The 461373-nt window shown below is 59.8% G+C and carries 393 protein-coding genes, 5 tRNA genes, 11 pseudogenes and 1 riboswitch (2 of these 410 only partly in view); of the genes and pseudogenes, 217 read left to right on the forward strand and 192 right to left on the reverse strand.

What is annotated here, in order from left to right:
- The 4 genes from ACA073_RS00990 to ACA073_RS01005 all read right to left on the reverse strand — a co-directional run.
- Positions 1-178: the 5' portion of a pyocin S6 family toxin immunity protein gene (locus tag ACA073_RS00990; protein WP_497400949.1), read on the reverse strand. The gene continues 62 nt to the left of window position 1, outside the view; only the first 178 of its 240 coding nucleotides appear in the window; the start codon lies at positions 176-178; the stop codon falls past the left edge of the window.
- A gap of 359 nt (positions 179-537) precedes the next feature.
- A complete protein-coding gene (locus ACA073_RS00995) occupies positions 538-777 on the reverse strand; it encodes a pyocin S6 family toxin immunity protein (protein WP_497400951.1) in 240 nt (79 codons plus the stop codon).
- Between the two features lie 15 nt (positions 778-792).
- A complete protein-coding gene (locus ACA073_RS01000) occupies positions 793-2079 on the reverse strand; it encodes an S-type pyocin domain-containing protein (protein WP_497400953.1) in 1287 nt (428 codons plus the stop codon).
- Positions 2080-2255: 176 nt separating this feature from the next.
- Positions 2256-2332 (reverse strand) — tRNA-Arg (locus ACA073_RS01005).
- A 348-nt stretch (positions 2333-2680) separates the two neighbouring features.
- On the opposite strand from ACA073_RS01005, the gene gabD reads away from it, so the two are divergent.
- The 3 genes from gabD (at position 2681) to ACA073_RS01020 (ending at position 6927) form a co-directional block, all read left to right on the forward strand.
- Positions 2681-4123, forward strand: coding sequence for an NADP-dependent succinate-semialdehyde dehydrogenase (gene gabD, locus ACA073_RS01010; RefSeq protein WP_497400955.1), 1443 nt, complete (start codon positions 2681-2683; stop codon positions 4121-4123).
- Positions 4124-4308: 185 nt separating this feature from the next.
- Complete coding sequence (gene gabT / locus ACA073_RS01015; RefSeq protein WP_497400957.1) at positions 4309-5586, forward strand: 4-aminobutyrate--2-oxoglutarate transaminase; 1278 nt, start codon at positions 4309-4311, stop codon at positions 5584-5586.
- Between the two features lie 126 nt (positions 5587-5712).
- Positions 5713-6927: an HDOD domain-containing protein gene (locus ACA073_RS01020; RefSeq protein ID WP_497400959.1), complete on the forward strand. Its 1215-nt coding sequence runs from the start codon at positions 5713-5715 to the stop codon at positions 6925-6927.
- Positions 6928-7052: 125 nt separating this feature from the next.
- On the opposite strand, the gene ACA073_RS01025 is transcribed toward ACA073_RS01020, so the two are convergent.
- Positions 7053-8042 (reverse strand): GGDEF domain-containing protein, encoded by a 990-nt coding sequence (locus ACA073_RS01025; protein ID WP_497400960.1) that lies wholly within the window; start codon positions 8040-8042, stop codon positions 7053-7055.
- A 247-nt stretch (positions 8043-8289) separates the two neighbouring features.
- Positions 8290-9477 carry a delta-9 fatty acid desaturase DesA gene (gene desA, locus ACA073_RS01030; protein WP_497400962.1) on the reverse strand — a complete coding sequence of 396 codons (1188 nt, stop codon included), beginning with the start codon at positions 9475-9477 and terminating at the stop codon, positions 8290-8292.
- Positions 9478-9624: 147 nt separating this feature from the next.
- On the opposite strand from desA, the gene dibA reads away from it, so the two are divergent.
- The 6 genes from dibA (at position 9625) to ACA073_RS01060 (ending at position 16056) form a co-directional block, all read left to right on the forward strand.
- Positions 9625-11544: a phosphodiesterase DibA gene (dibA, locus tag ACA073_RS01035; RefSeq protein ID WP_497400964.1), complete on the forward strand. Its 1920-nt coding sequence runs from the start codon at positions 9625-9627 to the stop codon at positions 11542-11544.
- Between the two features lie 299 nt (positions 11545-11843).
- On the forward strand, positions 11844-12026 hold the full coding sequence (gene oscA, locus ACA073_RS01040) for a sulfur starvation response protein OscA (RefSeq protein ID WP_007945260.1): 183 nt from the start codon (positions 11844-11846) through the stop codon (positions 12024-12026).
- Positions 12027-12169: 143 nt separating this feature from the next.
- Positions 12170-13183 carry a sulfate ABC transporter substrate-binding protein gene (locus ACA073_RS01045; protein ID WP_497400966.1) on the forward strand — a complete coding sequence of 338 codons (1014 nt, stop codon included), beginning with the start codon at positions 12170-12172 and terminating at the stop codon, positions 13181-13183.
- 175 nt (positions 13184-13358) lie between these two features.
- Positions 13359-14177, forward strand: a complete 819-nt coding sequence (cysT, locus tag ACA073_RS01050) for a sulfate ABC transporter permease subunit CysT (protein ID WP_030131597.1) — start codon at positions 13359-13361, stop codon at positions 14175-14177.
- A gap of 13 nt (positions 14178-14190) precedes the next feature.
- Positions 14191-15063, forward strand: a complete 873-nt coding sequence (gene cysW / locus ACA073_RS01055) for a sulfate ABC transporter permease subunit CysW (RefSeq protein WP_497400968.1) — start codon at positions 14191-14193, stop codon at positions 15061-15063.
- A gap of 3 nt (positions 15064-15066) precedes the next feature.
- A complete protein-coding gene (locus ACA073_RS01060) occupies positions 15067-16056 on the forward strand; it encodes a sulfate/molybdate ABC transporter ATP-binding protein (RefSeq protein WP_497400970.1) in 990 nt (329 codons plus the stop codon).
- 108 nt (positions 16057-16164) lie between these two features.
- Here ACA073_RS01060 and ACA073_RS01065 read toward each other — a convergent pair whose 3' ends face one another.
- Positions 16165-16683, reverse strand: coding sequence for an Mpo1 family 2-hydroxy fatty acid dioxygenase (locus ACA073_RS01065; RefSeq protein WP_497400972.1), 519 nt, complete (start codon positions 16681-16683; stop codon positions 16165-16167).
- Between the two features lie 84 nt (positions 16684-16767).
- Between ACA073_RS01065 and ACA073_RS01070 the strand changes: the two genes are divergently transcribed.
- Complete coding sequence (locus tag ACA073_RS01070; protein ID WP_497400974.1) at positions 16768-17454, forward strand: Crp/Fnr family transcriptional regulator; 687 nt, start codon at positions 16768-16770, stop codon at positions 17452-17454.
- A gap of 70 nt (positions 17455-17524) precedes the next feature.
- Positions 17525-17890, forward strand: a complete 366-nt coding sequence (locus tag ACA073_RS01075; protein WP_497400975.1) for a response regulator — start codon at positions 17525-17527, stop codon at positions 17888-17890.
- Positions 17891-18024: 134 nt separating this feature from the next.
- Here ACA073_RS01075 and ACA073_RS01080 read toward each other — a convergent pair whose 3' ends face one another.
- Entirely contained in the window at positions 18025-19029 is a 1005-nt protein-coding gene (locus tag ACA073_RS01080; RefSeq protein ID WP_497400977.1) for an AraC family transcriptional regulator, read from the reverse strand.
- 100 nt (positions 19030-19129) lie between these two features.
- On the opposite strand from ACA073_RS01080, the gene ACA073_RS01085 reads away from it, so the two are divergent.
- The 5 genes and pseudogenes from ACA073_RS01085 to ACA073_RS01105 all read left to right on the forward strand — a co-directional run.
- Entirely contained in the window at positions 19130-20203 is a 1074-nt protein-coding gene (locus ACA073_RS01085) for a fatty acid desaturase (RefSeq protein ID WP_497400979.1), read from the forward strand.
- 490 nt (positions 20204-20693) lie between these two features.
- On the forward strand, positions 20694-21275 hold the full coding sequence (locus ACA073_RS01090) for an alpha/beta hydrolase (RefSeq protein ID WP_497400981.1): 582 nt from the start codon (positions 20694-20696) through the stop codon (positions 21273-21275).
- 59 nt (positions 21276-21334) lie between these two features.
- Entirely contained in the window at positions 21335-22267 is a 933-nt protein-coding gene (locus ACA073_RS01095; protein ID WP_497400983.1) for a sigma 54-interacting transcriptional regulator, read from the forward strand.
- Positions 22268-22539: 272 nt separating this feature from the next.
- A complete protein-coding gene (locus ACA073_RS01100; RefSeq protein WP_497400985.1) occupies positions 22540-23322 on the forward strand; it encodes a MetQ/NlpA family ABC transporter substrate-binding protein in 783 nt (260 codons plus the stop codon).
- A 435-nt stretch (positions 23323-23757) separates the two neighbouring features.
- Positions 23758-23847, forward strand: a pseudogene (locus ACA073_RS01105) (amino acid ABC transporter permease); the annotation flags it as partial.
- 180 nt (positions 23848-24027) lie between these two features.
- Here the strand turns inward: ACA073_RS01105 and ACA073_RS01110 are convergent.
- On the reverse strand, positions 24028-25224 hold the full coding sequence (locus ACA073_RS01110; protein WP_497400987.1) for an AAA family ATPase: 1197 nt from the start codon (positions 25222-25224) through the stop codon (positions 24028-24030).
- Between the two features lie 243 nt (positions 25225-25467).
- Here ACA073_RS01110 and ACA073_RS01115 point away from each other — a divergent pair, with 243 nt between their 5' ends.
- The 4 genes and pseudogenes from ACA073_RS01115 to ACA073_RS01130 all read left to right on the forward strand — a co-directional run bounded on the left by ACA073_RS01115 (position 25468) and on the right by ACA073_RS01130 (position 33241).
- Entirely contained in the window at positions 25468-26571 is a 1104-nt protein-coding gene (locus ACA073_RS01115; RefSeq protein WP_497400989.1) for an efflux RND transporter periplasmic adaptor subunit, read from the forward strand.
- Complete coding sequence (locus ACA073_RS01120) at positions 26568-27635, forward strand: efflux RND transporter periplasmic adaptor subunit (protein WP_497400991.1); 1068 nt, start codon at positions 26568-26570, stop codon at positions 27633-27635. The genes ACA073_RS01115 and ACA073_RS01120 overlap by 4 nt, the downstream gene beginning before the upstream one ends.
- Positions 27632-30685 (forward strand): efflux RND transporter permease subunit, encoded by a 3054-nt coding sequence (locus ACA073_RS01125; RefSeq protein WP_497400993.1) that lies wholly within the window; start codon positions 27632-27634, stop codon positions 30683-30685. The genes ACA073_RS01120 and ACA073_RS01125 overlap by 4 nt, the downstream gene beginning before the upstream one ends.
- 309 nt (positions 30686-30994) lie before the next feature.
- A pseudogene (locus ACA073_RS01130) lies at positions 30995-33241 on the forward strand (glycoside hydrolase).
- A 114-nt stretch (positions 33242-33355) separates the two neighbouring features.
- Here the strand turns inward: ACA073_RS01130 and ACA073_RS01135 are convergent.
- From ACA073_RS01135 to ACA073_RS01190, 12 genes are all read right to left on the reverse strand, one after another.
- A complete protein-coding gene (locus tag ACA073_RS01135) occupies positions 33356-33985 on the reverse strand; it encodes a class I SAM-dependent methyltransferase (RefSeq protein ID WP_497400995.1) in 630 nt (209 codons plus the stop codon).
- Between the two features lie 186 nt (positions 33986-34171).
- Entirely contained in the window at positions 34172-34816 is a 645-nt protein-coding gene (locus tag ACA073_RS01140; protein WP_497400997.1) for a methionine ABC transporter permease, read from the reverse strand.
- Positions 34806-35927, reverse strand: coding sequence for a methionine ABC transporter ATP-binding protein (locus ACA073_RS01145; protein ID WP_497400999.1), 1122 nt, complete (start codon positions 35925-35927; stop codon positions 34806-34808). The genes ACA073_RS01140 and ACA073_RS01145 overlap by 11 nt, the downstream gene beginning before the upstream one ends.
- Positions 35928-35929: 2 nt before the next feature.
- Positions 35930-36739, reverse strand: a complete 810-nt coding sequence (locus ACA073_RS01150; protein WP_497401001.1) for a MetQ/NlpA family ABC transporter substrate-binding protein — start codon at positions 36737-36739, stop codon at positions 35930-35932.
- 117 nt (positions 36740-36856) lie between these two features.
- Positions 36857-38215, reverse strand: a complete 1359-nt coding sequence (locus tag ACA073_RS01155; protein ID WP_497401003.1) for an LLM class flavin-dependent oxidoreductase — start codon at positions 38213-38215, stop codon at positions 36857-36859.
- Positions 38215-39408: an SfnB family sulfur acquisition oxidoreductase gene (locus ACA073_RS01160; RefSeq protein ID WP_497401005.1), complete on the reverse strand. Its 1194-nt coding sequence runs from the start codon at positions 39406-39408 to the stop codon at positions 38215-38217. The genes ACA073_RS01155 and ACA073_RS01160 overlap by 1 nt, the downstream gene beginning before the upstream one ends.
- 38 nt (positions 39409-39446) lie before the next feature.
- A complete protein-coding gene (locus ACA073_RS01165; protein WP_497401007.1) occupies positions 39447-40688 on the reverse strand; it encodes an SfnB family sulfur acquisition oxidoreductase in 1242 nt (413 codons plus the stop codon).
- A 331-nt stretch (positions 40689-41019) separates the two neighbouring features.
- Positions 41020-41784, reverse strand: coding sequence for a hypothetical protein (locus tag ACA073_RS01170; protein WP_497401009.1), 765 nt, complete (start codon positions 41782-41784; stop codon positions 41020-41022).
- A 467-nt stretch (positions 41785-42251) separates the two neighbouring features.
- Entirely contained in the window at positions 42252-43007 is a 756-nt protein-coding gene (tcyN, locus tag ACA073_RS01175) for an L-cystine ABC transporter ATP-binding protein TcyN (RefSeq protein ID WP_497401011.1), read from the reverse strand.
- A gap of 4 nt (positions 43008-43011) precedes the next feature.
- The gene (gene tcyL, locus ACA073_RS01180; RefSeq protein ID WP_497401013.1) at positions 43012-43677 is read right to left on the reverse strand and encodes a cystine ABC transporter permease; all 666 of its coding nucleotides are present in this window, start codon (positions 43675-43677) and stop codon (positions 43012-43014) included.
- Complete coding sequence (gene tcyJ / locus ACA073_RS01185; protein ID WP_497401016.1) at positions 43677-44471, reverse strand: cystine ABC transporter substrate-binding protein; 795 nt, start codon at positions 44469-44471, stop codon at positions 43677-43679. The genes tcyL and tcyJ overlap by 1 nt, the downstream gene beginning before the upstream one ends.
- Before the next feature lie 296 nt (positions 44472-44767).
- Positions 44768-45760 carry a D-cysteine desulfhydrase gene (locus ACA073_RS01190; protein ID WP_497401018.1) on the reverse strand — a complete coding sequence of 331 codons (993 nt, stop codon included), beginning with the start codon at positions 45758-45760 and terminating at the stop codon, positions 44768-44770.
- A gap of 190 nt (positions 45761-45950) precedes the next feature.
- Between ACA073_RS01190 and epsC the strand changes: the two genes are divergently transcribed.
- Both epsC and betT read left to right on the forward strand, forming a co-directional pair.
- Complete coding sequence (gene epsC, locus ACA073_RS01195) at positions 45951-46877, forward strand: serine O-acetyltransferase EpsC (RefSeq protein WP_497401020.1); 927 nt, start codon at positions 45951-45953, stop codon at positions 46875-46877.
- Between the two features lie 390 nt (positions 46878-47267).
- Positions 47268-49262 carry a choline transporter BetT gene (betT, locus tag ACA073_RS01200; protein ID WP_497401022.1) on the forward strand — a complete coding sequence of 665 codons (1995 nt, stop codon included), beginning with the start codon at positions 47268-47270 and terminating at the stop codon, positions 49260-49262.
- A 2-nt stretch (positions 49263-49264) separates the two neighbouring features.
- Here the strand turns inward: betT and ACA073_RS01205 are convergent, their stop codons facing one another.
- The gene (locus ACA073_RS01205) at positions 49265-49525 is read right to left on the reverse strand and encodes a hypothetical protein (RefSeq protein WP_497401024.1); all 261 of its coding nucleotides are present in this window, start codon (positions 49523-49525) and stop codon (positions 49265-49267) included.
- 158 nt (positions 49526-49683) lie between these two features.
- Positions 49684-49890 (reverse strand): annotated as a pseudogene (locus tag ACA073_RS01210) (SDR family oxidoreductase); the annotation flags it as partial.
- Between the two features lie 177 nt (positions 49891-50067).
- On the opposite strand from ACA073_RS01210, the gene ACA073_RS01215 reads away from it, so the two are divergent.
- From ACA073_RS01215 to mgrA, 3 genes are all read left to right on the forward strand, one after another.
- Entirely contained in the window at positions 50068-50250 is a 183-nt protein-coding gene (locus ACA073_RS01215; RefSeq protein WP_407013427.1) for a type II toxin-antitoxin system HicA family toxin, read from the forward strand.
- Positions 50247-50711 carry a type II toxin-antitoxin system HicB family antitoxin gene (locus ACA073_RS01220; RefSeq protein WP_497401026.1) on the forward strand — a complete coding sequence of 155 codons (465 nt, stop codon included), beginning with the start codon at positions 50247-50249 and terminating at the stop codon, positions 50709-50711. The genes ACA073_RS01215 and ACA073_RS01220 overlap by 4 nt, the downstream gene beginning before the upstream one ends.
- A 162-nt stretch (positions 50712-50873) precedes the next feature.
- On the forward strand, positions 50874-51911 hold the full coding sequence (gene mgrA / locus ACA073_RS01225) for an L-glyceraldehyde 3-phosphate reductase (RefSeq protein WP_497401027.1): 1038 nt from the start codon (positions 50874-50876) through the stop codon (positions 51909-51911).
- 174 nt (positions 51912-52085) lie between these two features.
- Here mgrA and tauD read toward each other — a convergent pair whose 3' ends face one another.
- From tauD to ACA073_RS01260, 7 genes are all read right to left on the reverse strand, one after another.
- Entirely contained in the window at positions 52086-52928 is an 843-nt protein-coding gene (gene tauD, locus ACA073_RS01230) for a taurine dioxygenase (protein ID WP_497401028.1), read from the reverse strand.
- A 131-nt stretch (positions 52929-53059) separates the two neighbouring features.
- On the reverse strand, positions 53060-53893 hold the full coding sequence (gene tauC / locus ACA073_RS01235) for a taurine ABC transporter permease TauC (protein WP_497401029.1): 834 nt from the start codon (positions 53891-53893) through the stop codon (positions 53060-53062).
- A complete protein-coding gene (tauB, locus tag ACA073_RS01240) occupies positions 53890-54684 on the reverse strand; it encodes a taurine ABC transporter ATP-binding subunit (protein ID WP_497401030.1) in 795 nt (264 codons plus the stop codon). Before tauB ends, tauC begins: the two co-directional genes overlap by 4 nt.
- Positions 54685-54700: 16 nt before the next feature.
- Positions 54701-55678: a taurine ABC transporter substrate-binding protein gene (tauA, locus tag ACA073_RS01245; protein WP_497401032.1), complete on the reverse strand. Its 978-nt coding sequence runs from the start codon at positions 55676-55678 to the stop codon at positions 54701-54703.
- Between the two features lie 249 nt (positions 55679-55927).
- Positions 55928-57511 carry a glutamate--cysteine ligase gene (gene gshA, locus ACA073_RS01250; RefSeq protein WP_497401034.1) on the reverse strand — a complete coding sequence of 528 codons (1584 nt, stop codon included), beginning with the start codon at positions 57509-57511 and terminating at the stop codon, positions 55928-55930.
- A 292-nt stretch (positions 57512-57803) separates the two neighbouring features.
- On the reverse strand, positions 57804-58187 hold the full coding sequence (locus ACA073_RS01255; RefSeq protein ID WP_008019061.1) for a PaaI family thioesterase: 384 nt from the start codon (positions 58185-58187) through the stop codon (positions 57804-57806).
- Positions 58187-60511, reverse strand: a complete 2325-nt coding sequence (locus ACA073_RS01260; RefSeq protein ID WP_497401036.1) for a Tex family protein — start codon at positions 60509-60511, stop codon at positions 58187-58189. Before ACA073_RS01260 ends, ACA073_RS01255 begins: the two co-directional genes overlap by 1 nt.
- A 360-nt stretch (positions 60512-60871) precedes the next feature.
- Between ACA073_RS01260 and ompR the strand changes: the two genes are divergently transcribed.
- The gene (ompR, locus tag ACA073_RS01265; RefSeq protein ID WP_008032260.1) at positions 60872-61612 is read left to right on the forward strand and encodes an osmolarity response regulator transcription factor OmpR; all 741 of its coding nucleotides are present in this window, start codon (positions 60872-60874) and stop codon (positions 61610-61612) included.
- Between the two features lie 103 nt (positions 61613-61715).
- A complete protein-coding gene (locus tag ACA073_RS01270) occupies positions 61716-63029 on the forward strand; it encodes an ATP-binding protein (RefSeq protein WP_497401038.1) in 1314 nt (437 codons plus the stop codon).
- Positions 63030-63185: 156 nt separating this feature from the next.
- On the opposite strand, the gene rimK is transcribed toward ACA073_RS01270, so the two are convergent.
- From rimK to rimA, 3 genes are read right to left on the reverse strand one after another with little or no spacing between them, the layout of a single operon-like run.
- A complete protein-coding gene (gene rimK, locus ACA073_RS01275; RefSeq protein ID WP_007949201.1) occupies positions 63186-64091 on the reverse strand; it encodes a 30S ribosomal protein S6--L-glutamate ligase in 906 nt (301 codons plus the stop codon).
- Positions 64088-64567: a retropepsin-like aspartic endopeptidase RimB gene (rimB, locus tag ACA073_RS01280; protein ID WP_497401040.1), complete on the reverse strand. Its 480-nt coding sequence runs from the start codon at positions 64565-64567 to the stop codon at positions 64088-64090. Before rimB ends, rimK begins: the two co-directional genes overlap by 4 nt.
- Before the next feature lie 16 nt (positions 64568-64583).
- Positions 64584-65363 carry a S6 modification regulatory phosphodiesterase RimA gene (gene rimA, locus ACA073_RS01285; protein WP_497401042.1) on the reverse strand — a complete coding sequence of 260 codons (780 nt, stop codon included), beginning with the start codon at positions 65361-65363 and terminating at the stop codon, positions 64584-64586.
- A 116-nt stretch (positions 65364-65479) separates the two neighbouring features.
- Here rimA and ACA073_RS01290 point away from each other — a divergent pair, with 116 nt between their 5' ends.
- The gene (locus tag ACA073_RS01290; protein WP_497401044.1) at positions 65480-65887 is read left to right on the forward strand and encodes an RNA-binding S4 domain-containing protein; all 408 of its coding nucleotides are present in this window, start codon (positions 65480-65482) and stop codon (positions 65885-65887) included.
- A 140-nt stretch (positions 65888-66027) separates the two neighbouring features.
- On the opposite strand, the pseudogene ACA073_RS01295 reads toward ACA073_RS01290, so the two are convergent.
- Positions 66028-66223: pseudogene (locus tag ACA073_RS01295) on the reverse strand (phosphatase PAP2 family protein); the annotation flags it as partial.
- Between the two features lie 147 nt (positions 66224-66370).
- On the opposite strand from ACA073_RS01295, the gene hslO reads away from it, so the two are divergent.
- Positions 66371-67273 (forward strand): Hsp33 family molecular chaperone HslO, encoded by a 903-nt coding sequence (gene hslO / locus ACA073_RS01300; protein ID WP_497401046.1) that lies wholly within the window; start codon positions 66371-66373, stop codon positions 67271-67273.
- Between the two features lie 182 nt (positions 67274-67455).
- Positions 67456-68997: a phosphoenolpyruvate carboxykinase gene (locus ACA073_RS01305; protein WP_497401048.1), complete on the forward strand. Its 1542-nt coding sequence runs from the start codon at positions 67456-67458 to the stop codon at positions 68995-68997.
- 128 nt (positions 68998-69125) lie between these two features.
- Here ACA073_RS01305 and ACA073_RS01310 read toward each other — a convergent pair whose 3' ends face one another.
- The 4 genes from ACA073_RS01310 to ACA073_RS01325 all read right to left on the reverse strand — a co-directional run bounded on the left by ACA073_RS01310 (position 69126) and on the right by ACA073_RS01325 (position 70877).
- Positions 69126-69491, reverse strand: coding sequence for a DUF1493 family protein (locus ACA073_RS01310; protein WP_497403947.1), 366 nt, complete (start codon positions 69489-69491; stop codon positions 69126-69128).
- A 247-nt stretch (positions 69492-69738) separates the two neighbouring features.
- On the reverse strand, positions 69739-70035 hold the full coding sequence (locus ACA073_RS01315; protein ID WP_497401050.1) for a hypothetical protein: 297 nt from the start codon (positions 70033-70035) through the stop codon (positions 69739-69741).
- Between the two features lie 334 nt (positions 70036-70369).
- Positions 70370-70570: a type II toxin-antitoxin system RelB family antitoxin gene (relB, locus tag ACA073_RS01320; RefSeq protein WP_497403949.1), complete on the reverse strand. Its 201-nt coding sequence runs from the start codon at positions 70568-70570 to the stop codon at positions 70370-70372.
- 31 nt (positions 70571-70601) lie between these two features.
- The gene (locus ACA073_RS01325; RefSeq protein ID WP_497401052.1) at positions 70602-70877 is read right to left on the reverse strand and encodes a hypothetical protein; all 276 of its coding nucleotides are present in this window, start codon (positions 70875-70877) and stop codon (positions 70602-70604) included.
- Positions 70878-71175: 298 nt separating this feature from the next.
- Between ACA073_RS01325 and ACA073_RS01330 the strand changes: the two genes are divergently transcribed.
- The gene (locus ACA073_RS01330) at positions 71176-71679 is read left to right on the forward strand and encodes a polysaccharide deacetylase (protein WP_497401054.1); all 504 of its coding nucleotides are present in this window, start codon (positions 71176-71178) and stop codon (positions 71677-71679) included.
- A gap of 46 nt (positions 71680-71725) precedes the next feature.
- Here the strand turns inward: ACA073_RS01330 and ACA073_RS01335 are convergent, their stop codons facing one another.
- Positions 71726-72790: a S8 family peptidase gene (locus ACA073_RS01335; RefSeq protein WP_497401056.1), complete on the reverse strand. Its 1065-nt coding sequence runs from the start codon at positions 72788-72790 to the stop codon at positions 71726-71728.
- 269 nt (positions 72791-73059) lie between these two features.
- Here ACA073_RS01335 and ACA073_RS01340 point away from each other — a divergent pair, with 269 nt between their 5' ends.
- The 3 genes from ACA073_RS01340 to ACA073_RS01350 all read left to right on the forward strand — a co-directional run bounded on the left by ACA073_RS01340 (position 73060) and on the right by ACA073_RS01350 (position 77038).
- Positions 73060-74994, forward strand: a complete 1935-nt coding sequence (locus tag ACA073_RS01340; protein ID WP_497401058.1) for a RecQ family ATP-dependent DNA helicase — start codon at positions 73060-73062, stop codon at positions 74992-74994.
- 229 nt (positions 74995-75223) lie between these two features.
- A complete protein-coding gene (locus tag ACA073_RS01345; RefSeq protein WP_497401060.1) occupies positions 75224-76450 on the forward strand; it encodes a 3-hydroxyacyl-CoA dehydrogenase in 1227 nt (408 codons plus the stop codon).
- Between the two features lie 156 nt (positions 76451-76606).
- Complete coding sequence (locus tag ACA073_RS01350; RefSeq protein WP_497401061.1) at positions 76607-77038, forward strand: acyl-CoA thioesterase; 432 nt, start codon at positions 76607-76609, stop codon at positions 77036-77038.
- Between the two features lie 69 nt (positions 77039-77107).
- Here ACA073_RS01350 and ACA073_RS01355 read toward each other — a convergent pair whose 3' ends face one another.
- The 4 genes from ACA073_RS01355 to ACA073_RS01370 all read right to left on the reverse strand — a co-directional run bounded on the left by ACA073_RS01355 (position 77108) and on the right by ACA073_RS01370 (position 82110).
- Positions 77108-77587 carry a glycine zipper domain-containing protein gene (locus ACA073_RS01355; protein ID WP_497401063.1) on the reverse strand — a complete coding sequence of 160 codons (480 nt, stop codon included), beginning with the start codon at positions 77585-77587 and terminating at the stop codon, positions 77108-77110.
- A gap of 356 nt (positions 77588-77943) precedes the next feature.
- Complete coding sequence (locus ACA073_RS01360) at positions 77944-80292, reverse strand: FdhF/YdeP family oxidoreductase (RefSeq protein WP_497401065.1); 2349 nt, start codon at positions 80290-80292, stop codon at positions 77944-77946.
- Positions 80289-81128: a formate dehydrogenase accessory sulfurtransferase FdhD gene (gene fdhD / locus ACA073_RS01365; RefSeq protein WP_497401067.1), complete on the reverse strand. Its 840-nt coding sequence runs from the start codon at positions 81126-81128 to the stop codon at positions 80289-80291. The genes ACA073_RS01360 and fdhD overlap by 4 nt, the downstream gene beginning before the upstream one ends.
- A 94-nt stretch (positions 81129-81222) precedes the next feature.
- Entirely contained in the window at positions 81223-82110 is an 888-nt protein-coding gene (locus tag ACA073_RS01370) for a LysR family transcriptional regulator (protein ID WP_497401069.1), read from the reverse strand.
- Positions 82111-82246: 136 nt separating this feature from the next.
- Here ACA073_RS01370 and lysM point away from each other — a divergent pair, with 136 nt between their 5' ends.
- Positions 82247-82687 (forward strand): peptidoglycan-binding protein LysM, encoded by a 441-nt coding sequence (gene lysM / locus ACA073_RS01375; RefSeq protein WP_084318267.1) that lies wholly within the window; start codon positions 82247-82249, stop codon positions 82685-82687.
- A gap of 119 nt (positions 82688-82806) precedes the next feature.
- Here lysM and yrfG read toward each other — a convergent pair whose 3' ends face one another.
- Positions 82807-83469, reverse strand: a complete 663-nt coding sequence (yrfG, locus tag ACA073_RS01380) for a GMP/IMP nucleotidase (protein ID WP_497401071.1) — start codon at positions 83467-83469, stop codon at positions 82807-82809.
- An 89-nt stretch (positions 83470-83558) separates the two neighbouring features.
- Here yrfG and nudE point away from each other — a divergent pair, with 89 nt between their 5' ends.
- The 3 genes from nudE (at position 83559) to ACA073_RS01395 (ending at position 85594) form a co-directional block, all read left to right on the forward strand.
- A complete protein-coding gene (nudE, locus tag ACA073_RS01385; protein ID WP_497401073.1) occupies positions 83559-84125 on the forward strand; it encodes an ADP compounds hydrolase NudE in 567 nt (188 codons plus the stop codon).
- Positions 84122-84949 carry a 3'(2'),5'-bisphosphate nucleotidase CysQ gene (cysQ, locus tag ACA073_RS01390; protein ID WP_497401075.1) on the forward strand — a complete coding sequence of 276 codons (828 nt, stop codon included), beginning with the start codon at positions 84122-84124 and terminating at the stop codon, positions 84947-84949. Before nudE ends, cysQ begins: the two co-directional genes overlap by 4 nt.
- A gap of 204 nt (positions 84950-85153) precedes the next feature.
- Complete coding sequence (locus tag ACA073_RS01395; RefSeq protein ID WP_497401077.1) at positions 85154-85594, forward strand: hypothetical protein; 441 nt, start codon at positions 85154-85156, stop codon at positions 85592-85594.
- Positions 85595-85681: 87 nt separating this feature from the next.
- On the opposite strand, the gene ACA073_RS01400 is transcribed toward ACA073_RS01395, so the two are convergent.
- From ACA073_RS01400 to rfbB, 7 genes are read right to left on the reverse strand one after another with little or no spacing between them, the layout of a single operon-like run.
- Positions 85682-86137 (reverse strand): thioesterase domain-containing protein, encoded by a 456-nt coding sequence (locus ACA073_RS01400; RefSeq protein ID WP_497401079.1) that lies wholly within the window; start codon positions 86135-86137, stop codon positions 85682-85684.
- Positions 86138-86164: 27 nt separating this feature from the next.
- A complete protein-coding gene (locus ACA073_RS01405) occupies positions 86165-87559 on the reverse strand; it encodes a sigma-54-dependent transcriptional regulator (protein ID WP_497401081.1) in 1395 nt (464 codons plus the stop codon).
- Entirely contained in the window at positions 87556-89364 is a 1809-nt protein-coding gene (locus ACA073_RS01410) for a sensor histidine kinase (protein ID WP_497401083.1), read from the reverse strand. Before ACA073_RS01410 ends, ACA073_RS01405 begins: the two co-directional genes overlap by 4 nt.
- A 36-nt stretch (positions 89365-89400) precedes the next feature.
- Positions 89401-90270 carry a dTDP-4-dehydrorhamnose reductase gene (gene rfbD, locus ACA073_RS01415; RefSeq protein WP_497401085.1) on the reverse strand — a complete coding sequence of 290 codons (870 nt, stop codon included), beginning with the start codon at positions 90268-90270 and terminating at the stop codon, positions 89401-89403.
- Positions 90267-90812 (reverse strand): dTDP-4-dehydrorhamnose 3,5-epimerase, encoded by a 546-nt coding sequence (gene rfbC, locus ACA073_RS01420; protein ID WP_497401087.1) that lies wholly within the window; start codon positions 90810-90812, stop codon positions 90267-90269. Before rfbC ends, rfbD begins: the two co-directional genes overlap by 4 nt.
- Entirely contained in the window at positions 90809-91684 is an 876-nt protein-coding gene (rfbA, locus tag ACA073_RS01425) for a glucose-1-phosphate thymidylyltransferase RfbA (RefSeq protein WP_497401089.1), read from the reverse strand. The genes rfbC and rfbA overlap by 4 nt, the downstream gene beginning before the upstream one ends.
- On the reverse strand, positions 91681-92763 hold the full coding sequence (rfbB, locus tag ACA073_RS01430; protein ID WP_497401091.1) for a dTDP-glucose 4,6-dehydratase: 1083 nt from the start codon (positions 92761-92763) through the stop codon (positions 91681-91683). Before rfbB ends, rfbA begins: the two co-directional genes overlap by 4 nt.
- A gap of 177 nt (positions 92764-92940) precedes the next feature.
- Between rfbB and ACA073_RS01435 the strand changes: the two genes are divergently transcribed.
- From ACA073_RS01435 to ACA073_RS01450, 4 genes are all read left to right on the forward strand, one after another.
- Positions 92941-95853 (forward strand): aminotransferase, encoded by a 2913-nt coding sequence (locus tag ACA073_RS01435; RefSeq protein ID WP_497401093.1) that lies wholly within the window; start codon positions 92941-92943, stop codon positions 95851-95853.
- 299 nt (positions 95854-96152) lie between these two features.
- Entirely contained in the window at positions 96153-97031 is an 879-nt protein-coding gene (gene aguB, locus ACA073_RS01440; RefSeq protein ID WP_497401095.1) for an N-carbamoylputrescine amidase, read from the forward strand.
- A gap of 4 nt (positions 97032-97035) precedes the next feature.
- Positions 97036-98142, forward strand: coding sequence for an agmatine deiminase (gene aguA / locus ACA073_RS01445; RefSeq protein WP_497401097.1), 1107 nt, complete (start codon positions 97036-97038; stop codon positions 98140-98142).
- A 245-nt stretch (positions 98143-98387) separates the two neighbouring features.
- Positions 98388-98600, forward strand: a complete 213-nt coding sequence (locus ACA073_RS01450; protein ID WP_497401099.1) for a hypothetical protein — start codon at positions 98388-98390, stop codon at positions 98598-98600.
- Between the two features lie 229 nt (positions 98601-98829).
- Here ACA073_RS01450 and ACA073_RS01455 read toward each other — a convergent pair whose 3' ends face one another.
- Positions 98830-100923 (reverse strand): TonB-dependent receptor, encoded by a 2094-nt coding sequence (locus tag ACA073_RS01455; protein WP_497401101.1) that lies wholly within the window; start codon positions 100921-100923, stop codon positions 98830-98832.
- A gap of 675 nt (positions 100924-101598) precedes the next feature.
- Between ACA073_RS01455 and ACA073_RS01460 the strand changes: the two genes are divergently transcribed.
- Entirely contained in the window at positions 101599-101946 is a 348-nt protein-coding gene (locus ACA073_RS01460; RefSeq protein WP_497401103.1) for a type II toxin-antitoxin system RelE/ParE family toxin, read from the forward strand.
- Here ACA073_RS01460 and ACA073_RS01465 read toward each other — a convergent pair.
- Positions 101943-102266, reverse strand: a complete 324-nt coding sequence (locus ACA073_RS01465; RefSeq protein WP_497401105.1) for a helix-turn-helix domain-containing protein — start codon at positions 102264-102266, stop codon at positions 101943-101945. The genes ACA073_RS01460 and ACA073_RS01465 overlap by 4 nt on opposite strands.
- Before the next feature lie 221 nt (positions 102267-102487).
- Here ACA073_RS01465 and ACA073_RS01470 point away from each other — a divergent pair, with 221 nt between their 5' ends.
- The 3 genes from ACA073_RS01470 to ACA073_RS01480 are packed head-to-tail and all read left to right on the forward strand — an operon-like array spanning position 102488 to position 104116.
- Positions 102488-102709, forward strand: a complete 222-nt coding sequence (locus ACA073_RS01470) for a tautomerase family protein (protein ID WP_497401107.1) — start codon at positions 102488-102490, stop codon at positions 102707-102709.
- Positions 102706-103362 (forward strand): DsbA family oxidoreductase, encoded by a 657-nt coding sequence (locus tag ACA073_RS01475; protein ID WP_497401109.1) that lies wholly within the window; start codon positions 102706-102708, stop codon positions 103360-103362. Before ACA073_RS01470 ends, ACA073_RS01475 begins: the two co-directional genes overlap by 4 nt.
- Before the next feature lie 43 nt (positions 103363-103405).
- The gene (locus ACA073_RS01480; protein ID WP_497401110.1) at positions 103406-104116 is read left to right on the forward strand and encodes an SDR family NAD(P)-dependent oxidoreductase; all 711 of its coding nucleotides are present in this window, start codon (positions 103406-103408) and stop codon (positions 104114-104116) included.
- 256 nt (positions 104117-104372) lie between these two features.
- On the opposite strand, the gene ACA073_RS01485 is transcribed toward ACA073_RS01480, so the two are convergent.
- Complete coding sequence (locus ACA073_RS01485) at positions 104373-104738, reverse strand: DUF6124 family protein (RefSeq protein ID WP_497401112.1); 366 nt, start codon at positions 104736-104738, stop codon at positions 104373-104375.
- 590 nt (positions 104739-105328) lie between these two features.
- Here ACA073_RS01485 and ACA073_RS01490 point away from each other — a divergent pair.
- Entirely contained in the window at positions 105329-105970 is a 642-nt protein-coding gene (locus ACA073_RS01490; RefSeq protein WP_497401114.1) for a BRCT domain-containing protein, read from the forward strand.
- Positions 105971-106150: 180 nt separating this feature from the next.
- On the opposite strand, the gene ACA073_RS01495 is transcribed toward ACA073_RS01490, so the two are convergent.
- The 7 genes from ACA073_RS01495 to ACA073_RS01525 all read right to left on the reverse strand — a co-directional run bounded on the left by ACA073_RS01495 (position 106151) and on the right by ACA073_RS01525 (position 112101).
- A tRNA-Thr gene (locus ACA073_RS01495) sits at positions 106151-106226 on the reverse strand.
- Positions 106227-106345: 119 nt separating this feature from the next.
- Entirely contained in the window at positions 106346-107596 is a 1251-nt protein-coding gene (locus ACA073_RS01500) for a nucleoside deaminase (RefSeq protein WP_497401116.1), read from the reverse strand.
- Positions 107597-107894: 298 nt separating this feature from the next.
- Entirely contained in the window at positions 107895-109127 is a 1233-nt protein-coding gene (locus ACA073_RS01505; RefSeq protein ID WP_497401118.1) for a methyltransferase, read from the reverse strand.
- Positions 109108-109797, reverse strand: a complete 690-nt coding sequence (locus tag ACA073_RS01510) for an ABC transporter permease (protein WP_461969919.1) — start codon at positions 109795-109797, stop codon at positions 109108-109110. The genes ACA073_RS01505 and ACA073_RS01510 overlap by 20 nt, the downstream gene beginning before the upstream one ends.
- Positions 109797-110489, reverse strand: coding sequence for an ABC transporter permease (locus ACA073_RS01515; RefSeq protein ID WP_497401120.1), 693 nt, complete (start codon positions 110487-110489; stop codon positions 109797-109799). Before ACA073_RS01515 ends, ACA073_RS01510 begins: the two co-directional genes overlap by 1 nt.
- Positions 110490-110567: 78 nt before the next feature.
- Entirely contained in the window at positions 110568-111314 is a 747-nt protein-coding gene (locus ACA073_RS01520) for an ABC transporter substrate-binding protein (protein ID WP_497401122.1), read from the reverse strand.
- A gap of 13 nt (positions 111315-111327) precedes the next feature.
- A complete protein-coding gene (locus ACA073_RS01525; RefSeq protein WP_007897462.1) occupies positions 111328-112101 on the reverse strand; it encodes an ABC transporter ATP-binding protein in 774 nt (257 codons plus the stop codon).
- A 554-nt stretch (positions 112102-112655) separates the two neighbouring features.
- Here ACA073_RS01525 and gabP point away from each other — a divergent pair.
- Positions 112656-114047 carry a GABA permease gene (gabP, locus tag ACA073_RS01530; RefSeq protein ID WP_497401124.1) on the forward strand — a complete coding sequence of 464 codons (1392 nt, stop codon included), beginning with the start codon at positions 112656-112658 and terminating at the stop codon, positions 114045-114047.
- An 88-nt stretch (positions 114048-114135) separates the two neighbouring features.
- Here gabP and vapC read toward each other — a convergent pair whose 3' ends face one another.
- The 6 genes from vapC to ACA073_RS01560 form a co-directional block, all read right to left on the reverse strand.
- On the reverse strand, positions 114136-114543 hold the full coding sequence (gene vapC, locus ACA073_RS01535; protein ID WP_497401125.1) for a type II toxin-antitoxin system tRNA(fMet)-specific endonuclease VapC: 408 nt from the start codon (positions 114541-114543) through the stop codon (positions 114136-114138).
- The gene (gene vapB, locus ACA073_RS01540) at positions 114543-114773 is read right to left on the reverse strand and encodes a type II toxin-antitoxin system VapB family antitoxin (protein ID WP_497401127.1); all 231 of its coding nucleotides are present in this window, start codon (positions 114771-114773) and stop codon (positions 114543-114545) included. The genes vapC and vapB overlap by 1 nt, the downstream gene beginning before the upstream one ends.
- A 181-nt stretch (positions 114774-114954) precedes the next feature.
- Positions 114955-115407 (reverse strand): hypothetical protein, encoded by a 453-nt coding sequence (locus ACA073_RS01545; protein WP_497401129.1) that lies wholly within the window; start codon positions 115405-115407, stop codon positions 114955-114957.
- Positions 115408-115413: 6 nt separating this feature from the next.
- A complete protein-coding gene (locus ACA073_RS01550; RefSeq protein ID WP_497401131.1) occupies positions 115414-115830 on the reverse strand; it encodes a hypothetical protein in 417 nt (138 codons plus the stop codon).
- 20 nt (positions 115831-115850) lie between these two features.
- Entirely contained in the window at positions 115851-116831 is a 981-nt protein-coding gene (locus tag ACA073_RS01555; protein ID WP_497401133.1) for an alpha/beta hydrolase family protein, read from the reverse strand.
- Between the two features lie 69 nt (positions 116832-116900).
- Positions 116901-117959, reverse strand: a complete 1059-nt coding sequence (locus ACA073_RS01560; protein WP_497401135.1) for a PDDEXK nuclease domain-containing protein — start codon at positions 117957-117959, stop codon at positions 116901-116903.
- A 260-nt stretch (positions 117960-118219) separates the two neighbouring features.
- Between ACA073_RS01560 and ACA073_RS01565 the strand changes: the two genes are divergently transcribed.
- Positions 118220-118669: a carboxypeptidase regulatory-like domain-containing protein gene (locus ACA073_RS01565; RefSeq protein WP_497401137.1), complete on the forward strand. Its 450-nt coding sequence runs from the start codon at positions 118220-118222 to the stop codon at positions 118667-118669.
- 528 nt (positions 118670-119197) lie between these two features.
- On the opposite strand, the gene ACA073_RS01570 is transcribed toward ACA073_RS01565, so the two are convergent.
- The 8 genes from ACA073_RS01570 to ACA073_RS01605 form a co-directional block, all read right to left on the reverse strand.
- Positions 119198-119662 carry a hypothetical protein gene (locus ACA073_RS01570; protein ID WP_497401139.1) on the reverse strand — a complete coding sequence of 155 codons (465 nt, stop codon included), beginning with the start codon at positions 119660-119662 and terminating at the stop codon, positions 119198-119200.
- 139 nt (positions 119663-119801) lie between these two features.
- Positions 119802-120593 carry a TSUP family transporter gene (locus ACA073_RS01575; protein WP_497401141.1) on the reverse strand — a complete coding sequence of 264 codons (792 nt, stop codon included), beginning with the start codon at positions 120591-120593 and terminating at the stop codon, positions 119802-119804.
- A gap of 67 nt (positions 120594-120660) precedes the next feature.
- Positions 120661-121740 carry a hypothetical protein gene (locus ACA073_RS01580; RefSeq protein ID WP_497401143.1) on the reverse strand — a complete coding sequence of 360 codons (1080 nt, stop codon included), beginning with the start codon at positions 121738-121740 and terminating at the stop codon, positions 120661-120663.
- A 332-nt stretch (positions 121741-122072) separates the two neighbouring features.
- Positions 122073-122148, reverse strand: a tRNA-Phe gene (locus ACA073_RS01585).
- A 103-nt stretch (positions 122149-122251) separates the two neighbouring features.
- Positions 122252-122524 (reverse strand): oxidative damage protection protein, encoded by a 273-nt coding sequence (locus ACA073_RS01590; protein ID WP_288115271.1) that lies wholly within the window; start codon positions 122522-122524, stop codon positions 122252-122254.
- Entirely contained in the window at positions 122521-123588 is a 1068-nt protein-coding gene (gene mutY, locus ACA073_RS01595; RefSeq protein WP_497401145.1) for an A/G-specific adenine glycosylase, read from the reverse strand. Before mutY ends, ACA073_RS01590 begins: the two co-directional genes overlap by 4 nt.
- A complete protein-coding gene (locus tag ACA073_RS01600; RefSeq protein ID WP_497401147.1) occupies positions 123585-125810 on the reverse strand; it encodes an AsmA family protein in 2226 nt (741 codons plus the stop codon). The genes mutY and ACA073_RS01600 overlap by 4 nt, the downstream gene beginning before the upstream one ends.
- A 76-nt stretch (positions 125811-125886) precedes the next feature.
- Positions 125887-126291, reverse strand: a complete 405-nt coding sequence (locus ACA073_RS01605; RefSeq protein WP_497401149.1) for an acetyl-CoA sensor PanZ family protein — start codon at positions 126289-126291, stop codon at positions 125887-125889.
- Between ACA073_RS01605 and ACA073_RS01610 the strand changes: the two genes are divergently transcribed.
- The 8 genes from ACA073_RS01610 (at position 126290) to ACA073_RS01645 (ending at position 132426) form a co-directional block, all read left to right on the forward strand.
- Positions 126290-126427 carry a hypothetical protein gene (locus ACA073_RS01610; protein ID WP_497401151.1) on the forward strand — a complete coding sequence of 46 codons (138 nt, stop codon included), beginning with the start codon at positions 126290-126292 and terminating at the stop codon, positions 126425-126427. The two genes, ACA073_RS01605 and ACA073_RS01610, sit on opposite strands and share 2 nt — an antisense overlap.
- Positions 126428-126602: 175 nt before the next feature.
- The gene (locus ACA073_RS01615; RefSeq protein ID WP_497401153.1) at positions 126603-128267 is read left to right on the forward strand and encodes an OFA family MFS transporter; all 1665 of its coding nucleotides are present in this window, start codon (positions 126603-126605) and stop codon (positions 128265-128267) included.
- Between the two features lie 275 nt (positions 128268-128542).
- A complete protein-coding gene (gene hisB, locus ACA073_RS01620) occupies positions 128543-129136 on the forward strand; it encodes an imidazoleglycerol-phosphate dehydratase HisB (protein WP_003218037.1) in 594 nt (197 codons plus the stop codon).
- Positions 129136-129774 (forward strand): imidazole glycerol phosphate synthase subunit HisH, encoded by a 639-nt coding sequence (gene hisH / locus ACA073_RS01625; RefSeq protein ID WP_497401155.1) that lies wholly within the window; start codon positions 129136-129138, stop codon positions 129772-129774. The genes hisB and hisH overlap by 1 nt, the downstream gene beginning before the upstream one ends.
- Positions 129775-130032 carry a DUF2164 domain-containing protein gene (locus ACA073_RS01630; RefSeq protein WP_008024930.1) on the forward strand — a complete coding sequence of 86 codons (258 nt, stop codon included), beginning with the start codon at positions 129775-129777 and terminating at the stop codon, positions 130030-130032.
- A gap of 42 nt (positions 130033-130074) precedes the next feature.
- Positions 130075-130812, forward strand: coding sequence for a 1-(5-phosphoribosyl)-5-[(5-phosphoribosylamino)methylideneamino]imidazole-4-carboxamide isomerase (gene hisA / locus ACA073_RS01635; RefSeq protein ID WP_497401157.1), 738 nt, complete (start codon positions 130075-130077; stop codon positions 130810-130812).
- 9 nt (positions 130813-130821) lie between these two features.
- The gene (hisF, locus tag ACA073_RS01640) at positions 130822-131592 is read left to right on the forward strand and encodes an imidazole glycerol phosphate synthase subunit HisF (protein WP_007972752.1); all 771 of its coding nucleotides are present in this window, start codon (positions 130822-130824) and stop codon (positions 131590-131592) included.
- A gap of 78 nt (positions 131593-131670) precedes the next feature.
- On the forward strand, positions 131671-132426 hold the full coding sequence (locus ACA073_RS01645) for a substrate-binding periplasmic protein (RefSeq protein ID WP_497401159.1): 756 nt from the start codon (positions 131671-131673) through the stop codon (positions 132424-132426).
- Between the two features lie 139 nt (positions 132427-132565).
- Here the strand turns inward: ACA073_RS01645 and ACA073_RS01650 are convergent, their stop codons facing one another.
- The 4 genes from ACA073_RS01650 to gpmI all read right to left on the reverse strand — a co-directional run bounded on the left by ACA073_RS01650 (position 132566) and on the right by gpmI (position 137747).
- Positions 132566-133333 (reverse strand): divergent polysaccharide deacetylase family protein, encoded by a 768-nt coding sequence (locus ACA073_RS01650; RefSeq protein WP_497401161.1) that lies wholly within the window; start codon positions 133331-133333, stop codon positions 132566-132568.
- 1 nt (position 133334) lies between these two features.
- Positions 133335-134654, reverse strand: coding sequence for a S41 family peptidase (locus tag ACA073_RS01655; RefSeq protein ID WP_497401163.1), 1320 nt, complete (start codon positions 134652-134654; stop codon positions 133335-133337).
- A gap of 34 nt (positions 134655-134688) precedes the next feature.
- Positions 134689-135987, reverse strand: coding sequence for a murein hydrolase activator EnvC family protein (locus ACA073_RS01660; RefSeq protein WP_497401165.1), 1299 nt, complete (start codon positions 135985-135987; stop codon positions 134689-134691).
- A 230-nt stretch (positions 135988-136217) separates the two neighbouring features.
- Positions 136218-137747: a 2,3-bisphosphoglycerate-independent phosphoglycerate mutase gene (gene gpmI, locus ACA073_RS01665; protein ID WP_497401167.1), complete on the reverse strand. Its 1530-nt coding sequence runs from the start codon at positions 137745-137747 to the stop codon at positions 136218-136220.
- A 154-nt stretch (positions 137748-137901) separates the two neighbouring features.
- Here gpmI and ACA073_RS01670 point away from each other — a divergent pair, with 154 nt between their 5' ends.
- Genes ACA073_RS01670 through secB form a run of 3 tightly spaced genes read left to right on the forward strand, consistent with a single transcriptional unit; the run spans position 137902 to position 139098 of the window.
- Positions 137902-138315 (forward strand): rhodanese-like domain-containing protein, encoded by a 414-nt coding sequence (locus tag ACA073_RS01670; protein ID WP_497401168.1) that lies wholly within the window; start codon positions 137902-137904, stop codon positions 138313-138315.
- A 1-nt stretch (position 138316) separates the two neighbouring features.
- On the forward strand, positions 138317-138571 hold the full coding sequence (gene grxC, locus ACA073_RS01675) for a glutaredoxin 3 (RefSeq protein ID WP_461952279.1): 255 nt from the start codon (positions 138317-138319) through the stop codon (positions 138569-138571).
- A gap of 41 nt (positions 138572-138612) precedes the next feature.
- Positions 138613-139098 carry a protein-export chaperone SecB gene (secB, locus tag ACA073_RS01680; protein WP_007949026.1) on the forward strand — a complete coding sequence of 162 codons (486 nt, stop codon included), beginning with the start codon at positions 138613-138615 and terminating at the stop codon, positions 139096-139098.
- A 28-nt stretch (positions 139099-139126) separates the two neighbouring features.
- On the opposite strand, the pseudogene ACA073_RS01685 reads toward secB, so the two are convergent.
- A pseudogene (locus ACA073_RS01685) lies at positions 139127-139222 on the reverse strand (DUF4381 domain-containing protein); the annotation flags it as partial.
- Between the two features lie 6 nt (positions 139223-139228).
- On the reverse strand, positions 139229-139684 hold the full coding sequence (locus tag ACA073_RS01690) for a tRNA (cytidine(34)-2'-O)-methyltransferase (protein WP_007949025.1): 456 nt from the start codon (positions 139682-139684) through the stop codon (positions 139229-139231).
- On the opposite strand from ACA073_RS01690, the gene ACA073_RS01695 reads away from it, so the two are divergent.
- On the forward strand, positions 139683-140123 hold the full coding sequence (locus ACA073_RS01695; protein WP_461952278.1) for a hypothetical protein: 441 nt from the start codon (positions 139683-139685) through the stop codon (positions 140121-140123). The genes ACA073_RS01690 and ACA073_RS01695 overlap by 2 nt on opposite strands.
- Positions 140124-140677: 554 nt before the next feature.
- Here the strand turns inward: ACA073_RS01695 and ntrC are convergent.
- From ntrC to glnA, 5 genes are all read right to left on the reverse strand, one after another.
- Positions 140678-142114, reverse strand: a complete 1437-nt coding sequence (ntrC, locus tag ACA073_RS01700) for a nitrogen regulation protein NR(I) (RefSeq protein WP_497401169.1) — start codon at positions 142112-142114, stop codon at positions 140678-140680.
- A complete protein-coding gene (glnL, locus tag ACA073_RS01705) occupies positions 142111-143196 on the reverse strand; it encodes a nitrogen regulation protein NR(II) (RefSeq protein WP_497401170.1) in 1086 nt (361 codons plus the stop codon). The genes ntrC and glnL overlap by 4 nt, the downstream gene beginning before the upstream one ends.
- A gap of 231 nt (positions 143197-143427) precedes the next feature.
- Positions 143428-144048 (reverse strand): DUF4124 domain-containing protein, encoded by a 621-nt coding sequence (locus ACA073_RS01710; protein ID WP_497401172.1) that lies wholly within the window; start codon positions 144046-144048, stop codon positions 143428-143430.
- Positions 144045-144554 (reverse strand): DUF4124 domain-containing protein, encoded by a 510-nt coding sequence (locus ACA073_RS01715; RefSeq protein ID WP_497401174.1) that lies wholly within the window; start codon positions 144552-144554, stop codon positions 144045-144047. The genes ACA073_RS01710 and ACA073_RS01715 overlap by 4 nt, the downstream gene beginning before the upstream one ends.
- Before the next feature lie 297 nt (positions 144555-144851).
- Positions 144852-146258: a glutamate--ammonia ligase gene (gene glnA / locus ACA073_RS01720; protein ID WP_258697983.1), complete on the reverse strand. Its 1407-nt coding sequence runs from the start codon at positions 146256-146258 to the stop codon at positions 144852-144854.
- A 328-nt stretch (positions 146259-146586) separates the two neighbouring features.
- Between glnA and thiI the strand changes: the two genes are divergently transcribed.
- Positions 146587-148041 carry a tRNA uracil 4-sulfurtransferase ThiI gene (gene thiI, locus ACA073_RS01725; protein WP_497401175.1) on the forward strand — a complete coding sequence of 485 codons (1455 nt, stop codon included), beginning with the start codon at positions 146587-146589 and terminating at the stop codon, positions 148039-148041.
- Between the two features lie 139 nt (positions 148042-148180).
- Positions 148181-150001 carry a translational GTPase TypA gene (typA, locus tag ACA073_RS01730; RefSeq protein ID WP_214380255.1) on the forward strand — a complete coding sequence of 607 codons (1821 nt, stop codon included), beginning with the start codon at positions 148181-148183 and terminating at the stop codon, positions 149999-150001.
- 208 nt (positions 150002-150209) lie between these two features.
- On the opposite strand, the gene ACA073_RS01735 is transcribed toward typA, so the two are convergent.
- The gene (locus tag ACA073_RS01735; protein ID WP_461954308.1) at positions 150210-150650 is read right to left on the reverse strand and encodes a YkgJ family cysteine cluster protein; all 441 of its coding nucleotides are present in this window, start codon (positions 150648-150650) and stop codon (positions 150210-150212) included.
- A 261-nt stretch (positions 150651-150911) separates the two neighbouring features.
- Here ACA073_RS01735 and ACA073_RS01740 point away from each other — a divergent pair, with 261 nt between their 5' ends.
- The 5 genes from ACA073_RS01740 (at position 150912) to ACA073_RS01760 (ending at position 160500) form a co-directional block, all read left to right on the forward strand.
- A complete protein-coding gene (locus ACA073_RS01740) occupies positions 150912-153362 on the forward strand; it encodes a glycogen/starch/alpha-glucan phosphorylase (protein ID WP_497401177.1) in 2451 nt (816 codons plus the stop codon).
- A 288-nt stretch (positions 153363-153650) separates the two neighbouring features.
- Positions 153651-157220 carry a DUF2339 domain-containing protein gene (locus ACA073_RS01745; RefSeq protein ID WP_497401179.1) on the forward strand — a complete coding sequence of 1190 codons (3570 nt, stop codon included), beginning with the start codon at positions 153651-153653 and terminating at the stop codon, positions 157218-157220.
- Positions 157217-158590, forward strand: a complete 1374-nt coding sequence (locus tag ACA073_RS01750) for a DUF3999 domain-containing protein (protein WP_497401181.1) — start codon at positions 157217-157219, stop codon at positions 158588-158590. Before ACA073_RS01745 ends, ACA073_RS01750 begins: the two co-directional genes overlap by 4 nt.
- Positions 158591-158882: 292 nt before the next feature.
- Positions 158883-159893, forward strand: coding sequence for a class 1 fructose-bisphosphatase (locus ACA073_RS01755; protein WP_007933966.1), 1011 nt, complete (start codon positions 158883-158885; stop codon positions 159891-159893).
- 4 nt (positions 159894-159897) lie between these two features.
- Positions 159898-160500, forward strand: a complete 603-nt coding sequence (locus tag ACA073_RS01760; protein WP_497401183.1) for a DUF924 family protein — start codon at positions 159898-159900, stop codon at positions 160498-160500.
- Between the two features lie 117 nt (positions 160501-160617).
- Here the strand turns inward: ACA073_RS01760 and ACA073_RS01765 are convergent, their stop codons facing one another.
- Together ACA073_RS01765 and ACA073_RS01770 are read right to left on the reverse strand one after the other, a co-directional pair.
- Positions 160618-161382, reverse strand: a complete 765-nt coding sequence (locus ACA073_RS01765) for a methyl-accepting chemotaxis protein (RefSeq protein ID WP_497403951.1) — start codon at positions 161380-161382, stop codon at positions 160618-160620.
- Between the two features lie 93 nt (positions 161383-161475).
- Positions 161476-162510: pseudogene (locus ACA073_RS01770) on the reverse strand (HAMP domain-containing protein); the annotation flags it as partial.
- Positions 162511-162791: 281 nt separating this feature from the next.
- Between ACA073_RS01770 and ACA073_RS01775 the strand changes: the two are divergent.
- The gene (locus tag ACA073_RS01775) at positions 162792-163046 is read left to right on the forward strand and encodes a hypothetical protein (RefSeq protein ID WP_497401185.1); all 255 of its coding nucleotides are present in this window, start codon (positions 162792-162794) and stop codon (positions 163044-163046) included.
- Positions 163047-163077: 31 nt separating this feature from the next.
- On the forward strand, positions 163078-163647 hold the full coding sequence (locus ACA073_RS01780; protein ID WP_497401187.1) for a lipocalin family protein: 570 nt from the start codon (positions 163078-163080) through the stop codon (positions 163645-163647).
- A gap of 121 nt (positions 163648-163768) precedes the next feature.
- On the opposite strand, the gene ACA073_RS01785 is transcribed toward ACA073_RS01780, so the two are convergent.
- Complete coding sequence (locus ACA073_RS01785) at positions 163769-165133, reverse strand: formimidoylglutamate deiminase (RefSeq protein WP_497401189.1); 1365 nt, start codon at positions 165131-165133, stop codon at positions 163769-163771.
- Between the two features lie 146 nt (positions 165134-165279).
- Here ACA073_RS01785 and hutC point away from each other — a divergent pair, with 146 nt between their 5' ends.
- From hutC to ACA073_RS01875, 18 genes are all read left to right on the forward strand, one after another.
- Positions 165280-165990, forward strand: coding sequence for a histidine utilization transcriptional repressor HutC (gene hutC, locus ACA073_RS01790; protein ID WP_174602685.1), 711 nt, complete (start codon positions 165280-165282; stop codon positions 165988-165990).
- 10 nt (positions 165991-166000) lie between these two features.
- The gene (locus tag ACA073_RS01795) at positions 166001-166573 is read left to right on the forward strand and encodes a HutD/Ves family protein (protein WP_497401191.1); all 573 of its coding nucleotides are present in this window, start codon (positions 166001-166003) and stop codon (positions 166571-166573) included.
- A gap of 472 nt (positions 166574-167045) precedes the next feature.
- Positions 167046-168728 (forward strand): urocanate hydratase, encoded by a 1683-nt coding sequence (hutU, locus tag ACA073_RS01800; RefSeq protein ID WP_497401193.1) that lies wholly within the window; start codon positions 167046-167048, stop codon positions 168726-168728.
- Between the two features lie 151 nt (positions 168729-168879).
- Positions 168880-170352: a purine-cytosine permease family protein gene (locus ACA073_RS01805; RefSeq protein WP_497401195.1), complete on the forward strand. Its 1473-nt coding sequence runs from the start codon at positions 168880-168882 to the stop codon at positions 170350-170352.
- A 68-nt stretch (positions 170353-170420) separates the two neighbouring features.
- A complete protein-coding gene (locus tag ACA073_RS01810) occupies positions 170421-171389 on the forward strand; it encodes an ABC transporter substrate-binding protein (protein WP_461952261.1) in 969 nt (322 codons plus the stop codon).
- A 70-nt stretch (positions 171390-171459) separates the two neighbouring features.
- Positions 171460-172311: an ABC transporter permease gene (locus ACA073_RS01815; protein ID WP_008058061.1), complete on the forward strand. Its 852-nt coding sequence runs from the start codon at positions 171460-171462 to the stop codon at positions 172309-172311.
- Positions 172308-173138, forward strand: coding sequence for a quaternary amine ABC transporter ATP-binding protein (locus ACA073_RS01820; protein WP_497401197.1), 831 nt, complete (start codon positions 172308-172310; stop codon positions 173136-173138). Before ACA073_RS01815 ends, ACA073_RS01820 begins: the two co-directional genes overlap by 4 nt.
- 171 nt (positions 173139-173309) lie before the next feature.
- Positions 173310-174833, forward strand: coding sequence for a histidine ammonia-lyase (hutH, locus tag ACA073_RS01825; RefSeq protein WP_497401199.1), 1524 nt, complete (start codon positions 173310-173312; stop codon positions 174831-174833).
- Between the two features lie 120 nt (positions 174834-174953).
- Positions 174954-176486 (forward strand): histidine ammonia-lyase, encoded by a 1533-nt coding sequence (hutH, locus tag ACA073_RS01830; RefSeq protein ID WP_497401201.1) that lies wholly within the window; start codon positions 174954-174956, stop codon positions 176484-176486.
- Positions 176487-176584: 98 nt separating this feature from the next.
- Positions 176585-177808: an imidazolonepropionase gene (hutI, locus tag ACA073_RS01835; RefSeq protein WP_497401202.1), complete on the forward strand. Its 1224-nt coding sequence runs from the start codon at positions 176585-176587 to the stop codon at positions 177806-177808.
- Positions 177801-178601 carry an N-formylglutamate deformylase gene (gene hutG, locus ACA073_RS01840; protein ID WP_497401204.1) on the forward strand — a complete coding sequence of 267 codons (801 nt, stop codon included), beginning with the start codon at positions 177801-177803 and terminating at the stop codon, positions 178599-178601. The genes hutI and hutG overlap by 8 nt, the downstream gene beginning before the upstream one ends.
- 230 nt (positions 178602-178831) lie before the next feature.
- The gene (gene pip / locus ACA073_RS01845) at positions 178832-179803 is read left to right on the forward strand and encodes a prolyl aminopeptidase (protein ID WP_497401205.1); all 972 of its coding nucleotides are present in this window, start codon (positions 178832-178834) and stop codon (positions 179801-179803) included.
- Complete coding sequence (gene dtd / locus ACA073_RS01850; RefSeq protein ID WP_414879933.1) at positions 179800-180237, forward strand: D-aminoacyl-tRNA deacylase; 438 nt, start codon at positions 179800-179802, stop codon at positions 180235-180237. Before pip ends, dtd begins: the two co-directional genes overlap by 4 nt.
- A gap of 321 nt (positions 180238-180558) precedes the next feature.
- Positions 180559-182373 (forward strand): glucan biosynthesis protein G, encoded by a 1815-nt coding sequence (locus tag ACA073_RS01855; RefSeq protein WP_497401206.1) that lies wholly within the window; start codon positions 180559-180561, stop codon positions 182371-182373.
- Positions 182366-184936, forward strand: coding sequence for a glucans biosynthesis glucosyltransferase MdoH (mdoH, locus tag ACA073_RS01860; protein ID WP_497401208.1), 2571 nt, complete (start codon positions 182366-182368; stop codon positions 184934-184936). The genes ACA073_RS01855 and mdoH overlap by 8 nt, the downstream gene beginning before the upstream one ends.
- Positions 184937-185123: 187 nt before the next feature.
- Positions 185124-185921, forward strand: coding sequence for a transporter substrate-binding domain-containing protein (locus ACA073_RS01865; RefSeq protein WP_461952251.1), 798 nt, complete (start codon positions 185124-185126; stop codon positions 185919-185921).
- Between the two features lie 153 nt (positions 185922-186074).
- Positions 186075-187034 (forward strand): amino acid ABC transporter permease, encoded by a 960-nt coding sequence (locus ACA073_RS01870; protein ID WP_497401209.1) that lies wholly within the window; start codon positions 186075-186077, stop codon positions 187032-187034.
- Entirely contained in the window at positions 187027-187761 is a 735-nt protein-coding gene (locus ACA073_RS01875; RefSeq protein ID WP_497401210.1) for an amino acid ABC transporter ATP-binding protein, read from the forward strand. The genes ACA073_RS01870 and ACA073_RS01875 overlap by 8 nt, the downstream gene beginning before the upstream one ends.
- A 389-nt stretch (positions 187762-188150) precedes the next feature.
- Here the strand turns inward: ACA073_RS01875 and ACA073_RS01880 are convergent, their stop codons facing one another.
- The 9 genes from ACA073_RS01880 to ubiE all read right to left on the reverse strand — a co-directional run bounded on the left by ACA073_RS01880 (position 188151) and on the right by ubiE (position 194197).
- Positions 188151-188858: a 16S rRNA (uracil(1498)-N(3))-methyltransferase gene (locus ACA073_RS01880; RefSeq protein ID WP_497401211.1), complete on the reverse strand. Its 708-nt coding sequence runs from the start codon at positions 188856-188858 to the stop codon at positions 188151-188153.
- Positions 188855-189649, reverse strand: coding sequence for a twin-arginine translocase subunit TatC (gene tatC / locus ACA073_RS01885; protein WP_084322536.1), 795 nt, complete (start codon positions 189647-189649; stop codon positions 188855-188857). Before tatC ends, ACA073_RS01880 begins: the two co-directional genes overlap by 4 nt.
- Positions 189646-190080 (reverse strand): Sec-independent protein translocase protein TatB, encoded by a 435-nt coding sequence (gene tatB / locus ACA073_RS01890; protein ID WP_497401212.1) that lies wholly within the window; start codon positions 190078-190080, stop codon positions 189646-189648. The genes tatC and tatB overlap by 4 nt, the downstream gene beginning before the upstream one ends.
- A 10-nt stretch (positions 190081-190090) precedes the next feature.
- Positions 190091-190369 carry a twin-arginine translocase TatA/TatE family subunit gene (locus ACA073_RS01895; RefSeq protein WP_497401214.1) on the reverse strand — a complete coding sequence of 93 codons (279 nt, stop codon included), beginning with the start codon at positions 190367-190369 and terminating at the stop codon, positions 190091-190093.
- Positions 190370-190394: 25 nt separating this feature from the next.
- The gene (locus ACA073_RS01900) at positions 190395-190727 is read right to left on the reverse strand and encodes a phosphoribosyl-ATP diphosphatase (RefSeq protein ID WP_008047820.1); all 333 of its coding nucleotides are present in this window, start codon (positions 190725-190727) and stop codon (positions 190395-190397) included.
- Entirely contained in the window at positions 190720-191121 is a 402-nt protein-coding gene (gene hisI / locus ACA073_RS01905; protein WP_150796910.1) for a phosphoribosyl-AMP cyclohydrolase, read from the reverse strand. The genes ACA073_RS01900 and hisI overlap by 8 nt, the downstream gene beginning before the upstream one ends.
- An 81-nt stretch (positions 191122-191202) precedes the next feature.
- Entirely contained in the window at positions 191203-192807 is a 1605-nt protein-coding gene (ubiB, locus tag ACA073_RS01910) for a ubiquinone biosynthesis regulatory protein kinase UbiB (RefSeq protein WP_497401216.1), read from the reverse strand.
- Positions 192804-193427, reverse strand: coding sequence for a ubiquinone biosynthesis accessory factor UbiJ (locus ACA073_RS01915; protein ID WP_497401218.1), 624 nt, complete (start codon positions 193425-193427; stop codon positions 192804-192806). Before ACA073_RS01915 ends, ubiB begins: the two co-directional genes overlap by 4 nt.
- Entirely contained in the window at positions 193427-194197 is a 771-nt protein-coding gene (ubiE, locus tag ACA073_RS01920) for a bifunctional demethylmenaquinone methyltransferase/2-methoxy-6-polyprenyl-1,4-benzoquinol methylase UbiE (RefSeq protein ID WP_007948968.1), read from the reverse strand. The genes ACA073_RS01915 and ubiE overlap by 1 nt, the downstream gene beginning before the upstream one ends.
- 155 nt (positions 194198-194352) lie before the next feature.
- Between ubiE and ACA073_RS01925 the strand changes: the two genes are divergently transcribed.
- From ACA073_RS01925 to ACA073_RS01935, 3 genes are all read left to right on the forward strand, one after another.
- A complete protein-coding gene (locus ACA073_RS01925; RefSeq protein ID WP_497401220.1) occupies positions 194353-194628 on the forward strand; it encodes a polyhydroxyalkanoic acid system family protein in 276 nt (91 codons plus the stop codon).
- 260 nt (positions 194629-194888) lie between these two features.
- Positions 194889-195311 carry a phasin family protein gene (locus tag ACA073_RS01930; protein ID WP_497401222.1) on the forward strand — a complete coding sequence of 141 codons (423 nt, stop codon included), beginning with the start codon at positions 194889-194891 and terminating at the stop codon, positions 195309-195311.
- A 10-nt stretch (positions 195312-195321) separates the two neighbouring features.
- Positions 195322-196083 (forward strand): phasin family protein, encoded by a 762-nt coding sequence (locus tag ACA073_RS01935; RefSeq protein WP_497401224.1) that lies wholly within the window; start codon positions 195322-195324, stop codon positions 196081-196083.
- 200 nt (positions 196084-196283) lie between these two features.
- Here ACA073_RS01935 and ACA073_RS01940 read toward each other — a convergent pair whose 3' ends face one another.
- From ACA073_RS01940 to ACA073_RS01985, 10 genes are all read right to left on the reverse strand, one after another.
- Entirely contained in the window at positions 196284-196904 is a 621-nt protein-coding gene (locus ACA073_RS01940; protein WP_497401226.1) for a TetR/AcrR family transcriptional regulator, read from the reverse strand.
- Between the two features lie 178 nt (positions 196905-197082).
- Positions 197083-198765 carry a class II poly(R)-hydroxyalkanoic acid synthase gene (phaC, locus tag ACA073_RS01945; protein WP_497401228.1) on the reverse strand — a complete coding sequence of 561 codons (1683 nt, stop codon included), beginning with the start codon at positions 198763-198765 and terminating at the stop codon, positions 197083-197085.
- Between the two features lie 127 nt (positions 198766-198892).
- Complete coding sequence (phaZ, locus tag ACA073_RS01950; RefSeq protein WP_497401230.1) at positions 198893-199747, reverse strand: poly(3-hydroxyalkanoate) depolymerase; 855 nt, start codon at positions 199745-199747, stop codon at positions 198893-198895.
- A 235-nt stretch (positions 199748-199982) separates the two neighbouring features.
- Positions 199983-201662 carry a class II poly(R)-hydroxyalkanoic acid synthase gene (gene phaC / locus ACA073_RS01955; RefSeq protein WP_497401232.1) on the reverse strand — a complete coding sequence of 560 codons (1680 nt, stop codon included), beginning with the start codon at positions 201660-201662 and terminating at the stop codon, positions 199983-199985.
- A 257-nt stretch (positions 201663-201919) separates the two neighbouring features.
- The gene (locus ACA073_RS01960; protein WP_497401234.1) at positions 201920-202297 is read right to left on the reverse strand and encodes a gamma-butyrobetaine hydroxylase family protein; all 378 of its coding nucleotides are present in this window, start codon (positions 202295-202297) and stop codon (positions 201920-201922) included.
- Positions 202298-202451: 154 nt separating this feature from the next.
- A complete protein-coding gene (gene hslU, locus ACA073_RS01965) occupies positions 202452-203789 on the reverse strand; it encodes an ATP-dependent protease ATPase subunit HslU (protein ID WP_497401236.1) in 1338 nt (445 codons plus the stop codon).
- A 55-nt stretch (positions 203790-203844) separates the two neighbouring features.
- Positions 203845-204375 (reverse strand): ATP-dependent protease subunit HslV, encoded by a 531-nt coding sequence (hslV, locus tag ACA073_RS01970; protein WP_030129223.1) that lies wholly within the window; start codon positions 204373-204375, stop codon positions 203845-203847.
- Between the two features lie 300 nt (positions 204376-204675).
- Positions 204676-205374, reverse strand: a complete 699-nt coding sequence (locus ACA073_RS01975; RefSeq protein ID WP_497401238.1) for an SPOR domain-containing protein — start codon at positions 205372-205374, stop codon at positions 204676-204678.
- Position 205375: 1 nt separating this feature from the next.
- Positions 205376-207112 (reverse strand): arginine--tRNA ligase, encoded by a 1737-nt coding sequence (gene argS / locus ACA073_RS01980; RefSeq protein ID WP_497401240.1) that lies wholly within the window; start codon positions 207110-207112, stop codon positions 205376-205378.
- 239 nt (positions 207113-207351) lie between these two features.
- Positions 207352-209571: a primosomal protein N' gene (locus tag ACA073_RS01985; RefSeq protein ID WP_497401242.1), complete on the reverse strand. Its 2220-nt coding sequence runs from the start codon at positions 209569-209571 to the stop codon at positions 207352-207354.
- A 283-nt stretch (positions 209572-209854) separates the two neighbouring features.
- Between ACA073_RS01985 and rpmE the strand changes: the two genes are divergently transcribed.
- From rpmE to ACA073_RS02000, 3 genes are all read left to right on the forward strand, one after another.
- A complete protein-coding gene (gene rpmE, locus ACA073_RS01990; RefSeq protein ID WP_497401244.1) occupies positions 209855-210085 on the forward strand; it encodes a 50S ribosomal protein L31 in 231 nt (76 codons plus the stop codon).
- A 14-nt stretch (positions 210086-210099) separates the two neighbouring features.
- The gene (locus ACA073_RS01995) at positions 210100-210900 is read left to right on the forward strand and encodes a thermonuclease family protein (RefSeq protein WP_497401246.1); all 801 of its coding nucleotides are present in this window, start codon (positions 210100-210102) and stop codon (positions 210898-210900) included.
- Positions 210901-211082: 182 nt separating this feature from the next.
- Positions 211083-212351 carry a malic enzyme-like NAD(P)-binding protein gene (locus ACA073_RS02000; RefSeq protein ID WP_497401248.1) on the forward strand — a complete coding sequence of 423 codons (1269 nt, stop codon included), beginning with the start codon at positions 211083-211085 and terminating at the stop codon, positions 212349-212351.
- 269 nt (positions 212352-212620) lie between these two features.
- On the opposite strand, the gene ACA073_RS02005 is transcribed toward ACA073_RS02000, so the two are convergent.
- The gene (locus ACA073_RS02005) at positions 212621-215056 is read right to left on the reverse strand and encodes a penicillin-binding protein 1A (protein WP_497403954.1); all 2436 of its coding nucleotides are present in this window, start codon (positions 215054-215056) and stop codon (positions 212621-212623) included.
- A 220-nt stretch (positions 215057-215276) separates the two neighbouring features.
- Between ACA073_RS02005 and ACA073_RS02010 the strand changes: the two genes are divergently transcribed.
- The 24 genes from ACA073_RS02010 to ACA073_RS02125 all read left to right on the forward strand — a co-directional run bounded on the left by ACA073_RS02010 (position 215277) and on the right by ACA073_RS02125 (position 242815).
- On the forward strand, positions 215277-216341 hold the full coding sequence (locus ACA073_RS02010; RefSeq protein WP_497401250.1) for a pilus assembly protein PilM: 1065 nt from the start codon (positions 215277-215279) through the stop codon (positions 216339-216341).
- Positions 216341-216907, forward strand: a complete 567-nt coding sequence (locus ACA073_RS02015) for a PilN domain-containing protein (RefSeq protein ID WP_497401251.1) — start codon at positions 216341-216343, stop codon at positions 216905-216907. Before ACA073_RS02010 ends, ACA073_RS02015 begins: the two co-directional genes overlap by 1 nt.
- Positions 216904-217527, forward strand: coding sequence for a type 4a pilus biogenesis protein PilO (gene pilO, locus ACA073_RS02020; protein WP_497401253.1), 624 nt, complete (start codon positions 216904-216906; stop codon positions 217525-217527). The genes ACA073_RS02015 and pilO overlap by 4 nt, the downstream gene beginning before the upstream one ends.
- On the forward strand, positions 217524-218051 hold the full coding sequence (locus ACA073_RS02025) for a pilus assembly protein PilP (RefSeq protein WP_497401255.1): 528 nt from the start codon (positions 217524-217526) through the stop codon (positions 218049-218051). Before pilO ends, ACA073_RS02025 begins: the two co-directional genes overlap by 4 nt.
- Before the next feature lie 13 nt (positions 218052-218064).
- Entirely contained in the window at positions 218065-220140 is a 2076-nt protein-coding gene (locus ACA073_RS02030; RefSeq protein WP_497401256.1) for a type IV pilus secretin PilQ, read from the forward strand.
- A gap of 4 nt (positions 220141-220144) precedes the next feature.
- The gene (gene aroK, locus ACA073_RS02035; protein WP_017336125.1) at positions 220145-220663 is read left to right on the forward strand and encodes a shikimate kinase AroK; all 519 of its coding nucleotides are present in this window, start codon (positions 220145-220147) and stop codon (positions 220661-220663) included.
- 151 nt (positions 220664-220814) lie between these two features.
- Positions 220815-221915 carry a 3-dehydroquinate synthase gene (gene aroB, locus ACA073_RS02040; protein WP_084323151.1) on the forward strand — a complete coding sequence of 367 codons (1101 nt, stop codon included), beginning with the start codon at positions 220815-220817 and terminating at the stop codon, positions 221913-221915.
- Between the two features lie 10 nt (positions 221916-221925).
- On the forward strand, positions 221926-223521 hold the full coding sequence (locus ACA073_RS02045) for an AAA family ATPase (protein WP_497401258.1): 1596 nt from the start codon (positions 221926-221928) through the stop codon (positions 223519-223521).
- A 351-nt stretch (positions 223522-223872) separates the two neighbouring features.
- Complete coding sequence (gene gltB / locus ACA073_RS02050; RefSeq protein WP_497401260.1) at positions 223873-228318, forward strand: glutamate synthase large subunit; 4446 nt, start codon at positions 223873-223875, stop codon at positions 228316-228318.
- Positions 228319-228351: 33 nt separating this feature from the next.
- Positions 228352-229770 (forward strand): FAD-dependent oxidoreductase, encoded by a 1419-nt coding sequence (locus ACA073_RS02055; protein WP_084323148.1) that lies wholly within the window; start codon positions 228352-228354, stop codon positions 229768-229770.
- A 254-nt stretch (positions 229771-230024) separates the two neighbouring features.
- Positions 230025-231092 carry a uroporphyrinogen decarboxylase gene (gene hemE / locus ACA073_RS02060; protein WP_461952220.1) on the forward strand — a complete coding sequence of 356 codons (1068 nt, stop codon included), beginning with the start codon at positions 230025-230027 and terminating at the stop codon, positions 231090-231092.
- Positions 231093-231384: 292 nt separating this feature from the next.
- Positions 231385-232851, forward strand: coding sequence for an N-acetylglucosamine-binding protein GbpA (gene gbpA / locus ACA073_RS02065; RefSeq protein WP_497401262.1), 1467 nt, complete (start codon positions 231385-231387; stop codon positions 232849-232851).
- A gap of 77 nt (positions 232852-232928) precedes the next feature.
- Positions 232929-233471, forward strand: coding sequence for a cytochrome b (locus tag ACA073_RS02070; protein WP_497401264.1), 543 nt, complete (start codon positions 232929-232931; stop codon positions 233469-233471).
- On the forward strand, positions 233468-233977 hold the full coding sequence (locus ACA073_RS02075; protein WP_497401266.1) for a hypothetical protein: 510 nt from the start codon (positions 233468-233470) through the stop codon (positions 233975-233977). The genes ACA073_RS02070 and ACA073_RS02075 overlap by 4 nt, the downstream gene beginning before the upstream one ends.
- A gap of 8 nt (positions 233978-233985) precedes the next feature.
- Positions 233986-235914: a type II secretion system secretin GspD gene (gene gspD / locus ACA073_RS02080; RefSeq protein ID WP_497401268.1), complete on the forward strand. Its 1929-nt coding sequence runs from the start codon at positions 233986-233988 to the stop codon at positions 235912-235914.
- Positions 235911-237383 (forward strand): type II secretion system ATPase GspE, encoded by a 1473-nt coding sequence (gene gspE / locus ACA073_RS02085; protein ID WP_497401270.1) that lies wholly within the window; start codon positions 235911-235913, stop codon positions 237381-237383. Before gspD ends, gspE begins: the two co-directional genes overlap by 4 nt.
- Positions 237384-237386: 3 nt before the next feature.
- Positions 237387-238595: a type II secretion system inner membrane protein GspF gene (gspF, locus tag ACA073_RS02090; RefSeq protein WP_497401272.1), complete on the forward strand. Its 1209-nt coding sequence runs from the start codon at positions 237387-237389 to the stop codon at positions 238593-238595.
- Between the two features lie 3 nt (positions 238596-238598).
- Positions 238599-239054, forward strand: a complete 456-nt coding sequence (gene gspG, locus ACA073_RS02095) for a type II secretion system major pseudopilin GspG (RefSeq protein ID WP_497401274.1) — start codon at positions 238599-238601, stop codon at positions 239052-239054.
- Positions 239055-239057: 3 nt separating this feature from the next.
- Positions 239058-239525, forward strand: a complete 468-nt coding sequence (gspH, locus tag ACA073_RS02100; protein ID WP_497401276.1) for a type II secretion system minor pseudopilin GspH — start codon at positions 239058-239060, stop codon at positions 239523-239525.
- Positions 239518-239901 carry a type II secretion system minor pseudopilin GspI gene (gene gspI, locus ACA073_RS02105; RefSeq protein WP_461952211.1) on the forward strand — a complete coding sequence of 128 codons (384 nt, stop codon included), beginning with the start codon at positions 239518-239520 and terminating at the stop codon, positions 239899-239901. The genes gspH and gspI overlap by 8 nt, the downstream gene beginning before the upstream one ends.
- Entirely contained in the window at positions 239894-240436 is a 543-nt protein-coding gene (gene gspJ, locus ACA073_RS02110) for a type II secretion system minor pseudopilin GspJ (RefSeq protein ID WP_497401278.1), read from the forward strand. Before gspI ends, gspJ begins: the two co-directional genes overlap by 8 nt.
- Complete coding sequence (locus tag ACA073_RS02115; RefSeq protein ID WP_497401280.1) at positions 240433-241284, forward strand: type II secretion system protein GspK; 852 nt, start codon at positions 240433-240435, stop codon at positions 241282-241284. The genes gspJ and ACA073_RS02115 overlap by 4 nt, the downstream gene beginning before the upstream one ends.
- The gene (gspL, locus tag ACA073_RS02120; protein WP_497401282.1) at positions 241281-242387 is read left to right on the forward strand and encodes a type II secretion system protein GspL; all 1107 of its coding nucleotides are present in this window, start codon (positions 241281-241283) and stop codon (positions 242385-242387) included. The genes ACA073_RS02115 and gspL overlap by 4 nt, the downstream gene beginning before the upstream one ends.
- Entirely contained in the window at positions 242384-242815 is a 432-nt protein-coding gene (locus ACA073_RS02125) for a type II secretion system protein M (protein ID WP_497401284.1), read from the forward strand. The genes gspL and ACA073_RS02125 overlap by 4 nt, the downstream gene beginning before the upstream one ends.
- 865 nt (positions 242816-243680) lie before the next feature.
- Here the strand turns inward: ACA073_RS02125 and ACA073_RS02130 are convergent.
- Positions 243681-244943, reverse strand: coding sequence for an MFS transporter (locus ACA073_RS02130; protein WP_497401286.1), 1263 nt, complete (start codon positions 244941-244943; stop codon positions 243681-243683).
- 118 nt (positions 244944-245061) lie between these two features.
- Here ACA073_RS02130 and ACA073_RS02135 point away from each other — a divergent pair, with 118 nt between their 5' ends.
- Positions 245062-245964 (forward strand): LysR family transcriptional regulator, encoded by a 903-nt coding sequence (locus ACA073_RS02135; RefSeq protein WP_497401288.1) that lies wholly within the window; start codon positions 245062-245064, stop codon positions 245962-245964.
- A 525-nt stretch (positions 245965-246489) separates the two neighbouring features.
- Positions 246490-246756 (forward strand): DUF6124 family protein, encoded by a 267-nt coding sequence (locus ACA073_RS02140; protein WP_497401290.1) that lies wholly within the window; start codon positions 246490-246492, stop codon positions 246754-246756.
- A 79-nt stretch (positions 246757-246835) separates the two neighbouring features.
- On the opposite strand, the gene ACA073_RS02145 is transcribed toward ACA073_RS02140, so the two are convergent.
- From ACA073_RS02145 to ACA073_RS02255, 23 genes are all read right to left on the reverse strand, one after another.
- Entirely contained in the window at positions 246836-247549 is a 714-nt protein-coding gene (locus tag ACA073_RS02145) for a hypothetical protein (RefSeq protein ID WP_497401292.1), read from the reverse strand.
- A gap of 66 nt (positions 247550-247615) precedes the next feature.
- Positions 247616-248329: a hypothetical protein gene (locus tag ACA073_RS02150; protein WP_497401294.1), complete on the reverse strand. Its 714-nt coding sequence runs from the start codon at positions 248327-248329 to the stop codon at positions 247616-247618.
- Complete coding sequence (locus ACA073_RS02155; protein WP_497401296.1) at positions 248326-249474, reverse strand: DUF2515 family protein; 1149 nt, start codon at positions 249472-249474, stop codon at positions 248326-248328. The genes ACA073_RS02150 and ACA073_RS02155 overlap by 4 nt, the downstream gene beginning before the upstream one ends.
- A 179-nt stretch (positions 249475-249653) precedes the next feature.
- Positions 249654-250880 carry a beta-ketoacyl-ACP synthase gene (locus ACA073_RS02160; protein ID WP_497401297.1) on the reverse strand — a complete coding sequence of 409 codons (1227 nt, stop codon included), beginning with the start codon at positions 250878-250880 and terminating at the stop codon, positions 249654-249656.
- Positions 250880-251608, reverse strand: a complete 729-nt coding sequence (fabG, locus tag ACA073_RS02165; RefSeq protein ID WP_497401299.1) for a 3-oxoacyl-ACP reductase FabG — start codon at positions 251606-251608, stop codon at positions 250880-250882. The genes ACA073_RS02160 and fabG overlap by 1 nt, the downstream gene beginning before the upstream one ends.
- Positions 251605-252081, reverse strand: a complete 477-nt coding sequence (locus ACA073_RS02170; protein ID WP_497401300.1) for a hotdog family protein — start codon at positions 252079-252081, stop codon at positions 251605-251607. The genes fabG and ACA073_RS02170 overlap by 4 nt, the downstream gene beginning before the upstream one ends.
- Positions 252078-253274 (reverse strand): beta-ketoacyl-[acyl-carrier-protein] synthase family protein, encoded by a 1197-nt coding sequence (locus tag ACA073_RS02175; RefSeq protein WP_497401302.1) that lies wholly within the window; start codon positions 253272-253274, stop codon positions 252078-252080. Before ACA073_RS02175 ends, ACA073_RS02170 begins: the two co-directional genes overlap by 4 nt.
- Positions 253271-253891 (reverse strand): hypothetical protein, encoded by a 621-nt coding sequence (locus tag ACA073_RS02180; protein ID WP_497401304.1) that lies wholly within the window; start codon positions 253889-253891, stop codon positions 253271-253273. The genes ACA073_RS02175 and ACA073_RS02180 overlap by 4 nt, the downstream gene beginning before the upstream one ends.
- Positions 253891-254616, reverse strand: coding sequence for a class I SAM-dependent methyltransferase (locus tag ACA073_RS02185; RefSeq protein ID WP_497401306.1), 726 nt, complete (start codon positions 254614-254616; stop codon positions 253891-253893). Before ACA073_RS02185 ends, ACA073_RS02180 begins: the two co-directional genes overlap by 1 nt.
- Positions 254613-255860, reverse strand: a complete 1248-nt coding sequence (locus tag ACA073_RS02190; protein ID WP_497401308.1) for an NAD(P)/FAD-dependent oxidoreductase — start codon at positions 255858-255860, stop codon at positions 254613-254615. Before ACA073_RS02190 ends, ACA073_RS02185 begins: the two co-directional genes overlap by 4 nt.
- Complete coding sequence (locus tag ACA073_RS02195; protein ID WP_497403956.1) at positions 255847-257004, reverse strand: cation:proton antiporter; 1158 nt, start codon at positions 257002-257004, stop codon at positions 255847-255849. The genes ACA073_RS02190 and ACA073_RS02195 overlap by 14 nt, the downstream gene beginning before the upstream one ends.
- The gene (locus tag ACA073_RS02200) at positions 257004-259343 is read right to left on the reverse strand and encodes an MMPL family transporter (RefSeq protein ID WP_497401309.1); all 2340 of its coding nucleotides are present in this window, start codon (positions 259341-259343) and stop codon (positions 257004-257006) included. Before ACA073_RS02200 ends, ACA073_RS02195 begins: the two co-directional genes overlap by 1 nt.
- Positions 259327-260031: an outer membrane lipoprotein carrier protein LolA gene (locus ACA073_RS02205; protein WP_497401311.1), complete on the reverse strand. Its 705-nt coding sequence runs from the start codon at positions 260029-260031 to the stop codon at positions 259327-259329. The genes ACA073_RS02200 and ACA073_RS02205 overlap by 17 nt, the downstream gene beginning before the upstream one ends.
- Positions 260028-260453, reverse strand: coding sequence for an acyl-CoA thioesterase (locus ACA073_RS02210; protein WP_462008478.1), 426 nt, complete (start codon positions 260451-260453; stop codon positions 260028-260030). Before ACA073_RS02210 ends, ACA073_RS02205 begins: the two co-directional genes overlap by 4 nt.
- Positions 260446-261990, reverse strand: coding sequence for an HAL/PAL/TAL family ammonia-lyase (locus tag ACA073_RS02215; RefSeq protein WP_497401313.1), 1545 nt, complete (start codon positions 261988-261990; stop codon positions 260446-260448). Before ACA073_RS02215 ends, ACA073_RS02210 begins: the two co-directional genes overlap by 8 nt.
- On the reverse strand, positions 261971-262918 hold the full coding sequence (locus ACA073_RS02220) for a lysophospholipid acyltransferase family protein (RefSeq protein ID WP_497401315.1): 948 nt from the start codon (positions 262916-262918) through the stop codon (positions 261971-261973). The genes ACA073_RS02215 and ACA073_RS02220 overlap by 20 nt, the downstream gene beginning before the upstream one ends.
- Positions 262915-263649, reverse strand: coding sequence for a glycosyltransferase family 2 protein (locus ACA073_RS02225; RefSeq protein ID WP_497401317.1), 735 nt, complete (start codon positions 263647-263649; stop codon positions 262915-262917). Before ACA073_RS02225 ends, ACA073_RS02220 begins: the two co-directional genes overlap by 4 nt.
- Positions 263650-263780: 131 nt before the next feature.
- Entirely contained in the window at positions 263781-265463 is a 1683-nt protein-coding gene (locus tag ACA073_RS02230) for an ApeI family dehydratase (protein ID WP_497401319.1), read from the reverse strand.
- Positions 265460-266005 (reverse strand): COG4648 family protein, encoded by a 546-nt coding sequence (locus tag ACA073_RS02235; protein WP_497401320.1) that lies wholly within the window; start codon positions 266003-266005, stop codon positions 265460-265462. The genes ACA073_RS02230 and ACA073_RS02235 overlap by 4 nt, the downstream gene beginning before the upstream one ends.
- A complete protein-coding gene (locus ACA073_RS02240) occupies positions 266002-266256 on the reverse strand; it encodes an acyl carrier protein (protein ID WP_084320988.1) in 255 nt (84 codons plus the stop codon). The genes ACA073_RS02235 and ACA073_RS02240 overlap by 4 nt, the downstream gene beginning before the upstream one ends.
- Before the next feature lie 9 nt (positions 266257-266265).
- Complete coding sequence (locus ACA073_RS02245) at positions 266266-266526, reverse strand: phosphopantetheine-binding protein (RefSeq protein WP_497401322.1); 261 nt, start codon at positions 266524-266526, stop codon at positions 266266-266268.
- Positions 266507-267316 (reverse strand): lysophospholipid acyltransferase family protein, encoded by an 810-nt coding sequence (locus ACA073_RS02250; RefSeq protein WP_497401324.1) that lies wholly within the window; start codon positions 267314-267316, stop codon positions 266507-266509. Before ACA073_RS02250 ends, ACA073_RS02245 begins: the two co-directional genes overlap by 20 nt.
- Entirely contained in the window at positions 267292-268017 is a 726-nt protein-coding gene (locus ACA073_RS02255) for a beta-ketoacyl synthase chain length factor (RefSeq protein WP_497401326.1), read from the reverse strand. The genes ACA073_RS02250 and ACA073_RS02255 overlap by 25 nt, the downstream gene beginning before the upstream one ends.
- 345 nt (positions 268018-268362) lie before the next feature.
- Between ACA073_RS02255 and ACA073_RS02260 the strand changes: the two genes are divergently transcribed.
- Positions 268363-269133: a ParA family protein gene (locus tag ACA073_RS02260; protein WP_497401327.1), complete on the forward strand. Its 771-nt coding sequence runs from the start codon at positions 268363-268365 to the stop codon at positions 269131-269133.
- Between the two features lie 145 nt (positions 269134-269278).
- On the opposite strand, the gene trxC is transcribed toward ACA073_RS02260, so the two are convergent.
- Entirely contained in the window at positions 269279-269713 is a 435-nt protein-coding gene (gene trxC, locus ACA073_RS02265) for a thioredoxin TrxC (RefSeq protein ID WP_497401328.1), read from the reverse strand.
- Between the two features lie 386 nt (positions 269714-270099).
- Between trxC and ACA073_RS02270 the strand changes: the two genes are divergently transcribed.
- The gene (locus ACA073_RS02270) at positions 270100-270489 is read left to right on the forward strand and encodes a helix-turn-helix domain-containing protein (RefSeq protein WP_497403958.1); all 390 of its coding nucleotides are present in this window, start codon (positions 270100-270102) and stop codon (positions 270487-270489) included.
- 6 nt (positions 270490-270495) lie between these two features.
- Here the strand turns inward: ACA073_RS02270 and selO are convergent, their stop codons facing one another.
- The 5 genes and pseudogenes from selO to ACA073_RS02295 all read right to left on the reverse strand — a co-directional run.
- The gene (gene selO / locus ACA073_RS02275; RefSeq protein WP_497401330.1) at positions 270496-271959 is read right to left on the reverse strand and encodes a protein adenylyltransferase SelO; all 1464 of its coding nucleotides are present in this window, start codon (positions 271957-271959) and stop codon (positions 270496-270498) included.
- 48 nt (positions 271960-272007) lie between these two features.
- Positions 272008-275358 carry a mechanosensitive channel MscK gene (gene mscK, locus ACA073_RS02280; RefSeq protein ID WP_497401331.1) on the reverse strand — a complete coding sequence of 1117 codons (3351 nt, stop codon included), beginning with the start codon at positions 275356-275358 and terminating at the stop codon, positions 272008-272010.
- Positions 275359-275392: 34 nt separating this feature from the next.
- Positions 275393-277135, reverse strand: a complete 1743-nt coding sequence (locus ACA073_RS02285) for a potassium/proton antiporter (protein ID WP_497401332.1) — start codon at positions 277133-277135, stop codon at positions 275393-275395.
- 294 nt (positions 277136-277429) lie between these two features.
- Positions 277430-278302 (reverse strand): methyl-accepting chemotaxis protein, encoded by an 873-nt coding sequence (locus ACA073_RS02290; protein ID WP_497403960.1) that lies wholly within the window; start codon positions 278300-278302, stop codon positions 277430-277432.
- A 30-nt stretch (positions 278303-278332) separates the two neighbouring features.
- Positions 278333-279055, reverse strand: a pseudogene (locus ACA073_RS02295) (MCP four helix bundle domain-containing protein); the annotation flags it as partial.
- A 400-nt stretch (positions 279056-279455) separates the two neighbouring features.
- Between ACA073_RS02295 and ACA073_RS02300 the strand changes: the two are divergent.
- From ACA073_RS02300 to ACA073_RS02315, 4 genes and pseudogenes are all read left to right on the forward strand, one after another.
- On the forward strand, positions 279456-279686 hold the full coding sequence (locus ACA073_RS02300; RefSeq protein ID WP_497401334.1) for a hypothetical protein: 231 nt from the start codon (positions 279456-279458) through the stop codon (positions 279684-279686).
- Positions 279683-279985 carry a cell division protein ZapA gene (locus tag ACA073_RS02305; RefSeq protein WP_461952174.1) on the forward strand — a complete coding sequence of 101 codons (303 nt, stop codon included), beginning with the start codon at positions 279683-279685 and terminating at the stop codon, positions 279983-279985. Before ACA073_RS02300 ends, ACA073_RS02305 begins: the two co-directional genes overlap by 4 nt.
- A 145-nt stretch (positions 279986-280130) precedes the next feature.
- Positions 280131-281153 (forward strand): annotated as a pseudogene (locus tag ACA073_RS02310) (HAMP domain-containing protein); the annotation flags it as partial.
- A 132-nt stretch (positions 281154-281285) separates the two neighbouring features.
- Positions 281286-282017 carry a methyl-accepting chemotaxis protein gene (locus ACA073_RS02315; RefSeq protein WP_497403962.1) on the forward strand — a complete coding sequence of 244 codons (732 nt, stop codon included), beginning with the start codon at positions 281286-281288 and terminating at the stop codon, positions 282015-282017.
- Positions 282018-282161: 144 nt separating this feature from the next.
- Here the strand turns inward: ACA073_RS02315 and ACA073_RS02320 are convergent, their stop codons facing one another.
- Positions 282162-283964: an acyl-CoA dehydrogenase gene (locus ACA073_RS02320; protein ID WP_497401335.1), complete on the reverse strand. Its 1803-nt coding sequence runs from the start codon at positions 283962-283964 to the stop codon at positions 282162-282164.
- 244 nt (positions 283965-284208) lie between these two features.
- Entirely contained in the window at positions 284209-288162 is a 3954-nt protein-coding gene (putA, locus tag ACA073_RS02325; protein ID WP_497401337.1) for a trifunctional transcriptional regulator/proline dehydrogenase/L-glutamate gamma-semialdehyde dehydrogenase, read from the reverse strand.
- 464 nt (positions 288163-288626) lie between these two features.
- Between putA and putP the strand changes: the two genes are divergently transcribed.
- The 7 genes from putP to ACA073_RS02360 all read left to right on the forward strand — a co-directional run bounded on the left by putP (position 288627) and on the right by ACA073_RS02360 (position 299894).
- Entirely contained in the window at positions 288627-290111 is a 1485-nt protein-coding gene (gene putP, locus ACA073_RS02330) for a sodium/proline symporter PutP (protein WP_497401338.1), read from the forward strand.
- A gap of 369 nt (positions 290112-290480) precedes the next feature.
- Entirely contained in the window at positions 290481-292397 is a 1917-nt protein-coding gene (locus ACA073_RS02335; protein ID WP_497401339.1) for a type VI secretion system Vgr family protein, read from the forward strand.
- Positions 292387-293124 (forward strand): DUF4123 domain-containing protein, encoded by a 738-nt coding sequence (locus ACA073_RS02340; protein WP_497401341.1) that lies wholly within the window; start codon positions 292387-292389, stop codon positions 293122-293124. Before ACA073_RS02335 ends, ACA073_RS02340 begins: the two co-directional genes overlap by 11 nt.
- The gene (locus tag ACA073_RS02345) at positions 293124-297782 is read left to right on the forward strand and encodes an RHS repeat-associated core domain-containing protein (RefSeq protein ID WP_497401343.1); all 4659 of its coding nucleotides are present in this window, start codon (positions 293124-293126) and stop codon (positions 297780-297782) included. The genes ACA073_RS02340 and ACA073_RS02345 overlap by 1 nt, the downstream gene beginning before the upstream one ends.
- On the forward strand, positions 297775-298152 hold the full coding sequence (locus tag ACA073_RS02350; RefSeq protein ID WP_497401345.1) for a UCP019853 family protein: 378 nt from the start codon (positions 297775-297777) through the stop codon (positions 298150-298152). Before ACA073_RS02345 ends, ACA073_RS02350 begins: the two co-directional genes overlap by 8 nt.
- Positions 298153-298492: 340 nt before the next feature.
- On the forward strand, positions 298493-298816 hold the full coding sequence (locus ACA073_RS02355) for a hypothetical protein (RefSeq protein ID WP_497403964.1): 324 nt from the start codon (positions 298493-298495) through the stop codon (positions 298814-298816).
- Positions 298817-299054: 238 nt separating this feature from the next.
- Positions 299055-299894 (forward strand): 23S rRNA (adenine(2030)-N(6))-methyltransferase RlmJ, encoded by an 840-nt coding sequence (locus ACA073_RS02360; protein WP_145314312.1) that lies wholly within the window; start codon positions 299055-299057, stop codon positions 299892-299894.
- Between the two features lie 151 nt (positions 299895-300045).
- Here the strand turns inward: ACA073_RS02360 and msrA are convergent, their stop codons facing one another.
- From msrA to aceE, 5 genes are all read right to left on the reverse strand, one after another.
- On the reverse strand, positions 300046-300693 hold the full coding sequence (msrA, locus tag ACA073_RS02365; protein WP_497401347.1) for a peptide-methionine (S)-S-oxide reductase MsrA: 648 nt from the start codon (positions 300691-300693) through the stop codon (positions 300046-300048).
- A 189-nt stretch (positions 300694-300882) separates the two neighbouring features.
- Positions 300883-303576: a putative bifunctional diguanylate cyclase/phosphodiesterase gene (locus tag ACA073_RS02370; RefSeq protein WP_497401349.1), complete on the reverse strand. Its 2694-nt coding sequence runs from the start codon at positions 303574-303576 to the stop codon at positions 300883-300885.
- 265 nt (positions 303577-303841) lie between these two features.
- Positions 303842-305236 (reverse strand): alkaline phosphatase D family protein, encoded by a 1395-nt coding sequence (locus tag ACA073_RS02375; RefSeq protein WP_497401351.1) that lies wholly within the window; start codon positions 305234-305236, stop codon positions 303842-303844.
- A 273-nt stretch (positions 305237-305509) separates the two neighbouring features.
- Positions 305510-307465 carry a dihydrolipoyllysine-residue acetyltransferase gene (gene aceF / locus ACA073_RS02380; RefSeq protein ID WP_497401353.1) on the reverse strand — a complete coding sequence of 652 codons (1956 nt, stop codon included), beginning with the start codon at positions 307463-307465 and terminating at the stop codon, positions 305510-305512.
- Between the two features lie 11 nt (positions 307466-307476).
- Positions 307477-310122, reverse strand: coding sequence for a pyruvate dehydrogenase (acetyl-transferring), homodimeric type (aceE, locus tag ACA073_RS02385; protein WP_497401355.1), 2646 nt, complete (start codon positions 310120-310122; stop codon positions 307477-307479).
- A gap of 383 nt (positions 310123-310505) precedes the next feature.
- On the opposite strand from aceE, the gene glnE reads away from it, so the two are divergent.
- The 17 genes from glnE (at position 310506) to ACA073_RS02470 (ending at position 330372) form a co-directional block, all read left to right on the forward strand.
- Complete coding sequence (gene glnE / locus ACA073_RS02390) at positions 310506-313445, forward strand: bifunctional [glutamate--ammonia ligase]-adenylyl-L-tyrosine phosphorylase/[glutamate--ammonia-ligase] adenylyltransferase (protein ID WP_497401357.1); 2940 nt, start codon at positions 310506-310508, stop codon at positions 313443-313445.
- Between the two features lie 437 nt (positions 313446-313882).
- On the forward strand, positions 313883-314917 hold the full coding sequence (gene waaF / locus ACA073_RS02395; protein ID WP_497401359.1) for a lipopolysaccharide heptosyltransferase II: 1035 nt from the start codon (positions 313883-313885) through the stop codon (positions 314915-314917).
- Between the two features lies 1 nt (position 314918).
- A complete protein-coding gene (gene waaC, locus ACA073_RS02400) occupies positions 314919-315980 on the forward strand; it encodes a lipopolysaccharide heptosyltransferase I (RefSeq protein WP_497401361.1) in 1062 nt (353 codons plus the stop codon).
- A complete protein-coding gene (locus tag ACA073_RS02405; protein WP_497401363.1) occupies positions 315980-317101 on the forward strand; it encodes a glycosyltransferase family 4 protein in 1122 nt (373 codons plus the stop codon). The genes waaC and ACA073_RS02405 overlap by 1 nt, the downstream gene beginning before the upstream one ends.
- The gene (rfaP, locus tag ACA073_RS02410) at positions 317101-317907 is read left to right on the forward strand and encodes a lipopolysaccharide core heptose(I) kinase RfaP (protein WP_497401365.1); all 807 of its coding nucleotides are present in this window, start codon (positions 317101-317103) and stop codon (positions 317905-317907) included. Before ACA073_RS02405 ends, rfaP begins: the two co-directional genes overlap by 1 nt.
- Entirely contained in the window at positions 317907-318641 is a 735-nt protein-coding gene (locus ACA073_RS02415; RefSeq protein WP_497401367.1) for a lipopolysaccharide kinase InaA family protein, read from the forward strand. The genes rfaP and ACA073_RS02415 overlap by 1 nt, the downstream gene beginning before the upstream one ends.
- Positions 318638-319390, forward strand: coding sequence for a lipopolysaccharide kinase InaA family protein (locus ACA073_RS02420; RefSeq protein ID WP_497401369.1), 753 nt, complete (start codon positions 318638-318640; stop codon positions 319388-319390). The genes ACA073_RS02415 and ACA073_RS02420 overlap by 4 nt, the downstream gene beginning before the upstream one ends.
- A complete protein-coding gene (locus ACA073_RS02425) occupies positions 319390-320841 on the forward strand; it encodes a lipopolysaccharide kinase InaA family protein (RefSeq protein WP_497401371.1) in 1452 nt (483 codons plus the stop codon). The genes ACA073_RS02420 and ACA073_RS02425 overlap by 1 nt, the downstream gene beginning before the upstream one ends.
- Positions 320842-321060: 219 nt before the next feature.
- Positions 321061-321396, forward strand: coding sequence for a YceK/YidQ family lipoprotein (locus tag ACA073_RS02430; RefSeq protein ID WP_497401373.1), 336 nt, complete (start codon positions 321061-321063; stop codon positions 321394-321396).
- A 172-nt stretch (positions 321397-321568) separates the two neighbouring features.
- The gene (locus ACA073_RS02435; protein ID WP_008027860.1) at positions 321569-323326 is read left to right on the forward strand and encodes a carbamoyltransferase family protein; all 1758 of its coding nucleotides are present in this window, start codon (positions 321569-321571) and stop codon (positions 323324-323326) included.
- The gene (locus ACA073_RS02440) at positions 323310-324440 is read left to right on the forward strand and encodes a glycosyltransferase (RefSeq protein ID WP_497401375.1); all 1131 of its coding nucleotides are present in this window, start codon (positions 323310-323312) and stop codon (positions 324438-324440) included. The genes ACA073_RS02435 and ACA073_RS02440 overlap by 17 nt, the downstream gene beginning before the upstream one ends.
- Entirely contained in the window at positions 324440-325336 is an 897-nt protein-coding gene (locus tag ACA073_RS02445; RefSeq protein ID WP_497401377.1) for an antimicrobial resistance protein Mig-14, read from the forward strand. Before ACA073_RS02440 ends, ACA073_RS02445 begins: the two co-directional genes overlap by 1 nt.
- Positions 325337-325344: 8 nt before the next feature.
- A complete protein-coding gene (locus ACA073_RS02450) occupies positions 325345-326778 on the forward strand; it encodes a PIG-L deacetylase family protein (RefSeq protein ID WP_497401378.1) in 1434 nt (477 codons plus the stop codon).
- Positions 326779-326831: 53 nt separating this feature from the next.
- Positions 326832-327716: a DUF6625 family protein gene (locus tag ACA073_RS02455; RefSeq protein WP_497401379.1), complete on the forward strand. Its 885-nt coding sequence runs from the start codon at positions 326832-326834 to the stop codon at positions 327714-327716.
- Positions 327713-328867, forward strand: coding sequence for a glycosyltransferase (locus tag ACA073_RS02460; RefSeq protein WP_497401381.1), 1155 nt, complete (start codon positions 327713-327715; stop codon positions 328865-328867). Before ACA073_RS02455 ends, ACA073_RS02460 begins: the two co-directional genes overlap by 4 nt.
- Positions 328864-329745, forward strand: coding sequence for a glycosyltransferase (locus ACA073_RS02465; RefSeq protein ID WP_497401382.1), 882 nt, complete (start codon positions 328864-328866; stop codon positions 329743-329745). The genes ACA073_RS02460 and ACA073_RS02465 overlap by 4 nt, the downstream gene beginning before the upstream one ends.
- Positions 329746-329748: 3 nt before the next feature.
- Complete coding sequence (locus ACA073_RS02470; protein WP_497401383.1) at positions 329749-330372, forward strand: CatB-related O-acetyltransferase; 624 nt, start codon at positions 329749-329751, stop codon at positions 330370-330372.
- A gap of 24 nt (positions 330373-330396) precedes the next feature.
- Here ACA073_RS02470 and ACA073_RS02475 read toward each other — a convergent pair whose 3' ends face one another.
- Positions 330397-332262 (reverse strand): O-antigen ligase family protein, encoded by a 1866-nt coding sequence (locus tag ACA073_RS02475; protein WP_497401385.1) that lies wholly within the window; start codon positions 332260-332262, stop codon positions 330397-330399.
- Between the two features lie 154 nt (positions 332263-332416).
- On the opposite strand from ACA073_RS02475, the gene msbA reads away from it, so the two are divergent.
- From msbA to ACA073_RS02500, 5 genes are all read left to right on the forward strand, one after another.
- Positions 332417-334219, forward strand: a complete 1803-nt coding sequence (msbA, locus tag ACA073_RS02480) for a lipid A export permease/ATP-binding protein MsbA (protein ID WP_497401387.1) — start codon at positions 332417-332419, stop codon at positions 334217-334219.
- A 174-nt stretch (positions 334220-334393) separates the two neighbouring features.
- The gene (hldE, locus tag ACA073_RS02485; protein ID WP_497401389.1) at positions 334394-335815 is read left to right on the forward strand and encodes a bifunctional D-glycero-beta-D-manno-heptose-7-phosphate kinase/D-glycero-beta-D-manno-heptose 1-phosphate adenylyltransferase HldE; all 1422 of its coding nucleotides are present in this window, start codon (positions 334394-334396) and stop codon (positions 335813-335815) included.
- Between the two features lie 127 nt (positions 335816-335942).
- Positions 335943-336917 carry a glycosyltransferase family protein gene (locus ACA073_RS02490; RefSeq protein ID WP_497401391.1) on the forward strand — a complete coding sequence of 325 codons (975 nt, stop codon included), beginning with the start codon at positions 335943-335945 and terminating at the stop codon, positions 336915-336917.
- Positions 336918-336919: 2 nt separating this feature from the next.
- The gene (locus ACA073_RS02495) at positions 336920-337624 is read left to right on the forward strand and encodes a hypothetical protein (protein ID WP_497401393.1); all 705 of its coding nucleotides are present in this window, start codon (positions 336920-336922) and stop codon (positions 337622-337624) included.
- Between the two features lie 66 nt (positions 337625-337690).
- Positions 337691-338497 (forward strand): hypothetical protein, encoded by an 807-nt coding sequence (locus ACA073_RS02500; protein WP_497401395.1) that lies wholly within the window; start codon positions 337691-337693, stop codon positions 338495-338497.
- A 12-nt stretch (positions 338498-338509) separates the two neighbouring features.
- Here ACA073_RS02500 and ACA073_RS02505 read toward each other — a convergent pair whose 3' ends face one another.
- The 4 genes from ACA073_RS02505 to ACA073_RS02520 all read right to left on the reverse strand — a co-directional run bounded on the left by ACA073_RS02505 (position 338510) and on the right by ACA073_RS02520 (position 342013).
- Complete coding sequence (locus ACA073_RS02505) at positions 338510-339475, reverse strand: metal ABC transporter ATPase (protein WP_497401397.1); 966 nt, start codon at positions 339473-339475, stop codon at positions 338510-338512.
- A 32-nt stretch (positions 339476-339507) separates the two neighbouring features.
- Entirely contained in the window at positions 339508-340320 is an 813-nt protein-coding gene (locus ACA073_RS02510; RefSeq protein WP_497401398.1) for an aldo/keto reductase, read from the reverse strand.
- Positions 340317-341492, reverse strand: a complete 1176-nt coding sequence (locus ACA073_RS02515) for an NAD(P)/FAD-dependent oxidoreductase (protein WP_497401400.1) — start codon at positions 341490-341492, stop codon at positions 340317-340319. Before ACA073_RS02515 ends, ACA073_RS02510 begins: the two co-directional genes overlap by 4 nt.
- Positions 341493-341680: 188 nt before the next feature.
- Entirely contained in the window at positions 341681-342013 is a 333-nt protein-coding gene (locus ACA073_RS02520; protein ID WP_008027887.1) for a DMT family transporter, read from the reverse strand.
- 103 nt (positions 342014-342116) lie between these two features.
- Between ACA073_RS02520 and ACA073_RS02525 the strand changes: the two genes are divergently transcribed.
- Both ACA073_RS02525 and waaA read left to right on the forward strand, forming a co-directional pair.
- Positions 342117-343019 (forward strand): LysR family transcriptional regulator, encoded by a 903-nt coding sequence (locus tag ACA073_RS02525; RefSeq protein WP_497401401.1) that lies wholly within the window; start codon positions 342117-342119, stop codon positions 343017-343019.
- Positions 343020-343030: 11 nt separating this feature from the next.
- Entirely contained in the window at positions 343031-344308 is a 1278-nt protein-coding gene (waaA, locus tag ACA073_RS02530) for a lipid IV(A) 3-deoxy-D-manno-octulosonic acid transferase (protein ID WP_497401403.1), read from the forward strand.
- A gap of 124 nt (positions 344309-344432) precedes the next feature.
- On the opposite strand, the gene ACA073_RS02535 is transcribed toward waaA, so the two are convergent.
- Entirely contained in the window at positions 344433-345866 is a 1434-nt protein-coding gene (locus tag ACA073_RS02535; protein WP_497401405.1) for a TolC family outer membrane protein, read from the reverse strand.
- Between the two features lie 196 nt (positions 345867-346062).
- A riboswitch (TPP riboswitch) is annotated at positions 346063-346168 on the forward strand.
- Positions 346169-346333: 165 nt separating this feature from the next.
- On the opposite strand from ACA073_RS02535, the gene thiC reads away from it, so the two are divergent.
- Positions 346334-348223 (forward strand): phosphomethylpyrimidine synthase ThiC, encoded by a 1890-nt coding sequence (thiC, locus tag ACA073_RS02540; protein WP_214380390.1) that lies wholly within the window; start codon positions 346334-346336, stop codon positions 348221-348223.
- A 161-nt stretch (positions 348224-348384) separates the two neighbouring features.
- Positions 348385-349677, forward strand: coding sequence for a putative hydroxymethylpyrimidine transporter CytX (gene cytX, locus ACA073_RS02545; RefSeq protein WP_497401407.1), 1293 nt, complete (start codon positions 348385-348387; stop codon positions 349675-349677).
- Here cytX and ACA073_RS02550 read toward each other — a convergent pair.
- Positions 349646-350392 carry an RsiV family protein gene (locus ACA073_RS02550; RefSeq protein WP_497401409.1) on the reverse strand — a complete coding sequence of 249 codons (747 nt, stop codon included), beginning with the start codon at positions 350390-350392 and terminating at the stop codon, positions 349646-349648. The genes cytX and ACA073_RS02550 overlap by 32 nt on opposite strands.
- Positions 350393-350620: 228 nt before the next feature.
- Between ACA073_RS02550 and ACA073_RS02555 the strand changes: the two genes are divergently transcribed.
- The 9 genes from ACA073_RS02555 to ACA073_RS02595 all read left to right on the forward strand — a co-directional run bounded on the left by ACA073_RS02555 (position 350621) and on the right by ACA073_RS02595 (position 360180).
- A complete protein-coding gene (locus tag ACA073_RS02555; RefSeq protein ID WP_497401410.1) occupies positions 350621-351238 on the forward strand; it encodes an NUDIX domain-containing protein in 618 nt (205 codons plus the stop codon).
- Positions 351229-351681 (forward strand): DUF1249 domain-containing protein, encoded by a 453-nt coding sequence (locus ACA073_RS02560; protein WP_064675587.1) that lies wholly within the window; start codon positions 351229-351231, stop codon positions 351679-351681. Before ACA073_RS02555 ends, ACA073_RS02560 begins: the two co-directional genes overlap by 10 nt.
- A gap of 259 nt (positions 351682-351940) precedes the next feature.
- A complete protein-coding gene (gene cpdA, locus ACA073_RS02565) occupies positions 351941-352756 on the forward strand; it encodes a 3',5'-cyclic-AMP phosphodiesterase (protein WP_497401412.1) in 816 nt (271 codons plus the stop codon).
- A 180-nt stretch (positions 352757-352936) separates the two neighbouring features.
- Complete coding sequence (locus tag ACA073_RS02570; RefSeq protein WP_497401414.1) at positions 352937-353545, forward strand: YqiA/YcfP family alpha/beta fold hydrolase; 609 nt, start codon at positions 352937-352939, stop codon at positions 353543-353545.
- A 54-nt stretch (positions 353546-353599) separates the two neighbouring features.
- Entirely contained in the window at positions 353600-355504 is a 1905-nt protein-coding gene (gene parE / locus ACA073_RS02575) for a DNA topoisomerase IV subunit B (protein ID WP_497401416.1), read from the forward strand.
- Positions 355504-356493 carry an esterase-like activity of phytase family protein gene (locus ACA073_RS02580; protein ID WP_497401418.1) on the forward strand — a complete coding sequence of 330 codons (990 nt, stop codon included), beginning with the start codon at positions 355504-355506 and terminating at the stop codon, positions 356491-356493. The genes parE and ACA073_RS02580 overlap by 1 nt, the downstream gene beginning before the upstream one ends.
- The gene (locus ACA073_RS02585) at positions 356490-357014 is read left to right on the forward strand and encodes a retropepsin-like aspartic protease family protein (protein WP_084320924.1); all 525 of its coding nucleotides are present in this window, start codon (positions 356490-356492) and stop codon (positions 357012-357014) included. Before ACA073_RS02580 ends, ACA073_RS02585 begins: the two co-directional genes overlap by 4 nt.
- Positions 357015-357021: 7 nt before the next feature.
- The gene (gene parC, locus ACA073_RS02590) at positions 357022-359289 is read left to right on the forward strand and encodes a DNA topoisomerase IV subunit A (protein ID WP_497401420.1); all 2268 of its coding nucleotides are present in this window, start codon (positions 357022-357024) and stop codon (positions 359287-359289) included.
- A 177-nt stretch (positions 359290-359466) separates the two neighbouring features.
- On the forward strand, positions 359467-360180 hold the full coding sequence (locus ACA073_RS02595; protein WP_497401422.1) for a PqiC family protein: 714 nt from the start codon (positions 359467-359469) through the stop codon (positions 360178-360180).
- Positions 360181-360431: 251 nt separating this feature from the next.
- On the opposite strand, the gene ACA073_RS02600 is transcribed toward ACA073_RS02595, so the two are convergent.
- The gene (locus tag ACA073_RS02600) at positions 360432-361958 is read right to left on the reverse strand and encodes an AhpA/YtjB family protein (protein WP_497401424.1); all 1527 of its coding nucleotides are present in this window, start codon (positions 361956-361958) and stop codon (positions 360432-360434) included.
- A 135-nt stretch (positions 361959-362093) separates the two neighbouring features.
- Here ACA073_RS02600 and serB point away from each other — a divergent pair, with 135 nt between their 5' ends.
- Complete coding sequence (gene serB / locus ACA073_RS02605; RefSeq protein ID WP_497401426.1) at positions 362094-363308, forward strand: phosphoserine phosphatase SerB; 1215 nt, start codon at positions 362094-362096, stop codon at positions 363306-363308.
- A 128-nt stretch (positions 363309-363436) separates the two neighbouring features.
- Here serB and ACA073_RS02610 read toward each other — a convergent pair whose 3' ends face one another.
- Positions 363437-365218 (reverse strand): cyclic-di-GMP receptor FimW-related protein, encoded by a 1782-nt coding sequence (locus ACA073_RS02610; protein WP_497401428.1) that lies wholly within the window; start codon positions 365216-365218, stop codon positions 363437-363439.
- Positions 365219-365526: 308 nt separating this feature from the next.
- On the opposite strand from ACA073_RS02610, the gene ACA073_RS02615 reads away from it, so the two are divergent.
- Positions 365527-365928 carry a lectin OAA family protein gene (locus ACA073_RS02615; protein WP_497401430.1) on the forward strand — a complete coding sequence of 134 codons (402 nt, stop codon included), beginning with the start codon at positions 365527-365529 and terminating at the stop codon, positions 365926-365928.
- A gap of 55 nt (positions 365929-365983) precedes the next feature.
- On the opposite strand, the gene asd is transcribed toward ACA073_RS02615, so the two are convergent.
- The 3 genes from asd to ACA073_RS02630 are packed head-to-tail and all read right to left on the reverse strand — an operon-like array spanning position 365984 to position 369256.
- Positions 365984-366844 (reverse strand): archaetidylserine decarboxylase, encoded by an 861-nt coding sequence (asd, locus tag ACA073_RS02620; RefSeq protein ID WP_461952115.1) that lies wholly within the window; start codon positions 366842-366844, stop codon positions 365984-365986.
- A gap of 18 nt (positions 366845-366862) precedes the next feature.
- A complete protein-coding gene (locus ACA073_RS02625) occupies positions 366863-367678 on the reverse strand; it encodes a rhodanese-like domain-containing protein (protein ID WP_497401432.1) in 816 nt (271 codons plus the stop codon).
- Between the two features lie 39 nt (positions 367679-367717).
- Complete coding sequence (locus ACA073_RS02630) at positions 367718-369256, reverse strand: HDOD domain-containing protein (protein ID WP_497401433.1); 1539 nt, start codon at positions 369254-369256, stop codon at positions 367718-367720.
- 166 nt (positions 369257-369422) lie between these two features.
- On the opposite strand from ACA073_RS02630, the gene motA reads away from it, so the two are divergent.
- The 5 genes and pseudogenes from motA (at position 369423) to ACA073_RS02655 (ending at position 373801) form a co-directional block, all read left to right on the forward strand.
- Positions 369423-370274 (forward strand): flagellar motor stator protein MotA, encoded by an 852-nt coding sequence (gene motA / locus ACA073_RS02635; RefSeq protein WP_497401435.1) that lies wholly within the window; start codon positions 369423-369425, stop codon positions 370272-370274.
- A 3-nt stretch (positions 370275-370277) separates the two neighbouring features.
- Positions 370278-371291: a flagellar motor protein MotB gene (gene motB, locus ACA073_RS02640; protein WP_497401437.1), complete on the forward strand. Its 1014-nt coding sequence runs from the start codon at positions 370278-370280 to the stop codon at positions 371289-371291.
- A 243-nt stretch (positions 371292-371534) separates the two neighbouring features.
- Positions 371535-372071, forward strand: a pseudogene (locus ACA073_RS02645) (contractile injection system protein, VgrG/Pvc8 family); the annotation flags it as partial.
- A 266-nt stretch (positions 372072-372337) separates the two neighbouring features.
- On the forward strand, positions 372338-373051 hold the full coding sequence (locus ACA073_RS02650; protein WP_497401439.1) for a transposase: 714 nt from the start codon (positions 372338-372340) through the stop codon (positions 373049-373051).
- A 480-nt stretch (positions 373052-373531) separates the two neighbouring features.
- Positions 373532-373801, forward strand: a complete 270-nt coding sequence (locus ACA073_RS02655; RefSeq protein ID WP_461952106.1) for a hypothetical protein — start codon at positions 373532-373534, stop codon at positions 373799-373801.
- Between the two features lie 53 nt (positions 373802-373854).
- Here the strand turns inward: ACA073_RS02655 and rsgA are convergent, their stop codons facing one another.
- A complete protein-coding gene (gene rsgA, locus ACA073_RS02660; RefSeq protein WP_150632404.1) occupies positions 373855-374886 on the reverse strand; it encodes a small ribosomal subunit biogenesis GTPase RsgA in 1032 nt (343 codons plus the stop codon).
- Between the two features lie 107 nt (positions 374887-374993).
- On the opposite strand from rsgA, the gene orn reads away from it, so the two are divergent.
- Together orn and ACA073_RS02670 are read left to right on the forward strand one after the other, a co-directional pair.
- Positions 374994-375536, forward strand: coding sequence for an oligoribonuclease (orn, locus tag ACA073_RS02665; protein ID WP_056746367.1), 543 nt, complete (start codon positions 374994-374996; stop codon positions 375534-375536).
- 227 nt (positions 375537-375763) lie between these two features.
- Positions 375764-376375 carry a trimeric intracellular cation channel family protein gene (locus ACA073_RS02670; RefSeq protein ID WP_497401441.1) on the forward strand — a complete coding sequence of 204 codons (612 nt, stop codon included), beginning with the start codon at positions 375764-375766 and terminating at the stop codon, positions 376373-376375.
- Between the two features lie 89 nt (positions 376376-376464).
- On the opposite strand, the gene queG is transcribed toward ACA073_RS02670, so the two are convergent.
- Positions 376465-377529, reverse strand: a complete 1065-nt coding sequence (queG, locus tag ACA073_RS02675) for a tRNA epoxyqueuosine(34) reductase QueG (protein ID WP_497401443.1) — start codon at positions 377527-377529, stop codon at positions 376465-376467.
- Between the two features lie 63 nt (positions 377530-377592).
- Between queG and ACA073_RS02680 the strand changes: the two genes are divergently transcribed.
- From ACA073_RS02680 to ACA073_RS02735, 12 genes are all read left to right on the forward strand, one after another.
- Positions 377593-379092 (forward strand): NAD(P)H-hydrate dehydratase, encoded by a 1500-nt coding sequence (locus tag ACA073_RS02680; protein ID WP_497401445.1) that lies wholly within the window; start codon positions 377593-377595, stop codon positions 379090-379092.
- Complete coding sequence (gene tsaE, locus ACA073_RS02685) at positions 379080-379550, forward strand: tRNA (adenosine(37)-N6)-threonylcarbamoyltransferase complex ATPase subunit type 1 TsaE (RefSeq protein WP_497401446.1); 471 nt, start codon at positions 379080-379082, stop codon at positions 379548-379550. The genes ACA073_RS02680 and tsaE overlap by 13 nt, the downstream gene beginning before the upstream one ends.
- 48 nt (positions 379551-379598) lie before the next feature.
- A complete protein-coding gene (locus tag ACA073_RS02690; protein WP_497403965.1) occupies positions 379599-380978 on the forward strand; it encodes an N-acetylmuramoyl-L-alanine amidase in 1380 nt (459 codons plus the stop codon).
- Positions 380975-382882 carry a DNA mismatch repair endonuclease MutL gene (gene mutL / locus ACA073_RS02695; RefSeq protein WP_497401448.1) on the forward strand — a complete coding sequence of 636 codons (1908 nt, stop codon included), beginning with the start codon at positions 380975-380977 and terminating at the stop codon, positions 382880-382882. The genes ACA073_RS02690 and mutL overlap by 4 nt, the downstream gene beginning before the upstream one ends.
- On the forward strand, positions 382882-383853 hold the full coding sequence (gene miaA, locus ACA073_RS02700) for a tRNA (adenosine(37)-N6)-dimethylallyltransferase MiaA (RefSeq protein WP_497403967.1): 972 nt from the start codon (positions 382882-382884) through the stop codon (positions 383851-383853). The genes mutL and miaA overlap by 1 nt, the downstream gene beginning before the upstream one ends.
- Positions 383854-383947: 94 nt before the next feature.
- A complete protein-coding gene (gene hfq, locus ACA073_RS02705; RefSeq protein WP_007902656.1) occupies positions 383948-384208 on the forward strand; it encodes an RNA chaperone Hfq in 261 nt (86 codons plus the stop codon).
- Between the two features lie 12 nt (positions 384209-384220).
- Positions 384221-385522, forward strand: a complete 1302-nt coding sequence (hflX, locus tag ACA073_RS02710; protein WP_497401450.1) for a ribosome rescue GTPase HflX — start codon at positions 384221-384223, stop codon at positions 385520-385522.
- A 96-nt stretch (positions 385523-385618) separates the two neighbouring features.
- Positions 385619-386788: an FtsH protease activity modulator HflK gene (hflK, locus tag ACA073_RS02715; RefSeq protein ID WP_497401452.1), complete on the forward strand. Its 1170-nt coding sequence runs from the start codon at positions 385619-385621 to the stop codon at positions 386786-386788.
- Complete coding sequence (gene hflC, locus ACA073_RS02720) at positions 386788-387657, forward strand: protease modulator HflC (RefSeq protein WP_059405812.1); 870 nt, start codon at positions 386788-386790, stop codon at positions 387655-387657. Before hflK ends, hflC begins: the two co-directional genes overlap by 1 nt.
- A 317-nt stretch (positions 387658-387974) precedes the next feature.
- Complete coding sequence (locus tag ACA073_RS02725; RefSeq protein ID WP_497401454.1) at positions 387975-389162, forward strand: ATP phosphoribosyltransferase regulatory subunit; 1188 nt, start codon at positions 387975-387977, stop codon at positions 389160-389162.
- Between the two features lie 55 nt (positions 389163-389217).
- Entirely contained in the window at positions 389218-390507 is a 1290-nt protein-coding gene (locus ACA073_RS02730) for an adenylosuccinate synthase (protein ID WP_497401456.1), read from the forward strand.
- Positions 390508-390657: 150 nt separating this feature from the next.
- Complete coding sequence (locus ACA073_RS02735; RefSeq protein WP_497401458.1) at positions 390658-392592, forward strand: methyl-accepting chemotaxis protein; 1935 nt, start codon at positions 390658-390660, stop codon at positions 392590-392592.
- 123 nt (positions 392593-392715) lie between these two features.
- Here ACA073_RS02735 and ACA073_RS02740 read toward each other — a convergent pair whose 3' ends face one another.
- The 4 genes and pseudogenes from ACA073_RS02740 to ACA073_RS02755 form a co-directional block, all read right to left on the reverse strand.
- Positions 392716-394281 carry an ABC transporter permease gene (locus ACA073_RS02740; RefSeq protein WP_497401460.1) on the reverse strand — a complete coding sequence of 522 codons (1566 nt, stop codon included), beginning with the start codon at positions 394279-394281 and terminating at the stop codon, positions 392716-392718.
- A pseudogene (locus ACA073_RS02745) lies at positions 394281-395084 on the reverse strand (extracellular solute-binding protein); the annotation flags it as partial. The gene ACA073_RS02740 and the pseudogene ACA073_RS02745, both read right to left, overlap by 1 nt.
- 245 nt (positions 395085-395329) lie before the next feature.
- A tRNA-Leu gene (locus ACA073_RS02750) sits at positions 395330-395416 on the reverse strand.
- 166 nt (positions 395417-395582) lie between these two features.
- A tRNA-Leu gene (locus ACA073_RS02755) sits at positions 395583-395669 on the reverse strand.
- Positions 395670-395895: 226 nt separating this feature from the next.
- Here ACA073_RS02755 and rnr point away from each other — a divergent pair.
- The 11 genes from rnr (at position 395896) to ACA073_RS02810 (ending at position 412789) form a co-directional block, all read left to right on the forward strand.
- On the forward strand, positions 395896-398514 hold the full coding sequence (gene rnr, locus ACA073_RS02760) for a ribonuclease R (protein WP_497401462.1): 2619 nt from the start codon (positions 395896-395898) through the stop codon (positions 398512-398514).
- Entirely contained in the window at positions 398511-399269 is a 759-nt protein-coding gene (gene rlmB / locus ACA073_RS02765) for a 23S rRNA (guanosine(2251)-2'-O)-methyltransferase RlmB (protein ID WP_497401464.1), read from the forward strand. The genes rnr and rlmB overlap by 4 nt, the downstream gene beginning before the upstream one ends.
- A gap of 318 nt (positions 399270-399587) precedes the next feature.
- Complete coding sequence (gene rpsF, locus ACA073_RS02770) at positions 399588-400010, forward strand: 30S ribosomal protein S6 (RefSeq protein WP_007939579.1); 423 nt, start codon at positions 399588-399590, stop codon at positions 400008-400010.
- 28 nt (positions 400011-400038) lie between these two features.
- A complete protein-coding gene (gene rpsR, locus ACA073_RS02775; protein WP_002551829.1) occupies positions 400039-400269 on the forward strand; it encodes a 30S ribosomal protein S18 in 231 nt (76 codons plus the stop codon).
- 36 nt (positions 400270-400305) lie between these two features.
- Positions 400306-401199 (forward strand): hypothetical protein, encoded by an 894-nt coding sequence (locus ACA073_RS02780; protein WP_497401466.1) that lies wholly within the window; start codon positions 400306-400308, stop codon positions 401197-401199.
- A 19-nt stretch (positions 401200-401218) separates the two neighbouring features.
- On the forward strand, positions 401219-401665 hold the full coding sequence (gene rplI, locus ACA073_RS02785; RefSeq protein WP_008035347.1) for a 50S ribosomal protein L9: 447 nt from the start codon (positions 401219-401221) through the stop codon (positions 401663-401665).
- 108 nt (positions 401666-401773) lie between these two features.
- Positions 401774-403168: a replicative DNA helicase gene (dnaB, locus tag ACA073_RS02790; protein WP_008035349.1), complete on the forward strand. Its 1395-nt coding sequence runs from the start codon at positions 401774-401776 to the stop codon at positions 403166-403168.
- 191 nt (positions 403169-403359) lie between these two features.
- Positions 403360-405663, forward strand: a complete 2304-nt coding sequence (locus ACA073_RS02795) for a YgiQ family radical SAM protein (protein ID WP_497401468.1) — start codon at positions 403360-403362, stop codon at positions 405661-405663.
- A gap of 386 nt (positions 405664-406049) precedes the next feature.
- Positions 406050-409325, forward strand: a complete 3276-nt coding sequence (locus ACA073_RS02800; protein ID WP_497401470.1) for a transglutaminase family protein — start codon at positions 406050-406052, stop codon at positions 409323-409325.
- 87 nt (positions 409326-409412) lie between these two features.
- Positions 409413-411899, forward strand: a complete 2487-nt coding sequence (locus ACA073_RS02805; protein WP_497401472.1) for a circularly permuted type 2 ATP-grasp protein — start codon at positions 409413-409415, stop codon at positions 411897-411899.
- The gene (locus ACA073_RS02810) at positions 411899-412789 is read left to right on the forward strand and encodes a transglutaminase family protein (protein ID WP_497401474.1); all 891 of its coding nucleotides are present in this window, start codon (positions 411899-411901) and stop codon (positions 412787-412789) included. The genes ACA073_RS02805 and ACA073_RS02810 overlap by 1 nt, the downstream gene beginning before the upstream one ends.
- 225 nt (positions 412790-413014) lie before the next feature.
- Here ACA073_RS02810 and ACA073_RS02815 read toward each other — a convergent pair whose 3' ends face one another.
- Positions 413015-413206, reverse strand: a complete 192-nt coding sequence (locus ACA073_RS02815) for a hypothetical protein (RefSeq protein WP_407014587.1) — start codon at positions 413204-413206, stop codon at positions 413015-413017.
- Between the two features lie 68 nt (positions 413207-413274).
- Positions 413275-413862, reverse strand: a complete 588-nt coding sequence (locus ACA073_RS02820; RefSeq protein ID WP_497401476.1) for a cytokinin riboside 5'-monophosphate phosphoribohydrolase — start codon at positions 413860-413862, stop codon at positions 413275-413277.
- A 343-nt stretch (positions 413863-414205) separates the two neighbouring features.
- On the opposite strand from ACA073_RS02820, the gene azu reads away from it, so the two are divergent.
- Positions 414206-414652: an azurin gene (gene azu, locus ACA073_RS02825; protein WP_497401478.1), complete on the forward strand. Its 447-nt coding sequence runs from the start codon at positions 414206-414208 to the stop codon at positions 414650-414652.
- A 185-nt stretch (positions 414653-414837) separates the two neighbouring features.
- Here the strand turns inward: azu and nadE are convergent, their stop codons facing one another.
- The 3 genes from nadE to ACA073_RS02840 all read right to left on the reverse strand — a co-directional run bounded on the left by nadE (position 414838) and on the right by ACA073_RS02840 (position 417983).
- Entirely contained in the window at positions 414838-415665 is an 828-nt protein-coding gene (nadE, locus tag ACA073_RS02830) for an NAD(+) synthase (RefSeq protein WP_497401480.1), read from the reverse strand.
- 4 nt (positions 415666-415669) lie between these two features.
- Positions 415670-416896 (reverse strand): nicotinate phosphoribosyltransferase, encoded by a 1227-nt coding sequence (gene pncB / locus ACA073_RS02835; protein ID WP_497401482.1) that lies wholly within the window; start codon positions 416894-416896, stop codon positions 415670-415672.
- Between the two features lie 178 nt (positions 416897-417074).
- Positions 417075-417983 (reverse strand): LysR family transcriptional regulator, encoded by a 909-nt coding sequence (locus ACA073_RS02840; protein ID WP_497401484.1) that lies wholly within the window; start codon positions 417981-417983, stop codon positions 417075-417077.
- A gap of 175 nt (positions 417984-418158) precedes the next feature.
- Between ACA073_RS02840 and amaB the strand changes: the two genes are divergently transcribed.
- The 8 genes from amaB to ACA073_RS02880 all read left to right on the forward strand — a co-directional run bounded on the left by amaB (position 418159) and on the right by ACA073_RS02880 (position 428326).
- A complete protein-coding gene (gene amaB, locus ACA073_RS02845) occupies positions 418159-419649 on the forward strand; it encodes an L-piperidine-6-carboxylate dehydrogenase (RefSeq protein WP_497401485.1) in 1491 nt (496 codons plus the stop codon).
- A gap of 173 nt (positions 419650-419822) precedes the next feature.
- Entirely contained in the window at positions 419823-421106 is a 1284-nt protein-coding gene (amaA, locus tag ACA073_RS02850; protein ID WP_497401486.1) for an L-pipecolate oxidase, read from the forward strand.
- 365 nt (positions 421107-421471) lie between these two features.
- Positions 421472-422605 (forward strand): branched-chain amino acid ABC transporter substrate-binding protein, encoded by a 1134-nt coding sequence (locus ACA073_RS02855; RefSeq protein WP_497401488.1) that lies wholly within the window; start codon positions 421472-421474, stop codon positions 422603-422605.
- 315 nt (positions 422606-422920) lie between these two features.
- Positions 422921-423835: an ABC transporter permease subunit gene (locus ACA073_RS02860; protein WP_092175879.1), complete on the forward strand. Its 915-nt coding sequence runs from the start codon at positions 422921-422923 to the stop codon at positions 423833-423835.
- Positions 423836-423838: 3 nt separating this feature from the next.
- Positions 423839-425122: a high-affinity branched-chain amino acid ABC transporter permease LivM gene (gene livM / locus ACA073_RS02865; RefSeq protein WP_497401489.1), complete on the forward strand. Its 1284-nt coding sequence runs from the start codon at positions 423839-423841 to the stop codon at positions 425120-425122.
- On the forward strand, positions 425119-425991 hold the full coding sequence (locus ACA073_RS02870) for an ATP-binding cassette domain-containing protein (RefSeq protein ID WP_497401490.1): 873 nt from the start codon (positions 425119-425121) through the stop codon (positions 425989-425991). The genes livM and ACA073_RS02870 overlap by 4 nt, the downstream gene beginning before the upstream one ends.
- Positions 425988-426704, forward strand: coding sequence for an ABC transporter ATP-binding protein (locus ACA073_RS02875; protein ID WP_497401492.1), 717 nt, complete (start codon positions 425988-425990; stop codon positions 426702-426704). The genes ACA073_RS02870 and ACA073_RS02875 overlap by 4 nt, the downstream gene beginning before the upstream one ends.
- 851 nt (positions 426705-427555) lie before the next feature.
- Positions 427556-428326 (forward strand): SDR family oxidoreductase, encoded by a 771-nt coding sequence (locus ACA073_RS02880; protein WP_105340450.1) that lies wholly within the window; start codon positions 427556-427558, stop codon positions 428324-428326.
- Positions 428327-428444: 118 nt separating this feature from the next.
- Here ACA073_RS02880 and ACA073_RS02885 read toward each other — a convergent pair whose 3' ends face one another.
- From ACA073_RS02885 to ACA073_RS02915, 7 genes are all read right to left on the reverse strand, one after another.
- Positions 428445-429572 carry an AGE family epimerase/isomerase gene (locus ACA073_RS02885; RefSeq protein WP_497401493.1) on the reverse strand — a complete coding sequence of 376 codons (1128 nt, stop codon included), beginning with the start codon at positions 429570-429572 and terminating at the stop codon, positions 428445-428447.
- Positions 429573-429745: 173 nt separating this feature from the next.
- The gene (locus ACA073_RS02890; RefSeq protein ID WP_497401495.1) at positions 429746-430318 is read right to left on the reverse strand and encodes a HupE/UreJ family protein; all 573 of its coding nucleotides are present in this window, start codon (positions 430316-430318) and stop codon (positions 429746-429748) included.
- A gap of 34 nt (positions 430319-430352) precedes the next feature.
- Entirely contained in the window at positions 430353-430967 is a 615-nt protein-coding gene (gene ureG, locus ACA073_RS02895) for an urease accessory protein UreG (protein ID WP_307337797.1), read from the reverse strand.
- Positions 430968-430989: 22 nt separating this feature from the next.
- Positions 430990-431664, reverse strand: a complete 675-nt coding sequence (locus ACA073_RS02900; RefSeq protein ID WP_497401497.1) for an urease accessory protein UreF — start codon at positions 431662-431664, stop codon at positions 430990-430992.
- Positions 431661-432161, reverse strand: coding sequence for an urease accessory protein UreE (gene ureE / locus ACA073_RS02905; protein ID WP_497401499.1), 501 nt, complete (start codon positions 432159-432161; stop codon positions 431661-431663). Before ureE ends, ACA073_RS02900 begins: the two co-directional genes overlap by 4 nt.
- 271 nt (positions 432162-432432) lie before the next feature.
- Positions 432433-433065 carry a TetR family transcriptional regulator gene (locus ACA073_RS02910; RefSeq protein WP_497401501.1) on the reverse strand — a complete coding sequence of 211 codons (633 nt, stop codon included), beginning with the start codon at positions 433063-433065 and terminating at the stop codon, positions 432433-432435.
- A gap of 171 nt (positions 433066-433236) precedes the next feature.
- Positions 433237-433707: a hypothetical protein gene (locus tag ACA073_RS02915; protein ID WP_497401503.1), complete on the reverse strand. Its 471-nt coding sequence runs from the start codon at positions 433705-433707 to the stop codon at positions 433237-433239.
- A gap of 387 nt (positions 433708-434094) precedes the next feature.
- On the opposite strand from ACA073_RS02915, the gene ACA073_RS02920 reads away from it, so the two are divergent.
- Positions 434095-436170, forward strand: coding sequence for an AsmA family protein (locus ACA073_RS02920; RefSeq protein ID WP_497401505.1), 2076 nt, complete (start codon positions 434095-434097; stop codon positions 436168-436170).
- A 104-nt stretch (positions 436171-436274) separates the two neighbouring features.
- Here the strand turns inward: ACA073_RS02920 and ACA073_RS02925 are convergent.
- Positions 436275-436448 (reverse strand): annotated as a pseudogene (locus ACA073_RS02925) (ferritin-like domain-containing protein); the annotation flags it as partial.
- Between the two features lie 101 nt (positions 436449-436549).
- Between ACA073_RS02925 and ACA073_RS02930 the strand changes: the two are divergent.
- Entirely contained in the window at positions 436550-437440 is an 891-nt protein-coding gene (locus ACA073_RS02930; RefSeq protein WP_497401507.1) for an alpha/beta fold hydrolase, read from the forward strand.
- 100 nt (positions 437441-437540) lie between these two features.
- On the opposite strand, the gene ACA073_RS02935 is transcribed toward ACA073_RS02930, so the two are convergent.
- On the reverse strand, positions 437541-438428 hold the full coding sequence (locus ACA073_RS02935) for a DMT family transporter (protein WP_497401509.1): 888 nt from the start codon (positions 438426-438428) through the stop codon (positions 437541-437543).
- Between the two features lie 96 nt (positions 438429-438524).
- Between ACA073_RS02935 and ACA073_RS02940 the strand changes: the two genes are divergently transcribed.
- Together ACA073_RS02940 and ACA073_RS02945 are read left to right on the forward strand one after the other, a co-directional pair.
- Entirely contained in the window at positions 438525-439319 is a 795-nt protein-coding gene (locus ACA073_RS02940; protein WP_497401511.1) for an AraC family transcriptional regulator, read from the forward strand.
- Between the two features lie 333 nt (positions 439320-439652).
- The gene (locus tag ACA073_RS02945) at positions 439653-440666 is read left to right on the forward strand and encodes an AI-2E family transporter (RefSeq protein ID WP_497401513.1); all 1014 of its coding nucleotides are present in this window, start codon (positions 439653-439655) and stop codon (positions 440664-440666) included.
- Positions 440667-440801: 135 nt separating this feature from the next.
- Here ACA073_RS02945 and ACA073_RS02950 read toward each other — a convergent pair whose 3' ends face one another.
- Complete coding sequence (locus tag ACA073_RS02950) at positions 440802-442076, reverse strand: Hsp70 family protein (RefSeq protein ID WP_497401515.1); 1275 nt, start codon at positions 442074-442076, stop codon at positions 440802-440804.
- 299 nt (positions 442077-442375) lie between these two features.
- Between ACA073_RS02950 and ACA073_RS02955 the strand changes: the two genes are divergently transcribed.
- On the forward strand, positions 442376-443323 hold the full coding sequence (locus ACA073_RS02955; RefSeq protein WP_497401517.1) for a DnaJ C-terminal domain-containing protein: 948 nt from the start codon (positions 442376-442378) through the stop codon (positions 443321-443323).
- A 23-nt stretch (positions 443324-443346) separates the two neighbouring features.
- Positions 443347-443652, forward strand: coding sequence for a chaperone modulator CbpM (locus ACA073_RS02960; RefSeq protein WP_150797072.1), 306 nt, complete (start codon positions 443347-443349; stop codon positions 443650-443652).
- Positions 443653-443797: 145 nt separating this feature from the next.
- Here ACA073_RS02960 and ACA073_RS02965 read toward each other — a convergent pair whose 3' ends face one another.
- Positions 443798-444925 (reverse strand): sensor histidine kinase, encoded by a 1128-nt coding sequence (locus ACA073_RS02965; protein ID WP_497401518.1) that lies wholly within the window; start codon positions 444923-444925, stop codon positions 443798-443800.
- A gap of 247 nt (positions 444926-445172) precedes the next feature.
- Between ACA073_RS02965 and ACA073_RS02970 the strand changes: the two genes are divergently transcribed.
- Positions 445173-450461 (forward strand): dermonecrotic toxin domain-containing protein, encoded by a 5289-nt coding sequence (locus tag ACA073_RS02970; protein WP_497401520.1) that lies wholly within the window; start codon positions 445173-445175, stop codon positions 450459-450461.
- A 151-nt stretch (positions 450462-450612) separates the two neighbouring features.
- On the opposite strand, the gene ureC is transcribed toward ACA073_RS02970, so the two are convergent.
- From ureC to urtA, 11 genes are all read right to left on the reverse strand, one after another.
- Positions 450613-452313: an urease subunit alpha gene (gene ureC / locus ACA073_RS02975; protein ID WP_497401522.1), complete on the reverse strand. Its 1701-nt coding sequence runs from the start codon at positions 452311-452313 to the stop codon at positions 450613-450615.
- 127 nt (positions 452314-452440) lie between these two features.
- Positions 452441-452746 (reverse strand): urease subunit beta, encoded by a 306-nt coding sequence (locus ACA073_RS02980; RefSeq protein WP_497401523.1) that lies wholly within the window; start codon positions 452744-452746, stop codon positions 452441-452443.
- Positions 452746-453279, reverse strand: a complete 534-nt coding sequence (locus ACA073_RS02985; RefSeq protein WP_497401525.1) for a GNAT family N-acetyltransferase — start codon at positions 453277-453279, stop codon at positions 452746-452748. The genes ACA073_RS02980 and ACA073_RS02985 overlap by 1 nt, the downstream gene beginning before the upstream one ends.
- A gap of 6 nt (positions 453280-453285) precedes the next feature.
- On the reverse strand, positions 453286-453819 hold the full coding sequence (locus ACA073_RS02990; protein WP_497401526.1) for a GNAT family N-acetyltransferase: 534 nt from the start codon (positions 453817-453819) through the stop codon (positions 453286-453288).
- A 9-nt stretch (positions 453820-453828) separates the two neighbouring features.
- Entirely contained in the window at positions 453829-454131 is a 303-nt protein-coding gene (gene ureA, locus ACA073_RS02995; protein ID WP_007907366.1) for an urease subunit gamma, read from the reverse strand.
- A gap of 159 nt (positions 454132-454290) precedes the next feature.
- Positions 454291-455130, reverse strand: a complete 840-nt coding sequence (locus tag ACA073_RS03000) for an urease accessory protein UreD (protein ID WP_497401527.1) — start codon at positions 455128-455130, stop codon at positions 454291-454293.
- Between the two features lie 30 nt (positions 455131-455160).
- Positions 455161-455859, reverse strand: a complete 699-nt coding sequence (urtE, locus tag ACA073_RS03005; RefSeq protein ID WP_497401528.1) for an urea ABC transporter ATP-binding subunit UrtE — start codon at positions 455857-455859, stop codon at positions 455161-455163.
- 143 nt (positions 455860-456002) lie between these two features.
- Complete coding sequence (gene urtD, locus ACA073_RS03010) at positions 456003-456872, reverse strand: urea ABC transporter ATP-binding protein UrtD (RefSeq protein ID WP_497401530.1); 870 nt, start codon at positions 456870-456872, stop codon at positions 456003-456005.
- Positions 456869-457948 (reverse strand): urea ABC transporter permease subunit UrtC, encoded by a 1080-nt coding sequence (gene urtC, locus ACA073_RS03015; RefSeq protein WP_497401531.1) that lies wholly within the window; start codon positions 457946-457948, stop codon positions 456869-456871. The genes urtD and urtC overlap by 4 nt, the downstream gene beginning before the upstream one ends.
- A complete protein-coding gene (gene urtB, locus ACA073_RS03020) occupies positions 457948-459450 on the reverse strand; it encodes an urea ABC transporter permease subunit UrtB (RefSeq protein ID WP_497401532.1) in 1503 nt (500 codons plus the stop codon). Before urtB ends, urtC begins: the two co-directional genes overlap by 1 nt.
- Before the next feature lie 164 nt (positions 459451-459614).
- Positions 459615-460880: an urea ABC transporter substrate-binding protein gene (gene urtA, locus ACA073_RS03025; protein ID WP_497401534.1), complete on the reverse strand. Its 1266-nt coding sequence runs from the start codon at positions 460878-460880 to the stop codon at positions 459615-459617.
- Positions 460881-461195: 315 nt separating this feature from the next.
- Here urtA and ACA073_RS03030 point away from each other — a divergent pair, with 315 nt between their 5' ends.
- A protein-coding gene (locus tag ACA073_RS03030; RefSeq protein WP_497401536.1) for a DUF4329 domain-containing protein crosses the window boundary here: on the forward strand, positions 461196-461373 show its beginning. It continues 4517 nt past the right edge of the window; 178 of the gene's 4695 nt are visible here — the first part of the coding sequence; it begins with the start codon at positions 461196-461198; the stop codon falls past the right edge of the window.

The raw sequence follows: 461373 nt of genomic DNA on the forward strand, positions 1-461373 counted from the left end.
CAATCCGCTGAGATTGGTCGCCTGTAAGCAGCCATTCGCCGTCCGGGCTTTCTGCAAGGCTTTGCCACCCCAGCACTTCTAGTACCGCTGGCTCAAACTGCGACGGTACGTCTAGTTCATATTTCAGCGAAGTATCATCGCTGTCGCCCGATAAAAAACCTGTGATGCATAGGTGCATGATTTTCCCCTAAATTACTTTGGAGTTGTTCTGCCAGGCTCGGTGCCAAAGTCAAAAGACCTTGAAAGGGCTGGCGTTTAGGGGTAAGCCGAGTTTCGTACGGATTGATGCTGCGCTTTGTTCACTTCCTTGATTTAAGAAGTTGCCGCGCATTCGATACCAGGCGAATGGGTGGCAACTGTACGCAGGTTGGTAAACCGGGGAATCAAGGAAACCGGTACGTCCGAAGACGTCCCACGCACAGCCGCCATAGCACAAGATCACAGACGAAGAAAAAGCGCCTGCAATCGTGTTGGGGGCGCTGTTGCACCCTTACTAGTGGCGACCTGAATCACTTAATTTCGCCGCCTCCCGCCTCCCTAGGCACGCCGACCAATAAATAGCGTTAGGCCACTGATAGAAGGCTCGTTAATCAGCTTAATGATCTTTGCTGATTGTTCTGGTGTAAGTTCCGACTCCCCGCCAGCAGCATCACTTACATCACTCCACCCCATTATTGTGATCACATCCGGAATCAAGTCATCTTGAATGATTTGCTTGAACTGCAACGAGTCATCTTCGTCTGGCTCCGGGAAAAAACCACTGATACTTAGGTGCATAGCTGATCCCTCATTTTATTTGTGTGTAGTTCTTCCAGGCTTAGCAGGGTCTATCTGCTCACCTGTTACATGGTCGAATTCTCCAAGGTGCTTGCCTTGCTTGTCGTACATCTCAACTGCACCAGTCTTGCTATCCCATTCGTAAATGCGACCTTTTCGGTCTTTCCACCGCTCCCTTTTCTTGCCGCCTCCTTGAACGCTCGACTTGGGGCGCACACCCACGGCGTCTGGGAATGCTTGTAATGAATCGGGAGCATCGTAATAGTCGTGGTCTTTGCTTTTGATGGGCTTGGCAAACACCACATAGAGCGACTTCAACCCTGTATCCACCGGGAACACAAGAATACAGTCAGCTGTGGTGATGTCTTCGCCAGGGAGTCCCTCTATCTGACTGTCGCTATTTTTCGGGATTGGGTGTACCAGGATGGTGTCAAGTTGTTCGCCGCTGCTGTCGGGGTAGATCAGCGGGGGCATTTGCCCCAGTGGCCCGCGTTGCGGCGTCCACAGAATGGTGATGTCATTGAGCTTGGCCTCCAGCGCGGTTTTATCGGCGTTCCACGTGGCTTGCACCGTGCGTACCGTGTCGTCGCCTGATGCGGTGGTATGGATGCCGTAAACCTGTAGTGCGCCCTCGGCGTCGCGACGAAACTGAAAACGCACACGGGTGGGGGCGTGGGTCATGCTGCGCAACTGAGTGTCGGTATGGAGCGTCCCGTCAGCCATCCTGGTCGGCAGCATGCCGAGTATGAACAAACTGGCAGGCCCGCCGGCACCGCGAATCGCCCAGTTAAGACGCTGCTGCAGGATGCCGCCACCGGCCATTCGACCCAGTGCCAGATCGGCACCGAAAGCCGCCGCTATGGCGGTGCTGGCAGACGGAAAAAGCATGGCGCCCGCGACCATTACCTTGCCGAAATTCGAAGCGGGCTCCGGAGCGGTGCCGGCGTCGGTGCTACACCAGCTATCGGGGGTACAGGATTTGGCAAAGACTTGATCGTCGCGAGGCTTGGCCTGCGGCCATGGATCTTTTGGGGGGATATAGACCGGTTCAGGCGCTGGCGCTGATCTAACCATGAGGCCACCGCCTGAGCTGGCAAAGCGTTCCTTTACCAACAGCAAATCACCCTTGCGGACGGCCTCGACAATTTCGCTGTCGCTGCTGATGCGGGAATGGCTCCCAAAATTAGCGAGTCCGCCAATGCTATGGCGACCTCGCGCCAGCGCGTCCTTCACCAATCGGGCGGCAGTGGTGGGGTTTTCGGTTTGTTCGAGGCCCTTGTCGGCATTCCGTATCAAACGCATGGCGTTCCCTTTGGTTAAGTCCTCGGGGAGGCATTCTGGAGAGCGTGAAGCGCGCCGGGCAAAAAATAGTTTTGCGGGATTTGTCTGAATCGGAGGGTGTTAAGTAGAGCTCCCTGACCACAACGCCCACAAAAAAGCCCCAGACCTTACGGCCTGAGGCTTTCTCGTTTCTACTATGGTGCACCAGGCGGGATTCGAACCCACGACCCCTGCCTTCGGAGGGCAGTACTCTATCCAGCTGAGCTACTGGTGCAAGCGGGCGCCATGATACTCATATGCACTGCAGGCGTCCATGCTGCTGAATCGACTGCGCTTTCTCAAAGCGTAACCTGCGTTTGCTACGCTGATCTGAAATTTGTGGCAAATGCGGCGTTTTCGTTCTTTTTTTCGAACAGCCTATTGTCCTTTACCCCCTTTGATCCTAGGATTCGTTTGAGATTTCAAACGCTCTTGTCTGGGTGCTGAACCGCACGAGTACATTCCGTGCGCTATTTATGTGCTTCAGCCCGGTGAATGATTTCCCTGACGGCAGCCTTTCAGGCGCCTTTCAACAATCATAATTTGCTCCGCGCCTGCCGCGGTGCTGTTAAGGAAAGCCGACATGCAGCTTAAAGACACCCAGTTGTTCCGCCAGCAAGCCTTTATCGATGGCGCTTGGGTCGATGCGGACAATGGTCAGACGATCAAGGTCAACAACCCGGCAACGGGCGAAATTCTGGGCACCGTGCCGAAAATGGGTGCTGCCGAAACCCGTCGTGCGATCGAAGCCGCTGACAAGGCGCTGCCGGCCTGGCGTGCACTGACCGCTAAGGACCGCGCCAACAAGCTGCGTCGCTGGTTCGAGCTGATCATCGAGAACCAGGACGACTTGGCTCGCTTGATGACCTTGGAGCAAGGCAAGCCATTGGCCGAAGCCAAGGGCGAAATCGTTTACGCCGCTTCCTTTATCGAGTGGTTCGCCGAAGAAGCCAAGCGAGTCTACGGTGACGTGATTCCGGGCCACCAGCCAGACAAGCGCCTGATCGTGATCAAGCAGCCAATCGGCGTCACCGCGGCAATCACCCCGTGGAACTTCCCGGCCGCGATGATCACCCGTAAAGCCGGTCCGGCCCTGGCCGCCGGTTGCACCATGGTGCTCAAGCCTGCTTCGCAAACGCCGTTCTCAGCTTTCGCTCTGGCTGAACTGGCCCAGCGTGCTGGCATTCCTGCCGGTGTGTTCAGCGTTGTGTCCGGCAGCGCCGGCGACATCGGCAGCGAGCTAACCAGCAACCCGATCGTGCGTAAATTGTCCTTCACTGGCTCGACCGAAATCGGTCGCCAGCTGATGGCTGAATGCGCCAAGGACATCAAGAAAGTGTCCCTGGAACTGGGCGGCAACGCGCCGTTCATCGTGTTCGACGACGCGGACCTGGATAAGGCTGTCGAAGGCGCGATCATCTCCAAATACCGCAACAACGGCCAGACCTGCGTCTGTGCCAACCGTCTGTACATTCAGGACTCGGTCTACGACGCGTTCGCCGAGAAGCTGAAAGTGGCGGTGGCCAAACTCAAGATCGGCAACGGTCTGGACGACGGCACCACCACTGGCCCGCTGATCGACGAAAAAGCCGTGGCCAAGGTTCAAGAGCACATTGCTGACGCCGTCAGCAAAGGCGCGACCGTTCTGGCTGGCGGCAAGTCGATGGAAGGCAACTTCTTCGAGCCGACCATTCTGACCAACGTGCCGAACAACGCCGCTGTGGCCAAGGAAGAAACTTTCGGTCCATTGGCGCCACTGTTCCGCTTCAAAGACGAAGCCGAAGTGATCGCGATGTCGAACGACACCGAGTTCGGTCTGGCCTCGTACTTCTACGCTCGTGATCTGGGCCGTGTGTTCCGTGTGGCGGAAGCCCTGGAATACGGTATGGTCGGCGTCAACACCGGGTTGATCTCCAACGAAGTCGCGCCGTTCGGCGGCATCAAGGCGTCGGGCCTGGGCCGTGAAGGCTCCAAGTACGGCATCGAAGATTACCTGGAAATCAAATACCTCTGCCTGGGCATCTAATCAGCTCGGCAAGGCATTGCTATAAGCGGAAAGGGCACGAGAGCGCTGACCCTTTCTGCGTTTCAACCGGAATTTTCTCTGTGGCCTGGAGCGCTGTGGCAGTCGATCATCGAATACTGCCGCAGTCATCTCCCGCCACACTTTCCTTGAACCACGCCGCCCGATGAGCGGTGAATGAGGACTTTATGAGCAAGACTAACGCATCCCTGATGAAACGCCGCGAAGCCGCTGTACCACGCGGTGTTGGCCAGATTCACCCGATCTTCGCCGAGTCCGCGAAGAACGCCACCGTGACCGACGTTGAAGGTCGCGAGTTCATCGACTTCGCCGGCGGTATCGCCGTGCTCAACACCGGTCACGTGCACCCGAAAATCATCGCCGCCGTCACCGAGCAGCTGAACAAGCTGACCCACACCTGCTTCCAGGTGCTGGCGTACGAACCGTATGTTGAAGTGTGCGAAAAAATCAACGCCAAGGTGCCAGGTGATTTCGAGAAGAAAACCCTGTTGGTGACCACCGGTTCCGAAGCCGTGGAAAACGCCGTGAAGATCGCCCGTGCCGCCACTGGCCGTGCCGGCGTGATCGCGTTCACCGGCGCTTACCACGGTCGCACCATGATGACCCTGGGCCTGACCGGTAAAGTCGTGCCTTACTCGGCCGGCATGGGCCTGATGCCAGGCGGCGTATTCCGCGCGCTGTACCCGAACGAACTGCACGGTGTGAGCGTCGACGATTCGATCGCCAGCATCGAACGCATCTTCAAGAATGACGCCGAGCCGCGTGACATCGCTGCCATCATCATCGAGCCGGTTCAGGGCGAAGGCGGTTTCTACGTCGCGCCTAAAGAGTTCATGAAGCGCCTGCGCGCTCTGTGCGACCAACACGGCATCCTGCTGATCGCTGACGAAGTGCAAACCGGCGCTGGCCGTACCGGCACTTTCTTCGCCATGGAACAGATGGGTGTTTCCGCCGACCTGACCACCTTCGCCAAATCCATCGCTGGCGGCTTCCCGCTGGCCGGTGTGTGCGGCAAGGCCGAATACATGGACGCCATCGCTCCGGGCGGCCTGGGCGGCACCTACGCCGGTAGCCCGATCGCTTGCGCCGCGGCCCTGGCCGTGATGGAAGTGTTCGAAGAAGAACACCTGCTGGACCGCTGCAAGGCAGTCGGCGAGCGTCTGGTTACTGGTCTCAAAGCCATCCAGGCCAAGTACCCGGTGATCGGCGAAGTCCGTGCCCTGGGCGCGATGATCGCGGTCGAGCTGTTCGATGACGGCGACAGCCACAAGCCGAACGCGGCTGCTGTGGCTTCGGTTGTGGCCAAGGCGCGCGACAAGGGCCTGATCCTGCTGTCCTGCGGCACCTACGGCAACGTTCTGCGCGTCCTGGTACCGCTGACTTCGCCGGACGAGCAACTGGACAAAGGTCTGGCGATCATCGAAGAGTGCTTCTCGGAGCTCTGATCGATTTGTGAGCTGATCGACAAAAAACCCGCTTCGGCGGGTTTTTTTTCGCCACCTGAAACACAGCGCACTGTATCGAGTGGCCCGCATTGACTAAGGTGCAAGCATTGAGAGGGAGCTTATTGCATGACGGCTGTTGATTTGCCCGCTGTACCCCGAGTGCTGATTGCCGAGGCCGATCCCTGGTCACGGGATCTGCTCGAACAAGTGCTGCTGAATGTGCGCTGCGACGCGCGCATGGATCTGTGCGCCGATGGCCAGGACGCGCTGACGCGACTGGCGGAAAACGTTTACGACCTGGTGATCGTCGACTGGGAATTGCCCGGTGTGGATGGTTTGAATGTCTTGCGCAGTGTTCGTCAGCGCAAACGCAATCCGCCATTGCCCTTCATTCTGATGAGCAGCCGCAACGACAGTGCCAGCGTGCGCGAAGCCTTGCCTCTGGCGCCTCTGGCGTACCTGACCAAGCCGTTGAACATGGAAAACCTGACCCAGCGTCTGCAAGACCTGCTGCTGAACGCCGGTGAAGAGGTGTCTTGTGACGTTCCCGCGCTCGCACCGGGCATGACCCTGTCGGTGTATCTGGAAGGGCGACGTGAACTGGCCGACGGCGCTCCGCTGATGACTGACGTACAGCTGGCGGTCAAACGCAGCCTGAACCCCAACGGCCTTGATCTGACGCTGCTGGAAGATGAAATCCGTACCGATCCGCAAATTACTGCCGTCCTGATCGCTGCCGCCAACAGTGCGGCCCAGCATCATGGCGTCGCGGTACAAACCCTGTCTCAGGCGCTGCACCGTCTCGGCACCGGGCAAAGCATGAACCTGATTCTGGGGCTTGCACTCAAGCGCAGCGCACGGCTTAGCGATTCGTTGTTGGCGGACTATGCCGAGCGCTTTTGGGAGCTGTCGCTGCACACCGCCGAATATGCCCGGACGCTGGCGCGCTTGCTCGATCTGGATCAGGAACGTTGCTATTGCGCGGGGATGTTGCATCGTCTGGGCGATCTGGCGTTGCTGCGCTGTTTGCAGGAATGGAAACAGGCCGGTGGTGAGCTGGATGAATGGGAGGAGGTGGGTGATGCCCTCGCCGAATTCGGCGCGGCGTACGGATCCGCGCTGCGCACCCGCTGGCGCTTGCCTCTGGAGCTGCGAGAGCTGATTGCGGCGGTGTATCAGCTCGGTGGCGGAGTTTATTCCCGCGAGGCGCTGGTGATGAACATGGCGGCGCAGATGGCACGGCTGACCGGGCACGAGGGCATTGAAGCGCTGGCCAAGAGCCGGACGGCGCGGTTGCTGAAGATTGGTTTGCCGGAATTGATGCGACTGCGCAAAAAGTAGGTATGACACAGATCCCTGTGGGAGCGGGCTTGCTCGCGAATGCGGAATGTCAGTCGACATCATCTTTGACTGTCTTACCGCATTCGCGAGCAAGCCCGCTCCCACAGGGGTTTGTGTTGGGGCTGTCAGCCGGAGATGATCCGGTTCTTGCCCTGACGCTTCGCTTCATACATCGCCGCATCCGCCCGGGCAAACAGGCTCTCGACGCTTTCATCCTCGGCCGTCAGGCTGGTCAAACCCTGGCTGACGGTGATGCCGAACGTCTGGTGGTCATGGGTGAAGCTCAAACGCTGAATCTCCCGTTGCAGACGCTCGGCCACTTGCATGGCCATGTCTGGCGCACAGCCGGGAAACACTGCGGCGAATTCCTCGCCACCGATCCGTCCGAACACATCGCCGCGACGCAACGCCCCGCGACCGGCCTCGGCGATGTGTTGCAGTACGTTGTCGCCTTCCGGGTGACCGTAGGTGTCGTTGATCACCTTGAAGTCATCGATGTCCAGCAGCAGAAACGCCAGCGGCGCGCCTTGTTGGCGAGCCAGTTCGAATTCACGATGGGCGCAGTCGAAGAAATGCCGGCGATTGCTGCTCTGGGTCAGGACGTCGGTGGTGGCCAGGCGATGCAGCTCGCTTTCCATCTGCTTCTTGTCAGTGATGTCTTCGGCAATGCCAACGATGATCACCGGCTGGCCCGGTTCGGCCTGACGGTTGATGAAGCATTTGTCACTGAGCCAGCGCACTTGGCCATCGGCGGCGATGATGCGGTATTCCCGGTCTTCGACGGCGCATTTGACCAGCACTTCGGCGAGGCTGCGCTCGGCGTACTCCAGATCGTCAGGGTAAATGCTGTCACGCCACTGGTTGGAGTCGGAGAGCAACAGGCCGGCGGAGCGGCCGAAAATCCGTTCGTAAGCGGGGCTCACGTAGAGCACCTGACGGGTTTCCCAGTTGAATGCCCAAAGTACCGCGTTAACGCTTACCAGCAGGGAGCTGAACAACTGTTCGCGTTCGCTCAGGCGTGCGACTTCGCCTTGGGCATGCATCAATGCCATCAGGGTCTGCGCGGCCTCGGGCCACTGGGGTAGGGATGAGTCTTGGAGGTTCTTGGTGACCATCGACACAAATCTCAAAGGGCGTGCCGCGTATTCGACAGCGGTCGCAACAAAGCCCGCCGTAGTGGCGAAGTGTCTTTGAGATAGGGGATTTGGAGCTTAGTTCCCGTCCTTTGTGGCGAGGGGGCTTGCTCCCGCCGGGCGGTACTGGCGACGCGTTTTTTTAGTTAAACGCGTCGTCAGGTTTTGCGTCTGCTGCGCAGCCGGACGGAGATAAATCCCCTCGCCACAGGCAAGCACCTCACCACAGTCAGGTGGTGGGGGCAGGGCGCAGGGAGTAGGTTTTCAACTGATCGGCAAAGTCGCGCAGGGATTGAATCCCGCTGGCTTCGGCTTCATGTACCCAGTCCTTGATGGCGGCCAGCATGTCGTGACCATTTGAGCTGGTCTTGACCCAGATCTGCTGCAAGGCCAGTCGTTTCTCGTAAATTACCTTCAGCGCCTGGCTGTGCTCGAGCATGGTCTGGATGCGCAGGTGGTGTTTGTCATCGAGCAAGCTGGTTTCCCGCGAAAGCAGGCGTTTGGCCCGGTGGAACTGGTGACGGACCGAGTGATCGACCTTTTCCAGTTCCTGTTTGACCAGCGGCGCGATCACCAATTTGCGGTACTGGGCCATGATCTGGAAGCGGTTGTTGAGGATGGCCATGGCGGTGTCCATGTCCAGGCTGCCTTTACCTTCGACGCGGTGGGCAATCGGCGCAACCCGCTGAACCTTGGCCAGCCGCAGGAAACTGAAGACCTGGATCCAGGCCCAGCCGAGGTCGAATTCCCACTTCTTCACCGACAGTTTTGCCGAATTAGGGTAGGTGTGATGATTGTTATGCAGTTCTTCGCCGCCGATCAGGATACCCCAGGGCACCAGGTTGGTCGCCGCATCGCGGCATTCGAAGTTGCGGTAGCCGACGGCATGGCCCAGGCCATTGACCACGCCGGCGGCCCAGACCGGGATCCACATCATCTGGATGGCCCAGATGGTGATGCCGATGGTGCCGAACAGCAGCAGGTCGATGACGCCCATGATTGCAATGCCCAGCAGCGGGAAACGGCTGTAGAGGTTGCGTTCGATCCAGTCTTCGGGGCAGTTCTTGCCGTAGATGCGCAGGGTCTCGGGGTTTTCCGCCTCGGCGCGGTACAGCTCGGCACCTTTGCGCAGAACGGTGGACAGGCCCTTGATGACCGGGCTGTGCGGGTCATCGACGGTTTCGCATTTGGCGTGATGCTTGCGGTGGATGGCGGTCCACTCGCGGGTGTTCTGTGCCGTGGTCAGCCACAGCCAGAAGCGGAAGAAATGTTTCAGGCCGGCATTGAGCTCAAGCGAGCGATGGGCTGAATAACGATGCAGATAGACCGTGACGCCGATAATCGTCACGTGGGTCATCAGCAGGGTGACTGCCACCAGTGACCAGGGCGACAAGCCGAGAATACCTTCGTACCACATAGGCTATAGGGCCCTCGAAAAAGAAAAAGACAGCCGTTGCATTATCACTAAGCCCACAGATAAAACCAGTCGCCCTTTCAGATAAGAGTGCCTGGATGTTTCTTTAACCTATAATTCCATCCTTTTTGAAGGGACATGGACAGCCGAATGTCTGCCACCTATCGCGACGCTTTGCGTGCAGCGCTGCTCTATCTGTTGCTATCCGCAGTCTGGCTGCTGTTCAGTGGTTATTTATTGAACAGTTTCTTCGATAACTCCGATGAGTTGCTGCGATGGCAACTGATCAATGGTTATGTCTGGGTCGTGCTCAGCGCAGGGCTGATCTTCCTCGCTCGGGCCCGATTGTTCCGTTGTCTGGGGATCGGCGCCACATTGCGTGAGCGCCATGAAGATCGCGAGCGTTTGCGTCAGGCGGCCGCTGTGTTCGATTGCACCCGCGAAGGCGTGCTGGTCACCAACAGCAAAGGCGTGATCGTCCACGTAAACCGGGCGTTCATGGAAATCACCGGGTATCAGCGCGAAGAAGTCTTGGGTCAGCAGCCCAGCCTGTTCAAGTCCGGCCATCACCCGGCAGCGTTCTACCAGGCGATGTTTGCGACACTGAACAGTTGCGGCGAATGGAGCGGCGAAATCTGGAACCGCCGCAAAAGCGGCGAAATCTACCCGCAATGGCAGACCATCCGCCTGATTCACGACGATCAGGGCCAGCTCAGCCATTACGTCGCGGTGTTCTCCGACATCAGCGCGATCAAGAATTCCGAGCACGAACTCAAATACCTGGCTCACCACGATCCGCTGACCGATCTGCCCAACCGTCTGCTGTTCACCGACCGTGCCGAGCAGGCTCTGGCGTCGGCGCAGATCCACAAGCGCGGCTGCGCGTTGCTGGTGATCGATCTGGATCACTTCAAGATGATCAACGACAGCCTCGGCCACACGATCGGTGACCAACTGCTCAAGGCCGTGGCCGAGCGTCTGAAGGCCATGTTCGGCCCGGGAATCACCCTCGCCCGGCTGGGCGGCGACGAGTTTGCCGTGTTAGCCGAAAGTTGTCCGCAACTGGTGCACGCAGCGGCACTGGCCCAGCGCATCCTCGACGGCCTCAAGGAGCCATTCTCTATCGATGGACATCAACTGTTCATCAACGCCAGCATTGGCATCAGCCTGTTCCCCAGTGATGCCTTGAGCGCGGAACAACTGCTGCGCAACGCCGACTCGGCCTTGTTCAAGGCCAAAAGCGCTGGCCGCGATGGCTACGCCCTCTACACCGAAGAATTGACGGCTCATGCCCAGCAGCGAGTCGAGACGGCATTCGAATTGCGCCGTGCACTGGAGCAGCAGGAGTTGCGGGTGTATTACCAGCCGGTGCACGACCTCAATTGCCGTCGTCTGGTGGGTGTCGAGGCGCTGGTGCGCTGGGAGCATCCGCAGCGGGGGCTGGTGTCGCCCGCGGAGTTCGTTCCCGTTGCCGAACGCACCGGGTTGATCGCCGAGATCGATGCCTGGGTCATGCGCCAGGCGTGTCAGCAGATGTGCCGTTGGCAGCAGGCCGGGGTGGTGTTGTCGTTTGTCGCGGTGAATGTTTCGTCACGCTTGTTTGCTCGCCGTGAGTTGTATCAGCAGGTGGCGCAGGTGCTGCATGAAACCGGCCTGGACCCGGCGTATCTGGAGCTGGAAGTCACCGAAAGCGCGGTGATGGACGACCCGGAAGTGGCGCTGGAGCAGATGCATCGCTTGCGCGAGCTTGGGGTGCGGCTGGCCATCGATGACTTTGGCACCGGGTATTCGTCGTTGTTGAGACTCAAGCGTTTGCCGGTGCAGAAGCTCAAGATCGATCAGGGCTTTGTCGCCGGATTACCGTGGGATGAGGACGATGGGGCCATCGTGCGCGTGATCATCGCCCTGGCGCAGAGCATGGGGATGCAGGTGCATGCCGAAGGGATCGAGCAGGTCGAGCAGGCGGGTTTCCTGCTTGAGCAAGGTTGTGATCTGGGGCAAGGGTACTGGTTTGGACGGCCAGTGCCGGCCGAGAAACTCGATTGGATGTGTGCACCGGTGATTGGCTGAGCTCACTTTCTGCCTTTGTGGCGAGGGGACTTGTCCCCGTTGGGTCGCGCAGCGGCCCCATTTTTTTGCGTCTGCTGTGCAGCCGAACGGGGACAAGTCCCCTCGCCACAAGGGATTTGTGTTGTCAGGGAAAATCATATCTCCCTGCACAACCCCTTGCTCTGCCGGGTTATTTTTCTGGTTATATAAACATTCTTAAATAGTCTTTTTAAGAATATCCGCACCTATCTACTATTGGCCTCACGCCGTAAGCAGTGCGGGACACTGCCAGGCAAACTCTCAGTTGAAGGAGCAGCACCATGAGCGCATCCCTACGTAGCGTTGACGGTCAAGACGAAGCCACCATCTTGCGTGAGATCCAGAGCGCCTTGCGCGACCTGCGGTTCGGCGCCGTGGAAATCACCGTGCACAACGCTCAGGTGGTCCAGATCGAACGTAAAGAAAAATTCCGTTTGCAGAACCCGAGCAACAAACCGAGCTGAACCAAAGATCAAAAGATCGCAGCCTGCGGCAGCTCCTACGGGGGATGTGTGTAGGCGCTGCCGCAGGCTGCGATCTTTGAGCAGGCAACCCGATTCCAGATCATAAAAAAGCCAACACACATAGAATTCCAGGAGCTTTCACCATGTCGTCGATTCGTTATTTCGCTTTGGCCGCCCTGGCCAGTGCCCTTTTTGCTGGTTCCGCGGTTGCCAAGGATTACGAGCTGCTCAACGTGTCGTACGACCCGACTCGTGAGCTGTATCAGGATTACAACGCTGAGTTCGTGAAGTTCTGGCAGAAAGATCACGCTGGCGACACCGTGAAAATCCAGCAGTCCCACGGTGGCTCGGGCAAACAGGGCCGTGCGGTGATCGACGGTCTGCGCGCCGACGTAGTGACCCTGGCCCTGGCCGGTGACATCGACGAAATCGCCAAGCTCGGCAAAACCCTGCCGGCGGACTGGCAGAAGCGTCTGCCGGAAGCGAGCACGCCGTACACCTCGACCATCGTGTTCCTGGTGCGCAAGGGCAACCCGAAAGGCATCAAGGACTGGGGGGACCTGGTCAAGAACGACGTGGCGGTCATCACCCCGAATCCGAAAACCTCCGGCGGCGCTCGCTGGAACTTCCTCGCGGCCTGGGCCTACGGCCTGAAAGCCAACGGCGGTAGCGAAGCCAAGGCCAAGGAATACGTACAAACCCTGTTCAAGCACGTGCCAGTGCTGGACACCGGTGCTCGCGGTTCGACCATCACCTTCGTCAACAACGGTCAGGGCGACGTGTTGCTGGCCTGGGAAAACGAAGCCTTCCTGGCCCTGAAAGAAGACGGCGGCGCCGACAAGTTCGAAATCGTCGTGCCTTCGCTGTCGATCCTCGCTGAGCCACCCGTTGCCGTAGTCGACAAAAACGCCGAGAAGAAAGGCAACGAGCAGATCGCCGAAGCGTACCTCAAGCACCTGTACAGCCCGGCCGGTCAGGAAATTGCAGCGCAAAACTTCTATCGTCCACGTGACAAGGATATCGCCGCCAAGTACGCCCAGCAGTTCCCGAAACTGGACCTGGTGTCCATCGACAAGGACTTCGGCGGCTGGAAAACCGCGCAACCGAAATTCTTTAATGACGGTGGCGTGTTCGACCAGATTTACTCGGCGCAGTAACCTGACTCAAGCCACACAACGAGCCTAATGCTCAGGCGCGTACATTGTGGGAGCGGGCTTGCTCGCGAAAGCGGTGTGTCAGACGACGTAAATGTTGGCTGATGCGCCCTCTTCGCGAGCAAGCCCGCTCCCACATTGATGCGTTCAGCGGATAGCTTTTTAACCAAGGACTTTTATGTCGCGTCGTATCTCCCCCGTCATACCCGGCTTCGGGCTGACGCTGGGCTACACCTTGGTGTACCTCAGCCTGATTGTGCTCATTCCACTGGCGGCGATGTTCGTGCATGCCGCTCAACTCACCTGGGATCAGTTCTGGGCGATCATCTCGGCGCCCCGCGTGCTGGCGGCGTTGAAGCTGAGCTTCGGCACCGCGCTCTATGCCGCGATCATCAACGGCATCATCGGCACGCTGCTGGCCTGGGTGCTGGTGCGCTACACCTTCCCGGGTCGCAAGATCATCGACGCGATGATCGACTTACCCTTCGCATTGCCCACGGCCGTGGCCGGTATCGCGCTGACCGCGTTGTACACCCCGACCGGGCTGGTGGGTCAGTTCGCGGCGGACCTTGGCTTCAAGATCGCGTATACCCCCCTCGGCATCACGCTGGCGCTGACTTTTGTAACGCTGCCATTCGTAGTACGTACGGTACAGCCGGTATTGGCCGATATCCCCCGTGAAGTGGAAGAGGCGGCGGCCTGCCTCGGTGCAAAACCGTTGCAGGTTTTCCGCCATATTCTGGTGCCCGCGCTGCTGCCCGCCTGGTTGACCGGTTTCGCATTGGCCTTTGCCCGTGGGGTCGGCGAGTACGGTTCGGTGATTTTCATCGCCGGCAACATGCCGATGAAAACCGAGATCCTGCCGCTGCTGATCATGGTCAAGCTCGACCAGTACGATTACACCGGCGCCACCTCCATTGGTGTACTGATGCTGGTGGTTTCCTTCGTCCTGTTGCTGCTGATCAACCTGCTGCAACGCCGCATCGAAACCCCATAAGGAGGCGCGAACCATGTCCCAATCGTCTATTGCGGCCGCCTCTTCGGCCAACGCTGCCCGTCGTGGCAGTGCGACTTCGCGGCGAATCCTGATCGGCCTCGGCTGGCTGATTTTTGCGTTGTTTCTGCTGTTGCCGCTGTTGATCGTGGTGTCCCAGGGCCTGAAGAATGGCCTGGGTGCGTTCTTCACCGCGATCTTTGAACCGGACGCCTTGTCCGCGCTGAAACTCACCTTGATCGCCGTGCTGATCTCGGTGCCGCTGAACGTGGTGTTCGGCGTCAGCGCCGCGTGGTGCGTGAGCAAGTACTCGTTCCGTGGCAAGAGCATGCTGGTGACGCTGATCGACCTGCCGTTCTCGGTGTCGCCGGTCATCGCCGGTCTGGTCTACGTGCTGATGTTCGGCGCGCAGGGTCTGTTCGGCCCGTGGTTGCAGGATCACGACATTCAGATCGTCTTCGCCTTGCCGGGCATCGTGCTGGCGACGATTTTCGTCACCGTACCGTTCGTGGCGCGTGAGCTGATTCCGCTGATGCAGGAACAAGGCACTCAGGAAGAGGAGGCCGCGCGTCTGCTCGGCGCCAATGGTTGGCAGATGTTCTGGCACGTCACCGTTCCCAATATCAAATGGGGCCTGATCTACGGCGTGGTGCTGTGCACGGCGCGGGCGATGGGTGAGTTTGGTGCGGTGTCGGTGGTTTCCGGGCACATTCGCGGGGTGACCAACACCTTGCCGCTGCACGTCGAGATCCTCTACAACGAATACAACCACGTGGCCGCGTTCGCCGTGGCGAGCCTGTTGCTGATCCTGGCGCTCTTCATCCTGCTGCTCAAGCAGTGGAGCGAAAACCGTATTAACCGCCTGCGCGCCAGCGCCGCGGAGGAATAATTCATGTCGATCGAAGTGCGTAACGTCAGCAAGAATTTCAATGCGTTCAAGGCGCTAAATGACATCAGCCTGGACATTCACAGCGGTGAACTCGTGGCGCTGCTCGGCCCGTCGGGTTGCGGCAAGACCACGTTGCTGCGGATCATCGCCGGTCTGGAAACTCCGGACAAAGGCAACATCGTGTTCCACGGCGAAGACGTTTCCGGCCATGACGTGCGCGATCGCAACGTCGGTTTCGTGTTCCAGCACTACGCCTTGTTCCGCCACATGACGGTGTTCGACAACGTCGCGTTCGGCCTGCGCATGAAACCGAAAAACCAGCGCCCGACCGAAAGCCAGATCGCGGTGAAAGTCCATGAGCTGCTCAACATGGTTCAGCTTGATTGGTTGTCGGATCGCTACCCGGAACAACTCTCCGGCGGCCAGCGTCAGCGTATCGCGTTGGCCCGTGCTCTGGCGGTGGAGCCGAAAGTCCTGCTGCTCGACGAACCCTTCGGTGCTCTCGACGCCAAGGTCCGTAAAGAACTGCGTCGCTGGCTCGCGCGGCTGCACGAAGACATCAACCTGACGTCGGTGTTCGTGACCCACGACCAGGAAGAAGCGATGGAAGTGGCCGACCGTATCGTGGTGATGAACAAGGGCGTGATCGAGCAGATCGGCTCACCGGGCGACGTTTACGAAAACCCGGCCAGCGATTTCGTTTATCACTTCCTCGGTGATTCGAACCGTCTGCATTTGGGTGAGGACAATCACGTGCTGTTCCGTCCGCACGAAGTGTCGCTGTCGCGGCATGAACTGGACGACCACCACGCGGCCGAAGTGCGGGATATTCGTCCGCTGGGCGCGACGACCCGGGTGACGTTGAAGGTCGAAGGCCAGAGCGAGCTGATCGAAGCTGAAGTGGTGAAGGATCACGACAGCCTGATCGGTTTGGCTAAGGGTGAAACCTTGTTCTTCAAGCCGAAGGTCTGGCAGAAGGTCGCCAACATCTAAGATCAAAAGCTTCGCGAGCAAGCCCGCTCCCACAATGGATCGGTGTTGAACACAAAATTTGTGGCCAACCCAAAACCCTGTGGGAGCGGGCTTGCTCGCGAAAGCGATCTACGCAGCAGCGCGATTCGGATTGACCCGAACACCCCCAACCCGCGCCTCGATCTGCTCTTTCAAATCCCGCCGCAACCCCAGCAAAAACGCCAGCTCCACCACCACAAACAACGGCCCGACAATCAACCCCGTCACATCATCGACAAACGCCGGCTTACGTCCTTCGTAGTGATGCCCGACAAACTGAATCACCCAGCCGATCACAAACATCCCGATACCGCTCGCCAGCCACACCAGTGTGCTTTGCTGTGCCAGCGCTTGCCCCGCCCAAATGCACAGACCGAGCAACACCGTCATCAGCACCCCGAGACGCAATTCCAGGCGCAGGTAGAACCACGCCGACGCCAGCGCCACCAGCACCGCCGGTGAAAGCCAGCCCCCGGCCCATTGCGGACGGGACAGAAACACCGCCACCGCCACGACAATCAGCGGAATACCGATAAAGTGGCTGGCGATATTGCGTGGGTCACGGTGGTAAGCGGCGTATTGACTGAGATGGTCAACGAGGCTTTTCATTGTTATTCCTCCTGTAGGGTGATTGATCATGCCCCGGGTTCACCTCTCGCTCTGTCAGCCAGGCGACAATCTCCAGGAGTTTTGATGGACATGCAGGTTTGGCGTTCGCGTCTGATGACGGGGCAATGGTTCAGCCATTTACCTGCTCCTTTACAGAATAGTCTGCTGGCCGCCGCCAGGGTGCGGCGCCTGTCATCGGGGCAGCGGCTGTTCAAGCGCGGCGATCCACCGTGCGGCCTGTACGCCGTGCTCGAAGGCGCGGTGCGCATCGGCGCGGTGAACGAGCAGGGCAAGGAGGCGCTGCTGAGCCTGGTGGAGTCGCCGCACTGGTTCGGTGAAATCTGCCTGTTCGACGGTCAGCCGCGCACCCACGATGCGTTCGGTCTGGGTCAGTGCATCCTGTTGCACATCCCGCAAACGGCGCTGTTGGCAATACTGGATGAGCAACCGGTGTACTGGCGGCAATTGGCGTTGCTGATGAGCCAGAAACTGCGCCTGACCTTCATCAACCTCGAGCAGCTGAGCCTGATGCCGGCGCCGGCACGGCTGGCGCATCGCTTGCTGATGATCGCCAAGGGTTACGGCGAAATCGACCCGCCGCGGCGCGTGTTGCAACTGCCGCAGGAACAGCTTGCTTCAATGTTGTCGTTGTCGCGCCAGACCACTAACCAGATCCTCAAGGAGTTGCAGGGGTTGGGGATTTTGAATTTGAAGTACGGCGAGATCGAAATTCTGGATGCCGACCGGTTGCGGGGGTTGGCGATTTTTTGAAACGCGGCGTTATGGGTGGGCTTTATCTGCGAAGGCGCCTAGCCTGTGGCGACGACAATCGAGGTGTGCCATGCGTGTGCTGTTAGTGGAAGACGAGCCGGAGACCGCCAAACTCCTGGCCAACGGCCTGAGCGAGGCGAGTTATGCGGTGGATGTGGCGCTCAACGGCATGGACGGCCGTCGCTTCATCGAGTCCGGCGAATACGACCTGATCATCCTCGACGTCATGTTGCCGGGGTTGAATGGCTGGCAGTTACAGCAACAGATTCGCAAGCTCGGCGAGACGCCGGTGCTGTTTCTGACCACCAAGGATGGCATCGAGGATCGCCTGCGCGGTTTGGAGCTGCATGAGGATGATTATTTGCTCAAGCCGTTTGGCGTTAAAGAGCTGGTGGCGCGGGTGCGCAAGGTGTTACGGCGGGATCGGGGGCGCTGAGGTTTCTGCGGTGGCTGTACATCGCCTTCGCGAGCAAGCCCGCTACCACAGTGATTTGTGTGGTTCACAAATCCCCTGTGGGAGCGGGCTTGCTCGCGAAGAGGCCGGAACAGACAACCCATTTTCCGGATCTGTCACCGCAACCCATCCCGAAACTGCCCCGGCGTCATCCCCGTCCAGCGCTTGAACGCGCGGCTGAAGCTGCTCGTATCCGCAAACCCCAACAAGTAACTGATCTCGCTCAATGAGCATTGCGGGTCACGCAGGTGCAGCAGCGCCAGGTTTTCGCGGCTTTCATTGAGCAGCGTATCGAACCTGCAACCCTCGTCCGCCAGATGCCGTTGCAGGCTGCGCAAACTCAGGTGCAGGGCCTGGGCGATGTGCTCGGCGCTGGGCTCGCCTTCGGGCAATTGCTCTTCGATGGCGTCGCGAACCTTGCGCTCCCAGGTCAGGGGTTTGAGTTGCGCCAGGGTGCGTTTGAGCACGGTTTCGTTGTGTTCCGCCAGTTCCGGGTTGGCGTCGTCCAGGTGACTGTCGAAATCCATCAGAGAAAATTCCAGGCGGTCTTCGTCGGCCGAAAAGTACACCGGTGCGCGGAAGACTTTGTGCCATTGATGCGCGTCGGCCGGTTCCGGGCGGCGCAGGTACACCGCCAGTGGCGCATAGTCACGGCCGAGGCGATTGCGGCAGGTGCGCACGTAAATCGCGGTGAAGGCGTCGATGGCTTCGAACGCCGGCGCCGGATTGCCTGGGGGGATTTTCAGGCGGAAGTGGTAGCGATCTTCGGCGCGGCTCAATTCGAGCTCCAGGGCATCGCTGACTACCTGGTGATAACGCACGATGCGCTCGAACACTTCCCGCAAACTGCCGCTGGCCACCAAGGCATAACCGAGCGCGTGAAACGTGGTCGGGCTGACGAACCGAGACACGCGCAAGCCGATCGCCGGATCGCCGCTGACCTGCACGGCAATTTCCCACAGGCGCGTGGTGCCGGACAACGGGTAACGGGCGTTCGGGTCGTCCATCAACTGCGGGTCGAGCCCCGCCTGGTGACACAGGGCGGTGCTGTCGAAGCCCAGCGCATCGAGTTGCTTGCGCAGGGCGCGGGTCCAGCTGGCGAGGGAGGTGGGTTCAGTCATGCTGATTGGCGCTTCCGGTCAACAGGTTGGCGTCCACGGCTACCGCGTTGTGAAGGTTCACAAGGCAGGATGCGAACATCAATAACCAGAGGATGGAAGCATGGAAGGTACTTCTGCAAGTCCCCAGCGACTGAATGCAGCTCAGCGATCTGCGCATATTCGCGAAGTGGTGTTGGCCAAAGGGGTCGAACTGCGTAAACGCTACCCGATTCTCAACCATCAGGACGCCTTGGGCGCGGGCATTCTGGCCTTCGCCCTGGCCGGAATGGTCGGCTCTGCGGCGCTCTACCTCACCGGGCATATGGCCTGGTGGGTGTGCCTGTTGCTCAACGCGTTTTTCGCCTCGTTGACCCACGAGCTGGAGCACGACCTGATTCATAGCATGTACTTTCGCAAGCAGCGTGTGCCGCACAACCTGATGATGGGCCTGGTCTGGCTGGCGCGGCCAAGCACGATCAACCCATGGATTCGTCGGCATCTGCACCTCAACCATCACAAGGTCTCCGGCACGGAAACCGACATGGAAGAACGGGCGATCACCAACGGCGAGCCTTGGGGTTTTGCACGGCTGTTGATGGTCGGCGATAACGTGATGTCGGCGTTCATCCGCATGCTGCGGGCCCAGACGTGGGAACACAAGTTCAGCATCATCAAACGCGCATTGAAGGTCTATGCGCCACTCGCGCTGGTGCATTGGGGCGCGTGGTACGTGTTCCTCGGCTTCCACGCCGCCAACGGCATCGCTCATTTGCTGGGAGCACCGATTGAATGGTCGGCCACCACACTCTCGGTGATGCAGGTGATCGATATCGCAGCGGTGGTGATCATCGGCCCGAACGTGTTGCGCACGTTTTGCCTGCACTTCATCAGCTCGAACATGCACTACTACGGCGACGTGGAGCAGGGCAACGTGATGCAGCAGTGTCAGGTGTTGAACGCTTGGTGGCTGTGGCCGTTGCAAGCGTTCTGCTTCAACTTCGGCAGCACTCACGGCATTCATCACTTTGTGGTGAAGGAGCCGTTTTACATCCGCCAGATGACGGCGCCAGTGGCGCATAAAGTGATGCGGGAGATGGGCGTGCGCTTCAACGATATCGGTACGTTTGGTCGGGCGAATCGGTTTGTGCGCACCGAAACGACAGAACCTCAGCAGGTGCGTGCCGCTCAGGTCTGAGTAATGAACCCGGAAACTCAAATGCGAAAACGTTCGTCATCAATCTGACCCAAAGGGACGTTAAGTTGTGATCCAGGCGGCGATGACTTGGCGGTTTTGTGGGGTGATCGGCATATTCGATCAAGGTCTATTAAAGTAATTAAATATTCCTTTATTGGATAACCGATTTCGCCAATCATCGGCCCAAGAATTGTTGATCAGCGCTGACAGATTTCGAGTTTCCGGGGCCGTCTCCTTGGCAGGGTGCGGTCCCTTTTTTATTCCGCAGGAAAAACACAGGTCCAATGTGGGAGCGGGCTTGCTCGCGAATGCGTCGGTACAGACACCATTTGTGTTGACTGACACTCCGTCTTCGCGAGCAAGCCCGCTCCCACATAGAATGGGTCTATTATTCTATATAGGTCTTAATAAATAGCTTCTTATTCCTTAACGAATATATCTCTCCTCCCTATACTCGATCAGGAACAGACACGCAGCAGGAGAGTTCCCCATGCGCAACGAATCCATTCGCTACCTGATTGTGCCGGGCTGGCAAGGATCGCCAGAAGATCATTGGCAAAGCCACTGGCAGAACAGCCTGCCGAACAGCGCGCGGGTGGAGCAGGCCGACTGGTTGACGCCGCGTCGTGAAGACTGGGTCGCGGCGCTGGCCGAGGCGATTGCTGCGGACAGCACGCCGGTGATTTTGATTGCCCATAGCCTGGGTTGCATCACGGTCGCGCATTGGGCGGCCACTGCACCGCTGAATTTTCTGCGTCAGGTGCGCGGCGCCTTGCTGGTCGCGCCGTCGGACGTCGAGCGCCCGGCGTGTGCGCCGGCGCTGCGCAACTTCGCACCGATTCCAAAGACCCTTTTGCCGTTTCCGAGCCAGGTTGTCAGCTCCGACAACGACGGCGCCGTCAGCGCGCCACGTGCCATGGAACTGGCACGTAACTGGGGCGCCGAGGCGGGGATTCTGTCGGGTGCCGGGCACATCAACGTGAAGTCCGGTCATCAGCGTTGGGAGCAGGGTTTTGCTTATCTCTATCGCCTGCAAAACCGCATGGAACACCACGCCCTGCGTCGCGCTTGAACCTTTTTCTTTGTTTAACATCGCCCCCGTCTCCCGGCGGTTTTGGGCGGGAGCCTGTCATGAGTTTTGAATCTTTCGGTCAGCCGCTGCTGACCTTTCCCGACGCAGAAAAAAGTCCCCTGAGCATCCGCGCCAAGGCGCTGGTGTTCGTCGATCCGCGCTCGCGTCAGTTGCGCGAGGAGTTGGAGCAACTGGCCCCGCGTTCGATTTCCGTATTGATCCGTGGTGAAACCGGTAGCGGTAAAGAGCTGTTGGCGCGGCACATCCACCGCGCCAGTGATCGCGGCGGGTTGTTCGTCTCGGTCAATTGCGGCGCGATCAGCCCGACCTACGCCGACGCCGAATTGTTCGGCTATGCAGCCGGCAGTTACAGCGGTTCAGCGAGCAGTCGTGCCGGTTGGTTTGGTTCGGCCAATGGCGGCACGCTGTATCTGGACGAGATCGGCGACTTGCCGCTGCCGATCCAGATCAAGTTGCTCGCCGCATTGGAAAACCATGAAGTCACCCGTGTCGGCGCGCATCAACCGAGCCCGGTGGACGTGCGTCTCGTGGCTGCGACCAGCATCGATCTGGCGCAAGCCGTGGCTGCCGGTAAATTCCATGAGCGGCTTTATCACTACCTCAGCGAAGGTCAGCTCGAACTGCCGGCCTTGCGCGAACGGGTCGGCGATATCCTGTCCCTGTCCGAATACTTCCTCGGCATCTACAGCCAGCGACTCGATTTGCCGGTGCCGCTGATCAGCGAAGCAGCTCAACATTTGTTAGAGGCGCATAGCTGGCCCGGCAACACCCGAGAGCTGGAGAACGTCATTCACTTTGCGCTGCTGGTGAGCACCGGGGACGAGATCTTGCCGGAGCATTTGAATCTGCCTGAAGCGCCTGCGCCGTTGACGCAGATTGAGCAGCAAGTGGCTCGGTTCATTAAAACCGGTACCTCCGCCGAGCGTTCGGCCTTGAAGGACCTGCTCGAAAGCTTGAGTCGAACGCTGTAACCCCTGTGGGAGCGGGCTTGCTCGCGAAGGCGGTGGGTCAGTTGAATGAATGTCTACTGACACACCGCCTTCGCGAGCAAGCCCGCTCCCACAAGGTAACCAGCGTGCCAGGGCGCTATGAACAAAATGGAATATGAAAGTGAATAAAAGATATTATTCGGGAATAAAAAATCCCGGTATTGTCCGCTTCACGCCAGAGATAGCACTTCACTGGCACTCGTACTAAACAAGCCGTCGTCGATGACGACCGTGATTTTCGATAAGGACACTGCATGAAAAAGGTTCTGTTGTTCACCGCATTGGCGGCTGCCCTGACCGCGGGCCTGGCCCAGGCTGGCGAGAAACTGGTGGTTGCGGCAACCCCGGTTCCACACGCCGAGATTCTCGAACTGATCAAGCCAACCCTCGCCAAAGAAGGCGTGGACCTGGAAATCAAAGTTTTCACCGACTACGTTCAGCCGAACGTACAAGTTGACCAGAAGCGTCTGGACGCCAACTACTTCCAGACCCTGCCGTACCTGAAAAACTTCAACGAAGGCAAAGGCACCAACCTGGTGACCGTGATCGGTGTCCACGTTGAACCGTTCGGCGGCTACTCGAAGAAGTACAAAAAACTGGCTGATCTGCCAAACGGCGCGACCATCGCTCTGCCAAACGAAGGCAGCAACAGCGGCCGTGCCCTGATCCTGCTGCAGAAGGCTGGCCTGATCGAGTTGAAAGACCCGAAAAATGCCCTGGCGACCCCGAAAGACATCGCCAAGAACCCGCACAACTTCAAGTTCAAGGAGCTTGAGTCCGCGATGTTGCCGCGCGTTCTGGATCAGGTCGACCTGGACCTGATCAACACCAACTACGCGCTGGAAGCAGGTCTGAACCCGGCTAAAGACGCGCTGGTGATCGAAGGTGCCGATTCGCCGTACGTGAACTTCCTGGTAGCCCGTCCGGACAACAAGGACAGCGTGGCCATCCAGAAACTGGCCAAGGCCTTGACCAGTCCTGAAGTGAAAGCTTTCATCGCCAAGAAGTACAGCGGCGCAGTACTGCCGGCGTTCTGATTCGACGCAGCATCGAACCCTTCAAGTTCAAACGCCGACGGCTAGCAATAGCGTCGGCGTTTTTTATTGCGCAAAAAAATCAAAAGATCGCAGCCTTCTGTAGGAGCGAGGCTTGCCCGCGAAGGCGTCCTGCCAGGCAGACCGAGTCGCCTGCTTCGCGAGCAAGCTTCGCTCCTACAGAAGCCCGCGATCTTTTGCTTTTTACGGTCTAGGCCACCCTGGCCTTCAACGCCCTGCGCAACGCCACCAACAACTTCAATATGTCCTGCGGATCCAGTCGCTGCGGTACTTTTACGTCAGCCATGTTCTCTTCCTTGTGATGGTTCGGCCGGGGAGTCTGGCCAAAAGCTGTGCGTCCTTGGAGGGCTTTTTCAAAAAAAAGATCCTTCCTACAGCTAAAAGGAAAATAGTCGTCTTCCTCCTTCGCAGCAAATCCTGGTCGGCCTGTACGTGGAGCTTGCGCGCAACACGCCGCTGCTCATTCAGCTGTTTTTTGTTTACGTCGCCTTGCCGGCACTGGGCATCCCAAGCCTGAGAGCGTGATTGTCGAGGGGGAAGTGGCAGGGGTGATTCTGTAGTTTTTGCAGCGTTCTTTTGGCACTCTTCGCGAGCAAGCCCGTTCCCACAGTTGACCGAGTTGTCCCGACAGACGCGGTCCAATGTGGGAGCGGGCTTGCTCGCGAAAGCGGTTTATCAGGTACCGCTTTAATCCGGCCAATACCACGCCGGTTCATCCAGCAACCGCTGCCCGACAATCCCGGTCTGGCCCAGGTTTTTCTCCAGCACGATGCAGTTGCATTCCGGGTCCTCCTGCAATGCCGAGATCAGCCGCCGTGCATGGGACACCACCCACACCTGACACTGCTCCGACGCCCGGATAATCAAGCGCGCCAACGCCGGCAACAGGTCCGGATGCAGGCTGGTTTCCGGCTCGTTCAACACCATCAACGTCGGCGGGCGCGGCGTCAGCAGCGCCGCCACCAACAGTAAATAACGGAGCGTCCCATCGGACAACTCCGCCGCCGACAACGGTCGCAACAACCCTTCCTGATAAAACTCGATGGCAAACCGGCCGCCGGCCAGCGGCTCGATATGCAGCCGTGCCCCGGGAAACGCGTCGCTGATGGCGTTGCGCAAAGCGTCGGGGTCGCCAATTTCAATAATGGTCTGCAACGCCGCCGCCAGATCTCTGCCGTCGTGGTGCAGCACGGGGGTGCGGGTGCCCAGTTGTGGCTGACGCACCGGTGCGTCGGCGTCGCTGCGAAAGTGATCGTAGAAGCGCCAGCGGCGGATGAACTCACGCATCTCCAGTACCTCCGGCGAGGTACGCAGGCTGCCGACCTGATCGAACAGGCTGTCGAAAGTCGGCGTGTGTTGAGCCAGCACGTCCCAGTTGCGGTTGGCTCGGGTGCGGATCATCGGGCCGTCGCGATCCACCAGCAGGCTCGCTGGACGATAAAACGCCCCGGCCCAAAGGCATTCGCGCTTGATTTGCGGGTCGAGACTGAAACGTGACGGAATGGGTGAACTGTGCCCGGGTAACATGAAATGACCGTTGGAGTCGGGCAGCCCCAGGCTGATCGAGTAACCGAAGTCTTCGCCGGCAAACCCCAGGCGCAGGCGTTTGACGCCGTGACGCACGGTCGCCTCGATCGACACTTCACCGTTACGCATGCGCCGGGTGATGTTTTCCGGTCCGGCCCAGAACGTCGAATCCAGACCGCCCTCGCGGGCCAACGCATTGACCACGCCGCCCTGAGCGGTTTCCGCCAGCAGGCGCAACGCGCGGTAGAGGTTGGATTTGCCGCTGCCGTTGGGGCCTGTGATCAGGTTCAAGCGACCCAGCGGAATCACCAGCTTATTGATCGAGCGGTAATTGGCCACCGCGAGGGTTTTGAGCATGGGAAGCTTCCTGCTACGTGGGCGCCCAGTGTGCCTTATTGTCAGCCACATGGAGATCCCTTGTGGGAGCGGGCTTGCTCGCGAAAGCGGATGTCAGTCGACATCTCTATCGACTGACACGACCTCTTCGCGAGCAAGCCCGCTCCCACAAGGTGAGCAGCAAACCTGTGCACCTGTTGAACCCTGTTCTAAGCTCACAGTCGTATCGCCATTGGTCCGTTCGTACAACGCAAAGGAGTCGGCATGGCTGGTCCCGGATTGAAAAGAGTGGTTGGCATGAGCCTCCTTGTTCTGCTGAGTGCCTGTGGCGAGAAACCCCAGGTCGAAAAGGACCGTCCGCGGGTTTTCGTGCAGGACGTCAAATCGGTCGATTACGCCGCGACCGTGACCCTCACCGGTGATGTTCAGGCGCGCGTCCAGACTGAGCTGTCGTTCCGCGTCGGCGGCAAGATCATCCAGCGTATGGTCGATGTCGGTGACCGGGTGTCGGCCAAACAAGTGCTCGCCAAACTCGACCCGAAAGACCTGCAAACCAATGTCGACTCGGCCCAGGCGCAGGTCGTCGCCGAACAGGCGCGGGTCAAACAGGCGGCGGCCGCTTTCGTTCGCCAGCAAAAACTCCTGCCCAAGGGTTACACCAGTCAAAGCGAATTCGACTCCGCCCAGGCCGCATTGCGCAGCAGCCAAAGTGCGCTGACGGCCGCCCAGGCGCAACTGGCCAACGCCCGTGAGCAACTGAGTTACACCGCGCTGATCGCCGACGCGCCGGGGGTCATTACGGCCCGTCAGGCCGAAGTCGGCCAAGTGGTGCAAGCGACGATGCCGATTTTCAGCCTCGCCCGGGACGGTGAGCGTGACGCGGTGTTTAACGTCTACGAATCGCTGCTGGGGAAGGCGCCCGAAGAAAAAGCGATCGTGGTCAGCCTGCTCGGCAATCCGGCCATCAAGACCACGGGGACGGTTCGGGAGGTCACCCCGGCCGTGTCCGCGCAAACCGGCACGGTGCAGGTCAAAGTTACCCTGAACGGTTTGCCGGAAGGCATGCAGCTCGGCTCGGTGGTCAGTGCCACGGCGAAGATACCGGGCCAATCAGCAGTCGAACTTCCGTGGTCAGCCCTGACCAAAAACCTCACTGACCCGGCCGTGTGGCTGGTGGACGACGAAGGCAAGGCGCAGTTGCATACGGTCACGGTCGGTCGTTACCTGACCGGCAAAGTCATCATCAGCAACGGTCTGAAGGGCGGCGAAAAAGTCATCATCGCTGGCGGCCAGTTGCTGCACCCCGGCGTGAAGGTGGAAATCGCCGAAAACACCTACAAAGACCTGGCCGAAGGAGACCAGCCATGAAGCGCATGTTGCTGGTGTTCGCCGGTGTGATGCTGGTGGCCTGTTCGGAAAAAGAACCACCGCCGGAGCCGGTTCGCCCTGTGCTGTCGATCAAAGTCCAGGCGCTGGACGAGGAAACGCTCGGCCGTTTCGCCGGCAGCATCCAGGCCCGTTACGAAACCAATGTCGGTTTCCGCGTGCCGGGGCGGATCGCCAGCCGTAACGTCGATGTGGGCGCCGAAGTGGCGAAGGGCGCCTTGCTCGCCACGCTCGATCCCACGGATCAGCAAAACCAGCTGCGCTCGGCCGAGGGCGATCTGGCCCGCGTTCAGGCGCTGCTCATCAACGCCCAGGCCAACGCCCGGCGTCAGCAGGAACTGTTCGATCGCGGGGTCGGTGCGCAGGCGCAACTGGACATCGCCCAGACGGATCTGAAAACCACTCAGGCTTCCCTCGATCAAGCCAAGGCAGCGGTCGATCAGGCCAAGGACCAACTCAGTTACGTCGAACTGCGCACCGACCACAAAGCCATCGTCACCGCGTGGAATGCCGAAGCCGGGCAAGTGGTGACCGCCGGCCAGCAAGTGGTGACCCTGGCGCAGCCGGACATCAAGGAAGCGGTGATCGACCTGCCCGACACGCTGGTCGATCAGTTGCCGGCGGACGTGGTGTTTCAGGTCGCCGTGCAACTGGACCCGAGCATCACCACCACCGCCATCGTTCGCGAAATCGAACCCCAGGCTCAAAGCGCCACCCGCACCCGTCGCGCCCGCCTGACCCTGACCGACACACCCGCCGGTTTCCGACTGGGCACCGCCATCAGCGTGACCCTCAGCTCCGCGATCAAGCCACGTATTGAGCTGCCCCTGACCGCGCTGCAAGAGGTCGATGGAAAATCGCGTATCTGGGTCATCGACCCACAGACCCAAACCGTTTCCCCGCGTGACATCAGCCTGATCAGCCGCACTGACTCGACGATGGTCCTGGCCAGCGGCGTGAAGTCCGGCGAGCGCGTCGTCAGTGCCGGCGTAAACAGCCTGAAACCGGGGCAAAAAGTGAAAATCGACGAGGACAACCCACAATGAAGGGGAGTTTCAATTTATCCGAATGGGCCCTCAAACATCAGTCGTTTGTCTGGTATTTGATGTTCGTCGCGCTGCTGATGGGCGTGTCCTCGTATATAAACCTCGGCCGCGAAGAAGATCCGTCGTTCACCATCAAAACCATGGTGATCCAGACGCGCTGGCCGGGCGCGACCCAGGAAGAAACCCTCAAGCAGGTCACTGACCGCATCGAGAAAAAACTCGAAGAGCTCGACTCCCTCGACTACGTGAAAAGCTACACCCGTCCCGGCGAATCGACGGTGTTCGTCAACCTGCGCGACACCACCAGTGCCAAGGACATCCCGGAAATCTGGTACCAGGTGCGCAAGAAGATCAACGACATTCGCGGCGACTTCCCCAAAGGCCTGCAAGGGCCGGGGTTCAACGACGAATTCGGTGATGTGTTCGGTTCGGTGTACGCCTTTACCGCTGACGGCTTGTCGATGCGCCAGTTGCGCGATTACGTCGAGCAGGCCCGCGCCGAGATCCGTGAGGTGCCGGGTCTGGGCAAGGTCGAGATGGTCGGCGAGCAGGATGAGGTGCTGTACTTGAACTTCTCCACTCGAAAACTGGCGGCGCTGGGCATTGATCAGCGTCAGGTGGTGGAGAGCCTGCAATCGCAAAACGCGGTGACGCCGGCCGGGGTCATTGAAGCCGGTCCCGAGCGGATTTCCGTGCGCACCACAGGGCAGTTCGCTTCCGAGAAAGACCTGGAAAACGTCAACCTGCGGCTCAACGATCGCTTCTATCGCCTGGCCGACATCGCTGAAATCAGCCGGGGCTATGTCGACCCGGCAACGCCGGAGTTCCGCTTCAACGGCAAACCGGCCATTGGTCTGGCCATCGCCATGCAGAAGGGCGGCAACATTCAGGTGTTCGGCAAGGCGCTGCACCAGCGCATGACCGACCTGACCGCCGACCTGCCGGTAGGCGTCGGCGTGTACAACGTCTCCGATCAGGCCGAAGTGGTGGAAGAAGCCGTCGGCGGTTTCACCAGCGCGCTGTTCGAAGCGGTGGTGATCGTGCTGATCGTCAGTTTCGTCAGCCTCGGCGTGCGCGCCGGATTGGTGGTGGCGTGCTCGATTCCGCTGGTGCTGGCGATGGTCTTCGTCTTCATGGAGTACAGCGGCATCACCATGCAGCGGATTTCCCTCGGCGCGTTGATTATCGCCCTTGGCCTGTTGGTGGACGACGCGATGATCACGGTCGAGATGATGGTCACCCGCCTGGAAATGGGCGAAACCAAAGAGCAGGCGGCCACCTTCGCCTACACCTCGACCGCGTTCCCGATGCTCACCGGTACGCTGGTGACGGTGGCCGGTTTTGTGCCGATCGGCCTGAACGCCAGTTCGGCGGGCGAGTACACCTTCTCGCTGTTCGCGGTGATTGCAGTGGCGATGCTGGTGTCGTGGATCGTCGCGGTGTTGTTCGCGCCGGTGATCGGCGTGCACATCCTCAGCGCCAACGTGAAAGCCCATGACACCGAGCCTGGGCGCATTGGCCGTGCCTTCAATGACAGCATGCTCTGGGCCATGCGCAATCGCTGGTGGGCCATCGGCATCACCATTGCCTTGTTCGTGGCATCGGTGTTTTCCATGCAGTTCGTGCAGAACCAGTTCTTCCCGTCGTCGGACCGCCCGGAAATCCTCGTCGACCTGAACCTGCCGCAAAACGCCTCGATCGCTGAAACCCGCAAGGTGGTGGACAAGCTCGAAGCCACGTTCAAGGACGACCCGGACATCGTGCGCTGGAGCACCTATATCGGCGAGGGGGCGATCCGTTTCTACCTGCCACTTGACCAGCAATTGCAGAATCCGTACTACGCGCAATTGGTCATCGTCAGCAAGGGCCCGGAATCGCGAGAAGCCCTGAGTCAGCGTTTGCGCGAGCGCTTGCGCAAGGATTTCGTCGGCATCGGCAGCTACGTCCAGGCGCTGGAAGTGGGCCCGCCCGTCGGGCGGCCGATTCAATACCGGGTCAGCGGCAAGGACATCGACCAGGTGCGTAAACACGCCATCGCCCTGGCCACCGAACTGGATAAGAACTCGCACATCGGCGAGATCATTTACGACTGGAACGAGCCGGGCAAAGTCCTGCGCATCGACATCGCCCAGGACAAGGTGCGGCAGCTGGGGCTGTCGTCGGAAGATGTGGCCAACCTGATGAACAGCATCGTGGCCGGTGCGCCGGTGACGCAGGTCGATGACGATATCTACCTGATCAACGTCGTTGGCCGCGCGGTGGACGCGGAGCGCGGTACGCCGGAAACCCTGCAGAACCTGCAGATCGTCACGCCGAGCGGCACGTCGATTCCACTGCTGGCCTTCGCCACCCTACGTTATGAACTGGAGCAGCCGCTGGTCTGGCGTCGCGACCGCAAGCCGACGATCACGATCAAGGCGGCGGTGCGCGACGAGATTCAGCCGACCGACCTGGTCAAGCAACTGAAGCCGGCCATCGACAAGTTCGCCGCCGGTTTGCCGGTGGGTTACACGGTCGCCACGGGTGGTACGGTTGAGCAAAGCGCCAAGTCCCAGGGGCCGATTGCCAAGGTTGTGCCGTTGATGCTCTTTCTGATGGCGACCTTCCTGATGATCCAGCTGCACAGCGTGCAGAAGCTGTTCCTGGTGGCCAGCGTCGCGCCGCTCGGCCTGATCGGCGTGGTACTGGCGCTGATCCCGACAGGTACGCCAATGGGCTTCGTGGCGATCCTCGGGATTCTGGCGCTGATCGGCATCATCATCCGCAACTCGGTGATTCTGGTGACGCAGATCGAAGAGTTGGAGAAAGAGGGACTGGCCCCGTGGGATGCGGTGGCGCAAGCCACGGAACACCGTCGCCGGCCGATTCTGTTGACGGCCGCGGCGGCGAGTCTGGGGATGTTCCCGATTGCCCGGGAAGTGTTCTGGGGACCGATGGCATACGCGATGATCGGCGGGATCATTATCGCGACGTTGCTGACACTGCTGTTTTTGCCGGCGCTGTATGTGGCCTGGTACAAGATTCGCGAGCCGAAGAAAGAGGTGCAGTAAAGCAGAGCGCTTCGCGCTCTTTCGCGAGCAAGCCCGCTCCCACATTTGACCGAGTTGTCCAGACGGACCACGATCAAATGTGGGAGCGGGCTTGCTCGCGAAAGCGGTTTAACATTCAACATCTCTGTTGTCTGACACACCGGCTTCGTCGGATCGCCGGCCGGACCAAGCACGGTTTCCTTTGAGAGCGGGCTTGGTCCGGGCGGAGTTCCGACGATCGCGATCTACAATTTTCCAACACTTTACTGACCGACAACTCCGTTTCACTTGCCTTACCCTCCCTGCTCTTCACGCAGAAGGGACACCTCCATGCCGCCCCGCCATCGCTATCTGTTGCTGATCTGCACTTTGCTGTTCTCGCCTTGGGCCTTGGCCGATATTGTCCTGGAAAACCCGCTGTGGCGCGTCGAACTCAATCCCGCCACACTGGCGATCCGCGTCATCCCTGCACAACATTCACCGGTGCAAGCTTCCGAGGGGGTTACCGGGCACAAAGTGAGCGGTCTTAAAACAAGCGCCAATCGCCTGGACTGGCAATGGGACAACGGCGCCTGGACCCTGAGTGCCGTTCTCGATCAGCGTGACCTGTCCCTGTCCATCACGGCTCGCGATCCCGGTGAACTGAGCTTTCTCAAACAGCCCGGCAGTGCCATGGGCAAAGGCCTGATCTGGCCGCTGGCCGAGGGGCATTACGTGCCTGCCGGTAATTCGCTGTGGCAATCCTTTTTGCTCGATCAAGGCGAGTTCAATACCACCCAGGACCTGAGTCTGCCGCTATGGGGCGTCGATCACGGAGGCTTTACCCTCAATTGGTTGATGACCAACCCTTACAACAATCGCCTGACGTTCAGCGCCGAAGGCAAGGCCCTGGCACTGGCCGCCCGTCACGAGTTCACCGCGCTTGCACCAGGCACACCGCTGACCTTCACGCTGTCGTTGGGTGATGCCGATCTGTTGGCCGGTGCCAAGCGCTATCGGCAAAGGGTGGTCGACAACGGGCTATACGAAACCTTAAGCGACAAACTGCTGAAAACGCCTGAAGCCAGAAAGCTGCTGGGGGCCAGTCATGTTTATCTGTGGGGTAACGACCTGCTCGGACCCGATGATGTTCGAAGTTGGCCAGCCTTGTTGAAAGTGTTGCGCGGTAATGGCGTACTCGCCAGCGAGTTGCGAAACAGCTTTGATGCTTAAAGCACAGAGTTACTGGCCCAGGCTGAGCCAACGCTGGATCGGTACCAGCAAGTCTCCTTGCTGCGCAGCCTCAATGCTGCACTCAACAGGAAGGCACGCAGCGGCTGGCAATCTGTCGTCGAACCGGACATGCAAAAACTGGCGGATGGCTACGGCTTGTTACGTGCCGAGCTGGCAGTGGTTTTCTCTGACGCGTTGACAGCGACTCCGGAAAACTGGGGCAGCACATTGTCACCAACGACTATCGAACAGCTGAAAGCGGCCGGATTGTCGCGATTGTGGTTAGGCCTTGGCGAGGGCTGGGAGGGTGGTCTCTGGCACCCGGAAGCCGTGCGTCAAGGCGTTGCCGCGGGCTACCTGGTGGCGCCTTACGATTCCTATGAGACTGCGTTGACCATCACTGAAAATCCGGACTGGACCACCGCACATCTGGGCTCCAGAGCCAATCAGGAATGTGCGATTGTCTTGAAAAACGGCACGTTCAAAAGCGGTTTTCAGCAATCGGGGCATTACACCGATCCGCGTTGTGTTCGGCCGTTGCTAGAGGCACGCATCAAAGCCGTACAGTCGAAGGCCGGGTTCAATAGCTGGTTTCTCGATGCTTACGCGACGGGCATGGTGTTCGACAGCTACCGCCCCGGCGCAAGCATGACCCAGGCGCAAAATGCCGAGGGCAACATCGATGCCTCGCGCTGGGTCAACGAGACATTGACGCTACCGACCGGTTCCGAGGATGGCAACGCCACCACGGCCCGGGGCGTGCTATTTGCCCACGGGATGCAGACGCCGGTGATCGGTTGGGGTGATCCGGATATGAGCAAGAATCCGAAGTCGCCCTATTACCTGGGCCGCTGGTTTCCCAATGAACAGCCGCAGGTTTTCTTCAAGACCGTACCACTCAAGGAACCTTACCGCACGATCCACTTTGCTCCGCAAACGCGCTTGCCGCTGTATCAGGCGGTGTTCCATGGCTCGGTCATCACCAGCCATCATTGGCTGTTCGACAGCCTTAAATTGAGCAATGTGTCCGCCGAGAATGAGTTGGCTCAGTTGCTCTACAACGTGCCACCGCTCTATCACCTGAGTGCGGCAACGCTCAAACAGCGATTACCGGTGATTGCTCGTCAGGATGTTTTCTTTCGCCCGCTGCATGAGCGTCTGGCGACTCAGGCGATGACGGATTTCCGTTGGCTGACCAAGGATCGTCAGGTACAGCAAACCACGTTTGCAGATGGCACACGATTGGTGGCCAATTTTGATGTACGCGAGCGTGAGGTTGAAGGCCAGCCGCTGGCCAGGCAGAGCATTCACGCATTTGGCGTGGACGGGACGGTGGTGAGCTATCAGGTTTTTTCGTCGCTCTGAAGACCTTCGTCGGAACGCCGCCCGGAGCAAGCCCGCTCCCACAGGAGACCGTGATTGTCCGAACAACTCGGTCAAATGTGGGAGCGGGCTTGCTCGCGAAGGCGTCCTAATTGACTACGCCGGTTTACGCCAGACACTCGCCAACCAAGGCTGCTGCTCCCGCGGCAGCCCGGCTGGCCGGTAGTAATGCTCCAGCTCCACAAACCCCGCTTCAGTCAGCAACTGCTGCCACGCCTGAAGATCGTGATACGCCCCATACCGCGGCCCATTCCAGCCTTCCTGATTCTCGCCACGTGGATTAGAGCTGAACAACACACCGCCCGGTTTCAACGCCGCGTGCAATTGCTTCAACACCCGAGGCAATTCCTGACGCGGAATGTGAAACAGCACCGCATTGGCGAAGATTCCGTCGAAGCGCTCAGCCGGCAGATCAAGCTTCAGAAAATCCTGCTGCCAGACCTCACAACCACTGTCTTCGCGCGCCATCTGCGCAAACTTTTCCGAGCCATCAAGCCCGACAGCGGTGTGGCCCATGCGCGTGAACGTCTGCAAATCACGACCGGGACCGCAGCCAAAGTCGAGAATGTCGAACGGCACCTCGCCCTGAATATGCCGCAACAGCGCATCGATGTTCTGGCTGACATCGTGATCACGTGTTCCTTCGCGAAAACCTTCGGCCACCGAGTTGTAGTGACTCAGTGTGGTAGAGGTGATCTGCTCAAGGTCGGCGGGAGTTTGTTTCATGGTCGGGCTACGCAGGCAATGTTAATCCGCCGAATATACGCCATCAGATCTGGGGCTGCTGCGCAGCCATTCGCGAGCAAGCCCGCTCCCACAGTTGATCGTGCCCTCTTGGACAACTCGGTCAAATGTGGGAGCGGGCTTGCTCGCGAAGGCTGCGTCACTGACACCTGACAAATGAAGCCAGACTCAACGCTTGTTCAACCCCCGAGCCAACCGATCCCCACCCAACTGAATCACCGCCACCAACACCACCAGCAACACAATCACCGTCAGCATGATCTGGCTATCAAACCGCTGATACCCGTACCGATAAGCAATGTCCCCCAACCCACCGGCACCAATCGCACCCGCCATGGCCGAGGAGTTGATCATCGTCACCAAGGTAATGGTGAAACCACCGACAATCCCCGGCAGCGCCTCAGGCAACAACACATGCCAGACGATATGCCAACGCCGGCACCCCATCGCCTGCGCCGCCTCGATCAACCCGTAATCAACCTCACGCAAACTGACTTCCGCGATACGCGCAAAGAATGGCGTGGCCGCAATCGTCAGCGGCACTACAGCGGCCCAGACACCGTAAGTGGTGCCAACGATCAACCGGGTGAACGGAATCAGCGCCACCATCAAAATCAAAAACGGAATCGAGCGGAACAGGTTCACGAACGCGCCCAATGCGCGGTTCAGTGCCGGTGCTTCGTAGATCCCGCCCTTGGAGCTGGTGACCAGGATCACCGCCAGCGGAATACCCGCCAGCAGCGCGATCAATGACGACACGCCAACCATCAAAAACGTGTCGAAGAAACCTTGCAGCAAGCGATCAAACCACATATCCCAGCACCTCCACCTGTTGTGCCCAGTGACCGGCGCGCTGGCGCAGTTCTTCGGCACCCAGCGACGAGCCGGCCACCGCCAACAGCAATTGCCCCAGCGCATGCCCCTGGATCCGTTCCACGCCGCCTTGCAGCAAACGCACACGGCCACCGAGTGCGGCGAACAGCGCCGCCAGATCCGGTTCGTCCGTGGCGCTGCCGGTGAATTGCAAACGCAGGACCACGGCAGCGTCCGACGACTGTGGTTGAGCCTGAAGGCGACTTTGCAGCTCTTGCGGCAACGCGTGTTGCAACGGTGCGAGCAAGGTTTTGCTGACCTCATGCTGCGGGTTGCCGAAGACCTCCCAGACCGGCCCTTGCTCGACGATCCGCCCGTGTTCCAGCACAACGACGCGGTCGCAGATATCGCGGATCACCGCCATTTCGTGGGTGATCAGTACGATGGTCAAACCCAGGCGCTGATTGATCTCGCGCAGCAGGCCGAGGATCGATTGCGTGGTCTCCGGGTCCAGTGCCGAAGTGGCTTCGTCGCATAGCAGAATCGCCGGGTCATGCACCAGGGCGCGGGCGATGCCGACGCGCTGTTTCTGCCCGCCGGAAAGCTGCGCCGGGTAGGCCTTGTGTTTCTCTTGCAGGCCGACCAACTCCAATAGTTCACGAACCTTCCGCTCGCGTTTTTCCTTGGGCACACCGGCGACTTTCAGCGGCAACTCGACGTTCTGCCAAACGGTCTTGGCCGACATTAGGTTGAAGTGCTGGAAAATCATGCCGATGCGCCGACGCAGCTTTACCAGGCGGTCTTCATCGAACTCGCCGATGTCCACTTGATCGATCAGCACGCGGCCCGTGCTTGGTTGTTCGAGACGGTTGATGGTACGGATCAGCGACGACTTGCCGGCGCCGCTGCGGCCGATGATGCCGAACACTTCGCCGCGCTGGATCGCCAGGTCGATGCCATGCAGCGCGGCCACCGGACCTTGCTGGCCGTTGTAGGTTTTGCCCAGACCGATGAAGCGCACGTGAGCGCGGTTCAGGTCCGGGTGCAGTTCGGTCTGTGCGGCTTTATGGGGCTCTGGAATATCCAGTCGCCGTTGGATTGCGGCCGTCATTCTCAGCTTTCCCAACCGGCTTGATAGAGCTTGCCGTGCGTCTTGTCGAGGGCTGCGCGAACGGCTGGCGAATGTTGGTAGATGTCGACGAATTTGATCAGGCGCGGGTCGGCTTTGTTTTTCGGCTGGATCACGAACTGGATCACGTATTCCTTGTGATCAAGGCCGTCGAACAGCAGCGCAGAACCGGCATCGAAGGTCTTCGCCAGTCGGATGTACGCCGGGTAGCCCTGAACCAGATCGGCATCATCGTAGGCGCGCACCAGTTGCACGGCTTCGACCTGAAGGATCTTGATTTTCTTCGGGTTGGCGATGATGTCTTCCTCGGTGGCCTTGTAACCGACACCCGGTTTGAGGGTGATCAGCCCGGCCTTGGCCAGCAGTTGCAAACCGCGACCGCTATTGATCGGGTCGTTGGCGATGGCGACGCTGGCGCCTTCCGGCAGCTCGTCGAAGCTTTTGTATTTTTTCGAGTAGAGGCCGACGTTGTTAATGATTCCCGGCGCGAAGGGCACCAGATCAAAACCGGAGGCGGCCTTGGCGTTTTCCAGGAACGGGACGTGCTGGAAGTAGTTCACGTCGATGTCGCCGGCGGCAAGGCTGACGTTGGGGGCGATCCAGTCGGTGAACTCGACGAGTTCGACATTCAGGCCTTGTTTGTTGGCTTCTTCGACGGCGGCCTCCAGTGGGATGGCAAAAGCGGCGGTGGTGCCGACTTTCAGTGGTGCGTCGGCGGCGAAGGTGATGGAGCTGAAGAGGCCGAGGGCCAGGGCCAGTGCTTTGACTGGGTGAGAGAGGTAGTTTTTGGTCATGGTGGTTATTCCAGTCAGTGCATAAATTAATGGTGTTTGGTCGGGCCTCTTCGCGAGCAAGCCCGCTCCCACAGGGGAACGCGGTCTACTGTGGGAGCGGGCTTGCTCGCGAAGCTTTTAGCGTCGAAACGCCGAGCCGGTGTGTTGCTCAGGCAAATGCGCTTCACCGTGAAACAGCTTTTCCCGCAAGCTGCCATCGTCATAAGCGGTCTTGTACGACCCACGACGCTGCAACTCCGGAATCACCAGCTCAATGAAATCCACATAGCTTTCCGGCGTGACAATCCGTGTCAGGTTGAAGCCATCCAGTCCGGTTTCGGCGATCCACGATTCCAGCTCATCCGCCACTTGTTCAGGCGAACCGACAACCGTGATGTAGCGACCACCGAGCGCGTGTTGCTCGAGTAATTTGCGTCGGGTCCAGTCGTTGTTTTGCAGGTTTTTGGTGGCCGACTGGATCGCGTTGCTCTTCACGTACTGGATCGGTTCGTCGATTTCGTACTCGGAAAAATCGATCCCGGTCGACGCCGAGAAATGCGCCACGCCGGCCTCGGCGCTGGCGTAGCTCAGGTACTCGGCGTGCTTCTTCCAGGCGAGCTCTTCAGTGGCGCCGACGATCACGTTCAGCCCCATGAACACCTTGATGTCCTCAGGATTACGCCCGGCCTCGACGGCGCTGGCGCGCACCTTGTCCACCTGAACCCTGGTCGAAGGTTTGTTCTGGCCGCTGATGAACACGCACTCGGCATGCCGCCCGGCGAACAGCAAACCGCGATCCGAACTGCCGGCCTGGAACAGCACCGGCGTACGCTGCGGCGACGGCTCGCAGAGGTGATAACCCTCGACCTGATAGAACTCGCCCTTGTGCTCGACCTTGTGCACTTTTTCAGGCTGCGCATAGATCCGTTGCTGCGGATCGTTGAGCACCGCGCCGTTTTCCCAGCTGCCTTCCCAGAGTTTGTAGAGCACTTCGAGGTATTCGTCGGCTTGGTCGTAACGACGGTCGTGTTCTACCTGCTCGCTCAAGCCCATGGCTTTGGCGGCGCTGTCGAGGTAACCGGTGACGATGTTCCAGCCGACTCGACCGCGACTCAGATGATCGAGCGTCGACATGCGTCGGGCGAACAGATAGGGCGGTTCGTAAGTCAGGTTGGCGGTCAATCCGAAGCCAAGATTTTTGGTGACGGCGGCCATGGCCGAGACCAGCAGCAACGGGTCGTTGACCGGCAGCTGGATCGACTCTTTCAGCGGCACGTCCACCGAGTTCTGGTAGACGTCGTACACGCCGACAATGTCAGCGATGAACAACCCGTCGAACAGTCCACGCTCCAGCAACTGCGCCAGTTCGGTCCAATACTCGATGGTTTTGTATTGGGTGGAATTGTCCCGTGGGTGCGTCCACAAGCCATGGTTGATGTGCCCGATGCAGTTCATGTTGAACGCGTTGAGCAGGATTTTCTTTTTGGCGTCGGCCATCAGATCGTCCCCCGCAGCGGCGGGTTTTCATCGTTAAGGTAGTAGTTGCCCACGGCGTGATACTTCCAGCGCACCGGGTCGTGCAGCGTATGAACCCGAGCGTTGCGCCAGTGGCGATCCAGTCCGTGTTCGATCAGGGTCGCCTGGCTGCCGGCCAGTTCAAACAGCGTGCTGCCAGCGGCGAGGGAGATTTCGGTGCTGATGGCACGGGCTTCGGCAACGGCGATCGACGCGGCGGCAACGGTCTCTGCGTTGGTCTCGGCCTGGGCTTTGTCGAGGAATTCGCCGGAGCGCTCCAGCAAGGCTTCGGCGGCGTGCAGGCGGATGCTCAGGTGACCGAAGCTCTTGATGGTCAGCGGGTCTTCGATGGCCTTTTCATGCGTGGCGTCGATCCATGGTCGGGTTTTGGTCCGCACGAAATGCAGCGCATCTTCATAGGCGGCGCGGGCGATGCCGGTGTCGATGGCGGCGTGAAGAATCTGCGCCAGCGAGCCGACGGTCGTCGGGCGTTCGAAAGCGCTTTGAAACGGGATCACGTCTTCGGTGGCAACGTAAACGTCTTCGAACACCACCGAACCGCTGCCGGTGGTGCGCTGGCCGAAGCCGCTCCAGTCGTCGATGACGGTCAAGCCTTTGCTGTCGCGTGGGACGAACGCGAGTTGCTGCACGCCGTTTTCATCCACCACCGAGGTCGGGATGCGTTGCGCGTAGATCGCGCCCGTGGCGTAGAACTTGCGGCCGTTGATGCGATAGCCGTCACCGTCGCGTTTCAGACTGGTAACGCGGTCGTGGGCGGTTTTTGTGCCGAGTTCGGCGAGTGCATTGCCAAAGCGTTGGCCGGCCAGCACTTCTGCGTAAAGACGTTTTTTCTGCTCGGTGCTGCCGTTCACACGCAGCACTTCGAGGGCATAAAAATGGTTCTGCGGAATTTGCCCGAGGGAGCCGTCAGCCTGGGCGATCAAGGCAATTACCTTGGCCAGCGTGACGTTGGAAACGCCAGCGCCGCCGTACTCCTTTGGCACGCTGATGCCCCACAGGCCCGAGCGGGAAAACACTTCCAGTTCCGGGTGCGGCAAACGGCGTTCGCGGTCGCGCAAGGCGCTGTCGCGTTTGAAATCTTCAGCCAGATCAGTGGCGACGATCAGGGCTTGCTCATCGCTGGTGATGACCGCGACGTGGTGAGAAAGAGTCATGTGTTTCTCCAGAGCTCTGGTTAAAAGTGTTCTGGTCGTTAAATCCAGGAGTGGCGAGCGGGGAGCGTGCCGTTGAGGTGATACGCGCCGACCGCGTGATACTTCCAGCGCACCGGGTCATGCAGGGTGTGCACGCGGGCGTTGCGCCAATGGCGGTCGAGGTTGAACTCGGCGAGGGTGGCGCGGCTGCCGGCCAGTTCGAAGAGTTTTTCGCTGGCCAGCAGCGAGATCTCGGTGGTCAGCACCTTGGCTTCGGCCACGGCAATCGAGGCGCGCGCGGCGGACTCGGCGGTGAGCGGCGCGGCATTGACCTGATCGAGTACTTGCCCGGCCTTGCGCAGCAGCGCTTCAGCGGCGTGCAGTTCGATTTTCAGTTTGCCGATGTCGGCGATCACGTAAAGGTCATCGCTGGCCCGTTCGACTTTGGCGTCGATCCATGGACGTGCACGGGTTTTCACGAATTCGATGGCGTCATCGATGGCGCCGCGGGCGATGCCGGCGTCGATGGCCGCTTGAATCAGCTGCGAGACGGCACCCTGGATGTTCGGCTTGTCATTGATCTTCCAGTTATCCACCACCAGCTCGGCGTCGACCCGCACGTTGTTGAGCAAAATGGTGCCGCTGGCGGTGGTGCGCTGGCCGAAACCGGACCAGTCATCGACGATGCGCAGACCCGGCGTGCCACGCCGGACGAAGGCCAGCACTTGCTTGCCGTCATCGTTCAGCGCCTTGACCGCGACCCAGTGGGCGAACAGGGCGCCGGTGGAATAGAACTTCTGCCCGCTGATGACAAAACCGTCACCGTCGGCGGTGATCCGTGCCTTGAGTTCGAGGGTGTTTTTGGTGCCGCGTTCAGGCCCGGCATTACCGATGCGCCAGCCTTCGAGGACGCTTTTGAACAGCTGTTTTTTCTGCGTTTCGGTCGCGCTGCCGAGCACCAGGTTGAGAATGCCGAACTGGTTCTGCGGGATCTGTCCCAATGCCGGGTCGGCCGCGGAAATGATCGCGAACACCTCGGCCAGTGTGACGAACGAAACCTGCGGGCCACCGTACTCGCGCGGGATGGCAATGCTGCCCAGACCGCTGCGGGTGAACTGTTCGATTTCCGACCATGGCAACTTACGCTGCTGGTCGCGTCTGGCCGCTTGCAGGCGGGCGACGTGCGCCAGCTCATGGGCGGCCTTGATGGCTTGAGCGTCGTTGCGCAAGACCTGCGCGGGCAGCAACAACGGGGCGACGTCCAGATCACTCTGGATGATTGCATCTGCCAGACTGGACATCAGTGCCGCTCCTTGGCTGCACGCAATGCCCTGGCGATCTGCACTGGGGTGATTGTGTTCCGGACCATACCTACCTCACATCTCATGGAACGCCGCGAGGGTTGCGGCGAAGTAAAAACAAGAATGTCCGGTGGTCCGGTGCATATACCCTAAGCGTGTATAAAAAATTAATAAACTAACTTTTAGGAATATGCATAGAAGGGGCTTAAATAGGTCGAGCGCGACCCCTGTGGGAGCGGGCTTGCTCGCGAAGGCGGTGTGTCAGGAGTTGTCAATGCGCCTGACCCACCGGCTTCGCGAGCAAGCCCGCTCCCACAGGGGCGATGGGTTTTCACTTCTTGCCCGGTTCAGCGGCCATTAATATTTCCTTCGGCTGGAACTTCAGGTAGGGATTGGCGCAGCCAATCTTCAGCGCACGCGCCGGTGCCCAGCGCGAGTTGTTACCCACCCGGTCGAGGATGCAGTAAGTCACTTCCAGCCGCAGGTCTTCGCCTGCTTCAAGAATGATCGCTGGCGGCACCCAGACCTGAATCGGCTCGCCCACGTCGCTTGTCTTGAGCCGTGGCAGGTCCATGCGCACATCGCCCCAGCGCAAGGTGATTTCATCGTCGGCGGCCATGTTCAGGTACGGCTCGATGGTCAAGGGAACGCCGCGCTTGATCTGGTTCGGGTTGACGCCCTGACGGCGGATGGTGTCGGGAATGCTCACCGGCGCCAGGCGCTGGTTTTCGTCACCACACAGTGTCGACGGCTGGCCACCCGGGCAGTTCAGCTTGACCTGCACGCGGGTTGCCGGTGACAGCGCAGGCCCATGGCCGACCTGCATCAGCCGATAGTGAATGCGTGAGGAGCCATTGGCGATGAAGCTTTCCGGTACTCGCATGCTGACCGCTTTGCCGACGTCGTGAGTATTCAGCACCCTTGAAGCCACGTAGCAGTTGTCCCAGAACAGCTCGATCAAGTCGCCGTCATCCATGCCGGGATAAGGCGCGACGTCGATCAGCAGACGAGCCGCTGAGGTGATGTTGATGCCGCTCTTGTGTGATTGCGCCACGGTCGGTGCCGCAAGTTCGGGTTTGTTCGAAGTGTTTTTCATGGGTTTCTCCTTGAAGTCTTGCAGCGAAGTCCGTTTCTGAAAGAGCTGAATTGCCGAGCAACAAACGGCTCATTACTTTCGTATGAAAACAATGATTGATCGTGATTGATTGCATTTGCTGGAGACTAGATAAGAGTGCGCATGAATAAGTGTCAATAGAATGGGTTAGTTAAGTAATGAATCTGATGTTATTCAGAAAGCTCCTACGCTCTAAGGTTAAGAAGCCGTATCGTGCTGTCGAACATGACCACCGAACCAGCGGATTTTGGAGGGTGTGGGTGAAGACCACGCGAATAGTGATGGTTCAGTATGTCGAGGATTTTAGGCGAGGTTTATCTGTAGCAGGACATATATATGCACCGCACACGATATCGAAAGATTGATAAATTATTCGAGAATGTTTGAGGGGGTATATGAAGGTGCAATGTTACTTCCATCCATGGAAGTTAACAGTTTGTTATGGCGACTCAGTTGTGAGCGTTGTTCAGAAACTTGCTGAGAAACTGTTTTGTCCGTTCTTCTTTAGGATTGGCAAACAGCGCCCTGGCTTCGCCTTGCTCGACGATCACACCTTTATCGAAAAACACCACGCGGTTGGCCACATCACGGGCAAAACCCATTTCGTGAGTGACGATGACCATGGTGCGCTTCTCTTCGGCCAGGCTGCGGATGGTCGCCAGCACTTCACCTACAAGCTCCGGATCGAGCGCTGAGGTGGGTTCGTCGAACAGGATCACTTCCGGCTCCATCGCCAGCGCCCGGGCAATCGCCACGCGCTGTTGCTGTCCACCGGACAGGCGTCGCGGATAAGCGTCTTCCTTGCCCGCCAGGCCAACCCTGGCCAACAGTTTTTTACCCAGGGCAACGGCTTCGGTCTGCGGGATCTTCTTCACGATGATCGGGCCTTCGATGACGTTTTCCAGGGCGGTGCGATGGGGGAACAGGTTGAAGTTCTGGAACACGAAGCCGACGTGCTGACGCAAGCGCCGCACCAGGCTCTGCTGCTGGTTCAGCGGGCGGCTGCCATCGATTTCGATGTCACCGACCTTGATCCGGCCGCTGGTGGGTTCTTCCAGGAAGTTCAGGCAACGCAGGAACGTGGTTTTCCCCGAGCCGCTCGGCCCGATGATCGCCACGACCTCGCCTTCCTTCACCTCCAGATCGATGCCGTTGAGCACGACTTGACCCTTGAACTGCTTTGTCAGTTTTTCCACGACAATCATTGGGTCAGGACTCCAGATCGTGCCGATTGACCCGTGCTTCCAACTGGTTCTGCAGGTGCGATAGCACCGTGGCCAGAATCCAGTAGATCAGCGCGGCGGCAAGGTACATGGTGAAAATTTCGAAGGTCCGGGCGGTAATCAGCTGCGCCTGACGGAACAGTTCCGGCACCTGAATGGTGGCCGCCAGTGCGGTGTCCTTGACCAGCGAGATGAAGCTGTTGCCCAGCGGCGGCAGGGCTGTGCGCATCGCCTGCGGCAGGATGGCCCGGCGCAACGTCTGCGCGCGGGTCATGCCGATACTGGCGGCGGCTTCCCACTGACCGCGCTCGATGGAGCTGATCGCAGCACGCAGGATTTCGCAGGCGTAGGCCGCCATGTTCAGCGAGAAGCCGATCAGGGCCGCCGGCAGCGGATCAAGTTCGATACCCAATTGCGGCAAGCCGTAATAGATCACGAACAGTTGCACCAGCAACGGCGTGCCGCGAAAGAACGACACGTAGATGCGGGCCAGCCAGCTCACCAGTTTGAAGCGCGACAGACGCATCAACGCCAGGCCGAAGCCCATCAGCAGGCCGAAGAACATCCCGCCCAGACTGAGGATTACCGTGTAGTACGCGCCCTTCAGCAGGAAGGGCGCGGAGTCCAGCGCAAGTTGGAAAGCTTCTTCCATTATTGAGTGACGTCAGCGCTGAAGTACTTTTCCGAAAGCTTTTTCAGCGTACCGTCGGCACGCAGCTTGTCGATGGCTTTGTTCACCGCAGCCAGCAGCTCAGGCTCGCCTTTGCGCAGTGCGATACCGGCTTCCTGACGGGAGAACGCTTCGCCGGCGGCGGCAGTGTCCTTGGCCTTTTTGGCGTATTCCAGCGCGGCGAGGCGGTCGATCAGAATGGCGTCGATGCGGCCAACGCGCAGATCCTGGAACTTGGTCGGGTCATCTTCGTAAGTGCGGATGTCAGCCTTTGGAACGTTTTCTTTCACCCACTGCTCGTAGTTGGTGCCCAGACCTACGCCTACTTTCTTGCCGGCCAGATCGGCGGCGGTCTTGATGGTGTCTTTGTTCTTGGTCAGGGTCAGCGCCTGAATCCCGGAAACGGTGTAAGGCTCGGAGAAGTCATACTTCTTCTTGCGCTCTTCGGAGATGGTCACCTGGTTGATCACCGCGTCCAGACGCTTGGATTCCAGCGCCGCGAGGATGCCGTCCCATTTGGTCGGTTGCAGTTTGACCTTCACGCCCAGCTCTTTGGCCAGGGCTTCGGAGAATTCGACTTCGAAGCCGGCCAGTTTGCCGTCGGCGTCGACGAAACTGAACGGTGGGTACGTGCCTTCCAGGCCGACGTTGATCACGCCAGCGTCCTTGATTTTTTGCAGCTGCTCACCGGCAACCGCTTGACCGAGCAGGCCGGCGCTCAGCGCCAGGCCCAGCGAACCTACCAGCAGATTTCGACGTAGTACGGAAAAATTCATGACAAGCCCCTGTGTTTTCTTATGAAGACGCTTTTAGGAATGTTGGCAAAATCGGGATTTGGGCGACTGCAATATCCTGCCCTAAAGCAGCGTATGCGTCTCGCTGCAAATTCGCCTGCGGCGTGACTATATGATGGCGTTTTTAGATAGGAAAATAATAAATGTTACGTTTGTTATTCTATTTTAGAATATAAAATGTTTGCTGAAAAGATCGCAGCCTGCGGCAGCTCCTACATGGGTCGGCATACACCCGTAGGAGCTGCCGCAGGCTGCGATCTTTTGATCTTGCTGGTCGATTACAGAAAGTCCTTGTAGGCAAACAACGCCGGCGCCCCGCCCGTGTGCAGGAAGATAATCGGCCCTTCATCAAAACGTTGACGCCCAACCCCGTCGAGCAACCCAGCCATGGCCTTGCCGGTATACACCGGGTCCAGCAACAAACCTTCCTGACTCGCGACCAGTTTTACCGCCGACAGCGTTCCGGCATTCGGTTCGCCATAGCGCGGGCCAAAATATTCGTCCCACAACTCGACCTTGAAACTGGCCGGCAGGCTCACGTCCAACAGCGCCGCGGTGCGCTCGGCCAGGCCCTGGACCTTGGGCCGCTGATCTTCATCGCTGCGGGAAACTGTCACACCAATCACTGGCAAATCCGGCAATGCTTCGCTCAACGCGAGAGCCAGACCGCTGTGAGTTCCAGCGCTGCCCGAGGCCAACACCACCGCAGCGAACGTCAGGCCGGTGTCTTTGATCTGCTCGGCCAGTTCCAGTCCGGCGCGCACATAACCCAAAGCGCCCAACGCGTTCGAGCCACCGATCGGCACCAGATACGGCTTCTTGCCATTGCTGCGCAGGCGTGCGGCCAATGCTTCCAGTTGCTCGTCAGCGTTGTCGAGGTTGTCCACCAACTCAACTTTGGTATCGAACAGGTCGAGCAACAGCCGATTGCCGTTGCCGACGTAGTTGGCGTCGTCAGTGCCCAGAGGATTTTCCAGCAGCGCGACGCAACCCAGACCGAGCCTGGCGGCAAGGGCGGCGGTCTGGCGCACGTGGTTGGATTGCAGCGCGCCGGCAGTGATCAGCGTGTCCGCACCTTGGGCCAGCGCATCGGCGGCCAGGTATTCAAGTTTGCGCAGCTTGTTGCCACCCATCGCCAGCGGTGTCAGATCATCACGTTTGACGTACACGTCGCGGCCGAGCCAGGTCGACAGGCGTTCGAGTTTTTCCAGAGGGGTCGGGTGGCCGAGCAGATCGAGGCGGTCAAAACGGGCGAGCTGTTGTTTGATCATGGGTCCGTACTGGTGGGGGTAGATGTCAGGACTATAGGCACGGCTATAAGTAGGGGCAACCGCCAATCGCATATATCCAAACGTGCTGAGCACAGCACAATCGGTTCTTAATTCGGCTTCCAGACCTTGCCGTAAAGTAATCGCCGTCAGCGCGGCCAGACAGTCCGGCCGCCCGTGTGGAGTTTTTACCTTGAGCGAGCGTTCCAGCCATTGGCAATTGCAGACCATCGTCAGCCAGCTGCGCACGGCGCGCGACCAGTGGCGCGCCCAGAATGGCCGCGCCAGCGGCGAGCAGGGCGGTCGCGAGTTGCCGTCCCGAGCGGCCATGGCGGAGATTCTTGAAGCGCTGTGCGGTGCGTTGTTCCCGATGCGCCTCGGCCCGGTGGACCTGCGCGAAGAGAGCGAAGACTTCTACGTCGGCCACACGCTGGACGTAGCACTGAACGCGTTGCTGGGGCAGGCACGACTTGAGCTGCGTTACGCCGCCCGCCACAGCGCCGAGGCCGACACCGAAGTCGAAGCCAAAACGATCCAGATCATTCAGGACTTCGCCCTCGCCCTGCCGGGGCTGCGCAGCCTGCTGGACACTGACGTGCTGGCGGCCTATCACGGTGACCCGGCGGCTCGCAGCGTTGATGAAGTCTTGCTGTGCTATCCGGGGATTCTGGCGGTGATTCACCATCGCCTCGCGCACCATTTGTACCGCGCCGGGTTGCCATTGCTGGCGCGGATCAGCGCAGAAATCGCCCACTCGGCGACCGGTATCGACATCCACCCGGGCGCGCAAATCGGCCGCAGCTTCTTCATCGATCACGGGACGGGTGTGGTGATCGGCGAGACCGCGATCATCGGCGAGCGCGTGCGGATTTATCAAGCCGTGACCCTGGGGGCCAAGCGCTTCCCGGCGGATGAAGACGGCCAGTTGCAGAAGGGCCATCCGCGGCATCCGATTGTCGAGGATGATGTGGTGATCTATGCCGGTGCGACGATTCTGGGGCGGATCACCATTGGCAAGGGTTCGACCATTGGCGGCAATGTCTGGCTGACCCGCAGCGTGCCGGCGGGGTGCAACCTGACGCAGGCGAATCTGCAGCATGATGATGGGACGCAGAAGTAAGACTGCGTAAATCTCTGCTGTCTGATCGACCGCCTTCGCGAGCAAGCCCGCTCCCACAGTGGATGGGTGTTGCACCACAGATGTGTGCACGACACTATTCCCTGTGGGAGCGGGCTTGCTCGCGAATGGTTTCAAGCCGAACCGAGATAATGGCCTTCAGCCAATTCTCCACTGAACGAATCCCCCCAACCCCGCGTCATACCCTTCCTTGAGCTAGCGTACGAACAGTACCGCCGAGCCCTGTGATTAGTCCTTAGCACCCTATTCATGTTTAACTTGAACGCTCATTCAAGTTAAACCACCGGTTTGCTGCCCGCTCACAACAGGAGGCTTGCCCTTGCCGAGTCCGTTACTGATTCCCCGTTTACACCCCCTTGAGGCGCACCTTTCATGAGTGCACCGTCCACCTCCGCCAGCGGTCAGGTCCGCATGAACCCGCCGGTGTTTTACTTCGCGGCGACCTTCATTCTGCTCTTCGGCATTGTCGTCATCGCCATGCCTGAACAGGCCGGCGCCTGGCTTCTGCAAGCGCAAAACTGGGCGGCCAATACGGTCGGCTGGTATTACATGCTCGCGATGACCCTGTATCTGGTCTTCGTGGTGGTCACCGCCTTGTCCGGCTACGGCAAGATCAAGCTCGGTGCCGACCACGACGAGCCCGAATTCAGTTACCTGTCCTGGGCCGGCATGCTGTTCGCCGCCGGGATCAGCATCACACTGTTTTTCTTTTGTGTGTCCGAACCGCTGACCCACCTGTCGCAACCGCCGCAAGGCGAGGCCGGCACGGCGGATGCGGCGCGCCAGGCGATGCAGATTCTCTTTCTGCACTGGGGTCTGCATGGTTGGGGCGTGTTCGCCTTCGTCGGCATGGCGCTGGCCTACTTTGCCTACCGGCACAACCTGCCGCTGGCCCTGCGCTCGGCGCTCTATCCGCTGATCGGCAAGCGCATCAACGGTCCGATCGGTTACGCCGTCGACGGTTTTGGCATCATCGCCACGGTGTTCGGCCTCGGTGCCGACATGGGCTTCGGTGTGTTGCACCTCAACTCAGGGCTCGACTACTTGTTCGGCGTCGCTCACACCCAGTGGATTCAGGTCGGCCTGATCACGTTGATGATGGGCGCGGCGATCATCGTCGCGGTGTCCGGCGTCGATAAAGGCGTGCGGGTGATGTCCGACATCAACATGCTGCTGGCCTGTGCGCTGCTGCTGTTCGTGTTGTTCGCCGGGCCCACGCAGCATCTGCTTAACACCTTGATCCAGAACATCGGCGACTACCTCGGCGCGTTGCCGATGAAGAGTTTCGACCTCTACGCCTACGACAAACCCAGCGACTGGCTGGGCGGCTGGACGGTGTTCTACTGGGCCTGGTGGATTGCGTGGTCGCCGTTCGTGGGCCTGTTCATCGCACGGATTTCCCGTGGCCGGACCATCCGCGAATTCGTCTTCGGCGTGCTGTTGATCCCGCTCGGTTTCACCCTGGCGTGGATGTCGATCTTCGGCAACAGCGCCATCGACCAGGTGCTCAACCACGGCATGAGCACCCTCGGCATGTCGGCCATCGACAACCCGTCGATGACCCTTTACCTGCTGCTGGAAACCTACCCGTGGAGCAAAACCGTGATTGCGGTCACGGTGTTCATCAGCTTCGTGTTCTTCGTCACCTCGGCCGATTCCGGCACCGTAGTGCTGTCGACACTCTCCGCCAAGGGCGGCAACCCGGATGAAGACGGGCCGAAATGGCTGCGGGTGTTCTGGGGCGCGATGACCGCGCTGATCACCAGTGCGCTGCTGTTCTCCGGCAGCATCGATGCGCTGAAGTCGGCGGTGGTGCTGACCTCATTGCCGTTCTCGATGATTTTGTTATTGATGATGTGGGGGCTGCACAAGGCGTTTTATCTGGAGTCGCAGAAGCAGATCGCGCAACTGCATTCCCTGGCGCCGGTGTCCGGTTCCCGGCGTGGCGGATGGCGTCAGCGCTTGAGTCAGGCCGTGCATTTCCCGTCGCGGGATGAGGTCTATCGCTTCCTCGATACGACGGTGCGTCCGGCGATTGAAGAAGTGACGGCGGTGTTCGTCGAGAAGGGTTTGCACGTGGTGGCTCAACCCGATCCGGCGAACGACAGCGTCAGCCTGGAAATCGGTCACGGCGAGCAGCATCCGTTCATCTATCAGGTGCAGATGCGCGGCTACTTCACGCCGTCCTTCGCCCGTGGCGGCATGGGTTCCAAGGAACTCAACAATCGTCGTTACTATCGCGCCGAAGTGCATTTGAGCGAGGGCAGCCAAGACTACGATCTGGTGGGCTATACCAAGGAGCAGGTCATCAACGACATCCTCGATCAGTACGAGCGGCATATGCAGTTTTTGCATTTGGTGCGTTGAGGTCAGGTCTCGCTGCTCAACACCATGAACAGCACCAGCGCCGCCACCGGCACGCCGAACACAATGCTGCCGACCACCAGCTCCGTCGTCACGGGCTGGCCGGCAGTAACCACGCCGATTGCGCCGTTGATCATCGTCAGGGCCAGCCACAGGATGATGAAGCTGTAGGTCAGGATTTGGCGGCTGAAGCCGATTTGCTCGCCGATGAACAGCATCAGCGCCAGGAGGACCAGGCCGAAGAAGATGATGATGGTGGTGTGCATTGTGTGTATCTACCCTCAGATGTATTTCACCCTTGAGGCCGCCTTCGCGAGCAAGCCCGCTCCCACAGGGTTTGTGTCGAACGCAAATTATGTGAACGACTCAAACCCTGTGGGAGCGGGCTTGCCCGCGAAGGCGTCAAGCCTGCTTACATAGCAGCTTAAACCAGCCCCCCATTCACGCGCAGAATCTGCCCGTTGACCCACGCCGAATCAGGCCCCACTAGAAACGAGACAACGTGGGAGATGTCTTCCGGTTGAGCCAGACGTTCCAGCGGAGGCATCCTGGCGAAGGTCTGGATTTGCTCCTCGCTCTTGCCATGCAAAAACAGGTCGGTGGCTACCGGGCCAGGCGCCACAGCGTTGACGTGATTTTGCGAGGTTGATGTGCTGGAGTGTTTGCGGGGGCGCGATAGCCGCTGGTCTTCAGGCAAGTTGGGTAACGTCGCGCTGGTCTAATATTTGTCAGAGTGTGTATCGTGTGTATAACGTTCGCATTCGTCGCGTAATGTGATCGGCAGATTGCTGCCCACAAGGACGAATTGATGCGAAGTCGGGAAATGATCAGGATGATCGAGGAGGATGGTTGGTATCTGGTGGCCGTGAAAGGTAGCCACCATCAGTACAAGCATTCGTACAAGGCAGGTCGGGTGACGATCAAGCACCCTGATTCAGATCTTCCCAAAGGAACGATCAACAGCATATTGAAACAGGCGGGCCTGAAATGAGGCCCGATATCGGAAATGAGAGCCTCGAAGAGGCAACATCACAGGAAGGACTCACCGAAATGAAATTCCCGGTCGTTCTGCACAAGGATGCCGACTCAGAATACGGAGTGATTATCCCGGACGTACCGGGTTGTTTCTCTGCGGGCGCTACGGTGGCGCAGGCATTCGAAAACGTGAAAGAAGCGTTGTCCTTGCACTATGAAGGACTGGTCGCCGATGGTGATCCATTGCCGCAAGTGCGTGAGATTGACGCTCATATCAATAACCCTGAGTACGCTGGCGGCGTATGGGGTGTGGTCGAGTTCGATATCACGCCTTATTTCGGGAAATCGGTACGCTTCAACGCTACGTTGCCTGAGCAGTTGCTTGAGCGTATCGACCAGACAGTAAGGCGGGATCAGCGATATAGCTCGAGATCTGGCTTCTTGGCGGCTGCTGCGCTGCGTGAGCTGTCGGCATAAGCCCGAGGCTCAGTTTCAGGCACCAGGGGGCGGTCAATTTAGAATCTGTGAAACGTTTCAGCATTTCCTCGAGTCTAGGGTTTATCGGCGTTTGTCTGGGCGTATGCTGGGCAACTTGCGAAGCAGTCGATGCCAAATTCAAGACAGACAAGAGAGGATTCGATGACTTACACCGCTGCCGAAAACCGCTACGACTCCATCCCTTACCGCCGCGTCGGCCGCAGCGGTCTGGTGTTGCCGGCGTTGTCCCTGGGCCTGTGGCACAACTTCGGCGACAGCACGCCGATCGACACCCAGCGTTCGTTGCTGCGAACGGCGTTCGATCTGGGGATCAACCACTTCGACCTGGCCAACAACTACGGCCCGCCGTACGGCAGCGCCGAAATCAATTTTGGCCGTTTGCTGCGCGAAGACTTCAAGCAGTATCGCGATGAGCTGATTATTTCCAGCAAGGCCGGTTGGGACATGTGGCCCGGTCCTTACGGGCAGGGCGGTGGTTCGCGAAAATACGTGCTGGCCAGTCTTGATCAGAGCCTGCAGCGCCTGGGCCTGGATTATGTGGATATTTTCTATTCGCACCGTTTTGATCCGGACACTCCGCTGGAGGAAACCGCCAGCGCATTGGCTACGGCGGTGCAGCAGGGCAAGGCGCTGTACATCGGCATCTCGTCGTATTCCGGGGTGAAAACCCGTGAGATGGCGGCGCTGTTGAAAGAGTGGAAAGTACCGTTGCTGATTCACCAGCCGGCGTACAACCTGCTGAATCGTTGGGTGGAAAAGGACCTGCTGGAGGTCACCGACGAACTCGGCACCGGCGTGATTGCGTTCACGCCGTTGGCGCAGGGCCTGTTGACCGACAAATACCTCAACGGCATTCCGAAGGATGCGCGGGTGAATCGTCCGGGCGGTGATTCGTTGCAATCCTCGCACTTGTCGGAGGCCAATATCGCCCATGTGCGTGGGCTCAACGAAATCGCCAAACGTCGCGGTCAGAGCCTGGCGCAACTGGCGTTGGCCTGGACGCTGCGCGATCCGCGCGTGACCTCGGCGCTGATCGGTGCGAGCCGGCCGGAGCAGATTATCGAGAACGTCGGGGCGTTGAAGAATTTGAGCTTCAGCGCGGAGGAGTTGGCGGAGATTGACCGGTTTGCCCAGGAGGGCGGGATCAATCTTTGGGAGAAGCCTTCGACGGCTGAGTAAGTGTTTGGTGCCGGTTTATGTGGCACCTGTTGTATCGCCTTCGCGAGCAAGTCGAATCGTCGCACCGCCGCTCCCACAATTGACCGAAAGACTCGGTCTAATGTGGGAGCGGCGGTGCGACGATTCGACTTGCTCGCGAAGGGGCCATAAAAATCAGTAAAAAAGCTGGGGTGTTCACCGAAAAAACGGCACATCCCCCAACACCGTCGCCCGCTGCATCACCCGCCGCGCCGGCCGGTAATCATTCACCGCGTAATGCTGCGTCACGCGGTTATCCCAGAACGCCACGTCATCCTGCTGCCAGCGCCAGCGAATGGTGAATTCCGGCCGCGTTGCATGGGCGAACAAAAACTTCAGAATCACCTCGCTCTCGGTCTCCGACAGCTCATTGATCTTAGACGTGAAGCCGTCATTGACGAACAGCGACCGGCGCCCGCTCACCGGATGCGTGCGGATCACCGGGTGCGACAGTGGCGGATTCTTGCGGCGTGCTTCTTCCCACTGAGCCAATGCTTCCGGCGTGTTGCCATAGCGCTCCAGCGGAAACGAACGAGTGAAATCGTGCGTTGCCGTCAGCCCTTCCAGCAGACTTTTCATCGGTGCAGACAGCGCTTCATACGCCGCAATACCGCTGGCCCACAATGTGTCGCCACCAAACTCCGGCAGCAATTTTGCGCTGAGCACCGCGGCCATCGCCGGGGTCGGCAGGAAGGTCACGTCGGTGTGCCAGATGGCGTTGTCACGCACGTCGGTGACGGCGGTGTCGAGGATCAGTACTTCCGGCTGTTCGGGCACATTCGGGTAGATCGGGTGAATGTGCAGGTCGCCGAAATGGGCGGCGAAACGTGCCTGTTGCTGCGGCGTGATCGGCTGGTCGCGGAAGAACAGCACCTGATGCTTGAGCAGTGCCTGCTCGATGGCATCGCGCTGTTCCAGGTTCAGTGGCTGACTGATGTCGATGCCGCTGATTTGTGCGCCGAGCGCGGAGCTGAGGGGGACGATTGTCAGGTTGCTCATGGTCATTCTCTTCAATCCGGGGCGCCGTGCTTTTTGTGGGAGCGGGCTTGCTCGCGAAAGCGGTGTATCAGTCAAAGCAATGTTGCCTGACACTCCGCATTCGCGAGCAAGCCCGCTCCCACAGGGAAAAATCAGTGAGCCTGGCCGTGCCATGGCACCAGTTTGCGTTGCAGCGCGCGCAGGCCCATTTCCATGGCGAAGGCGATCAGCGCAATCACCAGAATCCCCAGCACCACCACATCGGTAACCAGAAACTGCGCGGCCGACTGCACCATGAAGCCCAAGCCGCTGGTGGCAGCGATCAGTTCGGCGGCGACCAGCGTCGACCAACCCACGCCCAGACCAATGCGCACACCGGTCAATATGTCCGGCAAGGCGCTCGGCAAAATCACATGGCGAATCAGTTGAACTCGGGTTGCGCCCAACGACTGAGCGGCGCGCAATTTGGCCGGGTCGACTGTACGCACGCCGGTCGCGGTGGCGATGGCGATCGGAGCGAAGATCGCCAGGTAGATCAGCAAGACTTTCGACAACTCGCCAATGCCGCACCAGATGACGATCAGCGGCAAATAGGCCAGCGGCGGAATCGGGCGGTAGAACTCGATCAGCGGATCGAGAATGCCGCGCGCGATACGGTTGGCACCGATCGCAATGCCGACCGGCACGGCGGTCAACACCGCGAAACCGAGACCCAGGCCGATCCGGCCAAGACTCGCGCCCAGGTGCTGCCACAACGTCGAATCCATGTAACCGCTGGTCGCCAGCAGCCAGCCCTTTTGCAGCACGGCGGACGGCGGTGGCAGGAACAGCGGTTCGATCATCCCCGTGGCGGTCACGGCCCACCAAAGGGCAACGAGCGCGACCAGGGTCAGCACGCTGATCCAGCGGGTGCTCAAACTGCGACGAACAGGAATGACCGTCGAACCCGGTTTCACCGTCACGGCCGGTATTTCATAGGTGCTCATGCGCGCTCCTGCCGCGTGGCGGCGCTGCGTTGGGAGAACACTTTGGCGAGCACGTGTTCGCGGGTTTCGATAAAGCGCGGATCGGACTTGATCGCCCGTGCCGACTCACCGGCGGCGTAACGCTGACCGAAATCCAGGCTCAGGCGCTCGACGATTTTCCCCGGATTCGGCGCCAGCAGAATCAAGTCCGTGGCGAGGAACACCGCTTCTTCAATGTCGTGGGTAATCAGGAAAACGGGTTTGGCGGTGCGCTGCCACACTTGCAACAGCAGCTCCTGCATCTGTTCGCGGGTGAAGGCATCGAGTGCGCCGAAGGGTTCGTCCATCAGCAGTACGCGCGGGTCGGCGGCGAGCGCGCGGGCCAGGCCGACGCGTTGCTTCTGGCCGCCCGAGAGCTGCCAGATGCGGCGGTGTTCGAAACCGGAAAGGTCCACCAGCGCGAGCATTTCCCGAGCGCGGATTTCGCGTTTGTCCCGGGAAACACCGGCCAGTTCCAGACCGAAACCAACGTTGGCTAACACGTCCTGCCAGGGCAACAAGGCATCGTCCTGGAACACCACGCCGCGTTCGGCGCTCGGACCTTTGACCGGCACGCCATCGAGGGTGATGCGTCCGGCGCTGGGCTCGACGAAACCGGCAATCAGGTTCAATAGCGAAGTCTTGCCACTGCCGGACGGGCCGAGAGCCACCAGCAACTGCTGGGGCCCAAGACTCAGGGAAATATCCGCCAGCACCGGTTCCGGACTGCCGGGGTACTGTGCGCTGATGCGCTCCAGCTGTAGCAAAGCCATCGCGGTCAACTCCCGATCAGTTGGTGATGAACTTGGCGCTGACGTACGGCGCGTAGTCCGGCAGCACGGCCTCGACCTTGCCTTGTTCCTTGAGGAACACAGCGGTGTCGGTGATGGCTTTGGTGGTCGGCGCGCCGAGGGTGATGACCTGATCAGCCGCCAGCGGGTAGACGTTGCCTTGCAGCAGCAGCGGAATGTCGCTGGCCTTGGCACCCGACAGTTTTACAAGCTTGTCGACGTTGGATTGATTGGCGAGCCAGGCTTTCGGGTCTTTGCGGTAATCGGCGTAGGCGTCGAGGGTGACTTTGGCGAACGCGGTGACGATTTCCGGGTGCTTCTCGGCGAAGTCTTTGCGCACGATCCACGCATCAAAGGTCGGCGCGCCGAACTTGGCCAGTTCGCCGGAGGTGATTAGCACTTTGCCGTTTTCCTTGGCCACACCAAGCGCCGGATCCCAGACGTAAGTGGCGTCGATGTCACCGCGTTTCCATGCGGCGATGATTGCCGGTGGCGCGAGGTTGAGGACGGTGACTTTCGACGGGTCGATTTTCCAGTGCTTCAGCGCAGCCAGCAGGCTGTAGTGACCGGTGGAAACGAACGGCACGGCAATTTTCTTGCCGATCAGGTCTTGTGGGGTCTTGATGCCGGAACCGTCGCGGGCAACCAGGGCTTCAGCGGCGCCGATCTGGGTGGCGATGAGGAAGGTTTCTACCGGGACTTTGCGAGTGATTGCAGCGGTCAGAGGGCTGGAACCGAGGTAGCCGATCTGCACGTCACCGGAAGCGATGGCGGCAATGATGTCGGCCCCGTTGTCGAATTTGCGCCAGTCGATCCTGGCGTTGGTGGCTTTTTCGTACGCGCCGTCGGCCTGGGCGACTTTGGCGGGGTCGACGGTGGTCTGGTAGGCGACGGTTACGTCAGCCGCCTGGGCAAACACACTCGCCGCAGCCAAGGACGCGGCCGCCAGCAAGCGAAGAGGGAAAGTCATTTTCATTTGGGAAGCTCCTTGTCAGGCGGACCGAGAGTCGGCGTGAAAGGAGACTAAATGATATAAGAATCCGAAAATAAATAACTTTTTCGAATGAGCTTATGAGCGGAAAATTCTAAGGGAGAGTAGTTGTAAATCGCTATCCCTGTGGGAGCGGGCTTGCTCGCGAAGGCGGCGTGCCAGTCGACAACAATGGTGACTGGTACGCCGCCTTCGCGAGCAAGCCCGCTCCCACAGGGGACCTGCGTTTGCAGGTTAGTTGCTGATCGCCAGAATGCTCGCCTGATACGACCCGACAAACACATCGAAATCGCCGACTTCGTTCTGTTCCAGCTCCACTTGCTCCGCCAGCGACGAACGCGCCCGCTCTTCAAATGTTGCCTGGTCTTCGCGACTCAATGGCTCGCTGCGGAAAAATTCCGCGTGGGCCTGGCTCTGACGCAGGGAGAATTGAGCAAAGCTTTCCTTGCGCTCGGCCATCGCTGCCAACACCTGAGCTGATGGCGTCAGGGACGAGTCCTTGACCTTGGCCAATTGCGCATCCAGCGCCTTGCTGTGGGCATCGCCACCATGGCTTTGATCCAGCAGCGCTGCCAACGGAGCAATTTTTTCCAGCAATTCACCGGCCCATTCCTTCAGCCCGACCGGTTGACCTTCGCGTTGCAGTTGCAGCCCCGGACGACGACCTTCCTTGACCACACTGAGGAAGTTCGAGGTCGCGTTGCCGCACGAAGTATTGGTCAGCAGCGGACTGTCGTTCAGCGCGCAGTACAGCAGGAACGCATCGAGGAAGCGCGACTCGGCGAGGTCGATGCCCATCGGCAGGAACGGGTTGATGTCCAGGCAGCGCACTTCGACGTACTGAATGCCGCGGGCCACCAGCGCCTGGATCGGCCGTTCGCCGGTGTAGGTCACGCGCTTCGGCCGAATGTTGGAGTAGTACTCGTTTTCGATCTGCAGGATGTTGGTGTTGAGCTGTACCCACTCACCGTCCTGATGCGTACCGATTTCAACGTACGGCGCATACGGCGTGGCGACTGCCTTGCGCAGGCTGTCGGTGTAGCTCGCCAAGTCGTTGTAGCACGGTGTCAGACCGGCCTGGGCGTTGCTCTGGTAACCCAGATCGCTCATGCGCAGGCTGGTGGCGTACGGCAGGTAAAGAGTGTCCGGATCGAGTTGTTCCAACTGGTGCGAACGACCGCGCAGGAAACCGGCATCCAGCGCCGGCGAGGCACCGAACAGGTACATCAGCAGCCAGCTGTAGCGGCGGAAGTTACGGATCAGCGCGATGTAGGCCGACGACTGATAGTCGCGGTCAGTACCGACAAAACCTTCCGCTTCCTTGAGCAGCGGCCAGAGCTTCTCCGGCAAGGAAAAGTTGTAGTGAATCCCGGCGATGCACTGCATGGTCTTGCCGTAGCGCAGGGCAAGGCCCTTGCGATAAACGTACTTGAGCTTGCCGATGTTGGACGTGCCGTAATAGGCGATCGGGATATCTTCCTCGGCCGGCAACGGGCACGGCATCGACGGACTCCACAGGTACTCGCTGCCGAGCTTGCTGTAGGCAAAACGGTGAATCTTGTCCAGGCTCGCCAGGGTGTCGGCCGGGTCGGGCAGGGCGGGTGTGATGAACTCCAGCAGCGACTCGGAATAGTCGGTGGTGATTTGTTCGTTGGTCAGCGCGGAACCCAATTCTTCCGGGTGCGGCGTTTGCGCCAGGCGACCTTCGCCGGTCACGCGCAGGCATTCACGTTCGATGCCGTGAAGGCACTGTTCGAGCAGAGAGAGGTTAGCGCGCTCGCCGAGCAGAGCCAGGCGGCGGTTGAGAAGTTCGCTCAAGTTGGATTCCTTCACGCGTCAGTCGCCCCAATATGGGGGTGGGCAGGACGGTCTACAAGGGTGAAGTTGAAACTGGCGTTTTCGCCTGGTTGGGAACCCCTCAGTGCTGTTGTCAGCCGGCCAAGGTTTGATCGCCGCAATCCCCTGTGGGAGCGGGCTTGCTCGCGAAGGCGGTATGTCAGGCAACATCAAAGTCGCCTGATACACCGCTTTCGCGAGCAAGCCCGCTCCCACAGGGAACTTTGACGCTGTGGTCTCAGCGCCGAAATTAACTCAAATGGGTGACATCTAGCTACAGGACAGCGAACGTGCCTTGTGCTTTTGCGACGAGTTTGTCGCCCTGCATCACGTCGGCTTCGACCACCAGCGTGCGGCGGCCCGGGTGGATCACCCGGGCCGTGCACATCACCTCACCGTCAGAAACGGCGCGGATGTAGTTGATCTTGCATTCGATGGTCGCGCTCTGCTGGTCAAAGCCGTGGGTGCTGGAACAGGCCAGCCCCATGGCAATGTCCACCAGACTGAACAAGGCCCCGCCGTGCAGCTTGCCGCCGCGATTGCGCAACTCGGGTTCCAGCGCCAGGGCGACTTGCGCCACCCCGGTTTCCAGGCTGTGCAACCGGCAGCCCAGCAGCTTGAAAAACGCGCTTTCGGTCAGCCCGGCAGGGATCTCCATCAGCGTTTCTTCAACTGCTTGGCGTTGGCGAACAACGAAGCCATGGCGTTGTTGGCCGGGGCCGCTGCCGTGGTTTCCTTGCGTGGTGCAGTGTTCTGGGACTGGCGTGGGGCCGATCCCGGACGCGCGCCACGGGCACCGTCGATTTTCTCGCCCGGCGTGTCACTCATGCGCATCGACAGACCCACGCGTTTGCGCGGGATGTCCACTTCCATGACCTTCACTTTCACCACGTCACCGGCCTTCACCGCTTCACGCGGATCCTTGATGAACTTCTCCGAAAGCGCGGAGATGTGCACCAAACCGTCCTGATGCACGCCGATGTCGACGAACGCGCCGAAGTTGGTCACGTTGGTCACGACGCCTTCGAGGATCATCCCCAGCTGCAGGTCCTTGAGGTCTTCGACGCCTTCCTGGAACTCGGCGGTCTTGAACTCTGGACGCGGGTCGCGACCGGGTTTTTCCAGTTCTTGCAGAATGTCGGTGACCGTCGGCAGACCGAAAGTTTCGTCGGTGTACTTCTTCGGATCGAGACGCTTGAGGAAGGTGGCATCGCCGATCAGCGAACGGATGTCGCGGTCGGTTTCAGCGGCGATGCGCTGCACCAGTGGATAGGCTTCCGGGTGAACCGCAGACGAGTCCAGTGGGTTGTCGCCGTTCATCACGCGCAGGAAACCAGCCGCCTGCTCAAAGGTTTTTTCGCCCAGACGCGCAACTTTCTTCAACGCCGCGCGGGTTTTGAACGCGCCGTGCTCGTCACGATGGCTGACGATGTTCTGCGCCAGAGTCGCGTTGAGGCCGGAGATTCGGGCCAGCAGCGCTACGGACGCGGTGTTCACGTCCACGCCCACGGCGTTTACGCAGTCCTCGACCACCGCATCCAGGCCGCGCGCCAGTTTCAGCTGCGACACGTCGTGCTGGTACTGGCCGACGCCGATGGATTTCGGATCGATCTTCACCAGCTCGGCCAGTGGATCCTGCAAACGACGGGCAATCGACACCGCGCCACGGATCGACACGTCGAGGTCAGGGAATTCCTTGGAGGCCAGTTCCGACGCCGAGTAAACCGATGCGCCGGCCTCGGAGACCATGACTTTGGTCATCTTCATGGCTGGGTATTTTTTGATCAGCTCAGCGGCGAGCTTATCGGTTTCGCGGCTCGCGGTGCCGTTGCCGATGGCGATCAAGTCCACCGAATGCTTGGCGCACAGGGCAGCAAGAATCGCGAGGGTCTGATCCCACTTGTTGTGTGGCACGTGCGGGTAAACCGTGGCGTGATCCAGCAGCTTGCCGGTGGCATCGACCACGGCGACCTTGCAACCGGTGCGCAGGCCTGGGTCGAGGCCCAACGTGGCGCGCGGGCCGGCCGGGGCCGACAGCAGCAGGTCGTGCAGGTTATGCGCGAACACATTGATCGCTTCGGTTTCCGCGCCATCGCGCAGCTCGCCCAACAGGTCGGTTTCCAGGTGGGTGTAGAGCTTGACCTTCCAGGTCCAGCGCACCACTTCGCCCAGCCATTTGTCGGCGGCACGGTTCTGGTTCTGGATGCCGAACTGCTGACCGATCATGCCTTCGCACGGGTGCATGGTGCCCGGCAGTTCGTCGCCGACTTTCAGTGCGGAGCTGAGAATGCCTTCGTTGCGGCCACGGAAAATCGCCAGCGCGCGGTGCGACGGCATGCTTTTCAGTGGTTCGTCGTGTTCGAAATAGTCGCGGAACTTGGCGCCTTCCTCTTCCTTGCCGGCAATCACGCGGGCACTGAGGGTGGCTTCCTGCTTCAAGTAGCTGCGCAGTTTATCCAGCAGGCCGGCGTCTTCGGCGAAGCGTTCCATGAGGATGTACTTGGCGCCTTCGAGGGCCGCCTTCACATCGGCCACGCCTTTTTCGGCGTCGACGAAGCGCGCAGCTTCGGTGTCTGGCGTCAGGCTCGGGTCGTTGAACAGACCGTCGGCCAGTTCGCCGAGGCCGGCTTCCAGGGCGATCTGGCCCTTGGTGCGGCGCTTCTGCTTGTACGGCAGGTACAAGTCTTCGAGGCGGGTCTTGGTGTCGGCGAGCTTGATGTCGCGTTCCAGTTGCGGGGTCAGCTTGCCTTGCTCCTGAATGCTGGCGAGGATGCTGATGCGCCGTTCGTCGAGTTCTCGCAGGTAGCGCAGACGCTCTTCCAGATGACGCAATTGAATGTCATCGAGGCTGCCGGTCACTTCTTTCCGGTAACGGGCGATGAAGGGAACGGTAGAGCCTTCATCGAGTAGCGCGACGGCCGCTTCGACCTGTTGTGGGCGTACGCCGAGTTCCTCGGCGATGCGGCTGTTGATGCTGTCCATAAAACCACCTGACAAATTGTGAAAGCAGGCTCGCAGGCGCAGAGATAAAGGCTCGGCGAGTCTGGTTGAGCGGCCTGGCCTGCGCCGCTACCTGGGTCAACAGGCTTCCCGTTGACCCGTGAAATCGAACAATGACTGCCGGCACCCTGAAAATAAAAAGTGGCCACTGCAGTAATAATCAGACGTTGCCTGACACAAAAGGCCGCGCATTATAACCAGCGTTCTGTCATTCGGGGGCATCACAGGCTGTAGGCACAATGCCCGGATTTCTGGCGGTGAAGGAAAAATCTGCTAACAATGCACACGGTGCGTATAACGGCAGCTACGCCATAATGCGCGCCGAGATCAAAGGAGCATCCAATGAGCAGCACTGCAAACATTGCTGAAGGCGAAAAAATTCTTATCGTTGACGACGATCCGGGGCTCAGCAGCCTGTTGGAACGCTTTTTCGTCAGCAAGGGCTACCGCGCCCGCGCCGTACCGAACACGGAACAAATGGATCGCCTGCTGGCGCGTGAAGTGTTCAACCTGGTCGTCCTCGACCTGATGCTGCCCGGCGAAGACGGTCTGACCGCCTGCCGCCGTCTGCGCGGCGCGAACAATCAGATTCCGATCATCATGCTCACTGCCAAGGGTGATGAGCTGAGCCGCATCAAGGGCCTTGAACTGGGCGCCGACGATTATCTGGCCAAGCCGTTCAACCCGGACGAGCTGATGGCTCGCGTCAAAGCCGTCCTGCGTCGTCAGTCTGCTCCTGTGCCGGGCGCGCCGGGCAGCGAAGACGAAAGCGTGACGTTCGGCGACTACGAACTGTCGCTGGCGACTCGCGAACTGAAACGTGGTGACGAAGTGCACATGCTCACCACCGGTGAGTTCGCGGTGCTCAAGGCGTTGGTCATGAACGCGCGTCAGCCACTGACCCGCGACAAACTGATGAACCTGGCCCGTGGCCGCGAGTGGGATGCCCTGGAGCGTTCCATCGACGTGCAGATCTCCCGTCTGCGCCGGATGATCGAGCCCGATCCATCCAAGCCGCGCTACATCCAGACCGTCTGGGGCGTGGGTTACGTGTTCGTTCCGGATGGCGCCGCCACCAAGTGATCGGCGATTTGTAGGAGCGGGTCGTGCGGATGTTGTTGTCCGCAGACTCGCGATCCGCAATATGCGAGCATCGCTCGCTCCTGCAAGTATGTAGCGGTTATTCATGAAAACCCCCATGTGGTTCCCCCAGAGTTTCTTCTCCCGCACCCTGTGGCTGGTGCTGATCGTCGTCCTGTTCTCCAAGGCGCTGACCCTGGTTTATCTGCTGATGAACGAAGACGTGCTGGTGGACCGCCAATACAGCCACGGCGTCGCCCTGACGCTGCGCGCCTACTGGGCGGCGGATGAAAACAACCGCGACAAGATTGCCGAAGCCGCGACCCTGATCCGGGTGGTGGGCACGGGTGTGCCGCAAGGCGAGCAACACTGGCCTTACAGCGAGATCTATCAGCGGCAGATGCAGGCAGAGCTTGGCGCCGACACCGAGGTGCGATTGCGCATGCATTCGCCGCCGGCCCTGTGGGTTCGGGCGCCCAGTCTGGGCGATGGCTGGATGAAGGTGCCGCTGTACCCGCATCCTCTGCGCGGTCAGAAAATCTGGAATGTGCTTGGCTGGTTCCTCGCCATCGGCCTGTTGTCCACTGCCTCGGCGTGGATCTTCGTCAGCCAGCTCAATCAACCTTTGAAACGCTTGGTCTATGCGGCAAGGCAACTTGGCCAGGGCCGCAGCGTGCGCCTGCCAATCAGCGACACACCGAGTGAGATGACCGAGGTGTACCGCGCGTTCAACCAGATGGCTGAAGACGTCGAACAGGCTGGCCGTGAGCGTGAGCTGATGCTGGCCGGGGTGTCCCATGACTTGCGCACGCCACTGACCCGATTGCGTCTGTCACTGGAGCTGATGGGCGAACACAGCGACCTGACGGACGACATGGTGCGTGACATCGAAGACATGGACGCGATTCTCGACCAGTTCCTCGCGTTCATTCGCGATGGACGGGACGAGTCGGTGGAAGAGGTGGACTTGACCGACCTGGTGCGTGAAGTCGCCGCGCCGTATAACCAGAATGAAGAAAAAGTGCGTCTGCGCTTGCAGCCGATTCAGCCGTTTCCGTTGCGTCGCGTGTCGATGAAACGGTTGCTGAACAACCTGATTGGCAACGCTTTGCATCACGCTGGAAGTGGCGTCGAAGTGGCGGCGTATGTGTCCGGGGACGTGAACGCGCCGTACGTGGTGCTGAGCGTCATGGACCGTGGGGCGGGGATTGATCCGTCAGAGCTGGAAGCGATCTTCAATCCGTTTACCCGGGGGGATCGTGCTCGGGGCGGGAAGGGCACCGGATTGGGCTTGGCGATTGTGAAGCGGATCGCTTCGATGCATGGTGGGAATGTGGAGTTGCGCAACCGGTCGGGTGGTGGGCTTGAAGCTCGGGTGCGGTTGCCGCTTGGGTTGATGTTGCCTCGAGACGCGGTTTAAAGGCTGGTATCTCCAGTGGGGCCAATGTCCCCTTCGCGAGCAAGCCCGCTCCCACAGTAGATCGTGTCGAATACAGATTTTGTGTTCTCAGCAGATCAAATGTGGGAGCGGGCTTGCTCGCGAAGGCGGCCTTGCGACCGCCATAAATTTCTGGGATCAACCTTTGCCCTTGGTCCGCGTCATATTCGGCCCACCATTCTTCTCAAGATGCTCGATGATGATCCCCGCCACATTCTTCCCGGTGGTGGTCTCGATCCCTTCCAGCCCCGGCGAAGAATTCACCTCCATCACCAATGGCCCGTGATTGGAGCGCAAGATATCTACACCGGCCACCGCCAAACCCATCACCTTCGCCGCGCGCAACGCGGTCATGCGTTCCTCTGGCGTGATCTTGATCAAGCTGGCGCTGCCACCGCGATGCAGGTTGGAGCGGAACTCCCCAGGCTTGGCTTGACGCTTCATCGCCGCAATCACCTTGTCGCCGACCACGAAGCAGCGAATGTCCGCCCCGCCGGCTTCCTTGATGTATTCCTGAACCATGATGTTCTGCTTGAGGCCCATGAACGCCTCGATCACCGACTCCGCCGCCGTCGCGGTTTCACACAGCACCACGCCGATACCCTGGGTGCCTTCCAGCACCTTGATCACCAGCGGTGCGCCGTTCACCATGTCGATCAGGTCGGGAATGTCATCCGGGGAATGCGCAAATCCGGTGACCGGCAAGCCGATTCCACGGCGTGACAGCAATTGCAGCGAACGCAGTTTGTCCCTCGACCGGGCAATGGCCACCGATTCGTTGAGCGGAAACACCCCCATCATTTCGAACTGACGCAACACCGCGCAGCCATAGAACGTTACCGACGCGCCGATCCGCGGGATCACCGCGTCGAAACCTTCCAGCGGCTTGCCGCGGTAGTGGATCTGCGGCTTGTGGCTGGCAATGTTCATATAGGCGCGCAGGGTGTCGATCACCACCATTTCATGGCCACGCTCGGTACCGGCTTCGACCAGACGACGAGTGGAATACAGACGCGGGTTCCGCGACAGCACAGCGATCTTCATGCAACACCTGTGGAAGAGGTAGATACCGGGAACACCGGCTTGTCTTGTACATATTTGATGCCCGGATTAACCACCAGTTGGCCGTCGATCAGGGCTTTGGAGCCGAGTAGCAGGCGATAACGCATGGACTTGCGGCAGGCGAGGGTGAACTCGACCCGCCAGACCCGATCACCGAGGGCCAGGGTGGTGCTGACCACGTATCGCTTCTGCGCATGACCGTTGGAGCTTTTAATGGTTTTCATCGTCACCAGCGGCGCTTCACAGCGGCGGTGACGCAGTTGCACCACCGTGCCCAGGTGCGCGGTGAAGCGCACCCAGCTCTCGCCCTCGCGATCGAACGGCTCGATGTCGGTGGCGTGCAGGCTGGAGGTACTGGCGCCGGTGTCGATTTTTGCCCGCAGGCCCGCGACTCCCAAATCCGGGAGCGCCACCCACTCGCGCAGACCGATAACGGTCAAATGGTCAAATGTCTTCAATAGGAAAAACCGGCGATTATCGCGTCCAGGCTTCAGGTGATACCTGAGCCAACGCTTTGAATGCAGGTCTGGCGAACCAGTAACCCTGCATCAGAAAAATTCCACAGTCCGCCAGGAAATCCCGTTCTCCGGCGCTTTCGATGCCTTCGGCGATGACTGTAACGTCCAACTCTGCACAGATTGTGACAATCCCTCGAACGATAGCCTGACGAACACGATCGCGGTCGACATCGCGGATCAGTGCCATGTCGAGTTTGATCAGGTCCGGTTGGAAATCAGCCAGCAGATTGAGCCCCGAGTAGCCCGCGCCGAAATCGTCGATGGCGGTCTTGAAGCCGAATTCGCGGTATTCACGCAGAATATTAGTCAAATGGCGATAGTTATCTACGTGCTCGCTTTCCAAGGTTTCGAAAATCAGCCGGTTGATGGGGAAGTTGTGTGTTTTCGCGGCCTCCAGAGTGGTGCGGATACACAGCTCGGGGCGATAAACGGCGTTGGGCATGAAGTTGATCGACAAGTGTGTCTGCATATTTATGCTCGCCGCTCCTTCAATGGCTCGTGTCCGGCAGAGCTGGTCGAAGCGATAGCGATTCGCCTCTGTAATCTGATCAAGCACAGACAGTGCACCTTCCCCGCCAACGCCGCGTACCAACGCTTCATGGGCGAAAATCGATTGATCCCGCAAGTCGACGATCGGTTGGTAGGCAAAGGCAAAATCGAAGCCCAGCGGCTCGCTTTGCTGACAGCCCTGGCAACCGCCCTGGGGCGAGGTCAATGAAGACGGAAATATAGTCACTCGATCACTCCATGCCGGGGAACCGGCCAAGTCGACAGTCTATCTGGAGGGCCGGGTTCTTGCGCCCGACAGAAACGGTAGTACAGTTCCGACTATTGGCGGAAAGAGGAATTCAAGTGGCACAAAAACAGGAAGAGGACGACAAAGTCCGTCTCGATAAGTGGTTGTGGGCTGCGCGTTTTTATAAAACACGTGCCTTGGCCAAGGCCGCGATTGAAAGCGGCAAGGTGCATTGCCGTGGCGAACGTTGCAAGCCGGGCAAGGAACCGAGGATCGGTGACGAGTTTCAGATTCGTACCGGGTTCGAGGAGCGCACGGTGGTGGTCCAGGCGTTGTCGATCGTTCGCCGTGGCGCGCCGGAGGCTCAGACGCTGTACGCCGAAACCGAAGCCAGCATCGCCAAGCGCGAAGCCGCGGCAGCCATGCGCAAGGCCGGCTCGTTGGGCGTGAGCACCGATGGCAAACCGAGCAAGAAACAGCGGCGGGATCTGTTTAAGTTTCGTGGGAGCAGTAACGACGAGTGAGGCTGTTGCTTCTCTGTCGTCTGGGCTGACGCCTTCGCGGGCAAGCCTCGCTCCTACAGTTGACCACGAATCTCTGTAGGAGCGAGGCTTGCCCGCGAACGAGTGCGCAGCACTCGCCAGCCATCCCCGGTTCCCCAGTAAAGCAGGATCACCCCGACCACCGCATAAGGCTCGCAGACTTGCAATTGCCCGGATGTGCAGCCATATCGGGTGAGTCGCCAGCGGCGAATTGAGTGGGTAAAACAACCACTCGTCGAAAACCACACACAGCATCTGACCCATAGGCCATAACCAGAAGGCCATCAGTGCCAGAGGCACAACATTGCAGTACGCCAACCGGCGGGCGTTCTACCTTGCTTGGAACAAACCCGGATTGTTCATAAAATGCCACCCTTGGCTGAACATCGCGCACCAAAGCGGTGCTGTAGAGGCGCAATTTCACTTTTTGTAATTATCTTGTCATTACTTCAGATACCCAGACCTATGACCGATCTACCGGATACTGACTACACCCAACGCTTCATCTTCGATGACAGCGACACCCGCGGCGAGCTGGTGTCGTTGGAGCGCAGCTACGCCGAAGTCCTCGCCAAACACGCTTACCCGGAGCCGGTAAAACAACTGCTCGGCGAACTGATGGCCGCGGCGTCGTTGCTGGTCGGCACCTTGAAGTTCGATGGTCTGCTGATTCTCCAGGCCCGTTCCGATGGCCCGGTGCCGTTGCTGATGATCGAGTGCTCCAGCGAGCGCGAAATCCGAGGTCTGGCCCGTTACGAGGCCGACCAGATCGCCCCCGACGCAACCCTCGCCGACCTGATGCCCAATGGCGTATTGGCGCTGACCGTCGACCCGACCCAAGGCCAGCGCTATCAGGGCATCGTCGACCTGGATGGCGAAACCCTGTCGGAGTGCTTCACTAATTACTTCGTCATGTCCCAGCAGGTGGGCACGCGTTTCTGGTTGTACGCCGATGGCCGTCGCGCCCGTGGCCTGTTGCTGCAGCAGTTGCCCGCCGACCGTCTGAAAGACGAAGAAGAACGCGCCGCCAGTTGGCAGCACGTCACTGCACTGGCCAGCACCCTGACCGCCGATGAATTGCTCGGCCTGGACAACGAAACCGTGCTCCATCGTCTCTACCACGAAGAGCAGGTCCGGCTGTTTGATGCGCAGAGATTGCGTTTCCGTTGCAGCTGCTCGCGCGAACGTTCTGCCAATGCACTGGTCAGTTTGGGTCAGGAAGATGCCCAGGCACTGGTCATCGAACATGGTGGCAACATCGAAATCGATTGCCAGTTCTGCAACCAGCGTTACCTGTTCGATGCCGCTGATATCAGTCAATTGTTTGCTGGCGCGGGTGTCGAGACGCCGTCAGATACCCGTCACTAAAACGGTTCAGCGCAGGTAATTTCACTGGATAGTGCCGGAATAACGCCGTTACGACGGGAGGGCCCTACTTTTTTTGGGCTTTTCTGGCATAATCCGGCCCACTTTTTGTCGCTGTAGTAGTGCACAACTTTCTACTACAAACCGTTTGGAGCACACTCGGCCACTGGCCGACGGGGAATCTCATGACGCAAGCCAATAACGCCGTGTACACCGATCTGAGTGTTGATGATCTGGTTAAAGAAGCCCTGAATCGCGGTGAAGGCGAGCTTGCCGATACCGGCGCACTGGTTGTTCGCACCGGTCACCGTACCGGCCGCTCGCCAGTCGATCGTTTCATCGTTGAAGAGCCGACCACCCAGGCCGCTATCGCCTGGGGCCCGATCAACCGCAAGTTCCCGGCCGACAAGTTCGATGCCCTGTGGGCTCGCGTCGAGGCGTTCAACAATGCGCAAGAGCATTTCGTTTCCCACGTGCATGTAGGCGCGGCCGAAGATCACTACCTCGCCGTGAAGATGACCACCCAGACTGCCTGGCAGAACCTGTTCGGTCGTTGCCTGTTCATCAATCCGGAAAAGTACAACCCGGCTGGCCGTGATGAGTGGCAAGTGCTCAACGTTGCCAACTTCGAATGCGATCCAGAGCGTGACGGCACCAACTCCGACGGTTGCGTGATCCTCAACTTCGCACAGAAGAAAGTGCTGATTGCCGGCATGCGTTACGCCGGTGAAATGAAGAAAGCCATGTTCTCGGTGCAGAACTTCCTGCTGCCAGCTGCCGACGTACTGCCAATGCACTGCGCCGCCAACATCGGCGAAGAGGGCGACGTGACCCTGTTCTTCGGCCTGTCCGGCACTGGTAAAACCACCCTGTCCGCCGACGAAAGCCGTTACCTGATCGGTGACGACGAACACGGCTGGGGCGAAGGCGTTGTCTTCAACATCGAAGGCGGTTGCTACGCCAAGTGCATCGACCTGTCCGAGAAGAACGAGCCGGTCATCTGGAAAGCCATCAAGCACGGCGCAGTCCTGGAAAACGTCGTGATCGACGACGCCAAGCACGCCGACTACGCCGATGTCAGCCTGACCCAGAACAGCCGCGCCGCCTACCCGCTGGAGCACGTTGCCAAGCGTTCCGAGAAAAACCTCGGTGGCGAGCCAAACGCTGTGATCTTCCTGACCTGCGACCTGACCGGCGTTCTGCCGCCCGTCTCGATCCTCAGCGAAGAACAAGCGGCCTACCACTTCCTGTCCGGCTACACCGCACTGGTGGGCTCGACTGAAATGGGTTCAGGCAGCGGCATCAAGTCGACCTTCTCCACCTGCTTCGGCGCACCGTTCTTCCCGCGTCCGGCCGGTGAATACGCAGAGCTGCTGATCAAACGCATCCGCGGCTTCGGCTCCAAGGTCTACCTGGTCAACACCGGCTGGACCGGCGGCGGCTACGGCGTCGGCAAACGCTTCAACATCCCGACCACTCGCGGCGTTATCGCAGCGATCCAGAGCGGCGCATTGATCGGTGCTGAAACCGAACACCTCGACACCATCAACCTCGACGTGCCACTGGCCGTACCGGGCGTTGAGACTGGCCTGTTGAACCCACGTAATACCTGGGCTGACAAGGCTGCTTATGATGAAGCGGCTAAAGCGCTGGCCGGGTTGTTTGTTGAGAACTTCAAGAAGTTTGAAGTGAGCGACGCGATCAAGGCGGCTGGGCCGAAGTTGTAAGATTGGTTTGATGTAATGAGAAAGCCGCCCTTTGAGGGCGGCTTTTTTGTGTCTGCGATTCAGGTCATCAGCGACACAACTGCCATTATTCCAACTGAACAGGCATCAAACGGCCAGAATAATTGCACTTACGCGTTCACCTGGTCTCCTTCCAGTTCCTGTGTATCCCACCGTTGCACCCTGATCGCTTGGTAAAGCATTCCGATAGTCAGCGGAACCTTATCGCCGCGACCCTTGGCTTGGCGCTTCAGGAACACATCGAACCCTTCTGGCTGAAAGTAGCGATAGGCATCGTAATCCGCGAAATCGACCCCGAACTGTTCTTCCAGCGCTTCCATCAGATGCCGGGCGTCAGCGCCGTCGCAACCCAGGTCGAAGTTGATCGAGGTGGTGAGGCTGATGGTTTTGCGTTCGGGCAGGCCGAGTTCTTCGTGCAGCAGCTGCATGAGCAGGTGCATGGCGTGGTCGTCGGGGAAGTTGGGGGCGAGGTTCATGGTGCATTGCCCCTTATTGGCCTGAGTCATACCGATATCCTTGCGATTTTCTTTGGCTTGCAACGCATCAACGTGGGGTTCGCGGGAGGGTTGACGCTCACCCCGTAAGATCTCGTCCATTTGTTGCACGCTTTCCATTAGCTCGTCAAAAAACTTGCTCATGGTTATCTCCGGTGTTCGATTACGGCTTTCAATCTGTTTGACCGTTCTCACGCAGAACGTGAGAACGCTCTGTTTACTCGGGGCATTAGGTCGGGGCTTTCCAGCTCAGCATGCGTTGTTGGGCGACTGTGAGCAGGTCGCAGCCGTCTTGGGCCAACAGGTAGAGCGCGTGGGTGATGTGCGGGATGTCTTCGAGGTCGCCTTGCTCGAAGCATTGACAGTGCAGGGTTCGGAGCAGTTCGCTGGAGGCTCGGACACGCTGGAGGGCGGCTTCGAGGAGGTCTTGTGGGTTGGCTTCTGTGTCGATGATCAGGGCCGGGGTATCGGTTAGGTTGGTTTTGAGTGGGCGGTAGCGATCGGGGAACGGGTTCAATTTATTCATTTGGTTGTTCTCTTTTATGTATCTGGAGAACCGCCACCATCGTGACCAAACGATGGGTGGCGGACTGTGTTCAGGTTGGTCAACCAGGGAGAGAGAACCCGGGTACGCAGAAGCGTCCCAAACACAGCCGCCATAAAGCGTGCCGACACAAAAGAAGTCGGCAGCATACAAGGGCATGCGTAAGTTTTCTCTCAAATTCAGGTGACCAAACCCGAGTCGCTGATTTGGCAGCGACAGTCCGACTATAGATACGAGCCGCCAGTTGGCGATAGGCGACAAGGTGTCTTCTGTTGTAGGACCGGGATGAAGCTTTGATAGGGCGTTGCCTACGGACTTATCGCTTGCGCAATTTTTCGCGTTTGGCAGCCATCAGTTGCCTGGCTTCTTCGTCGGGAATGCTTGGGCGTGGGTCGTCGAGACTGGCTTGTACCTGTGCTCTGAACCATGCGTCGTAGGCTGCTTCTTCTGCAGATGGTTGAGTTTCGGGGATTTTGGTTTTCATCAGGTTCACCGCGTTATCGTTCTTCGCGAGCAGGCTCGCTCCCACAGGGGATTGTGGTGGGGCATTAACCAGCTGTGATTTTCGGGAGGCGTTGGCGGGCGATTTCGAGGAGTTCGTTGCCGTCCTGGGTCAGCAAATACAAAGCGCTGACGAGGTTGGGAATGTCGCTCGCGTCCGCCTGTTTGAAGCACAGGCAGTAAAGCGTTTCGAGCAGGTCGCTGGCGGCGCGGATGCGTTGGCGGGCGGCGTCGAGGATTTCGTGGGGGTCGGCCTCGGTGTCGATGACCAAAACAGGAGTGTCGCTGTAGCTGCTTTTGAGTGGGCGATAGCGGTCATGCATCTGGGTCCGTCCTGTAGGAAGTCTGGCAGGCCGACACACTGTTTCAGCCGCGGCGGAAACTATGACGGGGGCGGCGCGCTGCGGCAATACGGCCACAACCGACAGGTTTCGTAGGGGGTTTTACTGGTTTTTGTGGAATGGCCCTACGTGTTTAACGAGGTTTTTCACAGCTAAACCCCTGTAGATGAAATTTCCTACGTGGTTGTCAGGCGCGACGCCGTAAACCTCTGTATGGTGCGCGCCAGAATCTGTAGGGCATTTCGAAAATGCCTGGTTAAGCACTTAAAGGGAATTAGGTATGCAGTGGCTACGTATGGCCTCGGTTTTGTTGTTATGGGCGGGGGCTTGTCGTTTGACCGGCGCGGCTGACGCGGGTAATTCGATGGTGCTCGCCAACATGGACCGCACTGGCTGGCCGGACGCGCTCACCACTCAGGCGAACAGGGACACCGCCTCTCGCGCCGAGGTGTTGATGTTCGGCAAGGCGCTGCTGGCCAGCGAAGCGTTGGACGAACAGGGTCTGAAACAGCGCTTGGGCGTGCAGGCGGTGAAGCTCAAGTCTGTACGCCAGGTGCGTGATGGCTTGTGGGATCGACTGCTGACCACCTACCGCAACGCCAGTCAAAACTGCGACGGCGAACCTTTCTGCCCGCGGGTGCGAAGCGTCGCTGACTTGCGACAGTTGGCGGCGGCGTTCACCGGCGAAATCAGCCCCGCCCACGCGGCGTGGGCAAGCAAGAGCCAGGTGTTTCATGAGCAGGCATTGAATGAGCAGCTTCGGGTGGCGGTGTTGGTGCCATAGCGCAGTTCAGGGTAAAACCCGATAACCCGGACTCATCAATCCCGGCTCAGTCGATCGTGGATTCCGGAGCCTGGCGCGAGGCAGCCTCAAGATCCATCAATCCTCGACCGTATGCCTCGCTGTTGGCGTAGATGCCTGTCCGGTTCGCCGTTGCCAGCAGGCGTTCGCGGACTTGCTGCGCAGTGAGTTCGGGATAGCGGCTTTGCAAGGCTGCCAGGGCACCGCTGACCATGGCGGCGGCAGGCGAGGTGCCGGCGGTCTGTACGTATTTCCCGTCCTTGCTGGTGGTCAGCAGTCCTTGCCCCGCGCCGGAGTCGCCGCCAGGTACCGCGATGCACCAGGCAGCCGCCACGCCGCAATAGTTGGATTTGGCATTGATGGCGCTGCCGTCGTTTTTTAGTGCAACCACGGCGATCCAGCCCTTTTCCAGTTCGGGTATGGCGATCGGCAAGCCGGGTTCGGCCAACGGTTCCCGTTTCAGTTCGTTACCCGTCGGGAACACAAAAACTGCGCCGTTCTGGACCAGTTTCCGGGCGGTAACCAACGACTCCGGCATGACCTGCTTGTAACGCGCCTCATTGATCTCTGTCGCCGGAATGGCATTGGCCCACGAGTTGTTGAAGATGCGCGCCCCTTTGTCGAAGCCGGCCTGCCAGGATTGTGCAATCTCGCTGTCGAAGAAAAACGGCTCGTTGTCGTCGCCGAAACGGAAGGGGATCAGCTGTGCGTTGAATGCAACGCCGTGCATGCCCTGGTCATCCTTGTTGGCGGCGAGAATGCCGGCCATCTGGGTACCGTGGCCGACCCGATCGAAGGTGCCGGTACGGTTCTCGACATAGTCAAAACCCGGATCACGGCTTCTTCCCTGGAACTCCGGCAAATCGCTGTTCAGGCCTGAATCGACCAGCGCTACGGCCACGCCCTGGCCGGTGCCGCCGCGGGCATAAAGGGTGGATGCGTTAATGACCGCCAGGCCCTGTTGGCTCTGATATTCCGGTGTCTCGAAAGGGGTCGGATCGATGGACGGTTGCGTGGGGTTTGTCAGGCAGCCGCTTAATGAAAAGGGCAATGCAATCAAGGTTGCGAGTGAAAAAATGGGTCGTTGAAGCATGGTCGTTCCTTCATGAGTATCCGCGCACATCAGGCGTCCTGCCGTGATGAACCGTTCACGGATAGTGGTTTTTTTGAAGGTGCACCTTACCGCTGGAATGGGAGCGGGCGTCAGGGGGCAAAGTGCCCCGTTTGTTTCAACCTGTGGCGAAGGCTTGGCCTGATGGACGCTGTATCATCCCGTATCGTTTTTGCCCCCGACCTTTTCTCGACTCGCTGCGATCACCGGCTAGGCTTTGGGCTTCGCAGCGGTCAACGGAGTGACAGCTTATGCACAACACCCTGGAACAGGTTTTCGGTTATCCACAGTTTCGGCCCGGCCAGGAGGCGGTGGTCAGTGCTGTGCTGGCCGGGCGCTCGGCGGCGGCGATTTTTCCTACAGGCTCGGGCAAGTCCCTGTGTTACCAGTTGTCGGCGATGTTGCTGCCGCACCTGACGCTGGTGGTCTCGCCGCTGCTGGCGTTGATGCAGGATCAGTTGGCGTTTCTGCAACGCCACGGCATTTCGGCAGGCAGTATCGATTCGGCTCAAAGCCGCGATGACGCCAGTGATGTGATGGCCCGCGCCAAGTCCGGCGAATTGAAGATCCTGATGATTTCCGTGGAGCGTCTGAAGAACGAGCGTTTCCGCAATTTTTTGCAGCAAGTGCCGATCTCGCTACTGGTGGTGGACGAGGCGCATTGCATCTCGGAGTGGGGCCACAACTTCCGCCCGGACTACCTCAAGCTCCCGGACTATCAGCGTCAGTTCAACATCCCTCAGGCGTTGCTGCTGACCGCCACCGCGACCCCGAAAGTGATCGCGGATATGGAGGCGAAATTCGCCATTGCCCCTGAAGACGTGGTGACCACCGGTTTCTATCGGCCGAACCTCAACTTGCTGGTGGAGCCGGTGCGCGGTCAGGACAAACGCCGACGCCTTGTCGAATGGATGCGCGAACGTCCCGACCAGCCGAGCATCGTCTACGTCACCCTGCAGAAAACCGCCGAGCACATCGCCGAACACTTGGCGCGCAACGGTATCCAGGCCGAGGCTTATCACGCCGGTTTGCCCCATGAACAACGGGAAGCAACTCAAAAGCGCTTTATGGGCGGGCAGTCTAATTGCATCGTCGCGACCATCGCGTTTGGCATGGGCATCGACAAGAGTGACATCCGCAACGTGGTGCATTTCGACCTGCCCAAATCCATCGAAAACTACAGTCAGGAAATAGGCCGCGCCGGGCGTGACGGACAGCGATCGGACTGCCTGGTATTGGCTAACCGCGACAGCCTCAACGTTCTGGAAAACTTCGTTTATGGCGACACGCCGGAACTGGACGGTATCCGCTGTGTGCTCGACGAATCGCAAGCCGCCGCGCCCGAAGGGCAGTGGGAGTTTCTGCTAGGGCCATTGGCCGATCAGAGCAACATTCGCCTGTTACCGCTCAAGACGTTGTTGGTGCAGTTGGAACTGCGCGGAGTCATCGCGCCGCGTTACGCCTATTACGCCGAATACCGCTTCAAGTATTTGCTGGAGCCGGAAGACTTGCTGGCCCGCTTCGAGGGTGAGCGCAGGGACTTCGTGGCGGCAATCATCCAGACTTCCGCTCGCGCGCGGACCTGGGCCACGGTTAATTTCGATGTGTTGTACGAGCAGCATGGAGCCGAGCGCGATCGGGTGGTCAAGGCACTGGATTATTTCCAGGAGAAGGGTTGGGTCGAGCTCGAAAGCAAGCAGATGACCGAGGTCTACAGCCTGTTGCAGACGGACTTCGACAGTCAGGCCTTGAGTGCCGAACTGCACGCTTGTTTCACCCAACACGAACGCACCGAGATCGCGCGGATCCACGCCATGCTGGATCTGTTCGCAACTGACCAGTGCCTGGGTTATCGCCTGGCCGAGTACTTCGGCGACGAAAACGCGCCGCAGCAGTGCGGGCATTGTTCGGTGTGTCACGGGCACGTGGCGCGGCTGCCCGCACCACCAGAGTTGCCGGCGCTTGTGGATAAAAATTTCGAGGCGCTGTGCGGTGATTTTATCCACAGGCATGAACAGCACGTCGGCAGTGTTCCCTCAGCCGAGCGCGTGACGCGGTTTTTGTGCGGGATCAGCGTGCCGCTGTTTACCAAGCTCAAGGCACGGTCGATTCCGGGTTTTGCGGCGCTGGAGGAGTATCCGTATGGCGAAGTGCGGAGTTGGGCCGAGGCGCATTTACCCAAATGAACCGTGACCAATGTGGGAGCGGGCTTGCTCGCGAAATCGGTGTGTCAGCCGACATTAATTTTGAATGACACACCGCTTTCGCGAGCAAGCCCGCTCCCACAGGGATTGCCAGTGTTTTCGGAAATGCATCCATCCGCTGAATGTCGCTCATCACGGGAATAAATTTCAAAAAAGCCCGGTGGCTGACTATGGTGAGGACTGTCTTTGGGTCGCCAACAAGAGAACAACCATGAGCCAGACACCGTTCAACATTCAGCGCGCCGCCGTGATCGGTGCAGGCACCATGGGCCGTGGCATTGTCATGTGCCTGGCTAACGCCGGGGTGCCCGTGCAATGGGTCGACAACAATCCGCAGATGCTTGAGCAGGCGCTGGCCACCGTGGCGGAGACCTGCGCACACAACGTGCGTCAGGGCCGGATCGATCAGGCCGAGGCCGATGCCCGTATTGCACGGATCACGGCCGCTGCCGATTACGCAGCGATCCGCGATGTCGATCTGGTGATTGAAGCGGTGTACGAAAACCTTGAGCTCAAGCAGAAAATCTTCCGCGAACTGGATGGTCTGCTCAAACCCGAAGCCATTCTGGCCAGCAACACGTCGGCGCTGGATATCGATGCGATTGGCGCTGCCACTTGCCGTCCGCAACAAGTGCTGGGCCTGCACTTCTTCAGCCCGGCGCACATCATGAAGCTACTGGAAATCGTTCGTGGCGCACAGACTGCGCCTGCGGTGCTGGAGGCCGCGCTGGAACTGGGCAAGCGCATGGGCAAGGTCAGCGTGGTGTCGGGCAATTGCGAGGGTTTCATCGGCAACCGCATGCTCAATACCTACGTACTCGAAGCGCGCAAGATGTTACTTGAGGGCGCATATCCCTACCAGGTGGATGCGGCGCTGCAGGGCTTCGGTTTCGCCATGGGGCCGTTTCGCATGTTTGATGTGGTCGGCATCGACCTGCAATGGCGCGCCCGGGAATTGGCGGGCGTTGGACAGGATGCGCCGCAGGTCCAGGTGGACAACCGTCTTTGCGAACTGGGACGTTTCGGGCAGAAGAGTGGTAACGGTTATTACCACTACGAGGCGGGCAGTCGCCAGGCTGAACACGATGTGGAGGTGGATGCGCTGGTGCTGGAAGTCAGCGAACGATTGGGCTTCCAGCGTCGCGAGATCGGGCCGGAGGAAATACTGGAGCGCTGTCTGTTGGCGCTGGTCAACGAGGGCGCGAAGATCCTTCAGGAAGGGATTGCGGCATCGGCGCACGACATCGATCTGGTTTACCTCAACGGCTATGGTTTTCCGGCGATCAAAGGCGGGCCAATGGCCTGGGCGGATCAGCAAGGGTTGGCGGATATTCATCAGCGGTTGTTGCAGCTGGAAACCAAACAGGGGGATCACTGGCAGCCGGCGCGGTTGATTGGGGAGTTGGGGGTGGTGGGCAGGGGATTTGCTGACAGGTGATTATGTAGCGCCTGTGAGGACCTCTTCGCGAGCAAGCCCGCTCCCACAGTTGATCTTCAATGAACACGGGCTCCCTTGTGGGAGCGGGCTTGCTCGCGAAGAACGATAACGCGGTTTTCGCCTTAGACTGGCCATCCAACCAAGGAATCGACATTGATGTCCACCCCGATGCCCCAACGCACCGACTACCCGCACTTCCAGCCCATCACCACCCGCTGGCACGACAACGATGCCTATGGTCACGTCAACAACGTCACCTACTACAGCTTCTTCGACACCGCAGTGAACACCTATCTGATCGAAGTCGGCGGCCTGGATATTCATGACGGTGAAGTCGTGGGTTTTGTCGTGAGTTCGGCTTGTGATTACTTTGCCTCCATCGCTTTCCCCGACCGGATCGAGATCGGTTTGCGGGTGGGCAAGTTGGGCAACAGTTCGGTGCAATACGAACTGGCGGTGTTCAAGTCCGGTGAAGACGAAGCCTGTGCGGCGGGGCGTTTCGTGCATGTTTTTGTGGATCGGAGGTCGAATCAGCCGGTGGCGATTCCTGCCGGGTTACGCGGGGCGCTGGAGCGATTGGTGGTTTGACGGGCAAAAAAAATCGCAGCCGTTGGGCTGCGATCTTTTGATCTACCGGTAAACGAGGCGACTCAGGCCTCAGTCGTGGTAGCGATGTTTGTGCTTGTGCTTGCGATGGCCGTAATGGTGGCCACGATCATGGTGCCCATCACGGTAGTAGCGGCGATCGCCACGGCTACGACGATCATCTTCCTCGTCGCTCTTGTTACCCATGTAGTTACCCAGCGCGCCACCGGCGCCGCCGCCTGCTGCGGAGCCGATCAGGCTGCCGGTGGTGCCGCCCATGCTGCGGCCGACCACGTTACCGCCCGCTGCGCCCAACGCACCGCCAATGGCCGCTTCGCCACGGCTGCGTTTGTCTGCGCCGACTGCGCTACCACCCGCGCCGCCCAGGGCTGCGCCAATGGTTGAACCTGTGTTGCCGCCTAGCGATTGACCGACGACCGAGCCCAAAACCCCGCCCAATGCGCCGCCCACACCTGCTTCGGTGGTGCCTCCGGCAGAAGCGAAGCCACTGACCAGGCCAAGGGACAACAAGAGAATCGAGGAGAACTTCATAGAGGAACCTCAAGGGGATGACGGCGCGATCCTGAGGCTGAGTCATGGTGCTTACAATCGAAATCCGACGAATGACCCGACTTCAAAAGATATACCTAAGTTGCTGTTTTTCGGGTGGAACTTAAGTGTTTTTCGCCCGTCTTTAGCTACTTCGGAATGGCCGTTTTTGTGAAAAAACGGCCTTTTTTATGGGCGTTTGGAAAGTGCTGGATTCGGAAGATTTGTTGAATGCACCACCGCATTCGCGAGCAAGCCCGCTCCCACATTAGGATCTTCGGTGAACACAGATTTTGTGTTCGACCGAGATCCAATGTGGGAGCGGGCTTGCTCGCGAAGAGGCCAGACCTGCTGTCGCGTTAAGCCGACTTCGCCAAAATCAACCCGGTATCACTCGCCGATTCCAACCGAATCGCCACAAACTTCGACGTCGGCGTATGGCTGCCATCCCCCGTGCTCTCCAGCGGCACCAGCGGATTCACTTCCGGGTAATACGCGGCAGCCTGCCCCGCAGGAATATCAAACGCCAGCAGCGTGAAGCGCTTCACCCGACGCTCGCGGCCATCATCCCAGATCGAAACGATATCGGCCTTCTGCCCCGGCTTGAACCCCAGGCGAATGATGTCCGCTTCGTTCACAAACAACACATTCCGCTGACCTTTCACCCCGCGATAGCGGTCATCAAGCCCATAAATCGTGGTGTTGTACTGATCGTGGGAGCGCATCGACTGCATGATCAGGTCCGGCAACACGCCCGTGGCGCGCGTGCGCTCGTGCACCAGATCCTTGGGCAGGGCGTTCGGACGGAAATTGGCGCGCCCCGACGCAGTGTTCCAGCGACGAGCACCGGCACTGTTGCCGAGGTAGAAACCGCCCGGATTCTTGATCTTCTCGTTGAAGTCCTTGAAGCCCGGAATGGTGTCGGCGATCAGGTCGCGGATGCGCCCGTAATCGGCCACCAACCAGTTCCAGTCCACCGGTTTGCTGCCCAGGGTCGCGGCGGCGATACCGGCGATGATCGCAGGCTCGGAGCGCATCTGGTTCGACAGCGCGTGCAACTGGCCGTTGGAGGCGTGGACCATGCTGAACGAATCTTCCACGGTCACCGCTTGCGCGCCTTCGGTCTGGATATCGATGTCGGTGCGGCCCAGGCACGGCAGGATCAACGCGTCTTTGCCGTGGGCCAAATGGCTGCGGTTGAGCTTGGTGCTGATCTGCACCGTCAGGTCGCAGTTGCTCAGGGCCTGGAAGGTGCGCGTGCTGTCCGGCGTGGCTTGGGCGAAGTTACCGCCCAGAGCGATGAAGACTTTGGCACGACCGTCGGCCATGGCGTGAATCGCCTCAACCACGTTGTGACCGTTTTCGCGCGGCACCTTGAACTGGAAGCGACGTTCCAGGGCGTCGAGGAACGCCACTGGCGGACGTTCGTTGATGCCCATCGTGCGGTCGCCCTGCACGTTACTGTGGCCACGCACCGGGCACAGGCCGGCGCCCGGCCGACCGATGTTGCCGCGCAGCAGCATCAGGTTGGCGATTTCCTGGATGGTCGCCACCGAATGGCGATGCTGGGTGATACCCATTGCCCAGCACATGATCACGTTCTTGCCTTTGGCATACATGCGCGCGGCTTGCTCGATTTCCACGAGCGTCAGGCCGGATTGCTCAACGATCTGCTCCCACGGCGTATCGTCGACGGTGCCCAGGTACTCCAGAACGTTGACACTGTGTTCATTGAGGAAGTCGTGGTCGAACACGGCTGGCTCACCCGCCTTCTGCGCGTCGCGCTCCCATTGCAGCAGGAACTTCGCCATGCCGCGCAGCACCGCCATGTCGCCGCCCAATGCCGGGCGGAAGTACGCGGTGTTGGTCGGCTTGTCGCCGTTGGTGAGCATTTCGATCGGGTGTTGCGGGTGCTGGAAACGCTCAAGGCCACGTTCTTTGAGCGGGTTGATGCACACCACCTGCGCGCCACGTTTCACTGCTTCACGCAGCGGTTCGAGCATCCGTGGATGGTTGGTGCCGGGGTTCTGGCCCCAGACGAAAATCGCATCGGCGTGTTCGAAGTCGTCGAAGGTCACGGTGCCTTTACCGACGCCAACGCTCTGCGCCAACGCGACACCGCTGGCCTCGTGGCACATGTTCGAACAGTCGGGGAAATTATTGGTGCCATAGGCGCGCACGAACAATTGATAGAGGAAAGCCGCTTCGTTGCTGGCACGTCCGGAGGTGTAAAACTCGGCCTGATCCGGGCTCGACAAACCGCGCAGGTGTTTGGCGATCAGGGCAAAGGCGTCGTCCCAACTGATCGGTTGATAGCGATCGGTTTCGGCGTTGTAGCTCATCGGCTCGGTCAGGCGGCCTTGATATTCAAGCCAGTAGTCGCTCTGTTCCAGCAGCGAGGTGACGCTATGTTTGGCGAAGAATGCAGGGTCGACACGCCGCTTGGTCGCTTCCCAGTTCACCGCTTTGGCGCCGTTCTCGCAGAACATCACCATGCCCTTTTCCGGAGAGTCGCCCCAGGCGCAACCGGGGCAGTCGAAGCCGCCGTTCTGGTTGGTCTTGAGCATGATGCGCAGGTTTTTCAACGCGTTGTCGCTGGTCAACCAGGCCTGGGCGACGCTGATCAGCGCGCCCCAACCCCCGGCCGGGCCTTTGTAGGGCTTGTAGCGGGGGACGGGTTTCTGATCGGCTTGGCGGTGTTGACTCACGCTTGATTCTCCAACGCCGGGCTGTAGACCCGCGGCGCATTCTTCTGTGGCAGATGGATAAGGTTCAGGTTGTGACGACGGGCCCATTGCACGGCAAGAACCGTGGGGGACGACAGGCTGACGAGGGTCTGGATGCCGGCGCGCAACACTTTCTGGATTAATTCGAGGCTGCAACGGCTAGTGACAATCGCCAGGCCGCCGGTGGTCGGGATCTTTTGCCGGATCAGCCCACCAATCAGCTTGTCGAGGGCGTTGTGCCGGCCAATGTCTTCGCGGCCCAGCAGCAATTCGCCCTGACCGTTCATGAACACCGCCGCATGCACCGCGCCGCAGTGCTGGCCGAGCGGCTGGAACGCACCGATGCGTTGACGCAAGCCATCAAGCCATTCGGCGGGAGGCAACGGCGCACCGGGCAACACCTTGAGGTCCGGCAGGGCCTGCTCGACCGCTTCCACACCGCAGAGCCCGCAACCGCTGGTGCCGGCCAGTTGCCGACGCTGCTGCTTGAGGTTCCAGAAGGCGCGGTTGGCGATGGTCACTTGCGCGTACTGCGCCGACCCCGAGCCGCTCAGTTGCAGGTCGTAAATCTCGGCGGCGTCTTCGATGATGCCGCTGCCGAGGCTGAAACCGACGATGAAGTCTTCCAGGTCCGTCGGGGTCACCAGCATCACCGCCTGACTGATGCCGTTATAGGCAATCGCCAGCGCGACTTCCTCGGCCAGCGCGGTGCTGTCCGATTCGGAGTATTGGAGGTTGTTGTAGCGGTAGGTCTGGCTGGCAGCGGGCGCTGGCGTTTCGAGAGCAGGCGCCGCGCAGGCTGGGCGCTTGGCTTTCATCTGGCATCACCGACGGTTTAGTCAGCTTTAAGCCTAGGCGCGTCAAGATGTCGCGTCTAATCGCTAATACTGATCTGCCGATAGATGCCGTCGATCAAGAACCTGTCAGCGATTTCTGATAGATCGCGAAACAGGCTTCCGCCAACGCCGAGCGCGGTGCGCTGCGACGCATGATCAGCCCCAGTCGGCCGAGGGTCTGAGCGTTTTCGATCGGTTGCAGACGCAAATGATCAGTGAGGTTTTCCAGACCACCGTCCAGCGGCATCACGGCGCAACACAAACCACCATGCACCGCTTGTAACAGTTGATGCACGGCATCGGTTTGCAACAGCGGCTGCGGAGTAAGGCCGCGGCTGTGGAAATTGTGGTCGATGGACTGGCGAAAATGCATGCCGCTGGTGAGCATGCCCAGCGGCAGTTCGATCAGCGACTCCCAGCTCAGCGGCGCTTCACCGAACGTGAAGAAGCGCTGATCGTAGAGCAGGCCCATGCGGGTTTCGCTGAACGACAGGGAATCGAAACGTTCGGCATCCAGACGCTCCAGATACGACACACCGAGGTCAAGGCGATTGTTCGCCAGTTGTTCGAGGATCTGCTCGGAGCTCAACGCCGAAAGTTCGAAACGCAGGTTCGGGTGTTCGGCGTGCAAACGTTGCAGCAGGGGCAGCGGATCGAAACTCGACAACGGCACCACGCCCAGACGCAGCGTACCGACAAGGTTGCCGCGACAGGCAGCGGCCTCGGCCTGCAAACCGTCACAGGCCGCCAGCACGGTTCGCGCCCACGCCAGGACTCGTTCGCCCGGTGCGGTGAAGCCTTCGAAGCGCTGGCCACGGTTGACCAATGGCAACTCCAGCTCTTCTTCGAGGCTGCGCAGGCGCATGGACAGGGTCGGCTGGGTGATGTGACAACGCGCGGCGGCCTGGCCGAAATGCCGGGTTTCGTCGAGGGCGATGAGGAATTTCAGCTGCTTGATGTCCATCTTCGCTCCAGGGCGCGGGAAGGTCAGGATTCTAGCGCCTGGCGGTCAGCGGCGTCATTGGTCGGTTGGGAGCCGAGGGTGGCAACCTTGCGCTAGGCTTTTGCGTCTGGAACTCGAAACCCAAGGAGAGTGCACCATGAGTATTTTTAGCTTTGTGAAAGAAGCAGGCGAAAAGCTTATCGACCTGCTGACGCCCGGCAACGCCAATGCCAGTGAGCAATTGAAGGAACACATCAGCAAGGTCGGCCTGGGAAATCCGAATGTGCAGGCGACGGTGGACGGTGACAAGGTCACGGTGACCGGTGAAGTGGCGAGCCAGGAAGAGAAGGAAAAGATCCTGCTGGCGGTGGGCAATATCGCCGGGGTCGGTAGCGTGGATGACCAGATTACGGTGACCGGGCCGGTGGTGAAGGCAGCAACCTTTGTCACGGTTGTGAAGGGCGACACCCTTAGCGCGATTTCCTTGCGCGTGTATGGCGATGCCAACAAGTATCAAAAGATCTTCGAGGCCAACAAGCCGATGCTCAAGGATGTGAACAAGATTTATCCGGGGCAGTCGTTGCGGATTCCTGAGTAACATTCAAGACCGTGTGATGGCCTTCGCGAGCAAGCCCGCTCACACATTAGACCGTGCTCTTATTGAAAGACTCGGTCTAATGTGGGAGCGGGCTTGCTCGCGAAGCAGGCGCCTCGGTCTCAAAGCCCTGCAATGAGTTCCCGATAATCCTCAACCGCCGCAAACTCCGCCGTATCCTTCGGCCCCTTGCGACTGTCCGGTTCACTCACCGCCAACAGATGCGCCACGCCAAAATCCCGCGCACTGCGCAGGATTGGCAACGTATCGTCGATAAACAGGCTGCGCGCCGGATTGAAGCCGATATCCGCCTGCAATGCTTCCCAAAACTGCGGATTCTCTTTGGGAAAGCCGTAATCGTGAGAGCTGATCAACCGCTCGAAGTACGGCGCCAGTTCAATTCTTTCCAGTTTCAGTGACAGCGAATCACGGTGCGCATTAGTGATCATCACCACCCGTTTGCCGGCCTTCTTGATCGCCTCCAGAAACGTATCCGCATCCGGGCGCAAAGCGATCAGGTGCGCGGTTTCCAGTTTCAGCTCGCGCACCGGCAGCTTCAGCTCGGCGCTCCAGAAATCCAGGCAATACCACTGCAACTGGCCGGCGTTGCGTTCGAACAGCGGCTGCAATTCCATCTCCGCCATGGCCCGGCTCACCCCGTGCAACTCGGCGTAACGCTGGGGCAGGTGTTCCAGCCAGAAATGGTTGTCGAAGTGCAGGTCCAGCAGCGTGCCGTCCATGTCCAGCAGAACGGTGTCGATGTCGCGCCACGGCAGCAGTGACATAAAAAACTTCTCCAACGGTAAAAAAATATCCGAGGTCAACAATCAGAATAGGCCGGGTATAGTAACGCGTTCACGCCAAGGAGCCTTTCATGCGCCAGAAACCCACCATCCTCGCCCGCGAGATTGTCGCCACCAGCCGCTTGTTCTGTGTCGAAGAGCTGAAATTGCGCTTTTCCAATGGCGTGGAGCGCACTTATGAGCGACTGGTCGGCAAGGGCGCCGGGTATGGCGCGGTGATGATCGTGGCGATGCTCGATTCGGACCACGCGGTGCTGGTCGAGGAATATTGCGGCGGCACTGATGAATATGAACTGTCGCTCCCCAAAGGCTTGATCGAGCCGGGTGAAGATGTGCTGGCGGCGGCGGAGCGCGAGCTCAAGGAAGAAGCCGGGTATGGCGCGCGACAGCTGGAGCACCTGACCGAGTTGTCCTTGTCGCCCGGTTACATGAGCCAGAAGATTCAGATAGTGCTGGCCACCGACTTGTACGAAGAAAGGCTTGAAGGCGACGAGCCCGAGCCGATGGGCGTGGACAAGATCAATCTGCGAGAGCTGTCGGCCCTGGCCCAGAACCCGAAATTCACTGAGGGGCGTGCCTTGGCGGCGTTGTACCTGGCCCGTGATCTGCTGACTCAGCGTGGGGTGTTCCTGCCATGAATTTTCCGCACCCATTGATGGCACCGGTGGTTGAACTGGCGTTGAAGGCTGGCGACGCGATCCTGCCGTTCTGGCGCACCGGCACTGAGGTGACCGCCAAGGCTGACGATTCACCGGTCACCGCAGCTGACCTCGCCGCTCATCATCTGATTCTGGCCGGGCTGACCGCGCTGGACCCGAGCATTCCGGTGTTGTCCGAGGAAGACGCCAACATCCCCCAGAGCGTGCGTGCCGGCTGGCAGCGTTGGTGGCTGGTCGATCCGCTGGACGGCACCAAGGAGTTCATCTCCGGCAGCGAAGAGTTCACCGTCAACATTGCGTTGATCGAACAGGGGCGAGTGGTGTTTGGCGTGGTGTCGATGCCGACCAATGGACGCTTCTATGTGGGTGGCGCCGGCTTGGGCGCGTGGCGTGGTGATAAAGACGTCGAGCCGTCGCCGATTCAGGTTCGCACCGTGCCCGCCCCGGGCGAGGCTTTCACGGTCGTCGCCAGCCGTCGGCATTCGAGTCCCGAGCAAGAACGCTTGCTGGCCGGGTTGAGCGACAGCCTCGGTGAGCTGCAACTGGCCAATATCGGCAGTTCGCTGAAATTTTGCCTGCTGGCGGAAGGGGCGGCGGATTGTTATCCGCGTCTGGCGCCCACTTCGCAGTGGGATACGGCGGCGGCTCAGGGTGTGCTGGAAGGTGCGGGTGGCGAGGTCTTGGATTTGAGCGGAGCGCCGTTCAGCTATCCGGCGCGGGAATCTTTGCTGAACAATTATTTTGTGGCGCTGCCAGCAGGCGTGTCCTGGCGCGCGAAGTTATTGTCACTAAGTTCAGTTTGAGTCAGTGTAAGTTAACCACTGTCTGCTTATACACTGTCATGTTTGACAGGTTTCAAGCGGCTGATCGGGTGCTAGTATTTCATCACTAATCCGGGAGGGTTAGTTAAACGGTTAGGTGGGTTAGCCATTTATTGGTCGGGGATCTTTGTTGTGCTGAGTTTATATCTGGCGAGCGTATAAATTGGTCAGGCAAGGAGCTTTTAAATGAACTCGAAGAATGCACTATTGTTTGTAGGTCTTTCCTTTTGTACTGGGATGGCGTTCGCTGGAAATGTGACTGTTAATCCCCCTCCGCTTGGATTGGAATTGCGCTCCAATGGCTGGACGTTAAAACCCGGCGACCCGGCTAAGGTGCTGACCTCAACTGAACGGGATATTTACGTCAATATCACTCCAGTGGCCGGTCAAACCATCATAGGTATGGAGTCGATTACTCATTCGCCGCAGCCCACCGGGGCATTGAGTAATCAAACAAGTTGCAGGGTCAACCAGGACGAGGGTTTTGCCGTAACGATTGAACTTGTTGGTGTTAACACGGTGACTTGTAAGGCAGGAGACTACAAGTTGAATCAGCAAAAAGCTGTCGCTGGGGTTAAGTCTGCAGATGTGGTCGTTACATACAGCAAGATACCGCCTGCGGACTAATTTTTAAACTTGACGGAGTCGTCCTGGCATCTAATATTTCTCGACGGCTCCTAAAGTCATGTTTGCCTGGAATACAGTCATTCCACTTCAACGATGCAACACATACTGACCAACAAACGTCACCGCATCCTCTTCACTCCCCACATTCACAATCCGCGAATGCAGCGTCAACCTTGCCCTTCCATAGCGCTGATACATCGCCACAAACTTCTTCCACACCGCCGCACTCGGCGCCTGGCAAATCGCCGTCGCATCCATGGTCACCGGGAGCGGATAGCTGATCTGCCCCTCGTGAATCACGATATGCCCGTCTTCAATGCCTTCTTCACGCAGACGCAAATGCAGCCAGCCCCAACCCGCCAGCACCGCGCCGCAATACAGGCTGCCGCCGAACATGGTGCTCTTGTGGTTGACGTTGGCCTCCAGCGGCAAGTGCAGGCGCAGTTGCTGGTCGTGCCAGTCGAGCACTTTGACACCCATGGCCTGCGTCAGGGGAATGTCGCGATGGAGGACTGATTCCAGGTGACGACTGTCGCGGTTCATGCTGGGCCTCTTGTTTGAAGTGAGGACTCAATCGAGTTCGTCAGTGTGGCTGCTGGCGCCGCTGTCGGCGAAGTTCAGCCCGTGCTTGCGCAGTTTGTCGTGCAAGGTCTTGCGTGGAATGCCGAGGGCTTCAGCGAGGCTGCGCACCGAGCTGTGAGAGCGCGCCAGTTCGGCGGCAATCAGCGACTTCTCAAAGTGTTCCACCTGCTCGCTCAACCCGCCGCTGACCACTTCAACCATTGTGCTCGCCCCACTCTCCGGCGCGCTATTGTCCAGCGCCAGTTCCAGGCCCAGGGCAAAACGTTCGGCGACGTTCTGCAATTCCCGCACGTTGCCCGGCCAGGTGTGACGCAGCAGCAAGGCCCGTTGCCCCGGTTGCAGTTCGTGGGGCGGCAAGCCATGGCGAGCACTGGCTTCATCGGCGAAATGCTGGAATAGCATCAGCGCATCTTCACCCCGTTCGCGCAGCGGCGGAATGCGCAGCGGCGCCACGTTGAGACGGTAATACAAGTCGGCGCGGAAGCGCCCCTGATCGGCGGACTGGCGCAGGTCTTCCTTGGTCGCGGCGATGATGCGGATGTCCAGCGGGATCAGCTGATTGCCGCCCAGGCGCTCGACCACCCGCTCTTGCAGCAAACGCAGCAACTTCACCTGCACGTCCAGGCTCATGCTTTCGATTTCATCGAGGAAGACCGTGCCGCCGCTGGCGAATTCGAACTTGCCGATGCGACGCTTTTGCGCGCCGGTAAAGGCGCCGGGCTCGTGACCGAACAGCTCGCTTTCGACCACCGACTCGGCCAGCGCCCCGGCGTTGATCGCCACGAACGGTCCATTACGACGGCTCGACAAATCGTGCAGCGCCCGGGCCACGACCTCTTTACCGGCACCGGTTTCGCCGAGGATCAGCACGTCGGCCTTGGTCGCCGCCAGTGCGCCGATCTGCTCGCGCAGGCGCAGCATCGGCGCCGATTGTCCGACGAGTCTTGTGCTCAGCTCATTGCGATCGCTCAGGGCCAGCCGCAGGCTGCGGTTATCCAGCACCAGCCGGCGCAAGGCCAATGCCCGGCGCACGCTGTCGAGCAGGGCGTCGCTGGCGAAGGGTTTTTCCAGAAAGTCATAAGCGCCGATGCGCATCGCTTGCACCGCCAGCGGCACGTCGCCGTGACCGGTGATCAGTAGCACCGGCAGCTCCGGGTCTTGCGCGTGGAGTTCAGTCAACAACTCAAGACCGTCCATGCCCGGCATGCGAATGTCGCTGACCACCACCCCGGGCCAGTCGCGCTCCAGTTGCCCGGCCACGCCCTTGGCTTCGGCGAGCGGCAGGATTTTCAGGCCCGCCAGGTCCAGCGTCTGGCTCAGGGCCTGACGCAGATGGGGATCGTCGTCGATCAGCACGACCTGGATGCGGTTGTCGATGGTCATGCACTTCGGTCCTCGGACGGTTGCAGGCTCACGCCCGGTGCGCCTGCGCGCAGTTTCAGGGTAATCAGGGCGCCGCCTTCCTTGTGGTTGGCGAACGACAGTTCCCCCCCGAAAGCGCGCATTAGCGTCTCGCAAATCGCCAACCCCAGACCCAGCCCCTGCGTGCGGGTCTTGGTGGTGTAGAAGGGCTCGCTGGCGCGGCCAAGGGCTTCCATGCAAAAGCCCGGGCCGTTGTCGCGAATGTACAGATTGACGCCATCGGCCGTGGATTGGGCACTCAACCAGAGTTTACGCGGCGGACCTTTTTCCGTCAGCGCGTCCAGCGCGTTGGCCAGCAGGTTGCCGAGCACCTGGCGCAAACGGGTTTCCCCGGCCTCGACCCACAACGTGGCGGCCGGCAAGTCGCGGATCAGCTCGACTTCCATGCTCCGTCGACGCTTGGCCAGCAGCGCCAGCGCGTCATCGAGTGCCGGTTGCAGCGCGACGCTTTCCGGCGCGTGGCGATCACGCCGGGCAAAGGCACGCAGGTGCGCAATGATCGAGGCCATGCGCCCGGTCAGTTCGCTGATCAGCTTGAGGTTGCCGCGCGCATCGTCGGTGCGCTGATGATCGAGCAGCACTTCGGCGTTTTCCGCGTAGCTGCGGATCGCCGCCAGCGGCTGATTGAGTTCGTGGCTGATGCTCGCCGACATGGTCCCGAGCGCCGAGAGTTTGCCGGCCTGCACCAGGTCATCCTGGGCGCGCACCAGTTCCTGCTGCGCGTGTTCGCGTTCCAGCACTTCCTGTTTCAGTCGGCGGTTGAGGCCTTCCAGATCGCTGGTGCGCGCGGCCACGCGGCCTTCCAGTTCCCGACGGGCCTTGGCTTCGAAGGCGATCCGATCCAGGTAATGACGGCGGCGCTGCATCATCAGCCCGAGCAACAACATCAACACCAGCAGCGTCGCGCCGCCGATGGCAACCACCGTGCGCACCGGGCGGTCGATCAGGGTGCGCGGCGCAAGGATGCTGACGCTCCAGCCGGTTTCATCGATCTGCCGGGTCTGGGTCAACCACGCGTCCGGATCGAGGTTCAACGGCTTGGGTTCGCGGGTCGGGTAGGGCTGAATCGCGGTGATTGCTTCACGCTCGGCGTCGCTCAACGGACGGGTCGCGCGAAACCGCCATTCTGGCCGCGAGGTGAGAATGACCACGCCGTTGTGGTCGGTCACCAGCAGTTGTTCCGGGGTTTTACCCCAGAGGCTTTCGGTATGGTCCAGGTCAACTTTGACGACCAGCACGCCGATGATTTTTTCGCGATCACGGACCGCTGCCGCGAAGAAATACCCGCGCTTGGCCGATGTGGTGCCCAGGCCGAAGAAGCGCCCCAGACGCCCGGCCATGGCTTCACTGAAATACGGCCGAAAGGCAAAATTGCGTCCGACGAAACTGTCGTGCTTGTCCCAGTTGGAGGCGGCGAGCGTCTTGCCCGTGGTGTCCATCAGGTACATGACTTCGGCGCCGGTCTGGGCGCTGATGTTCTTCAGCAGCCGGTTGGCGTTGCCTTGCGTTACGCCGTCGTCCGGTGCAGACAGGTCCGCGCGCAGGGCCGGCAGGTCGCCAAGGATCTGCGGCAACACTTCATAGCGATGCAGCGTGCCCAGCAGGTTGGCGACGTACAGGTCGAGGGTCTGACGGTTCTGCCCGGCCAGTTCGCTGCGGTAATAGCGCTCGGCCAGATGCTCCAGCGGCCACAGCAATGGCGCCAGGCACAGCGCGAGCAGGGCCAGGCTGCGCCAGCGGGGTCGGCGGGGGAGGGTCGAGTTCATGAGCATCAGGCGCCTGTGGGTACAGGCGCATTATGCCTAGGCTTGTCCGGCAAGACACTCGCGTAGCGCGGTTTGCCAGTCCGGCTGACGGACGCCCCATTCGCGCTGCAGGCGACTGCAATCCAGTCGTGAGTTCAGCGGTCGGGTGGCGGGTGTCGGGTAGTCGCTGGTGGTAATCGGCAGCAGGTTTGCGCAAGGCTTTCCCTGTTCCCGCAGCGCTTCGCCGATGGCCTGGGCGAAACCGAACCACGAGGTTTCACCCTGCGCGGTCAGGTGATAGGTGCCCCAGGCGCCAGTCTCGCCGGCCTGCCAGCGTTCGATCAGGGCGAGGGTGCTGTTGGCGATCGTGCCGGCCCAGGTGGGCGCGCCGAACTGGTCGGCGACGATGCGCAGCTCCGGTTTTTCTTGCAGCAGACGTTGCATGGTCAGCAGGAAATTGTGGCCATGGACCGAGTAAACCCAACTGGTCCGCAAAATCAGATGCTTGCCCTGTACCGCCGTGATTGCTTGTTCGCCGGCCAGTTTGCTCTGGCCGTAGACGCCCAGCGGGTGAGGCGCGTCGGCTTCGTTGTAAGGCACCGTTTTGCTGCCGTCGAACACGTAATCGGTGGAGTAGTGGATCAGCGGAATGCCAAGCGCCGAGGCTTCTTCGGCGAAAATGCCCGGGGCCTCCGCGTTGACGGCGAAGGCTGCTGCCGCATCGCCTTCAGCCTTGTCGACCGCGGTATAAGCCGCGGCGTTGATGATCAGATCGGGACGAACGCGCCGGACTTGCTGACGAATCTGCTCCGGTTGAGTCAGGTCGAGCTGATCGCGACCTGGAACCACCAACTCGCCGAGAACACCCAGGCGCTTCTGCAACTCACTTGAAACCTGTCCATGCTGACCGCTGATAAGAATTCTCATGGAAACAGATCAATCTCTTGCAAGGTTTTACCAAGTTGGTCTTTGGCCGAAAGCCGGGGGGCTGCATCCAGTTGCCAATCGATGGCGAGCGTCGGATCGTCCCAACGGATGCAACGTTCGGCGGAGGGGTTGTAATAGTCTGTGGTCTTGTAGAGGAACTCTGCGACGTCACTCAACACCACAAATCCATGGGCGAAGCCTTCCGGCACCCAAAGTTGACGGCGGTTTTCCGCGGACAAACGCACCGCCACCCACTGACCAAAATGCGGCGAGCTGCGACGAACATCCACCGCGACATCCAGCACCTCACCGACCGTCACCCGCACCAGTTTTCCCTGGGTGTTTTCCAGTTGGTAGTGCAGTCCGCGCAACACGCCTTTCTGGGAGCGGGAATGGTTGTCCTGAACGAACTGCCTGTTCAGGCCGGTCGCCTCTTCGAATGCCTTGGCATTGAAGCTTTCGTAGAAAAAGCCGCGCTCGTCGCCGAAGACCTTGGGCTCAAGGATCAACACTTCAGGCAGCGCGGTTTCAATCACATTCATTGTCCACCCTCAGCCAGTTTGTACAGGTACTGACCATAACCGGTCTTGCCAAAATACTTGGCGCGCTCGAGCAAATGGTCGCGGTCGATCCAGCCTTTTTCGTAAGCGATTTCTTCGAGGCAGGCCACTTTCAGCCCTTGGCGATGCTCGATGGTCTGCACGTACTGGGACGCTTCAAGCAGGCTGTCGTGAGTGCCGGTATCCAGCCAGGCGAAACCGCGACCGAAGCGTTCGACCTGCAGATCGCCACGCTTGAGGTAGGCATTGTTGACGTCGGTGATCTCCAGCTCACCGCGAGGCGAGGGCTTCACGGCCTTGGCGATCTTGATCACGTCGTTGTCGTAGAAGTAGAGCCCGGTCACTGCGTAGCTGGATTTCGGTACTTTCGGCTTTTCTTCGATCGACAGGGCGCGGCCTTCGTCGTCGAAATCGATCACGCCGAAGCGCTCCGGGTCTTTGACCCAGTACCCGAACACGGTGGCGCCAGACGAGCGATCAACGGCGTTATTCAACTGTTCGCTAAAGCGCTGACCATGGAAGATGTTGTCGCCGAGGATCAGGCACACCGGATCCTTGCCAATGAACTCTTCACCAATCAGAAAGGCTTGGGCCAGGCCATCGGGTGAAGGCTGTTCAGCGTAGCTGAAATGCACGCCGAACTGACTGCCGTCACCCAGCAGGTTGCGGTACTGCGGCAGGTCCTGCGGGGTGGAGATCACCAGGATTTCCTTGATGCCGGCCAGCATCAGGACCGAGATCGGGTAGTAGATCATCGGTTTGTCGTAGATCGGCAACAGCTGTTTGGACACGCCCAGCGTGATCGGGTGCAGACGCGTGCCCGAACCACCGGCCAGAACAATTCCTTTCATCATGCGATCAACTCCTTGGTATTGATGGCGCCCAGTCGTTCACCCTGATAGCTGCCGTCCTGAACACGGCGGCACCACTCGAGGTTTTCCAGATACCACTGGACGGTTTTGCGCAGGCCGGTCTCGAAGGTTTCTTCGGGCTTCCAGCCGAGTTCGCGCTCAATTTTGCTGGCATCGATCGCGTAGCGCAGGTCATGGCCAGGACGGTCCTGGACGAAAGTAATCAGGTCGGCGAAATGCGCGACGCCATCAGGCTTGTTCGGCGCCAGCTCTTCAAGCAGCGCGCAGATGCCACGCACCACGTCGATATTCTTCTGCTCGTTGTGACCGCCGATGTTGTAGGTCTCGCCGACCACCCCTTCGGTGACCACTTTGAACAACGCCCGGGCGTGATCCTCGACAAACAGCCAATCGCGAACCTGCAGGCCGTTACCGTAAACAGGCAGCGGCTTGCCGGCCAGGGCGTTGAGAATCACCAGCGGGATCAGTTTTTCGGGGAAGTGAAACGGCCCGTAGTTGTTCGAGCAGTTGGTCAGCAATACCGGCAGGCCGTAAGTGCGCTGCCACGCGCGCACCAAGTGGTCGGAGGCTGCCTTACTGGCGGAATACGGCGAGCTGGGTGCGTACGGGGTCGTTTCCGTAAACAGATCATCGACGCCATGCAGGTCGCCGTAAACCTCGTCCGTGGAGATGTGGTGAAAGCGGAAAGCGCTTTTCTCCGGTTCGGCCAGGGTTTGCCAGTAGGCGCGGGTCGCCTCCAGCAGGCTGTAAGTGCCGACGATATTGGTTTGAATGAAATCCGACGGACCGTCGATGGAACGGTCGACGTGGGACTCCGCCGCCAGATGCATGATTGCATGAGGCTGGAAACGTGCCAGCACGGCGCTGACGGCGGCCTGATCAACGATATCGGCCTGCACGAATTCGTAGCGTGTGTCGTTGGCGATGCTGGTCAGCGATTCCAGATTGCCGGCGTAGGTCAGTTTGTCCAGATTGAGCACTTCGTGCCCGGTGTGCCGGATCAAGTGGCGAACCAGGGCAGAGCCAATGAACCCGGCACCGCCGGTAATGAGAATACGCATGTTGGCCAGCCTTTATCTGTAAGACGATTGAAGCAAATGAGCATAGCTTGTCGGCAGGAGAGGGGTGGCGCAATAGAGTTGTGACGTCTATTTGGGTTTTGACCCATTAACAAGGGGTTGATTATCGACCGACGCGGTGGCGATATAAGCGCCTAATAACATTTTAGGGGTCGTTGTATGCCGCTCGCCACGTTGATTCATCGCGCCAGTTTGCCCAGCCCGCAAGTGTCTGCGGAGCAAGCGCTCGAGCTGCTCGAAGGGCATTACGGGCTGAGCGGTAAGCTGCAGGCGCTCGGCAGCCAGCAGGATCTCAACTACCGCGTTGACAGTAAGCATGGGCGTTTCGTCCTGAAAATCTGCCGTGGCGACTATTCGGCGCTGGAACTGCAAGCCCAGCATGCCGGGCTCAAGCATCTGGCCGAACACTCCGGCGTGCCGGTGCCGCGAGTGATTGCGGCGCAAAACGGCGCCGATCTACTGTCACTTGAAGTCGGCGGACAAGCGGTGCACGTGCGCCTGCTTGAATACATCGAGGGCCAGTCGCTCACACACCTGGACCATCTGCCCGGTTCAGTGGTGGCCGGTTTCGGCCGGCTCTGCGGTGAAATGGACCAGGCGCTGGCCGATTTCAACCATGCGGGTCTTGAACGCACCCTGCAATGGGACGCTCGCCATGCCAACGCTTTGATCACGCATTTGCTGCCGGTCATTAAAGAGGACGCGCAACGAGCGTTGATCGCGCAAGTGGCCGAACAGGCCGAGCGGCATTTGCAGCCGCTGGTAGACAAGTTGCCGGTGCAGGCCATCCACATGGACATCACCGATGACAACGTGGTCTGGCAGCGCGATTCGCAACGCCAGTGGCAACTGCAGGGCGTGATCGATTTCGGCGACCTGATCCGCACCTGGCGCATCACCGACCTCTCGGTCACCTGTGCGGCGCTGCTGCACCATGCCGCTGGCGATCCGTTCTATATCTTGCCGGCGGTTCAGGCCTATCACGCGGTCAATCCGTTGCAACATGAAGAGTTGCTGGCGCTGTGGCCGCTGATCGTCGCGCGGGCGGCGGTGCTGGTGCTCAGCGGCGAACAGCAGGTCAGCATTGATCCGGGTAACCACTACAGTCGCGACAACCTGACCCATGAGTGGGAGATTTTCCGCGTTGCCACCTCGGTGCCGCTGGCGTTGATGGAAGCGGCGATCCTCACCTCTGTCGGCCAGAACCTGTCAGATATCGGCAGCGAAGGCTTCGCGCCGCTGCTGCCGAGCCTCGTCGGACGTGAATTCGCCTTGATCGACCTGGGCGTACTCAGCCCGCATTTCGAGGCCGGTAACTGGGAGCAGGAAGGAATTGATCAGCGACTGTTGAGCGAAGCGGCTGCAGCACACGGGCTGGCGGCGAGCCGTTACGGACAATACCGGTTGTCCCGCACCCGCCCCGACAGTGCCGGCGAACCGGACACCTGCCCGCTGCATGTCGAGTTGCGGGTGCCCCACGGCACGGCGGTCGAATCGCCTTTCGCCGGTGTGGTCCACCAACCGGCGCCGGGTGTGTTGCAACTCGACGGCCCGCAATTGAGCGTGCGGCTGTGGGGCGTGACGCCGTCGCTGCACATCGGTGCGGCACTGGTCAAAGGCCAGGTTTTGGGCGCGGTCAGCGGTCCGTTGCGGGTGCAGTTGTGCCGAGGCGCTTCGTTCGATGCGCCGTTGTTTTGCACGCCGTCGCGTGCGGCGGCCTGGCAAGCGTTGTGTCCGTCACCGGCGGCGCTGCTGGGGCTGGCTTGCGATGCTGAAGCGGAGCTGGATTCGCAGACCTTGCTGGCGCGCCGCGACGCCAGTTTCGCCCGGACCCAGAAACACTATTACGTCGACCCGCCACGCATCGAGCGCGGCTGGCGCAATCACCTGATCGACATGCAGGGCCGTTCCTATCTCGACATGCTCAACAACGTCGCGGTGCTCGGTCACGGTCATCCGCGCATGGCCGCGGTGGCCAGCCGTCAGTGGTCGCTGCTCAACACCAACTCGCGGTTCAACTATGCGGCGGTCGCCGAGTTTTCCGAGCGGTTGCTGAAGTTGTCGCCGGATGGCATGGACCGGGTGTTCCTGGTCAACAGCGGCAGCGAGGCCAATGACCTGGCGATCCGTCTGGCGTGGGCCTTCAGCGGCGGCCGCGACATCGTCAGCGTGCTGGAGGCCTATCACGGCTGGACGGTGGGCGCGGACGCGGTCTCGACGTCGATTGCCGACAACCCCAAGGCCTTGAGCAGCCGCCCGGACTGGGTGCACCCGGTGACGGCACCGAACACCTATCGCGGTGAATTTCGTGGTCCGGACAGTGCGCCGAACTATGTGCGCAGCGTCGAACACAACCTGGCGAAAATCGCTGCGCAAGGACGCCAACTGGCCGGATTCATTTGCGAGCCGGTGTACGGCAATGCCGGCGGCATCTCGCTGCCACCGGGGTATTTGAAACAGGTTTACGGCTTGGTTCGTGCCCAGGGCGGCGTGTGCATCGCCGACGAAGTGCAGGTGGGCTACGGGCGCATGGGCCATTTCTTCTGGGGCTTCGAAGAGCAGGGCGTGGTGCCGGACATCATCACCATGGCCAAAGGCATGGGCAACGGCCAGCCGCTGGGCGCGGTGATCACCCGCCGGGAGATCGCCGAAGCGCTGGAGGCCGAAGGTTATTTCTTCTCGTCGGCGGGTGGCAGCCCGGTCAGTTGCCAGATCGGTATGGCCGTCCTGGATGTGATGGAAGAGGAAAAACTTTGGGAAAACGCCCAGGTCGTGGGCGGGTATTTCAAGGAGCGTCTGGAAGCGCTGATCGATAGTCATCCGCTGGTGGGCGCGGTGCACGGCTCCGGGTTTTATCTGGGCGTCGAATTGATCCGCAACCGCGAAACCCTGGAACCGGCGACTGAAGAAACCACGGCGCTGTGTGATCGCCTGCGGGAGTTGGGGGTCTTCATGCAGCCGACGGGGGATTATCTGAACGTCCTCAAAATCAAACCGCCGATGGTCACCTCGCGTCGGAGTGTGGATTTCTTTGTCGACATGCTGGCGAAGGTGCTCGCCGAGGGTCTGTAAACACATCCCCCTGTGGGAGCGGGCTTGCTCGCGAAAGCGGTCGAATATTCAACATGTATGTTGACTGACCCACCGCCTTCGCGAGCAAGCCCGCTCCCACAGGGAGGTGTGTTTAATTCGATTCTTATCGGGTTTAATGGCGGTTGTTTTCGACGAAAGGAAAATTAATCGCTTTTAAAGCCGATTTTTATCGGCTATAAAGTCGCCATTGCCGCGACGTGCCTCATCACGCCCGGCGCTTCCTTTTCTGTCATCGGTCGATGCCAAACTCGACCACAGCACTTGCCCGGAGATGATTCATGAGCCGTATCGTTACCGTCGCCGCCACCCAGATGGCCTGTTCCTGGGACCTCGAAGCCAACCTCGAAACCGCTGAAAGGCTGGTCCGTGAGGCTGCGGCCAAAGGCGCGCAGATCATCCTGGTCCAGGAACTGTTCGAGGCGCCGTACTTCTGCCAGAAGCCGAACCCGGATTACCTGCAACTGGCCACGACGGTTGAAGAGAACGTCGCCATCAAGCATTTCCAGAAAATCGCCAAGGAACTGCAAGTGGTGCTGCCGATCAGCTTCTACGAGTTGGCCGGCCGTGCGCGTTTCAACAGCATCGCGATCATCGATGCCGACGGCAGCAACCTCGGGATTTATCGTAAAAGCCACATCCCGGACGGCCCTGGCTACCACGAAAAGTACTACTTCAACCCGGGCGACACCGGCTTCAAAGTCTGGAACACCCGTTACGCGAAAATCGGCGTGGGCATCTGCTGGGATCAGTGGTTCCCGGAATGCGCGCGCAGCATGGCGTTGCTGGGTGCGGAAATTCTGTTCTACCCGACGGCCATCGGCAGCGAGCCGCACGACAAGACCATCTCGTCCCGTGACCACTGGCAGCGTGTGCAACAGGGCCATGCCGGCGCCAACCTGATGCCGCTAATCGCCAGCAACCGTATCGGCAACGAGGAGCAGGACGGGTACGACATCACCTTCTACGGCTCGTCGTTTATCGCTAACCAGTTCGGCGAGAAGGTCCAGGAACTCGATAAAAACGAAGAAGGCGTACTGGTTCACAGCTTCGACCTCGACGAGCTGGAGCACATTCGCAGCGCATGGGGCTCGTTCCGTGATCGTCGCCCGAACCTATACAATGCGATCAAAACCCTCGACGGTTCTCTGGAGTCCTGACCGCATGACCACTTTAAACAGCACCCCGCGCGCCGATGGCTTCTACATGCCCGCCGAGTGGGCGCCGCAAACCCAGACCTGGATGATCTGGCCCGAGCGTCCGGACAACTGGCGCCTGGGTGGCAAACCGGCGCAAGCCGCACACGTGGCGGTGGCCAAGGCCATCGCACGTTTCGAACCGGTGACGGTGGCCGTGTCCGCCGGTCAATACGAAAATGCTCGCGCCCGTCTCGATGTGCCGAGTATTCGTGTGGTCGAAATGTCCAGTGACGACGCCTGGGTACGCGACACGGGGCCGACGTTCGTCATCAATAACAGCGGCGAAGTTCGCGGTGTGAACTGGGATTTCAACTCGTGGGGCGGTTTTGACGGTGGACTTTATTCGCCGTGGAACCGTGATTCGCAGGTCGGCGGCAAGATCCTCGAGATCGAACGCAGCCAGCGTTATCGCACCGAGGGCTTCGTGCTCGAAGGCGGTTCGATCCACGTTGATGGCGAAGGCACGCTGATCACCACCGAAGAATGCCTGCTCAACCGCAATCGCAACCCGCACATGAACCGTGCAGAAATCGAAGCGGTGCTCAGCGCCCATCTGGCTGTGGATAAAATCATCTGGCTGCCGGACGGTCTGTTCAACGACGAAACCGACGGCCATGTGGATAACTTCTGCTGCTATGTACGTCCGGGTGAAGTATTGCTGGCCTGGACCGATGACCCGCAAGACCCGAACTATCCGCGCTGCCAGGCGGCGATGAAAGTGCTGGAAAGCAGCACTGACGCCAAAGGTCGCCCGATTATGGTGCACAAGATGCCGATTCCGGGGCCGCTGTATGCGACCGAAGAAGAGTGCGCCGGTGTGGACCCGGTAGACGGAACTCAGGAACGAAATCCGACTGTTCGTCTGGCCGGTTCCTACGTGAACTTCCTCATCGTTAACGGCGGCATCATCGCGCCGAGTTTCGACGACCCGCTGGATGGTCCGGCCAAAGAGATTTTGCAGAACCTGTTCCCGCAGCACGAAGTCGTCATGGTGCCGGGGCGCGAATTGTTACTGGGCGGCGGTAACATCCACTGTCTTACCCAACAGCAGCCAGCACCGCACACGGAGTGAGTGCCGTTGTAACAGCCTGAGTTGATTGGAAAATCAATCAGACAACGGTTTTCCCTCGACGCTTTGCAAGAAAGCCCGCAGCCCATCAGGACCGCGGGCTTTTTTGTATCCGCTGGTCGACCGCCCCGACACATTGGCACAGCTCTTGTATCTTTCCAGACGTGAAGCAGGGAGGGGAGAACTTCGATGTTCTGTCATAAACCTTGGATAAGTTAGCCGCTCAGAAACCAGGAGAGAGCGCGGAAATGAACGCGGAAATGAACGTAGTGAGCGAGCGGGCACTGCATCCCCTGGCAGTAAACAGCGAATCGCTCCAGATCCTGGCGCACTGGTTGAAGTCCAATGGAACGCGTCAGATCAGAGAGCCTGATCCGCGCCGGATAATGACCGAGCGCTACCCCGCTGGTTTATTCAGCGAAGCGGAGCTGGATGCGTTGTGGGATGTGATGGAAGGATAAAGAAAGAACAACAACGGATTGGTAAAAGCGCTGCCGGGAAGGCGGCGCTTTTTTTATGGGCGATGTTTTTGTGATCACCACAGATCAAATGTGGGAGCGGGCTTGCTCGCGAAAGCGGTCTGACAGTCGACAACAATGCTACCTGACACACCGCCTTCGCGAGCAAGCCCGCTCCCACAGTGCTTTGGTGTGAATACGATAGTTGTGGCTCACACCGGATCGGTGGTGTTTAGAAGCTATAGGTTCCGGTGACAACCAGGCTGCGCGGTTCACCCGGTTGAATCTGCGCCGCGCTGGTGGCCGACGAGTAATAGGTTTTATCGCTGATGTTGTTAAGCGCCGCGCGCAAGTCCCAGTCTTTCTGGCGCAAGCCGGCCAGCGCATCCCAACGGCCATAACCCGGTAGAACGGTGGTATTGAGGTTGTCCGCATAGCGGTCGCCCACCAGGGTCAGGCCGGTTTCGGCGTACCAGCCCATTTCCGGTTTCCAGGTCAGGAACAGGCTGCCGTTGTGCTTGGCCACGTTGCTGATGCGCTTGCCTTCAAAACCGTTGTTGTCCTTTTCGACGATTGCGTCCTGTACACCCACGCCACCACGCACGTACCAGTTGCCGGCAATCTTGCCGGTGCCGGTCAGCTCGATCCCGCGTGAGCGTTGCTTACCGGAAAGCAAGGTGATGGTCGGGTTGAGTGGGTCGCTGGTGCGACGGTTGTAGAGTTCCAGTTCGTAGATTGCCAGCGTGGTGCTCAGACGATCGTCGAGCCAGTCGCTCTTCACGCCGATTTCTTTCTGCTTGGTCAGCTCGGGACTAAGGTCGTTGGTATTGCCGGCTGCGCCCGGGGTGATGCCGATCAAACCGCCACCGACCGGCGAAAAGGTCTTGGTCCAGGAGGCGTAGAAGGAATGATCCTGCAGTGGCGTCCAGACCAGTCCTACACGCGGGCTGGTGCTGTGGCTGTCACGGTCTTCGGAAATATCGCGCAGCTTGTTGGTCGACTCGATGTCGAAGGTGTCGTAACGCAGACCCGCCAGCAATTGCCATTCATCGTTCAGGCGCAATTGATCCTGTACGTACACCGCACGGCTTTCGACTTCGGTGTGGTTGTCGCTGGACACCTGCATGCGCCCGGTGTGGCGCAAATCCCGATCCGGGTTGTACAGATCCAGCGACGGCACGGCCTGGCGCCCAGGCCCGGTAGTGGCTGCGGTGTAAAGCTTCGGATCCCGGCGCTGACTGCCGATTTCGACGCCGGTCAGGAGGCGATGCTCAAGGCCGAACGTATCGAAACCACCTTCCAGCTCGATGTTGTTGTAGACGTTGCGAGTGGTCAGATCCTGCTGCCAGTGCTGACGCGTCACGCGGTTGGTCGCCGGCGTGTAGCCGGTGAGGTAGGTGTTGTCGAAATCGCTGTTGAGCTTGAACACCCCCAGCGTCTGGCGCAGTTGCCAGTCTTCGTTGATGTCGTAGCTGAGTTTCGAGCGCAGGGATTGCGACTTGTCGTCGATGAAATCGTGATCGCTGCCGTAGGTCGTATCCCGTCCTACATCTGCCGGGCGTCCGTTGACACCGGGAATACCGCGATCCGGCGTACGATTGTAGCGGCTGTATTCGTACTGCACGAGCCAGTTCAGGTCGGGTGTCAGTTGCCAGCTCATCGACGGCGCAAACAACTGGCGATTGCCGCTGACGCCATCGCGAAAGCTGTTCTGGTCCATGTTGCCCATGTTCAGACGCAGGCTGATGTTCTCGCTGGGATCGGTGCTCAGGTCGGCGTAAAGGCTGCGCAAGTCGTCGCTGCCGCCCTGGGCTTCAATGGAAGAGCGGCGACCGAACTCCGGCAACTTGCTGACCCGGTTGACGATCCCGCCCTGACTGCCACGGCCGTACAACACCGCCGCCGGGCCCTTGAGGACGTCGATACGTTCAATGTTGTGCAGGTCGCGCACGTACTGACTGTCGTCACGAATACCGTCGAGGTAGAAGTCGTTGCTGGCGTCAAAGCCACGGATGCGCAGGCTGTCGAAGCGAGTGTCAGCGCCGCTGCTGACGTTGGGAATGCCGCTCAGGGCCGTACCCAGATCGTTGGTGCCGTAATCGACGACATTCGAGGTTTTTATCGAGTCGATGGCTTGTGGTACGTAGCGCACGGGTGTGGCCGTGCGGGTTGCGGTGCTGGTTTCTTTTACGCGTGGGTCGTCGGCTTCTGCCTCGGCGTTGATGGAGGTTGCCGGCAGGGTTGTAGGAGCGGCGTAGGAAAAACCGGCAGATAACAAGGCAGAGAGCCCAAGACTGAAAGGCGTAAGACGAAAGGGGGCAGGCATTTAAGGACGCGTCCGTAGGATTTTTGGGTTGTAGCATGAAGGGCGCGGATGATAATGCTTGCTATTTGCTTTCGTGAGCAATTCCTGAAAGGTTCTGTTGTTTGAGTGTTTCAATTTGTGTCTTTATTGTTACACAGCCGATTTAACGCCGAAGACGAACGCAGAGAAATCCAGCGAGTAAAACGTCAGAAGCAACGAAGTGCGTGTGTTTGTGGATTACCCGATCAACATTTTCTGATGGTGGGTTGCGATATCGAAGCCTGATTCAAGGCTGAGAATGAAGAAGCCCTGACTGGTTCGGGGCTTTTTTTCGTCTGCGAATTGGCGAGCGGGAGCGTGTAGGAGCCAGCTTGCTGGCGATTGCGCCCTCCAGACCGCTATCGCCAGCAAGCCAGGTTCCTACGAAAGGCGGTTTACGCGCTTTACTGACTGCGTGGAGCCATATCGCCAAAATTCAATTTTGGTAACACATGTTGCCAACGTGTCGTCCACGGCGACATGTTCCAAAGACGTGTCGCAAAAAGTGAAAAATTGCGACACGTCCCTAAACGGACTACATAAAAAAGAGCTGAGTCCTACTGCCGAAAAATCCCGCGATGACTACTAAACAGCGCCCCACCAATCGTCTACTGAGACGTTCGGAGGCATCGACTGTTTCAGGTAGGAATCGATCATTTGAAGAGATTTGCTTTTGTAAGTGAAGCTGCAACACGTGAGTACAGGGACCTGCCGGGATGGGTACAAGATGAGTTCGGAAAGGATCTGATGCGTGTGCAGTACAGCGGGAGTCCAGAGCTGGCAATAAAACAGCTGAGCTCGGTGGGAGCGGGCGTTATTGAGTTGATTATCAACGGAAGCCCTGCATACCGCTGTATCTATATCGCGAAGTATGCGGACACCATCTTCGTCCTTCATTCGTTTGTAAAAACGACAAATGGAACTGATCGTCACGCAATGGCGGTTGCGGAAGATCGGTTGAAGGAGCTCAAGAGGGAACTTCGAAAAATGGGGCTCAACGTCTAGCAGGCATTAGCTTGTGAAATGACGATCTGAGGTAACGCACCAGCATTGTTGGAAGCCAATGTAAACGTGGTGCGAAATCCGAGTTTATCGAGCATGTCCATCATCGCGTCGATCGTAAATTTCTCTATCTTGCCAGTGGCCAGTTCCGAAATGCGTGACTGGGTAACGTCCAGTCTGACCGCGGCTTCGCCCTGTTTGAGGCCCAGTTTTTTGATGCAATCAGTGATGAATATCGACAGTTCCATTTTCAGGGCCATTTTGCTCGCAACCTCCTCGTCGTGCGTGACGTGGAATGGGCTGTCGAAGAACTGAATTGCCATAATCCTGCTCCTTTTATGGGATATCTAAAATTTAAGATAAATTAAGGTTAGCTGATTGACCTTTTTTGATCCAAGCTTTTTTTGCCGGCACAGCAGAACAAATTACACCACGTAACTAATGATGTTCCCGCCCCCACCTTTATCCCCTCCAGCCAACCTCATACATTGAGCTCCAACACCTACCCATCATCCCGATGAGCAGGTCACTGGAGATCTTCCTCATGCCTTTCGTAAGCGTACGCATCACCCGCGATGGCGTTACCTCTGAGCAGAAAGCTCAGGTGATCGCTGAAATCACTGAAACCCTGCAACGCGTCCTCAACAAGGACCCGCACCTGACCCACATCGTGATCGAAGAAGTCGACACCGATAACTGGGGCTACGCCGGCATCACCACCACCCAGTACCGCAAGCAACTGGCGGAAGAGGAGGGCAAGTCGTGACGTCGTCGGTTTCCATCGATTTCATTTCCGACGTGGTGTGCCCTTGGTGTGCTTTGGGTGCCACGGCGCTGGAGCAGGCGATCGAGAACGTGGCGGGTGAAGTCTCGGTCGAGCTGACCTACAAGCCCTTCGAGTTGAACCCGAACATGCCGCCTGAAGGCGAGAAAGCCGTCGAGCACTTGATGCGCAAATACGGGCGCAGCGCCGAAGACGTCGCCGCCGGTAAAGCGATGCAGATCGCTCGCGGCGAGGCCATCGGTTTCACCTTCGATCTGGAAAAGCGCAGCCACTTTTACAACACGTTCGATGCGCACCGGTTGCTGTTGTGGGCGTTGCAAGAAGGGCGGCAGGTTGCATTGAAGAAGACCCTGCTACGCGGTTATTTCACTGACGGCCAGAACCCGAGCGATCGCGAGACGCTGGTTCGACTGGCGGCCGAAGCAGGGCTGGATGCGGCAGCGGCTCAAGAAGTGTTGGCGTCCGGAGCGTTTGCCGAGGAAGTGCGTGAGCTTGAGGCGTTTTACCAACAGCGCGGCATCAACTCTGTCCCGGCCATGATCCTCAACGGTCGTCACCTGGTGTCTGGTTCGCAGTCGGTCGAGTACTACGAACAGATGTTGAGACAAATGGCGAAGGCCCCCGCCGAAGCCTGATTCATTACTTTTTCAAACCATCATTTATTAGTCGAGGTTCATCATGAGCAATTCGAAAAAAGTCATCGTTATCACTGGCGCCTCCCAAGGTCTCGGCGCAGGCATGGTTAAAGCATTCCGTGATCTGGATTACAAAGTTGTCGCCACTTCGCGTTCGATCAAACCGTCTACCGACCCGGACATCCTCACCGTGGCCGGCGATATCGGTAACCCGGAGGTCGCTCAGCAAGTCATCCGTGAAGCGATCGCACGTTTCGGCCGTATCGACACCCTGGTCAACAACGCCGGTATCTTCGTTGCCAAACCGTTCACCGAGTACACCGCTGAAGACTACGCCAATGTGCTGTCGGTGAACCTGAACGGCTTCTTCTACATCACCCAACTCGCAATCACCGAGATGGAAAAACAAGGCAGCGGCCACGTGGTCAACATCACCACCAGCCTGGTCGATCACGCTATCGACGGCGTGCCATCGGTATTGGCCTCGCTGACCAAAGGTGGCCTGAACGCGGCGACCAAATCCCTGGCCATCGAATACGCCAAGCGTGGGATTCGAGTGAATGCGGTTTCACCTGGGATCATCAAGACGCCGATGCATGGTGAGGAAACCCACGCAGCGCTGGGCGCTCTGCACCCGGTTGGGCATATGGGCGAGATCAGCGACATTGCGCAGGCGGTTGTTTATCTGGATAGCGCGAACTTTGTAACCGGCGAAATCCTGCACGTTGATGGTGGGCAGAGTGCGGGTCACTAATACTGAGATTTACCAATCGCGAGTCTAGTCCTGAAATACGTTTACACCGCATTCCCCTTGTAGGAGCGAGCTTGCTCGCGAAAAACTCAAGGCCACCACGGGGCATCTGTTTTTAGGCTTTATCGTTCACGACCATCGCGAGCAAGCTCGCTCCTACAATGTTTTGCGGAAACAACAAAGCCCTCGTACGAGGGCTTTGTCTTGAATAGTCGAACATGAATCCGACGCCGTTCTGTGGTTCTGTTAGGTGCCGCGTTCACTCAATTGGGTCGAGGCGGTCCAGTGCACGGTTCACCGAGATTTCTATCGAGGACATGATCAGGTGAAAACCTAGCAGGGTGTTGCGACTTGTCCCCGTCTCTCGGTCTGCATGATCCATGATCATCACGCAGGCAGACGCCAGCGCCTCGCTTGAAAAACCCAGCAGTTCTTGAACATCGAGTTCAGGGTTGACGATGAACATTGTGGAAGGCGTGCGCGGGGTGGCTCGGATGTCGGCGAAGGAGGCCCGATACTCATCGTCGTCGCGTTGGATGGCTTCGTCGAGCGGTTCGGTTTTGGGGCTTTCGTGGGCGGAAGTGTTGTTGTCCGCATCCGGGGGTTTGGGAGTTACTTTAGGCATGAGATCGTTTCCCTATTGGGTGCCGACCCTTCCCGCCGCTAAGCAAGAAGGGTGGCAGCTGCACGCAGGTTAGCGGACCGGGGAACGTCTCAAAGCCGGTGCGCCCGAAGGCGCCCTGCGTACAGCCACCATCAAACCGCAGGCATGGAACCCCTGTGGGATGGACGCACGTGCGAGAAACGAACCGCGAGCCGCTAAGCCCGACCACTGATGAGCAGTGGCAGGTCAACGATAGAACCCGGGCAATAGCCGCACAAGTCGGCGGATTCTGGGGTAACTGTAGGTAATGCCGCAAGGTTTTGTAGCTTTCAGGAAGTGACGCGCAACGCCTTTAAACACATATCGCTAAACAAGCCATACATCCGACGTACACGTCTTTCAAGGGAGCATTTCCACTGAGCAACAAGGAAATTTACGACGATTTTCATGTGGCCGTCGGAGATTCAGCGCATTGCGTGCCTGCGAAGCCTACGGGTTAATTTTCCTGATAAAAAATGGGGTGTCAGCGCGCTGTACTGCTAGCTTTGAACACACATTTCCCCGCAAATGCTTCCGTATCGAGCCAATAACCACTCCAAGGAAAAACCGTAATGGATCTACACAGCGAGTTCGAGAACAGCAAATTCTTCCACCGCGCCCGTATCGATCGACGCGCCGCCGATGCCTTGGTGGGGCTGGCCGCTGGAATTACGGCGGATGGTGTTGTGAACATCACAGAAGCGGTTTTTCTCAAGCAATGGTTGGAGAGCAATCTCGCGCATCTAAACGATCCGGTGATCAATCTGCTGTATTCGCGTTTGGCGTGCATGCTTCAAGACGATGCTCTAGACAAGGATGAGTCCTTGGAGCTGCTTAACATTCTGCGTGGTTTTTCTGGAGTGGGCATTGAGAGACCGAATGTCTGCGGTGCTGTTGTCGTTGCTCCTACGGACCTTCCTTTCAATTCACCGGCCCCTGATTTGGTGTGGGATGGCCGGATGTTTGTGTTTACGGGTGTCATGGCCTTTGGGCCGCGCAAGGATTGTCAGGCGTTGGTCGAGGAGCGGGGTGGTTTGATTGGGGGTGGTGTGAGTAAGAAGGTGCATTATCTGGTGGTAGGCAGCGTGGGTAATGAACAGTGGCGGCACAGTACCTATGGAACGAAGATCATGAAGGCAGTGGAGCTGCGGGAGGCGGGGGCTTCGATTGCCATCGTGGGTGAGGATCATTGGCAAAGGATGCTGTTTGGTTGAGGTTGCTTCGTTCGTGGTGTTCTAAGAAAGGCAGCCCTTTGTCTTGGCCGGCAGACTGTCGGTGGGTTTGATGGCCTCATCGCGAGCAAGCTCGCTCCCACGGGATCCAGGGTGTGGACAAAAAGTGGACATTCCAGAAACAACAAAGCCCTCGTATTTCTACGAGGGCTTCGTTTTGTATGGTGCCGGCACCAGGAGTCGAACCCGGGACCTACTGATTACAAGTCAGTTGCTCTACCAACTGAGCTATACCGGCGTGTTAGGGCGACGATTATAGCGATTGGATAGCTTCTGTAAACCCCTGAATTCAGACTATTTTTACGCAGCCGTCAGACCAGCCCCGCAGACGCTTCTGCGGAGCTGGCCAGTGAAGCATTACACGCCGTTTTTAACCGCGTTGATCAAGTCCTGACTGAGCACCTGCGCAGGCGCCACTTGCACGCTCTGGGTGTAGAAAGGCGGCAGGTTCTGGGCCAGTGTCGACAAGGCTTGTGCGGTGGTATTGCCCGGCAGCAGCACGTATTGCAGGTTGGACGGATAGCTCTGCGGCACGGGGCCTTCCATGGTCGAACCGTAGGCGCCGAAGGTCATTACGGCCTGCGGCGTTGTTGGGTCCGGCGCGTAGAGGAAGACGAAGGTGCCGTACTTCGGATGTGTCAGGTATTGCTCGGCCTGGGCGCGAACCGCCGGGTCTGGGTCGTTCATCAGGGTCCAGCGCATGACGGCGTAGCTGCGTGTGGTTTCCATGAACGCTGTACGAATCGGCGACTCATTCTCGGCGCCGCCCAGGCAAACCAGCAAATTGCCGAACGGATCAATCAGCGCTACCGAGTTGAATACCGGAGTTTTCGGGTTGGGTTGTGCAGTTTTCAGCAGCGGTGAGGCAAGTTCAGCACCAGGGTCGCGCGGGTTCGCCGATTGCACCGTCAGCGCAAACGGGCTGAGCGCTGTCAGTGCCTGACGCACTTTGCTATTGGCCGGCAGGGTGGCCGGGTTTTGCAGTTGATCTGGCGGCAGGCCGCTGTTGTTACTGGCCTCGCGCACTGTGTTGACGCTCGCGGAAAAGATTGAGCTGCAAAGGAAGTACGCCGCCGAGTCGATCGTCTGGCCGCCAAACACCGGGCTGTTCGAGCCCTGATAGGCGCGGCTGACCGGCGCTGCAATGGCGTAATAACCCCACGTATCCTGCGCTTGCTGGCGGATTTTCGGCGGCAGCGACGGAAAGGTGAAGTGGCTGTTGTAGTTGATGCCTGCGTAGTCGTCGATCGCACTGACGGCGACGTTGAATCCTGCGGTCAGCAGCGAACCGGCGCACATGGCGCACGGGTCGAGCGTGGTGACGACGGTCAGTTGGCTGGGCGGTGGCAGGTTCAGTGGCGCGACGTTTTCGTAATACCAGTCCACCAGCTGTCGCTCGCCGTGGGCGGTCGGGTCATGGGGTAGAAACCAGGTCGTGCCACTGCCAGGGAAGGGCATCAGCACGTTGTTGTGCAATGCGGCGATGACCTCGCCCGTTGCGTTGTTGATGATGGCGCCGCCCACCGCGAAGGTTTGCTGCAACGCAGCGTAAATGGCTTCGTTGGCGACGGTATCGACGGCTTCCTGTGCACTGTTCAATGTGCTCATGTTTTCCCAGCTCCTTGCTGTCCCTGACGTCAGAGAATTCTGACGCTTGGCAAAGATAGTTGAGGATATCCAGGTCGTTTATGTTCTTTTGGCTTAATGCTTATGCACAACGGGGAGTCCGGCGCACACGGTTAAGTTCGAAAATTTGGATCCGTTCTCTCTTTCTCGCAAATGCCTGTTTTTCCGGTTTTTTATTCGAGTGTACGAAAATTGAACAGTTTAGTTTCAGCGCTGAAACAGGCGTGGATATTGGATCCACGATATTTCATCAACAGAGTTATCCACAGGCTGCTGCTGTTTAGGCACGTTCCGCCAGCAACAGGAAATTACGCGGCGTGAGGGGGGCTTCACAGAAAGTGCCGAGGCGAACGGTATAACCCTGCTCGGCGAGGAAAAGTGCTCGATCAAGTACCAGCCAAAGCTCAAGCGGGCGTCGGAAAAGTCCGCGCAGGAGTTCCAGATTGCGTACTTCTGCCAGTCGCTGCCAACCGGCGGCTTCAATGGCTGACCAATCTAGCGGACCGATTGTGGATAACTCTTTAAGTGCGGCCAAATGATGGCAGTAGTCAGCGAAGGATCTGTCCAGCCAGGCGCTGGGCAGGGAAGGCGTGGGCAGGTATTCATCAACTCCGCGCAGTTGCCGTTGCAGCATGTCGAACGCCAGGCGCCGGGCCATGGAGGTGTCGCGCTGACGTCGGACGCGGGCACCGGCGGTGACGGTTTCGCTCATTGGGAGTGAGAGATCATCGAGTGATAGTTGTAGGTCGGAGCGCAAACCTACAGAGGAAACTGGCTGGTACGCAGGAAGACTGATCCGGTTATAGCAACACGGTGCAACAGCCATTTGTTTGCACCCGGCGGCGCTGGCGAGCTGGATCAGTCGCACATGCAGATCGCCACAGGCGTGCAGCGCGACTGGCGTGTGATCGGCGTTCAACAAAGAGGCGGCGCCAGGCGCGAGTACATCCTGCTCAACATGCAGCGCATGCAGTTGATGACGTTGGCTAAGCGCTTGGCCGCTAAGGACCAGCGCGGGATCGTATTCAAGACAAGTAAGCTGCTGACCGGCTTGCAGCAACCGTCGCCCCAGGTGGCCCTTGCCAGAGCACCAATCCAGCCAATGTTTCGGAGGCACGGCAAACGATAACCGACTGGCAAACGCCTCGATCTGCTGCCACTTGCGCCCCGGCACATCGACATTCAAACGATGCCCGGCTATTTCCAGCGTGTGAGCCGATAACTCGCCCACCGAACCCAACTCGAGGGATAACGCCGCCAACGAAGCAAACGGCTCCGGCGCATCCAGCAGACAAGGTTGGTTATGACTGTTTTCCGCGTCTTCCAGCGACCGCCCACGTAGCCATAAAGCCAACTCTGGGTAGGACGCTTCCCAAGGAAGCCGCAGATGAGTAAACGGTCGAGGCTTCCAAAGCGCCTGATGCTCGATCAGAAAAGCATCCAGCGCCATGAAACGGGCGAGTAAGTCCTCGCCCGTCAGCACGTGGGAAGAATCAACGCCCTTGGCAGGCATCGACGCGCAACCAGCGCTCCAGCTGTCGGAACGCTTGCACCAGCACGAACGACATCAGCAAATAGAACACACCAGCGGTGAAGAACATATCTACTGTCAGGTAGTTGCGAGCAATGATCGTGCGGGCCATGCCGGTGAGTTCCAGCAGGGTGACGGTGCTCGCCAGTGAGCTGGCCTTGAGCATCAGGATCACTTCGTTACTGTAAGCCGGGAGGCCGATACGTGCCGCGCGCGGCAAGATGATATAGAACATTGCCTTGGCTCTGGACATGCCCAAGGCACGTGCCGCTTCGATCTCACCCGGTGGAATCGCCTGGATCGCGCCGCGCAGGATCTCCGCGATGTAAGCCGCGGTATGCAGAGTCATAGTGGCGGTGGCGCACCAGAACGGGTCGCGTAGATAAATCCACATCGAGCTGTTGCGCACGGCGTCGAACTGCGCCAGGCCGTAATAGACCAGGAACAATTGCACCAGCAGCGGGGTGCCGCGAAAGAAAAAGATGTAGGCATAGGGGAAAGCGCGGACGTACCAGAGCTTGGAGGAGCGCGCGATGCCCAAAGGGATGGCCAGCAGCAGGCCTAGGATTACGGCGATGCCCACCAGTTCCAGCGTCAGGGTGGCGCCCTGGATGAACTTCGGTAGCCATTTGTATATGACTTCCCATTCCATTACGTCGTCCTCACAAAGCCGCGGGCAGCTCGTTTTTCCAGAAAATGCATGCTAGTCATGGCTAGAACTGTCAGGCCCAGGTACATGATCGCCGCGACCAGGAAGAACGTGAATGGATGCTTGGCGAAGGTCACGGCGTTCTGTGCGTGACGCATGATTTCTTCTAGGCCTATCACCGACACCAGCGCGGTGTCTTTCATCAGGATCATGAACAGGTTGCCCAGGCCGGGAAGGGCGATGCGCCACATCTGCGGCATGATCAGGCGCGTGAAGATGCGCCATTTTGAAAGGCCTAACGCTACACCGGCTTCACGGTGGCCTTTGGGTATCGCCAGGATCGCACCGCGAAACACTTCCGTGGCATAAGCACCGAAACACAGGCCAAGGGCGATCACACCCGCGACAAAAGGGCTCAGGGCCAGTTCGGGATTACCGAAGTGCTCGCCCAAGGCGCTCATTAAGTTGACGGTGCCGTAGTACATCAACAGCACCCACAACAGTTCCGGTACACCGCGCACGATGGTCGAGTAGGTTTCGCCAAGCCATTGCAACGGCTTGTACGGGGAAGTCTTGGCCAAGGCGCCGAGCAATCCGAGCACCAGCCCGAGACACAGGGCCGAGAGTGCCAGTTTCACAGTCATCAGCGCGCCAGCGGCGAGCGCCGGGCCGAATCCGTAGAGGTCGATATTCATGGATTTCTTTTCAAATCGCGGCAGGCAATGCCAGAGACTGGCGCCGTCAGCGAACGGCGCCAGTCAGGCAGGTCAGAATCAATAGATGCTGAACGGGAAGTACTTGTCGTTGATCTTTTTGTAGGTGCCGTCAGCAACGATTTCTTTCAGCGCGACGTTCAGCTTCTCGCGGATCGGGTCGCCTTTACGCACAGCGATACCGATCTTGTCGCTTTCTTCCACCGGGTCGCCTTTGAATTCGTAAGATTTGCCGGCGTCGCTTTTCAGCCACTCGTAGTTGACGTACTTGTCCGCCAGGATGCCGTCCAGGCGACCGGCAGTCAGGTCGAGGTAGGCGTTTTCCTGGGTGTCATAGAGGCTGGTTTTGACGTCAGGCATGTTGTCTTCAAGCCAGGTGCCGGCCAGTGTCGCGCGTTGGGCGCCGATCACTTTGCCTTGCAGCGCATCCTTGTCGGTCTTGAAGTCGACGTTTTTCGGTGCGATGAACTGCAGCTTGTTCGAGTAGTACGGGTCGGTGAAGTCCACCGCTTGCTTGCGCTCGTCGGTGATCGACATCGAGGAGATCAGGAAGTCGAACTTCTTGGCGTTCAGGGCCGGGATGATGCCGTCCCAGTCGGAGGTGACCACGGTGCATTCGACTTTCATCTTGGCGCACAGGGCGTCGCCGATTTCCTTGTCGAAGCCGACGACATTGCCACTGGCATCTTTGTTGTTGAACGGCGGGTAGGCCGCTTCGATGCCCATCTTCAGGGTTTCGGCCATGGCACCGGCGCTGAAGGCCAGGGTGACGGCGGCTGCCAGGAAGACCTTTTTGTAGTTCTGCATGCGGGTAGCTCCGTTAGCGGTTGCTGGACATGAATTGTTTGCAGCGCGCCGAAAGCGGGTTTTCGAACACCTGCTGTGGCGATCCTTGCTCTTCTACCAGCCCCTGGTGGAGGAACACCACTTCGCTGGACACCTGACGGGCGAACCCCATTTCGTGGGTGACCAGCAGCATGGTGCGACCTTCTTCGGCCAAGGCGCGGATGACATTAAGTACTTCCTGGACCATTTCCGGGTCAAGGGCGGAGGTGGGTTCGTCGAACAGGATGACCTTGGGCTGCATCGCGAGTGTGCGGGCGATGGCCGCGCGCTGTTGCTGGCCGCCGGACAATTGCGCCGGGTAGGCGTGACGCTTGTCGGCGATGCCGACCTTGGCCAGCAGGGCTTCGGCGACTTCGATGGCTTCGGCCTTGCTCTGACCGAGCACTCGACGCGGCGCTTCGATGATGTTGTCCAGCACGCTCATGTGCGGCCACAGATTAAAGTTTTGAAACACAAAACCAATCTCGCTGCGCAGGCGGTTGATCTGTTTTCCGTCGGCCGCGACCAGTTCGCCGTTCTTGGCGGCTTTGAGCTTGAGTTCTTCGCCGGCCACCAGGATCTGTCCTTGATGCGGGTTTTCCAGCAGGTTGATGCAACGCAGGAACGTGGACTTGCCGGAACCGGAGGAACCCAGGATCGAGATCACATCGCCGTCGCGGGCGGTCAGCGAGATGCCTTTGAGCACCTCAAGCTGTCCGTAGCGTTTGTGCAAGTTGCGGATTTCAAGCGCGGGCGTGGCCTCAGCCATGTGCGTTCCTCATTTATGTTGCGCTCCTGCTGTTGGCGGGCCTTCCTGGCAAGGCGGCCAACCTAGCATAGCGTCTGAATGGCAGCCAACAGCGCTACGGGTGGTAAACGGGTGGCATGCGGCAGGTTGTCGCATCGGTACAGCAGACTGTCGCGCTGCTATCAACCGAACAGCCGTTTGAACCAGATGGGGTGCGGCTGTCCCGTAAAAAAGGGCGCGATGTTGCCAGCTTTGGCAGGGTGTTGGAAGCGCTAACCGGCCAAACGTTCCTGATCTGCACCTTTATTGTGCGCTGAGCCTTTTTGCGGTGTGTTTCCGGTGCGTAGATTCGTTTCCTTAAGTGAGTCGCAGGGTAACGTTCTGGCAAAGTGCCATTGCTTTCAATGACTTGCGATGACTGTCCGGTCAGGACGAGATCGCCGGACTAGAGGGTTTTGAAACATTTTGGCGCACTTATTGCGTGCAGATTCCGGAACGCCCCGTTGGTTTCTTTTTACAGAAGAGAATTCACGGCGGGATGCACGCATTCGCTTTTCCTTACAAAGGTAGTTTCAATGAGCAATACCCAAAGCTCTAACGGCCTCGAACAGGGGCTCAAACCGCGCCATGTGACCATGCTGTCGATCGCCGGGGTTATCGGCGCCGGCCTGTTCGTTGGCTCGGGCCACGCTATCGCTGCAGCAGGCCCGGCCGTGCTGTTGGCCTACGCCGCAGCCGGTATGCTGGTCGTGTTGGTGATGCGCATGTTGGGTGAAATGGCGGTTGCCTCTCCGGACACCGGCTCCTTCTCGACATACGCCGATCGCGCGATCGGTCACTGGGCCGGTTTTACCATCGGCTGGTTGTACTGGTGGTTCTGGGTGCTGGTCATCCCGCTGGAGGCCAATGCCGCCGCAACCATTCTGCATGCCTGGTTCCCTGGCGTGGACATCTGGGCTTTCGCCCTGGTCATCACGATGCTACTGACCGTCACTAACCTGTTCAGCGTGAAGAACTACGGCGAGTTCGAGTTCTGGTTCGCTCTACTCAAGGTTGTGGCGATCATCGGTTTCATTATTCTCGGCGTTCTGGCGATCTTCGGCTTCCTGCCGAACAGCCAGGTCAGCGGCGTTTCGCACCTGTTCGACACTCAGGGCTTCCTGCCAAATGGCATGGGCGCCGTGTTGGGTGCCATCCTGACCACCATGTTTTCCTTCATGGGCACCGAGATCGTGACCATCGCGGCCGCGGAATCGAAAAACCCGGGCAAGCAAATCTCCAAGGCCACCAACTCGGTGATCTGGCGGATCGGTTTGTTCTACCTCGTATCGATCTTCATCGTCGTGGCCCTGGTGCCATGGAACGACCCGGTATTGGCCAGCGTTGGCTCCTATCAGACCGTGCTAGAACGCATGGGCATCCCGAACGCCAAGATGATCGTCGACATCGTGGTACTGGTCGCTGTGACCAGCTGCTTGAACTCGGCGCTGTACACCTCGTCGCGCATGATGTTCTCCCTGGGCAAACGCGGTGATGCGCCGGCCGTGTCCACGCGCACCAACAAGAGTGGCACGCCATACTGGGCGGTGATGTTGTCCACGGGCGCAGCGTTCCTGGCAACATTCGCCAACTACGTGGCTCCGACTGCGGTGTTCGAATTCCTGCTGGCCAGCTCCGGCGCCATCGCGTTGCTGGTGTACCTGGTGATCGCGATCTCGCAACTGCGCATGCGCAAACAGCGCGTGGCCCGCGGTGAAAAAATCGCCTTCAGCATGTGGCTGTTCCCAGGCCTGACCTACGCGGTGATCGTCTTCATCGTCGCGGCCCTGACCATCATGTTGTTCCAGGACGCCCACCGCGTGGAAATCCTCGCGACCGGTTTGCTGAGCGCTCTGGTGGTTGCTGCCGGCTTGCTGGTTGCCCGCCGTCGTCGCAACGAGAAGGTAGTCGCGGCAGTCGCGCGCTGAGTCTTTTGGCTAAAGCCCGATTGTTGAAGTGAAGAAACGGCCGCTGTCAGTGATGACAAGCGGCCGTTTTTTTTCGGTTGCGTTCGATTCAATCGGGGTGAACCCAGTCTTCCACGCGCAAGCCGGGGACTCGTTCGAACTCCCGTAGATTGTTGCTTACCACGATGAACCCGCGTGAGCGTGCATGCCCGGCAATCATCTGGTCATAAGGGCCAATGGGCGTTCCAGCCTTCGCCAATTCGGACCTGATCATTCCGGTGTGTGCGGCCGCTTCATTATCAAAAGGCAAGACCTCGAGGCGTGCCGCCAAACCCTCGATCACCGCGAGATTCTTTTCGGGTGTTGCTGATTTTTCGGCACCGTAGATCAGCTCCATCAGCGTCACCGCACTGATGCACAATTGTCCGTCATGAAGGTTGAAAGCTTCTCTTACGATTTGCGGTTTGTTCTTGATGGTGAAGATGCAGATGTTGGTATCGAGCATGAACTTGATCATCAGAACGACTCACGCTCCTGATCAGCGGGTTGGTCGCGATTAGACATAAAGTCCGTGCTCACTCCATCGCCGTCGAACCAGCTATCCCATGTTTCGTCTGCCGGGGTGATGATGCGAGCCCTGCCGATGGCGACTACGTTGACTCGTTTTACATCGCTTGGCATTGCCACAGCTTTAGGAAGGCGGACAGCCTGGCTTCGATTGCTCATGAAAAGGGTGGTCTGTTCCATGTTGGCCTCCTGCGTTTCTGTGGCTGTTGTGAGCTCAAAGAATAGAATTTTTTAGGGATATGTCAATGGGATATACGTCGCCGCTGACGGGAGGTCATGTCAAGTTTTTCTGGTTTGTTGCCTCCACAAAAAACGGCCGCTGTCAGTGATGACGCGCGGCCGTTTTTTCTAGCGGCGGTACTTACTCGGATTTTTCTTCCTGCGCATCCAGCGACTGACGATAGCTGTCCAGCGCATCGCCGAAGTCGGTGATGAACTGCGGATCGGTCAGCCAGGCCTGGGCGGCATCGCGGTCCATGCCGTCGGCCCACATGCGGTAGTCGATCAGCATGTCGGCGGCCAGGTGAGTGGCGGCCATGGCTTCGTTGTCGGCGTTTTCCATGTCCAGCAGGTCTGGATGGTCGCTGATGATCCCGGCGAGGTCTGACAGCAGCGTCAGCAGCATGTCGTTGCGGCTGGTGGCTTCCGCGTCGCGCATCTTGCTGAACATCGCCAGGGTGTATTCCGGAATCGGCTCGCCGATGTCGCCCAGGTCATCGTCCAGCGCGGCGGGTTTTCTGCCGTGGATATTGATCTGCCGGGCTTTGATCTTGGCGCGTTTGGCGCGTTTCTGTTGCTTGTTCAGGGATGCCATGGGAACTCAGTTCGGTTTCTGTTGGTTTTGGGCTGCGATGGCTTCGGAAGCCGCCACGTAATCAACCTGGAAGGCTGGGGATTCGATCCAGGCCAGGGCGCCGGCTTCGTCGACTTCAGTGGACCATTGGCGATACTCGATCAGCGCGGCGATGATGAAGTCTGTGGCTGTTTCTTCGCCTTCCTGCTCCAGCACCAGCGCGAGCAGCGGGTGTTCAAGAAAAGCCGCGCACATGGCTTGTTGGCTGATTTTTTCCGCGTCGATCATTTCTTTGAACAGTTCGGTGAGGTCCACCGATTCAAAGTCGATGCGATCATCGTTCGGATCCAGCTCGACCGGCGCGGCAGCCCGTTGGGTGCGGTTCTGCTTGGCCTTGGCTTTGGCGCGGGTGGCGCGTTTTTGCTGCTTGTTGGCGGAGGCCATGGGTTTTGATCCGTCGTGCGTTAAAAGGACTCGCTGCGCGGTACTGTCCGCCCGGGGGTATCGGGGGCCAATTCGCCGTTTTGCAGCCAGGACAATGCAATGGGCCATAGTGTGGCTTGGTATGCGCTACGAAAAAAGGCGAAATGTCCGACTTCTGCTTCGCCGATGTCTTCGGGGGCGATTCGCAGGTGAGTTTTCGTGCCGCCGCTGAAGTAGCCCAGCAGACGTTCGATGGCCGGGATTGTGCCGTAAGGATCGTCGGTGATGCTGATGGCAAGGGTATTGGCAGTCATCGTCGCGAAGGGTAGCGAGCCGGTTTTCGCGGTGATCATTCGACCGCTCGGGCGCGTTTCGTACCGGGCGGTGGGCGCGCTCCAGTCGCGGACTACACCGGCGGGTGTGTCTTCCAGCCAGCCAAGGCGCTTTCCGGGAAAGTATCCGCAGATCATCGTGATCAGCGGCATCACTACATGCCATTTGCCAAACATCCGCCAGCGATGTGCAGGCGCATAGTCGCGCCAGTAAGCGAATTGCGCACCGACGGTCACCAGGCGCCGGATCAGATGTCCTGAAGCTCCCAGGCCCGCCGCACAGCCTCCAAAGCTGTGGCCGACGACATCGATGGGCTGGCTGGGAAATTCACGCTGAGCGCGCTTGAGCATCGCTTCGAAATCCATCGCGCCCCAGTCGGACCATGAAGCGTCGAGATTTTTTAATGATGCAGGGCGTGATTCGCCAATGCCGCGGTAATCGTAGGTGATGACGTCGAAGCCGTTGGTGAAAAGGTAATCGGCGAACCGTGAGTAATGCCGGCAGCGGACTGAGGTGGCAGCGTTGATGATGACGACCGGGCGCGCGATGTCCGCAGGCGCGTGCCGCCAAGTGAACCCGCCGAGGACGAAGCCATCTGCGGCGGGCTCCCTGAACGGTTCGCCAGAAGCGGAGGCTGGCAGCGGCAACTCGATTTGAGTAGGTGCCAGTGGCACGTCCTGCGAATTCATCGACTTCGGACCTTTGCGGGTAGCTGCCAACGATAGTCTTCAAGCGTCTGGTGAACAATCCATGCGGGGTTATAAAGGGATCTGATCGAGCAGTCGCTCCTCAATTGCCGCCTGTTCCCTGTCCAGTTCCGCGCGTAGTTCCTCTTCGCTGGGCAGGACTGTTTTGTATTTGCTGGCGAAGAGTTGTTCGTTGTCTTTCAGCACGGAGTAGCGGACTACTGATTCATCTTTTCGCGCACAGAGGATGATGCCGACGGTGGGCCCATCCTCCGGTCTGCGTTTTAGGTCGTCGTACATTCGCACGTACATGTCCATTTGGCCTACGTCTTGATGAGTCAGCTCGCCGCGCTTGAGATCGAAGATGACGAAACACTTGAGCAAGTAGTTGTAGAACACCAGATCAATGTAGAAGTCTTTGCTTTCGGTGCTGATGCGTTGTTGGCGGGCGATGAAGGCAAAGCCCTTGCCCAGTTCAAGCAGGAAGGCTTGAAGCTGATGGATCAGTGCCTGCTCTAGATTGGTTTCCTGAGTTAAGCCCGCGTTGGGCGCGCCAAGAAACTCCAGCATCACCGGATCCCTGATGAAATCCCGCGGGTGTGCATTCAGTTTTTGGATATTAGTGGCGGCTTCCTGTTTGACGGCAGGTCGGTCGCGGCTTGTCAGCAGGCGTTCGTAGTAGAGGGTGTTGATCTGGCGTTCCAGAGCGCGGCTTGACCAGTTTTGGCTGGCAGCTTCGTCCATATACCATGTGCGTGCCGTGTCACTATCGACTCGCAGCAACCTGCGATAGTGGGTCCAGCTCAATTCGTGACGCAGTGCGTCACGAATTGGGAATGCTTGGTAAAACAGGCGCATGTACCGAAGATTAGAGTTGTCAAAGCCCTTCCCGAACTCTGCTGTCAGGCATTGCGCTAGCGTTGCCAGCAACTGCTTCCCATAACCCGCCCGCCGGGCTCCCTCCTGCTCAAACTCCACAATATGCCTCCCAATCTGCCAGCAGGTTTGCACCTGGACCGTATCGACCGTCCGTAGCACCTTCTGCCGTGCCTCGCGGATCAGTCCGCCAAGACTGCCTAATAGCGAGGCGAGTTGTGGGTCTTGAGTGTCATCGGGTTTGAGTGCGCTCATGAAGTCTTCCGCGTTATGTGAACAGGCAGAAGAGGATTGCAGAGGCGGGTTGGGCGACGATGCCGGGCGCGGCTGGTAAATCGGAAGGAAAGCCCGATTGGTTTTGCGGGATCGCTCCGACGGCAATCCATGCTGGGGGAATACAACGTGTAGTCCATTTCGCAGTGAGCCCAAGATCCAATCAATCTAAAACCGGCGGAACTCAGGGAAATCAAAAATAAGGTAACGAATGGGATCTGCGGAACCCGGGAGTGCCCATCATGAAACACGTCCATGCATTCATTCTGCCGCTCGCCGCCGTGGGGCTGTTGATGTTTCCCGTGATGTTAGAGGCGGCCAGTCTGGAGCCAATCGACAGTTCAGGCGTGCAAGTTCAACGGCAAGAGCAAAACGGGATTAGCTATCTTTCCGGTGGTGTCGGCGAGGATGAGGCGAAGGCTATCCAGCAGACCACGGGCTACAACTTGCACATGACCTTCGCTATAGGGCCGGAAAATAAATACGTCCCCGGTGTGGAGGTGGCTATTCAGAAGGCCGAAGGGCAAACCGTGCTCACCCTGAGTGAGGCTGGCCCGCTGGTGTACGTTCAATTGCCTCCCGGCAAGTACACCGTTGTCGCAACGCGCAATGGCGAGGAACGACGTGACACGGCTGATGTGGGAAGCGGTGCGGCCCGCAATCTGGTCTTTCATTGGAACAGCGCCGAATAGAGGCGTGAGTGCTAACGGTGTTGCTTTGGTGTTCGACTTTACCCAAGACACCCGCTTACGCTCCGTGGCGTGTTACAGCGCTCGATCAGATCTGTTCCCGCATCTTTTTCAGCAGCTCATAGAGCACGGTCACAAAAACGTTTCCAGTCGCCTCCACGGGGAGTTTGTCTAGAGTTTGTTTAAATAGAGTTGATATCTGAGGGTTTCAGAATTCATCGATCGTTGGCAAACCGCTAGATCTTTCAATGGTTTGGCCGCGTGTCGTCCCGGCATTGAGCAGATTGAGCAATTTGTTTTGCTAGTGCTTTTCGTCTAAAAAGGTCTGAAAGTTTGTCTAGAATCCAGCACGCATTCTAGTCGACATTACACGATAAACGACAAGATGATGCGGCTGAACTCGGACTGCTTGAAATCGCCACGGAGCACATCTACAACTCCCTGATGAGGTCGGCTGCGATTCTTGTTGGACGGATGCCATTAATCGATGTGCAGGCATCACCTGTTCAGTTTGTTAATTTGCGAGCGACGTTATTCACCATCTCCAGGCAGCCCTGCCGACAACTCGGCTACCGCTTCCTCCATGGCCTGAGTGAAATCGTCGAGCACGTCAGACCTGGTGAGCCATTCAAGGGTTTCAGTCTCTGTAGCGCCATAAGCCCACTTTCGATAATCAATCAAAAACGATTGGCTGAGCATGGCCATCGATTCTGAAGGATCACCCGGTTCGATGAGCTCCTGTTGAAGCTCGGGGGTTGCCGACAACACATCGGTCAGAGCTATGAACATCGCTACAAATAGCGCTTTACGGCTTTGGTTTTCTGCTTCTTGAAATTGGGTGAACAGCGCCTCGAAGAACTCGATCGGATAGGCGTCCGCCTCATCAGAGAAACCATTGAGCGGGGAAGTAGGGTGAATGCTTCGAGCCACACGCTGTTGCTTGGCCTTTACCTTGGCGCGTTTGGCTCGCTTTTGTTGCTTGGTCAGGGATGCCATAGGCTTCTGTCCTTTCAGAAAAGAAATCCTGAGCATTAAAGCGCAAACGTGCCGCTGTTTTAAGCCCTTTGCGCGTAGGAACAAGTCGTAGAGGACAGCCGGAAGCCGAACCCACCAGATTCCAGCGCTGCACCGGTAATCATAGCGAAGCCACCGACTTAAGGACCGCGACGCGCAAGGGATTGCTTTCTACGCTCAGCAGTTTGATGGCCAAGGCGCAGCAGACCACGATCAACATGGGTTTGATCAACCGTGGACCGACGCGAACAGCGGCTCGTGCACCCAATTGGGCGCCGATGAAGGCTGCCAAAGCCATGGCTATGGCAGCCGGCCAGATAATCACACCTTTGGTAATGAAGACCGACAAAGAACCCAGGTTGCATGAGGCGTTGGCAAGTTTGGTAAAACTCATGGCCCGCATCATGCCCAAGCCGCAGAGAAGTACAAACCCGACAATAAAGAAAGAGCCCACACCGGGGCCAAATATACCGTCGTAAAAGCCCAGGATCGGCGCCACGGTAAACGAAAAAAGCAGAATACCGATTCTCTTGCGTCGATCTTCATTGGCGAGCTTTGGAGAGAGCGCAAAATAGATGGCCACCAGAATCAGCATGATAGGCACGCAAACTTCCAGATATCGCTTATCAACAGAGCTGACCAGCAAGGCGCCACTGGCGCCGCCAATAAATCCGCAGATCACCAGGACGCGACCTTCGCGCCACTCGATCATTCCTTTGCGAGCAAAGGTTACAGTTGCTGAAATAGTTGCCGAAGCGGCCTGGAACTTGTTCGTTGCAATTGCACTGATGGGGTCTACACCGGCCAAAAACAGTGCAGGCAACGTAATCAGTCCACCACCACCTGCAATAGCATCAAAAAAACCGGCGCAAAATGCGACGAGCGCCAACATCCCAATTACATCCCAAGACATTACATTCCCTCTTTTATAATTATTGGCCGGTTATCCACAAAACCAGCAGTCTGAACGTGTGACAAAATCATCCCTGCAGCCGCAACGGATCCTCTGAAATAACAAGAGGGGTCGAAAATTTCGATAGACCGAAAATGCGCACCAGAACACGTCTGTTGTCTTTGATGACATCGCGACAGTGCAAGGCTCGGACATTATTGATGACCATGGCTGACTCTTGCGTCAGCGTGTACTCGACTGGAGTTGCTTCGCTTACCCCCTGGCAAAGGGCGGCGTAGGCCGTTTTGACAAAATTCGAGGCGTTGTCATTGACCGAAAAGCGATACGAGTTAAAGCGGGCTGCGAACCCGACCTTGTCGTCGAACTCCAGAATCGAAACGTTGCGACCATCTTCCCCTTTGCCGCTGACAAAGGAATCACTACGAGTGAACTGGAAATTATCCGTGGTCAGTGCGAGGCAGTGGGTGACGCCGATTTTTTCGAGTATGGGAGGCAGCGGAATGACCCGCGTAGGTTCCAGGCTCGGGTTCCACAGGGCGGAAAGTATGAGCGACGACGGAGAGGGCGAGTGCCCGTCTTTCGCGTTCACGGCGCACCAGTAAGGTGCCTCGGTATGCGGGCCAAGCGCGAGGCCGGAATGGGAGCTCAATTCTTTGATTTCCGGCTCGGCATTGATTTTGATGAGTCCTCCACCTTTGAAGTTGGCAACCAATCGAACCAGTTTCCCTTCGTTGTCCATGTCATAGGCAAAGGCACTGTTATCCGCCAGGTTCAATAAGATCTGATTACGGGCGGCCAGGCAAAGGACGTCGTATCGATTTTCCAGGGATGTCAGGTCTGGAAGTTCATCTGGAGGGCTGACATCGGTGATTTTTTGCAGCCCTTCAAAGATCAATACGGAAATGAGGCCATCGGAGTAGGCTCCCAGCAATTCGCATTGGTCTGTCGAAAACGAGAGCTTTAGTTCGGCGGCTGCCCGAGAGGCTTTGGACTTGACTCCTGTTGCCTGCGGCCCGCCGATGGCGGCCAGTTCTTCGGCGAACTTGTGAAGCAAGGTTGACTGCCGAATATCAAAGTTGAAAGTTCTGATTTCTTGTTCAGTAAAGAACTCAGTGGTTTCGACGTCTAATTTAATGGCGTCAGTCATTGTCTACATCCCCGTTGCTTATCTGCTCCCGGTTTGCGGCAGCTCCTCTTCCGATCCTGCCCAATCCGATGGTCAGGGTATGTCAGACATTTCCGTTAAAGCATAAGGAGCGTTCCGACAGATCTGAGAGATTGCCACGAAGGGTCGATAAGCAAATGCTTGGCACTTTTCCGGTCTCAGCGTCGGCAAGCGTTACAGACGCCTGCTGGCGTGGGGATAGGGGATGGGGAATTGATGCTTCGTCCGGCGCTTCGATAGTGGCTGGGACAGTGCCCCATCAAATCCCAGGCATAAAAAAACCCTGAATCTTGCGATTCAGGGTTTTCGGTATTTGGTGCCCAGAGACGGAATCGAACCGCCGACACGGGGATTTTCAATCCCCTGCTCTACCGACTGAGCTATCTGGGCAACGGGGCGCATTAAACTGGTTTTTCAGGGGGTCGTCAAGCAAGTTTTCAAAAAATATTTAATTATTACCGTCGCTTACGTTCCGACCCTCGAAAATGCGGGATTACTCAGCTGGCGGAACGTAGCCGTCAGCCTTGGCGTATTCCTCGCCGGAGAAGTACTTGTCCATCTCGCCCTGAAGGTATTTGCGGTCTTCGGCGTTCATCATGTTCAGGCGTTTTTCGTTAATCAGCAGGGTCTGGTGTTTCTGCCAGTCGGTCCAGGCCTTGGCCGAGACGTGGTCAAAAATGTCCTGACCTTTTGCGCCCGGGAATGGAGCGCGCTCCAGGGCGGGCAATTCTTCTTTGTACTTGCGGCACATGATGGTGCGGGTCATGACGACTCTCCTGCGTTCAATACGGCGGCCGCGCGTTCGAGCAAGGTTTTGACCGGGGCGGCAAGGCCCAGGCGCGGCGGGGTGGCGAGGTTATACCAGAGCCAGTCGGCCTCGGCCACGTGATGGCCGGCCTCCTGGACCTGAACCAGCCAGGGTTCGATGGATAACTGAAAATGGCTGAAGGTGTGCACCAGGCTTGGCAGCGCTTGTTGGCTGCCCAGTTCCAGCGAGTGCTGCGTGGCCAGATGTTGCAGGTCGTCGAGGTCGTCGAGCTCCGGCAGGCTCCACAGACCGCCCCACAAGCCCGTGGAAGGGCGGCGATAAAGCAGAATCGCGCCCTCGCCGTTGGCGAGCATCGGCATCAGCGTGCGCTTCTGTGGCACGGTTTTGCGCGGTTTGGGAATCGGGTAGCGGGTTTCCAGGCCGAGCATGTGCGCTTCGCAACCCTTTTCCAGCGGACAGAGCAGGCAACTCGGTTTGCTGCGGGTGCAGAGCGTGGCGCCGAGATCCATCATGGCCTGGGTGTAGGCGTTGACCCGATCATGCGGCGTGAAGCGCTCAGCGTTCGCCCACAGCTGTTTGGCGACCTTCGGCTCGCCCGGATAACCCTCCTGCGCGGTAAACCGCGCCAGCACCCGCTTGACGTTGCCATCAAGGATCGGCGCCCGCAGGCCCATGCTCAGGCTGGCGATGGCGCCCGCCGTGGACAGGCCGATCCCCGGCAGCTCAACCAGTTTTTCCACATCCCGCGGAAATTCGCCACCGTACTCGGCGACGACGATCTTCGCGGTCTTCTGCAGATTGCGCGCGCGGGTGTAGTAGCCGAGGCCGGTCCACAGGTGCAGCACTTCATCTTCCGGCGCAGCGGCCAGCGCTTCGACTGTCGGCAACGAGGCCATGAAACGGTCGAAGTAATTCAGCACGGTGCTGACCTGGGTCTGCTGCAACATGATTTCCGAGACCCACACCCGATACGGTGTGATGCCTTGTTGCCAAGGCAAGTCGTGGCGGCCGTGGCGGTCGTACCAATCCAGCACCGCCGATGAAAACTGCTCGGATCTCATTGCTTGAACAGCCCCTTCAATGCGTTTTTCAGCTCAGGGCTGACCTTGTCGCCAAGCTTCTCGTCGATCTTTTCGCTGATCTTGTCGCCGGCCATTTTGGTGGCGACCTGGCCCATGCGTTCGTTGTCGAGGCGGCAAGCCTTGGCGCCGAGTTCCAGCGGGCCGCGGCAGCGCAGCGGCCATTCGATGCCGACGTATTTGTCGCCGACCTGACAGGCCGGATCCGGCATGGCACTCGTATCGCCTTCGACAAGGATGCCAACGCGGTAATCCATCCCCAACACCCGCAGGTCGACGTCGCCGTCACCCTTCACGGTCATGCCCGGGATGCGTACTTTCAGGTCCGGGTTGCTGGCCACGCCGTTGCGGAAGGTCAGGTTGCCTTTCAGCTCCTGGAACGGTGTGTCCTTGCCCCGCGGCTCGCCGCTGAGGGTTTTGCGGTTGAGCGTGGCGATGCCTTTGCACAGTTGCTGTTCTAGGTTGGCATTGAGCAGCACGCCGTTGTTGATGACGAAGCTGGCGTTGCCGTTGAGGGTTTCGATCAGCGCTTTCTGGCTGTTGCCATTGCCGGTCAGGTTGCTGTCGAGCGTGACCAGGCCTTTGACCGGCGGATTTTTACCCTGGCTTTCGAGGATTTTTTCCACAGGCACTTTGCTGATGCGCGTCTGCATGTTCAGCGCCGGCGTCTGTTGACGCACGTCGAGGGTGCCCTTGGATTCGAAGGTGCCGTCGTACAGGTCGCCGCGCAGGTTCTCAAGCGTCAGCAGACCTTCCTTGCCATTGGCCTTGAGCGCCGCGTTCTGGATCGGCAGTTTCTCGAGGGTCAACTGGCCAAAAGTCAGGTCAGCGTCCACATCCAGTTTGCTCAGGCGCTCCACCGGCAACAGGCGCTCGCTGCTCCACGCATCTTTTGTGGGCTTGTCCGGCAGCGGCGTGCTACCCGCACCGGCCATGGCATCGGCTTCGGTACTGGCCACTTCGGCCTGACGCACTTGTGTCGCGCTGTTGGCTTCAGCGGATTTTGGTGGCAGGTAACGGTCGACGTTGAAGGTGTCGGCCTTGAGGACTGCTCGCAGCGATTGTTTGGCGAAGTCCTCGACGGCGATGCGGCCGCTGAAGGTGCTGTCGTCGACTTTCAGGTTGATGCTGTCGAACACCACGCTGGTCGGCGTACCGGCAACGCGGCTGACCAGTTCGACTTTGCTCAGGCTGCCCTCGGCCATGGCCGGGAGTTTCTGGCCGATGCTGTCGACGAACTTCGCCAGGTCGAACTGGGCAATCGAAATACCGCCGTTGATTTGCGGCGTCTTGTCGAGGTCGTTGACCTTCAGCTCACCCAGTGCGCGCAATTGGTTGGCAGAGATCTTGATGCCAGTCCATTCGGCGACGTTCGCTGCTTTATCGAGCAGCAACTGGCCTTGGGCGGCGAAGGTCACGGTCTTGCCTTGCAGCGGGTCGCCGGCGACTTCGCCGGACAGTTTCATGTCTTCGAATTTGTAGCGTTGCAAGGCGCGTTCGAACCGCAGTTCGCCATTGAGCTCGGTGCGCACCCTCAGAACCGGCTGATTGGTGCCGAGGAACGCGGTGAGTTTGACCGGGATGTTGGTGGAGTCGTGGACCGGCCCGGTGCTCAGCTGGATGCTTTCGGCGCTGAAATGCTTGCCGGTCTTCTCGTCGCTGTATTCAACGCGGGCGTTGTTGACGGTCAGGCTGTCGATGTCCAGGCGGATCGGCTGCGCCGGTTTTTCCACCTGAACGGTGGTTTCCGGTGCAGGTTCGCCAGGCGTGACGGCAGGTGCCGTCGAGTTGGCAGCCACCGGCACCTTGCCGATGTCTTCCCAGTTGCCGTGGCCGTCCTTGTCGCGGTTCAGGCGCAGGTTCAGGCCTTCGACGCGCACATCGCTCATCTGCACTTCGCGGCGCAGCAACGGCAGCACACGCACCGACAGGCCCAGCATCTGCAAGTCGGCGAACGGTTCGGTGGGCTTGGCCAGGGTCGCGACGCTGGCTTCGTGCAATTCCAGGCCCAGCCACGGGAACAGGCTCCAGCCGATGTCGCCATTGAGTGTCAGCTCGATGTGGGCCTTGTCGCGGGCAATCTGGCGGATCTCGTCTTTATAGTCGTTGGGATCGAAGAGGTGGGTCAGGGCAAAGCCCAGCGCCACAATGATCAGCAACAGCCCGAGAAGTACCAGACCCAGGATTTTGCCGAACGCTTTCATGGGCGAGTCCTTGTAGTTAGTCGAATTCGAATTTGCCGGGGAGTATAGCGCTCAGAAGTGGACGACCGGTCAGCGATCAGTCCGGCAATACATCCAGCGGCACTTTCAGTTTGGCCGCCAGTGCTTGTGCTTCAAGGTGCCCGGCAGGCGCCAGCAGGCGTAATGTCGCGCCTGACTGCGACGCCATTGCCTGGGCTTCGTTCACCAACCGTTCAGCAACCCCGCGACGCCGGGTTATTTTGCGCACACATAGTTGGGACAAATGCCAGACATCCTGGTGCCGTTGCAAGCGTGCGGCGCCCAACAGGCGATCGTTGAAACGCCCGCCGATCAGCGAACCTTCCCGCAGGCAGCCTTCGATCAGTTGCACATCACCGGCAAACGGGGCGAACAACCAGTGCGGCGCGTCGCGGTAAATCTTTTGCAGATCCTGCTGATCCTGATAGGTGGCTTCGTTCAACAGCTCGACGATGATAGGCATGGCAATTTCCTTGAGCGGTGTAGGAGCTGCCGAAGGCTGCGATCTTTTGATCTTTATTGAGGGTACAGAAGATCAAAAGATCGCAGCCTTCGGCAGCTCCTACGCTTGGACAGACCGGATGACAGGGAAAGGGTGATATCAGTTTGGTTTTTCTGTCACGTGCAAATGGTAACCTCTGCCCGTTCGTCCGTCCTTCTGCGACGTGATGTCGTACCCAAATGAAGCTCCACCTCAAAAAAACAGTCATGCGTGCGCATAAGGCTGGGGTGGGGAGTGGCTGGCGAACCCTACTAATAATTGGGGGATACACAATGACCACCAGCATCACGGCGGACGGCCTCAACGCCGACCAGCCCGCGTTCCTGTCCAAGGAACGCATCATCGCCAAGCCCGGTTTCAACCGTTGGCTGGTGCCACCGGCCGCGTTGGCCATCCATCTCTGTATCGGCATGGCTTACGGCTTTTCGGTGTTCTGGCTGCCACTGTCCAAAGCACTGGGCGTGAGCAAGGCCGTGGCCTGCGCGCCGGACATGAGCTTCATCTCGCAAGTTTTCTCGTCGCAATGCGACTGGCCGATTTCGATGCTCGGCTGGATCTACACCCTGTTCTTCATCTTCCTCGGCTGCTCGGCAGCGATCTGGGGTGGCTGGCTGGAACACGCCGGGCCGCGCAAGGCTGGCGTTGTGTCGGCTCTGTGCTGGTGTGGCGGTCTGCTGATTTCGGCGCTGGGTGTGTATACGCACCAGATCTGGCTGATGTGGATCGGCTCCGGTGTCATTGGCGGTATTGGCCTGGGACTGGGTTACATCTCACCGGTTTCGACCTTGATCAAGTGGTTCCCGGACAAGCGGGGCATGGCGACCGGCATGGCGATCATGGGTTTCGGTGGTGGCGCGATGGTCGGTGCTCCGCTGGCCGCAGCCTTGATGGGTCACTTCGCGTCGGCAGACAGCGTGGGCGTGTGGCAGAGCTTCCTGGTGATGGCCGCGATCTACTTCGTGTTCATGATCGGTGGCGCACTGTCCTACCGCGTTCCGCCAACCGGCTGGAAGCCTGAAGGCTGGACCGCTCCGGCGAAAAAAGCCTCGAACGCGATGATCACCCATCGGCACGTCCACGTGAATGTGGCGTGGAAAACCCCGCAATTCCGTCTGGTGTGGCTGGTGCTGTGCCTGAACGTCTCCGCCGGTATCGGCATCCTCGGCATGGCTTCGCCGCTGTTGCAGGAAGTGTTCGCCGGCAAATTGCTCGGCACTGACCAGACGTTTGGTCAGCTGGACGCTGGTCAACTGGCTTCGATTGCCGCGATTGCTGCCGGTTTCACCGGTTTGCTGAGCCTGTTCAACATCGGCGGGCGGTTCTTCTGGGCATCGTTCTCGGATTACCTGGGCCGTAAAAACACCTATTTCGTGTTCTTCGCCCTCGGTTTTGCGCTGTACGCGTTGATCCCTAACCTCGGTCACCTGGGCAACGTTGCGCTGTTCGTGGCCGCGTTCTGCGTCATTCTGTCGATGTACGGTGGTGGTTTTGCGACGGTTCCGGCTTACCTTGCCGACCTGTTCGGTACGCAAATGGTTGGTGCGATCCACGGTCGCCTGCTGACGGCGTGGGCGGCAGCGGGCGTGCTGGGTCCGGTGTTGGTGAACTACCTGCGTGAGTATCAATTGAGCATCGGTGTTGAACGCGCGGCCGCTTACGACATCACGCTGTACATCCTCGCGGGCCTGCTGGTGCTGGGTTTCATCTGCAACCTGCTGGTGCGTCCGGTGGCCGACAAGTACTTCATGACCGACGCCGAACTGGCTGCTGAACAGGCGCTGGGCCACGACAAGGGTGCTGACAGCAGCACCGTGCTGGAGTGGAAAGCGGCTGCGGGCACCAGGCCGTTGGCGATTGCTGCGTGGCTGGTCGTGGGGATTCCGTTGGCGTGGGGTGTTTGGGTGACTCTGCAGAAGACGGCGGTTTTGTTCCACTAAGTAAACGCAACACCCCCTGTGGGAGCGGGCTTGCTCGCGAAGAGGGCGTGTCAGTCGACATCAATGTTGACTGACGCACCGCATTCGCGAGCAAGCCCGCTCTCACAATTGATCTCCATGAAGACAAACTCTGCGTCTGTCCGCTTGTATGGACATGTCTATCACCCGCGGTAGTGAATTCACTCCGTCAGTCATATCACCTCCCGTGTTTCTGTTTCCCGCCCGCGCCCCTATAATGGCTGCCTTTTTCGCCCAATGATTTTGCGGAGCTGGTGATGGCCGAACGTAAGGCGTCAGTCGAGCGCGACACTCTGGAAACCCAGATCAAAGCCTCGATCAACCTGGATGGCACCGGAAAGGCCCGATTCGATATCGGTGTTCCTTTTCTTGAGCACATGCTGGACCAGATCGCCCGTCACGGGCTGATCGACCTGGATATTGTCAGCAAGGGCGACCTGCATATCGACGACCACCACACCGTGGAAGACGTCGGTATCACCCTCGGTCAGGCCTTCGCCAAAGCCATCGGCGACAAAAAAGGCATCCGTCGCTACGGCCATGCCTACGTACCGCTCGATGAAGCGCTGTCGCGCGTGGTGATCGACTTCTCCGGCCGTCCAGGCCTGCAGATGCATGTTCCCTATACCCGCGCCACCGTTGGCGGCTTCGACGTTGACCTGTTCCAGGAGTTCTTCCAGGGCTTCGTCAACCATGCCCTCGTCAGCCTGCACATCGACAACCTGCGTGGCACCAACACCCACCACCAGATCGAAACCGTGTTCAAGGCGTTCGGCCGCGCGCTGCGCATGGCCGTAGAGCTCGATGACCGCATGGCCGGTCAGATGCCATCGACCAAAGGCGTTCTGTAATGCAGACGGTCGCGGTTATCGATTACGGCATGGGCAACCTGCACTCGGTGGCCAAGGCCCTCGAGCATGTCGGTGCCGGCAAGGTCTTGATCACCAGCGATGCCGACGTGATTCGCGAAGCCGACCGGGTGGTTTTCCCCGGCGTCGGCGCGATTCGCGATTGCATGGCGGAGATCCGTCGCCTGGGTTTCGACTCGCTGGTGCGTGAAGTCAGTCAGGACCGTCCGTTCCTCGGCATTTGCGTCGGCATGCAAGCCTTGCTCGACAGCAGCGAAGAGAACGACGGCGTCGACTGCATCGGCCTGTTCCCGGGCGCGGTGAAGTTCTTTGGCAAAGACCTGCATGAAGACGGCGAACACCTGAAAGTCCCGCACATGGGCTGGAACGAAGTGAAGCAGACGGTGAGTCACCCGCTGTGGCACAACATTCCGGACCTGGCGCGTTTCTACTTCGTGCACAGCTACTACATCGCTGCCGGCAACGCGCGGCAAGTGGTGGGTGGCGGTCACTACGGTGTCGATTTCGCCGCGGCGCTGGCCGAGGGCTCGCGTTTCGCCGTGCAGTTCCACCCGGAGAAGAGCCATGCCCATGGCCTGCAATTGCTGCAGAACTTCGCTGCGTGGGATGGTCGCTGGTAAATGGCTGTCAAAAAGAAGCCGCCGATCCTGACCCTCACTCCTGAACAGGAGAACGAGGCCAATCACAAGATCAAACGCTTCATGGAAGATCGCTTCGAACTGGACCTGGGTTCGTTCGAAGCGGCGGAAATCCTTGAGCTGTTTACCCGTGAAATTGCTCCGCACTATTACAACAGGGCGATTTTCGATGTGCAGACGCACCTCAAAGAGAGGTTCGAAAGCATCGAAAGCGACTTGTGGGCGCTCGAGAAAAACTGATTTCCGAGCGAAGCTGAACACTCGAATTTGAAGGTTTGCCAGATGCTGATTATTCCCGCTATCGATCTCAAAGACGGTGCCTGCGTTCGTCTGCGCCAGGGCCGCATGGAAGATTCCACGGTGTTCTCCGATGACCCGGTGAGCATGGCTGCCAAGTGGGTGGAGGGCGGTTGCCGTCGTCTGCATCTGGTCGACCTGAACGGCGCCTTCGAAGGCCAGCCGGTCAACGGCGAAGTGGTCACCGCCATCGCCAAGCGCTACCCGAACCTGCCGATCCAGATTGGCGGCGGTATCCGCTCCCTGGAAACCATCGAGCACTACGTGAAAGCGGGCGTGAGCTACGTGATCATCGGCACCAAAGCCGTGAAAGATCCGGCCTTCGTCGCCGAAGCCTGCCGCGCATTCCCGGGCAAAGTGATTGTCGGCCTCGACGCCAAAGACGGTTTCGTCGCCACCGAAGGCTGGGCTGAAATCAGCACCGTTCAGGTCATCGACCTGGCCAAGCAATTCGAAGCCGACGGTGTGTCCGCGATCGTTTATACCGACATCGCCAAAGACGGCATGATGCAGGGCTGCAACGTGCCGTTCACCGCTGCGTTGGCGGCTGCCACGCGCATTCCGGTCATCGCTTCCGGCGGCATTCACAACCTCGGTGACATCAAGTCGCTGCTCGACGCCAAGGCGCCTGGCATCATCGGCGCGATCACCGGCCGGGCGATCTACGAAGGCACCCTCGACGTTGCTGAAGCGCAAGCTTTCTGCGATTCGTACAAAGGCTGAGGACTGACCATGGCGCTGGCCAAACGCATCATCCCTTGCCTGGACGTGGACAACGGCCGGGTCGTTAAAGGTGTGAAGTTCGAGAACATCCGTGATGCCGGCGACCCGGTGGAAATCGCCCGTCGCTACGACGAGCAGGGTGCCGACGAGATTACCTTTCTCGACATCACCGCCAGCGTCGATGGCCGCGACACCACGCTGCACACCGTTGAACGCATGGCCAGCCAGGTCTTCATTCCGCTGACCGTGGGCGGCGGCGTGCGCACCGTGCAGGACATTCGCAACCTGCTGAATGCCGGTGCGGACAAGGTCTCGATCAACACCGCCGCCGTGTTCAACCCGGAGTTCGTGGGCGAAGCGGCGCAGCATTTCGGTTCGCAATGCATCGTTGTTGCCATCGACGCGAAGAAGGTCTCCGGTCCGGGCGAAACCCCGCGCTGGGAAATCTTCACTCACGGCGGTCGCAAACCCACCGGCCTCGACGCCGTTGAGTGGGCGAAGAAAATGGAAGGCCTCGGTGCCGGTGAAATCCTGCTGACCAGCATGGATCAGGACGGCATGAAAAACGGCTTCGACCTGGGCGTCACCCGCGCCATCAGCGATGCGTTGGGCATTCCGGTGATCGCTTCCGGCGGCGTAGGCAACCTGCAGCACTTGGCCGACGGGATTATCGAAGGTCATGCCAGTGCGGTATTGGCGGCGAGTATTTTCCACTTCGGCGAATACACCGTGCAGGAAGCCAAGGCCTACATGGCCCATCGCGGCATCGTGATGCGTTAAACAAACCGATACAGGCCAGTGGACATCATGGCGGGCTCAAGGCACTCTTGGGTACGCCATGGATCTCGGTAGCCAGACATGCTCAAACGCCTTCTTCTTGTCCTCGCCAGCGCTTCTCTATTGTTGATCAGTGGAGTACACGCTGCGGAAAATCCCGACGCCGATCTAGTGTTGCTGACGGAAAACTTCCCGCCTTACAACATGGCCAGTAACGGCAAGAACTTCGCTCAGGACGAGAACATCAACGGCATTGCCGTGGACATCGTCCGCGAGATGTTCAAACGCGCCGACATTACCTACAGCCTGACCCTGCGTTTCCCTTGGGAGCGTATCTACAAGCTCGCCCTCGAGAAACCCGGTTACGGCGTATTCGTGATGGCGCGGTTGCCGGATCGCGAGAAACTCTTCAAGTGGGTCGGCCCGATTGGCCCGGATGACTGGATCATGCTGGCCAAGGCGGACAGCAAAATCAGCCTGGAAACGCTGGATCAGGCGCGCAAGTACAAGATCGGTGCATACAAGGGTGATGCGATTGCCGAGACCCTGACAAAGCAGGGGCTCAAGCCGATCGTCGTACTGCGAGATCAGGACAATGCGAAGAAGCTGGTTAACGGCCAGATCGACCTGTGGGCCACCGGCGACCCCGCCGGTCGCTATCTGGCGCGTCAGGACGGGGTAACCGGGCTCAAGACCGTGCTGCGCTTCAACAGCGCCGAGCTATATCTGGCACTGAACAAGGACGTGCCGGACGAAACCGTTGCCAAGCTCCAGGCTGCGCTGGATCAGTTGCGCAAGGAAGGCGTGGTGGATGACATCATGGCGCGGTATCTCTGACACCCAGCAATCAAATGTGGGAGCGGCGGTGCGACGATTCGACTTGCTCGCGAATGCAGTGTGTCAGTCAACATAGACGTCGACTGACACGCCCTCTTCGCGAGCAAGCCCGCTCCCACAGTAGTTTTTGTGGTGTGGATTATCGGTACACGCCATCCTTGCCGTGCGCAGCCGTTGCACGGTTGCTGCGTACGCTGATCATCTGTTTGATATCGATCCAGTCGATGCCCTGAGCTTTCAGCTTCGGCAACTCGCGCTCCAGCACAGCCAGCGTCTGGGGGTAGGGGTGGCCGATCATCACCGCCGAACCCTGTTTGTGCGCCAGATTGATCGCGGTCTGTAGCTGCGTGAATATCGCTGCTTCCGTGCGCTCGTCATCCAGAAACACATCCCGCGAAACACTCGCCAACCCGATCTTCTGCGCCTCGGCCGCCGCCACGGTTTGCGCGCTGGTGCGACTGTCGACGAAGAACTTGTGCCGGCGCTGCAAATCCGCCATCAACCAGGCCATGGCGGCTGGTTGCGCGGTCATGCGACTGCCCATGTGATTGTTGATGCCAGCGGTATAGGGCACGACCTTGAATGCCGCATTCAGGCGCTTCTCAAGCTCGTCGACGGGCAAATCAGGATGCCAGGCGAACGGTCCCGTGGCCGGGTCCATCGGCATGTGCAGGATGACGATCTTGCCGGCGCGATGGGCTTCGCGGGCGAATTCAGTGGCGTGGGGTGTGTCGGGCATGATCGCCGTGGTCACCGGGCCGGGCAGGGCCAGCACGCGGCGATCCCGGGGCAGGTTTTGCCCCAGGTCATCGATGATCAGCGTGATGTAGGCCTTTTGAGGGGCGGGTGCCGCGTGAGCAACACCCGCCAGACAGCACAACAGACCGAGCACCAACCGCAGGCGCATCTCAGCGACCGGAGGTGATGCTCAACCCTTTGAGCAGGCTCAGGGCCTGGGCCAACTGGTAATCATCATCCTGCGGCATCGCCTTGGCCTTGCCGCTGGAGCCGGTCGGTTTGTCGGCGCCACCGTTGCCATTGCCCAGGTGGCCTTGCAGATCGGCTTCCTTGAAGTATTCGCCGTCCTGCTCGCTGGTGATCTTGGCCTTGCGCACTTCGATGTCCGGAACGATGCCTTGGGCCTGGATCGAGCGGCCGTTCGGCGTGTAATACAGCGCCGTGGTGATCTTCAGTGCGCGATCGTTGTTCAGCGGCAGCACGGTTTGTACCGAGCCTTTGCCAAAACTGGTGGTGCCCATGACCACTGCGCGTTTTTGGTCTTGCAAGGCGCCGGCAACAATTTCCGAGGCCGAGGCGCTGCCACCGTTGATCAATGCAACCATTGGCACGGCTTCGCTTTCGTCCTTGCCGGTGGCGGAGAAGCGCAGCTCGGAGTTGGCGATGCGACCCTTGGTGTAAACGATCAGGCCCTTGGTGATGAAGTGGTCAACCACTTCCACCGCAGCCTGCAGTACGCCGCCCGGGTTGTTACGCAGGTCGAGGATGATGCCGTTGAGCTTCTTGCCGTTGTCCTTGCGCAGCTTGGCCAGTGCCTTCGACACTTCTTCGCCGGTCTTGACCTGGAACTGGGTGATGCGTATGTAGCCGTAGCCGGACTCCAGCAGCTGGCTCTTCACGCTCTTCACTTGAATGATGGCGCGGGCCAGGGTCACGTCGAACGGCGTACCGCCGTCGCGCACCAGGGTCAGGGTGATTTTCTGGCCGATCTTGCCGCGCATCTTGTCCACGGCTTCGGTCATGCTCTGGCCGCGGGTCGGCTGGCCGTTGATCTTGACGATAAAGTCGCCGGCCTGAATGCCAGCTTTCGACGCCGGAGTGTCATCGATGGGCGAAACCACCTTGATGAAACCGTCTTCGGCGCCGACTTCGATGCCCAGGCCGCCGAATTCGCCGCTGGTGCTTTCCTGCAATTCAGCGAAGTCTTCCGGGCCCAGGTAGGCGGAGTGCGGGTCGAGGTTGCTGAGCATGCCCTTGATCGCGTTTTCCAGCAGAGTCTTGTCGTCCACAGGTTCGACATAAGCTGCCTTGATCCGGTCCATGACCTCGGCAAAGGTGCGCAACTCTTCCAGCGGCAACGGCGCCTTGGTAGTCGCAGCAGTGCCCGCCGGTGCGACCGCCGGAGCCGGTTGAGCAGCGAACGCCAGAGGCGCGCCGATCACCAGGGCGATCGTCAGGGCCAGCGAGGTAAGACGGGACAAATGCAGCATGTCGAACGAACTCCTAATGTAGGTGACTCAACGCCTATCCTTGCGCGCGGCACCATTGCGCCGGATCACTCGGGTGACCCTGCTGACGAATAGCGAAATACAGCGCTGGCGTGTCCTGCCCGCCACTGTTGCCGACAGTGGAGATGGACTCACCGGCTTTTACCACGTCACCCGCAGACTTGAGCAGCGTCTGGTTGTGACCATAAAGACTCAAAAAACCGTTGCCATGGTCAAGGATCACCAGCAGGCCAGCACCGCGCAACCAGTCGGCAAACACCACGCGACCGCCATGTACGGCATGCACCTGGCTGCCGGCGGAGGCGCTGATCATCACGCCGTCCCACTTGGTCCGGGCGTCGTCGCCACGGGTTTCGCCAAAGCTTGCCAGCAGTCGACCATCAACCGGCCACGGAAGTTTTCCCCGACTTGAAGCAAAGGGGCCACCAAACGTCTCGCCTGAGCTTGATACCAGGACGCCGGGTGTCGATTTAACGGGTTTTCGTGGGGCGTCAGTGGCGTCTGCGTCTGCTGCAGCCTGAGCCTCACGTAAACGCTTTTTTTCAGCTTCCTGCTGGGCGATCAGCGCTTTTTGCCGCGCTTCTTCTGCCTCACGAGCCTGGCGGGCCAGGGTTTCTTCAATGGTTTTAAGGACTTTAGACAGGTCCGCCTGATCCTGCTCGCGGGCGGCCAGCTTCTGATCGCGCGCTTTTACGTCGTCGCTAAGCTTGGCGAGGACTTGCTGGCGTTCCTGACGGACTTTGTCGAGTTCATCGCGCTGGCTGTCGAGGCTGCTCTTCTGCACCAGCAATTGCGCTTGTTGCAGGGCGATATCTTTTTCGACATTGGCCAGTTGGCGCAGGGTTTCGTTGAAATTCTTCAGCTGCTCCAGGCGAGCCTGGCTCAGGTAATCGTAATAGGTGAGGGTGCGGGCGAATTTTTCCGGGTTCTGCTGGTTGAGCAACAGCTTCAAGTACTCCTGACGGCCGTTTTGATAGGCCGCGCGGGCCTGGATGGCGATCAGTCGTTGCTGTTCAATGCGCGCGCTCTGGAGTTTTTTTTTCTCTGCATCGAGTCGCTGCAGCTCGGATTCGCTTTTCTTCAGCTCTTTTTGCAGGGCGTCGACCTGCTTTTCGAGCTTGCCCATCTCGGTCTCGGTGCCCTTGAGGTCTTTCTGCACACCGGATTTTTCTTCCTGGAGCTTGCCCAACAGTTTTTTCAGCTCGGCAATGTCCTGACGCGTGGCGTCCAACTGTTGTTGGGTTTGCGCGCGCTCGTCAGCAAAGGCCGGTTGGAGCAGGCAAGTCAGAGCAAGGGCTATCAGGACGCGAAGCATAGAGGCGGGCGACACCAGGGAAAGGGACGGCCTAGTATGCCCGCCATGCGCTGCAAAAAAAACGCCCAATTGGGGCTGTGTGATAACCGGCCTGTAAAACACCGCAAAACCAATGTGGGAGCGGGCTTGCTCGCGAATGCGGTGTGCCAGTCAAGGTTGATGTCGACTGATACTCCGCATTCGCGAGCAAGCCCGCTCCCACAGGGTTTTGCGGTGTTTGGAGAGGCTGATTACACCAGTATCGATGTACCGGTCATTTCGGCTGGCTTTTCGAGACCCAACAGCTTCAGAATCGTCGGCGCCACATCCGCCAGCACACCGCCCTCACGCACCTTGAGGTCACGCTTGCCGACATAGATGAACGGCACCGGCTCGGTTGTGTGAGCGGTGTGAGCCTGGCCGGTGGACTCGTCGGACATTTGCTCAACGTTGCCGTGGTCGGCCGTGATCAGCGCTTCGCCGCCTACTTTTTCCAGCGCATCGACGATACGGCCGACGCACTGATCCAGGCATTCCACGGCTTTCACCGCCGCTTCGAACACGCCGCTGTGACCAACCATGTCGCCGTTGGCGTAGTTGACCACGATCACGTCGTAACGCTGGTTTTCGATGGCATCGACAATGCGGTCGGTGACTTCTGGCGCGCTCATTTCCGGCTGCAAGTCATAGGTTGCGACTTTCGGCGATGGGATCAGGATGCGTTCTTCGCCCGGGAATGGTTCTTCACGACCACCGGAGAAGAAGAAGGTCACGTGAGCGTATTTTTCGGTTTCAGCGATACGCAGCTGGGTCTTGCCGTTTTTCGCCAGGTAGTCGCCCAGCACGTTGTCCAGGCTGCCGGCGGCAAAGGCCGATGGCGCAGGGATGCTGGCGGCGTATTGGGTCAGCATGACGAAGCCGGCCAGTTTTGGCTGGCGGGCACGTTCGAATTCCTTGAAATCGTCTTCGACGAACACGCGGGTCAGTTCGCGGGCGCGGTCGGCGCGGAAGTTCATGAACACCACGGCGTCGCCGTCTTCGACTTTCACCGGCTCACCGATGGACGTGGCTTTGACGAATTCGTCGCTCTCGCCACGTTCGTACGCGGCTTGCAGGCCTTCCTGAGCGGTGGCGGCGTTGAATTCGCCGTTGCCATCGACGATCAGGTTGTAGGCCTGGGACACGCGGTCCCAACGGTTGTCGCGGTCCATGGCGAAGTAACGGCCGATAATGCTGGCGATCCGGCCTTTGCCCAGGGCCTGGAAAGATGCGTCGAGCAATTCGATCGACGACTGAGCGCTTTTCGGCGGCGTGTCACGGCCATCGAGGAAGGCGTGCAGGTAGATTTTTTCGGCGCCGCGCTTGGAGGCCAGTTCCGCCATGGCAACCAGGTGATCCTGGTGGCTGTGAACGCCGCCATCGGACAGCAGGCCCATGAAGTGCACGGCTTTGCCGGCGGCAACGGCTTTATCCACCGCGGCGCAGATGGTCGGGTTCTCGAAGAACTCACCGTCGCGGATCGATTTGGTCACGCGCGTAAAGTCCTGATACACAACGCGGCCGGCACCGAGGTTCATGTGGCCGACTTCGGAGTTGCCCATCTGGCCATCCGGCAGACCGACGTCCATGCCGCTGCCCGAGATCAGACCATTCGGCACGGTGGCCCACAGCCGGTCCAAAACGGGCTTCTTCGCCGCATAGATGGCGTTGGATTCAGGGCTTTCACTGTGACCGAAGCCGTCGAGAATAATCAGGACCAAAGGTTTAGGCGTGGTAGTCATGGATTCCGCTCGTGGCTGAATGAAAAGAGGGGCAATGAAAAAGGGAGTGGCAGTTTAATGCGAAGTTCCGACGGCGTCACCGCCGGACGGGGTTTGGCCCACCATAGTGGCTGTGTATACTGGCCGACATTTTAACGCCCTGGAACCTCCTTCGATGGTTGCTCACCTGATTGAATTTGCCACTAACCACTATCTGCTTGTCGGTATCTTCGTCGTACTGCTGGCGTTGCTGATCGCCTATCAGATGCAAGGCGGCGGCCGCAGCCTGAGCACCGGTGAACTGACCGGGCTGGTCAACAAGGACGCGGGCGTTGTGATCGACATCCGTTCGAACAAGGATTTCGCCGCCGGTCACATTGTTGGTGCGTTGAACATTCCTCACGACAAACTGGCTGCGCGCGTCGCCGAACTGGAAAAGCACAAGGCCAAGACCATCATTCTGGTCGACGCCATGGGCCAGACCGCCGGCACGCATGCCCGCGAGTTGATGAAGTCCGGTTTCACCGCCGCCAAGCTGTCCGGCGGTATCTCCAGCTGGAAAGGCGACAACCTGCCGCTGGTGAAGTGATATGAGCAACGTCGTCGTCTATTCCAGCGATTACTGCGGTTATTGTTCCCGGGCCAAGCAACTGCTCGAGAACAAAGGCGTGGCCTTCGAAGAGATCAAGGTCGATGGCAAGCCGCAGGTGCGTGCCGCCATGGCTCAGAAGGCCGGGCGCACGTCCGTGCCGCAGATCTGGATCGGTGAGCGCCACGTTGGCGGTTGTGATGATTTGTTTGCCCTTGAGCGCGCCGGCAAGCTCGACGCCATGCTCAAGGCCTGAATGCCTTCCCTATAAGACCCCAAGATCAGAAAGGATCTGAGATGACTGACCAACAGAACACTGCAGCCAGCGAAGAAGAAACCGCACCGCAATTCTCCTTGCAGCGCATCTACGTACGTGACTTGTCCTTCGAAGCCCCGAAAAGCCCGGCGATCTTCCGCCAGCAGTGGGAGCCGAGCGTCGGTCTGGATCTGAACACCCGTCAGAAGGCGCTGGAAGGCGACTTCCACGAAGTTGTGCTGACCCTGTCCGTGACCGTGAAAAACGGTGACGAAGTGGCGTTCATCGCTGAAGTGCAACAGGCCGGGATCTTCCTGATCAAGAACCTGGACGACGCTTCGATGAGCCATACCCTCGGCGCGTTCTGCCCGAACATCCTGTTCCCGTACGCTCGCGAAACCCTGGACAGCCTGGTGACCCGCGGTTCGTTCCCGGCCCTGATGCTGGCACCGGTGAACTTCGACGCGCTGTACGCACAAGAACTGCAACGCATGCAGGCGGCTGGCGAGACTCCAACCGTTCAATAAGCGGTCTGAGCATCGAAGCAAGTCCATGTGGGAGCGGGCTTGCTCGCGAAAGCGGTTGATCATTCAACATTGATGTTGACTGACACGACGCCTTCGCGAGCAAGCCCGCTCCCACATTTGTTATGCGGTGTTATTTGAAACCGAGTTGACGCCAGCCCTCGTAAACGGCAACCGCCACGGTGTTCGACAGGTTCAGGCTGCGACAGCCTTCGCGCATCGGCAGACGCAAGCGTTGTTCACCAGGCAGGGCATCCAGCACTTCCGCCGGCAAGCCACGGCTTTCCGGACCGAACAGGAACGCGTCGCCCTCGGCGAAACTGGCATCGTGGAACGGCCGCGAGCCCTTGGTGGTAAAGGCGAACAACCGCGGATGGCCAAGGCTTTCCAGGCAGCTGGCGAGGTCCGCATGGCGTTGCAGGGTGGCATACTCGTGGTAATCGAGGCCGGCCCGGCGCAGGCGCTTGTCGTCCATCTCGAAGCCCAGCGGTTCGATCAAATGCAGGTGGCAGCCACTGTTGGCGCACAGCCTGATAACGTTGCCGGTATTCGGCGGAATTTCTGGTTGGAAAAGGATGACGTGAAACATGCACGGCTCCGAAGGTAAAGATGACGGGCATTCTACGCCGCAAGCGGACCCGCGTTCGAAACTATTCCCACGGGTGATGGGTTCGCTGGCGATTGTCGGGGTCATGGTGGGGCTGATGATCGGTCGCCTGACCACGCCCGACCCCAGCGAACTGCAGCAAGTCGACGTGACGAACGACGGGTTGGTGGTGTGGTTCAACAACGCACCCAAGACCCACGGCGAGTTTGTCGACGGTAGCCTGGCGTTGCTGTTCGAGGCTGAAGGCAAGGCGCAGAAAGGTCAGCTCAAGCTCAATGACAAGAGCGTGAACTGGCGGGTGCGTCTGAGTGATGGGGGGTTGTTGCTGTCGGTGGTGGCGGCCCGGCCACTGCAGGGCGAGTGGGCCGGTAGCGAGGTCGATGACCGCTGGCGGCTGGAGATCCATCTCCGAGAGCAATAAAAGAGGGAATCCCCGGCCTGCCTGTACCAAGGTTCCCAAAACGGCAGGGCTCGCGCATTGCGTCGTGAGCCCGGTGTAAAGAAGGAACCCCTGACCTGCCTGTATCAAGGGCCCCAAAACTGTTTGGGCTCGTCGCAAGTGCGGTGTGAGCCCGATGTAAAAGAGGGGAATCCCCGGCCTGCCTGTACCAAGGTCCCCGAAACCGGGTAGTGAACTGAATCACTGAATGGACTATTGCAGGGGGCGTGCCAGGTTTTAACAAGTTGAAACAGAAACCTTCTTTGAAACGCTGAAAGCCCCGTAATCCGGGGCTTTCGTGTTTTTTCGATGGGGGTTCGATTGCGAACGCAGGTAGGCATTTCTATCAGTGTTTGTGCGCGATTGCGGTTCACGGTGCATTCAGTCGGTGCACGGTGTGGCCCCAAAAGCTTCGCGGGCAAGCTCGCTCCCACAGGGTTCAGGGGTGTTCACTCAATAGTGAAAAAACTGAAATCCACTGTGGGAGCGAGCTTGCTCGCGATGGATGTAACGGTCAGCAAATATTTAAAGGCTGCTTAACCCTCTTCCCCCTCATCATCATCCCCACCATCCACCTTCATCCCCAATTCCTTGATCTTGCGCGTCAGGGTATTACGCCCCCAACCCAGCAAAACCGCGGCATCGCGGCGGCGGCCGGCGGTGTGTTTGAGGGCGGTTTCGATCATGATCCGCTCAAACGCCGGCACCGCGCTGTCGAGCAGGCTCGACTGACCGCGAGCCAACGCCTGATCCGCCCACTGGCGCAGCGCTTGCTCCCAATTGGTCACCGGCGCCGAATCCTGCGGCAAACTCAATAGCTCTGGCGGCAGGTCGCTGATGTGCACTTCGCGACCCGAAGCCATCACCGTGATCCAGCGGCAGGTGTTCTCCAGCTGACGCACGTTGCCGCCCCACGGCAGGTTCTTCAGGTATTCCTCGGTTTCGCTTTTCAGCAGCTTCGGCTCCACCGCCAATTCTTGCGCGGCGCGGCTGAGGAAGTGCTTGGCGAGGGTCGGGATGTCTTCACGACGGTCCGACAGCCGCGGTATATGGATGCGGATGACGTTGAGGCGGTGGAACAAGTCCTCACGGAATTTCCCGGCGTGCACCAGGGTTTCCAGATTCTGGTGGGTCGCGGCGATGATTCGCACATCAACCTTCACCGGCACATGACCGCCGACGCGGTAGAACTCGCCGTCAGCCAGCACGCGCAGCAAACGGGTTTGCGTGTCCGCCGGCATGTCGCCGATTTCATCAAGGAACAGCGTACCGCCGTCAGCCTGCTCGAAACGTCCGCGTCGCAGATTGGCTGCGCCGGTGAACGCACCTTTTTCATGGCCGAACAGTTCGGACTCCATCAGGTCCTTCGGAATCGCCGCCATGTTCAGCGCAATGAACGGCGAAGTCGCCCGTGGGCTGTGACGGTGCAGGGCGTGAGCCACAAGCTCTTTGCCGGTCCCGGATTCGCCGTTGATCAACACGGTGATGTTGGAGTGGCTCAAGCGCCCAATGGCGCGAAACACTTCCTGCATCGCCGGCGCTTCACCGATGATTTCCGGGGTGCGGGTCAGGGTTGGAGCGACTTCCAGACCTTGCTGTTCCTGAGCGTGCTGGTTCGCGCGCTTGACCAGCGACACCGCTTCGTCAACGTCGAACGGCTTTGGCAGGTATTCAAACGCGCCGCCCTGATAGGACGCGACAGCGCTGTCCAGATCGGAGTGCGCAGTCATGATGATCACTGGCAGCCGTGGGTGTTGCTCGCGAATCCGCGCCAGAAGGTCCAGACCGCTGGCGCCCGGCATGCGGATGTCGGAGATGATCACGTCCGGCTGCTGGCGCGCCAGGCGGCTCATCACGCCATCGGCGCTGTCGAAGCTTTGCGTGGTCATGCCTTCTTGCTGCAAGGCTTTTTCCAGGACCCAACGGATAGAACGGTCGTCATCGACGATCCACACGGTTTCACTACGGCTCATGTCGATGTGGCTCCTTGTTCCAGTGGCAGAAAGATCGAGAAAGTGGTGTGGCCTGGATGGCTGTCACATTCGATCAGGCCCTGGTGCTGGCTGATAATGTTCTGGGTAATGGCCAGGCCGAGTCCGGTACCGTCCGGACGACCGCTGACCATGGGAAAGAAGATGGTTTCCTGAAGATCCGCAGGAATGCCGGGACCGTTGTCGATGATGTCGATCTTGGTCACCAGGCGATGGCGCACGTGGCCGATGGTGAATTGGCGCATGGCGCGGGTGCGCAGGCTGATACGGCCCAGGCGCAGTTCGTTCTGGCTGCTGATGGCCTGCATCGCGTTGCGCACGATGTTCAGGACCGCTTGAATCATTTGTTCGCGGTCGATCAACACGTCGGGAATGCTCGGGTCGTAATCGCGCACCAACGTAATGCAGCCTTGGCTTTCGGCTTCCACCAGATGAGCGACGCGCTCCAGCACTTCGTGGACGTTGCACATGGCCAGCGACGGCAGTTTGTTGGAGCCGAGCATGCGGTCCACCAGGTTTCGCAGGCGGTCGGCTTCTTCAATGATGACGTTGGTGTAATCGCGCAGGCTCTCTTCCGGCAGTTCGCGGGCGAGCAACTGGGCCGCGCCGCGAATCCCGCCCAGCGGATTCTTGATCTCGTGAGCGAGGCCGCGCACCAGCATCTTGCTGGTTTCCTGCTTCGACAGCTGTGCCTCTTCCTTGGTGATCCGCAGCAAGCGGTCACGCGGGTGGACTTCCAGCAGCAGCAGGGTGGCGCCGTTGGCCAGGATCGGTGTTACCGCGTAGTCGACGGTCAGCGTCTGGCCGGTCAGGGCGGTGAGCATCGCTTCGCGCTTGGTGAACGGATGCGCCTGCTCGACCGCCTGACGCAGGGAATTCAGCGCTTCGGAGGATTCGGTGAACAACTCGCTGATGAACTGCCCATGGCTGCGCTGGCCACTGATGGCCAGCAGCATCTCTGCCGCCGGGTTCATGTACTCGAGGCGCAGTTCGGCATCGAGCAGGATGGTGGCGGTGGTCAGGTTGTCGAGCAGCAATCGATGCAGTGCGTCGCTAATGGTCATCGGGACCTCTTTTGGAGCAGGGCGCGCGCATGAATAAAGCGCTGATGCGGGGGAAAATGCAAAAACCAAACCAAGGCTCCGAAAAGAAGCGTTAAAGGCCTGAAACGGGCGTTTGACGCTCGGTTGCGTGGCGTTCTGCCAGCTTTTACGGGTACTTTCGAACCAAAATGGGGTGGTATGTGGGGGCGGTGCAACCTATCGCACCAATATAGTGCGCAAAGCTGGGCGAGGTTAGAAGAAGCGCAGGAAGAGGTTTTTTTCTTCTTCAGGTTTGTCTTTGAGCGGGCATTCCGGCCGCTGGCCGTAGTCGGCGAGGGTGCAGGGTTTCACCTGGCGTTTCTGCGCGAGGGAGATGCGCAGCATGTGGAAGGGTTGATTGGCCGTGCGTTCAACGGTGCGACCTTGCTCATCGAGAATTTCGACGGACAAATTGTGGCTGCCGCGGTCAATGTTGCTCAAAGCGAACACCGGGCTCGGACCGGGTTCAGCGGTGGGCTGCCCGTCCAGCAACAAACGGTAGCGATGACCTCGCTGAAGGCCGGGTTCGCTGGTGATACTGACGATCAGCTCGCCGGCGCTGCTGCGGACCGTGGCGTCGGGCTCGGGCACCAGCACTCTGAGCATGTCGTAGCGGAACAGGGGTTTGGTTTCGGTTTTTTTCTCGGCGATCACCGGCGCTGCGCCGGTCGGGTTGGCGGACATGCGGTTACTCGTCGCCAGCGGCACGCGCTTGGCGTTGCCGGAACCGGGCTGGTCGGTGAAGACCCGATTGCCTTGGGCGTCGATGTAGGTGAAGACTTCGGCCGACACCGGCAGCACGAACAGGCAGGCGATCAGCAGCCACAACCTCACTGCTTGTGCACCCGCTGGAGGGTGAAGGTCACGGACGGGCTCTGCTGGACGATGTCTTGCCCATCGATCACCTGGACCGCGAGGCTGTGGGTGCCGCGATCAATGTTCACCAGTTGCAGGATCGGCACGTTGCTCGGCTGGCCGTAAGGCTGATCGTCCAGCAACAACCTGAATAAATGTGGACCTCGCAGCCGGGGTTTGATCAGCACGTTCACGGTGAAGGTGCCGTTGTTGGCCCGCAGCGCCTCGGTGGTGGGCAAGTTGGTCAGCTCCAGCACCTCGTAGGCGCTGCGCGACTGTTCGCGACGGGTGGCTTCGGCAGGTGGGGCAGGAGGTGCCTGGCGCTCGACGCTATTGAGCGGCGCTAACTCGACCGGCTGCGCCTTCACGCCGTCGGGCGGCTGATTGCTGTAGGCGGTGTTGCCGGCGGCGTCGGTGTACTTATAGATCTGCGCTGCGGCGGGCAGGGCGATCAGCAGCAACAGCAATGGAAAACCACGACCCATAAAATCGACCAGAAACGAAAGCGTTGGAATGCAGCATAGGTCAGTGGCGGCGGTTGGCCCAGGTTGTAAACATTTGGGAATGATTTCCCGATTTCTCCCAAACACCACAAAACCCCTGTGGGAGCGGGCTTGCTCGCGAAGGCGGTGTGTCAGTCAACATTATTGCTGAATGACACATCGCCTTCGCGAGCAAGCCCGCTCCCACAGGTCCATCGCCAGCCGCTGAATCCCGGGCACAAAAAAGGCCTCCCGAAGGAGGCCTCTTTTTGTCACGCCGCTTGCGCAGGCGCTACCGGATCAGCAGCTGTAGTACAGCTCGTATTCCAGTGGGTGTACGAAGGTGCGAACCTTGATTTCTTCTTCGCTTTTCAGAGCGATGTAAGCGTCGATGAAGTCATCGGAGAACACGCCGCCTTTGGTCAGGAACGCGCGACCTTTGTCCAGCTCTTCCAGGGCTTCTTTCAGGCTGCCGCAAACTTGTGGGATCTCTTTCGCCTCTTCAGGCGGCAAGTCGTACAGGTTTTTGTCAGCAGCGTCGCCTGGGTGGATCTTGTTCTGGATGCCGTCCAGGCCAGCCATCAACAGTGCAGCGAAGCCCAGGTACGGGTTGGCTGCCGGATCCGGGAAGCGGGCTTCGATACGGCGAGCGCGAGGGCTGGACACGTAAGGAATACGGATCGAAGCGGAACGGTTGCGAGCCGAGTAGGCCAGCATTACTGGAGCTTCGAAGCCCGGGACCAGACGCTTGTAGGAGTTGGTCGACGGGTTGGTGAAGCCGTTCAGGGCCTTGCCGTGCTTGATGATGCCGCCGATGAAGTACAGAGCGGTGTCGGACAGGCCGGCATAGCCTTCGCCAGCGAAGGTGTTCTTGCCGTCTTTGGCGATGGACAGGTGAACGTGCATACCCGAACCGTTGTCGCCGTACAGAGGCTTAGGCATGAAGGTCGCGGTGCGGCCGTATGCGTCGGCAACGTTGTGTACGCAGTACTTCAGGGTCTGAACTTCGTCAGCCTTGGCCACCAGGGTGTTGAACTTGACGCCGATTTCGTTCTGGCCAGCAGTTGCCACTTCGTGGTGGTGAACTTCGATGGTCAGGCCCATTTCTTCCATGGCGTTGCACATGGAGGTACGGATTTCGTGGTCGTGGTCGAACGGTGGAACCGGGAAGTAGCCGCCTTTGACGCCCGGACGGTGGCCTTTGTTGCCGCCTTCCACGTCCTGGTCGGACATCCACGAACCTTGTTCGGAGTAGATCTTGAACATGGAGCCGGAGATGTCGGACTTGAACTTCACTTCGTCGAAGATGAAGAATTCTGGCTCCGGGCCAACAAATACGGTGTCACCGATACCGGTCGACTTCAGGTATTCCTCGGCACGCTTGGCGATTGCACGTGGATCGCGATCGTAGCCTTGCATGGTCGAAGGTTCGATCACGTCGCAAACCAGGATCAGGGTTGGCTCTTCAGTGAACGGGTCGAGGACGGCAGTGCTGTCGTCCGGCATCAGGATCATGTCGGAGGCTTCGATGCCTTTCCAGCCAGCGATGGAGGAACCGTCGAACATTTTGCCTTCTTCGAAGAAAGCTTCATCCAGCGCGTCGCGAGCCGGCATGGTCACGTGGTGCTGAGTGCCTTTAGTGTCCGTGAAGCGCAGATCAATCCACTTGACGTCATGATCTTTGATGAGTTGAACCGACTTCGACATAGTGTCCTCCGGGTGGATTAGGGCTGGTAGTGGATGCCCTTAAATGTTTGTGATGCCGGCGCGAATACTCTGCCAAGGCAACCTGCCTCACAAGGGAGCAAATTGCATGCCAGTGCCCCACCATGGGTTTATTGCCCCAAAAGCACGCTTATAAAGGCACGAAGCGCCTTTAGGTGAAAAATCTCGCCCCACAATGTAGCGTTAAAATCCGCAAATGACCCGTTTTGGTGCGCCGAAAACCTTCTACACATTAACTGGTCAAACCTTGAGCAATTTCCGCTATAATCCGCGCCCCCCTTTTTCGGCTGGCCCAGCGCGCGCTGTTTTCATGAAACTAATCGTAAAAGTCTTCCCCGAGATCACCATCAAGAGCCGCCCGGTACGGATGCGTTTCATCCGCCAGTTGGCCAAAAACATCCGCACCGTGCTCCGCGACCTGGACCCGGCCGTGGTGGTGAACGGTGTGTGGGACAATCTCGAGCTTGAAACCCGCGTCAGCGAGCCCAGAGTACTGAAGGAGATGACCGAGCGCCTGAGCTGCATGCCGGGCATCGCGCATTTCCTGCAGGTCGACGAGTACCCGTTGGGCGACTTCGATGACATCGTTGCCAAGTGCAAGCTGCACTTCGGCGATTCGTTGACCGGGAAGATTTTTTCGGTGCGCTGCAAACGCGCCGGCAAGCATGAATTCAGTTCGATGGATGTCGAGAAATACGTCGGCAGCCAACTGCGTCGTCAGTGCGGCGCTGCCGGAATCTCGCTGAAAGAGCCGGAAATCGAAGTCCGCATCGAAATTCGCGACAAACGGTTGTTCGTGATCCACAACCAGCACAACAGCATCGGTGGTTATCCGCTGGGTGCCCTGGAACAGACGCTTGTGCTGATGTCCGGCGGCTTCGATTCCACGGTTGCTGCCTACCAGATCATGCGCCGCGGCCTGATGAGCCATTTCTGCTTCTTCAATCTGGGCGGGCGGGCCCATGAACTGGGCGTCATGGAGGTTGCGCACTTCATCTGGAAGAAGTACGGCAGCTCCCAACGCGTGTTATTTGTCAGTGTGCCGTTCGAGGAAGTACTGGGAGAAATTCTCGGGAAAGTCGATAACAGTCATATGGGTGTAGTTTTGAAGCGTATGATGTTGCGCGCTGCTTCCCGTATTGCCGATCGGCTGGACATCGAAGCGCTGGTCACCGGTGAAGCGATTTCCCAGGTGTCGAGCCAGACGTTGCCGAACCTGTCCGTGATCGACTGCGTGACCGACAAGCTGGTCTTGCGTCCGCTGATCGCCAGTCACAAGCAGGACATCATCGACCTGGCCAACGAAATCGGCACTGCCGACTTCGCCAAGCACATGCCGGAGTATTGCGGGGTCATCTCGGTGAACCCCAAGACCCATGCCAAGCGTCCACGCGTTGAGCATGAAGAGAAAGAATTCGACATGGCGGTCCTTGAGCGTGCGCTCGAGAACGCCAAACTGGTGCCGATCGATCGCGTGATCGACGAATTGGGCCAGGACCTGCAGATCGAAGAAGTCAGCGAAGCACTGGCGGGCCAGATCATCATCGACATCCGTCACCCGGATGTCGCTGAAGACGAGCCGCTGGAACTCGGTGGCATTGAGGTACAGACGATGCCGTTTTATGCATTGAACGCTCGTTTCAAGGAACTGGACCCTACTCGCCAGTACCTGCTGTATTGCGACAAAGGCGTGATGAGTCGCCTGCATGCCCACCATTTGCTCAGTGAGGGGCATGCCAATGTGCGCGTTTATCGACCGAGCTAAGAGCCCGGGGCTGTTTGCCTGTGGCCTGCGTCATCGGCCCCCCGACTCTGCCGTCAAGCTGTAACGGCAAGGCCTGACTCTACTGTTAATCGCTGCCAAGACTTGTCAGCACACCGAATCCTCTGATCGAGATACACAAGTGATCGAAAATCTACGCAACATCGCCATCATTGCTCACGTTGACCATGGTAAAACCACCCTGGTAGACAAACTCTTGCGTCAATCCGGCACTCTGGAGCGCAACGAGCTCAACGACGAGCGCGTGATGGACTCCAACGACCAGGAGAAAGAGCGCGGTATTACCATTCTGGCGAAAAACACCGCCATCAACTGGAACGGCTTCCACATCAACATCGTGGACACCCCGGGCCACGCCGACTTCGGCGGCGAAGTTGAACGCGTAATGTCGATGGTTGACTCCGTTCTGCTGCTGGTTGACGCTCAAGACGGCCCTATGCCGCAAACCCGTTTCGTGACCAAGAAGGCTTTCGAAGCCGGCCTGCGTCCGATCGTGGTCATCAACAAGGTTGACCGTCCAGGCGCGCGTCCGGACTGGGTTCTGGACCAGATCTTCGACCTGTTCGACAACCTGGGTGCCACCGAAGAACAGCTGGACTTCAAAGTCGTCTACGCCTCGGCCCTGAACGGTATTGCCGGTCTGGACCACACCGAGATGGCTGAAGACATGACCCCGCTGTACCAGTCGATCGTCGACAACGTACCTGCGCCGAAAGTCGACCGTGACGGTCCGTTCCAGATGCAAATCTCCGCTCTGGACTACAACAGCTTCCTGGGTGTTATCGGCGTTGGCCGTATCGCTCGTGGTCGCATCAAGCCGAACACTCCGGTTGTCGCTATCGACGCCGACGGCAAGAAGCGTAACGGTCGTATCCTGAAGCTGATGGGTCACCACGGTCTGCACCGTATCGACGTTGAAGAAGCAGCTGCCGGCGACATCGTCTGCATCAGCGGCTTCGACCAGCTGTTCATCTCCGACACTCTGTGCGACCCACTGAACGTCGAAGCGATGAAGCCGCTGACCGTTGACGAACCAACCGTTTCCATGACCTTCCAGGTAAACGACTCGCCTTTCTGCGGTAAAGAAGGCAAGTTCGTCACCAGCCGTAACATCAAGGAACGTCTGGACAAAGAGCTGCTGTACAACGTTGCTCTGCGCGTTGAAGAAGGCGACTCGGCCGACAAGTTCAAAGTCTCCGGTCGTGGTGAGCTGCACCTCTCGGTACTGATCGAAACCATGCGTCGCGAAGGCTTCGAAATGGGTGTTGGTCGTCCGGAAGTGATCATCCGCATGGTTGACGGCGTGAAGCACGAACCGTACGAAAACGTGACCATCGACCTGCCGGAAGAATCGCAAGGTTCGATCATGGAACAGATCGGTATCCGTAAAGGCGACCTGACCAACATGGTTCCGGATGGCAAGGGCCGTGTGCGCCTTGAGTACAACATCCCGGCTCGTGGCCTGATCGGTTTCCGTAACGAGTTCCTGACCCTGACCTCCGGTGCAGGCATCCTGACCTCGATCTTCGACCGTTACGACGTGATGAAGTCCGGCGACATGTCCGGCCGTCAGAACGGCGTGCTGGTTTCGGTTGCTACCGGTAAGGCACTGACTTACTCGCTGGAAACCCTGCAAGCTCGCGGCAAACTGTTCCTGGGTCACGGTGAAGACGTGTACGAAGGTCAAATCGTCGGCATCAACAGCCGCGACAACGACCTGGGCGTCAACCCAACCAAAGGCAAGAAGCTCGACAACATGCGTGCTTCGGGTAAAGACGAAACCATCGCTCTGGTTCCGCCTATCCGTTTCACTCTGGAGCAAGCTCTGGAATTCGTACAAGAAGACGAATTGTGCGAAGTCACTCCTAAGTCCATCCGTCTTCGCAAGAAGATCCTGGGCGAAAGCGAGCGTACCCGCGCTGCGAAGAAAAGCGGCAACTGAGTTTCGACTTAGCTAGCGCTTAAAAAAACGCCCCCGACCTTGTGGTCGGGGGCGTTTTTGTTTGTCTGGGTTTTTTGTGGTGTTAGTGAGGGCCCCTTCGCGGGCAAGCCTCGCTCCTACAGGTCGTGCGCAAGCATTTAGAGCGGCGCAAACCTGTAGGAGCGAGGCTTGCCCGCGAAGGGGCCCGGTCAGGCAGAGGAAATTTGGATCAGAACTTCTCGAGCGTACGACGACTGCTGCTGGTCTCACGCGCCACTTCTTTCGGCTTGTAAGCGCAATACCCCGGCCGCGGCCCGATTTTCGGGTGATTGCGGCAGGTGTCCGGGCGTTTTTCATAAATAGTGCACAGACGGCTCTTACGATCCAGGTACAGGCAATCGTTGTTGCTCATGCGCTGGAGGGTGAAGATCTCGGTCTTCTGGCTGTAACGCTCGACGATCCCTTCCTTCTGCAGTCGCTTGGCGATGTTCTTCGCCGGTTCGCCGCGCTCGAACTCGTCGACGATGCCGATGCGGATCAGATCCTTGATCTTGACCTCGACCGGGAGGGTGCAGCAGCTGGATACACACGAGCCGCACATCGGCGCAGTATATTTGGCCCAGGTATCGAGGCGATCGATCTCGGCGGCGGCGATCAGATTGGGTTTCATCATCGGTTGTTACCAGCGTGTGCATCAGGGCGCGCGATCATACCGGGACTGGTGGATTTTTGAACAACCTTTCGCCAGATTTTTTTAAGGAGCGGCCAATAACAGCTTAAATTCGGCACGGCCCCTGCATTGATTCAGCCACTCGACAAGGTAATGCCGACCGAACCAGCACTAATGGGAAAATCTGCCGAACCAGAGCCTCTACCGCCTGTCAGACCGTCTAGGCTCAGACAATTCAAATGCTCGCTCGAGGTCCTATCGATGACTCAAGAACCACTTGTTCGCGAAGCAGAGGTGGCCGCATTTCGCGACGCCGTCTTGACCAAGCTCACCTACGCGGTGGGCAAAGACCCGGATCACGCCTTCGACCACGACTGGTTCGAAGCCATTGCGCTGGCAGCGCGCGATCACATGGTCGAGCACTGGATGGATCACACCCGGCAGATCTACCGCAAAGGTCAGAAGCGGGTTTACTACCTCTCCCTGGAATTTCTCATTGGCCGGCTGCTCTACGACAGCCTGAGCAACCTCGGCCTGCTGGACGTCGCCCGCGAAGCCATGACCGAACTCGGCGTCGACATTGAGCGCATTCGCCTGCTGGAGCCCGATGCGGCCCTGGGTAACGGCGGCCTCGGTCGTCTGGCGGCGTGCTTCATGGAAAGCATGTCGACCCTCGGCATCGCCGGCCACGGCTACGGCATTCGGTACGAACACGGCTTGTTCCGTCAGGCGATTGTCGATGGCTGGCAGCAGGAACAGACCGAGCACTGGCTGGATTTCGGCAACCCGTGGGAATTCGAACGGCCAGAAGTCGTTTACCCGATCGGCTTCGGCGGCAGCGTCGAAACCGTCACCGACGAAAACGGCAAGTCCAAGCAAGTCTGGTCCCCGGCGGAAACCGTGCGCGCCATTGCTTACGACACCCCGGTGGTCGGCTGGCGCGGGGCGAGCGTTAACACGCTGCGCCTGTGGCGTGCCCGCGCGATGGAAGATTTGCACCTTGAGCGCTTCAACGCCGGCGACCACCTGGGTGCGGTGGCGGAAGTGGCCCGGGCGGAAAGTATTTCCCGTGTGCTCTACCCGGCGGACAGTACCGAAGCCGGCCAGGAACTGCGCCTGCGCCAGGAATACTTCTTTGTCGCCGCGTCTCTCCAGGATTTGCTGCGTCGCCATCGCAACATGCACACCTCGGTGCTGACCCTGGGCGACCATGCAGCGATCCAGCTCAATGACACTCACCCGTCGATTGCCGTGGCCGAGTTGATGCGTCAACTCGTCGATGTCTATGACGTGGCGTGGGACGCCGCGTGGCAGGTCACCGTCGACACGCTCTCGTACACCAACCACACGCTGTTGCCGGAAGCCCTGGAAACCTGGCCGGTCGGTTTGATGGAGCGGATGCTGCCGCGGCACATGCAGATCATTTACCTGATCAACGCACAGCACATCGACTCGCTGCGCGCCAAAGGCATTCACGATTTTGACGTGCTGCGTGCGGTATCGCTGATCGAAGAGGACAACGGCCGTCGCGTGCGCATGGGCAACCTCGCATTTCTCGGCTCCCACAGCGTCAACGGCGTGTCCGGGTTGCACACGCAACTGATGCGCAAAACCGTGTTCTCCGAACTGCACAAACTCTACCCGGAGCGGATCAACAACAAGACCAACGGCATCACCTTCCGCCGCTGGTTGTATCAGGCCAACTCGGAATTGACTTCGATGCTGGTCGGCGCCCTTGGCCCGGACGTGTTGGACAACCCTGAAGAGCGACTGCTGGATCTGGAACCGTTCGCCGAGAAGGCTGCATTCCGCAAGGCCTTCGCCGAACAGCGTCTGCACAGTAAAAAAGCGTTGGCTTACATCATTCACGAGCGACTTGGGGTGGCAGTCAACCCGGCGGCGATGTTCGACGTGCAGGTGAAACGGATCCACGAGTACAAACGTCAGTTGCTCAATTTGCTGCACACTGTCGCGCTCTATCAGGCGATTCGCGCCGAACCGGAAATCGACTGGGTGCCGCGGGTGAAGATCTTCGGCGGCAAGGCGGCGGCCAGTTATCACCAGGCCAAACTGATTATCAAACTGACCAACGACATCGCCCGGGTAGTGAACAACGACCCGACCGTGCGCGGCTTGCTCAAAGTGGTGTTCCTGCCCAACTACAACGTCAGCCTGGCGGAGAGCATCATTCCGGCGGCGGATTTGTCGGAGCAGATTTCCACCGCAGGCTTCGAAGCCTCGGGCACCAGCAACATGAAATTCGGCCTCAACGGCGCGCTGACCATCGGCACCCTGGACGGCGCCAACGTGGAAATGTGCGAACGCATCGGTGTCGAGCACATGTTTATCTTCGGCCTCAGCGCGCAGCAGGTTGAAGCGCGCAAGCAGAACCACGAGTTCAGCGCGGTGCCGGACATTGCCGCGTCCCATCGACTCAATGACGTGCTGCAAGCGATTCGCGGCGGGGTATTCTCGCCGGATGATCCGTCCCGTTACGCAGGCTTGATCGATTCGCTGGTCGACTATGACCGTTTTCTGGTCTGCGCCGATTTCGATTCCTACTGGGATGCGCAGATGCGCGTTGAAGCCCATTGGCACGATTCGAACGAGTGGTGGCGTTCAGCGGTGTTGAACACGTCCCGCATGGGCTGGTTCTCCTCCGACCGGACCATTCGCGAGTACGCCACGGATATCTGGAAAGCATTGGAGTAACTTTCAGCAATAATTGCGGGCAAGGTCCGACGGTTGTTGGACCTGACCGATATACTAAGCAGCAACTTGATCCTTGTGGGAGCGGGCTTGCTCGCGAAGGCGGAGTGTCAGTCATCATTAATACTGACTGACACTCCGCCTTCGCGAGCAAGCCCGCTCCCACATTGGATTTGTGGTGCAGATGCAATCTGCGCTCACACTGGATTCCGGGTGTCTGGTCACTAGACTGGATCAGATGCCGTACCACCCGGATTCGCCCCACAGCGGGGCCGCTTAGGGATATCGACCATGCAATGGATGTTCATGCTGATTGGGCTGATGCTGGGCTGGATACTCGATGAGTCGTTCAGCGACGCGTTGTTGGGCGCGTTGCTCGGGTTGGGTATCGGCCAGGCCATTCGCATCGGCCGTTTGGGTTCACAGGCGGCTGAGCAGCGCGTTCTGCTGGAGCAGGCGCAAGTGGCGTTGAATGCGGTCCAGCAACGATTGGCTTTGCTGGAGGTGTCTGGCGTCAAGGCGCCTGAAGCCAGCGAGCCGATTGCTGAGGAACCGGTTGTCAGCGAACCTGCCCCCTCGTTCATTCTTGAAGAAATCCCTGTCGCGACCCCGCAGATGGTCTGGGAGCTTCCGCCCGAACCCGAATCGATCACAGCGACGACGCAAGCCAGCCGTCCATTGCCCGACGATGACTGGAAAGCCGAGCCCGCCATCCCGCGCGGCCCGAATTTCATCGAACGCGCCATCAGCGGTGCGCGCAACTGGCTGTTCGGTGGCAACACCGTGCTGCGAGTCGGTGTGGTGCTGCTGTTTCTCGGTCTGGCGTTTTTGCTGCGTTATGCCACCGAAGGCATGGTGGTGCCGATCGAACTGCGTTATGCCGGGGTTGCGGCGGCTGCGCTGGGCCTGCTCGGTTTGGGCTGGTGGCTGCGCCATCGCAACAACCACTATGCGTTGATGCTGCAAGGCACCGGGATTGCCGTGTTGTACCTGACGGTATTTGCGGCGATGCGTTTGCATCCACTGCTTGATCCGACGGCAGCGCTGGGCCTGCTGGTGGCGGTGACGGTGTTCTCGGCCATTCTGGCTATCACTCAAGATTCGCTGGCACTGGCCTGCGCTGCTGCGTTGGGCGGTTTCGCTGCGCCGATCCTGACGTCCACTGGCGCCGGCAACCACGTCGCACTGTTCAGCTACTTCGCCTTGCTCAACGCCGGCATCCTCGCCATCGCCTGGTTCAAGGCCTGGCGGCTGCTCAACCTGATCGGCTTTGTCGGCACCTTCGGTATCGGTTTCGCCTGGGGCCTGCGCTCCTACACGCCGGAATTGCTGTGGAGCACCGAACCGTTCCTTGTTCTTTTTTTCCTGATGTACCTGGCCATCGGCCTGCTGTTCGCCCGACGCAAGTTGCTGGAAATGAGCGACGCGCCCGAGGACGATAGCCGTGATGCCTTGTTGCGTTGGTCGGCACGCAAAGGCGATTACGTCGACGGCACGATGCTGTTCGGCCCGCCGCTGGTGGGCTTCGGTTTGCAGTTCGCGCTGGTCCAGCACCTGGAATTTGCTGCCGCGTTCAGTGCCCTCGCGCTGGGCATGATCTACATGGGCCTGGCGCGTCTGCTGATGGGCGGACGGGCGCTGCTGTTGGCGGAAACCTGTCTGGCACTGGGCGTGATCTTCGCCAGCCTGGCAATTCCATTGGGCCTTGATGCGCGTTGGACAGCGGCTGCGTGGGCCGTGGAAGGCGCCGGGATTTTCTGGCTCGGTCTGCGTCAGCAACGACCACTGGCCCGCGCCTTTGCCTTGCTGCTGCAACTCGGGTCGGCGCTGGCGTTTCTCGGCGAGCTGCGGATCGGCGAAACCAGCCTGCTCGACGGCGCACCGCTGGGCGCGTTGATGCTCGGTGTGGCGTTGCTGTTCAGCTTCTACCAGTTGCGCAACGCCTTGCCCGAGCAGGCGTCGAAGTGGGAGCGCAAAGGTCTGCCGGTGTTGGCGTGCCTCGGCCTGACCTTTCTCTATCTGCTGGCGCCGCTGTTCTTCTTTACCCACGGCACCGCGATCAGTTGGGCGCTGGCCGGTCTGGCGACGCTGTTTGTCGGCCTGCGCCTGCAATCGCGGACTTTCCTGTTTACCGCGTTTGCCGTGCAGTTGCTGGGTGGCGCGTTGTTCCTGTTGCGGCTGCAAGGTTCGAGCGGTGAGTCCGGCGCGGTGTTCAGCGCGGGTTGGAGCGGCTTGTTGAGCGCGTCCCTGATCAGTCTGGCGTTGATCGCCGGCATGCTGCTGGCCGCGCGGGACGAGATGGTGCGTAGCGACGTTCGGCTGTTGCGCGGTTTGTCGGTGGTGTTGCTCGCCGGTCTGGTGCTGATCAATCTGGCGGTGCTGTTCGTGCTGCCGTGGCAAACCGCGAGCGCGGTGTGGGCGGCCAGTGGTTTGTTCATCATCTGGTTGAGCCTGTATTTGAAGCAGCGCGTGAGTTTTGTTTTCGGACTGCTGCTGCAGGTGATTGGCGGTACGGCGTTCCTGTTCGCCGGGCCGGATCTGCTGGGGCCGCTGGCCAGCGAAGGGTTGAAGCCGTTGGCGCACAGCGGTTTCTGGACGCCATTGGTGTTGGGACTGGCGGCGTTGGTCGGCGCCTGGCGCTTGCAGCTCGGCAATCATGCATCGGCGTTTGATGTACTGAGCTTGCAGCGTTTGTCCGAAGTGCTGCTGGTATGGGGCGCCGGTTGGTGGGCGCTGGCGTGGGTCAGCGAAGTGCTGCGTTTTGCATCGGTGAATGTTCAAGCGACCTTGTTGCTGGCGGTCGCGGCGGTGAGTGTGGCGTTGTGGGCCGTGTTGGCGTTGCGCCTGAAATGGCCGTCGTTGGGCTTGCTTTGCACCTTGCTGATTCCTGCTGCGGGTGTGGTGTTGCTTGCAGCCTGGCACTCGCGTTATCACCCGGCGGCCGATTTCGGCTGGCTGGCTTGGGCGGCGGTGTTCGTCGTGCATTTCATCTCGCTGCGCAGTCTGGCACCGATGCTGCCGGCGCGCTCCCTGAGCAGCGCTCATGTGCTCGGTTGCTGGCTGTTGATCGGGGTGCTGGCGCTGGAGCTGCGCTACGGTTTGCTGCTGCTTTCCGAGCAGTACAACGCCTGGCGCTGGTTGGGTTGGGCGATTCTGCCGAGTCTGTATCTGGTGCTGATGGCTGCACCGCGCACTTGGCCGTGGCCGGTGTCGGCTTACTCACGCGAATACCGTTTGTACGCGGCGGCGCCGCTGGCGTTGTTAATGCTCGGCTGGTTCTGGCTGGCGAACATCGTCAGCGACGGCACTGCCGAACCGTTGCCATACGTGCCGCTGATCAATCCGCTGGAGTTGGGCCTGCTGTTTGCGCTGTTCGGTGTCTACGTCTGGGCTCGCAGCGCGGTGATGCAACTGGCGATCCGCCAGGACACCTTTGATCACGCCACGCAACTGATCGCTGGCGTTTCGTTGTTTGCGTTCTTTACCGCGTTGGTGAACCGCACGGCTCACCATTGGGGTGGCGTACCGTTCGAGCTGGATTTGCTGCTCGCGTCGATGCAGGTGCAGGCCGGTCTGTCGATCGTCTGGACCTTGATGGCCCTGAGTCTGATGATTGGCGGCCATCTGCGGCATCGTCGCGAAGTCTGGCTGATCGGCGCGGCGTTGATCGGCGTGGTGGTCGCGAAACTGTTCTTTGTCGAATTGAGTAACCGCGGCGGGCTGGCGCGGATCGTCTCGTTTATCGGCGTGGGTGTGTTGCTGTTGGTGGTGGGCTATTTCGCCCCGTTGCCGCCCAAGCGCGCGGAGGCTTCGCCGGAAGCCGAAAAACCGGTCCCGCAAACCGAAGGAGTGTCGTCTTGAGTCAGAAGTTGAACCTGGTCTGGTTGGGCGCTGTTGCGTTGGGTGTGGCACTGTCGGCCAGCGCGCAGGAGAAACCTGCGGATTTCGCCACTCAGGTGCCGTTGACCGTGAGTGGCGAAGGCCCGTGGTATCGCCTCGAATTGCCCTTGACCGTGCAATTGAATGCGCGGCAAACCGACCTGAGCGACGTGCGCGTGTTCAACGCTGCGGGCGAGGTTCAGGCCTACGCCCTGGCGCGGGAAACCGCGCAGACCAGCGAAAACCGCACACTGACCGACGTGAAGTGGTTCCCGCTGTACAACTCCGCGGACGCCACCGAACGCGCGCCGAGTGTGCGGGTGCGATCGAGCGCCGATGGCACGCTGGTCGAAGTGCAGCCGTCCAGTCAGCTGGAGGCGGGCGAAGAAGTGCTGCGCGGTTGGTTGCTCGACGCCAGCGGCATCAAGGCGCCGTTACAGCAATTGATCCTCGACTGGACCAGCGAGCGCGACGGCTTTCAGCGTTTCAGCATCGAAGCCAGCGACGATTTGCAGCATTGGCAGTCGTGGGGTGACGGGCAGGTGGCGCGGCTGACGTTTGCCGACGAGCGGGTCGAGCAGCATGAAGTCGGCTTGCCGGGACACTCGGCGCGCTATTTGCGCCTGCTGTGGAGCACACCGCAATCGGCGCCGACGCTGACCTCGGCGCAACTGGAAAGCGCCAGCACGCGCAGCCTGCCGCTGCCGTTGGTCTGGTCGCAACCGTTGGCCGGCAGCAGCGTGAAGGCCGGTGAATACACCTGGCAGTTGCCGATGGGGTTGAATGTCGAGCGCTTGCAGGTCGAGCTGAATCAGCCGAACAGCCTGGCGCCGGTGACCTTGTCCGGTCGTCGCGAAAGCAGCCTGCCGTGGCAGCCGCTGAGCAGTGGTTTGCTGTATCGCCTGACCCAGAGTGGTCAGGACGTGGTGCAAAACGAATTGCAGCTACCGGGACAGACCGTGCAGCAGCTTAAGCTAAGGGTGGACGAGCGGGGCGGTGGTTTGGGCGCCGAAGCGCCGATGGTGCGTTTTGCTGTGCGTTCGACGCAATTGGTGTTCCTGGCGCGTGGTGCCGGGCCTTATACGCTGGTGTTGGGCAGTGCGACGGTGAAGGCGGCGAACCTGCCGTTGTCGACGCTGATCCCGGATTACAGCGCGGCGAAATGGGCGGCGTTGGGCAGGGCGACGGTGGATACCGGGGGGGTGGTGACACCGGCTTCAACGGCGGTTGGTTCAGCGACGACGGACACCAACTGGAAGAAATTCGGGTTATGGGCGGTGTTGTTGTTGAGCGTTTTGTTTTTGGCCGCGATGGCGTTCAGTTTGCTGCGTAAACCCCCGGCCAATTCCTGAGAATGGCTGGCGCTACGCGCCCTTCGCGAGCAAGCCCGCTCCCACAGTCGACCGCGTAATTCTGATAAAACGCGGTCACCTGTGGGAGCGGGCTTGCTCGCGAATGCGATCTACAAGCCAGAGAAAGTCCCGAAACTGTCGCGAATGCCCGATCCACATCCGACCCGTTTCGAACTACGCTCAACCCGGCGCATGAACTCTATTGGGTGTTCCACGTCTGATAGGAGGAAATGCGCCCCGACTCGCGTTAAACTGCGCGGGTTTTTAGCCCCCCATTCCACCGGAGCCTTCCATGTCCCGCGTTACCCTGAGTCGCTATTTGATTGAGCAGACCCGTAGCAACAACACTCCTGCCGATCTGCGTTTCCTGATCGAAGTGGTGGCGCGCGCCTGTAAAGAAATCAGCCACGCCGTCTCCAAAGGCGCCCTGGGTGGTGTTCTGGGCAGCATGGGCACCGAAAACGTCCAAGGTGAAGTGCAGAAGAAGCTTGATGTGATGTCCAACGACATCCTGCTCGAAGCCAACGAATGGGGCGGTCACCTGGCCGGCATGGCATCCGAAGAAATGGACAATGCCTACCAGATCCCGGGCAAATACCCGAAAGGCGCGTACCTGCTGGTGTTCGACCCGCTGGACGGTTCGTCGAACATCGACATCAACGCGCCGGTCGGTACGATCTTCTCGGTGCTGCGTTGCCCGAACGAATACCTGACCCAGAACGAGCCTTTGAACGAAAAGGCCTTCCTGCAGCCAGGCACTCAGCAGGTTGCCGCCGGTTACGCGATTTACGGTCCACAGACCATGCTGGTGCTGACCCTGGGCAATGGCGTCAAAGGCTTCACCCTGGATCGTGAAATGGGCAGCTTCGTACTGACCCATGAAGACATCACGATCCCGGAGTCCACGCAGGAGTTCGCGATCAACGCGTCCAACAAGCGTCACTGGGAAGCGCCGGTACAACGTTACGTCGACGAATTGCTGGCTGGCGATGAAGGCCCGCTGAAGAAGAACTACAACATGCGCTGGGTCGCGGCGATGGTTGCCGACGTGCACCGCATCCTGACCCGTGGCGGTCTGTTCATGTACCCACGCGACAGCCGCGAGCCATCCAAGCCGGGCAAACTGCGCCTGATGTACGAAGCCAACCCGATGTCGTTCCTGGTTGAACAGGCAGGCGGCGCCTCCACCGATGGCCATCAGCGCATCCTCGACATTCAGCCTGAAGGCCTGCACCAGCGCGTAGCGGTGTTCCTCGGCTCGAAAGAAGAAGTCGCACGCGTCACGGCTTACCATAAGGAATAAACCCATGACCGCGCCCTGGCAGCCGTTGCTCGAATGGTGGTTTGGAAATTCCGAATCACCGAACGAAGTAGCGGCTGAGAAGGGCAAGTTATGGTTCGGCAAGCACGACAGCCAGGACCTCGAAGCGCAGACGCGTTTCGGGGACTGGGTCGAGCAGGCACTGGCCGGCGGATTGACCGAGTGGGCGCAACGCCCCGACGGTTGGCTGGCCCTGGTGCTGCTGCTCGATCAACTCCCGCGAATGATCTTTCGCGACACTCCCAAATCCTTTGCAGGCGATCTCAGGGCTCAGGCACTGGTGGCGCAAGGCATTGCTGCGGATTTCGATCGGCAATTGCAGCCGATTCAGCGGGTGTTTATCTACCTGGTGTTCGAGCATTGCGAGAATCTGGCGGTGCAGAATGAAGCTGTCTCGCGCTATATCGATCTTGTGGCACAGCAGCCTGAGGCCGACCGGAAACTCTTTACCGACTACCTGAGCTATGCCGAGAAGCATCAGCAGGTGATTGCGCGGTTTGGACGGTTTCCGCATCGCAATGCGGTGTTGGGAAGGGAGTCTACGGATGAGGAGTTGGTGTTTCTTGCGGGGCCTGGGTCGCGGTTCTAAATCTTTATCGCGGCTGATGCCGCCTTCGCGAGCAAGCCCGCTCCCACAGTGGATCTGCGTAACGCTGGAGATCCACTGTGGGAGCGGGCTTGCTCGCGAAGGGGCCCGAGAGATTACTTAAATCCTGAAGCTACCGACCAGATGCTTCAACCGCGCCGCCTGCTGTTCAAGGTCAGAACACGCACGCAACGTCGCCTGCAGGTTCTCCACCCCTTCCTGGTTCAGCGTGTTGATCTCGGTGATGTCGACGTTGATCGACTCCACCACAGCCGTTTGCTCTTCGGTAGCCGTCGCCACGGACTGGTTCATCCCGTCGATCTCGCCGATCCGCAGGGTCACGCTGCCCAATCGTTCGCCGGCCTGGTTGGCGATGCCGACGCTGCTTTCGCTCTGACGCTGGCTGTCGGTCATGGTGCTGACGGCTTCGCGTGCGCCGACTTGCAGCTCTTCAATCATCTTCTGCACTTGTTGCGCCGAATCCTGGGTGCGGTGCGCCAGGTTGCGGACTTCGTCGGCCACCACAGCAAATCCGCGTCCGGCTTCACCGGCACGGGCCGCTTCGATGGCGGCGTTCAACGCCAACAGGTTGGTCTGCTGCGAGATGCTGGTGATCACTTCCAGAATCTGCCCGATGTTTACCGTGTTGCTGTTGAGCGTCTCGATGTTGCCGCAGGAATCGCTGATCTTCGCTGACAGCTGTTGCATTGCTGCGATGGTTTTATCCACCACGAGCTGACCGTCCTCGGCCAATGCGCGCGCGTCGCTCGAGTGCTGCGAGGCGAGGGCGGCGTTCTGGGCGATTTCCTGGGCGGCGGCGCCCAGTTCGTTGATGGCGGCGGCCACGCTGCTGGTGCGTGAGGCTTGCTGATCCGAGTTGAACATCGACGAGTTGGAGGCGGCGACGACGCGCAGTGCGACCTCGTTGACCTGGCCGGTGGCCGAGGACACTTCGCGAATCGAGGTGTGAATACGTTCCACAAAACGGTTGAACGAGGTGCCCAGCGCACCGAATTCGTCATGGCCGTGAATGGTCAGGCGTTTGGTCAGGTCACCTTCGCCTTCGGCGATGTCATGCATGGCGCGGCCCATGGTCAGCAGCGGCTGCATCAGGAAACTGATCAGCATGCCCAGCAACGCGATGATGATCACTACGGCGATGACCATGGCGATGATCGCCGAGGTGCGGAATTCGCTGAGCATCGAGAACGCGGTGTCCTGATCCAGCACCAGCGCAACGTACCAGTTTGCCGACGGCACGCCGTTGACGCGGGTGAAGGAGATGAACTGGCGCTTGCCGTCGATCTCGACTTCTTTCAGGCCCGGGCTGACTTGCGGGGTGCCGTTCGGGTAGGCGTCGGTCAGATTCTTGAGGACCAGTTTGCTGTCCGGGTGAATCAGGATCTTGCCGTCGGCGCTGACGATAAATGCATGGCCGTGACCGCTGAAGTTCAGCGAGTTGATGATTGCACTGACGCTGGACAGGTCGATGTCTGCACCGGCGACGCCGATCATTTGGCCCTGGCGCTGCACCGGCGTGGCGACGGTGATCACCAGTTTGCCGGAGGATGCGGCAATGTAGGGCTCGGTGACGATGGTCTGTTGGGCGCTGTTCGCCGCCTTGTACCAGCCGCGTGCGCGAGGATCGTAGTCCGCGGCGCGACTGCCGGCCGGTATCGAAAACATCACACCGTCGGTGCCGCCAAAGTAGCTCAGCTGGAAGTTGCTGGTGTAGGCGGGCAAGTCGATGGCGCGCTTGAGGTTTGCCAGGTCACTGCCATCCACCGCTACCTGCTGGGCAAGCGACTGTAGCAACTGCATGCGGCTTTCCAGCCAGGTCTGAATGTTGCTGGTGGTCAGGCTGCCGAGTTCCTGCATCGACGATTCAGTACTGCTGCGCAGGGTCTGGCGCTGGCGGTAGTCGTTGAAGAGGATGAAACAAGCGAATGCGACGGCCACCACGAGGGCGGCTGCCAACAGGATTTTGTGGCTGAATTTCATGTTTCTGGTCATTAAATGAGCTACCGCAAAGGGTCTGGTCTGCAAAGGGGCGCCAATTTGCCACAGGAACGGGCTTTGCGCTGCTTTTATGTCGACTGACTGGCGCCAAAGATTAGGCAACTTTTGCCAAAACCGACGAAATACTCAGCGGCGAAAGAAAGTGGCCGATTTTTCGGCAAAAGGTAGACGAGCGGCCCCATAAATAGGCGTTTGGTCAGGGAACCAGACAGGGGTTTTCTCTTCTAAGCTTCTGCTTGGCAGCCATGCCATTCCCTTCGCCCAGGAGCTACACCATGTCGCTGCGTTCCATCGCCTTGCTTTCGTTCTGCGTAATGTTGGCCGCGTGCGGCAAGATCAATCAGGAAAACTATTCGAAACTGTCGACAGGCATGCCCAAGGCCGAGGTTGAAACCTTGCTGGGCAAACCCTCCGACTGCTCGGGTGCGCTCGGCATGTCCAGTTGCACCTGGGGCGACAAGAACAGCTTTATCAGCGTGCAGTACGCCGGTGACAAAGTGTTGATGTTTTCCGGCCAAGGCCTGAAGTAATCCGGGGCGATACGCCCGCGGGAGAAAAACAATGAAGCGGTTATTGATCCTCCTTTTTGCCGGCCTGGTATTGGCCGGCTGCGCCACTTCTGGCGAAGATCCGTTGGCGCCGAAAACCGTCAACAGCGTCAATCTGAAGAAGTACCAGGGAACCTGGTACGAGTTGGCGCGTCTGCCGATGTATTTCCAGCGCAACTGTGCGCAATCCGAAGCCCATTACACGCTCAAGCCAGACGGTGACGTGCTGGTGCTGAATCGCTGCCTGACGGCGGATTGGAAATGGGAGGAGGCCAAGGGCACGGCTTATCCGCAGGTGCCGGGCAAGGCCGACAAGCTGTGGGTCGAATTCGATACCTGGTTCTCGCGACTGATTCCGGGCGTGGCGAAGGGCGAATACTGGGTGTTGTACGTCAGCGATGACTACAAGACCGCCATCGTCGGCGACCCGAGCCGCCGTTACCTGTGGCTGCTGTCGCGAACCCCGACGGTCAATGGAGTGGTGCGTGAAGAACTGCTGAGCAAGGCGCGTCAGCAGGGGTATGACACGACGCGGCTGATCTGGCGTGCGACGGATACGCAGATGGCCAAGACTTCGAACTGACGGCCACCGAAGATCAAAACTGTGGGAGCGGGCTTGCTCGCGAAAGCGGTCTGTCAGTCAACATCTCTGTTGAATCTGACGGCCCCTTCGCGAGCAAGCCCGCTCCCACATTTTTTTTGTGTCAGCCGAGGAGATCACGCAGGACCTGGGTGATTGCCCGGCTGCTTTCCTCCTCCCCGGCATGACGCCCATCCCGCACAACCCACTGGCCATTGACCAGCACATCCCGCACCTGACGATCGCCACCGGCGAACAACCAACGATTGAGAATCCCGTCCCCAGTGGCTGTCGCCAAGTATGGATCGCTACCGTCCAGCACCAGCCAATCCGCCCGTTTGCCCACTTCCAGCGCACCGATCGGTTGACCCAACGCCTGTGCGCCGCCGTCCAGCGCTGCGTCATACAACGTGCGCCCGACCATCGGCTGATCGGCGCCATATAAGCGATTACGCCGCTGATCGCGCAAACGCTGGCCGTATTCCAGCCAACGCAATTCTTCCACCACGCTCAATGACACATGACTGTCGGAACCGATGCCCATGCGCCCGCCCTGGGCGAGGAAATCCACGGCCGGGAAAATCCCGTCGCCGAGGTTGGCCTCGGTGGTCAGGCACAGGCCGGCGATGGCGCGACTCTTGGCCATCAGCGTGACTTCTTCCGGATTGGCGTGGGTCGCGTGAACCAGGCACCAGCGCTGATCGACTTCGGTGTTTTCGTACAGCCATTGCAGAGGGCGACGGCCGCTCCAGCTCAGGCAGTCATCGACTTCCTTCTGCTGCTCGGCGATGTGAATGTGCACCGGGCACTGCTTGTCGCTGGCCGCCAGCACTTCGTTGATCTGCTGTGGTGTTACCGCGCGCAATGAGTGGAAACACAAACCCAGCGACTGCGCCGGTTGCTGCGCCAGGATCGGCTGCAAGCGCGATTGAAGCTTCAGGTAGTTTTCCGTGCTGTTGATAAAGCGACGCTGGCCGTCGTTCGGGGCCTGGCCACCGAAACCGGAATGGCTGTAGAGCACGGGCAACAGGGTCAAACCAATACCGGCGGAACTGGCCGCCTGGCTGATACGCAGCGCCAGTTCGGCGGGATCTGCGTAGGGCTGGCCGCTCGTGTCGTGGTGCACGTAATGAAATTCCGCAACCGAGGTGTAACCGGCCTTGAGCATTTCGATGTACAGCTGACGGGCGATGACGCCGAGTTGGTCGGGGCTGATTTTTCCGACGAGCCGGTACATCAGATCGCGCCAGGTCCAGAAACTGTCGTTCGGATTACCGGCCACTTCCGCCAACCCGGCCATCGCTCGCTGGAACGCGTGGGAGTGCAGATTCGGCATCCCCGGCAGCAGCGGACCGCTTAGCCGTTCGGCGCCATCTGCCTGGGAATTGGCCTGGATGTGGGTCAAAACGCCGTCGGCGCTGACCTCAAGACGTACATTGTTGGCCCATCCACTAGGCAGCAGCGCGCGTTCGGCAAAGAAGGCGGACATGGTTCAGCACCCCATCGTGTGTTATTTGTATATACATATACAGACGTTTGCCTGCCCGGTAAACTCCGGCAAGCTAGCAACCTCTCTTCAACGAACAAGGATTAACCGTGCCGACTCCGCCCGCAGTCTCTCCGTTGGCCGCACACATGGGCGACAGTCCGGCGCCCTTGTACGCCCGCGTCAAACAGATGATCACCCAGCAAATCGACAGTGGAAACTGGCCGCCGCACTACCGCGTTCCGTCGGAAAGCGAGCTGGTCAGCCAACTCGGTTTCAGCCGCATGACCATCAACCGCGCCCTGCGCGAGATGACCGCCGACGGTCTGTTGGTGCGCATGCAAGGCGTCGGCACATTCGTCGCCGAGCCGAAAAGCCAGTCCGCGCTGTTTGAAGTGCACAACATCGCCGACGAAATCGCCTCCCGTGGTCATCGCCATACGTGCCAGGTGATCACGCTTGAAGAAGAGGCCGCTGGTTCCGAGCGCGCCCTGGCCCTGGATATGCGTGAAGGCCAGAAGGTCTTCCACTCGCTGATCGTGCATTTCGAAAACGACATCCCGGTGCAAATCGAAGACCGTTTCGTCAACGCGCTGGTGGCGCCGGATTACCTCAAGCAAGACTTCACCCTGCAAACGCCTTACGCCTATCTGAACCAGGTCGCGCCGCTGACCGAAGGCGAGCACGTGGTCGAGGCAATTCTGGCCGAGGCCAGCGAGTGCAAGTTGCTGCAGATTGAAAAGGGCGAGCCGTGCCTGCTGATCCGTCGCCGCACCTGGTCCGGCCGTCAGCCGGTGACCGCCGCCCGTTTGATCCACCCCGGTTCCCGTCATCGTCTGGAAGGACGGTTCCATAAATAGAGAGCCATAAATGAGTAGTTTGAAGGTTCTACGCGCGGTCGATTACCCGCGCATGCCGTGGAAAAATGGCGGCGGCAGCACTGAAGAAATCACCCGCGACGCGGGCACCGGTCTTGATGGTTTCGGCTGGCGCCTGTCGATTGCCGATATCAGCGAGTCGGGCGGGTTTTCTACCTTCGCCGGTTACGAACGAATCATCACCGTGTTGCAGGGCGACGGCATGACTTTGTCGGTTGATGGCCAGAACACGCGGCCGTTGTTACCGCTGGACCCGTTTGCCTTCAGCGGCGAAAGCCAGGTGTCCTGCACGTTGATGGGTGGTCCGATTCGCGACTTCAACCTGATTTATGCGCCGCAGCGTTACGACGCGCGTTTGCAGTGGCTGGATGGCGAGCAGCGGTTTTTCAGTTCCGCGAGCACCGTGCTGGTGTTTAGTGTGAGCGAAGCGCTAGAAGTGAAGGTCGGTAACAATGCCCAGCAATTGGGTCGACATGATTGCCTGCAACTTGGCGGTAACGTCGGCCTGCTGGAAGTCGCCAGCAACGGCGCCTGCTGTGTGATCGAACTGACTGCACGCGGTTAACTGCTGAAGAAATCTAATGTGGCGAGGGGATTTATCCCCGTTGGGCTGCGCAGCAGCCCCATTTTTTGGGGCCGCTTCGCGACCCAACGGGGATAAATCCCCTCGCCACAAAAGCAATCACCTTTCCTGTTTCTCAACGCGCACCACTTTGTTACCGAACGCCCCAGCGTGGCGCAAAACCACGTTCAAATAACAAGCTAGCTCCCCTTCTCAAAATCACCCGAAAAATTTCATCTCTCGCAAACCCTTGATCTACAAGCTTTCCACCCCTCTCAGAATTTTTCTTGAATGCCCATCCAACAAGTTGGCCGCTTGATTGCATATGCTTGTATGTACAAGTAAAGACGTATGCGTATGAGTCGACCGAGACTCTCCGCAGCGTCCACTGATTCGCTTGTGGCGCAACGATGCGCACAGGCTGGCTTACCCATCGCCAGGGTTGGTTTGGATTGATCGCTGAGGAGTCTTTTTCGTGACTGACATTAAACCTACTAAGTTTCGTGACGTTGAAATCCGCGCTGCCCGCGGTAACAAGCTGACCGCCAAGAGCTGGCTGACCGAAGCGCCGCTGCGCATGCTGATGAACAACCTCGACCCGGAAGTCGCCGAAAACCCTAAAGAGTTGGTGGTTTACGGTGGTATCGGTCGTGCGGCACGTAACTGGGAATGCTACGACAAGATCGTCGAAAGCCTGACCAACCTGAACGACGACGAGACCCTGCTGGTGCAATCCGGCAAGCCGGTCGGCGTGTTCAAGACCCACAGCAACGCGCCGCGCGTGCTGATCGCCAACTCCAACCTGGTGCCACATTGGGCGAGCTGGGAACACTTCAACGAACTCGACGCCAAAGGCCTGGCCATGTACGGCCAGATGACTGCCGGCAGCTGGATCTACATCGGCAGTCAGGGCATCGTTCAAGGCACCTACGAAACCTTCGTCGAAGCCGGTCGCCAGCACTACAACGATGACCTGAAAGGTCGTTGGGTCCTGACCGCAGGCCTGGGCGGCATGGGCGGCGCTCAACCTCTGGCTGCAACCCTGGCCGGCGCTTGCTCGCTGAACATCGAATGCCAACAGGTCAGCATCGATTTCCGCCTGAACAGCCGTTATGTCGACGAGCAAGCCACCGACCTCGACGACGCGCTGGCCCGCATCGACAAATACACCAAGGAAGGCAAGGCGATTTCCATCGCGCTGCTGGGTAACGCGGCTGAAATTCTGCCGGAACTGGTCAAGCGCGGCGTGCGCCCGGACATGGTCACCGACCAGACCAGCGCCCACGACCCGCTCAACGGTTACCTGCCGGCTGGCTGGACCTGGGAAGAGTATCGCGCTCGCGCCAAGACCGAGCCTGCTACCGTGGTCAAAGCCGCCAAGCAATCCATGGCCGTGCACGTTAAAGCGATGCTGGATTTCCAGAAAATGGGTATCCCGACCTTCGACTACGGCAACAACATCCGTCAGATGGCGCAAGAAGAAGGCGTGGAAAACGCATTCGACTTCCCAGGTTTCGTACCGGCTTACATCCGTCCGCTGTTCTGCCGTGGTATCGGCCCGTTCCGGTGGGCTGCGCTGTCGGGCAACGCTGAAGACATCTACAAAACCGACGCCAAGGTCAAAGAACTGATCCCGGATGACGCACACCTGCACAACTGGCTGGACATGGCGCGCGAGCGCATCAGCTTCCAGGGTCTGCCGGCCCGTATCTGCTGGGTTGGTCTGGGCCTGCGCGCCAAGCTCGGTCTGGCGTTCAACGAAATGGTTCGCAGCGGTGAATTGTCTGCGCCAATCGTGATCGGTCGCGACCACCTGGACTCCGGTTCTGTAGCCAGCCCGAACCGCGAAACCGAATCGATGCAGGACGGTTCCGACGCCGTGTCCGACTGGCCACTGCTCAATGCCCTGCTCAACACCGCGAGCGGCGCGACCTGGGTTTCCCTGCACCACGGCGGCGGCGTCGGCATGGGCTTCTCCCAGCACTCGGGCATGGTAATTGTCTGCGACGGTACTGACGAAGCGGCCGAGCGTATCGCTCGCGTTCTGCACAACGACCCGGCGACCGGTGTCATGCGTCACGCCGACGCGGGTTACCAGATCGCGATCGACTGCGCCAAGGAGCAGGGCCTGAACCTGCCGATGATTACCGGTAAATAACGCAGATTGCTTTACCTGTGGGAGCGGGCTTGCTCGCGAAGAGGCCGGCACATTCAACATCTGTGCTGGCTCACCCCTTTCGCGAGCAAGCCCGCTCCCACAAAAAACAGTTCCACAATGGCTTCCCATAACAATCCACAGAGGTTGAATCATGGCTGTTAACAACGATCGTGCAGGCAGTAAACCGTTGATCGAGAAACGCTCGATCGACTACATCCCGGAAGCGGAGAGACACGGTCGTCTGTTAAGCCAGTTCACCCTGTGGATGGGTGCCAACCTGCAAATCACCGCGATTGTGACGGGTGCGCTGGCGGTGGTGCTCGGTGGTGATGTGTTCTGGTCGTTGATCGGTTTGCTGATCGGGCAACTGCTCGGCGGTGGCGTGATGGCGCTGCATGCCGCGCAAGGGCCCAAGCTTGGCCTGCCGCAGATGATCTCCAGCCGGGTACAGTTCGGCGTTTATGGCGCGGCCATCCCGATCGTGCTGGTCTGTTTGATGTATCTGGGCTTCACCGCCACGGGAACCGTGCTTTCCGGCCAGGCGCTGGGCCAGTTGTTTGGCGTCAGCGACAGCGTCGGTATCCTTATCTTCGCCAGCGTCATCGTGCTGGTCACGGTGCTCGGTTACCGGGTGATCCATTTCATCGGCCGTGTCGCCAGTGTCATTGGTGTGATTGCCTTTGTTTACCTGTTCAGTCGTTTGATGAGTCAGACGGACGTTGGCGCACTGCTGCAAATCCGCCACTTCAGTTGGAGCAGCTTCCTGCTTGCGGTGTCGCTCGCGGCGTCCTGGCAGATCGCCTTCGGTCCTTACGTGGCTGACTATTCTCGCTACCTGCCGAGCAAGACTTCCTCGGTAAAAACCTTTTTCGCCGCTGGCGCGGGTTCGGTGATTGGCGCACAAGTGGCGATGATCCTCGGCGTGTTTGCCGCCGCCTCGGCCAACGGACAATTCGCCGGTCACGAAGTGGCCTATATCGTTGGTTTGGGCGGTACCGGTGCCACCGCTGCGCTGCTGTATTTCAGCATCGCGTTCGGCAAGGTCACCATCTCCACGCTGAACTCCTACGGCAGCTTCATGTGCATTGCCACCATCATCAGCGGTTTCCGTGGTCACTTGCAGGTCACGCGCTTGCAACGTCTGGTCTTCGTGCTGGTCATCGTCGGTGCTGCGACCCTGATCGCGTTGCTCGGTCAGCACTCGTTCCTCGGTGCGTTCAAGTCCTTCATCCTGTTCTTGCTGGCGTTCTTTACGCCATGGAGCGCGATCAACCTGGTGGACTACTACTGCATCACCCGCGAACGCTATGACGTGCCGGCGCTGGCCGATCCGAACGGTCGCTACGGCCGCTGGAACGTGCTCGGTATCAGCGTCTATGTCTTCGGTGTGCTGGTGCAACTGCCGTTCATCTCCACCAAGTTCTATACCGGTCCGCTGGTGGCAGCGCTGGGTGATGTGGATATTTCCTGGATCATCGGTCTGGTGCTTCCCGCAGCCCTGTATTACCTCTGTGCGAAACGATGGCACGGCACCGTACCCGATCAACTGATTCTGCCGGTCGAGCAGGACAGCGATGTACAACCTAAAACAAGCGGGGCCGGTCGCGCTGCGGCGCAGGCCTGATTGGACGTGGACAGGCTGGATGCCTCTTGACTGCCGTAAGCCAATTCATGATTAGGAGCGTCACTACAATGAAATCGAACAAGACCCTGCTGACCACATTGCTTTCCATGGGCCTGCTCGCCAGCGCCGGCGCCACTCAGGCCGCCGGTTGGTGCGAATCGGGTAAACCGGTGAAATTCGCCGGCCTGAACTGGGAAAGCGCCATGTTGCTGACCGACGTGCTGCAAGTCGTGTTGGAGAAAGGCTACGACTGCAAGACCGACAGCCTGCCGGGCAACTCCATCACTATGGAAAACGCCCTGAGCAGCAACGACATTCAAGTGTTTGCCGAAGAGTGGGTCGGCCGCAGCGAAGTCTGGAACAAGGCCGAGAAGGCCGGCAAAGTCGTCGGTGTCGGCGCGCCAGTTGTCGGTGCAGTCGAAGGCTGGTACGTGCCGCGCTACGTGATCGAAGGCGACGCCAAGCGCAAGCTGGAAGCCAAGGCCCCGGACCTGAAAAACATTGCTGACCTGGGCAAGTATGCCGCCGTGTTCAAGGACGCCGAAGAACCCGCCAAGGGCCGTTTCTACAACTGCCCGGCCGGCTGGACCTGTGAGCTGGACAACAGCGAAATGCTGAAAAGCTACGGCCTGGAAAGCAGCTACACCAACTTCCGCCCGGGCACCGGCCCGGCGCTGGATGCCGCGGTGCTGTCGAGCTACAAGCGTGGCGAGCCGATCCTGTTCTACTACTGGTCGCCAACCCCGCTGATGGGCCAGGTGGATCTGGTCAAACTCGAAGAGAAACCGGGCGTGGACAAGCGCGTGACCATCAAGGTCGGCCTGTCCAAGACCTTCCACGAGCAAGCCCCGGAACTGGTGGCCGTGCTGGAAAAGGTCAACCTGCCCATCGACATCCTCAACCAGAACCTCGGGCGCATGGCCAAAGAGCGGATCGAATCGCCAAAACTGGCCAAGATCTTCTTGAAGGAACATCCTGAGGTCTGGCACGCATGGGTGAGCGAAGACGCAGCCAAAAAGATCGACGCGGCCTTGTAGGTTGAGCTTCTCCGACTGCCGTCAGCGGCAGTCGGATGCTTGATCGCAACCCCTTGATTGAGAGTCTCTTATGTTTCCCGAAAGCTTTACCTTTTCCATCGCCGACTGGGTCAACGGTTGGGTCGATTCGCTCGTCACCAACTACGGCGACGTGTTCCGCAGCATCTCCGACACCCTGTTGTGGGCCATCGTCAATCTTGAAGGGCTGCTGCGTGCGGCACCCTGGTGGTTGATGCTGGCGATCGTGGCGGGCGTTGCCTGGCACGCAACCCGTAAGGTCGTGACCACCGCCGTCATCGTCGGTTTGCTGTTCCTGGTCGGCGCAGTCGGCCTCTGGGACAAGCTGATGCAAACGCTCGCGCTGATGATGGTGGCCACGGTCATTTCGGTGCTGATCGGCATCCCGCTGGGCATTCTCTCGGCGCGCAGCAATCGCCTGCGTTCGGTGCTGATGCCGTTGCTGGACATCATGCAGACCATGCCGAGCTTCGTGTACCTGATCCCGGTGCTGATGCTGTTCGGCCTGGGCAAGGTTCCGGCGATTTTCGCCACGGTGATTTACGCGGCGCCACCGCTGATACGCCTGACCGATCTGGGCATTCGCCAGGTTGACGGCGAAGTCATGGAAGCGATCAACGCCTTCGGTGCCAACCGCTGGCAGCAACTGTTCGGCGTGCAACTGCCGCTGGCCCTGCCGAGCATCATGGCCGGGATCAACCAGACCACCATGATGGCGCTGTCGATGGTCGTCATCGCCTCGATGATCGGTGCCCGTGGCCTCGGCGAAGATGTGTTGGTGGGGATTCAGACCCTCAACGTCGGACGTGGCCTCGAAGCCGGTCTGGCGATCGTGATTCTGGCAGTGGTGATCGACCGCATTACACAGGCGTACGGTCGTGCACGGCATGAGGTGAGCAAATGAACAACGCAGCCATCAGCAAGATCGAAGTCAAAAACGTCTTCAAGATTTTCGGCAGCCGTTCCAAGGAAGCGCTGGGCATGGTCGGCCAGGGCAAAACCAAGGATCAGGTGCTGGCCGAAACCGGCTGTGTGGTCGGGGTGAACGACCTGTCCTTGAGCATCGGCAGCGGCGAGATCTTCGTGATCATGGGCCTGTCCGGTTCCGGCAAATCGACCCTGGTGCGCCACTTCAATCGCCTGATCGACCCGACCAGCGGCGCGATCCTGGTGGATGGCGTGGACATCTTGCAATACGACATGGAAGCCCTGCGCGAATTTCGTCGACGCAAGATCAGCATGGTGTTCCAGAGTTTCGGCCTGCTGCCGCACAAGACCGTGGTGGACAACGTCGCCTACGGCCTGAAAGTGCGCGGCGAGACCAAGCAGATGTGTTCCGAGCGTGCGCTGCACTGGATCAACACCGTGGGCCTGAAGGGTTACGAAAACAAATACCCGCATCAGCTCTCGGGCGGCATGCGGCAGCGTGTGGGCCTGGCTCGTGCGTTGGCGGCGGACACCGACATCATCCTGATGGACGAAGCGTTCAGTGCGCTGGATCCGCTGATCCGCGCGGAGATGCAGGACCAGTTGCTGGAGCTGCAAAAGACCCTGCACAAGACCATCGTCTTCATCACCCACGACCTCGACGAGGCTGTGCGCATCGGCAACCGCATTGCGATCCTCAAGGATGGCCGCCTGATTCAGGTCGGCACGCCGCGAGAGATCCTGCATTCGCCGGCGGATGAGTATGTCGACCGGTTCGTACAGCGGCGGGCGGCGGTGGTTTAAAGAGATTTGCGGTGACTGTGCTGGCCTCTTCGCGAGCAAGCCCGCTCCCACATTGGATTGTTGGTGTTTTAGAAATTTGTGTTCGACACAGATCCAATGTGGGAGCGGGCTTGCTCGCGAAGGCGTCGGCAAAGCTGCATCAATACTCAAGTGTTACGCACGAGGTCAAAGATGTCCCAGGCTGAAAAAATCGTAATCGCCGACGCCCCTTTGCGTTGGCAGGATGTGGTCGCAGTCGCCCGCCACGGCGCACAGCTCGAACTGTCGGCCCAGGCCTGGGCGCGGATCGAGAACGCTCAGGCGATCGTCCAGCGCATCGTCACCAGCGGCGAACGCGCTTACGGCGTCAACACCGGTCTGGGCGCGTTGTGCAACGTCTCGCTCAAAGACGAACAACTCAGCCAACTGTCGCGCAACACCTTGCTCAGCCACGCCTGTGGCGTTGGCGCTCCACTGGCCGACGAGCAGACGCGCGCGATCATGTGCGCCGCCATCCTCAACTTCACCCAAGGCAAATCCGGCATTCATCGCCGGGTGGTCGAAGCCTTGCTGGCGCTGCTCAATCGTGGCATCACCCCGCAAGTGCCGTCCCAGGGCTCGGTGGGTTACCTGACCCACATGGCGCACATCGGCATCGCGCTGCTGGGCGTCGGTAATGTCAGCTATCGCGGGCAGATCGTTTCTGCGCAACAGGCCTTGGCCGAAGAAGGTTTGCAGCCGGTTCAACTGGGCGCCAAAGACGGCTTGTGCCTGGTCAACGGCACGCCGTGCATGAGCGGCCTCAGTTGCCTGGCGATTGCCGATGCCACGCGCCTGCTGCAATGGGCCGACGTGATCGGCGCCATGAGCTTCGAGGCCCAGCGCGGCCAGATCGCAGCGTTCGATGCCGAGATCATCGCGCTCAAACCGCACCCGGGCATGCAGCAGGTCGGCATCAATCTGCGGGCGTTGCTCGATGGCAGTGAAGTGATTGCGTCGAGCAAAGGCATCCGCACCCAGGATGCGCTGAGCATCCGTTCGATCCCGCAAGTCCACGGCGCTGCACGGGATCAACTGGCGCACGCCATTCAACAGATTGAAACCGAACTCAACGGCTGCACCGACAACCCGTTGCTGCTGGGCACGCCGGACAATTTCCGCATCATGTCCCAGGCCAACCCGCACGGTCAGTCCGTGGCCATGGCGGCTGATTTGCTGGCCATCGCCATGGCGGAAATCGGTTCCATCGCCGAGCGACGTCTCGACCGTTTGATCAACCCGCATGTCAGCGGTTTGCCGGCGTTCCTGGTGGCCAATCCGGGGGTGAACTCCGGGATGATGATCGTGCAATATGTCGCCGCTTCGCTGTGTGCGGAAAACCGTCAACTGGCGCAACCGGCGGTGCTCGACAACTACGTCACCTCGGGCTTGCAGGAAGACCATCTGAGCATGGGCACCAACGCCGCGTTGAAGCTGCATCGCGCGTTGGAAAACTGCACGCAGATCCTCGCGATCGAGTTCCTGCTGGCGGCTCAGGCTTTTGAGTTCCTCAAAGAGCAACGCTTCGGCGCCGGCACCGATGCCGCGTGGCGTCTGCTGCGTGAGCGTGTTCCGGCCTACGATCAGGACCGCTGGCTGGCGCCGGACATCGCCGCTGCTGCCGGGGTTTTGAAAGATTCGAATTTGCTGCACAAGGCCTTACCGAACCTCAACTGATTCCTCCATCAAACCAGCGTGCCAAGGCGCCACCCCCCCACAAGGCGGGAAGCGACGGACAACGGACATTTCCGGAGCGTCTGGTTAGTTAACAAAAAGACTCTCAAAAGGAGAATAAACGTGACTGCGCTAAATTTGATTCCCGGCCAACTGAGCCTTGCCCAACTGCGTGATATCTATCAGCAACCGGTCAAAATCACCCTCGACAACAGTGCCTCGGCGCAGATCGAAGCCAGCGTTGCCTGCGTGGAACAAATCCTCGCCGAGAACCGCACCGCCTACGGCATCAACACCGGTTTTGGCTTGCTGGCTTCGACCCGCATCGCCAGCGAAGACCTGGAAAACCTGCAGCGCTCGCTGGTCCTGTCCCACGCCGCCGGCGTCGGCCAGCCGATCAGTGACGCGTTGGTGCGTCTGGTCATGGTGCTCAAGGTCAACAGCCTGAGCCGTGGTTTCTCCGGTATTCGCCGCGTGGTCATCGACGCGCTGATCGCCCTGATCAACGCCGAGGTTTACCCGCACATTCCATTGAAAGGTTCGGTCGGTGCCTCCGGCGACCTGGCGCCATTGGCCCACATGTCGCTGGTGCTGCTGGGCGAAGGCAAGGCGCGTTACAAAGGCGAGTGGATGGAAGCCACCGAAGCGCTCAAAGTCGCCGGTCTGACCCCGCTGACCCTGGCCGCGAAAGAAGGCCTGGCGCTGCTCAACGGCACTCAGGTGTCCACCGCTTATGCGCTGCGCGGTCTGTTTGAAGGTGAAGACCTGTTCGCGGGCGCCCTGGCCCTCGGCGGCCTGACCGTCGAAGCGGTGCTGGGTTCGCGCTCGCCGTTCGATGCGCGCATCCACGATGCGCGTGGCCAGAAAGGCCAGATCGACGCCGCTGCCGCTTACCGCGATCTGCTGGGCGAGCGCAGTGAAGTCTCCGATTCGCACGAGAACTGCGAAAAGGTTCAGGACCCGTACTCCCTGCGCTGCCAGCCGCAAGTCATGGGCGCCTGCCTGACCCAGTTCCGTCAGGCCGCCGAAGTGCTCGCTGTCGAAGCCAACGCCGTTTCGGATAACCCCCTGGTATTTGCCGCGGAAGGTGACGTGATCTCCGGCGGTAACTTCCACGCCGAACCTGTCGCGATGGCTGCTGACAACATGGCCTTGGCCATCGCTGAAATCGGCTCGCTGAGCGAACGCCGCATCTCGCTGATGATGGACAAGCACATGTCGCAACTGCCGCCGTTCCTGGTGGCCAATGGCGGCGTGAACTCCGGTTTCATGATCGCTCAAGTGACCGCTGCGGCACTCGCCAGCGAAAACAAGGCGTTGTCCCATCCGCATTCGGTGGACAGCCTGCCGACCTCGGCGAACCAGGAAGACCACGTGTCCATGGCCCCGGCGGCGGGCAAGCGTCTGTGGGAAATGGCCGAGAACACCCGCGGGATTCTCGCGGTGGAATGGTTGGCGGCCGTTCAGGGGCTGGACTTGCGTGATGGTCTGAAGACCTCGCCGAAACTGGAGAAGGCTCGCGGGATTCTGCGTAAAGAAGTGCCGTTCTATGAGAAGGACCGGTTCTTTGCGCCGGATATCAATGCGGCCACGGAACTGTTGGCTTCGCGTTGCCTGAATGAGCTGGTCACGACGAAAATTTTGCCTAGCCTGTGATGGCCTCTTCGCGAGCAAGCCCGCTCCCACAGGGAGTACGCGTTCCACTGTGGGAGCGGGCTTGCTCGCGAATTCTTGAATATTGTGGAGACTAAGGGATGAAAACCCTCTGGCAACACTGCCACGTCGCAACCATGGCGCAAGGCGTCTACTCGGTCATCGAGGATGCGGCCATCGTGACGTCCGGTGCGCGCATTGAGTGGATCGGCCCTCGCGCTGAACTGCCGGCGGGCGAATACCCGACCGTCAACGATTTGAAAGGGGCCTGGGTCACACCGGGCCTGATCGACTGCCACACCCACACGGTGTTCGGCGGTAACCGCAGCGGTGAATTCGAACAGCGCCTGCAAGGCGTCAGCTACGCGGAAATTGCCGCGGCCGGTGGCGGCATCGCCAGCACCGTACGCTCCACTCGCGCGGCCAGCGAAGACGAACTGTTCGCCAGCGCCGCCAAGCGTCTGAAAAGCCTGATGCGCGACGGCGTCACCACGGTCGAAATGAAATCCGGCTACGGCCTGGACCTGGCCAGCGAACGCAAGATCCTGCGAGTGATTCGCCGTCTCGGCGCCGAACTTCCGATCAGCGTGCGCAGCACCTGCCTGGCGGCCCATGCCTTGCCGCCGGAGTATGTGGACCGCGCCGATGACTACATCAATCACATCTGCGCCGAGATGCTCCCCGCGCTCGCCGCCGAAGGCTTGGTGGATGCGGTGGACGCGTTCTGCGAATACCTGGCGTTCTCGCCAGCGCAGGTCGAGCGCGTGTTCATCACCGCACAAGAACTCGGCTTGCCGGTGAAGCTGCACGCCGAGCAACTGTCATCGCTGCACGGTTCGAGTCTGGCGGCGCGTTATCACGCACTGTCGGCCGACCATCTGGAGTTCATGACCGAAGAAGACGCCATCGCCATGGCCGCGTCCGGCACCGTTGCCGTGTTGCTGCCCGGCGCGTTCTACTTCCTGCGTGAAACCCAACTGCCGCCGATGGACGCGCTGCGCAAACACGGCGTGAAAATCGCCATCGCCAGCGACCTCAATCCCGGCACTTCGCCTGCGCTGTCGCTGCGCCTGATGCTGAACATGGCCTGCACCTGTTTCCGCATGACCCCGGAAGAAGCCCTCGCCGGTGCGACGATTCATGCCGCGACTGCGTTGGGCATGGCCGAGACGCACGGCACGCTGGAAGCCGGCAAGGTCGCGGATTTCGTGGCCTGGCAAATCGATCGTCCCGCCGACCTGTCGTACTGGCTGGGCGGTGATCTGGAGAAACGCGTCGTGCGTCACGGCGTTGAAACGAGCGTTCAGGAGAGCAGTTGTGGATAAGGTTCTGAACTTCAAACAAGGCCGCGTGCCGCTGCTGATCAGCATGCCCCACGCCGGCCTGCGCCTGACCCCGGCGGTCGAAGCCGGGTTGATCCCCGACGCGAAAAGCCTGCCGGACACCGACTGGCACATCCCGCAGCTCTACGAATTTGCTGCCGAGCTGGGCGCCAGCACTTTGGCCGCCGAGTACTCGCGGTTTGTCATCGACCTGAATCGACCGTCCGACGACAAGCCTTTGTACGCAGGCGCGACCACCGGCCTGTACCCGGCGACACTGTTCGATGGCATTCCGTTGTTCCGTGAGGGTATGGAGCCCTCGGCAACGGAACGCGCGACCTATCTGGAGCAGGTCTGGACGCCGTATCACAGCACGTTGCAGAACGAGCTGGCGCGATTGAAAGCCGAGTTCGGCTATGCGCTGCTGTTCGATGCGCATTCGATCCGCTCGATCATCCCGCACCTGTTTGACGGCAAACTGCCGGACTTCAACCTCGGCACCTTCAACGGCGCCAGTTGCGACCCACAATTGGCCACTCAGCTGGAAGCGATCTGCGCGCAGCACGGCGACTACAGCCATGTGCTGAACGGTCGTTTCAAGGGCGGCCACATCACCCGGCATTACGGTAACCCGGCGGAAAACATCCACGCCGTGCAACTGGAGTTGGGCCAGTGCACGTACATGGAAGAGTTTGAGCCGTTCCGTTATCGCCCGGACCTGGCGGCGCCCACTCAGGTGGTGCTCAAGGAATTGTTGCATGGGCTGTTGGCTTGGGGCGAAAAGCACTACCGGTGACTGAGCGGGAACGATCATGCCCGGCGCAATCCCTGTAGGAGCGAGCTCGCTCGCGATAAACCCGAGAACTCCTCGGGGTGTCTGAGACAACGCGTTTTCGTTGACGACCATCGCGAGCGAGCTCGCTCCTACAAGTGCATGCTCATTGACGTAATTCGGGTTTATGATGCCGGACGGCAGAATAATAGTAGTCCCCCCAGGGATGACCTCGACCCCTTACGGAGCGCGCAATGCAGACTTTGTACCCGCAGATCAAACCCCACGCCCGGCACGATCTGGCCGTCGATGAAACCCACACCCTGTATGTCGACGAAAGCGGTTCACCGGAAGGTTTGCCGGTGGTGTTCATCCACGGCGGCCCCGGCGCCGGGTGTGATGCACAGAGTCGCTGTTTTTTTGATCCGAACCTGTATCGCATCGTCACCTTCGACCAGCGCGGTTGCGGTCGCTCCACCCCCCACGCCAGCCTGGAAAACAACACCACTTGGGATCTGGTCGCCGACCTTGAGCGGATTCGCCAGCACCTGGGCATCGACAAATGGGTGCTGTTCGGCGGTTCGTGGGGCTCGACCCTGGCGCTGGCCTACGCGCAAACCCACCCGGAGCGTGTGCACGGTCTGATTCTGCGCGGGATTTTTCTCTGCCGTCCGCAGGAAATCGAGTGGTTCTATCAGGCCGGCGCCAGCCGTCTGTTCCCCGATTACTGGCAGGACTACCTCGCGCCGATCCCGCTGGATGAGCGCGAAGACTTGCTCAGCGCTTTCCACAAGCGCCTGACCGGTAACGACCAGATTGCTCAGATGCACGCGGCCAAAGCCTGGTCCACCTGGGAAGGCCGGACGGCGACCTTGCGCCCGAACCCGCTGGTGGTCGATCGTTTCTCCGAGCCACAGCGCGCGTTGTCGATTGCCCGCATTGAATGTCATTACTTCACCAACAATGCGTTCCTGGAGCCGAACCAGCTGATTCGCGACATGGGCAAGATCGCCCATTTGCCGGGCGTGATCGTCCACGGTCGTTATGACGTGATCTGCCCGCTGGATAACGCCTGGGAATTGCATCAGAACTGGCCGAACAGTGAACTGCAGGTCATCCGTGACGCCGGGCATGCCGCTTCCGAGCCGGGCATTACCGATGCACTGGTGCGCGCCGCCGATCAGATGGCCCGGCGCTTGCTCGACCTGTCCCCTGAAGAAGCATGAAGGGCCTGTTGCAACGCGTGCGTGGCGCGCGAGTCGAGGTAGCGGGGGAGGTGGTCGGTGCAGTCGATCAGGGGTTGCTGGTTCTGGTCGCGGTCGAGCCCGAGGATACTCGGGCCAGCGCCGACAAACTTCTGCATAAGCTGCTTAACTATCGTGTATTCAGTGACGCCGAGGGCAAGATGAATCTGTCTTTGGCGGATGTCGGTGGCGGGTTGCTGCTGGTCTCTCAGTTCACCCTGGCCGCCGACACCAGAAGCGGGTTGCGCCCGGGTTTTTCGACCGCTGCCCCTCCAGCGCTGGGCGAGGAGCTTTTCGACTATCTATTAGGGAAAGCGAAACAGGTGCATGGCACTGTGGCATCAGGTAGATTCGGCGCGGATATGCAGGTGCACCTGGTCAATGATGGCCCGGTAACCTTCCTGTTACAGACCTGAAAGCGCTTGAAACAAGTTTTTAAGAGCTTTTTCACTGAAAACAGGGGTTTTTCGTGAGAAATACTTTGTTGCGCCTGATGCGTTGTAACGCGGCCTACTAGATAATCGCGCGCTACGGGGATCAGCGTTCGTTGGTCCGTTTTGACTTAGGTAGAGACTTGTCCTGGACCTGTTGGGGAATCATTTGGCCCCATAGGAGTCGGAACAATGCTCGCCAACTTGGCAAGAGTGGTCTGTAGGGGCGGGTTTTTCATGCCGTCTACCTCACAGGCCCTTCAACTGGCCGTTGGTTTTTTGATCTGTTTTCGGCGAGGGTTGCTCGTGATTGTTAGTCCCTGTATTGCACCAAAATTGTCTGCCAAACGGTTACGAAACGCTCTGGTAGCGGGCTCTGCTCTGCTCTGCCTGCTCAGCGCCGGCCAGCTTTGGGCATTCAGTCTGGATGATGTGTCGGCCAAGGCAAAAGAGCTGGCCGGGCAGAAATACGAAGCCCCGCGCAGTAACCTGCCGAACGAATTCCGCGAGATGAAATTCGCGGACTATCAGAAAATTCGCTTCCGCACCGAGAAAGCGGAATGGGCTGATCAGAAAACCCCGTTCAAACTGTCGTTCTATCACCAGGGCATGCACTTCGATACGCCGGTGAAAATCAACCAAATCACGGCCAACACCGTCGAAGAGATCAAATACGACCCAAGTCGTTTCGATTTCGGCGATGTGAAGTTCGATCCTAAAGCCACCGAACAGCTGGGTTACGCCGGCTTCCGTGTGCTGTACCCGATCAACAAGGCCGACAAGCAAGACGAAATCATGACCATGCTCGGCGCGAGTTACTTCCGCGTTATCGGCAAGGGTCACACCTATGGCTTGTCCGCTCGCGGCATGGCCATCGATACCGCGTTGCCGTCCGGCGAAGAATTCCCGCGTTTCACCGAGTTCTGGGTTCAACAGCCGAAACCGGGTGACAAGCACCTGGTCATTTTCGCCCTGCTGGATTCGCCACGCGCCACCGGTGCGTATCGCCTGACCCTGCGTCCGGGCAGCGACACCGTTGTTGACGTCAAGGCTCAGATGTTCCTGCGTGACAAGGTCACCAAGCTCGGCGTTGCACCGCTGACCAGCATGTTCCTGTTCGGCGCCAACCAGCCTTCCAAAGTGCTGAACTACCGTCGCGAGCTGCATGATTCCAGCGGTCTGTCGATCCATGCCGGCAACGGCGAATGGATCTGGCGTCCTCTGAACAACCCGAAACACCTGGCGGTGAGCAACTTCTCGATCGAGAACCCGCGCGGTTTCGGCCTGCTGCAACGTGGCCGTGACTTCAGTCACTACGAAGACCTCGATGACCGCTACGACAAACGCCCAAGTGCCTGGATCGAGCCAAAAGGCGACTGGGGCAAGGGTTCTGTAGACCTGGTTGAAATCCCGACCGCCGACGAAACCAACGACAACATCGTTGCGTTCTGGAGCCCGGAAAAATTGCCGGAGCCTGGCCAGCCGCTGGAATTCGGCTACCGCATGCACTGGACCATCGACGAAGCGTCGCTTCATGCACCGGACAGCGCTTGGGTCCAACAGACCCTGCGTTCCACGGGTGACGTGAAACAGTCCAACCTGATCCGCCAGCCGGACGGCAGCGTTGCCTACCTGGTGGACTTCGAAGGCCCGTCCCTGGCGGCCTTGTCTCCGGATGCGGACGTTCGCAGCCAGGTCAGCGTTGGCGACAACGCCGAGCTGGTCGAGAACAGCGTGCGTTACAATCCTGAAACCAAAGGCTGGCGCCTGACCCTGCGGATGAAAATCAAGGATCCAGGCAAGTCCACCGAGATGCGTGCAGCACTGGTTCAGAACGTCGTGCCTGCCGATCTCGCCAAGTCTTCGGTTCCATCGTCCAGTTCTTCTGTTGTCAAGGCTGACAAGGTTGCGGCCAGGCAAGCGGAGAAAGCGGACAAGGAAGCGAAGGCCGCCGAGGCCAAGCAGGCCGAAGCCAAGCCAGTCGTAGAGGCCAAGGACAAGGACAACAAAGACGCCAAGCAGCCTGCTGCTGCGGACGCGGCCCCAGCCACACCGGAATCGGCACCGACTGAAGAAGTCCTGACCGAGACCTGGAGCTACCAGTTGCCTGCCGATGAGTAATTCTCAAGTTCAGCCAGAGACTCTTGCCGAGTATCTGGCGCATTTACCGATGACCGACGAGCAGCGCGCGGAACTCGCGGGCTGCCAGTCCTTCAGCGAGCTGCACCAGCGCCTGTCGTCCTCGACGTTCGACGCACCAGCCGAGGCTGCTCAAGCCTCGGTGGGCCGTCGTTTGACCCTGAACTCCGCTGAAGAGCTGGAAGAAGCGGAAATGCTGGTGCTCGACGCCAGCGGTCGGGTTTGCCTCAAGGCAACGCCACCGATCCGCCGGACCAAAGTCGTGCCCGAGCCGTGGCGCACCAACATTCTGGTGCGTGGCTGGCGGCGTCTGACCGGTCGCACCAATCCGCCGGCCCCGCCGAAAGACGAGAACGTATTGCCAGCCGCGCGCTGGCGTACGGTCGGTTCGATCCGCCGTTACATCCTGCTGGTACTGATGCTCGGTCAAACCATCGTCGCCGGCTGGTACATGAAAGGCATCATGCCGTACCAGGGCTGGTCGTTCGTCGACCTGAACGAAGTCCTGCATCAACCCGTGATGCAAACCGTCACGCAAGTGCTGCCGTATGCGCTGCAAACCAGCATCCTGATCATGTTCGGGATTCTGTTCTGCTGGGTGTCGGCCGGTTTCTGGACAGCGCTGATGGGCTTCCTCGAGTTGCTCACCGGTCACGACAAATACCGCATCTCCGGTAAAAGTGCCGGCAACGAGCCGATCGCCAAGGACGCGCGCACCGCACTGGTGATGCCGATCTGCAACGAAGACGTGCCACGGGTGTTCGCCGGTTTGCGCGCGACGTTCGAGTCGGTTGCGGCTACGGGTGACCTGGATCGCTTCGACTTTTTCGTCCTCAGCGACAGTAACGATGCCGACATCTGCGTTGCCGAGCAGCAGGCCTGGCTGGACGTTTGCCGCGAGGCCAAGGGCTTCGGCAAGATTTTCTATCGCCGCCGTCGCCGTCGGGTAAAACGCAAAAGCGGCAACCTCGACGACTTCTGCCGTCGCTGGGGCGGTGACTACAAGTACATGGTCGTGCTCGACGCTGACTCCGTGATGAGCGGTGAGTGCCTGACCAGTCTGGTGCGCTTGATGGAAGCCACGCCGGACGCCGGGATCATTCAAACCGCGCCGCGCGCTTCGGGCATGGACACGCTGTATGCGCGCATGCAGCAGTTTGCGACCCGGGTGTACGGTCCGCTGTTTACCGCCGGTCTGCACTTCTGGCAGTTGGGCGAATCCCACTACTGGGGTCACAACGCGATCATTCGCATGAAGCCGTTCATCGAGCACTGCGCCCTGGCGCCGTTGCCGGGTAAAGGCGCGTTTGCCGGTGCGATTCTGTCCCACGACTTCGTCGAAGCCGCGCTGATGCGCCGTGCCGGCTGGGGCGTGTGGATTGCCTACGACTTGCCGGGCAGCTACGAAGAACTGCCGCCGAATCTGCTGGACGAACTCAAGCGTGACCGTCGCTGGTGCCACGGTAACCTGATGAACTTCCGCCTGTTCCTGGTCAAGGGCATGCACCCGGTACACCGCGCGGTGTTCCTGACGGGCGTGATGTCTTACCTGTCGGCACCGTTGTGGTTCTTCTTCCTCGTGCTATCGACGGCGCTGCTGGCGGTCAACACGCTGATGGAACCGCAGTACTTCCTGGAGCCGCGTCAGCTTTATCCGCTGTGGCCACAATGGCACCCGGACAAGGCGATCGCGTTGTTCTCGACCACCATCGTGCTGCTGTTCCTGCCGAAGTTGTTGAGCATCATCCTGATCTGGGCCAAGGGCGCGAAAGAGTTCGGCGGCAAGTTCAAGGTGACCTTGTCGATGCTGCTGGAGATGCTGTTCTCCATGCTGCTGGCGCCGGTGCGGATGATTTTCCACACCCGTTTCGTCCTCGCTGCGTTCCTCGGCTGGGCCGCGACCTGGAACTCGCCGCAACGTGACGATGATTCCACTCCATGGAGCGAAGCGGTCAAGCGCCACGGTCCGCAAACCCTGCTGGGCTTCTTCTGGGCGCTGCTGGTGATCTGGTTGAACCCGAGCTTCCTCTGGTGGCTGGTGCCGATCGTCGGATCGTTGATGCTGTCGATTCCGGTGTCGGTGATCTCCAGCCGCGTGGGCCTGGGCCTCAAGTCCCGTGACGAGAGCCTGTTCCTGATCCCTGAGGAATACAATCCCCCGCAGGCGTTGCTGTCGACTGACCAGTACACTCACGAAAATCGTTATCACGCGTTGAAAGACGGCTTCGTCCGCTCGGTGGTCGATCCACAGCAGAGCGCCCTGGCGTGCTCGCTGGCGACTTCGCGTCACCGTGAGGCCGAGCCGATCGAGTGGCTGCGGATCGAGCGTGTTCGCCATGCAATGAAAGCCGGGCCTGACGGCCTTACCAACAATGAGCGCGTGCAACTGCTGAGCGATCCGGTGGCACTGGCTCGTTTGCATGAGCAGGTCTGGAACGAAGGTCATCCCGAGTGGCTGGAAGCCTGGCGCAAATCGGTTAATTCCGATCCCCATGCGCCGTTGCTGCCGCTCAAGCCGCTGACTACGCAACCGCAATTGGCATAACAAAGAACCCCGCGAAAGCGGGGTTTTTTTCGTCTCATCGTTCTCAAACACTTGTGCAAACGAGCGAGTACGTTAGCATCCGTCCCCGAATTGGTGCGCCCGGATAATTTTTGTCCGCAGCGGTGCGTTTCCTGAGGGGAGCCGCCGTTTGCGCGCCTCACAACGCAATGGGTTTGGGGACATGATGATGAAGAAGTACCTCTCGATGCTGCTGGTCGGCGTCACGGCATTGGTTGCAGTCAGCGCGGCGCAGGCCGGTGCCATCGATGACGCGGTCAAGCGCGGCACGCTGAAAGTCGGCATGGACCCGACCTACATGCCGTTCGAGATGACCAACAAGCGCGGCGAGATCATCGGCTTCGAAGTCGACATCCTCAAAGCCATGGCCAAGGCCATGGGTGTCAAACTGGAGATGGTGTCCACCGGCTACGACGGCATCATCCCGGCCCTGCTGACCGACAAGTTCGACATGATCGGCAGTGGCATGACCCTGACCCAGGAACGCAACCTGCGCCTGAACTTCAGCGAACCGTTCATCGTGGTCGGCCAGACCTTGCTGATCCGCAAGGAGCTGGAAGGCACCATCAAGTCCTATAAAGACCTGAACACCGCCGACTACCGCATCACCTCCAAGCTCGGCACCACCGGCGAGATGGTTGCTAAAAAGCTGATCTCCCAGGCCAAGTACCACGGCTACGACAACGAGCAGGAAGCGGTGCTCGACGTGGTCAACGGCAAGGCCGACGCCTTCATCTATGACGCGCCTTACAACGTTGTGGCCGTGAACAAGGTCGGCAACGGCAAACTGGTGTTCCTCGACAAGCCGTTCACCTACGAACCGCTGGCCTTCGGTCTGAAGAAGGGTGACTACGACAGCATCAACTTCATCAACAACTTCCTGCACCAGATCCGCGAAGACGGCACCTACGATCGCATCCATGACAAGTGGTTCAAAGACACCGCTTGGCAAAAGGACATGGAATAAGGCTCGGTCAGATAGACCGCGTCGCCCCATTCGCGAGCAAGCCCGCTCCCACAATTGACCGCGTAGTGACTGACGACTCGGTCCAATGTGGGAGCGGGCTTGCTCGCGAAGACGGCCTCCCTGGCGACACAGAATTCGGAACCTGCTTACCCCATGAAACAGAAAAAAGCCCAATGGCCCTGGCACGTCTTGACCGTGATGGTGCTGATCGGCCTGGCCGGCGCGTTGTATTACGCCACCTCGCTGATGTCCTACGAATGGCGCTGGAACCGCGTGCCGCAGTATTTCGCCTACCACGCCGAAGAGTCCCAGCGCGCCGCCGACATCTCGACCGTCAGCGAACTGGTGCGCAAAGGCGACAAGGCTGAAGTCACCCTGCGCAACGACGCCGGGGACGAGCAACACGTAACCGTCGACGACAACAGCCTGCAAGTCGCTCAGGGCGATGATGTGGCCGAAGGTGACGTGATTGGCGTGACTCGCCATTGGGCTGCCGGCCCGCTGATGTGGGGTCTTTGGACCACCTTGTGGTTGTCCGTGGTGTCTGGCGTGCTCGGCTTGCTGATCGGCTTGGCAACCGGCCTGTGCCGTCTGTCGAACAACCCGACCCTGCGTGATCTGTCGACGATATACGTCGAACTGGTGCGCGGTACGCCATTGTTGGTGCAGATTTTCATTTTCTACTTCTTCATCGGCACCGTGATGAACCTGTCGCGGGAGTTCGCCGGGATCGCCGCGCTGTCGCTGTTCACCGGTGCCTATGTGGCGGAGATCATCCGCTCCGGCGTGCAGTCGATCGCCCGAGGCCAGAACGAAGCCGCGCGTTCCCTCGGCTTGAGCGCGGGTCAGTCGATGCGCCACGTGGTGCTGCCGCAAGCGTTCAAACGCGTGCTGCCGCCGCTCGCCGGGCAATTCATCAGCCTGGTCAAGGACACCTCGCTGGTGTCGGTGATCGCGATTACCGAGCTGCTGAAAAGCGGCCGCGAAGTCATCACCACCTCGTTCTCGCCATTCGAAATCCTGTTCTGCGTGGCCGGTCTGTATTTGTTGATCAACCTGCCGCTGTCGAAAATCGCCAGCCGGCTTGAGCGGAGGCTCGCGCAAAGTGATTGAAGTCCGCGAACTGGTAAAAGTCTTCGACACCCGCGGTCAGATAGTGCGCGCGGTGGATAACGTCAGCACAACCGTCGCCAAGGGCGAAGTGCTGGTAGTGATCGGCCCGTCCGGTTCCGGCAAGTCGACGTTTCTGCGCTGCCTCAATGGCCTGGAAGAATTCGACTCGGGCTCGGTGAGCATCGACGGTCTGCAACTGGCCGACCCGAAAACCGACGTGAATGCCTACCGTCGCGAAGTCGGCATGGTGTTCCAGCACTTCAACCTGTTCCCGCACATGACCGTGCTGGAAAACCTCTGCCTCGCCCAGAAAGTCGTGCGCAAGCGCGGCAAGAAGGAGCGTGAAGCCAAAGCGTTGGCATTGCTAGAGAAGGTCGGTATTGCGCAAAAGGCCAACGAGTACCCGTCGCGCCTGTCCGGCGGTCAGCAACAGCGCGTGGCGATTGCCCGAGCGCTGGCCATGGAACCCAAGGTCATGCTGTTCGATGAGCCGACCTCGGCCCTCGACCCGGAAATGGTCGGCGAAGTGTTGGACGTGATGAAAACCCTGGCCGTGGAAGGCATGACCATGGTCTGCGTCACCCATGAAATGGGTTTCGCCCGGGAAGTGGCGGATCGGGTGCTGTTCTTCGATCACGGCAAATTGCTGGAAGACGCCTCCCCGGCCGAGTTCTTCGATGCGCCGAAGGACCCGCGGGCTCAGGCGTTTTTGCGGCAGGTTCTCTAACCTTCAGCGCCTGCTGAACCGCCTTCGCGAGCAAGCCCGCTCCCACACTGGATCTGTGTCGTTTACAAAACCAGTGTGGGAGCGGGCTTGCTCGCGAAGGGGTCACCTCGGTTCTGAGTCAGCCGAGGCCTCCGCATCACCTCAAACCTTGAACCTGCCCACCAGCATTTACATATGCGTCCCCAACCGAGCCAGCTCGACGCTGGAGGTCGCGGTCTCTTCACTGGCGGCCGAGGTCTGCTCGGACACATAGCTAGCTTGTCCTAACGCCGCACCGTCCCGCTCGGCGCCGTAGCGCGATATTGGGGAATATAGAGCGATGGCCGCTTCGCGCCCAAGCGGGAGCAAGCTCCTTCGCCACAGGGTTTAGGTGAAGCTCAGGGACGGGGTTAGAAGAGGCGGGCGAGCAGCGCGGTGACGGCGGTTTCGACGCGCAGGATGCGCTCGCCCAGCTGTACCGGTTGCAGGCCGGACTTGGCCAGCAGGTCGATTTCGTAGGGGATCCAGCCGCCTTCCGGGCCGATGGCCAGGGTCACCGGTTCGTTCAGGCCGCGGGGGCAGGGCGGGTAATTGCCGGGATGACCGACCAGGCCGAGTGTGCCTTCGGCGATCGCTGGCAGTCGATCTTCGACGAACGGTTTGAAGCGCTTTTCAATGACAACTTCAGGCAACACGCTGTCCCGGGCCTGTTCAAGGCCGAGGATCAGTTGCTCGCGAATCGCTTCAGGTTCAAGAAACGGTGTTTGCCAGAAGCTCTTCTCGACGCGGTAGCTGTTCACCAGCACGATCCGTGGCACACCCATGGCCGCCACGGTCTGAAACACCCGGCGCAGCATTTTGGGCCGCGGAAGGGCCAGTACCAGGGTCAGCGGCAGCTTGGCCGGTGGCGGCTGGTCGAGCGTGACGCGCAGTTCGGCTTCATCGGCGTCCAGGCGCAGCACTTCGGCCGAACCCATCAGGCCGCCGATACGCCCCACGCGCATGTTGTCACCCACTTCACAGCGGTGAACTTCCTGCATGTGCGTCAACCGGCGATCGCGCAGGATCACCCGGTCGGCCGCAATGAAATCGGCCTCTTCGAGGAGCAGCAGGTTCACGGCTGGGTCGCTGGCGGCTGGTCGTTGTGATCGTCGACCGGCTGGTCGTCCGGGTGTTCGCCACGCTTGCTGATCAGGCCGCCGAACAGGATGCCGATTTCGAATAGCAGCCACATCGGTACGGCCAGCAGCGTCTGCGAAAAGATGTCCGGTGGCGTCAGGATCATGCCGACCACGAAGCAGCCGATGATCACGTACGGGCGGATTTTCTTCAGGTATTTGACGTCGACCACGCCGATCCATACCAGCAGCACCACGGCTACCGGGATTTCAAACGCCACGCCGAAGGCGAAGAACAGCGTCATGACGAAGTCGAGGTAGCTGCTGATGTCGGTCATCATCTCCACACCGGCCGGTGTGGCGGCGGCGAAGAATTTGAAGATCAGCGGGAACACCAGGTAGTAGGCGAACGCCATGCCGGCGTAGAACAGCATAATGCTTGATACCAGCAAGGGTACGGCGATGCGCTTCTCATGCTTGTACAGGCCCGGCGCGATAAAGCCCCAGATTTGATGCAGGATGACCGGGATCGCAAGGAACAGCGAGACCATCATGGTCAGCTTCAGCGGCGTCAGGAACGGCGACGACACGTCGGTGGCGATCATCGTCGCGCCGACCGGCAGGTACTGGCGCAGCGGCGTGGAGACGAAGGTGTAGATCTGCTGGGTGAAGGCGAACAGCCCGGCGAAGATGATGAAGATCGCCGCTACACAGCGCAGCAGACGGGTACGCAACTCGGTGAGGTGCGAAACCAGCGGCATGTGCTGGTCGTTTTCAGGGAGATCGCTCATGGGGCTCGCGGCGGCAGTGTTGGGTCATGAGGGGCCGGCGCAACAGGCGCAGCCGCAGGCGTAACAGGTTCAACCGGAAGTGCTGCAACAACGGGCGCAGGTTCTGCAGCCGCTACAACAGGTGCAGGTTCGGCAGCATGAATCGTCTGCTCCGCCACCGGTTGAACCGGCGTGGCTTCCTGCTGAATCGGCGTGAAAATTTTCCGCGCCTCCTGTTCCAGCGACAGAATGTGCTCGTTGTGCAGTTGCCGACGAATCTCGTCGGCACCGATTTCACGTTCAACTTCCTGTTTGATTGCGTTGAAGCTGCGCTTCAGACGCCCGACCCACAGGCCGGCTGTGCGCGCAGCCCCCGGCAGACGCTCGGGACCCAGCACCAGCAGGGCCACGAGGCCGACGAGCAGCAGTTCAGAGAAGCTGATACCAAACATTAGTCAGTGCTCACACGTCTTTGCGGATCGGCTCTTCGACTTTTTGCGCCTGCACGTCGATGGTGTGCGGCTGGTTCACGGACTGTGTGGTCTGTGGCTGAACCGGTGGCACCGGTTGGGCCGGGGCCACGGTCGGGTCGACGGTCTTGTCTTCATCATTCATGGCTTTGCGAAAGCCCTTGATCGACTCGCCGACGTCAGTACCGAGGTTTTTCAGTTTCTTGGTGCCGAACACCAAAACGACAACAACCAGGATGACGATCCAGTGTTTCCAGTCAAAAATGCCCATGTTGCTGCTCCTCTCTAATAGTTATTCAGGCGGACGGGCGCGAGGCTTTCTCGGCGTGTCCGGACAGACCGAAACGACGGTCAAGTTCATCGAGTACAGCCTGTGGATGCTGCCCCAGTTGGGCGAGCATTACCATGCTGTGGAACCACAAATCGGCGGTCTCGTAGATCACATCGCTGCAGTCACCGCTGATGGCGGCGTCCTTGGCGGCAATGATGGTTTCGACCGACTCTTCGCCGACTTTTTCCAGAATCTTGTTCAAGCCCTTGTGGTAAAGGCTGGCGACGTAAGAGCTGTCGGCGGCGGCGCCTTTGCGCTCTTCCAGCACTTCGGCCAGTCGGGTCAGAGTGTCACTCATGGGTGTGCCCTGCGGAATAGATGGCGTGCGGATCTTTCAGGACCGGGTCGACGGTTGTCCAGTCGCCGTTCTCAAAGACGCGATAAAAGCAGCTTTGGCGGCCGGTATGGCAGGCGATGTCGCCGATCTGCTCGACCATCAGAATGATCACGTCTGCGTCACAGTCCAGGCGCATCTCATGCAGGGTCTGCACGTGGCCGGACTCTTCGCCCTTGCGCCACAGCTTGCCACGGGAACGCGACCAGTAAATGGCGCGGTTCTCAGCAGCGGTCAGTTCCAGCGCTTCACGGTTCATCCAGGCCATCATCAGGACGCGCCCGGTCTTGTGATCCTGGGCAATCGCCGGCACCAGGCCATCGGCGTCCCACTTGATCTCGTCCAGCCAGTTTTTCATCTTCGACTCCGACAACGGGTTCCACACTTCATGAGTAGAACCCAAGCGTTGAAACAGTGTGCCAGTGCGCAACACAACTGGCTATCGGCGAACGACCAGATACAAGCCGACGGCCATCATGATTCCGGCCGGCCAGTAAGCCAGTTCGTTCAGCGGCCCGCCTACGGCGAGTATCGAACCGCCGGCCAGATGGGCTGTGCCGAGCAGGCGCAAAAACCAGTCATCGCGACGTCGATGCCACGGTGGCGGCGGGTCGTACGCGTGGGGCTGGGACATGCGTTCAAGCAAATCGCGGGCCATATTGGCCAGGTGCGGCAGCTGTTCGAACTGGCTCTGCACGTTGCCGAGCAAGGCTTTGGGGCTGACGCGTTCACGCATCCAGCGTTCAAGGAACGGTTGGGCGGTGTTCCACAAATCGAGGTCCGGGTACAACTGGCGGCCGAGGCCTTCGATGTTCAGCAAGGTTTTCTGCAAAAGAACAAGCTGCGGCTGCACTTCCATGTTGAAGCGTCGAGCGGTCTGGAACAGGCGCATCAGCACCTGGCCAAAGGAAATATCCTTTAACGGTTTTTCGAAGATCGGCTCGCACACCGTACGGATCGCTGCTTCGAATTCGTTGAGTTTGGTTTCCGCCGGCACCCAACCCGAATCGATGTGCAATTGCGCCACACGACGGTAGTCACGTTTGAAAAACGCGAACAGGTTGCGCGCCAGGTAATCCTGGTCTTCCGGGGTCAGGCTGCCGACGATGCCGCAGTCGATCGCAATGTACTGCGGGCTCCACGGGTTCACGGTGCTGACGAAGATGTTGCCCGGGTGCATGTCGGCGTGGAAGAAACTGTCGCGGAACACCTGGGTGAAGAAGATCTCCACGCCACGCTCGGCGAGCATTTTCATGTCGGTGCGTTGATCGGCGAGGGTCGCCAGATCGGTCACCTGAATCCCGTAGATACGCTCCATCACCAGCACTTTCGGCCGGCACCAGTCCCAATAGACTTGCGGCACATACAGCAGCGGCGAACCTTCGAAGTTGCGCTTCAACTGGCTGGCGTTGGCCGCCTCGCGCAGCAGGTCGAGTTCGTCGTAGATGGTTTTTTCGTAGTCCTGCACCACGTCCACCGGGTGCAGCAGGCGCGCATCGGCGGAGAGTTTTTCCGCGGCGCGGGCGAGGATGAACAGCCACGCCAGATCCTGCGCGATGATGGGTTTCAGGCCGGGACGGATGACTTTGACGACGACTTCTTCACCGGTTTTCAGCTGCGCGGCATGCACCTGCGCCACCGAAGCGGAAGCCAGTGGTTCGACGTCGAAGCGGCTGAACACTTCACTGATTTTCTTGCCGAGCTGTTCTTCGATCAGCTTGATCGACACTTGCGAATCGAACGGCGGCACGCGGTCCTGCAACTTCATCAGCTCGTCGGCGATGTCTTCCGGCAGCAGGTCGCGGCGGGTGGACAGGATCTGCCCGAACTTGATGAAAATCGGCCCCAGGTCCTGCAGCGCCAGACGCAATCGGGCGCCACGGCTCAGGTCCAGCGTCTTGCGCGGGAACCAGCGCCACGGCAAGGCGTAACGCAGCGCCAGCAGAAACCACGGCAGCGGCAGGGCGAACAGCAGGTCATCGAGGCGGTAGCGAATCACAACGCGCTGGATGCGCAACAAACGGCGGACGGCAAGCAGCTTCATGCGTTATCGCTTGGGTCGAGGGATCGGGAAAGGCGCTCGAAACGCGCCTCGAGACGTTCCAGATCGAGTTTGATCTGGTCCAGTTCACTGAAACGGGCTTCGGCTTCGCGCTGACCGACGAGGGTGCGCGATTCTTCGGCCAGGTATTCGCCCAGGTTCTGATTGAGGCTGGCGAACCCTTGCTGATACCAGCGTGCGCGGCTGCGCAAATGACCGCCGACCAGGTGCGTGGCAACAGGTCCCAGCCAGCGCGAGAGTTCGTACTCCCAGTCCAGCTCGAGGTCCTGAAGGATCGCCGCCAGTTCCAGCAGCACACCGCTGTCGCCGTAGAGCTCGACTTCGGGGCCATGCAGAACCGAGGTCTTGTCCTTGCTCATCGCCAGTTTCAACAGGCTTGAGGCCGGTGCACGCAAGGTGCAGTCGGCGCCGGTTTCCCAGTGGGACGCCAGCATCAAGCCTTCGTCGCTGGGCAGGATGAACAGTTGCAGTGCCGGGCTGCGGCAGTCGATGGCAATCACCTTGCCGCTCAAATGTGCCAGCCGTGGCAGCGCCGTGCTGTCGAGACGCAGCACCCGGTTCAGACCGAGCTCAACGCTGGCGAGCAGTCCGGCCAGCAACATCAGGGCTTGATGCCGCGGTGCAGGGCGACGATGCCTGCGGTCATGTTGTGATAGGTCACGCGGTCGAAACCGGCCTCGACCATCATCGACTTCAGGGTTTCCTGATTCGGGTGCATGCGGATCGATTCGGCCAGGTAACGATAGCTTTCCGAGTCGTTGGTGATCAGCTTGCCCATCAGCGGCATGAAGGCGAACGAGTAGGCGTCGTAGGCCTTGGACATCAGCGCGTTGGTCGGCTTGGAGAATTCCAGCACCAGCAGACGGCCGCCCGGTTTCAGCACGCGCAGCATCGAGCGCAAGGCGTCTTCTTTATGGGTGACGTTGCGCAGGCCGAAAGCGATGGTCACGCAGTCGAAATGGTTGTCCGGGAACGGCAGCTTTTCAGCGTCGGCCTGAACGAATTCAACGTTGCCGGCCACACCCAGGTCCAGCAGGCGGTCACGACCGACCTTGAGCATGGACTCATTGATGTCGGCCAACACCACCTGACCGGTCGGGCCCACGAGGTGCGAGAACTTTTTGGTCAGGTCGCCCGTGCCGCCAGCGATGTCCAGCACACGGTTGCCGGTGCGCACGCCCGACAACTCGATCGCGAAACGCTTCCACAGACGGTGCATGCCGCCCGACAGGAGGTCGTTCATCAAGTCGTACTTGGCGGCTACCGAGTGGAAAACCTCTGCGACTTTTTCCGCTTTTTGGCTTTCCGGAACGTTTTTGAAACCGAAGTGAGTGGTGGGTTCGGCATCGCTGCCTTTGCGCTGATCAGTCATATCGCTGTCACCAGAAGAGAATGCGGGACATTCTAATCCCGGTGGCCTGCTTTGTCTTGGCAAGGCTGAAGGTAAGATAGGCAACCGCCGGGACGTTTTGCCGCAGCAGCGGTCAAGATGGATCAGGAAAGTATCCATAAAGCAGGAGTCATTTGATGGCCCGTATTAGTGTTGAACGTGCCCACGGCCTGGGCAAGGAAGCGGCCCGCGAGAAGGCCGACAAGCTGGCGCAGAACCTCTGTGTTCAATATGGCCTGGAGCCGCAATGGTCGGGCGATACCCTGAACCTCAGACGTTCCGGTGTGAAAGGCGCGGTGCATGTGGGGGAGAATTCGATCAAGGTCGAGGTCGAGTTGGGCCTGTTGATGTCGGCCATGAGCGGCACGATCAAATCGGAAATCGAAAAGGGGCTGGATAAAGCGTTGGTCTGATCCCCTCTGGATTTGTGAATGCATTCCCTGTGGGAGCGGGCTTGCTCCGGGCGGCGTTCCGACGAAGGCGGTATACCAGTCGCCATCAATGTTGAATGTGCCGGCCTCTTCGCGAGCAAGCCCGCTCCCACATTTGTTAGTTGTACCCAACGTTATATTTCAGTTGTTAGGGTGCTGTTTCTAATTTTTCTCCCTACTTTGTGCCTGAGCCCGACACTTTCGCGGGCAGTTCCTCAAACCTTCTGCGCGTGAGGTGTACCATGGTCAAAGTTATTTTGAAGAAAAAAATCGACGCTTCGACAACGGCTCTTAACGACGTTAAATCTTACGCCCGCAAGATCTGGCTGGCAGGCCTGGGTGCCTACACCAAGGTTGGCCAAGAAGGCAGCGAGTACTTTCAAGAGTTGGTCAAGGCTGGTCAAGTTGTTGAAAGTGAAGGTAAAAAGGCAGTTGCCGAGAAACTTGAAGCCGCTAACGCCGAGATCGATGAAGTCAAGAATGAAGTGAGCACTTTCAAAGGCCGGGTCGAACTTCAACTCGACAAGGTCGAGAAGGCTTTTGACTCGCGTGTCGCAAGTGCCTTGAATCGTATCGGCATTCCGTCTAAACATGACGTTGAGACACTCTCTGTTAAGCTCGATGAGCTGACGGCATTGCTCGAACGCGTCGCGCGTAATTCTTAAGGAGAACGGGATGGCTGGTAAAAAGAACACCGAAAAAGAAGGCAGCTCGTGGATTGGGAAGGTCGAAGACTACTCCCGCAAAATCTGGCTGGCTGGTTTAGGCGTGTACTCGAAGATCGACACCGACGGCAGCAAGCTCTTCGATGCATTGGTCAAAGACGGCGAGAAAGCCGAGAAGCTCACCAAGAGCGCTGTCGACAAAAAAGTCGAAGACGTCAAGGACTCCGCTTCCTCGGCCAAATCGCGCATCAGTGGCGTGAAAGATCGTGCACTGGGCAAGTGGGATGAGCTGGAAGGTGCTTTCGACAAGCGCCTGAACAGCGCCATTTCGCGCCTGGGTGTACCGAGCCGTAATGAAGTGAAAGCGCTGCACAGCAAGGTCGATACCCTGACCAAGCAAATCGAAAAACTCACCGGTGCCAAGGTTGCGCCTGTTGCGGCCAAACCTGCTGCCAAACCACTGGCAAAAGCGGCTGCTAAACCGGCTGCCAAAACTGCCGCAGCGAAACCTGCAGCAGCCAAGCCAGCGGCCAAACCGGTCGCCGCCAAAGCAGCAGCAAAACCGGCAGTCAAGCCAGCGGCAAAACCTGCCGCAGCGAAGACGCCAGCAGTGAAAAAACCGGCAGCGCCGAAAGCCGGTGCACCTAAACCAGCGGTGGCGGCCGCCAAACCGGCAACCCCGGTGAGCACTTCGAACTCTGCTACCGCGCCAACCCCTGCTGCAACCCCGACTGCCGCGCCAGCTCCATCGACGCCAACCAGTCAGTCCTGATTTCAGGGCTCAAAAAACGCCCGGCCTGCGAAGGTCGGGCGTTTTTGTTTGTTAATACATTCTACAAACCATCGAAAATCCAATGTGGGAGCGGGCTTGCTCGCGAATGCGGTGTGTCAGACGACATCAATGCTAAATGACACACCGTATTCGCGAGCAAGCCCGCTCCCACATTGGATTTGGGTACAACCAGAATTCAGTCACTCGTGTTCTTTGAGGTATTGCAGTGCCAGCTGCTCGGTCGCGACCTTGATCGGCGGCAGCAGATGCGGCGCCACTAGCATCATGATCTGATACACCACCAACTTCACCTCACCCTCACGATCCAGAATCCGCTGATAATCCAGCGAGAACAGCAGGGTCATGGTGATCTGCTCCACCAGTTGCCCCAGCGCCTGTGTTTCGCTGACCAACTGCCCCTGAGCCTTCAACCGCGCCAGCAATGACGCCAGCGTGCGCTTCAGCGCATTGAGCAGGTTGCGTATTCCTTTGGCCAGTTTCGGCAGGCGCCCGGCGAGGTTCGACAGGTCCTGGAACAAAAACCGGTAATGAGCCAGGCGCTCGACGATCAAATGCAGAAACAGCCAATAGTCGTCAGGGGCCAGTTCCACGTCGGACGGCGGATCGAGCAGCGGCGCGAGCTCCGCCTGGAAGCGTTCGAACAACCCGAGAATCAGCGGTTCCTTGCCGTGGAAGTGGTAGTAGAGGTTGCCCGGGCTGATGCCCATTTCGTTGGCAACTTCCATGGTGGAGACGTTGGGTTCGCCCTTCTGGTTAAACAACTGCAGGGCACATTCGAGGATCCGGTCGCGGGTTTTCATCCAGTCTTCTTAATGGTCAGTTAGTGCCGCAGTCGAACCCCTCCCTGTAGGAGCGAGCTCGCTCGCGATGGACGTTAACGATTACGCGTGCTGCCTGATTAAACCGCGGTGCCGTTGCGTTTTTCGCGAGCAAGCTCGCTCCTACAGAGGATATGTGGTGGCCGCGGTGTGTTGAGCGTCAGCGCACGCGCACGTAAGTACCGGGTGCCGCCTCCATCGGTGGATAGTTCTGATTGCCGAGCGCCATGTGGGTTTCTTTCTGCGCGCCCGAGCGTTCCTGAATCCAGCTCAGCCATTGCGTCCACCAACTGCCGTCGACTTGCTTGGCGTCGTAATACCAGGCCCGTGGATCGCTGCTCAGTTTCGTGCTTTCGATAAAGTTGGCTTTCGGGTTTGAGGGCGGGTTGAGAATGCTCTGCACATGACCGCTGTTGGACAGCAGAAAGCGTCGCTCGCCACCCAGCAGCAGCGTCGAGCGATACACCGCATCCCACGGGGTAATGTGGTCGTTGATGCCGGCCACGCTGAAGCTGTCGACGGTGACTTTCTGCAGATCGATCGGCGTGCCGCACACTTCAAGACCGCCCGGATGACTCAGCGGGTTGTGCTTGAAGAAGTCCAGCAGGTCGCCATGAAAGGCTGCCGGCAGACGCGTGTTGTCGTTGTTCCAGTAGAGAATGTCGAATGCCGGCGGCTCCTTGCCCAACAGGTAGTTGTTGACGAAGTAGCTCCAGATCAAATCGTTGGGGCGCATCCAGGCGAAGACCTTGGCCATGTCGCGACCGTCCAGCACGCCCTTCTGATAGGACCGGCGCTTGGCCGCTTCCAGGGTCTGTTCGTCGGCGAATAGCGTCGCCGGACTCTCCATCTGGCTGTCGAGCAAGCTCACCAGGTACGTCGCGCTGGATACCCGGCGCAACTGTCGCTTGGCTTGCAAATGACCTTGCAGCGCGGCAATGGTCAGCCCGCCGGCGCAGGCGCCCATCAGGTTGACCTCGCGGGCACCGGTGATCGCCCGGCACACGTTCATCGCTTCTTCCACGGCTTCGACGTAGGTCGACAGGCCCCATTCGCGATGGCGCACATCCGGGTTGCGCCAACTGATCATGAAGGTCTGCAGGCCGTTTTTCAGGGCGAACTGGACGAAGCTGTTGCCGGGGCTCAGGTCGAAAATGTAGTACTTGTTGACCTGTGGCGGCACCACCAGCAGCGGTTTGGAATACTGCTTTTCGCTCATCGGCTTGTACTGGATCAGCTCCAGCAGCTCATTGCGAAACACCACGGAGCCGGTGGTGGTAGCGACCGTTTTGCCGACCTCGAACGCCTGTTTGGTGACTTGCCTTGGCAGGCCGTCGTTGTGCAGGAAATCATCGACCAGATGACTGATGCCCCGCACCAGGCTGTTGCCGCCGGAGTTGAAGATCTCTTTGATCGCCAGCGGATTGAGCAGGGTGTTGGACGGTGACACCGCATCGTTGAGCAGGGCGAACGCGAAGTGGGCGCGGGCGCGATCGTCCGGGGACATATTGCTATCGTCGATCCAGCTTTTGACCTGCTTCTGCCAACTCAGGTACGCCTGCAGGCTGCGGCGATAAAACGGGTTGAGGCTCCAGGCCGGGTCGGCAAAGCGACTGTCCTGCGGGTTGGTCGGGTGCAGGGTTTCGCCCAGCAACACCCGCCCCAATTGACCGCCCAGCTTCAAGGCGTGTCGGGCGCTGTGCACCGGGTTGCGCAAACCATGGGCGGCAACGCTGCGCAGGGTCGACATCAGATCCCGACCACGCAGGCCGGTAATCGCACTCTGTGCGTTGATGAACGCGGCGGGAGTGGGCAACAACTCCCTCGCTGGTTTTTCGCGCATGACTCAACACTCCTTCGTCTTCAGGCCAAAAACAAATACATCGAACCAGAACACCATAGACGCTGTAACGGGTTGTTGCGCGGCGCGGCGTCCTGCCGACCCCTTTTTGTCACAAAAGCCGGGGTCGCTAACCGCCCAATGGCGCCGGATGCGGATGCATTACGGCGCGCTGCCGTTCTTCCTCGAGAAATTTCATGATGATCGGCGCCACGGCCTCGGCGCGGGTGATCAGGAACAGATGCCCGTCATCGATAATGTGCAACTGGGCATTGGGAATCCGCCAGGCCAGCAGTCGCATGTTGATCAGCGGGATCAGTGGATCGTCGTCGCCCGCCAGCACCAACGTCGGCTGATGGATCTTGTGCAGCCAGTGAATGCTGGTCCAGCCGAGGCCGGCGAACAGCTGCCAGTAGTAACCGAGTTTGCCTGCCGAACGCACTTTTGCCGCATGGCTGGCGGCGAGGGTCGGATCGCGGCGGAACGAGCCGCCGTAGATCATTGGCGCAATACGGATCACATGCGACGGCTGGATGTAGCGCCGCGGGCTGGCCATCATCCACAGCACTTTCGGCTTGCCCGGCACCATCAGCGCACCGGCCGCCGTGGCTGCCAGCACCAGTTTCTTGCAGCGTTCGGGATAGTCGTAGGCGAACTGCTGGGCGAGGGCGCCCCCCCACGACACACCGATCACGTTGACTCGTCCGTAGTCGAGATAGTCGAGCATCCGCGCCGTGAGTCTGGCCAGGCCCGGAAAACGGTAAGGCCGTCTCGGTGTCGACGAGCCGCCAACGCCCGGGACATCGAAAGCGATGACTTCCAGGTCCGGGTCCAGCGCGTCGACGAACGGAAACACCAGCTCCAGGTTGGCGCCGATGCCATTGAAAATCAGCAAGGGGGTCAAGTGAGGCTTGCCGGGGCGTACCGCCGTGCGGAGGGTCTGGCCATCCAGGTCGACGGTACGAAAAATGAACGGTTGCGGCATGCTTCAAGCCCTGTGTGTTAATTCGTCCCCGCTCCCCTTGTGGGAGCGCGCTTTTGTGGTGAGGGGATTTATCCCCGTTGGGTGGCGAAGCCGCCCCAAACCTGAGACCTCGGTGTATCCGTTACACCGAGTGCATTGGTTTTACGACTGCTTTGCAGTCGAACGGGGCGGTGCGACGTTTCGCTAAATCCCCTCTCCACAAAAGCCCGTTCCCACAGAGGGTGGGGTGTGCCAGTTACCGCTCGTGTACGTAAGTGCCTGGCGCCGCCTCGCCTGCCGGGTAAGCCTTGTTACCCAGTTTTATCGGAGCTTTTTTCAGTTCGCCCGAACGCTCGGCCTGCCAGGTCTGCCAGTGCAGCCACCAGGAATCGGTGTGCTTGGTGGAGTTTTCCTGCCAGTCCTCGGCCTTGACCGGCATTTCGCTGCTGGTCATATAACGTGACTTGGGGTTGCCCGGCGGGTTCAGGATGCTCTGGATGTGCCCGCTGCTGGACAACACGAACTCGACATTGCCGCCAAACAGTTGCGCCGACTTGTAGCAGGACTTCCACGGCGTAATGTGGTCGTTGGTGCCGGCCAGGGAAAAGATGTCGGCCGTAACCTGCTTCAGGTCGATCGGCGTACCGCACACTTCCAGTGCGTCCGTACGGATCAGCGGGTTGTTTTTGAACAGCTCGATCAGGTCGCCGTGGAACGCGGCGGGCAAGCGTGTGGTGTCGTTGTTCCAGAACAGGATGTCGAACACCGGCGGCTCGTTACCGAGCAGGTAGTTGTTGACCCAGTAGTTCCAGATCAAGTCATTGGGGCGCATCCAGGCAAAGACTTTCGCCATGTCGCGACCTTCCAGCACACCGGCCTGATAGGAATGGCGCTTGGCGGCTTCGAGGGTCTGCTCGTCGACGAACAGGGCCACGTCGCTGTCCAGGGTAGTGTCCAGCACGCTGACCAGCAGCGTCAGGGCGTTGACCTTGTTCTCGCCGATCGCCGCGTAGTGGCCCAGCAGGGCGGTGCAGGTGATGCCGCCGGAGCAGGCGCCGAGCATGTTCACGTCTTTGCTGCCGGTGATCGCGGTGACCACGTCGACCGCTTCCTTGAGGGCTTCGATGTAGGACGACAGGCCCCACTCGCGTTGCTCCTTGGTCGGGTTGCGCCAGCTGACGATGAAGGTCTGCACGTTGTTGCGCAGGCAGAAACGCGCCAGGCTTTTGTCCGGGCTCAGGTCGAAAACGTAGAACTTGTTGATTTGCGGCGGCACCACCAGCAATGGGCGCTCGTGCACCTGCTCGGTGGTTGGCCGGTACTGGATCAGCTCCAGCACGTCGTTGCGAAACACCACCGCGCCTTCGGTCACGCCCAGGCTCTTGCCGACTTCGAATGCGCCCATGTTGACCTGGCTCGGCATGCCGCCGTTGTGCACCAGATCCTTGGCCAGGTGCGAGAGGCCGTCGAGCAGGCTCTTGCCGCCGGTTTCGAAGAAGCGTTTGATCGCCGCCGGGTTGGCCGCACTGTTGGTCGGGGCCATGGCTTCGGTCATGAGGTTGATCACGAAGTGCCCGCGTGCCACATCCTTGGGTGTAAGGCTACTGTCGTCGATCCAGTCGTGGAGTTCCTTGCGCCACGCCAGGTAGGTTTGCATATAACGTTTGTAAAGCGGGTTCTGGCTCCAGGCCGGATCGTGGAAGCGACGGTCATCGCTGGAGGGTTGCAGCTCGGATTTGCCGAACAGTACGTTCTTGAGTTCAAGGCCGAAATGAGCGACATGCCTGACGCTATGCACCGGTTGCCTCATGGCCTGCCTGAGCACCATTCGAGCAGAAGTCAGTAGATCCTTTCCACGCAGCCCAACGACAGGATTCAGCCCTAAGGTGTTTTCCGAGGCCTGATACTTCAAGTCATCGTTATTCAGTTTACTCATCTACGACGCTCCATTGTCCTGAGACGAGTACCAGTTCCAGCTGTGTAGGTACACAGCCAATGCCAGGTACTACTGCTCGGGTGACCGTTAATTCTGCATCACTGTTTTTTAGTTCAGAGAGCACTGCAGGGAACTTGCCAAGTCCATTGGTTACCCGAGTTTAATTTTTTTCGCAAGCAGGCTTATGACTGACCTCGGGGCCTAGCATTCAAACATTTGAAATTAGAAAATGCCTTCTAAAGCGCAAAAGGCGCGGGCTAGAGCATCAGCTTGACGACGGATTCGTTCGGATCACGGGTCTTGCCGGCGGTTTTCAATTCAGCAAGATAATCGTTCCAGAGATCTTCCTGACGCACGCCCAGCTGGTACAAATACTCCCAAGTGAACAGTCCGCTGTCGTGGCCATCGTCGAAGGTCAATTTCAGTGCGTACTGACCGGCCGGTTCTACTTTGGTCAGGCCTACGCCGATCTTGCCAAATTGCAGGATAGGTTTGCCGTGGCCCTGGACCTCGGCGGAAGGAGAGTGCACGCGCAGGAACTCGGCGGGCAGGTGATGTTCCTCGCCGGACGCGTATTTCAGCGACAGGGTTTTCGAGGCTTTGTGCAGTTTGATGTCGGTGGGGAGTTGGGTCATGACCGGCAGTCCATTCGTGTGGGCGAGCTCGGTTCAAATGTGGGAGCGGGCTTGCTCGCGAAAGCGGAGTGTCAGGCAACATTGAGTCGACTGACACACCGCCTTCGCGAGCAAGCCCGCTCCCACAGGGGCCGCGTTCGCCTGTAAGTATGGCTTACAGGATATAACGGGACAGGTCTTCGTTCTGCGCCAATTCGCCCAGGTGGCTGTTGACGTACTCGGCGTCGATCAGGATCACCTTGTCGTCGTGGGCGCTGGCCAGATCGCCAGCGCTGAACGACACCTCTTCAAGCAAACGCTCGAGCAACGTGTGCAGACGACGGGCACCGATGTTCTCGGTTTTCTCGTTGACCTGCCAGGCAATCTCGGCGATGCGCTTGATGCCGTCCGGCTGGAACTCGATGGCCAGGCCTTCGGTTTTCAGCAGGGCGCAGTATTGCTCGGTGAGCGACGCATGCGGCTCGCTGAGAATGCGTTCGAAGTCTTCCGGCGTCAGGGCCTTCAGCTCGACACGAATCGGCAGACGACCTTGCAGCTCGGGCACCAGATCGCTCGGCTTGCTCAAGTGGAACGCACCGGAAGCGATGAACAGGATGTGGTCGGTCTTGACCATGCCCAGTTTGGTGTTGACGGTGCAGCCTTCGATCAGCGGCAGCAGGTCGCGCTGTACGCCTTCACGGGACACGTCGACGCCACCGGAGTTACCGCGCTTGGCCACCTTGTCGATTTCGTCGATGAACACGATGCCGTGCTGCTCGACCGCTTCCAGTGCCCTGGCCTTCAACTCTTCATCGTTGACCAGGCGGCTCGCTTCTTCATCGCGGACCAGTTTCAGCGCTTCCTTGACCTTGAGCTTGCGGCTCTTGCGTTTGCCCTTGCCCATGTTGGCGAACAGGCTCTGCAACTGATTGGTCATTTCTTCCATGCCCGGTGGCGCGGAGATATCGACGCCGGCCACTTCGGCGACTTCGATTTCGATCTCCTTGTCGTCCAGCTGACCTTCGCGCAGGCGCTTGCGGAACAGCTGGCGGGTGTTGGAGTCGGCCGATGGGGCGTCATCGTTGTTGAAGCCCATGCGCGCCGGTGGCAGCAGGGCGTCGAGGATGCGCTCTTCCGCGGCGTCTTCGGCGCGGTGGCGAACCTTGGTGATTTCCTGTTCGCGCAGCAGTTTGATGGCAGCGTCAGCCAGATCTCGAATGATCGACTCGACGTCGCGACCGACGTAGCCGACTTCGGTGAACTTGGTCGCTTCGACTTTGATGAACGGCGCGTTCGCCAGTTTGGCCAGGCGACGGGCGATCTCGGTTTTACCGACACCGGTCGGACCGATCATCAGGATGTTCTTGGGCGTTACTTCAACGCGCAGCTCTTCCGGCAACTGCATCCGGCGCCAGCGGTTACGCAGCGCGATGGCGACGGCGCGCTTGGCATCGTCCTGGCCGATGATGTGGCGATTGAGTTCGTGGACGATTTCACGGGGAGTCATGGACATAGTAATTGGCGGTCCTCAAGCAAAAGTGAGCCGTGGCGCTAAGGCCGGAACAGGCTTACTCGGCGAGGTCCTGCTCCTCAATGGTGAAGGTGTGGTTGGTGAATACGCAGATGTCGCCGGCGATGCCGAGCGCGGTTTCGACGATTTCGCGGGCCGACAGATCGGTTTTCTTCAGCAGCGCGCTGGCGGCGGCCTGGGCGTAACCGCCACCGGAACCCATGGCGATCAGGCCTTCTTCGGGTTCGACCACGTCGCCGTTGCCGGTGATGATCAGGGACGCATCTTTGTTGGCGACCGCGAGCATGGCTTCGAGGCGGCTGAGGGTGCGGTCGGTGCGCCATTCTTTGGCGAGCTCGACGGCGGCACGAACCAGGTGACCCTGATGTTTCTCGAGCTGACCTTCGAAGCGCTCGAAGAGGGTGAAGGCGTCAGCGGTGGCCCCGGCAAAACCGGCGATAACCTGGCCGTGGTACAGGCGACGAACTTTCTTCGCGTTGCCTTTCATCACGGTATTGCCGAGAGAAACCTGGCCGTCGCCGCCCATGACGACTTTGCCGTGGCGGCGAACTGAAACGATGGTGGTCAAGGGAGAGTCTCCACGCAGCGGGGCGAAAATGCCTTATGCCAACTCATATGGGGGTGGTGGAGAGGATTTCAACTGTGGGGTTGGAGAGGGGACGAGCGGTGCGGTTTCAGTGAGGAGTGTGTGGTGGGTGCCGACGCCATTCGCGAGCAAGCCCGCTCCCACATTGAATTTCCGTTTGCCATAAAACCTGCAAACAACACAAATCCAGTGTGGGAGCGGGCTTGCTCGCGAATGGGGCAACCCGATTTCTCAGACTGACCGCGGCGTTTGCCCCAACATGAACTGTTGAAGCAATGTTCTTTATCGGTTCTGGCGTTGTTGTAACAACAGGTTGCTGAAACCTGCGCCGGCCAGTTGCTTCTGCGCGGTGGTCAGTTGTTCACGGTTGCTGAATGGCCCGACCAATACCCGATACCAGGTCTCGTCCTTCACCGTGCCGGATTCAACCGCCACAGCCTGACCGAGCAAGATGATCTGCGCACGCACCTTGTCCGCATCGGCTTCCTTGCGGAACGAACCGGCCTGCAGGAAAAACTTGGTCACCGGCGCGGCCTTGGTCACGGGGGGTGGGGGTGGCGGGGTGATGCCGGCCAATGCGGCTTGAGCGCGCGCGGTGTCAATCTTCGCCGCTTCCGCTGGCGTTACCGGTGTGGTCGGTACAGCCGGCGTAGGCAGGGTTTTCTCCGGCACCGCATCCGGCGGCACGATGACTTCCGATTCCGGCAGCAGGGTGTAGAAGTCGTACTTCGGCTTCACCGGTTGTGTCGGGCTCGGCGGGGTCTTGTTGGCCTCGGCGATCTTGGTGGCTTTCTGCTGCTCGATCTTCTCGCGCTTGACGCTGTCGCTGCCTTTACCCGGCTCCAGCTTCATCAGGAACACAATGAACGCGCCGACCGTCAGGCCGATCGCCATCCACAGCCAGCCCGGAATCGGTTGCTTTGCAGGAGCTTGGTAACGGCTGGCGCCACGCTTGGGTGCAGGTTTTTTCTTGGCAGCCAACTTACATACGCTCCAGAGTTTCCAGACCCAAGAGTTCCAGGCCTTGCTTGAGAGTGCGTCCGGTCAGCGCGGCGAGGCGCAGGCGGCTTTGCATTTGCGCCGGGGTTTCAGCACTGAGGATCGGGCAGTTCTCGTAGAAACTGGAGAACAGGCCGGCGACATCGTACAGGTAGGTGCAGAGGATGTGCGGGGTGCCTTTCTCGGACACGTTGTTCAGGATTTCACCGAATTGCGCGAGTTTGGCTGCCAGCTCGTGTTCATGCGCGGCTTCCAGAACGATCTGGCCTTCGACTTCGCTGAAGTCCTTGCCGAGCTTGCGGAACACACCGGCCACGCGGGTGTAGGCGTACAGCAGGTACGGCGCGGTGTTGCCTTCGAAATTCAGCATCAGGTCGAAGTTGAAGCTGTAGTCGCTGGTGCGGTGCTTGGACAAGTCGGCGTATTTCACTGCACCGATGCCCACGACCTTGGCGATGTTGCGCAGCTCGGCCTCGGCCAGCTCCGGGTTCTTGTCCTTGACCAGGGTGTAGGCGCGCTCCTGGGCTTCGGTCAGCAGGTCGATCAGCTTCACGGTGCCGCCATCACGGGTCTTGAACGGACGGCCATCGGCGCCGTTCATGGTGCCGAAGCCCATGTGTTCCATTTCCATCGGGTGCGTCACGAAGCCGGCCAGACGTGCGACCTGGAACACTTGCTGGAAGTGCAGCGCCTGGCGCTGGTCAACGAAATACAACGCGCGATCAGCCTTGAGCTTGCCGCTGCGATAACGCACGGCCGCCAGGTCGGTGGTGGCGTAGAGGTAGCCGCCATCAGCCTTGACGATGATGACTGGCAGCGGGTCGCCATCAGCATTCTTGAATTCATCGAGGAACACGCACTGGGCGCCATTGCTCTCGACCAGCAGGCCAGTGGCCTTGAGATCGTTGACCACGTTGATCAGGTCGTCGTTGTAGGCGCTTTCGCCCATCACGTCGGCCATGGTCAGTTTGACGTTCAGCAGTTCGTAGATTTTCTGGCAATGGGACAGCGAGATGTCCCTGAACTTGGTCCACAGCGCCAGGCAATCGGCATCACCGGCCTGCAGCTTGACCACCAGACCACGGGCGCGATCGGCAAACTCTTCGGATTCGTCGAAGCGTTGCTTGGCGGCGCGGTAGAAGTTTTCCAGGTCCGACAGTTCGTCGCTGGTGATCGGGTTTTCCTGCAGATACGCCATCAGCATGCCGAACTGGGTGCCCCAGTCGCCAACGTGGTTCTGGCGGATCACTTCGTCGCCGAGGAATTCCAGCACGCGGGCCACGCCGTCGCCGATGATGGTCGAGCGCAAGTGACCGACGTGCATTTCTTTGGCCAGGTTCGGTGCGGACAGGTCGACAACCGTGCGCTGCACCGGGCCGGCCTTGCGCACGCCGATGTGCTCGTCAGCCAACGCGGCGTCGAGGCGAGTGGCCAGGGCCTGGGTGTTCTGGAAGAAGTTCAGAAAGCCGGGGCCGGCGATTTCGGTCTTGGTGACGTTTTCGTCGGCAGGCAGCGCGGCGATGATTTTTTCCGCCAGATCGCGCGGCTTCATGCCGGCCGGCTTGGCCAGCATCATGGCGATGTTGCTGGCGAAGTCGCCGTTCTTCTTGTCACGGGAGTTTTCCACCTGGATCGCCGGCGACAGGCCTTCAGGCAACACACCTTCGTTGACGAGTTGGGTGATGGCTTGTTGGATCAGCTGGCGAATGGTGTCTTTCATGGTCTTCTCTTTCGACCGCAAGCGCGGCGGCGCTTCGATGCGCTGGTGGAAAAACTGGGCATTATCCGTTGCGAAGGCGGGCTTGCCAACTATAGCGGGCAGGTTGTGGATATGTGGTGACTATTAGGGCCTCTTCGCGAGCAAGCCCGCTCCCACACTGGATCGGTGGTGGTTACCTATTATGTGCCTGACACAGAACCCCTGTGGGAGCGGGCTTGCTCGCGAAGGCGATCTTCCAATCAATACAAATCGACGGGATCAACATCCAAAGACCACCGCACCGCCCGCCCACTCGGCATCTGCTCCAGCACCAGCAACCAACTGGCCAGCAACCGATGCAGCGGCGCCCGAGCCGTCGCCTGCAACAACAACTGCGCCCGATAGCGCCCGGCCCGACGTTCCATCGGCGCCGGCACCGGCCCGAGCAATTCGATCCCGGTCAGATTCTGTTCGGCCAGCAAACGCTCGGCCTCGCTGCACGCCTCATCCAGAAAACCTTCGGCCTGCCCCGGTTTATGCGCTTCGGCCCGCAACAGTGCCAGGTGCGCAAACGGCGGCAAACCGGCCGAGCGCCGCTCGCTCAGCGCCTGCTCGGCAAACGCGAAATAGCCCTGTTCGGTCAGTTGCACCAGCAGCGGATGGTCCGCCAGATGCGTCTGGATAATCACCTTGCCCGGCTCTTCAGCCCGTCCCGCACGGCCTGCGACTTGAACGATCAGTTGCGCCATGCGCTCGCTGGCGCGGAAGTCGCCGGAGAACAATCCGCCGTCGGCATCGAGAATCGACACCAGCGTCACCCGTGGAAAGTGGTGCCCTTTGGCAAGCATCTGCGTGCCGACCAGAATGCACGGGTGACCCTTCTGAATGGTCGCGAACAATTGATTCATTGCGTCCTTGCGCGACGTACTGTCGCGGTCGACCCGCAGCACCGGAACGTCCGGAAACAGAATGGCCAAGCGTTCTTCGGCGCGTTCGGTGCCGGCGCCGACGGGCCGCAAGTCGACCCTGCCGCATTTCGGACAATGCCGGGGCACGCGTTCTACGTAGCCGCAATGGTGGCAGCGCAGTTCGCCGGAGCGCTGGTGCACGGTCATCCGCGCATCGCAGCGCTGGCATTCGGACATCCAGCCGCAGTCATGACACAGCAGGGTTGGCGCGAATCCTCGGCGGTTGAGAAAAACCAATACTTGCTGACCGGCCGCGAGTGTCTGACCGATGGCTTGGTGCATCGGTCCGGAAATACCGCTGTCCAGCGGACGACTTTTCACATCCAGGCGCAGGAATCGCGGTTGCTTGGCGCCACCGGCGCGCTCATTCAGGCGCAGCAGACCGTACCGCCCGGTGTAGGCGTTGTGCAGGCTTTCCAGCGAAGGCGTGGCGGAACCGAGCACGATCGGGATGTTTTCCTGCCGTGCGCGCACCAATGCCAGGTCGCGGGCGTGATAGCGCAGGCCTTCCTGTTGTTTATAGGAGCCGTCGTGCTCTTCGTCGATGATGATCAGGCCGGGATTCTTCATCGGCGTGAACAGCGCGGAGCGGGTGCCGATAATGATGTCGGCGTCACCATCCCGGGCGGCGAGCCAGGCTTCAAGGCGCTCACGGTCATTGACCGCCGAGTGAATCAGCGCGATGCGTGCATTGAAACGTTGCTCGAAGCGCGCCAGGGTTTGCGGGCCGAGGTTGATCTCCGGGATCAGCACCAGCGCTTGCTTGCCTGCTTCGAGGGTTTCGCGGATCAACTGCAAATAGACTTCGGTCTTGCCGCTGCCAGTGACGCCGGCCAGCAGGAACGCATGGTAACTGTCGAACCCGGCGCGAATCGCTTCATAAGCAGCGCGCTGCTCGGGGTTGAGGGGCAGCTCCGGTTGCGCCAGCCAGTGCTCGTGACGGGCGCCGGGGGCGTGTTTGCGGATTTCGACTTGCACCAGATCCTTGGCCAGCAGCAGATCGAGGCTGTCCTTGCTCAGCATCAGTTTGCTCAGCAATTGATGAGCGACGCCGTGGGGATGCTGGGCCAGGGTCGCCAGCGCCTCACGCTGACGCGGGGCGCGGGCGATGCGCGGGTCATCAAGGCTGGCGCCGGGCGCGGCGGACCAGAAACGTTCCTGGCGTGCTTCGGCCAGCTCGCCCTGGCGTAGCAACACTGGCAGCGCCCAACTCAACGTGTCGCCGAGGCTGTGCTGATAATACTGGGAGGTCCACAGGCACAGCTTGAACAGCGCTGGTGGCAAGGGTGGCGTGGCGTCGAGCAGGGCCAGGGCCGGTTTGAGCTTCTCTGCCGGGACTTCACTGGTGTCGGTGACTTCCACCAGAATCCCGATCATCTCCCGCCGGCCGAACGGCACCCGCAGGCGCATGCCAGGCTGCAACTGGGCGCGCAGGACACCGGCCGGGGCTCGGTAATCGAACAGGCGGCGCAGTGGCGAAGGCAGGGCGAGGCGCAAAATGGCGTCGGGCACGCGTGGGGGTCTCGATCAGCGAAAAAAATCAGCAGGGCATGACCTGTGGGAGCGGGCTTGCTCGCGAAAGCGGTGCGTCAGTCAACATTCATGCCGTCTGACACACCGCTTTCGCGAGCAAGCCCGCTCCCACATGGGCGGTGCTTTGGGTCGGGAGCCTAGCAGACGGTCGGTCTCGGCGACAGCTTGCGTGATTGAGATTGTCTGGTAGAATCCGCGGCCTAATTACGTGCGGTATTCAACAATAGTGTTGGGTGGCGGCACGCAGCCCGAGGAAGACACCATGAAAGCTGAAATCCATCCAGATTATCCAGTCATTGCTGTTACTTGCAGCTGTGGCAACAAGTTCGAAACTCGTTCGACCTTCGGCAAAGCTCTGCCGATCGACGTTTGCAACGAGTGCCACCCGTTCTACACCGGTAAGCAAAAGACTCTGGACACTGGCGGCCGCGTTCAGCGCTTCGCCGACCGTTTCGGTGCTTTCGGCAAGAAACCTGCTCCAGCAGCAGAGTAAGGTTCGAAAGCCCCATGGGCTTTACCTTGCTAATGAAAAAGGCGTCCCTTGCGGGCGCCTTTTTTGTGTCTGCGATTTGGCTGTCCGGCGCCCAGGCCTTTTGCCCGGCACCGGGCGGTCTGACACCCGTCGCGGTGGAACGTGTGGTGGATGGCGACACATTGCGCCTCAGCGATGGCCGCAGTGTGCGCATGATCGGCTTGAATACGCCCGAGCTGGGCAAGCAGGGCCGATCCGACGAGCCGTTCGCTGTGGCGGCGCGCAAACGTCTGGAAGCATTGGTGGCCGCCAGCGACGGTTGGGTCGGCGTGCTCCCGGGCAAAGAGAGCAAAGATCACTACGGTCGCACCCTTGCACATCTCTACGGCACCGATGGCGTCAACCTCGAAGCGCAGATGCTCGCTGAGGGCCTTGGGTTTCAGGTGGCGGTCGCGCCGAATGTCGATCTGGACACCTGTCAGCAAGCGGCGGAACGCAGTGCGCGGCAGGCCGGGCTCGGCGTGTGGCGTCAGTCACCTGTACTGAAAGCGGAGCAGATCAACGCGTCCGGTTTTGCTGTGGTCAGTGGGCGTGTGAGCAAGGTTCAACGCAATCGCGGTGGCGTTTGGATCGAGTTGCAGGATGCACTTGTATTGCGTGTTGCACCCCATTTACTGGGGCAGTTCGATGTCGCGGCGCTGGAACGTCTGACGGGCAGGCAGATCGAGGCGCGTGGCTGGGTCGTGGACCGTTCCCGTCGCGGCGGATTGAAACAAGGGCAAGCGCACTGGCTCCTGCCGTTGACCGATCCGGCGATGCTGCAAACGGCGCCTTGATTAAAAATTGTAGACATTTTTTCTGTCGATTGTGAACAGTCCATCCCTTGTGTTCCGTGGCTCTTGGCCCAAAGTCGTAGGGCCGGGCGCTTGACAGGGGTGACTGGTCAGTCTTGTGGGGACTATGCGAGGCGCGTATCCTCGCTGACCAGTCTGTCCAACAGTAAAAGCGGAATGCCCCCATGTCTGATTTGAAAACTGCCGCTCTCGAATATCACGCCCATCCTCGTCCAGGTAAGCTGAGTGTCGAGCTCACCAAGGCCACCGCTACCGCCCGCGACCTGTCGCTGGCCTACAGCCCCGGCGTAGCCGAACCAGTACGCGAAATCGCCCGCGATCCTGAACTGGCCTACAAATACACCGGCAAAGGCAACCTGGTTGCAGTCATTTCCGATGGCACCGCGATTCTGGGCCTGGGTAACCTCGGGCCATTGGCTTCCAAGCCAGTGATGGAAGGTAAAGGCGTGCTGTTCAAACGCTTCGCCGGCATCGACGTGTTCGACATCGAAGTCGATTCCGAAAGCCCGCAAGCCTTCATCGACACCGTCAAGCGCATTTCCATCACCTTCGGTGGCATCAACCTGGAAGACATCAAGGCCCCTGAGTGCTTTGAGATCGAACGCGCTCTGATCGAGCAGTGCGACATTCCAGTGTTCCACGATGACCAGCACGGCACCGCGATCGTTACCGCGGCCGGCATGATCAACGCCCTGGAAATCGCAGGCAAAACCCTTGCTGACGCCAAGATCGTCTGCCTGGGCGCCGGTGCTGCCGCCATCTCCTGCATGAAGTTGCTGGTGAGCATGGGCGCCAACATCGAAAACATCTACATGGTCGACCGTACCGGCGTGATCCACTCCGGCCGTGACGACCTGAACCAGTACAAGGCTGTCTTCGCTCACGCGACTGACAAACGCACCCTGGCTGATGCCCTGACCGGTGCAGACGTGTTCGTTGGCCTGTCCGGCCCGAACCTGCTGAACCCTGAAGGCCTGAAATCCATGGCGGCCAACCCGATCGTGTTCGCGTGCTCGAACCCTGATCCGGAAATCTCCCCGGAACTGGCTCACGCCACCCGTGACGACGTGATCATGGCGACCGGCCGTTCGGACTACCCGAACCAGGTCAACAACGTACTGGGCTTCCCGTTCATCTTCCGTGGTGCCCTGGACGTTCGCGCCAAGCGCATCAACGAAGAAATGAAAGTGGCGGCGGCCAACGCCCTGCGTGAACTGGCCAAGCTGCCGGTTCCTCAGGAAGTGTGCGACGCCTACGGCGGCATCAAGCTGGAATTCGGTCGTGAGTACATCATCCCGAAACCAATGGATGCCCGTCTGATCACCTTGATCTCCGATGCCGTGGCCAAGGCTGCGATCGAGACCGGTGTGGCAACCCTGCCGTATCCGAAGAACTACCCGCTGAAAAGCGTGGATGACGTGTTCAACGGCTAAGCCGTTGTAGCGCTTCTAAAGAAGCCCCGGCTCTTGTGAGTCGGGGCTTTTTTATGTCTGAGAGGATTGTGTCGTTCGTGATGGCCCCTTCGCGGGCAAGCCCGCTCCCACAGTGGATTGTTGGTGTGCATGCGATCTGTTTCGCGATGGAGATACCTGTGGGAGCGGGCTTGCTCGCGAAGGGGCCGGATCAAACAGCGAAAAAACGACAGACAGAAAAAAGCCCCGCACTTCTCTCGAAGGCGGGGCTGTTTCTTGTGGCTATCCGATCAGAACAAATCGATCGGCGCCGCTTCATCCGCTGGCAGCGGGCTGCCCGGCGCATTGCCGTTACCCAGCTCATTCGCCGACGGCGGCGTGTCTTCGGCCTTGAACAGCTCGAAGTACGCTCCTGGCGTGCCAGGGGTGGCTGCCCGGCCGCTGACCGGATCAACCCGCAGGCTCAGAATGCCTTCCGGCTCTGGCTGTGTATGCGGCGGCTTGTCCTTGAGCGCGGCAGCCATGTAATTCATCCAGATCGGCAACGCCACAGTACCGCCGAACTCACGTTTGCCCAGGCTTTCCGGCTGGTCGAAACCGGTCCAGACGGTGGTCACGTAGTCGGCGTTGTAGCCCGAGAACCACGCATCCTTCGATTCGTTGGTGGTACCGGTCTTGCCCGCGATGTCGGGGCGCCCCATGGCCAGTGCGCGGCGGCCCGTGCCGAGTTTGATCACGTCCTCGAGCATGCTGTTGAGGATGTAAGTGGTGCGGCCATCGACAATGCGTTCGGCCACGGCCGGCACTTGAGGCGCTGGTTGGCCCGGAGCCTCGCCCGGCGTCGCATTGACCGTAAAGGCCTCGGCGACGGGGGCGGCAATACCGTCCGGGGCGACACCACCTTTAGGCACGCTCGGCGGGTTGGCGACGAACAGCGTGTCGCCATTTCGGCTTTCGATCTTGTCGATAATGTACGGACTGACCTTGTAGCCGCCGTTGGCAAACGTGCTCCAGCCGGTGGCAATCTCCATCGGCGTCAGGGTCGCGGTGCCCAGGGCCAGCGACAGGTTGCGCGGCAGGTCCTGCTTGTTGAAGCCGAACTTGCTGATGTAGTCGATGGTGCGATCAACACCCAGCGCCTGCACCAGACGGATCGACACCAGGTTGCGCGACTTGTACAGCCCTTCGCGCAGACGGATCGGGCCGAGGAAGGTGTTGGTGTCGTTCTTCGGTCGCCAGACCTTGTCCAGGTATTCGTCGACGAACACGATCGGTGCGTCGTTCACCAGGCTGGCGGCGGTGTAGCCGTTATCCAGTGCGGCGCTGTAGACGAACGGTTTGAAGCTCGAGCCCGGTTGACGCTTGGCCTGCAGGGCGCGGTTGTAATTGCTTTGTTCAAAGGCGAAACCGCCGACCAGCGAGCGAATGGCGCCGTTCTGCGGATCAAGGGAAACCAGCGCGCCTTGTGCCTGCGGGATCTGGCTGAACTTCAGCGAATTATCCGGCTGGCGCTGTACGCGAATCAAATCGCCGACCTGGGCGACATCCGACGGCTGCTTGGGGTTGGCGCCCATGCTGTTGGTGTTCAGGAACGGCCGCGCCCATTTCATGCTGTCCCAGCCGATGTGTTCGTCACCGGTACGGGTCATCACTTGCAGGCCGTTCTTGTCGACCTGGGTGACGATGGCGGGTTCAAGGCCGCTGATCGTGCGTTGCTTCGTCAGTTCGGTGGCCCAGGCTTCCCGCGTCTTGCCCGGCAGGCGCGACTCGGGGCCGCGATAGCCATGACGCTGATCGTAAGTCATCAAGCCTTCGTGAAGCGCAGTGTTGGCCATTTCCTGCAGGTTGCTTGGCACGGTGGTCGTGACGCGGAAACCTTCGGTGTAGGCATCGCTGCCATAGCGGCCGACCATTTCGGCGCGAGCCATTTCAGCGATGTACGGAGCATTCACTTCCGGGGTCGGCACGTGATAGCTGGCGTTCAGCGGCTCGTTGATCGCGGCGGTGTAATCGGCTTCGGTGATTTTTCCGAGCTTGTACATGCGCCCGAGGATCCAGTCGCGACGTTCCTTGCTGCGTGCCGGGTTGGCCAGCGGGTTGAAGCGCGACGGGGCTTTTGGCAGGCCGGCAATCATCGCCATCTGCGCCAGGCTGACGTCACGAATCGACTTGCCGTAATACACCTGCGCCGCCGCCTCGATGCCGTAGGCCCGGTTGCCCAGGTAAATCTTGTTCACGTACAACTCGAGGATCTCGTCCTTGGTCAGTTGCCGTTCAATCTGCAGGGCCAGGAGGATTTCAGTGGTCTTGCGCGAGAAGCTGCGTTCGCTGGTCAGGAAGAAGTTCTTCGCCACCTGCATGGTGATGGTGCTGCCGCCGGACTGAATGTGACCGCTTTTGACCAGTTGGGTCGCGGCGCGCATCAGACTGCTGGGATCGACGCCGTAATGGTTGGCGAAATTGTCGTCTTCAGCACTTAGTAACGCATTTATGAAGTTGGGGGGAATGTCGGCGAAACGGATCGGAGTGCGGCGCATTTCGCCAAACTCTGCTATCAACTTATTGTCGCTGCTGTACACCCGCAGTGGAATCTGCAACTGAATGCTTCTCAGCGCCTCCACAGAGGGCAATCCGGGGCTAAGGTAAAGAAAAGCGCCGCTCAGACCGAGGAGCAGTCCGCAGAAAACGGCGACGATGGACCAACCGAAAAACTTCAGCAGACGAATCAAGGCTTTGGGATATCCAGGGCAAAGAATGAATGAGGCATCAGGGTTCAGGTTAAAAGGAGAACGACCCGCGCTTGACGTAAAAAGCGGAAAAAAAACGCTGGGCATTATAAGCATTTTTCCGTGCAGGGCGTCATTTGCGCTGTTGTCAAGACGGGTGGATTGAACGCAATGGACATTACAGAGTCCGTAACTCACGGAAAGTCATAGGGAATTGGTAGTGCTAGGACTCTTCAATAAAAAGGCCAACACGCTGTTGGGGATCGACATCAGCTCCACGTCGGTAAAGCTTCTTGAGCTAAGCCGCCAGGGTGACCGATATCGGGTCGAGGCCTATGCGGTAGAGCCGCTGCCCGCCAACGCGGTGGTCGAGAAAAATATCGCCGAGCTCGAAGGCGTGGGTCAGGCACTCACGCGCGTGCTGCTCAAGGCCAGAACCAGTCTCAGGAACGTCGCGGTGGCCGTGGCCGGTTCGGCGGTGATTACCAAGACCATCGAAATGGATGCCGGTCTTTCCGACGACGAGATGGAAAACCAGCTGAAAATCGAGGCGGATCAATACATCCCCTATCCGCTCGACGAAGTGGCCATCGACTTCGAAGTCCAGGGTGCATCGGCGCGCAACCCCGAGCGGGTCAATGTGTTGCTGGCAGCCTGTCGCAAGGAAAACGTCGAAGTCCGTGAAGCGGCGCTCGCGCTGGCCGGTCTGACCGCTCGCGTGGTCGATGTCGAGGCCTACGCGCTGGAGCGATCCTTCGGTTTGCTGACCGGACAACTGGCAGCGGCTCAGGAGCGCTTGACGATTGCCGTGGTCGACATCGGTGCGACCATGACCACGCTCAGCGTCCTGTACAACGGACGCATTATCTACACCCGCGAGCAATTGTTCGGCGGTCGTCAGCTGACGGAAGAAATCCAGCGACGTTATGGCCTGACCGTTGAGCAAGCGGGGCTGGCAAAGAAGCAGGGCGGCTTGCCGGACGACTACGTCAGCGAGGTGCTCCAGCCGTTTCGCGATGCGCTGGTGCAGCAGGTGTCGCGGTCATTGCAGTTTTTCTTCGCCTCGGGGCAGTACAACGCTGTCGATCACATCCTGCTGGCCGGTGGCACCGCTTCGGTCCCGGGGCTGGACCGGTTGATCGAGCAACGTCTGGGCACGCCGACACTGGTAGCCAATCCCTTCACGGACATGACCCTGAGCAGCAAGGTCAACGCCGGTGCCCTGGCCAGCGATGCGCCGGCGCTGATGATCGCTTGCGGGCTGGCCCTCAGGAGTTTCGACTGATGGCGCGGATCAACCTTTTACCCTGGCGCGAAGAACTGCGGGAGCAGCGGCGCAAACGCTTCTTGCTGGCGCTGGTCGGTGTGCTGGTGGGGTCAGTGGGGGCGGTGCTGATTGCGGATCAGGCCATCAGTGGTGCGATCGACCGACAAATCGCCCGAAACGATTACATCGGTAAACAGATTGCCGTGGTCGACGAGCGGATCAAGCAGATCAGTGACCTGAAGGCGCGTCGCCAGCAACTGGTCGAGCGCATGCGCATCATTCAAGACCTGCAGGGCAATCGTCCGATCAGCGGGCGGATCTTCGATCAGTTGGCGCGTACCTTGCCCGGCGGAGTGTATTTCACCGAGGTGAAGATGGAGGGTAAAACCCTGTCCATTACCGGCGCGGCAGAATCCAATAATCGAGTGTCGGACCTGATGCGCAACCTGGATGCATCGGACTGGTTCGACGCGCCCACCCTGACGGAAGTCAAGGCGACCACCGCCGGCCAACTGGATCAGGCCAACGTCTTTCAGTTGACCGTTCGTCAGACCCAGCCTGCCGCTACGGAGATTGTTCAATGAGGCCGGCCGAATGGATTGAAGGCTTGCGCAAGATCGACATCAACGATCTGGACACCAGCAACATGGGATCCTGGCCGCCCGCCATCAAGGCGCTGGCGGGTGTGCTGTTGATGATTCTGGTGCTGGCGCTGGGTTACAGCTTTTCCATCAGCGACCTCAAGAGTCATCTCGAACTCAAGCGTGAGGAAGAGTCGACGCTCAAGGAACAATTCGCCACCAAAGCGCACATGGCGGCGAATCTGGAGCTATACATCCAGCAGATGAAGGAAATGGAGAATTCCTTTGGCGTGCTCTTGCGGCAATTGCCCAGCGACACCGAAGTGCCCGGTCTGCTAGAGGATATCACCCGCACCGGCCTGGGCAGCGGCCTGGAGTTCGAAGAGATCAAACTGCTGCCGGAGGTCACCCAGCAGTTCTACATCGAGCTGCCGATCCAGATCACCGTCACCGGCGCGTATCACGACCTCGCCACGTTCGTCAGTGGTGTGGCCGGGTTGCCGCGAATCGTCACCCTGCATGACTTCGACCTCGCACCGGCCAACCCCGAGGGGGGGCCGAAATTGCGCATGAGCATCCTCGCCAAGACGTACCGCTATAACGACAAGGGGCTGCAAAAATGAGCCCGATTCGTTTTATCCCGATGGTCGGAGTACTGGTCGTTCTGGCCGGTTGTGGCGGCGACGCTGACTTCAGCGACCTGGACGCGTACATGAACGAAATGCGCCTGCGTGCGCCGGGCAAGATTGAACCAACGCCGATATTCCGGTCATACCCAACGTTCACCTACAGCGCCGCTAACCTGCGAAGCCCGTTTTCCCGGCAGCTCAGGGTCGACCTGGCTGGCCAGAAGCACGGCTCGCGCAACGTCAAGCCTGATCTCAATCGGGTCAAGCAGTACCTCGAAGGTTTCAACATCGAGCAGTTTGAAATGGTCGGCACAATCTCCAATGCGGCTGGCTCCTTTGCGCTCTTGCGCGGGGCAGGCAGTGTGCATCGGTTGAGGGTCGGCGATTATCTGGGACGTAATGATGGCCGGATCGTCGCCATCAGCGCCTCGCAAGTCGATGTGGTCGAAATCGTTCCTGACGGCGAAGGCGCCTGGCTGGAACGGCCGCGGACCATCCCTTTGAAAGAGCACTCATAGTGGAACTCGAATAATGAACAGGATTTTCGCGACCTTCGGTATGTCGCTATGGATAGCGTTGCTGTCGCCGATGGTACACGCGGCCAACCTCAAAGCGCTGGATGTCGCCGCGCTGCCAGGGGACCGCGTCGAGTTGAAGTTGTCATTCGATGGGGCGCCCCCGGCGCCCCACGGTTACACGACGGAGCAGCCTGCGCGGATTGCACTGGACCTGCCCGGTGTGGTCAGTCAGTTGGCGAGCAAGACCCGCGACCTGGGCGGTGGCAATGCCCGCAGCGCCACAGTGGTGGAAGCCAAGGATCGCACACGGCTGATCATCAACCTGACTCAATTGACCCCGTACACCGCTCGCGTCGAGGGCAATAATCTGTTTGTGGTGGTCGGGCGCGGAACCAGCAACGCAGCCTCCGCACCCGCAGCCAAACCGCCACGTGTCGCCACGGCAACACCGGCGCCGGCCAAGGCCTACGCGCCGGTGAGCAGGGCGATCCGCGGCGTGGATTTCCAGCGTGGCACCCAGGGTGAAGGCAATGTGGTCATCGATCTGTCGGATCCGTCCATCGCCCCTGACATTCAGGAGCGCGATGGCAGGATTGTCCTAGGTTTCGCCAGAACCCAATTGCCGGAACCGTTGCGGGTCCGTCTGGACGTCAAGGATTTCGCCACCCCCGTGCAATTCGTCAACGCCAGCGCCACGGGAGACCGGGCGACCATCAGCATCGAGCCCAGTGGCGCGTTCGATTACTCGACCTATCAGACCGACAACAAGCTGACCGTCAGCATCCGCCCGATGACCGTAGACGACTTGCAGAAGCGCAACGCCGAGCGTTTTGCCTACACCGGTGAAAAGCTCTCGCTGAACTTCCAGGACATTGACGTGCGCTCGGTGCTGCAACTGATTGCCGATTTCACCAACCTCAATCTGGTGGCCAGCGACACGGTGCAGGGCGGCATTACCTTGCGCTTGCAGAACGTGCCGTGGGATCAGGCGCTGGACCTGGTGCTGAAAACCAAGGGCCTGGACAAGCGCAAGATCGGCAACGTGCTGCTGGTGGCGCCGGCCGATGAAATTGCCGCCCGCGAGCGCCAGGAACTGGAGTCGCAGAAGCAGATCGCCGAACTCGCTCCGCTGCGCCGCGAACTGCTGCAGGTCAATTACGCCAAGGCGGCCGATATCGCCAAGCTGTTCACGTCGGTGACCAGTGCCGAGGCGAAAGTCGACGAGCGGGGCTCGATCACCGTCGATGACCGGACTAACAACATCATTGCCTATCAGACCCAGGACCGCCTCGACGAACTCCGCCGTATTGTCGCGCAACTGGATATCCCGGTGCGTCAGGTGATGATCGAGGCACGGATCGTCGAAGCCAACGTCGACTACGACAAAAGCCTCGGCGTGCGTTGGGGCGGTTCGATACAAAAGGGTAATTGGAACGGTTCCGGGGTCAATGGATCGTCGACCACTATCGGTACGCCCGGCAGTACCAGTACAAACTCGCCGTTCGTCGATCTGGGGACCTCGGCCAACACCTCGGGGCTCGGTATCGCCTTCATCACCGACAATGTGCTGCTGGATCTTGAGCTGACGGCGATGGAAAAAACCGGTAACGGCGAAATCGTCTCGCAACCCAAGGTGGTCACCTCCGACAAGGAAACCGCGAAAATCCTCAAGGGCACCGAGATTCCGTACCAGGAAGCCAGTTCCAGCGGCGCCACTTCGGTGTCGTTCAAGGAGGCCTCGCTGTCGCTGGAAGTGACGCCGCAGATCACGCCGGACAACCGGATCATCATGGAGGTCAAGGTCACCAAGGACGAACCGGACTACCTGAACAAGGTGCAGGATGTACCGCCAATCAAGAAAAACGAGGTCAACGCCAAGGTGCTCGTCAATGACGGCGAGACCATCGTGATTGGTGGGGTTTTCTCAAATACTCAGAGCAAGGTTGTAGATAAGGTGCCATTTCTCGGTGATGTGCCGTATCTTGGCCGCCTTTTCCGGCGTGACGTGGTTTCGGAGAAAAAATCCGAGCTGCTGGTATTTCTCACTCCGCGTATCATGAACAACCAGGCGATTGCTGTGAGTCATTGATTCTGTGCGAAATTTGATTCTTGTTGGACCGATGGGGGCTGGAAAAAGCACCATCGGCCGGTTGCTGGCCAAAGAACTGCGCCTGCCGTTCAAAGATTCCGATAAGGAAATTGAACTGCGCACGGGCGCCAATATCCCGTGGATTTTCGATAAGGAAGGCGAACCGGGCTTTCGTGACCGCGAGCAGGCGATGATTGCCGAGCTGTGCGGCTGCGATGGCGTGGTGCTGGCGACTGGCGGGGGCGCAGTGATGCGCGAAGCCAATCGGCGGGCACTGCGTGCCGGTGGTCGGGTGGTTTATCTGCATGCTTCTGTCGAGCAGCAGGTTGGCCGCACCGCCCGCGACCGAAATCGACCCCTGTTGCGTACTGCCGATCCGGCCAAGACCCTTCGGGACCTGCTGGAGTTGCGCGATCCGCTGTATCGGGAAATCGCCGACCTGGTGGTGGAAACCGATGAACGACCGCCGCGTATGGTGGTGCTCGACATTCTTGACCGCCTGCAGCAACTGCCTCCCCGTTAAAGCGCAGCGCGAAATGCGCTATCCTCGGCGTCCTGCCGCGACCGCTCAAGGTTGTGGCGGATGGCTACCGAACGGCGTCACACCAACAGATGCCGTGGACATTCGATAACTCAAGGCAGGACGCCTGATTCCATCTTCACTGTGGGGACACATGCAGACACTCAAGGTCGATCTAGGCGAGCGCAGCTACCCGATTCACATTGGCGAAGGTTTGTTGGATCAGCCTGAGCTGCTGGCCCCGCATATTCGCGGACGGCAAGTGGCGATCATCTCCAACGAAACCGTTGCGCCGCTCTATCTCGAACGTCTGACCCGCAGCCTTGCGCAGTTCTCGGTGATTTCCGTCGTGCTGCCCGACGGTGAAGCCTTCAAGACCTGGGAAACCCTGCAACTGATTTTCGACGGTCTGCTGACCGCGCGCCATGATCGCCGCACCACCGTGATCGCCCTCGGCGGCGGTGTGATTGGTGACATGGCCGGTTTTGCTGCTGCCTGCTACCAGCGCGGTGTCGATTTCATTCAGGTTCCGACCACGCTGCTGTCGCAAGTCGACTCCTCGGTGGGCGGCAAGACCGGGATCAATCATCCGCTGGGCAAGAACATGGTCGGCGCCTTCTATCAGCCGAACGTGGTGCTGATCGATACCGCCACTCTCAATACCCTGCCGGCCCGCGAGTTGTCCGCCGGGCTGGCTGAAGTCATCAAGTACGGGCTGATTTGCGACGAGCCGTTCCTCACCTGGCTCGAAGAAAACGTCGATCGCCTGCGTGCGCTGGACCAAGTCGCCCTGACTTATGCGATCGAGCGTTCCTGCGCGGCCAAGGCTGCGGTGGTCGGTGCCGACGAGAAGGAAACCGGTGTTCGTGCCACCTTGAACCTGGGGCACACCTTCGGCCATGCCATTGAAACCCACATGGGATATGGTGTGTGGCTACATGGTGAAGCGGTAGCTGCTGGCACCGTAATGGCCCTGGAGATGTCCGCGCGTCTCGGCTGGATCAGCGAGCAAGAACGCGATCGCGGTATTCGCCTGTTCCAGCGTGCCGGCCTGCCGGTCATCCCGCCTGAAGAGATGACTGAAGCCGATTTTCTCGAACACATGGCAATTGACAAGAAAGTGATCGACGGTCGTTTACGCCTGGTGCTGCTGCGCCACATGGGCGAAGCGGTGGTGACCGACGATTATCCGAAAGAGGTTCTACAGGCCACGCTGGGAGCGGATTACCGCGCCCTGGCTCAGCTTAAAGGTTAATAAGATCCCGATGACTAGTTTGCACGCCGACGAGGCTTTCCTCGGCCATTACCAGTTAAGCCATGACCCTTTTGCTCCACGGGTGCCTGGTTTCAAATTCTTCCCGGCCCAGCGCAAACCGGTGCTGGGGCAGCTGCATCACCTGGCCCGCTACAGTCAGTTGCTGCTGGTGGTTACCGGCCCGCAAGGCAGTGGCAAAACGCTGTTGCGTCAGGCGTTGGTGGCCAGTACCAACAAACAATCCGTTCAGAGCGTGGTGGTTTCCGCTCGTGGCGCCGGCGATGCGGCTGGCGTGCTGCGTCAGGTGGCCCAGGCGTTGAACGTCGCTCAAGCAGAGATTGGCCCAATCCTGGCTCAGGTCGTGCAGCTCGCGCTGACAGGTCAGGAAGTCTATTTGCTGGTGGACGACGCCGAGCAACTCGACGAGTCCGCGCTGGAAGCCTTGATGGAGTTGGCCGCTGGTGCACCGGAAGGTCGCCCGCATGTGTTCCTGTTCGGTGAGTCCGCGCTGATCGCTCAACTTGAGGCGTTGAGCCTTGAGGAAGAGCGCTTCCACGTCATCGAGCTGCAGCCTTACACCGAAGAAGAAACCCGCGAATATCTGGACCAGCGGCTCGAAGGCGCTGGTCGGGGTATCGAACTTTTTACTGCGGATCAGATCTCTGATATTCACCAAAGCTCCGACGGCTGGCCTGGCAACATCAACCAGGTGGCCCGCGATGCAATGATCGAAGCCATGATTGCCAGCCGCTCAGCGGTGAAGCGTCCAAGTATGGGGTTCAACATGCCGAAGAAACACGTATTGGCGATATCCGCTGTCGTCGTGGTCGCGGTAGCCGCCGCCTGGTTGATGCCGGGTCGCAGCAAAGCACCGACCACCGGCGCACCGGCCAACGAACAGGCACAACTGCCGCTCGGCCAGGGCACGCCACAACCCAACAGCGGCGGCGCACCGGCCGTGGAATTCGCCGGTAACTCGCAACCGATGCCATTGCCGCTGGTCGGCAACTCGCAGCCGGTCATGCGCGGTCCGTTGGCCGAAGCGGCCGGTGGCATCACCGAAGGCGACGATGGCGTGCCGGTAGAAGGTTCCAGCGATACGCCGCCGACCGTGACCACCACCGCGCCGCCTGCGGGCGTTCCGGCTGGCCCGGCGCCAACGCCTGCCGCCAAGCCGGTGCCTGCGCCGACTCAGGTCGCGACGGCCAAACCCGTCCCGACGACGCCTGCCGTGAAGCCGGCGCCGGCACCGGCCAAACCAGCCGCCGTCGCAACCGCCAAGCCTGCCGAGAAACCAGCCACCGCGGCCAAGGCTGCCGGCGGCACCTGGTACGCCGGACAACCTACGAGCAATTACGTGGTGCAGATCCTCGGCACCAGCTCCGAAGCGGCGGCGCAATCCTTCGTGAAAGAGCAGGGCGGCGAGTACCGTTATTTCAAGAAAGTCCTCAACGGCAAACCGCTTTACGTCATCACTTACGGTAACTTCGCCAGCCGCGATGCCGCCGTTACCGCCATCAAGGCCTTGCCAGCGAAGGTTCAGGCTGGTAAACCTTGGCCTCGCACTGTCGCCAGCGTCCAACAGGAACTGGCAGCAACTCGCTGACGATTCGGCGGCCTTACCGAGGCCGCCTCTCCAAGCACCTCAAAATCTCTACGAGTGCGCGCCGTCTCTATAGACCGCGTGCCTTGTGGTGTCTGCGTTACAGTAGTCTTTGAGTCGTTGCGGTCAAAATTTAAAAAAGTTTTGACTAGCACAGCAGATCGCTTTAAACCTTTCACAAATGCGACATAGATTTGCGACAGTTCGTCGTCAAATTTGTGGGCGTCTGTGTCGCTGTGTACAATGACCACCCTTTTGCCCCCGCTAAGCCGGCGTACGTTCGGCGCGGAACGCAAGTGGTTGAATTGAAAAGAAATTTGCCTCGAAAAGAGGCAGCCTGGTGAGAAAGTGTCTATGAAAGCAGGTCTGTACCAACCAGATGAATTCAAGGATAACTGCGGTTTTGGCCTGATAGCCCATATGCAGGGCGAGCCCAGTCATACCCTTTTGCAAACGGCCATTGAGGCCCTGACCTGCATGACCCACCGCGGTGGGATCAACGCCGACGGCAAGACCGGTGACGGTTGCGGTCTGCTGATTCAAAAGCCGGATGTATTCCTGCGTGCGATCGCCCAGGAAACCTTCGGTGTCGAACTGCCCAAGCAATACGCGGCGGGCATGGTCTTCTTCAACCAGGACCCGGTCAAAGCCGAAGCCGCTCGCGAGAACATGAACCGCGAGATCCTGGCCGAAGGCCTGACCCTGGTCGGCTGGCGCAAAGTGCCGATCGACACCAGCGTTCTCGGCCGCCTGGCCCTCGAGCGCCTGCCGCAGATCGAACAAGTGTTCATCGGCGGTGAAGGCCTGAGCGATCAGGACATGGCGATCAAGCTGTTCAGCGCCCGTCGTCGCTCGTCCGTGGCCAACGCCGCCGACGTCGATCACTACATCTGCAGCTTTTCCCACAAGACCATCATTTATAAAGGCCTGATGATGCCGGCGGATTTGACCGCCTTCTATCCAGACCTCAGTGACCAGCGCCTGCAAACCTCGATTTGCGTGTTCCACCAGCGCTTCTCTACCAACACCCTGCCGAAATGGCCGCTGGCTCAGCCGTTCCGCTTCCTCGCCCACAACGGCGAGATCAACACCATCACCGGTAACCGCAACTGGGCCGTGGCCCGTCGCACCAAGTTCACCAATGATTTGATGGATCTGGAAGAACTCGGTCCGCTGGTGAACCGCGTCGGTTCCGACTCCTCCAGCATGGACAACATGCTCGAGCTGATGGTCACCGGTGGCATCGACCTGTTCCGTGGCGTGCGGATGATCATTCCGCCTGCGTGGCAGAACGTCGAAACCATGGACCCGGATCTGCGCGCGTTCTACGAATACAACTCGATGCACATGGAACCGTGGGACGGCCCGGCCGGCGTGGTCATGACCGACGGTCGTTACGCGGTGTGCCTGCTCGACCGTAACGGTCTGCGCCCGGCGCGTTGGGTCACCACCAAAAACGGTTTCATCACCCTGGCCTCGGAAATCGGTGTCTGGAATTACCAGCCTGAAGACGTGATCGCCAAGGGCCGCGTAGGCCCGGGCCAGATCTTTGCCGTGGACACCGAAACCGGTCAGATCCTCGACACCGACGCCATCGACAACCGTCTGAAGTCCCGTCATCCGTACAAGCAATGGCTGCGCAAGAATGCCCTGCGCATCCAGGCAACCATGGAAGACAACGACCACGGTTCGGCGTTCTACGACGTAGACCAACTCAAGCAGTACATGAAGATGTATCAGGTCACGTTCGAAGAGCGCGACCAGGTGCTGCGTCCGCTCGGCGAGCAAGGCTACGAAGCCGTTGGTTCGATGGGCGACGATACGCCGATGGCCGTGCTGTCCCAGCGCGTGCGCACGCCGTACGACTATTTCCGCCAGCAGTTCGCGCAGGTCACCAACCCGCCGATCGACCCGCTGCGTGAAGCCATCGTCATGTCGCTGGAGATCTGCCTCGGTGCCGAGCGCAACATTTTCCAGGAGTCGCCGGAACACGCCTCGCGCGTGATTCTCAGCTCGCCGGTTATTTCGCCGGCCAAGTGGCGCTCGCTGATGAACCTCGATCGTCCGGGCTTCGAACGCCAGATCATCGACCTCAACTACGACGAAAGCGTCGGCCTTGAAGCCGCAGTGCGTAACGTTGCGGATCAGGCTGAAGAAGCCGTTCGCGCCGGTCGTACCCAGATCGTGCTGAGTGACCGTCACATCGCTCCGGGCAAGTTGCCGATTCACGCTTCGCTCGCCACCGGCGCGGTGCATCACCGCCTGACCGAAAAAGGCCTGCGTTGCGACTCCAACATCCTGGTGGAAACGGCTACTGCCCGCGATCCGCATCACTTCGCAGTGCTGATCGGTTTCGGCGCTTCGGCGGTCTATCCGTTCCTGGCCTACGAAGTGCTGGGCGACCTGATCCGTACCGGTGAAGTGCTGGGCGACCTCTATGAGGTGTTCAAGAACTACCGTAAAGGCATCACCAAAGGCCTGCTGAAAATCCTGTCGAAGATGGGTATTTCGACCATCGCTTCGTACCGTGGTGCGCAGCTGTTCGAAGCCATCGGCCTGTCCGAAGAAGTCTGCAACCTGAGCTTCCGTGGTGTGCCAAGCCGCATCAAGGGCGCGCGTTTCGTCGACATCGAAGCCGAGCAGAAAGCGCTCGCCGCCGAAGCCTGGAGCCCGCGCAAGCCGATCCAGCAAGGTGGTCTGCTGAAGTTCGTCCACGGTGGTGAATATCACGCGTACAACCCGGACGTGGTTAACACTCTGCAAGCCGCTGTGCAGCAGGGCGATTACAGCAAGTTCAAGGAATACACGGCGCTGGTGGACAACCGTCCGGTGTCGATGATCCGCGACCTGTTCAAGGTCAAAACCCTGGATACGCCGCTGGACATTAGCGAGATCGAACCGCTGGAATCGGTGCTCAAGCGCTTTGATTCTGCCGGCATCTCCCTTGGCGCTCTGTCGCCGGAAGCTCACGAAGCCCTGGCCGAAGCCATGAACCGCCTCGGTGCGCGTTCCAACTCCGGCGAAGGCGGCGAAGACCCGGCGCGCTACGGCACCATCAAGAGCTCGAAAATCAAACAAGTCGCGACCGGCCGTTTCGGTGTAACCCCGGAATACCTGGTCAACGCTGAAGTGCTGCAGATCAAGGTCGCTCAGGGCGCCAAGCCCGGCGAAGGTGGGCAACTGCCAGGCGGCAAGGTCAACGGTCTGATCGCCAAGCTGCGTTACGCAGTGCCAGGCGTGACCCTGATTTCGCCGCCGCCGCACCATGACATCTACTCGATTGAAGACTTGTCGCAGCTGATTTTCGACCTGAAACAAGTTAACCCGAAGGCTTTGGTCTCGGTGAAGCTGGTGGCAGAAGCGGGCGTCGGCACCATCGCCGCCGGTGTGGCCAAGGCCTACGCGGACTTGATCACCATCTCCGGTTACGACGGCGGCACCGGTGCATCGCCGCTGACCTCGATCAAATACGCGGGCGCACCATGGGAACTCGGCCTCGCCGAAACCCACCAGACCCTGCGCGGCAACGACCTGCGCGGCAAAGTCCGAGTGCAGACCGACGGCGGCCTGAAAACCGGCCTTGACGTGATCAAGGCCGCCATTCTCGGCGCTGAAAGCTTTGGCTTCGGCACCGCGCCAATGATCGCTCTGGGCTGCAAATACCTGCGTATCTGCCACCTGAACAACTGCGCCACCGGCGTCGCGACTCAGAACGAGAAGCTGCGCAAGGATCACTACATCGGCACCGTCGACATGGTGGTGAATTTCTTCACCTACGTGGCCGAAGAAACCCGTGAGTGGCTGGCCAGACTGGGTGTGCGCTCCCTCGAAGAGTTGATCGGCCGCACCGATCTGCTGGAAATCCTCGAAGGCCAGACCGCCAAGCAGAACCACCTGGACCTGACGCCGTTGCTCGGCAGCGATCACATCCCGGCAGACAAGCCTCAGTTCTGCCAGGTCGATCGCAACCCGCCGTTCGACAAAGGCCTGCTGGCCGAGAAAATGATCGACATGGCCACGTCGGCCATCAATGACAAGAGCGGCGCCGAGTTCGCGCTGGATATCTGCAACTGCGACCGTTCGATCGGCGCGCGGATCTCCGGTGAAATCGCGCGCAAGCACGGCAATCAGGGCATGGCGAACGCGCCGATCACCTTCCGCTTCAAAGGGACGGCCGGTCAGAGCTTCGGCGTGTGGAACGCCGGCGGTTTGAACATGTACCTGGAAGGCGATGCCAACGACTACGTCGGCAAAGGCATGACCGGCGGCAAGCTGGTTATCGTTCCGCCGAAAGGCAGCGCTTACAAGACTCAGGACAGTGCCATCATCGGCAACACCTGCCTGTATGGCGCTACCGGTGGCAAGCTGTTCGCCGCCGGCACTGCGGGCGAGCGTTTTGCCGTGCGTAACTCCGGTGCTCACACCGTAGTGGAAGGTACGGGCGATCACTGCTGCGAGTACATGACCGGTGGTTTCGTCTGCGTATTGGGCAAGACCGGTTACAACTTCGGCTCAGGCATGACCGGCGGTTTCGCCTACGTGCTCGACCAGGACAACAGCTTCGTTGACCGGGTCAACCACGAACTGGTGGAAATCCAGCGGATCAGCGGTGAGGCGATGGAGGCCTATCGCAGCCACCTGCAACGTGTGCTGAACGAATACGTCGAGGAAACCGACAGCGAGTGGGGCCGTAACCTCGCTGAAAACCTCGATGACTATCTGCGTCGTTTCTGGCTGGTCAAGCCCAAGGCTGCCAACCTGAAATCGTTGCTTTCCAGCACCCGTGCCAACCCGCAGTGATATGCGCCTGAAGAGTTTGATGAGGTTTTAACAATGGCTGAACGTCTGAATAACGACTTCCAGTTCATCGACGTCGGGCGCAAAGATCCGAAGAAGAAACTGTTGCGTCAACGCAAGAAAGAGTTCGTGGAGATCTACGAACCCTTCAAACCCCAGCATTCGGCCGATCAGGCCCACCGCTGCCTGGGTTGCGGTAACCCGTATTGCGAATGGAAGTGCCCGGTGCACAACTTCATTCCGAACTGGCTGAAACTGGTGGCCGAGGGCAACATCCTTCAGGCCGCTGAACTGTCGCACCAGACCAACACCCTGCCGGAAGTCTGCGGCCGGGTGTGCCCGCAGGATCGTCTGTGCGAGGGTGCCTGCACCCTCAACGACGGTTTCGGCGCGGTGACCATCGGTTCGGTCGAGAAGTACATCACCGACACCGCGTTCGCCATGGGCTGGCGTCCGGACATGTCCAAGGTCAAGCCGACCGGCAAACGTGTTGCCATTATCGGCGCAGGCCCGGCCGGCCTGGGTTGTGCCGACGTGCTGGTACGCGGCGGCGTGACCCCGGTGGTGTTCGACAAGAACCCGGAAATCGGCGGTCTGCTGACCTTCGGCATCCCCGAGTTCAAACTGGAAAAGACCGTGCTGAGCAATCGTCGCGAAGTCTTCACCGGCATGGGCATCGAGTTCCGCCTGAACACCGAAGTGGGCAAGGACGTGTCCGTTGAGCAACTGCTCGAAGAATACGATGCAGTGTTCATGGGCATGGGCACCTACACCTACATGAAGGGCGGTTTTGCCGGTGAGGATTTGCCGGGCGTGCATGACGCGCTCGACTTCCTGATCGCCAACGTTAACCGCAACCTGGGCTTTGAAAAGTCGCCGGAAGATTTCGTCGACATGAAAGGCAAGAAGGTCGTGGTACTGGGCGGTGGCGACACGGCGATGGACTGCAACCGTACTTCGATCCGCCAGGGCGCCAAGTCGGTGACCTGTGCCTATCGTCGTGACGAAGCGAACATGCCGGGCTCGCGCAAAGAGGTGAAGAACGCCAAGGAAGAAGGCGTGAAATTCCTCTACAACCGCCAGCCGATCGCCATCGTCGGTGAAGACAAGGTTGAAGGCGTGAAAGTGGTCGAGACCCGTCTCGGCGAACCGGACGCCCGTGGCCGTCGCAGCCCCGAGCCGATTCCGGGTTCTGAAGAGATCATCCCGGCCGACGCCGTGGTCATCGCATTCGGTTTCCGTCCAAGCCCGGCGCCGTGGTTCGAGCAGTTCAGCATCCAGACCGACAGCCAGGGCCGCGTTGTGGCGCCGGAACAGGGTCAGTACAAGCATCAGACCAGCAACCCGAAAATCTTCGCCGGTGGCGATATGGTTCGAGGCTCTGACCTGGTGGTGACGGCGATCTTCGAAGGCCGTAATGCCGCCGAAGGGATCCTGGATTACCTGGGCGTCTGATCACTTCCCACCCTTGGAATGCGATCAAAAATGTGGGAGCGGGCTTGCTCGCGAAAGCGGTGTGTCAGCCAACATCAATGTCGACTGACACTCCCTCTTCGCGAGCAAGCCCGCTCCCACAGTTGTTTCTCGGTGTTGCCAAACACCGCGTTTCCCCGCGACAAATTGACCCGATAGACAAAAGGCGCGGCTCTTGCCGTGCCTTTTGCGTCGCGCTCTGAGAAAATGCCCGCACTTTTTTTCCGGATGCCGACATGACTGCCCTGAAGAACGACCGTTTCCTTCGCGCCCTGCTCAAGCAACCCGTAGACGTCACGCCGGTATGGATGATGCGTCAGGCCGGTCGCTACCTGCCTGAATACCGCGCCAGCCGTGCCAAGGCCGGCGACTTCATGAGCCTGTGCATGAACCCGGCGTTCGCTTGCGAAGTCACGATGCAACCGCTCGACCGCTATCCGCAACTGGACGCGGCGATCCTGTTCTCCGATATCCTCACCATCCCCGATGCCATGGGCCAGGGCCTGTACTTCGAAACCGGTGAAGGTCCGCGCTTCAAGAAAGTCGTCAGCACCCTGGCCGATATCGAAGCCCTGCCGATTCCTGATCCGCACAAAGACCTCGGCTACGTGATGGACGCGGTCAGCACCATCCGCCGCGAACTGAACGGCCGCGTTCCGCTGATCGGCTTCTCCGGCAGCCCGTGGACCCTGGCCACCTACATGGTCGAAGGCGGCTCGTCGAAAGACTTCCGCAAGACCAAGGCCATGCTCTACGACAACCCGCAAGCCATGCACCTGCTGCTGGACAAGCTCGCGCAGTCGGTGACTTCGTACCTGAATGGCCAGATCATGGCCGGCGCGCAAGCGGTGCAGATCTTCGACACCTGGGGCGGCAATCTTTCGGCGGCGGCGTACCAGGAATTCTCCCTGGCTTACATGCGCAAAATCGTCAGCGGCCTGATACGCGAGCACGAAGGTCGCAAAGTGCCGGTGATCCTGTTCACCAAGAACGGCGGCCTGTGGCTGGAAAGTATCGCCGACGCTGGCGCTGATGCACTGGGCCTGGACTGGACCTGCGACATCGGCAACGCCCGTGATCGCGTCGGCAGCAAAGTCGCGTTGCAGGGCAACATGGACCCGACCGTGCTCTACGCGAAACCGGAAGCCATTCGCACCGAAGTCGGTCGCATCCTCGCCAGTTATGGCAAGGGCAGCGGTCACGTGTTCAACCTCGGTCATGGCATCACCCCGGAGGTCGATCCGGAACATGCGGGTGCGTTCCTGCGCGCGGTGCATGAGTTGTCAGCGCAGTATCACGAGTAGTCTTGTTCACGTTCCAATCAGCCTGTCCTGTTAACGCCGAACAGGCTTTTTTTTGTCACTAAAAACTTATGCCTGCTTAATGAATGTCTTCTTGTAAGAATGTTTTCTCTCTTTGTCAGAAAAGTGAAGAGAGAGACCAATCCTCATGTGACCGGCGACTTGTCCTACATAGAAACTTCGTTCATCCCGGTAACGTTTCAGACCTTCGTTCGGTGCCGCACACCGAACGGAATTGCGGACAGCGGCGCCACCCAGGCGCCTCAATTTTCGATAAGTAGTCTGGAACACAATCATGAAAAAAACGTTCTACAAAGGAGGTGCGTTAACCGCATGCTCCTCTTCAATGATCCTGTTATCGGCAATGTTGGCGTCTCAAACTGTTTCGGCGCATGGCTATATTGAAGTGCCGCCTTCGCGGGCGTTGCTCTGCCAGAAAGGGTTGAACACTAACTGTGGCGGTGCTCAGTATGAACCTCAAAGCGTCGGTGAAACCTTCAAGGGCTTCCCGGCCGGCAATGGCGGTGGTGCAGGACTAGGCCCGGTCGACGGCAAGATCGCCAGTGGCGGTCACGCGTTGTTTTCCGCGTTGGATGCTCAGTCTGCTACTCGCTGGCATTTGACTGAGATCAAAGATCGCAACATTGATTTCCAATGGCATTACACCGCGGTGCACCCGGCGACCAAACATGAGTATTTCATCACTCGCAACGGCTGGAACCCAAACGAGTCGCTGAAACGCGCTTCCTTCGAAAGCACGCCGTTCTGCACCATCGATGGCGGTAATCAGAAGCCTGAGTCGGGTGCCAAGCACAGCTGCACCATCCCGGCAGAAAAATCTGGCCACCATGTGATTCTGGGGATCTGGACGGTTGGAGATACACAAGCGGCGTTTTACAACCCGGCCGACGTGAACATTATTGCGGAAGCGGAGTTGCCAGGTGGCTGGTCTTCCGTGGGTGGCATCGCGCCGTCGGCTCAATTGCTGATCGGCGACAAGGTCAAGGCCCGTGCATTCTCCGCTACCGGCGAGAACCCGGACTACAGCGTCGAACTCTCCATCGATAAAGTCGAAGATGGCGCGCCAAACGACTGGTCGCTCAAACTGGCGGAAAAAATCAACAGCACACACACGCTGATCCGCGCCGGTATCCGTGACGACGCCGGCAACATCGCGCCGGTCCGGGGTAACAACACCCTGTACGCTCAGAAAGACAGCGGCGTAACCCGTTACGAAGTACAGCTGGACATGAAGGAAGACGCCGCTGCCCGCATGTCGGTCGCCTCCCAGCAAGCGGAATACGTTCTGGATAAAGGCCTGGCCAAGATCAATTTTAGCATGATCTCCAATCGCAAAATGAACGTCGAAGCGACCTTGTTCGATGAGAACAACAAGCCAGTCGGTTCGACCTCGGCTCAGGTGGACAGCGGCACTTCCAGCTTGGTTATCGATGTTCGCAGCAACCCCGGCAAACACACCCTGACACTGGTCGGCAGCACTCTGGATGGTCGTACCAATCGCCAGGACACCCAACCGACCAACATGACCGGCGAAGGTGCCGGTGCCGACTATGACTTCGTGTTCCCCGAAGGCTTCACCGAGTACAAAGCCGGCACCAAAGTGCTGCAACCGAAGACCAATGAAGTCTTCGAATGCAAGCAGGGCGCCGAAGCCGGTTACTGCAAGCAGTACAGTCCGACCGCCAACGGATTCGAACCTGGCGTAGGTGCGCACTGGCACATGGCGTGGAACAAGCTTTAAGCCCGCCGTAACACTTCAGGCGATCCGCAAATGGATCGCCTGAAGGTTCATCCTCTTTTTGAAAATCGAGTTGAAAAATGACGGTTTTGGGTTATTCCACCCAACGCGTTTGGCTGCACTGGTTATCGGCGGCAGTCATCGTTTGGACCCTGATTTCCGGTTTTTATGTAGCCAGCGTCGACGTGTCGCCACGGGTCGCTCAAGGGGTCGCTTTTCTCAATGTGTCGCTGACCACGGTGTTCATACCGTTTTTCGTCTGGCGCTTGGTTATTTATGTCGCTCATGCCCGAGATACGAGCGTGATGGGCCTTGATTTCATGGAAAAACTCGCGCTGCTCGCGCACACGCTGATCTATCTCGTTATCAGTGTCGTGCTGGTCACCGGCGTGTTGATGATGGATCGCCCGATCGACGTGTTCGGTGTGGTCGAAATAGCTCAGCCGCTGAGCGATCCTGAGCTGATCTCCCGGTTCCTGATCATTCACGTTTGGGCCTGTGTTGTCCTTTCGTTGCTTGTCGTGCTGCATGTCGGCGCGGTCGTTGTGCATGAGCTGTGCGGCCACCGCGTGCTGCGGCGAATGTCTTTGTGCAGCCTTGTTCGAAGTGAACGCCTCGAGTGAGCAGGCGCCTGAGCACACTCTGCCTGCTGGTTATAGCCGTCGGTTACGGCGCGTTTTTGACGTGGCAGGAGTGGGGTTTTCGCAACAGCCTTGCCTCGCCGTTGTCGTTCGCTGCGACCGTGCCGACGCCACCGTCCCGTGCGCCCCTCGATACCACAGCGGTCGCAACGGTACTCGGTCTGACGACTGACACCGCGTTGCTGCCCAGTGCCGAGCCACTGACCTTGCAGGCCAGTTTTGTCCTCGACACAGGGTTGTCCAGAGCGTTGTTGGCGGATGCTCAGGGCTCGCGGATTTACCAGGTGGGGGATCAGTTGCCGGGTGGCAGCATCCTGCGTCGCGTCGAGGTGAATCAAGCGGTGTTGTGGAACAAGGGCCGAGAAGAGGTGCTGAGTTTGCAGACCTCTTCCGCGAGTTTCCTGCGCCAACTCGACTCGCCATCCCACCCACAGACACCCGTCAGTTCTACGCGTTTTCTACGCCCTCTTTCCGGGCAGTCAGAGTGATCACACCCATGAACAGCTTCATCGGCGCGCATACCCTGCGCACCCTTCTTTTTCTGACCGCTTTGATGATGGCGCTCTTTCATCAGGCGCTGCAGGCCGAGGAAGAAAAATGGCAACTGGCGATGAACAATGCCGAGTTGCGCGACATCGTTGAAGAAATCTCGACCATTCTCGGGACCACGGTGGTGCTTGACCCCAGAGTCTCCGGGCGCATCACCGTCATGTCCCGCCAGGCCCTCGACCGCGAAGGCGTTCGCCGGTTGTTTTACTCGGTGCTCGATGCCCATAACTTTACGGTGATCGACGAAGGTGACCGCATTCTGATCACGCCGGTCACCGAAGCGAAAACCCGTGCAGGCCAAGGCACCGCAAAAAACGCCACGGCGTCGCAGTTCGTCACTCAGGTCATCGAATTGAACACCAGCAGCGCCTCCGATATTGCCGGGTTGGTCCGGCCACTGGTGTCGGTCAACGGTTACGTCGGCCCGTCGGTGTCGGCCAATGCGCTGGTCGTCACCGATACGGCTGCCAATGTGGGTCGCATTGCCAAGGTCGTGCGTCAGCTGGATTCGGGGCAGAACAACCTGCATGCCGTGGTGCAATTGCGTCACGCCCAGGCTGCGGATGTGGCCACGATCATTGAATCTTCACTGGGCAAGCGCAACGCCGATACGGCGATTCAAGTGCTGGCCGATAGCCGAACCAACCGCCTGATCTTCATTGGCCCGCCAGCGGTTCGCCAGCGCTTGCTCGATCTGGCGCGTGGCCTCGACACGCCTGCCACCGCGTCCCTCGACAATGCCCGGGTCATCCGTTTGCGCCACAGCGATGCCAAGCAATTGGCCGACATTCTGGAAACGATGGGTCAGGGCCGAAAACAGGCATCGACCCTCGGCGGCGTGAAGGAAAACCCGTCCAGCGCTACGTTCATGATCAAGGCCGACGAAAGCCAGAACGCGTTGGTGCTGATCGCCGAGCCCGCGCAAATCCGCACTATCGAAAACATCGTGCGCCAGTTGGACCAGCCGCGGGCCCAAGTGCTGATCCATGCCGCCATCGTCGAAATTTCCGGAGACATCGCGCAAGCCGTAGGCGTCCAGTGGGGCATCAGCAGCGGCGACGCGAAGGGCTTTATCAACTTCCCCGGCACTGACATTCCGATCATTGGCGGGCTGAGCTTCGACGAGAAAAAATCAGCCCCTGAGGGCGCAATCCTGCAACTGGGCAGTGACCGTTTCGGCGCGTTGATTTCGGCATTGGCCAGCAATACCCATAGCAATCTGCTTTCCACACCGAGCCTGCTGACCCTGGACAATCAGGAAGCGGAAATCATCGTCGGTCAAAACGTGCCGTTCAAGACGGGCTCCTACGCCACCAACAGCAATGGTGCGGACAATCCGTTTACCACCGTCGAGCGCAAGGACGTCGGCATCAGCCTGAAGATCAAGCCGTACATCAACGAAGGTTCGACGTTGCGCCTGGAGGTGGAGCAGGAAGTGTCGGACATTGCACCGTCGGTGTCCGGTATCGACTCTTCCGACCTGATCACCAACAAGCGTGCACTCAAGAGCACCATCCTGGCCGACGATGGCGAGATCATCGTGATCGGCGGTTTGATCCGCGACAGCGTCCGCACCCAGCAAAGCGGTGTGCCGCTGCTGCGCGACATTCCTTACCTGGGCGCGCTGTTTCGCTGGACCCGGGACACGCAAACCAAAAGCAACCTGATGGTGTTTTTGCGACCCACCATCGTGCGCAGCAAGGAAGATCTGGCCGACGTGAGCCAGCAGCGATACAACGCACTGCGACAGTTGAGCCAGCCGGGCGCGCACGGGAACAACTCCTTGTTGCTGCCAGCAGAATCGCGGCAGTTGTTCGACCCGGCCACTGATGCGCCCGTGTTCGATTTGCGCAAGCAGACCCCGGCTACGCCATGAGCGAAAAAATCGAACAGCTGCCTTTTGGTTTCGCCCGGCGTTTTGGCGTTCTGCTGGCGTGCGAGGGGACCGATTCGAGCCTTGTGCTGCGAGCCGATACGCCGCTGACGGCGCTGTCGGAAGCACGCCGGGTGTGCGGCCGGGATCTGCCGGTCCGGGTGCTGGATGCCGATGCGTTCGCAGCGCGTCTGGCCGCCGCTTTCCGCGACGGTCAGAGCGCGGCGGAGCAGGTGGCCCAAGGGCTGGACGACGAACTGGACCTGCTCAGCCTGGTCGATCAAGTCCCGCAAACCGCCGATTTGCTGGAGCAGCAGGGCGACGCGCCGATCATCCGGCTCATTAACGCACTGCTCAGCGAAGCCGTGCGCGAGCATGCCTCGGACGTGCACCTTGAAACCTTCGAGCACTCGCTGTCGGTGCGCATGCGGGTCGACGGGCAATTGCGCGAAATGCTCAGGCCCCGACGTGAATTGGCGACGCTGCTGGTGTCGCGGATCAAGGTCATGGCGCGTCTGGACATCGCTGAAAAACGTATCCCCCAGGACGGTCGAATGGCCCTGCGACTGGCCGGACACGAGGTTGATGTGCGGGTCTCGACGTTGCCGTCGGCGCACGGCGAACGGGTCGTGCTGCGGTTGCTCGACAAACAGGCCGGGCGCCTGGAGTTGCAGCGACTCGGTATGCCAGCCGATACCCTCGCCGCGTTGCGCCAGTTGCTCGGAAAACCTCACGGCATTCTGCTGGTAACCGGTCCCACCGGCTCCGGCAAGACCACCAGTCTGTACGCTGCGCTGAGCAGCCTGAACGATCAGACGCGGAACATTCTCACGGTCGAAGACCCCATCGAATATCACCTGCCGGGTGTGGGGCAGATGCCGGTCAATCCGAAAGTGGACATGACCTTTGCCCGAGGCTTGCGGGCAATTTTGCGTCAGGATCCGGACGTGGTGATGGTCGGCGAAATCCGCGATCGCGAGACCGCTGAAATCGCCGTTCAGGCCTCGCTCACGGGGCACCTGGTGCTCTCGACGTTGCACACCAACAGCGCGGTGGGCGCGGTAACGCGGCTGGTGGACATGGGCGTCGATGCCTACCTGCTGGCGTCGTCGCTAGTGGGCATTCTGGCTCAACGTTTACTGCGCACGCTGTGCCCGCATTGCAAGTCGTCGTACCGCGCCGACGCAGCCGTGTGTCAGCGTCTCGGGCTCGATGCAGCGGCGCCACCGCAGCTGTTCAGCGCCGTGGGGTGTGAGCAGTGCCAGCACGGTTATCGCGGGCGTATCGGGATTTACGAATTGATCAGCGTCACGCCGGCCGTGTCGGCACTGATTCATCAGGGCGCCAGCGAGCAGGCGTTGATCGATGAGACGCGCAAGGTCTCCCGCAGCCTGTTTCAGGACGGTCGGCAACGGGTGCTCGACGGGGTGACCAGCCTTGACGAGTTACTGCGCGTGACCCAGGAGGACTAGCGAGTGCCGACATTCGACTACCACGCTGACGATGCCCAAGGCCGACGCTGCAAGGGCCGACTGGAAGCCGATAGCCCGCGCCATGCCCGACAGCTGATGCGCGAGCGCGGTTTGTGGCCGCGTGAATTGAGTGAGGTCAGCACCGGGGGCGCCGCGGGCGCGCAACCCCGCAGCGGGCGTCTGGGCGCGGCTGAACTGGCGCTGTTGACGCTGCAGTTATCCACGCTCGTTCAGGCCGGTCTGCCCCTGGAAGAAGCGCTGGAAGCGGTGACCAAACAGAGTGCCAGGCGCAAGGTCGCCGGCCTGTTGTCGGCGGTCCGCAGCCGGGTGATGGAAGGTCATGCCCTTTCAACCGCGTTGGGTCTGTTTCCCAAAGCATTCCCTGAACTGTTTCGCGCCACCGTCGCCGCCGGGGAGCGCTCCGGGCACTTGGGTCATGTGCTGGAGCAACTGGCGGCGTACACCCAGGCGCGTCAGGCCTCGCGGCAGAAAATCCAGATGGCTTTGGTGTACCCGTTGATCCTGATGCTGGCCAGCGTGGCGATCGTTGGTTTCCTGCTCGGTTACGTGGTGCCGGACGTGGTGAAAATCTTCGTCGACAGCGGCCAGCCGCTGCCTTGGCTGACTCAGGTGCTGATCGGTTTGAGCGACGGTCTGCGCAAGCATTTCCTGCCATTGATAGGCGTGCTGGCGACGTTGATCGGTCTTTGCCGCTGGAGTTTGCGCCAGCCCCTCTGGCGCCTGCGCTGGCATCGCCTGGCGTTGAAGCTGCCGATAGCGGGCGAGGTATTGCGGGCGATGGAAGCCGCACGGTTTGCCAGCACCCTGGCGATCCTCGGCAAAAGTGCCGTGCCACTGGTGGATGCGCTGGAAATTGCCGCCGCCGTCATCGGCAACCTGACCATTCGCGCGCGCATGGTCGATGTCGCCCGCTCCGTACACGAAGGCGGAACCCTGACCCGGGGCCTGGAGCTCAGCGGCGACATCCCGCCGATGATGCTGCACATGATCGCCAGCGGCGAACGCGCCGGCGAACTCGATCACATGCTGGTCCGGGCCGCCGAGCAACAGGAAAACAGCCTGGCGGCGCGGATCGCGCTGGTCGTGAGCCTCTTCGAACCGGCCATGCTGGTGCTGATGGGCGGCGTCGTGCTGCTGATCGTCATGGCCATTCTTCTACCGATTCTCAGCCTTAACCAATTGGTGAACTGACCGATGCAACCTCTACGCAGCAACTCGCCCCGTGCGCAACGCGGTTTTACCCTGATCGAAATCATGGTGGTGGTCGTGATCATCGGCGTGCTGGGGGCCATCGTGGTGCCGCAGTTCATGAGCCGGCCCGACCAGGCCAAGGTCACCGCCGCCAAAATCGACATCCAGGCCGTCGCCACCGCCCTCGAAATGTACCGCCTCGATAACTTCCAATACCCCTCGACGCAGCAAGGGCTGGAAGCCTTGAGCAAACGACCTTCGGGCATGCCGGCGGCGAGAAACTGGAACCCTCAGGGTTACCTGAAAAGCCTGCCGGTCGATCCGTGGGGCACGCCCTATCAGTTTCTCAATCCCGGTGTGCAATCGATCGACGGCAGCTACGACTTGTACTCCCTGGGCTCCGATGGCGTGGTGGGCGGCGAAGGGCATGCGGCCGACATCGGCAACTGGGGCGACTGATTCATGCGCCAGCGTTGCCGCGGGTTTACCTTGCTCGAGTTGATGATCGTCATCGTGGTTATCGGCGTGCTGCTGGGCATGGTGAGTTTTGTCGTCGGGCCGAATCCGCTGCGTCAGGCGCGGCACGAAGCGCACGGGATGGCAGGCATGATTCAACAGCTGCGTGAGCGGGCGGTGCTGGATGGCGAGGAATACGGCCTGCGGCTCAGTGACGGCGGTTACCGCGCGATGCGGCTCGGAGCCCAAGGCTGGGAGCCGGTGGCTGCGTTTTACACGTGGCCTGAAACCTTGCGGCTGCACCTTGAGCAGGATGGGCATGCCCTGATGCTGGGAGCCGATGAAGGACCGCCGCAATTGCTGATGCTCAGCAGCGATGAGACCAGCGCCTTCACGCTGACGTTCGCGACCCGGGACAGCACGCTCCTGAGCCTTTCGAGCGATGGTCTGGGTGAGGCAGTGATTGATGGTTAAGGGCCTGTCGCGGGCGCGCATGCGTGGGTTCACTCTGCTGGAAATCATGGTGGCCCTGGCGGTCTTCTCGACGCTGGCGGCGGCCGTGCTGTCGGCGAGCCAATACGTGTTGAAGCAGACCGGCGCGGTCGAGGAACGACTCTTCGCCGGCTGGTTGGCCGATAACCATTTGAATGAACTGCGCCTGCAACCCGGGTTGACCCTCGGCCAACAGCAACGCGTGGTGCACATGGATCGCCGCGACTGGCTGCTGCGCCAGCACATCAGCGCATCGACTGACCCGCGACTGCTCAAGGTCGACGTTGACGTCAGCCTTTCCGGTCGCGAGCAAACCCTGCACCGCGCCAGTGGCTGGATACCCGATCGTCATGAATAGGCAAACCGGTTTCACCTTGCTGGAGCTGGTGATCGCCATGGCGATCTTCGCGTTGCTCGGCCTGGCCAGTTGGGGCTTGTTCGATGGCGTCGTGCGCGCGCAGCAGAGTACGGCGGCCCACGAACGTGAGTTTCGACGCCTGCAACGGGCGGTGGCGGTGATTGAGCGGGACTTGATGCAGGTCACCGAACAGCCTGTCGTGCTCCAGCAAACGGTGCTGCAGTTGCAGCGCAGCCACTGGCGCAATCCTCTTGACCAGCCCCGCAGCGAGCGACAGACACTGACGTACCGACTCGACAACGGTGTGCTGTGGCGTGAAAGCCAGGGTGAAGGCACGCCCATCATGCAGCGGCAAAAACTCCTCGACGATGTTCGGGACTTGAGCTGGCGCTTGTTCGATCGACAAACCGGATGGCGCAACGAGTGGCCGACTGGAAAGGATGTGAGGGCACCGATGGCAGTGGAACTGCAAGTGTCGGTGGGCCGTTTCGAGGCGATCCGTCGGGTGCTGCTGTTGCCGGGCGCCTTGCCATGAACGGGTGTCAACGGGGCATTGCGCTGATCAGTGTGTTGCTGGTCATGAGTCTGGCGTTGTTGATCACCAGCGGCATGCTGCGCAGTCATCGGCTGTCGTTGCAAAGCAGCGGGCAAGCGGTGCATCACGTTCAGTTGCGGCAACTCGCGGGTGCCGGGGAAACCTGGGCGCTTTTGCAGCTACAGGACGCTGCGCGGGCTTCGCAAAAAACGGTCGACCTGACTCAGGACTGGGCGCGGATGACGCCCGAGTTCGACATCGAGGACGCGCAGCTGCGCGTCGATATCGAAGACCTCGCCGGGCGGTTCAATCTCAATGCATTGTTGTCCCAGGGTCAGATAGATCAGGTCACCCTTAATCGTTGGGGACGCTTGCTCGAATTGCTCGATCTTGCGCCGCTGCAACTGAGTCAGGTCGGCGCATTGAAAGAACTGAGCCAGCTGCGCCTGCTTCCGGGTGTCGACGGTCAACTATTGCGTCAACTGGAACCCTGGGTCGCGTTACTTCCCGCAGACGCCGCTTTGAACATCAACACCGCACCGACGCTGGTATTGCGGACGCTCGATGGCGTGGAGGCGACGACAGCCGACGCGTTGGTCCGTCAGCGGTCGGCGACTGCATGGGCGAGCGTTCAGGCCTTTACTCAAGACCCGCTGCTCTCCGGCGCAGGCCTGAGCAGCCATGGGCTGGGCACCGGCAGCCGCTGGTTCCGGATCACGGTGCAGGTCATTCAAGGGCAAAGCCGTTTACGGCTGGCCACGGATGTCGAGCGAGACCCCGACACGCACCAATTCAAGATCCTGCAACGACGTCTTCTTCCTTCGAGTACCCATGAGATGCTGCGATGAACACCTGGCTTTACCTGACCGCCGAGGGCCTGGCCGAACCGTCGACCGACTGGCCGTGTTGCCTGTGGTCTTCGACCGGCCAACGCCAGCTCATGCCATTGAATCAAGCGGCGCAGGCACTGAACGGGCAAACGGTCGATCTGCTGTTGCCCATGGAATTGTGCAGTTGGGTCCGTAGCGACCCGTGGCCTTCCAGGCGCCAGCCCGGCGCACAAGCCATCGCGTTTGCCGTAGAAGATCAACTGAGTGACGCGCTGGAGAAACTGCACCTGGGCATTGGCGCTCGCGACCGGGAAGGGCGCTACCCGGTGATGGTGATCGGTCGAGAGCGATTTGCCGCTGTGCTCGCGCTGCTGGCCGAGTCGGGCGTTGGCGTCCGTTCTGTCTTTGTCGATGCCGATGTGTTGCCCGGGGCTCAGACGGTCGTCGTGCGGTGGTTCGATCGGTGGTTGCTCGGCGGCGGGATGCCGGCCCGCGTGGCGGTATCGGATGACGGGCTGACCTCGCTGAGACCGGCCTTGCCCCCGGATATCCGGTGGATCGACGAGCGTCACGACGCGGTCGATGTCGACCAGTGCCTGACCCTTCGCCACTCCCAGGCCATCAACCTGCTGCAAGGCGCGTTCGCCCCGCGCGGTAAACGTCTGCCGTGGCATTTCGGTGGATTGGCGTTACTGATGCTGTTGCTGCTGACCTGGGGCGCCAGCGCCACGCGAATCCATTTTATCGAGGGGGAAACCCGTCGGCTCTACAGCCAGAACGAGCAGCGGTTCAAGGCGCTTTACCCTGACCAGAGCCGCATCGTAGACCTGGCGACGCAGCTCAAGGTGCTGCAAAGCCAGACCGCTGAACCGGAGAAAACACGTATTGCCGGTTTGGTGGATCTGGTTGAGCAGGTCATCGGCGCGAGTCATGTCGACGTCCGGCGTATCGAATTTCGTGCGGGCGACGGCTGGAAAGTCCAGATGACCGTCAACAGTTTTGCCGAGCTTGAGCAACTGCGTGAGCGCGGACGGCAGCAAGGTGTGCCGGTCAGGCTCGACAGTGCGAGCAAAGAGCGCAATCGCGTGCAGGCGACATTGGTCGTGGAGGACAACACATGAAAGCCGTCTGGCAACGCCTGTCCATTCGCGAACAGCGACTGTTGCTGGCCGTGGGTGTGTTTTTACTGGTTGTCGCAGCGTTCAGCCTGATCTGGCAACCGGGCCGTCAGCGTCTGGAAGCCGTCGAGCGTCGGCATCAACAGCAACTGGCTCTGGCTGCGCAGCTGCTGCGGGCGCAACCTCGAAGCACCGTTGCGGTGGTCACTGATCAGCCCTTGTCGTTGCGTATCAGCGAAAGCGCCGCCGCGGCGGGGCTCGAATTGCATCAGATGGAGGCTGACAACGATCTGTTGCGTTTGACCCTCAGCGGTGATGCGAAGACGCTGTTGCAATGGCTGGATCGTGCCGAGCGTGATGGGGCTGCGGTGCAATCGCTGACGCTGGAAAAGCGTGATGGGGTGCTTGAGGCTCGGGTGGTGCTCAGGTAGTTGTGGTTGGCAGGTTTGGGGTTGGCTGGCGTACATATCCGTTTCTGCGGTAACGGCTGCTGGCGGTTTCGCTCTTACAGCGACTCACTTTTCCAAACGCCGAAAAGTAAGCAAAAGGCTCTGCCCCTTTCGTTCGGTGCCTCGCTAGGGCTCGGCATGCCCTCGCTCCGGTTCTGCTCCGTGGGCCCGCCGCGATCGGCCATCCATGGCCGTGCGCGGCTAACCCGGCATCCATGCCGGGTTGCCCACTGCGCAGAACCTGCGCTCGCCCTCTCGAGGGGGCGTGTACCTCAAGAGCCAAATCAAAAGCCAAGGCGAGGCGGCCTGATAGCCGACCCGATGTCTAGTCCGTCATGTCATCGGCGGTGGACGGTAAACACCAATCTCATGCCCAACAGATATCCAATGTGGGAGCGGGCTTGCTCGCGAAGGCGGACTGGCATTCTAAATTGATGGTCGACTGACACGGCCTCTTCGCGAGCAAGCCCGCTCCCACAGGTACTCATAGCAAATTCAGATTATGTAGCCGACCAAATCAGCGAAGCGCGCCCGCTTGATGCCCAGGTCGGCCCAGAGGCCGCCTCGCTTTGCTTTTGCGGTACACGCCCCCTCGAGAGGCCGAGTGGAGGTTCTGCGCAGTGGGCAACCCGGCATGGATGCCGGGTTAGCCGCCCCCGGCCATGGATGGCCGATGGCGGCGGGCCCACGGAGCAGGACCGGAGCGAGGGCATGCCGAGCCTAGGCGAGGCACCAAACGAAAGGGGCAAAAGCCCTTGGTTACTTGGGGCTCTTCCAAGTGACTCGCTGTAAAAGCGAAACCGCCAGCGGCCGTTACCGAAGAAACGGATATACACCCCATTCCAACCTAAACCCGTGCAGCCCCAGGCAACAACGGCAACTTCGCCAGTTTCAACGCAATCAACAACGCCACCACCAGCAACGCGCCAATAAACAACCCGATCCCGTTCCACCCGCCCAGGTGCCAGAACACCCCTCCCGCCGTGCCGGCAATGCTCGACCCGGCGTAGTAACTGAACAAATACAGCGACGATGCCTGCCCCTTGGCTTTGGTAGCGCGGCGGCCGATCCAGCTGCTCGCGACCGAGTGAGCACCGAAGAAGCCGAAGGTGAAAACCAACATGCCGATGATCACCACGGGCAGTGGCGTGAACATCGTCAGGACCAAGCCGGCGAGCATCAGGACAATGGTGGCCCAAAGCACCTGACGTCGGCCCAGTTTGTCCGCCAATGCACCGATTTTCGCCGAACTATAAATACCCGACAGGTACACCACCGAAAGCAGTCCGACGAACACCTGGTCCATGTCATACGGGTCGGCCAGCAGGCGATAACCGATGTAGTTGAACAGTGTGACGAACGCGCCCATCAGCACAAAGGCTTCGAGAAACAACAACGGCAAACCGGCATCGCGAAAGTGCATGGTGAAGCCGTCGAGCAGGCTGCGCGGGTGCAGCGAGCGAGCGCGGAAGTTGCGTGATTCGGGAAGGATTTTCCAGAACACCGCCGCCGCGATCAGCGCCAGGCCGCCAATCACCAGCATCGCCGTGTGCCAGCTGACGAAGTCGATCAACACCCCGGTAATCAAGCGTCCGCACATCCCGCCAATCGCGTTGCCGCCGATGTACAGACCCATCGCCAGGCCGATGTGCCGAGGATGAATCTCTTCGCTCAGGTACGTCATGGCGACCGCCGCCAGGCCACTCAACGACAACCCGATCAGCGCGCGCATCACCAACACGCCGTGCCAGCTCGGCATCATTGAGCTGGCGATGGTGCACAGCGCCGCAGCAAACAGCGCCGTCACCATCACCGGTTTGCGTCCGACTCGGTCGGATATCGGGCCAGTGATCAGCAAACCGATGGCGAGCATGCCCGTGGCCACCGAAAGAATGAGGCTGCTCTGCGCCGCGTTGATGGAATATTCGTGGGACAGCAGCGGCATCATCGGTTGTACGCAGTAGAGCAAAGCGAAAGTCGCGAAGCCGCCGGAGAACAAGGCCAGCACCGTGCGCATGAACATCGGCGTGCCTTTTTCGATGTAGATTTCCTTGAACTCGAGCGCGGCGGGCGGAACTTCATGGGCGAGTGGGGCAACAGCAGTTTTCACTTCAGACCTCGGGGCAGGCAGCCGGTCAGGCAATGAAAAAAGCATATAGCTGCCTAATGATTCAATCCAATATATTGTTCGACCTGTTTGAGAGGTTTTACGACCTAATGGGGTTTTCATGGAATTGCGTCATCTGCGCTACTTCATCGCCGTCGCCGAAGAACTGCACTTCGGCCGCGCTGCTCAGGTGCTGGGCATCTCGCAACCACCGCTGAGCCAGCAGATTCAGGCGCTGGAGCAGGAGGTCGGCGCGCGATTGTTCGAACGGACCAATCGCCGGGTCGAGCTGAGTGAGGCCGGTCGGCTGTTTCTGGAAGAGGCGCGATTGGTGCTGGCGCAGGTTGATAAAGCGGCTGACGTGGCGCGGCGGGCGCAGTTGGGTGAGCTGGGTGAACTGAAGATTGGCTTCACTTCTTCTGCACCGTTCAACTCGACCATTCCTCAAGCGATTTTTTCGTTTCGCCAGCGCTTTCCAGCGGTGCATTTGAGCCTGCGGGAAATGAGCAGCACCCAAGTGGCCGATGCGCTGGTGGACGAGTCGATCGAGGTCGGGATCATGCGGCCGTTGGGGCTGCCGGATTCGCTCAGCGTGGTGGAACTGATGCGTGAGCCGCTGGTGGCCGTGCTCAGTTCCAAGCATCCGTTGATGCAGGGCAGTGAAGCGGGATTGTTTCTGTCGACATTGGCGCTCGAACCGTTCGTGTTTTTCCCACGCAGTTATGGCAGTGGTTTGTATGCGCAGTTGATTAGCCTGGCGCGGGATGTCGGTTTCAGCCCGCACTTTGCGCAAGAGGCGGGTGAGGCGATGACGATCATCGGTCTGGTGGCGGCGGGGTTGGGGGTGTCGGTGCTGCCGGCGTCTTATCAGCGGATGCGGATTGATGGTGTTGTGTATCGGCCGTTGCTCGATCCCGACGCGGTTTCGGCGGTGTGGCTGGTGCAGCGTAAAGATCAGAAGTCGCCGATGGCGAAGGCGTTTGTGGAGTTGTTGACGCGTAAGGTTGATCCATTGAAATCCTGACGGCTTTGCCGTCAATCGCGGGCAAGCCCGCTCCCACAGTTTCTGCGGTGTGAGCACGATTGTTACGACACTGCCGAACCCTGTGGGAGCGGGCTTGCCCGCGAAAGCGTCCGCAAGAACACTCTAGAAATGGCAGTTGTTGGTGGCCAGGAGGTATTGATCCATCGGAGGTTTCACTCATCACCGTGGGACATTTCCTAACTACCTTGGACAGGCCACAGCGCCTTGCGGCATTGCCTACAACTAATCCAGAATCCGCCGGCTTGTGCGCTTTGGGGGCCATCGGTAACTTGATTCGCGTCACTGATTCCCAGTGATCGGGTTTAGTAGCCCGTGGTCGAGTGAACCGCACTTGCGCTCCATACAGTCAGGTATTTCTATGCCTGCACTTGATGGCAGCAGTGCGCAGGGCGCCTTCGGGCGCGCCGGTTTCGCTCCTCCCCGGTCTACTAACCTGCGCGCCGCTGCCACCCTTTTGATTAGTAGCGATTGGGTGATGGCTCCGTTACTCCTGGAGAGCAAAACATGACCAAAACAACAAAAAATTCACTGGAAACCAATCCGGACGCTCCACGCCAACCAAGCGGCATCTTCCTCATCGCCCCCGATATCGACAACCACACCCTGCTGGAATACGCCTGTGAATCCCTGGCATCAGCCAACGTCATGGCCAGTGATTTCGCGAGGTATCTGGAAGGATCGCAAAGCAACACTCTGTTGGGGATTCAACAGTCGATCATGCTCGGGGAGCTGGCGGTGAACCGAGTGCTGGATAACCTTGATCCACCCTAACTGTCAGTACTTGATTGAACGTTTCGAAAGGGGCTTGTGAGGCTTTAAAGTTCCTGGGCAACCAGCCATCGCCGAGAACTCAAGGTTTATCACTGAGTACTTCACACTCGGGGATCGGCGGTGGCTTGGGACTTCCATGGCACAGCGAGTACACCTGCTCCCACTCTGCTTCAATTTCATCGAAGGGTACCCACGGTTTGGCAACCGAGAGAGTAATGAGATAGCGTTCTTCGGTCGGATTTCTGGAATCTTTGAAACGGCCTAGTAGCAGCATTGCCTGATACTTTTCGCCTGCCTGCCAAAAAGATCGTCCATGCCGGATCCCTTTCCGAAGCCAGGCCCGCCATTCGGGTGTATCGGCGATGGTGGGGTTGTTCCGCAGGCCCCTCGCCACCCAGCCTTTTTCGCGCCATTGGTCCTGTAAGTCGAGAACGACCTTGAGGGCGTCATCGAGCAGCAACGGTTCTATTTGGGGGGACATGCGGATGTCTTCAATGACATTGTCGTCAAATCCGACAGTGAAAAAGCGAGCCAGAGGCGTGACAAACCCGTACTGTGGATCAATTAATCGCAATCGTGCATCCACCGAAGGGATGCCGAGCCATAGGTGCCCAGGGAGCAACGGGCTAAAAGAGGCTGAAGAACGGTTGCGCATTTCTTCATACGTTCCGCCTATCTCCAGGGCAATTTCCGGTACTCCCCACAGAGGCTGCTTCAGTTGATGGATGGCAGCCAGCATCAGCACAGCCATAAGCAGCCAGCCTGCGCCTCGGTGCCAGTTGCGCAGGTTCATGCCTCGCCACCCGAGGCGATTTCTCGAATCGACTGCTCCAGAGAGGGACGGTTACCATCGCGCAACTCAGGGTTCTCCACTGCCAGCGGTCGACTCGGGGATAGACGGTTGCTTGGGACTGCCAGGGTGTAGCGGATTCTCCTGATCCCACCCTGCTTCAATTTCATCGAAGGGTACCCACGGTTTGGCAATCGAAAGGGTGATGAGATAGCGTTCTTCGGTCGGATTTCTGGAGTCATTGAACTGCCCCAGAACCAGCATGACTTGATACTTGTCCCCTGCCTGCCAGAAGGATCGCCCGGATCGTTCACTGTCCCCAAGCCTGGCCCGCCATTCGGGTGTATCGGCGATGGTGGGGTCGTTTCGCAGGCCCATCGCCACCCAGCCTTTTTTGCGCCACTGGTCCTGTAAGTCGAGAACGACCTTGAGGGCGTCATCGAGCAGCAACGGTTCTATTTGGGGGGACATTCGGATGTCTTTAACCACATTGTCGTCAAATCCGACAGTGAAAAAGCGAGCCAGAGGCGTGACGAACCCGTATTGCGGATCAATCAATCGCATTCGTGCATCCACCATTGGAATCCCGAGCCATAGGTGCCCAGGGAGCAACGGACTAAAAGAGGCTGAAGAACGGTTGCGCATCTCTTCATACGTTCCGCCTATCTCCAGGGCAATTTCCGGTTCCCCCCACAGAGGCTGCTTAAGTTGATGGATGGCAGCCAGCATCAGTACAGCCAGAAGCAGCCAGCCTGCGCCTCGGTGCCAGTTGCGCAGGTTCATGCCTCGCCACCCGAGGCAATTTCTCGAATCGACTGCTCTAATGCACCTCGGTTACCGTCGTTGAGCATGCCATCAAAACTTGCCGCAGCCCGGAGTACAAAAGGCATGCGTTGATTGATGTCCGACAAGTCCGCCAGTGGATTGCTACTGAAACCAATAGTGCGTCCGTCCTCAACAGGTTGGCATTGGCTCGTGAGGGTCAACTCGATCGCCTGGGCCACGCCCGAGGGAAAACCGGTCACGTAGGCAGCGTGGTTTGCACGTAGCAGAGCCACCATTTGCGGGTCCTCGTAAATGGCGGGCTGCAGAATGTTGCGCTGCTCATGCCACGCTAGATACACCACGCTCTGGGCAACATCCCCGGCGTCAATCGCCTCGAAAGCATAAAGAATTTCCTGCTGAAATTGACCGAAGCGGAGCCTTTTCTGCCCCACCGGCCAAAGCACCGGAAACTTCGGATGCCCATAGATTCCCTCTCGCGCTCTCAGGCATTTCTTCAACTCCTTCAACCCACGCTTCGCATAAAACTCATGCAGCGGGAAGATATCCAGAAACAGCGAGGTATTCCCAAGCGCCATCATGTCGTGCACATGCCGGAACTGCTGTTGCACCAGCGACAAGTCCTCCCCCGCTGAACGAAAATCCATCGAAGGCACCGGATTACGCGCATCGGCTTCTTTATAGTCACGCAGTTCATCTGCCTGCCCGGATATCCTGTCCGGGGTCAACAAACCATGTTCTCGGCGGCTGTCGCGCATTCGCCCTCGCGTCTCACGCTCCTTGCGAATGAGTTCAATACTGTCCGCCGCATGCAGCAGTCCGCAGCCAACCTGCTTGGAAGCAAACGCTGCGAGCCCGGCCCACTGGAACCGCGGATCATGCAACCACAGCCGAGCATAAGCGGCATTTATCACACGATTGCGTTCCACGGGATCAGCGATCAGAACCCCGCCGGGGGCAACTATTTCTTCGGCTTCGCGTTGGTAGATACGCCAAAGGCATGCGCACGTGAGGATGGGGACTTCGGTCACCAAGGTGTTGGCGTCGTATAGCCGCTCTTCTTTGCATTCACAGTCAGCAACGGGCGTGCTGTTGTGGTTCAGGCGTTGTTCATCGCTGCGGTGTTCTTTGAAACATTGAGTCATGGCTGGAGGACTGCTTATCAGGGAATCCCTGAACCCTAACAGCCATAAATCCCGCCCAGATCAGGCAGACGAAAAATCAGAAGTCCCTGGCAGATGAGACGCGCCGAGTTCGAGGAAATTTCTTCGAGTTGAGTAGGAAATTTCATCAAGCGTCTATTCAATGTCGGTGATATCGCAGCTTACGACCAGCGCTTGAAAATCAACGACGTATTCACTCCGCCAAACGCAAAATTATTGTTCATCACATACTGATTACTCATCTGCCGAAACTCGCCGCGCAGGTAATCCAGCTTCCCACAATGGGGATCAACCTCATCAAGGTTGAACGTATGCGCGTACAAATCGCTGTTCATCATTTCAATGCTGAACCAGGACTCCAGCGCACCGCACGCGCCAAGGGTGTGACCGAGAAAACTTTTCTGCGAACTGATCGGCATGTGTTCGCCGAACAGGCTACTGGTCGCCAGTGTTTCGGCGATGTCGCCCTGTTCGGTCGCGGTGCCGTGACCGTTCACATAGCCAATGTCCGACGGCTGCAACCCGGCGTCTTCGAGGGCCAGTTCCATGGCCCGGCGCATGGTGGCCTGCTCCGGACGCGTGGTGTGCTGGCCGTCGGCGTTGCTGCCGAAACCGACGAGTTCGGCATGAATGTGCGCGCCGCGAGCCAGTGCGTGTTCCAGTTCTTCGAGCACCAGCATGCCGCCGCCTTCACCGATCACCAGGCCATCGCGACCGCTGTCATAGGGACGCGGTGATGTCTGCGGCGCATCATTTTTCAGGCTGGTGGCGTAGAGCGCATCGAAGACCATCGCTTCGGTGGGGCACAGTTCTTCAGCACCGCCGGCGAGCATCAAGGGCAGACGCCCGAACTTGATCGCTTCGTAGGCATAACCAATGCCCTGGCTGCCGCTGGTGCAAGCGCTGGAGGTCGGGATCAGCCGGCCGGTGAGGCCGAAGAAGATGCTGATGTTCGCCGCCGTGGTGTGCGGCATCATGCGCACGTAGGAGTTGGCGTTCAGGCCTTCGGCTACGGAGTTGAGCAGCATGTTGCCGAACGCCTTGATCTCGTCGGTGCTGCCCGTGGACGAGCCGCAGGCGACGCCCATGCGTCCGTCCTTGATCGACGGGTCACCCAGCAAACCGGCATCGGCCAAGGCTTGTTCCGCTGCGCCGACAGCCAGGCGGGAAACCCGGCCCATGCTGCGCAGTTGCTTGCGGGTCCAGTGGCTCGGCACTTTGAAGTCATCAATCGGCCCGGCAAGGCGCGTGTTGAGTTCAGTGAAACGATCCCACTCGTCCATCCGGCGGATGCCGCTGCGGTTGGCCGCGAAGTTGGCGGCGATGGTTTCCCAGTCGCTGCCCAGTGAGGTGATGCCGGCCATGCCGGTGACGACGACGCGCTTCATCAGCACAGGCCTCCGTTGACGGCCAGAACTTGCCGGGTGATGTACGACGCTTCTGCCGACATCAGGAAATTCACCGCGCCGGCCACCTCTTCCGGGGTGCCCATGCGCTGTGCGGGAATCATTTTCATCAGTTCTTCCACCGGCACGTTTTCGTCGAGCATGGCTGTGTCGATCAGGCCGGGTGCGACACAGTTGACGGTGATTTTGCGCTTGCCCAGTTCAATCGCCAACGCTTTCGCCGCGCCGATCAGACCGGCCTTGGAAGCGCTGTAGTTGACCTGCCCGCGATTGCCGATCAACCCGGAAACCGAAGTGATACAGACAATTCGCCCAGCCGCGCGACGACGAATCATCGGCATCATCACCGGGTGCAGCACGTTGTAGAAACCGTCGAGGTTGGTGCGCATCACCACATCCCAATCATCCTCGCTCAGCGCCGGAAAAGCACCGTCGCGCGTGAGGCCGGCATTCAGCACCACGCCGTAATAGGCGCCGTGGCTTTCCACGTCGGCTTCGAGAATGGCTTTGCAACTGGCGCGGTCCGACACATCGAATTGCAGGATGCGCGCGTTGCGGCCCAAGGCTTCGACTTCGATCTTTACGGCCTCAGCGTCTGCAAGCCCGCTGCGGCAATGCAGCACGATGTCATGCCCGGCCTGGGCAAGACGCAACGCAATAGCGCGGCCAATGCCACGGCTGGAACCGGTGACCAGTACGGATTCAGTCATGCCTGGGTTCCTTGTGAAGGGCTTTGTGGAGTTTCATGAAGGTATTGAGCGGCCTGAGGCGGGCGAAACACGTTCAGACGAGCGGTAGCGTGAATGCCGGGGGCGTTGATGTGGCATTCGAACACGCCCATGCCGTTGTCGTCTTCCAGCGAGCGAATCCCGTGGATGGTCAGCTCGGTGCCGGCGGGAAAGTGTTCGACGTTGCATTCGAATTTTCGGGTGCCGAGCAGAAAGCCCAGCTCCACGGCATTGCCCCGCTGGCGCGCATGGCAACCGGCGTAGGCGGCCACGCTCTGCGCCATCAATTCGATGCCGACCCACGCTGGCAGGCTGCCGTCGGGACGACTGAACAGACCATCGGGTTTGACGGTAAGGCGGGTGTGGATCTGCTCCTCATCGAACGCGAGGATCTGATCAATGAAGATCATGTCGCCAGCGTGCGGCAGCAGTTCGGCGAGCGGCCAGTCAATCATGGGGCGTCTCCGATAATCAGGCTGACGTTATTGCCACCGAAGGCAAAAGAATTGCTCATCAGGTAGCGAGGTGCAATGGACGCCAGGCGATTGGCCGGGGTCACCCACTTCAGGGCCGGCAGTTCAGGGTCGGGCTGGCCGTCCCAGACGTGAGGCGGCAGTGCATGTTCGCCGTTGTCCGCGCTCAGGCTTAGCCAGCAGAACGCCGCTTCCAGTGCGCCGGCCGCACCGAGGGTGTGGCCGGTCATCGGTTTGGTCGACGAACAAGGTACACCGGTCGGGAACAGCGCCGTCACCGCCAGGCTTTCCATGGCGTCGTTGTGCTGGGTGGCGGTGCCGTGCAGGTTCAGGTAACCGATCTGTTCAGGTTGCAGGTTCGCCCGGCTCAGGGCTTTGCGCATCGCTTGCAGGGCGCCACGGCCGGTCGGTTCCGGCGCGGAAATGTGGTGCGCATCGGAGCTGGCGCCGCTACCCAGCAGGGCAATCGACTGTTTGTCGCCGGCCACTTTAGTCATCAGGAACAGCACGGCGGCTTCGCCGATGTTGATGCCGTTGCGGTTCACCGAGAACGGGTTGCAACGTTGTTCGGACACTGCTTCCAGCGCCGAGAAGCCGTTGAGGGTCAGCTTGCACAAAGTGTCGACACCGCCGCACAGCACCGCGTCGCACAGGCCCAGGTCCAGTAGGCGCTGGGCGCTCATCAACGCCCGGGCGCTGGAGGTGCAGGCGGTGGAAATCACATACGCCGGGCCGCTCAGTTGCAGCCAGTCGGCGAGAAAATTCGCCGGCGCACCGAGTTCCTGTTGCTGATAGTCGTAATCGGCCGGGAACTGATGCTCGCGGATGTAATGAGCCAACCCGCGACTGGCTTCATCAATGCCGGATGTGCTGGTGCCGAGGATCACGCCGATGCGGTCGCGGCCGTAAGTCTGGATCGCTTGATCGATGTCGTCGCGAATTTGCAGCGCGGCTTCCAACAACAATTGATTGTTGCGGCTGCTTTGCTTCGTCAGTTCCGCCGGGATCGGCGCCAGTTCGCCGCGCACTGCGGCCACCGGCAACGAGCGCTCCGGAACCCAGCCGGCCTCGCTGCGCATGCCGGAACAGTCACCGGCAAACAGGTTGCGCGCAACTTCCTGTTTGTCGCGGCCCAGGGCGCAGATCACCCCGAGGGCATTTAGGTAGGCGGTCATGGCGTCTCACCGGTCAGGGGCGTGACTAAATACTTCGGACCTTTGGGCAGGTTCAATTCAAAGCTCGACGGTTGTGAGTAACGGACTTCCCAGTGCGACGGCAGGGAGCGTTGTGCGCCATGCTGCCAAGCGCCGGGGTAGTTGCCCTTGAGTTCATCTTTGGGCGTCAGTGCAAACAGCAGCGCGGCGAACAGCTCCCGTGCTTCCGGATTGGGCGGCAGCAGACCGTCGGCCTGCCATTGACCGTCGATCAGTTTCTGACGTGCCTGTGGAATGCCCAGCAAGTCCATCATCGACCAGCGAATGCCCGGGCCTTCACGGGCAATCACCAGCACCCAATCCTGACGCTGTCCGTCCAGCAGACGCTGGATGTGCAATTGTTGTGGCAACGGCACGTTCGGGGTTTGCTCAGGCAGCGGTGCCTGGCTGGTGCAGGCGCACAGCAGCAGGACTGCGCCGAGCAGCAAAAATCTCAGAATGTGCACTATCCCTGTGGGAGCGGGCTTGCTCGCGAATGCGGTCTGATATTCAACAATGATGTCGACTGACACTCCGCTTTCGCGAGCAAGTCGGATCGCCGCACCGCCGCTCCCACAGTTTTGATTTGCGCTAAACATCACACAGCACCTTCAAGCGGTTTGCGTGCCACCACATTGACCAGGGTTTCTTCCCGTTGGCCAAAGGGTTTGGGCTGGCGCAGACCAAAGCGTTCAAACAGGCCGAAATCCTTGGCGCGACTCCACCACAAGTACGGATAAGACACATTTTTCGGGCTGAATTCGAAACCCTGGCGACGAATCATTTCAAGGTACTCGGCAGCGCTCTTTTGCACGTGCATCGGATGGCGGAACAACCAGCGAATCACCCAAGTATCAATGTATGCCTCGGTTGATTCGGCGAACAGCAGATAACCGCCGGGCTTGAGCACACGGTAGAACTCGGTCAGTGCCTTTTCCTGTTCCACCAGATGGTGGAAGGTCTGGTGACAGAACAGCAGGTCGACACTGGCATCCGGCACGGCAAGCGTGGCGCAGTCGCTACCGATCAACTCCACGTCCATGCTCTGACGGGCGGCTTCTTCGCGGCTCAGGTCAAGGCTGTGCGGGTCCGCGTCCACACCAATCAGGCGTTGTGGCGCAAAGGTCTGGCGCAGGTACTGGAACGACTTGCCCTGACCGCATCCGGCATCCAGCAACACCGGGTTGCCTGGCAACGGTTCGCTGAACAGGCTGCGCAGGTCATTGATCGCGACGCGCAATACATGATGCTGCCAGGTGTGGCTGCGCAGGAACCAGAAACCGAATCGGGTTTCTTCGACGTAGTTTTCGCTCAAGTAGCTCAAGAGGCATCACTCGCGCAAATTTCCGACAGCATGCGCAACCGGCGCTTGGCTTCGCTGACGAACGGATTACGCTCGTCCCACGCATAACCGGCCAGGATCGAGCTGATCATGCGGCGAATATCCGCAGAGCCGCCCTCGTGATAAATCACGTCCTGGAAGGTCCCGGCGTACCAGCCTTCGACATAGCAACGGAAAGTGTCGACGCCGCGCTTGAGCGGTTCGGCGAACTCGGTCTGCCAGTCGACGCTTTCCCCTTGCAGTTGGCGGTGCAGGACGCCAGCGGCCATGCTCGCGGAGCGCATGGCAATGGTCACGCCGGAGGAGAACACCGGGTCGAGGAATTCCGCCGCATTGCCCAGCAACGCAAAGCCAGGACCGTGCAGGGTTTTGACGTTGGCCGAATACCCGCCGATGGTGCGCGCCGACGTATCCCATACGGCGTTGTTCAGCACGCCGGAGAGGCTTGGGGTTTCAGCGATGAACCCGCGCAGGCAATCGTCCAGATTATCCATGCGGCCTTCATAGTGTTCGGCTGCCGCGACCACCCCCACCGAGCAACGGCCGTTGCTGAACGGGATGGTCCAGAACCAGATATCGCGCTGGGTCGGGTGGGTGGTGATGAGGATCTTTTCCCGTTCGAATGTCGGGCTGTCGATATGGTCTTCGATGTGAGTGAACACGGCTTGACGCACTGGAAAATTCGACGGTGCTTCAAGGTCGAGCAAGCGCGGCAGGACACGACCGTAACCGCTGGCGTCGAGCATGAAGTCAGCTTCGATAGCGTACTCGCTGCCGTCTTCACGACGCACGCCGAGCTGCGGTTTAGCCCGATCGACATCGACGCTGACAATGGCTTCACCGTAGCGGATTTCGACGCCCTGCAGCGCGGCCTGATCGGCCAGCAGTTTGTCGAAGTCGGCGCGCTGGACCTGGTAGGTGGTCGGCTTGCCGTGGCTGAACGTGTCGCCGAAATCGAAAGCGCTATAGCGCTCGCCCCAGGCAAATGCTGCACCGTTTTTCAACTGGAAACCGGCGGCGTTAACGGCATCGAGCATGCCCGCTTCCTCAACGAAATCCAGGCAGTGCGACAGCAGGCTTTCGCCGATGGAGAACCTTGGGAAATGCTGGCGTTCGATCACCAGAACGTCATGCCCTTTGCGCTTGAGCAGCGCGGCGGCAATGGCGCCCGACGGACCGGCGCCGATGATCACGACCTGACGACGTTCCATTTCAATGGTTGGCATGGGGGCTCCTTGCCGGGACGGCAGCTTTCAAAGGGGTTCGGTGCATGCCGACCAATGCCGGCAGCAGTGTCGCGATCAGGCCCATCAACATCAGCGCAAAGTACAGCGGCGGGCTGATGAGTTGTTGTTGCAGCAGCAGGTTGAGAAAGACGATCTCGCTCAAGCCGCGAATATTCAGCAGCACACTTTCGCGCCAGCGACTGGCACCGGCAAACGAGGCGCCGGCCCAACCGAGGCCCAGCCAGTTGCCCAGCAGTTTGCTGGCAATCGGCAACAGCAACAGCGCGGCCAGTTGCGCCCAGCCAAGGCTATCCATGGCGCTGTGGACATTGATCTGCACGATGCCGAACGTGAGGATCAGCGGGATCGCGATCCAGGTCTGCAAGCGATTCATCCAGATCGCCTGCACTGGCAACACCAGCGGCACCTTGAGCGCGGCCATGCACAGCAGATAACCGATGCCGACAATCAACGCATTGAGTTTGTAGTGCTCGGCCACCACCAGCAGCGCGAAGAAACAGCCGCTGTACAGGCGTGGCTGGCGCAAGCCGAGTAACCGCAGCAGCAAGGGCACGCATGCGCAGGCCAAGGGCAGCAGCAGACTGCTCAGGTGCAGGCTGCCTTGGGCGATGGCGAACAGCGTCCAGCAGGTGAGGTCAATCAGGATCGCAGTCTGCACCAGTCGCCGGGTGGCGGTGGTCGGGTAACCGATATGCCGCAAGTACAAATACAACACCGGGATCGCGGTAATGGCGAACAACAGACCGACCGCCAGCGAACTGATCCACGGCTGTGGCGGCAGCCACCAGATGGCGGTGGCCAGGCCGCAGGCAAACGGAACGGAGAAACTCGGCAGGGCGATTTTCAGGCTCTGGCGATCGAGTCGCAGATCGATCACGTCGCTGAGGATGTAGCCCAGCAACAGCGCGAAACTCAGGCTGTAGAGATTTTTCAGCCAAATCGGCGCGACCAGCGTCGCGCCGCTCAATTGCCAGTGGGGTTCAATCCAGAAATACATCAGCAACGGCAGGCCGATGGTGGCCAGCAACAATTGGCTGACGATCGGGATCAGGCCGAAGTGACGACCGACCCGCGTGGCCACGGCGAACAACGCCAGAGCCATCGCCCAGAACAGGACGACCATCACGCTGCCGACTCCACGACGGTGGTCGCATGCACGTGTCGCCGGGCCCACGGCGCAAGCAGGAAGCTGAAGGCCAGGCCCAGGCTCACCGATAGCCCGAAGTTACTCACCGCTGGCGTGCTGGACACCGCCAGCAAACCGAACGACAGCCAGGTGGTCAGCGCCGCCAGCAAGGTGCCCAGCAGGCTCACGGCGGCGCCGCCGACCTGTTCGCGCATGAGGATGGCGTAGTCGACGCTGATCGCCGTCACCAGCAGCAGCCCGAACAGGCTGAACAACGTCAGCGGCTGTCCGAGCCAGCCGAGACTGGCAAGGCTGCACAGCGCCGCCAGCAGCGGCAGGGCGACGATGCGCAGCGCGCCGCCGAGGCCGAACGGCAGAATCAACACCAGCACGATCAGCACGCAGGAGGCGAGTTTCAGTTCGGCGGCGCTGATCTGGGTTTTGGCAAATACGTTGTTCAACTCACCCAGGCGATCCACCAGCTCCACGCCTGGCAAGTCCAGCGCCTGAACCCGCAGCAGCGCGGGGTTGTTCAGGCCTTGCAGGCTGACCATCGCCGCCACGCCGTCCTCGGTCGGACCCAGCCACAGCGTGCGATAGGGTTCGGCCAACGGACCGGTCAGCGCGCTGTCGATGTCTTCAACAGGCAACGCCTGCAACTTCGCCAGCTCGGTTTTCAGCGCTTCAAGCGGCACGCCGACGTCGAGCAGCGGTTGCCAGAATTGCGGCAACTTGTTCAGCGCTTCGCGTACCTGGTGTTGCTCACGGGGCTGGCTGACCAGTTGATTGAGCGACAGATAACCCTGGAGTTTGTCCAGATTGACCAACTGATCCAGGCGCTCGCTCAACGCGGTTTGGCGTTCGAGCAATTCTTGCTGATTGGCGGCCCGCACGAGGAAGAACTGGCTGGTGGGTTGGTAACCGGTGATGCGCGCAATGGTCTGGGCTTCGTCCGTCAATTGCTGCGGCGCGCCGACCCATTGGCGAATGTCGTTTTTGCTGTCGAGCTGCAACAGACCGCCGACACAGAAGGCGATCAGCAAGGCCAACAGCACCGGCGTGCGCGCAATCCTGAGCAGCGCTTCACGACGATCCAGCAAATACTCGGATACCCGCAGCGGCCATTGCGCCGGGCGCAAATCCGCACCCTTGAGCAGCGCGGGCAGCAGGCACACGGCCGACAAGTAGGCGCCGAGCAGGCCGGCGGCGGAGAACACGGCGATCTGGGTCAGGGCCGGGAACGGCGTCCAGGCCAGCGCGAGGTAACCGATGCAACTGGTGATCAAACTCAGCGTCAGGCCTGGCAAGGTCAGGCGCAACGCCGGCCAGCTGTGCCAGGGTTTCAGGCTCCAGCTCTTGGACAAATAGTGCAGCGGGTAATCGACCGCGACGCCGATCAGGCTGGAGCCGAGCACCAGCGTCATCACATGCATATGGCCGAACAGCGCCACACACGCCACCGCGCCGAACAACATGCCCACCAGCACCGGGACGAACGCCAGCAACACCCGCCAGCGGCGGAAGGCCAGCAACAACAGCAACAGAATGCCGACGGTGGCGCCGCCGCCGACCCAGGTCATTTCCCGGGTGGCTTGCTGTTGACCGGCTGCTGCGTAGAGCAAACCGCTGGCGGCCAGCAGTTGCACGTCGCTCTGAGCCGCTTCTTCACGACTGTGCTTGAGCAGTTCGGCCACTTGCAACGGCAGGTTCATGTCAAAGGCGTTGCCGGTGGTGCGCGCCCGCAACAAAACCCAGCTCTTGCCGTCGGCATCGGCGACCAGTGCGCCGCTGCCGATGTCCAGTTGCACCGAACCGTGCTGCGGCTGGCTGTTCTGGATGCGTCCGGTCAGGCCCAGCCAGTCATCCTGGCTCGGCACCAGGCTGAAACCGGTGAACGGGTCGAACAGTGCCTGCACCCGTTGCTGGATAAAAGCGTCGGGGTGCTCGATCAGTTGCTGCCGGTCCGCTGCCGAAAGCATCGCCAACCGGCCTTGCAGCAACTGCGTGCGCAGCGCCGGCAAGTCGGCCTGCAGGGTCCACTGGACCTTTTCGAATACGCCGCTGGCCTGCCATTGCTCGCCCAGTTTCTGCGCCATGGCGACGGCTTGTTGGCGATCCTTGTGACCGACCAGCACCAGCATTTCGCGGTTCAGCGGTTCCTGCATGCGTTGTTCGGCGCGCAGTTCCAACGCGTCCGGCGCCGTACCCGGCACCAGTTCCATCAGGTTGGCCGACAGCGGTGCGCCGTCACGCCATTGCCAACCGGCAAGCGCGAGCACTGCCAGCAGCAGGATCAGAAACAGGCGTGGAAGCGTGCGTTCACTCGGCAAAGTCATGTTGCTCCGCGTCGCTCAACGGTTGGGCGCTGGTGCTGTCCTGCATGCGCAACAAGGTGCTGTCGCCCTGGGTTTCCAGCAGTTCGATGCTGTGGACCAGTTCGCCGCCGGTGATGTTGATCTGGTTGAACACCTGCTTGAGCAGCAGTGAGCGCGGAATCAGGGTCAGTGTCCAGTTCTGCGCATCGCCGCTCAGGGACAGTTCGAAGTCCCGTTGCAGTCCGCTGCTGTCACCTTGCAGCACGGCGAGGAACAAGCGGTTCTGCTCGGCGCCGGCACTCTTGCTCGGCAGTATCTGCCAACCGTTGGCGTCACGCCGGGCAATGCCCTTGGTGGTGATGCGGTAATCCTGTTGCAGCGGGGTTTTCAGCAGCCAGAGCAGGCCGTGGTTTTTCGCGAGGACGAAGATGCCCTTGCTGGTCAACGGCTGGGGCAGGGCGCGCAGGTGTTTTTCCTGGATGAAATGCCCGTGGATAACGTCAGGTTTAGCCAGTTGAGCGCTGAGTTGTTCTAGATCGAAGGCATTGGCCATACCTGGAATGCCCAGCAACATGCAAAACACTGTAGGAGCGAGCTTGCTCGCGAAAAACCTGAGAGCGCCTCGGGGTGTCAGGTGCCCAGCGTTATCGTTAACGACCATCGCGGGCAAGCCCGCTCCCACAGGGGAGCCGCGGGGGCAGAAAATCATGGCAAGGCCCTCTCGACGGCGTCGGTGAAGATTTTGGGTGAGGCCAACTGCATTTCGCGGCTGCTCATGTCGACGGCCACCTGCACGGAACTGGCCCGGGTCAAACGTTCACCGGTTTCCAGATCGCTGATCAGGTAATTGATCTTCAGACGGTTTTCCCACTCCACCAGATTCGCCCGAACATTCAGCTTCTGGCCGAACACCGCGCCGCGCACATAGCGCAATTGCAGGTCGATCACCGGCCAGGCGTAACCCGACTCGACCATCGCGGTGTAGTTGTGGCCGATCCTGTCCAGCAACGCGCAGCGGGCGATTTCCAGGTATTTGACGTAATGGCCGTGCCAGACGACGTTCATGGTGTCGACGTCAAAGAACGGCACGAGGATTTCCGTATCGGTGTGAAGCACTCCCTTGCTACGCATGCAGCCTCCAGTGTTGCTCGGCAATCCGCTTCAGGCACAGGCGCAATTCACCTTCCAGCGCACGGTCTTCGATGACCGGCGGGAAGTCCTTGGCCAGCTCTTCGTGCATGGCGGCGAGGGCGGGTGGCAACGGGCGGGCATCTTCAGCTTTGCTACGCAGCCATACGCCTTGATTGGCGGCGAGCAGGGTGGCGGCGGCGACCTGTTCGGTCAGCTCCAGCACACGAATCGCATCGCGGGCGGCGATGGTGCCCATGCTGACCTTGTCCTGGTTGTGGCATTCGGTGGAGCGCGAAAACACGCTGGCCGGCATGGTGTTTTTCAGGGCTTCGGCGGTCCAGGCGCTGGTGCCGATCTGCACGGCCTTGAAGCCGTGGTTGAGCATCGCGCGATCCGCCGTGGCGCCGGACAAGTTGCTCGGCAAGCCATGGTTGTAACGCTCGTCCACCAGCAACGCGAGTTGACGGTCGAGCAGGTCGGCAACGTTGGCCACCAGGTTTTTCAGGCTGTCCATGGCGAACGCGATGTGGCCGCCGTAGAAGTGCCCGCCGTGCAGCACGCGCTCGGCTTCGGCGTCGATGATCGGGTTGTCGTTGGCGCTGTTGAGCTCGATCTCGATGAACGAACGCAGCCAGTTCAGGCTGTCGGCCAACACGCCCAACACGTGGGGCGCGCAACGCAGGGAATAACGGTCTTGCAGGCGATGCAGCGGCGCGGTTGGCGCGTCGATCGCCAGATCCTTGCGCAGCCACGCGGCGACTTGCATCTGCCCCGGATGCGGTTTGGCGGCGAACAGCCGTTCGTCGAAGTGCTCCGGATTGCCTTGCAGCGCGACCACGTTCAGCGCTGTGATGCGCGTGGCCAGTTGCAGCAGGTAATCGGCGCGGGCGTAGGCCAGGCAGGCGAGGCCGGTCATCACGGCGGTGCCGTTCATCAGTGCCAGCGCCTCTTTCGGGCGCAACACCAACGGTTGCCAGCCGAGTTCGCGATGCACGTCCGCGGCTTGACGACGTTCGCCACGGAACATCACTTCGCGCTCGCCGGACAAGGTCGCGGCGACGTAGGAGAGTGGCGTCAAATCACCGCTGGCGCCCACCGAGCCCTCTTCCGGGATCAGCGGCAGGATGTCGTGTTCGAGGAACGCTTGCAGGCGCTCCAGCAGCTCAACGCGCACCCCGGACACGCCGTGACACAGCGACTGCAAACGCGCCGCGAGCACCGCGCGGGTGGCCTGGGCGTCGAGCAGTTTGCCCAGCCCGCAGCCGTGGAACGTGTACAGATGACGGGGCAACGCCTCGACGTGATGCAACGGTACCGCGACCACGCAGGAATCGCCGTAACCGGTGGTCACGCCATAGATCACGCCTTCCTTGTCCAGCAGGGAATCGAGGAATCGCGCGCCCTTGGCGATACGCTCGCGGTACGCAGGATCGTCCTGCAACTGCGTCGGCACCTGACGGTTGGCCAGGGCCAGCACGTCTTCGATGCGCAAAGGGAGTTCGCCGAAGGTTACCGGCTCAAGCGTTGGCGTCGTCATCGGTCTTCCAGAAAGGGTAAAAGTTGAACCATTGTTGAGGCGCTTCAAGGCAATAGTGACCCAGGCGTTCGGCGTAGCGTGAAGCCCACTGATGAATGACCTGTTCGCGGTCGCTGCGCTTCCAGATGATCGCGTCGGCGAAGGGCTCGAGGGTCAGACGATAATCGCCGTCGGGTTTCTTCAGGCACAGCAGCAGGTTGACCGGGCATTTCAACAGCCCGGCCAGCAGCCACGGGCCTTGCGGGAATTTTGCCGGGTGGCCGAGGAAGTCCACGGTCACGCTGCGCCCGCCGTGCAACGGTACGCGATCTCCGGCAATCGCCAGCCACTCGCCGCGCTCCAGGCGTTCGTGCAGTTGCAGCATGATCACCGGGTCGAGCTCGCTGACCTGAATCAGCCGCAGATTGGTCGCCCCGGCTTCGCCCAGCAAACGGTTGAACTGCGCGGCGTGCTTGGTGTGCACCAGCACGTTCATCGTGACCTTTTCGCCGATCTCCGCCAACGCACGGCACACTTCGAGATTGCCCAAATGGGCGCCCACCAGCAATTGCCCGCGGCTGCCACGCAGCTGATTGCGCAGCAGCGCCGGGTCGATGATTTCGATCTGCTCGATGCTCAGTTTGCCGTTCCACACGTCGAGCTTGTCGAGCATCGAGTCGGCGAAGGCCATGAATTGGCCGAATACGCGCCAGTGGGTCGGGCGCAACTCGTCGCGACCGCTCCAGTCGGTGAGGCGTTGCTGGTATTGCCAGGCGCTGTGGCGGGCACTGCGACCGAACAGGAAAAAGTACAGCACGATGCCGTACAACAGCGGGCTCAACAGTCGGCGGCCGAGTACCTTGGCGCCGAACGCGGTGAGCTTCATCAGCCAGAAACTGCCGCGCTCCTGGCGGTCGGCCCAGTGTTCTTTGTCTACGTTGCTGCTCATGCTCGCCACCGTCGCCAGAGGATCACCGGCGCCCGCAGCAACATGCCGAAGAACAGCCGGGTGTGCATGCTCGAAATCAGTACATTGTCGTGGAACATACGGAAATGCGAGACACCGTCCAGCGGGTAATGCACCTTGGTGGGCAGCCACTGCATCGGCTGATTGCGCCAGGCCAGGCGCACCAGAATGTCCGAATCGAAGTCCATGCGTTTGCCGATCTTCGCCGTGTCGATCAGCGCCAGGGTCGGCGGCAATGGATAGACGCGGAAGCCGCACATGGAGTCGCGAATCTGCAGCGACAGCGTGTTGATCCAGACCATCACGTGCGTCAGGTAGCGGGCGTACAGGCGACCTTTCGGCACGCTCGCATCGTATTGCGGATAGCCGCAGATCACCGCGCGCGGATGGGCGCGTGATTGTGCGATGAAGGTCGCGACGTCTTGCAGGTCGTGCTGACCGTCTGCATCGACCTGCAAGGCGTGGCTGAAGCCCAGGCGCGAGGCTTCGCGCAGGCCGGTCATGACCGCGCTGCCCTTGCCCTGATTGTCGGCGAGGCGGATCAGGTAAACCATCTCGCGCCGGGCCAGTTGATCGAGCACTGCCGCGCAGGAAGGGTCGCTGGCATCGTCTACCAGAATGCACGGCAGGCCGTGGGCGATCAGTGCGTCGACCACGGTGGTGATGGCGGTTTCGTGGTTGTAGACGGGCACGATGGCGCAGGGGTTATGCATTTTTGGGTGCACCTGAAAGACCGAGGTGTCTGCTTCGCGAGCAAGCCCGCTCCCACAGGGGAGTCGCGTCGTTCATAAATCCAATGTGGGAGCGGGCTTGCTCGCGAATGAGTGCGCAGCACTCACAAAGGTTATGCATCACTCAAAGCCTCCAGCAAAATCCGCCCGCTGGAGCAGGTGGCGATCTCGTTGCGATAGGCGAAATACAGCTTGCTGCGTACCGGATCGAAGCGCAGGTGCAACTGGACTTCATCACCCGGACGCACCAGCTGCTGGAATTTCAGCACTTCCATGCCGGCGAATTTTTCCGGCAGGTTCATCAATTTATGGCCGAGGCTCAGCGCCCACTCCACTTGCACCACGCCAGGTAATACCGGTGCCTGGGGGAAGTGGCCGCTGAAGTAAGCGAGGTCCGGTGGCACTGCCAATTGCAGGCTCCACTCGCCATCGACTTCGATTTGCTCCAGGACTTCCGGCGTTTTCGGGCGCGGCGCCAGCAGCAAGGCTTCCACGTCGGCCTGAGGCAGTTTGCCTTGAGGGTTGAGCGGCAGGTGTCGCAGCAGGCGCCAGCGTCGTGGCAGGGCGAGGGCTTCGCAATGCTGGCTCAAGTGTTGGCGCAGTTCCTGAGTAAGGGTGCGTCGACCCTGATTGCGCAAGGCATGCAGACCCGATTCGCTGAGAACCAGCAACGCGCCCAGCGAGGCGCGATTTTCCTGAACCACGCCGAGGCGCGCGTCGCAGACCCATTCGTGGGCCATCAGCGCCTGCTCCAGCATCGGCAGCGAGATACGTTTTTCTTCCAGTTTGACGATCCGGTCCAGCCGCCCGAGCAATTCGAAGCGGCCGTCGGCGGCGATTCGCGCCGCATCCGCGGTGTGTTCGATATGACCGGGCGGCAAGTACGGCGAGTCAATGAGCAGCGCGCCGTCGCTGTCCTGGCTCAATTCGATGCCGGCAAAGGCTTGCCAGAGACCGTTGCCCTGGCGCCAGGCGATGCCACCGGTTTCCGAGCTGCCGAGTATTTCCGTCGGCCACTGTTGCAGCCGTTGCTGCAGGCTTAGCGCCGCCTCGGCCGGCAACGCGCCGCCAGAGGAAAACACCCGGCGAACCGCGCTCAGCGCCGGCCAGTCAAGGTTGTCGCCCATGCGCTTGAGCAGCGCCGGGCTGGCGACCCAGGCGAAGGCTGGATGTTCGCGGCTGGCGCGTTGCAGATCTTCCGGAAAAGCCAGTTGCTTGCGCACGAATGAGCGCCCGGCACACAGCGGCCACAACACCCGAAACAGCAGACCGTAGATGTGCTGGGTGGCGACGCTGCCAATGAGGCACGCCTCGCCCAGATCGGCACCCCAGAGCTGCTCCAGCGCTTCGACTTCATTGGCCAGTTGGCGCAGGGATTTGTCGATGCGCTTGGGTTCGCCACTGGAGCCGGAGGTGCACAGGCTCAGCGTGCAGCGATCCGGATCCAGCGCGGCGGCACTTAGTGGCGCATGGCGATAGTCGCTCAGATGCGCATCATCGGCCTGATCCGTCAGCCACAGATCGACTTCGCTCGACCAGCGCTGGCGCGTTTGCGGTTGCAGATCGGCAGGCAGCAGCACGCTGACCCCGGCTCGCCAGGCGCCCAGCAGGGCAATCGCCAGGTCGGCGGCGTCTTCGAGGTGCACGGCGATGCGCCGCACACCTTGCGCTTGCAGGCCGGCGGCCAGGCTCAGGGCCTGTTCGCACAGTTGTGCGTGATTCAGCACCGGCCCGGCCGTCACGGCGCGTTCCGGTTGAGCCTTGAGCAACAGGTGCTCAAGTTTTATCCAATTCATGGGTGGCCTCGTACCCGTTGTCGTATGAGCCATTCAATGGCAAACATCAGGCCGATCAATCCATAGGAGATCAGGCCGGTGTACAACATCCACCAACTCAGCGGCGCCCAGAGGGTCAGGGCGGCGGCGCACAAACCGTTGCAGAGAAAAAACACACACCAGGCGATCGTGACCTGGCGGGTATAGCGAATCGCCTTGGCCGGCAAGCGTGGCTCACGCAGGCGGGCCAGGCGTTCGATCATTGGCGGGCCGTATTTCAGGCTCAACCCGAACAGCACCAGCATGAAGCCGCTGATCAGCACGGGATACCAGCGCAGCATGGCGGGGCTGTCGAACAGTGCGAGCAACAGGCAAAACACGATGGCGACGGTGGCCATCCACAGACTTCCTGGCCGGCGCAAACCCGTCAGCGCTCGCGCCAGCCACAGGCTGCCCAGCAGCAGACCGAACTGCCACGGGGCAAAATGTTCCATGCCGAAATACACCGCGAAGGGGTACAGCAGGCCCGCCAGCAGCAGGCCAAGGCCGATCAGTCGGCTCATGCGGCGGGTTGAACCAGACGGTAGACCGCCTCGACGACGTCGCTGACGGTACGCACCGTTTTGAATTCTTCGGCGGCGATTTTCTTGCCGGTCTGACGCTTGATGTGGTCGATCAGGTCGACCGCGTCGATGCTATCGATTTCCAGGTCCTGATACAGGTTGGAGTCGAGGCTCACACGCTCGGGGTCCAGCTCGAAGAGTTCGACCAAGGCATCGCGCAGGGTGTTGAAAATGTCATCACGAGTTTGCATGGTCCGGTCTCAAGCTGCCTGTTTTGCGGTGACGAACGCCGCAAGGCTCGCCACGTTGCTGAAGTGGTTGCGGGTGTCCTTGGCGTCGGCGTCGATTTTGATGCCGTACTTTTTCTGGATCGCCAGGCCGAGCTCCAGAGCGTCGACGGAGTCCAGGCCCAGGCCTTCGCCGAACAGCGTCTGGTCGTCGCCGATGTCTTGCGCACTGATGTCTTCGAGGCCCAGGGCTTCGATAATCAGTTCTTTGATTTCACGGTACAGATCGCTCATCTTCGGCGAGCTCCTTAATAAAGTAGTGGTGCAAGTAATCATTGAGCTTGCGCGAGGCTTGAGGCGCAGGGCCCTGCGCGGCGAAGGCTTGTGGGTCTATATCGGCCCCGACCCGGAAACTGAAGTGCACGCGGCGTTTGGGGATCCGATACCAGGGTTCGGCCTTGGTCAGCGTGGTCGGGCTGACCTTGATGACCACCGGGGTGAGGATTTTCGCACCGCGCAGTGCGATCGACGCCGCACCCCGATGAAAGGAGGGCGTTTCGCCGGGCTGGGTGCGCGTGCCCTCGGGGAAAATGATCAGGGTCTGGCCGCTTTTCAGCGCGTCGGCAGCGGCGTCGAGCATGTCCATGCTGCCGTCGTTGCTGATGTAGTCGGTGCAGCGTAGCGGGCCGCGGGTAAAGGGGTTTTCCCAGAGGCTGCTTTTGACCACGCAGTTGGAATGGCGCACCAGGCCGATCAGGAACACCACGTCGATCAGCGACGGGTGATTGGCAATGATCATCTGCCCGGGTCGGCCGAGCTTTTCCGCGCCCTCAATGTCGTAGGTCAGCACGCCGGTGCGGGCCATGAACCGGACGAAAAACCAGAAGCAGCGGCTGACGGTTTGCCGCGCCCGCAGGCGATGCGTCTGCGCATTGCCGGGCAGGCAGTTCAGCACCGGGAAAATCACCAGGCGCAGGCACAGCCCGCCCAGTCCGAAGAGGGTGAAGCTTGCGGCGGTGGCCAGCAAACGCCAGTAATAGGCGTCGCGGTTTTTTTCGGTTACAGGTTGCGTTGCCAGGTCCATACACGATTTTTCCAGGCATGTTGGCAGGTGGTCTGCTGGCCGAGCAGGGTACGCAAGAGATTCAGGGCATGGGGCCAGTGGGCTTTGGACAACTCATCGCCAGTGCTGTTCAAGGACAGCTGCCAGTCGTTGCCGGGCGTCAGCAGCAAACCCACCGCGTAAGGGAAGGGCACATCGTCGATCCAGGCTGAATACGCCTCGGGTGGCTGTTCTTCGGTCACCACCAGCAGGACCGCAGGCGCCCCTTCGGCAAGCAACGCCGCCGCCTCTAGCATGCCGTGTTCAAGGCCATCGCCGGCCGCGGCCAGGGCGGTCATTTCGCTGGTTTCGCCGCGCATGATCGACCACAGGCCAATGACTGCGTTATGCACAGACAGGCTGAACTGGGTCGGCGACAGTGGCTGATCGGCGGCCAGATCGCTGAGGATATCGAAGGTGCGCGGGGTTTCGCCGTGGCGGGAAATAAAGACCAACGGTAGGTCAGGGCGACCATCGGCCAACGGCCAGCCGACACTGAACGCCATCCGCGCAAGACGGCTGAGCCGCCGCCGCTGCATGGCCGGCAGAAACGAGACGTCGGGGGCGGCATCGCAGCTTGGCAGCGCGACCGGTTGTCGGCTCCAGGCTTGCCAATCGTCCACGCTTTCGAGCCCGGGGGCCCACGCGCGCCATTGGGCGATGTTGAAGTTGATCACAGGCATTCATCCCGCCCCTGCGGGCTTTCTTGACGCGGCGAGTCGAAATGGACAGCGGTTCACCTGACGTGACGCTGGCGCCGCATTATCCCGGTGCGGCGGGCGCGTAGCAAATGCTGGTTACATTTTGCTCAACGAAATGTACCGATTGGTTCGTGAGTGGATGTCGTTTGGCCATTATCCATATCGAGTCGTGAATGTCTGTCGGCTCGGGGAGCATTTTCTGAACGAGATGGCAGCTTTTTCAGTGAGCGTTCGCGCCTGACTGTGTAGTCCCTGTGCCGGCGAGGTAGCTAAGCGACGCCGTGGACCACTACACTCGGTCATTCTTTGATACACGGAGGTTTTGACATGCGGCGCGTGGTATTCAATCAGAAAGGCGGCGTAGGCAAATCCAGCATTGCCTGCAATCTGGCGGCGGTCAGTGCCAGCGAGGGCTATCGCACCCTGCTGGTGGATCTCGACGCTCAGGCCAATTCCACCCAGTACCTCACCGGGCTCACCGGTAATGACATTCCGATGGGCATCGCCGATTTCTTCAAGCAGACGCTGTCTTCGGGGCCGTTCGCGAAGAAAAACCAGGTCGATATCTACGAAACCCCGTTCGATAACCTCCACGTCATCACCGCCACCGCCGAGCTGGCCGATTTGCAGCCCAAGCTTGAGGCGAAACACAAGATCAACAAGCTGCGCAAACTGCTCGACGAACTGGCCGAAGATTACGACCGGATCTACCTCGATACCCCGCCAGCGCTAAATTTTTATGCGGTTTCGGCCTTGATTGCCGCTGATCGGGTGCTGATTCCCTTCGACTGCGACAGCTTCTCGCGTCAGGCGCTATACGGCCTGCTGGCGGAAATCGAAGAATTGAAGGAAGACCACAACGAAGGGCTGGAGGTCGAGGGCATCGTCGTCAACCAGTTCCAGGCCCGCGCAAGCCTGCCGCAGCAAATCCTCGACGAGTTGATCGCTGAAGGCCTGCCGGTGTTGCCGGTGTACCTCGGCACCTCGGTGCGCATGCGCGAATCCCATCAGGCCAACACACCGCTGATCCATCTCGACCCACGGCACAAGCTGACCCAGCAGTTCGTCCAACTGCACAACCTCCTCGAAAGCGCCTGATACCTGCAAACAACACCGAACCACTGTGGGAGCGGCGGTGCGACGATTCGACTTGCTCGCGAATGCGGAGTGTCAGTCGACATCAACATTGACTGTCACACCGCATTCGCGAGCAAGCCCGCTCCCACAGTGATCCGCGGTGTTCTTAAATGCCCTGGCTACGCAACCAGCTCATCAACTGCGGCAACGGGAAGGCACCGCTCTGGCGTGCCACTTCCCGCCCGTTCTTGAACAGAATCAGGCTTGGAATCGAGCGAATCCCCAACTGCGCCGACAACTGCTGATTAGCCTCGCTGTCCAGTTTCGCCAGCCGACACTTGCCCGCCAACTGACCGGCCGCCTGTTCAAACACCGGCGCAAACGACTTGCACGGCCCGCACCAGTCCGCCCAGACGTCCACCAGCAACGGCAGATCGCCCTTGATCTGACTGGCGTAATCGCCTTGCTTCAGTTCAAACGGTTTGTTCAGCAAGACCTCGGCTTTGCAGCGACCGCATTTTGGCTGGTCGCTGAGGCGCTCGGCGGGGATGCGGTTGAGGCCGTTGCAGTGGGGGCAGGGGATTAGGAGTGGGTCGGTCATGAGTAGCTCTCGATTAGGCAGTTGATGAAACCGATCTGGAGTCGAAGGTCGCGGTATTCAAGGAAATAGTTTGTAGGGGATTGCCTTCTTCATTTGCGGACAGTGCCCACAGGTATCGCAGTCACAGCTGACTGGCAGAGACAAGTTGAGCTTTTAACCTTCTGAAGCAGCTTCGAGCAGAATTTTTTGGAGAGCTACAGGCTCATGAGCACCAAAGTTAAAACTCGCTTCTTAATGTCAGATCTTCTCAGGGGCGCTGACTATCTAATAGAACTGAATGACCAGACAGCTTTTGCTCTGCAGGGGACTGTGTGGGTTCTGAAAAAGTCTGGTCTGATCAGGACGAAGAAAAGCAAGCGTTACAGTCACATAGGCGCTCCGTCACGATCAAAACTACTGCTGATTACGGGAAGTCTTGCTCGCAGTGGCTCGGCATACCAAAAAATGAAGACGACTACGACAGGCTGGTTCTTGCGCTCGATGAGTTGCTCGAAATAACCGGTGATGACGAGTCGCACCCACTAATGAGCCTTGTCGACATTATCGGTGACTGGATAGAGGAGTGGGATCACAAGCATCGTCCCATGCCCGAAGCCAGCGGCGCCGAGGTCCTCGGATACATGATGCGCGAGCATGGTTTGACTGGAAGCGATCTACCGGGTGTAGGCACGCAATCCGTCGTTTCGGAAATACTGAGCGGCAAGCGCCAGCTCAACCTGCGGCAGATCCGCTGGTTGTCCGAGCGCTTTGGTGTGTCGGTGGAAACCTTTATCTAATCGGGTTCAGGAAGAACAACTGATCTCCAAATGCTTCCCCCACTCCGGCGGCCGCTCGGCGTAGCTCTCCATCCCCGGCTGCTCCTCGAACGGATTGCTCAGCACCGAATGCAAGCGGCGAACCTCTGAATAGTCGCCGCTTTGCGCCGCATCGATTGCTTTCTGTGCCAGGTAATTGCGCAGGATGTACAGCGGATTGACAGCGTGCATCCGATGGCGGCGTTGCTCCTGACCAACCTCGCCTTCGCGAGCAACCCGGGCGACATAACGTTCGGCCCAGGCATCAAAGCCCTTGATGTCGACGAAGTCATCGCGCAATCGGGCAACGGCCACTTCCGGGGATTCATCGCCAAGACGGCGGAAGAACAGGCTGTAGTCGACGCCGCTGTTCTGCATCAGTTGCAGCAGCTGTTCCAGCAGTTTCTGGTCGTCGTCTTCAGCGGTGGTGAAGCCGAGGCGGCGGCGCATCAGGTCCAGGTAATGAGCCTGGAACAGCGGCAGGTACAGACCCAGGGTTTCGCGCAGGGCTTCGACGCTGATGAACGGCGTCAAGGCCTGAGCCAAAGCGCTGAGGTTCCACTGACCGATCGGCACCTGATTGCTGAAGGAATAACGCCCCTGATCATCAGAGTGGTTGCAGATGAAATTGGCGTCGAAATCGTCGAGGAAGGCGAATGGGCCGAAATCGAAAGTGATGCCGAGGATCGACATGTTGTCGGTGTTCATCACGCCGTGACAGAAACCATAGGCCTGCCATTTGGCGATGAGCTCGGCGTTGCGTTCGACGATTTCGCGGAACATCGCCAGATAGGGTTCGGGCTGCTCGAGGCATTCGGGGAAGTGCATGGCCAGCACGTGCTCGCCGAGTTCTTTCTGCTTCTCGGGGCGTTTGGTGTAGTAAAAATATTCGAAATGCCCGAAACGCACATGGCTCGGCGCCAGGCGCAGGACCATGGCTGCGCGTTCCTGTTTTTCGCGCCACACCGGCGTATCGGAGCCAATCACGCATAACGCGCGAGTGGTCGGGATGTTCAGTGCATGAAGGGCTTCGGAGGCGAGAAATTCGCGGATCGAGGACCGCAGCACTGCGCGTCCATCGCCCATGCGCGAGAAAGGCGTCTGGCCGGCACCTTTGAGGTGCAGGTCCCAATGCTCTCCGGCCTCGTTGTAGACCTCGCCGAGCAACAGGCCGCGACCGTCGCCCAACTGTGGGTTGTAGGAACCGAACTGATGACCGGAATAGACCATTGCCCGAGGCACCGCATCGGCCCAGAGCTTGTGGCCGCTGAACAGCTCGGCGAACTCCGGGGTTTCGGCCACGGCCGGATCAAGGTCGAGCAACGCCATGGCGGCAGGGCTCGCGACCACGAGGCGCGGATTGTCGATGGGCTCGGGCAGCACGTGGGCGGAAAACGTATCGCCCAGGCGATCGAAGCGATTATCGAAGGTCAGTTCGTCGAGGGCTTTCACCGGCCATCTCCAGCAGAATGTCCGAGCATTCTGCTAGGGACAGGGCGGTTAGTCGAGCTTGGCGGACGGCGGCTCTTGCACTGGTTTGCCATCCACCAGCGGCACGATGGTTTTGGTTTCGGACTCGATCGGCACGATCTTGTATTCCTCGCCGTGAAGGTTCTTGAGGTAAACCTCCATCTGCCGGAACGAGATGTTGATGTGCTGCTTCTTGAACTCGCGGTTGATGAAGCGGTTGACCTCGTCGAGCACCGGGTTGCGGTCGCCGAGGTCGCGCACGTGCATGCGCAGCTCGTGGTCGAGGGTGCTTTCGCCGAAGTTCAAGAAGTAAACGAGCGGCTCGGGCTCCTTGAGCACCCGAGGGTTCTCCCGCGCGGCTTTCAACAGCAGTTCTTTCACCAGGTCCAGGTCCGAGCCGTAATCGACCCCGAGCTTGAGCGTCACCCGGGTAATGGTGTCGGTCAGGGACCAGTTGATCAATTGCCCGGTAATGAACGTCTTGTTCGGGACGATGATGTCCTTGCGGTCGAAGTCGGTGATGGTCGTGGCGCGGATGCGGATCTTGCTCACCGTGCCCGACAGATTGCCGATGGTGATGGTGTCGCCGATCCGCACCGGGCGTTCGAACAGGATCATGATGCCGGAGATGAAGTTCGCAAAAATCTCCTGCATGCCGAAACCGAGGCCGACCGAGAGCGCCGCCACCAGCCATTGCAACTTGTCCCAGCTCACGCCGAGGGTCGACAGGGTCGAAACGAAACCGATGCCGGCGATCACGTAGGACAGCAACGTGGTCGTGGCGTAGGCGCTGCCCTGGGCCAGGTTCAGCTTCGACAACACCAGGACTTCCAGCAGGCCCGGCAAGTTGCGCGCGAGGGCGAAGGTGATGCCGATGATAATCAGCGCACCGAGCATGTCGCCGATGCTGATCGGCACCATGCTCATGTTGGCGCCGGTGCCGCTGGTGTATTCGTAGAGGGTGATGTTGTCCAGGTACGAGAACACCGAGATCAGATCCGACCAGACCCAGTACAGCGCCGCCATGAACCCGCCGAGCAGCGCCAGACGAATCAGGCGCAGGGATTGTTCGTTGACCTTTTCGATGTCGAGGGTTGGCTCTTCGATCACCGCTTCGCCGTCGCCGGCCTCTTTGGCGGCCTGACGTTTGGCCAGCGCTCGCTGATAGGCCAGACGCCGTGCGGCGACGCTGAGGCCACGGACAAAGGTCGCTTCGATCACCAGCCAGAACATCAGCAGGTAAAGGGTGTTGATCAACCGGTCGCTGAGTTTCAGTGCGGTGTAGAAATAGCCAAAGCACACGGCGACGAACAACGCGATCGGCAACGCAGTGAACATGATTGCCACGGCCTTGCGGAACAGTGAGGCGTTCTCGTGCGTCGGGCTGCTGATCAGCAGGCGGCTGAGCAGCCAGGCCATCAGCGCGTAGCAGGTCAGAACCACCGGCATGCCAAGCACATCATCGGCCAGTGCCGCCGGTTGCAGTTCGGCGATCGCCACTACCGCGACCAGAGCCATCACCACCAGACCCAGTCGACGGACCCAGCCTTGCAGGAATTCAACCTGGGGTTTTTCCCAGCGGAAATGCAGTTCGGCCACTCCGCCCGGCGCGAGGATCCGGTAAGCGGTGTAGAACACCAGCCAGGCCTGAGCCATTTGCAACAATGCCGAGCCCATGTTGGCGTTTTGCCCGCGAGCGTCGATCTGCAAGGCCAGTCCGCACAAGGCCAGGCCCAGCGCAACCGGCAATGCCAGCAGAATATTGATCAGAATCGCTTGGGGCGTGTGCAACTGGCTGTCACGCTTGAAGTGGCCGATGTCCTGGTGAACCTTGTTCAGTCGGGCATACAGGCTTTTGCGTCGCCACAGCAGGGCGCCGATCAGCAGCACCAACGGCAGAAACAGCAGCGGTCGCTGAGTCAGGCCGTCAATCAATTCGCTCACGCTCGACGCCAGCGGCAGGGTTGCCACCTGGCGTTGCAGACGCTCCGGCACGCCGCGCATCCATTCCGGGTCCAGCGGCTTGTTGCTCGGAATCCAGAACATCTGCTCTTCAAGCGTGGCCCGCAGGCTTTGCGCGGTGCTGAGCAGTTGCTTCTGATTGAGTTGCAGCGTGATCGATTCGTTGAGCACCGCGCTGAGTTCGCGGTTCAGCCGCTCCAGCAGGTCGGCGCGGGTCGTGGCCAGTTCCAGCAGGCTTTTGCGCAGTTGCGGGGTGACTTGCTCGGGAGGCTGAGTCGAGAGCAGGTTGTCGACGTAGGTCGCCGGGTTGCTGAGCAATTCCCGTTGCTGGCTGACTTCGAACTGATACAGGCGGATGTCGGCGATCTGGTCGGCCAGGTCACGGTCGAGCTTGAGGCGCGGCAGGCTCTGTTTCTGTTTGTAGAGAATTTTCGACAGCAGCAGGCTGCCCTTGAGCACGTTGATTTGCTCGTCGAGGGCCGAATCGCTCTGGGTGACGTTGTCCAGCTGCTGCTTGGTTTGCAGGTTCTGCTGGGTGACTTCGTTGAGACGGTCGGTGCTTTTGAGCAGGTAGTCCGAGAGTTTCAGGTTCGCCGCGCTTTCGGTGGCTAACAAGGCGCTGCCGCCCGACTTCTGCGCCTCGATGGACTGTTGCGTCACCGTTTCCTGAGACTGGGCCAGGCGCTTCTGGTTGATCAGGTTTTGCAGTTCCTGGATTTCCCGATCCAGGCGATCGGATTTTTCCGTCAACAAGTCATGCTGGCTGTTGCCCAAGTCCTGCAACTGGCTGTTGCCGGCCAGTTCCTGGCGGCGCAGCGGGATCAGCGCGTTCAGTGCCGCCAGCTCGGCATTGAGCAGGTCACGCTGTTCGCCGCTCAAGGTCTTGCCGTTGTCCTTGCCATTCTTGAGGATGTTATTGATTTGCTGGATGCGCGTCTGACTGCTGGAGATTTCAGCCTGGGCGCGCTCAGGACGGGTTTGCGCGGTAATGACCAGGCTGTTCGCTTCGGCGAGGGCTTTTTGCAAGTCGCTTTGCTGGGTCGAGCGCTCGGTGAGCATCTGCTCCAGCTGCTGAATGGATTCTTTGGTATAGCGTTGCGCTACCGGCGTCACGCTGCTGCCCTTGAGGCGAGTCAGTTCGCGCTGGTTCTCGATGTTCTGCTTCGGCGCACTGGCGAGTTGCTGCTTGAGCGCAGCCAGCTTCTGCTCGTAATCACGCTTATTGTTGAGCTGGGTCAGCGTGCTTTGCAGGAGCGTCTGCAGGGCTTTTTGATCGGCTTCCGGCAGTTTGCGCTCGGCGATCTTGTCCAGATTTGCCTGCACGGCTTCGCTGGACGGCGGTTCGGCCGCTTGCAACGTGCCGATAGAAAGACTCAAGCCCAGCAGGGCCATGATGAAAAAGGTGCGCAGGGTTGACATAGAGACCGATCGAAAACGAGACGAAGAATGGAGTTTAGAGGAAGAGTCCCGGACCTGGGCGACTTCCTTCGGGGAATCTGACGCCCACTTTGCCGATCTTGTTCCCCTCCATGACCGCGACGGTCCAGATGGTGTTGTTCCACTCCACCTGGTCACCGACGACGGGTGCACCGCCTACTTTGTGGGCAATGAAGCTGGCCAGCGTCATGTCCGGATCGATGCCGTCGACTTTCAACCCGTACAGGGCAGCAACCGCAGCCAGCTGGGCATCTCCTTCGAGTACGAAGTCGCCGAAGAAGCGCAAATCGAGGCCCCGTTGAGGTGCCTGGCTGAACAGTTTTCCAAGGGCCGACAGGTTGTGTTCGTGGCCGATTACGCACAGCAAATCATCGACTTCGAGCACCGTACTACCCGACGGATGGAGCAGTTGCTGGCCACGAAACAGGGCCGCGATGCGAGTGCCTTCAGGCATTTTCAGTTCGCGAAGGGGCGAACCGATGCACCATTTTTCCGCGCCGAGGCGATAAACGAACAGCTCCCACTCGCTGGTGACGTGCACTTCCAGCGCGGCGCGGGAGATCGGTGCCGGCTCCGGCGGAACGGTCACCTTTAACAGCTTTGCCACCCACGGCAGGCTCGTGCCCTGCACCAGCAGCGAGACCAGCACGATAAAGAACGCGAGGTTGAAGTACAGCTGAGCGTTGGGCAGTCCGGCCATCAGCGGGAACACCGCCAGAATGATCGGGACCGCGCCACGCAGGCCGACCCAGGAAATGAAGGCTTTCTCTCGGCCATGGAAGGCCTTGAATGGCAGCAGGCCGACCATCACCGACAGCGGCCGTGCAAACAGGATCATCCACAGCGCCAGGCCCAGCGCGGGCAGGGCGATCGGCAGCAAGTCATGCGGCGTGACCAGCAAGCCCAGCACCAGAAACATGCCGATCTGCGCCAGCCAGGCCATGCCGTCGAGCATGTGCAAGATGCCGTGGCGGCTACGCACCGGACGGTTGCCGATCACCAGGCCGCACAGGTAAACCGCGAGGAAGCCACTGCCGTGCAGGGCGTTGGTCAGAGCGAACACCGCCAGACCGCCGGCAATCACCAGGATCGGGTAGAGGCCGGTGGCCAGGTTGATGCGGTTGACCAATTGCAGCATCAGCCAGCCGCCACCCAGGCCGATCACGCCGCCAATGCCGAATTCGCGCACCAGATGCACCAGCAGGTTCCAGTGCAGGCCGGTTTCGCCGCTGGCGAGCATGTCGATCAGGGTGACGGTGAGGAACACCGCCATCGGATCGTTGCTGCCGGATTCAATCTCGAGGCTGGCGGTGACCCGTTCGTTCAGGCCTTTGCCGCCCAGCAGCGAGAACACCGCCGCGGCATCCGTCGAACCGACGATGGCACCGATCAGCAGACCCTGAATCAGGTTCAGGTTGAACAGCCATGCCGCGGCCATGCCGGTCAGTCCGGTGGTGATCAGCACGCCGACCGTGGCCAGCGACAGTGCCGGCCACAACGCCACGCGGAAACTCGACACCCTGGTTCGCAAACCGCCGTCGAGCAGGATCACCGCCAACGCGAGGTTGCCGACCAGATACGCCGTTGGGTAGTTATCGAAAATAATGCCGGCACCGTCGACGCCGGCCGCCATACCCACGGCCAGGATAATCACCAGAATCGGGATGCCGAGGCGGGACGAAAGTGAGCTCACCAGAATGCTCGCACCTACCAGCAACGCGCCGATCAAGAACAGGCTGTTGATGGTCGTCGCATTCAAAGGCAGTACTCCAGAAAGCTGAAAGGCGGGCACAAACTGACCATGCAGTCTGCGTGCCAGCGATTCTAACCTGTTGAAATGTGATGCTGTCAAAAAGCTTTTTGAAGGAGCGAACTACATCGCTAAGTCGAGCGCAGTCACTGTGGCGAGGGAGCTTGCTCCCGCTCGGCTGCGAAGCAGTCGCAAACCCTGTATCCGCGTTCTTTCTGAAGGAACGCGGATGCTGATTTTGGGGTCGCTACGCAACCCAGCGGGAGCAAGCTCCCTCGCCACAGAGTTTGAGGTGCTCTTTAATTAAAGACTGAACCTGCCCACCATATTGTTCAGGTCTAGCGCCAACCGCGACAACTCATTGCTCGCCGCACTCGTCTGGTTGGCTCCGGTCGCTGATTGCACCGACAAGTCGCGAATGTTCACCAGGTTGCGATCCACTTCCCGCGCCACCTGCGCCTGCTCTTCAGCCGCGCTGGCGATGACCAGGTTGCGTTCGTTGATTTCGACGATGGCGCTGTTGATGGTGTCCAGCGACAGGCCGGCACCACGGGCGATGTTCAGGGTCGATTCAGCACGCTCGGTGCTGTTGCGCATCGAATCCACAGCGTGTTCGGTGCCGGTCTGTATGCTGCCGATCATCCGTTCGATTTCGCTGGTCGATTGCTGAGTGCGATGCGCCAGTGCGCGAACCTCATCCGCCACCACCGCAAAACCACGCCCGGCTTCACCCGCACGAGCGGCTTCGATCGCCGCGTTCAAGGCCAGCAGGTTGGTCTGGTCCGCCAAACCACGGATCACATCCAGCACCTTGCCGATGTCGCGAGACTCGTTCGCCAAGTCGCCAATCAGCGTGGCAGTGCTCTGTACATCGGTGCTCATGCGTTCGATGGCGCTGACGGTTTCCTGAACCAGATCACGGCCGTCGCCGGCCGACGTGGTGGCGTTCTTCGAGGCTTCGGACGTGCTCACCGCGTTGCGCGCCACTTCTTCCACGGCGCTGGTCATTTCGTTGACGGCGGTGGCGGCCTGTTCGATCTCGTTGTTCTGTTGGGTCAGGCCACGGGCGCTTTCGTCGGTGACGCTGTTGAGCTCTTCAGCGGCGGCGGCCAGTTGCGTGGCCGAGCCGGAAATCCGCTGCAGCGTATCGCGCAGCTTGTCCTGCATCTTCGCCATCGCCCCCAGCAGGCGGCCGGCTTCGTCTTTGCCATCAACGGTGATCGGGCGAGTCAGGTTGCCTTCGGCGATTTCTTCAGCGGCGCTCAAGGCATTGGCGATCGGTTTGGTGATGCTGTTGGTCAGCAACCAGGCAAACAGCACGGTCAGGCCGGTGGCGATGACCAGCAAGGTGATCACCAGATTGAAGGCCGAAGCGTACTCGTCGGCGACGCGCTGATTGGTGTCGAGGGTCTGCTGGGTGTTGATCTCCAGCAAGCGATTGAGCACCACGTTGATGGCTTCGGAGTTGGTCACCAGATCAGTGTTGAGCAAGGTGCGCAGTTCATCGATCTGATTGTTGCGCGACAGGGTTTTCATCCGGTCTTCGATCTGGCGGTACTGCCCCAGCAATTGCACGTATTGATCGTAGGCAGCGCGTTCCTGCGGGCTGGCGATCAGCTTTTCGTAGGTCGCCTGAGCCGCACGAATCTGTTGGTTGCGCGTCTCCAGCAGGTCCATGGTTTTCTGCTGAACATCGGGTTCGCGGTTCACCAGCAAACGGTAGGACAGCACCCGCAGGCGCAAGGTGAGTTGAGTGAACTCGTCGAGGCTTTTGATACTCGGCACGCTGTTCAAGGTGATTTCCTCGGCGGCACCACGAATCTTGCTCATCTGGTTCAAGGCAAACACACCCAGAACCAGCATCAAACCACCGATCAGGGCGAAGCCGAGGAACGCCCGCGGCGCGATATTCATATTACGAAGGGACATGGTGATTACCGAAATGAGCGCATCCGTGCGGCGCTGAGACTACGTATGGAGGACTTATCGGTCATACGACCAAAGTCTTGAGGGGTTGCGCGTATTTGTCGCAGCCAAGTGGCTCTCTGTAGGAGCGAGCTTGCTCGCGAAGGACTTCCAGGCACCGCGTTCATCCAGACAGCACGCGTTATCGTTAACGTCTTTCGCGAGCAAGCTCGCTCCTACAGGGGGGGATGTTTGTTTTTACGGCGACGAAGTGCAGGAACCAGATCCGCCAATCACAGTCTTTAAAGTTCGCAAGGAAGGTCACCCGCCAGGAAAATCAAGGCCTTGCGCCCTGATAACCCCTGGCATCCGTGGTGACTTTTCTTTATCGTACGCGCCCTTTGAAAATGCCTGGAAAATCAAAATGTTGGAAGCATCCCTAAGCCAATTGGAACAGCTGGTCAGCGACCTTGTTCAACAGAACCAGAACCTGCTCGGCACCAACCAGACCCTGAGTGCAGAATTGGCCCAGGCCAAGGATGAAAACGAAAGTCTGCAACTGAGCCTGATGGAACAGGAAGAGAAACAAGGCGCAACCGCCGCTCGCATTCAGGCCCTGGTTGAACGCGTCAGCGCCGGCCCGGTTAACGCATGAGTGTCGGCGCCGCAGGGGTAAAAGTCGTCTCGATCCTGGGGGAGGACTATTCGATCAAGGCGCCGGCCGGGGAAGAGCAAACCCTGCTGGATGCCGCAATGATGTTGAAAGCCGCTTTGGCCGACACCAAACGAAAGTACCCGACGCTGATCGGTGACCGCCTGTTGGTGCTGGCTGCGATGAATCTGTGTTCCCGGCAGATCGAAATGCAAAAGCAGCACAAGCTCGAACTCGACCGTTACCAAGAGCAAGTCAGCGCCACGGTTGAAGTGATCTCCAAGACGATCAATCAGGCCTGATCGGCTTTGCGCACAACCAAAGAATAAATTGTCGATTTAGTTGTATACAATCGGCATGACTGTTGCAGTGTTTCAGCCTCTTATTCTTTGGGGGTGCTCCATGCAGTTCTGGCGACGCAGTATTCAATGGCAGTTGATCCTGAGCATGGGCACCGCCCTGCTGGTCAGTATTCTGATCGTGGTTGGCATTTATACCCTCGTGGTCAACCGTCTCGCCCAAAGCTATCTGGTCGAACAGGCGCTGCCGTCGAGCATCGAAGCGATGCGCAACGACATCGAGCGCATCCTCGTTCAACCCCTCACCGCCGCCAAGGACATCGCCAGTAACAGCATGGTGCGCGACTGGCTCGCCGGGGGTGAAAACAGCGCCCAGACCGCTACGTTCGTGGAGTATCTGGAAGGCATCCGCGCCGAACACAAAGCGTTTACCGCGTTGATCGTCGGCACTGCTTCAAACCACTATTTCACTGAAAAAGGCCTGGACCGTACCCTCAGTCGCTCCAACCCCAAAGACGCCTGGTTCTACTCGTTCCTCGACAGCAACCAGCCGCGCACCCTCAATATCGACAATGACACCGCGACCGGAGAATTGGCGCTGTTCATCGACCTCAAGGTCGAACAGGCCGGCAAAGTCGTGGGCGTTGCCGGGCTTGGCCTGAGCATGAAAGAGCTGTCGGAGCTGATCCACAACTTCAACTTCGGTGAGCGCGGCAAGGTCTATCTTGTGCGTTCCGACGGTTTGATCCAGGTTCACCCCGAAGCGCAATTCAGTGGCAAACGCACACTGGCCGAGCAGATCGGTGCGTCGGCAGCGCAGGCCGTCATGGGTCAAACAAACGCCAGCAGCTTTGTGCGCGATGACGAAGACTACCTCGCGTTGAGCTTGCCACTGCGCGATCTGGGCTGGACCCTGGTGGCCGAAGTGCCCCAGTCGCAGATCTACGCCGAAGCCCGCCGCGCCATGTGGATGAGCAGCGGCATTGGCCTGGCGGTGGCGCTGGTGTGCCTGTTGCTGGTGGTGTTGCTGGCCCGCGGGTTGGTGCGTCCGATTCGTCAGGTAACAGCGGCGTTGGTAGCCATCGGTAGCGGTGGTGGAGATTTGACCCACCGGTTAGATTCCAGCCGCGCCGATGAGCTGGGTGACCTGGCGCGCGGCTTCAATCGGTTTCTGGACAGCCAGCGCGAGATGATCGGTGAAGTGCTGACCACCAGCGAGCGTCTGCGTACGGCAGTCGGCCAAGTGGCGTGGGTGGTGGACAACACCGCCGAACGTTCCGGCCGTCAGCAGGAAATGACCGACATGGTCGCCACCGCCGTTCACGAAATGGGCCTGACCGTGCAGGAAATCGCGCAGAACGCCGGCAACGCGGCGGTTGCTTCACAGAATGCTCGGGATGAAGCGATGCAGGCGCGGGAAGTGGTTGGCGGATCGATTCGGCATATTGAAAGCATGTCCGATGAAATCGGTCTCGCGGCGGATGCCGTTGGCGAGTTGGCCAATCAGGTGGCGTCGATTGATCAGGTGTTGGCGGTGATTCGCGGGATATCCGAGCAGACCAACCTCTTGGCGTTGAATGCGGCGATTGAAGCGGCGCGGGCTGGAGACATGGGCCGTGGATTTGCGGTGGTGGCCGATGAAGTGCGGACGTTGGCTCGACGCACGCAGTCGTCCACCGATGAAATTCAACAGATGATCGGCAGCCTCAAGCAAGGCGCGGAGAATGCGGTGTCGTCGATGCACACCGGGCAAGCGGCGACCGGCACGGGTGTCGAGTCGAGCCAGCGCACTGGTGCGTCGTTAACCGAGATTACCGGGCAGATCGAGCGTATCAGCGACATGAACCATCAAGTCGCGACCGCGACGGAAGAACAGTCGGCGGTGACCGAAGAGATCAATCGCAATGTGCAGGGGATTTCCGATCTGGCCCGGGCGACGGCGGGGGAGGTCAGGGCTTGCCGTGAGGATTGTCAGACTTTGCAGCGGTTGGCGGATGATCTGGCGCGGCAGATGGGTGGGTTCAGGCTGACCTGAAAATTGCGTTGGTCTTGCTGACGCCTTCGCGAGCAAGCCCGCTCCCACAGGATTTGTGTTGAACACATTATCTGTGACCAACAGAGATCCCTGTGGGAGCGGGCTTGCTCGCGAATAGATTTCAGCATCACTGGAAGGCTCAGATCAGAACCACTCATCCTGCATCCCAAGGCACACATCATCCCGCGCCTCAAGAATCGCCAACTCATGGTGGCAACCCGGCACTTCCCACGTCAGGAAATACCGCGCCGCCTGCAGCTTGCCCTTATAGAAGCTCACATCCGCCGCATTCCCTTTGGCCAACCCTTCCTCGGCACGAATCGCCTGCTCCAGCCAGCGCCAGCCAATCACCGTATGCCCGAACACTTTCAGGTACAGCGCCGAGTTCGCCAGGCTACTGTTGACCTTGCCTTGCCCCAGATCGGTCAGTAGGCCAATGGTCACTGTTTGCAAGCGTGCCACCAGTTTCTCAAGTGGTTCGCGCAACGGGGTTAATGATTCGTATGCATGAGCGCGCGCGGCAGTATTGGCAATCAGGCGGATCAATTGCTTGAGCCCCGCGCCGCCGTTCTGCGCCAGTTTGCGGCCCAGCAAGTCCAGCGACTGAATGCCGTGGGTGCCTTCATGAATCGGGTTCAGACGGTTGTCGCGGTAATACTGTTCAACCGGGTATTCGCGGGTATAACCGTGACCACCGAGAATCTGGATCGCCAGTTCGTTCGCCTTCAGGCAAAACTCCGACGGCCAGGATTTGACGATAGGCGTCAGCAAATCCAGCAGCTCATGCGCCTGTTTGCGCTCGGTTTCGGTCCCAAGGGTGGTGGTGTCGTCGAACAGTCGTGCGGCGTACAACCCCAGGTCGAACGAGCCTTCGACGTAGGCCTTCTGCGTCAGCAACATGCGTTTCACGTCAGCGTGCTGAATGATCGCCACTGGCGCAGTGTTCGGGTCTTTGCTGTCCGGCACGCGACCCTGCGGACGCTCGCGCGCGTATTCCAGGGAATACAGATAACCGGCATAGCCGAGCATCACTGCGCCCATGCCGACGCCGATCCGCGCCTCGTTCATCATCTGGAACATGTAGCTCAAACCATGGTGCGGCTTGCCCACCAGATAACCGACGCACTCACCGTTGTCGCCGAAGTTCAGCGCGGTCGACGTGGTCCCGCGCCAGCCCATCTTGTGAAACAGCCCGGCCAGCAACACGTCATTGCGCTTGCCGAGGCTGCCGTCATCGTTGACCAGAAACTTGGGCACGATGAACAGCGAAATCCCCTTCACACCGGCCGGAGCATCCGGCAACTTGGCCAGCACCATGTGCACGATGTTTTCCGACAACGGGTGATCGCCGCCGGAGATGAAAATCTTGTTGCCCTTGAGTCGATAGGTGCCGTCAGACGCCGGCTCCGCGCGCGTACGAATATCCGACAGCGACGAGCCGGCATGGGGTTCGGTCAGCGCCATGGTGCCGAAGAAGCGGCCGTCGATCATCGGTTGCAGGAAGCGTTGCTTCTGCTCCTCAGTGCCGAAGCTTTCGATCAGGTTCGCCGCGCCCATGGTCAGGAACGGGTAGGAAGTAGACGCCGCGTTGGCCGACTGAAAGTGCGCGAAGCAGGCCTGGGACAACAACGTAGGAAGTTGCATGCCGCCGGCGTCGAAACTGCGCGCAGCGTTGAGGAAACCGGCTTCGAGAAAGGCATCCACCGCCGGTTTCACTTCCGGAATCAGAATCGCCTGACCGTTCTCGTAGCGCGGCTCGTTCTCGTCACCCTTGCGGTTGTGCGGGGCGAAGAATTTCTCGGCAATGCTGCGGGCGGTGCCAATGGCGGCATCGAAGGTCTCGCGATTGTGCTCGGCGAAACGCTCACGCTGGGTCAGGCCTTCGGCATCGAGGACTTCATACAGCTCGAAAGCCAGATTGCGGGAACTGAGCAACGTCTCGGACATGGCGGCCTACCTTTTTTTGGAATGGACCGAGTCTAGGCGTGGGGAGGGCGAGCGGAAAGGATGATTGACGAGCGTGATGGTGTGTTGCGAGCACCGCTAATCAAATGTGGGAGCGGGCTTGCTCGCGAAGGCGGAGTGTCAGTCAACATAAATGCTGAATGTGACGGCCTCTTCGCGAGCAAGCCCGCTCCCACAGGGGGTTTGCAAACCGGGTGCCTATTGCGGGCATCCGGTCTTGTTGCGTTTAGCCGATGGTCATCAGGCTGGCATTACCACCCGCCGCAGCGGTGTTAACGCTCAACGCCCGCTCGATCACCAAACGCTCCAGCGCAATGTTGGTCTCGCCCTGGGACAAGCCATGAACCCCAACAATCGCCCCGGCACGCTTGGCCACCTGCTGACAAACCGCACGCAACTGATCGGAATGGCCATGATGCAGAACCGCATCAAACACCACTTCGTCCTTGTTCCAGTCGGAAACCAGTTTGATCTTCGCCTGAACTTCCTTCGGCAGGCGTGCGAACAAGGCCTTGGTCAAGTCAGCTTCCGGCCACACCGCCGAACCCCCCACCGCCAACACCGCGGCCAGTTGAGTCAGCAGATCGCCTTCGACCTCCGTCAGGCACAGCACATGCTCACGCGGCAGGATCGCGTAGCTGTTGCGCTCGCCCGTCGGTCCCGCCAGAACGCGGGTGATCCCGCTTTGCGATTGTGCGGCGAACTGCACGCACAGGGTGCTCAGGTCGGCAAACTTGTTGCTGTCGGCCCAGGTTTGCAGAGCAGTCAGCGGTTTGCTCATGGCATCGCGCAGACGAACATCCGGTGCAGTGGCTGCGTCGCCACGAGCGAAGGATTGTTCGATTGCATCGGTAGGACGCGTCGCCAGCAGGCGGTACAGATACAACGGACCACCGGCTTTCGGACCGGTCCCCGACAGGCCTTCGCCACCAAACGGTTGCACGCCAACCACAGCACCCACGATGTTGCGGTTCACGTAGACGTTACCGGCATTGACGTTGTCGATCACCTTGGCGATGGTCTCGTCGATGCGGGTGTGCACGCCCAGTGTCAGACCGTAGCCGGAAGCGTTGATCTGGCCGATCAGTTGGTCAATGTCCTTACGCTTGTAGCGAACCACGTGCAGTACCGGACCGAAGATCTCGCGTTGCAGTTCATCGAAGCTTTCCAGTTCGATCAACGTCGGCATCACGAAGGTGCCGCGTTTGACCTCGTCGGGGTCGGCGATGGCCACTTGGTACACGGTGCGACCTTTGTCGCGCATGGCCTGGATGTGCTTCTCGATGCCGGCCTTGGCTTCGGCGTCGATCACCGGCCCGATGTCTACGGACAGACGTTCCGGGTTGCCGAGACGGCATTCAGCCATGGCACCCTTGAGCATTTCGATTACACGGTCAGCGGAATCTTCCTGCAAGCACAGCACACGCAGTGCCGAGCAACGTTGACCGGCGCTGTCGAAGGCTGACGACACCACGTCGATCACAACCTGTTCGGTCAGTGCCGAGGAGTCGACGATCATAGCGTTCTGGCCGCCAGTCTCAGCGATCAACGGAATCGGACGGCCCTGTGCATCCAGGCGACCGGCAACGTTACGTTGCAGCAAACGAGCGACTTCGGTAGAGCCGGTGAACATCACGCCTTTGACCCGATCGTCACCGACCAGACGGGCGCCAACGGTTTCGCCACGGCCCGGCAGCAGTTGCAGAACGCCTTCCGGAATTCCGGCTTCGAGCAGCAAACGCACGGCTTGAGCCGCCACCAGCGGAGTTTGTTCCGCAGGCTTGGCCAATACCGGGTTACCGGCAGCCAATGCTGCAGCCGCCTGACCACTGAAGATTGCCAGCGGGAAGTTCCACGGGCTGATGCAGACCACCGGACCCAACGGGCGGTGGGCGTCATTGGTGAAATCGTTGCGCGCCTGCACCGCGTAGTAACGCAGGAAGTCCACGGCTTCACGCACTTCGGCGATGGCGTTGGCAAAGGTCTTGCCGGCTTCGCGGGCCAGCAGGCCCATCAGCGGCTGGATCTCGCCTTCCATCAAGTCGGCGGCACGTTCCAGAATCGCGGCGCGTTCGGCCGGCGGGGTGGCCTGCCAGATCGGCGCTGCTTTCAGGGCGCACTGGATCGCGTTGTCGACGTCTTCGACGGTCGCTTCCTGTACATGGCCGACCACGTCACGCAGATCCGACGGGTTCAACACCGGTGCAGGCGTTTCAGTGCTGGAGACGCAACCGAGCATCGGCGCGGCTTTCCAGCTGTTGTGAGCGGTGGCCAGCAGGGCGCAGGACAGCGAAGCCAGACGATGTTCGTTGGCCATGTCGATGCCGCTGGAGTTGGCGCGCTCGGCACCATAAAGATCACGCGGCAGCGGGATACGCGGGTGCGGCAGGCCGAAGCCGCCTTCCAGCGTCGCCATCTGCTCGATGCTGGCCACTGGATCGGCCACCAGCTCCTGAATCGAGATGGACTGGTCGGCGATGCGGTTCACGAACGAGGTGTTCGCGCCGTTTTCCAGCAGACGACGCACCAGGTACGCCAGCAGTGTTTCGTGAGTGCCGACCGGTGCGTACACGCGGCACGGACGGTTCAGCTTGCCTTCGGAAACTTTACCTACAACCTGTTCGTACAGCGGTTCACCCATACCGTGCAGGCACTGGAACTCGTACTGACCCGGGTAATAGTTCTGACCGGCGATGTGGTAAATGGCCGACAGAGTGTGGGCGTTGTGCGTGGCGAACTGCGGGTAGATGACTTCCGGCACCGACAGCAGTTTGCGCGCGCAGGCGATGTAGGAAACGTCGGTGTACACCTTGCGGGTGTAGACCGGATAACCTTCCAGGCCTTCGACCTGGGCACGCTTGATTTCGCTGTCCCAGTACGCGCCTTTTACCAGGCGGATCATCAGGCGATGACGGCTGCGGCGAGCCAGGTCGATCACGTAGTCGATCACGTAAGGGCAACGCTTCTGATAAGCCTGAATCACGAAACCGATGCCGTTCCAGCCGGTCAGTTGCGGTTCGAAGCACAGGCGCTCCAGCAGATCCAGCGACAGTTCGAGACGGTCGGCTTCTTCGGCATCGATGTTCAGGCCGATGTCGTATTGCTTGGCCAGCAGGGTCAGCGACAACAGGCGCGGGTACAACTCGTCCATCACGCGCTCGTACTGCGCACGGCTGTAGCGCGGGTGCAGGGCCGACAGCTTGATGGAAATGCCCGGGCCTTCATAAATCCCACGACCGTGGGACGCTTTGCCGATCGAGTGGATGGCTTGTTCGTACGAGGCCAGGTACTTCTGGGCGTCGTGCTCGGTGAGGGCGGCTTCACCCAGCATGTCGTAGGAATAGCGGAAGCCCTTGGCTTCGAACTTGCTCGCATTGGCCAGGGCTTCGGCGATGGTTTCGCCGGTGACGAACTGCTCGCCCATCAGGCGCATGGCCATGTCGACGCCCTTGCGGATCATCGGCTCGCCGCTCTTGCCGATGATGCGGCTCAGTGACGACGTCAGGCCTGCTTCGTTATGGGTGGCGACCAGTTTGCCGGTCAGCAGCAGGCCCCAAGTGGCGGCGTTGACGAACAGCGATGGGCTGTTGCCCAGGTGCGGCTGCCAGTTGCCGGTGCTGATCTTGTCGCGAATCAGTGCGTCGCGAGTGCCTTTGTCCGGAATGCGCAGCAGCGCTTCGGCCAGGCACATCAGTGCCACGCCTTCCTGGGACGACAGAGAAAATTCCTGCAACAGGCCCTGAACAATCCCGGCACGGCCGCCGGCGCTCTTCTGATTGCGCAGTTTTTCGGCAATCGAGGCAGCCAGCTTATTGGTGGCTTCAGCCATGGCGACCGGCAAACGAGCCTGTTCGATCAGCATCGGCACCACTTCCGGCTCAGGGCGACGGTAGGCGGCGGTGATCGAAGCGCGCAGCACCGATTGCGGCAGGATGCTTTCGGCGAACTCGAGGAAGCACTGGTGCGCATGGTCGACATGGGCTTCGCCACTGTCGTCAGCCTCTTTGGCGGTCAGGCCATTCAGCTCGGTCAGGGTTGCACCACCCTCGAGTTTTTCCAGGTAATTGAAAATTGCCTGCTTGATCAGCCAGTGCGGCGTGCGATCAATCGAAGTCGCGGCGGCCTTGAGGCGCTCGCGGGTCGGGTCATCAAGTTTGACCCCAAGGGTGGTGGTAGCCATATTTTTATCCTCATGTTTGCCACGACCGCGTGGCATCAGCTGGCCGCAAGATTAGCTGCGCGCTCTCCGAGGTGCAACCGGGTGCAACCCTTTTTTTGTCGGAATAACAGGCAGCTCGTCAGGAATTAAATTCCGGTACGGGCGTACCGCTCCTGCTTGGTGCTTTTGCTTCTAGTAAAGGTCGTTCACTGCGCTAAAAGGAAGCAAAAACCGCCTGTTTTGATGTAAATCCGACTAGGTGCAACTTATTCTCAAAAAATGGGTTGCACCTTATTTGCTTTGTTGAATAGCATTCGCGGCCAAGGTGCAACCGGTCAAAAAAGACAGGTGCACCGGCTGATGGCTTTCCTGGGGAAACATCAGTCATAAATGCGCGGGATCCACAATCGTCTGTCAAACGTCGTCGTTTGCGAGCGGTTAACAAAAACCGCCGCTACATAAAAACAAAGCCAGGGCGTAACTCAATGAGCGTAAGCAATCCAACCCTGATCACGTTCGTGATCTACATCGCAGCAATGGTGCTGATCGGCTTCATGGCCTATCGCTCCACCAACAACCTTTCTGACTACATTCTGGGCGGTCGCAGCCTGGGCAGCGTCGTGACTGCATTGTCCGCCGGCGCCTCCGACATGAGCGGCTGGTTGTTGATGGGCCTGCCGGGCGCTATCTACATGTCCGGTCTGTCCGAAAGCTGGATCGCCATCGGCCTGATCGTCGGTGCTTACCTGAACTGGCTGTTCGTTGCCGGCCGTCTGCGCGTGCAGACCGAGCACAACGGCGACGCACTGACCCTGCCGGATTACTTCTCCAGCCGTTTCGAAGACAAAAGCGGCCTGCTGCGGATCATCTCCGCGGTCGTGATCCTGGTGTTCTTCACCATCTATTGCGCATCCGGCATCGTGGCCGGCGCCCGTCTGTTCGAAAGCACTTTCGGCATGTCCTACGAGACGGCGCTGTGGGCCGGTGCTGCGGCGACGATTGCCTACACCTTCGTCGGCGGTTTCCTGGCCGTGAGCTGGACTGACACCGTACAAGCCACGCTGATGATCTTCGCCCTGTTGCTGACGCCGATCATCGTGCTGCTGGCCACCGGCGGCGTCGACACCACGTTCCTGGCCATCGAAGCGCAAGACGCCAGCAACTTCGACATGCTGAAAAATACCACCTTCATCGGCATCATCTCGCTGATGGGCTGGGGCCTGGGTTACTTCGGCCAGCCGCACATCCTCGCGCGTTTCATGGCGGCGGATTCGGTCAAGTCGATCGCCAACGCTCGCCGCATCTCCATGACCTGGATGATCCTGTGCCTGGGCGGCACCGTTGCTGTCGGTTTCTTCGGTATCGCCTACTTCTCGGCGCACCCGGATGTGGCCGCTCCAGTGACCGAAAACCACGAGCGCGTGTTCATCGAACTGGCCAAAATCCTCTTCAATCCGTGGATTGCTGGCGTACTGTTGTCGGCCATTCTGGCTGCCGTAATGAGCACCCTGAGCTGCCAGTTGCTGGTGTGCTCGAGCGCCCTGACCGAAGACTTCTACAAGACCTTCCTGCGTAAAACCGCTTCCCAGGTTGAGCTGGTCTGGGTCGGTCGCGCCATGGTATTGCTGGTTGCCCTGATCGCTATCGCAATGGCCGCCAACCCGGAAAACCGCGTACTGGGTCTGGTCAGCTACGCCTGGGCCGGTTTCGGTGCTGCGTTCGGTCCGGTCGTCCTGATCTCCGTGATCTGGAAAGACATGACCCGCAACGGCGCACTGGCCGGCATTCTGGTCGGCGCGATCACCGTGATCGTGTGGAAACACTTCGAACTGATGGGTCTGTACGAAATTATCCCTGGTTTCATCTTTGCCAGCCTGGCGATCTACATCGTCAGCAAACTGGGCACGCCGACTCACGGCATGCTTCAGCGTTTCGCTGCTGCCGAGGCTGATTTCCGCCTGAACAAGTGATCGGGATGAGCTGAGGCTCAGAACTATCGCCGAACATGAAAACGGCCCGCTTCCTTTTGGAGGCGGGCCGTTTTTTTTGGTTTTCTGGATGGGGATGAAGCTTCGCAGATCCCTTGTGGGAGCGGGCTTGCTCGCGAAAGCGGTATGTCAGTCGACATCACCGTTGAATGATTGACCGCATTCGCGAGCAAGCCCGCTCCCACAGTGGGTCTGTGGTGTATCTGACGGGAATGTCTGTAGCCAAATATCCCGATTTTTGAAGGAAGAATCTCTAAAAAAGCACGACAAATCTGAGTTTCCTGTCCCTTCGTCAACACCCCTTGTCGCTCATGCAGAATCGCCCGCCTTCATTCTGCAGAGACACATCGGATGTCCGCTCTCGCCAATCAACCGCGCTTCACGCTGACCGTCGACGGCAACCAGAATGAGCTCAAGGTGCTTGAGTTCACGGGCAAGGAAGCCATCAACCAGCCCTACCGTTTTGATCTGCAACTGGTCAGCGAGCAACCGGACATCGAACTCGAAAGCCTCCTGCATCGTCAGGCATTTCTGAGTTTTGATGCGCAAGGTGCCGGTGTTCACGGTCAGATATTTCGGGTTGGCCAAGGCGATTCCGGCCAGCGTCTGACGCATTACCAGGTCAGCCTTGTCCCGCGTCTGACCTACCTTGACCAGCGCATCAATCAGCGAATCTTCCAGCGTAAAAGCGTGCCGGCGATCATTGCGCAAATCCTTCAGGACCACGGCATTCAGGGCGACGCGTTCAGGTTTCAGCTCGGCAGCGATTACCCCGATCGCGAGTACTGCGTGCAGTACGCGGAAAGCGATCTGACGTTCATCCAGCGCTTGTGCGCCGAGATCGGCATTCACTACCACTTTCAACACAGCCCCGAGGGCCATCTGCTGGTGTTCGGTGATGACCAGACGGTTTTTCCCCTGATCGCCAAGCCGACGCTTTACTTGCCTGACAGTGGAATGGCGGCAGATGCGCCAGCGATCAAACGCTTCAACGTACGACTGGAAACCCGCACCACTGCGGTATCTCGTCGCGACTACGACTTCCACAAACCGCGACTGCAACTTGAAAGCCGAGTCGACAACGGGCAACTGCCGGCGCTGGAGGATTACCGCTTTCCCGGCCAGTTCACGGATCGCGAATACGGTAAGGAGCTGGCTCAGCGAACGCTTGAACGCCACAACGCGGACTACCGTCAGGCTGAAGGCCGAGGCGATGAATCTGCTTTGGTCAGTGGGCATTTCCTACACCTGGCCGAGCATCCGCGTCAGGCATGGAATGACCTGTGGCTGATCACCCAAATCGAACACCGTGGCCGTCAGCCGCAAGTGCTGGAAGAGACGGCCAGCAGCGACGGGGAGGATGACTTCCAGGGCTATCGCAATACCTTTCTGGCAACGCCATGGGACGTTTCGTTTCGCCCGCCTCAGGTCGGGAAACCCTCTTTCACCGGTTATCAAACGGCGGTGGTAACAGGCCCGAGTGACAGCGAGATTCACTGTGACGAGTACGGCCGCGTCAAGGTTCAGCTCGCCTGGGATCGTGACGGAAAGCGCAATGAACATTCCAGTTGCTGGCTGCGCGTCGCCACGGGCTGGGCGCATGACGGCTACGGCATCGGACTGATTCCTCGGGTCGGCATGGAAGTGCTGGTGGGATTCGTTGATGCCGATGTGGACAAGCCGCTTGTCATGGGTTGCCTGCCCAATGGTGCCAACTCCACGCCGCTGAATCTGCCGGCCGACAACACCCGCAGTATTTTCCGCAGCCAAAGTAGTCCGGGTGGCGGTGGTTACAACGAATTGCGCGTTGAAGATCGCAAAGGGGCCGAGGAAATCTACCTGCGGGCGCAGAGAAACTGGACACAGCACGTGCTGAACGACATGCACGTTCAGATCGAAAGCCAGCGCAGTGCTGTCATTGGGGCAAACGATAACCTGCATGTTCACGGCGACCGACACATCCGCGTCAACAGCCAGATCCTCAAGGCCAGCGGGCAATTTCATGCTAGCGCCGGCCAGCAAATCGTCATCGACGGTGGAGCGAACGCCACCATTCAGGCCGGCGGGCACTGGATCAACATCGGCCCCGCCGGGATCTTCAGCAGCGTGCCGATCCAGCTCGGTGGCGCACCCATGCCGGCAATGGGTGCACCGGGCACTCAACGAAAACTCGCTGCACTTAGCGTCGCACAGTTTCTGACCCTCAAAGGCGATGCGCCGTTCTGTGAAGAATGCGAGCGCTGCAAGGGCGGTGTCTGTGCAGCCTGAGCGTTTGTCCCCTCACGAATGGCTGGAGCACCAACCGCTCAAACCTTCCGAGCAGTTGTTTGCGGTGTTTGGCAGCGCCAGTTCAGCGGAGCCGTTTAACGCCTGGCGCAGCTCCAACCCTCTGCATGCGCCAAGCCCTATCTGGGCGGACACCGCTTACGCCGAGTGGGAACCGGTCATGCCCTACGTCGGAATCGTCGCGGCTGGCAGTGAGTTTCTGGAATGGGTCGCCACGACCGAGTCACGCGACTGGGGCTGGCTCGCGGTGTCTTCCTCGGCTCAAGAAGTATTGGTCGAACACCTGCGAAGCCTCACTCAAGTTCTTTTGCCCGCTGGCAGTCCGGTGTTTTTCCGCTTTTGGGACGGGCGTTACTTCCTGCCGATTCTTCAGGCTGCCGAGGTGGATGTCGCTCAACTGCTGCCTGTAATAGGGCGTTGCCTGATCAATGGTCATCCGCTTGAAATCGGTGGCACTGCGCTGAAAACCACTCACGTTTTTCCATGGTGGAAAGTCTCCTCCACGCTACTGGAACAGCTCACCAAACAGTCGAACACCACTCGGGTAAACAACTTGCTGAAGTGGTTGAGCGAGGATCGGCCTGATCTCTATGAGGCGTTTTCCGAAAGCGTTTTACGGCACAAGGTTGTGGTCTTTCTTGAGACGCCGGACCTGCCTCCAGCACCGAAATCAGCCTTGGTGGATTACCTGATAACGGAGCTGGACTGATGGATCAGATCGTAAGGATTGAGCAGGAGCTCAACGGTTTCAAGGACACGTTGAGTGTTTATCGCGAGCAACTTCGGGGGTTTTTGAGTCGCGCTGCGGACGCTGTCAGCCGGGCAACGGACATGCCGTCGCTGATGGACATGGAGCGGCAGTTCAAGTTCGGAAATACCACCACAGTAGTCGGTATCAACGACGACCATTTCTCCAGCGTCGCCCAGTGCCAGGAAGGCGGAATTCTGCAGATCGAGAGCAAGTTCGAATCGGTTTACGACATTCCGCTGGGGAACATCGATGTCGATGTGATTGCCGTTGAGGGTGGCGAAAAGACGACCGTTACACTTGATGAAAATGGTAAGGGAACGTTTGAGGGCATTGCCGGAAAGTTTTACCGCGTACAAGTCCACAGCGCGGTTACCCCGAAGCAAGTCGATGAGCTTTTCAAGTCTTACGACGGCCTGACCCAACAGTTGGAAGATTGGCTGCGCAAGGAGTGGCAAGGGTTCAAGCCGCAGTGGTCGCAGTCGGCTTTCGTCGCCGCCGGTAACGGCATGCTCGCCGGAAGTTGGACTGCGATCATTGGCGTTTGGGACAGCATCAGCCTGCTCTCGGACATTCTTCAGGATCCCGGCAGATTTGTTGGTCGTTTAGGCAGCAGTGCTGATGAGCTAGTCAAACTCGCGAAATCAGCGCCAGACATGATGGCGAAAGTCCAGCTGCTGGCCAGTGATGAAGCTGCGCTGTGTTTGCTGCTGCGGACCGCCAGCCTCTGGCTGGAGATGTTGCCGCCCAGCGAGATCGTCGGCAAACCCGCCGAAGCTGTTTCCTCGGTGGTGGTGCAACTGCTTATCGACATTCTGATCGGGCTGGTCCTGACCTTCGCTGGAGGGGCGGCAGGAATTGCCTACTTGAGCATGCGGCTTGCCAACTACGGCGCCCGCTTTATCAACGCCGTGCAGGGTTTCGTCAAAGCCATCTTCACCCTCATCAACGGCTTCATGGACTACGTCGACCAGTACAAAAAGGTCGCCGCCCGCGGCATTGCTGCCGGTGTTAAAAAAGGGCAAATGCAACTGCGTTGGGACGCCAAACGCAACACCACACTCAAGCAAAACGAACATCGCGACGACGCCCCGACCCAAGCGAAAAACCCCAACGGCGACAGCGCCGACTCCGCCGACAAAACCGCCACCAACAAATGCCCGGTGTCGATGGTCACCGGCGAAGAACTGCTGACCCTCACCGACGGTTCGCTGGACGGCATCCTGTCGTTCGACTTCACCCGTCTCTATCGCACCAGCGCCGTCGAGATCGATTGCGGACTTGGTTTCGGCTGGAGTCATAGCCTCGCGCATCGACTGGAAATCGACGGCGATTGCGTGATCTGGATCGACCACGAGAACCGTCGCACCACATTCCCGTTGCCGAATGTTGAACGCCCGGCGATCCACAACAGCCTTTCGCGCGCGGCGATTTTTCTGGGTGACGAACCTGAAGGATTGATCCTCGCCCAGGCCGGCGATGACGCGCGTTTCTATCACTTCATCAACGGCCGACTGACCACGATCAGCGACGGCTACGACAACCGCCTCCGCATCACCCACGATCGCCAGGACCGCATCAAACGGCTCGACAACGGTGCCGGCCGAGCCTTGCTGTTGCGCTATGACCGCAGCCATTTAGTCGCCGTCGACTATCAGGTTTTTGTTCCGGCCCAGACCCTCGACGAGGCTTGGCACACCGAACAGACGCTGATCAGTTACCGCTACAACGAACGCCGTCAACTGATCGAAGCGACCAACGCCGCCGACGAAAGCGAGCGCTACGACTACGACGATCAGCACGTGATTCTCCAGCGGCAACTGGCCGGTGGGGCGAGTTTCTTCTGGGAGTGGGAAAGGTCCGGCAAGGCTGCGCGATGTATCCGGCATTGGGCGTCGTTTGCGCAGATGGAGGCACGGTATGTCTGGGATGACGAGGGCAGCGTCACCGTTCAGAACATTGACGGCAGCGAAGAGGTTTACCAGCACGATGATCGGGCACGGCTGGTGCGTAAGGTTGGTCTCGATGGCGGAGAACACCTCAAGGCGTACGACGATAAAGGTCGGTTGATTGCCGAGCAGGATCCGCTCGGCGCCGTCACTGAATACCACTACGACGAAGTCGGACGCCTTGTCGCGCTGATTCCGCCAGAAGATGAACCGACGTCCTACGAGTATCGCAACGGTTTCCTGCATGCGCAGTACCGAGGCAAAGCCGTCTGGAAATATCAGCGCAATGCCCAAGGCGATGTCACCGAGGCGACCGATCCTGACGGCCATGTCACCCATTATCACTACGATGAAAAAGGGCTGCTGCTGTCGATCCGTTACCCGGACAACAGCCGGCATGCTTTCGTCTGGAACGCATTAGGGCAACTGCTCGAAGAGACGCTACCGGACGGTGGCCAACGGCAGTTTTCCTACGACGCCCTGGGTCGGCAGATTACCCGTCAGGACGAACACAGTGCGGTCACCCGGTACGAGTGGGACGCCGTCGGACGACTGATCCAGACGACGCTTCCTACGGGGGCGACTCGCGCCTTCAGCTACAACGCCTACGGAAAAATCACCGCCGAACGCGATGAGCTCGGCCACGTCACGCTTTACGAATACCTCGACGATTTGCAACTGGTCAGCCGTCGCATCAATGCCGACGGAACGCAGCTGCGTTATCGATACGACAACGCGCAGCTGTTACTCACGGAAATCGAAAACGAATCCGGCGAAAAATATCGCCTGGACTACACGCCGAATGGATTGATCCGACAGGAAACCGGATTCGATGGTCGTCGCACCGCGTATGCCTATGACCTCAACGGCCATCTGCTGGAGAAAACCGAGTTCGGCGATGACGGTTCGCAACTCGTTACGCAATACGAACGCGATACCGCCGGCCGCCTGCTGGTCAAAACCCTGCCCGACGGCATCAAGGTTGAATACGGCTACGACAGCCTCGGCCGACTGACCAGCGTCGATGACAGTCACGACCACCCACTGGAATTCAAGTACGACCATCAGGATCGGTTGATCACCGAACACCAAGGTTGGGGCACCTTGCGCTACAGCTACGACGCCTGCGGACAGCTCCACCGCCTGCGCCTGCCGGACGGCAGCAAACTCGACTACCACCACGAAAAGGGCGGCGCGCTGACCGCCATCGACCTCAACGGCGCGCGGCTCACCACCCACCAATTCGCCTTCGGTCGCGAGCAACAGCGCCAGCAAGGCCAACTCACCAGCCAGTACCACTACGACGAACAGGGTCGGTTGCAAGCTCACGCCATCAACCAGCAAACCCGACCGTTGTACCTGCGCCACTACACCTACGCAGTCAACGGCAACCTGGCCACCATCGCCGACAGCCAACACGGCCAGCGCAGCTATTACTACGACCCGCTCAACCGCCTGACCCGCGTGCGCCACACCCGCGACGACCCGCCGGAAAGTTTCGCCCACGACCCGGCCGGCAATCTGCTGATGCAGGATCGTCCCGGTGTGACCGCCGTTAAAGGCAACCGCCTGCTGATGCAAGGCGACCGGCATTACGACTACGACGCCTTCGGCAACCTGATCCGCGAACGCCGCGGCACCGGGCAAAAACTTGTCACCGAATACCGTTATGACTGCCAACACCGTTTGATCGGCGTCACGTTGCCGGACGGCCGTTGCGCGAGTTACCGCTACGACGCCTTCGGCCGCCGCATCGCCAAAACCGTCGATGGCAACACCACCGAGTTCTTTTGGCAGGGCGACAACCTCATCGCCGAAAGCAGCCGCGAACATTACCGCAGCTACGTCTATGAGCCGGGCACCTTTCGCCCATTGGCCATGCTCGACGGCAAAGGCCCGCGTAAGGCTTGCCCGTTTTACTACCAGCTCGATCACCTGGGTACGCCGCAGGAACTGACGGATTACAGCGGCGAAATCGTCTGGTCGGCGAAGTACAACGCCTATGGCAAAGTCACGCATCTAACGGATGGCGGGGGAGAGCAACTCGATCAGCCTCTGCGTTTCCAGGGCCAATACTTCGATGCCGAGAGCGGCCTGCACTACAACCGGCATCGGTACTATGATCCGGATATTGGACGGTACCTGACGCGGGATCCGGTCAAGTTGGCGGGTGGGCTGAATCAGTACCGGTATGCGCTGAATCCGACGGGGTGGGTTGATCCGTTGGGGTTGAGCGGGAATTGTCCGCCGCCGAATAAGCCTGGTTGTGCAGCGGCGGATGATACGACTGGCGCTAAGGTTGAGGAGGGTGAGCCTGATGCTCCACGTCCGAAATCACGCCCTCAAGATTTTGGTAGTGAAGAGAAGCTAACTGGGCACTATGAAAAACACGGTGCCGAATTTGGAGCGACGAGCAAAGAAGAGTACCTCCAGATAGCCCGAGATGTTGTGAATCAGGGAGCTCATGTGGAATACAAATACAGAGGTGAATTTCGAACGGGTTATTTACAGCTGATTGGCAATAATCGGAGGGGCGAAGCTAAGTTTGCCTTCGTAGGCACGAACAACAGCCAAGAGATTACGACTTTGCATACAAAAAGCGGAAAAGACTTTTGGAGGGCAATAAATGGTGACGCTCAAGACAAAACAGTGAGGCCTTTGAATGACTAAAAAATACAACGCATTAGTTCTTGAAATCGACGAAGTCGTTGAGGAGGCAGTTGTATTGCTTGTTGAAGGTGTAACGGTTAAGTGCTTTGCGAGCTACTGCCCCTTTGCGATTGAAGCGGGAAAGCAATATGCCGTGGAATTCGATTTGGTTTTACCTGACTCCGACGGCGTAATGCTCGCCCAAGGGTCTGATCGAAAAGCTGAGATGACGGATCGCGGATTTTCCTGCTTTGTTTCTGGGTACTTGGACGGACCTATTCTTCGGTCATTCGTAGATTTCATGAATCTTGAGCTTCACTACGAATTCCCTCAGTTCAATGAGAAATATGTGAAAGTCAGCGTGGAAAGAATTGATGTGGCGTTCGGGTAGGAAAGGCGAAATTTCCGGGCAAGGTCGTCGGAAGTTTCCTTCAAGTTTTAGCGGTTTCCATGAACTGGTGCGAAGTCAGCTCCGTCGATAGTCTCTGGCTGTCACTGCAAATGCAGCGGCAGGGTGTAGGAACCCTTCAAGACTAGAGAGGACGCTTTGGCGTCGTCACTGTATTTGCGGCCGTCAACGTGCGTCCGTAAGATCAGTTGCGGCAGCTGTGCGCGGGCACGCTTCGGTGTGGTCGAGTTCTCTGGTCTCGATATTCCTACCCCGCGTATAGCTGCCACCCAAGCCTGTAGGAAGGCCGATGGTAGCTTCTCTTTTTACCAGAGGTTTAAAAATGACAAATCTTCACCCCGATCCACCCTACGAAAAACCAACTCCTCCACCCAAAAGCCGATTCATGGCACTGACCAGCAACTGCGACGACATGCCCACCTTGTTCGTCGATACCCTCGCACCACTCGACGTTTTATACGACGCGGCCAGCTATCGAATCCGCGCCGTCACCCAAGTAATGGAAAACCTGTCGATGCGTGGCTCGATCGAATGTCAGTCTTTCATCCTTAGTGACTTTGCATTGCTCTGCGCCATTCCGTTGCGGGATGGGTGTGATGTGCTGGATGTGCTGGGGCGGCGGTTGAAAGCGCGGCGTTCGGAGTAACGCCGGGCGCTGTTGTGGCGAGGGAGCTTTGCTCCCGCTGGGCTGCGCAGCGGCCCCATAACGTGCAACCCGGTTCTGTCGGTTACACCGAGGTGCTTGGTTTTGGGGCTGCTGCGCAGCCCAACGGGGGTAAACCCCCTCGCCACAGGGTTTGTGTGGTGTCACTGGCCGCTCGGCTGCGAAGCCCTGACGTTCGCCGCCGTACAAGGTAAACTTCCCGGCCTTCGCAGGAGCAATCATGAATTATCGTCACGCCTTCCATGCCGGCAATCACGCCGATGTGTTCAAACACCTGACTTTGACCCGCCTCATCGCCCTGATGTCGCGCAAGGAGCAGCCGTTTGCCTATCTCGACACTCACGCGGGCATTGGTCTGTATGACCTGCAGGGTGATCAGGCGAGCCGCACCGGGGAGTACCTGGAAGGCATCGCGCGGTTGTGGGATCAACCGGACCTGCCGGCGTTGACCGCCGATTACATGAAGGTGCTGCACGACATGAACCCGGATGGCCAGTTGCGCTATTACCCGGGTTCGCCGGAGCTGGCGCGGCGGCTGACGCGGCCGCAGGATCGGGTGATGCTCAACGAGAAGCATCCGGAAGACGGCGTGCTGCTCAAGGACAACATGGCGGGCGACCGTCGGGTGAAGGTGCACTTGGGCGAAGGTTGGCATGTACCGCGTGCGATGTTGCCGGTGCAGGAGAAGCGGGCGGTGATGTTGATCGATCCGCCGTTTGAGCAGCTGGATGAAATGCAGCGCTGTGCGGCGGCGCTGAAAGAGGCGGTTGGCCGGATGCGCCAAACGGTGGCGGCGATCTGGTACCCGGTGAAGGACCAGCGCATGTTGCGGCGTTTCTATCAGGATCTGGCGGGGTCGGGTGCACCGAAGTTGTTGCGCGTGGAGTTGCTGGTGCATCCGCTGGATACGCCGAACAGTCTGAACGGGTCGGGGTTGGCGATTGCGAATCCGCCATGGGGGCTGGAAGAGGAATTGCGTGAGTTGCTGCCGTGGTTGTCCAAGAAGTTGGGGCAGACTCAGGGTGGGTGGCAGATGGATTGGTTGATCGCCGAGAGTTGATTGCTGATCAGATGTTTTGATGGTGTCTGACGGATTGCATTCGCGAGCAAGCCCGCTCCCACAGTGGATCTGTGTCGATCACAAGAGTGTGGTCAGACACAGATCCACTGTGGGAGCGGGCTTGCTCGCGAAGCTTTTTGGGGGCCGAAAATCAGATCGGGCAGGTCACGCCGGTACCGCCAATCCCGCAATACCCTTCAGGATTTTTCGCCAGATATTGCTGGTGATAAGCCTCGGCGAAATAGAACGTCGGCGCTTCTTCAATTTCGGTGGTAATCGTACCTTTGCCAGCCTTGGTCAACTCGGCCTGGAACACTTTCTCGCTGTTCTTGGCCGCTTCCAGTTGCGTCGGGTTGGTGGCATAGACCACCGAGCGATACTGCGTGCCGATGTCATTGCCCTGACGCATGCCCTGAGTGGGGTTGTGCAATTCCCAGAACATTTTCAGCAGCGCTTCGTAGCTGACTTTCGCCGGCTCGTAGACCACCAATACCACTTCGCTGTGGCCGGTCAGACCAGAGCAGACTTCTTCATATGTCGGGTTCGGCGTAAAGCCGCCGGCATAACCCACCGCCGTACTGACCACGCCTTCACGCTGCCAGAACTTGCGCTCCGCACCCCAAAAGCAGCCGAGGCCGAAGATCGCGAAATCCACGTCCATGGCGAACGGGCCCAGCAGCGGGGCGTCGTGGACGAAGTGTTTTTCCGGCACGGTCATCGGGGATTCGCGGCCAGGCAGAGCTTGTTCTTTGGTAGGGAGCACGTTTTTGTTCACCAGAATTTCCGAGCGCAGAACCATGATCAGTCCTCTCAGTCAGGTTGAAATGGAAATAAACAGACCCCCAGTGTGCCCAATGCCGTCCGGTTACGCACTATCCCATGTGGGAGCGGGCTTGCTCGCGAAAGCGGTGTGTCAGTCACCAATAGTGTCATCTGACCCACCGCTTTCGCGAGCAAGCCCGCTCCCACAGGATCGAGTGCGGTGTGCTCAGGCGAGCGGGCCACGCGGGTAGCGCTTGAGCTTTTCGATCAGCTCGGAGCCCGGGATCGGTCGGTCGAACAGGTAGCCCTGGCCGACGTCGCAGCGGTGACGGCGCAGGAAAGCCAACTGATCGGCCGTCTCGATGCCTTCAGCCACGACCTTGATTTTCAGGTTGTGGGCCATGGCGATCACCGCGGAGGTGATTTCCATGTCGTCCTGGTTGTCCGGGATTTCGTGAATGAAGCTTCGATCAATCTTAATGATGTCGATCGGGAATTTTTTCAAGTAACTAAGCGACGAGTAACCGGTGCCGAAGTCGTCCATGGCCAGGGTCAGACCCAGACGCTTGAGCTGATCGAGCTGCAAGTGGGTGTCTTCGGTGGCTTCCAGCAGCAGGCCTTCGGTCAGTTCCAGCTCCAGCAGGTTCGCCGGCAGCGCTTCTTCCTTGAGAATGTTGGCGATCGACGACACCAGGTCCGGGTCGGAGAACTGCTTGGGTGACAGGTTGATCGCCACTTGCAGGTTGCCCAGGCCCGCAGCCGTCAGGTCTTTGCTCATGCGGCACGCCTGGCGCGCGATCCATTTGCCGATCGGAATGATCAGCCCGGTTTCTTCGGCGACGCTGATGAACTGGTCCGGACGGATCATGCCTTTTTCCGGATGGTTCCAACGCAGCAGCGCCTCCATGCCGAGCAGGCGACCGGTGCGCAGGCAAAGCTTGGGCTGATAGAAGACGTCCAGCTCGTTTTGCGTCAGGGCGCGTCGCAGGTTGTTCTCGACGAACAGTTTGTAGCTGGCTTCGGCGTTCAGCGCTTCGGTAAACACCTGGACCTGGTGTTTGCCGTTGGCCTTGGCCTTGTGCAGCGCGAGCCCGGCGTTACGCATCAGAGTTTGTGGGTCGCGGCCGTGCAGGGGCGCGCAGGCCAGGCCGACGGAACCGGTGACGCTGATCAACTGGTTGTCGACGAACATCGGTTTGTCGAGGGTCGCCAGCAGTTGATTGGCGACTTGCTGGCCCATCGCGAGGTCGGTGTTGTCCAGCAGCACGGCGAATTCGTTACTGGCGAAACGCGCCAGGCTGCCGCTCGGGACAAGGCTGTTGCGCAGGCGGCGGGCCAGGCTGATCAGCAATTTGTCGCCGGTCTGGTGACCGAGGCTGTCGTTGATCCGCTTGAAGTTGTCGATGTCCACCAGCAGCAGGCTGATCGGGGTATCGCTGTCTCGGGCGAAGCGTTCATCGAGGTTGCGGATGAATGAGGGGCGGTTGCCGAGGTTGGTCAGGTTGTCGGTGTAGGCCAGGCGCTCGATGCGCTGCTGGGCGAGTTTGGTCTGGGTGATGTCTTCGTAGATGCCGATGTAATGCGTCAGCTCGCGGTTGTCGCCATACACTTTGGAAATCGACAACTGGCCCCAGTAGGGTTCGAGGTTTTTACGGCGGCTTTTGAATTCGCCCTGCCAGCTGTTGCTCTTGGCCAGCGACGAGGGCGCGTCAAACAGCAGTTCGCTGAGGTTTTCCAGGGCCGGCAGTTCCGCCAGCCGCTGGCCATGGACTTCCTCGGTGCTGTACTGGGTGATCGCGGTGAAGCTCGGGTTGACGTACTCCACCACGCCGTCGCAGTTGACCAGCAAAAAGGCGTTGGCACTTTGCTCGACCGCACGCTGGAACAGGTGCAGGGCGCTGGTGGCGGTGCGGCGTTTGTGGTTGTTGATGACCTGGGCGAACTGGTCGGCCAGCTCGCCGGCGAAGGCGATTTCGTCGGACTGCCAGGCGCGGGTCTCACCCGTTTGTTCCAGGCAGAGCACGCCGACCACTTGGCCATCGACGCGAATGCTGGCGTCTAGCATCGCGTTCACATCGCGCAGGCGCAGGCTTTCGGCCATTTCCCGGGTGCGTGGATCACGAATCGCATTGTGGGCATCGATCGCACGGCTGCCGTGCAGCGCATCCATGTAGTCGGGGAAGCCACTGACGTCGATCGGCTCCGGCAACGCGTATGCCTGGGTCGCGCGGTGATACGCCGAGATCGGCACCAACATCGAACCTTCAAGGTTCCACAGGCTGGCGCAATCGATTTCGTAAATGTCACAGGCACTGCGGGTGATCAGTTCAGCGGCTTCTTGCAGGGATTTGCCGGTGCTGTAGCGCTGACGGGTCAGCAGCAGGATCAGGTCTTGCTGGGCGCGCACGCGACCCAGGTGCAGGAGTTGCTCCTGTTGGGCGCGCTGATTGAGTTCAAGGGCGATCTGCAGGCGCGAGTTCTGGGTTTCCAGGTCCAGCGCCGGGAGCAACGGTTCGCCCTCGAACAGACCGTCGACCACCAGCAGGTAGCCGCGCAGCAGATGCCGATTGTGTTGTTTGAAGGCTTCACCCATTTCCAGCAGGGTCAAGGTGCCGGCGGCGGTGTGCAGGGTGTAGCGAATCAGGTAATGCGGGCTATCGGTGAGTTGCTGCTGGATAGCATCGTGCAGCTCATAGCGCGCTTCGGGCTCCATCAGGCTGGCGTAGGGCGAGCCGACCAGGGCACAGAGCTCCACCGCCGGCAGGCCGAACTGTCGCTCGCAATTGGGATCGAGAAACAGCAGCGCCCAGCTTGGTTCATTCAGCCGTTCGAAACGCAGCATGCCGAGCCGCGAGGGCACAGGCAACTGCGTCACTACCTCGGCCACCATACGGCTGGCGGCATCGGGTTGGCTTTTCATTGAGGGAAACTCGCTTCGAATATGCTGAATTCGCCGGGCTCTCGCCCTCTTTACTGTTGCCTGCGGCAAGGTTGCATCATTGCGACACCGACTGACAAGAGACATGAAGGCCAAGTGCTATAAGAATGTGTCGGCCGAGGCGAAGTTTTCTTCAGTTAATGGATGAAAGTAGTGGTTCGGGTTGAAAAGATCGCAGCCTGCGGCAGCTCCTACAGGGGAATGCGATCTCATGTAGGAGCTGCCGCAGGCTGCGATCTTTTTGGGCTTAACGCAATTTGATTTTTGTCGAATGCAACGGTTTACCGTCCCGATCGTGGTAATTCACCTGAATCCGCTCCCCGTCGACAACCAGATGGGCAAAGTTGTCCTGGCTGATCACCTCGCTGGTCAGTTCATGCCGATAATCTCCCGCGGCAGTCCGCTTCAGTGGCTGATCGAGGATGAAGGTGGAGGCCTTGGCGTAAGGCAACAGTTTGCTGTTGCACAGCGGCGAGGAGACGATGGTGTGAACCTCGAAGTCCTGGTTTTCGCTGTGGGTCAGTCGGCTGGTGAGGGAGCCGTGCACATCGCCGGACACGAAGATGACATTCTTGATGCGATGTGTGCGAATAGTCTCCAGCAACCGTAGGCGTTGTTCCGGAAAGGCTTTCCAGGCGTCATCGCCCAGGCGCTTGCGGTCGGGGTAAAACATCACACTGGTGACCACGAATTTAACCCGGGCCGGGCTGTGGATCAGCCAGATGCACAGGGCTGCTTCCTGCTCTTCGTCGAGGATGCGCCGGTCGCCGGCCGACAGATTGCGCCGGGTACGGCTGTCGGTGACAAACCACTCGATATCACCGTGGGTGAATTGATACCAGTAGCGCGCCAGGTGTCGATTGATGTTTCCATCTTCAAACAACTCATGGGCCGAACTGTGGCTGGCTTGATACAACTCATAAGCGGCCATGGCATTGTTATATAAATGGTCGTCGTTTTTGTTTTTATTGGCGGGCCAGTTGTCTTCTATTTCATGATCGTCGAGGATCATGTAAGTCGGCGTGCCGGACATCAACTTTGCAATATGCGGCTGGGAAAAAGCCATGCGGTACTTGCTGAGTATCTCCTTGTATTCCCGATCAGGCGCGATGATGTTCAAGTCATCGATATAGACTTGGTCGCCGGTCATCAACAGGGCGCTGATGGGTGTTTCGGCGCGCTGCGCCAGGTTCGTGATCGAGGCGAAGATCCGGTCGCCCAGATGCGGCATCGAAGGCACGCCGGCCGTCATCCGCAGGTAACGGCATGACCCGACGATATAAGCCCTTGGCACTGCGGAATTACTGGATTGGGTGCTGAAACGGTAGACATCCCGAGGCCATTGCAGCGGCAGTTCCTGAATCGTCTCCACGGTGTGCACCGGGCTCATGGGGCTGAACCAACCCGCCTGGTATTCGTACTCGCTATCGGCGGCGAGGTCGTTGAGGGCAATGACGTCGCACATGTCACGCTCGATTGTCAGTTGGGTGAAAACGCCTTTGGACCAGTGCGCGTCACCGTTGAGTCGATAACGAATTCCACCAAATACCAAAGTGTCTTTTTGTAACTCGCCACGCAAAAAGATGCGTGCATGATGAGTTGTAGTGTGGCCAATAATCGGGCCGACTGTAGGTTTGAACATATTCGAATCCATTCGAAGGAGTACTAACTATGCAAGTAAGATGACTAAACTTTTCGTCAGCCATTTGTGTAACTAAGCCTAGTGGGCGAGAGGCAAAAAATATCGGACCGAAGTGGATTCGGGTTGTGGGCGAACTCAGCCACAAGCGTAGGAAAGAGACTTTCTTCAAGGCAAAAAAAAGCCCCGCCAAATTGGCGGGGTTGAGGTACGAGCGTGGCGCTCGGAAAACGTGGAACGCGACAGGCCCTCCGGTGAAGGAGGGCCGGGTCGGTGTTACAGCAGGATGGTGCGGATGTCCGCCAGCAGGTCGCTCAGACGCTTGGTGAAGCGTGCAGCGGCAGCGCCGTTGATCACACGGTGATCGTAGGACAGCGACAGTGGCAGCATCAGTTTCGGCTGGAAGGCTTTGCCGTCCCAGACTGGCTGGATGGTTGCCTTGGAAACACCGAGGATCGCCACCTCCGGCGCGTTGACGATCGGCGTGAAGCCGGTGCCGCCAATGTGACCGAGGCTGGAAATGGTGAAGCAGGCGCCTTGCATGTCGTCAGCGGTGAGCTTCTTGTCGCGGGCTTTGGCTGCCAGTACGGCGGCTTCGGCGGCCAGTTGCAACAGGCTCTTCTGGTCGACGTTCTTGATGACCGGTACCAGCAGGCCATCTGGCGTATCGACCGCGAAGCCGATGTTCACGTATTTCTTGCGAATGATCGCCTTGCCGCTTGGCGCCAGCGAACTGTTGAAGTCCGGCAGTTCCTTGAGCAGGTGCGCACAGGATTTAAGCAGCAGCGGCAGGATGGTCAGCTTGACGCCGGCCTTCTCTGCAACGGCTTTCTGAGCGATACGGAACGCTTCCAGCTCGGTGATATCAGCCGAATCGAACTGAGTCACGTGCGGAATGTTCAGCCAGCTGCGGTGCAGGCTCGACGCGCCGATCTGCATCAGGCGAGTCATCGGCACTTCTTCGGTTTCGCCGAAGCGGCTGAAGTCCACGACCGGAATCGGCGGGATGCCCGCGCCACCGGTTGCACCCGCTGCAGCGGCCGGTGCTTCCTTGGCCTTCTGCATCATGGCTTTGACGTAAACCTGCACGTCTTCTTTCAACACACGACCGTGGGGGCCGCTTGGGCTGACCGCGCTCAGCTCGACGCCGAACTCGCGAGCCAGTTGGCGTACGGCCGGGCCAGCGTGAACCTTGGCGCCCGACTTGGCCGGAGCCGCCGCAGGTGCTGGAGCCGCAGGAGCAGCGGCGGCTGGCGCAGGAGCGCTCGGTGCCGCAGCGGCGGGAGCCGACGCCGGAGCCGGGGCAGCAGCAGGCGCAGCGCCTTTGACTTTCAGCTTCAGGATCAGGTCGCCAGTACCGACTTCGTCATCCAGCTTGACGGAAACGCTTTCCACCACGCCAGCGGCAGGCGATGGAATTTCCATGCTCGCCTTGTCGGATTCCAGAGTGATCAGCGACTGGTCGGCGGTGACGGTGTCGCCTGCCTTGACCAGCACTTCGATGATCTTGGCCTTGCCCGCCGAACCGATGTCCGGGACGTGAATGTCCTGAACGCTGTCGGCAACCGGTGCAGCCGGGGCGGCAGCGGCAGGCGCCGGAGCAGCGGCCGCAGGTGCAGCCGCCTGAGCTGGCGCGGCAGCAGGAGCCGCAGCCCCCGCCACTTCCAGATCCAGGATCAGGTCGCCAGTGCCGACTTCGTCGTTGAGCTTGACGCTGATGCTCTTGACCACGCCAGCGGCAGGCGATGGAATTTCCATGCTCGCCTTGTCGGATTCCAGGGTGATCAGCGATTGATCAGCCTGGACGGTGTCGCCGACCTTGACCTGGATCTCGATGATCTGGGCCTTGCCCGCCGAACCGATGTCCGGCACGTGCACTTGCTGAACCGAAGTGGCAGCTGGCGCGGCAGCAGGAGCCGCCGGCGCTGGAGCAGCAGCCGGTTTCTCTGCAGCTTGGGCAGCCGGTGCAGCGGCAGCCGCAGGGGCTGCAGCAGCGGCACCTTCGACTTCCAGTTCCAGCAGTTCGTCGCCTTCTTTCAGGCGATCGCCCAGCTTCACTTTCAGGCTCTTGACGATGCCGGCCTTCGGCGCGGGCACTTCCATGCTCGCCTTGTCCGATTCCAGCGTCAGGATGCTCTGGTCGGCTTCGATACGGTCGCCGACCTTCACAAACAGTTCAATTACTTCACCTTCACCGCTGCCGATGTCAGGTACGCGAATGAGTTCGCTCACAGAATCTCTCCTCAGCAGTCCAGTGGGTTGCGTTTTTCCGGGTTGATACCGAACTTGGCGATGGCTTCAGCCACCACTTTAGGTTCGATGTCACCACGGTCAGCCAGTGCTTCCAGGGCTGCCAACACCACGAAATGACGATCGACTTCGAAGAAGTGACGCAGCTTCTTGCGGCTGTCACTGCGGCCGAAACCGTCGGTGCCCAGGACTTTGAATTCCTTGGACGGGACCCACTGACGAATTTGCTCAGCGAACAGCTTCATGTAGTCGGTAGACGCGATGACCGGACCTTGACGGCCGTTCAGGCACTCTTCGACGTAGCTCAGTTTAGGCTTCTGGCCCGGGTGCAGACGGTTGGTGCGCTCGACGGCCAGGCCATCGCGACGCAGTTCATTGAAGCTGGTAACGCTCCACACGTCGGCGCCAACGTTGAACTGCTCACGCAGGATCTTCGCCGCTTCACGGACTTCACGCAGGATGGTGCCGGAGCCCATCAGCTGAACGTGGTGCGCCGCTTCGCGGGTGTCTTCTTCGAGCAGGTACATGCCCTTGATGATGCCTTCCTCGACACCGGCCGGCATGGCTGGCTGCTGGTAGGATTCGTTCATCACGGTGATGTAGTAGAAAACGTCCTGCTGCTCTTCGGTCATCTTCTTCATGCCGTCCTGAATGATCACCGCCAGCTCGTAGCCGTAGGTTGGATCATAAGTGCGGCAATTCGGGATGGTGGCCGCCAGGATGTGGCTGTGACCGTCTTCGTGTTGCAGGCCTTCGCCGTTCAGCGTGGTCCGGCCGGCGGTGCCGCCGATCAGGAAGCCACGGGTACGGCTGTCGCCGGCAGCCCAGGCCAGGTCGCCGATACGCTGGAAGCCGAACATCGAGTAGAAGATGTAGAACGGCAGCATTGGCTGGTTGTGGCTGGAGTACGAAGTACCGGCAGCGATGAAGGAGCTCATGGCGCCCGCTTCGTTGATGCCTTCTTCGAGGATCTGGCCCTTCTTGTCTTCCTTGTAGAACATCACCTGGTCTTTATCGACTGGCTCGTAGAGCTGGCCGACGGAGGAGTAGATGCCCAACTGACGGAACATGCCTTCCATACCGAAGGTACGGGCTTCGTCCGGGATGATCGGAACGATGCGCGGGCCGATTTCCTTGTCCTTGACCAGCTGCGCGAGGATCCGCACGAAGGCCATGGTGGTGGAGATTTCACGGTCGCCCGAACCGTCGAGGATAGCCTTGAGCGTATCCAGCGATGGAGTCGGTACGCTGAAGCTGTGCGCGCGACGCTGTGGCACGAAACCGCCCAGTGCAGTGCGGCGCTCGCTCAGGTAGCGGGCTTCGGCGCTGTTCGGTTCCGGTTTGAAGAACGGCAGGTTTTCCAGCTCGTCATCCTTGACCGGGATGTCGAAGCGGTCACGGAACAACTTCAGGCTGTCGACGTCGACTTTCTTGGTGTTGTGCGCAGTGTTTTTCGCTTCGCCGGCACCGGTGCCATAACCCTTGATGGTCTTGGCCAGGATGACGGTCGGTTGTTCTTTGTGGTTGACCGCTTCGTGGTACGCCGCGTAGACCTTGTACGGGTCGTGGCCGCCACGGTTGAGTTTCCAGATCTCGTCGTCGGACAAGTCTGCAACCATCGCCTTGAGTTCTGGCGAGTTGAAGAAGTGTTCACGCACGAACGCGCCGTCTTTGGCTTTGTAGTTCTGGTACTCGCCGTCGATGACTTCGTCCATGCGACGTTGCAGGATGCCGTCGACGTCTTTGGCCAGCAGTGGGTCCCAGAAACGGCCCCAGATGACTTTGGTCACGTTCCACTGAGCACCGCGGAACACGCCTTCGAGTTCCTGGATGATCTTGCCGTTGCCGCGAACCGGGCCGTCGAGGCGCTGCAGGTTGCAGTTGATGACGAAGATCAGGTTGTCGAGCTTCTCGCGGCCAGCCAGCGAGATCGCGCCCAGGGATTCCGGCTCGTCGCACTCGCCGTCGCCCAGGAAGCACCAGACTTTCTGCTTGCCTTCCGGAATGAAACCACGGGCTTCCAGGTACTTCATGAAGCGTGCCTGGTAGATCGCCTGGATCGGGCCCAGACCCATGGATACAGTCGGGAACTGCCAGAAATCAGGCATCAGCCAAGGGTGCGGGTAGGACGACAGGCCCTGACCGTCCACTTCCTGGCGGAAGTTGTTCATCTGGTCTTCGGTGATGCGGCCTTCCATGAACGCACGGGCGTAAACGCCTGGCGAGGTGTGACCCTGGAAGTAGATCAGGTCGCCGCCGTGTTCGTCGGTCGGGGCCTGGAAGAAATAGTTGAAGCCAATGTCGTACAGGGTGGCGCTGGAGGCGAAGCTGGAGATGTGACCGCCCAGGTCAGAATCTTTCAGGTTCGTACGCATCACCATGGCCATCGCGTTCCAGCGTACCAGCGAGCGAATGCGGCGTTCCATGAACAGGTCGCCAGGCATGCGTGCTTCGTGGGTAACGGGAATGGTGTTGCGGTACGGCGTGGTGATGGCGTAAGGCAATTGCGAACCGCTGCGGGTTGCGAGTTCGCCCATACGGGTCATCAGATAGTGAGCACGGTCTTCGCCTTCTTTGTCGAGAACCGATTCCAGGGCGTCCAGCCATTCCTGGGTTTCGACGGGATCGAGGTCTTGCATGGCTTGCTCCAGGGCGGAAAGGCTTCCAGAATCGGTTGCCTGAGTTTGCGACTGGCCTTGTGGGCAGACGGTATAAATTCTTGGATTGCCGAGAGGTTGTTCCGGCGGCGTGTAGTTTTACTACAAATCATCGGGCATTTCAGCCTTTCGAATGTATAGACGAGTAGTAAAACTACAGATGAGCGGCTTGTGGCCTCCGGCTGCGTTGTGAGAATAATCGTTAAGGTTGTTCTTTTGCCAACCAAAAAAGGTGAAGACTGGATGGTCGCTGCTAAAAATAATCAAATTTCAGCTATTTCTAACCTTTGTTTGACAGTCGATCACGTAGTGCCTTCTGGCGAATCACTACATGCAGCCCTCTACACGCCGATCAAGGATAGTCCATGAGCCTCCCTTCGCTTGCCGAGCTGCCCGGCATTCTCCTGCCGTTTGTCACCCGTGCCGAACAGTCGTTCCGTGCGGCCGTCGAGGCGCTCGATGATGATCATGGCCTGTCCGGCTGGACGCCTGAACGCTGGGCGCAATTCGCCCGCGTCACCGCCGCCAGCGACTTCGTGACTGAACAGAGCGTACGTGACCCTTTGATGTTGCTGGCGCTGGTGCAGTCCGGCGAACTGGATCGCGGTTTTGCCCCCGGCGAGTTATGCGCGCAGATAGCGGCGGCGGTGAATGCGGCTGAAACCGAAGACGAACTCGGTCGCGCCCTGCGTCGCCAGCGCACCCGCCAGCAAGTGCGCATCATCTGGCGTGACCTGACCCGCCAGGCTGATCTGGTCCAGACCTGCCGCGACCTCTCGGACATGGCCGATGCCAGCATCGATCAGGCCTATCAATGGTTGTACTCGCGGCATTGCCAGCAGTTCGGCGTGCCGACCGGTCGGCGCAGTGGCGAGCCGCAGCAGATGGTCATCCTCGGCATGGGCAAGCTCGGCGCGGTGGAGCTCAACCTGTCGTCGGACATCGACCTGATTTTCGCCTACCCCGAGGGCGGCGAAACCGTCGGCGTGAAGCGTTCGCTGGATAATCAGGAGTTCTTCATCCGTCTCGGCCAGCGCCTGATCAAGGCGCTGGACCCGATGACCGTCGACGGTTTCGTGTTCCGCGTCGACATGCGCCTGCGGCCCTACGGTTCAGCCGGTGCGTTGGTGCTGAGCTTCAATGCACTGGAGCAGTATTACCAGGATCAGGGTCGTGACTGGGAACGCTACGCGATGATCAAGTCGCGGGTGGTGGCTGGCGATCAAGTGGCGGGCGCGCAACTGCAAGAAATGCTGCGACCGTTCGTTTATCGCCGTTACCTGGACTTCTCCGCCATCGAAGCGCTGCGCACGATGAAGCAGCTGATTCAGCAGGAAGTCCGGCGCAAAGGCATGGCCGACAACATCAAGCTCGGCTCCGGCGGCATCCGCGAAGTCGAGTTTATCGCCCAGGCGTTTCAGCTGATCCACGGCGGCCGCGACCTGAGCCTGCAGCAACGTCCTCTATTAAAAGTACTGAGCACCCTGGAAGGTCAGGGTTACCTGCCGCCGGCGGTGATCAGCGAGCTGCGCGAAGGCTACGAATTCCTGCGTTACACCGAGCACGCGATCCAGGCGATTGCCGACCGCCAGACCCAGATGTTGCCGGAAGGCGCACAGGATCAGGCGCGCATTGCTTTTATATTGGGTTTTGCCGATTGGGACGCCTTTCTTGAGCGGCTTATGTATTGGCGCGGTCGTGTTGCATGGCACTTTGGCCAGGTGATCGCCGATCCCGACGAAGAGGAAGGCACCGAGAGCGAAGTGGTGGTGGGCGGTGAATGGCTGCCATTGTGGGAAGAAGCGCAGGACGAAGAGGCCGCTTGTCGTCAGTTGGAGGAGGGCGGTTTCACCGATGCGACAAAAGCCCTGAAAGCCTTGGCCAGCCTGCGCAGCAGTCCGCAGTTACGAGCGATGCAGCGTTTGGGCCGCGAACGCCTTGATGCCTTTATTCCACGGTTGCTGGCACAGGCGGTCGAACACGCCAATCCGGATCTGGTGCTGGAGCGCGTGCTGCCGCTGGTGGAGGCTGTGGCCCGGCGTTCCGCGTATCTGGTGCTGCTGACCGAAAACCCCAGCGCGCTACGACGTTTGCTGACCTTGTGCGCCGCGAGCCCGTGGATCGCCGAACAGATCACTCGCTTCCCGCTATTGCTCGACGAATTGCTCAACGAAGGCCGATTGTTCAAGCCGCCCTTGGCGCCGGAGCTGGCCGCCGAGTTGCGCGAGCGCCTGACGCGAATCCCCGAGGATGACCTCGAACAACAAATGGAAGCCCTGCGCCATTTCAAACTGGCGCACCGCTTGCGCGTCGCCGCGTCGGAAATCGCCGGCAGCCTGCCGCTGATGAAAGTCAGCGATTACCTGACCTGGCTCGCCGAAGCGATTCTCGAACAAGTGCTGGCCCTGGCCTGGCGCCAGACCGTGGCCAAATACGGCACGCCGCTGCGCACCGATGGCACCTTGTGCGATCCCGGCTTCATCATTGTCGGTTACGGGAAAGTCGGCGGGCTGGAACTGGGGCATGGGTCGGACCTGGACCTGGTGTTCATCCACGACGGCGATCCGCAGGCGGAAACCGACGGCCCGAAACCCATCGACGGCGCGCAATTTTTCACCCGGCTCGGGCAGCGAATCATTCACTTGCTCACGGCCCAGACCAACTCCGGTCAGCTGTATGAAGTGGACATGCGCCTGCGACCGTCCGGTGCGTCGGGTTTGCTGGTGAGTTCGCTGGGGGCGTTTGCCCGTTATCAGGAAAACGAAGCCTGGACCTGGGAACATCAAGCGCTGGTGCGGGCGCGGGTGCTGGTGGGCAGTCAGGACGTCGGCCACGCATTCGAGAAGGTTCGCGCAGCGATTTTGGGCAAGGCCCGGGATTTACCGACCTTGCGCCAGGAGGTCAGCGAAATGCGCGCGAAGATGCGCGACAACCTCGGCAGCAAGAGCACCGCAGCCGGGACCGGGGCGACTGCCTTTGAGGCCACGGCGCCGTTCGATCTCAAGCAGGACGCCGGAGGTATCGTCGATATTGAATTTATGGTGCAATACGCGGCCCTGGCGTGGTCCGAAACACACCCGCCATTGCTGCGCTGGACCGACAATATCCGCATTCTGGAAGAGCTGGAACACGAAGGGCTGATGCTCGCCGAAGACGCCAGCCTGTTGCGCGAGGCCTATAAAGCCTACCGCTCCGCCGCGCACCGGCAGGCCTTGCAGAAGGACGCCGGAGTGATACCGGGCGACCAGTTCGTGGACGAACGACGTCAGGTACTGCGGATCTGGAATGAGTTGGGGTTAAGCTGAAACCGGATATTTGAAACACCCAATACCCCCTGTGGGAGCGGGCTTGCTCGCGAAAGCGGAGTGACAGTCGACATTGATGTTGGATGTGATGGCCCCTTCGCGAGCAAGCCCGCTCCCACAGTAGATCTACAGTGTTTGGTAGATTGAGGCACCAATACCCAATGTGGGAGCGGGCTTGCTCGCGAAGGCGGAGTGTCAGTCGACATTGATGTTGGATGTGATGGCTCCTTCGCGAGCAAGCCCGCTCCCACAGTAGATCTACAGTGTTTGGTAGATTGAGGCACCAATACCCAATGTGGGAGCGGGCTTGCTCGCGATAGTGGAGTGGCAGTCGACAGTCATGTTGAAGGTGATGACCCATCGCAAGCAGCTCCGCTCCCGCAGTGATTCTCGAGGCGGGGAGGCGTATGCCTCCCCGGTTCGTTTTTGGAAACCACATGAAAATTCTGATCGTTGGGCCCAGCTGGGTCGGTGACATGGTGATGGCGCAGACACTGTTTCAGTGTCTCAAGCAACGCCACCCGCAGTGCGAAATCGACGTCCTGGCCCCGGAGTGGAGCCGGCCGATTCTTGAGCGCATGCCCGAAGTTCGCCAGGCCCTGAGCTTTCCGCTCGGCCACGGCGTCCTGGAGCTGGCGACGCGTCGGCGCATCGGCAAATCCCTGGCCGGCCAGTACGACCAGGCGATCCTGTTGCCCAATTCCCTGAAGTCGGCATTGGTGCCGTTCTTCGCCGGCATTCCGAAACGCACCGGCTGGCGTGGCGAATTCCGCTACGGTCTGCTCAATGACGTGCGCACGCTGGACAAAGAACGCTATCCGCTGATGATCGAGCGCTTCATGGCCCTGGCTTACGAGCCCGGCCTTGAGCTGCCGAAACCGTATCCGCGCCCGACCTTGCAGATCGATCCGGTCACCCGCGAAGCGGCACTGGCCAAATTCGGCCTGGCCCTCGACCGTCCGGTATTGGTGCTGTGCCCCGGTGCCGAGTTCGGCGAGTCCAAGCGCTGGCCGTCCGAGCATTACGCCAAGGTTGCCGAAGCGAAGATTCGCGAGGGCTGGCAAGTCTGGCTGTTCGGTTCGAAAAACGATCACGCGGTGGGCGAAGACATTCGCGCGCGGCTGATTCCCGGCCTGCGTGAAGAGTCGGTGAACCTCAGCGGCGACACGTCCCTGGCCGAGGCCATCGACCTGATGTCCTGCGCCGACTCGGTGGTGTCCAACGATTCCGGCCTGATGCACGTCGCTGCGGCGCTGAATCGCCCGTTGGTGGCGGTGTACGGCTCGACGTCGCCGGGTTTCACGCCGCCGCTGGCCGAGCACGTCGAGATCGTGCGCCTGGGCATCGAATGCAGCCCGTGCTTCGATCGCACGTGCCGTTTCGGTCATTACAACTGCCTGCGCCAGCTGATGCCGCAAGCGGTGAACGAAGCCTTGCAGCGGTTGCAGGGCACTGTGGTCGAGGTCAAATAGTTTGCGGGTTCTGCTGATCAAGACTTCTTCGCTGGGCGACGTGATTCATGCGTTGCCGGCGCTGACCGACGCGGCCCGGGCGATTCCCGGCATCACGTTCGACTGGGTGGTGGAAGAAGGTTTCGCCGAGATCCCGACCTGGCACCCGGCCGTGGGCAAAGTGATTCCGGTGGCGATCCGTCGCTGGCGCAAAAACATCTGGCAGACCATCAAGAGTGGCGAGTGGAAGCGCTTCAAGCAAAGCGTTCGCGCCACGAAATATGATCTGGTGATTGACGCGCAGGGCCTGTTGAAAAGCGCCTTGCTGACCCGCTACGTCAAGGCACCGGTGGCGGGCCTCGACAAAGGTTCGGCACGGGAGCCGATCGCCGCGCGTTTCTATGATCGGCGCCTGGCAGTTGCCCGTGGCCAGCACGCGGTGGAGCGAGTGCGTCAGTTGTTCGCCATCGCTTTGGGCTACGACCTGCCCAAAGGCCTGGGCGACTACGGCCTGAGCGTCGAGCGACTGGTGGAACTGCCGCGCAAGAATCCTTACGTGGTGTTCCTGCACGGCACCACCTGGGACACCAAACACTGGCCTGAAGCCTACTGGCGCGAGCTGGCCGAGCGCGTCGGCTATCTGGGCGTCGGCGTGAAGCTGGCGTGGGGCAATCCGGCGGAGAAAGCCCGGGCCGAGCGCATCGCCAAGGACATGCGGCACGTCGAAGTGCTGCCCAAACTGAATCTGGCGGGCGTCGGCAAAGTGCTGGCCGGCGCGCAGGCGTGCGTGGCGGTGGACACCGGCCTCGGCCACCTCGCCGCTGCATTGGACGTGCCGACGCTGTCGCTGTTCGGCCCGACCAACCCGGGCCTGACCGGCGCGTATGGCAAGGCGCAGATTCACATCGCCAGCGATTTCCCCTGCGCACCGTGCCTGCAAAAGAAATGCACCTATCAACCGACGGCCGAAGATGCCCGCCGGTTTGACCTGAAACGCGAGTCGCCGCTGTGCTTCACGCGTTTGAATCCCGAGCGTGTCGCGACCCGACTGAGCACGTTGTTACTGGCTGAGGAGCTGCGCTGATGCAATTGGCATTCGTCTTGTACAAGTACTTTCCGTTCGGCGGCTTGCAGCGCGATTTCATGCGCATCGCCCTGGAATGCCAGCAGCGTGGTCATCAGATTCGTGTCTACACGCTGATCTGGGAGGGCGATATTCCGCCGGGTTTCGAAGTGCTGGTGGCGCCGGTCAAGGCGTTCTTCAATCATCGTCGCAACGAGAAGCTCAGCGAGTGGATGGAAGCCGATCTGGCCAAGCGTCCGGTGGACCGTCTGATCGGCTTCAACAAGATGCCGGGGCTGGACGTCTACTACGCCGCCGACGGCTGTTTCGAAGACAAGGCGCAAACCCTGCGCAACTCGCTGTACCGTCGCTGGGGCCGCTACCGGCACTTCGCCGAGTACGAGCGCGCGGTGTTCGCCAAAGACGCCAAGACTGAAGTGCTGATGATCTCCGAAGTCCAGCAGCCGCTGTTCATCAAGCATTACGACACGCCGCTGGAGCGCTTCCATTTGCTGCCGCCAGGCATCTCTCAGGACCGTCGCGCGCCGGCCAATGCCGCCGAGATCCGTGCCGATTTCCGTCGTGAGTTCAACCTGAAAGACGATGATCTGTTGCTGGTGCAGATCGGTTCCGGGTTCAAGACCAAAGGCGTGGATCGCAGCCTCAAGGCACTGGCTGCGTTGCCCGCTGATCTGAAGAAACGCACCCGGCTGTTTGTAATTGGCCAGGACGACCCCAAATTGTTCCAGATGCAGAGCGCGACGTTGGGACTCGGCGACAACGTGACGTTCCTCAAGGGCCGCAGCGATATCCCGCGCTTCCTGCTCGGGGCCGATCTGTTGATCCACCCGGCGTACAACGAAAATACCGGGACCGTGTTGCTCGAAGCGTTGGTGGCCGGGTTGCCGGTGCTGGTGAGCGCGGTCTGCGGTTATGCCCATTACATCGCCGAGGCCGACGCGGGCCTGGTGCTGGATGAGCCTTTCGATCAGGCGCAGCTCACGCAATACCTGACCGGCATGTTGAACGACGCCAATGCACGGGCGGCCTGGAGCCGCAACGGTCTGGCCTTCGCCGAGACGGCCGACCTCTACAGCATGCCGCAACACGCGGCCGATGTGATTCTGGCGGAGCACGCTTAATGAAGTTGATGCTGGCTGAACCGTTCAAGAGCCTTTGGGCCGGACGCGATCCGTTCGCCGAAGTCGAAGGGCTTCAAGGCGAGGTGTACCGCGAGCTGGAAGCTCGCCGCACGTTGCGCACCGAGGTGAACGGCAACGGGTTTTTCGTGAAGATCCACCGTGGCATCGGCTGGGGCGAGATCTTCAAGAACCTGCTGACCGCCAAGCTGCCGGTGCTCGGCGCGGGTCAGGAATGGAAAGCCATTCAACGCCTTCAGGAAGTCGGTGTGCCGACCATGACCGCCGTGGCTTACGGTGAAAAGGGCAGCAACCCGGCCGACCAGCACTCGTTCATCGTCACCGAAGAACTGGCGCCCACGGTCAGCCTCGAAGACTTCAGCATCGACTGGATCAAGCACCCGCCGGAGCCAAAGCTCAAGCGCGCGCTGATCGCCGAAGTCGCGCGCATGACTGGCATGATGCACCGCGCCGGGGTCAACCACCGCGACTGCTATATCTGCCACTTCCTGCTGCACACCGACAAACCGGTGACGGCTGACGATTTCAAGCTCTCGGTGATCGACCTGCACCGCGCCCAGACCCGCCCGACGATCACCCAGCGCTGGCGCAACAAGGATCTGGCGGCGCTGTACTTTTCGGCCCTGGACATCGGCCTGACCCGGCGCGACAAGCTGCGTTTCCTCAAGGGTTATTTCCAGCAGCCTCTGCGCCAGATCCTGGGTGAAGAAGCCGGGTTGCTCGCCTGGCTCGAAGGCAAGGCCAACAAACTCTACGACCGTAAACAGCGATACGGGGATGCGCTCTGATGTCGGGCTGGAAACTGGAACCTGCTTACAGCGATCTGGCCGACGATTTCGGCAGCCTTGAGGCAGTGTTTGCCCTTCAGGGCGAGCAGGTGACCCTCGACCCGTTGTCCGAGGTCGTGCGCGTCAAGCGCAATGGCGTCAACTATTACGTCAAGCGCTACGTGGGCGCTGGCAAGGGCTTGCGCCGCTACCTCGGCAAGCCGCGAGTGAAAATGGAATGGCAGAACCTCAAGCGCTTTGCCAAGTGGGGCATTCCTACGGCTGAAGTGGTGGCCTGGGGCCTGGAGCGGCGCGGTGCAGCCTACGCTCGTGGGGCGATGATCACCCGTGAGCTGCCAAATACCGAAGACCTGAATGCCCTGGCTGAGCGGCGCGACCCGAAACTGAAGGATCGCGCCTGGGTCGATCACATCAGTCGACAACTGGCCGTTTACACCCGGACCATGCACGACAATCGCTTCACCCATAACGATTTGAAGTGGCGCAACCTGCTGGTCGACGATCAGGCGCGACTGTTCCTGATCGACTGCCCCAACGGTGATTTCTGGAGCGGCTTCTGGCTCAAGTACCGCATCACCAAGGATCTGGCGTGTCTGGACAAGGTCGCCAAGTATCACCTGTCGGCCACCCAGCGCCTGCGCTTTTACCTGCAATACCGCCAACGGACACGGCTCAATGCTGCCGATAAAAAACGGATCCGGCACGTGGTGAGATTTTTCGAGGGACGCGAATGACTGATTTTCTGGCCGCTGAAGACCGTGCGCTACTGGAGCGTCACGGCCTCGGCACTTTCGATGCACTGTGGGCCAGACAGCTTGAGGCTGTGGATGAGCCCAACACCGCGCGCGGTGGCTGGAGCAGTGTGTTTCGGCTGGATCTTGAAGGTCACGGCTTCTACCTAAAGCGTCAAAGCAACTACCAGATGCGCACCTGGCACGCGCCCTTTGGCGAACCGAGTTTTGCCCGGGAATTTCGCAACATCAGCCGTTATGAACGGCTTGGCATTCCAGCGCTGAAAGCGGCGTTCTTCGGTGAGCGCAAGGTCGATGGCGAAGTCCGGGCGGTTCTGCTGACCCGTGCGCTCGACGGCTGGGATGACCTGGATTCGCTGTTGGAACGCTGGTCGGATCTGAGCCCGGCGCAGCATTCGGCCATTTTGCAGGCGTGTGGGCAACTGGCTCGGCGCCTGCACGGCGCGCGTCAGGTTCACGGCTGCTTCTACCCCAAACACATTTTTCTCCAGGCCACCGGCGACGGTTACATGGCCCAGCTCATCGACCTGGAAAAAACCCGGCCGCTGTTGTTCGGTCAGCGAGACCGGGTCAAGGATCTGGAACCGCTGACGCGGCGGTCGCCCCAGTGGAGCGACGCGCACTTGCGCGAATTGTTGGCTGTCTATCTGGATCAACCGCAGGACAGTTCGCTGATCGACCGCTGGCTGACGCGATTGACCGCGCGGCGCAGTTACAAGAGGGCGATCTGATGCGTTTGTCCGAACTGAAAGAGGCGGGTCGCCATCCGGATCTGCCGCTGAGCATTTCTCTGGCCGATGCCGCCGGGCCTGCCGAGTTGCAGCTGTTGAGCCTGTTGCGGGTGTTGCCAGGCCAGCGCTACGTAGGCGCCGGTGTCTGGCGCGGCCGGCCGGTGTTGGCCAAATTACTGGTCGGCAGCAAAGCTGCGCGGCATTTTCAGCGTGAGCTGGATGGCGTTCGTTTGCTCGCCGCTCAGGGGCTGACCACGCCGCAGCTGTTGGCCGACGGCCTGAAGGATGGCGAGGGTGGCTGGCTGCTGTTCGATTTCCTCGAGGGTGCCGAGAGCCTCGGTGATACCTGGAAGCAGGTCGAGCATTTGCCGGTGCTCGCGGATGGGCAAGGGGCAGTGTTAGCCGAGGCGTTGGGCGCTATCGGCCAAATGCACCGCAAAGGGCTATGGCAGGAAGACCTGCACCTGGACAACCTGCTGCGTCAGGGCGGCCGATTGTATTTGATCGACGGCGCGGGGATCTGCACCGAAACCCCTGGCCAACCGCTGTCGCGGCAGAAAGTTCTGGAAAACCTCGGGGTGTTTTTCGCCCAGTTGCCCAAGTCGCTGGAGCCGTTCATTGAAGAATTGCTGGTGTATTACCTCCTGAGCAACGGCGAACATGCCTTGCCGATGGAAGCGTTGCAGAAGCAGATCGACAAGGTGCGCAGTTGGCGCCTCAAGGATTTTCTGATCAAGGTCGGCCGCGAATGCACGCTGTTCAGCGTGCAGCGCGGGGCGTTCGGTTTGCGCGCGATTCGCCGCGAAGAAGAAGCGGCGATGCTGCCGGTGCTGGAACAGGCCGATGCGTTGCTCGATCAGGGGCATCTGTACAAGACCGGCGGCGCGGCGAGCGTCGGCAAGGTCGAGACCGCCGGTCGCACGCTGGTGATCAAGCGCTACAACATCAAAGGGTTTGCCCACTGGCTCAAACGCTTCTGGCGTCCGAGCCGTGCCTGGCATTCCTGGCGCGAAGGCAATCGATTGGCGTTCCTCGGCATCGCTACGCCGAAACCGTTGGCGGTCCTGGAAAAGCGTTTCCTCTGGTTGCGTAGCCGGGCTTATCTGGTGACCGAGCACTTGCCGGGGCCTGACATCATCGAACGGTTCGCGCCGTACGTTGAGAGCGGTGAAGCGCCTGAAGCCGAGCTGGTGGCGCTGGATCACCTGTTTGCGGAGCTGATTCGCGAGCGGATCAGTCACGGCGATTTCAAGGGGCACAACCTGTTCTGGCAGGAGGATCGTTGGGCGCTGATCGATCTCGATGCGATGTGTCAGCACGGCTCGCTCGGCAGCTTCGCCCCGGCGTATGCGCGGGATCGGGCGCGGTTCATGCGCAACTGGCCTGAAAGCAGTGCGCTGCATCAGGTCATCGATCAGCGGCTTCCCAAAGATATCTCCAGCGCTGCGTAAGCCCCCTTCACGAGCAAGCCCGCTCCCACATTAAACCGAGTTCCTAGATAAGCATGCGGTCAAAATGTGGGAGCGGGCTTGCTCGCGAAGGGGCCAGAACAGCCCCCGAGATTTAGGGACAGGTTCTTACGAACTGTCCTACATGATCTCCAGACCCCATGAACTGTGCCCTGAATAGTCACGATGCTAGTTTGCCTGACGTTCCTCGGAGGGCAGATCTTGACTATAAAAACGGCTGTCATGCTCAGCGCATGCTCATTGGCACTGTCCGGTTGCGGCACCGCTGTCACGGTCCTGCAAAATGACGAAGACGCGGCACGCAGCCTGCGAAAGCAAAAAACCTACTGCCAATCCATCCCGCGTATCTACAGCGGCCTGGCCTACGATTTCTGTGTGCTGAATGCGCCACCTGACCCCACGGGCGTTCTCGTCCCACTGGTCCTGCTGGATCTGGCGCTGTCTGGCGCGCTGGATACCGTCTCCCTGCCTTACACGATTTACCGACAAGGGGTGGATGGCAATATCAGGATCTACTGGCGGGCGAGCCGCGGATAACCCGGGGTTTCTTCGCCGCGCAGGCCATCATTGCACCGCTGATAACCGTAGGGTCATTCCTGCCATGTTTACGCTATAATCCCGCCCTTTAGCTGTCTCTCGCCCCCTTGCGAGGGCACATTCATTTTGAGGCGCCTTGCGCCTGCATGCAGACTAAAGAGGCTAGACCCCTGTGGCATTGACGATTCTTGGCCTGTCCGGCGCCCTTAGCCATGATCCTTCCGCAGCCTTGTACATCGACGGCAAGCTGGTCGCGGCGGCTGAAGAAGAGCGCTTCGTGCGCGACAAACATGCAAAGAACCGCATGCCTTACGAATCGGCGAAGTTCTGCCTTGAACAGGCGGGCATCAAGCCATCCGATGTTGACGTGGTAGCGATTCCGTTCGCGCCGATCAGCCTGTTTGGCAAGGCGCGCTGGCACTACGCCAAGCGTTACTGGTACGCCCCGGACCGCGCGCTTGACGCGATCCTGATGGGCAACCGCCGCTACAAGCGCTACCGCAACAAGATCGTCTGGTGCCTTGAGCAACTGGGTTTCGATCCGAAGAAAATCAAGATCGAGCCGGTCGAACACCACCTGGCCCACGCCTCCAGCGCTTACCACTGCTCGGGTTTCAAAGAGAAAACCGCGATCCTCGGGATCGACGGCAAGGGTGAGTACGCCACGACCTTCTTCGGCTACGGCGAAAACGGCAAGATCCACAAGATCAAGGAATTCTTCGATCCGGACTCCCTCGGCGGCCTGTACGGCGCGATCACCGAGTTCCTCGGTTTCGAGATGCTCGACGGCGAGTTCAAGGTCATGGGCATGGCGCCGTACGGCGACGCCAGCAAATACGATTTCTCGCGTCTGGCCTCGTTCGAAAACGGCGAGCTGGTGATCAACACCGACTACGCCAACGTCATCGGCCTGCGTCGCTATAAAGAGAAGGGCAAGGGTTTCTACTTCTCGCCGAAGCTGATCGAGTGGCTGGGTCCGAAGCGCGAAGGCGACATCGCCGACGAACCGTACATCCACTACGCCGCGAGCATGCAAGCGCTGTTCGAGAAACTGGCGTTGCAGATGATCGACCACTACCTGGGCGACGTGCTCAAGGAAACCGGCAAGCTGGCCTTCGCCGGCGGCTGTGCGTTGAACGTCAAGCTGAACCAGAAAATCATCGCCCGCGACGACGTCAAGGAGCTGTTCGTGCAGCCTGCGTCCGGCGATGCCGGCACCGCGGTCGGTGCGGCGGCTTATGTGTCTCACGCCCGTGGCGTGCCGGTCGAGAAGATGGAACACGTCTACCTCGGCCCGTCGTACAGCAACGAAGACGTGCTTGCAGCATGCGCCCGTCACCCGAGCAAGCCGGTCTGGCGCAAGCTCGAGAACATGCCGGAAAACATCGCCAAAATCATGGTCGACGGCAATCCGGTCGCGTGGTTCCAGGGGCGTATGGAATTTGGTCCGCGTGCCTTGGGCGGTCGTTCGATCATCGGTTGCCCGAGCGCAACCGGCGTGGCTGACCGCATCAACCACCAGATCAAGTTCCGCGAGCGCTGGAGGCCTTTCTGCCCGTCGATGCTCGACACCGTCGCACCGCAGATGATCAAGATCGATCACCCTGCGCCGTTCATGACGTTCACTTTTGAAGTGGCTGAAGAGTGGAAGACCCGCGTACCGGAAGTCGTCCACGAAGACGGCACTTCCCGGGCCCAGGTGCTCAAGCGCGAATACAACCCGCGCTACTACGACATGATGAAGGCGCTGGAAGTACTGACCGGCAACGGCGTGTCGCTGAACACCTCGCTCAACCGTCGTGGCGAACCGATGATCTGCTCGCCGACGGATGCCCTGAACATGTTCTTCGGTTCCGACCTACAGTATTTGATCATGGAAGACATTCTGGTGGTCAAAGAGGGCGCGGACGCATATGACACGCTCGGCTGAACGCCACGTGCTGCAGTTCTGTCACGGCTATGACGGTCCGTTTCTGGACTGCGCCCGGCAGTACGCCAGCCTGTTCGCGGGAACCGGTTATCGAGTGACCACGGTGTTTCTGACCGGGGTTGCCGATGCCGGCGTCGCCGAGGCCTGTGCCTCCGATGAAGTGCTGTTCATGGAATACAGTTCCAAGGCTATTCGTGGCCTGAAGCTGGGCGCCATCGGCGATCTGCGCAAGATCGCCGCTTCGCGCAATTTCAGTTTCTGCATCGCTCACCGCTTCAAGCCGATCTACATCGCCTTGCTTGGCACTTCGTTGCCGGTGATCGGCGTCCATCACGCGTTTGACGACTACAAGCGCGGCACTCGCAAATTCTTTGCGAATTTTTTCCGCAAGCGTTTGAGTCTGCTCGGGGTCTCCGATGCCGTGCGCGATGACATGCGCAGTTGCCTGCCGAAATGGCCGGCTGCACGGATTCAGACGCTCTATAACCGCATCAATGTGCAAGCCTTGCAGGACAGTCACGTGTCGGTTCGCGAAGCCCGGGAAACCCTGGGTTTGTCGATGGATGCGTGGATTATCGGCAACGTCGGCCGACTCCACCCGGACAAGGACCAGACCACGTTGCTGCACGGTTTTGCTGCGGCGTTGCCGGGTTTGCCGGCTAACAGCCAGTTGGTGATTCTCGGTATCGGTCGGCTGGAACAGGATCTCAAGGCCATGGCCCGTGAGCTGGGGATCGGCGACCGCGTGCTGTTCCTCGGTCAGGTGCCCGAAGCCCGTCGTTATTTCCGCGCCTTCGATGTGTTTGCCTTGAGCTCCGATCACGAACCGTTCGGCATGGTGCTGCTGGAGGCCATGGCCGCCGGCGTGCCGTTGCTCGCGACGGCATGCGGCGGGGCGAAGGAAGTGGTCGAGGGTGTCGGCATTCTGTTCCCGCTGGGCGATGCCGAGCGCTTGGCGCAAGGGCTGAAACATCTGTCCGCGATGGATGATCAGCAACGCCGCCAGTGCGCCGAGTTGATGCTTGACCGCTTGCGTGAGCGTTTCTCCGACCGTGCGGTACGCGATGCTTTCTGGCATTTGCCAAACGTCACCGAACTGGCGGCGAGGGGTTGATGCTCAACCGATTTCAAGGATGGCGCGAGCGTGGCTGGGCGGTGACCGACGCCTCGACGTACACCGAGGCCTGGCACCGTTATGGCGGCAGCGTCGCCACTCATCCGATGGTGGTCGAGCGCCTGGCGCAGTTGGCCGACATTCCGGTGCGTTACCTGGCCTGGGCGCCGAATGGCGAAGTCCAGGCTGCGATTCCGACCTGGGGCCGCGACCTTGCGTTGTCCAAGGACGTGCTCAAGCGCAACGGTAAAAAGGGCCTGTTCGACCTCGGCAATGCTGAGTTCATCCTTCCTGCCGCCGCGGATACGCAAGCCCCTCTGCGCCATCGTGCACGCTACTTGTCCGCGCTGAATGAAGGCCGCTTCAGCGGCATCAGGCTGCAGGCCGAACAACTGGCCATGGCCCGAACTCCCGAAGAACTGTCGAAGAAGTTTCGGTATAACCAGCGTCGCGAATTGCGTTTGCTGGAGGAGGCGGGCGGCGTGGTGCGGCCGGTCAGCGAGTTTTCCAGCGGCGAGCTGGCGGCGATCTATTGCGACTTGTTCCAGCGTCGCTGGGGTTTTCCGGCGACCGGTGCCGAGCGCATGGCCGAGGTGATCGAGTTGTTGCGTGATTTGTTGATCGGTTCGGTGATTTTCCTCAACGATGCGCCGATCGCTATTCAACTGGTGTACCGCGTCGAAGCGCCGCAATGGATCAGCGTCGAGTACATCAATGGCGGCGTCGATCCCGAAACCCGCGAATTCAGCCCCGGTAGCGTCTTGAGTTTTCTCAACACCCAAAGCGCCTGGGAGCATGCGCGTGCGCTGGACAAGCCCCTGCGTTTTTCCTTCGGTCGCGCCGACCGTGAATACAAGGACCGCTGGTGTAATCCTGTACCGGTCTTCACCGTATGAGCGAACCCATGAGTCGTAAACAGCAATTGCTCAAGCGCCACCGGCGCAACAAACGCATCGGCCTGTTGATCGCTCTGGTGCTGTTGATTGTCGTCGGCGTGCTGGTGGCCTGGTGGCTGCCGCTGGTGTTGGCGGTGCTGGGCTGGGTCGCTCACGAAGCATGGTTCGCCGACCATTTGTTTTATTCGCCCAAGGACGATTACGCGTACAGCTTCCCGCCTTACACCCCGCAACCCAAGATTCACCTGGACGGTGAGCGTTTGCGCCTGGATGACGGCGTCATGCTGGTGGACGACGCTACGCTGGTATTGGCCCTGCGGATCAAAAGCACCTGGCTTGGACGTTTTATCGACCCGTCTGTCGAATTGTCGGGTGGCGATAACCCCGATCGGCAAACCTTCGAGCGTGGCGCCAACGGGCTGCGCTATCTCAACCTCAGTGGTCAGGCGCAGGTGTTGTCGCGGGGCGAGTTGCGTCTGCGCGGTCGTTTTTGCCGAGTGCTGGGCGAACCCGTGCTCTGGGCGTTCGAACAACCGGATTACCGCCGTCAGCGGGTGATGGTGATTGCACCTCATGCCGATGACGCCGAACTGGCGGCCTACGGTTTGTACAGTCAGGCCGACGAAGCCTGGATCGTCACCCTCACCGCCGGCGAAATCGAAGCAGAACATTATCAGCAGATCGGCCTGAACAAAGGCGAAGCGGCGCGCCTCAAGGGGCGACTGCGGGCCTGGGACAGTATCGCCGTACCGCGCTGGGCCGGGGTGCCCGAAGCCCATTGCCTACAGTTGGGCTATTTCTGCCTGCAACTGGCGGCAATGCAGGCAGCACCGTCCCGACCAATGGGTTCGCGGGAAGCGGAGATGGACGACACCCGCTTGTTCCGCCAGTTGAACCCCTTTGCACTGCCGGGCGACGCCAATGGCGCACCCACCTGGAACAACCTGTTGGCCGACCTGCGCGAAGTGCTGTTGCGGGCCCGTCCCGAAGTCATCGTGTTGCCGCACCCGACGCTCGATCCGCACCCGGACCACCTTTGCGCTCAACAGGCGGTCCTCGAAGCGTTGCGAGGCCTGGAGTGGCAGCCGACCACGTTGCTCGGTTATGCCAACCATTTGCATGACAATGATCGCTGGCCCATGGGGGATGCCGGCCATGGCATCGCACTGCCGCCTGCCTTTGATTCGTCGGTGCCGATGCAGCCTTACTGCCTTCCGGTTTCTCCGGAACTTCAGTGTGATAAAGCCATGGCGCTGGGGATGATGCACGACCTCCAGCCGCGCATGCCATTCAAGCGGCGACTGCGGCGGTTGATACAGTGGCTCTTGGCCAATAGAGTTCCGCCCCTCTATGGAGAGAATGAATTCTTTCGCAAGTCTGTCAGACGCCAGGAATTGTTCTGGCTTCTGAAGCATGGCGAAACACCTGTGAAGCAGAACTGATGTACAACCCTGCCTAGCATGGCGGCGCTCCCAGCATTGACAGAGAATTTTCCGTGATTAATCCATGCCCGCGTATTTTGTTTCTGATGCCTTATTTCGGCCGCTGGCCTTTCTGGATGCCGTTTTTTCTGGAGAGCTGCCGTCGTAATCCCGACATCGACTGGTTGTTCTTCACCGATTGTGGGGTTCCCGAGAATTTGCCACCCAACGTGACCGTCGAAAGCATGACGTTCGTCGATTACTGTGGGTTGGTGTCCCGGCGGCTGGGTATCGACTTTGCGCCGATCGAAGCTTACAAACTGTGCGACATCCGCCCCGCGTTTGGACTGATTCATGCCGACCGCCTGGAGGGCTATGATTTCTGGGCGTTCGGCGATATTGACCTGGTGTACGGCGACCTGCGCAGCTACTTCACTGCGGATCGACTCGCCTCTTATGACCTGTACTCCACCCACGAGCGGCGAGTGGCGGGGCACCTTTGTCTGATCAGAAACACCGCCCGCAAGCGTGAGTTGTTCAGGCAGATCAAGGACTGGGAAGCGCGGTTCACGGACCAGAAGCATCACGCGATCGACGAAGGTGCATTCAGTCGAATCTTTCTCTGGCGCAAGAATTTCCCCGAGCCCTTGTTCAAACTGGTGGGCAAGTTCAACCCGTGGCGTCGACGCAGCGAATTCACCGAGGCATTCAGTACGCCGGGTGGCTGCATCAAGTGGCATGACGGGACCGAGAACTTCCCGCACCAATGGTATTGGCGCGACGGCCATCTGACCAATGATCGCGATGGCGATCGCCGGTTTCCGTATTTCCATTTCGTTTGCTGGAAGCGCAACGAGTGGTCACGGTTGCCTCAACCCGATCCGGCGGAGGTCAAGCGCCTCGCCGCTGAACCCGCCTGGGTCATCGATGCGACTGGTTTTCACCGGGGAGAGTTATGAGTCAACGGTTAAAGGTTCTGCAATTGCAGCCTGACTACAATGTCAAAGCCCATGACTTTGCCGACCTGGCGGAGCAGATCGTCAAGGCTTTGCCGGGTGATCGCTATGAGGTGACCGCAGCGTTTCTGCGGGGCAAGCCCGGGCCGGGCGAGGCCGTGAGCCGTGCCGCGCGTTCCGTGTATTTCGAGTTTTCCGACAAATCGCTCAAGGGCATGCGCCTGCTTGCCATGTGGCGGCTGTATCAGTTTTGCCGCAAAGAAAAATTCGATGTGGTGATCTGCAACCGCTTCAAGCCGGTCAACATGATGTTGACGCTCAACCGCTGGTTGAAAGTGCCATTGTGCATTGGCATTTCCCACGGCTTTGGTGAGTACGACCGGTTCTACCGACGTCGCCAGACCCAGCGCCTGATCGATCGTCACTGGCGTTTTGTCGGTGTGTCGCCGGCGGTCAAACAATACCTGCTGGACTGTGACTGCGGTTTCACCGATGAAAACACCTATGCCATTACCAATGCGATCGACATCGAACAGGCCGAAGGCTTGCAGCACAGCCGCGAACGCGCCCGTGAACTGCTCGGCATTGATCCGTCGGTGCGGTTGATCGGCGCTTTGGGCCGGTTGGTGCCGGTCAAGGGGCACACCTACCTGTTGCAGGCATTTGCGGCTCTCAAGGACAAGTACCCGAACACCCAGTTGGCGATCATTGGTGCCGGCCGCGAGGAGTCGTGTCTGGCCGTCGAGATCGAGCGTCTGGGCCTGAGCGGGCGCGCGCACCTGTTGGGCTTCAAGGAAAACGCCTTGCAGTACGTTCGCGCCTTTGACATCTGGACCATGCCCTCGCTGGCCGAAGGTCTCGGGCTGGCCTTGCTGGAAGGCATGAGCGGTCATCTCCCGGTGATCGCCTCCAGCGTGCCGGCGATGCTGCCGCTGATTGAGGGTGCGGGCGGTCTGGCGATCACGCCCAAAGATGTGCCGAGCCTGGTCGCGGCACTGGATAACTACCTCGGGCTGCCGGATGACACGCTCAAGGCCAAGGGTGAGCAAGCCTATCGTTATCTCCAGGAACAACACGACATCGAGGTGTTCCGTCAGGAATACCTGAACCTGATCGACTCCGGCTTGAGCAAGGCCCGCAAGGAACAGTCATGAACGACGCACAACCCATCGTCACGGTCATCATCGCGTCGTATAACCACGGTCGTTATATTGAGGAGAGCATTCTCAGCGTCCTCAACCAGACCTATTCGAACATTGAGTTGCTGGTGGTCGATGATGGCTCCAGCGATGACAGTGTCGAGCGGATCAACGTCTTGCAGGCGCAACACGGCTTTGATTTCCGTGTTCAGCAGAATCAGGGGCTGACCAATACCCTCAATGGTGCCATTGCGCGCGCAAAGGGCAGTCTGATCGTGCCCTTCGGTTCCGATGACATCATGCTGCCCGAGCGCATCGCCACGCAGGTGGCCTACATGGATGGCAAGCCCGAGGTCGGCATCTGCGCCGGCAACATCGAGCTTATCGACGCCGACGGCAACCCGTACCCGGAGTCGCGTCAGCGCCGCGATGTGCCGTTCCGCCGTCTGGATTTCGATGACATGTTCCTGGAGCGCAAGCCCTATCCGCCGGCGCCGACGCTGATGATTCGCCGCGAAGCGCTGGACAAGGTCGGTGGGTTCGATCCGAGCATTCGTCTGGAAGATTTGCTGATCGAGCTGAAGGTGACCCATGCCGGTTACTTCATTGATGGCTTGAACGTGCTGATGGCGCGCTATCGCAAACACGCCACCAATTCCTACAAGAATCACCGCTTCATGATCGACAACATTCTGCGTTCCTATGCCCTGTTCAGCGATCACCCGCTGTACGAGCACGTGCGCTACAAGTTTCTCAGTTCGATGTTCCTGAAGACCGCCAATCGAGACCGCAAATTGGCGCGGGAGCTGCTGGCGCAGATTCCGTTCAGGGCGTGGAACAAGAAGACCTGGCGTGGTCTGGGGCGTTTGCTTCTGCCGTTGGAGAAAGATTGAGCCATGGGCTGGATTCAACGCTATCGGGAAAAACGCGCGAAACGAGCGATCAGAAAGCTGCCGAAATTTGAGCGGGGCATGGCGCGTTTCAAACTGCAATATCCGGACTACGCCTTTGGCCGTGGCAGTTATGGCGTGCCACAGGTCCATGACTGGAAGGAAGGCTCGACGCTGAGCATTGGTGCGTATTGCTCGATCGCTGAAGGCGTGCAGATTTTTCTCGGTGGCCACCATCGTGCCGATTGGGTCACCACGTTCCCGTTGCCGGTCATGGTTGCACAGGCTGCACATATCAGCGGTTACAGCGGCACCCACGGCGATGTGAGCATCGGCAACGATGTGTGGCTGTGTTCAAACAGCACGATACTGTCAGGTGTGACGGTGGGGGATGGCGCAATCGTTGCCGCGGGTGCGCTGGTGACTCGCGATGTCGAGCCCTACGCAGTTGTCGGTGGCAATCCGGCGCGTTTCCTGCGTTGGCGTTTCCCTGAGGAACAGCGTTTGCTGCTCCTTCAGAGTGCCTGGTGGAACTGGCCGGAAGCCGAGTTGCACAGTCTGGCTGACAAACTCTGCAGCGATGATATCGAAGGCTTCCTTGCCTATGTCCGTCAGCGGCCGCCCGTCTGATCGTTCAAGGTTGACGAATTTCGGTCATACATGAGCCCGCTCGGGATGGCTGGCCGCCAGTACTTGCCTGTGCAGGTTATCCACCGCGGATTTCGATGCCGTCACGGCGTAGCCCTGAAGCAGTGCCTGGAAATGATCTTCGAACAACCAGCGATGATCGACGGTGTAGCGCTGCATATGGCGCAGGTTGCGCTGACGCAGGGACAGGCTCAGTGACGAAGGGTAAATGCGCAGGTCCGCCACGTCGATCAGGCCGAACTCGCCGTCCTCCAGTACCAGCACGTTGCCCAGATGCAAAGATCGGAAATACACGCCTTGCTCATGCAACTGCGCCATGAACTTGCCGAAGCGTTCCACCAGCGCCTGGCGCACGTCCGGAGCCGTGATCGCTTGCAGGACCTGACGCAGGGTATTGCCCGGCAGAGGCGTGTAGTGCACGGCGCTGCTGCCGTCCTTGAAGCGGTATAGATCCAGAATCTGCGGCGTCGGGATGCCCATGCGGCGCAGTCGCTCGCTGTTGTTTGCAAAGCGTTCGGAATACGGATCGAAGCTGCCCGAGGTGTACCAGCGGCGGCGGCGGAACAGCTTGAGGAAGCTGCCATCGACCAGACGCAGGACCTTGGGTCCCAGACCATCTTCCTCGATCACCTGGGCGTTGGCCGTCAGTTTTTGCAGGGTTGCCTGCGCCAGTTGCTTGATCGGCATGGCCAGCAGGCGACCAGCGCGCTGGTTGATACTCAACGCGGCGATCAGTGCCAGCGGAATCCACAGCAGGAACCAGTGTTCCTTGGGGCGCGAAATGATCCCGCCGCCTTCGGTCAGGCCTGCACCGATACCGAACACCAGCCAGGTCGAGGCGATGATGAACAGCGGTTGCACTCGATGGCGCCAGCTGCTCAGCAGGCCCCAGGCCTGGAAGAACAGCCACGGGATAAAACCGAAAATACCGACATAGTAGAGAACACCCAAGGCAAAACTATGGGGTTCGGCCAATGTGAAGCCGACGCTGGAGTCGATGGACAGGGTGGCGTCGTAGCCATGGCCGATCCACGGGTGATCGGCGATTTTTTGCAAGACCATCTGCCAGATTTCGAAACGATAGGAAACTCCTCGTTCGAAAATCATGTTCGAGAAAAGCACAACCACCGACGCCCCGCCGACGAGCATGATGCCCAGCAACACCACGGACCGGCGGTTCCAGCAGATGAAGCCCAGCCACAACGCGGCCAGTGTCAGGGCAACCAGCGGTGTCCGGGAGCCGGTGGCGATCACCGCGATAAACATGACCGCCATTGCCGGGATACTCAACCAGAGTATCTGTGGGCGCTTGCAGGTCATGCTCAGGCTCAGCCAATAGGCGCAGAAGAAACCGAACAAGTGCGAGCTCAACAATGGATTGTCGAACGCGCCGCCACCCACCAGGCGCAGACCCGGCTCATAGATGTGGGCAAACATGTACAGGTTATAGATCGACGCGATCAGCCCGACTATCGCGGCGCAGAGCAGCAGGGGCTGGACGATCTCGCTGCGGTAGCGCACCAGCAGGTAGCACCCGGCGAACAGCATCAGCGTGTGGAGCGGTGGCTTGAATTTTCCGGAAAATCCTCCATCGCCCAGGCTCCAGCTCAGACTCAACAGCGCCCACCCGGCGAACAGCAGCATCGCAATGAAGACCGGCTCGCGCAGCAACTCTTTGAGCTCTCGGGGTCGCAGGCAAAGCGCTATCAGGGCTGGAATGCTGAACAAGCCATAGTAGAGCTTATGAAACAGGCTGCGGTCCGGCAGGAAGAACAGCGAGCACAGAAGCAAAAGATAGCCAAGTGGAAGCATCCACAGGCAAATGAAGTCGAAGACTCGGTTGGACGTACTGTTGAAACTGCTGAGTTGCATGCTGAGAAATTCAATCCTGAAGTTGATCGGCCATTCCGGTGATGGCTATATGATACTGTTTGCGTCGTCTAACAATAACAGCCTTTAAGCGATTGCCAGAACCCTGAGGAAGCTGTGCTAAAGTCAGCGTCCTTTTTATCGACATTCGCGTGATATGACCGACTCCAGTCTCTCCGCAAGCCCCTCGAGCTTGAAAATCTATTTCCGTCTGCTCGGTTATGTCCGGCCGTACATCAGCCTGTTCCTGATCAGCATCGTCGGTTTTCTGATTTTCGCTTCGACGCAGCCAATGCTCGGCTACATCCTCAAGTACTTCGTCGATGGCCTGTCCAATCCCGAAGCGGTGCTGTTTCCCACCGTCCCCTATCTGCGCGACCTGCAACTGTTGCAAGCCGTGCCGTTACTGATCATTCTGATCGCCGCCTGGCAGGGGTTGGGATCTTATCTGGGCAACTACTTCCTGGCCAAGGTTTCTCTCGGGCTGGTCCACGACCTGCGGGTACAGTTGTTCAATAACTTGCTGGTTCTGCCCAACCGGTATTTCGACAAGCATAACTCCGGTCACCTGATTTCCCGTATCACCTTTAACGTGACGATGGTCACCGGGGCGGCCACAGATGCGATCAAGGTCGTAATCCGTGAAGGCATGACGGTGATCTTCCTGTTTGCCTCGCTGCTGTTCATGAACTGGCGCCTGACCCTGGTCATGGTCGCGATCCTGCCGCTGATCGCGTTGATGGTCAGTACCGCGAGCAAGAAATTCCGCAAGCAGAGCAAGAAGATCCAGGCGGCCATGGGCGACGTGACGCACGTGGCATCGGAAACCATCCAGGGTTATCGCGTGGTGCGCAGCTTCGGCGGTGAAGTCTACGAAGAGAAGCGCTTCTTCAATGCCAGCCAGGGCAACACCGACAAGCAATTGCGCATGACCCGTACCGGCGCTATCTACACGCCGCTGCTGCAGTTGGTGATCTACAGCGCCATGGCCGTGCTGATGTTCCTGGTCCTGTTCCTGCGTGGCGATGCGTCCGCCGGTGACATGGTGGCCTACATCACCCTGGCAGGCCTGCTGCCCAAGCCGATCCGTCAATTGTCCGAAGTCAGCTCGACCATTCAAAAAGGCGTGGCCGGTGCCGAAAGTATCTTCGAGCAACTGGACGTTGAACCGGAAGTCGATACTGGCACCGTCGAGCGCGATGCCGTGACCGGGCACCTGGATGTGCGGCATCTGAGCTTCACCTACCCTGGCACCGAGCGTCAGGTACTCGACGACATCAGTTTCTCGGTCGAACCCGGGCAAATGGTGGCGCTGGTAGGGCGTTCGGGCAGTGGCAAGTCGACCCTGGCCAACCTGATTCCGCGTTTCTATCATCACGACAAGGGCGAGATCCTGATTGATGGCGTCGAGGTGGAGCAGTACAAACTGCTGAACCTGCGCAAGCACATCGCCCAGGTCACCCAGCACGTGACGTTGTTCAGCGATACCGTGGCCAACAACATTGCGTACGGCGATCTGGCTGGCGCGCCCCGTGAAGACATCGAAAAAGCGGCGAAAGACGCTTATGCGATGGACTTCATCGCACAACTGCCAGAAGGCCTGGACACTCAGGTCGGCGAGAATGGCGTATTGCTGTCCGGTGGCCAGCGTCAGCGTCTGGCGATTGCCCGGGCCTTGTTGAAGAACGCGCCTTTGCTGATTCTCGACGAAGCCACCTCGGCCCTCGACACCGAATCGGAACGGCATATCCAGGCGGCACTGGATCAGGTGATGAAAGGCCGGACGACCCTGGTGATTGCTCACCGTCTGTCGACCATCGAGAAGGCCGACCTGATTCTGGTCATGGATCAGGGGCGGATCGTAGAGCGCGGCACGCATGCCGAACTACTGGCGCAAAACGGCTATTACGCGCGTCTGAACGCCATGGGCCTCGATGCCCCGGCTGAAGACATCGCCTGAGTCCTGTCGACGCCCGTTTGTCGGTGAATGATCGAAAAATCGCAGCCTGAAGTTCTCGAACTTGCGCAGGCTGCGATTTTTTGCTTTTGGCCCCCTCATTAATGCCATGCGCAAGCCCTACGCCAACCCTGTGCTAATATCCCGCCCTTGTTCATTTTGTATGTGGGTTGCTCCATGAAGTTGTCCATGCCGCGATTCGATCAAGCCCCTGTATTGGTGGTCGGCGATGTCATGCTCGACCGCTACTGGCATGGTGGTACCTCACGGATTTCCCCTGAGGCGCCGGTACCGGTGGTCAAGGTCGAGCAAATCGAGGACCGCCCGGGCGGTGCCGCTAACGTTGCCCTGAACATTGCTGCGCTCGGCGCGCCGGCCTCGCTGGTCGGTGTGACCGGCGACGACGAAGCTGCCGACAGCCTGGCCAACAGCCTCAAGGGTGCTGGTGTGCGCGCACTGTTCCAGCGTATTGCGCACCAGCCGACCATCGTCAAGTTGCGGGTCATGAGTCGTCACCAGCAGTTGCTGCGTATCGATTTCGAAGAACCCTTTGCCACCGACGCCCTGGCGCTGGGCGAGCAAGTTGACGAGTTGCTTGAAGGCATCAAGGTGCTGGTGCTGTCCGACTACGGCAAAGGCGCGTTGAAAAATCATCAGGTGCTGATCCAGGCTGCCCGTGCCCGTGGCATTCCGGTGCTGGCCGATCCCAAAGGCAAGGATTTCTCGATCTACCGGGGAGCGAGCCTGATTACCCCGAACCTCAGCGAATTCGAAACGATCGTCGGCGGTTGCGCTGATGAGCACGAACTGGTGAGCAAGGGCGCGCAACTGATGCACGACCTGGACCTCGGCGCTTTGCTGGTGACGCGTGGCGAGCATGGCATGACCTTGTTGCGCCCGGATCATCCAGCCCTGCACTTGCCCGCTCGCGCGCGGGAAGTGTTCGACGTGACCGGTGCCGGCGACACGGTGATTTCCACCCTCGCGGCTGCGATCGCTGCTGGCGAAGAATTGCCCCACGCGGTGGCGTTAGCCAACCTGGCGGCCGGCATCGTGGTCGGCAAGCTCGGCACGGCGGCCATCAGCGCGCCGGAGCTGCGGCGTGCCATTCAACGTGCGGAAGGTTCCGAGCGCGGTGTGCTGGGCCTGGAGCAGTTGCTGCTGGCGGTTGACGATGCGCGTGCGCACAAAGAAAAGATCGTCTTCACTAACGGTTGTTTCGACATCCTGCATGCCGGTCATGTGACCTACCTCGAGCAGGCGCGGGCCCAAGGGGATCGTTTGATCGTCGCGGTCAACGACGATGCATCGGTAAGCCGTCTGAAAGGGCCGGGACGTCCGATCAACAGTGTTGACCGTCGCATGGCCGTGCTGGCCGGTCTGGGTGCGGTGGATTGGGTGATCAGCTTCCCTGAAGGCACTCCTGAAAACCTGCTGCGCGGGGTCAAGCCGGACGTCCTGGTAAAGGGGGGCGATTACGGGATCGATCAAGTGGTGGGTGCAGACATCGTGACGGCTTACGGCGGCACCGTGAAGGTGCTGGGGTTGGTTGAAAACAGCTCGACAACAGCGATTGTCGAGAAGATTCGCAGCAATTGATGAGATTAACGAGGCCCGTTTCATACTGCGTATGAACGGGTTTTATCGTGAGCTTATAACCGTTTACGAGGATGTTGACGGGTATGACCCAACGCACTTGCTTGCTTTGTCTCGTGGTAAATGATTTATGAAAGTCATGCTCCTGGTAATGGACGAGCAGCGCGTGATTCTGGATCGTCTGTATGAAATCGTGCAGCAGAATTGCGACGAGTGCGTCGTTTATCGCCTGAGCAAAAAGCAGCAAATGAAGCTGGGTCCGTTTCTCACCTCCGTCAAATACCAGAACTTTGACCGGGTGGTGATTTTCTCCAGGGTTAAACGCCTCGTCCCTCAACTAAGGGTCCTGAAATGTATTCCGGGCCTGGTTTTTCTTGAGCATGATGCTTACCAGAATTACATGCCCGAGAGTAAATACCTGCGGGTTTACTCGCGTCTATACAGTCGTCTGCCAAGTTCTCGCGTGCTGGTTTCCGGGGCTGTCGTAGCGCGTCGGATGCAATCTGAAAACATTGATGCAGTGTTCGTTTCGAAGGGATATGACGAACAAATGCTGCATAACACCGACAGTGTCAGGGACATCCCGGTGGCCTTTCTGGGCAGTCTGAAAAGTACTGAATACGCGCAGCGCAGGGCGCTTCTGGAATCCCTTTCCCGGCGTACCGGCATGTTGGTGGGCCGCACCCAGTCGGGCGCCGAATATCTGGAAATGCTCAATCGCATCAAGATTTTTGTGAGTGCCGATATCGGCATGAATGAATTCATGATCAAGAACTTTGAAGCGATGGCCTGTGGCTGTGTATTGCTGGCCTGGAGTCAGGGTGAAGAAGACCAATTGCTGGGCTTCCGGGATATGCACAATACGGTTTTCTATCGCTCCGAAGATGAGGCCGTGGAAAAACTCCGGCTGCTGCAGAGTGACCCCTTGCTGACGGCTCGTATCGCCAGTAACGGGCAGGCATTCGCCGAGAGCCAGTATTCCTTTGCTCGTGTGGGCCGCACACTCGCTGCCGAGATTCAGCGTGAAATGCGTCCCTGGCAACCGCCTTCAGCGGTCACCCGCCTGTGGGTAAAGGTGCGTTACGGTATGCAGGTTCCAGAGTAGCCATGGACAATCACCCGCCTCAAGCCGATGAGCCAATGGCGCTGGATGCGCTGCCAGGTGGTCACCAGTCTGTTCCCGGCGGGCTACCGCAGGCGCTGAAGGAATGCTTGCGCAGGGCTGCCCGGGTTCTGCTGGTTGCCAACAATCCAGCGATTACACGGGACGATTTCCAGGCGCTGAATATCGGCCCCGAAGATGTCGTCGTCAGCTTCAACAACTGTGTCCTGGCGACACTGCTTAGCCCGCAAAGCGTCAATCTCTTCGTACATGGTTTCAATGCGCCGGACGCCTACTTTTTTGGCCTTCCCTACGGGCCTGAAGTGCAGCGGCTTTTGGGGCAGACTGACGCGCGGTGTTTCACGATGTTAGTGGGATGCACCGGGGCCATGTGCCCCTTGCCGGAGGTGGCGCTTTATTGGGAGCGAATCCCGCTGCCGGCATTGTGGAACTACCCGGTCGATCGCCCGGGCGGTAAACGCTATGTCGGACCGACCACCGGCTTCAATGCGCTGGTGTTGTTCGACTGGCTGCGCGGACAAGCGGGATATGACTACCAACTCATGACGTTAGGTTTTTCCAACGAGGCGGGTAAGCGTTGGGGCGGGCATGCCTGGGATTATGAGCGGGACTGGTTGCAAAAATCAGACGTCATCGTGATACCTCTGCGGCGTCGCCGTTGGTGGCAGAAGTTGTTTCGACGCGGATGACTTGTCGCCGGTTGCCCGCGGGGCGCCGCAAGATGAGCCCGATTATTTTTCAAGGGGTGCTGTCGAGTGTTGAATATTGCAGTGGCTTTCTTTGGTATCCCGAGAAATTCGCAAATCTGCTTTCCTTCCATTCAAGAAAACGTCCTTGCGCTGCTTCCTTCCGACAGCAACGTAAAGTGCTTTTATCATCTGTATAAAATCGACGAAGTGCAGAACTCGCGCTCCGGTGAACAAGGTGAGTTGAAGGCTGACAACTACGCGCCCTTCGAAACCATGACCGGGCAACTGACCTCGACCGAGGGTGTGCTGGAGCGCTGGAATTTTGAACAAGTGAAAGCGCTGGGCGATACCTGGGCAGATGATTACGCCTCACTCAGAAACCTGATCTATCAACTCAATTCCCTGCACACCGTCACGACCATGATGGAGTCTTTCAATCCCGATTTCGTCGTCTACGTGCGGCCGGACAATTTCTTTCACTCACCGCTTCCCGCTTATGTGTTCAAGCATGCCGAAGCCCGGCGGCTCAACACCTACATTCCCGACTGGCAGTGGTGGGGCGGGCTGAATGATCGTTTTGCCATTTGTGGTCGTGACACATACGTCGCGTACGGCAAAAGGATCGAGCGCATTTTTGATTTCAGTAAAGCGACGGGGAGGAAGTTGCACTCCGAGCGGCTGCTCAAATTTGCACTGCAACAGGCAGGGGCGAAGATCTGCACCATGGACACCAAGGCTTCGCGTGTTCGTATCACCGGAGCCTTTGCCGAAGAATCATTCTCCCCCAAACGCGGGATGGGCAAGCGCGAGAATCGCTACTTCCATTTTTTTGCGCGGTTACGCACCGTCATGGACAAGCAACGAGCCGGTTAGATCGAGCCTGATTTACTTGCGCAAACTTCCCCGAACCAACCGCACCAGCCGCAGGGCCTTGACGCTCAGTTTCTTCAGTCCCCGTCGCGGGGCCTTCGGTACTTCCAGCCCTTGTTGGGCAACCCAGTCCTTCCAGCGAATTCGTTCCTCGCGGACTGTCCAGCCTTCCTGAATAGCAAAGCTTTCCGCCAGAAAAAGTCCACGGGTACTGGCGGGTAGAAGTTTGTCGCGCTTGAGCGTGTACAGTTCGGGGAGCGGGACGCCATCTTCCAGTGGCATCAGGTACAAGTCCGGGCGTTTGCGATCCAGGCGGGCCACCAGTTGGTCGCCTTCCAGTCGTTCGTCGACATGAAACAGGCTCAGGGACTTGGCTTCCTTGGGCACGTCGAGGCGCAAGTCATAGATCAATTGCAGCGACGCTGTCGGCAGATGAACGTAAGCCTGCGGACGCTCGATCAATTGCATGTTGGCGCAACGCACCGGGCGCGCCGAGCCGGAAAACGGGGTGAGGCGAAACGGCAAGGCTTCGCGATAGTGCAGCGCAGACGAGTAGGGTGCTGGCAGCCAGGTGTCGTTGAAACGTCCACCGAGCCAGCCTTCCGGGGTTTCCAGCAGGCACTCTTCGGCTATCTCCTGAATCGCCGTGTGCAGCGGCAGGTTCAGTTCGTGGGCCGGCACGTAACCGGAGATCAGCTTGAGCACCACATCGCCACGGTCTTGCCGACGCTGGCGTACCAACACCCAGTAGTCGCGATTCTGCCAGTGCAGGGTCAGGCGCACCGAGACCCCGAGGTTGGCCAGTTCCAGCGCGAATCGCTGGTTGTCAGCCACCGTCACCGGGCGGCGACGTTGCAGGGTCTGGGAAAAATTGAGCGGCATCCCGACGCTCTGATAGCTCAAGCCTTCGGGAGTCGCTTCGACGAATAACGGCAGGGTCTTGAAGTTGCTCGGGTTCTTTCTAATGAGCGTACGCGGCATGTCGGCTCCTGCTTAAGGCCGCGTGGGCGGCATCAGTTGCTACGTAGGACCTGGGCAACGGTGGCGACGTTGTGGGCGAGGTGCAGCGGATTGATGGTCCCGACAATAGCACTGGCCACACCCGGATGTTCAAACAACAACTCGAAGCTGGCGCGCACCGGGTCGACGCCCGGGCTCAGGCAGACATGACCGCTGGCCAGGGCTTTTTTGACCAGGATGGCTTTGCCGTGAGCAGCAGCATAGTCAATGACCGGCTTCTCGTTCTGCTCGTTCAGATTGTAGGTGACCATCGCGCAATCACCTTGCTCCAGAGCCTTCAAACCACCTTCGACGGTTTTACCGGAGAAACCATAGCCGCGAATCTTGCCTTCGGCCTTGAGCGCGGCGAGGGTCGCGTAGACTTCGCTGCCGTTGAGGATCGCCAGGTCGTTGCCGTCGGAGTGCACCAGCACCAGATCAATAAAATCCGCTTCCAGGCGTTGCAGGCTGCGTTCCACCGAGAGGCGAGTATGCGCGGCACTGAAATCATGGCGGGATTGACCGTCGGCAAACTCTTCGCCGACCTTGCTGACGATCACCCAATCCTGACGCTGACCCCTCAACAAGGGGCCGAGGCGTTCTTCGCTGCGGCCATAGGCCGGGGCCGTGTCGATCAGATTGATGCCCAGGTCGCGCGCGAGTTTAAGCAGCATGCGTGCTTCGTCATCGTCGGGAATCTGAAAGCCGTTGGGGTATTTCACGCCTTGGTCGCGGCCGAGTTTGACCGTGCCCAGGCCCAGAGGTGAAACCATCAGGCCGGTGCTGCCCAATGGGCGATGCAGTTCGTGCAGGGTGGGTTGGCTCATGGCAGCAGTTGCTCCCAGGCCGGGACACCCATCGGAGGTTTCGGCAATTCGGGCAGCGGTGCCGGGTGGCTTGGCTGGATGCCGTCACGTTGCAAAGCAGTGATGACGCGGTCGGCGAAGTCCGGTGCCAGGGCCAGTTTGGTTGGCCAGCCGACCAACAGCCGGCCTTCTTCGGCGAGAAATGCGTTGTCCGGACGGGTCAGGCCTGATTGCAGCGGCTCGGCACGGTCCACGCGCAAGGTCGCCCATTGCACAGTGCTCAGGTCGATCCATGGCAGCAACTGGCCGAGTTCTTTCTGCGCGGTAGCAATTTGCTCGGCAGGTTCGCGGGCAACACCTTCGGCTTCGGCAATGTCGCCACCCAGGTACCAGACCCATTGGCCATCGGCGGCCGGATGGGTCGTGACGGTGATGCGCGGTTTGGTGCCGCCGCCCAGGCAGTGGGCGTACAGCGGTTTGAGGCTCGGGCCTTTGGCGATGATCATGTGCAACGGTCGGCGTTGCATGGCGGGGTGGCTCAGGCCCAGCGCTTCAAGCAGCGCCGCCGTGCCGGCACCGGCGCTCAAGACGATGCGCTGGGCGCGGATCTCGCGCCCGTCGACCTTCAGGCCCACCAGAACGCCACCTTCCAGGAACGGTTCGATGTTCTGACCGGCGAGCAAGCCATCACCCGCCAGATCGGCCAGGCGCTGGATCAGGCTCGGCACGTCGATCACCAGTTCCGCGAGGCGATAGACCTTGCCCTTGAAGCGTTTGTCCTGCAGGGCCGGCGGCAGTTGATCGCCCTTGACCTGGTCGACGCGGCCACGCACGGCTTTGCTGGCGAAGAAACTGGTGAGGTTGCCGGCGATCGTGCCGGGAGACCAGAGGTAGTGGGCTTCGGACAGCAGGCGCACGCCGGACAGGTCCAGCTCGCCGTCGCCGGCCAGGGCTTCACGCCAGCGACGCGGCATGTCGGCGATGGCTTCCGAAGCGCCGGTCAGGGCGCCATGCAGCGCGTATTTGGCGCCGCCATGGATGATGCCCTGGGACTTGACGCTCTGCCCGCCGCCAAGGCTGGCGCTTTCCACCAGCACGGTCGAAAAACCCTGGCGGCGCAGGCGCGCATTCAGCCAGAGGCCGGCGACACCAGCGCCGACAATCAGAACGTCGGTGGAAATAACGGATGGCATGCGGCGACCTCAGTGATCAAGACGAGGGCGCAGTATACAGACTCGAAGAAGAGGGGATTAATCGGGGTTTGCGCAAACCGTGTGGGAGCGGGCTTGCTCGCGAAGGCGGTATGTCAGGCAACTTTTATGTCGAATGACACATCGCCTTCGCGAGCAAGCCCGCTCCCACAATAGATCGCGTTCAGGTCTTAGTGCCCGGCGGTTTTCGAGAACAGCTGGATGACTACAACGCCCAGCACAATCAACGCCATCCCCAGCATCGCTGGCACATCCAGCTTCTGCCCGTAGATAAACAGCGCCGCCACGCTGACCATCACGATCCCCATGCCAGCCCACACCGCGTAAGCCACGCCCACCGGAACGCTGCGCACCACCAGGGTCAGCATCCAGAAGGCGATGCCGTAGCCGACGATCACCAGAATCAGCGGCAGTGGTGTGCTGAAGCCTTTGACGGCTTTCATCGAAACAGTCGCGATCACTTCGGCGCAGATGGCAATGGCCAGGTAGTAGTAAGCGGTCATGGGTGCGTCCTCGTGTGAAGTGTTGCTTTCTGAGGTCGGCATTCTAGTGATTCTTCAGATGCGGTAAAGTCATTACCTATCTGTCCTGAAGATGGGTTTGCCCATGAACATGCAATGGAATCTGGAACAGCTGCGCTTGTTCGTCAGCGTCGCGGAGCAGCGCTCGTTTTCCGCTGTGGCGCGGGATCAGCGCAAGGCGCAGTCGGCGGTCAGCAGCTCGATTGCGTTGCTGGAAGAAGACTTGGGTGTGAGCCTGTTCGACCGCAGCAGCGGTCGCCAGCCAAAACTCACCGAGGCCGGCAGTGCCTTGCTGGAGGAGGCGCGGGAAGTGCTGCGCCAGTGCGAACGCCTCAACGGCCGGGCGCTGGCGATGATGCGCGGGCAGGAGGCCCGACTGCGCGTGGCTCAGGATGAGGCAATGCCGTATCAGCCAATCATTGAAAGCTTCGAAGCCCTGGCGAAACAATTCCCCAGCCTTGAAGTGCAACTGACCAGCGCCGCTCAGGGCGATGTGGCGCGCAAGCTTGTGGAACGCCGAGCCGATCTCGGTTTGTTGTTTTATCACGATCAGATTCCCGAGGCGCTCGAGCGTCGAGTGCTGGGCAGCGTCGAAATGGTAACGGTGTGTGGCGTCGGCCATTCACTGGCAAGTCAGGCTCAGGTCGATTGCCAGCAACTGGCGCAGCATCGGCAGTTGCTGATGTCGACCCAATCCAGCGTGTATCCCGGCAGCGAGCCGGCCAGCCCGCAGGTCTGGCGCGCTGACAGTTTCTACGTGATGGCTGAATGGCTGGTGCGCGGCCTCGGTTGGGCCTGGCTGCCACGACACGTTGTGCAATACCCGGCGTATCAGGGGCAGATGATCGAACTGGTCAGCGAATGGACACCGCCGGCACTGGTGGTGGAACTGGTCTGGCGCCGTGACGAACCGCTCGGCCCGGCAGCCCGTTGGCTGGCGGAACGTTTTGCCGTGCACTTGCAGGCGATCGGCGAGAAAAGCCGATAAACTCCGCCGCCATGAATAGAACTCTCTACACCGCGCTGTTTTACCTGGGGCTGCCACTGGTAGCGATTCGGCTGTGGCTGCGCTCGCGCAAGGCGCCGGCGTATGCCAAACGCATCGGCGAGCGGTTCTCCCTCGGGTTGCCGACGATGAAGCCGGGCGGCATCTGGGTGCACGCGGTGTCCGTGGGCGAAAGCATTGCGGCGGCGCCGATGATTCGCGCGTTGCTGCAACGCTATCCGGCGCTGCCGATCACCATCACCTGCATGACGCCGACCGGGTCCGAACGCATCCAGGCGCTGTTCGCCAATGAGCCGCGCATTCAGCATTGTTATTTGCCTTATGACTTGCCGTGCGCCGCGGCGCGATTTCTTGATCGGGTCCGGCCAACGCTGGCGGTGATCATGGAAACCGAACTCTGGCCCAACCACATCCACCAATGTGCCAAACGCGGGATCCCCGTGGCATTGGCCAACGCGCGACTGTCCGAGCGTTCGGCCAAAGGCTATGGCCGATTCGGCAAGCTGACCCAGCCGATGCTCGCCGAGATGAGCCTGTTCGCGGTGCAGACCGAAGCCGAGGCTCAGCGCTTCCGTGATCTTGGTGCGCGTCCGGACACCGTCGAGGTAACCGGTTCGATCAAGTTCGACCTGACCATCGACCCGGCCCTGCTCCAGCGTGCCACCGAGTTGCGCGGGCAATGGCAGGCTCAGGAGCGTCCGGTGTGGATCGCCGCCAGTACTCACGACGGTGAAGATGAAGTGGTGCTGGCGGCGCATCGCCAGTTGCTTGCCGGTCATCCCGATGCGTTGCTGATTCTGGTGCCGCGTCATCCGGAGCGATTCAATGCGGTGTTCGACCTGTGCAAGCAACAGGGCTTTGCCACGGTTCGGCGTTCCACCGGCGAGCCGGTGACCGCAGGGACTTCGGTGTTGCTCGGCGACACCATGGGCGAGTTGCTGTTTCTGTACGCCCTGGCCGACAGCGCTTTTGTCGGCGGCAGTCTGGTGCCGAACGGTGGCCATAACTTGCTGGAGCCCGCCGCCCTGGCGAAACCGGTGCTCAGTGGGCCGCACCTGTTCAACTTCCTCGAAATCGCCGCGCAATTGCGCAGCGCCGGGGCGTTGCAAGAAGTAGAGGATGCCGAAGGTCTGGCGTTGGCGGTGCAGCGATTGTTCGAATTGCCGCGCGATGCGCAGCGAATGACGGAGGCCGGGTTGAAAGTGATGCGCACCAATCAGGGCGCGTTGCAGCGGTTGCTGGATGGGTTGGGCAAGTTGATCGATCGTTAGACTGCGCCGCCTTCATTCGCGAGCAAGCCCGCTCCCACATTTGATCTCTGTTTACACAAATTTAGTGTTCACAGAGATCAAATGTGGGAGTGGGCTTGCTCGCGAATGCTTTTTGCTTTTGCTGTCAGGGCCGGGCTTTGAGTTGCTCGGCCGCAGCCTTCGCCAGATCCGGTGGCAGGAAGTCCTTGTCCGGGTTGTAGTCAGCCTTGAGATAGCGCTTCAGATCCTGCAAATCCCCCGGGTTCAACGTACCGGCGGCCTGCTTCAAGCGCAGGTTGTCGAGGATGTAGTCGTAGCGGGTGTTGTTGTAATTGCGCACCGAGGTGTACAGCTGACGCTGGGCATCCAGTACATCGACGATGTTTCGCGTGCCCACCTGATAACCGATTTCGGTCGCTTCCACCGCGCTCTGGTTGGAGATGATCGACTGCTTGCGCGCCTGCACCTGTTCCACATCGGTGTTCACCGCGCGGTGCAGGTTGCGGGTGTTTTCCACCACTTGCCGACGCAGGCCTTCACGCTGTTGTTCAGTCTGGTCCAGGCGCGAATAAGACTCGCGCACTTGTGAGCTGGTGAGGCCACCGCTATAGATCGGAATGTTCAGTTGCAACGCCAGCGTGCGTTGCTCGACGGGGCCACCATACGGCTGGCCGAAGCCGTTCGGGTTGCTGAAACCCAAGGCATCGTTGTCGCCTTTTTCGTACTTCGCTACCGCGTCCACGGTCGGTGCGTGGCCGGCCTTGCGCTGCTTCAGGGTTTCTTCGGCGGCGCTGACCGCGTAGTTGCTGGCCAGCAGATTCAGGTTCTGTTTGGCGGCGGTGTCGACCCAGGACTTGGCATCATTCGGCGCCGGCGGCAGGATCGGCAGGGTGTGGACGATGCCCTGAATCGAGTTGTACTGACGGTTGGTCAGGGTGATCAACGCTTCAAAGGCATCATCCACCTGACGCTGGGCAACGATCCGGTTGGCCCGTGCCGTGTCGTAACTGGCCTGCGATTGCAGCACGTCGGTCTTGTCCGACAGGCCGACGTCGAAGCGTTCATTGGATTGATCGAGTTGGCGTTTGAACGCCGCTTCCTCAGCCTTGGTCGAGGCCAGATTGTCCTGGCTGCGCAGCACGTTGAAGTAGTTTTCAGCGGTTTGCAGAATCAGGTTTTGCTCGGTTGCCGAGAGTTGCAACGCGGCCTGCTCATTGACGTCCTTGGCGGCCTGATACTGGAACCAGCGATCAGCGCGAAACAGCGGCTGAGCCAACGTTGCCTGCCAGGAATTGGCGCTGCGGTTGGCGACGGCCGCCGGTTGATCGATGTCGGTGCGTACGTTGGCCACCTGGGCGCCACCCGAGATATTCGGCAGCAGGCCGGCGCGGGCCTGGGGCACGACTTCTTTCTGGGCGCCGTACTGGGCGCGGGCGGCGGCCAGGTCGGCGTTGTTGTCCACCGCTTCCTGGTAGACGCTTACCAGATCGGTCCTGGTCGATAAGGGCGCTTCTGCTGCCCAGGCCATTCCATTGGACGCACAAGACACGGCAAGGGCCAGTGAGAGTTTGCGCAGCATGAGGCGATCCCTACAAATTGATATGACGCTGATAATTTAGGCGCCAAGGTACGGCGCGACCCGCACAGCGTCAAGGCGCGGTACGGCGTAGCGAGTGTAGTTGCGCACACGTGCGGCAACAATCCTGTAATTGCGCCATTCATCATGGTGTTTGCTGCGGTGTTGGCGTTCTTTGCCACTTGTGTCTAGACTGGCCGGGTTCTTGTCGGGGTGCCTTGCTATGAGGCTGAGATCGAATAATTTCGGATCCCGTTGAACCTGATCAGGTTAGCGCCTGCGTAGGGAACAAGATTTCTCGTCACCCGGCGAGTCCTCTTGTGCTTCGTCCGGGATGTTGTTCGACAATCGAACACCCCTCGAGCACTGAGCACAGCACGGCTGGTTTTCCCAGCGCACGTGCGTCCATTCGTTTACAGGTTCGCTCCGACAAAAAATCCACTGCCTGGATTATGTCTGGAGAGCCCGTGATGACGATAAAACTAAAAAACACTACGAACCTGAGTGACTCGGCCCAAGTCGATCAACAGTCGGTTCAGCCGTTTACCCGCTCGCAAAAAATTTATGTTCAGGGCTCTCGTCCGGACATCCTCGTGCCGATGCGCGAAATCAGCCTCGATGTGACCCCGACCGACTTCGGCGGCGAGATCAACGCGCCCGTGGTGGTGTACGACACTTCCGGCCCCTATACCGATCCCAACGTCATCATCGACGTGCGCAAAGGTCTGGCCGACGTGCGTTCCCCCTGGATCGAGGCCCGTGGCGACACCGAGCGCCTGCCAGGCCTGAGTTCGAATTTCGGCCAGGAACGCCTCGCCGACGCCGAGCTGACCAAGCTGCGTTTTGCCCACGTCAACAACCCGCGCCGCGCCAAGGCCGGGGCCAACGTCAGCCAGATGCACTACGCCCGCAAAGGCATCATCACCGCCGAGATGGAATACGTCGCCATCCGCGAAAACATGAAGCTCGAAGTGGCCCGCGCCGCTGGCCTGCTGGACCAGCAACACGCCGGTCACAGCTTCGGCGCCAGCGTGCCGAAAATCATCACTCCCGAATTTGTCCGTGACGAGATCGCCCGCGGTCGCGCGATCATCCCGGCCAACATCAACCACACCGAACTGGAACCGATGATCATCGGCCGTAACTTCCTGGTGAAGATCAACGGCAATATCGGCAACAGCGCGTTGGGTTCGTCCATCGAAGAAGAAGTGGCGAAACTGACCTGGGGCATCCGCTGGGGTTCGGACACGGTCATGGACCTGTCGACCGGCAAGCACATTCACGAAACCCGCGAGTGGATCATCCGCAACTCGCCGGTGCCGATCGGTACCGTGCCGATTTATCAGGCGCTGGAAAAAGTCGGCGGCGCTGCCGAAGACCTGACTTGGGAGCTGTTCCGCGACACGCTGATCGAACAGGCTGAGCAGGGTGTGGACTATTTCACTATCCACGCCGGCGTATTGCTGCGCTACGTGCCGCTGACCGCCAAACGCGTGACCGGCATCGTGTCCCGTGGTGGTTCGATCATGGCCAAGTGGTGCCTGGCGCACCACAAAGAGAACTTCCTCTACACCCATTTCGAAGACATCTGCGAAATCATGAAGGCCTACGACGTCAGCTTCTCGCTGGGCGACGGCCTGCGTCCGGGCTCGATTGCCGACGCCAACGACGCCGCGCAATTCGGTGAGCTGGAAACCCTCGGCGAGCTGACCAAGATTGCCTGGAAGCACGACGTGCAGTGCATGATCGAAGGCCCGGGCCACGTGCCGATGCAGTTGATCAAAGAGAACATGGACAAGCAGCTCGAGTGCTGCGATGAGGCGCCGTTCTACACCCTCGGCCCGCTGACCACCGACATTGCGCCGGGCTACGACCACATCACCTCCGGTATCGGTGCGGCGATGATCGGCTGGTTCGGTTGCGCCATGCTTTGCTACGTGACGCCGAAGGAACACTTGGGCTTGCCGAACAAGGATGACGTGAAGACCGGGATCATCACTTACAAGATCGCCGCGCACGCCGCCGATCTGGCGAAGGGACATCCGGGCGCGCAGATCCGCGACAATGCCTTGAGCAAGGCGCGTTTCGAATTCCGTTGGGAAGACCAGTTCAACCTGGGCCTTGATCCGGACACCGCGCGTTCGTATCACGATGAGACGCTGCCGAAGGATTCGGCCAAGGTCGCGCATTTCTGTTCGATGTGCGGGCCGAAATTCTGCTCGATGAAAATCACCCAGGAAGTCCGTGAATACGCGGCCAACCAGCGGATCGAAACCGTCGATGCCGAAGTCGCCCAGGGTTTGGCGGAACAGGCTGAGCGGTTCAAGCAGGAAGGCAGTCAGCTGTACAAGAAGGTTTGATCTGACCTGTGATTGACGGCGTCTGTGCTGCCGTCTTCGCGAGCAAGCCCGCTCCCACATTTGGAATGCGTTCCTCCTGTGGGAGCGGGCTTGCTCGCGAAGGCGCCAGACCAGGCGCCGAAATATCTCAATGACACACTTATTCCTCTGAGATAACACCCTTGAGCATTCAACCCAGCACGTATTCCCCTGATATCGCGGTGCCAATCGACAAACGTGTCTTCGGCGGCCGCGATCTGTTTTCCCTGTGGTTTTCCCTCGGCATCGGCCTGATGGTACTGCAGACCGGCGCTCTGCTCGCGCCAGGTCTGGGCCTGTCCGGCTCGCTGCTGGCGATCTTCCTCGGCACGCTGGTCGGCGTTCTGTTGCTGGCCGCCGTCGGCGTGATCGGCAGCGACACCGGTCTGTCGTCGATGGCCGCGCTCAAACTCAGCCTCGGCAAACGGGGTGCGAGCCTTCCGGCGGTGCTGAACCTGCTGCAACTGATTGGTTGGGGCTCGTTCGAAATCATTGTGATGCGCGACGCTGCCAGCCTGCTTGGCGCCCGTGCGTTCAGCGAAGGCAGTCTGTTCTCCAGTCCGCTACTCTGGACGTTGTTCTTCGGTGCCTTGGCGACCTTGCTGGCCGTCAGCGGGCCGTTGACCTTCGTACGGCAGATCCTGCGCAAGTGGGGCATCTGGCTGTTGCTGGCCGCGTGCATCTGGCTGACCTGGAACCTGTTCGCCAAGGCCGATCTGGCGGCGTTGTGGGTGCAGGCGGGTGACGGTTCGATGCCATTCGCGGTGGGCTTCGACATTGCCATCGCGATGCCGCTGTCGTGGCTGCCGCTGATTGCCGATTACTCGCGTTTCGGCAAGCGTGCAAAGAATGTCTTCGGCGGTACGGCGATTGGCTTCTTTATCGGTAATTTCTGGCTGATGAGCCTGGGCGTGGCTTACACCCTGGCGTTCGCGCCGAGCGGTGAAGTGAATGCCTTGCTGCTGGCATTGGCGGGCGCGGGTCTGGGGATTCCGCTGCTGCTGATTTTGCTGGATGAGTCGGAAAACGCGTTTGCCGACATTCACTCGGCGGCCGTCTCCAGCGGGATTCTGTTGCGCTTGAAAGTCGAGCACCTGGCATTGGCCATCGGCGTGGTCTGCACCCTGATCGCCCTGTTGGCGCCATTGGCTCAGTACCAGAACTTCCTGTTGTTGATCGGTTCGGTGTTTGCGCCGCTGTTCGGCGTGGTGCTGGTGGATCACTTCATCTTGCGCAAGCGTTCTGCTCAAGTGGCGTCAGCCGCATTGCGTTGGCCGGCGTTGCTCGCCTGGTTGGGCGGGGTGAGCACCTATCACTTGTTGGCTAATCTGTATCCGGACATCGGCGCAACCCTGCCGTCGTTGATTCTGGCAGGGTTGCTGCAGCTGGTGCTCGGTCGGGCCTTCAGTTACGGCCGGGAAACAGCTCGGGCTTGAGAATGCCGTTCAGGCGTGGGTAAGGGATCTTCAGTTCGATGTGGCCCAGCGCGTAAGGCGCGATGGTGCTCACTTCGTACTTGAGGATCACCCCGCCGTAGGTCAGCGCCACGTTCTGGGTTTTCTGGAACGGCCAGCTCTTCACGAACTCCGGTTCCTGATCGAGCTTGGTGCTGATCAGCCAGCTGTTGTGCGCCACTTGCGCCGCTTTCCAGAACGCCTCTTCCTGCCCCGGCACCAGCATGTCGGACAAGGTCAGCACTTTATGCTGCTGGCGCGAATAGTTGATGAAACTGCGGCCCGGCGTGCCATGAGCACCGCCGGTGTCCAGGTAGCTGGAAAATTCGACGATCACCAAGCCGTCATGCTGCTCACGTACTTTCGCTTGCAGGTAACTGCTGTAGCGCGGGCCGGCCGTGCGCAAAAACTCATCGCGATACGCCGCCAGCGTCGGTGCCGCCGGGGCGTCCGGCGAGGTACGGGTCATTTGCAGGAGGCGCTTTTCGACGATGCCGTCAAGCTGAGGCTCGTCGGGAAAGCGCAGCGTATCGATATTCACCAACGGGCAATCGGGTGTGGTGCAACCCGGTTTCAGCTGTTCGGAGGCATCGCGGGTGGTTTCCAGCGGCGCCCGGTAGTTGGGCTGGAACAAGCTCTGGCAAGCGCCCAGGGTCAGGGCGATTGCGGCCACGGAGGCGATTTTAAAAAGCGACATGGGCGTCCTTCATAAAACAGGGAAAGGCGAAAAGTTATCCGCTTCGACTCTCAACGAAGCAGTCAGTTCGCCACTAAGCTAATTAGAGTTGGTTTAGCCCTCACCGTCCATCCCGCTGAAGGGAAAGGGGCTGCATCAAACGGCGCGGGCGCGTTAGGATGGCGCGAAGTCGAGGTTGCAAGTAACAAAAAGGAGCCTCGTAACGGATTTGCAGTAAAGAGGATTGTCATGACTGATTTTGCCAACGCCATTCCAACCGCCGTTGAGATCGTTCGGCGCGAAAAGTGCTACGAGGGCTTTTACAAGCTCGACCGTGTGCACTTGCGCCACGAGTTGTTCGCCGGTGGCATGAGCCGAGTAATCAATCGTGAAGTGTTTGTTCGCCACGATGCCGTCTGCGTACTGCCTTACGATCCACAGCGCGACGAAGTGGTGCTGATCGAGCAGTTTCGCGTCGGTGCCATGGGCAAGACCGACAACCCGTGGCTGATCGAACTGGTCGCCGGTCTGATCGACAAGGATGAAGTGCCGGAAGAGGTTGCTCACCGCGAAGCGCAGGAGGAAGCTGGGCTTGTATTCGGGGCGCTGTGGCCGATGACCAAATATTTTCCATCGCCGGGCGGCAGCAATGAATTCGTGCATTTGTACCTGGGGCGTTGCGAGACAACCGGGGTCGGCGGCCTGCATGGGCTGGAGGAAGAAGCAGAAGATATCCGCGTTACGGTCTGGGCGTTCGATGATGCCCTGCAAGCCGTACGCGACGGACGAATTGCCAACGCGGCCAGCATCATTGCCTTGCAATGGCTGGCATTGAACCGCGTGGAAGTGAGGGGGTTATGGTCGTAAACAAGCTGCGCGATCGTTACAGGGTCGACCTCGTGGGGCTGCAGGCCTCTTGCGAGGCCAACTACGCGCGCCTGATGCGACTGTTGCCGGACATGCGCAACGAACCGGCGGCGCGGCGCATTGCCGTGACCCACGGCGACCAGATGCTCGGCGTGCTGGCCCTCGAAGTGCTGCAGGTCTGTCCGTACACCACCACCCTGCAAGTGCGTCAGGAACACAGCCTGCCGTGGCTGCCGGTGCCGCAACTGGAAGTGCAGGTCTATCACGACGCCTGCATGGCCGAAGTCGTCAGCGCCGAACATGCGCGACGCTTTCGCGGCATCTATCCTTACCCGAACGCCGCGATGCATCAGCCGGACGAAAAGGCTCAGCTGAACATGTTTCTGGGGGAGTGGCTGAGCCATTGTCTGGCGTGTGGGCATGAGTACGCTGTTGTGCGTTGAGCGCCCTATCTCCCAAATATGCTCATTTTTGGCGGTGTTCATTGTCGCCATGCTGCGTTGCCGCTCCTCCCCATAGCTAGCTATGAGTCGTCGCGGCGCCTTGCCTGACGACAATGACCACTCGCCAAAAAAAGAGCATATTTGGGAGATAGGGCGCTGAGTGTGAACTGCGTCAGGTTCACAGGTTTCCTCTTTTGATCGTCCCCCAGCATAATTGCGGCACTCATCCAATCCCGTGATTCAGCCCTGGGAGAACGCCTTGCCGAGCGTATCCACATTGACCACCGCCGATTCGGCGTTGCTGGTGCAACTGTCCGACAGTCATCTGTTTGCCGAAGCGGACGGTACGTTGCTGGGCATGAATACGCGCGACAGCCTGCAAAAGGTCATCGAACTGGTCAGGCTGCAACAGCCGCAGATCGATCTGATCATTGCCAGTGGCGATCTTTCTCAGGACGGAACGCTGGAGTCGTACCAGCAGTTCCGCGAACTGACCCGCCAGCTCGATGCACCGGCGCGCTGGATTCCCGGCAATCACGATGAACCACAGATCATGGCCGAAGCCGCGGTGCAGAGCGCGCTGCTGGAGCCCGTGGTGGATATCGGTAACTGGCGTGTCACGTTGCTCGACTCGGCAGTGCCCGGTTCGGTGCCGGGATATTTACAGGATGAGCAGTTGCAATTGCTGGCGCGCTCGTTGAGTGAGGCGCCCGAGCGCCATCATCTGGTGTGCTTCCACCATCATCCTGTGTCGATCGGGTGTGCCTGGATGGAGCCCATCGGTTTGCGCAATCCTGAGGCGTTGTTTGCCGTGCTGGATCGGTTTCCGCAAGTACGCGCCGTGCTTTGGGGGCATGTGCATCAGGAAATCGATCAATTGCGTAACAACGTGCGCCTGATTGCCTCGCCGTCGACCTGCATTCAGTTCGAGCCGGGCAGTGAGGATTTCAAGGTCAGTGAGCAGACACCGGGGTATCGGTGGTTGCGGCTTTTGCCGGATGGCCGGATTGAAACGGGTGTGGAGCGCGTCACCGGGTTCGATTTTCAGGTCGATTACGGCTCCAACGGCTACTGAGGGACCGAATCGCGCCTTTCGCGAGCAAGCCCGCTCCCACACTGGATTTGTGAACGACGCAGATCCAATGTGGGAGCGGGCTTGCTCGCGAAGGCGTCGGCACAGTCGCCCCGAATTCTGCGGATTCACTCAACACCCTGTAAACTCCGCCTTCTTCTACCCGACGCACAGGGAGTTCAAATGTCCGGTTCGATCCTTTATATCCACGGTTTCAACAGCGCGCCGTCGTCGAAAAAGGCCACTCAGTTGATCGAAGTGATGGACCGTCTGGGTTTGAGCGATCAATTGCTTGTTCCGGCCCTGCATCACCATCCGCGCGAGGCCATCGGTCAGCTCGAACAGGCGATTGCCGGGCTGGGGCGACCACTGCTGGTCGGCAGCTCACTCGGCGGCTACTATGCGACTCACCTGGCCGAGCGCCATGGCCTCAAGGCCCTGTTGATCAACCCTGCCGTCAGTCCGCACCGGATGTTCGACGGGTACCTGGGGACGCAGAAAAACCTGTATACCGATGAAACCTGGGAATTGACCCACGACCACGTGGCGGCCCTCGCCGAGCTGGAAGTGCCGGCGCCCCGGGACCCGCAGCGGTATCAGGTGTGGTTGCAGACCGGCGACGAAACGCTGGATTATCGCCTCGCCCAGCAGTATTACCGGGCCTGTGCCTTGCGCATCCAGGCCGGTGGCGACCATAGTTTCCAGGGTTTTGCCGAGCAATTGCCGGCAATGCTGAGTTTTGCCGGCATCGGCGCAGATTTGTATCAGGCGATTGATTTCACAGCGTTGTGAACCCTCGCCTCTATTTCACAGAACACTCTTTTTACAGGCGGACGACGAGACCCCATGGCCACTCCCAGCGCTAGCTCTTATAACGCAGACGCCATCGAAGTCCTCTCGGGCCTCGACCCGGTGCGCAAACGCCCCGGCATGTACACCGACACCAGTCGGCCGAACCACCTCGCCCAGGAAGTCATCGACAACAGCGTCGACGAAGCCTTGGCGGGGCACGCGACGTCGGTGCAGGTCATCCTGCACGCCGACCACTCCCTGGAAGTCAGCGATGACGGCCGTGGCATGCCGGTGGACATTCACCCGGAAGAAGGCGTTTCGGGCGTCGAGCTGATCCTCACCAAACTCCACGCGGGCGGCAAGTTTTCCAACAAGAACTACCAGTTCTCCGGCGGTCTGCACGGGGTGGGTATTTCCGTGGTCAACGCCTTGTCGACCGAAGTCCGGGTGCGCGTGAAGCGTGACGGCAACGAATACCAGATGACCTTCGCCGACGGTTACAAGAAAACCGAGCTGGAAGTGGTCGGCAACGTCGGCAAGCGCAACACCGGCACCAGCGTGTTCTTCGCGCCGGACCCGAAGTACTTCGATTCACCGAAATTCTCCATCAGCCGCCTCAAGCACGTACTCAAGGCCAAGGCCGTTCTGTGCCCGGGGCTGCTGGTCAGTTTTGAAGACAAGGCCACCGGCGAGAAAGTCGAATGGCATTACGAAGACGGCCTGCGCTCCTACCTGGTCGACGCGGTCAGCGTATTCGAACGCCTGCCGGACGAGCCGTTCTGCGGCAGCCTGGCCGGTAACAAGGAAGCGGTCGACTGGGCGCTGCTGTGGTTGCCGGAAGGTGGCGACAGCGTGCAGGAAAGCTACGTCAACCTGATCCCTACGGCCCAGGGCGGTACGCACGTCAACGGTTTGCGTCAGGGCTTGCTCGATGCCATGCGCGAATTCTGCGAATTCCGCAGCCTGTTGCCGCGCGGCGTGAAGCTGGCGCCGGAAGACGTCTGGGAACGCATCGCCTTCGTCTTGTCGATGAAAATGCAGGAACCGCAATTCTCCGGCCAGACCAAAGAACGTCTGTCGTCTCGCGAAGCGGCGGCGTTCGTGTCCGGCGTGGTCAAGGACGCGTTCAGCCTGTGGCTCAACGCTCACCCGGAAACCGGCATGCTCCTGGCGGAACTGGCGATCAACAACGCCGGCCGTCGTCTGAAGGCCAGCAAGAAGGTCGAGCGTAAACGCATCACGGCGGGCCCGGCACTGCCGGGCAAACTCGCCGACTGCGCCGGGCAGGACCCGATGCGTTCCGAGCTGTTCCTGGTGGAAGGTGATTCCGCGGGCGGTTCCGCCAAACAAGCGCGGGACAAAGAGTTTCAAGCGATCCTGCCGTTGCGCGGCAAGATTCTGAACACCTGGGAAGTCGACGGCAGCGAAGTGCTGGCCAGCCAGGAAGTGCACAACATTGCCGTGGCGATCGGTGTCGATCCGGGCGCGGCGGACATGAGCCAGCTGCGTTACGGCAAGATCTGCATCCTCGCCGACGCCGACTCCGACGGTCTGCACATCGCCACCCTGTTGTGCGCGCTGTTCGTCCAGCATTTTCGCCCGTTGGTGGATGCCGGTCACGTCTACGTCGCCATGCCACCGCTGTACCGTATCGACCTCGGTAAAGAGATTTACTACGCCCTCGACGAAGCCGAGCGCGATGGCATCCTCGATCGTCTGGTGGCCGAGAAGAAACGCGGTAAACCGCAAGTCACCCGATTTAAAGGTCTGGGTGAAATGAACCCGCCGCAACTGCGCGAAACCACCATGGACCCGAACACCCGGCGTCTGGTGCAGCTGACCCTGGACGATTTCGAAGCGACTTCGGAAATGATGGACATGTTGCTGGCGAAGAAGCGCGCCGGTGATCGTAAATCCTGGCTCGAATCCAAAGGCAACCTGGCCGAGGTTCTTGGCTGATGCGGGTTGGCTTTGCCCTGGCGAGTGCGTTACTTCTGACCTCTGTTGCGGCATTTGCCGAACCGGCACCGGAGCTGCGCCTGTTGTCCGAGCATCCCGTCGAAGGCATGCGCGGCGGCAACCTGTCGGGGCTGGCCCAGTGTGGCAAGAATCTGTGGACGATTTCCGATCGCGACGACGATCAGATCTACCGCCTCGAAACCAGCGACACGGTCTGGCAGGCTGAAACCGTGCGCATCGGTGTGCCGCCAGTGCCGGACAGCGATTTGCCCTGGGGCCTGCGTTCGCGGACCTGGGCGTCGTCATTTGTACGTGGCGGGAATCTGGATTTCGAAGGCATCACCTGCGACAGCGCCGGTAATCGCTACATTGTCAGCGAATCCCACGCAGCGGTGCTGCAAGTGCCGCTCGTTGGCCCGGCGTCCTGGCTGAAGATTTCGCCAATGCTGGTTCGCGAGGCGCGGGCCAGCGGCATGCTGCTGCATTTCAATGCGTTATTCGAAGGCCTGGCGATCAATCCGGCCGGCGATCAGTTGTGGCTGGCCGCCGAGCGCGAGCGTCGTGGTCTGCTGTTGATCAAGCGCCAGCAAATCGTCTGGGACTGCGATGGCGGCTGCGTGCTGCTCAGCGAAGCCGGGATGGAAATGCAGCCGGCGAAATTTCCCAAGGCCAGAGCGGTGTCGCGGGATTTTGCCGATCTGTCCTTGTTCAATGGCAAGCTGTTCACCCTTGAGCGCAATGCGTTCGAGATTTGCCGCCGTGACGCGGTGACGGCCAAGGTCGAGCGTTGCTGGTCGTTTGCCGACGAGGCGTTGCAGGAAAACCGTCGTTATCCGCAGGGCTATGGCCTGGCGGAAGCGCTGATCGTCGACGCCGAGGGCGCCTGGGTCGGCATCGACAACAACGACGGTGCCCGTGCTGATGGCGAGTACCGCCCGATCGTCTGGCGCTTCGCCGCGCCGGAAGGTGGCTGGAGCGCCAAACCATGACCCCGCAAACGCCGGGAAAACGCGCCGGTCGGGTGTTTATGGTGCTGGCCTGGTGCGCGGCGCTGTTTCTGGCGACGCGGTTTTTCGGCCAATGGGAGGAGCGTCAGCAGAATCCCAACGTCGTCGTCAGCTCGGAACAGGGCGAAGGTTTTATCGAAGTGAAACTGGCCAGCAACACCCAGGGGCACTTCGTCGCCAGCGGCCAGATCAACGGCCAGCCGGTGGATTTCATGCTGGATACCGGGGCAACCGACGTCGCGATCCCGGCAGAAATGGCCGAACGGCTGAAACTGGAACAAGGCTTCGGGGTGACCCTGAGCACCGCCAACGGTCGTACCGAGGGTTATCGAACCCGTGTCGACCGGCTGCAACTGGGCGACATAGTGCTGCGTGATGTGCGCGCCATCGTCGTCCCAGGCCTGGATGGCAAGCAAGTGCTGCTCGGTATGAGCGCGCTGAACAAACTTGAATTTACCCAGCGCGGTGGCACCATGCTGCTGCGCCAGACAACGAACCGATGAGGCCCGCATGAGCGACTCCCTTGATCTCAGCCTGGACGGTGTAGAACGCCGGTCACTGGCTGACTTCACCGAAAATGCCTACCTCAACTACTCCATGTACGTGATCATGGACCGTGCCTTGCCGCATATCGGCGACGGCCTGAAACCGGTACAGCGCCGCATCATCTATGCGATGAGCGAGTTGGGGCTGGACGCCGATTCCAAGCACAAGAAATCGGCGCGTACCGTCGGTGACGTGCTCGGCAAGTTCCACCCGCACGGCGATTCGGCCTGCTACGAAGCCATGGTCCTGATGGCCCAGCCGTTCAGCTACCGCTACACGCTGGTCGACGGCCAGGGAAACTGGGGTGCGCCGGATGATCCCAAGTCCTTCGCCGCCATGCGATACACCGAAGCGCGGCTGTCGCGTTATTCCGAAGTGCTGCTCAGCGAACTGGGCCAGGGCACTGCGGACTGGGGCCCGAACTTCGACGGCACCCTCGACGAACCGCTGGTGTTGCCGGCACGTTTGCCGAACATCCTGCTCAACGGCACCACCGGGATCGCCGTGGGCATGGCCACCGACGTACCGCCGCACAACCTGCGGGAAGTCGCGACAGCGTGTGTGCGTTTGCTCGATGAGCCGAAAGCCACGGTCGAACAGCTCTGTGAACACATTCAGGGCCCGGATTACCCGACCGAAGCGGAAATCATCACCCCGCGCGCCGACCTGCTGAAAATCTACGAAACCGGTCGCGGTTCGGTGCGCATGCGCGCCGTGTACCACATCGAAGACGGCGACATCATCGTCACCGCGCTGCCGCATCAGGTGTCTGGTGCCAAGGTGCTGGAGCAGATCGCGGCCATGATGCAGGCCAAACCGTCCAAGGCGCCGCAGATCGCTGACCTGCGCGACGAATCCGACCACGAAAACCCGTGCCGGATCGTGATCATTCCGGGCGCACGGAAAAACTTTGACCACGACGCACTGATGCAGCACCTGTTCGCCAGCACCGAGCTGGAGTCGAGCTACCGGGTCAACATCAACATCATCGGCCTGGACGGCAAGCCGCAGCTGAAAAACCTGCGGGCATTGCTCGTGGAATGGCTGGAGTTCCGGGTGCAGACCGTGCGTCGTCGCCTGCAGTTCCGCCTCGATAAGGTCGAGCGTCGCCTGCACCTGTTGGACGGTTTGTTGATCGCTTACCTCAACCTGGATGAAGTGATTCACATCATCCGCACCGAGGAACATCCGAAAGCCGCACTGATCGCGCGTTTCGCCCTCAGCGAAATCCAGGCCGACTACATTCTCGACACCCGTTTGCGTCAGTTGGCGCGACTGGAAGAAATGAAGCTGCGTGCCGAGCAGGATGAGCTGCTCAAGGAACAAGCCAAGCTGCAAGCCCTGCTGGGCAGCGAAGCCAAGCTGAAAAAACTGGTGCGCACCGAGCTGATCAAGGACGCCGAAACCTACGGCGACGACCGTCGGTCGCCAATCGTCGAGCGCGCGGAAGCCAAGGCCCTGACCGAACACGATCTGCTGCCGAACGAGAAAGTCAGCGTTGTGCTGTCGGAAAAAGGCTGGGTTCGCTCCGCCAAGGGTCATGAAATCGACGCAACCGGGCTTTCCTACAAGGCCGGGGACGGTTTCAAAGCCCTGGCGGCCGGGCGTTCCAACCAGTTTGCGGTGTTTATCGACTCCACCGGTCGCAGCTATTCGGTGGCCTCGCACACATTGCCATCGGCTCGAGGCCAGGGCGAACCGTTGACCGGTCGTCTGACGCCGCCGCCAGGGGCGACCTTTGAATGCGTCCTGATGCCGGAAGACGATTCGCTGTACGTGATCGCTTCCGACGCCGGTTATGGCTTCGTGGTCAAGGGCGAAGACTTCCAGGCCAAGAACAAGGCCGGTAAAGCGCTGCTGAGCCTGCCGAACAACTCGAAGGTCATTCTGCCGCGCCCGGTGGCTGATCGTGAAAACAACTGGCTGGCCTCGGTGACCACCGAAGGTCGCCTGCTGATCTTCAAAATCAGCGATCTGCCACAATTAGGTAAGGGCAAAGGCAACAAGATCATCGGGATTTCCGGTGAGCGTGTGGCCAGTCGCGAAGAATTTGTCACGGACATCGCTGTGCTGCCGGAAGGCGCCACGCTGGTGCTGCAGGCCGGAAAACGTACTTTGTCACTGAAAGCGGACGACCTCGAACACTACAAAGGTGAGCGTGGGCGTCGTGGTAACAAACTTCCACGAGGCTTCCAGAGGGTAGATGCGCTGCTCGTCGAAAACCTCAATTAAGCGTCCTAGAGCGCTCGATCTGCGATTTAACGCGCAGATCGACGCTTTGCCGCTGGAGTCGGAACGCATATTCACGGATGATATGGCCTTTCCAAGCGCCGGCGTGGCCGAGCGTTCTTCATATTTATTGAGTATTTTCACTGTGGTGTGTCTTGTGGCAACCACCTGGATGGGACGATGACAGCTCTGCGCCTTCCTTTTATTTTGATGCTCGCCGGCGTTCTTGGCCTGGCGGGTTGCAGCACTCACCAACCGGTGTCGCTGTATCAGCTGGACAGCGGGAGTCCGGCTCAGCCTGCGCAAAGCGCGGGCATGGCGGTATTGCTCGGCCCGGTAACGGTTGCCGACTACCTGCAACGTGAAACATTGCTGCAGCGTCAGCCGGATGGAAGCCTGCAAGCTTCGGTGGATGGTCGTTGGGCGGGTAGCCTGTCATCCGACATCGATCAGCTGTTGCTGCGTCAGGTCGCGGGTCATCTGGACAGCCAGCGTGTGGTGCTGGCGCCGGCAACGGTCGGCTTCACGCCGGACGTTCAGGTGCTGTTGACCATCACGCGCCTGGATTCGGGTGAATCGCAACCGGCGATCCTTGATGCGCAATGGCGTTTGATCGACCGTCGTGGCCAGGTTCGCGATAACCGCATCATTCATCTGCAGGAACAACATGCCGGCGGTACAGCCGCGCAGGTTCAGGCTCAGGGTGTGTTGTTGCAGAAACTCGCCGAACAGCTGTCGACCGCGCTCAAGCCACTCGCCAACCAGCCACCGATTGCAGAAGCGCCCAAAAAACCGGCTGCCAAGCCTGTGGCACCGGCGGCAGAGCAAGAGAAACAGCCGAAGATCCCGATGGCTTCGCCGATCCGCACCGATATGGAAGTGTTCAGGTTCTAAAGCCTGGATTGATCCAAAGCAAAGCCCGCAGAGATGTGGGCTTTGTTGTTTCTGCGGGCTGGAGAGCTCCAGTGCCTATACCGACGCCTTCGCGGGCAAGCCCGCTCCCACAGTAACCTCGGTCGTACACAAATTCTGTATTGACAGAGATCACTGTGGGAGCGGGCTTGCTCGCGAAGAGGCCGGAACAGACAACAAAAAACCCGCAGACAATCACTTGTCTGCGGGTTTTTTTACTGCTGAGCTAAGGCTTACGCCCGACGCTCATGCATCCGCGCCAACTGCCGCTCCAGCATCGACGGATAAGGCTCCATCAACCGCTCCACACAGCAAGCACCCTCAGGGCTGGCAATCGGACGGATCCGCGCACGCTGGCGAATCAGCGCGTTGTCGCTGATCTTGCGCTCCACCAGCAGCAGATTGCGGCTGTGTTGCGACAGTGCCAGGGCGTCCTGGGCGGTTTCGGTCAGCAGCAGGTCGATCTGGCTCAAGCCGAACAACTCGTCGCCCAAAGTCAGGCCCAGTTGCAATTGCAGGGTGATGCCGCTGTCCGCGACTTCGATCTGCAACTGATGGCCCAGCGCCCGCAGCAGTTCGCCGCAGCAGATGGCGTTGGTCAGGTAGTCATCGCCGCTGTCTTCGGTGTGGAACACCATCAGCGTGCTGCCATCGTTCAGGCTATGCAGTTCGCCCTCATAGAGCGACGCGGCCTGGTCGAGGCAGTCGCGATAGCGTTTCAGCAATTCTTCCAGGCGTGCCCGCGGCAGGCGACGCAGCTGATCCTGAGCGCCCAGCTGCACGGCCAGCACAGCACTATGTTGCGGCACGTTCGATACCTGCGGTTTTACCAGCGGCTTCGGTGCGCTCGCTACCGATTCGTCACGCAAATCGGCAAACGCTTCATCGTCGTCATCATCTTCTACGGTGCTGACGATGTGCCGCGGCGCAGGCTTGAGGCCCGCAACAGGCTTGGTTTCATCGAAACTAGGGTCCCGCAGGTTGCGCACTTCGAAGGACGGCTCGTTGTCGTCGGCGTCTTCGTCATCGCTTTCGTCGTACTCGGGTTCCGGCTCAGGCTCGGCCGGTTCCGGCGCGAAGTTGGCGTGCAGTTGGCGAGCCAGGTCGCCGATCTCGTCCTGACGCCCGGTAGCCGGGGTGTATTCATCGATATTGCGCAGCCACACACGCAATTGCAGCAGCGGCGTGGAGATGTGCCGACCCAGGCGCAGGCTCAAGGCCAGGGACAGGGCCAACAGAATCGCACTCAAAATGCCCATGCTTTGCAGGCTGATGGTCATTGGCTGCTGGAATTGATCCATGTCCAGGCTGATGCGCAGTTGCCCGGCGGTCACGTCCTGGAAAGTGATCTTGCTCTGATACATGCCCTCGGCTTCACCCAGCAGGCTGTGCTTGGGGCGCTGGCCGGCTTCGGCGAGGATGCGGTTATCCACGCTGTAGATGGCGGCGTGGGCCACCAGCTTGTTTTTGGTCAGGTTGTTGAGCAGCACGTTGAGGCTGAGGATGTCGTTGGACACCAGCAGCTCCGTGGCGGACGTGGCGGTCTGCGTGGTCAGGCTTTCGCCCAGGGCATCCGCCTGCTCGTGCATGGCCTGCTTGAACTGCAAACCCATCACACAGGCGTAGATCACCAGGGCCAGAGCGACCAGGATCACGTTATGGCTGGCGATGCGCAATGCAATCGGTACACGGCGGTGGCGCAGTGCACGGAAGATCAGCAGAAAGAAGTTATCGGTTTTTACTGGCGTGGGCCGGTTCACTTGAGCTCGGCTCTTTAGTCCGTGAAGTTGACGCGCAGTATAGCGACAGGCCCCAGACCGTCAAAGCGCTCGCGGTGCCCGATGGTCACTGAAAATGGGTAGAATGCGGTTTTTTTCCACCTGCGGGGGTGCGCCTTGCGCGAAATCGTCCTGATAAACATCACGGGAGTCGACCGTCCGGGTCTGACTGCGGCCATTACCGGCGTTCTGGCCCAGGGTGGTGTGAACATTCTCGACATCGGTCAGGCGGTGATCCACGACACCCTGTCGTTTGGCATCCTGGTTGAAATTCCTGACACCGAGCAAGGCAAGTCGGTGCTCAAGGACATTCTGTTCACGGCTTACAAACTCGATCAGCAGGTGCGTTTCACGCCGGTGTCCGAAGAGGATTACCAGCTGTGGGTCGGCAATCAGGGGAAAAAACGCCACATCGTGACGCTATTGACCCGCAAAGTGACCGCCGGGCAATTGCAGGCCGTGAGCTCGATCACCGCCAAATATGGCTTGAACATCGACCACATCGATCGTCTGTCCGGACGCATGCCGCTGGACACGCCGGCTGACAAGGGCAAAGGCTGTATCGAGTTTTCGGTGCGCGGCGAAGCGGCGGATCCGCAAGCGCTGCGGGCTGAATTTCTCAGCGTTGCCCAGGAATTGAACGTCGACATCGCCTTTCAGGAAGATTCGCTATTCCGCCGCAACCGTCGCTTGGCCGTGTTCGACATGGACTCGACGCTGATCGAAGCCGAAGTCATCGACGAGTTGGCCAAGGCGGCCGGTGTGGGCGATCAGGTTTCCGAGATTACCGAACGGGCGATGGCCGGTGAGCTCGACTTCCGCGCCAGCTTCAAAGAACGCCTGGCCTTGCTCAAAGGGCTGGACGTCGGCGTGCTGGATTCGATCGGCGCCTCCTTGCGCCTGACCGAAGGCGCCGAAACCCTGTTCGCCGAACTCAAGCGTCTGGGCTACAAGACCGCGATTTTGTCGGGTGGCTTCACTTACTTCGCCAAGCAATTGCAGGCGAAATTAGGCATCGACTACGTGTTCGCCAACGAGCTGGAAGTGGTCGATGGCAAGGTCACCGGTGTGGCGGTCGAGCCGATCGTCGATGCGCAGCGCAAGGCGGATCTGCTGAAAGAGCTGGCGCACAAGGAAGGTTTGCGTCTGGAGCAGACCATTGCGGTCGGCGACGGTGCCAACGATTTGCCGATGCTGGCGATTGCCGGGCTGGGCGTGGCGTTTCGTGCCAAGCCGTTGGTCAAGCAGTCGGCGAAGCAGGCGATTTCTACCCTTGGGCTGGATGGCGTGCTTTATCTGCTGGGCTTTCGGGATCGTGACGGGCAGCTCTGAAATCTAGTTTGTTTGAGCCGGCCTCTTCGCGAGCAAGCCCGCTCCCACATTGGATCTGTGTTCGACGCAGATCCAGTGTGGGAGCGGGCTTGCTCGCGAAGGGCGCACCGCGGTTTTAAGGATTTACCTCAAAGCGTCTTCCACAACGAATCAAAATCCTCCTCGCTACCGACCGCGCCGCTCCCCGCGGCGTTGTCATTTCTGGCGGCCTCCAGCGAACGATAGGCAAACTGGTTGAAACTGTTGGTGCTCGCCACCCGCCGATCCAGCCCGGCCCGGCGTTCCTCGCCGTTGGTGTTGATCATCACCTTGTTGCCTTCCTCAAAGGGCAATCGCGGGGCGAGCAGGGTGGCCGGCAGGTCTATCGCGCTGATAGCCGGCAGTAGCAGGCCACGCAAGTATTGGCTGTGGTCGTCACGGGTGCGCACCAGTTGCAGGCCGCAAGGCTCGGCGAAGGGCGCGACTTGCTGGATACCCATTTGCGTACCGCCGCCGCTAACCTGGCGGATCCAGCGCACCACCGCGATGCTCCAGCCTGACCCCGCCGTATCCTCGACGCCGACCATCTCGCCAGCCTGTAACTCGGCCGGTATTGCATCTGGCCAGGCCAGGCAATAACCGCCCGGACTGTGATTGATCACCGGCAAGGTGTAGGTCGGAAAGTGACGGTTGCGGTCGGACGCTTCGTGACTGTCGTCAGTCTGAAGCTGCTGGTATTCGATTTCTTCGTAGGGCAGCGACGCGCCGGCGCCGCCTTGTGGCGCCGCATCGAAGGCATGGTGCCATTGATCTTTTTCACGGACGGAGGTCGCCGTGAACTGCGCGCGGCCGGCACCGGGATTTTTCAGGATCTCGCTGAACGGGCGTTGGCCACCCAGATAGAAGTGCAGTGCGCTCATGCCCACGCACACGGTCAAGGTGCCTTGACTGGTCGTGCGCTGGAAACTGCGTTCAACCGCCTGGCCCCAAGCGGCATTCAGGTGTTGCAGCGTATCCAGGCTTAATCCTGCGGGCACGGGCAGTGGCACCGGACTGTCGGTTTTTTCCAAATGGGCTTCAATGGCTGCGACCAGCGGCTGCGGATCGAACCCCAGTAAGCTCTCCTGTTGCTCGGGGCGGAATTTCGATCGGTAACGCGGCCCGATGTCGAACTCCGGCGCGATGCCAAACAGTCCGTCGCCCGGAGTTTCCGGTTGCAGCTTGATCAATTTGCTCCACGGCTCCAGCACTTCCGCAAGCCGTGCGATCTGGTTCTGGCGCAGTTGATTGCATCGTGCGGCGCCCAGCAGCAGTGCGGCCACGTACGTCTGTTCGATGCTCAGGGTTTGTGTCTGACTGGCCAGCTCATCGCGCAGGCTCAAGTGCTGGAGCCGATGGGAACAGGCGATCCGATACAGCTGATGCAGTTCCAGCCACACACCTTCCGGCACCGGACAATAGAGCTGGGTGGCGCGGATCAGTGGTCCGTTCAGGCAATGGATCGCCCGTTGCAATGCCTGGGCCAGCAGCGGCGCGCGGTCCTTGCTGAAGCGCGGCGAGATGCTCACGACGATTTGTTTATAGCCAATCGCCAAATGACTTTGCAGTGCCTGGCAGAGGTTGCCGACCTTGCGCGAACGCTCGTCGAGGACAATCGACTGGTGCAGGAAGTGCCGCTCCAGGTGCTTGCAGACGTAATACACCTCGGGCCGCAGTAACTCGAGTAATTGCAGGCGATTGTCGCTGGGTGTGAGTAACTGGTTCAGTTCGCTCAAGCCTTGATAGAGCTGGCGAGCGGTTTCGCCGATATTGGCTTTGGGCAGGTTGGCGATCCAGCGCTTGAGGTCGCGCGGGGTGGCTTCGCAGAACGACAGGCGCAGCTGTTCGGGGACAGGCGCGCGTAGCAGAAGGTGGGGACTGGTCTCATTCATGCCGTGAACAAACTCCGACCGGGAAAATGGGCAGTGAATGACCAGACTGTAGCAGCAATAGCCTGCCGAGGAACCCCTGCCGCCGGTAGGAGCTGCCGAAGGCTGCGATCTTTACCCGTGGCCACCGAAGATCAAGATCAAAAGATCGCGGCCTTCGGCAGCTCCTACGGAAATCTACCGTTTGTCTGTCAGTCGGGTGATGGCGAGGCGTGCTACTAATCTGACAGACGTGCGATCGGATACGCACGGTCGTACGGCCTGCTGCCTGTGCAGGGCAGGTCTCTCGTAACTTCAAGGAGATGAAGTTTATGTCTAGATACGTAGTGGCAAATCAATGGGGCGGTAGTTCGGCACCCTGGCATCCGGGCGGAGACTGGACGTTAGGCGCGCGGGACAACCAGAAGGTTGTCGCCATCGAGATCAGGTCGAGCGATGGCGGCAAGAGCTTCACCGGCACCATGACGTACGCGGGTGAAGGTCCCATTGGCTTCAAGGCTCAGCGCACGGGCCAGAACCAGTACAACGTTGAAAATCAGTGGGGCGGCAATGACGCTCCATGGCATCCGGGTGGCAAATGGGTCATCGGAGGCCGGGACAATCAGAACGTTGTCGCGTTGAGCGTGACCTCCAATGACGGAGGCAAAAACCTCAGTGGTACCAATACCTACGCCAACGAAGGCCCCATCGGTTTTCGCGGGCAGATAGAGTAGCGGCACCACCGAAATGTCCGACCCCACGAAGACGTTCGTGGGGTCGGATCAGGGATCAGGCTTTTGGCAAGCCCATGCCCTGACCCATCTGCACCGGCGAACCCGCCGCCAGTTCTTCAGCCCACTGCACTTGATCAGGACCGAACAAGACGACCGCCGTCGAACCCAGCTTGAAACGACCCAGTTCCGCACCTTTTTCCAGGTGGATAGGCGCACGGGCAGCTTCGTCGTAGCGGAAGGTTTTCAGTTCGCGTTTCGGTGGAGTCACCAGGCCCGCCCAGACGGTTTCGATCGATGCCACGATCATCGCGCCCACCAGCACCACGGCCATCGGCCCGCGCTCGGTGTCGAAAATGCACGCCACACGCTCGTTGCGGGCAAACAATTCCGGAACGTTTTCAGCGGTGGTCTGGTTAACCGAGAAAATCCGGCCCGGGATGTAGACCATTTCGCGCAGAGTGCCGGCCAGCGGCATATGCACGCGATGGTAGTCCTTCGGCGACAGGTAAATGGTCGCGAAATCACCGCCCATGAACGGCGCTGCGTTGGCGGCGTCACCGCCCAGCAATTCCAGCACGCTGAAGCTGTGGCCCTTGGCCTGGAACACGCGACCGTGCTCGATCGGGCCGAGCTGGCTGACGGCACCGTCGGCCGGGCTGAGGATCGCGCCCGGGGTTTCGTCCAGCGGACGAGCGCCGTCTTTCAATGCGCGGGTGAAGAACGCGTTGAAATGCTCGTAAGCCGTCAGGTCTTCGACCAGGGCCAGGGACATGTCCACCTGATAACGCTTGGCGAACCACGCAGTGAACGCATTCTTGAACCAGCGCACACGGCATTCGGCGATGCAGCCGGCCAGTCGCGAGAGCAAGTGGTGGGGCAGCAGGTATTGGCTGAGGATAAACAAACGCTTATTCATTAACTGTCCTTAAAAACCTTAGATCTCTACAGGCGTATCGGGATGGTTACCCCATTCGCCCCAGGAGCCGGCGTAGCCTTTGACCCGCGGATAACCGAGGGACTTGGCCACCAGATAGGTGAAGCCAGAACGGTGGTGAGTCTGGCAGTGGGTAATCACTTCTTTGTCTTTGCTGATCCCGAGTTGTTCGAGGATCTGCGGCATGTCTTTGCGGATGCGCAGGTTGCGCGCCCGGTCCATGCCCGCGGTCCATTCGAAATTGACCGCGCCGGGAATGTGTCCGCCCTTGGCCGCGAGGACTTTCTCGCCGGAGTACTCCAGCGGTCCGCGCGCGTCCCAGATGGCCAGGTCAGCGGCGCCGAGACGGCTTTGCAGGTATTCACGAGTGGCGGTGGGCTCGTCGTGCAAGGTCAGCGCAACCGGGCCGCCGACCGCGGGCGGGATCTGGATCGACATGGGCGAGCCTTCTGCCAGCCAGGCCGGCAGACCGCCGTCGATATAGTGGTACTGGCTGTGGCCGATGACGTCCAGCAGCCAGATAAAGCGCCCGGCCCAACCGCCGCCTTCGTCGTCATACACGACGTAGACCGCATCGGGGTTGTGGCCCAGCTCGCCGAACAACGCTTCGAGTGCCGCTTGCGGCGGCATCAGGCCTGGCGCCGGCGGTTGGCCGAGTTGCGTGCGTTTCGGATCGACAAACCGCGCACCGGGAATATGCCCTTCGGCATAGCGGGCGCTGCTGGTCAGGTCCACCAGAATCAGTTCGCGGGCGTCGAGGCGAGAGAGCAAGTCGCTCGGTTCGATTACCAGCGGCAAGCCAGAGAAGTCAGACATGTGAGGTCTCCAGAGCACAAAGGGGAGGATTGTAGCGGGTCATTGGCCGCGATGGCTAAAGCTGTGCAGGGCTTTCTCGATGCACTGCGCGGTTTTGCCAAAGGCTTGTACGGTGATTTCCGAAAACGGCCCGCCGCCCTGATCCGCCACCACGACCATGATCACGCGTCCGTTGTTGATCAGCGAGCGTAGCAGCAGGTGTTCGCCACCGAACTGCGAACGCAGGCTGGCCGGCAGCAGCGCCGAAAATTGCGCGTTGTTGGCCGGTGTCAGGCGCACCTGGGCCTGTTGCGAAAGCAGGCGTTGTAGCACCGTGCTCTGGCTCACCAAAAAATTCAGACCCGCTACTTCTTTCGGCAGCCCGGCAATCTGGTGCACGCGCAGATTGGCGTGCGCGCGGTCGGCCATCAGGATCATCACCCGACGCATGCCGCACGCGACCAACGCGTCACGGGCCGAGTTGGTCAAGTGCATGGCATTGGTGAAACGACTCGGTTCCAGCAGCAGCTCGGCACATTGCCTGCGCCACTTCGCCAGGTCTTCGGCGGTTGGCGCCGGGGCCGGCAGCAGACCGGCGTGAACGCGATTCATGCCCCACGGCCAGAGCAGCGCAACGGCAGGGTGCCAGAGGTCCGGCATGGCGTGTTGGCGCGCACTGTTGGCGGCCTGTTGGTGCAATTGCTGTTGCACCTCGTCCATCGGCATTTGCAGGTAAAGGCTGGTCAGGTATTGCCAGCGTTCACTGTGCGGACTGTCCCAGGCCTGTTGCGCCGACAGCGCCAGACCGTTGGCCAGCAGCACCGTGTTGGCCGGTTGATTGAGCCAGCGGCGCAGAGTCGGATCGTCGTCGAGACGGTTCTGCTGGCGCAATGGATGATCGCTGTCGCGCGCAATGCGCAGGACTTTCACCAATTCCCGCTGCTCGTTGAGCAACAGCTTGTAACCCTGCAGCACCCAGATCGGCAGGTGCCAGATCTCCACCAGCGCCTGAGCGATTTCCAGCAGGCGAGCGCCAAACAATTGCTTCTCGACGCTGCGCGCCGACTCGCCTTTATGGATGACCCGCAACTCCCATTCTTCAAGCAACTGCGGATGGGTAAACGCCATCGGCCACAGCGGCGAAAGAAACAGCAGGCTGCCCCAGTGGATGTCCTGCCACAACCGCGCCAGGCGAGCGGCGAAAAAACCGTTGGCCTGTTGCGTCGCGTGTTGGCTGATCATCTGCAACTGACGCAGGGCCACGGGAATTTCCGATTCCGGTTCCGCGGGCAGCCGCGCAAGCAACTCTTCGGTGCGCTTCAAACCGAGGCGATTGATCGCCACCTCAAGGTTTTCCGCAGGCTCGGTCATGCTGCCGTGGGTGTGCCGGTTGGCTTCGCGAATCACGCTCAAGGCCAGGGCGGGGCTCTCTTGCATCAGCTCGGCGATATCGCGCAGCGAGCTGCGGTCGTCGCGGATGGCCATGCAGACACGGTCATGACTGGCTTGCGGAACCGGCAGGCGCACGCCATCGAGAAGCTTGACCCAGCCTTCGAGTGTGGTCGGTTTTGGAGTTGGAATGTTCGTTTCGTTAGCCATGTCTGGACGCGATCACCGTCTGCATTACCTATGCCCGGAGCGGGCCAAATTGGCTTTTCGCCTGAACTGGCTATAGTCTGGCGCAGTTTTGCCGATAAGTAGAAGAAGAGATTTTTTAACTTCCGAATATGACCTTGAACCCGACTCAGTAAGTGCTCTCCTACCTATGGCTAAAATAATCGGCATCATCGTCGTATTCGCGAGCGTGCTCGGCGGATACGTGCTCTCCCACGGCAAAATTGCCGCTCTGATTCAACCCTTCGAGGTGATGATCATCGGTGGCGCGGCCCTCGGCGCATTCCTCCAGGCCAACCCCGGCTACATGACCATGCACGTGCTCAAGAAATCCTTGGGCATGTTCAGTTCGCGCTTCAATCACACCTTCTACCTCGAAGTGCTGGGGCTGATTTACGAGATTCTCAACAAGAGCCGCCGCGAAGGCATGATGGCCATCGAAGGCGACATCGAAGATGCCTCCGCGAGCCCGATTTTCGCCAAGTACCCGGCGGTGCTCAAGGACGAACGCATGACCGCGTTCATCTGCGATTACCTGCGCATCATGTCCTCCGGCAACATGGCTCCCCATGAGCTGGAAGGCCTGTTCGACATGGAACTCTATAGCCTCAAGGAAGACCTCGAGCACCCATCCCACGCGGTGAACGGCATCGCCGACGCCATGCCGGGTTTCGGTATCGTCGCGGCGGTACTGGGTATCGTGGTGACCATGGCTTCCCTGGGCGAAGGCGACCAGAAATCCATCGGTCTGCACGTCGGTGCGGCACTGGTCGGTACCTTCTTCGGTATTCTCGCGGCGTACGGTTTCTTCGGTCCGCTGGCTCACTCCCTGGCCCACGATGCCAAGGAAGAACTGAACGTCTACGAAGCCATCAAGGCCTCGCTGGTCGCTTCGGCGTCCGGCATGCCGCCGTCGCTGGCGGTGGAGTTCGGGCGCAAGGTTCTGTACCCGGCGCACCGTCCTAGCTTTGCTGAGCTGGAACAAGCGGTTCGTGGTCGCTGAGTTATGGAAAATAACCAGCCGATAATCATCAAGCGCGTCAAGCGCATCGCCGGCGGGCATCACGGGGGCGCCTGGAAAATCGCCTTCGCCGACTTCGCGACGGCGATGATGGCGTTCTTCCTGGTGTTGTGGCTGCTGTCCACTGCAACACCGGAACAGAAGATCGCCATTGCCGGTTACTTCAAAGACCCGGTCGGCTTTTCCGAAAGCGGCACGCCTTACATCATCGACCTGGGCGGCACGCCGACCCTGGCGCCGGAAAACACCCTCAACCCCGAAGTGAAATCCCAGCCGCAGCCGGACAAGGTGACCATCGACGCCGAACAGGTCGAAGGCATGGCCGAGATGGTGGAGAAGGAACGCCTCGAACTGTTGCTGCAAGAACTGCAGAACAAGGTCGAAGAGAACCCGCAGCTGAAGAAATTCAAGGACCAGATTCTGTTCGAGATCACACCGGACGGCCTGCGCATCCAGATCGTGGACGCCGAAAACCGCCCGATGTTCGACTCCGGCAGTGCGCGTCTGAAGCCGTACTTCGAAGACATCTTGCTGGCCATGGCCGACACCATCAAAGCGGTGCCGAACAAGATCAGCATCAGCGGTCATACCGACGCCAAGCCGTACTCGGGCACCGGCGACTTCGGTAACTGGGAGCTTTCGGCCAACCGGGCCAACGCCGCACGTCGCGCATTGGTGGCGGGCAGTTATCCGGATAAGCAAGTGGCGCGTGTCGTCGGTTATGCCTCGTCGGCCTTGTTCGATCGCGAGAAACCGCTCAACCCGGTCAACCGCCGAATCGACATTATCGTGCTGACCAAGAAAGCCCAGCGCGCCATCGAAGGCTCGCAAGGCGCGGAGCCAGAGCCAACGCAAGGGCAGGGCGGCCCGGGTGAAGTGCCGGCCGACCCGAACGCATTGCCGGCGGATAAAGAACCATTGCCGGCGCATGAGCTGCGCGAGCGTTTGAATCTGTTTGATGACCTGGCACCGAAACCCGGTGAACCGCCGAAGCAGTGAAGTGCCCCACGAAAAAGCCGACAGCGATGTCGGCTTTTTTGTGCCTGTTGATTTTGTTCGGTGGGAGAGTGCCTGCCTGCATTGGGCGTCAATCGGTCATTGGGAAACGTCCGTCATGGTTTCGGGACTCTTCCTACATCTATCCGGCAGTGCTCTTGGTAGGGTTTTCGCCAATGTCGCGTGCACTAACCAGGACGGTTTTGACATCGCGCTTTCACATCCTCCGTGCTTAAGGATAAGCGTATGTTCAAGTCGGCCAATACGGCGCAATTTGCGCTGCACATCCCTGCTGTTCGTAACGATTTCAAGGTGCTCGCCTTTGAGGGTGTCGAGGCGATCAGCGCCTTGTACGCAATAAAGGTCGAACTGGTCAGCGAAAATCCCGATTTCGATCTGGAAGGTTTACTCAGCCAACCTGCATTTCTTCAGTTTGGTCATAACGGCGAAGGCATTCATGGCCATATCGAAGAGGTGTTCGTCGGTGAACCCGGCAAACGCCTGACCCGTTATCACCTGGCTCTCGTACCGACGCTGCACTACTTGCAGTTTAGCCACGATCAGCGGATTTTTCAGAACCTGACGGCGCCGCAAATCATTGCCCAGGTGCTCAAAGGTCACGGCATTCAGGCTGATGCCTTTGCCTTCCATGTCAGCACCAGCCCGGAGCGCGAATACTGCACTCAATATGGGGAAAGCGATTTCGAGTTCGTCCAGCGGCTGTGCGCCGAGGACGGCATCGCGTGGCATCACCAGCATTCGCCAGACGGTCAAGCGTTGCTTAGGGGGCGGGCATAGAGACAATCGTGACCAAAACTCCCGCTATACCCATCCCCGGACACGGCGACTTGCCGGACTACGATGTGTGCCTCCCGGCAAGCCTGCGTCCCGACGCCGATCGCTTGATCCGCTATCTGCACGCATTGCCGCATCGGCGAGTGCGGTACTGCCCCTGGTGTGGCAACACCAATGTGAACCCACACGCTCGTCTGGCCCAACAACGACTCCAGCGTTACTACTGTGGATCCTGTCGCAAGAGCTGCAACAGTTTGAGCGATTCACCCTTTGCAAACATGCACCGGATGGAGCTGTGGTCAACGTTTGCCGTGTACCTGCTGGCCGGTTGGTCCAGTGTCCAGATAGCGCCTCGTTTGGGGGTAAACCCAAAGGTCTATTTCAGTTGGGGACAGGCGGTCCGGGAGGTGATGGCTGAGGAGTGTCCCGAGTTGCATCTGTGGTGGACGACTCGTCATTACCGGGAAAACCTGCAACCGCCCGAGCACATTGCGGCGCAGCAGCAAGCGGTGATTACGTGGATCGAGACAATGCTGAGTGCACAGAAGGCGAAATGCCCGAGGTGTGGGGGAGAGCGAACCTATCGAATCAAAGGCATTCGCCCGAATTTCAAGTGCGACCCCTGCGTGACCTGCTTTTCCATGCTGTCCGGGACACCCCTGGTTGGGATGATTCGGCCTGAACTCTGGGTCGATTTTGTGAAAGGGGTGATGGACGGCCAGAGTATCCCGGACCTCAAGCGGCGTTCAGGGTTGGGGATGGGCGCCAGTACACGCTGGCGTGAGCAGTTTTTGCTCTTGATTGAAAAGTTGGGGCACCCTGAACTGTTGCAATGGATCACCTGGATGCGCAGTCGTCGTAACAATGAGGCGGTCAGTTTTGTGCGCCAAGGCGGGCATCTGGACAAGGCCACGCGCTCTATCTATCCGCAAGGGACGCGAAAGGGCGGGTTTGTTTCCCAAAAATAGGCGCTGCGAAACCTAGTCGTTACTGAACGCCTGAAGGCGAACGGTCCCGCCACGCGACTTGTCGATCTGGAGCACGGGCAGGGTTTTGGCGTGCCGAAAATAAAGTTAATCATCTCCCACGGGCCGGACTTGCGCTGCCGGAGGTAAAAATAAAAGAACGAGGCATTTCCGAGAAAGGTGTAGGACGTCTCCGAGACGCATAAACCGGGTTTCGCTTCACTGGAGGCCCACCTATAGTTTGGCCGTCGCCGACGAATCGGTGATCGACTTTAGCCAGTCGTAACGGATGATGCACAAGCGCCCGTATAATCGCGGCGCTTTTTGCTGCCTGACATCTACATGTCTATGGTGGCTGTGCGTGGGACACCTTCGGGTGTGCCGGGTTCATCTGTCCGGTTGGCTAACCCGCGTACAGCTACCACCCCAATTCGTTTAGCCACGAAAGGGTGGGAGTTTCACCTATCAGATGAGATTCAATTCATGCCCAAATACCATCCCCTGCAAGGCAACTTCAGCGTCGGCCCGACGCTGTACATCGACACGGAAGCCCGCGCTTCCGATCTTCTTGAAACCGCCGTCCACCGACTCAAAGCCGCGCGTAATCTGCTCAACAGCGTCACTTGCCTGTGTGTCAAAGAAGCCGAAGGTCACGATCTGGAACATTTTGCCAACGCCGCACACATGTTGATCCAGGACGGCTGTGATGCCTTGGATGTGCTGGGCTGGACGCTGGAAAAAGCCGCACGCTGAAAATGAAAAAGCCGCGAGATGATCGCGGCTTTTTTGTCTCTGCGTGAAGCGACTTAGTAGCTGCTCTCCGGCAAACTCGCGATGATCGAGCGATAACTGTTCATCCGTTGCTGCTGCACGCGGCCCTCTTCCAGCGCCTTGAGCAATGCGCAACCCGGTTCGCGGTCATGCTTGCAATCACGGAAGCGGCAGGTGCCGATCAAGTCGTTGAACTCGATGAAGCCGGCTTCGACATCGGCGCGGCTGACGTGGCCCAGGCCGAATTCGCGGATACCCGGGGAGTCGATCAGCTCACCGCCACCGGGGAAGTGGAACAACCGCGCGGTCGTGGTGGTGTGAGTGCCCTGGCCAGACAGTTCGGACAACGGGCCGACGCGGGTTTCGACTTCCGGCAGCAGGCTGTTGACCAGCGACGACTTGCCGACGCCGGACTGGCCGACGAACACGCTGATGCGCCCGTCCAGTTGTTCCTGCAACTGTTCCATGCCATTGCCGTGGTGCGCCGACACTTCCAGTACCGGGTAACCCAGCGTGCGGTAAACCGCGAGCAAGGCATTCAGCGCCGGGGCGTTCTGTTCGTCGATCAGGTCGAATTTGTTGAGCAGCAGCAGCGGCCGAATGCCGGCATGCTCCGCAGCGACCAGATAGCGGTCGATCAGGTTGGCGTGAGGCTCGGGCAGCGGCGCGAAGACGATGACGATCATGTCGACGTTGGCCGCCACCGGCTTGAGCTGGCCGCGGCTGTCCGGACGGCAGAGCTCGGTTTTACGCGGCAGTTGCGCCACGATCACCCCGATGCCCTGGTTGCCGGCACGCCAGACCACCTGATCGCCGGTCACCAGCGCCGGCAGGTTGGCGCGCAAGTGGCAGCGGAACACTTGGCCGGCCAGATCGCCATCGAGGGCTTCGACTTCGACCTGTACACCGAAGTGCGCGATCACCAGGCCCGTCTGTTCCGGACCCAGGTCGCCACCCTCAAGTGCCTCGACAGCCGAGGACTCGCGTTTGGCGGCGCGGGCAGCGCGTTCGCCCTGAATCTTTTCGATGCGCCAGTTTTGACGACGATTGAGTTGGCGTTTGGCCATGGGTGTTCCGTATCAAGAATGCAGCGATTAGGTAAAACGGCCGCGAGTTTAGCACGCCCGGCCACCTGCCTAGGCTAAACTGCGCAGCATTGACTAGGAGCCGACACATGCAAAACCCGCAGAATCTGATCTGGATCGACCTGGAAATGACCGGTCTGAACCCTGATACCGACGTCATCATCGAGATGGCCACCATCGTCACCGACAGTGATCTGAACACCCTGGCCGAAGGGCCGGTGATCGCGATCCATCACAGCGATGAAATCCTCGCCGGCATGGACGAGTGGAACACCCGTCAACACGGCGGCTCGGGCCTGACCCAGCGCGTGCGCGACAGCCGCATCAGTATGGCCGAAGCGGAAGCCGAGACCATTGCCTTCCTGGAGCAGTGGGTGCCGAAGGGCAAGTCGCCGATCTGTGGCAACAGCATCTGCCAGGATCGTCGCTTCCTTTATACGCACATGAAATCCCTGGAAAGCTTCTTCCACTACCGCAACCTCGACGTCTCGACCCTTAAAGAGCTGGCCGCTCGCTGGGCACCGGACGTGCGCGACAGCTTCAAAAAGGGCAGCACCCACCTGGCCCTGGACGACATCCGCGAATCGATCGCCGAGTTGCAGCATTACCGTAAGCATTTCATCAAGTTCTGATGCTGCGGGCTTTTGTGGCGAGGGAGCTTGCTCCCGCTCGGCTGCGAAGCAGTCGTAAATCGGCTGGCGCGGTCTATCTGAAGGTATGCGTTGTCAGGAAATGGGGCTGCTGCGCAGCCCAGCGGGAGCAAGCTCCCTCGCCACAGGTTCGCGGTGCTGTCTGCTGCCCTCTTTTGGTGCCGGGACTAAATGGCTAGACTGCGCGCCTTCCTGCAAGGACCGCCACCATGTTGCTGATGCTCTACCTGATCGCCATTACCGCCGAAGCCATGACCGGCGCCCTGTCCGCCGGTCGCCGTGGCATGGACTGGTTTGGCGTGGTGTTGATCGCCTGCATCACGGCGTTGGGCGGCGGTTCGGTGCGCGACGTGCTGCTCGGCCATTACCCGCTGACGTGGGTGAAACACCCGGAATACCTGGTGCTGACCTCGATTGCTGCGATGTTCACGGTCTTCGCTGCGCGCTGGATGCGCCACCTGCGCTCACTGTTTCTGGTGCTCGACGCCGTGGGCCTGGTGGCGTTCACTCTGATCGGCTGCATGACCGCCCTGGAAATGGGGCACGGCATGCTGGTGGCCTCGGTCAGTGGCGTGATCACTGGGGTATTCGGCGGCATCCTGCGTGACATCTTCTGCAACGACATCCCGCTGATCTTCCGTCGCGAGCTCTACGCCAGCGTGTCGTTCGCGGCGGCGTGGTGCTACATGCTGTGCCTTTATCTGAACGTGCCGGGAGAACAGGCAATTCTGATCACGCTGTTTGGCGGCTTCCTGCTGCGCTTGCTAGCGATCCGTTTCCACTGGGAAATGCCGAAGTTCGTCTATAACGACGAAACCTGACATAACGCCGTTCCTGTAGGAGCTGCCGAAGGCTGCGATCTTTTGATCTTAAAAAAACAGGATCAAAAGATCGCAGCCTTCGGCAGCTCCTACGCAAGGCCGTGTTGTTTCAGCGCCCACTCGACGTGTTCACGGACCAGTTCCGACGGATGCTCGCGCCGCGCCTTCAGCGCTTCCAGCACCGGAATGCTCGATGGCGCATTACCCAATCCCACCGCAAGATTACGCAACCAGCGCTCGTAACCGGCACGACGTAACGGCGAACCTTCCGTACTGCTGAGGAACTTGTCCTCGTCCCACATGAACAGCTCCGCCAGTTCGGCGTTGTCCAGATTGTGCCGTGGCTTGAAGTCGCTCTCGCCGGACGGGCGGGCGAAGCGGTTCCACGGGCAGACGATCTGGCAGTCATCGCAGCCGAATACCCGATTGCCGATCAAGGGCCGCAAGTCTTCGGGAATCGCGCTTTTCAGTTCGATGGTCAGGTAAGAGATGCAGCGTCGGGCATCCAGAACATAAGGGCCGACGAAAGCGTTGGTCGGGCAAATGTCGAGGCATGCGGTGCAGCGGCCGCAATGTTCGGTGCTGTGCGGCGGGTCGACCGGCAACGGCAGGTCGACAAACAGTTCGCTGAGAAAGAAGTAACTGCCGGCCTTGCGATTCAAGACCAGCGTATTTTTGCCGATCCATCCAAGGCCGGCCTGTTCAGCGATGGCTTTTTCCAGCACCGGCGCACTGTCGACGAAGGCGCGGTAGCCGAACGGACCGATGACGGCCTGAATCTTTTCCGCCAGTTGTTGCACACGTTTACGGATCAATTTGTGGTAATCGCGGCCCAAGGCATAACGCGAGACGTAGGCTTTTTCAGGTTGGGCCAGGCGTTTGGCCATTTCGGTGTCGCCCGGCAGGTAATCCATGCGCAGGGACACCACCCGAAGCGTGCCGGGCACCAGCTCTTCCGGGTGTGAGCGTTTACTGCCGTGGGCGCCCATGTAGTCCATTTCGCCGTGATAGCCGGCCGCAAGCCAGCGCTCCAGGTGCTGCTCATGCTCGGCCAGATCCAGGCCGCTGATGCCGACTTGCTGAAAGCCCAGCTCGCGGCCCCAGTCCTTGATGGATTGGGCGAGGGCGGGCAGGTCTGTGGTAATAGCGGGCATGAGGCGAGAGAAACCGGAGCTGAGGTGCGTATAATTCTGCCAGACATCGGAGCCCGAAGACGCATGCCGCACACTAAAGATGATTTACCCGACGCGCTGTACAGCGCCGCGCAAGTGCGAGCCCTCGATGCGAGCCTGATTGCGTCGGGCACGCCGGGCTTCGAATTGATGCAGCGGGCGGCGCGGGCGACCTGGCGTGCGTTGGTTCGGCAGTGGCCGACGGCCAACGAACTGACGGTGGTCGCCGGTCACGGCAACAACGCCGGTGATGGGTATTTAGTCGCGGTGTTGGCCAAGCGTGCCGGCTGGCATGTGCGCGTGTTGGCGGCCGGTGATCCCCAGCGTTTGCAGGGCGATGCCGGGTTGGCCCATGCCGAGGCTTTGTCCGAAGGTGTCGCGGTTCAAGACTGGAATGCGCAGTCGGAGCTACGGGGTGTTGTGCTGGATGCCTTGCTCGGCACCGGTCTGGCAGGCGAGGTGCGAGAGCCTTACGCCAGTATCATCGCCGCGATCAATGCCAGCGGCCTGCCGGTTGCCGCAGTGGATATTCCTTCGGGACTTTGTGCCGATACAGGACGTGTGCTCGGCGTGGCCGTTCGGGCGGATCTTACCGTGACCTTCATTGGTTTGAAGTTGGGTCTGTTCACGGGCGAAGCGGCGGACCTGGTGGGTGAGTTGGTTTTCAATGATCTGCAAGCATCCCCTGAGTCGTTTAACGGGGTCGCCATCAGCGCGCGTCGCCTGACGGCCGGTAATTTGCCGCGTCTGGCGGATCGCGCGCCGACTGCCCATAAAGGCAAATTCGGCCATGTCTTGTTGATTGGCGGTGATCGGGGCTTCGGCGGTGCCATTCTGTTGAGCGCACAAAGTGCCCTGCGCAGTGGTGCTGGCATGGTGTCGGTGGCCACGCGCAGCGAACATGTGCCGGCTGCACTGGCCCGAATCCCCGAAGCCATGGTGCTGGGCACTTCGTCGGCCAATCAGTTGATGGGATTGCTGCAAAAGGTTTCCGTGCTGGTAGTGGGGCCGGGCCTGGGGCAGGCTTCGTGGGGGCGCAGCCTGTTGTCGGCGGCGGCCAATGCGCCGTTGCCACAGGTTTGGGACGCGGATGCGCTGAACATGCTGGCCGAAGAACGTGTGAGTCTGCCCAAGGACTGCGTGATCACCCCGCATCCGGGGGAAGCGGCGCGGTTGCTCGGGATCAGTACCGCTGAGGTTCAGGCCGACCGTCCGTCCGCTGCTCACGCATTGAGCAAAAAATATACAGCTGTAGTGATTCTGAAAGGCACCGGCAGTCTGATCGCCAGTCCCGATGGGCGCCTGGCGGTTTGTCATCAAGGCCACCCGGCCATGGCCACTGCCGGTTTGGGTGATGTGCTGGCCGGTTTGGTCGGCGCGTTGCTGGCGCAAGGCATGCGTGCATTCGACGCCGCCTGTCTGGCCGTCTGGCTGCACGCCAACGCCGGCGCGCAACAAGGTAAATCGGGCCGTGGGCTGGCGGCCAGTGATCTGATTCCAGCCATTCGTCAGTTGTTGGAGGAGCAAGCACCGTGTCTGAAGTAACCCTGTACCTGGCCGATGAAGAGGCGATGACGGCGTTTGGCGCACGCATCGCACGAACCACCGAAGGGCACGGTCTGATTTTCCTCGAGGGGGATCTGGGCGCCGGGAAAACCACGCTGTCCAGGGGCATCATCCGAGGCCTGGGGCATGTGGGTGCGGTAAAAAGTCCGACCTTTACCCTGGTCGAGCCCTACGAGATCGGTGACATCCGCGCCTTCCATTTCGATCTCTATCGCTTGGTCGACCCTGAGGAGTTGGAGTACCTCGGCATCCGCGACTACTTCGAAGACGACGCGTTATGCCTGATCGAATGGCCCCGCAAGGGTGCAGGCTTTTTGCCAAAGCCCGACCTGACCATTACCATTAGCCCGCAAGACAGCGGGCGTTCGCTGAAAATTTTGTCCCAGGGCTCCCGTGGCGAGTCGTGGTGTGCCGCTTTGGCATTGGAAACCAATTAAATGATGGGGTCAGGTATGCGCTTTCGCGCGATGGTAGCTGCCGTAGGGATGTTGTTTTTGGCGGTGACCGTCGACGCTGTGGCCGAAACAAAGGTCAACAGCGTTCGCCTGTGGCGGGCACCGGACAACACACGGCTGGTGTTCGACCTGACCGGGCCGGTGCAACACAGCGTTTTCACCCTGACATCCCCGGACCGGCTGGTTATCGACATCAATGGCGCGTCCCTCGGAGCACCCCTGAACGTCAATGCTTCGAATACGCCAATCACTGCCATGCGCTCGGCCCAACGCACGCCGACCGACTTGCGTGTGGTCATCGACCTGAAAAAAGCCGTCACGCCCAAAAGCTTTACCCTGGCGCCGAACGCACAGTATGGCAATCGCCTGGTGGTCGATCTGTTCGATAACGCTGCCGACGCCGCGCCGATTCCTGCGCCGACCAACGTTGCGACGGTGGCCCCGGTTCCGGTCACCCCGGTCGACCCGCCGGTCAAGCTGCCGCCCGCTCCGGCTGGCAAGCGCGACATCGTCGTGGTCATCGACGCCGGCCACGGCGGTGAAGACCCGGGCGCCTCGGGCTCTCGCGGCCAGCGTGAAAAAGACGTGGTGCTGGCGATCGCTCGCGAATTGCAGCGTCAGGTCAACGGCATGAAAGGCTTCCGCGCCGAACTGACCCGCACCGGCGACTACTTCATTCCGTTGCGCGGCCGTACCGAAATTGCCCGTAAGAAGGGCGCCGACCTGTTCGTTTCGATCCACGCCGACGCCGCGCCATCGGCGGCTGCGTTCGGTGCGTCGGTGTTCGCCCTGTCTGATCGCGGCGCCACGTCTGAAACAGCCCGTTGGCTGGCCGACAGCGAAAACCGCTCCGACTTGATCGGTGGCGCCGGCAACGTCAGCCTCGACGACAAGGACCGCATGCTCGCAGGCGTTCTGCTCGACCTGTCGATGACCGCCTCGCTGACGTCCAGCCTGAACGTCGGCCAAAAAGTGCTGAGCAACATTGGTCGCGTGACGCCACTGCACAAACAACGCGTGGAGCAAGCCGGGTTCATGGTGCTGAAATCGCCGGACATCCCGTCGATCCTGGTGGAAACCGGGTTCATCTCCAACGCCAACGAAGCTTCGAAACTCGCGGCGGCCAGCCATCAGCAAGCGCTGGCACGCTCGATCAGCAGCGGCGTGCGCCAGTTCTTCCAGCAGAATCCACCGCCGGGCACTTACATTGCCTGGCTGCGCGATTCCGGCAAGATCGCCCAAGGTCCACGGGATCACCGGGTCAACCCGGGCGAAACCCTGGCGATGATTGCGGTGCGTTATCAGGTGTCCCCAGCCACCTTGCGCAGTGCCAACAACCTGAAGAGTGACGAGCTGAAAATCGGTCAGACCCTGACCATTCCCGGCACTGAACTGGCGTCCAAAGAATGAATGAGGTCGTGATCAATGGCGCTCGCATCGAGCTGCTCAGCCCGCGACTGGCGAACCAGATTGCCGCCGGCGAGGTGGTTGAACGCCCGGCTTCGGTGATCAAGGAGTTGCTGGAAAACAGCCTCGACTCCGGCGCCAAGCGCATCGATGTCGACGTGGAGCAGGGCGGCGTCAAGCTGCTGCGGGTGCGCGACGATGGCAGCGGCATTTCTGCCGATGACCTGCCGCTGGCCCTTGCGCGACACGCCACCAGCAAGATCCGCAACCTGGAAGATCTCGAACAGGTCATGAGCCTCGGGTTTCGCGGTGAAGCACTCGCCTCGATCAGCTCCGTGGCCCGCCTGACCCTGACGTCCCGCACCCGCGATGCCGAACAGGCCTGGCAAGTCGAAACCGAAGGCCGGGACATGGCGCCCCGCGTCCAGCCAGCCGCGCACCCGGTGGGCACTTCGGTGGAAGTGCGCGACCTGTTCTTCAACACCCCGGCGCGGCGTAAATTCCTCAAGACCGAAAAAACCGAATTCGATCACCTGCAAGAAGTGATCAAGCGTCTGGCGTTGGCGCGTTTCGACGTGGCGTTCCATTTGCGCCACAACGGCAAAACCATCCTCAGCCTGCACGAGGCCCGCGATGATGCGGCCCGCGCCCGGCGGGTGGCGGCGATTTGCGGTTCGGGTTTCCTCGAGCAAGCACTGCCGATCGAGATCGAACGCAATGGCCTGCATTTATGGGGTTGGGTCGGCTTGCCGACGTTCAACCGCAGCCAGGCGGACTTGCAGTATTTCTTCGTCAACGGCCGTGCCGTGCGCGACAAACTGGTGGCCCACGCGGTGCGTCAGGCGTATCGCGACGTGCTGTTCAATGGCCGGCACCCGACCTTCGTGCTGTTTTTCGAAGTCGATCCTGCGGGCGTCGACGTCAACGTGCACCCGACCAAGCACGAAGTGCGCTTCCGTGACGGACGCATGGTTCACGATTTCCTCTACGGCACTCTGCACCGCGCTTTGGGCGATGTGCGGCCGGAAGATCATCTGGCCGCGCCGGTAGCAACGGCGATCGTGCGACCAACCGGCATTGATGCGGGCGAATTCGGTCCCCAAGGCGAAATGCGCCTGGCGGCCAATGCGCTGCTGGAGCAGCCTCAGGCACAACCGTCATTCAACACGGCTGGCTCGGGCGCTGGCGCCGGTTATCAATATCAATACACGCCGCGTCCGCAGTCCGGCGTACCGGCGGCTGAAGCTCAGGCGGCTTACCGTGAGTTTTTCGCGCCGTTGCCGGAAGCCAACGCCGTCGCGCTTCCGGCCGGTCAGGACGATATTCCACCGCTGGGTTACGCATTGGCGCAGCTCAAAGGCATCTACATTCTTTCGGAAAACGCCCAAGGGCTGGTGCTGGTGGACATGCACGCTGCCCATGAGCGAATCATGTACGAGCGCCTGAAGCTCGCCATGGCCAGCGAAGGATTGAGCGGCCAGCCTCTACTGGTGCCGGAATCTTTGGCAGTGAGCGAGCGCGAAGGCGATTGCGCCGAAGAAAACGTCGCGTGGTTCCAGCGTCTGGGCTTTGAATTGCAGCGTCTGGGCCCGGAAACGCTGGCCATTCGGCAGATTCCAGCCTTGCTCAAGCAGGCGGAAGCCAATCGATTGGTTAGCGACGTGTTGTCGGATTTGATGGAATATGGCACCAGCGACCGGATTCAGGCGCACCTGAACGAGCTGCTCGGCACCATGGCCTGCCACGGCGCGATTCGGGCGAATCGGCGTCTGGCCCTGCCGGAAATGAACGGTCTGCTGCGTGATATGGAAAACACCGAACGCAGCGGTCAATGCAACCATGGCCGACCGACCTGGACCCAATTGGGCCTGGACGATCTGGACAAACTGTTCCTGCGCGGTCGTTGATGAGCCAGCTCCCTCCTGCGATTTTCCTGATGGGCCCGACCGCAGCGGGCAAGACCGACCTGGCCATCGAGCTCACCAAGGTCCTGCCTTGCGAGTTGATCAGTGTCGATTCGGCGCTGGTCTATCGCGGCATGGACATCGGCACCGCCAAGCCCTCGAAAGAGATTCTGGCCGAATTCCCACACCGTTTGATCGACATTATCGACCCTGCTGAGGCCTATTCCGCTGCGGAATTTCGCCGTGACGCCCTCGAAGCCATGGCCGACATCACCGCGCGCGGCAAAATTCCGCTGCTGGTGGGTGGCACAATGCTCTATTACAAGGCTTTGGTTGAAGGGCTGGCGGACATGCCTGCCGCCGATCCGGAAGTCCGCGCGCAAATCGAAGAAGAAGCTGCACGCCTTGGCTGGCAAGCCCTCCACGACCAATTGGCGATCATCGACCCGCAATCCGCAGCCCGTATTCACCCGAACGATCCCCAGCGCCTCAGTCGGGCACTGGAAGTTTATCGCGTCAGCGGTCAGAGCATGACCGAGCTGCGACAGCGACAAAGTGCGCAAAGTACTGAAGCAGCCGCTTCGGGACTGCAACAATTGCCCTATACTGTCGCGAACTTGGCCATTGCTCCGGCAAATCGGCAGGTACTGCACGAGCGAATTAAACAAAGATTCACTTTAATGTTGGAACAGGGATTCATTGACGAGGTCGTAGCCCTGCGTGAGCGAAGTGACCTGCATTCGGGGTTGCCGTCTATACGTGCAGTAGGCTACCGACAAGTCTGGGACTACCTGGACGGCAAGCTGACGCAAGCCGAGATGCAGGAGCGTGGAATCATTGCCACGCGCCAATTGGCAAAACGTCAGTTCACCTGGTTGCGCAGTTGGGCTGATTTACACTGGCTGGACAGCCTGGATTGCGACAATCTGCCGCGCGCCTTGAAATACCTGGGGACCATCTCCATATTGAGCTGAGTCCTTGCAATTGCCGTCTATCCTTGGGGGTGTGACGGCCTCAAGCCATCTGTTTACCTATTTTTTATATTGAATCCTTAAAGGAGTGCGGCACATGTCAAAAGGGCATTCGCTACAAGACCCTTACTTGAATACTTTACGTAAAGAGAAAGTGGGGGTTTCCATCTACCTGGTGAACGGGATCAAACTGCAAGGCACGATCGAGTCTTTCGACCAGTTCGTTATCCTGCTGAAAAACACCGTCAGCCAGATGGTTTACAAACACGCTATCTCTACAGTGGTGCCGGTTCGCCCAATTCGTCTGCCTAGCGCAACCGAATCCGAAGCAGGCGACGCTGAGCCAGGTAACGCCTGATAGGAGTCTCCTTTGTTCTTTGAGCGCCACGGTGGTGGTGAGCGAGTGATCCTCGTTCACTTGGATGGACAGGACCCTGAGGCGCGCGAAGATCCGCAGGAGTTTCAGGAGTTGGCTAATTCGGCCGGCGCCGAGACCGTTGCGTTTTTTAACGTGCCGCGTCATCGGCCAACCGCCAAATTCCTGATCGGTAGCGGCAAGGTCGAGCAACTGCGCGACCTGGTCCATGCCGAAGAAGCCGATCTGGTGATCTTCAATCACACGCTTACGCCCAGTCAGGAACGTAACCTCGAACGTGTTTTCGAGTGTCGCGTGATCGACCGCACCGGTCTGATTCTCGATATTTTCGCCCAGCGCGCCCGTACCCATGAAGGCAAGCTCCAGGTAGAACTGGCCCAGCTTGACCACATGAGCACCCGGCTGGTTCGTGGCTGGACTCACCTTGAGCGTCAGGGTGGCGGTATCGGCATGCGTGGCCCAGGTGAAACCCAACTCGAAACCGACCGACGTCTGCTGCGGGTTCGCCTGCGCCAGATCAAGGGTCGCCTGGAAAAAGTGCGCAGTCAGCGCGAACAGTCGCGACGCGGTCGCTCGCGTGCGGATATTCCTACCGTGTCCCTGGTGGGGTATACCAACGCCGGTAAATCCACGCTCTTCAATAACGTGACGAAATCCGATGTGTACGCGGCTGACCAGTTGTTTGCCACGCTGGATCCGACCTTGCGCCGTCTGGAACTGGACGACCTGGGGCCGATTGTCCTGGCCGACACTGTGGGTTTCATTCGCCACTTGCCCCACAAGCTGGTCGAGGCATTTCGGTCTACCCTCGAAGAATCGAGCAACTCCGACCTGCTGTTGCACGTGATCGATGCGGCCGAACCGGATCGCATGTTGCAGATCGAGCAGGTGATGGTGGTGCTGGGCGAGATTGGCGCCCAGGACTTGCCGATCCTCGAGGTCTATAACAAACTCGATTTGCTTGAAGGCGTTGAGCCACAAATCCAGCGCGACGAAAACGGCAAGCCTCAACGGGTCTGGCTGTCCGCGCGTGATGGCAGTGGTCTGGAATTGCTTGAACAAGCCATTGCCGAGTTGCTGGGCAGTGAGTTATTCATCGGTACCTTGCGCTTGCCGCAACGATTCGCTCGACTGCGTGCGCAGTTCTTCGAACTCGGAGCGGTGCAGAAAGAAGAACACGACGAAGAAGGTGTCAGCTTGCTGGCCGTTCGATTGCCGCGCTCGGAGCTCAATCGGCTGGTCAGCCGTGAAGGCGTTGTGCCGACAGAGTTCATCGAGCAACACACTTTGCAATAAAAGCCTGAGAAAGCGGTTGTGCCGTGGTGACAGGCATTCTGTAGCATTGGTCGGCGCGCCGTGGGCGCGTCTTTGCTTTATCAGATGGAGAGCGCTATGGCTTGGAATGAGCCGGGTGGCAACTCGAATAATCAGGATCCTTGGGGTGGCAAGCGCCGCAATAACGGCGACCGCAAGGGACCACCGGATCTCGACGAGGCCTTCCGAAAGCTGCAGGAAAGCCTGAACGGGTTGTTCGGTGGTGGTAAGAAACGCGGTGATGACGGCGGTGGTTCGGGCAGGAGTGGCGGCTTCGGCGGCCTGCTCGGCATCGGCCTGGTCGTGCTGGCGGCCGTGTGGCTGTACAGCGCGGTCTACGTCGTCGACGAGCAGGAGCAAGCCGTGGTGCTGCGCTTCGGCAAGTACTACGAAACCGTCGGCCCGGGCCTGAACATCTATTTCCCGCCGCTCGATCGCAAGTACCTGGAAAACGTCACGCGTGAGCGTGCCTATACCAAGCAGGGTCAAATGCTGACTGAAGACGAAAACATCGTCGAAGTGCCGCTGACCGTGCAGTACAAGATCAGCAACCTGCAGGACTTCGTGCTGAGCGTTGATCAGCCGGAAATCAGCCTGCAGCACGCGACCGAAAGTGCCTTGCGCCATGTGGTGGGCTCCACCGCGATGGATCAGGTGCTGACCGAAGGCCGTGAATTGATGGCCAGCGAGATCAAGGAGCGTCTGCAACGCTTCATGGATACCTATCGCACCGGCATCACCGTCACCCAGGTCAACGTACAGAGCGCAGCCGCACCGCGTGAAGTGCAGGAAGCCTTCGATGACGTGATCCGCGCCCGTGAAGACGAGCAGCGTTCGCGCAACCAGGCTGAAACCTATGCCAACGGCGTCGTGCCGGAAGCCCGTGGTCAGGCCCAGCGCATCATCGAAGATGCCAATGGTTACCGTGACGAAACCGTCTCGCGCGCCAAGGGTGAGGCCGACCGCTTCACCAAACTGGTCAGCGAGTACCGCAAGGCGCCTGAAGTCACCCGCCAGCGTCTGTATCTGGACACCATGCAGGAAGTCTTCAGCAGCACCAGCAAGGTTCTCGTGACCGGCAACAAGAATGGCCAGAGCAATCTGCTGTACTTGCCGCTGGACAAGATGGTCGAAAGTGGCCGCAGCACCAGCACAGCAGTGACTGGCGCGGCAGCCACCGGCAATGAAGCGAATGTGCGTGCAGCCGATCTGCAGCAACAGCAAGCACGTACCAGGGAGAGTCGCTGATGAGCAATAAATCGCTGATCGCCCTTATTGTCGGCGTCGTCGTGGCGATCGCAGCCTGGAACTGCTTCTACATCGTGGCTCAGACCGAGCGTGCGGTGCTGCTGCAGTTCGGTCGCGTGGTTCAGGCCGATGTTCAGCCAGGCCTGCATGTGAAAGTGCCTTACGTTAACCAGGTGCGTAAATTCGACGCACGCCTGATGACGCTGGATGCACCGACACAACGCTTCCTGACGCTGGAAAAGAAAGCCGTCATGGTCGATGCCTACGCCAAATGGCGCGTGAAAGATGCCGAGCGCTTCTACACCGCGACCTCCGGCCTCAAGCAGATTGCTGACGAGCGTCTTTCCCGTCGTCTGGAATCGGGCCTGCGTGACCAGTTCGGCAAGCGCACGCTGCACGAAGTGGTGTCCGGTGAGCGCGATGCGCTGATGACCGATATCACGGCGTCGCTGAACAAGATGGCGGAAAAAGAGCTGGGCATCGAAGTCGTCGATGTTCGGGTCAAGGCCATCGATCTGCCGAAAGAAGTGAACCGCAGCGTTTTCGAACGCATGAGTTCCGAGCGTGAGCGTGAAGCTCGCGAGCACCGCGCCAAGGGTAACGAACTGGCGGAAGGCATTCGTGCCGACGCCGATCGTCAACGCCGCGTGTTGCTGGCTGAAGCCTATCGTGAATCCGAAGAGGTTCGCGGTGACGGTGATGCCCAGGCCGCTGCGATCTACTCCAAGGCCTACGGCCAGGATCAGGAGTTCTACGGTTTCTACCGTAGCCTGCGCGCCTACCGTGAAAGCTTCGCGAACAAATCCGACGTCATGGTCCTCGACCCAAGCAGCGACTTCTTCCGTTACCTGGAAAAAGCCAAGCCTTGATACGACGTTGACCTGAATCATCCCCCCGCCTGGCGGCTAAAGCCTCGGGCGGGGTGATCCTTTGGGAAAACGTGTGTATGATGCGGCAGCCGGGAAATTCCCGGCTTTTTTGCGTCTGCACGTTTGATTGCTGTTGTTTATGCAGGTGCCCGAGTTGAATGACTCGACAGGTTTTTCGAGGAAAGTGATTGGCGAAGCTTATTTTCAGGCTTTTCGCCGCGTTGTTTATGCGTGGCTTGTAAACAAAGCCGATCATTTTCTGCTTCACTCAAGGCTCGCCCATAGGCTTGCCGCCCGGACCATAGGGGAATGGCGTAATGGCAACGGTAGACCGCTGGCTGCTGCCAGATGGCATCGAAGAAGTACTGCCACCGGAAGCGGCGCGCATTGAAGTCGCGCGTCGTCAGGTGTTGGATCTGTTCCAGAGCTGGGGTTACGAGTTTGTCGTGACTCCCCATATCGAGTACCTGGAATCCCTGCTGACCGGCGCGGGCCAGGACCTCGATCTGCGTACCTTCAAGGTCATCGATCCGCAATCGGGCCGGCAGATGGGTTTCCGTGCCGACATCACGCCGCAAGTGGCGCGCATCGATGCGCACACCCTGCGTCGCGAAGGTCCGAGCCGCCTGTGCTATGCCGGCAGCGTGCTGCACGCTCAGCCGCGCGCCTTGTCGTCCTCGCGCAGCCCGATTCAACTGGGCGCCGAGTTGTACGGCGATGGCAGCCCGAGCAGCGACGTGGAAGTGATCAGCCTGATGCTTGTCATGCTGCAACTGGCCGATGTGCCGGATGTGCACATGGACCTCGGTCATGTCGGCATCTACCGCGGCCTGGCCCGCGCGGCCGGTTTGTCCGGTGAAGTTGAACAACAGTTGTTTGATGCGTTGCAACGCAAGGCGATCGACGAGGTCATTACCTTGACCGAAGGCTTGCCTGCCGATCTGTCGGGCATGCTGCGGGCGTTGGTTGACCTGTGTGGCGGCCGTGAAGTCCTGGAGGCTGCGCGCGTACGTCTGGCGAATGCGCCGGCGCCAGTTTTGGCGGCGCTGGACGATTTGCTGGCGATTGCCGAGCGTTTGTCTACGCGTTTCCCGGAACTGCCGCTGTACTTCGATCTGGGTGAGTTGCGCGGCTACCACTACCACACCGGTGTGGTGTTCGCGGTGTTCGTACCGGGTGTTGGCCAGTCCATTGCCCAGGGCGGTCGTTATGACGACATCGGCGCCGACTTCGGTCGCGCCCGTCCGGCAACCGGTTTCTCTACCGATTTGAAAACCCTGGTGACCCTGGGGCGTGCTGAAATCGAGCTACCGTCTGGCGGTATCTGGATGCCTGACAGTACGGATGCGGCACTCTGGCAGCAGGTTTGCCAGTTGCGCAGTGAGGGTCAGCGTGTCGTTCAGGCATTGCCTGGACAACCTTTGGCCGCCGCCCGTGAAGCGGACTGCGACCGGCAATTGATTCAGCAGAACGGGCTTTGGCAAGTATCGCCACTGGCTTCTTGAGTTTTCCTGTCGGCCCGTGGCCGGCACCAAGTTTGCGCGAATGAGGACAAGTGTTATGGGTAAGAATGTCGTAGTCCTGGGCACCCAATGGGGTGATGAGGGCAAAGGCAAGATCGTTGATCTGCTGACCGAACATGCTGCCGCCGTAGTGCGCTACCAGGGTGGCCACAACGCAGGTCACACCCTGGTGATCGATGGCGAAAAAACCGTCTTGCACCTGATCCCGTCGGGCGTACTGCGCGAAGGCGTGCAGTGCCTGATCGGCAACGGCGTGGTGGTTGCACCGGACGCCTTGCTGCGCGAGATCGTCAAGCTGGAAGAGAAAGGCGTACCGGTGCGTGAGCGCCTGCGTATCAGCCCGTCCTGCCCGCTGATCCTGTCCTTCCACGTTGCGCTGGACCAGGCCCGTGAAAAGGCCCGTGGCGAGCTGAAGATCGGTACGACCGGTCGCGGCATCGGCCCGGCCTACGAAGACAAGGTTGCGCGTCGTGGTCTGCGTGTCGGCGACCTGCTAAACATGCCGCGCTTTGAAGACAAGCTGCGTGAACTGGTGGATTACCACAACTTCATGCTGGTGGGTTACTACAAAGAGCCGGCCATCGAGTTCGAAAAGACCCTGGCTGAATGCAAAGAATACGCTGAGCTGCTCAAGCCGCTGATGCTGGACGTGACGGCCGAGCTGCACGACCTGCGTCGCGCCGGCAAAGACATCATGTTTGAAGGCGCCCAAGGTTCGTTGCTGGACATCGACCACGGTACCTACCCGTACGTGACCAGCTCTAACACTACCGCTGGCGGCGTTGCTACCGGTTCGGGTGTGGGCCCGATGTTCCTCGACTACATCCTGGGCATCACCAAGGCTTACACCACGCGTGTAGGTTCGGGTCCGTTCCCGACTGAACTGTTCGACGAAGTCGGTGCGCACCTGGCCAAACAAGGCCACGAGTTCGGTGCGACTACTGGCCGTGCCCGTCGTTGTGGCTGGTTTGACGCTGTTATCCTGCGTCGCGCTATCGATGTGAACAGCATCTCGGGCATCTGCCTGACCAAGCTGGACGTACTCGACGGTCTGGAAACCATCAACATCTGCGTCGGCTACAAAGATGCCGAAGGTAACGATGTTGCCCCGACTGACGCTGACAGCTACGTGGGTCTGCAGCCTGTGTACGAAGAAGTGCCGGGCTGGACCGAGTCGACCGTGGGTGCCAAAGCCCTGGAAGAGCTGCCAGCTAACGCACGTGCCTACATCAAACGCGTCGAAGAGCTGATCGGCGCGCCGATCGACATTATTTCGACGGGCCCGGACCGCAACGAAACCATCGTTCTGCGTCATCCGTTCGCTTAATAAGTCGTTGATGTAAAACACAAAGGGCCCTTAATTGGGCCCTTTGTCGTATCTGTCTGTAGGACGGCATGACCTTTGCTGTGATCTTCATTATCGGCACGTCTTCTGGCGTGCCATCAATTTAATGGCGTCCAGCCAGAGGGATATCAAGTGTCGGCGGTTCTCTCATTGTTACAAAGCCGTTTATTGCGGCCGGTGTTCGTTACCCTTGGTATCGCCCTTTTGGTGCAGGTGCTGGTGGCTGTTGCTCTGACGCGGAGCACAGTGACTGCATTGGAAGCCGATTTGGGTGTGCGCCTGGGGGTGGACAGTCAAAAACTTTCTGGCGAGCTGGAGCAGGCGGGACGTGAAGTCACGTCGAGCCTCGACAACCTCTCGACCAGTACGCGTCAGCGCCTCACGACCGGTTTATCCTCGCGACTGGAGGACGAACAGGCACAGTTGCGTGCCACGCTGGAAAAGGACCTGAAGGATTCCGCCAATGATATGGCGCAGCTCCTGGCTTCGGTTGCGCCCCGCGCGATGTGGGACAGCGACGTGCCGACCCTGTCCGAATTCGCCCGTCGGACCCAGCGCAATCCCAACGTGCTGTTCGTGGTCTATGACGACGCAACGGGTCAGCACCTGACGCGCTACCTCAACCGCGAAAACCCGATCAACAAGGCCCTTCTGGAGAAAGGCCAGGGCGAGCGCGCGCTGGATAAAGTGCTGGATGCGGCGAAGAACGATCCATCGGTTTACTACCTCGAAGCCTCGATCAACCCTAATGGCGTGGAAATCGGCAAGGTCTTGATGGGCGTCTCCACCGCTTCCGTGGAAACCGATCTGGCGGCGCTGGACAAGCGCTTCACCGCGCTGATCGCCAGCAGTGATCAACTGGTCGGCGACAGCCTCAAAGGCGCAGCGGCTGACAGCGCCACCGCGATGCGAGCGCGTCTGACCTCCGCTCAGTCCACCGCCTCTGAAATGAAAGCCAACACCACCAGCACCGTACAGGAGGCCGCGGCGACCTTGCGCTGGCGCATCGGCATGGGTCTGGCGCTGGTGGGTTGCGGCGTGTTGCTGTTGCTGGCCGTGGTCTTGGGTCATCGTGTGGTCAACCGCTTGAAGATGCTGATTTCGGCGATGGACGACCTGGCGGCGGGCGAGGGAGATTTGACCAAGCGCGTGCAGATCAACAGCAAGGATGAAATTGGCGACATGGCCTCGGCGGTCAATCGCTTTGTGGATAAGTTGCAGCCGATCGTGCGTGAGGCGGGCGATGTGGCGCAGCGTACTGGTGTTGAAATCGGTGCCATGACCCTGCGTAACGCCGGTGCCGATGCGGCAGCGGGCATGCAGCGTGACGAGGTTGCCGAGAGCCTGCGCGCATTGTCGCAAATGGCTGACGAAGCCCAGTCTGAAAGCCACGCCATGCAGGCGGCCTTGCAGCAGGTGGTGGACATCCGTTCGGCCACCGATGAAAACACCCGGACCTCGGCGAAAGTCGGCAGCCTGATCGAAGCGTTGGCCGGGCAGGTCGATACCGGGGCGAAAGTCATCGAGCGACTGGCGCAGCAGAGTGAGCAGATTGAAGTGGTGCTGACCGTGATTCACGGGATCGCCGAGCAGACCAACCTGCTGGCGCTGAATGCGGCCATCGAAGCGGCGCGTGCCGGCGAGACCGGTCGCGGCTTTGCCGTGGTGGCGGACGAGGTTCGAGCGCTGGCGAGCAAGACCCAGAGCTCCACGGGTGACATTCAGGCGCACATCGTGGCCTTGCAGCAAGGTGCGCGGGAGGCGGTGGCAGCGATCGGTCAGGCCGGGCGTCAGGCCAGCGAAGGTCTGTTGGTTTTGCGTGACAGTGCGCGGTTGCAGCAATCGGTGCAGGTGTCGGTCGAGCAGGTGCACGCGGCAATTGGTCTGGCGACGCAGGCAGCGGAGCATCAGGCACAGGGTGCGCAGGCGGTGCGGGGTCGGGTTGAAACCATTCATGCGCAGGCTGAGAAAGCGGCTCAGGCGGTGGTGGAGACCACGGCGAGCGGCAAGGTGCTGGATGGCTTGGCGGCGCAGTTGAAGGCGAGCCTGGGGCAGTTCAGGGCCTGAAATGCGGTGTCTGTGCTGGCCCCTTCGCGAGCAAGCCCGCTCCCACATTTGATCTCTGGTGCTCACCAATTGTGAGTTCACAGCAGATCCAGTGTGGGAGCGGGCTTGCTCGCGAAGGCATTCTCAGCGACTCAGATACATCCGAGTCGTAAGCAGGTAGACCGGCAACCCCGACACCAAAATCAACAACGCCGCATAAGGCGCCGCCGCCGCAAACTCCACGTTCGCGGTATGCGCCCAAACCTCCGTCGCCAACGTATTCAGCCCGGTCAGACTCAGCAGCAACGTCGCCGTCAGCTCCTTCATCGCATCCAGAAACACCAGCGCAAACGCCGCCCCCAATGCCGGAAAGATGATCGGCAGCGTCACCCGGCAAAACGCACTGAAGGACGACGCCCCCAGCGTACGAGCCGCCTCTTCCAGCTGCGGTGCAGCCTTGTTCAGTGCCGTACGAATCGGCGCCTGAGCTAGTGGCAAAAACAGCAGCGCATAAGCGATCAGCAGCAATGCCGACGTCTGGTACAGCACCGGCACATAGTGCAGCGCGAAATACACCAGCGTCAGCGCGATCACCAATCCAGGCAGCGCATGCAGCAGATACGGCAAACGCTCGGCCCAGATGGCCAACCGGCCTTTGTAGCGCACCACTAACAATCCCACCAGCACCGCCAACACCAGGCACAGCGCCGCGCCGCCCAGCGACAACGCCAGAGATGAAACCAATGCCTCGCTGATCGCCGCCACCGGAAACGCTGCCGACGAACCGACCGCCAGCCAGTACGCCAGCATCCCCAGGGGAATTCCGCTGCCGATGAACGCCAGCGCCAGGCAGTAAACTTGTCCGGCGACAGCCCGCGGCCCTAATCGAACCTGTTCCGCTTGCCGCGCGGCGCCCTGGTCGGTGCGTACATGCCGACCTTTGCCGCGTACTTTCAGTTCCAGCCACAGCAGCATCAGACAAAGCGCCAGAAGCGCCGCCGACAGCATCGCCCCGTTGGCGTTGCTGAATTCCAGTTCGAACTGCTGATAGCTCGCCGTGATGAACGTCTGCAAGCCGATGATCGACAGCGCACCGAACTCCACCAGCATGTGCAGCGTGATCAGCAGCGAACCTGCCAGTAACGATGGCCAGAGCAATGGCAGCGTAATTCTGAAAAACACGCCCCAGCGATTCTGTCCAAGTGTCCGTGCGGACTCTTCGAGAGAAGGGTCAAGATTGCGCAGGGTCGCCGCCACCGGCAGAAAGATCAGCGGATACTTGGACAGGGTCATCGCCAGAATCGCCCCGCCCAAACCTTCGAAATGAGCGCTCAACGAAACCCAGGTGAAGCTGCTGACAAAGGCCGGCACCGCGAACGGCAAACACAGGATCACGCCCCACAAACGCCGCCCCGGCAAGTTGCTGCGCTCAAGCAGCCAGGCCAGCGAGAGGCCGATCACGCCACAGGCGACTGTCACACCGACCATCAACTCCAGCGTATTGCGGAGCAGACCGAACACATAAGGCCGCCACAACAGATGCAGCGCTTCAGCCCAGCCCGCCTGCCAGGTCTTGAGCCCGACGTAAGCCAGCGGCAAAAGACTGAGTACCACCAACAGCAAAACCGGCAGCAGCAGCCAGATCGATGGCCGCTTGCGCCGTGGCACGTAACCCCCGCGTGCGACGGGGGCGGATAACGATGCGCTCATCAGTTCAAGCCAACGTCACGTTCCAGGTCCAGGGCTTCTTCGGCGTTGCCAAGGTCGGCTGGCGTGACTTTCGGCGCTTGCAGTTCGCTGAACGGCTTGAGGCCGCGATCCGATTGCATGCCTTTGTGCAGCGGGTATTCGGCGGTGGTCTGGGTGATCACGCGCTGGCCTTCTTCGCTGGCCATGTAGGCAAGGAATTGCTGGGCCTCTTTTGGATGTTTACTGGATTTCAACACGGCAGCGCTGGAAACGGTGATCAGCCCGCCGACGTCACCGCCGGTGAAGTAATGCAATTTCGAATCGAGCTGGCCTTTCTCACGCTGCAAGGCGAACCAGTAGTAGTTGTTCACCAGCACGGTGGCGACTTCGCCATTTTCCACGGCTTTCAGCGCAGCCATGTTGTTGCTGTAAGTCTTGCCGAACGCGCGCAGGCCGGTCAGCCATTCTTCGGCTGCGTCCATACCGTGCACCTTGATGATCGCCACGGCTTGTTCCTGGAACGCGCCGCTGGTGGGCACGAAACCGACCTTGCCTTGCCATTTCGGGTCGGAGAATTCCATCACCGATTTCGGCAGGTCTTTTTCATCAATCAGTTTGGGATTGAATGCGACAACGCGGACTCGCGCAGTAATCCCGATCCAGGTGCCGTTGCCGGCGACGTAGTTTTTGGGCAGAACGGCGAGGGTGGCGGCATCGGTTTGCGCCAGCAGGCCTTGTTCGCCAAGCTTGTTCAATGGCGGCGATTCTTCGGTGTAGATCACGTCGGCGGGGGAGCGATCGCCCTCTTCGACGACCTGGCTGGCATGGGTCTGCTGGAGAGGTTGCGCAGATGTTGATGCCTGTCAGTCAAGCGCAATCCCTGTGGGAGCGGGCTTGCTCGCGAAAGCGGTGTCTCAGCTACATCAGGTTTGACTGACACTCCCTCTTCGCGAGCAAGCCCGCTCCCACAGGGATTGCGCTTGACTGAAGATTTTTTAAAGGTCAGAAACGCAAAAACCCGCTTTCGCGGGTTTTTGTGAAATTCCAGAGTGAACTCTGAAATTTGAATTGGTGCCCAGAAGAAGACTCGAACTTCCACGACCTTGCGGTCACCAGCACCTGAAGCTGGCGTGTCTACCAATTTCACCATCTGGGCATAATCTTCAGCGTTGCCGCTGTTGATGTGGCGCACTATACGGAGAGCATTTTGATCTGTAAACCCCTGATTTAGTTTTAATAAATCAGATGCTTAGAATGCAAAAAACCCGCTTTCGCGGGTTTTTGTGCGAGCCTTGAAATTGATCTAATCTCAAGCTCTAAATTGGTGCCCAGAAGAAGACTCGAACTTCCACGACCTTGCGGTCACCAGCACCTGAAGCTGGCGTGTCTACCAATTTCACCATCTGGGCAGTATCGGCAGCGCTAGTGCGTCGTCGATGGCGCGCACTATACGGAGCGTCTTTTTAACTGTAAACCCCCGGCATCAAAAAAACTTGAAAAATATTACCAATGGCATTCAAGTAAGCTTTGCGCTGTCGATAAAGGGCTTTAGATGGGCTGTCACAGCCTGAAATTTCCCGTTTCATTACGCCTATGCCAAACTAACCCGCATATAGACAAGGTGAAAACTCTCTAATGGCCGATTGGCAGTCCCTCGATCCCGAGGCCGCTCGTGAAGCGGAAAAATACGAAAACCCTATTCCTAGCCGCGAACTGATCCTTCAGCACCTTGCTGATCGGGGTTCGCCTGCTAACCGCGAGCAACTGGTCGAAGAGTTTGGTCTGACCACAGAAGACCAGATCGAAGCCCTGCGGCGCCGCCTGCGCGCCATGGAGCGCGACGCTCAACTCATCTACACCCGTCGCGGCACCTATGCGCCGGTGGACAAGCTCGACCTGATCCTGGGCCGCATCAGCGGTCACCGTGACGGTTTCGGCTTCCTGGTTCCGGACGACGGCAGTGACGATCTGTTCATGAGCCCGGCGCAAATGCGTCTGGTGTTCGATGGCGACCGTGCCCTGGCGCGTGTTTCCGGTCTGGACCGTCGCGGTCGCCGCGAAGGCATGATCGTCGAAGTGGTCTCCCGCGCTCACGAAACCATCGTCGGCCGTTACTTCGAAGAGGGCGGCATCGGCTTCGTGGTGGCGGACAATCCAAAGATCCAGCAGGAAGTGCTGGTCACGCCGGGCCGCAACGCCAACGCCAATATCGGCCAATTCGTTGAAGTGAAGATCACGCACTGGCCGACCCCGCGCTTCCAGCCGCAAGGCGATGTGGTGGAAGTGGTCGGTAACTACATGGCGCCGGGCATGGAGATCGATATTGCCCTGCGTACCTACGACATTCCTCACGTCTGGCCTGAGGCGGTGCTGAAAGAAGCCGCCAAGCTCAAGCCTGAAGTCGAAGAGAAAGACAAAGAGAAGCGTATCGACCTGCGTCATCTACCGTTCGTCACTATCGACGGTGAAGATGCGCGCGACTTCGATGACGCGGTCTACTGCGAAGCCAAGCCGGGCAAACTGCGCCTGTTCTCCGGTGGCTGGAAGTTGTACGTGGCGATTGCCGACGTCTCCAGCTACGTGAAGATCGGTTCGGCGCTGGATAACGAATCCCAGGTTCGCGGCAACTCCGTTTACTTCCCGGAGCGCGTGGTGCCGATGCTGCCTGAGCAGCTGTCCAATGGCCTGTGCTCGCTGAACCCGCACGTCGATCGCCTGGCCATGGTCTGCGAAATGACCATCTCCAAATCCGGCGAGATGACCGATTACTGCTTCTACGAAGCGGTGATTCACTCCCATGCGCGTCTGACCTACAACAAGGTCAGCACCATGCTGGAGACGCCGAAAGTCACCGAGGCGCGTCAGCTTCGTGGCGAATACACCGACGTTGTGCCGCACCTCAAGCAGCTGTACTCGCTGTACAAGGTGCTGCTGGCGGCCCGTCATGTGCGTGGCGCGATCGATTTCGAAACGCAGGAAACCCGGATCATCTTCGGGACCGAGCGCAAGATTGCCGAAATCCGTCCGACCGTGCGCAACGATGCACACAAGCTGATCGAGGAATGCATGCTGGCGGCCAACGTGGCCACCGCCGAATTCCTGAAAAAGCACGAAATACCGGCGCTGTATCGCGTCCACGATGGCCCGCCACCGGAGCGTCTGGAAAAACTGCGCGCCTTCCTCGGCGAGCTCGGCCTGTCCCTGCACAAAGGCAAGGACGGCCCGTCGCCGAAGGATTACCAGGCCTTGCTGGCCGGCATCAAGGACCGTCCGGATTTCCATCTGATCCAGACCGTCATGCTGCGTTCGCTGAGTCAGGCGGTGTACAGCGCTGATAACCAGGGCCACTTCGGCCTGAATTACGAAGCCTATACCCACTTCACCTCGCCGATCCGCCGCTACCCGGACTTGCTCACGCACCGTGCGATCCGTAGCGTCATCCATTCGAAAATGGACACCCCGCACGTTCGCCGTGCCGGCGCGATGACCATTCCGAAAGCGCGCATCTATCCGTACGACGAAGCGGCCCTGGAGCAGCTCGGCGAGCAATGCTCGATGAGCGAACGCCGTGCCGACGAAGCGACCCGCGACGTGGTGAACTGGCTCAAGTGCGAGTTCATGAAAGACCGTGTAGGCGAGTCGTTCCCGGGTGTGATCACCGCCGTGACTGGTTTTGGCCTGTTCGTCGAACTGACCGATATCTACGTCGAAGGCCTGGTGCACGTCACCGCGCTGCCGGGCGATTACTACCACTTCGATCCTGTGCACCACCGCCTCGCCGGTGAGCGCACTGGTCGCAGCTTCCGCCTTGGCGACACTGTTGAAGTGCGCGTGATGCGCGTTGACCTCGACGAACGCAAGATCGACTTCGAGATGGCTGAAAAAACCATCAGCGCACCGATCGGTCGCAAGAAGCGCGGGACTGAAACCGCTGCACCTGCTGCTAAAACGGCTGCAGAGCCGGCGCCGGCGAAAACCGGTCGTCGTCCTGCCAAGGAAAAAGCGCCCGAAGCCTATCGTCCAAGCGATGCCGCGGCGAAAAACGCCGAGCTGCGCAAAAGCCGTGAATTGAAGCAGGCGTTGCTGTCTGATGCGAAAAGCGGTGGTAAAGCGGCGTCTGGGGGAAAGACCGGACGGTCGGCGCCTGACAAGGCTCCCGGCAGCAAGCCGAGCAAACACCGTAAAGGCCCGCCGAAAGCGGGTTCGGCCCCAGCCAAAAGCGGCGGGGCGCGTAAACCTAAGGCCAAGTCATGAGTCAGTTGGAAAAAATCTACGGTGTGCACGCGGTAGAAGCATTGCTGCGTCACCACCCGAAACGCGTCAAGCAGATCTGGCTGGCTGAAGGCCGCAGCGATCCGCGCGTACAAACGCTGATCGATCTCGCCGCGGAAAACCGCGTGCCTGTCGGCAATGCCGAGCGTCGTGAGCTGGATGCCTGGGTTGAAGGCGTGCATCAGGGCGTGGTGGCGGACGTCAGTCCGAGCCAGGTCTGGGGCGAGGCCATGCTCGACGAGCTGCTCGATCGCACCGACGGCGCGCCGCTGCTGCTGGTACTCGACGGCGTGACCGATCCGCACAACCTGGGCGCTTGCCTGCGTTCGGCCGATGCGGCCGGCGCGCTGGCGGTGATCGTGCCGAAGGACAAGTCGGCCACGCTGACGCCAACGGTACGAAAAGTCGCTTGTGGCGCGGCGGAAGTGATTCCGTTGGTCGCGGTGACCAACCTGGCGCGCACCCTGGAAAAACTCAAGCAGCGCGGCTTGTGGGTTGTCGGTACGGCGGGCGAGGCCGAGCAGAGTCTGTATCAGCAAGACATGACCGGCCCGACCATCCTGATCATGGGTGCGGAAGGCAGCGGCATGCGTCGCCTGACTCGCGATCTGTGCGACTACCTGGTGCACCTGCCGATGACCGGCAGCGTCAGCAGTCTCAACGTTTCCGTGGCGACTGGCGTCTGCTTGTTTGAAGCGCAGCGCCAGCGCAGCGTCAAAGCTGCCACCAAAAAGTAGTCGCACGCGATCAAAATGTGGGAGCGGGCTTGCTCGCGAAAACGGTGTGTCATTCAGCAACAATGTTGAATGTGATGCCGCTTTCGCGAGCAAGCCCGCTCCCACATTGGTTCTGTGCCAGGCATTAAGGTCGGTGGTGCGGACGAGCTGTTCAAATAATCACCAATTGCCTTGCACCTCTTCTGTCCCTTCTCTACAATTGCGCCCCTTGCTGTGACGGCAGGCACGCATGTGTCTATCGCCAGCAAGTCCATAAGTGTCATTCACTCCTTGTCTGACCGCTTTTGAGCGGCAGGCTACAACCCGTAAGGAGCATTCATGCGTCATTACGAAATCATCTTTTTGGTCCACCCGGATCAAAGCGAGCAAGTCGGCGGCATGGTTGAGCGTTACACCAAGCTGATCGAAGAAGACGGCGGCAAAATCCACCGTCTGGAAGATTGGGGCCGTCGTCAACTGGCCTACGCAATCAACAATGTTCACAAGGCTCACTACGTGATGCTGAACGTTGAGTGCACTGGCAAGGCCCTGGCCGAGCTGGAAGACAACTTCCGCTACAACGATGCAGTGATCCGTAACCTGGTCATCCGTCGCGAAGAAGCCGTTACCGGCCAATCCGAGATGCTCAAGGCTGAAGAAAACCGCAGTGAGCGCCGTGAGCGTCGCGACCGTCCTGAGCACTCCGACGCCGAAGGCGTTGACAGTGATGACAGCGACAACAGCGATAACGCTGACGAGTAATCCACGGACCTTTTGAGGAGCCTATTACATGGCACGTTTCTTCCGTCGTCGTAAATTCTGCCGCTTCACCGCTGAAGACGTGAAAGAGATCGATTACAAAGATCTCAACACTCTGAAAGCTTACGTATCCGAGACCGGCAAAATCGTTCCAAGCCGCATCACCGGTACCAAAGCACGTTATCAGCGTCAGCTGGCCACCGCTATCAAGCGCGCCCGCTTCCTGGCCCTGCTGGCCTACACCGACAGCCACGGCCGCTGAGACCGGGCAGTCGACACGTAGCAAAGGATTGAATGCATGCGTGCCATAGCTGAGTTCATCATGCGCGGCCGTATGCAGGCCACTCTCGTAGTGGCTGGATGCGCAACATTGCCGTTGTTGTATTGGTTGGGTGCTGCCGCCGGATGCCTTGTGCTCCTGCGGCGCGGATTGAAGGACGCCCTTGGCGTACTTGCTCTCGGACTGCTGCCGGCGTTGATCTGGTGGCTTTACTCCGACGACCCACGGGCACTTCTGGTGCTGCTGGGGTCTTCGAGCCTTGCGTTGGTTTTGCGCGCAAGCGAGTCCTGGAACCGCGTGCTGCTGGTCAGCATAGCGATGGGAGTGGTGTTTGCAGTGGTGCTGGGGACAGCTTTTGCTCCCCAAATCGAGATGCTGGCGCAGGCTTTGATAAAGGTCATGCCGTCGCTACTCGGTGATGTCTACCAGAAGTTGTCGGTAGACGAGCAAGCGCGTTTCGCGTCCCTGATTGCACCGGTCCTGACCGGCCTGATTGCGGCCTTGTTGCAAATCGTCAGTGTGCTGAGCCTGATTGTCGGGCGCTACTGGCAGGCGTTGTTGTACAACCCGGGTGGTTTCGGTCGCGAGTTTCGCGCCGTCCGCTTCCCGCTGGGGCTGGCGATGTTACTGCTGGCGTTCATGCTTCTGGGGCCGAACATCGGTCCGCAGATGGCCATGTTAACGCCGTTGTGCAGTGTACCGCTGGTGTTCGCCGGGCTGGCCCTGATTCACGGGCTGGTGGCGCAAAAGCGACTGGCCAGGTTCTGGCTGGTGGGGTTGTACGTCACGCTGTTGCTGTTCATGCAGCTGATCTATCCGTTGCTGGTGGTCTTGGCCATCGTCGACAGCCTGATTGATTTTCGCGGTCGTTCGGCGCCGAAAGACGTCGATAGCGCGAACGGTGAAGGTTAAAAGTTAAGAGGATTTTCACATGCAACTGATCCTTCTGGAAAAAGTCACCAACCTGGGCAACCTGGGTGACAAAGTGAACGTTAAGGCTGGTTACGGTCGTAACTACCTGCTGCCTTACGGCAAAGCTACCGCTGCGACCCCAGCCAACCTGGCTGCGTTCGAAGAGCGTCGCGCTGAGCTGGAAAAAGCCGCAGCAGACCGTAAAACTTCGGCTGAAAGCCGTGCCGCCCAACTGGCTGAGCTGGAAGTGACTATCACTGCCACCGCTGGTGACGAAGGCAAGCTGTTCGGTTCGATCGGCACTCACGACATCGCTGATGCACTGACCGCCTCTGGCGTTGAAGTTGCAAAAAGCGAAGTTCGTCTGCCGAACGGCACCATCCGCAACGTAGGCGAATTCGACGTAGCCGTGCACCTGCACGCCGAAGTTGAAGCCACCGTACGCGTTGTCGTGGTAGCAGCTTAAGCAGCACTTGTCGGCTGGCACCCTCGGGTGCTTGTCGGTAACATCGGGCACGATCCTGTTTACAGGTCGTGCCCTTTGTCTTTCTGAAACCCCCAATTTCTAGTGGCCATGAACGATATTTCCGCTCCCGAGCAATACGATCTGCAAACCGCTTCCCTGAAGGTGCCTCCGCATTCCATCGAGGCCGAACAGGCTGTGCTCGGTGGTCTGATGCTGGACAACAACGCCTGGGAGCGCGTGCTCGATCAAGTCTCCGACGGCGATTTCTATCGGCATGACCACCGCCTGATCTTCCGCGCGATCGCCAAGCTCGCCGATCAGAACTCCCCGATCGACGTCGTGACCCTTGCCGAGCAATTGGACAAGGAAGGTCAGACTTCGCAAGTCGGCGGCCTTGGTTACCTCGGCGAGCTGGCGAAAAACACGCCGTCCGTCGCCAACATCAAGGCCTATGCGCAGATCGTCCGCGCGCGGGCGACGTTGCGGCAGTTGATCGGCATCGCTACCGAGATTGCCGACAGCGCCTTCAACCCGGAAGGCCGAACCGCTGAAGAGATTCTCGACGAAGCCGAACGGCAGATCTTCCAGATCGCCGAGGCCCGGCCTAAAACCGGCGGCCCGGTGAGCGTGAATGACCTGCTGACCAAGGCTATCGACCGCATCGACACCTTGTTCAATACCGACAACGCCATCACTGGCTTGTCGACCGGGTACACCGACCTCGACGAGAAGACCAGCGGCCTGCAGCCGGCTGACCTGATCATCGTCGCCGGCCGTCCGTCCATGGGTAAAACCACCTTTGCGATGAACCTGGTGGAAAACGCCGTGTTGCGCAGCGACAAGTGCGTGTTGGTGTACTCGCTCGAGATGCCAGGCGAATCGCTGATCATGCGTATGTTGTCGTCCCTGGGGCGTATCGACCAGACCAAGGTCCGTGCCGGTCGCCTGGATGACGACGATTGGCCGCGTCTGACGTCGGCAGTCAACCTGCTCAACGACCGCAAGCTGTTCATCGACGATACGGCGGGTATCAGCCCTTCGGAAATGCGCGCTCGGACCCGGCGTCTGGTGCGTGAGCATGGCGACGTTGCACTCATCATGATCGACTACCTGCAATTGATGCAGATTCCGGGCTCTGGCGGTGACAACCGGACCAACGAGATTTCCGAGATTTCCCGTTCCTTGAAAGCCCTGGCCAAGGAGTTCAATTGCCCGGTGGTGGCGTTGTCCCAGCTCAACCGCTCCCTGGAGCAACGACCGAACAAACGCCCGATCAACTCCGACCTCCGGGAATCCGGAGCGATCGAGCAGGATGCCGACGTCATCATGTTCGTGTACCGGGATGAGGTTTATCACCCGGAAACCGAGCACAAAGGCATCGCCGAGATCATCATCGGCAAGCAGCGGAACGGCCCGATCGGCACGTCACGACTGGCGTTCATCGGTAAGTACACCCGCTTCGAAAACCTGGCGCCGGGTAGCTACAACTTCGACGACGAATAACTTTGTGGGAGCGGGCTTGCTCGCGAAGGCGGTGTGGCAGCTGACAGTGATGTTGTCTGGCACGCCGCTTTCGCGAGCAAGCCCGCTCCCACATGGGTTACGCGTAATTTCCGACCATAGCCGTCGGAATTGGTCATTTTTTGTGCTATATTCCGCGCCCGCGATTTTTCATCTCAACACCGGTCATCGTCATGCAAACAGCCAAGCCGTTATTTGACTATCCAAAGTACTGGGCCGAATGTTTCGGTCCAGCGCCATTCCTGCCGATGAGCAGGGAGGAGATGGATCAGCTTGGCTGGGATTCCTGCGACATCATCATCGTCACCGGTGATGCCTACGTTGACCATCCGTCGTTCGGCATGGCGATCATCGGCCGGCTGCTGGAGTCTCAGGGCTTCCGCGTCGGGATCATTGCCCAGCCGAACTGGCAGTCCAAAGACGACTTCATGAAGCTCGGCGAGCCGAACCTGTTCTTCGGCGTCGCGGCCGGCAACATGGATTCGATGATCAACCGCTACACCGCGGACAAGAAAATCCGTTCCGATGATGCCTACACTCCTGGTGGCATGGCGGGCAAACGTCCGGATCGCGCGAGCCTGGTTTACAGCCAGCGCTGCAAGGAAGCCTACAAGAACGTGCCCATCGTTCTTGGCGGTATCGAAGCGTCCCTGCGCCGCATCGCCCACTACGATTACTGGCAGGACCGGGTGCGCAACTCGATCCTGATCGACGCCTGCGCCGACATCCTGCTCTACGGCAACGCCGAGCGTGCGATCGTCGAAGTCGCCCAGCGTCTGTCCTACGGTCACAAGATCGAAGACATCACCGACGTGCGCGGCACCGCGTTCATCCGTCGCGATACGCCGAAAGACTGGTACGAAGTCGACTCCACGCGCATCGACCGTCCGGGCAAGGTCGACAAGATCATCAACCCGTACGTCAACACCCAGGACACTCAGGCCTGCGCCATCGAGCAGGAAAAAGGTCCGGTTGAAGACCCGAGCGAAGCCAAGGTCGTACAGATCCTGGCCAGCCCGAAAATGACCCGCGACAAGACCGTGATTCGTCTGCCATCGGTTGAAAAAGTCCGTGGCGACGCGGTGCTTTATGCTCACGCCAACCGCGTGCTGCACCTGGAAACCAACCCCGGCAACGCCCGCGCGTTGGTGCAGAAGCACGGCGAAGTCGACGTCTGGTTCAACCCACCGCCGATTCCGATGACCACCGAAGAAATGGACTACGTGTTCGGCATGCCTTACGCGCGTATCCCGCATCCGGCGTACGGCAAGGAGAAAATCCCGGCCTACGACATGATCCGCTTCTCGGTGAACATCATGCGTGGCTGCTTCGGTGGCTGCACTTTCTGCTCGATCACCGAGCACGAAGGCCGGATCATCCAGAACCGCTCCGAAGAGTCGATCATTCGCGAAATCGAAGAGATCCGCGACAAGGTCCCGGGCTTCACCGGCGTCATTTCCGACCTCGGCGGCCCGACCGCGAACATGTACCGCATCGCCTGCAAGAGCCCGGAAATCGAATCCGCGTGCCGCAAGCCGTCGTGCGTGTTCCCTGGCATTTGCCCGAATTTGAACACCGACCACTCGTCGTTGATCCAGCTGTATCGCAGCGCCCGTGCCTTGCCGGGTGTGAAGAAGATCCTGATTGCTTCCGGCCTGCGTTACGACCTCGCGGTCGAGTCGCCGGAATACGTCAAGGAGCTGGTGACCCACCACGTCGGTGGTTACCTGAAGATCGCCCCGGAACACACCGAGGAAGGTCCGCTCAACCAGATGATGAAGCCGGGCATCGGCAGCTATGACAAGTTCAAGCGCATGTTCGAGAAGTACACCAAGGAAGCGGGAAAAGAGCAGTACCTGATTCCATACTTCATCGCCGCACACCCGGGCACCACCGACGAAGACATGATGAACCTTGCCTTGTGGCTCAAGGGCAACGGCTTCCGCGCCGACCAGGTGCAGGCGTTCTACCCGTCGCCGATGGCCACCGCCACCGCGATGTACCACTCGGGCAAGAACCCGCTGCGCAAGGTCACTTACAAGAGCGACGCCGTGACCATCGTCAAGAGCGAAGAGCAGCGTCGTCTGCACAAGGCGTTCTTGCGTTATCACGACCCGAAAGGCTGGCCGATGCTGCGTGAAGCGCTGACCCGCATGGGCCGCGCCGACCTGATCGGGCCGGGCAAGAACCAATTGATCCCGCTGCATCAGCCGGCAACCGACAGCTACCAGAGCGCCCGTCGCAAGAACTCGACGCCAGCCGGCAGCCATAAAGTGGCGGGTGAGAAAACCACCAAGATCCTGACCCAGCACACCGGCCTGCCACCGCGTGCCAGCGATGGCGGCAACCCGTGGGACAAGCGTGAACAGGCCAAGGCTGCGGCGTTCGCCCGCAACCAGCAGGCGGCCAAGGAGCGCAAGGATGCCGCCAAAGGCAAAGGGCCGAAGCCTGCGCGTAAGCCGGTTGTGCCGCGCTAAACCTCGCTTGAGCTGAACAGAACGCCAACCTTCGGGTTGGCGTTTTGCGTTTCTGCGCCACGGAAATCGGTGTGTTGGTCGGAAGCTGTGTTGGGGTCACTGGCCTCTTCGCGGGCAAGCCCGCTCCCACAGGGACTTGTTGTGGGCACCGAATTGGGGGCAACCGCAAACACTGTGGGAGCGGGCTTGCCCGCGAAGAGGCCAGAGTTGGCGGCGACTATGCAACTGAACGCCACAAATCCGTGCATCTCCCCCAAACCAAATTCCCGCATCGCGCGATTTTGGTGCTGTACTGCCTTAAGCAACTCTATGAAAGCGCCAGCGCCACTGCATGGCATAAGTCTTGCGCGCTTTCGATAACGCTTAAGGCTCGCAGGAGGCACGCCGTGTCGATTCATGTCGCATTGCACCACGTTACGCATTACCGCTACGACCGCGCCGTCGAGCTCGGCCCACAGATCGTTCGCCTGCGCCCGGCTGCCCACAGTCGCACGCGGATATTGTCCTATGCGCTGAAAGTCTCGCCCGAGCAGCATTTCATCAACTGGCAGCAAGACCCCCAGGGGAATTACCTGGCGCGTCTGGTGTTTCCGGAGAAAACCGAGGAACTGCGGATCGAGGTCGATCTGCTGGCCGAAATGGCGGTATTCAATCCGTTCGACTTCTTCCTCGAACCCTACGCGGAAAAAATCCCGTTCACCTACGCCGCGGACGAGCGCAAGGAGCTGGCGCCGTATCTGGAAACGCTGCCGCTGACGCCGAAATTCAAGGCGTACCTGGACGGCATAGACCGCACGCCGCTGCCGAGCGTGGATTTCCTCGTCGCGCTAAATCAGCGTTTGAGCGAGGACATTGGCTACCTGATCCGCATGGAACCCGGTGTGCAGACCCCCGAACACACCCTCGAACATGCCTCCGGTTCCTGCCGCGACTCGGCGTGGTTGCTGGTGCAACTGCTGCGCAACCTTGGGCTGGCGGCGCGCTTCGTCTCCGGCTATCTGATTCAACTGACCGCCGACGTCAAAAGCCTCGACGGCCCTTCTGGCACCGAAGTGGACTTCACCGACCTGCACGCCTGGTGCGAGGTCTATTTGCCCGGTGCCGGCTGGATTGGCCTGGACGCGACGTCAGGGCTGTTTGCCGGTGAAGGACACATTCCGTTGGCGTGTAGTCCCGATCCGGGCTCTGCGGCACCGATCAGTGGCCTGGTGGAACCGTGCGAGTGCGAATTCACCCACGAAATGTCCGTGGAGCGGATTTGGGAGGCGCCGCGGGTCACCAAGCCCTACACCGAAGACCAATGGCTGGCGATCCAGGCGCTGGGCCGGCAGATCGATGCCGACCTGCTGGAAGGCGACGTACGCCTGACCATGGGCGGCGAGCCGACCTTCGTCTCCATCGACGATCCGGACGGCGCCGAATGGAACACCGCTGCGCTCGGGCCGGACAAGCGTCGCCTGTCCGCCGAACTGTTTCAGCGCATGCGCAAACGTTACGCACCCAAGGGCCTGGTGCATTTCGGTCAAGGCAAGTGGTATCCCGGCGAACAGCTGCCACGCTGGTCGCTGAACTGTTACTGGCGCCGCGACGGCGTGCCGATCTGGCACAACGGCGCGCTGATTGCCGATGAACAGGAAGATTACGGCGCCGATGGCGAACTGGCCGGGCGTTTTCTGGCGAGTGTCGCCGAGCGTTTGAAAATTCCGACACGTTTTGTGTTCCCGGCCTACGAAGACAATTTCTATTACCTCTGGCGCGAAGGCGCTTTACCGCAGAACGTCAGCGCCGAAGACTCACGCCTGGAAGAACCGCTGGAGCGTGCGCGCCTGCGCAAAGTCTTCAGTCAGGGCCTGGATAAAGTGATCGGCCAGGTCCTGCCGCTGGCCCGCTCTGCCAAGGGTGATCAATGGCAAAGCGGTCGCTGGTATCTGCGCGACGAGCACTGCCGACTGGTGCCGGGGGATTCGCCGCTGGGTTATCGCTTGCCGCTGGGTTCGCAACCTTGGGTGAAAGCCGCCGAGTACCCGTTCATCTATCCCAACGACCCCAATCAGGAATTCCCGGCGCTTCCAGACACTCAGCAGTTGAACAGCCCGGGCGCCGCGGCCGAAGCGATCGAGCGGGATCTGGAGTTCGACGAGTCCGCCGACTGGCTGACGCGCACCGCGTTTTGCGCCGAGGCACGGGAAGGGCGGTTGTACCTGTTCATGCCGCCGCTGGAGCGGGTTGAGGATTATCTGGAGCTGGTCACCGCGATCGAGGCCACGGCGCAGGAATTGAATTGCCCGGTGCTGCTGGAAGGCTATGAGCCGCCGAGCGATCCACGCCTGAGCAACTTCCGCATCACCCCGGACCCGGGCGTGATCGAGGTCAACGTGCAGCCGTCCGCGACCTGGGACGAACTGGTCGAGCGCACCGAGTTTCTCTACGAAGAAGCGCGCCAGACCCGCCTGACCACCGAGAAATTCATGATCGATGGTCGCCACACCGGCACCGGCGGCGGTAACCATTTCGTACTGGGTGGCGCGACACCGGCTGACTCACCGTTTCTGCGTCGCCCGGATCTGCTGCGCAGCCTGATTAGCTACTGGCATAACCATCCGTCCTTGTCCTACCTGTTTTCCGGATTGTTCATTGGCCCGACGTCCCAGGCGCCGCGCGTCGATGAAGCCCGCAACGATGCGTTGTACGAGCTGGAAATTGCCTTTGCGCAAATGCCCGAACCGGGCGAGGAATGCGCGCCATGGCTGGTGGACCGGCTGCTGCGCAACCTGCTGATCGACGTGACCGGCAACACCCACCGCGCCGAGTTTTGCATCGACAAACTCTATTCGCCGGACGGTGCGACGGGGCGCCTTGGCTTGCTGGAATTACGTGCATTTGAAATGCCACCGCATGCGCGCATGAGCCTCGCTCAGCAGTTGTTGCTGCGAGCGCTGGTCGCGCGGTTCTGGCGCGAGGCTTATGCGCCGCCGAAACTGGCGCGCTGGGGTACGGAGTTGCACGACCGGTTCCTGTTGCCGCACTTTATCGAGCAGGATTTCGCCGACGTCATCGTTGATCTCAACGCCTCGGGTTATCCGGTGCGGGCCGAGTGGTTTGCGGCGCATCTGGAATTTCGCTTTCCCAAGGTTGGCGATTACGCGGTCAGCGGCATCGAGCTGGAAGTGCGTCAGGCGCTGGAGCCTTGGCATGTGCTGGGTGAGGAGGGCGCGGTCGGCGGCACGGTGCGCTACGTGGATTCGTCCCTGGAGCGCTTGCAGGTCAAGCTCACCGGCCTGCCACCGCAGCGTTATTTGTTGACGTGCAACGGCGTTCCCGTGCCCTTGCAGCCCACCGGGCGCGTGGGCGAATTCGTCGCCGGCGTGCGCTTTCGTGCCTGGCAGCCGGCCAACTGCCTGCAACCAACGATCCCGGTCCATGCGCCGCTGGTGTTCGACTTGCTCGACACCTGGATGCAGCGCTCGCTGGGTGGCTGTCAGTACCACGTTGCCCATCCGGGCGGGCGCAACTACGACAGCTTGCCGGTGAACGCCAATGAGGCTGAGAGTCGGCGGATGGCGCGTTTCTTCCGCATCGGACACAGCCCAGGGAAACTTCCTATACCGATTCTGGAAATTAACGACGAGCTGCCGATGACTCTCGATTTGCGACGTTTCTAAACCGTACACGACGCTCGGATTTTTCGTATATCCGGGCGTCATGAGCTGCGTTAGTCTGACCGTTCCTTGCTGTCTGCCGAGCTTTCCATGCCTGACCTGCTAGACCGCTACCCGCTGACGGCGGGCACGTATCACGAACTGCTCGACGACAGCGGCGCCGTGCGTCCGCACTGGCGGCGGCTGTTCGACCAGTTGCAACGCAGCACGCCAGCGCAGTTGGTGCAGCGTCAGGCGCTGTTGACCCGGCAGATCCAGGAAAACGGCGTGACCTACAACGTCTACGCCGACCCCAAGGGTGCCGATCGGCCGTGGGAGCTGGACCTGCTGCCGCATGTGATTGCCGCTGATGAGTGGGCGCAGTTATCGGCCGGGATCGCTCAACGGGCGCGTCTGCTGAACGCGGTACTGGCCGATCTGTACGGACCGCAACGGTTGATCGCCGAAGGTCTTTTGCCTGCCGAGCTGGTATTCGGTCACAACAACTTCCTCTGGCCCTGTCAGGGCATCACCCCGCCCGACGGGGCCTTTCTGCATCTGTATGCCGTGGATCTGGCGCGCACGCCCGACGGTCGCTGGTGGGTGACGGCGGATCGGACTCAAGCACCGTCCGGTGCCGGTTACGCCCTGGAAAATCGCACGATTGTGTCCCGGGCCTTTCCCGAGTTGTACCGTGATTTGAAGGTGCAACATTTGGCGGGGTTCTTCCGCACGCTGCAGGAAACCCTGGCCCGTCAGGCACCGAGCGATGATGAAGTGCCGCTGATCGTGCTGCTGACGCCGGGGCGTTTCAACGAAAGCTACTTCGAACACCTGTATCTGGCGCGGCAGCTCGGTTATCCGTTGGTGGAGGGCGGCGACCTCACGGTGCGCGATGCCACGGTTTACCTGAAAACCTTGAGCGGCCTGCGCCGGGTCCACGCGATCATGCGCCGGCTCGACGATGACTTCTGCGACCCGCTGGAACTGCGTACCGATTCGGCGCTCGGTGTGCCGGGGCTGCTCGAAGCCGTTCGGCAGGGACGCGTGCTGGTGGCCAACGCACTCGGCAGTGGCGTACTGGAATCGCCGGGACTGCTGGGCTTTCTGCCAAAGATCAATCAATTCCTGTTCGGCGAAGAACTGATCCTGCCGTCCATCGCCACGTGGTGGTGCGGCGAAGGGCCGGTGCTGGCCGAAGCATTGAAAAAACTCCCGGAATTGCTGATCAAGCCAGCGTTTCCGTCGCAGAGCTTCGCTCCGGTGTCTGGCCGTGATTTGAGTGAAAAACAGCGTCAGGTTCTTGCCGAGCGCATGCAGGCTCGACCTTACGCCTACGTGGCGCAAGAACTGGCTCAGTTATCTCAGGCGCCGATCTGGCAAGCCGAGGATGGTCATTTGCAACCCCGGGCCATCGGCATGCGCGTGTATGCGGTGGCCAGTCGCGACGGCTATCGGGTTCTGCCCGGTGGTTTGACCCGGGTTGCCGCGCAAGCCGACGCCGAAGTGGTGTCGATGCAACGCGGCGGCGCGAGCAAGGACACTTGGGTACTCGGGGATCGGCCGCCCAGCGGCGAGCAGTGGAAAGCCCAGCGCAGCATCGGCGTGCACGACCTGGTGCGGCGCGATCCGTATCTGCCGTCGCGGGTGGTGGAAAACCTGTTCTGGTTCGGCCGTTACTGTGAACGCTGCGATGACAGCGCACGGTTGCTGCGGATCATGCTGGCGCGCTATGTCGATGGCGACGATCCGCAAGCACTGGAAGCGGCTGTCGAGCTGGGTGAGCGGTTGATGTTGTTGCCTGATGAAGGTGAATTGCCTGAACGGTTACTGGCGGCGCTGCTCGGCGATGACTGGCCGTTCAGCCTACGTTCCAACCTGCAGCGCTTGCAGTGGGCGGCTTCGCAGGTGCGCGGCAAGCTCTCGCGGGAAAACTGGCAGGCGTTGGTAGAGTTGCAACGCGAGGCTATCGAGCTGGAAACCGAAGAACCGGATTTCGGCGAGTTGCTGGATTTTCTCAACCGTCTGGTGATGTCGCTGGCGGCGCTGTCCGGTTTTGCCCTCGACGACATGACCCGGGACGAAGGCTGGCGCTTCCTGATGATCGGCCGACGGATCGAGCGCCTGCAATTTCTCAGCGGCAGCCTGGCGGCGTTCCTGCGCGGCAGCGGCGCCTTCGATCAGGCCGGGCTGGAGTGGTTGCTGGAACTGGGCAACAGCAGCATCACCTACCGCTCGCGGTATCTGGCCGTGGCGCAATTGATCCCGGTGCTGGACCTGTTGCTGCTCGACGAGCAGAACCCGCACGCGGTGCTGTTCCAGTTGAAGCTGGTGACCCGCACCCTCAAACGTTTGAACGATGATTTTGCTGTGCCGCGCGAAGTGGGTCTGCCGCAATTGGTGGAGCGGCTGGCGCGCTTCGATCTGGGATGCCTGGAGAATTCGCTGTTCGGCGAAGCCAGCGTTCGTTCCGCCATTGAGGGGCTGGCCGATCTGCTGCAAGAGATCGCTGATGCCAGCGGGCAAGTGTCGGATCGTCTGGCGTTGCGCCATTTCGCTCATGTCGATGATGTCAGCCAGCGCACGGTGTCCGTCTGATGAGCGTCCGTTACCAGATTTTCCACGACACCCATTATCACTACGACAGCCCGGTGTCCCTCGCCCAGCAATTGGCGCATCTTTGGCCACGGGCCTGTACCTGGCAGCGCTGTACCGAGCAGCAATTGCAGATCAGCCCCGACCCGACATCGCGCCGGGACGAGCTGGACGTGTTCGGCAACCCGCTGACCCGACTGGCCTTTGAGCGGCCGCACGATGAATTATTGGTCAACGCCCGGCTCACCGTCGAAGTGCTGTCCCGGCCAACGCTCGATTTCAATCAATCTCCGGCCTGGGAAGAAACCCGCAACGCACTGACCTACAGCGGCCAGCCGCTTTCGCCCGAATTGTTGGAAGCTTGCCGTTTCCGGTTCGAATCGCCCTATGTGCATTTGAAGCGCAACTTCGTCGGTTTCTCGGAGAGCTGTTTCCCGGTGGGCCGGCCGCTGTTGCTCGGTGTTCAGGCGCTGATGGAGAAAATCTTCAGCGAATTCACCTTCGACGCCGAAGCGACCCAGGTGGCGACGCCGCTGGTGGAAGTGCTGGAGCGCCGGCGCGGGGTGTGCCAGGACTTCGCTCACCTGATGCTCGCTTGCGTGCGTTCCCGTGGGTTGGCGGCTCGTTACATCAGCGGTTACCTGCTGACTCAGCCACCGCCTGGCCAGCCACGGCTGATCGGTGCCGACGCCTCGCATGCCTGGGTTTCGGTTTTTTGCCCGGTGCTGGGCTGGGTGGATTTCGATCCGACCAACAATGTGCAGCCGGCACTCGAACACATCACCCTGGCCTGGGGCCGGGATTTTTCCGATGTTTCGCCGTTGCGGGGGGTGATTCTGGGGGGCGGTAATCACGACCCTGAGGTCCGCGTCACCGTAATGCCATTGGATTAATGCAAATCCCCTGTGGGAGCGGGCTTGCATCGCGAAGACGGTGTATCAGTCGATATAAATGTTGAATGACACACCGCTTTCGCGAGCAAGCCCGCTCCCACAGGGGGGATGTGCAGTTCTTTCGGGATGGGATATTTCAGGTTGGACAGTGAGGGTCAGCAGCGAAACTGCTGACCCTGGACACAGATCCGGTGGGCCTGATCAGATCATCGGGCCCTGAGGGTCTCAGGCGTCGGGCGCCTGATCTTTCGGTGCTTCAACATCACTTTCTGCGGCCACTTCACCGTCTGCTTCCGGGTTCAGTGCGGCGGCTTCTTCTTCAGCTGTAGCTTTCTTGCGCTGAAGCTTTTCCTCTTTCTTCTGCTCCTTGGCCAAGTCTCTCTGACGTTTGGCGAAGGAATAATTAGGTTTAGCCATGGGCGATCCTCTGGGGTCGAAGGTGAGGTTGAGCGGCGCATATTCTGCCCTGTATCGGTGCCGAGCCGTTAGCTGGGTTTTTGCCCTGTCCACTTTGGCACCACGGTCGGCTGCCAGGCGTCCAGGGCATCGAGCAGGGTTTGCGGCGATTCGCTCACTTGCAGCATGTCACGGTGTGCTTCGCGAACGAAGCCTTCGCCGACGATATGATCAAGAAAACCGGTCAATTTGCTGTAGAAACCGTTCACTTCCAGCAGTCCCAGCGGTTTGCCGTGGTAGCCGAGCTGGCCCCAGGTCCAGACTTCGAACAGTTCTTCCAGCGTACCCAAACCACCGGGCAGCGCGATAAATGCATCGCTGAGCTCGGCCATCCGCGCCTTTCGCGCATGCATGCCGTCGACCACTTCCAGGCGAGTCAGGCCGCTGTGGCCGATTTCCTTTTCCTTGAGGCTTTGCGGGATGATCCCGATCACTTCACCGCCGGCCGCCAGTGCGGCATCGGCGACAATCCCCATCAGCCCGACGGCACCGCCGCCATAGACCAGGGTCAGCTTGCGCTCGGCCAATGCTCGCCCGAGGGCGACAGCCGCTTCACGATAAGCCGGATTGGTGCCAGTGCTGGCACCGCAAAATACACAAACGGATGCTAAAGACATGCCTTACTCCATGGTCAGGATGGCCACAGAGTAAAGGCAGAGGCGCGGCGCTCCAAGGTCTAAACTTCGTGTTGCGGCGTTTCAAAGGTGCCGCTGGCGCCACAGGCGTAAGCGGCGAGCAAACTGCACAAAAAGCTGTTGATGGACATGACAGACACTCCGGATACGTGAGGACGCCCTGATGATAGGGCCGACCTGGATGTCTGGCTGGTATATTGTTTCGATAGGTGTCATAGCTCGAAAGTTGTATACAATTTTTGATACAGATCATAGGAACTTGCGAAGTTTTCAGGCAGTCTTCTGTCCATTCGCACTTTTGTTAACCCTGCCTTGGAGATTCACCATGTTTGCCAAACTTGTTGCGGTATCCCTGCTGACACTGGCCAGCAGCCAACTGATGGCTGCCGAGTGCAAGACAACCATCGACTCCACTGACCAAATGTCCTTCAACACCAAGGCCATTGAAATCGACAAAAGCTGCAAGACCTTCACCATTGAACTGACCCACTCCGGCAACCTGCCAAAAAACGTCATGGGCCATAACTGGGTGCTGAGCAAAGAGGCTGACATGCAGCCGATCGCCACCGATGGTCTGGCCGCCGGTATCGACAAGAACTACCTGAAAGAAGGTGATGCGCGCGTCATCGCCCACACCAAAATCATCGGCTCCAAGGAAACCGATTCGGTGACTTTCGATGTGTCGAAGCTTGATGCTGCCGAGAAATATGGCTTCTTCTGCTCGTTCCCGGGCCACATTTCGATGATGAAAGGCACGGTTACGCTGAAGTAAGCAGGTTAACCGCGTCATCGTTCTTCGCGAGCAAGCCCGCTCCCACATTTGATCTGCGGCGTACATAGATCAAATGTGGGAGCGGGCTTGCTCGCGAAGGGGCCCTCAGCATCGATAAATGCTTAAGCCAAAGAAAAGCCCGCTGAAGATCAACGCTTCAGCGGGCTTTTTCATTCATTCACGAATCACGGTGCAAAAGGCATTTCCCGCTTGTGATGGGTCTTCCTGTACGTATCGCAAATGATCTTGAACGCTTCCTCACGCACCGGCTCGCCGTGCAGGAACGCGTCGATCTCGGCGTAGGTCACGCCGTGGGACGCTTCGTCCGGTTTGCCCGGCGACAGGTCTTCCAGGTCCGCAGTCGGGATTTTTTCCACCAGTGATTCCGGTGCGCCGAAACTGCGGGCGATGGCTCGAACCTGGTTTTTCACCAGGCCGCTCAACGGGGCCAGGTCGCAGGCGCCGTCGCCGAACTTGGTGAAAAATCCCATCACCGCTTCTGCCGCGTGATCGGTGCCGATCACCAGGCCATGAGCCGCGCCGGCGATGGTGTACTGGGCGACCATGCGCATCCGCGCCTTGGTGTTGCCGAGGACGAAATCCACCGAGACCGCATGCTTGCCTTCGAAGGCTGCCACTTCATTGGCCAGGGATTTGACCGCCGGGCCGATGTTCACGGTGTAGCGCTCATCTGGCTTGATGAAATCCACCGAAGCCTGTGCGTCGTGCTCATCGAACTGGGTTTCGTACGGCAGGCGCACGGCGATGAACTTGTAATTGTCATCACCGGTGCGAGTGCGCAGTTCACACATGGCGCGCTGGGCCAGCAGGCCGGCGGTCAGGGAATCGACCCCGCCGCTGATACCGAGCACCAGGGTCTTGAGCCCGGAATTGACCAGGCAATCCTGGATGAAGGTAATGCGCCGGGCGATTTCCGCGTCGAGGGCGGCCTTGTCGGCGAACGGCGGTTGAACCTTGAGCTGCTCAGCAATCTCACGCTGTACGGCTTGCATGAATTCACTCCTTGCTTGGTGTGCTGGAAAGGGCGGCAGGAACTTTGAAAACGTGTCGCAAATAAGCGACGAAATTCGGGTCTTTGCAGTGAGTCTTGCCAGGCTCGTCGGAGATCTTTGCCACCGGCTGGCCGTTGCAGGCCGCCATTTTAAGCACGATGCTCATCGGTTCAACACCCGGAATATCGCACGTCAGGTGGGTGCCGATGCCGAAGCTGACATTGATCCGACCGCGTAATGCGCGAAATATTTCCAGCGACTTGGGCAGCGTCAGGCTGTCGGAGAACGTCAGTGTCTTGCTCATCGGGTCGATGCCCAGCTTTTGATAGTGGGCGATGGCCTTTTCTGCCCAGATCACCGGATCCCCGGAGTCATGGCGCAGGCCGTCGAAGAGCTTGGCAAAGTACAGGTCGAAGTCGTTGAGGAAGGCATCCATGGTGATGCAGTCGGTCAGGGCGATCCCCAGCAGGCCACGGTACTCGCGGACCCAGCAATCGAGGGCGGCAATCTGGCTGTCGATCAGTCGCGGACCGAGTTGCTGGTGGGCCATGATCCATTCGTGGGCCATGGTGCCCAGCGGTTTCATGTCCAGCTCCCGGGACAAATGCACGTTGCTGGTGCCGACGAAACGTCCGGGGAAATCGTGCTTGAGCACGTTCACCACTTCTTCCTGCACGCGGTAGGAAAAGCGACGGCGGGTGCCGAAATCGGCTACCTGCAATTCGGACAATTCCTCGCTGCTGGCGTTGGCGGTCAGCCAGTCGAACTTGCGATAAAGCTGCTCGCGCGCCTGCTCCAGAACGATGTCCCGGTAGCGATAGCGGTTGCGCACTTCGCTGACGATGGACAACAGCGGCACTTCGAACAGGATCACATGCAGCCACGGCCCGCGCAGGCGGATGAACAGCTCGCCGTTTTCAATGCCGGTGTGGACGTAGCGCAGGTTGAAGCGGAATAAACCGAGAAAACGCAGGAAATCCGGCTTCATGAAGCTGATGCGCTCCATGAAACTCAACTGGTCGGCGCTCAGGCTCAACTCGGCCAGTCGTTCGATCTGGAAGCGGATCTCCGCCAGATACGGGCGCAGATCTTCACTGTTGCGGCAACGAAACTCCCATTCGACTTCCACGTTCGGGTAGTTGTGCAGCACCGCCTGCATCATCGTCAGTTTGTAGAAGTCGGTGTCGAGCAGGTTCTGCACGATGCGATCGGCAAACACGCTCTCGCTCATAACGGGGTTCTCCACTTTGAATGCGGATAGTGGCGCATATCGGTGATGGTTATTGCCAGCAATTTCTGTGTTGACTATGTAGGAGCTGTCGAGTGAAACGAGGCTGCGATCTTTTGATCTTAAAAAATCAAGGTCAAAAGATCGCAGCCTCGTTTCACTCGACAGCTCCTACAGAGGGTCAGTCAGCGGAGGTGGGATTATCAATCTGCTCCAGCATCCACTTCACAAAATCCCGCACCTTCGGCACTTCCGCCGAATGCTCCGGGTACGCCAGGTAATAGGCGTCGGAGCTGGGCATCGCATGCTGCCAGGGAATGACCAGTTTGCCGTCGGCCAATTCCTCTTCCACCAGAAACCGCGGCAACAGCGCCACGCCGCAGCCGACCTGCGCAGCGCGGATGCACATGTAGAAGGTTTCGAAGCGCGGGCCGTGGTAGCTGTGTTCGGTGTGGTAACCCTGACTGTCGAACCAGTCGTGCCAAGCCTGCGGCCGCGACGCGTTTTGCAGCAGGACCAGGTCGGTGAGTTGGGTTGGATCAGTGAACGGCGTAGCCGGCAGGCTGCCCGGTGCACACACGGGAACAAGCTCTTCGCCGAACAGCTTCAGGCATTCGGTGCGGGGCCGTGAGCCCTGGCCGAAATAGAACGCCAGATCGCTGCGACCTTGCAGCAGATCATCCGCTTCCTGCTCGCTGCACAGGTCCAGGTGGATCGACGGATGGCGCAGGCGCCAGCCTTTCAAACGGGGCACCAGCCAGCGGGCGCCGAAGGTCGGCGGGGTCGAGACACGCAGGACTTCGGTTTCCCCGCCGTAGGAACGCAGGTAGTGGGTCGACATCTCGACTTGCGTGAGGATTTTTCGTACCTCGACCAGGTACAAATCACCGGCCGGAGTCATTTGCAGGCGTCGACGCACCCGGCGGAACAGCAGGTGCTGCAACAATTCTTCCAGTTGCGCGACCTGTTTGCTGACCGCGCTCTGGGTCAGGTTCAGCTCTTCGGCGGCCCGTGTGAAGCTCAAATGCCGGGTCACGGCCTCGAAACACTGCAGCGCGGTGATCGACGGCAGGTAGCGTTTATTCAGCATGGGTTGTCCTTTTTTCTTGTTTCTTGCTGACCAGCAATTCGCAGCATGAATAAACGGAATGATATCTCTCTTAAAGGTCGTTTGTTGGGTAACCTCCGGCGAGCTAAAACTACAGGTCTGATCAGTCGTGATATTCCGGCTGCACGTTTTCTGTTTTTTGCTCGAGGAGTGACCCATGGTTGCCGCATTGCTTGATCGTCTTGGTGTGAACCCGGCCCTGTACCAGAACGGCAAAGTGCCGGTGCATTCGCCGATCGATGGCAGCCGGATCGCCGCCGTGAACTGGGAAGGCGCCGCTGAAGTCGAGCAGCACATCAGTCGCGCAGATCATGCGTTCGAATTGTGGCGCAAGGTCCCGGCACCGCGCCGTGGCGAACTGGTGCGTCAACTGGGCGACATCCTGCGTGAATACAAGGCCGACCTCGGCGAGCTGGTGTCCTGGGAAGCGGGCAAGATCACTCAGGAAGGTCTGGGTGAAGTTCAGGAAATGATCGACATCTGCGACTTCGCGGTCGGTCTGTCCCGTCAGCTGTACGGTTTGACCATCGCCTCCGAACGTCCTGGCCACCACATGCGCGAAACCTGGCACCCGCTGGGTATCGTCGGCGTGATCAGCGCGTTCAACTTCCCGGTGGCGGTCTGGGCGTGGAACACCACGCTGGCGCTGGTCTGCGGAAACCCGGTGATCTGGAAACCGTCGGAGAAAACTCCGCTGACCGCACTGGCCTGCCAGGCGCTGTTCGATCGCGTGCTGAAAAATTTCAGCGACGCACCTCCGCACCTGAGCCAGGTGATCATCGGCGGCCGCGATGCCGGCGAAGCACTGGTCGATGACCCGCGTGTCGCGCTGATCAGCGCCACCGGCAGCACCCGCATGGGCCGCGAAGTGGCGCCGAAAATCGCCGCACGTTTTGCGCGCAGCATTCTCGAACTGGGTGGCAACAACGCGATGATCCTCGGCCCAAGCGCCGATCTGGACATGGCTGTTCGCGCCATCCTGTTCAGCGCCGTCGGCACCGCCGGCCAGCGTTGCACCACCCTGCGTCGCCTGATCGCTCATGAATCGGTGAAAGAAGAAATCGTCACCCGCCTGAAAGCCGCTTACTCGAAAGTGCGTATCGGCAATCCGCTGGAAGGCAACCTGATCGGCCCGCTGATCGACAAGCACAGCTTCGACAACATGCAGGACGCGCTGGAGCAGGCCTTGAGCGAAGGCGGTCGCGTGTTCGGCGGCAAGCGTCAGCTGGAAGACAAATACCCGAACGCTTACTACGTCTCGCCGGCCATCGTCGAAATGCCGGAACAGAGCGACGTCGTCCGCGACGAAACCTTTGCGCCGATCCTGTACGTGATTGGTTACAAGGACTTCACCGAAGCCCTGCGCCTGAACAACGCCGTGCCACAAGGCCTGTCCTCCTGCATCTTCACCACCGACGTGCGTGAAGCCGAGCAGTTCATGTCGGCGGTCGGCAGCGACTGCGGCATCGCCAACGTCAACATCGGCCCGAGCGGTGCGGAAATCGGCGGTGCATTTGGTGGCGAGAAAGAGACCGGCGGTGGTCGTGAGTCCGGCTCCGATGCCTGGCGCGGGTACATGCGCCGTCAGACCAACACCGTGAACTACTCGCTGGAATTGCCGTTGGCGCAGGGTATTACGTTCGACTGACCGGTGATCCCCTGTAGGAGCGAGCTTTTGTGGCGAGGGGATTTATCCCCGTTGGACTGCGCAGCAGTCCCATTATTTGGGGCCGCTTCGCAGCCCAACGGGGATAAATCCCCTCGCCACATAGATCATCCATTCAATGAATGTGTTGGTTAGGTTTCTGTTGGAGTCTGGCAATGCCGTTACGCGAAGAGTGTCTGTGGGAAAAACTGACGCCGCAAAGGCCCGACAACGCGGCGCTCAAGGGCGAAGTCACGGTTGACGTCTGCGTCATTGGCGCCGGTTTCACCGGTCTGTCGGCGGCGGTGCATCTGCTGGAACAAGGCAAAACGGTGTGCGTGCTGGAAGCCCATCGCGCCGGTCATGGCGGTTCGGGCCGCAACGTCGGGCTGGTCAACGCCGGCATGTGGATTGCGCCGGACGACATCGAGGCCGGGTTCGGCGAAGCGGTTGGCAGTCAGCTCAATCGCATGCTGGGGGCGGCGCCTTCGTTGGTGTTCAGCCTTGTGGACAAGTACAACATCGATTGCCAGTTACGCCGCGAAGGTACGCTGCACATGGCGCACAACGCCCGTGGCGAAGCGGACTTGCGCAGTCGTGAAGAACAGTGGAAACGTCGCGGCGCACCGGTCGAACTGCTGACGGGTCAAGCCTGCGAGCAGGCAACCGGTACGAAAAAAATCGCCGCCGCATTGCTTGATCAACGTGCTGGCACGATCAACCCGATGGCTTACACCACGGGGCTGGCCAAGGCGGCCATTGGCCTTGGCGGTCAGCTGTTCGACCATTCTCCCGTGACTCGACTTGAACGTCAGGGCCAACGCTGGTCGGTGCAGACCGCCCAGGGTTCAGTGTTGGCCGAGCAAGTCGTGATCGCCTCCAACGCTTACACCGAAGGTGACTGGACAGAGCTTCGGCGTAACTTCTTCCCTGGTTATTACTATCAAGTGGCCTCGGTGCCGCTCACCGAAGAGGCTGCGCAGCAAATCCTTCCTGGTGGCCAAGGTTCGTGGGACACCCGTCAGGTACTCAGCAGCATTCGTCGCGACAAAGACGGTCGCCTGTTGCTCGGCAGTCTGGGCAATGGCAATCAGAAGCCAACCTGGTTCCTCAAGGCCTGGGCCGACCGGGTTCAGCAGCACTATTTTCCGTACCTCAAACCGGTGGAATGGGAGTGCACCTGGACCGGTTGCATCGCCTTCACCCCCGATCATTTGATGCGTCTGTTCGAACCGGCGCCCGGTTTAGTGGCAGTCACCGGCTACAACGGTCGGGGCGTGACGACTGGCACTGTAGTCGGCAAAGCCTTTGCCGATTATTTGTGTAACGGAAATCCTCAGGCACTGCCGATTCCCTTCGCCCCCATGCAACCACTGGCTGGGGTGGGCCTGCGTAGCTGTCTGTATGAGGCCGGATTTTCGCTGTATCACGCGGGCCAGTGCTTGCGGATCGTGATTTGATTGTTGAAATTTGTTGCTGGAAGCGGCGCTTTTTCGCGCAGCGTCTAGCCTGTAAAAGGTGCGGGTTGTAGCAGTCCCGCACCAGCAGTGTGCACTTCGGTGACGCACGTTGTTACAGGCTGGTTGCACGTCGTTTGGCGCCGCGGTTGCAATGATGGCGCATGCGGGTTGCGCCGTTAAAAATAAATGGTTTCACCTTCTGCGGTTTAGACGGTTGCACGCCCAATGAAAATGGGCCCGAAACAGTCGAAATAACAATAAAGCAGCGACTTGTTCAAGAATAAAAAACCGATGGCACGGCCCTTGCTCTGAGCATTCAGTGAAGTCGCAGTGCCAACTAAAAAAAAACCTTGGAGCACCACCTCATGTCCCAGACGTTTTACAAGAAAGGCTTTCTGGCCCTCGCAGTGGCAGCTGCGTTGGGTGTTTCTGCGTTTGCACAAGCTGATGTGAAAATCGGTGTGGCGGGTCCCATGACGGGCGCCAACGCAGCATTTGGTGAGCAGTACATGAAGGGTGCACAGGCAGCGGCCGATGCGGTCAACGCAGCGGGCGGCGTGAATGGGGAAAAGATCGTACTGGTCAAGGGCGATGACGCCTGCGAACCGAAACAGGCTGTGACGGTCGCCAAGGACCTGACCAACCAGAAAGTGGCAGGCGTGGTCGGTCACTTCTGCTCCTCGTCGACCATTCCGGCCTCCGAGATCTACGACGAAGCAGGCATCATCGCAATCACCCCGGGTTCCACCAACCCTGCGGTTACCGAACGCGGCCTGAGTGCCATGTTCCGTATGTGCGGGCGTGACGATCAGCAAGGGATCGTGGCAGGTGACTACATCGTCGACGTGCTCAAGGGCAAGAAAGTCGTGGTCCTGCACGACAAGGACACCTACGGCCAGGGCCTCGCGGACGCGACCAAGGCCCAGCTGGAAAAACGCGGCGTGAAGCCGGTGCTGTATGAAGGCCTGACCCGTGGCGAGAAAGACTTCAGCACCATCGTCACCAAAATCCGCGGCGCTGGCGCCGACGTCGTCTACTTCGGCGGTCTGCACCCGGAAGCCGGTCCTCTGGTTCGTCAACTGCGTGAACAAGGCCTGAAAGACGTCAAGTTCATGTCTGATGACGGCATCGTGACCGACGAACTGGTGACCACCGCTGGCGGCCCGCAATTCGTTGATGGCGTACTGATGACCTTCGGCGCTGACCCGCGCATGCTGCCAGACAGCAAGACTGTGGTAGACGCGTTCCGTAAAGCCGGCACCGAGCCTGAAGGCTACACCCTGTACGCCTACGCTTCGGTTCAGACCCTGGCCGCTGCCTTCAATGGCTCCAAGTCCAACAGCGGCGAAAAAGCAGCTGAGTGGCTGAAGAAAAACCCGGTGAAAACCGTGATGGGCGAGAAGACCTGGGACGCCAAGGGCGACCTGAAAGTCTCCGACTACGTGGTTTATCAGTGGGACAAGGATGGCAAATACCACCAACTGGAAAAACAGAAGTGATATGAGCTGCTGATCTGCCCTGTGGTGAGGGGATTTATCGAATCGTCGCACCGCCCCGTTGGACTGCGAAGCGGCCCCAAGACCAGCGATCTCGGTGTTTCAGATGCTCCGTGGTCGCCGGACTTGCGACTGCTTCGCAGCCGAACGGGGATAAATCCCCTCGCCACAGGGTGTTCACTTTCAGCAGACTGAAATCAGTCATGGCTCGTCTGTCTTTTCTCGTAGAGCTGCACACAACCGTGTTGCGCGGGTGGCTGAACCCCGGTCCGTCGCACCCGGTTTCTGTGCAGTCTCTCAAATGCGTGAGATTGCGTTATGGATGGTATTTTCCTGCAGCAACTGGTCAACGGCCTGACCCTCGGGTCGGTCTATGGCCTGATCGCCATCGGCTACACAATGGTCTATGGCATCATCGGCATGATCAACTTCGCCCACGGCGAGGTTTACATGATTTCCGCTTACCTCGCGGCGATCAGTCTGGCTCTGCTGGCATACTTCGGTATTGAATCCTTCCCTCTGTTGATGCTTGGCACACTGGTCTTCACCATCATCGTCACGGCGGTGTATGGCTGGGTCATCGAGCGTGTGGCCTACAAACCCCTGCGTAACTCCACCCGACTGGCACCGCTGATCAGCGCCATCGGTATTTCGCTGATCCTGCAAAACTATGCACAGATCGCTCAGGGCGCGAAGCAACAAGGTGTTCCCACCTTGCTGACAGGTGCCTGGCGCGTCGAAGTCGGCACAGGTTTCGTGCAATTGACTTACACCAAGGTTTTTATTCTGGTCGCAGCGTTTGCCGGGATGGCCCTGCTGACCTACGTCATCAAGTACACCAAGCTCGGTCGCATGTGCCGCGCGACCCAGCAAGACCGCAAGATGGCCTCGATTCTGGGGATCAACACCGATCGCGTGATTTCCTACGTGTTCATCATCGGTGCAGCCATGGCGGCGCTGGCCGGCGTGCTGATTACCATGAACTACGGCACGTTCGACTTCTACGCAGGCTTCATCATCGGCATCAAGGCGTTCACCGCGGCGGTACTCGGCGGGATCGGCTCGCTGCCTGGTGCGATGCTCGGCGGGATCATTCTCGGGATTTCCGAGTCGCTGTTCTCCGGTCTGGTCAACTCGGACTACAAAGACGTTTTCAGCTTCTCGCTGCTCGTTCTCGTTCTGGTCTTTCGGCCTCAAGGCCTGCTCGGCCGTCCTCTTGTGTCGAAGGTGTAAGCGATGTCTTCAACCACTAAAAAAACAATTGATCTCAAAAGAAGCCTGGTTGACGCGATTCTTGCCGGTCTGGTCGCCCTCATTGTGTTCGGCCCGATTGTTGGCGTAGTCCTCGACGGCTACGGCTTCAATCTGGAAACGACCCGAGTGGCGTGGATTGTCGCCATCGTCATGGCCGGCCGCTTTGCCCTGAGCCTGTTCCTGCAAACGCCAAAGGGCCTGAAAATTCTTGATGGCTTTGAAAGCACTGGCTCCGGGGTTCATGTTCTGCCTCCCGATTACAAAACCCGGTTGCGCTGGATCATCCCGCTGGTGATCGTCATCGCCGTGGTGTTCCCGTTTTTCTCCAACTCGTACCTGCTGGGTGTGGTCATCCTCGGGTTGATTTACGTGCTGCTGGGCCTGGGGCTGAACATCGTGGTCGGTCTGGCCGGACTGCTCGACCTGGGTTATGTGGCGTTCTACGCCATCGGCGCCTATGGACTGGCGCTGGGTTACCAATACCTTGGGCTGGGTTTCTGGACGGTGCTGCCGCTGGCGGCGATCACTGCTGGCCTTGCTGGATGCATCCTCGGTTTTCCGGTGCTGCGTTTGCACGGTGACTACCTGGCGATCGTGACGCTGGGCTTCGGTGAAATCATCCGGTTGATCCTCAATAACTGGCTGTCCTTGACCGGTGGCCCGAATGGTATGGCCGCTCCGTTGCCAACCTTCTTCGGCATCGAGTTCGGCAAAAGGGCGAAAGAGGGCGGGGTGCCGTTCCATGAGTTCTTTGGCATCGCCTATAACCCGGACGTGAAGTATTACTTTATCTACGCGGTGTTGTTCCTGGTGGTACTGGCGGTGCTGCACATCAAGCACCGTTTGACCCGCATGCCGGTCGGTCGCGCCTGGGAAGCCTTGCGTGAAGACGAAATCGCCTGCCGTTCCATGGGGCTGAACCACGTGCTGGTCAAGCTTTCGGCGTTCACCATCGGTGCGTCGACGGCCGGTCTCGCGGGCGTGTTTTTCGCCACCTACCAAGGCTTCGTCAACCCGACCTCGTTCACCTTCTTTGAATCGGCCCTGATCCTTGCCATCGTGGTACTCGGCGGCATGGGCTCGACCATCGGCGTGGTCATCGCAGCGTTCGTGCTGACCGTGGCCCCGGAATTGCTGCGTGGCTTCGCGGAATACCGCGTGCTGCTGTTCGGCATCCTGATGGTGTTGATGATGATCTGGCGACCGCGCGGCCTGATTCGGATCAGCCGTACCGGTGTGACCCCGCGTAAAGGAGTAGCGCCATGAGCGAAGTCGTACTCTCGGTCGAGAAGCTGATGATGCACTTCGGCGGCATCAAGGCGTTGAACGATGTCAGCCTGAAGGTCAAGCGCAACTCGATCTTCGCCCTGATCGGCCCCAACGGCGCCGGCAAGACCACCGTGTTCAACTGCCTGACCGGGTTCTACAAGGCCTCGGGCGGCAAGATTGAACTCAACGTGCGTGGCGAGCGGACCGATGTCATCAAAATGCTGGGTGAACCGTTCAAGGCGACCGATTTTGTATCGCCGAAAAGCTTCCTCAGCCGGCTTCACTACAAGATGTTTGGCGGTACCCATCTGGTGAACCGTGCCGGTCTGGCGCGGACCTTCCAGAACATTCGCCTGTTCAAGGAAATGTCGGTGCTGGAAAACCTGCTGGTGGCCCAACACATGTGGGTCAACCGCGGCATGCTCGCCGGCATCCTCAACACCAAGGGTTACCGCAAGGCTGAAAGCGATGCGCTGGACCACGCCTTCTACTGGCTGGAAGTGGTGGACCTGGTGGACTGCGCCAACCGTCTGGCCGGTGAACTGTCCTATGGTCAGCAACGCCGTCTGGAAATCGCCCGGGCCATGTGCACCCGGCCGCAGATCATCTGCCTCGACGAACCGGCCGCCGGCCTCAACCCTCAGGAAACCGAAGCGCTGAGCGCGATGATCCGGCTGCTGCGCGACGAGCATGATCTGACCGTGGTGCTGATCGAACACGACATGGGCATGGTTATGAGCATTTCCGACCACATCGTGGTGCTGGACCACGGCATCGTCATCGCCGAGGGTGGCCCCGAGGCGATTCGCAACGACCCGAAAGTGATTGCGGCCTATCTGGGCGCCGATGAAGAGGAGGTGGTATGACCCAACCCATCCTCGAACTCAAAGACCTCGACGTGTTTTACGGGCCGATCCAGGCCCTGAAGAACGTCTCGCTGCACATCAACGAAGGTGAAACCGTCAGCCTGATCGGCTCCAACGGCGCGGGCAAGTCGACCCTGCTGATGTCGATCTTCGGTCAGCCACGGGCGGCAGACGGGCAGATCATCTATCAAGGTGTGGACATTACCCACAAGTCGTCGCACTACATCGCTTCCAACGGTATCGCACAATCGCCGGAAGGCCGGCGCGTATTCCCCGACATGACCGTCGAGGAAAACCTGTTGATGGGCACTATTCCGATCGGCGACAAATACGCCAAGGAAGACATGCAGCGCATGTTCGAGCTGTTTCCGCGGCTCGAAGAGCGGCGCACCCAGCGCGCCATGACCATGTCCGGTGGTGAGCAGCAAATGCTCGCCATCGCCCGTGCGCTGATGAGCCGGCCCAAGCTGCTGCTGCTCGACGAGCCGAGCCTGGGTCTGGCGCCGATCGTGGTGAAGCAGATCTTCGCCACCCTGCGGGAGCTGGCCAAGACCGGCATGACCATCTTCCTGGTCGAGCAGAACGCCAACCATGCGCTCAAGCTGTCCGACCGGGCGTATGTAATGGTCAACGGCGAGATCCGCATCACAGGCACCGGCAAGGAGCTGCTGGTGAATGAGGAGGTGCGTAACGCTTATCTCGGCGGGCATTGAGTCCTGTTGAAATATCCAAAGCCCCGACGAGCAATCGCCGGGGCTTTTTTACATCTCCAACTCACCACAAACCCTGTGGGAGCGGGCTTGCTCGCGAAGACGGCGTCACATTCAACATCATCGGCACAGATCCACCGTTTCGCGAGCAAGTCGAATCGTCGCACCGCCGCTCCCACATGTCCGCGTAAGGTTTCGGTGAATTGTGGAAAACAAATTTACCAAGCTCTCAAAGCGCGACATAAAGCCGCTGCAAATAGTTGTTTTGTCACGGTTTTGACTTGTCCCCGTTTGCTGTGGAGCTGGCTGTGAATAACGTGGGAGTAGCTGGCTGAGGGCCTTTAGTTACGTGGCTTGCAGAGATATGGTTGTTTTTTGATCAGGGCTTTTTACCGGGCCGAAGCTTAGCGTTGTCAATCTTTTTATTGGCTGCGAAACCAGCCCGAAACGGAGGGACGATGCCTGTGGATAAGTCTGTGGTTAAACTCTGGAAAGACTCGGCTGAGGGCCGTAGTTACTGGCTTGGCGCCATCGTTGGTTTTCCGGGTCCATCGTGCAAAATGCCTTGGGCTACACAGTGAACCCCTCAGGGTCAAGCAAAAAACTTTGTAATCTGCCCGCAAAGCCCTGTGCACAGCGGCTTTCAGCTTTTTTACTTGCCCCCGGAAACTGTGGACCGGCCTGTGGATAACGTGCGCGTACATGGCTACAGGCCACGGGGGATATGGCGTCGCTGGCTCTGATCGTTTTTTGTACAGCTTTTGTGGTGGTTGCCGCTTTCGGCAAGGCCGGGCATGCTGCCAGCTGATTTTCTATTCCAAAGGCTGCCCGTCGGCCGAAGCAAGGAGAACACGATGTCCAACACCCTGTTTATTACCGGCGCAACTTCCGGTTTTGGTGAAGCCTGTGCCCGTCGTTTTGCCGAGGCTGGCTGGAAGCTGGTGCTGACAGGTCGTCGTGAAGAACGCCTCAATGCCCTGTGTGCCGAGTTGTCGAAGCAGACCGAGGTCCATGGCCTGGTGCTCGACGTGCGTGATCGCAAGGCCATGGAGGAGGCGATTGCCAACCTGCCGCCGTCCTTCGCCAAGCTACGCGGGCTGATCAATAACGCCGGCCTGGCGCTGGGCGTTGACCCTGCACCGAAGTGCAACCTTGATGATTGGGACACCATGGTCGACACCAACATCAAAGGCCTGATGTACAGCACTCGTTTGCTGTTGCCGCGCCTGATCGCCCATGGCCGTGGCGCCAGCATCGTCAACCTCGGTTCCATCGCCGGTAACTATCCGTATCCGGGCAGTCACGTGTATGGCGCGAGCAAGGCGTTCGTCAAACAGTTCTCACTGAACCTGCGCTGCGACCTGCAAGGCACGGGCGTGCGTGTCAGCAACATTGAGCCGGGGCTGTGTGAAAGCGAGTTCTCGCTGGTGCGCTTTGCCGGTGACCAGGAGCGGTACAACGCGACCTACGCCGGTGCCGAACCGATCCAGCCGCAAGACATCGCCGAGACCATTTTCTGGGTGCTCAATGCGCCGGCCCACATCAACATCAACAGCCTTGAATTGATGCCGGTGAGCCAGACGTGGAGCGGGTTTGCGATTGAGCGTAATGGTGGCAAGGCGTAAGACCGAGTCATCGTTCTTCGCGAGCAAGCCCGCTCCCACAGGTTTTGTGTTGAATCGCCTTTTTGCGAACGACACAAACCCTGTGGGAGCGGGCTTGCTCGCGAAAGCGGCGGGACAGTCAGCTGAGATAGTCGGCCAATCCGCGATAGCAGGTCGCCAAGTGATAAGGCGTGGTCGAAGGCATGTCCTGACGGCTAACTTCACCGTTCTCATCACGACACTCATACCAACCACCCGCATGCAGCGAGCGCAGCTGCAACGCCTGCAATTGGCGCTGCACCGCAGTGTCGCTGTCCGGACGCAAGGTCAGCGCACGCAGGTATTCAGCCTGAGCCCAGATGCGTTGGGTGCCATCCTTCGATTGCCCGTCCAGCGTGAGCATTGCCTGCACGGCGCCAGTCTTTTGATCGACGCCCAATCGCTCGGTGAACGCAAAGGCGCGCTCCAGCGAAGCGTGCAGTGTCGAGCTGCGCAACAACGGTGAAGACTCCAGCAAAAAATACCATTCGAACTGATGTCCCGGTTCGAACCAGTTATCCACAGCGCCCAGCGGCTTTTCCATCAGCACACCGTGCTGCGGATCGATAAAGCGCTTCTGCATCGCTGTGCATAACTCGACGAGCGCGTCCTGCGCTGCGGCGTCTTTGCGTACCGATAGGGTGGCGAGGAACGCCTCGGCCAGGTGCATCAGCGGGTTTTGCAGTGGCCCGCTGTTCAACGACGACCAGTCACGTTCGAGGCAGGCTTCGTACAGGCCGTCGCCCGTGGCAAAACGCTGCGCAACCACTTCCAGCACGGCATTGAGCACCGATTCCACCAGCGGCTCGCGAACCTTGTCCCAGTAATGGGCGCAGGCGAAGAGAATGAAGGCGTGGGTGTAGAGATCCTTGCGCTGGTCCAGCGGAGCACCCTGCGGATCGATGCTGTAGAACCAGCCACCGTGTTCAGCGTCATGGAAATGTTGCTGCAACGAGCGGAACAACGCCGCGGCCCGTTCTTCGGCGCCCGGCACCTCGCCGATCAGGCTGGAAAACACATACAGCTGCCGCGCGCAGGCCATGGCCCGGTAGCGTTGCGGTGGCAAGGGTTGATGCCCGGCGTCCAGCGCCTCGTAGGGCAGCGCCAGCTCGGCATTCCAGCCGGGGCCTTGCCAGAGGGGCACGATCACGTCCTGGAAATGCGCTTGCACAGTGGCAAACAGAGCGGTCAATTCAGGCTGGGAGGCGGAGCGGGAAACAGGCGGCATTGGCTGGCGTCGTCACGGCAGGTTTGATTGCGCGACATGTTATCAGGCCTGAGAGATGTGGTGTCTGTCAGACCGCCTTCGCGAGCAAGCCCGCTCCCACAGTAGATGTGTGTACGCAGGACTAATGTGGGAGCGGGCTTGCTCGCGAAGAGGCCATCACCGGCAATACAAAATCAACCCGCCAACAACCAGACCCCGGTCGCCGCCGAAGCCGCACCCGCCATTCGAACCAACGGCGCCGCCGCTTGCGGCAACACACGAACCACCGCATAACCCGCCGCGTGCAATATCGCCGTCGCCGCCACAAACCCTGCGGCATACGCCCACGGACTCGACATGTCCGGCAATTCCAGCCCATGCGCCACACCATGGAACAACGCAAACAACGCCGTCGCACCCACCGCCACGCTCAATGGCGGACGCACCGCCAGTGCCACCGCCAGGCCCAGCGCCAGCACCGACGCCGCAATCCCGCTTTCCAGCGCCGGCAGGTTCAGCCCTTCAAACCCCAGCAACCCGCCGATCAGCAGGGTGCCGGCAAACGTGCACGGCAGCGCCCAACGCGCCGCGCCTTTCTGCTGCGCCGCCCACAGCCCGACCGCAACCATTGCCAGCAAGTGATCGAGGCCGCCAATCGGGTGGCTGATGCCGGCGATCAAACCATTGTCGCCGTGACCGGGGTGGGCGAAGGCGATGGCCGGGGTCAGCAGCAGGGCCATGGCGCCGAGAATGCGTTTAAGTGACATGGAGAAGCTTCCTTGTTGATAAGTTTGATCGTAATCAGGCTGCGGTCAGCAAGCCCTGGCGTTCGATGAAGGCGATGATTTCTTCCAGGCCCAGCCCGGTTTTCTGGTTGCTGAAGACAAAAGGTTTGCCGTTGCGCATGCGCTTCGTGTCGCTGTCCATCATCTCCAGCGACGCGCCGACCAGTGGCGCGAGGTCGATCTTGTTGATCACCAGCAGATCGGATTTACAGATTCCCGGCCCGCCCTTGCGGGGCAGCTTGTCACCGGCAGAAACGTCGATCACGTAGATCGTCAGGTCCGACAGTTCCGGGCTGAACGTGGCCGACAGATTGTCGCCACCGGACTCCACCAGAATCAGGTCCAGCCCCGGAAAGCGGCGGTTCAATTGATCCACGGCTTCAAGGTTGATCGAGGCGTCTTCGCGGATCGCCGTGTGCGGGCAGCCGCCGGTTTCCACGCCGATGATCCGCTCCGGCGCCAGGGCTTCGTTGCGTACCAGAAAGTCGGCGTCTTCGCGGGTGTAGATGTCGTTGGTCACGACGGCCAGGTTGTAGCGGTCGCGCAACGCCAGGCACAGGGCTAAAGTCAAAGCGGTTTTGCCGGAACCGACCGGGCCGCCGATGCCGACGCGCAGAGGTTGTGTGTTCATGTGATTCTCCAAAATAAAGGCCCTAGGAACGGAACAGACGGCTGTACTGGCGCTCATGGGCCATGCACGCCAGGGACAGGCCGAAAGCGGCGCTGCCATAGTGTTCGGGGTTGATTCGGGTGGCGTTCTGCTGGGCTTCCTGCAGCAGCGGCAGCAGTTCGCTGGTCAGGCGTTGCGCAGCTTGCTGGCCCAGCGGCAGGGTTTTCATCAGCACCGCCAACTGGTTTTCCAGCCAGCTCCAGAGCCAGGCGGCCAGCGCGTCTTGCGGGCTGATGTGCCAGGCGCGCGCAGCCAGCGCCCAGCCGAGTGCGAGGTGCGGTTCGGGACGTTGTTCGAGAAAGGCACGGGCCGGTGCATCGAGTTCCGGCAAACCGTTGAGCAGTTGCTGCAAGGAATAACCCATCTGCCGGCTTTCCTGATGCAACTCGCGAGTTTCCCGACTGGCGCGGTGTTCTTCGCAACGTTGCAACAGTTCGCCCCAGTGTTCATCGGCGGCGGCCACACAATGGGCGAGCAGCAACGGCGCTTCGAAACGCGCCAGATTCAGCAGTAATTGATCGCTGATCCAGCGGCGTGCGCTGTCGGCATCATTCACCCGGCCGTTATCCACCGCCATTTCCAGCCCCTGGGAATAGCTGTAGCCGCCAATCGGCAATTGCGGACTCGCCAGGCGCAACAGCGCCCAGGCCGGGTTCATAGACGTACGCCAAACTGGTGCAATTTCGGCGGATAGTTGAAGTCCTCGTCGCCATGCCGGGAGTGGTGATGACCGCCGCCATAGGCGCCGTGCTCGGGTTGGAAGGGTGCTTCGATACTCTCGGTGTTGGCGCCGAGTTGCTCGAGCATCGCCTTGAGCACGTAATCATCGAGCAGGCGCAGCCAGCCATCACCGACTTGCAGGGCGACGTGGCGATTGCCGAGGTGATACGCGGCACGGGTCAGCTCGAAAGCGTTGGCGCAGGTGACGTGCAGCAGTTGTTCGGGGCGGGCGCAGACGCGGACGATGCGACCGTCCTCGGCTTCCAGGCATTCGCCGTCATACAGCGGCGGCTGACCGCGCTCCAAAAACAACCCGACGTCTTCACCCTCGGCACTGAAACAGCGCAAACGGCTTTTGCTCCGGGCTTCGAACGTCAGGTGCAATACAGCGGCCCAGACGGGTTGAGGGTCGATTCTGCGATGAATCACCAGCATCGGAAGGCTTCCAGCAATGGACATTGCTGTGGTTAGAGCAAGGGGCTTGCCAATCGGGGGAAGTGTAGGAAATGCCTGTCGGAAGCGTGGGGCGAGGTGAGGTAGGGTGGGGGTTTTGGGTGAAGTTGGTGCGAGGGGTTTTTGGCTGCACCAAATTGCAGCGTTGAAGGCTTTTTGTGGGAGCGGGCTTGCTCGCGAAAGGGCCGTTACATTCAACATCTCTGTCGACTGATACACCGTTTTCGCGAGCAAGCCCGCTCCCACAAGGGGGTCATTCGGTGCTGCCGAGGCCTTTCCAGTGTTTGAGGCCGATAAAGATAAACCGCAGCTGCTGGGTAATCTTCGCCTGTGGTGTCAGATGCTCGGGCAATGCTTCTGCCGGAGGATCGATAATATCGGGCAAGGTCGCGAACACACTTTTAACGATGAGATCGGCCATGACGCTCAGCCCGGCCATGTCCAGATGTTGCAGCTTCGGCATCAGCGACAGGTCGGCCGCCAGGTCCGAGCTGATGTTTTCGCGCAACCGACCGATGGCCAGGCGCACCGGCAGCGAACCGCCGTACTGCTCGCGGGCGAGAAACAGGAATTGCGAACGATTGGCTGACACAACGTCGAGAAAGATCCGCACCGAGGCGTCGATGATGCCGCCCATCACGAACTCGTTGTGGCGCACCAGGCGGATGGTTTCGCGGAAGGTTTGACCGACTTCGCTCACCAGCACCAGGCCCAGTTCATCCATATCGGCGAAATGCCGGTAGAAACCGGTAGGGACAATGCCGGCAGTCTTCGCCACTTCGCGCAGGCTCAGGCTGCCGAATCCTCGGCCGCATTCCATCAAATGGCGGGCAGCGTCCATCAGAGCGTTACGGGTTTGTTGTTTCTGTTCGGCGCGGGGCAGCATCGCAAGGGTGTTTTCTGGACAAGACAGCGACGCACTCTAGCAAATCGGCTTTGCCGGCGTCGAACGACTAACGGGGGATAACTAAAAGGGGGGCAGGGCGGGGATAGGGTGCTTCTATAAAGTCAAAAGCCCAATCCGTGGATTGGGCTTTTTTTCGGGGCCGCCATGGGCTTAGCTCAAAGCGCTGTTGCGTTCGATCACGCGGTCACCACCACCTTCAGCGAGGGTTTGACCTTGTGGAGTGCGGTCGGAGCCGTCAGCCGCGAGGGTTTGACCTTGTGGGGTGCGATCGGAGCCGTCAGCAGCAAGGGTTTGGCCTTGTGGAGTGCGATCGGAACCATCTGCAGCGAGGGTTTGACCTTGTGGAGTGCGATCGGAACCGTCAGCGGCCAAGGTTTGACCCTGTGGGGTGCGATCGGAACCGTCAGCGGCCAGTGTTTGACCTTGTGGAGTGCGGTCCGAACCATCTTGAGTGATCAGGCCTTTTTCTTTCAGGCGTTCATTACCACCTTCGGCAACGGTCTGGCTGAACACCGAGTGGGCGGATTTCACTTGTGGGGTTGCCTGATCAGCAGCTGGCAAAGCGAAAGCGGTGCTGGCCAGCATGGAGAGGGTAAGGCTAAGCAGTAATTGGCGTTTCATGATGGGGTGCTCCGTAGGAGGGCTTTAAAATGGGTACGAGAGCAATGCTACTCTCGATAAGTCGATATAAAAGTTCATAAACGCAATGGTAATAATCAACGGAATTGATTGTTCCGTGCGGAGGCTCTAGAGCGGTCCTTTCCGGCGAATGTTTTCGCACTGATTTGGGTATTTTCGACCCACTGGCGCCGCGCAAAAGTGCGGGGGTGGTAACGCCGGATTCGAGAGCAGAGTGTCCCCGACCGATTATTTGAGTGTTAAGCCGCATTTCGGTTAAACCTGCGGGCCATTTCCCAGTCCTAGGTTTCATGGCCGGCCGGTTCTGGCCCAACGTTTCACACGTGCGTCGCAGTCAGGGCGCTCAGTCGTCTTCAGGAGCCCTGTGCAATGACGCGCACCCCGAAAATTTTTGCATGGACCTTTGCCAGCCTGGTTGTGCTGCTGGCGATACTGGTTCTGATCATCGTGTTCTTCGATTTGAACCGGATCAAACCGACGATTAACAACAAAGTCTCCGAAGAGCTGCATCGACCGTTTGCCATCAATGGCAACCTCGCGGTGGTCTGGCGGCGTGAGCTCGACGAAGGTGGATGGCGCGCCTGGGTGCCGTGGCCGCATGTGGTGGCAGAGGACCTGAGCCTGGGCAACCCGGACTGGTCGAAGCAGCCGCAGATGGTCACGCTCAAACGCGTCGAGCTGCGCATTTCGCCGCTCGCCTTGTTGGCGCAACGCTTGACGATCCCGCGCATTGACTTGACCGAACCGAACGCAGACCTCCAGCGTCTGGCCGATGGCCGCGCAAACTGGACGTTCAAGCTCGACCCGAAAGACCCGAACGCCGAACCTTCCAATTGGGTGGTCGATATAGGCGCAATCGGCTTCGACAAGGGCCACGTCACCCTTGACGACCAGAGCCTGAAAACCCAGCTCGACCTGATCATCGACCCACTGGGCAAACCGATTCCGTTCAGCGATATCGTCGGCGACAAAGCGGCGAAAACCGCGCAAGAGAAGGGCGCTGCACCTCAGGACTACGCGTTCGCCCTGAAGGTCAAAGGCCAGTACCACGGCCAGAAACTTGCTGGCGAAGGCAAGATTGGCGGTCTGTTGGCCTTGCAGGATTCGGCCCGACCGTTCCCGCTCCAGGCCCAGCTAAAGATCGCTGATACCAGCGTCGAGCTCGCGGGCACGCTGACCGATCCGCTCAATCTCGGCGCTTTGGACCTGCGGCTGAAACTGGCCGGCAGCAGCCTCGGCAACCTCTATCCGCTGACCGGCGTGACCCTGCCGGATTCACCGCCCTACGCCACGGATGGCCACTTGATCGCCAAGCTGCACGAGGCGGGCGGCGCGGTATTCCGTTATGAAGAGTTCAACGGCAAGATCGGTGAGAGCGACATTCATGGCAGCCTGGCCTACGTCGCCAGCCAGCCACGGCCGAAACTCAGCGGTTCGCTGATTTCCAATCAACTATTGTTTGCTGACCTTGCGCCCTTGATTGGCGCAGACTCCAACGCCAAACAAAAGGCCCGTGGCGGTGAAAGCAAGCAGCCGGCGGACAAGGTGTTGCCGGTCGAAGAGTTCAAGACCGAGCGCTGGCGCGACATGGACGCGGATGTCGAATTCACCGGCAAACGCATCGTCCACAGTGCAAAACTGCCGTTCAATGACCTTTATACCCACCTGGTGTTGACCGATGGCGTGCTCAGCCTCGAGCCCCTGCGTTTCGGCGTGGCTGGCGGCAAGCTGGAGGCGCAGATTCGCCTGAACGGTCGCACCGAGCCGTTGGAAGGCAATGCCAAACTCACCGCGCGCGGGTTCAAACTCAAGCAGTTGTTCCCGACCTTTGAGCCGATGAAGACCAGTTTCGGCGAGCTTAACGGCGATGCCGACATCAGCGGTCGCGGCAATTCGGTGGCCAAGCTGCTGGGCACCGCCAATGGCAATCTGAAGATGCTGATCAACGACGGCGCGATCAGTCGTGAGTTGATGGAGCTGGCCGGACTCAACGTCGGCAACTATGTGGTCGGCAAGATCTTTGGTGACAAGGAAGTGAAGATCAATTGCGCGGCTGCGGACTTCGACATCAAGACCGGCCTGGCCACCACGCGCCTGTTCGTCTTCGATACCGAAAACGCGATCATCTACATCGATGGCACGGCGAACATGGCGACCGAGCAACTGGATTTGACGGTTACGCCGGAATCAAAAGGCTGGCGCCTGATTTCGCTGCGCTCGCCGCTGTATGTGCGGGGCAAGTTCATCAAGCCGGATGCCGGTGTGAAAGCGGTGCCGCTGATACTGCGCGGTGCGGGGATGGTGGCGTTGGGTGTGATTGCTGCGCCGGCGGCGGGGTTGCTGGCGTTGGTGGCACCGAGTGGCGGTGAGCCGAATCAGTGTGCGCCGTTGTTGCAACAGATGAAGGCGGGGAAGGCGCCGGTGACTGTTAAACCTTCCAAATAAATCTACGGCGTCCATGAAGACGCCTTCGCGGGCAAGCCCGCTCCCACAGGAGAATGCATTCCAAATGTGGGAGCGGGCTTGCTCGCGAAGCGGTCTGTCAGGCGCTACAAATCTTTCAGGATGTCCGCCATATCATCCGCATGCTCTTCTTCCTGAGCCAGGATGTCTTCGAAGATGCGCCGTGTAGTCGGGTCTTTGTCGCCAATGTTCTGAATGATCTCGCGGTAGCTGTCGATGGCGATGCGTTCGGCGACCAGGTCTTTGTAGACCATCTCTTTGATTGACATAGACTGGTCATCGAGTTGTCATTTTTGATAACGATGCTTGGCTGCTGTCATTTAGCCTTGCGTCACCTAACCGATCACAAGGATGTCCGTTCATGTCGCAAGGTTCTGCCACGCGTTATCCGTTGGTGCTGGTCCCGGGAATGCTCGGGTTTATCCGTCTGGTGCTTTATCCGTACTGGTACGGGATCGTGGCGGCGTTGCGCGAAGGGGGGGCGACGGTGATTGCGGTGCAGGTCTCGCCGCTCCACTCGACTGAGGTGCGCGGCGAACAATTGTTGACGCGCATCGACGAGATCCTGCGGGAAACCGGTGCCGAGAAGGTCAACCTGATCGGCCACAGCCAGGGCTCGCTGACCGCCCGTTACGCCGCGGCGAAACGCCCGGATCGCGTGGCGTCTGTCACGTCGGTGGCGGGGCCCAATCACGGCTCGGAACTGGCGGATTACCTGCAAAAGCATTACCCGGCGGACAGCACGAAGGGGAGGCTGCTCGCATTTTTTCTTTGGATCATTGCCGCGTTGATGAGCCTGCTGGAAACCGGCTATCGCGGGCCGAAGCTGCCGGTGGATATTCACGCCTCCCATGAATCGCTGACGACTGCCGGCGTGACGCTGTTCAATCAGCGTTATCCACAGGGCTTGCCTGATACCTGGGGCGGGCACGGGCCGGAAGAGGTCAACGGCGTACGCTATTACTCGTGGTCTGGCACTTTGCAGCCGGGTAAAACCGATCGCGGGCGCAATCTGTTCGACGGGACCAATTGCAGTTGTCGGTTGTTTGCCAAAACCTTTGTGCGCGAAGTCGGGCATTGCGACGGGATGGTCGGGCGTTACAGCTCGCATCTGGGAACGGTGATCGGCGATGAGTATCCGCTGGATCACTTCGACATCGTCAATCAGTCGCTGGGACTGGTGGGGAAGGGGGCCGAGCCGGTCCGGTTGTTTGTCGAGCATGCGGCGCGGTTGAAAGCGGCGGGGGTGTGAAAGTCAGTTAGACCGCGTCATCGTTCTTCGCGAGCAAGCCCGCTCCCACAGGGAGTGCATTCCAAAATGTGGGAGCGGGCTTGCTCGCGAAGGCGCCGGCTCAGGCAACGCCAACCTTACGGCCCAACACCGTGGTCCAGCGCTCCGAAACGATCACCCCACCCAACGTCAACACCCCGCCCACCAGGTGATACATCGCCAATTGCTCATGCAACACCACCGCTGCAATCAACGCCGTAATCACCGGCAGCAGATTGAAAAACTGCGTCGTCCGGCTCGGCCCCAGGCGCACCACGGCCTGCATCCACGCCAGCGGCGCAACCATCGAGGCCAGCAGGCAGGCGTACAGCACCAGCGGAATATTCTGCAACGTCGGGCCGATTTTCGGTGACGCGACAAACAGCGGAAACAGCACCGCCACCGCCACCCACACCTGCAAATACAACAACACCAGTGGCGGCAAACGCAGCTGCCATTTTTTCAGCAGCGTGCTGTAGATCGCGTAGGCCAGCGTGGCGATCAGCATCAGCGCATCGCCCAGATTCACCCCGTGTTCAAGCAATGCACCAAGGCTGCCGGACGACACCACCACCAACACACCGGCAAACGACAGCGCTGCCCCGGCCAGCGCACCCGCGGTCAGGCGCTGGCCAAGGCTGACGATCGCCATGGCCAGCGACATCAATGGCATCAGCGACAGGATGATCCCCATGTTGGTGGCCGACGTCAGCGTCGCCGCGAAATACGCCAGGCTTTGATAAACCGCCATGCCCAGCACGCCGAGGATGAAAATCTTCCCCAGGTTCGGGCGGATGGCCGACCAATGGGCGATGACGGGTTTGAGCATGAACGGCGTGAACAACAATCCGGCCAGCAGCCAGCGATAAAAACCGATCTCGGCGGGGAAGATCGCGCCGGCCGACATTTTGGTGATCACGGTGTTGCCGGCCCAAATGAAAATGGCCAGCAGGGGATAAGCGTATTGCATCGGAAAAAACCAGAACGTTAATGAGGGGTGATTATCGCCTGTCTGGATGAAAGCCTATACTTCGATCCAGACAACCCGCCCCCGATGACGGACAGCATGAGCAGCAAACACATCGACCTGCTGGACTTCAGCGAACTGCCTTCGTCGGTCTACTTCCGTTATGCCGACTTCAATACCCACGAATATGCCTCGGCCCACCGTCACCCGTGGGGCTCGCTGGAGTACTCGGCCAACGGTGTCTTGCACATGGAAATTGGCAGCAGCCGTTTCATGTCGCCGCCGCAATACGCCGTGTGGGTGCCACCGCAGATCGAGCACAGTTTCTACAGCAATCAACCGATCAACTACCGCGCGGTCTGCCTTGCGCCGGCGCTCTGCCAGGAACTGCCACGGCAGGCCTGCACCCTGGCGATCAGCGACATTCTCAAAGCGATCCTCAAGGACTTCGCCGCCCGCGACGTGAAAATTCCCGAACAGGCTGCGGACAAGCGCCTGGCTCAAGTGCTGGTGGATCAGCTGCAACAGGCCCCCATTCACGAGTGTTACTTGCCCTACGCCAGCAGCCCCGGACTGCTCGGCATTCTGGAAGCCTTGCAGACAGAACCCGGAGATAATCGGCCTCTGTCGGCGTGGGCTGCGCAGATCCATGTCAGCGAGCGCACGCTGGCGCGGCAGTTTGTGCGCGAACTGGGCATGAGTTTCGGCGAGTGGCGGCAGCGCTTGCGTTTTCTGGCAGCGATCGAAGCGCTGGACAGTCACCGCAGCATTCAGGAGATCGCTTTCGACATGGGTTACAGCACCGGTTCGGCGTTCATCGCGATGTTTCAACGGCAGGCCGGATGCACGCCGGAGCAGTACCGACGCAGCCACCTCGAGAGCAGGAAGGTGTAACAGGCGGTGTCTACACTCCAGAACGAAGTCGCGCCCCTCGGCGCGGCAAGCCGACGCTACCGCGAAGAGCCAAGGGCGAGTGATGGCCTGAAGAAAAAATAGCATTGGGAGATATGTGGTGACTGTAAGGGCCCTTTCGCGAGCAAGCCCGCTCCCACATTTGTCCGGCGTGCACAGATCCATTGTGGGAGCGGGCTTGCTCGCGAAAGGGCCGGCAAGGGCGCTGCAAAAATCGCCGGAAGTCCCGACCAAGGTCGCCCCACACAACCCTAGTGCTGGCACCCGAACGCTGGCAGACTGCCAATCCTTTTACGCCGTTCGTTTTGAGGCTGTATGTCGACGTTTTCTCAACGCCAAGTCTTGTTGCTCATCAGTTGGGTCATCATCTTTGGTGGCTTGTTGCTGGTGATTCCGCTGCGCTTGTTGCCAAGCCTGTTGGCCGGCCTGCTGGTGTTCGAACTGGTCAACATGCTCACCCCGCAATTGCAGCGGTTGATCGAAGGTCGGCGGGCGCGCTGGCTGGCGGTGGCGTTGCTGGGGACGTTAGTGGTGAGTGTGCTGGCGCTGATCTTTGCCGGTGCCATCAGCTTTCTGCTGCACGAAGCGGAAAACCCAGGCGCTTCCCTCGACAAATTCATGGTCGTGGTCGATCGTGCGCGCGGGCAATTGCCACCGTTCATCGACGCCTACCTGCCCGCCAGCGCCGCCGAGTTCCGCGTGGCCATCGGCGAGTGGATGAGCAAGCACCTCAGCGACTTGCAGCTGGTCGGCAAAGACGCGGCGCACATGTTCGTGACGTTGCTGATCGGCATGGTGCTGGGGGCGATCATCGCCTTGCAGCGTGTGCCGGACGTGACCAAGCGCCAACCGCTGGCCGCCGCACTGTTCGATCGTCTGCACCTGCTGGTGCAGGCGTTCCGCAACATCGTGTTCGCCCAGATCAAGATTTCCCTGCTCAACACCTTTTTTACCGGGATTTTCCTGGCGGTGGTCCTGCCGATGTTCGGCATCAAACTGCCGCTGACCAAGACCCTGATCGTGCTGACCTTCCTGCTCGGCCTGCTGCCGGTGATTGGCAATCTGATGTCGAACACGCTGATCACCATCGTCGGTTTGTCGCTGTCGATCTGGGTCGCGGTGGCGGCGTTGGGTTATCTGATTGTTATCCACAAGCTCGAATACTTCCTCAATGCGCGCATTGTCGGCGGGCAGATCAGTGCCAAGTCGTGGGAGTTGCTGCTGGCAATGCTGGTGTTCGAGGCCGCGTTCGGCCTGCCGGGGGTGGTGGCGGGGCCGATTTATTACGCGTATCTGAAGAGTGAGTTGAAGCAGGTGGGGATGGTTTGATCAAGCATTTGTAGTGCCTGATCGGGCTCCTTCGCGAGCAAGCCCGCTCCCACATTTGATTGCGTTCCATCAGATAGAACGCGGTCGAATGTGGGAGCGGGCTTGCTCGCGAAGCAGGCGCCGCAGTCTTTCAGATCAATCCATCGGGCCGTAACGCTTGGCCGCTTCGATCGCCAAGCCGCTGCCGATACTGCCAAAGATGTTCCCTTCCACATGCTGCGCATTCGGCAACATCGCCGACACACTGTTGCGCAACGCCGGAATCCCGCTCGAACCGCCGGTAAAGAACACCGTATCCACCTGATCGACCCGCACGTTGGCGTCGTTCAACATTTGGGTCACGCTGTTGCGCACCCGCTCCAGCAGGTTGTCGATGGCCGCTTCGAACAGCGCGCGGCTCAGCTCCACGCTCAGTCCCGGCTCGATGCGGTCCAGCGGCACATGGCGGCTGTCGGCGTGGGTCAGCTGGATCTTGGTTTCTTCCACTTCCATGGCCAGCCAGTGCCCGGCGCGTTGCTCGATCAGCTTGAACAGACGGTCGATGCCGCCGGTGTCTTCGATGTCGTAACGCATGCTGCCCAGGGCCAGGGTCGATTTCTGCGAGTACACCGAGTTGATGGTGTGCCAGGTCGCCAGGTTCATGTGGTGGCTGGTCGGCATGTAGGCGCCGCTCTTCATGCGGCTGCCGTAGCCGAACAGCGGCATCAGGCCTTGCAGGCTCAGTTGCTTGTCGAAATCGGTCCCGCCGATGTGCACGCCGCCAGTGGCGAGGATGTCGTCGTGGCGGTTGTCGTGGTTGCGGCGTTCAGGAGACAGGCGCACCAGCGAGAAGTCGGACGTACCACCGCCGATGTCGACGATCAGTACCAGCTCTTCCTTTTCGATGGTCGACTCATAGTCGAACGCTGCCGCAATCGGCTCGTACTGGAACGACACATCCTTGAAGCCGATGGCGCGGGCCACGTCCACCAGGGTGTTTTCCGCTTCCTGGTCGGCCATTTCGTCGTCATCGACGAAGAACACCGGACGACCCAGCACCACTTCGTCGAATTCGCGACCGGCGGCTGTTTCGGCGCGCTTCTTCAGCTGGCCGATAAACAGCCCGAGCAGATCCTTGAACGGCATCGCCGTGCCGAGCACGCTGGTGTCGTGCTTGATCAGCTTGGAACCCAGCAGGCTCTTGAGCGAGCGCATCAGCCGGCCTTCGTAGCCTTCCAGGTACTCGTGCAGCGCCAGCCGGCCGTATACCGGGCGGCGTTCTTCCATGTTGAAGAAGACCACCGATGGCAGGGTGATCTTGTCGTCCTCCAGCGCGATCAGCGTTTCCACGCCGGGGCGCAACCAGCCGACGGTGGAGTTGGACGTGCCGAAGTCGATACCACAGGCACGGGCTGGAGATGCGTTTTTCATGTCTTTCAGGTTCCGGTTAAAAAACGGCCGCGCAGTGTATGCCAGTGCGACGCAGATTCGAAGGCCGACTATCCGCTAAATCGCAGCTAATAGCGCCTTGATAAGCTGGCCGGGTGCCCCAAACTTGTCTGCATTGGCCCTGGCAGCCATTTGGTCGGTCAAAAGAACTGCCCACCGCTGCCGATAAACTTCTGATGCGCTGTCCGGTCACAAACTTGAGATCGGTCAAACCTCGTGCGGCAATTAAGAGCATGCTGAGGCAGACGGCGCGATTTTGATAATGGATGGTGATTCCCACGATGGACTTCAAAGACTATTACAAGATTCTCGGTGTGGAACCGACCGCGGACGACAAGACGATCAAGGCGGCTTATCGCAAGCTGGCGCGTAAATACCACCCCGACGTCAGCAAGGAAAAGGACGCCGAGTCCAAGTTCAAGGACGCCTCGGAAGCCTATGAAGCGCTGAAAAGCGCCGACAAACGCGCCGAATACGACGACTTGCGCAAATATGGCCAGCACGGCCAACCGTTCCAGGGCCCGCCGGGTTGGCAGGGGCGTGGTGCCGGTGGTTTCGGCGGTGGTCAGGACTCGGGCGATTTTTCGGACTTCTTCAGTTCGATCTTCGGCAACCGTGGTCCGGGTTTTGGTGGTGGACAGTCGGGCCGCAGCGCCGGGCGTAGAGGGCAAGACGTGGAAATGGAATTAGCGATTTTTCTGGAAGAAACCCTCTCCAACGAATCGAAGAAGGTCACCTTCAAAGTGCCGCAGTACAACGCGGCCGGCCAGCATGTCAGCAACACCAGCAAAAGCCTGAACGTAAAAATTCCCGCGGGCGTGACCGACGGCGAGCGCATCCGCCTCAAGGGCCAGGGCGCACCGGGCATCGGTGGCGGGGCCAATGGCGACCTGTACCTGACCATCCGGTTTGCGCCGCACCCGAAATTCGACGTCGAAGGCGAAAACCTGATCATCACCCTGCCGCTGGCTCCATGGGAGTTGGCGTTGGGCACCGAAGTGGCCGTGCCTACACTGACCGGCAGGATCAACCTCAAGGTGCCGGCCGGCAGCCAGAACGGCCAGCGCATGCGCGCCAAGGGCCACGGTTTGCTGAACAAGGCCGGCCATCGGGGTTATCTGTTCGTACAACTCAAGGCCGTCATGCCTAAAGCCTCGGACGATGAAGTGAAGGCGTTGTGGCAGGAACTGGCGAAAAAAGCTGCGTTCAACCCGAGAGAACACTTCTGATCCAAGAGACGGAGTAGCCCATCATGAGCAACCCCCTGATCGTTCAACTGGACATGGCAGAATTCTGTGAGGCGACCGACCTGTCGGACGTCTACGTGATCGAAATCGTCGAGCACGGCATCCTCGAACCTCAGGGCACGCAGCCCAAGGATTGGCGTTTCAACGATTATGAACTGGCTCTGGCCAAGCGTGCCGCCAAGTTGCGGCATGACCTGGAACTTGAGTGGGAAGGCGTCGCCCTGGCGCTCGACCTGCTTGAAGAGGTCCAGCAGCTGCGGGCCGAGAACCGGATGCTTAAGCAGCGGTTGGGGCGGTTGGTGGTTGAGTAACCGGCCTGATTGTTTTGTGTTGCCTGATATGGCCCCTTCGCGAGCAAGCCCGCTCCCACAATGGATCTGTGTACACAGCACAATGTGGGAGCGGGCTTGCTCCGGGCGGCGTTCCGACGAAGAACGATAACGCGGTCCTTCTGCCTTACAACTTCCGGGGCAACACCACGGTAAACAGCGTCCCATCGACTTCATTCGACCTGACCTCGATCGTCCCGCCGTGGGCGTTCACCACTTCCTTTACGATAAACAATCCCAGGCCAAGGCTGGTGGAGGGGGCGCCGAGTTCTTCGTCGGCGCTGCGCACCAGCGGATTGAAGATCGTGCCGATCGCGTCCTCGGGAATCGGTATGCCGTAGTTATGCACCGTAAGGCGAACCGCATCGGGTTCGCCGCTGAGTGTGACCGTGACATCCCGTTTGTTCGAACCATGCTGCAACGCGTTGCCGATCAGGTTTTGCAGCAGCTGGCTCAAGCGTCCGGCATCCCAGACGCCTCGCGTATCGCCCTCTATTTGTATTCTTGGATCGCACTCCGGGTTACCGGCACAGGCTTCGGCTATCGCCCTGTGCGCCGCATCGGCCAGGTCCATGGGCGCCGGTTCGATCGGCAGGCTCTTGCCAAGTCGACTGCGCACCAGCTCCAGCAAATCGCTGACCATCACCGCCATGTGCCGCGCGCCACGCTTGATATTGATCGCGCAAGCCAGCGCCTCGCCTTCAAGCGTGGCTTTGCGCATCAGCAATTCTGTGGACATGCTCACGGCTTGCAATGGCGCGCGCAGGTCATGCCCGAGTATCGCCAGAAACAGATCCCGTGAATGGTTGACCTGTTCGGCATAGGCCGCCGTGGATTCGGCAAGGGCTTCGTCGATGGCTTCGTTGAAACGGATCATGTCCTGAAAGTAAGCGAGGTCCGGCGATTTCAGGCTGTTGACCCACAGCCGAATCACACAGGCGCGCAGGTGGCGGAACTCGCTGGTCATCTGCACCAGGTCGAAGCCCACGGTATGCCGCAGCTCACCGTGGCTGGCGCCCGCCTCATCGAGACTCGGGGTTTTTTCCGGGCCTTCACCCTTGGCCTTGGCGATCTGTTCGCTGGCGGTTTGCGCAGTCGTCATGTCCCGGGCTGCGGCCAGCAGAATCACCTTGGCGTGATCACGCAAGGCCACTTGATCCATATTCTCGGCCGCCGGGGTGATCGTCCTGGCGAACTGCTCCCATTCATCGACGATACGGTCTACATGTTGCCTGATGAATTCGGGTAGGCGCATGACCGGGTTCCTGAAGATTTTGGAGGCTGGACGTGTCGCATAGTAGCGCCTTCAGGCTGGAAAAAAACCTCCGGCGGCGTAGCGGCACACTCGGCATTCTTCAGGGTGGTACATAGGTGTATGTGTGCACCTGTTTTTCGAACGAAGAACGTACTCCTCTCGCTTTAACCAACAGTTATTCAGGCTTTTGTTTTGCTGACGGGTGAATAGTCTATTGGCTCCACCCATCATTTGAAGGTTAGAACCCATGTCTGATTTGCAAGGAAGCAATCCGACGAACGCTGCGTCTGCAACCCTGGTTGCCAAAAGTGTTCACGAGCAGCGAGTGACCAAGGTCATCCCCGCTGCGATAAAAAATGCATCGCCGGCCACGCTTGAATCCATGTTGAAGCTGAATGCCAAAATGCCGGACTGGTACATGAAAGCAACGAAGGCCGACCGGCAGCTTCTGAAAACGTTGATCGATGAGCGCTGGCGCTTGCAAGGCGAGCTGGATGAACTTCTGGGTGATCTTCAGAGCGATATCGATGCATTCGGTAAACGATTGCTCAGTACATCGCTGCAAGCGAACTTCAATACGTACGAAGACCCTGAAACCCTGTCACTGCAACTTTACGTTCCGGACAACCTCATTTTCGGTATCGATACCGGGGTCAGTCGGATGCGGCGAAACTCGTTACTCGCCGCAGCGCTCCATAACTTTGAAGAAGCGGAAACCCAAGAGGCCGCGTTCAGAAGTGGCTCCGGTGTTTATCGCGACAGTCCTCAGGGAACCCCGCATCGAATCAATGCGATTACCCCGGCAAGGTTCGCCAGCCTGTGCCGCCGACTGGATATTGGTGGGCAGTATCAAACCCATATCAAAGCGCGGCTTGAGCCAACGGCGCCCAAAGCGAAGCAGCAGTTGCAGGACCGTTCGACAACCAGTGAAAAAGCGGCTTTCAAGTCATCGGCCTTGATCGCGCATCTGAAAGGCGATATCAGCGCTGAAGCCTTTGACCGGCTGCAGGATGTCGTCGAAGGAAAAGAAAACATCAGGTTCCATGGTTCGCCCCTGCATAGCCACCGATTGTCGTTGATGGGTTTTCGCATGACGTCGATCGTGCTGTTCAGCGCTGTGAGCGATGCATCGGCATTGAAAACGGCTGTGAATGCCTTGACGCCCGAGAGTGTGAAATTCTGGACTGACTGGTCTCGGCGTATTCCGTTTTTATCCGGCAACGCCTATGAGAGTTACAAGCTGATCCAGGCCTTCTTCGCCAACGGCCCCACGGGAGTCGGAGACGAAATGCTGCGCAACGAAGACATTTATCAACAGAGTCGGCTGACCGGACCGTTGATCGTTTATGTGCCGGATGACCCGGACCATCCGCTGAAAGAATATGCCTCGCTCACCGAGTTCCTGAAGGCCTTGATCGGCCAGTTGCGCGACCCGGATTACCAGGCATTTTTCAGCCGGTTTGTGGCGCAGAAGGACAAAGGCCATTTTTTCGCCAGGGTCAACGAGCGGCTCAAGACCATCAAGTGGAAACAGCGCGAACCGCTCGACATGGGCCCTTGGTGGCGCGAAACCGCCATCGAAAATCCCGACGCGGAACCCATCACCAATCGGATCGCCAATGACCTGTGGATCACCCTGTTCCAAGAGCGGCGGGACAAGGTCATCAGCGATGCACGTAGCATTGCCGTGCCGACCGACGACGAAGATTCGGCCAGTCGCTGGAAGCGTCTGACCAGTTACCTGAGCATTGGCTGGAACGTGTTCAGCTTCGCCGCCATGCTGGTGCCCGGTGTGGGCGAGGTGGTGTTGGGCATCATGGTGGCGCAGATGCTCGCGGAGCTGGCCGAAGGCATCGAGGACTGGAGCAAGGGCGACAAGGAGGAAGCGGCGACTTACATCAACGGTGTGCTGATCAACTTTGCGCAATTTGCGCTGATGGGGGCAGGGCACGTGCTACCCAAAACGTCTGTCGCCCTTTCGCCCTTTGTCGAAAACCTCAAGCCCGTGGCGTTCAATGGCGAAGAGCCGCTGTGGAATCCCGACCTGACAGCCTATGAACATCCGGTTGTCTTGCCGCAAGCCGCCGAGCCAGGCGAGCTGGGTCTTTACCAACATGAGGGCAAGGACGTACTGCGACTCGATGACAAGCATTACGTGGTGGCGACGGACCCGGAGACCGGGTTGCAACGCCTCAAGCACCCGGCACGTCCAGACGCGTATCAACCCGTTGTCGAGCATAACGGTGCCGGCAGCTGGAAGACTGAAATCGATCGTCCTCTGGCGTGGGACAAGGCCCGCTTGCTCAGGCGCCTGGGCACTGCGACGGATGAGGTTGCCGATGAATCCCTCGAGCAGATTCTGACCGTCAGTGGCGTCAAGGAAAACGCGCTGCGCCGGATGCATGTCGAGCATGAAACACCTCCAGCCTTGCTGGTCGATACCCTCGATCGCTTCAAGGCGTATGCGCAGGCCGGTGAACTTGGCAAGCACATCCTGGCTGACAATATTCCCGAAGCGTTGGAGGACTTGATTCCCGCGTTCATGACCGAACTCCCGCGCTGGCCTGCGTCCCGAGGGATTGCGCTGTTCGACGGGCCAAAGCTGGACGGTGTGTCTGTAGCTTTCGGCTCGGCTGAACGTCAGATCAAACTGTCTCGCATCGACCTGCGGGCAGGCCGTTTGCCGATCCGGGTGATCGAGAATTTCAGCGAAACGGACATTCATGAATTGCTCGGCCAGGGTATTTCCAGCGACAGACAAGTGCGCATCAACGAATTGCGAAAGCGTCTGGCCGACCACGCCGGTCAACAGCGTCAACGCGTTTTCGACACCCTCTACAAACAACGGAAGATCTCTGACAGTGCCGATGTGCTGTTGCTGTGCGACGCCTATCCGAAACTACCGGTGATCGTCGCCGAAGAATTACTGCGCGATGCCACCCCGGAGGAATTGCTTCACCTGACCCAAAAACGCCGAATTCCCCTGAGCCTTCGCGAAAAGGCGCGAGCAGCACAGGACCGCGTGCGAATGAGCCGCGCCTACGAAGGCCTGTATCTGGAAGCACTGGAAGCTACTGACACCCGTCGACTTGAGCTGGCCTCGCTGGCCGCCATGCCAGGCTGGTCGGCCAAAGTTCGCATCGAGGTTCGTGCCTTCTCGTACACCGGCGAACTGCAGGCCAGCGTCGGGCCCGAAGACGCGCGCATCCGCAAAGTCCTGTTTGTCGATGAGAAAGGCCTGTACCACGCACGCGACGAGCAAGCGCAGCATCTGCACGGTGCCGATGACTTCTATGCCTCTTTGCTGCATGCATTGCCAGACACTGAACGCAAAGCCCTTGGATTCGACATTTATGAGGGAGACAAGCTCAAGCAAGCGCTCCAGCGCGCGCCGCTGAGCCATGAGCGTTTTGCCTCGGTGCTGGAACAGCATCCGATCCGAAAACCGGCTTACGACCCGCAAGCCATGCGCCTTCGGGGCGGCATGCGGGGGTATCCGCGCCAAATGAGCGTGGAGACGATTCGTCAACGCCTTGGCTGGCTGTATCCGGAGTGCTCAGAGTCGGAAGTGGGTGAGCTGATGAGTGGCTTCGGGAACTCGGCACCTGAGCGTCTGAAGGTGCTGGAGGATGAATTCGATCAATTGGAACGTTCGCTCAATAGCTGGATAAGGGCACCGGCCACCTCGCCAAGTACCGGTCTGGTGGCGAAGCTGGAAATCGAATCCAGGAAGAATATCGCTGCAACGATCAAACAGTGCTGGCAACGGACCGGCCCGGCGGGAGTCGAGGTCCCCGGCATTGTCCGTCCGCAGGCGCTCCTTCTAGGCGAGGGGTCAATGAACCGGCACATTGCGAGCATGCCGAAGCTGACTGCCAATTTCGATCACGTCACCCATCTGAGCATGCCCCGGGCCAACATGCTGCCCAGCCAAGTGGGATTTCTGGAGCCGTTCAGCCAACTGCGCGATCTGGACGTGAGCGGGAATCTACTGAACCGTTTGCCGCCAGCCATTGGCAAAATGCAATTTCTGGAGGACCTGGCGCTGAGCGATAACCGCATCGAGCTGACTCCGCAGGCGGTAGCGCACTTGAAAGGTCTGACCCGTCTCAGATCCCTGGGGTTGAGAGGCAACCCATTGAAGCTGCTGCCCGATATCAGCCGGATGCCGGAGCTGCATTTGTTGATTCTGGAGAACACCGGCATCGACAGCTGGCCAACCGGGCTTTTTTCCCAGCCGCGCCCGCGTAATTTTTACCTTGATCTTCGAAGCAACCCGATCAGCCGTATACCGGACGTTGCTCCCGGTTCATTCCGTGCCGAGTTGCTGGCGCGCACCCTGCTGAGTCGAGAGCCCGCACGGATATCCCCGGAAAATCTGAACACCCTCAGGCGCTATACCGAGTCGGTCGGCCTCGACCCCGATCGCCCTTATCCGCCTAGAGGAACCCTGGACAGCACTCAATGGGGGGAAGGTATGCCCAGTCAATGGCAGACCAGGCAAGCCATCTGGGATGCGGTCGAGGATGAGTTCAACTCCGAGTCTTTCTTCAATGAAATCAGGCGGCTGACCCAGTCATCCGATTTCAAGGCGAACGACGGCCTTTATCGGCGAGAGCTGACGGCCAAGGTCTGGCGCATGCTCGAGGCCATGGAAAAGGACAGCGAATTGCGCACGACCATTTTTGCCGAAGCGGTGGCGCGGACACAGTGTGTCGACGGGGCAACGCAGTTGTTCAACATCATGGGCATGAAAGTGCTTGTCCACGAAGCGTACGGGTTGGCCAACCCCGGTTTGGTCGAAGCCGAGCTGGTCAGCCTGGCCAAGGGTTCGTCGCGACTGGACGAGGTCGAGAGGATTGCCGAGCACCATATCGCGGAACGCATTGCAAAAGGTGAGCGGATCCGAGAGGCGGGTGCCGACGGTACTGTGACGGGGACCATTGATGTCGTAGAAGTTCACCTGGCGTTTACCACCGAACTGGCGAGGTCCGAGGAGGGGAATCTGGCGAATCCCGAGGCGCCGAAGGGCCTCGACTTGCCATGGCAGGCCCGCACCATGCAATTTCGCGGCATTGCCGGTGTGGAGCCGAAATATATTGAAAACGCTCGCCTCAAAGTCCTGGGGCTGGAGGAAGGAAATCTGCTGCGCGATTCGATCGCCGAACAGCCTTTCTGGAAATCCTATGTAGAAGGCGTCAACCGCTCACGCTTCAAGCAGTTTAAACGGCGAGAGAATGCGCTTTATGAGTACAAGACGGCCCTTAAAGAAAGGGCCGACGGGGTGGACCTGTCACCCGAGGAAAAAGATCACTTGAAAACACAGATCAGGACATTGGCCTTTGAGCTGGGTAAACCGGAAAGTGACTTTGCTCCGGGGCGGGTCATGACCGATGACGAATTCGATCAGCAATACCGTGCGATAAAAAACGAGGAGAAAACGTTTCTCAGGCAGTTGACGCAACAAGCGATGGATCGGGCGAAGCTGCAAAGGGTTGAAATACCCTTCGCCGTCGAAGGGGCCGGCCGGACGTAATCTCACGTAACAGTGCTCGGTGCCGGCTGGACAAGGTGATGTCAACCAGACCTTTCTGCTGCTCAGGAAACCGCTGTCCCTTGAACTTGAGACCTCCTGAACCCCCACCGCTGCGCGCTGAACACGCCGCGGTGGGGCTCGGGCCAATCCATCAGAACAGGAAGTAACGCTGCGCCATTGGCAGCGTTTCTGCCGGTTCACACCACAGCAGCACGCCGTCGGCCTTGACCTGATAGGTCTGCGGGTCGACATCGATGCTCGGCAGGTAATCGTTGTGGATCAAGTCGGTTTTCTGCACCTCGCGACAACCTTTGACCACGGCAATTTTCTTCTTCAACCCCAAGGCTTCCGGCAAACCTGCCTCCTGGGCCGCCTGGCTGATAAAGGTCAGGCTGGTGGCATGCAGCGAGCCACCGTAGCTGGCGAACATCGGGCGGTAATGCACCGGTTGCGGTGTCGGGATCGACGCATTTGCGTCACCCATCAGGCTGGCCGCGATGGCACCGCCCTTGAGGATCAGCGTCGGCTTGACCCCGAAAAATGCCGGGCGCCACAGCACCAGATCCGCCCATTTCCCCACTTCGATCGAACCCACTTCGTGGCTGATGCCGTGGGTGATCGCCGGATTGATCGTGTATTTGGCGATGTAGCGTTTGGCTCGGAAGTTGTCATTACCCTCGCCATCACCCGGCAGCGGCCCGCGCTGTTTTTTCATCTTGTCGGCGGTCTGCCAGGTGCGCGTAATGACTTCGCCGACCCGGCCCATGGCCTGGCTGTCGGAGCTGATCATCGAGAACGCACCGAGGTCGTGGAGGATGTCTTCGGCGGCAATCGTTTCGCGGCGGATGCGGCTTTCGGCGAAGGCCACATCCTCGGCAATGCTCGGGTCCAGGTGGTGGCAGACCATCAGCATGTCGAGGTGTTCGTCGATCGTGTTGCGGGTGAACGGCCGGGTCGGGTTGGTCGAGCTCGGCAGCACGTTGGCAAAACCGCAGGCCTTGATGATGTCTGGCGCATGGCCGCCGCCGGCGCCTTCGGTGTGGTAGGTGTGGATGGTGCGACCCTTGAAGGCGGCGAGGGTGGTTTCGACGAAGCCGGACTCGTTGAGCGTGTCAGTGTGGATCGCTACTTGTACGTCGTATTGATCGGCGACGCTCAGGCAGTTGTCGATGCTCGCCGGTGTGGTGCCCCAGTCTTCGTGCAATTTAAGACCGATGGCGCCGGCCTTGACCTGTTCGATCAGTGGCTCCGGCAGGCTGGCGTTGCCCTTGCCGGTGAGACCGATGTTCATCGGGAACGCGTCCGCGGCTTGAAGCATCCGCGCCAGATGCCACGGCCCGGAGGTGCAGGTGGTGGCGTTGGTCCCGGTGGCCGGGCCGGTGCCGCCGCCGATCATGGTGGTGACGCCGCTCATCAGCGCTTCTTCGATCTGCTGCGGGCAGATGAAGTGGATGTGTGTGTCGATGCCGCCGGCGGTGAGGATCATGCCTTCGCCCGCGATGACTTCGGTGCTGGCGCCGATGGCGATGGTGACGTTCGGCTGCACATCCGGATTGCCCGCCTTGCCGATGCCCGCAATGCGCCCATCCTTGAGACCGACATCGGCTTTGACGATGCCCCAGTGGTCGATGAGCAGCGCGTTGGTGATCACCGTGTCGACGACTTCGGCGGCCAGCAACTGGCTTTGGCCCTGGCCGTCGCGGATGACTTTGCCGCCGCCGAATTTCACTTCTTCGCCGTAGGTGGTGAAGTCTTTTTCGACCTCGATCCACAGCTCGGTGTCGGCCAGGCGAACCTTGTCACCGACGGTGGGGCCGAACATGTCGGCGTAGGCTTGTCTTGAGATTTTCATGCGCATGCCTTGGAAAATAATTGAATGTGCGATCGCATTCGCGGGCAAGCCTCGCTCCTACAGATTCAGCGAAATCCTGTAGGAGCGAGGCTTGCCCGCGAAGAGGCCAGTACAGACGGCGAAAAATCTACAAATTACCCATGATCCGCCCGGCAAACCCAAACACCCGCCGATGCCCGGCCAGGTCAACCAGCTCGACCTCACGACTCTGCCCCGGTTCGAAGCGCACGGCGGTGCCGGCGGGGATGTTCAGGCGCATGCCGCGACTGGCGGCGCGGTCGAAGGTCAGGGCGTCGTTGGTTTCGAAAAAATGATAATGCGAGCCGACCTGGATCGGCCGGTCGCCGCTGTTGGCCACTTTCAGGCTGACGGTGCGGCGGCCGACGTTGAGTTCGATGTCGCCGGGCTGGATCTGGAATTCACCGGGAATCATCAATGGGCTCCCTGGAGAATCTTGTAGTAGAGGGCGGTCGGTTTGTACCGGCCGCTCGGGTCGCAGCAGTAGTCGGGGATTTCACCCACGCGGGTGTAACCCAGCGCCTTGTAGAAGTCTTCGGCGGGGGAGCCGGCTTCGGTGTCGAGGTAGAGCATGCCGCGTTTGTGCTGGAGCGCGGCCTGTTCCAGAACGCTCATCAACTGTTGGCCCAGCCCCCGGCGGCGTGCATGTTCACGCACCAGCAGTTTCTGCACTTCGGCGCGGTTCAGCCCGTTGGCTTTCTGGCACAGGGTCAGTTGCACGCTGGCCTGCACCTGTTCGTCCTTGACCACCACCCACAGCAGCACGTTGCCCTTGTTCAGGTTGTCCTGAACTTCATCGAAATAGGCGCGGGCCTGAGTGGCATCCAGATCGGCCATGAAGCCGACACTGGCGCCATAGCCGACGGCGTCGAGCAGCAGATCAATCAAACCCTGACGATAGTGTGCAAAGCTTTCAACATTGACGCGGCGCAATTGGGCTGCATTCATCGGGCGTTACTCCTTGTTAACGGGCGGCGGTTCGGCGCCTGGATTGAGGGTCAGTTGCATGAAGGTCAGGTCCAGCCAGCGGCCGAACTTCGTGCCTACCTGAGGCATTTGCCCCGTGGTCACGAAACCGACCCGTTCATGCAGGCGGATGGAAGCCGCGTTGCCGCTTTCGATGGCAGCGACCATCACATGCTTGTCGCAGCCTTTGGCGCGCTCGATCAGCACGTCCATCAATTGCGGGCCCAGACCATTGCCGCGCTGGTCGCTGCGCACGTAGACCGAGTGCTCGACGGTGTGGCGGAAACCATCGAACGGTCGCCAGTCACCAAATGAAGCGTAGCCGAGTACGCTTTTATCGCCGTCGACAATCACCAGGACCGGATAGCCCTGGACTTGTCGGGCGCTGAACCAGGCCTGACGGTTGCCCAGGTCCACGGTCTGTTCGTTCCAGATCGCCGTGGTGTAGAGCACGGCGTCGTTGTAGATATCACGGATCGCCGGCAGGTCGGCATGCACCGCATCGCGGATGTGATAAGTCATGGCGGGGCCTCAGGCGATCGGTTGGTGGACGGTGACCAGTTTTGTGCCGTCGGGGAAAGTGGCTTCCACCTGGATTTCCGGGATCATCTCCGGAATGCCTTCCATCACTTGTTCGCGGCTGAGCAGGGTGGTGCCGAAATGCATCAGCTCGGCCACGGTCTGGCCGTCACGGGCGCCCTCGAGCAACGCCGCGGAAATATAGGCCATCGCTTCCGGGTAATTGAGTTTCACGCCGCGCGCCAAACGCCGCTCGGCCACGAGGCCGGCGGTGAAGATCAGCAGCTTGTCTTTTTCGCGTGGGGTCAGGTCCATCGTTTGGAATCCATCTGGGCAGATAAAAAATATTCGGATCTGTGAACACAAAACCTGTGGGAGCGGGCTTGCTCGCGAAAGCGGTGGTTCAGCCAGCATTGATGTTGAATGACACACCGCCTTCGCGGGCAAGCCTCGCTCCTACAGGGGGATTGCGTTTCAGGTGCTCCATATTCGGGGTGGGACGGCTTCTCGGCCGAGTAGTGCAGGCCTGAGCAATTGCCACAAATCAATTAGCCATCCCCGCGCCAGCAATGCCTCGCTGGCCAGGCATCGGGCGACGAGCAAGCCCGGTATCTGCGTCAGATCCCCGCGTACGTCATTGCTCAACGAACGGCATTTCTCCAGCAGATCACTATCAATCTCCCCCGTCACCAGCAACGTCGCAAACACCGGTTGCCCATCCAGCCCGATCGGCGAATCAAGCAAGCCGTCACCCCCGACAATGCGCTGGCGTTCGTGCCAGAGCAACTGACCGTCGCGGCGGATATCCAGCTGCGCCTGAAAATGCCCGAGGTCAAAACGCTCGCCGCTGGCCGGGCGGCCCAGTGCGACGACGTCCCAGTAGAACAACCGCGCATCGCCTTCCAGATCAATGGAGGTGCTGAGCTCGGCCTGGGCGCCGCTGAAGATAATCGTCTCTTGCGGCAACCACTCCAGTGTCGCGCCGCTGGCCACTTTCAGATCAAGTTTCTGATAAGCCGGCCCGGCCGCGCGATACCACTTGGCGGCGCCGGGGCTGGTGATTTGCGCCCACGCCTGGCTGCCAACGCTGGCGCTGATGTCCAGTCGATCACCACCGGCAATCCCGCCCGGCGGGTGGACGATGATGTGCTGGCAGACTTCGGCCCCTTCGGCATACAGATGCTTCTGTACCCGCAATGGACCTTTGTGCCGGCGCTGCACCGGGCGTGTGCTGTCGCCGAATCGGGCATAGCCCAATTCCAGCTCGGCGTGCCAGCTCGGGGTGAAGAGGACAGTGGGAAGAGGTAAATTCATGGCTTCTAATTATCGTTAGGACGCTACAGATTAGATTGTAACCAGACCGCGTACACCCTCGGCTTCCATATTTTCTCCGCGACCCTGCTGCACGATCTCACCACGGGACATCACCAGGTATTGGTCGGCCAGTTCGGCGGCGAAATCGTAGAACTGCTCTACCAGCAGAATCGCCATGTCGCCGCGCTCCGCGAGTTTTTTGATCACCGCGCCGATCTCCTTGATGACTGACGGCTGGATGCCTTCCGTGGGTTCGTCGAGGATCAGCAACCTTGGACGACTGGCCAATGCGCGGCCAATCGCCAATTGCTGCTGTTGGCCACCGGACAAGTCACCGCCGCGCCGTTGCTTCATTTGCAGCAACACCGGGAACAGCTCGTAGATGAAAGCAGGGACTTCTTTCGCTTCGCTGCCGGGAAACCGCGACAGGCCCATCAGCAGGTTTTCTTCAACGGTCAGTCGAGCAAAAATTTCCCGGCCCTGAGGCACGTAGGCGATTCCGGCATGTACCCGTTGGTGCGGTTTGAACGTGGTGATCGGTTTGCCTTCCCAGTTCACCGCGCCTTCTTTGGCCGGCAGCAAACCCATCAGGCATTTGAGCAGGGTGGTTTTGCCCACGCCGTTGCGCCCGAGCAGGCAGGTGACTTCACCGACCTTCACGTCAAACGTCAGGCCCCGCAGGATGTGGCTACCGCCGTAGAACTGGTGCAGCTTGTCGACTTGCAGCATCTTCAAATTCCTTCTGTTCCACACAGAACCCCTGTGGGAGCGGGCTTGCTCGCGAAAGCGGTGGGTCAGGTAACTTATATGTTGAATGTGCCGACGTATTCGCGAGCAAGCCCGCTCCCACATAAAGCAGTCCCCGACTGGCCTTAGCGACCGAGATAAACCTCAATCACCCGCTCGTTTTCCTGCACCTGCTCCAGCGACCCTTCGGCCAGCACGCTGCCCTGGTGCAGCACGGTGACGTGGTCGGCGATGGAGCCGACAAAACCCATGTCGTGTTCCACCACCATCAGCGAATGCTTGCCCGCCAGGCTTTTGAACAGCTCGGCGGTGAATTCGGTTTCGGCGTCGGTCATGCCCGCCACCGGTTCGTCGAGCAGCAGCAGTTGCGGGTCTTGCATCAGCAACATGCCGATCTCCAGAAACTGTTTCTGACCGTGGGACAGCAGTCCAGCCGGGCGATTGACCGAGGGGGTCAGGCGGATGGTCTCCAGCACTTCGCTGATGCGATCCTTTTGTTCGCCACTCAAGCGAGCCCGCAGGCTGGCCCATACTGACTTGTCGGTTTTCTGCGCCAGCTCCAGGTTTTCGAACACGCTCAGGGCTTCGAACACCGTCGGCTTCTGGAACTTGCGGCCGATGCCGGCCTGAGCGATCTGCACTTCGCTCATCTGCGTCAGATCAAGGGTTTCACCGAACCAGGCCTTGCCGTGACTGGGGCGAGTCTTGCCGGTGATCACGTCCATCAATGTGGTTTTGCCGGCGCCGTTGGGGCCGATGATGCAGCGCAATTCGCCGACGCCGATGTAGAGGTTCAGATTGTTCAGTGCCTTGAAGCCATCGAAGCTCACGCTGATGTCTTCCAGGGTCAGGATGGTGCCGTGGCGGGTATCCAGGCCGGGGCCAACGCGTTGGCCGAGGCCGATGGCGTCGCGGCTGCTGCCGGCGTCCTTGTTCGGATTCGGTGGATAAAACGCCGGTTCGAGCATGAATTCAGCCGTCGCAGTCACTCTCATTGTTCACCTCCTTTCTTCAGCAGGCCGATCACACCTTTGGGCAGGTACAGGGTCACGACGATGAACAACGCGCCGAGGAAAAACAGCCAGTATTCCGGGAACGCCACGGTGAACCAGCTCTTCATGCCGTTGACCACGCCAGCGCCAAGCAGCGGCCCGATCAGCGTGCCGCGACCACCCAGGGCTACCCAGACAGCCGCTTCGATCGAGTTGGTCGGCGACATTTCGCTCGGGTTGATGATCCCGACCTGCGGCACATACAGCGCACCGGCCAGACCGCACAACACCGCGCTCAACACCCAGACAAACAACTTGAACCCGCGCGGATCGTAGCCGCAAAACATCAGGCGGTTTTCGGCATCGCGCAACGCAGTCAGCACCCGACCGAATTTGCTTTGCGCCAGTCGCCAGCCGATGAACAGGCTCGCCACCAACAACACCACCGTGGCGAAAAACAGCACCGCGCGCGTCCCCGGTTCAGTGATGCCAAACCCGAGAATGCTGCGGAAGTTAGTGAAGCCGTTATTGCCGCCGAACCCGGTTTCGTTGCGGAAGAACAACAGCATTCCAGCGAACGTCAGGGCCTGGGTCATGATCGAGAAATACACGCCCTTGATCCGCGAGCGGAAGGCAAAAAACCCGAACACCAGCGCCAGCAGTCCCGGCGCCAGTACCACCAGGCACATCGACCAGAGGAAGCTGCTGGTGCCGGTCCAGTACCACGGCAATTCGGTCCACGACAGGAAGGTCATGAACGCCGGCAAGTCGTCACCCGAAGCCTGACGCATCAGGTACATGCCCATCGCATAACCGCCGAGGGCGAAGAACAGACCGTGACCGAGGGACAGCAGACCGGCATATCCCCAGACCAGATCCAGCGCCAGGGCGACGATGGCGTAGCAAAGAATCTTGCCCACCAGCGTCAGCGTGTAAGCCGAAACGTGAAACGTGCTGTCCGGCGACAACAGTGACAGCAATGGCAACGCCAGCAACAGAGCGAGGATCACCACGCCGACGGCAATCGTGACTTTGGGGCCGGCCTTTTGCGTGGCCGTGAGCATCAGGGGCTGGTTCATCAGTCGATCACCCGTCCTTTCAGTGCGAAGAGGCCTTGCGGACGTTTCTGGATGAACAGAATGATCAGCGCGAGGATCAGGATCTTGCCGAGCACCGCACCGATCTGCGGTTCGAGAATCTTGTTGGCGATGCCCAGACCGAAGGCGGCGAGCACGCTACCGGCCAACTGACCGACACCACCGAGCACCACCACCAGGAACGAGTCGATGATGTAGCTCTGGCCAAGGTCCGGGCCGACGTTGCCGATCTGGCTCAGTGCCACGCCGCCGAGGCCGGCAATGCCCGAGCCGAGACCGAAGGCGAGCATGTCGACACGCCCGGTGGGTACGCCGCAGCAGGCGGCCATGTTGCGGTTCTGGGTGACGGCGCGCACGTTCAGACCCAGGCGCGTCTTGTTCAGCAGCAGCCAGGTCAACACCACCACAAACAGCGCGAACGCGATGATGACGATGCGGTTGTACGGCAGCACCAGATTCGGCAGCACTTGAATCCCGCCCGACAACCAGGCCGGGTTGGCCACTTCAACGTTCTGCGCACCGAACACCAGGCGCACCAGCTGAATCAGCATCAGGCTGATGCCCCAGGTGGCGAGCAGGGTTTCCAGTGGACGGCCATAGAGGTGGCGAATCACCGTGCGTTCCAGGGCCATGCCGATCGCCGCGGTGACGAAGAACGCCACGGGTAATGCGATCAGCGGATAGAACTCGATGGCCTGTGGGGCGAAGCGCTGGAACATCAGTTGCACCACGTACGTCGAGTAGGCGCCGAGCATCAGCATCTCGCCGTGGGCCATGTTGATCACGCCGAGCAGGCCGAAAGTGATCGCCAGACCGAGCGCCGCGAGCAGCAGGATCGAGCCCAGCGACATGCCGCTGAAGGCCTGCCCCAGCATCTCGCCGATCAGCAGTTTGCGTTTGACCTGGGCGAGGCTGGTTTCGGCGGCGGTGCGCACGTTGGCGTCGGCTTCGACACCCGGCTGCAGCAGGCTCTCGAGGCGGGTGCGGGCCAGTGGATCACCGGTTTCGCCGAGCAGACGTACCGCCGCGAGGCGTACGGCCGGGTCGGTGTCCACCAGTTGCAGATTGGCCAGCGCCAGGCTCAGCGCGGCATGAACGCTTTCGTCTTGTTCGCCGGCGAGTTGCTGGTCGAGGAATTTCAGTTGCGCCGGTTTGGCGCTTTTCTGCAATTGCTGCGCGGCGGCCAGACGAATCCTGACATCGGCGGCGAGCAGTTGGTGGCTGGCCAGCGCGGTGTCGATCAGACCCCGCAGGCGATTGTTCAGGCGCAGGGTTTTCGGTTGGCCGTCGACGGTCAACTCGCCTTGTTGCAGGGCGTTGATCAGTTCGATGCGGGCAGGATCGGGCTGCGCGGCCCAGGATTCGAGAAGCTTGGCTTGTTGCACGGGATTGGCGGCGACGAAGTCTTCGGCGTCGCCAGCCTGGGAGGCCATCGGCAACAACATCGCGAACGCGAGGATCAAGCGGTAAAGGGCAGTGGGCATGTCATTGGCCTTGCGCGGACTAAATGTGGGAGCGGGCTTGCTCGCGAATGCGGTGTGTCAGTCACATAGATGTTGGATGTGCCGCCGTCTTCGCGAGCAAGCCCGCTCCCACAGGGGATATTGTCAGGCCCGAGTGAAGTGCTCGAGCCCGACATCCAGTTGGCTTAGTTGCTCTTCACCGCATAATCCGGCTTCTTGTCGTTACCCGAGATGAACGGGCTCCACGGTTGGGCACGGATAGGTCCTTCGGTCTGCCACACCACGTTGAACTGACCGTCGGCCTGGATTTCGCCGATCATCACCGGTTTGTGCAGGTGGTGGTTGGTCTTGTCCATGGTCAGGGTGTAGCCGGACGGCGCGGCAAAGGTCTGGCCGGCGAGAGCTTCGCGGACTTTGTCGACGTTGGTGGACTTGGCTTTCTCAGCCGCTTGCGCCCACATGTGAATGCCGACGTACGTGGCTTCCATCGGGTCGTTGGTCACCGCTTTGTCGGCGCCCGGCAGGTTGTGTTTCTTCGCGTAGGCTTTCCAGTCGGCGACGAATTTCTTGTTCGCCGGGTTCTCCACCGATTCGAAGTAGTTCCACGCCGCGAGGTTGCCCACCAGCGGTTTGGTGTCGATACCGCGCAGTTCTTCTTCACCGACCGAGAACGCCACGACCGGAACGTCGGTGGCTTTCAGACCCTGGTTGGCCAGCTCTTTATAGAACGGCACGTTGGAGTCGCCGTTGACGGTGGAGATGACCGCAGTTTTGCCACCGGCCGAGAATTTTTTGATGTTGGCCACGATGGTTTGATAGTCGCTGTGGCCGAACGGGGTGTAGACCTCTTCGATGTCCTTGTCCGCCACGCCTTTGGAGTGCAGGAACGAGCGCAGGATCTTGTTGGTGGTGCGCGGGTAGACGTAGTCGGTGCCGAGCAGGAAGTAACGCTTGGCGCTGCCGCCTTCTTCGCTCATCAGGTATTCCACCGCCGGGATCGCCTGTTGGTTTGGCGCGGCGCCGGTGTAGAACACGTTCGGCGACATTTCTTCGCCTTCGTATTGCACCGGGTAGAACAGCAGGCCGTTGAGCTCTTCGAACACCGGCAACACCGATTTACGCGACACCGAGGTCCAGCAACCGAACACCACGGCGACCTTGTCCTGGGTCAGCAACTGCCGGCCCTTTTCCGCGAACAACGGCCAGTTCGATGCCGGGTCGACGACAACAGCTTCCAGCTTCTTGCCGTTCACGCCGCCCTTGGCATTGATCTCGTCGATGGTCATCAACGCCATGTCTTTGAGCGACGTCTCGGAGATCGCCATGGTACCGGACAACGAATGCAGAATACCGACCTTGATGGTCTCGGCCGCCTGGACAGTCCAGGTCATGCCCATCGCGGCAATGCTTGCCGTGAGTGTGAAAGCCTTGATCAAGTTGCGACGCTTCATTGTGCGATCTCCATGAACATTAGAAATTTTTCTTGGTTGGCAGATGCGGACTACTGAAAGGTCTTTAGCAAGGGCTGTGCCCAAGAACGGGAATGCGCTGTCTGGCAGGGCAAACGTTGCTTGGCGCAACGGGCGATGCACTATTAACAGGCGGGGAGGCTGATCGGGTGGGCGGGCCTGCGCACAAATGGTGCTGCCCCCGATCGCGGAAGCGGCACAGCAAATGGATACACAAACGATATTTATGTACCGCGGTTCACAGAGACCTCGAGGCCAGACTCGACAACTATCCCAAAAACTCGCAGGACCTCTGTTATGAACGATGTTTTAAACCGGCAAACCCGCGCCACTGCACCTACACCTAAAGCCAGCTTGCCTAGATTGAGCCCGGAGTTCCTGACCGAGGAGGATGCTGCCTGCTGGGTTCATGACCAGATTCCGGCCAATTCGGACAGAGAGTACGGAAGTGTGATTGTGCGATCGCCAGACGGGT

It is taken from the genome of Pseudomonas sp. LBUM1670 (assembly GCF_059695695.1).

Coding starts and splice junctions, on each gene's coding strand:
- ACA073_RS00995 (WP_497400951.1), bottom strand. CDS start 777: ATGCACCTAAGTATCAGTGGTTTTTTCCCGGAGCCAGACGAAGATGAC.
- ACA073_RS01000 (WP_497400953.1), bottom strand. CDS start 2,079: ATGCGTTTGATACGGAATGCCGACAAGGGCCTCGAACAAACCGAAAAC.
- gabD (WP_497400955.1), top strand. CDS start 2,681: ATGCAGCTTAAAGACACCCAGTTGTTCCGCCAGCAAGCCTTTATCGAT.
- gabT (WP_497400957.1), top strand. CDS start 4,309: ATGAGCAAGACTAACGCATCCCTGATGAAACGCCGCGAAGCCGCTGTA.
- ACA073_RS01020 (WP_497400959.1), top strand. CDS start 5,713: ATGACGGCTGTTGATTTGCCCGCTGTACCCCGAGTGCTGATTGCCGAG.
- ACA073_RS01025 (WP_497400960.1), bottom strand. CDS start 8,042: ATGGTCACCAAGAACCTCCAAGACTCATCCCTACCCCAGTGGCCCGAG.
- desA (WP_497400962.1), bottom strand. CDS start 9,477: ATGTGGTACGAAGGTATTCTCGGCTTGTCGCCCTGGTCACTGGTGGCA.
- dibA (WP_497400964.1), top strand. CDS start 9,625: ATGTCTGCCACCTATCGCGACGCTTTGCGTGCAGCGCTGCTCTATCTG.
- oscA (WP_007945260.1), top strand. CDS start 11,844: ATGAGCGCATCCCTACGTAGCGTTGACGGTCAAGACGAAGCCACCATC.
- ACA073_RS01045 (WP_497400966.1), top strand. CDS start 12,170: ATGTCGTCGATTCGTTATTTCGCTTTGGCCGCCCTGGCCAGTGCCCTT.
- cysT (WP_030131597.1), top strand. CDS start 13,359: ATGTCGCGTCGTATCTCCCCCGTCATACCCGGCTTCGGGCTGACGCTG.
- cysW (WP_497400968.1), top strand. CDS start 14,191: ATGTCCCAATCGTCTATTGCGGCCGCCTCTTCGGCCAACGCTGCCCGT.
- ACA073_RS01060 (WP_497400970.1), top strand. CDS start 15,067: ATGTCGATCGAAGTGCGTAACGTCAGCAAGAATTTCAATGCGTTCAAG.
- ACA073_RS01065 (WP_497400972.1), bottom strand. CDS start 16,683: ATGAAAAGCCTCGTTGACCATCTCAGTCAATACGCCGCTTACCACCGT.
- ACA073_RS01070 (WP_497400974.1), top strand. CDS start 16,768: ATGGACATGCAGGTTTGGCGTTCGCGTCTGATGACGGGGCAATGGTTC.
- ACA073_RS01075 (WP_497400975.1), top strand. CDS start 17,525: ATGCGTGTGCTGTTAGTGGAAGACGAGCCGGAGACCGCCAAACTCCTG.
- ACA073_RS01080 (WP_497400977.1), bottom strand. CDS start 19,029: ATGACTGAACCCACCTCCCTCGCCAGCTGGACCCGCGCCCTGCGCAAG.
- ACA073_RS01085 (WP_497400979.1), top strand. CDS start 19,130: ATGGAAGGTACTTCTGCAAGTCCCCAGCGACTGAATGCAGCTCAGCGA.
- ACA073_RS01090 (WP_497400981.1), top strand. CDS start 20,694: ATGCGCAACGAATCCATTCGCTACCTGATTGTGCCGGGCTGGCAAGGA.
- ACA073_RS01095 (WP_497400983.1), top strand. CDS start 21,335: ATGAGTTTTGAATCTTTCGGTCAGCCGCTGCTGACCTTTCCCGACGCA.
- ACA073_RS01100 (WP_497400985.1), top strand. CDS start 22,540: ATGAAAAAGGTTCTGTTGTTCACCGCATTGGCGGCTGCCCTGACCGCG.
- ACA073_RS01110 (WP_497400987.1), bottom strand. CDS start 25,224: ATGCTCAAAACCCTCGCGGTGGCCAATTACCGCTCGATCAATAAGCTG.
- ACA073_RS01115 (WP_497400989.1), top strand. CDS start 25,468: ATGGCTGGTCCCGGATTGAAAAGAGTGGTTGGCATGAGCCTCCTTGTT.
- ACA073_RS01120 (WP_497400991.1), top strand. CDS start 26,568: ATGAAGCGCATGTTGCTGGTGTTCGCCGGTGTGATGCTGGTGGCCTGT.
- ACA073_RS01125 (WP_497400993.1), top strand. CDS start 27,632: ATGAAGGGGAGTTTCAATTTATCCGAATGGGCCCTCAAACATCAGTCG.
- ACA073_RS01135 (WP_497400995.1), bottom strand. CDS start 33,985: ATGAAACAAACTCCCGCCGACCTTGAGCAGATCACCTCTACCACACTG.
- ACA073_RS01140 (WP_497400997.1), bottom strand. CDS start 34,816: ATGTGGTTTGATCGCTTGCTGCAAGGTTTCTTCGACACGTTTTTGATG.
- ACA073_RS01145 (WP_497400999.1), bottom strand. CDS start 35,927: ATGACGGCCGCAATCCAACGGCGACTGGATATTCCAGAGCCCCATAAA.
- ACA073_RS01150 (WP_497401001.1), bottom strand. CDS start 36,739: ATGACCAAAAACTACCTCTCTCACCCAGTCAAAGCACTGGCCCTGGCC.
- ACA073_RS01155 (WP_497401003.1), bottom strand. CDS start 38,215: ATGGCCGACGCCAAAAAGAAAATCCTGCTCAACGCGTTCAACATGAAC.
- ACA073_RS01160 (WP_497401005.1), bottom strand. CDS start 39,408: ATGACTCTTTCTCACCACGTCGCGGTCATCACCAGCGATGAGCAAGCC.
- ACA073_RS01165 (WP_497401007.1), bottom strand. CDS start 40,688: ATGTCCAGTCTGGCAGATGCAATCATCCAGAGTGATCTGGACGTCGCC.
- ACA073_RS01170 (WP_497401009.1), bottom strand. CDS start 41,784: ATGAAAAACACTTCGAACAAACCCGAACTTGCGGCACCGACCGTGGCG.
- tcyN (WP_497401011.1), bottom strand. CDS start 43,007: ATGATTGTCGTGGAAAAACTGACAAAGCAGTTCAAGGGTCAAGTCGTG.
- tcyL (WP_497401013.1), bottom strand. CDS start 43,677: ATGGAAGAAGCTTTCCAACTTGCGCTGGACTCCGCGCCCTTCCTGCTG.
- tcyJ (WP_497401016.1), bottom strand. CDS start 44,471: ATGAATTTTTCCGTACTACGTCGAAATCTGCTGGTAGGTTCGCTGGGC.
- ACA073_RS01190 (WP_497401018.1), bottom strand. CDS start 45,760: ATGATCAAACAACAGCTCGCCCGTTTTGACCGCCTCGATCTGCTCGGC.
- betT (WP_497401022.1), top strand. CDS start 47,268: ATGAGTGCACCGTCCACCTCCGCCAGCGGTCAGGTCCGCATGAACCCG.
- ACA073_RS01205 (WP_497401024.1), bottom strand. CDS start 49,525: ATGCACACCACCATCATCATCTTCTTCGGCCTGGTCCTCCTGGCGCTG.
- ACA073_RS01215 (WP_407013427.1), top strand. CDS start 50,068: ATGCGAAGTCGGGAAATGATCAGGATGATCGAGGAGGATGGTTGGTAT.
- ACA073_RS01220 (WP_497401026.1), top strand. CDS start 50,247: ATGAGGCCCGATATCGGAAATGAGAGCCTCGAAGAGGCAACATCACAG.
- mgrA (WP_497401027.1), top strand. CDS start 50,874: ATGACTTACACCGCTGCCGAAAACCGCTACGACTCCATCCCTTACCGC.
- tauD (WP_497401028.1), bottom strand. CDS start 52,928: ATGAGCAACCTGACAATCGTCCCCCTCAGCTCCGCGCTCGGCGCACAA.
- tauC (WP_497401029.1), bottom strand. CDS start 53,893: ATGAGCACCTATGAAATACCGGCCGTGACGGTGAAACCGGGTTCGACG.
- tauB (WP_497401030.1), bottom strand. CDS start 54,684: ATGGCTTTGCTACAGCTGGAGCGCATCAGCGCACAGTACCCCGGCAGT.
- tauA (WP_497401032.1), bottom strand. CDS start 55,678: ATGAAAATGACTTTCCCTCTTCGCTTGCTGGCGGCCGCGTCCTTGGCT.
- ACA073_RS01255 (WP_008019061.1), bottom strand. CDS start 58,187: ATGGAGATCCCTGCCGGGCTGACCGAAAGCGCGTTTTTCAAGCTGCTG.
- ACA073_RS01260 (WP_497401036.1), bottom strand. CDS start 60,511: ATGGACAGCATCAACAGCCGCATCGCCGAGGAACTCGGCGTACGCCCA.
- ompR (WP_008032260.1), top strand. CDS start 60,872: ATGAGCAGCACTGCAAACATTGCTGAAGGCGAAAAAATTCTTATCGTT.
- ACA073_RS01270 (WP_497401038.1), top strand. CDS start 61,716: ATGAAAACCCCCATGTGGTTCCCCCAGAGTTTCTTCTCCCGCACCCTG.
- rimK (WP_007949201.1), bottom strand. CDS start 64,091: ATGAAGATCGCTGTGCTGTCGCGGAACCCGCGTCTGTATTCCACTCGT.
- hslO (WP_497401046.1), top strand. CDS start 66,371: ATGACCGATCTACCGGATACTGACTACACCCAACGCTTCATCTTCGAT.
- ACA073_RS01305 (WP_497401048.1), top strand. CDS start 67,456: ATGACGCAAGCCAATAACGCCGTGTACACCGATCTGAGTGTTGATGAT.
- ACA073_RS01310 (WP_497403947.1), bottom strand. CDS start 69,491: ATGAACCTCGCCCCCAACTTCCCCGACGACCACGCCATGCACCTGCTC.
- ACA073_RS01315 (WP_497401050.1), bottom strand. CDS start 70,035: ATGAATAAATTGAACCCGTTCCCCGATCGCTACCGCCCACTCAAAACC.
- ACA073_RS01325 (WP_497401052.1), bottom strand. CDS start 70,877: ATGCATGACCGCTATCGCCCACTCAAAAGCAGCTACAGCGACACTCCT.
- ACA073_RS01330 (WP_497401054.1), top strand. CDS start 71,176: ATGCAGTGGCTACGTATGGCCTCGGTTTTGTTGTTATGGGCGGGGGCT.
- ACA073_RS01335 (WP_497401056.1), bottom strand. CDS start 72,790: ATGCTTCAACGACCCATTTTTTCACTCGCAACCTTGATTGCATTGCCC.
- ACA073_RS01340 (WP_497401058.1), top strand. CDS start 73,060: ATGCACAACACCCTGGAACAGGTTTTCGGTTATCCACAGTTTCGGCCC.
- ACA073_RS01345 (WP_497401060.1), top strand. CDS start 75,224: ATGAGCCAGACACCGTTCAACATTCAGCGCGCCGCCGTGATCGGTGCA.
- ACA073_RS01350 (WP_497401061.1), top strand. CDS start 76,607: ATGTCCACCCCGATGCCCCAACGCACCGACTACCCGCACTTCCAGCCC.
- ACA073_RS01355 (WP_497401063.1), bottom strand. CDS start 77,587: ATGAAGTTCTCCTCGATTCTCTTGTTGTCCCTTGGCCTGGTCAGTGGC.
- fdhD (WP_497401067.1), bottom strand. CDS start 81,128: ATGAAAGCCAAGCGCCCAGCCTGCGCGGCGCCTGCTCTCGAAACGCCA.
- ACA073_RS01370 (WP_497401069.1), bottom strand. CDS start 82,110: ATGGACATCAAGCAGCTGAAATTCCTCATCGCCCTCGACGAAACCCGG.
- lysM (WP_084318267.1), top strand. CDS start 82,247: ATGAGTATTTTTAGCTTTGTGAAAGAAGCAGGCGAAAAGCTTATCGAC.
- yrfG (WP_497401071.1), bottom strand. CDS start 83,469: ATGTCACTGCTGCCGTGGCGCGACATCGACACCGTTCTGCTGGACATG.
- nudE (WP_497401073.1), top strand. CDS start 83,559: ATGCGCCAGAAACCCACCATCCTCGCCCGCGAGATTGTCGCCACCAGC.
- cysQ (WP_497401075.1), top strand. CDS start 84,122: ATGAATTTTCCGCACCCATTGATGGCACCGGTGGTTGAACTGGCGTTG.
- ACA073_RS01395 (WP_497401077.1), top strand. CDS start 85,154: ATGAACTCGAAGAATGCACTATTGTTTGTAGGTCTTTCCTTTTGTACT.
- ACA073_RS01400 (WP_497401079.1), bottom strand. CDS start 86,137: ATGAACCGCGACAGTCGTCACCTGGAATCAGTCCTCCATCGCGACATT.
- ACA073_RS01405 (WP_497401081.1), bottom strand. CDS start 87,559: ATGACCATCGACAACCGCATCCAGGTCGTGCTGATCGACGACGATCCC.
- ACA073_RS01410 (WP_497401083.1), bottom strand. CDS start 89,364: ATGAACTCGACCCTCCCCCGCCGACCCCGCTGGCGCAGCCTGGCCCTG.
- rfbD (WP_497401085.1), bottom strand. CDS start 90,270: ATGAGAATTCTTATCAGCGGTCAGCATGGACAGGTTTCAAGTGAGTTG.
- rfbC (WP_497401087.1), bottom strand. CDS start 90,812: ATGAATGTGATTGAAACCGCGCTGCCTGAAGTGTTGATCCTTGAGCCC.
- rfbA (WP_497401089.1), bottom strand. CDS start 91,684: ATGATGAAAGGAATTGTTCTGGCCGGTGGTTCGGGCACGCGTCTGCAC.
- rfbB (WP_497401091.1), bottom strand. CDS start 92,763: ATGCGTATTCTCATTACCGGCGGTGCCGGGTTCATTGGCTCTGCCCTG.
- ACA073_RS01435 (WP_497401093.1), top strand. CDS start 92,941: ATGCCGCTCGCCACGTTGATTCATCGCGCCAGTTTGCCCAGCCCGCAA.
- aguB (WP_497401095.1), top strand. CDS start 96,153: ATGAGCCGTATCGTTACCGTCGCCGCCACCCAGATGGCCTGTTCCTGG.
- aguA (WP_497401097.1), top strand. CDS start 97,036: ATGACCACTTTAAACAGCACCCCGCGCGCCGATGGCTTCTACATGCCC.
- ACA073_RS01450 (WP_497401099.1), top strand. CDS start 98,388: ATGAACGCGGAAATGAACGTAGTGAGCGAGCGGGCACTGCATCCCCTG.
- ACA073_RS01455 (WP_497401101.1), bottom strand. CDS start 100,923: ATGCCTGCCCCCTTTCGTCTTACGCCTTTCAGTCTTGGGCTCTCTGCC.
- ACA073_RS01465 (WP_497401105.1), bottom strand. CDS start 102,266: ATGGCAATTCAGTTCTTCGACAGCCCATTCCACGTCACGCACGACGAG.
- ACA073_RS01470 (WP_497401107.1), top strand. CDS start 102,488: ATGCCTTTCGTAAGCGTACGCATCACCCGCGATGGCGTTACCTCTGAG.
- ACA073_RS01480 (WP_497401110.1), top strand. CDS start 103,406: ATGAGCAATTCGAAAAAAGTCATCGTTATCACTGGCGCCTCCCAAGGT.
- ACA073_RS01485 (WP_497401112.1), bottom strand. CDS start 104,738: ATGCCTAAAGTAACTCCCAAACCCCCGGATGCGGACAACAACACTTCC.
- ACA073_RS01490 (WP_497401114.1), top strand. CDS start 105,329: ATGGATCTACACAGCGAGTTCGAGAACAGCAAATTCTTCCACCGCGCC.
- ACA073_RS01500 (WP_497401116.1), bottom strand. CDS start 107,596: ATGAGCACATTGAACAGTGCACAGGAAGCCGTCGATACCGTCGCCAAC.
- ACA073_RS01505 (WP_497401118.1), bottom strand. CDS start 109,127: ATGCCTGCCAAGGGCGTTGATTCTTCCCACGTGCTGACGGGCGAGGAC.
- ACA073_RS01510 (WP_461969919.1), bottom strand. CDS start 109,797: ATGGAATGGGAAGTCATATACAAATGGCTACCGAAGTTCATCCAGGGC.
- ACA073_RS01515 (WP_497401120.1), bottom strand. CDS start 110,489: ATGAATATCGACCTCTACGGATTCGGCCCGGCGCTCGCCGCTGGCGCG.
- ACA073_RS01520 (WP_497401122.1), bottom strand. CDS start 111,314: ATGCAGAACTACAAAAAGGTCTTCCTGGCAGCCGCCGTCACCCTGGCC.
- ACA073_RS01525 (WP_007897462.1), bottom strand. CDS start 112,101: ATGGCTGAGGCCACGCCCGCGCTTGAAATCCGCAACTTGCACAAACGC.
- gabP (WP_497401124.1), top strand. CDS start 112,656: ATGAGCAATACCCAAAGCTCTAACGGCCTCGAACAGGGGCTCAAACCG.
- vapC (WP_497401125.1), bottom strand. CDS start 114,543: ATGATCAAGTTCATGCTCGATACCAACATCTGCATCTTCACCATCAAG.
- vapB (WP_497401127.1), bottom strand. CDS start 114,773: ATGGAACAGACCACCCTTTTCATGAGCAATCGAAGCCAGGCTGTCCGC.
- ACA073_RS01545 (WP_497401129.1), bottom strand. CDS start 115,407: ATGGCATCCCTGAACAAGCAACAGAAACGCGCCAAACGCGCCAAGATC.
- ACA073_RS01550 (WP_497401131.1), bottom strand. CDS start 115,830: ATGGCCTCCGCCAACAAGCAGCAAAAACGCGCCACCCGCGCCAAAGCC.
- ACA073_RS01555 (WP_497401133.1), bottom strand. CDS start 116,831: ATGAATTCGCAGGACGTGCCACTGGCACCTACTCAAATCGAGTTGCCG.
- ACA073_RS01560 (WP_497401135.1), bottom strand. CDS start 117,959: ATGAGCGCACTCAAACCCGATGACACTCAAGACCCACAACTCGCCTCG.
- ACA073_RS01565 (WP_497401137.1), top strand. CDS start 118,220: ATGAAACACGTCCATGCATTCATTCTGCCGCTCGCCGCCGTGGGGCTG.
- ACA073_RS01570 (WP_497401139.1), bottom strand. CDS start 119,662: ATGGCATCCCTGACCAAGCAACAAAAGCGAGCCAAACGCGCCAAGGTA.
- ACA073_RS01575 (WP_497401141.1), bottom strand. CDS start 120,593: ATGTCTTGGGATGTAATTGGGATGTTGGCGCTCGTCGCATTTTGCGCC.
- ACA073_RS01580 (WP_497401143.1), bottom strand. CDS start 121,740: ATGACTGACGCCATTAAATTAGACGTCGAAACCACTGAGTTCTTTACT.
- ACA073_RS01590 (WP_288115271.1), bottom strand. CDS start 122,524: ATGACCCGCACCATCATGTGCCGCAAGTACAAAGAAGAATTGCCCGCC.
- mutY (WP_497401145.1), bottom strand. CDS start 123,588: ATGAGATCCGAGCAGTTTTCATCGGCGGTGCTGGATTGGTACGACCGC.
- ACA073_RS01600 (WP_497401147.1), bottom strand. CDS start 125,810: ATGAAAGCGTTCGGCAAAATCCTGGGTCTGGTACTTCTCGGGCTGTTG.
- ACA073_RS01610 (WP_497401151.1), top strand. CDS start 126,290: ATGGCAATTTCCTTGAGCGGTGTAGGAGCTGCCGAAGGCTGCGATCTT.
- ACA073_RS01605 (WP_497401149.1), bottom strand. CDS start 126,291: ATGCCTATCATCGTCGAGCTGTTGAACGAAGCCACCTATCAGGATCAG.
- ACA073_RS01615 (WP_497401153.1), top strand. CDS start 126,603: ATGACCACCAGCATCACGGCGGACGGCCTCAACGCCGACCAGCCCGCG.
- hisB (WP_003218037.1), top strand. CDS start 128,543: ATGGCCGAACGTAAGGCGTCAGTCGAGCGCGACACTCTGGAAACCCAG.
- hisH (WP_497401155.1), top strand. CDS start 129,136: ATGCAGACGGTCGCGGTTATCGATTACGGCATGGGCAACCTGCACTCG.
- ACA073_RS01630 (WP_008024930.1), top strand. CDS start 129,775: ATGGCTGTCAAAAAGAAGCCGCCGATCCTGACCCTCACTCCTGAACAG.
- hisA (WP_497401157.1), top strand. CDS start 130,075: ATGCTGATTATTCCCGCTATCGATCTCAAAGACGGTGCCTGCGTTCGT.
- hisF (WP_007972752.1), top strand. CDS start 130,822: ATGGCGCTGGCCAAACGCATCATCCCTTGCCTGGACGTGGACAACGGC.
- ACA073_RS01645 (WP_497401159.1), top strand. CDS start 131,671: ATGCTCAAACGCCTTCTTCTTGTCCTCGCCAGCGCTTCTCTATTGTTG.
- ACA073_RS01650 (WP_497401161.1), bottom strand. CDS start 133,333: ATGCGCCTGCGGTTGGTGCTCGGTCTGTTGTGCTGTCTGGCGGGTGTT.
- ACA073_RS01655 (WP_497401163.1), bottom strand. CDS start 134,654: ATGCTGCATTTGTCCCGTCTTACCTCGCTGGCCCTGACGATCGCCCTG.
- ACA073_RS01660 (WP_497401165.1), bottom strand. CDS start 135,987: ATGCTTCGCGTCCTGATAGCCCTTGCTCTGACTTGCCTGCTCCAACCG.
- gpmI (WP_497401167.1), bottom strand. CDS start 137,747: ATGACTACCACGCCTAAACCTTTGGTCCTGATTATTCTCGACGGCTTC.
- ACA073_RS01670 (WP_497401168.1), top strand. CDS start 137,902: ATGGTTGCTCACCTGATTGAATTTGCCACTAACCACTATCTGCTTGTC.
- grxC (WP_461952279.1), top strand. CDS start 138,317: ATGAGCAACGTCGTCGTCTATTCCAGCGATTACTGCGGTTATTGTTCC.
- secB (WP_007949026.1), top strand. CDS start 138,613: ATGACTGACCAACAGAACACTGCAGCCAGCGAAGAAGAAACCGCACCG.
- ACA073_RS01695 (WP_461952278.1), top strand. CDS start 139,683: ATGCACGGCTCCGAAGGTAAAGATGACGGGCATTCTACGCCGCAAGCG.
- ACA073_RS01690 (WP_007949025.1), bottom strand. CDS start 139,684: ATGTTTCACGTCATCCTTTTCCAACCAGAAATTCCGCCGAATACCGGC.
- ntrC (WP_497401169.1), bottom strand. CDS start 142,114: ATGAGCCGTAGTGAAACCGTGTGGATCGTCGATGACGACCGTTCTATC.
- glnL (WP_497401170.1), bottom strand. CDS start 143,196: ATGACCATTAGCGACGCACTGCATCGATTGCTGCTCGACAACCTGACC.
- ACA073_RS01715 (WP_497401174.1), bottom strand. CDS start 144,554: ATGGGTCGTGGTTTTCCATTGCTGTTGCTGCTGATCGCCCTGCCCGCC.
- glnA (WP_258697983.1), bottom strand. CDS start 146,258: ATGTCGAAGTCGGTTCAACTCATCAAAGATCATGACGTCAAGTGGATT.
- thiI (WP_497401175.1), top strand. CDS start 146,587: ATGAAACTAATCGTAAAAGTCTTCCCCGAGATCACCATCAAGAGCCGC.
- ACA073_RS01735 (WP_461954308.1), bottom strand. CDS start 150,650: ATGAAACCCAATCTGATCGCCGCCGCCGAGATCGATCGCCTCGATACC.
- ACA073_RS01740 (WP_497401177.1), top strand. CDS start 150,912: ATGACTCAAGAACCACTTGTTCGCGAAGCAGAGGTGGCCGCATTTCGC.
- ACA073_RS01745 (WP_497401179.1), top strand. CDS start 153,651: ATGCAATGGATGTTCATGCTGATTGGGCTGATGCTGGGCTGGATACTC.
- ACA073_RS01755 (WP_007933966.1), top strand. CDS start 158,883: ATGTCCCGCGTTACCCTGAGTCGCTATTTGATTGAGCAGACCCGTAGC.
- ACA073_RS01760 (WP_497401183.1), top strand. CDS start 159,898: ATGACCGCGCCCTGGCAGCCGTTGCTCGAATGGTGGTTTGGAAATTCC.
- ACA073_RS01765 (WP_497403951.1), bottom strand. CDS start 161,382: ATGTTCAACTCGGATCAGCAAGCCTCACGCACCAGCAGCGTGGCCGCC.
- ACA073_RS01775 (WP_497401185.1), top strand. CDS start 162,792: ATGTCGCTGCGTTCCATCGCCTTGCTTTCGTTCTGCGTAATGTTGGCC.
- ACA073_RS01780 (WP_497401187.1), top strand. CDS start 163,078: ATGAAGCGGTTATTGATCCTCCTTTTTGCCGGCCTGGTATTGGCCGGC.
- ACA073_RS01785 (WP_497401189.1), bottom strand. CDS start 165,133: ATGTCCGCCTTCTTTGCCGAACGCGCGCTGCTGCCTAGTGGATGGGCC.
- hutC (WP_174602685.1), top strand. CDS start 165,280: ATGGGCGACAGTCCGGCGCCCTTGTACGCCCGCGTCAAACAGATGATC.
- ACA073_RS01795 (WP_497401191.1), top strand. CDS start 166,001: ATGAGTAGTTTGAAGGTTCTACGCGCGGTCGATTACCCGCGCATGCCG.
- ACA073_RS01805 (WP_497401195.1), top strand. CDS start 168,880: ATGGCTGTTAACAACGATCGTGCAGGCAGTAAACCGTTGATCGAGAAA.
- ACA073_RS01810 (WP_461952261.1), top strand. CDS start 170,421: ATGAAATCGAACAAGACCCTGCTGACCACATTGCTTTCCATGGGCCTG.
- ACA073_RS01815 (WP_008058061.1), top strand. CDS start 171,460: ATGTTTCCCGAAAGCTTTACCTTTTCCATCGCCGACTGGGTCAACGGT.
- ACA073_RS01820 (WP_497401197.1), top strand. CDS start 172,308: ATGAACAACGCAGCCATCAGCAAGATCGAAGTCAAAAACGTCTTCAAG.
- hutH (WP_497401199.1), top strand. CDS start 173,310: ATGTCCCAGGCTGAAAAAATCGTAATCGCCGACGCCCCTTTGCGTTGG.
- hutI (WP_497401202.1), top strand. CDS start 176,585: ATGAAAACCCTCTGGCAACACTGCCACGTCGCAACCATGGCGCAAGGC.
- pip (WP_497401205.1), top strand. CDS start 178,832: ATGCAGACTTTGTACCCGCAGATCAAACCCCACGCCCGGCACGATCTG.
- dtd (WP_414879933.1), top strand. CDS start 179,800: ATGAAGGGCCTGTTGCAACGCGTGCGTGGCGCGCGAGTCGAGGTAGCG.
- mdoH (WP_497401208.1), top strand. CDS start 182,366: ATGAGTAATTCTCAAGTTCAGCCAGAGACTCTTGCCGAGTATCTGGCG.
- ACA073_RS01865 (WP_461952251.1), top strand. CDS start 185,124: ATGAAGAAGTACCTCTCGATGCTGCTGGTCGGCGTCACGGCATTGGTT.
- ACA073_RS01870 (WP_497401209.1), top strand. CDS start 186,075: ATGAAACAGAAAAAAGCCCAATGGCCCTGGCACGTCTTGACCGTGATG.
- tatC (WP_084322536.1), bottom strand. CDS start 189,649: ATGAGCGATCTCCCTGAAAACGACCAGCACATGCCGCTGGTTTCGCAC.
- tatB (WP_497401212.1), bottom strand. CDS start 190,080: ATGTTTGGTATCAGCTTCTCTGAACTGCTGCTCGTCGGCCTCGTGGCC.
- ACA073_RS01895 (WP_497401214.1), bottom strand. CDS start 190,369: ATGGGCATTTTTGACTGGAAACACTGGATCGTCATCCTGGTTGTTGTC.
- ACA073_RS01900 (WP_008047820.1), bottom strand. CDS start 190,727: ATGAGTGACACTCTGACCCGACTGGCCGAAGTGCTGGAAGAGCGCAAA.
- hisI (WP_150796910.1), bottom strand. CDS start 191,121: ATGAAAAACTGGCTGGACGAGATCAAGTGGGACGCCGATGGCCTGGTG.
- ubiB (WP_497401216.1), bottom strand. CDS start 192,807: ATGAAGCTGCTTGCCGTCCGCCGTTTGTTGCGCATCCAGCGCGTTGTG.
- ACA073_RS01915 (WP_497401218.1), bottom strand. CDS start 193,427: ATGTTGCTGGCCGGACTGCTCGCCAGCGTTGAGCTCGGTCTGAACCGG.
- ubiE (WP_007948968.1), bottom strand. CDS start 194,197: ATGACTGATCAGCGCAAAGGCAGCGATGCCGAACCCACCACTCACTTC.
- ACA073_RS01925 (WP_497401220.1), top strand. CDS start 194,353: ATGGCCCGTATTAGTGTTGAACGTGCCCACGGCCTGGGCAAGGAAGCG.
- ACA073_RS01930 (WP_497401222.1), top strand. CDS start 194,889: ATGGTCAAAGTTATTTTGAAGAAAAAAATCGACGCTTCGACAACGGCT.
- ACA073_RS01935 (WP_497401224.1), top strand. CDS start 195,322: ATGGCTGGTAAAAAGAACACCGAAAAAGAAGGCAGCTCGTGGATTGGG.
- ACA073_RS01940 (WP_497401226.1), bottom strand. CDS start 196,904: ATGAAAACCCGCGACCGGATCCTCGAATGTGCCCTGCAGTTGTTTAAC.
- phaC (WP_497401228.1), bottom strand. CDS start 198,765: ATGCGCGAAAAACCAGCGAGGGAGTTGTTGCCCACTCCCGCCGCGTTC.
- phaZ (WP_497401230.1), bottom strand. CDS start 199,747: ATGCCGCAACCGTTCATTTTTCGTACCGTCGACCTGGATGGCCAGACC.
- phaC (WP_497401232.1), bottom strand. CDS start 201,662: ATGAGTAAACTGAATAACGATGACTTGAAGTATCAGGCCTCGGAAAAC.
- ACA073_RS01960 (WP_497401234.1), bottom strand. CDS start 202,297: ATGACCCAACTCCCCACCGACATCAAACTGCACAAAGCCTCGAAAACC.
- hslU (WP_497401236.1), bottom strand. CDS start 203,789: ATGTCCATGACTCCCCGTGAAATCGTCCACGAACTCAATCGCCACATC.
- argS (WP_497401240.1), bottom strand. CDS start 207,112: ATGAAAGACACCATTCGCCAGCTGATCCAACAAGCCATCACCCAACTC.
- rpmE (WP_497401244.1), top strand. CDS start 209,855: ATGAAAGCTGAAATCCATCCAGATTATCCAGTCATTGCTGTTACTTGC.
- ACA073_RS01995 (WP_497401246.1), top strand. CDS start 210,100: ATGGGCTTTACCTTGCTAATGAAAAAGGCGTCCCTTGCGGGCGCCTTT.
- ACA073_RS02000 (WP_497401248.1), top strand. CDS start 211,083: ATGTCTGATTTGAAAACTGCCGCTCTCGAATATCACGCCCATCCTCGT.
- ACA073_RS02015 (WP_497401251.1), top strand. CDS start 216,341: ATGGCGCGGATCAACCTTTTACCCTGGCGCGAAGAACTGCGGGAGCAG.
- pilO (WP_497401253.1), top strand. CDS start 216,904: ATGAGGCCGGCCGAATGGATTGAAGGCTTGCGCAAGATCGACATCAAC.
- ACA073_RS02025 (WP_497401255.1), top strand. CDS start 217,524: ATGAGCCCGATTCGTTTTATCCCGATGGTCGGAGTACTGGTCGTTCTG.
- ACA073_RS02030 (WP_497401256.1), top strand. CDS start 218,065: ATGAACAGGATTTTCGCGACCTTCGGTATGTCGCTATGGATAGCGTTG.
- aroB (WP_084323151.1), top strand. CDS start 220,815: ATGCAGACACTCAAGGTCGATCTAGGCGAGCGCAGCTACCCGATTCAC.
- ACA073_RS02045 (WP_497401258.1), top strand. CDS start 221,926: ATGACTAGTTTGCACGCCGACGAGGCTTTCCTCGGCCATTACCAGTTA.
- gltB (WP_497401260.1), top strand. CDS start 223,873: ATGAAAGCAGGTCTGTACCAACCAGATGAATTCAAGGATAACTGCGGT.
- ACA073_RS02055 (WP_084323148.1), top strand. CDS start 228,352: ATGGCTGAACGTCTGAATAACGACTTCCAGTTCATCGACGTCGGGCGC.
- hemE (WP_461952220.1), top strand. CDS start 230,025: ATGACTGCCCTGAAGAACGACCGTTTCCTTCGCGCCCTGCTCAAGCAA.
- gbpA (WP_497401262.1), top strand. CDS start 231,385: ATGAAAAAAACGTTCTACAAAGGAGGTGCGTTAACCGCATGCTCCTCT.
- ACA073_RS02070 (WP_497401264.1), top strand. CDS start 232,929: ATGACGGTTTTGGGTTATTCCACCCAACGCGTTTGGCTGCACTGGTTA.
- gspD (WP_497401268.1), top strand. CDS start 233,986: ATGAACAGCTTCATCGGCGCGCATACCCTGCGCACCCTTCTTTTTCTG.
- gspE (WP_497401270.1), top strand. CDS start 235,911: ATGAGCGAAAAAATCGAACAGCTGCCTTTTGGTTTCGCCCGGCGTTTT.
- gspG (WP_497401274.1), top strand. CDS start 238,599: ATGCAACCTCTACGCAGCAACTCGCCCCGTGCGCAACGCGGTTTTACC.
- gspH (WP_497401276.1), top strand. CDS start 239,058: ATGCGCCAGCGTTGCCGCGGGTTTACCTTGCTCGAGTTGATGATCGTC.
- gspI (WP_461952211.1), top strand. CDS start 239,518: ATGGTTAAGGGCCTGTCGCGGGCGCGCATGCGTGGGTTCACTCTGCTG.
- gspJ (WP_497401278.1), top strand. CDS start 239,894: ATGAATAGGCAAACCGGTTTCACCTTGCTGGAGCTGGTGATCGCCATG.
- ACA073_RS02115 (WP_497401280.1), top strand. CDS start 240,433: ATGAACGGGTGTCAACGGGGCATTGCGCTGATCAGTGTGTTGCTGGTC.
- gspL (WP_497401282.1), top strand. CDS start 241,281: ATGAACACCTGGCTTTACCTGACCGCCGAGGGCCTGGCCGAACCGTCG.
- ACA073_RS02125 (WP_497401284.1), top strand. CDS start 242,384: ATGAAAGCCGTCTGGCAACGCCTGTCCATTCGCGAACAGCGACTGTTG.
- ACA073_RS02135 (WP_497401288.1), top strand. CDS start 245,062: ATGGAATTGCGTCATCTGCGCTACTTCATCGCCGTCGCCGAAGAACTG.
- ACA073_RS02140 (WP_497401290.1), top strand. CDS start 246,490: ATGACCAAAACAACAAAAAATTCACTGGAAACCAATCCGGACGCTCCA.
- ACA073_RS02145 (WP_497401292.1), bottom strand. CDS start 247,549: ATGAACCTGCGCAACTGGCACCGAGGCGCAGGCTGGCTGCTTATGGCT.
- ACA073_RS02150 (WP_497401294.1), bottom strand. CDS start 248,329: ATGAACCTGCGCAACTGGCACCGAGGCGCAGGCTGGCTGCTTCTGGCT.
- ACA073_RS02155 (WP_497401296.1), bottom strand. CDS start 249,474: ATGACTCAATGTTTCAAAGAACACCGCAGCGATGAACAACGCCTGAAC.
- ACA073_RS02160 (WP_497401297.1), bottom strand. CDS start 250,880: ATGAAGCGCGTCGTCGTCACCGGCATGGCCGGCATCACCTCACTGGGC.
- fabG (WP_497401299.1), bottom strand. CDS start 251,608: ATGACTGAATCCGTACTGGTCACCGGTTCCAGCCGTGGCATTGGCCGC.
- ACA073_RS02170 (WP_497401300.1), bottom strand. CDS start 252,081: ATGATTGACTGGCCGCTCGCCGAACTGCTGCCGCACGCTGGCGACATG.
- ACA073_RS02175 (WP_497401302.1), bottom strand. CDS start 253,274: ATGACCGCCTACCTAAATGCCCTCGGGGTGATCTGCGCCCTGGGCCGC.
- ACA073_RS02180 (WP_497401304.1), bottom strand. CDS start 253,891: ATGTTTAGCGCAAATCAAAACTGTGGGAGCGGCGGTGCGGCGATCCGA.
- ACA073_RS02190 (WP_497401308.1), bottom strand. CDS start 255,860: ATGCCAACCATTGAAATGGAACGTCGTCAGGTCGTGATCATCGGCGCC.
- ACA073_RS02195 (WP_497403956.1), bottom strand. CDS start 257,004: ATGGTCGTCCTGTTCTGGGCGATGGCTCTGGCGTTGTTCGCCGTGGCC.
- ACA073_RS02200 (WP_497401309.1), bottom strand. CDS start 259,343: ATGACTTTGCCGAGTGAACGCACGCTTCCACGCCTGTTTCTGATCCTG.
- ACA073_RS02205 (WP_497401311.1), bottom strand. CDS start 260,031: ATGATTTTCTGCCCCCGCGGCTCCCCTGTGGGAGCGGGCTTGCCCGCG.
- ACA073_RS02210 (WP_462008478.1), bottom strand. CDS start 260,453: ATGCGTAGCAAGGGAGTGCTTCACACCGATACGGAAATCCTCGTGCCG.
- ACA073_RS02215 (WP_497401313.1), bottom strand. CDS start 261,990: ATGACGACGCCAACGCTTGAGCCGGTAACCTTCGGCGAACTCCCTTTG.
- ACA073_RS02220 (WP_497401315.1), bottom strand. CDS start 262,918: ATGAGCAGCAACGTAGACAAAGAACACTGGGCCGACCGCCAGGAGCGC.
- ACA073_RS02225 (WP_497401317.1), bottom strand. CDS start 263,649: ATGCATAACCCCTGCGCCATCGTGCCCGTCTACAACCACGAAACCGCC.
- ACA073_RS02230 (WP_497401319.1), bottom strand. CDS start 265,463: ATGAATTGGATAAAACTTGAGCACCTGTTGCTCAAGGCTCAACCGGAA.
- ACA073_RS02235 (WP_497401320.1), bottom strand. CDS start 266,005: ATGAGCCGACTGATCGGCCTTGGCCTGCTGCTGGCGGGCCTGCTGTAC.
- ACA073_RS02240 (WP_084320988.1), bottom strand. CDS start 266,256: ATGCAAACTCGTGATGACATTTTCAACACCCTGCGCGATGCCTTGGTC.
- ACA073_RS02245 (WP_497401322.1), bottom strand. CDS start 266,526: ATGAGCGATCTGTACCGTGAAATCAAAGAACTGATTATCGAAGCCCTG.
- ACA073_RS02250 (WP_497401324.1), bottom strand. CDS start 267,316: ATGGACCTGGCAACGCAACCTGTAACCGAAAAAAACCGCGACGCCTAT.
- ACA073_RS02255 (WP_497401326.1), bottom strand. CDS start 268,017: ATGCCTGTGATCAACTTCAACATCGCCCAATGGCGCGCGTGGGCCCCC.
- ACA073_RS02260 (WP_497401327.1), top strand. CDS start 268,363: ATGCGGCGCGTGGTATTCAATCAGAAAGGCGGCGTAGGCAAATCCAGC.
- trxC (WP_497401328.1), bottom strand. CDS start 269,713: ATGACCGACCCACTCCTAATCCCCTGCCCCCACTGCAACGGCCTCAAC.
- mscK (WP_497401331.1), bottom strand. CDS start 275,358: ATGTCAACCCTGCGCACCTTTTTCATCATGGCCCTGCTGGGCTTGAGT.
- ACA073_RS02290 (WP_497403960.1), bottom strand. CDS start 278,302: ATGGCGAAGATGCAGGACAAGCTGCGCGATACGCTGCAGCGGATTTCC.
- ACA073_RS02300 (WP_497401334.1), top strand. CDS start 279,456: ATGTTGGAAGCATCCCTAAGCCAATTGGAACAGCTGGTCAGCGACCTT.
- ACA073_RS02305 (WP_461952174.1), top strand. CDS start 279,683: ATGAGTGTCGGCGCCGCAGGGGTAAAAGTCGTCTCGATCCTGGGGGAG.
- ACA073_RS02315 (WP_497403962.1), top strand. CDS start 281,286: ATGGTCGCCACCGCCGTTCACGAAATGGGCCTGACCGTGCAGGAAATC.
- ACA073_RS02320 (WP_497401335.1), bottom strand. CDS start 283,964: ATGTCCGAGACGTTGCTCAGTTCCCGCAATCTGGCTTTCGAGCTGTAT.
- putA (WP_497401337.1), bottom strand. CDS start 288,162: ATGGCTACCACCACCCTTGGGGTCAAACTTGATGACCCGACCCGCGAG.
- putP (WP_497401338.1), top strand. CDS start 288,627: ATGAGCGTAAGCAATCCAACCCTGATCACGTTCGTGATCTACATCGCA.
- ACA073_RS02335 (WP_497401339.1), top strand. CDS start 290,481: ATGTCCGCTCTCGCCAATCAACCGCGCTTCACGCTGACCGTCGACGGC.
- ACA073_RS02345 (WP_497401343.1), top strand. CDS start 293,124: ATGGATCAGATCGTAAGGATTGAGCAGGAGCTCAACGGTTTCAAGGAC.
- ACA073_RS02350 (WP_497401345.1), top strand. CDS start 297,775: ATGACTAAAAAATACAACGCATTAGTTCTTGAAATCGACGAAGTCGTT.
- ACA073_RS02355 (WP_497403964.1), top strand. CDS start 298,493: ATGACAAATCTTCACCCCGATCCACCCTACGAAAAACCAACTCCTCCA.
- ACA073_RS02360 (WP_145314312.1), top strand. CDS start 299,055: ATGAATTATCGTCACGCCTTCCATGCCGGCAATCACGCCGATGTGTTC.
- msrA (WP_497401347.1), bottom strand. CDS start 300,693: ATGGTTCTGCGCTCGGAAATTCTGGTGAACAAAAACGTGCTCCCTACC.
- ACA073_RS02370 (WP_497401349.1), bottom strand. CDS start 303,576: ATGAAAAGCCAACCCGATGCCGCCAGCCGTATGGTGGCCGAGGTAGTG.
- ACA073_RS02375 (WP_497401351.1), bottom strand. CDS start 305,236: ATGTTCAAACCTACAGTCGGCCCGATTATTGGCCACACTACAACTCAT.
- aceE (WP_497401355.1), bottom strand. CDS start 310,122: ATGCAAGACCTCGATCCCGTCGAAACCCAGGAATGGCTGGACGCCCTG.
- glnE (WP_497401357.1), top strand. CDS start 310,506: ATGAGCCTCCCTTCGCTTGCCGAGCTGCCCGGCATTCTCCTGCCGTTT.
- waaF (WP_497401359.1), top strand. CDS start 313,883: ATGAAAATTCTGATCGTTGGGCCCAGCTGGGTCGGTGACATGGTGATG.
- ACA073_RS02405 (WP_497401363.1), top strand. CDS start 315,980: ATGCAATTGGCATTCGTCTTGTACAAGTACTTTCCGTTCGGCGGCTTG.
- rfaP (WP_497401365.1), top strand. CDS start 317,101: ATGAAGTTGATGCTGGCTGAACCGTTCAAGAGCCTTTGGGCCGGACGC.
- ACA073_RS02415 (WP_497401367.1), top strand. CDS start 317,907: ATGTCGGGCTGGAAACTGGAACCTGCTTACAGCGATCTGGCCGACGAT.
- ACA073_RS02420 (WP_497401369.1), top strand. CDS start 318,638: ATGACTGATTTTCTGGCCGCTGAAGACCGTGCGCTACTGGAGCGTCAC.
- ACA073_RS02425 (WP_497401371.1), top strand. CDS start 319,390: ATGCGTTTGTCCGAACTGAAAGAGGCGGGTCGCCATCCGGATCTGCCG.
- ACA073_RS02440 (WP_497401375.1), top strand. CDS start 323,310: ATGACACGCTCGGCTGAACGCCACGTGCTGCAGTTCTGTCACGGCTAT.
- ACA073_RS02445 (WP_497401377.1), top strand. CDS start 324,440: ATGCTCAACCGATTTCAAGGATGGCGCGAGCGTGGCTGGGCGGTGACC.
- ACA073_RS02450 (WP_497401378.1), top strand. CDS start 325,345: ATGAGTCGTAAACAGCAATTGCTCAAGCGCCACCGGCGCAACAAACGC.
- ACA073_RS02460 (WP_497401381.1), top strand. CDS start 327,713: ATGAGTCAACGGTTAAAGGTTCTGCAATTGCAGCCTGACTACAATGTC.
- ACA073_RS02465 (WP_497401382.1), top strand. CDS start 328,864: ATGAACGACGCACAACCCATCGTCACGGTCATCATCGCGTCGTATAAC.
- ACA073_RS02470 (WP_497401383.1), top strand. CDS start 329,749: ATGGGCTGGATTCAACGCTATCGGGAAAAACGCGCGAAACGAGCGATC.
- ACA073_RS02475 (WP_497401385.1), bottom strand. CDS start 332,262: ATGCAACTCAGCAGTTTCAACAGTACGTCCAACCGAGTCTTCGACTTC.
- msbA (WP_497401387.1), top strand. CDS start 332,417: ATGACCGACTCCAGTCTCTCCGCAAGCCCCTCGAGCTTGAAAATCTAT.
- hldE (WP_497401389.1), top strand. CDS start 334,394: ATGAAGTTGTCCATGCCGCGATTCGATCAAGCCCCTGTATTGGTGGTC.
- ACA073_RS02490 (WP_497401391.1), top strand. CDS start 335,943: ATGAAAGTCATGCTCCTGGTAATGGACGAGCAGCGCGTGATTCTGGAT.
- ACA073_RS02495 (WP_497401393.1), top strand. CDS start 336,920: ATGGACAATCACCCGCCTCAAGCCGATGAGCCAATGGCGCTGGATGCG.
- ACA073_RS02505 (WP_497401397.1), bottom strand. CDS start 339,475: ATGCCGCGTACGCTCATTAGAAAGAACCCGAGCAACTTCAAGACCCTG.
- ACA073_RS02510 (WP_497401398.1), bottom strand. CDS start 340,320: ATGAGCCAACCCACCCTGCACGAACTGCATCGCCCATTGGGCAGCACC.
- ACA073_RS02515 (WP_497401400.1), bottom strand. CDS start 341,492: ATGCCATCCGTTATTTCCACCGACGTTCTGATTGTCGGCGCTGGTGTC.
- ACA073_RS02520 (WP_008027887.1), bottom strand. CDS start 342,013: ATGACCGCTTACTACTACCTGGCCATTGCCATCTGCGCCGAAGTGATC.
- ACA073_RS02525 (WP_497401401.1), top strand. CDS start 342,117: ATGAACATGCAATGGAATCTGGAACAGCTGCGCTTGTTCGTCAGCGTC.
- waaA (WP_497401403.1), top strand. CDS start 343,031: ATGAATAGAACTCTCTACACCGCGCTGTTTTACCTGGGGCTGCCACTG.
- ACA073_RS02535 (WP_497401405.1), bottom strand. CDS start 345,866: ATGCTGCGCAAACTCTCACTGGCCCTTGCCGTGTCTTGTGCGTCCAAT.
- thiC (WP_214380390.1), top strand. CDS start 346,334: ATGACGATAAAACTAAAAAACACTACGAACCTGAGTGACTCGGCCCAA.
- ACA073_RS02550 (WP_497401409.1), bottom strand. CDS start 350,392: ATGTCGCTTTTTAAAATCGCCTCCGTGGCCGCAATCGCCCTGACCCTG.
- ACA073_RS02555 (WP_497401410.1), top strand. CDS start 350,621: ATGACTGATTTTGCCAACGCCATTCCAACCGCCGTTGAGATCGTTCGG.
- ACA073_RS02560 (WP_064675587.1), top strand. CDS start 351,229: ATGGTCGTAAACAAGCTGCGCGATCGTTACAGGGTCGACCTCGTGGGG.
- ACA073_RS02570 (WP_497401414.1), top strand. CDS start 352,937: ATGTCCGGTTCGATCCTTTATATCCACGGTTTCAACAGCGCGCCGTCG.
- parE (WP_497401416.1), top strand. CDS start 353,600: ATGGCCACTCCCAGCGCTAGCTCTTATAACGCAGACGCCATCGAAGTC.
- ACA073_RS02580 (WP_497401418.1), top strand. CDS start 355,504: ATGCGGGTTGGCTTTGCCCTGGCGAGTGCGTTACTTCTGACCTCTGTT.
- ACA073_RS02585 (WP_084320924.1), top strand. CDS start 356,490: ATGACCCCGCAAACGCCGGGAAAACGCGCCGGTCGGGTGTTTATGGTG.
- parC (WP_497401420.1), top strand. CDS start 357,022: ATGAGCGACTCCCTTGATCTCAGCCTGGACGGTGTAGAACGCCGGTCA.
- ACA073_RS02595 (WP_497401422.1), top strand. CDS start 359,467: ATGACAGCTCTGCGCCTTCCTTTTATTTTGATGCTCGCCGGCGTTCTT.
- ACA073_RS02610 (WP_497401428.1), bottom strand. CDS start 365,218: ATGAATGAGACCAGTCCCCACCTTCTGCTACGCGCGCCTGTCCCCGAA.
- ACA073_RS02615 (WP_497401430.1), top strand. CDS start 365,527: ATGTCTAGATACGTAGTGGCAAATCAATGGGGCGGTAGTTCGGCACCC.
- asd (WP_461952115.1), bottom strand. CDS start 366,844: ATGAATAAGCGTTTGTTTATCCTCAGCCAATACCTGCTGCCCCACCAC.
- ACA073_RS02625 (WP_497401432.1), bottom strand. CDS start 367,678: ATGTCTGACTTCTCTGGCTTGCCGCTGGTAATCGAACCGAGCGACTTG.
- ACA073_RS02630 (WP_497401433.1), bottom strand. CDS start 369,256: ATGGCTAACGAAACGAACATTCCAACTCCAAAACCGACCACACTCGAA.
- motA (WP_497401435.1), top strand. CDS start 369,423: ATGGCTAAAATAATCGGCATCATCGTCGTATTCGCGAGCGTGCTCGGC.
- motB (WP_497401437.1), top strand. CDS start 370,278: ATGGAAAATAACCAGCCGATAATCATCAAGCGCGTCAAGCGCATCGCC.
- ACA073_RS02655 (WP_461952106.1), top strand. CDS start 373,532: ATGCCCAAATACCATCCCCTGCAAGGCAACTTCAGCGTCGGCCCGACG.
- rsgA (WP_150632404.1), bottom strand. CDS start 374,886: ATGGCCAAACGCCAACTCAATCGTCGTCAAAACTGGCGCATCGAAAAG.
- orn (WP_056746367.1), top strand. CDS start 374,994: ATGCAAAACCCGCAGAATCTGATCTGGATCGACCTGGAAATGACCGGT.
- ACA073_RS02670 (WP_497401441.1), top strand. CDS start 375,764: ATGTTGCTGATGCTCTACCTGATCGCCATTACCGCCGAAGCCATGACC.
- queG (WP_497401443.1), bottom strand. CDS start 377,529: ATGCCCGCTATTACCACAGACCTGCCCGCCCTCGCCCAATCCATCAAG.
- ACA073_RS02680 (WP_497401445.1), top strand. CDS start 377,593: ATGCCGCACACTAAAGATGATTTACCCGACGCGCTGTACAGCGCCGCG.
- ACA073_RS02690 (WP_497403965.1), top strand. CDS start 379,599: ATGTTGTTTTTGGCGGTGACCGTCGACGCTGTGGCCGAAACAAAGGTC.
- mutL (WP_497401448.1), top strand. CDS start 380,975: ATGAATGAGGTCGTGATCAATGGCGCTCGCATCGAGCTGCTCAGCCCG.
- miaA (WP_497403967.1), top strand. CDS start 382,882: ATGAGCCAGCTCCCTCCTGCGATTTTCCTGATGGGCCCGACCGCAGCG.
- hfq (WP_007902656.1), top strand. CDS start 383,948: ATGTCAAAAGGGCATTCGCTACAAGACCCTTACTTGAATACTTTACGT.
- hflK (WP_497401452.1), top strand. CDS start 385,619: ATGGCTTGGAATGAGCCGGGTGGCAACTCGAATAATCAGGATCCTTGG.
- hflC (WP_059405812.1), top strand. CDS start 386,788: ATGAGCAATAAATCGCTGATCGCCCTTATTGTCGGCGTCGTCGTGGCG.
- ACA073_RS02725 (WP_497401454.1), top strand. CDS start 387,975: ATGGCAACGGTAGACCGCTGGCTGCTGCCAGATGGCATCGAAGAAGTA.
- ACA073_RS02730 (WP_497401456.1), top strand. CDS start 389,218: ATGGGTAAGAATGTCGTAGTCCTGGGCACCCAATGGGGTGATGAGGGC.
- ACA073_RS02740 (WP_497401460.1), bottom strand. CDS start 394,281: ATGAGCGCATCGTTATCCGCCCCCGTCGCACGCGGGGGTTACGTGCCA.
- rnr (WP_497401462.1), top strand. CDS start 395,896: ATGGCCGATTGGCAGTCCCTCGATCCCGAGGCCGCTCGTGAAGCGGAA.
- rlmB (WP_497401464.1), top strand. CDS start 398,511: ATGAGTCAGTTGGAAAAAATCTACGGTGTGCACGCGGTAGAAGCATTG.
- rpsF (WP_007939579.1), top strand. CDS start 399,588: ATGCGTCATTACGAAATCATCTTTTTGGTCCACCCGGATCAAAGCGAG.
- rpsR (WP_002551829.1), top strand. CDS start 400,039: ATGGCACGTTTCTTCCGTCGTCGTAAATTCTGCCGCTTCACCGCTGAA.
- ACA073_RS02780 (WP_497401466.1), top strand. CDS start 400,306: ATGCGTGCCATAGCTGAGTTCATCATGCGCGGCCGTATGCAGGCCACT.
- rplI (WP_008035347.1), top strand. CDS start 401,219: ATGCAACTGATCCTTCTGGAAAAAGTCACCAACCTGGGCAACCTGGGT.
- dnaB (WP_008035349.1), top strand. CDS start 401,774: ATGAACGATATTTCCGCTCCCGAGCAATACGATCTGCAAACCGCTTCC.
- ACA073_RS02795 (WP_497401468.1), top strand. CDS start 403,360: ATGCAAACAGCCAAGCCGTTATTTGACTATCCAAAGTACTGGGCCGAA.
- ACA073_RS02805 (WP_497401472.1), top strand. CDS start 409,413: ATGCCTGACCTGCTAGACCGCTACCCGCTGACGGCGGGCACGTATCAC.
- ACA073_RS02810 (WP_497401474.1), top strand. CDS start 411,899: ATGAGCGTCCGTTACCAGATTTTCCACGACACCCATTATCACTACGAC.
- ACA073_RS02815 (WP_407014587.1), bottom strand. CDS start 413,206: ATGGCTAAACCTAATTATTCCTTCGCCAAACGTCAGAGAGACTTGGCC.
- ACA073_RS02820 (WP_497401476.1), bottom strand. CDS start 413,862: ATGTCTTTAGCATCCGTTTGTGTATTTTGCGGTGCCAGCACTGGCACC.
- azu (WP_497401478.1), top strand. CDS start 414,206: ATGTTTGCCAAACTTGTTGCGGTATCCCTGCTGACACTGGCCAGCAGC.
- nadE (WP_497401480.1), bottom strand. CDS start 415,665: ATGCAAGCCGTACAGCGTGAGATTGCTGAGCAGCTCAAGGTTCAACCG.
- pncB (WP_497401482.1), bottom strand. CDS start 416,896: ATGAGCGAGAGCGTGTTTGCCGATCGCATCGTGCAGAACCTGCTCGAC.
- ACA073_RS02840 (WP_497401484.1), bottom strand. CDS start 417,983: ATGCTGAATAAACGCTACCTGCCGTCGATCACCGCGCTGCAGTGTTTC.
- amaB (WP_497401485.1), top strand. CDS start 418,159: ATGGTTGCCGCATTGCTTGATCGTCTTGGTGTGAACCCGGCCCTGTAC.
- amaA (WP_497401486.1), top strand. CDS start 419,823: ATGCCGTTACGCGAAGAGTGTCTGTGGGAAAAACTGACGCCGCAAAGG.
- ACA073_RS02855 (WP_497401488.1), top strand. CDS start 421,472: ATGTCCCAGACGTTTTACAAGAAAGGCTTTCTGGCCCTCGCAGTGGCA.
- ACA073_RS02860 (WP_092175879.1), top strand. CDS start 422,921: ATGGATGGTATTTTCCTGCAGCAACTGGTCAACGGCCTGACCCTCGGG.
- livM (WP_497401489.1), top strand. CDS start 423,839: ATGTCTTCAACCACTAAAAAAACAATTGATCTCAAAAGAAGCCTGGTT.
- ACA073_RS02870 (WP_497401490.1), top strand. CDS start 425,119: ATGAGCGAAGTCGTACTCTCGGTCGAGAAGCTGATGATGCACTTCGGC.
- ACA073_RS02875 (WP_497401492.1), top strand. CDS start 425,988: ATGACCCAACCCATCCTCGAACTCAAAGACCTCGACGTGTTTTACGGG.
- ACA073_RS02880 (WP_105340450.1), top strand. CDS start 427,556: ATGTCCAACACCCTGTTTATTACCGGCGCAACTTCCGGTTTTGGTGAA.
- ACA073_RS02885 (WP_497401493.1), bottom strand. CDS start 429,572: ATGCCGCCTGTTTCCCGCTCCGCCTCCCAGCCTGAATTGACCGCTCTG.
- ACA073_RS02890 (WP_497401495.1), bottom strand. CDS start 430,318: ATGTCACTTAAACGCATTCTCGGCGCCATGGCCCTGCTGCTGACCCCG.
- ureG (WP_307337797.1), bottom strand. CDS start 430,967: ATGAACACACAACCTCTGCGCGTCGGCATCGGCGGCCCGGTCGGTTCC.
- ACA073_RS02900 (WP_497401497.1), bottom strand. CDS start 431,664: ATGAACCCGGCCTGGGCGCTGTTGCGCCTGGCGAGTCCGCAATTGCCG.
- ureE (WP_497401499.1), bottom strand. CDS start 432,161: ATGCTGGTGATTCATCGCAGAATCGACCCTCAACCCGTCTGGGCCGCT.
- ACA073_RS02910 (WP_497401501.1), bottom strand. CDS start 433,065: ATGCTGCCCCGCGCCGAACAGAAACAACAAACCCGTAACGCTCTGATG.
- ACA073_RS02915 (WP_497401503.1), bottom strand. CDS start 433,707: ATGAAACGCCAATTACTGCTTAGCCTTACCCTCTCCATGCTGGCCAGC.
- ACA073_RS02920 (WP_497401505.1), top strand. CDS start 434,095: ATGACGCGCACCCCGAAAATTTTTGCATGGACCTTTGCCAGCCTGGTT.
- ACA073_RS02930 (WP_497401507.1), top strand. CDS start 436,550: ATGTCGCAAGGTTCTGCCACGCGTTATCCGTTGGTGCTGGTCCCGGGA.
- ACA073_RS02935 (WP_497401509.1), bottom strand. CDS start 438,428: ATGCAATACGCTTATCCCCTGCTGGCCATTTTCATTTGGGCCGGCAAC.
- ACA073_RS02940 (WP_497401511.1), top strand. CDS start 438,525: ATGAGCAGCAAACACATCGACCTGCTGGACTTCAGCGAACTGCCTTCG.
- ACA073_RS02945 (WP_497401513.1), top strand. CDS start 439,653: ATGTCGACGTTTTCTCAACGCCAAGTCTTGTTGCTCATCAGTTGGGTC.
- ACA073_RS02950 (WP_497401515.1), bottom strand. CDS start 442,076: ATGAAAAACGCATCTCCAGCCCGTGCCTGTGGTATCGACTTCGGCACG.
- ACA073_RS02955 (WP_497401517.1), top strand. CDS start 442,376: ATGGACTTCAAAGACTATTACAAGATTCTCGGTGTGGAACCGACCGCG.
- ACA073_RS02960 (WP_150797072.1), top strand. CDS start 443,347: ATGAGCAACCCCCTGATCGTTCAACTGGACATGGCAGAATTCTGTGAG.
- ACA073_RS02965 (WP_497401518.1), bottom strand. CDS start 444,925: ATGCGCCTACCCGAATTCATCAGGCAACATGTAGACCGTATCGTCGAT.
- ACA073_RS02970 (WP_497401520.1), top strand. CDS start 445,173: ATGTCTGATTTGCAAGGAAGCAATCCGACGAACGCTGCGTCTGCAACC.
- ureC (WP_497401522.1), bottom strand. CDS start 452,313: ATGAAAATCTCAAGACAAGCCTACGCCGACATGTTCGGCCCCACCGTC.
- ACA073_RS02980 (WP_497401523.1), bottom strand. CDS start 452,746: ATGATTCCCGGTGAATTCCAGATCCAGCCCGGCGACATCGAACTCAAC.
- ACA073_RS02985 (WP_497401525.1), bottom strand. CDS start 453,279: ATGAATGCAGCCCAATTGCGCCGCGTCAATGTTGAAAGCTTTGCACAC.
- ACA073_RS02990 (WP_497401526.1), bottom strand. CDS start 453,819: ATGACTTATCACATCCGCGATGCGGTGCATGCCGACCTGCCGGCGATC.
- ureA (WP_007907366.1), bottom strand. CDS start 454,131: ATGGACCTGACCCCACGCGAAAAAGACAAGCTGCTGATCTTCACCGCC.
- ACA073_RS03000 (WP_497401527.1), bottom strand. CDS start 455,130: ATGAATTTACCTCTTCCCACTGTCCTCTTCACCCCGAGCTGGCACGCC.
- urtE (WP_497401528.1), bottom strand. CDS start 455,859: ATGCTGCAAGTCGACAAGCTGCACCAGTTCTACGGCGGTAGCCACATC.
- urtD (WP_497401530.1), bottom strand. CDS start 456,872: ATGAGAGTGACTGCGACGGCTGAATTCATGCTCGAACCGGCGTTTTAT.
- urtC (WP_497401531.1), bottom strand. CDS start 457,948: ATGAACCAGCCCCTGATGCTCACGGCCACGCAAAAGGCCGGCCCCAAA.
- urtB (WP_497401532.1), bottom strand. CDS start 459,450: ATGCCCACTGCCCTTTACCGCTTGATCCTCGCGTTCGCGATGTTGTTG.
- urtA (WP_497401534.1), bottom strand. CDS start 460,880: ATGAAGCGTCGCAACTTGATCAAGGCTTTCACACTCACGGCAAGCATT.